The sequence below is a fragment of the Psychrobacter arcticus 273-4 genome, from assembly GCF_000012305.1.
Classification (GTDB): domain Bacteria; phylum Pseudomonadota; class Gammaproteobacteria; order Pseudomonadales; family Moraxellaceae; genus Psychrobacter; species Psychrobacter arcticus.
In genome coordinates this window covers 2,306,854-2,650,701 of record NC_007204.1, presented here as the reverse complement: position 1 = coordinate 2,650,701, position 343,848 = coordinate 2,306,854, and the positions used below count along the sequence as shown (strand labels likewise).

273 protein-coding genes, 11 tRNA genes, 9 rRNA genes, 5 pseudogenes and 1 other annotated feature (1 of these 299 only partly in view) are annotated in these 343,848 nt (G+C 43.3%); of the genes and pseudogenes, 166 read left to right on the top strand and 132 right to left on the bottom strand.

Annotated elements, in window-relative coordinates:
- The first annotated feature begins 149 nt into the window (after positions 1-149).
- The 17 genes from rpmH (at position 150) to dnaK (ending at position 19,353) form a co-directional block, all read left to right on the top strand.
- Complete coding sequence (rpmH, locus tag PSYC_RS11170) at positions 150-284, top strand: 50S ribosomal protein L34 (protein ID WP_007394757.1); 135 nt, start codon at positions 150-152, stop codon at positions 282-284.
- A 186-nt stretch (positions 285-470) separates the two neighbouring features.
- The gene (rnpA, locus tag PSYC_RS11165) at positions 471-842 is read left to right on the top strand and encodes a ribonuclease P protein component (RefSeq protein ID WP_011281399.1); all 372 of its coding nucleotides are present in this window, start codon (positions 471-473) and stop codon (positions 840-842) included.
- A 1-nt stretch (position 843) separates the two neighbouring features.
- Positions 844-1,218 (top strand): membrane protein insertion efficiency factor YidD, encoded by a 375-nt coding sequence (gene yidD / locus PSYC_RS11160; RefSeq protein WP_011281398.1) that lies wholly within the window; start codon positions 844-846, stop codon positions 1,216-1,218.
- 217 nt (positions 1,219-1,435) lie between these two features.
- On the top strand, positions 1,436-3,133 hold the full coding sequence (yidC, locus tag PSYC_RS11155; RefSeq protein ID WP_011281397.1) for a membrane protein insertase YidC: 1,698 nt from the start codon (positions 1,436-1,438) through the stop codon (positions 3,131-3,133).
- A 393-nt stretch (positions 3,134-3,526) separates the two neighbouring features.
- Complete coding sequence (mnmE, locus tag PSYC_RS11150; protein WP_011281396.1) at positions 3,527-4,963, top strand: tRNA uridine-5-carboxymethylaminomethyl(34) synthesis GTPase MnmE; 1,437 nt, start codon at positions 3,527-3,529, stop codon at positions 4,961-4,963.
- 88 nt (positions 4,964-5,051) lie between these two features.
- Complete coding sequence (nrdR, locus tag PSYC_RS11145; protein ID WP_011281395.1) at positions 5,052-5,510, top strand: transcriptional regulator NrdR; 459 nt, start codon at positions 5,052-5,054, stop codon at positions 5,508-5,510.
- A gap of 98 nt (positions 5,511-5,608) precedes the next feature.
- Positions 5,609-6,664, top strand: a complete 1,056-nt coding sequence (gene ribD / locus PSYC_RS11140; protein WP_011281394.1) for a bifunctional diaminohydroxyphosphoribosylaminopyrimidine deaminase/5-amino-6-(5-phosphoribosylamino)uracil reductase RibD — start codon at positions 5,609-5,611, stop codon at positions 6,662-6,664.
- A 389-nt stretch (positions 6,665-7,053) separates the two neighbouring features.
- Positions 7,054-7,725: a riboflavin synthase gene (locus PSYC_RS11135; RefSeq protein WP_011281393.1), complete on the top strand. Its 672-nt coding sequence runs from the start codon at positions 7,054-7,056 to the stop codon at positions 7,723-7,725.
- 235 nt (positions 7,726-7,960) lie between these two features.
- A complete protein-coding gene (fmt, locus tag PSYC_RS11130) occupies positions 7,961-9,046 on the top strand; it encodes a methionyl-tRNA formyltransferase (RefSeq protein ID WP_011281392.1) in 1,086 nt (361 codons plus the stop codon).
- 70 nt (positions 9,047-9,116) lie between these two features.
- The gene (locus PSYC_RS11125) at positions 9,117-10,691 is read left to right on the top strand and encodes a transcription antitermination factor NusB (protein ID WP_011281391.1); all 1,575 of its coding nucleotides are present in this window, start codon (positions 9,117-9,119) and stop codon (positions 10,689-10,691) included.
- A 56-nt stretch (positions 10,692-10,747) separates the two neighbouring features.
- Positions 10,748-12,169, top strand: coding sequence for a threonine synthase (gene thrC / locus PSYC_RS11120; protein ID WP_011281390.1), 1,422 nt, complete (start codon positions 10,748-10,750; stop codon positions 12,167-12,169).
- A 275-nt stretch (positions 12,170-12,444) separates the two neighbouring features.
- Complete coding sequence (locus PSYC_RS11860; protein ID WP_227500337.1) at positions 12,445-12,603, top strand: hypothetical protein; 159 nt, start codon at positions 12,445-12,447, stop codon at positions 12,601-12,603.
- Positions 12,584-13,615, top strand: a complete 1,032-nt coding sequence (locus PSYC_RS11115; RefSeq protein WP_227500336.1) for a LysM peptidoglycan-binding domain-containing protein — start codon at positions 12,584-12,586, stop codon at positions 13,613-13,615. The genes PSYC_RS11860 and PSYC_RS11115 overlap by 20 nt, the downstream gene beginning before the upstream one ends.
- Positions 13,616-13,672: 57 nt before the next feature.
- Positions 13,673-14,890 (top strand): DNA-processing protein DprA, encoded by a 1,218-nt coding sequence (gene dprA, locus PSYC_RS11110; RefSeq protein WP_011281388.1) that lies wholly within the window; start codon positions 13,673-13,675, stop codon positions 14,888-14,890.
- A gap of 321 nt (positions 14,891-15,211) precedes the next feature.
- Positions 15,212-15,856 carry an L-threonylcarbamoyladenylate synthase gene (locus PSYC_RS11105; RefSeq protein ID WP_011281387.1) on the top strand — a complete coding sequence of 215 codons (645 nt, stop codon included), beginning with the start codon at positions 15,212-15,214 and terminating at the stop codon, positions 15,854-15,856.
- A gap of 659 nt (positions 15,857-16,515) precedes the next feature.
- The gene (gene grpE, locus PSYC_RS11100) at positions 16,516-17,115 is read left to right on the top strand and encodes a nucleotide exchange factor GrpE (protein ID WP_011281386.1); all 600 of its coding nucleotides are present in this window, start codon (positions 16,516-16,518) and stop codon (positions 17,113-17,115) included.
- Between the two features lie 294 nt (positions 17,116-17,409).
- Positions 17,410-19,353 carry a molecular chaperone DnaK gene (gene dnaK / locus PSYC_RS11095; RefSeq protein WP_011281385.1) on the top strand — a complete coding sequence of 648 codons (1,944 nt, stop codon included), beginning with the start codon at positions 17,410-17,412 and terminating at the stop codon, positions 19,351-19,353.
- 116 nt (positions 19,354-19,469) lie between these two features.
- Here dnaK and PSYC_RS11090 read toward each other — a convergent pair whose 3' ends face one another.
- Positions 19,470-20,294, bottom strand: coding sequence for a methyltransferase domain-containing protein (locus tag PSYC_RS11090; protein ID WP_011281384.1), 825 nt, complete (start codon positions 20,292-20,294; stop codon positions 19,470-19,472).
- A 77-nt stretch (positions 20,295-20,371) separates the two neighbouring features.
- Positions 20,372-21,604 (bottom strand): 8-amino-7-oxononanoate synthase, encoded by a 1,233-nt coding sequence (locus tag PSYC_RS11085; RefSeq protein WP_011281383.1) that lies wholly within the window; start codon positions 21,602-21,604, stop codon positions 20,372-20,374.
- Between the two features lie 311 nt (positions 21,605-21,915).
- On the opposite strand from PSYC_RS11085, the gene PSYC_RS11080 reads away from it, so the two are divergent.
- The 3 genes from PSYC_RS11080 (at position 21,916) to PSYC_RS11070 (ending at position 24,250) form a co-directional block, all read left to right on the top strand.
- Positions 21,916-22,452 carry a porin family protein gene (locus PSYC_RS11080; protein ID WP_041757805.1) on the top strand — a complete coding sequence of 179 codons (537 nt, stop codon included), beginning with the start codon at positions 21,916-21,918 and terminating at the stop codon, positions 22,450-22,452.
- Positions 22,453-22,876: 424 nt separating this feature from the next.
- Entirely contained in the window at positions 22,877-23,374 is a 498-nt protein-coding gene (locus PSYC_RS11075; RefSeq protein ID WP_011281381.1) for an NfeD family protein, read from the top strand.
- Positions 23,375-23,389: 15 nt separating this feature from the next.
- Positions 23,390-24,250 carry an SPFH domain-containing protein gene (locus PSYC_RS11070; protein ID WP_011281380.1) on the top strand — a complete coding sequence of 287 codons (861 nt, stop codon included), beginning with the start codon at positions 23,390-23,392 and terminating at the stop codon, positions 24,248-24,250.
- 280 nt (positions 24,251-24,530) lie between these two features.
- Here PSYC_RS11070 and hemN read toward each other — a convergent pair whose 3' ends face one another.
- Positions 24,531-25,994 carry an oxygen-independent coproporphyrinogen III oxidase gene (hemN, locus tag PSYC_RS11065; RefSeq protein ID WP_406621545.1) on the bottom strand — a complete coding sequence of 488 codons (1,464 nt, stop codon included), beginning with the start codon at positions 25,992-25,994 and terminating at the stop codon, positions 24,531-24,533.
- 385 nt (positions 25,995-26,379) lie between these two features.
- Here hemN and PSYC_RS11060 point away from each other — a divergent pair, with 385 nt between their 5' ends.
- Positions 26,380-27,930 (top strand): YifB family Mg chelatase-like AAA ATPase, encoded by a 1,551-nt coding sequence (locus PSYC_RS11060; RefSeq protein ID WP_011281378.1) that lies wholly within the window; start codon positions 26,380-26,382, stop codon positions 27,928-27,930.
- A 12-nt stretch (positions 27,931-27,942) separates the two neighbouring features.
- Here the strand turns inward: PSYC_RS11060 and PSYC_RS11055 are convergent, their stop codons facing one another.
- The 4 genes from PSYC_RS11055 to PSYC_RS11040 form a co-directional block, all read right to left on the bottom strand.
- Entirely contained in the window at positions 27,943-28,635 is a 693-nt protein-coding gene (locus tag PSYC_RS11055) for a phosphoglycolate phosphatase (RefSeq protein ID WP_011281377.1), read from the bottom strand.
- A 97-nt stretch (positions 28,636-28,732) separates the two neighbouring features.
- The gene (locus PSYC_RS11050) at positions 28,733-29,233 is read right to left on the bottom strand and encodes a DUF4385 domain-containing protein (protein ID WP_011281376.1); all 501 of its coding nucleotides are present in this window, start codon (positions 29,231-29,233) and stop codon (positions 28,733-28,735) included.
- Between the two features lie 180 nt (positions 29,234-29,413).
- A tRNA-Phe gene (locus PSYC_RS11045) sits at positions 29,414-29,489 on the bottom strand.
- 122 nt (positions 29,490-29,611) lie between these two features.
- A complete protein-coding gene (locus tag PSYC_RS11040; RefSeq protein ID WP_011281375.1) occupies positions 29,612-30,034 on the bottom strand; it encodes a hypothetical protein in 423 nt (140 codons plus the stop codon).
- A gap of 307 nt (positions 30,035-30,341) precedes the next feature.
- On the opposite strand from PSYC_RS11040, the gene hisB reads away from it, so the two are divergent.
- The 3 genes from hisB to PSYC_RS11025 all read left to right on the top strand — a co-directional run bounded on the left by hisB (position 30,342) and on the right by PSYC_RS11025 (position 32,205).
- A complete protein-coding gene (gene hisB / locus PSYC_RS11035; RefSeq protein WP_011281374.1) occupies positions 30,342-31,007 on the top strand; it encodes an imidazoleglycerol-phosphate dehydratase HisB in 666 nt (221 codons plus the stop codon).
- Positions 31,008-31,652 (top strand): imidazole glycerol phosphate synthase subunit HisH, encoded by a 645-nt coding sequence (hisH, locus tag PSYC_RS11030; protein ID WP_011281373.1) that lies wholly within the window; start codon positions 31,008-31,010, stop codon positions 31,650-31,652. It abuts the gene before it with no gap.
- Between the two features lie 178 nt (positions 31,653-31,830).
- Positions 31,831-32,205, top strand: coding sequence for a hypothetical protein (locus tag PSYC_RS11025; protein WP_011281372.1), 375 nt, complete (start codon positions 31,831-31,833; stop codon positions 32,203-32,205).
- Between the two features lie 64 nt (positions 32,206-32,269).
- Here the strand turns inward: PSYC_RS11025 and PSYC_RS11020 are convergent, their stop codons facing one another.
- Entirely contained in the window at positions 32,270-33,601 is a 1,332-nt protein-coding gene (locus PSYC_RS11020) for a valine--pyruvate transaminase (RefSeq protein ID WP_011281371.1), read from the bottom strand.
- 528 nt (positions 33,602-34,129) lie between these two features.
- Between PSYC_RS11020 and PSYC_RS11015 the strand changes: the two genes are divergently transcribed.
- The gene (locus PSYC_RS11015; RefSeq protein ID WP_011281370.1) at positions 34,130-34,981 is read left to right on the top strand and encodes a tetratricopeptide repeat protein; all 852 of its coding nucleotides are present in this window, start codon (positions 34,130-34,132) and stop codon (positions 34,979-34,981) included.
- Positions 34,982-35,497 (top strand): hypothetical protein, encoded by a 516-nt coding sequence (locus PSYC_RS11010; RefSeq protein WP_011281369.1) that lies wholly within the window; start codon positions 34,982-34,984, stop codon positions 35,495-35,497.
- A 26-nt stretch (positions 35,498-35,523) separates the two neighbouring features.
- On the opposite strand, the gene PSYC_RS11005 is transcribed toward PSYC_RS11010, so the two are convergent.
- The 12 genes from PSYC_RS11005 to PSYC_RS10950 form a co-directional block, all read right to left on the bottom strand.
- The gene (locus PSYC_RS11005; protein ID WP_011281368.1) at positions 35,524-38,172 is read right to left on the bottom strand and encodes an ABC transporter permease; all 2,649 of its coding nucleotides are present in this window, start codon (positions 38,170-38,172) and stop codon (positions 35,524-35,526) included.
- Positions 38,172-38,861, bottom strand: a complete 690-nt coding sequence (locus PSYC_RS11000) for an ABC transporter ATP-binding protein (protein ID WP_011281367.1) — start codon at positions 38,859-38,861, stop codon at positions 38,172-38,174. Before PSYC_RS11000 ends, PSYC_RS11005 begins: the two co-directional genes overlap by 1 nt.
- Positions 38,858-39,670: an arylesterase gene (locus PSYC_RS10995; protein ID WP_011281366.1), complete on the bottom strand. Its 813-nt coding sequence runs from the start codon at positions 39,668-39,670 to the stop codon at positions 38,858-38,860. Before PSYC_RS10995 ends, PSYC_RS11000 begins: the two co-directional genes overlap by 4 nt.
- A 90-nt stretch (positions 39,671-39,760) precedes the next feature.
- Positions 39,761-41,029 carry an MFS transporter gene (locus PSYC_RS10990; protein WP_227500335.1) on the bottom strand — a complete coding sequence of 423 codons (1,269 nt, stop codon included), beginning with the start codon at positions 41,027-41,029 and terminating at the stop codon, positions 39,761-39,763.
- 325 nt (positions 41,030-41,354) lie between these two features.
- Entirely contained in the window at positions 41,355-41,600 is a 246-nt protein-coding gene (gene nqrM / locus PSYC_RS10985) for a (Na+)-NQR maturation NqrM (RefSeq protein ID WP_011281364.1), read from the bottom strand.
- A 163-nt stretch (positions 41,601-41,763) separates the two neighbouring features.
- Entirely contained in the window at positions 41,764-42,912 is a 1,149-nt protein-coding gene (locus tag PSYC_RS10980; RefSeq protein ID WP_011281363.1) for an FAD:protein FMN transferase, read from the bottom strand.
- 395 nt (positions 42,913-43,307) lie between these two features.
- Positions 43,308-44,543 carry an NADH:ubiquinone reductase (Na(+)-transporting) subunit F gene (gene nqrF, locus PSYC_RS10975; protein ID WP_011281362.1) on the bottom strand — a complete coding sequence of 412 codons (1,236 nt, stop codon included), beginning with the start codon at positions 44,541-44,543 and terminating at the stop codon, positions 43,308-43,310.
- A gap of 123 nt (positions 44,544-44,666) precedes the next feature.
- Positions 44,667-45,275 (bottom strand): NADH:ubiquinone reductase (Na(+)-transporting) subunit E, encoded by a 609-nt coding sequence (gene nqrE / locus PSYC_RS10970; RefSeq protein ID WP_011281361.1) that lies wholly within the window; start codon positions 45,273-45,275, stop codon positions 44,667-44,669.
- Complete coding sequence (locus PSYC_RS10965; protein WP_011281360.1) at positions 45,275-45,946, bottom strand: NADH:ubiquinone reductase (Na(+)-transporting) subunit D; 672 nt, start codon at positions 45,944-45,946, stop codon at positions 45,275-45,277. The genes nqrE and PSYC_RS10965 overlap by 1 nt, the downstream gene beginning before the upstream one ends.
- A gap of 1 nt (position 45,947) precedes the next feature.
- The gene (locus tag PSYC_RS10960) at positions 45,948-46,880 is read right to left on the bottom strand and encodes a Na(+)-translocating NADH-quinone reductase subunit C (RefSeq protein ID WP_011281359.1); all 933 of its coding nucleotides are present in this window, start codon (positions 46,878-46,880) and stop codon (positions 45,948-45,950) included.
- Positions 46,861-48,096 (bottom strand): NADH:ubiquinone reductase (Na(+)-transporting) subunit B, encoded by a 1,236-nt coding sequence (locus PSYC_RS10955; protein ID WP_011281358.1) that lies wholly within the window; start codon positions 48,094-48,096, stop codon positions 46,861-46,863. The genes PSYC_RS10960 and PSYC_RS10955 overlap by 20 nt, the downstream gene beginning before the upstream one ends.
- A 5-nt stretch (positions 48,097-48,101) precedes the next feature.
- A complete protein-coding gene (locus tag PSYC_RS10950) occupies positions 48,102-49,454 on the bottom strand; it encodes a Na(+)-translocating NADH-quinone reductase subunit A (protein WP_011281357.1) in 1,353 nt (450 codons plus the stop codon).
- A gap of 930 nt (positions 49,455-50,384) precedes the next feature.
- On the opposite strand from PSYC_RS10950, the gene hisA reads away from it, so the two are divergent.
- Positions 50,385-51,125 carry a 1-(5-phosphoribosyl)-5-[(5-phosphoribosylamino)methylideneamino]imidazole-4-carboxamide isomerase gene (gene hisA, locus PSYC_RS10945; RefSeq protein WP_011281356.1) on the top strand — a complete coding sequence of 247 codons (741 nt, stop codon included), beginning with the start codon at positions 50,385-50,387 and terminating at the stop codon, positions 51,123-51,125.
- Between the two features lie 227 nt (positions 51,126-51,352).
- A complete protein-coding gene (locus PSYC_RS10940; protein ID WP_011281355.1) occupies positions 51,353-51,673 on the top strand; it encodes an IS630 transposase-related protein in 321 nt (106 codons plus the stop codon).
- 233 nt (positions 51,674-51,906) lie between these two features.
- Here PSYC_RS10940 and rnr read toward each other — a convergent pair whose 3' ends face one another.
- The 4 genes from rnr to thrS all read right to left on the bottom strand — a co-directional run bounded on the left by rnr (position 51,907) and on the right by thrS (position 58,437).
- Positions 51,907-54,222 (bottom strand): ribonuclease R, encoded by a 2,316-nt coding sequence (gene rnr / locus PSYC_RS10935; protein WP_011281354.1) that lies wholly within the window; start codon positions 54,220-54,222, stop codon positions 51,907-51,909.
- Positions 54,223-54,369: 147 nt separating this feature from the next.
- Positions 54,370-55,614 carry a toxic anion resistance protein gene (locus PSYC_RS10930; protein ID WP_011281353.1) on the bottom strand — a complete coding sequence of 415 codons (1,245 nt, stop codon included), beginning with the start codon at positions 55,612-55,614 and terminating at the stop codon, positions 54,370-54,372.
- Positions 55,615-55,975: 361 nt separating this feature from the next.
- Complete coding sequence (gene infC, locus PSYC_RS10925; protein ID WP_011281352.1) at positions 55,976-56,479, bottom strand: translation initiation factor IF-3; 504 nt, start codon at positions 56,477-56,479, stop codon at positions 55,976-55,978.
- 23 nt (positions 56,480-56,502) lie between these two features.
- The gene (gene thrS, locus PSYC_RS10920; protein WP_011281351.1) at positions 56,503-58,437 is read right to left on the bottom strand and encodes a threonine--tRNA ligase; all 1,935 of its coding nucleotides are present in this window, start codon (positions 58,435-58,437) and stop codon (positions 56,503-56,505) included.
- 1,002 nt (positions 58,438-59,439) lie between these two features.
- Here thrS and PSYC_RS10915 point away from each other — a divergent pair.
- The 10 genes from PSYC_RS10915 (at position 59,440) to rrf (PSYC_RS10870) (ending at position 70,833) form a co-directional block, all read left to right on the top strand.
- Positions 59,440-60,978: ribosomal RNA gene (locus PSYC_RS10915) — 16S ribosomal RNA — on the top strand.
- 85 nt (positions 60,979-61,063) lie between these two features.
- Positions 61,064-61,140: transfer RNA gene (locus PSYC_RS10910), tRNA-Ile, on the top strand.
- Between the two features lie 6 nt (positions 61,141-61,146).
- Positions 61,147-61,222, top strand: a tRNA-Ala gene (locus tag PSYC_RS10905).
- Between the two features lie 348 nt (positions 61,223-61,570).
- Positions 61,571-64,431: ribosomal RNA gene (locus tag PSYC_RS10900) — 23S ribosomal RNA — on the top strand.
- 182 nt (positions 64,432-64,613) lie between these two features.
- Positions 64,614-64,727 (top strand): 5S ribosomal RNA (gene rrf, locus PSYC_RS10895).
- A gap of 818 nt (positions 64,728-65,545) precedes the next feature.
- Positions 65,546-67,084: ribosomal RNA gene (locus tag PSYC_RS10890) — 16S ribosomal RNA — on the top strand.
- An 85-nt stretch (positions 67,085-67,169) separates the two neighbouring features.
- Positions 67,170-67,246, top strand: a tRNA-Ile gene (locus tag PSYC_RS10885).
- Positions 67,247-67,252: 6 nt separating this feature from the next.
- A tRNA-Ala gene (locus PSYC_RS10880) sits at positions 67,253-67,328 on the top strand.
- A 348-nt stretch (positions 67,329-67,676) separates the two neighbouring features.
- Positions 67,677-70,537 (top strand): 23S ribosomal RNA (locus PSYC_RS10875).
- Between the two features lie 182 nt (positions 70,538-70,719).
- Positions 70,720-70,833 (top strand): 5S ribosomal RNA (gene rrf / locus PSYC_RS10870).
- The 16S, 23S and 5S rRNA genes sit together here with 4 tRNA genes alongside, the layout of an rRNA operon.
- Positions 70,834-70,897: 64 nt before the next feature.
- Positions 70,898-71,027: a sequence feature (AL1L pseudoknot), on the bottom strand.
- On the opposite strand, the pseudogene PSYC_RS10865 reads toward rrf (PSYC_RS10870), so the two are convergent.
- Both PSYC_RS10865 and PSYC_RS10860 read right to left on the bottom strand, forming a co-directional pair.
- A pseudogene (locus tag PSYC_RS10865) lies at positions 70,926-71,302 on the bottom strand (transposase); the annotation flags it as partial. (Overlaps the previous feature by 102 nt.)
- A gap of 82 nt (positions 71,303-71,384) precedes the next feature.
- Positions 71,385-71,645 carry a DUF1289 domain-containing protein gene (locus tag PSYC_RS10860; RefSeq protein ID WP_011281349.1) on the bottom strand — a complete coding sequence of 87 codons (261 nt, stop codon included), beginning with the start codon at positions 71,643-71,645 and terminating at the stop codon, positions 71,385-71,387.
- Between the two features lie 187 nt (positions 71,646-71,832).
- Between PSYC_RS10860 and PSYC_RS10855 the strand changes: the two genes are divergently transcribed.
- The 3 genes from PSYC_RS10855 (at position 71,833) to PSYC_RS10845 (ending at position 75,357) form a co-directional block, all read left to right on the top strand.
- Positions 71,833-72,489, top strand: a complete 657-nt coding sequence (locus PSYC_RS10855) for a YqiA/YcfP family alpha/beta fold hydrolase (protein ID WP_011281348.1) — start codon at positions 71,833-71,835, stop codon at positions 72,487-72,489.
- 139 nt (positions 72,490-72,628) lie between these two features.
- Positions 72,629-74,515, top strand: coding sequence for a DNA topoisomerase IV subunit B (gene parE, locus PSYC_RS10850; protein ID WP_011281347.1), 1,887 nt, complete (start codon positions 72,629-72,631; stop codon positions 74,513-74,515).
- A 146-nt stretch (positions 74,516-74,661) separates the two neighbouring features.
- Positions 74,662-75,357, top strand: a complete 696-nt coding sequence (locus PSYC_RS10845) for a lysophospholipid acyltransferase family protein (RefSeq protein WP_049750928.1) — start codon at positions 74,662-74,664, stop codon at positions 75,355-75,357.
- Between the two features lie 280 nt (positions 75,358-75,637).
- Here the strand turns inward: PSYC_RS10845 and PSYC_RS10840 are convergent, their stop codons facing one another.
- Both PSYC_RS10840 and PSYC_RS10835 read right to left on the bottom strand, forming a co-directional pair.
- Positions 75,638-76,435, bottom strand: coding sequence for an SDR family NAD(P)-dependent oxidoreductase (locus PSYC_RS10840; RefSeq protein WP_011281345.1), 798 nt, complete (start codon positions 76,433-76,435; stop codon positions 75,638-75,640).
- A 682-nt stretch (positions 76,436-77,117) separates the two neighbouring features.
- Complete coding sequence (locus PSYC_RS10835) at positions 77,118-78,866, bottom strand: mechanosensitive ion channel (RefSeq protein ID WP_011281344.1); 1,749 nt, start codon at positions 78,864-78,866, stop codon at positions 77,118-77,120.
- A gap of 428 nt (positions 78,867-79,294) precedes the next feature.
- On the opposite strand from PSYC_RS10835, the gene PSYC_RS10830 reads away from it, so the two are divergent.
- Positions 79,295-80,026 (top strand): FKBP-type peptidyl-prolyl cis-trans isomerase, encoded by a 732-nt coding sequence (locus PSYC_RS10830; RefSeq protein WP_011281343.1) that lies wholly within the window; start codon positions 79,295-79,297, stop codon positions 80,024-80,026.
- Between the two features lie 125 nt (positions 80,027-80,151).
- Here PSYC_RS10830 and argA read toward each other — a convergent pair whose 3' ends face one another.
- A complete protein-coding gene (gene argA / locus PSYC_RS10825) occupies positions 80,152-81,474 on the bottom strand; it encodes an amino-acid N-acetyltransferase (RefSeq protein WP_011281342.1) in 1,323 nt (440 codons plus the stop codon).
- 388 nt (positions 81,475-81,862) lie between these two features.
- On the opposite strand from argA, the gene PSYC_RS10820 reads away from it, so the two are divergent.
- A complete protein-coding gene (locus PSYC_RS10820) occupies positions 81,863-82,450 on the top strand; it encodes a hypothetical protein (protein ID WP_011281341.1) in 588 nt (195 codons plus the stop codon).
- A gap of 275 nt (positions 82,451-82,725) precedes the next feature.
- On the opposite strand, the gene PSYC_RS10815 is transcribed toward PSYC_RS10820, so the two are convergent.
- Both PSYC_RS10815 and PSYC_RS10810 read right to left on the bottom strand, forming a co-directional pair.
- Complete coding sequence (locus PSYC_RS10815; RefSeq protein WP_011281340.1) at positions 82,726-83,730, bottom strand: patatin-like phospholipase family protein; 1,005 nt, start codon at positions 83,728-83,730, stop codon at positions 82,726-82,728.
- A gap of 255 nt (positions 83,731-83,985) precedes the next feature.
- A complete protein-coding gene (locus PSYC_RS10810) occupies positions 83,986-84,867 on the bottom strand; it encodes an IS982 family transposase (RefSeq protein ID WP_011279666.1) in 882 nt (293 codons plus the stop codon).
- Between the two features lie 170 nt (positions 84,868-85,037).
- On the opposite strand from PSYC_RS10810, the gene recG reads away from it, so the two are divergent.
- The gene (recG, locus tag PSYC_RS10805; protein WP_011281339.1) at positions 85,038-87,464 is read left to right on the top strand and encodes an ATP-dependent DNA helicase RecG; all 2,427 of its coding nucleotides are present in this window, start codon (positions 85,038-85,040) and stop codon (positions 87,462-87,464) included.
- 125 nt (positions 87,465-87,589) lie between these two features.
- On the opposite strand, the gene PSYC_RS11720 is transcribed toward recG, so the two are convergent.
- Positions 87,590-87,763, bottom strand: a complete 174-nt coding sequence (locus tag PSYC_RS11720) for a hypothetical protein (protein WP_187147100.1) — start codon at positions 87,761-87,763, stop codon at positions 87,590-87,592.
- Between the two features lie 201 nt (positions 87,764-87,964).
- On the opposite strand from PSYC_RS11720, the gene PSYC_RS10800 reads away from it, so the two are divergent.
- Positions 87,965-89,248, top strand: a complete 1,284-nt coding sequence (locus tag PSYC_RS10800; protein WP_011281338.1) for an efflux RND transporter periplasmic adaptor subunit — start codon at positions 87,965-87,967, stop codon at positions 89,246-89,248.
- Entirely contained in the window at positions 89,245-92,355 is a 3,111-nt protein-coding gene (locus PSYC_RS10795; RefSeq protein WP_011281337.1) for an efflux RND transporter permease subunit, read from the top strand. The genes PSYC_RS10800 and PSYC_RS10795 overlap by 4 nt, the downstream gene beginning before the upstream one ends.
- A gap of 90 nt (positions 92,356-92,445) precedes the next feature.
- Here the strand turns inward: PSYC_RS10795 and PSYC_RS10790 are convergent, their stop codons facing one another.
- The 16 genes and pseudogenes from PSYC_RS10790 to hisF all read right to left on the bottom strand — a co-directional run bounded on the left by PSYC_RS10790 (position 92,446) and on the right by hisF (position 107,716).
- Positions 92,446-93,147 carry a VIT1/CCC1 transporter family protein gene (locus PSYC_RS10790; protein WP_011281336.1) on the bottom strand — a complete coding sequence of 234 codons (702 nt, stop codon included), beginning with the start codon at positions 93,145-93,147 and terminating at the stop codon, positions 92,446-92,448.
- Between the two features lie 86 nt (positions 93,148-93,233).
- Entirely contained in the window at positions 93,234-93,917 is a 684-nt protein-coding gene (locus PSYC_RS10785; protein ID WP_011281335.1) for a hypothetical protein, read from the bottom strand.
- Positions 93,918-94,088: 171 nt separating this feature from the next.
- A complete protein-coding gene (locus PSYC_RS10780; protein ID WP_011281334.1) occupies positions 94,089-95,201 on the bottom strand; it encodes an FAD:protein FMN transferase in 1,113 nt (370 codons plus the stop codon).
- Between the two features lie 55 nt (positions 95,202-95,256).
- Positions 95,257-95,571: a hypothetical protein gene (locus PSYC_RS10775; RefSeq protein ID WP_011281333.1), complete on the bottom strand. Its 315-nt coding sequence runs from the start codon at positions 95,569-95,571 to the stop codon at positions 95,257-95,259.
- Positions 95,564-96,130, bottom strand: a complete 567-nt coding sequence (locus PSYC_RS10770) for a PepSY domain-containing protein (protein ID WP_011281332.1) — start codon at positions 96,128-96,130, stop codon at positions 95,564-95,566. Before PSYC_RS10770 ends, PSYC_RS10775 begins: the two co-directional genes overlap by 8 nt.
- Positions 96,131-96,229: 99 nt before the next feature.
- Positions 96,230-97,693, bottom strand: coding sequence for an ATP-binding protein (locus PSYC_RS10765; RefSeq protein ID WP_011281331.1), 1,464 nt, complete (start codon positions 97,691-97,693; stop codon positions 96,230-96,232).
- Between the two features lie 58 nt (positions 97,694-97,751).
- Positions 97,752-98,426: a response regulator gene (locus PSYC_RS10760; RefSeq protein ID WP_011281330.1), complete on the bottom strand. Its 675-nt coding sequence runs from the start codon at positions 98,424-98,426 to the stop codon at positions 97,752-97,754.
- Between the two features lie 19 nt (positions 98,427-98,445).
- Complete coding sequence (locus tag PSYC_RS10755; RefSeq protein WP_011281329.1) at positions 98,446-99,054, bottom strand: cytochrome b/b6 domain-containing protein; 609 nt, start codon at positions 99,052-99,054, stop codon at positions 98,446-98,448.
- 221 nt (positions 99,055-99,275) lie between these two features.
- Positions 99,276-99,410, bottom strand: a pseudogene (locus tag PSYC_RS11855) (IS3 family transposase); the annotation flags it as partial.
- Positions 99,411-99,551: 141 nt separating this feature from the next.
- On the bottom strand, positions 99,552-101,396 hold the full coding sequence (gene glmS / locus PSYC_RS10750; protein ID WP_011281328.1) for a glutamine--fructose-6-phosphate transaminase (isomerizing): 1,845 nt from the start codon (positions 101,394-101,396) through the stop codon (positions 99,552-99,554).
- A gap of 166 nt (positions 101,397-101,562) precedes the next feature.
- A complete protein-coding gene (gene glmU / locus PSYC_RS10745) occupies positions 101,563-102,939 on the bottom strand; it encodes a bifunctional UDP-N-acetylglucosamine diphosphorylase/glucosamine-1-phosphate N-acetyltransferase GlmU (protein WP_011281327.1) in 1,377 nt (458 codons plus the stop codon).
- Between the two features lie 183 nt (positions 102,940-103,122).
- Complete coding sequence (locus PSYC_RS10740) at positions 103,123-103,701, bottom strand: phosphatidylglycerophosphatase A family protein (RefSeq protein WP_011281326.1); 579 nt, start codon at positions 103,699-103,701, stop codon at positions 103,123-103,125.
- 3 nt (positions 103,702-103,704) lie between these two features.
- Positions 103,705-104,736 carry a thiamine-phosphate kinase gene (thiL, locus tag PSYC_RS10735; RefSeq protein ID WP_011281325.1) on the bottom strand — a complete coding sequence of 344 codons (1,032 nt, stop codon included), beginning with the start codon at positions 104,734-104,736 and terminating at the stop codon, positions 103,705-103,707.
- Between the two features lie 2 nt (positions 104,737-104,738).
- Positions 104,739-105,866 (bottom strand): transcription antitermination factor NusB, encoded by a 1,128-nt coding sequence (nusB, locus tag PSYC_RS11270; protein ID WP_011281324.1) that lies wholly within the window; start codon positions 105,864-105,866, stop codon positions 104,739-104,741.
- Positions 105,867-106,221: 355 nt separating this feature from the next.
- The gene (ribE, locus tag PSYC_RS10725) at positions 106,222-106,743 is read right to left on the bottom strand and encodes a 6,7-dimethyl-8-ribityllumazine synthase (protein WP_011281323.1); all 522 of its coding nucleotides are present in this window, start codon (positions 106,741-106,743) and stop codon (positions 106,222-106,224) included.
- A 190-nt stretch (positions 106,744-106,933) separates the two neighbouring features.
- Complete coding sequence (gene hisF / locus PSYC_RS10720) at positions 106,934-107,716, bottom strand: imidazole glycerol phosphate synthase subunit HisF (RefSeq protein WP_011281322.1); 783 nt, start codon at positions 107,714-107,716, stop codon at positions 106,934-106,936.
- 329 nt (positions 107,717-108,045) lie between these two features.
- Between hisF and PSYC_RS10715 the strand changes: the two genes are divergently transcribed.
- The 3 genes from PSYC_RS10715 to PSYC_RS10705 are packed head-to-tail and all read left to right on the top strand — an operon-like array spanning position 108,046 to position 110,459.
- Positions 108,046-109,221, top strand: a complete 1,176-nt coding sequence (locus PSYC_RS10715; RefSeq protein ID WP_011281321.1) for a homoserine kinase — start codon at positions 108,046-108,048, stop codon at positions 109,219-109,221.
- 53 nt (positions 109,222-109,274) lie between these two features.
- Positions 109,275-109,535 carry a hypothetical protein gene (locus PSYC_RS10710; RefSeq protein WP_011281320.1) on the top strand — a complete coding sequence of 87 codons (261 nt, stop codon included), beginning with the start codon at positions 109,275-109,277 and terminating at the stop codon, positions 109,533-109,535.
- Positions 109,536-110,459: a class II glutamine amidotransferase gene (locus tag PSYC_RS10705; RefSeq protein ID WP_011281319.1), complete on the top strand. Its 924-nt coding sequence runs from the start codon at positions 109,536-109,538 to the stop codon at positions 110,457-110,459.
- A 23-nt stretch (positions 110,460-110,482) separates the two neighbouring features.
- On the opposite strand, the gene PSYC_RS10700 is transcribed toward PSYC_RS10705, so the two are convergent.
- Together PSYC_RS10700 and PSYC_RS10695 are read right to left on the bottom strand one after the other, a co-directional pair.
- On the bottom strand, positions 110,483-111,034 hold the full coding sequence (locus PSYC_RS10700) for a YchJ family protein (protein ID WP_011281318.1): 552 nt from the start codon (positions 111,032-111,034) through the stop codon (positions 110,483-110,485).
- A 43-nt stretch (positions 111,035-111,077) separates the two neighbouring features.
- The gene (locus PSYC_RS10695; protein ID WP_011281317.1) at positions 111,078-111,794 is read right to left on the bottom strand and encodes a metal-dependent hydrolase; all 717 of its coding nucleotides are present in this window, start codon (positions 111,792-111,794) and stop codon (positions 111,078-111,080) included.
- Positions 111,795-111,909: 115 nt separating this feature from the next.
- On the opposite strand from PSYC_RS10695, the gene PSYC_RS10690 reads away from it, so the two are divergent.
- Both PSYC_RS10690 and acnA read left to right on the top strand, forming a co-directional pair.
- On the top strand, positions 111,910-112,923 hold the full coding sequence (locus PSYC_RS10690) for a DUF3025 domain-containing protein (RefSeq protein WP_011281316.1): 1,014 nt from the start codon (positions 111,910-111,912) through the stop codon (positions 112,921-112,923).
- A 381-nt stretch (positions 112,924-113,304) separates the two neighbouring features.
- Positions 113,305-116,124, top strand: coding sequence for an aconitate hydratase AcnA (gene acnA / locus PSYC_RS10685; RefSeq protein ID WP_011281315.1), 2,820 nt, complete (start codon positions 113,305-113,307; stop codon positions 116,122-116,124).
- A 129-nt stretch (positions 116,125-116,253) separates the two neighbouring features.
- Here acnA and PSYC_RS10680 read toward each other — a convergent pair whose 3' ends face one another.
- The 6 genes from PSYC_RS10680 to gltX form a co-directional block, all read right to left on the bottom strand.
- Positions 116,254-116,712 carry a hypothetical protein gene (locus tag PSYC_RS10680; RefSeq protein ID WP_011281314.1) on the bottom strand — a complete coding sequence of 153 codons (459 nt, stop codon included), beginning with the start codon at positions 116,710-116,712 and terminating at the stop codon, positions 116,254-116,256.
- Positions 116,713-116,744: 32 nt separating this feature from the next.
- Complete coding sequence (locus PSYC_RS10675; protein WP_011281313.1) at positions 116,745-117,398, bottom strand: LysE family translocator; 654 nt, start codon at positions 117,396-117,398, stop codon at positions 116,745-116,747.
- A gap of 235 nt (positions 117,399-117,633) precedes the next feature.
- Positions 117,634-117,709 (bottom strand) — tRNA-Glu (locus PSYC_RS10670).
- Between the two features lie 157 nt (positions 117,710-117,866).
- A tRNA-Ala gene (locus tag PSYC_RS10665) sits at positions 117,867-117,942 on the bottom strand.
- 122 nt (positions 117,943-118,064) lie between these two features.
- Entirely contained in the window at positions 118,065-118,430 is a 366-nt protein-coding gene (locus PSYC_RS10660; RefSeq protein WP_011281312.1) for a hypothetical protein, read from the bottom strand.
- Positions 118,431-118,597: 167 nt separating this feature from the next.
- Entirely contained in the window at positions 118,598-120,127 is a 1,530-nt protein-coding gene (gene gltX / locus PSYC_RS10655; RefSeq protein ID WP_011281311.1) for a glutamate--tRNA ligase, read from the bottom strand.
- 427 nt (positions 120,128-120,554) lie between these two features.
- Between gltX and rsmH the strand changes: the two genes are divergently transcribed.
- The 7 genes from rsmH (at position 120,555) to PSYC_RS10615 (ending at position 129,934) form a co-directional block, all read left to right on the top strand.
- Positions 120,555-121,559, top strand: coding sequence for a 16S rRNA (cytosine(1402)-N(4))-methyltransferase RsmH (rsmH, locus tag PSYC_RS10645; RefSeq protein ID WP_227500382.1), 1,005 nt, complete (start codon positions 120,555-120,557; stop codon positions 121,557-121,559).
- 212 nt (positions 121,560-121,771) lie between these two features.
- Positions 121,772-122,251, top strand: a complete 480-nt coding sequence (locus PSYC_RS10640; protein ID WP_011281309.1) for a cell division protein FtsL — start codon at positions 121,772-121,774, stop codon at positions 122,249-122,251.
- Positions 122,248-124,335 (top strand): peptidoglycan D,D-transpeptidase FtsI family protein, encoded by a 2,088-nt coding sequence (locus PSYC_RS10635; RefSeq protein ID WP_011281308.1) that lies wholly within the window; start codon positions 122,248-122,250, stop codon positions 124,333-124,335. Before PSYC_RS10640 ends, PSYC_RS10635 begins: the two co-directional genes overlap by 4 nt.
- Before the next feature lie 71 nt (positions 124,336-124,406).
- Positions 124,407-126,161 carry a UDP-N-acetylmuramoyl-L-alanyl-D-glutamate--2,6-diaminopimelate ligase gene (locus tag PSYC_RS10630; RefSeq protein WP_011281307.1) on the top strand — a complete coding sequence of 585 codons (1,755 nt, stop codon included), beginning with the start codon at positions 124,407-124,409 and terminating at the stop codon, positions 126,159-126,161.
- A gap of 90 nt (positions 126,162-126,251) precedes the next feature.
- The gene (murF, locus tag PSYC_RS10625; protein WP_011281306.1) at positions 126,252-127,709 is read left to right on the top strand and encodes a UDP-N-acetylmuramoyl-tripeptide--D-alanyl-D-alanine ligase; all 1,458 of its coding nucleotides are present in this window, start codon (positions 126,252-126,254) and stop codon (positions 127,707-127,709) included.
- Between the two features lie 3 nt (positions 127,710-127,712).
- Entirely contained in the window at positions 127,713-128,831 is a 1,119-nt protein-coding gene (mraY, locus tag PSYC_RS10620; protein ID WP_011281305.1) for a phospho-N-acetylmuramoyl-pentapeptide-transferase, read from the top strand.
- Positions 128,832-128,992: 161 nt separating this feature from the next.
- The gene (locus PSYC_RS10615; RefSeq protein WP_011281304.1) at positions 128,993-129,934 is read left to right on the top strand and encodes a putative RNA methyltransferase; all 942 of its coding nucleotides are present in this window, start codon (positions 128,993-128,995) and stop codon (positions 129,932-129,934) included.
- 189 nt (positions 129,935-130,123) lie between these two features.
- On the opposite strand, the gene cls is transcribed toward PSYC_RS10615, so the two are convergent.
- The 3 genes from cls to PSYC_RS10600 all read right to left on the bottom strand — a co-directional run bounded on the left by cls (position 130,124) and on the right by PSYC_RS10600 (position 132,900).
- The gene (gene cls / locus PSYC_RS10610) at positions 130,124-131,563 is read right to left on the bottom strand and encodes a cardiolipin synthase (protein WP_011281303.1); all 1,440 of its coding nucleotides are present in this window, start codon (positions 131,561-131,563) and stop codon (positions 130,124-130,126) included.
- Positions 131,564-131,646: 83 nt separating this feature from the next.
- Positions 131,647-132,423, bottom strand: a complete 777-nt coding sequence (locus PSYC_RS10605; RefSeq protein WP_227500334.1) for a YdcF family protein — start codon at positions 132,421-132,423, stop codon at positions 131,647-131,649.
- A gap of 386 nt (positions 132,424-132,809) precedes the next feature.
- Positions 132,810-132,900 (bottom strand) — tRNA-Ser (locus PSYC_RS10600).
- A 301-nt stretch (positions 132,901-133,201) separates the two neighbouring features.
- Between PSYC_RS10600 and PSYC_RS10595 the strand changes: the two genes are divergently transcribed.
- The 3 genes from PSYC_RS10595 (at position 133,202) to PSYC_RS10585 (ending at position 135,183) form a co-directional block, all read left to right on the top strand.
- Positions 133,202-134,047, top strand: coding sequence for a DNA/RNA non-specific endonuclease (locus tag PSYC_RS10595; RefSeq protein WP_227500333.1), 846 nt, complete (start codon positions 133,202-133,204; stop codon positions 134,045-134,047).
- Positions 134,048-134,264: 217 nt separating this feature from the next.
- Positions 134,265-134,528, top strand: coding sequence for a hypothetical protein (locus tag PSYC_RS10590; RefSeq protein WP_011281300.1), 264 nt, complete (start codon positions 134,265-134,267; stop codon positions 134,526-134,528).
- Positions 134,529-134,799: 271 nt separating this feature from the next.
- Complete coding sequence (locus PSYC_RS10585) at positions 134,800-135,183, top strand: DUF2147 domain-containing protein (RefSeq protein WP_011281299.1); 384 nt, start codon at positions 134,800-134,802, stop codon at positions 135,181-135,183.
- A gap of 152 nt (positions 135,184-135,335) precedes the next feature.
- Here the strand turns inward: PSYC_RS10585 and PSYC_RS10580 are convergent, their stop codons facing one another.
- The 4 genes from PSYC_RS10580 to PSYC_RS10565 form a co-directional block, all read right to left on the bottom strand.
- Positions 135,336-136,598, bottom strand: a complete 1,263-nt coding sequence (locus tag PSYC_RS10580; protein ID WP_011281298.1) for an ammonium transporter — start codon at positions 136,596-136,598, stop codon at positions 135,336-135,338.
- Between the two features lie 77 nt (positions 136,599-136,675).
- A complete protein-coding gene (locus PSYC_RS10575) occupies positions 136,676-137,014 on the bottom strand; it encodes a P-II family nitrogen regulator (RefSeq protein ID WP_011281297.1) in 339 nt (112 codons plus the stop codon).
- Positions 137,015-137,453: 439 nt separating this feature from the next.
- Positions 137,454-138,308 carry a universal stress protein gene (locus tag PSYC_RS10570; RefSeq protein WP_011281296.1) on the bottom strand — a complete coding sequence of 285 codons (855 nt, stop codon included), beginning with the start codon at positions 138,306-138,308 and terminating at the stop codon, positions 137,454-137,456.
- A gap of 146 nt (positions 138,309-138,454) precedes the next feature.
- A complete protein-coding gene (locus PSYC_RS10565; protein ID WP_011281295.1) occupies positions 138,455-139,954 on the bottom strand; it encodes a SulP family inorganic anion transporter in 1,500 nt (499 codons plus the stop codon).
- 509 nt (positions 139,955-140,463) lie between these two features.
- Between PSYC_RS10565 and murD the strand changes: the two genes are divergently transcribed.
- Together murD and PSYC_RS10555 are read left to right on the top strand one after the other, a co-directional pair.
- Positions 140,464-141,894, top strand: a complete 1,431-nt coding sequence (murD, locus tag PSYC_RS10560) for a UDP-N-acetylmuramoyl-L-alanine--D-glutamate ligase (RefSeq protein ID WP_011281294.1) — start codon at positions 140,464-140,466, stop codon at positions 141,892-141,894.
- 426 nt (positions 141,895-142,320) lie between these two features.
- Positions 142,321-143,445, top strand: coding sequence for an FtsW/RodA/SpoVE family cell cycle protein (locus tag PSYC_RS10555; RefSeq protein ID WP_041757796.1), 1,125 nt, complete (start codon positions 142,321-142,323; stop codon positions 143,443-143,445).
- 177 nt (positions 143,446-143,622) lie between these two features.
- Here PSYC_RS10555 and gluQRS read toward each other — a convergent pair whose 3' ends face one another.
- From gluQRS to PSYC_RS10525, 6 genes are all read right to left on the bottom strand, one after another.
- The gene (gluQRS, locus tag PSYC_RS10550; protein WP_011281292.1) at positions 143,623-144,630 is read right to left on the bottom strand and encodes a tRNA glutamyl-Q(34) synthetase GluQRS; all 1,008 of its coding nucleotides are present in this window, start codon (positions 144,628-144,630) and stop codon (positions 143,623-143,625) included.
- A gap of 222 nt (positions 144,631-144,852) precedes the next feature.
- Positions 144,853-145,293: an RNA polymerase-binding protein DksA gene (gene dksA / locus PSYC_RS10545; protein WP_011281291.1), complete on the bottom strand. Its 441-nt coding sequence runs from the start codon at positions 145,291-145,293 to the stop codon at positions 144,853-144,855.
- 523 nt (positions 145,294-145,816) lie between these two features.
- The gene (locus tag PSYC_RS10540; protein WP_011281290.1) at positions 145,817-146,656 is read right to left on the bottom strand and encodes a metallophosphoesterase; all 840 of its coding nucleotides are present in this window, start codon (positions 146,654-146,656) and stop codon (positions 145,817-145,819) included.
- 122 nt (positions 146,657-146,778) lie between these two features.
- Positions 146,779-147,612 carry a metal ABC transporter permease gene (locus PSYC_RS10535; RefSeq protein ID WP_011281289.1) on the bottom strand — a complete coding sequence of 278 codons (834 nt, stop codon included), beginning with the start codon at positions 147,610-147,612 and terminating at the stop codon, positions 146,779-146,781.
- Positions 147,613-147,687: 75 nt separating this feature from the next.
- The gene (locus tag PSYC_RS10530; protein WP_011281288.1) at positions 147,688-148,419 is read right to left on the bottom strand and encodes a metal ABC transporter ATP-binding protein; all 732 of its coding nucleotides are present in this window, start codon (positions 148,417-148,419) and stop codon (positions 147,688-147,690) included.
- 124 nt (positions 148,420-148,543) lie between these two features.
- The gene (locus tag PSYC_RS10525) at positions 148,544-149,059 is read right to left on the bottom strand and encodes a Fur family transcriptional regulator (RefSeq protein WP_011281287.1); all 516 of its coding nucleotides are present in this window, start codon (positions 149,057-149,059) and stop codon (positions 148,544-148,546) included.
- A gap of 247 nt (positions 149,060-149,306) precedes the next feature.
- Here PSYC_RS10525 and PSYC_RS10520 point away from each other — a divergent pair, with 247 nt between their 5' ends.
- From PSYC_RS10520 to PSYC_RS10465, 12 genes are all read left to right on the top strand, one after another.
- Entirely contained in the window at positions 149,307-150,242 is a 936-nt protein-coding gene (locus PSYC_RS10520) for a metal ABC transporter solute-binding protein, Zn/Mn family (protein WP_011281286.1), read from the top strand.
- A 424-nt stretch (positions 150,243-150,666) separates the two neighbouring features.
- A complete protein-coding gene (locus PSYC_RS10515) occupies positions 150,667-151,065 on the top strand; it encodes an ATP synthase subunit I (RefSeq protein WP_041757794.1) in 399 nt (132 codons plus the stop codon).
- Between the two features lie 713 nt (positions 151,066-151,778).
- Complete coding sequence (atpB, locus tag PSYC_RS10510) at positions 151,779-152,645, top strand: F0F1 ATP synthase subunit A (RefSeq protein WP_011281284.1); 867 nt, start codon at positions 151,779-151,781, stop codon at positions 152,643-152,645.
- Between the two features lie 33 nt (positions 152,646-152,678).
- Entirely contained in the window at positions 152,679-152,927 is a 249-nt protein-coding gene (gene atpE, locus PSYC_RS10505; protein WP_010197960.1) for a F0F1 ATP synthase subunit C, read from the top strand.
- A 117-nt stretch (positions 152,928-153,044) separates the two neighbouring features.
- The gene (locus tag PSYC_RS10500) at positions 153,045-153,515 is read left to right on the top strand and encodes a F0F1 ATP synthase subunit B (RefSeq protein WP_011281283.1); all 471 of its coding nucleotides are present in this window, start codon (positions 153,045-153,047) and stop codon (positions 153,513-153,515) included.
- Positions 153,516-153,528: 13 nt separating this feature from the next.
- Entirely contained in the window at positions 153,529-154,152 is a 624-nt protein-coding gene (locus tag PSYC_RS10495) for a F0F1 ATP synthase subunit delta (RefSeq protein ID WP_011281282.1), read from the top strand.
- A 92-nt stretch (positions 154,153-154,244) separates the two neighbouring features.
- Positions 154,245-155,789, top strand: coding sequence for a F0F1 ATP synthase subunit alpha (atpA, locus tag PSYC_RS10490; RefSeq protein ID WP_011281281.1), 1,545 nt, complete (start codon positions 154,245-154,247; stop codon positions 155,787-155,789).
- Positions 155,790-156,050: 261 nt separating this feature from the next.
- Entirely contained in the window at positions 156,051-156,932 is an 882-nt protein-coding gene (gene atpG, locus PSYC_RS10485) for a F0F1 ATP synthase subunit gamma (RefSeq protein WP_011281280.1), read from the top strand.
- A gap of 50 nt (positions 156,933-156,982) precedes the next feature.
- Positions 156,983-158,416 (top strand): F0F1 ATP synthase subunit beta, encoded by a 1,434-nt coding sequence (gene atpD / locus PSYC_RS10480; protein ID WP_011281279.1) that lies wholly within the window; start codon positions 156,983-156,985, stop codon positions 158,414-158,416.
- A 104-nt stretch (positions 158,417-158,520) separates the two neighbouring features.
- Positions 158,521-158,937: a F0F1 ATP synthase subunit epsilon gene (locus PSYC_RS10475; protein WP_011281278.1), complete on the top strand. Its 417-nt coding sequence runs from the start codon at positions 158,521-158,523 to the stop codon at positions 158,935-158,937.
- 529 nt (positions 158,938-159,466) lie between these two features.
- Complete coding sequence (locus PSYC_RS10470; protein ID WP_011281277.1) at positions 159,467-160,183, top strand: response regulator; 717 nt, start codon at positions 159,467-159,469, stop codon at positions 160,181-160,183.
- A gap of 252 nt (positions 160,184-160,435) precedes the next feature.
- Complete coding sequence (locus tag PSYC_RS10465; RefSeq protein WP_011281276.1) at positions 160,436-162,121, top strand: ATP-binding protein; 1,686 nt, start codon at positions 160,436-160,438, stop codon at positions 162,119-162,121.
- 149 nt (positions 162,122-162,270) lie between these two features.
- Here PSYC_RS10465 and PSYC_RS10460 read toward each other — a convergent pair whose 3' ends face one another.
- On the bottom strand, positions 162,271-163,740 hold the full coding sequence (locus tag PSYC_RS10460) for an ATP-binding protein (protein WP_049750927.1): 1,470 nt from the start codon (positions 163,738-163,740) through the stop codon (positions 162,271-162,273).
- A gap of 320 nt (positions 163,741-164,060) precedes the next feature.
- Here PSYC_RS10460 and rpsP point away from each other — a divergent pair, with 320 nt between their 5' ends.
- From rpsP to rplS, 4 genes are all read left to right on the top strand, one after another.
- Complete coding sequence (rpsP, locus tag PSYC_RS10455) at positions 164,061-164,330, top strand: 30S ribosomal protein S16 (protein ID WP_011281274.1); 270 nt, start codon at positions 164,061-164,063, stop codon at positions 164,328-164,330.
- A gap of 197 nt (positions 164,331-164,527) precedes the next feature.
- The gene (gene rimM / locus PSYC_RS10450; protein WP_011281273.1) at positions 164,528-165,061 is read left to right on the top strand and encodes a ribosome maturation factor RimM; all 534 of its coding nucleotides are present in this window, start codon (positions 164,528-164,530) and stop codon (positions 165,059-165,061) included.
- 102 nt (positions 165,062-165,163) lie between these two features.
- On the top strand, positions 165,164-165,928 hold the full coding sequence (gene trmD / locus PSYC_RS10445; protein ID WP_011281272.1) for a tRNA (guanosine(37)-N1)-methyltransferase TrmD: 765 nt from the start codon (positions 165,164-165,166) through the stop codon (positions 165,926-165,928).
- A gap of 188 nt (positions 165,929-166,116) precedes the next feature.
- Complete coding sequence (gene rplS / locus PSYC_RS10440) at positions 166,117-166,509, top strand: 50S ribosomal protein L19 (protein ID WP_011281271.1); 393 nt, start codon at positions 166,117-166,119, stop codon at positions 166,507-166,509.
- Positions 166,510-166,777: 268 nt separating this feature from the next.
- On the opposite strand, the gene PSYC_RS10435 is transcribed toward rplS, so the two are convergent.
- On the bottom strand, positions 166,778-167,335 hold the full coding sequence (locus PSYC_RS10435) for a DUF4442 domain-containing protein (RefSeq protein WP_011281270.1): 558 nt from the start codon (positions 167,333-167,335) through the stop codon (positions 166,778-166,780).
- Positions 167,336-167,820: 485 nt separating this feature from the next.
- Here PSYC_RS10435 and PSYC_RS10430 point away from each other — a divergent pair, with 485 nt between their 5' ends.
- Positions 167,821-169,341 (top strand): DUF3360 family protein, encoded by a 1,521-nt coding sequence (locus tag PSYC_RS10430; RefSeq protein ID WP_011281269.1) that lies wholly within the window; start codon positions 167,821-167,823, stop codon positions 169,339-169,341.
- Positions 169,342-169,500: 159 nt separating this feature from the next.
- Positions 169,501-171,345: an excinuclease ABC subunit UvrC gene (gene uvrC, locus PSYC_RS10425; RefSeq protein WP_011281268.1), complete on the top strand. Its 1,845-nt coding sequence runs from the start codon at positions 169,501-169,503 to the stop codon at positions 171,343-171,345.
- A 464-nt stretch (positions 171,346-171,809) separates the two neighbouring features.
- On the opposite strand, the gene PSYC_RS10420 is transcribed toward uvrC, so the two are convergent.
- The 3 genes from PSYC_RS10420 to lgt all read right to left on the bottom strand — a co-directional run bounded on the left by PSYC_RS10420 (position 171,810) and on the right by lgt (position 174,279).
- Positions 171,810-172,376 (bottom strand): dihydrofolate reductase, encoded by a 567-nt coding sequence (locus PSYC_RS10420; RefSeq protein WP_011281267.1) that lies wholly within the window; start codon positions 172,374-172,376, stop codon positions 171,810-171,812.
- Between the two features lie 43 nt (positions 172,377-172,419).
- The gene (locus tag PSYC_RS10415; RefSeq protein WP_049750963.1) at positions 172,420-173,316 is read right to left on the bottom strand and encodes a thymidylate synthase; all 897 of its coding nucleotides are present in this window, start codon (positions 173,314-173,316) and stop codon (positions 172,420-172,422) included.
- A gap of 78 nt (positions 173,317-173,394) precedes the next feature.
- Positions 173,395-174,279, bottom strand: coding sequence for a prolipoprotein diacylglyceryl transferase (gene lgt, locus PSYC_RS10410; protein WP_011281265.1), 885 nt, complete (start codon positions 174,277-174,279; stop codon positions 173,395-173,397).
- A 465-nt stretch (positions 174,280-174,744) separates the two neighbouring features.
- Here lgt and PSYC_RS10405 point away from each other — a divergent pair, with 465 nt between their 5' ends.
- Positions 174,745-175,629, top strand: coding sequence for an NRDE family protein (locus tag PSYC_RS10405; protein WP_011281264.1), 885 nt, complete (start codon positions 174,745-174,747; stop codon positions 175,627-175,629).
- A gap of 219 nt (positions 175,630-175,848) precedes the next feature.
- The gene (locus PSYC_RS10400) at positions 175,849-176,943 is read left to right on the top strand and encodes an NAD(P)-dependent alcohol dehydrogenase (protein WP_011281263.1); all 1,095 of its coding nucleotides are present in this window, start codon (positions 175,849-175,851) and stop codon (positions 176,941-176,943) included.
- Between the two features lie 96 nt (positions 176,944-177,039).
- Here the strand turns inward: PSYC_RS10400 and PSYC_RS10395 are convergent, their stop codons facing one another.
- Positions 177,040-177,561: an RNA pyrophosphohydrolase gene (locus tag PSYC_RS10395; RefSeq protein ID WP_011281262.1), complete on the bottom strand. Its 522-nt coding sequence runs from the start codon at positions 177,559-177,561 to the stop codon at positions 177,040-177,042.
- Positions 177,562-178,171: 610 nt separating this feature from the next.
- Here PSYC_RS10395 and PSYC_RS10390 point away from each other — a divergent pair.
- Positions 178,172-178,585, top strand: a complete 414-nt coding sequence (locus tag PSYC_RS10390) for an OsmC family protein (protein WP_011281261.1) — start codon at positions 178,172-178,174, stop codon at positions 178,583-178,585.
- 14 nt (positions 178,586-178,599) lie between these two features.
- Positions 178,600-179,025: an MAPEG family protein gene (locus PSYC_RS10385; protein ID WP_011281260.1), complete on the top strand. Its 426-nt coding sequence runs from the start codon at positions 178,600-178,602 to the stop codon at positions 179,023-179,025.
- 49 nt (positions 179,026-179,074) lie between these two features.
- On the opposite strand, the gene PSYC_RS10380 is transcribed toward PSYC_RS10385, so the two are convergent.
- From PSYC_RS10380 to hisI, 6 genes are all read right to left on the bottom strand, one after another.
- Positions 179,075-180,079, bottom strand: a complete 1,005-nt coding sequence (locus PSYC_RS10380; protein WP_041758073.1) for a tRNA dihydrouridine synthase — start codon at positions 180,077-180,079, stop codon at positions 179,075-179,077.
- Between the two features lie 120 nt (positions 180,080-180,199).
- Positions 180,200-181,699 (bottom strand): UvrD-helicase domain-containing protein, encoded by a 1,500-nt coding sequence (locus PSYC_RS10375; RefSeq protein ID WP_011281258.1) that lies wholly within the window; start codon positions 181,697-181,699, stop codon positions 180,200-180,202.
- A gap of 135 nt (positions 181,700-181,834) precedes the next feature.
- Positions 181,835-182,671, bottom strand: coding sequence for a twin-arginine translocase subunit TatC (tatC, locus tag PSYC_RS10370; protein ID WP_011281257.1), 837 nt, complete (start codon positions 182,669-182,671; stop codon positions 181,835-181,837).
- Positions 182,671-183,360 carry a Sec-independent protein translocase protein TatB gene (gene tatB, locus PSYC_RS10365; RefSeq protein WP_011281256.1) on the bottom strand — a complete coding sequence of 230 codons (690 nt, stop codon included), beginning with the start codon at positions 183,358-183,360 and terminating at the stop codon, positions 182,671-182,673. Before tatB ends, tatC begins: the two co-directional genes overlap by 1 nt.
- 35 nt (positions 183,361-183,395) lie before the next feature.
- Entirely contained in the window at positions 183,396-183,659 is a 264-nt protein-coding gene (tatA, locus tag PSYC_RS10360) for a Sec-independent protein translocase subunit TatA (RefSeq protein ID WP_011281255.1), read from the bottom strand.
- A gap of 188 nt (positions 183,660-183,847) precedes the next feature.
- Entirely contained in the window at positions 183,848-184,693 is an 846-nt protein-coding gene (hisI, locus tag PSYC_RS10355; RefSeq protein ID WP_041758072.1) for a phosphoribosyl-AMP cyclohydrolase, read from the bottom strand.
- Positions 184,694-185,167: 474 nt separating this feature from the next.
- Between hisI and rpmI the strand changes: the two genes are divergently transcribed.
- From rpmI to PSYC_RS10330, 5 genes are all read left to right on the top strand, one after another.
- Positions 185,168-185,365, top strand: coding sequence for a 50S ribosomal protein L35 (gene rpmI, locus PSYC_RS10350; protein WP_011281253.1), 198 nt, complete (start codon positions 185,168-185,170; stop codon positions 185,363-185,365).
- 135 nt (positions 185,366-185,500) lie between these two features.
- On the top strand, positions 185,501-185,857 hold the full coding sequence (rplT, locus tag PSYC_RS10345) for a 50S ribosomal protein L20 (protein WP_011281252.1): 357 nt from the start codon (positions 185,501-185,503) through the stop codon (positions 185,855-185,857).
- 323 nt (positions 185,858-186,180) lie between these two features.
- Positions 186,181-187,236: a phenylalanine--tRNA ligase subunit alpha gene (gene pheS / locus PSYC_RS10340; RefSeq protein ID WP_011281251.1), complete on the top strand. Its 1,056-nt coding sequence runs from the start codon at positions 186,181-186,183 to the stop codon at positions 187,234-187,236.
- 59 nt (positions 187,237-187,295) lie between these two features.
- A complete protein-coding gene (pheT, locus tag PSYC_RS10335) occupies positions 187,296-189,701 on the top strand; it encodes a phenylalanine--tRNA ligase subunit beta (RefSeq protein ID WP_011281250.1) in 2,406 nt (801 codons plus the stop codon).
- A 247-nt stretch (positions 189,702-189,948) separates the two neighbouring features.
- Positions 189,949-190,248 carry an integration host factor subunit alpha gene (locus tag PSYC_RS10330; RefSeq protein ID WP_011281249.1) on the top strand — a complete coding sequence of 100 codons (300 nt, stop codon included), beginning with the start codon at positions 189,949-189,951 and terminating at the stop codon, positions 190,246-190,248.
- Between the two features lie 315 nt (positions 190,249-190,563).
- On the opposite strand, the gene PSYC_RS10325 is transcribed toward PSYC_RS10330, so the two are convergent.
- Positions 190,564-190,902 carry a hypothetical protein gene (locus PSYC_RS10325; RefSeq protein ID WP_011281248.1) on the bottom strand — a complete coding sequence of 113 codons (339 nt, stop codon included), beginning with the start codon at positions 190,900-190,902 and terminating at the stop codon, positions 190,564-190,566.
- Between the two features lie 544 nt (positions 190,903-191,446).
- Between PSYC_RS10325 and PSYC_RS10320 the strand changes: the two genes are divergently transcribed.
- Positions 191,447-192,331, top strand: coding sequence for a KPN_02809 family neutral zinc metallopeptidase (locus PSYC_RS10320; RefSeq protein WP_011281247.1), 885 nt, complete (start codon positions 191,447-191,449; stop codon positions 192,329-192,331).
- 303 nt (positions 192,332-192,634) lie between these two features.
- Here PSYC_RS10320 and PSYC_RS10315 read toward each other — a convergent pair whose 3' ends face one another.
- From PSYC_RS10315 to trxA, 3 genes are all read right to left on the bottom strand, one after another.
- Entirely contained in the window at positions 192,635-192,874 is a 240-nt protein-coding gene (locus PSYC_RS10315) for a glycine zipper 2TM domain-containing protein (RefSeq protein ID WP_011281246.1), read from the bottom strand.
- A 347-nt stretch (positions 192,875-193,221) separates the two neighbouring features.
- Positions 193,222-194,490 carry a transcription termination factor Rho gene (gene rho / locus PSYC_RS10310; RefSeq protein WP_020444407.1) on the bottom strand — a complete coding sequence of 423 codons (1,269 nt, stop codon included), beginning with the start codon at positions 194,488-194,490 and terminating at the stop codon, positions 193,222-193,224.
- 529 nt (positions 194,491-195,019) lie between these two features.
- Complete coding sequence (gene trxA, locus PSYC_RS10305) at positions 195,020-195,346, bottom strand: thioredoxin (protein WP_011281244.1); 327 nt, start codon at positions 195,344-195,346, stop codon at positions 195,020-195,022.
- A gap of 434 nt (positions 195,347-195,780) precedes the next feature.
- On the opposite strand from trxA, the gene PSYC_RS10300 reads away from it, so the two are divergent.
- Positions 195,781-196,494 (top strand): RluA family pseudouridine synthase, encoded by a 714-nt coding sequence (locus PSYC_RS10300; RefSeq protein ID WP_011281243.1) that lies wholly within the window; start codon positions 195,781-195,783, stop codon positions 196,492-196,494.
- Between the two features lie 24 nt (positions 196,495-196,518).
- On the opposite strand, the gene PSYC_RS10295 is transcribed toward PSYC_RS10300, so the two are convergent.
- Positions 196,519-197,478, bottom strand: a complete 960-nt coding sequence (locus PSYC_RS10295; RefSeq protein WP_011281242.1) for a D-2-hydroxyacid dehydrogenase — start codon at positions 197,476-197,478, stop codon at positions 196,519-196,521.
- Between the two features lie 848 nt (positions 197,479-198,326).
- On the opposite strand from PSYC_RS10295, the gene rapA reads away from it, so the two are divergent.
- Both rapA and PSYC_RS10285 read left to right on the top strand, forming a co-directional pair.
- Positions 198,327-201,215, top strand: coding sequence for an RNA polymerase-associated protein RapA (gene rapA / locus PSYC_RS10290; protein WP_187147099.1), 2,889 nt, complete (start codon positions 198,327-198,329; stop codon positions 201,213-201,215).
- Positions 201,216-201,490: 275 nt separating this feature from the next.
- Positions 201,491-202,393, top strand: coding sequence for an acyl-CoA thioesterase (locus PSYC_RS10285; RefSeq protein ID WP_011281240.1), 903 nt, complete (start codon positions 201,491-201,493; stop codon positions 202,391-202,393).
- Positions 202,394-202,640: 247 nt separating this feature from the next.
- Here the strand turns inward: PSYC_RS10285 and mutY are convergent, their stop codons facing one another.
- The 5 genes from mutY to PSYC_RS10260 form a co-directional block, all read right to left on the bottom strand.
- The gene (mutY, locus tag PSYC_RS10280) at positions 202,641-203,888 is read right to left on the bottom strand and encodes an A/G-specific adenine glycosylase (RefSeq protein WP_049750926.1); all 1,248 of its coding nucleotides are present in this window, start codon (positions 203,886-203,888) and stop codon (positions 202,641-202,643) included.
- Positions 203,889-204,134: 246 nt separating this feature from the next.
- The gene (locus PSYC_RS10275) at positions 204,135-205,349 is read right to left on the bottom strand and encodes an IS256 family transposase (RefSeq protein WP_011280162.1); all 1,215 of its coding nucleotides are present in this window, start codon (positions 205,347-205,349) and stop codon (positions 204,135-204,137) included.
- Positions 205,350-205,442: 93 nt separating this feature from the next.
- Entirely contained in the window at positions 205,443-206,399 is a 957-nt protein-coding gene (gene ylqF, locus PSYC_RS10270; RefSeq protein WP_011281238.1) for a ribosome biogenesis GTPase YlqF, read from the bottom strand.
- Positions 206,400-206,784: 385 nt separating this feature from the next.
- Positions 206,785-207,027 carry a hypothetical protein gene (locus tag PSYC_RS10265; protein WP_011281237.1) on the bottom strand — a complete coding sequence of 81 codons (243 nt, stop codon included), beginning with the start codon at positions 207,025-207,027 and terminating at the stop codon, positions 206,785-206,787.
- Positions 207,028-207,256: 229 nt separating this feature from the next.
- Positions 207,257-207,994, bottom strand: a complete 738-nt coding sequence (locus PSYC_RS10260) for a dienelactone hydrolase family protein (protein ID WP_011281236.1) — start codon at positions 207,992-207,994, stop codon at positions 207,257-207,259.
- Positions 207,995-208,154: 160 nt separating this feature from the next.
- Here PSYC_RS10260 and PSYC_RS10255 point away from each other — a divergent pair, with 160 nt between their 5' ends.
- The gene (locus tag PSYC_RS10255) at positions 208,155-208,718 is read left to right on the top strand and encodes a YcgN family cysteine cluster protein (RefSeq protein WP_011281235.1); all 564 of its coding nucleotides are present in this window, start codon (positions 208,155-208,157) and stop codon (positions 208,716-208,718) included.
- 32 nt (positions 208,719-208,750) lie between these two features.
- On the opposite strand, the gene PSYC_RS10250 is transcribed toward PSYC_RS10255, so the two are convergent.
- A complete protein-coding gene (locus PSYC_RS10250) occupies positions 208,751-209,854 on the bottom strand; it encodes an Lnb N-terminal periplasmic domain-containing protein (RefSeq protein WP_227500332.1) in 1,104 nt (367 codons plus the stop codon).
- 503 nt (positions 209,855-210,357) lie between these two features.
- On the opposite strand from PSYC_RS10250, the gene PSYC_RS10245 reads away from it, so the two are divergent.
- The 4 genes from PSYC_RS10245 to PSYC_RS10230 all read left to right on the top strand — a co-directional run bounded on the left by PSYC_RS10245 (position 210,358) and on the right by PSYC_RS10230 (position 215,925).
- Entirely contained in the window at positions 210,358-211,257 is a 900-nt protein-coding gene (locus PSYC_RS10245; RefSeq protein WP_011281233.1) for an HlyC/CorC family transporter, read from the top strand.
- 295 nt (positions 211,258-211,552) lie between these two features.
- Positions 211,553-213,127: an apolipoprotein N-acyltransferase gene (gene lnt / locus PSYC_RS10240; RefSeq protein WP_011281232.1), complete on the top strand. Its 1,575-nt coding sequence runs from the start codon at positions 211,553-211,555 to the stop codon at positions 213,125-213,127.
- Between the two features lie 146 nt (positions 213,128-213,273).
- Complete coding sequence (locus PSYC_RS10235; protein WP_011281231.1) at positions 213,274-213,684, top strand: hypothetical protein; 411 nt, start codon at positions 213,274-213,276, stop codon at positions 213,682-213,684.
- A 423-nt stretch (positions 213,685-214,107) separates the two neighbouring features.
- Positions 214,108-215,925 (top strand): aminopeptidase P family protein, encoded by a 1,818-nt coding sequence (locus tag PSYC_RS10230; RefSeq protein WP_011281230.1) that lies wholly within the window; start codon positions 214,108-214,110, stop codon positions 215,923-215,925.
- A 222-nt stretch (positions 215,926-216,147) separates the two neighbouring features.
- On the opposite strand, the gene PSYC_RS10225 is transcribed toward PSYC_RS10230, so the two are convergent.
- The 3 genes from PSYC_RS10225 to PSYC_RS10215 all read right to left on the bottom strand — a co-directional run bounded on the left by PSYC_RS10225 (position 216,148) and on the right by PSYC_RS10215 (position 220,039).
- Complete coding sequence (locus tag PSYC_RS10225) at positions 216,148-217,011, bottom strand: cell envelope integrity protein TolA (RefSeq protein WP_011281229.1); 864 nt, start codon at positions 217,009-217,011, stop codon at positions 216,148-216,150.
- A gap of 115 nt (positions 217,012-217,126) precedes the next feature.
- Positions 217,127-218,494 (bottom strand): beta-ketoacyl-ACP synthase II, encoded by a 1,368-nt coding sequence (gene fabF, locus PSYC_RS10220; protein ID WP_049750962.1) that lies wholly within the window; start codon positions 218,492-218,494, stop codon positions 217,127-217,129.
- A gap of 144 nt (positions 218,495-218,638) precedes the next feature.
- Positions 218,639-220,039 (bottom strand): anhydro-N-acetylmuramic acid kinase, encoded by a 1,401-nt coding sequence (locus tag PSYC_RS10215; RefSeq protein WP_011281227.1) that lies wholly within the window; start codon positions 220,037-220,039, stop codon positions 218,639-218,641.
- A 119-nt stretch (positions 220,040-220,158) separates the two neighbouring features.
- On the opposite strand from PSYC_RS10215, the gene tyrS reads away from it, so the two are divergent.
- Positions 220,159-221,370, top strand: a complete 1,212-nt coding sequence (gene tyrS / locus PSYC_RS10210; RefSeq protein ID WP_011281226.1) for a tyrosine--tRNA ligase — start codon at positions 220,159-220,161, stop codon at positions 221,368-221,370.
- A 121-nt stretch (positions 221,371-221,491) separates the two neighbouring features.
- Positions 221,492-221,719 (top strand): DUF1653 domain-containing protein, encoded by a 228-nt coding sequence (locus PSYC_RS10205; RefSeq protein WP_011281225.1) that lies wholly within the window; start codon positions 221,492-221,494, stop codon positions 221,717-221,719.
- A gap of 170 nt (positions 221,720-221,889) precedes the next feature.
- Here PSYC_RS10205 and PSYC_RS10200 read toward each other — a convergent pair whose 3' ends face one another.
- Together PSYC_RS10200 and upp are read right to left on the bottom strand one after the other, a co-directional pair.
- Entirely contained in the window at positions 221,890-222,642 is a 753-nt protein-coding gene (locus PSYC_RS10200) for an SDR family NAD(P)-dependent oxidoreductase (protein ID WP_011281224.1), read from the bottom strand.
- An 80-nt stretch (positions 222,643-222,722) separates the two neighbouring features.
- Positions 222,723-223,370, bottom strand: coding sequence for a uracil phosphoribosyltransferase (gene upp, locus PSYC_RS10195; RefSeq protein ID WP_011281223.1), 648 nt, complete (start codon positions 223,368-223,370; stop codon positions 222,723-222,725).
- Between the two features lie 296 nt (positions 223,371-223,666).
- Between upp and PSYC_RS10190 the strand changes: the two genes are divergently transcribed.
- The 10 genes and pseudogenes from PSYC_RS10190 to PSYC_RS10145 form a co-directional block, all read left to right on the top strand.
- Positions 223,667-224,374, top strand: coding sequence for a DNA glycosylase (locus PSYC_RS10190; RefSeq protein WP_227500331.1), 708 nt, complete (start codon positions 223,667-223,669; stop codon positions 224,372-224,374).
- A gap of 620 nt (positions 224,375-224,994) precedes the next feature.
- Positions 224,995-226,533 (top strand): 16S ribosomal RNA (locus tag PSYC_RS10185).
- A gap of 85 nt (positions 226,534-226,618) precedes the next feature.
- A tRNA-Ile gene (locus tag PSYC_RS10180) sits at positions 226,619-226,695 on the top strand.
- Between the two features lie 6 nt (positions 226,696-226,701).
- Positions 226,702-226,777, top strand: a tRNA-Ala gene (locus tag PSYC_RS10175).
- A gap of 348 nt (positions 226,778-227,125) precedes the next feature.
- A 23S ribosomal RNA gene (locus PSYC_RS10170) occupies positions 227,126-229,986 on the top strand.
- 182 nt (positions 229,987-230,168) lie between these two features.
- Positions 230,169-230,282: ribosomal RNA gene (gene rrf / locus PSYC_RS10165) — 5S ribosomal RNA — on the top strand.
- Between the two features lie 313 nt (positions 230,283-230,595).
- A complete protein-coding gene (locus tag PSYC_RS10160) occupies positions 230,596-231,654 on the top strand; it encodes a TRAP transporter substrate-binding protein (RefSeq protein ID WP_041757790.1) in 1,059 nt (352 codons plus the stop codon).
- 20 nt (positions 231,655-231,674) lie between these two features.
- Positions 231,675-232,202: a TRAP transporter small permease gene (locus PSYC_RS10155; RefSeq protein WP_011281220.1), complete on the top strand. Its 528-nt coding sequence runs from the start codon at positions 231,675-231,677 to the stop codon at positions 232,200-232,202.
- A complete protein-coding gene (locus PSYC_RS10150) occupies positions 232,199-233,488 on the top strand; it encodes a TRAP transporter large permease (RefSeq protein ID WP_011281219.1) in 1,290 nt (429 codons plus the stop codon). The genes PSYC_RS10155 and PSYC_RS10150 overlap by 4 nt, the downstream gene beginning before the upstream one ends.
- A gap of 320 nt (positions 233,489-233,808) precedes the next feature.
- Positions 233,809-234,387, top strand: a pseudogene (locus PSYC_RS10145) (5'-nucleotidase); the annotation flags it as partial.
- Between the two features lie 368 nt (positions 234,388-234,755).
- Here PSYC_RS10145 and PSYC_RS10140 read toward each other — a convergent pair.
- The 3 genes from PSYC_RS10140 to PSYC_RS10130 form a co-directional block, all read right to left on the bottom strand.
- Positions 234,756-235,301: a hypothetical protein gene (locus PSYC_RS10140; protein ID WP_011281217.1), complete on the bottom strand. Its 546-nt coding sequence runs from the start codon at positions 235,299-235,301 to the stop codon at positions 234,756-234,758.
- A gap of 280 nt (positions 235,302-235,581) precedes the next feature.
- Positions 235,582-237,450, bottom strand: a complete 1,869-nt coding sequence (locus PSYC_RS10135) for a sodium:solute symporter family protein (RefSeq protein WP_011281216.1) — start codon at positions 237,448-237,450, stop codon at positions 235,582-235,584.
- A 4-nt stretch (positions 237,451-237,454) separates the two neighbouring features.
- Positions 237,455-237,715, bottom strand: a complete 261-nt coding sequence (locus PSYC_RS10130) for a DUF4212 domain-containing protein (RefSeq protein ID WP_041757788.1) — start codon at positions 237,713-237,715, stop codon at positions 237,455-237,457.
- 946 nt (positions 237,716-238,661) lie between these two features.
- Between PSYC_RS10130 and PSYC_RS11615 the strand changes: the two are divergent.
- From PSYC_RS11615 to PSYC_RS10120, 3 genes and pseudogenes are all read left to right on the top strand, one after another.
- A pseudogene (locus tag PSYC_RS11615) lies at positions 238,662-238,763 on the top strand (IS5/IS1182 family transposase); the annotation flags it as partial.
- A gap of 49 nt (positions 238,764-238,812) precedes the next feature.
- Positions 238,813-238,977 (top strand): annotated as a pseudogene (locus PSYC_RS10125) (transposase); the annotation flags it as partial.
- A 14-nt stretch (positions 238,978-238,991) separates the two neighbouring features.
- On the top strand, positions 238,992-239,279 hold the full coding sequence (locus PSYC_RS10120) for an alanine:cation symporter family protein (RefSeq protein WP_041757786.1): 288 nt from the start codon (positions 238,992-238,994) through the stop codon (positions 239,277-239,279).
- A gap of 68 nt (positions 239,280-239,347) precedes the next feature.
- On the opposite strand, the gene PSYC_RS10115 is transcribed toward PSYC_RS10120, so the two are convergent.
- Entirely contained in the window at positions 239,348-241,051 is a 1,704-nt protein-coding gene (locus PSYC_RS10115) for an electron transfer flavoprotein-ubiquinone oxidoreductase (protein WP_049750961.1), read from the bottom strand.
- A 672-nt stretch (positions 241,052-241,723) separates the two neighbouring features.
- Here PSYC_RS10115 and PSYC_RS10110 point away from each other — a divergent pair.
- The 3 genes from PSYC_RS10110 (at position 241,724) to PSYC_RS10100 (ending at position 244,401) form a co-directional block, all read left to right on the top strand.
- Entirely contained in the window at positions 241,724-242,485 is a 762-nt protein-coding gene (locus PSYC_RS10110) for a DUF1285 domain-containing protein (protein WP_011281212.1), read from the top strand.
- 171 nt (positions 242,486-242,656) lie between these two features.
- Positions 242,657-243,649 carry a glutamate racemase gene (gene murI, locus PSYC_RS10105; protein ID WP_011281211.1) on the top strand — a complete coding sequence of 331 codons (993 nt, stop codon included), beginning with the start codon at positions 242,657-242,659 and terminating at the stop codon, positions 243,647-243,649.
- Between the two features lie 452 nt (positions 243,650-244,101).
- The gene (locus PSYC_RS10100; RefSeq protein WP_011281210.1) at positions 244,102-244,401 is read left to right on the top strand and encodes a hypothetical protein; all 300 of its coding nucleotides are present in this window, start codon (positions 244,102-244,104) and stop codon (positions 244,399-244,401) included.
- Between the two features lie 295 nt (positions 244,402-244,696).
- On the opposite strand, the gene PSYC_RS10095 is transcribed toward PSYC_RS10100, so the two are convergent.
- The 3 genes from PSYC_RS10095 to msrA all read right to left on the bottom strand — a co-directional run bounded on the left by PSYC_RS10095 (position 244,697) and on the right by msrA (position 247,393).
- Positions 244,697-246,172, bottom strand: a complete 1,476-nt coding sequence (locus PSYC_RS10095; protein WP_011281209.1) for a lytic murein transglycosylase — start codon at positions 246,170-246,172, stop codon at positions 244,697-244,699.
- 239 nt (positions 246,173-246,411) lie between these two features.
- On the bottom strand, positions 246,412-246,642 hold the full coding sequence (locus tag PSYC_RS11265; protein WP_264622183.1) for a DUF1499 domain-containing protein: 231 nt from the start codon (positions 246,640-246,642) through the stop codon (positions 246,412-246,414).
- A 229-nt stretch (positions 246,643-246,871) separates the two neighbouring features.
- A complete protein-coding gene (gene msrA / locus PSYC_RS10085) occupies positions 246,872-247,393 on the bottom strand; it encodes a peptide-methionine (S)-S-oxide reductase MsrA (protein WP_011281207.1) in 522 nt (173 codons plus the stop codon).
- A gap of 234 nt (positions 247,394-247,627) precedes the next feature.
- On the opposite strand from msrA, the gene cmoA reads away from it, so the two are divergent.
- The gene (cmoA, locus tag PSYC_RS10080; RefSeq protein ID WP_011281206.1) at positions 247,628-248,416 is read left to right on the top strand and encodes a carboxy-S-adenosyl-L-methionine synthase CmoA; all 789 of its coding nucleotides are present in this window, start codon (positions 247,628-247,630) and stop codon (positions 248,414-248,416) included.
- A gap of 61 nt (positions 248,417-248,477) precedes the next feature.
- Entirely contained in the window at positions 248,478-249,530 is a 1,053-nt protein-coding gene (gene cmoB, locus PSYC_RS10075) for a tRNA 5-methoxyuridine(34)/uridine 5-oxyacetic acid(34) synthase CmoB (protein ID WP_011281205.1), read from the top strand.
- Between the two features lie 29 nt (positions 249,531-249,559).
- On the opposite strand, the gene PSYC_RS10070 is transcribed toward cmoB, so the two are convergent.
- Entirely contained in the window at positions 249,560-249,778 is a 219-nt protein-coding gene (locus PSYC_RS10070; protein ID WP_011281204.1) for a DUF2788 domain-containing protein, read from the bottom strand.
- Between the two features lie 428 nt (positions 249,779-250,206).
- On the opposite strand from PSYC_RS10070, the gene argS reads away from it, so the two are divergent.
- The 3 genes from argS (at position 250,207) to PSYC_RS10055 (ending at position 254,128) form a co-directional block, all read left to right on the top strand.
- A complete protein-coding gene (argS, locus tag PSYC_RS10065) occupies positions 250,207-252,036 on the top strand; it encodes an arginine--tRNA ligase (RefSeq protein ID WP_011281203.1) in 1,830 nt (609 codons plus the stop codon).
- A 68-nt stretch (positions 252,037-252,104) separates the two neighbouring features.
- Complete coding sequence (locus PSYC_RS10060) at positions 252,105-252,884, top strand: SPOR domain-containing protein (RefSeq protein ID WP_011281202.1); 780 nt, start codon at positions 252,105-252,107, stop codon at positions 252,882-252,884.
- A 149-nt stretch (positions 252,885-253,033) separates the two neighbouring features.
- Complete coding sequence (locus tag PSYC_RS10055; protein ID WP_011281201.1) at positions 253,034-254,128, top strand: PTS transporter subunit IIC; 1,095 nt, start codon at positions 253,034-253,036, stop codon at positions 254,126-254,128.
- A 264-nt stretch (positions 254,129-254,392) separates the two neighbouring features.
- Here PSYC_RS10055 and PSYC_RS10050 read toward each other — a convergent pair whose 3' ends face one another.
- The 5 genes from PSYC_RS10050 to rdgB form a co-directional block, all read right to left on the bottom strand.
- Positions 254,393-255,376: a c-type cytochrome gene (locus PSYC_RS10050; RefSeq protein WP_011281200.1), complete on the bottom strand. Its 984-nt coding sequence runs from the start codon at positions 255,374-255,376 to the stop codon at positions 254,393-254,395.
- A gap of 613 nt (positions 255,377-255,989) precedes the next feature.
- A complete protein-coding gene (gene clpX / locus PSYC_RS10045) occupies positions 255,990-257,264 on the bottom strand; it encodes an ATP-dependent protease ATP-binding subunit ClpX (RefSeq protein ID WP_011281199.1) in 1,275 nt (424 codons plus the stop codon).
- Positions 257,265-257,396: 132 nt separating this feature from the next.
- Positions 257,397-258,074 carry an ATP-dependent Clp endopeptidase proteolytic subunit ClpP gene (gene clpP, locus PSYC_RS10040; RefSeq protein ID WP_011281198.1) on the bottom strand — a complete coding sequence of 226 codons (678 nt, stop codon included), beginning with the start codon at positions 258,072-258,074 and terminating at the stop codon, positions 257,397-257,399.
- 427 nt (positions 258,075-258,501) lie between these two features.
- Positions 258,502-259,845: a trigger factor gene (gene tig, locus PSYC_RS10035; protein ID WP_011281197.1), complete on the bottom strand. Its 1,344-nt coding sequence runs from the start codon at positions 259,843-259,845 to the stop codon at positions 258,502-258,504.
- 582 nt (positions 259,846-260,427) lie between these two features.
- The gene (rdgB, locus tag PSYC_RS10030; RefSeq protein WP_011281196.1) at positions 260,428-261,081 is read right to left on the bottom strand and encodes an RdgB/HAM1 family non-canonical purine NTP pyrophosphatase; all 654 of its coding nucleotides are present in this window, start codon (positions 261,079-261,081) and stop codon (positions 260,428-260,430) included.
- Positions 261,082-261,620: 539 nt separating this feature from the next.
- Between rdgB and PSYC_RS10025 the strand changes: the two genes are divergently transcribed.
- Positions 261,621-262,250 carry a superoxide dismutase gene (locus tag PSYC_RS10025; RefSeq protein ID WP_011281195.1) on the top strand — a complete coding sequence of 210 codons (630 nt, stop codon included), beginning with the start codon at positions 261,621-261,623 and terminating at the stop codon, positions 262,248-262,250.
- Positions 262,251-262,344: 94 nt separating this feature from the next.
- On the opposite strand, the gene PSYC_RS10020 is transcribed toward PSYC_RS10025, so the two are convergent.
- From PSYC_RS10020 to PSYC_RS10010, 3 genes are all read right to left on the bottom strand, one after another.
- A complete protein-coding gene (locus tag PSYC_RS10020; protein ID WP_011281194.1) occupies positions 262,345-263,289 on the bottom strand; it encodes a YiiX/YebB-like N1pC/P60 family cysteine hydrolase in 945 nt (314 codons plus the stop codon).
- An 80-nt stretch (positions 263,290-263,369) separates the two neighbouring features.
- Positions 263,370-264,188: a DUF72 domain-containing protein gene (locus PSYC_RS10015; protein WP_011281193.1), complete on the bottom strand. Its 819-nt coding sequence runs from the start codon at positions 264,186-264,188 to the stop codon at positions 263,370-263,372.
- A gap of 40 nt (positions 264,189-264,228) precedes the next feature.
- The gene (locus PSYC_RS10010; protein ID WP_011281192.1) at positions 264,229-265,236 is read right to left on the bottom strand and encodes a polyprenyl synthetase family protein; all 1,008 of its coding nucleotides are present in this window, start codon (positions 265,234-265,236) and stop codon (positions 264,229-264,231) included.
- Between the two features lie 732 nt (positions 265,237-265,968).
- On the opposite strand from PSYC_RS10010, the gene fadB reads away from it, so the two are divergent.
- From fadB to PSYC_RS09990, 4 genes are all read left to right on the top strand, one after another.
- Entirely contained in the window at positions 265,969-268,128 is a 2,160-nt protein-coding gene (fadB, locus tag PSYC_RS10005) for a fatty acid oxidation complex subunit alpha FadB (protein WP_011281191.1), read from the top strand.
- A 143-nt stretch (positions 268,129-268,271) separates the two neighbouring features.
- A complete protein-coding gene (fadA, locus tag PSYC_RS10000; protein ID WP_011281190.1) occupies positions 268,272-269,444 on the top strand; it encodes an acetyl-CoA C-acyltransferase FadA in 1,173 nt (390 codons plus the stop codon).
- Between the two features lie 399 nt (positions 269,445-269,843).
- Positions 269,844-270,419, top strand: coding sequence for an isochorismatase family protein (locus tag PSYC_RS09995; RefSeq protein ID WP_011281189.1), 576 nt, complete (start codon positions 269,844-269,846; stop codon positions 270,417-270,419).
- Positions 270,420-270,605: 186 nt separating this feature from the next.
- Complete coding sequence (locus PSYC_RS09990) at positions 270,606-271,235, top strand: HD domain-containing protein (RefSeq protein WP_041758067.1); 630 nt, start codon at positions 270,606-270,608, stop codon at positions 271,233-271,235.
- 90 nt (positions 271,236-271,325) lie between these two features.
- On the opposite strand, the gene phoU is transcribed toward PSYC_RS09990, so the two are convergent.
- The 6 genes from phoU to asd form a co-directional block, all read right to left on the bottom strand.
- Complete coding sequence (gene phoU / locus PSYC_RS09985; RefSeq protein WP_011281187.1) at positions 271,326-272,057, bottom strand: phosphate signaling complex protein PhoU; 732 nt, start codon at positions 272,055-272,057, stop codon at positions 271,326-271,328.
- Positions 272,058-272,142: 85 nt separating this feature from the next.
- The gene (pstB, locus tag PSYC_RS09980; RefSeq protein ID WP_041757784.1) at positions 272,143-273,057 is read right to left on the bottom strand and encodes a phosphate ABC transporter ATP-binding protein PstB; all 915 of its coding nucleotides are present in this window, start codon (positions 273,055-273,057) and stop codon (positions 272,143-272,145) included.
- A 102-nt stretch (positions 273,058-273,159) separates the two neighbouring features.
- Positions 273,160-274,074, bottom strand: coding sequence for a phosphate ABC transporter permease PstA (pstA, locus tag PSYC_RS09975; protein ID WP_011281185.1), 915 nt, complete (start codon positions 274,072-274,074; stop codon positions 273,160-273,162).
- Positions 274,075-274,156: 82 nt separating this feature from the next.
- Positions 274,157-275,107, bottom strand: a complete 951-nt coding sequence (pstC, locus tag PSYC_RS09970; RefSeq protein ID WP_011281184.1) for a phosphate ABC transporter permease subunit PstC — start codon at positions 275,105-275,107, stop codon at positions 274,157-274,159.
- Between the two features lie 207 nt (positions 275,108-275,314).
- Complete coding sequence (pstS, locus tag PSYC_RS09965) at positions 275,315-276,469, bottom strand: phosphate ABC transporter substrate-binding protein PstS (protein ID WP_011281183.1); 1,155 nt, start codon at positions 276,467-276,469, stop codon at positions 275,315-275,317.
- Between the two features lie 334 nt (positions 276,470-276,803).
- Entirely contained in the window at positions 276,804-277,637 is an 834-nt protein-coding gene (gene asd, locus PSYC_RS09960) for an archaetidylserine decarboxylase (RefSeq protein ID WP_011281182.1), read from the bottom strand.
- Positions 277,638-277,813: 176 nt separating this feature from the next.
- Between asd and dtd the strand changes: the two genes are divergently transcribed.
- The 3 genes from dtd (at position 277,814) to phoR (ending at position 280,315) form a co-directional block, all read left to right on the top strand.
- Complete coding sequence (gene dtd, locus PSYC_RS09955; RefSeq protein WP_011281181.1) at positions 277,814-278,269, top strand: D-aminoacyl-tRNA deacylase; 456 nt, start codon at positions 277,814-277,816, stop codon at positions 278,267-278,269.
- Positions 278,270-278,430: 161 nt separating this feature from the next.
- A complete protein-coding gene (gene phoB, locus PSYC_RS09950) occupies positions 278,431-279,135 on the top strand; it encodes a phosphate regulon transcriptional regulator PhoB (RefSeq protein ID WP_011281180.1) in 705 nt (234 codons plus the stop codon).
- A gap of 88 nt (positions 279,136-279,223) precedes the next feature.
- Entirely contained in the window at positions 279,224-280,315 is a 1,092-nt protein-coding gene (gene phoR, locus PSYC_RS09945) for a phosphate regulon sensor histidine kinase PhoR (protein WP_011281179.1), read from the top strand.
- A gap of 12 nt (positions 280,316-280,327) precedes the next feature.
- Here the strand turns inward: phoR and PSYC_RS09940 are convergent, their stop codons facing one another.
- The gene (locus PSYC_RS09940; RefSeq protein WP_011281178.1) at positions 280,328-280,918 is read right to left on the bottom strand and encodes a M23 family metallopeptidase; all 591 of its coding nucleotides are present in this window, start codon (positions 280,916-280,918) and stop codon (positions 280,328-280,330) included.
- Positions 280,919-281,236: 318 nt separating this feature from the next.
- Between PSYC_RS09940 and PSYC_RS09935 the strand changes: the two genes are divergently transcribed.
- Complete coding sequence (locus PSYC_RS09935) at positions 281,237-281,914, top strand: TIGR00730 family Rossman fold protein (RefSeq protein ID WP_011281177.1); 678 nt, start codon at positions 281,237-281,239, stop codon at positions 281,912-281,914.
- Positions 281,915-282,015: 101 nt separating this feature from the next.
- Here PSYC_RS09935 and PSYC_RS09930 read toward each other — a convergent pair whose 3' ends face one another.
- Positions 282,016-283,590, bottom strand: coding sequence for an FAD-dependent oxidoreductase (locus PSYC_RS09930; protein WP_011281176.1), 1,575 nt, complete (start codon positions 283,588-283,590; stop codon positions 282,016-282,018).
- A gap of 519 nt (positions 283,591-284,109) precedes the next feature.
- Between PSYC_RS09930 and PSYC_RS09925 the strand changes: the two genes are divergently transcribed.
- On the top strand, positions 284,110-284,544 hold the full coding sequence (locus PSYC_RS09925; protein WP_011281175.1) for a COG4315 family predicted lipoprotein: 435 nt from the start codon (positions 284,110-284,112) through the stop codon (positions 284,542-284,544).
- Between the two features lie 153 nt (positions 284,545-284,697).
- On the opposite strand, the gene PSYC_RS09920 is transcribed toward PSYC_RS09925, so the two are convergent.
- Positions 284,698-285,321 carry a YceI family protein gene (locus tag PSYC_RS09920; protein ID WP_011281174.1) on the bottom strand — a complete coding sequence of 208 codons (624 nt, stop codon included), beginning with the start codon at positions 285,319-285,321 and terminating at the stop codon, positions 284,698-284,700.
- A gap of 436 nt (positions 285,322-285,757) precedes the next feature.
- Between PSYC_RS09920 and PSYC_RS09915 the strand changes: the two genes are divergently transcribed.
- Positions 285,758-286,039, top strand: a complete 282-nt coding sequence (locus PSYC_RS09915) for a type B 50S ribosomal protein L31 (RefSeq protein WP_011281173.1) — start codon at positions 285,758-285,760, stop codon at positions 286,037-286,039.
- A 120-nt stretch (positions 286,040-286,159) separates the two neighbouring features.
- On the opposite strand, the gene PSYC_RS09910 is transcribed toward PSYC_RS09915, so the two are convergent.
- The 4 genes from PSYC_RS09910 to PSYC_RS09895 form a co-directional block, all read right to left on the bottom strand.
- Positions 286,160-287,002 carry an SGNH/GDSL hydrolase family protein gene (locus PSYC_RS09910; RefSeq protein ID WP_011281172.1) on the bottom strand — a complete coding sequence of 281 codons (843 nt, stop codon included), beginning with the start codon at positions 287,000-287,002 and terminating at the stop codon, positions 286,160-286,162.
- Entirely contained in the window at positions 286,996-288,393 is a 1,398-nt protein-coding gene (locus PSYC_RS09905; RefSeq protein WP_011281171.1) for a nicotinate phosphoribosyltransferase, read from the bottom strand. Before PSYC_RS09905 ends, PSYC_RS09910 begins: the two co-directional genes overlap by 7 nt.
- Positions 288,394-288,509: 116 nt before the next feature.
- Positions 288,510-289,577 carry a bifunctional nicotinamide-nucleotide adenylyltransferase/Nudix hydroxylase gene (locus PSYC_RS09900; protein ID WP_011281170.1) on the bottom strand — a complete coding sequence of 356 codons (1,068 nt, stop codon included), beginning with the start codon at positions 289,575-289,577 and terminating at the stop codon, positions 288,510-288,512.
- Positions 289,578-289,956: 379 nt separating this feature from the next.
- Positions 289,957-290,259, bottom strand: coding sequence for a carboxymuconolactone decarboxylase family protein (locus tag PSYC_RS09895; RefSeq protein WP_406621544.1), 303 nt, complete (start codon positions 290,257-290,259; stop codon positions 289,957-289,959).
- A gap of 554 nt (positions 290,260-290,813) precedes the next feature.
- On the opposite strand from PSYC_RS09895, the gene nfuA reads away from it, so the two are divergent.
- Positions 290,814-291,497, top strand: coding sequence for a Fe-S biogenesis protein NfuA (gene nfuA / locus PSYC_RS09890; protein ID WP_011281168.1), 684 nt, complete (start codon positions 290,814-290,816; stop codon positions 291,495-291,497).
- A 158-nt stretch (positions 291,498-291,655) separates the two neighbouring features.
- Here nfuA and PSYC_RS09885 read toward each other — a convergent pair whose 3' ends face one another.
- Together PSYC_RS09885 and rsmI are read right to left on the bottom strand one after the other, a co-directional pair.
- Entirely contained in the window at positions 291,656-292,675 is a 1,020-nt protein-coding gene (locus PSYC_RS09885; protein WP_011281167.1) for an adenosine kinase, read from the bottom strand.
- 58 nt (positions 292,676-292,733) lie between these two features.
- Complete coding sequence (gene rsmI / locus PSYC_RS09880; protein WP_011281166.1) at positions 292,734-293,693, bottom strand: 16S rRNA (cytidine(1402)-2'-O)-methyltransferase; 960 nt, start codon at positions 293,691-293,693, stop codon at positions 292,734-292,736.
- Positions 293,694-293,852: 159 nt separating this feature from the next.
- Here rsmI and PSYC_RS09875 point away from each other — a divergent pair, with 159 nt between their 5' ends.
- The 8 genes from PSYC_RS09875 to hisC all read left to right on the top strand — a co-directional run bounded on the left by PSYC_RS09875 (position 293,853) and on the right by hisC (position 301,853).
- Entirely contained in the window at positions 293,853-294,374 is a 522-nt protein-coding gene (locus PSYC_RS09875; protein WP_011281165.1) for a YraN family protein, read from the top strand.
- Between the two features lie 226 nt (positions 294,375-294,600).
- On the top strand, positions 294,601-295,281 hold the full coding sequence (locus tag PSYC_RS09870) for a BON domain-containing protein (RefSeq protein WP_011281164.1): 681 nt from the start codon (positions 294,601-294,603) through the stop codon (positions 295,279-295,281).
- A 243-nt stretch (positions 295,282-295,524) separates the two neighbouring features.
- Positions 295,525-296,475 carry an alpha/beta hydrolase gene (locus PSYC_RS09865; RefSeq protein WP_011281163.1) on the top strand — a complete coding sequence of 317 codons (951 nt, stop codon included), beginning with the start codon at positions 295,525-295,527 and terminating at the stop codon, positions 296,473-296,475.
- A 161-nt stretch (positions 296,476-296,636) separates the two neighbouring features.
- Positions 296,637-296,888, top strand: coding sequence for a BolA family protein (locus tag PSYC_RS09860; protein WP_011281162.1), 252 nt, complete (start codon positions 296,637-296,639; stop codon positions 296,886-296,888).
- Positions 296,889-297,003: 115 nt separating this feature from the next.
- A complete protein-coding gene (gene murA / locus PSYC_RS09855) occupies positions 297,004-298,272 on the top strand; it encodes a UDP-N-acetylglucosamine 1-carboxyvinyltransferase (protein WP_011281161.1) in 1,269 nt (422 codons plus the stop codon).
- A gap of 147 nt (positions 298,273-298,419) precedes the next feature.
- Positions 298,420-299,115, top strand: coding sequence for an ATP phosphoribosyltransferase (gene hisG, locus PSYC_RS09850; RefSeq protein WP_011281160.1), 696 nt, complete (start codon positions 298,420-298,422; stop codon positions 299,113-299,115).
- 246 nt (positions 299,116-299,361) lie between these two features.
- Entirely contained in the window at positions 299,362-300,657 is a 1,296-nt protein-coding gene (gene hisD / locus PSYC_RS09845; protein WP_011281159.1) for a histidinol dehydrogenase, read from the top strand.
- A gap of 62 nt (positions 300,658-300,719) precedes the next feature.
- On the top strand, positions 300,720-301,853 hold the full coding sequence (gene hisC, locus PSYC_RS09840; RefSeq protein WP_011281158.1) for a histidinol-phosphate transaminase: 1,134 nt from the start codon (positions 300,720-300,722) through the stop codon (positions 301,851-301,853).
- Positions 301,854-302,104: 251 nt separating this feature from the next.
- Here hisC and PSYC_RS09835 read toward each other — a convergent pair whose 3' ends face one another.
- Positions 302,105-303,814, bottom strand: a complete 1,710-nt coding sequence (locus PSYC_RS09835) for an anthranilate synthase component I family protein (RefSeq protein WP_011281157.1) — start codon at positions 303,812-303,814, stop codon at positions 302,105-302,107.
- Positions 303,815-303,817: 3 nt separating this feature from the next.
- The gene (locus PSYC_RS09830) at positions 303,818-305,053 is read right to left on the bottom strand and encodes a beta-ketoacyl-ACP synthase II (protein ID WP_011281156.1); all 1,236 of its coding nucleotides are present in this window, start codon (positions 305,051-305,053) and stop codon (positions 303,818-303,820) included.
- 658 nt (positions 305,054-305,711) lie between these two features.
- Here PSYC_RS09830 and PSYC_RS09825 point away from each other — a divergent pair.
- The 15 genes from PSYC_RS09825 to PSYC_RS09755 all read left to right on the top strand — a co-directional run bounded on the left by PSYC_RS09825 (position 305,712) and on the right by PSYC_RS09755 (position 326,758).
- Entirely contained in the window at positions 305,712-306,740 is a 1,029-nt protein-coding gene (locus tag PSYC_RS09825) for an EcsC family protein (protein ID WP_011281155.1), read from the top strand.
- Between the two features lie 539 nt (positions 306,741-307,279).
- Complete coding sequence (gene rpsL / locus PSYC_RS09820; RefSeq protein WP_011281154.1) at positions 307,280-307,654, top strand: 30S ribosomal protein S12; 375 nt, start codon at positions 307,280-307,282, stop codon at positions 307,652-307,654.
- Between the two features lie 208 nt (positions 307,655-307,862).
- Complete coding sequence (gene rpsG, locus PSYC_RS09815; RefSeq protein WP_011281153.1) at positions 307,863-308,336, top strand: 30S ribosomal protein S7; 474 nt, start codon at positions 307,863-307,865, stop codon at positions 308,334-308,336.
- A gap of 386 nt (positions 308,337-308,722) precedes the next feature.
- Positions 308,723-310,849: an elongation factor G gene (fusA, locus tag PSYC_RS09810; RefSeq protein WP_011281152.1), complete on the top strand. Its 2,127-nt coding sequence runs from the start codon at positions 308,723-308,725 to the stop codon at positions 310,847-310,849.
- Between the two features lie 220 nt (positions 310,850-311,069).
- A complete protein-coding gene (gene tuf / locus PSYC_RS09805; RefSeq protein WP_011279689.1) occupies positions 311,070-312,260 on the top strand; it encodes an elongation factor Tu in 1,191 nt (396 codons plus the stop codon).
- 419 nt (positions 312,261-312,679) lie between these two features.
- Positions 312,680-312,755: transfer RNA gene (locus PSYC_RS09800), tRNA-Trp, on the top strand.
- 51 nt (positions 312,756-312,806) lie between these two features.
- On the top strand, positions 312,807-313,295 hold the full coding sequence (secE, locus tag PSYC_RS09795) for a preprotein translocase subunit SecE (protein WP_011281151.1): 489 nt from the start codon (positions 312,807-312,809) through the stop codon (positions 313,293-313,295).
- A gap of 71 nt (positions 313,296-313,366) precedes the next feature.
- Complete coding sequence (nusG, locus tag PSYC_RS09790; RefSeq protein WP_011281150.1) at positions 313,367-313,897, top strand: transcription termination/antitermination protein NusG; 531 nt, start codon at positions 313,367-313,369, stop codon at positions 313,895-313,897.
- Between the two features lie 88 nt (positions 313,898-313,985).
- Positions 313,986-314,417 (top strand): 50S ribosomal protein L11, encoded by a 432-nt coding sequence (rplK, locus tag PSYC_RS09785; RefSeq protein WP_011281149.1) that lies wholly within the window; start codon positions 313,986-313,988, stop codon positions 314,415-314,417.
- Positions 314,417-315,118 (top strand): 50S ribosomal protein L1, encoded by a 702-nt coding sequence (gene rplA / locus PSYC_RS09780; RefSeq protein WP_011281148.1) that lies wholly within the window; start codon positions 314,417-314,419, stop codon positions 315,116-315,118. The genes rplK and rplA overlap by 1 nt, the downstream gene beginning before the upstream one ends.
- Before the next feature lie 437 nt (positions 315,119-315,555).
- Entirely contained in the window at positions 315,556-316,083 is a 528-nt protein-coding gene (rplJ, locus tag PSYC_RS09775) for a 50S ribosomal protein L10 (RefSeq protein ID WP_011281147.1), read from the top strand.
- Between the two features lie 126 nt (positions 316,084-316,209).
- Entirely contained in the window at positions 316,210-316,581 is a 372-nt protein-coding gene (rplL, locus tag PSYC_RS09770) for a 50S ribosomal protein L7/L12 (protein WP_011281146.1), read from the top strand.
- A 754-nt stretch (positions 316,582-317,335) separates the two neighbouring features.
- Positions 317,336-321,454, top strand: coding sequence for a DNA-directed RNA polymerase subunit beta (rpoB, locus tag PSYC_RS09765; RefSeq protein ID WP_011281145.1), 4,119 nt, complete (start codon positions 317,336-317,338; stop codon positions 321,452-321,454).
- A gap of 188 nt (positions 321,455-321,642) precedes the next feature.
- On the top strand, positions 321,643-325,863 hold the full coding sequence (gene rpoC / locus PSYC_RS09760) for a DNA-directed RNA polymerase subunit beta' (RefSeq protein WP_011281144.1): 4,221 nt from the start codon (positions 321,643-321,645) through the stop codon (positions 325,861-325,863).
- A 355-nt stretch (positions 325,864-326,218) separates the two neighbouring features.
- Positions 326,219-326,758, top strand: coding sequence for a DUF6586 family protein (locus PSYC_RS09755; RefSeq protein WP_011281143.1), 540 nt, complete (start codon positions 326,219-326,221; stop codon positions 326,756-326,758).
- 341 nt (positions 326,759-327,099) lie between these two features.
- Here the strand turns inward: PSYC_RS09755 and PSYC_RS09750 are convergent, their stop codons facing one another.
- Positions 327,100-329,706, bottom strand: a complete 2,607-nt coding sequence (locus PSYC_RS09750; RefSeq protein ID WP_011281142.1) for a penicillin-binding protein 1A — start codon at positions 329,704-329,706, stop codon at positions 327,100-327,102.
- A 195-nt stretch (positions 329,707-329,901) separates the two neighbouring features.
- On the opposite strand from PSYC_RS09750, the gene pilM reads away from it, so the two are divergent.
- From pilM to PSYC_RS09710, 8 genes are all read left to right on the top strand, one after another.
- Positions 329,902-330,957: a type IV pilus assembly protein PilM gene (gene pilM, locus PSYC_RS09745; protein ID WP_011281141.1), complete on the top strand. Its 1,056-nt coding sequence runs from the start codon at positions 329,902-329,904 to the stop codon at positions 330,955-330,957.
- Positions 330,957-331,622, top strand: a complete 666-nt coding sequence (locus PSYC_RS09740; protein ID WP_011281140.1) for a PilN domain-containing protein — start codon at positions 330,957-330,959, stop codon at positions 331,620-331,622. Before pilM ends, PSYC_RS09740 begins: the two co-directional genes overlap by 1 nt.
- Positions 331,619-332,347 carry a type 4a pilus biogenesis protein PilO gene (locus tag PSYC_RS09735; protein ID WP_011281139.1) on the top strand — a complete coding sequence of 243 codons (729 nt, stop codon included), beginning with the start codon at positions 331,619-331,621 and terminating at the stop codon, positions 332,345-332,347. The genes PSYC_RS09740 and PSYC_RS09735 overlap by 4 nt, the downstream gene beginning before the upstream one ends.
- Positions 332,347-332,886, top strand: coding sequence for a pilus assembly protein PilP (locus tag PSYC_RS09730; RefSeq protein WP_011281138.1), 540 nt, complete (start codon positions 332,347-332,349; stop codon positions 332,884-332,886). Before PSYC_RS09735 ends, PSYC_RS09730 begins: the two co-directional genes overlap by 1 nt.
- Before the next feature lie 27 nt (positions 332,887-332,913).
- On the top strand, positions 332,914-335,184 hold the full coding sequence (pilQ, locus tag PSYC_RS09725; RefSeq protein ID WP_011281137.1) for a type IV pilus secretin PilQ: 2,271 nt from the start codon (positions 332,914-332,916) through the stop codon (positions 335,182-335,184).
- A gap of 166 nt (positions 335,185-335,350) precedes the next feature.
- Positions 335,351-335,911 carry a shikimate kinase AroK gene (gene aroK / locus PSYC_RS09720; protein ID WP_011281136.1) on the top strand — a complete coding sequence of 187 codons (561 nt, stop codon included), beginning with the start codon at positions 335,351-335,353 and terminating at the stop codon, positions 335,909-335,911.
- Between the two features lie 221 nt (positions 335,912-336,132).
- Positions 336,133-337,299, top strand: coding sequence for a 3-dehydroquinate synthase (gene aroB, locus PSYC_RS09715; protein ID WP_011281135.1), 1,167 nt, complete (start codon positions 336,133-336,135; stop codon positions 337,297-337,299).
- 111 nt (positions 337,300-337,410) lie between these two features.
- Complete coding sequence (locus tag PSYC_RS09710; protein WP_011281134.1) at positions 337,411-338,367, top strand: hypothetical protein; 957 nt, start codon at positions 337,411-337,413, stop codon at positions 338,365-338,367.
- A gap of 114 nt (positions 338,368-338,481) precedes the next feature.
- Here the strand turns inward: PSYC_RS09710 and PSYC_RS11715 are convergent, their stop codons facing one another.
- A complete protein-coding gene (locus tag PSYC_RS11715) occupies positions 338,482-338,712 on the bottom strand; it encodes a hypothetical protein (RefSeq protein ID WP_041757781.1) in 231 nt (76 codons plus the stop codon).
- Positions 338,713-339,420: 708 nt separating this feature from the next.
- On the opposite strand from PSYC_RS11715, the gene gltB reads away from it, so the two are divergent.
- Positions 339,421-343,848: the 5' portion of a glutamate synthase large subunit gene (gene gltB, locus PSYC_RS09700; protein ID WP_011281132.1), read on the top strand. It continues 36 nt past the right edge of the window; the window shows 4,428 of its 4,464 coding nt (coding positions 1-4,428); the start codon lies at positions 339,421-339,423; its stop codon lies off the right edge, out of view.

The following is a 343,848-nucleotide window of genomic DNA, read 5'->3' as shown; positions in this document are numbered from 1 at the left end:
AATCCTTAAGCTCTCTACAAACAGTAAAAAATCGAAAAGCGATAACACGCTGCTCTAAAACATAGTGAATAGTTTATTGACCCACATCCTATGCGATGATATAATCCTCCGTTATTACGAATTTAGTCCATTATTTTGATAGGTGAGTTATGAAACGTACATTCCAACCAAGCGTGATCAAGCGTAAACGTACTCACGGTTTCCGTGCTCGTATGGCAACTAAAAAAGGCCGTCAGGTCTTAGCTCGTCGCCGCGCTAAAGGACGTCATCGCCTTACTGTATAATCAGTAGATTGCGATAAGCATGGCTCATAGTGCTTGTTGTGTTTCTATTATTTATAGATTGCGATAGTCAATCATCACAACTGACACTTAGCCATATATTAAAAGCGCCCACATAGGCGCTTTTTTTGTCTCTATATTTTGTTATTATTTCTGCTATCGTTATTAGCTCTTATACTAGGTTGTACTATGTCCAATACTGTTCCAACGACACCTAATGCCCGCTTTACCAAAGAACAGCGCTTGCTCACGCCTACAGCCTTCCGTGAGGTCTTTGACGCACCTGAGCGTAAGCTACATCAGAGCCATCTAATGGCATTTGTACGTACCAACACTCATGAGCAGCCACGAGTCGGTATGGCTATTACCAAGCGTAAAGTCCCTACCGCAGTTACCCGAAATTTAATCAAACGTCAAATACGTGAGCAGTTTCGAGTAAAGGCTTTTAGTTTAGAAAATAAAGACGTGGTTTTTATTATTAAAAATTCTGTTAAAGGATTGAGTAATAAAGAATTAAAAACAGAAATAAACAATATATTTAAAAAAATAGAAAAAAAATAATATGTATTTTTTTATAAAAACTATAAATAAATATTTATATAAATTAATTTATAGTTTTATTGTTTTTTATCAAAAAATAATAAGTCCTATATTACCTGCTCGTTGTCGATATTATCCAACCTGTTCAAACTACGGTAAGCAAGCTTTGGCTTGGTATGGTGTTTGGAATGGGAGTTTGCTTTTATTAAAACGCATTGGTCGTTGTCATCCTTTAGGTGGACACGGCATTGATTTTGTACCGCTGCCCTTAGCCTCTTATCATTATCAACATGTGTCTTTAATTATGTCAGCTTGTATGAAGGCTCAAGGTTTGTATGTTTATCGAGATAATAATGGGTATGTTGCTCGCCTAAATCATATGATGAAATTGACCTAAGACGTAGGTTCTACTAAGCGTTTCAGTATATCTATTGAGTTACCCACAAGTTATCCACACTGTTGGTATCATTTAGAGTTGTTTTTTAGTAAAATGATGAATATTTTATGTGATTGACTGCTGACATTACCGCTAACTATATGGGTTAATGCTGAGTGGTAGTCATAACACATGCCTTAGTTTTTTATTCCCTAATTTTTTAATCTAGGAAAGGTTTATGCAAAAGATATTTCGGGTGATGATCATCATTGCGATGTTAATCACCGCTTATCTGCTGATTTTGGCATGGCGTGATGATTATGCAGATGCCCCAGCTGTAGACACGGTGCCAGAAACTGCAACTTCGGTAGGGGCTGATATTCCTTCTACTAGCGGTGCGGCAGGTGATATTCCAGTACAGACGCTACCTGTCGATAACGGTACAGTTGATAATAGTGCTGTGACCGCCACACCTGCTACCGATGCAGGACTAATCACAGTCACTACTGATCGCTATGACATCAAAATCAATCCAGAAGGCGGTGACATCGTTTATGCTGCGCTAAAGCAGTATGATGCAACCCTTGATAGCGATAAGCCTTTTGTATTGCTAGAAAATAACAGTAACCGCGTTTACGTGGCTCAGTCTGGTCTGATTGGTCAAAATGGTATCGATACAGCAGAAGGTCGTGCCAAGTACAGCCATACCGCTAACAATTACGTGATGGAAAAAGGTCAGCAAACGTTATCAGTGCCGCTCACCTACAAAAAAGATGGCGTGACAATCACTAAGACCTTTAGTTTCACTCACGATAAATATCCTATCGATATCAGCTATAAGATTCAAAATGCTTCTACAGCGGCGTGGCAAGGTCAGATGTTTGCCCAGCTAAAGCGTGATGATAGTAAAGATCCTGGTATGTCTGATAAAGGTGCGCTCAGTATGGCGACCTATTTGGGCGGCGCTTGGGGTACACCGGATGATCCCTATAATAAGCTGAAATTTGGTAACTTTAATGATGGTGAGTTGACCACAACCAGTGATAAAGGTTGGGTTGGTATCGTGCAGCATTACTTTGTGTCAGCATGGACGCCTGAAAACTTTACCGGTAAATTCTTTAGCCGTGAAACAGGTGATGATTACTTTATTGGCTTTAATAGTCAGCCTGTTAATGTTGCGCCAGACAAGCAAGTAACTTTGAATGCGACGCTATATGCAGGTCCTAAGGTTCAATCTGAGCTTAAAGATGTGGCAGCAGGATTAAATCAGACGGTCGATTATGGTCTATTATGGCCAATTTCAAAGATACTATTTGCTCTCTTGGATGGCATTCATAAAATCATCGGCAACTGGGGTTGGTCAATCATCCTATTGACTATCTTGGTCAAATTCGCATTGATGTGGTTCTCAAACAAGAGCTACTATTCAATGGCGAAGATGCGTGCGATTGCACCGCGTCTAGCAGCGCTAAAAGAAGAACATGGCGACGATCGCATGAAAATGTCGCAAGAAATGATGGCAATGTACAAAGAAGAAAAAGTCAATCCAATGGCGGGTTGTTTGCCAATCTTGATGCAAATGCCGATTTTCTTAGCCTTATATTGGGTACTGGTTGAAAGTATCGAGTTACGTCATGCACCGTGGGTCTTGTGGATTCAGGATTTATCAGCGATGGACCCGTGGTTTATCTTGCCACTATTGATGGGTGTGTCGATGTTTGTACAGCAGCAGCTTAACCCGCAGCCAGCTGATCCAATGCAAGCGAAAGTCATGAAGTTTTTACCGATTATTTTCACCGCGTTCATGCTGTTCTTCCCAGCAGGTCTGGTCCTATATTGGACAGTGAATAACTTATTTAGTATGACACATCAATATATTGTCAATAAAAAAGTAGAAGAAGAGCAAAAGCTGCGTACCGTAAAAGTACTCGACTAATTATTTAACAGTTCAGACGTTCTAAAAACCATCGCTACGGCGGTGGTTTTTTTATGCGCTGAATGCTAGTGTTTATATCAATAAGATGTGAGTGCTATAGTTGAAATATTTTAAAGTCGCTACAGTACTGCTGGTGTAAATTTTTTGCAGCCTCTGTCTGCGTAGGCACAGCAAGCAAAAAAAATTTGCACCAGTAGTAGGTGTTGTATCGATATTACTTTTCACCGACTATATATTAAATCTGTTCTGCCAAAGATAAGCCGTGCGGTATGGTTTTTTGAAAGCTACTAATAATAGCAATGTTGCGCTCTTTGAAGATTGCTTTGTCAGTGTGCGCTAAGCCGTCTATAATAGAGTTTTTAGTTACTGAGAGTGCTTGTGAATTCCCAAGAGATGGCACTAGCCAACCCTGATTCGTTAAAAAATTCTAATTTGTCGAGTCTACCTACCATTGCAGCCATTGCCACACCGCTTGGACGTGGTGGGGTCGGGGTTATTCGTCTGTCTGGTACACGTGCGTATAGCATTGCTTGCACGCTGACAGGTAAGTCGGAATTTAAACCGCGCATGGCAAGTTTCTGCCGATTTTATCAAGCAGATGGTACGGTTGTTGATGAAGGGCTAGTATTGTATTTTAAGGGTCCGCACTCGTTTACCGGCGAAGATGTGATTGAGCTGCAAGGTCATGGTGGTATGATTTTACAGAATCAGCTACTGGCACGAGTATTTGAGTTAGGTGCAAAACAAGCAGGCGCTGGAGAATTTTCGTACCGTGCTTTTGATAATGATAAGCTAGATTTGGTGCAAGCAGAAGCCATCGCTGATGCCATTGATGCAACCAGTGCTGCCGCTGCTAGCAGTGCCATACGTTCACTCAGCGGCGAGTTTTCAAAAAAAATTAATCAGTTATTAGAACAATTAATTCATTTGCGACTTCATGTTGAAGCGGCTATTGATTTCCCTGATGAAGAAGACGTTGATTTTTTATCAGATGGAGTCATACAAGGCAAGCTTGAGCAGACACAAGAAAAAATACAGCACGTATTAGCGACTGCCAAGCAAGGACAGCTATTACGTGATGGTATTCATGTGGTGTTGGCAGGCAGACCAAATGCGGGTAAATCAAGCTTGCTGAATCGTTTGGCAGGGCAAGAGCGCGCTATCGTTACAGATGTTGCTGGGACAACGCGTGATACACTACAAGAGACAGTCGTGCTCAATGGTTTAACGCTACACTTGACTGATACTGCAGGTTTACGAGAGACAGAAGATACGGTCGAGCGTATCGGTATTGAGCGCGCGCGGACAGCGATTACTCAGGCTGATATACTGCTGATGGTATATGATGTAACCTGTGATCTTGAAGAAGAAATCACACCCTTACAGCTCGCTGAACAGCTATTTGGTGAGCTACCAGAAGCCAAATGCTTATTAATTATCGCTAATAAAAGTGATTTATTAAACCACAATAGCAGCAAAGGAATGACCTCTATTTCGCAAGAAGAGATTTATAATCGCGGCTACGAGCAAGTGAATGTTTCATGTGAAACAGGCGCAGGTATTGATGATTTAGTCGAAACTTTGTGTGCTAAAGTAGGCTTCCATCCGCCAGAAAATAGCTTAATCGCTCGTACGCGGCATTTAGATGCCTTAAGAAGAACGGCTGAATATTTGGCAGAAGCTCATGAGCAGCTAACAGTTTTTAAAGCTGGGGAATTGGTTGCTGAAAGCTTACGCCAAGCACAGCATAGTTTAGGTGAAATTACGGGCGAATTTAGTGCAGATGATTTATTAGGCAAGATTTTTGGCAGTTTTTGTATTGGTAAGTAAATTGAGTACGCTTAGTCCGTTGTAAAGATCGGTGGTTTGCTTATAAATAAAGAATAATCGTACTTAAGATAAAGACAAGGAAAGCCGTATGCATTGCCCTTATTGTAATGCGTCAGATACAAAGGTGATCGACTCACGTCTTGCTGCTGAAGGCGCGCAAGTGCGCCGACGCCGTTCTTGTAATAGTTGTCAAGAACGTTTTACTACCTTTGAGGTGGTCGAAGTGGTGATGCCGCGTATCATCAAATCAAGTGGTAAGATTGAACCTTATGATAATGACAAGCTGCGTCGTTCGATTTTACTACCATTACAAAAACGTCCTATTACCATTGACGAACAAGAGGCGATGATTAGCCGGATTGAAAAGCGCGTACGGCAAATGGGTGAGCGTGAGGTCAGCAGTAAAGTCTTAGGTGAAATTATCATGAGCGAGCTCAAAACGCTGGATGATGTCGCTTATGTGCGCTTTGCTAGTGTTTATCGTGATTTTCAGGACATTGATGCTTTTCATCAAGAAATCGCTAATATCCGGCCTAATGATAAATAACATAAAATTAAGGCTTTGATGTTTTTTAGCTTCTCACTCCCATTTTATCAGCTCAGTCTCTCAGTAATCGTGACCAATTATTTACTAAGCCCACTTTTATGTCAAATATAAATCACTCTCAAGATGCAAAAGACCGTTACTTTATGATGCTGGCTATTGAGCAGGCAAAGCTTGGCTTATATAGCACAAGACCCAATCCTGCTGTTGGGTGTGTCATTGTCCAAGCAGAGGAGGTGGTCGGTCAAGGGTTCCATCCTAAAGTCGGTCAGCCACATGCTGAGGTATTTGCCCTAAAAGATGCTGGTATACGAGCAGTAGGCGCTACCGCGTATGTCACTTTGGAACCCTGTAGTCATACTGGACGTACCCCGCCTTGCGCAAAAGCGCTGATAGAGTCTGGCGTCATACGGGTTGTCGTTGCTGGGCTAGATCCAAATCCACAGGTCGCAGGTCGCGGGGTGAGGTTGCTGGAGCAAGCAGGCATTGAGGTGACGGTTGGTATACTTACCGCGCAGGCAGAAGTGTTAAATAAAGGTTTTCTAAAAGCCATGCGTACCCAAATGCCTTATGTGCGACTTAAGATTGCGACCAGTCTTGATGGTCGTACGGCGATGGCAACGGGAGAGTCAAAGTGGATTACAGGTCCTGCTGCTCGCGAAGACGTACAAAAGCTGCGGGCGCAAAGTGGCGCGATCATTACCGGTAGCGAAACGGTTATCGTCGATAATCCACAATTAAATGTACGCTCTAGCCAACTGGGTATCGCGCCTGAACAAGTCCCACATCCTAAAGTGGTGATACTCGATAGGCGTGAGCGATTACAGTACAATCTACAGTCAGATTACCAATTGTGTCGACGTACTGACATACTGTATTGGCGTGATGATAATTTGACGGAGTTATTAAAAGTATTGGTTAGTGAGTATCAGTGTTATGACGTGTTAATAGAAGCGGGTGCTAGTGTTGCTGGTAGCTTCTTACAACAGCAATTGGTCGATGAGCTGATTGTGTATCAAGCGCCATGTCTGTTAGGGCAGCAAGCGCGTTCGATGGTTGATATCAATCCATTGTCGTTAGCACAGCAGCTGCGCTTCGATATTAAACGTTATGAACAGCTTGGTTCTGATATGAAATTAACCTTGATGCCAGTATAACTAATTGTTTTTAAAGATTTATCCACAACATTAAACGTAAGTGTTTTAGTTGCGGCTAAATAAAAACCATTATTAAATGTTTCACATGAAACTGTGTATAACTTTGTTCCATATGAAACAAATGATTTGAAGTTAGTATAAAAAATATAGAATAACTTATTATTAATCAGTGGTTTAGATTGTTTTGAATGTCGATTTAAACTTTAAGTAAAAATAAGTTCTATTGTGGATAACTTGTTAATAATCAGGATTTTATATGCTTCTTTAAAGCGCTGCTCATTACTTATCCTAAATCGCCTATGTAATTCAGCGCCGCGCTTAGAAATGCTGATATATTCAAACTAGAAACACTGTCTATAATAACAATACAATAATGAAAAGAGGTCGATATGTTTACTGGAATCATAGAAAGTGTTGGAAAGGTTAAGTCGATGCAACCTACAGGCGGCGACATTCGCTTGACCATAGAGTCTGATGGCTTAGATTTCAGCGATGTGAAGCTGGGCGACTCGATTGCTTCTAATGGTATCTGTCTGACGGTTGTAGATTTTGGTAGTAACCATTACTCTGTTGATGTTTCACGTGAAACTATAGCGCGAACAGCATTAAAGGATTTGAAGCCAGGTCATATTGTGAACTTAGAGAAGGCGATGCTACCTACCACGCGTTTCGGTGGGCATATTGTCGCAGGGCATGTCGATGGAGTAGGGGTTGTTAGTAAGCTGCAAAAGGATGCACGTTCTATTTATATCGAAATTGAGATACCTGTAGAGCTTGCCCATTATACAGCGACTAAAGGCTCAATCACGCTTGATGGTATTAGCCTCACCACCAATTTAGTACGCGATAATATCGTCTCGCTCAACATCATTCCACATACCGCGCAAGTGACCAATATTGCTCAGCATTGGCTGCTGGGATCCAAGGTGAATGTAGAGGTGGATATCGTGGCTAGATATTTAGAGCGTTTATTAAATAAGTCGCAGGGAGACACGAAAAATAGCAGCCCGCAAAGCAGTATTACCGAAGCTTTTTTAGCAGATAATGGCTTTATGAGATAAGCCATTTTTAATAATTCTTAGATTAATACAACAACATTGGTAATCTTCCCAACCATAAGACACTTAATCAATAGAATTAAGCTGCGTGGTTTAGTTTCTGTATCGGCGTAAAGCTATTATTACCCATATTAGGGCGTTCACGCATTAGTAGCGCTCGATTGTGGCTATTACAGTCATGGCACAACGCAACAAACTCACCTATAATAGCTTTATTACTTATTAATATTGCCTAACTATGACGACACTTGCTTGTGCCCCCGATGTATCTCTGACTCTAACCACCCTTAAGCCAACCACTACGGAGCGATTAAGAGTGGTGTTTGCTGGCACGCCTGAGTTTGCAGCTATAAGCCTTGAGGTATTAATCAATCAGCAAGACGCGCTCAATATCGATATTGTGGCAGTATATAGCCAGCCTGATCGTAAAGCCGGCCGCGGACAAAAATTTGCAGAATCTGCGGTCAAGCAAGTAGCGTTGGCACATAATATCGCCGTTGAGCAGCCAGAGACCTTTAAAAAGTCAAGTATAGAGGGAATGACGGCAAGGCAAACTTTTCAAGACTATCAGCCAGATGTAATGATTGTCGCTGCTTATGGGTTGATTCTACCCATTGGTGTCTTGAATACGCCTACTTACGGTTGCCTCAATATTCATGGCTCGTTATTACCACGCTGGCGCGGTGCGGCACCTATTCACCGCGCAATATTAGCCGGAGATACCGAGACGGGTATTACCATCATGCAGATGGATAAAGGGCTTGATACTGGCGACATGCTTTATAAAGTCCGCGCTCCTATTGAGTCTGATGATACGGCTGCCAGCCTACATGATAAAATGGCTGAGCTTGGTGCGACCGCCATTACTACCGTGCTACAAGATTTAGCACACTATCAAGCTCAAGCTATAGCACAAGATGACAGTCAAGCCAATTATGCTGAAAAACTCGTCAAAACTGAAGGCGAAATTGACTGGACGCAGTCTGCTACTGTGATTGAACGACAAATTCGCGGCTTGACCCCATGGCCAGGTGCCTATACCTTTTTGGCAGGACAGCGTGTCAAGATTTTAGCCAGTCTACCTGTGAATGCGTCGCAGCCAACCGATCAACCAGCAGGGACGGTCATTAGTGTTGGGCGCAAGGCAGTCTTAGTCGCTTGTGGTAATGACAGCAATACTGATACTGGTATTGAAACACCGCAAGCCAGTACTTTAGCCATTACTCAGCTACAGTTCGCAGGCAGCAAGCCTGTGAGAGCCGAACAAATTTGCCATGGCAATCAGCTTAATGATGGCGACCAGTTCAGTAAAGAAACAAAATAATTTCATTTAGCCATACATGATCCAAATCACACAAGACGCTATTCATCATACGTCAAGGAAATCCCATTTAATGAGACAAACCAGCACTGCGCCAAGAAACAATAAACTTAAACCGTCAAGCAACCTTATCATGAATGGTAGCGTTCGCGTTCGCGTCATTCGCACCTTACTGGCGATTCAGAATGGCCAATCGCTAGCAAGCGTCCTTGATCCGCTACTAAACAGTTTGCATGACGGCGATAAAGGTTTTGCCCATGCATTATTGCTAACAACGTTGCGTCAATGGTACGCCCTTGAGCGCTTACTGGATAGTCTGGCTGATAACTCCATTGATGAAAAAGAAGTACGTACTACTATTCAAGTGGGTTTGACGCAGCTGCTCTATTTGCAAGTAGCTGATCATGCGGCGATTCATGAAACGGTTGAGGCGGCAAAAGAAATTGAGTTTGCTCATGCAACTGGTTTAATCAATGCCATCTTACGTAAAGTTGCTAAAAACCCAAGTAAGTTCCGCAAGAAGTGCGATAAAAAACACAGCTTACCTAATTGGCTTGCTTATCAGCTTAAGCAAGATTGGAGTGAGCAGTATGACGATCTGATGCAGGGATTACGTCAACCTGCGCCGATGTTTTTACGCGTGAATACAGCGGTTACCTCGGTAGAGGACTATCAGCAAGCATTGGTGGAGTTTGAGGTTGAAGCGGACTTGGTTGAGCTAACGAGTGGTTTTAACTTACCCAACTCGCTGGATGCAGCCACATCTAAAACCATATCAACCAAAGGCTTCAGATTACATCAAAGCACCGCAGTGAATGCCTTACCTCAATTTGCTCAAGGGGCTGCTAGTGTACAAGATATGCATGCTCAGCTTGCAGCGCCGCTTATCCATAGCGCTCTATTCAATAAGCTGAGTGTTAAAAACGATGATGCAGATGTCGATACAGACACGAATAACAACGAGATCCGTATTTTAGATGCTTGTGCAGCGCCGGGTGGTAAGCTTGCTCATTGGTTAGAAATACTTAGCTCAAACGAGCAATCACCTTTGTTTCACGTGAAACAAGATGATGAATCAATACCTGCGGTTTCGAAAGTGACGCTTACTGCGATTGATAATGAAGCGCCGCGTATCGAGCGTATTTACGATAATTTACAGCGCTTGAACTTAAGTCAGCACGACTTGCAGCAAGCTGAGAAAAATATCGAACTCAATATTGTCTGTGCTGACGCGACGACATGGCAAGGGGCCGGTAAGAAAAAGAGCAAACTTGTATTTGACGCTATATTACTAGACTCACCTTGTACGGCGACTGGCGTGATTCGTCGTCATCCTGATATCAGTATCTTACGTACTGAAGAGGATGTGGAGCAAACGGCATTGTTACAAGCCGATATCTTGCACAATCTATGGCCACAACTTAAGGTTGGCGGCTATCTATTATATGTCACTTGCTCTATCTTAAAGCAAGAGAACGTCGAGCAAATGCAGGATTTCATCACTCACTATAGCGATGCGGTAGCCATTGAATTTAGCGAAGATTGCAATTGGGGTATCGCCCAAGCCATCGGTCGTCAGTGCTTACCAATTGATAGCGAGAGCGGCGATGGTTTTTACTATGCCTTGCTGCACAAAACTGCTGAATAAACTGCTGAATAAACGGTTTTAATTAATCATCATCTTATTGTACACAGGACAATCTAATGAAATATATCAGTACCCGTGGTCAGACAGCACCGATGGATTTTAGTGATGTGTTATTAATGGGTCTTGCACCGGACGGTGGTTTGATGTTGCCTGAGCACTATCCAAACATTGATAGTGCGACGCTTACTGAGTGGCGCGCGCTTAGCTACCCACAGCTTGCAATGGCGATTATGCAGCGCTTTGCGACTGATATTCCTGCCGCTGATTTACAAGATATTATTGAGCGCACTTATACCGCTGATATATTTGGCTCTGATGAGATTGTCCCTGTCCGCAAGCTTGAAGATGATTTATACGTTTTAGGCTTATCAAATGGTCCAACGTTGGCATTCAAAGACGTTGCCATGCAGTTCTTAGGCAATGCTTTTGAATATGTACTTAAAAGAAAAGACGCGTGCATCACCATTATCGGAGCGACCAGTGGCGATACGGGTAGTGCAGCAGAATATGCACTGCGCGGTAAAGAAAACATCGAAGTGTTTATGCTGTCACCACATGGCAAAATGAGTGAATTTCAGCGCGCACAAATGTATAGTTTAACCGATGATAATATTCATAATATTGCCATTGATGGCATGTTTGATGATTGCCAAGATATTGTCAAAGCACTACAACAAGATGCAGAGTTCAAAGCGGCTTATAACTTAGGCACAGTCAATTCTATTAATTGGGGTCGTATCCTAGCGCAGATTGTTTATTACTTTAAAGCCTACTTTGCGGTGACTACGAGCAACGATGAAAAGGTTAGTTTTAGCGTGCCATCAGGCAACTTTGGTAATATCTGCGCTGGTCATATTGCCCGTGAAATGGGGTTGCCTGTTGAGCGTTTAATTGTCGCGACCAATGAAAACGATGTCTTAAACGACTTCTTTAATCAAGGTGCCTATCAGCCGCGACCGACTGCCAAAACTTATATCACCTCAAGCCCCTCAATGGATATTTCCAAAGCGTCCAACTTTGAGCGTTTTGTCTATCTCTTACTAGATAAAGACAGCGCCCGTGTTCATGAATTGTTTGAAGGGGTGAAATCTGGCCAAGGTTTTGATTTGTCTGATTTGATGCAAGCAGTCAATAGTCGTTATGGTTTTGCCGCTGGTAAATCTACCCATAGTGACCGCTTACAAACCATTAAAACACTTTATGAGCAATATGGTGAGCTGGTCGATCCGCATACCGCTGATGGTATTAAAGTTGCCAAAGAATTGCAGCAAGAGGGTGAGGTGATTATTTGCGCTGAGACTGCACTTCCAGTGAAATTTGCGGATACTATCGTTGAGGCCATTGGTCAAATAGAGATTGCACGCCCAGCCCATACCGAAGGCTTAGAGAGTTTGCCTCAACATGTGGTGGTGCTTGATAATGACGCTGAATTAGTCGCTGAACAAATCCGTCAACAGGTTACACCAAATCCTACATAGTTGATTTGATTTTTAGCCAATTTTTAAAATAAATATCCCGTCTAAGGTTACACTATTGTAATAAAGTGTTTATGATTGTGTTATGGTAGATATCATTGTAATATTAGAAATAGCGTCAGTAAATGATCATTTTACTAGGCGCTTTTTTAGCAATCATACCTGTCACTCATATCAGTCACCAACATTAAACAGCCGCTCTATAGACGTTATGGTAACGGTGTTATAAGTCCTTATTTCTGTTGATTTCTTTATCGTTATTTTAAATACAGATAGAGATGTTAGCGCAAATGGCAGATTTGGATACCTTTGATTATGGCGCTAACAGCGTTACATACTGTGGACATAACAATGAAGATGAGCTTAAAAAATATAGTCAAGGCGCTATGGGTGACCACCTTGAGCAGTGCAATGCTAATGAGCACTGCCCACGCTAATAATCCGCCGCCGACTATCAAGGCGGATGCGCCCAATCGCTATATTGTCAAAAAGGGCGATACTCTATGGGATATCTCAGGACGTTATCTGGACAGTCCATGGCGCTGGAAAGAGATTTGGGCGACCAATAAACAAATCAAAAATCCCGATCTGATATATCCTAATGATGTTTTGATTCTATGTGTGATTAAAGATAAAACTTTAATCGGTGTCGATACAGGCGAGGGCTGTGCAGGAATTGAAAAGCAATTGACAGGCAATGTGGTAACTACGCCGGTCGCGGTGACCTCTGCTGTTAATAGTATTCCACCTATTCCATTGTCTGCTATTCAGCATTGGCTTGATAAGACTCTGATTGTTAATCCGCAAGATTTTAATACCACACCTTATATTTTAGCTTCAAAAAAAGGCAACTTAATCACCGCCAGTGGTGACAAGGTTTATGCCAAAGGCGTGCCGCTTATCGTTGGTCAGCGTTATGGTATCTACCACGAAGGCGAAATGTATACTGAGCTAAAAACACAAAAAGTCATTGGCGTAGAAGTCACACAAGTGGCAACGGGGTTGGTTACTTCTACGGCAACCAATGGCGTGACGAGCTTGCAGCTTATCGACAGCTACGGCAAAGAAGTGCGTGAAGGCGATCGGGTTTTTGTTGAGCTCGATAATGCTATTCCGCCGGTCTTTTATCCAACGCCAGCAACCGTCAATCGCGGTGGTATGATCGTCCGCGTGATGGATTCTATTAGCTCAGCTGCCAAAGGTAGCGTGGTCGCTATTAATTTAGGTCGCGTACATGGTGCGAAGCCGGGTGATGTATTAACCGTTTATCAAAAAGGCGCAGTGATACGCGATATCAAAGACAATGATACACTGGTACGCTTGCCAAGCGAGCCAAGCGGTATGGTGATGGTATTCAATACTTTTGAGCACATCAGCTATGCTTATGTACTTGAGTCTGATCTGCCGCTGAGTGTTGGTGATCAGCTTTTGCCACCTCCTTACTTGTAATCAAGCCTCATATTCTAGAGCGGATACGATAAGTAAGCCTATACGAGCCATACGATAATGACGGTAGCCCCTTTTATTTTATCAGACGATCAGCGCGCCATCCTAGCGCTGTGGTTTGAGCTGAATGCGTCATTATCGTCTTATCATAAACTTATTCATACCTATGGCAGTGCGCAGCTTGCATTACAAGCAGGCGTAGAGTCGTGGCGTCAATTAGGGATTCATCATACCCATTTGGCAAGGCATGAGCAGCCCGAGCAAACGTGTGCCACTATCGATAACATTCAACAGGCATTGATAGAAGAAAAGTACGGCCTATTATTCGCCGACCAGACAAATTATCCTACCCAACTATTAGAGATATACGATCCACCGCCGCTATTGTTTTATCGGGGTAATAGTGAGCTGTTGCACCGTGCCCAAATCGCCATCGTTGGCAGTCGCAAGCCGACGACACACGCTCAAAAAATCACCTATGATATGGCGCAATATCTTGCCCAAGCAGGCTACATTATTACCAGTGGTCTTGCTATTGGCGTGGATAAGCGTGCCCATCTTGGTGCGCTGGCACAGAATGATATATCACACCAAGGTCGCACAGTGGGCGTCATGGGCACGGGCATTGATGTCAATTACCCCAATCATCATGATCAGCTGTTTAGCCAAATCATTGAGAAAGGCGGTTGTATCATCAGTGAGCTGTTACCGCATACGCTGCCACATAAGCATACTTTCCCGCGTCGCAATCGCTTGGTTGCGGGGTTGAGTCTTGCTACTATCGTCACTGAGGCGACCATTAAAAGTGGCTCACTGATTACAGCTAGGCTGACCTCCGAGCAGGGTAAGCAAGTCTTTGCGATTCCAAGTCATATAGACAATAGTAATGCTGAAGGTTGCCATCATCTAATACGGGAGGGCGCAACCTTGATTTATCATCCTCAGCAAGTGTTGAATGATGTTAGTGCGCAGTTGCCAACCCAGTTTAAGCATCAACCTAATGAGAGCTCAAACACGCAAACCTCTCACCAGTCAGTATCTAGCCCGCCTACTACTAGCAAAAAGACCACAGAATCTCATCAAATAAAACCATCGCCTAGTATTAACATCCCTGAGCATCTAACTACCTTGTTTGAAAAGTTAGATTGGCACGGTCAAGATTTGGACGCGCTTATTCTCGCTACCAATCTTGCACCCGCGCAATTGATTGGGCAGTTAATGGAGCTAGAGCTAGTGGGTGCTATTACTGTCCAAGGTGGACGCTATTTACGTATTTAATCATGCTTATAGTCAGTTTAATATAAATCCGCTACATCGTTATCCTCGCTTGATGTGCTACTTGTACTATCTGCGCTTGGTTTCCTTGTATCGAAATTATATTGAACTGACTATACAACGCTGTATTTCTTGTAAAATAAATCCACGATATAGTTGAAATACTTTAAAGTCGCTACCGTATTGCTGGTGTAAATTTTTTGCAGCCTCTGTCTGCGTAGGCACAGCAAGCAAGAAAAATTTGCACCAGTAGTACGTGTTGTATCGATATTACTTTTCACCGACTATATCTCTTTTATTTTTTTATTTTAAAGGCATTATTTTATGTCCTTATCCACACCTCTTATTACTGACTCTGTTATTCAAGCGGCTCATTGGCTTAAAAAAGGGCAGCTGCTCGCTTACCCAACCGAAAGCGTGTGGGGCATCGGCTGTGATCCATTTAATCAGCAAGCAGTCATGCAGCTATTGACTATTAAGCAGCGCCCAATAGAGAAGGGTATGATTGTAGTCACTGATAGCCCAAGCCGTATTACGGTGCTACTAGAAGGTTTAGATGCTGTTGAGCGTCAAACCGTGCTTGATAGTTGGCAAACTGATTCGATTAATGGCACTGCCAAACAAGCACATACTTGGTTATTGCCTATTTCACAAAAGCTGCTGATTACTATTCCATCATGGATTACGGGTGCTCATGATAGTGTTGCGGTACGTGTTATTGACCATCCGTTGGTCAAGCAACTGTGCGCGCAGATGGTGTCAGCTAGCAATCCTTATGGTTTTGTTGTTTCAACAAGCTGCAATCCGGCAGGTCAACCTCCTGCGCTGTCACTCAGCGAAGCACAACGTTATTTTTTAAGACACCATGCAAACTCAAATGAGTGTGTTGGCTACCTTAAAGGTGAAACGTTGGGTTATCAGTTGCCAAGCCAAATAGGTGACGCTTTAACAGGACAAATTATTCGCTAATTTGATAGTTACAGTTTGATAGTCACAGTTTGATATCACTACTTTTGGTCCCTTTTACTTACCTCTACACTTGTCATCTTGTTTTCATGGTGTGCTTTTTGTCACACTGATGAGAATATAATCAATAATAAGGATAATAAGCGATGAATATTCTAATCAGCGGTGGTTCAGGGTTTTTGGGTAGTGCATTTAGCCATGAGCTGCTGAAGCGCTATCAAGAGATGGGTAGAAATAAAGCCCCTGTCAAAATATAGTTGAAATACTTTAAAGTCGCTACCGTATTGCTGGTGTAAATTTTTTGCAGCCTCTGTCTGCGTAGGCACAGCAAGCAAGAAAAATTTGCACCAGCAGTAGGTGTTGTATAGATATTACTTTTCACCGACTATATTTGCATAGCGTTTATCATTGGTGAGAAAAATTCCTTGTATTGGGCTTGAAATCTGCCTTCACAACCTTTATCAAGCAGCTATTGAAAGGTGATTATATATAGTTATATAAAGAACCAGTAATCAAGGTTAAGTAGGCAATATAAGCCTATGAATCATGAGTCGATGTATTAGTAATAAACACAAAGTGGCGAGCGATGCGCCAATTTTTTGTGTGCTACATTCCATCATTATTATGACACTATTAAATTATGACACTATCAAGGAGCTATCATGAGCGAGCAAAATAACAACCACGAATCGATCGATCAAAATGTTTCACATGACAACGTGGCACACGATGAGAGTATTTTAGAAGAAACCTTAAAAGAGTTTGACCCACAAAATAACTCTGTCGAAGAAAGTATTATCGAAAACGACATTGATCTTGATACTTTTAAAGCCCGTATCGCTGAGCTAGAAGGCGAAGTCAAACAAGCCAAAGAAAGTACCGCTCGTGCCAATGCCGAAACTTACAATGCGCAAAAACGCATAGAGCAAGAGGCTGATAAGAGCAAACGTTTTGCGCTACAGAAATTTGCCAAAGAGTTGTTAGAAGTGGTCGATAACTTGGAGCGTGCGATTGAAAGCACCAATGCAGACGATCCTGTTACTGAAGGCGTAAGATTGACACATAAAGCATTGCTAGATGTGCTAAACAAAAATGGCGTCGAAGCGGTTGAGCCACAAGGCGAAAAATTCAACGCTGATTTTCATGAAGCGGTCGGTATCGACGCTGATGCGCCAGCCGATACCGTTGGTACAGTTTTACAAAAAGGCTATAGCTTAAATGGTCGTTTATTACGTCCGGCGATGGTACGTATCGGTCAGTAGTAGATAGGACAGGCGCTAAAGCGATAGTATGTTAAGCATATAACGTCGCCAACATAGTCCTAGATGGCCATAAAGCATATAGGCAATATATATTCAGTCTTTAACTGTGCTAAACCTTATTATTAGTGGGGCTTTTGACAAAAAATCACACAAAAGGCATTATTTACATGGTTATCGACTTGAAAAAATGCATAAGCAAACCGATATAAAGCAACAAGTGACCGACTATGAGCTAGTGATCGACGGTCTGATGAAATAAAATTGTATTTAAAAATAAATTAGGAGCAATTCATTATGGGTAAAGTTATTGGTATTGATTTAGGTACAACCAACTCATGTGTCGCAGTAATGGAAGGTGATAAAGTTAAAATCATCGAAAATGCTGAAGGTACTCGTACGACCCCATCGATTGTCGCTTATAAAGATGACGAGATCCTTGTCGGTCAGTCAGCCAAGCGTCAAGCGGTAACCAATCCAAACAACACGTTATTTGCTATCAAGCGTTTGATTGGTCGTCGTTTTGATGACAAAGTCGTGCAAAAAGATATTGGTATGGTGCCTTATAAAATCGCCAAAGCGGATAACGGTGATGCGTGGGTAGAAATCAACGGCAAAAAACTGGCACCACCACAGGTTTCTGCTGAAATCTTGAAGAAAATGAAAAAGACAGCAGAAGACTATCTTGGTGAAGCGGTTACTGAAGCGGTTGTAACTGTACCTGCTTACTTTAATGACTCACAGCGTCAAGCAACCAAAGATGCGGGTAAAATTGCTGGTCTTGATGTAAAACGTATCATCAATGAACCAACTGCCGCTGCTCTTGCTTATGGCATGGACAAAAAGCAAGGTGATAGCACTGTTGCTGTTTATGACTTAGGTGGTGGTACTTTTGACGTATCAATCATCGAAATCGCTGACGTCGATGGCGAGCAGCAGTTTGAAGTATTAGCGACCAATGGTGATACATTCCTTGGTGGTGAAGATTTTGACTCAGCGTTAATTGACTTCTTAGTCGCTGAATTCAAAAAAGACCAAGACGTCAACCTAAAAGGCGACTCTCTTGCGATGCAGCGTCTAAAAGAAGCGGCAGAAAAAGCGAAGATTGAGTTATCAAGTGCTCAAAGCACTGAAGTGAACTTGCCGTATATCACTGCTGATAGTAGTGGTCCTAAGCATTTGGTGGTGACTATCAGCCGCTCAAAACTTGAGAGCTTAACTGAAGAGTTAGTACAACGTACGATGGGTCCTTGTAAGATGGCACTTGAAGATGCGGGCATAAAAATTGGCGATATTGATGATGTCATCTTAGTTGGTGGTCAGACTCGTATGCCATTGGTACAGCAAAAAGTACAAGAATTCTTCGGGCAAGAGCCACGTAAAGACGTGAACCCTGATGAAGCAGTAGCAGCGGGTGCAGCGATTCAAGGCGCAGTATTGTCTGGTGAAAAAACCGACGTATTGCTACTTGATGTGACACCATTGACGCTTGGTATCGAAACCATGGGTGGCATCTTGACGCCAATCATTGAGAAAAACACCATGATTCCGACTAAGAAATCACAGGTATTCTCAACGGCAGAAGACAACCAGCCAGCAGTTAGCATTCAGGTTTATCAAGGCGAGCGTAAAATTGCAAATCAAAATAAACAGCTTGGTCGCTTTGATCTAACGGATATTCCACCTGCACCACGTGGTTTACCACAAATCGAAGTAAGCTTTGACATCAACGCTGACGGTATCATGAATATTTCAGCGACTGACAAAGGTACTGGTAAAGCACAAAGTATCCAAATTAAAGCCGATTCTGGTTTGTCGGACGAAGAAGTTGAACAAATGATTCGTGATGCTGAAGCCAATGCTGCTGAAGACGAGAAATTCGCCAATCTAGCGCAAGTGCGTAACGAAGCAGATGGTCGTATCCATGCAGTACAAAAAGCGCTAAAAGATGCCGCAGATAAAGTATCTGACGATGAAAAATCATCAGTAGAAACGGCTATCTCTGAGCTTGAGGCAGCTGCTAAAGAAGATGATCATGATGACATCAAAGCTAAGCTTGAAGCATTAGATAATGCCTTCTTGCCAGTTAGCCAGAAGATTTATGCTGATGCAGGCGCAGGTAGCGAAGGTATGGATCCAAACCAGTTCCAACAAGGTGCGGATAATGCTGGCGAGAACAACCAAGCAGACGACGATGTGGTCGATGCTGAGTTTACTGAAGTAGAAGACGATAAGAAATAATTCTACTGCTAATAAGTCGTTAAATCAAAAAACGCATCCTTCGGGGTGCGTTTTTTATGCTATTCAGTTTATAGGGTTAATTTTATATGCTACTAATATGACCACCTCTCACATATTTATGCGTTAAAGGCACTCACGATCAGCACGTCATAAGTCAAATTGACATAAGGCTGACCCTCTTTATTTAATTCAGAGAAGTGCTGCCAATAGTCTTGTTCAAATTGTTTTAGACGGGACTTGGTCCATGTAAAAGGCTTACTACTACTTGACTGTTCTTGGGTTTGGTTGGTTGATACCCCTGTTAGCTGCATATGCTTAAGGATGGCGTAGGGATTGGCAAAGGGTACATCAACGCGCTGGGTAGACAGTGTAATTTTCTCAAAACCTGCATCTTTTAGTGCTGATTGCCATTCACTGATAGCGGGATAATGGAGTCCTTGACCCGTTAATCGCTTAATCTGCAAAAAATTATCTGGCGTAAAAGTATTAAAGAGCAATTGCCCGTCTGCTTGCAAACGATGGGCAGATTGTTTTACAAAACTCAATGGGTTATCGAACCACTGTACTGCGTTGGCACTGACTATCAAGCTGTGTTTTATTTGGTGAGAGTCTTTGGATAACTCCATGGTCTCAGCATCGCCAATCATTATGTTGGCTGTTGGTAATATCGACTGCAATGTTGCCGCTTGTTCATGACACAACTCATTGATAAACCAGTGCTGACTTTGAATGTTCGCTGCTAACAAGCCTGTCATCTGACCTGTGCCTGCACCGATTTCTAATATACTATCTTGCTTAGTATGAGCAATATGGGCAAGTAAATGTTGACAGACTTGCTCTTGAATATAGGCATGCTGGTCATAATCTTCGGCATTGGCAAAGTGGCGTGCGATAGCTTTTTTTCTTGTGCTAAAGGTGTCAGGTGTAGCAGGAGCTTTCATGTCGTTTATTGCATCCAAATAAGCTGATTATCGATTAATGATAGAAGAGGGAGTTTACTAGAAAAGAAACAATCATATTATAAGTGTGCTATCAGTCGCTGACAGTCTTCATGGCTAAGTGCCGCATTCATCACCAAGCGAATACGAGCAGTATTTGCAGGAACAGTAGGCGGCCTAATAGGCAAGGCATAAAATCCTGCTGCTTGTAGCTGCTTTGCTTTTTCGACAGTGAGCGCATTATCACCTAGTATATAAGGCACGATAGGGGAGTTGTAGCCTGCCTTTTGCTGTGTTGACGACACGCGATAGCGTTCGGGAATAGCGTCACTAAGCGTGGTAGATAACTGCGCAAGATGGAGACGCTGCTCCGTTAAGCTTGGCATTTTTGCCAAAATAAAACGTGTCCATGCATGATTGATGGGCGGTAAAGCGGTGCTAAAAATAAGCGGACGCATCTGATTGATCAGCCATTGTTTGACGACCTCATCACACATGATATAAGCGCCAATGGAAGCAAAAGCTTTACCAAAGGTACCCACCAGATAATCAATATCAGCCAGTGTTTGGGTTTCTTCTGCCAAACCCAAACCTGTGTCACCTAATATACCAATGGCATGTGCTTCATCGATATACAGCTCAATACGAGTATCTTTAGCTTTTAATTGTACCAATTGAGCCAAGTCAGCACGGTCACCATCCATACTAAAGATGCTTTCGGTGACAATAATAATGCGCTCAACACTAGAATCTGCTTGTTCAATAAATTTGGCTAAATGCTCATAGTCGTTGTGACGGTAACGATGATAGCTGACGAGTTTACTTTGGCTGAGGCGTATGCCATCTATAATGCTGGCGTGCACCAGTTTGTCTGCCAAAATTATGGTTTTGATTGGCAATGCCGTCAGGGCGGGCAAGAGTCCAATATTGGCATGATAGCCACTATTGAATACCAGTACCGATTTTGATGAGGCTAGGTTTTGCTTGTCTACCGCGTTTTGATACCAGCTTTGTAGTTCAGACTCCAATGCTTGCAGCTGTGTATCGTTACCTGTCAAAAGCCTAGAAGAGGTAGCGCTCATCCTAGGCACATTATCGACCGGCAATTGACTTAGTTGATTAAGGAACTCGCTCTGTAGTTGCTTATCACCGCCCAAACCAAGATAGTCGTTGCTAGCGATATTGAGTAATCGCTTATCTTCGCTAATCACATATCGCTCATGGTGTTGTAAGTTAGGTATCTGACGATATTGCTTCGCTGCTACTAGCGCATCGAGCGACGCTTGTAGACGATTAATAATAAAAGCAGTCATTTTTATCCTTTTTTTCTTATTTAAAAGCTGTTTTCGCTAATTGAATTTAAATTTGCTATAAATGACTATTGGAATAAGTAGGAATTATTGCACAAAATGAGTGGTTGTAACAAAAGATTTCATATAACCGCCTTTGTAACTTGAATGCTGATAAACACTTGCAAAACTTAACTTTCTTACCGTTAAACACTGACAGAGTTTCTGACATGGTTTGTTACTATGTATACATCGTTAGCAAACAAGGCGATATGGCTAAAAAGTCTACACACATAAATAACTTGTTTGTCCACAGTAATTTTAAGGAGATAGATATGAAAACTCTACAGAAAACTCTACTTGCATTAGCAGCCGGTTCTTTATTAAGTATGGGTGCACAAGCTGCCGTTTCTTATGGCAACGGCTATACTGGTCAACCATACGTTGGTGCTAAAGTCGGTCAGTTTGACCTAGATGTTGATGGCGCTGAAGATCCAACCGCATATGGCGTATATGCAGGCTACAACTTTGATCCAAACTTCGGTATGGAAGCAGAATTTGTAGGCTCGGATGACGCTGATTACAGAGGCGGCGACATCAACGCAAAATCTTACGGCGCTTATGGTACCTATCGTTACGCATTCCCAAATACTGGTCTATATGCTAAAGGTAAACTAGGTGTTGCAAAAACTGAAGTAGAACGCGCTAACACTACTGCAAATGCCTTTAACGGTACAGATAAAGATACTAGCTTAGCTGGTGGTCTTGGTCTTGGCTACTCAGTAAACCCTAACTTCAGCGTCGAAGCTGAATATGACAAACTAGGTAGCGATGCTGATCTAATGACGGTTGGTGCACAGCTAAAATTCTAATTTCTTAATACTAAGGTATTAAAGAGAAAGTTTAAAATAAAAGACGATCGCTTCGGCGGTCGTTTTTTTTTGCTTTTTTTTAAGCACAACGCAATACTAGTCTTGGTTTTAAGGTAAATATGAATGCGCCTTAATACTATAGTCGGTGAAAAGTAATATCGATACAACACGTACTACTGGTGCAAATTTTTCTTGCTTGCTGTGCCTACGCAGACAGAGGCTGCAAAAAATTTATACCAGCAATACGGTAGCGACCGTAAAGTATTTCAACTATAGTCTTGGTTTTAAGGTAAATATGAATGCGCTTTAATACTACTAAAGTTAATATGGTTAAGATATTGTTTTTATAGCGCTTTTAAAACGTCCTTAGAGGAGTAAATGTGCTACATTAAAAGTTGGGATTACAAAGATAGGGTATATAGCAATGATGGAGACGCTTTGGATGATAGAACCTTGGCATTGGCTGGTATTGGGCTTTTTGTTATTGATTGTCGAGATGTTTGTGCCAACCTTTGCTAGCCTTTGGTTTGGTGCTGCTGCCATCATAGTGGCTGCGCTTACATGGCTGTTGCCTATCTCTATCTCCGTACAAATTATTATCTGGTTACTCCTCTCCGCTATATTCTTGCTGGCATGGTTTAAATTTATCAAACCTTTATCTGTAGATCGTACCAAAGCAGGACTTGGTGGCAGTGTGATCGTCGGTGAAACAGGTATGATTATTGTGCAGCCACAGGCAGATAGAGCAGGTATGGTACGTTTTAGTGTCCCTATTGTGGGTGCCGCTGAATGGATGTGCCGTACCCGTGGTGAGCAAGTGGCAGTCGGTGATCGAGTGGTGGTGACAGATATCATTGGTAATGAGCTGATTGTGAGTAGTATGAATTCAAGAACGGCTGTGAGCCAAAATACGCCCGTATAATAATAAGGATAAATTATGGAAAGCTTTAGTGTTGTCATGGTGGTTTTGGTTGCACTGGTCGTCTTTACTGTTTTCAAAGGGGTGCGAATCGTCCCGCAAGGTTATAAGTGGGTGGTACAGCGCTTAGGTAAATATAGCCAAACCCTAGAACCGGGATTAAACCTAATTATCCCTTATGTTGATGATGTTTCTTACAAAGTTACGACCAAAGACATCGTCCTTGATATTCCATCACAAGAAGTCATTACCCGAGATAACGTGGTTATTATCGCTAACGCTGTCGCTTATATTAATATTATTCGCCCTGATAAAGCGGTCTATGGCATCGAAGATTATGAGTACGGTATCCGTAATCTGGTACAGACGTCTTTACGTTCAATCATTGGTGAGATGGATCTTGATAGTGCCTTATCTAGCCGTGATGAAATAAAAATGAAGCTAAAGCATGCCATCTCAGAAGATATTGCCGATTGGGGTATCACACTAAAGACGGTCGAGATTCAGGATATTAATCCTTCGCAGACGATGCAAGCGTCAATGGAAGAGCAGGCTGCCGCCGAGCGTCTACGTCGTGCGACAGTGACCCGTGCTGATGGTCAAAAGCAAGCCGCTATCCTAGAGGCAGATGGGCGTTTAGAGGCCTCACGCCGTGACGCTGAGGCTCAAGTGGTACTGGCAAAAGGCTCTGAAGAATCTATCCGTCTGATCACTGCTGCGATGGGTACTGAAGAGATGCCGATTGTCTACTTACTAGGCGAGCAGTACATCAAAGCGATTCGTCAGCTGGCTGAGTCTGATAACTCAAAAATGGTGGTATTACCCGCTGACATTCTAAGTACCGTAAAAGGCATGGTCGGTGATAAGCTTAAGGTTTAAAACACTATAATTTAAGCACATGCTATCGCTATCACTTATAAAAATAGTCAGTAAATATAGTTGAAATACTTTAAAGTCGCTACAGTATTGCTGGTGTAAATTTTTTGCAGCCTCTGTCTGCGTAGGCACAGCAAGCAAGAAAAATTTGCACCAGCAGTACGTGTTGTATCGATATTACTTTTCACCGACTATATCTAAGGCGCTAGCTATTTTTTTGACCTGAATTTACTCAAGATTTTTTTGATGGTTCTTTTTGCGTGACCTATTGTTTTTTTAAAGCTTAGATAACTTTTGAGAAGCGATCTTTATGTTTTTTATCCAGATATTCATCGAATACCATAGCTACGTTGCGACCCAATAAGCGACCTCTTGGTAACACTCGAATACCAGCAGCATCCATATCAATCAAGCGGTCTTCTTGCATTTGACCCAGTTGTTGAATCTCATTAATAAAGTAGGTAATGGCATCGATACCAAATTTCTGATTGATGTCTCTAAAATCCATATAATCGTGACACAATAAATTCATAATCACGTACTCACGTAAGCGATCCTTGATAGAGGTTTTAATCACGTTGACCGCGGGCATGATTGTAGCGTTATAGCGCGCCGCATCGATATTGTCTTTATAAACCTGCAAATCGGTATGATTTTGTAGGATATAGCTGCTATTGGCATTGGCAATTTGACTGATGGAAGAGACGCCAAAACCCAATAAATCACAGTCGCCCATGATGGTATAGCCTTGAAAGTTACGATGCAATTTACCTTCACGCTGGGCAACGGCAAGCTCGTCATCAGGTTTGGCAAAATGGTCAATACCAATATATTGATAGCCTGCTTCGGTTAAGGTATTGATGGTATTACCGAGCATCGTAAGCTTGGCAGCCGGAGTAGGTAAGTCCGCCTCTTTAATTTGTCGTTGAGATTTAAAGCGCTCAGGTAAATGGGCATAATTAAATACCGATAAACGATCTGGTGACATCTCAATGATACGGCGTACAGTTTTATCTAAGGTTTCTGGCATTTGATGTGGTAAACCATAGATCAGATCGACATTGATGGAATGGAAACCTAACGCGCGCGCCTCTAGTAACACATTTTCAATTAATTTTGCTGAATGCACACGATTGACCGCCACTTGTACGGTTTCATCTAAATCTTGTACGCCTAAGCTGATACGGTTAAAACCAAGATGACGCAACACTTTTAATGTCTCGCCACTCAACTCGCGTGGATCAATTTCGATAGAATAATCGCCCTGGTCTTCTGGTAAAAACTCAAACTGGGTCTGCAAGAATTCCCACAACTCTATCAACTCATTATCTTGTAAAAAGGTTGGCGTACCGCCACCAAGATGTAGCTGCTTAACCAGTGGTTTTTTGCCATTTTCTGGTGGGGTTAATAAGCTGCATTTGTGCTTGATCTCAGCTATCAGATACGCTAAATAATCGCCCGCATCGCTGTTCTTTTTGGTGATGATTTTATTGCAAGCACAGTAGTAGCAAAGGTGACGACAAAATGGAATATGGAAATAGAGCGATAACGGAGCATGAGATTCGCGCTCTCGGAGGATTTTTGTCTCAAGCCCTTCTGGCATAGGTAAAAATTCTAAAGCGGTTGGGTAAGAGGTATAGCGCGGCCCCGAGCGATTATACTTATTAATGATATCTTGATCGAATGCTGGCAACTGTTTGCTGGTAATGCTGCCACGAGTACTAGCATATGGATTGTCCGGTTGCATAACGGGACGCACCGTGGTGGGCTGCTCGCTCGCATTAATGGTGTGCTCAGGTGCACTATTGATATCGAATTGGTCTGACATGCGAGATTCCTCGTTTGACTGTATCAATTGCTATTTTTGCTTAAGAAATTTATGGTTTTTCTAATAGCGGTATTTCTTAAAAAAGCCAATAAAAAGACTATTGAAATAAGTGATGACTAGTATAACAAATCATCGCTTATATTGGCATGGACAGCGAGGTGGTTAATACCATATAAAGGATGAGTTTAGAGATAATACCTAAAAAATAAGATTATCATTCAATAACTCAGAAATAAAAACACAATATTTGCGCACTTATTGATAATACTCTATTATCGATAAATCTCTATATTAGGAAGGGCTCATGTCATTTGCTCAAGTCTATACCCGCTCAGTCGTCGGACTGCATGCACCTAAGGTGATTATTGAAGTACATCTGTCTCAAGGGTTGCCAGCATTGACTATTGTTGGTTTGCCTGAAGCGGCGGTACGTGAAAGTAAAGATAGAGTACGCTCAGCGATTCTTAATTCTGGTTTTCAGTTTCCTAATAGACGCTTGACGATTAATTTAGCGCCGGCAGATTTACCTAAAGACGGCGCTCGTCTTGATTTGCCTATTGCTATCGGTATTTTGGCAGCCAGTGATCAGTTAGATCCAGAGATGCTGGCAGGGTTTGAGTTTATCGGTGAGTTGGCACTCAATGGCGAGCTGCGCCAAGTAAGCGGTAGCTTAGCGGTCGCACGGGCGATAAAAGCTGAGGTATTGGCAGCGCAACTTTTACAAGATGATGAGCAGATAATGTCACCATCACGGCAATTGATCGTCCCAAGTATGAATGGGGTAGAGGCTAGCCGTGTGGATGGAATATCCGTATTGGCAGCGCCAAACTTAAAGGCCGTCTGTAATCACTTGCAGTCCTTAACAGATGCTAGCCTTTTAGATGAGCGTTTAGAGGTGGTGCAGCCCAGTCCAGTCCAGCCGCATATTGGTTATCAAGTAGATTTAGCTGATGTCAAAGGACAGCATCATGCTCGGCGTGCTTTAGAGATTGCCGCCGCTGGTGGTCATTCACTGTTATTTACAGGACCACCGGGTTCAGGTAAAACCTTAATGGCATCACGACTGCCGACTATTTTGCCAGATTTGAGCGCGGAAGATGCGTTAGAGGTTGCAAGCACTTACTCAGTTGCCGACAGTGATTATAGTTATGGCACACGTCCATTCAGACAAGTTCACCATACGATATCAGCGGTAGCATTGGTCGGTGGTGGTTCACGTCCTAAACCCGGTGAGATTACCCTTGCGAATAAAGGGGTATTATTCCTTGATGAATTACCGGAGTTCGATCGCACGGTGTTAGAAGTGCTGCGCCAACCATTAGAGGCAAAGCAAATAACCATTAGTCGTGCTAACTCGCAAATAACCTTTCCAGCAAATTTTCAATTGGTGGCGGCTATGAATCCGTGCCCTTGTGGCTATGATGGTGATGGGTCAGGGCGGTGTCGTTGCCGACCTGAGCAGATTAAACGCTATCAAGATAAATTGTCAGGACCGCTACTTGATCGTATTGATTTGCATATTACGGTACCAGCATTGCCGATTGCCGATCTACAAAATGCTCAAGCGGGAGAAACCTCTGGGCAAGTACGTACTCGAGTATCTGCAGCACATAATCGCCAATTAATACGCCAGAAAAAGGTCAATAATGAGCTTAGTCCTAGTGAAATTGATAAATATATTCAGCTAGGAGAAGGCGAGCAGCAATTATTACAGCTTGCTCAGCAACGCCTGAATTTATCTGCTCGTGGCTATCATCGGGTATTACGCGTCGCACGGACGATTGCAGATTTGGCTGACAGCGCTGATATCACGAGCGCCCATGTATCTGAAGCGCTAAGTTATCGCAATAAATGATAGTTTTGGGGTTTAATTGTTTGCAGGGTAAGCCTTTAAGAGGTAGTCAACCAAAGCGCTAAAGTCATCAAAGGCTTCGGTAGGATTAAGCTGACGAATATCTTGCCCATAGTTATAACCATAAGACAATCCAAGGGTATCCATATTGGCATTTTGCCCTGCTAAAATATCGTTTATTGAATCACCAATCATGACTGCTTGAGCTGGATTAATATTCAATACCTCACAGACGTGCAATAGCGGTGCGGGATCTGGTTTTTTAGTAGGCAAACTATCACCGCCAAGCACTTCGCTAAATATATCATGCCAGCCAAAAAACTGTAATATTTTGGGTACGAAACGAATCGGCTTATTGGTGACTAATGCCAACTTAAACCCCGCGGCTTTTAGTTTTTTCAGTCCACTATCCACGTTTGGATAGGCGACAGTTTTACTGCCACCCATTTTGCTATAAGCATCAAAAAATACTTGCTCAGCATGGTCAATGGTTTCTTTAGCTAACTCACCCTCTGACACTTCTATTTTACCTACCAAAGCGCGCTCAACGAGCATCCTTGAGCCATTACCGACCCAGTTACGAATGGTATCGATAGGGTAAGGTGCTTTGCCAAGGGTGGTGAGCATAGCGTTCACAGCATCAGCCAAATCTGGCACGCTATCAATAAGGGTGCCGTCAAAATCAAAAATTAAAAGTTGCTTATCCATTATTTCCGCCCGTTAAAAATACTGCATTTTTTGATTAGTACTTGCTTAATGGTGATTACCATAGCATAAGAAACCAGTCAGTCTTAATTTTGCTAGCTTACTCAATCTCTTTATAGCGCTCACGGTGTTCAGCTTTCATATCTAAATAGGTTTGGTTTTCACGGCATAAATCCCATTTCTCTTTAAAGATACGTGCAGACTCTGCTTTGATAGGATCTTCGATTTGCCGAGGTAGCTCTTCACGACCATGAGCACCACTTTGACCTTTTTTATCATCGGGGACAACCCCTTTATATTTTTTTCCGCCCTTATGATTGGCATAGCGGCGGGCGCGGGTAAAACCCATTTGGATAAATTTGCGTGCCATATCGGCTCCGACAAAGTCATCGGCTGCCAGATAATCCAAAAACATCTGATAAATGGTATCGCTACTTTCTGTCGCAATCTGTGGAGTAGCAAAGCGCCAGTGCGGCAGTATCTCAGACTTATAAGGCTCTACCAGTAGCACCCCTTGCTCACCACGACCGACACGGTACAGCTCAGGCTGTGCGCGCAAATCTAGATTCTTATAATCCAAATCATAATCAAACTCTCTCATCATCTTACCTATTGGCTGTCCATAGATAGCCTTAGTATAAAGAGCTGACACTATTTAAATGTAGCACAGATATGTTATAGATAAGTGAAAGTGAGGATTAATGGAAGCTAGCTATTATTCCAGCCATAAAAAAAGCCTCAAACATTTATGTTTGAGGCTTTTTAGAATACTTTAAACGAATGGTGGCTCGAGGCAGGTTCGAACTGCCGACACACGGATTTTCAATCCGTTGCTCTACCGACTGAGCTATCGAGCCGTCTTCGTTGAGGCGCTATTAAACTAAATATAGCGGTTGCTGTCAAGGGGTTTTTACATTATATGTGATAAAAGGGCAAAAATAATGAACTATTCATCGAAATAAGCCTATTTAGCCTAAAATTAGTCCTTTACACGTAGTAGCTCGTATTCACTCATAATACGATGGATATCGGCATCGACAGGAACAAATGCACGCACGCCTTTTTTGACTTCGGCATCATAGACTAGCTTGATAAACTTAGCGTCAATCGCGCGACCACGATTTTGTAGATGTACCGTCAGATATTGCAAGCGTTTGGCATCGGTTTGCCCATCATCAAAGCAGGCAACCGCGGCGATAGGCTTGTCATTAAACATACCGACATACAAAGTTTGACCACGTTTAAAACCTTGCTCAATAATAGCCAATACTTCAGCACCATCAGGCTGGCTATCATCCGTGTCATAAAGTGCTTGCAAGCGCTCAGCTAATTCGTTTTCACGAGCAGGCTTTTTGATGAGTGGCGCATCCAGACTATTGATGGCAATGGCTTCTAAAGGCATGTTTAATTCCTATAATTTGATCCAGCAAGGCATAATAGAATCAGCAAAGGTCACGATTGATAAAACTGAAGCTATTATTTTAGCAGAATGGGAGAATTTTGTGCGTGGTTTACTGCTTGGTCATGGCAGTAAATGATAGGGTTTGCTATGATGAAGATAGATAATGACCAGCCTATCTTAATCCTAATATTCTTAGATAGGACGACTTTAACCCGTTTTCAATAATTACCATTTTATTGTTTTTATATTAGGGGCTTATTCTTAGCCCTATCCTTATAGATTGCTTTTATATTTACAGAAGGTAGCCATGACAGTCAACTCTACTGCACCATCTCAAGATCAAATTCCCGCTTCATCATCAGGCCACAACCTACATGGTCGCCCTGAACGTATCGCAACCGTTGAGCGTATTACTGCTGAGACGCAAGTGACCTGTACGGTCAATCTTGATGGTACGGGTCAAGGGACTGTGGACACTGGCGTACCGTTTTTGGATCATATGATTGACCAAATCAAGCGTCACGGTTTGTTTGACTTAGATATCAAATGTACGGGCGATACCTTTATTGATGATCACCACAGTGTTGAAGATACAGGTATTACGCTTGGTCAGGCATTTAACAAAGCACTAGGCGATAAAAAAGGCATCCGTCGTTATGGGCATTTTTATGCGCCACTCGATGAGTCATTGACGCGTGCAGTGGTTGATTTGTCAGGACGTCCAGGTTTACATATGGAGATTCCATTTACGCGCTCGCATGTGGGCACTTTTGATGTCGATTTATTTAGTGAGTTTTTCTACGGTTTCGTCAATCATTCGTGGATGACGGTACATTTAGACAATCTCAAAGGTAAAAACAGTCATCATCAAATCGAATCTACCTTTAAAGCCTTTGCTCGTGCCTTACGTATGGCATGTGAATATGATGAGCGTGCGCTAAACACCTTGCCATCGACCAAAGAGGCGTTTTAGATGAGTCGAGCCACAAAAATCGCACTATTAGATTATGGTATGGGTAATTTACACTCTGCCAGCAAAGCATTGTCTGCGGTAGGGGCGGAAGTCTCTATCACCAATGACCCTAAAGTCGTCGCTGCTGCGGATAAGATTTTCTTCCCTGGTGTCGGCGCCATGCGTGATTGTATCGCTGGCATGCATGAGGCAGGTATTGATGATGTCATACGTCAGGCGATATTTAATAAGCCCGTCATGGCTATCTGTGTTGGCATGCAGGCGTTATTTGAGCAGTCTGCTGAAAATGGTGGCACGCCTTGTCTGAGTATCTTAGATGGCACAGTACCGGCTTTTAACCCAGAATGGAAAGATGAAAAAGGGGTGCAGATAAAAGTACCGCACATGGGCTGGAATACCATTAGCGGCATGAATTTTGAGCATCCATTGTGGAATGGTATCGAAGATAAGGCGCATTTTTATTTTGTGCACAGTTATTACTGTGAGCCAGCAGACAGCTCGCAAGTGGCTGCTATTTGCGATTATGGTCAGCCGTTTTGTGCCAGTATCTTGCAAGATAACTTATTTGCTACCCAATTCCATCCTGAAAAAAGCCATACTGCAGGCTTGCAGTTATTAAAGAATTTTGTGGATTGGGATATTTAAAAATAAGCATGACATATTTGGTTGAGCTGTCAAATAGGTTGGCAAAGACGCAACCTAAGCGAGGAAGGAGCGAAGTACTGCTTTGCCCTCGCGCAGGAGAGCTTGCATGGTCGCAAACTCTTTTTTATGCTTATTTTAAGCTTAATCACTTCCTACTCTCTTATATGTGGAATAAATAGTGGACTTTTATCTCTTTAAAAACGGCGTCGTGAGTGCCACAGGATTAGAAAAAGATGCCCTACATATCTATGTGGGCATCAGTGTTTATCTATTAAGCGTCATTTTGCTGCGTCCAATTTTTAAGAAATACAGTATCAGAGCGTTTATCGCTTTAATTATGGTGACTTGTATCGCCTTATTAGGTGAGTATTTGGATAACCGTCAGACCATTACTGAGCTTGGTATTGCTGGGCTAGAAGGCGCAGAGCTCATAGCAAGTATCCATGATATTATCAATACTTGCCTGTTGTCTTACGTGCTTTATGGGCTTACCATGTGGACAAAGATTTTCCAATCAGTCACTAAACCTACCAGTATGTTAAAACAACGATAATAAGCGGTTTTAACATACTAGTAAGTGGAACGTTTCTTTATAAAAACAAGCAATCAGTGCGAGCTTACTTATTATCGTAAAGCTCGCGTACCACTTCTCCAATCACCTTGATACCGTCAATCAGCGTTTGTTCATCAGCAGCGATACTCATACGAATACATTCATGGGCGTGCTGATAGTCGCTCACGTCAACACCGGGGAAGAAGTACTCGCTTGGCACAATAAGCGTGCCTTTTGCTTTGAGACGCTCATATAGATCGAGTGTACTAATCGGTAAATCTTTAAACCACAGCCATAAGAAAATCGCACCCTCAGGCTTATGAATCATCAGCGGATAATCGCCCAATGCTTGTTTCAAAAGCTTCACAGCGAGGGTCGCTTGCTTTTGATAAAAAGGCTTAATCTCATTATCAGATAACTGCTTGATACGATCGTTTGCGACCAATGGCGTGGCAATCGCTGCGCCAAAGCGTGTCGGCGCTAGATTCACCACGGCATTCATCGCGCTGACCGCTTCGATCACTTTAGCATCGGCAACGATAATACCAGTACGCATACCGGGTAGGCCAATTTTAGACAGACTAAAGCACAGAATCGTATTGTTATCCCAATTCAGATGCGCGTCTGAATAAATAATATTAGGGAAGGGCATACCGTAGGCATTATCGATAATCAGCGGTATGTCATAGCGTTTGGCAATCTCGGCCAAATGCGCCATTTCTTCATCCGTCAGCACGTTGCCAGTAGGATTGGTCGGGCGTGAGCAGCAAATCGCACCAATACGACCTTCCTTTAACGCTGGCAAGTTTTCTAACGCTTCAAAATCGACACGATATTTAAAGAAACCTTCCTCGCCATCATGCGTTACTTCATCGATATGCGGCAGTACAGCGGCAAAATGCTGACCTTCCACATGCACGTCACTATAGCCGATATACTCAGGGGTCAATGGCAGTAGAATTGACTTATCGACAGATTTACTTTCTTTGTCTTGACTGTGCTCATTAACAAAAGCACCGCCAAATAAATTAAACAGATAGAAAAACGCATTCTGTGAGCCATTGGTCAGGGCGATATTTTCTGAGGTTAGATTCCAATCATAATGACGGTTAAAGAAGCCAACTAAGGCATCGATAAAGGCAGAGTCACCTTGTGGATTGGAGTAATTCGCCATGCTAATAATAGCGCTACTATTGGCTTTGCCCGTATCGTTATCATTGCCAAGCGCCTTGTAAGTTTCCAAAAACAACTCATTGACGGCATCAATTTTGGCAGGGTTACCACCGCCCAGCATGTTAACAGGCTGATCACTTTTTAGTGCATCGCCAAGATCATCCATCAATTGTGAGATGCCAGTGGGCTGGGTAAATTTTTGACCGAACTTTGAGAATTTCATAAGGTTACCGTGAGGGCTAATGAGGTGTAAGAGTTATTTGAGTGCAAAGTGGCGCTATTATAGCAAATGAGGGCTAGGCGTATAAGCGTAATAAAAAAACGCCCTCTAAATTAATAGCGAGCGTTTTGGGTTTGGTGTTTTAGAGATTTAGGGTTTTGGAGCTAATCTTACCATCAGTTGATATCTTATCTATACGCTACTGTCGAGGTTAAGCTACACCTTAAGGCGATTATTGATAATAGAATTAATTCTAACTCTTGCGCAAAACCAACTATAAAGTAAATGTATGAAACGAATATAGCACCCACTTCAAAAATAATAAAAAGTCAAGATTGACAATCAGTAATTTTATATTATAAGCATTTACTAACATATGTTAGAATGTTATTATTTAGATGCTGCTAGAGTACAACTCCACAATTTGAATTTCTACATATAGTAACTGTCTTATCAAGTCGAGAAAAGACAGTTTTTTTGTCTTCGAATTTTATGTTTACAATCAGAATTCGATAAAAGTGAAGGTGAATTATGACAACACGTCAGCCTAAAACTGAAGCAGATGTATTAGCTGAGACTGCTAATCTAATCCTAGATAAGTACTTTCATAATCAAAAGAATATATGTACCTATGATAAAATTGAGTTAGCAAGAATGCTAGGTCTAGCAGAAGATAATAAAAAATCAGATTATGCATTATTTCATTTTATAAAAGCTTTGAGATACGTTGTGCTTGGGAACTTTAATGAAGCTATAAACTCATATGAGGCTACTTTAAGAATACCAAATTCACATGCTGGTATCCTTTCAAATTATGCTACTACTCTTATTATTTTAGGCGAGCTAGAACAAGCCAAGGAAATGCTTATCAAATGTTTGAATGAGACAGATGATGGTGTATCAAATCTTGAATACTTTGCTAACATTATTGAATTATATTTATTATCTACTTTAGATGAGACGCTACTTCAGCACGCTGGAAATATGAAAGACTCTACCCTAGATAAATACTCAAATATCTTAAAACTTAAGACAGATATCAATAAGATTGATATCTCTATTCAAGATTATCAAGAGTTTACTGGTGTCTTGATAAAATTTATTTTTGACAAAACTAGACAAATATATCAGCCAAGATTTAGTATTGACAATGGCCTAGATAGGCAGTTAAACATTGAAGCTTTCTTAAATATTAACCCTGAAGAAGCTTCGTATCTCAATACTGAATTCAGAAATCAGTACTTAGACTATATATTTGATAATGAACGTCATGATTTGCTTGGTAAGTTTGTAGTATTTTTTCGTCAGAATAAAAACCGCGAAGATGGTACCGAAAAACCAAAAGCTTTTTATTTAGGTACGAATAGGGAGCTAGAAGCCTAAATGACAGTTACAACAGACGATTTATACAAGCAAAAGTGTGAAATCGACAGTATAACTTTTAGCTGTAATGAAGCTCATGAACGGTTAAAGATTATTCGTGGTTACTATGCAAGCTTTATGCATGCAAGCTCTTTATTTAAAAAAGATAGTGTAGATGGGGCAGAGATAACTCTCTATGACTACCCTCCCAACCCTACAGAGAGAACTCCTAGATACGGTTCTCATCAGAAAATATACATGAGCTTACAGCGCTCTGGTATCAGGAACTTAGCAGATTTAGGATATATTCTTCAAAGCTATCATAAGTTAAGGAAAAAGGCAGAGTATGAGATTCATTTGGAAATTACTGATGATGATGTTAACGATGCTGAAAGTTATTTTAATGAGTGTCCAGCACGGATTAAATTTTACCAACAGAATGGTAACCAACATTTTACTACGGCAAAAAAGGTTATAAATGCAAGTATAACCAGTAATGGAGTTAAAGTTAATGGAGGTCTCAGAAGATTAAAGTAGACTTTAATTAATTAAACTTTTAACAACTAAATCATCGCCCTTACCCTTGCCATAATGCCGCGCCCAATCACCAATCTCACATAAATAATGGCAATGGCAAATAATAAAACGATTAACGCCATACTACCGATACTCAGGCTTGCCCACGGCACACTAAAGCGTAGATTAAACCACTGAGTGAGGGCAGCCCATGCGCCAACGCTGGCGATAATGATCGCAAAGGTCGCCGCACTAATTCCCAATACCCCAAGCTCTAAAATATTTAGCATATACAAGTCGCGTTTTTGCATCCCTAGCAGCCTAAAAGAGGCGCTTTCTTGCAAGCGGTCTTGTGAGGTGGATAACAACGAGCTAATCAGTACCATAACACCAGTCAGTAAGGCCAGTAGCGTAAAGACGTATACCAAACGGCTCATTTGCACCACCAACTCTTGGACCTGCTGAGCGATTGCTGTTCCGTCTATCGTCGTCACTGCAGGGAATTGTCGTACCATTTTTCCTTGCAGGTCTGGAATATCATCAGCGTTTACATGCGCGGTGGCAAATTGAATCTGCGGGGCAGCAGAGAGAACGGCTGGCTCAAATAAAAAGTAGAAATAAGGACTGGGACCTTGCTCATAACGCGAGCGGATACTGGTAATCTGCCCGACGATTTCGATCCCTTGAATGTTAAAACGCACTTCATCACCCATGCCGACATTCAGTAAGCTGGCGGCCGTGTCCAAAATAGACAAGGGTGCGACGTCTTGGTTTTGCTCATTTTGATTATCAATAGGCGCATACAGCTGATTGTCTGCTACAGCATCCGTAATAAATTCAGTGTCCATTACCGTATCTGCATAGCTTAGATTAAAGACACGTGCGGGATCATCAAAGCCATCAGCAGGCTCGATATCCTGTACCGGTATATTATTAGCAGTCACTACTCGAGCACGGATGACTGGGTAATAGCTCACTGGTGCGCCAATAATAGTATCAATCTCATCATGCTGATCGCTCTGAATGTCTAACAAAAATAAATTGGGCGCATCTTCAGGATAAGCGTTAATAAACTGGGCGTTGATACTGTGATTGAGCGTTGTGATGAGGGTGAGTACTGCCACCGATAGTGCTAAGGTGACAAAAAATAATGCCGATTGGTTGCCTTTACGTGCAAGGTTATGAATCGCAATACGCTGCATCCAGCCAATTTTAGCGTTACTTGCGATACGTGCCAGTAACCACAGCCAGCCGCGTGCCAATAGCCAAAATACGCTCACAAAGCCAATTAAACCGATTAATAATTGCGCGCCAAATAACCACCCGCCTACTTCATAAGCAAAAAAGACATATAGACCAGCCAGCATTAACCCATACCAAAGTAACGGTAAACGCTGATACCAAGGTAGCTGTTGCCCAGCTGAGCTTGCACCTTGATTGAGCAAGGTAGCAGGTTTGGTGGTGTTCAATGTGCTCAAGCCGCGTTGGGCGATGAGTAGCGTCAGCACCAAGGCTATGATGATGGTTTTAATGGCACTGATAGGGTTAATAGCCAAGCTGACGTCAGCTGGTAAGATAGCCACAAGATAAGGCTGACCGACTTTGAGTAAGCCAAAGCTGACTAAAATCGCTGCGATACAAGCAATAATGGCGGTAATAATTAGCAGCTGATAGTAGCTGCGTTTGAGGGAACCAAGTGGCTCACCCAGTGCCAAACGTATCGCATTGCTAGACTGCTGCTTGGTCACAAATGCCGTGATGACGCCATACATAGCCACTGCGGATAATAACAGTACAGCAATGACCAAAAGCTTTAAAAACATCAGTACATTGTCAGAGATACGCGAAACCGAGGTATCCGCAGATTCCGCATCAGAGAGCTCGATATCAGGATAATTGGTCAATATTTGCGTCAGCTTATCGCGCTGGATTGCCATCAATTCTGCATTACCTGCCAGCTCAATACGGTAATTAATACGGCTACGCTGTCCCAATAGATTGGTCGCCTCTAACGTCTGCTGTGGCATCAAAATACGCCCACCAAAGCCAAAGGCGCTCAGCGGACGATCAGGCTCTTTTGTCAGCACATCACTAATGATAAATTGCGCATCACCTATGGTAATTTGGTCACCAATATCAGCATCTAAGCTTTTAAGCACTTCTGGAGCGACGACCACATGATTTGCTGTGAGCTGTTGCCATAAGGGCTGTCCTGATGCCAGCTCGACATCACCATATAATGGGTAGGATTGGGAAACCGCCTTGATGCTGGCAAGTAAGGTCTGCTCATCAGTGACGACCATCGCGCTAAACTGATAGTCAAAAACCGTTTGTGTATCAGCAAGGGTATCAATCTGCGTTAATACTTCGCTTGGCCAATCTTGCTTACTGTTTAAGATTAAATCGCCACCGACCAAAGCACGCTGATTGTCATTGATATAGGTGTCAACTGACTGCTGGATAGAATCAAGCGTGAGGTAAGTGGCAAGTGACAAGGTTAAGGTTAATAAGAATAATACTGGATATATCCAGCGCTGCCACCAGCTGCGGCTGAGTGCTTGCGCGCCCAATCCTTGTAAACCCAAGGTGCTCGTCAATAGCTGGCGTACGATACCGCCACTAGCGTCTGACTCTCTAGCCATGGTGGTATCAGTATTATCAGTCGATGAGATGTCTTCTACATTCTTATTATCCATTACGATACAATCCGTCCGTCATGCATGGTAATAACGCGATCTGCCATATCAGCAAGTGCTGAATCATGGGTGACCACCACCAGCGCCGAGCCGGTTTTCTGACGCAAATCCAGTAATAGCTGCATGACTTGATTGGCGTTTTGTTCATCTAAATTACCGGTAGGCTCATCAGCAAAGACAATCTTTGGGCGTGATACCAATGCGCGAGCAACCGCCGTACGCTGTTGCTCGCCACCTGATAACTGGTTTGGCAAGCTATGACGCCTATGACCCAAATCAACTGCCTCAATCAATTCATCAACGCGCGCCGCATCTGGGCGACGGGCGATATCCAACGGAAAAGCGATATTTTCAGCAACGGTTAGCGTTGGTAGCAGATGAAAGGACTGAAACACAAAACCCATATCGCGCTGCCGAATAACCGCTAAAGCATCTTCATTTAATCGGCTTAAGGTTTGACCTGCGAGCTCAACGTCGCCGCTATCCGGATAATCTAACGCCGCTAATAAACCCAGCAAAGTGGATTTTCCAGAACCAGATTTACCCATGATCACCACAAACTCGCCAGCATTGACATGAATATCGACGTCTTTAATAATAGATAAGGACTGGTCGCCAACGTGTACGGTCTTATTTAACTTAGTGGCAGTGAGCAGCACTGCTTTTGAGGTAGGTAATGCTGATGTCATTGTGCAGTCTCAGTAGGCGTGTTGGTCACATTCGATGGATTTATTTTTTTAAGCTCAGGCTGCAATATCGGCAAGATATTGTCATTAACGATAAACGTATAACCTTCTTTGGTTGGATGAATGGCATCCGCTTGATTGAGCTTAGGATCGCCGCCTACACCGTCTAAAAAGAACGGAATGAGCGTCACGTTCATGTCTTTCGCCACTCTTGGATATATTGCCGCAAAGGATTTTACGTAATCAGAGCCAAGGTTGTCATAGATCTGCATACCGCCTAAGATGACCACGCTATCATTGTCCTGTAAGCGCTTTACGGCAGTACGAATATTGGCTTCAACCGTCGCGACATCGATACCACGAATAGCATCATTGGCACCAATGGTCAAAATAGTGATATCAGGTTTGGTCTGTAATACCCAATCTAATCGATTGACCAAACCTGTGCTGGTCTCGCCGCTTAATCCTGAATTGATGACTTTGATGTCTTTATAACCAAGTTCCTGCAAACGTGTTTGTAGCTGAGCAGGGTAATTGGCATCATTATCCACCCCAAGCCCTTCTGTCAACGAGTCACCTAATGCCAATATGGTTAAAGGTGCTTGTTGTTCAGCAGAGTTCGTCTTAGGTGTGGTTTGAGATAGTTGAGTATCAGAGGTTTGATTGATGGTTTGAGTGCTGTCTTGAGTGCCAGTATCTGTCTTAGTATCATCGGCATCAGGCGTTTTTTGACAACCGCTGATTGCGATTGCGACAGTCAATGCAGCGACCGTGAGCAAGCGCTGCGGTAAGCGAGAAAGTCTGTTTATCATAATTCTGCTGTCCTATAGGCAATAGAACCAGTCTAGCAGAATCAGATAAGCAGCAATATGGTGCAAAAGTTAATTGATTAATGATAAAAACTAAATCTTCTTGCCGTCAACCATCAGCGGACGACTGACCAGCCAAGCTATCCCTACGTTTACAATCATCAAAATAAGCGTAATCAGCAGCGGTAAATCCCAGCTGTCAGTCACCTCATGTAGCCAACCAGTCCCAAGTGGACCAAAAAACGCAATGATATAACCGACGAATTGTGCCATACCAGACAGCTCACTGGCTTGATTGGTCGTATAAGTGCGAAGAGAAAACAGCATAATACTTAAAGTAAAAATTGCCGAGCAGCCTGCACCCATAAAGCCTGCCCATAGCCATGCTAAATCGGTAGACGTATAGCTTAGACCTAGGATGCCAATGACGTTTAATACTGCTGCAAACACTGCCAAAGCCTGTGTAGGGCGACCACGATTGATCAACCATGTTAAGCTCAAAATAGCCAGTGGCGCCATAAACTGAAACACCGAACCCATCTGTCCTGCACTGACCGCACTCATGCCTTTACTGACTAAAATAGATGGTAAAAAGCTCGCAACGGTATAATAGAGTAAGGATTGAATACCCAAGAATATGCCAATTTGCCAAGCAAAGCCGGTACGCCACATAGAAATATCAGAGAAACCTTGAGTAGCGATAGGGATAATCTGATCGCTCGACGAGCCTAAACGCAGGCGTAAGAATATCCAAATAGCGATAGCAAAAATACCTAAAAATGACCAGCCACCTAGTGCCCATTGCCAGCCAACCCATTCAGATAGGGGAAGAACGACACCGGCGACAATACCGGCGGTCACTGTCATGGTCAGACTAAATAGACCGGTGACTAAAGGAATGTTATTCGGTGTGTGCTGTTTAATGACAGGCGCAGCCAAGGTATTTGCAAAACCAATGGCTAAAGTTAGCATCACCGTCCCACTTAAAAACCCAATCCATGTTGGGATGACTGCGCGTACAATCATACCGAGGGTCAGTAGGACAATCATCACAATCAAGGTATTTTCGATACCAAAACGCTTGCCAATGGTGGGTGAGATCAAAGCACCCAAGGCGAAGGTGAGCATCGGTACCGCACCCAGCCAACCGATCTGAGTCTCTGAGATATTGAGCGCCCCTTGAACCACAGGCGCGATAGAGCCAAGCGCGACGATAGGCGCGCGCATATTGGTGCCCAATAAAACCATGGCACACAATACTAGCCAAAACGTAAAGCGCGAAGAGGGCAGCTTAAACAGTGAAGTAGCATCCGTTTGAGATTGTAAAGGCAAATCATTTTGCACATTAGGAGGGGTAGACATAGCAGCACGACTATTATTAGAGTAAGAAAAAGGACACGTCATTAAACAGCGCCGAAGAGTCGTCGTTTGCAAAATAACACCAGAGAAATCTCACAAAGCAGATGAGTTAGACAAAAAATAGAATGTCGAAATATTTGCAGAAAGCAATTTATATGAACTTGCTACCTTAACGGGTAAGGTAATATGAGTATATATGAGTAGTGATGTGGAGCAATAACACTGCACCATAAAAAAATAGCGCTAGCCCTTTTTTTATAAGGCTTGACGCTATTATAAGAACAAATGACGGCTAAATACTACCAGCGTATGGTAACAAAGCGACTGTTTACACCGATTTGCCCAACTGAGCTGCTTTTAAAGCGTTCTCTTGTTGTTCTGCGATTATAGAATCGCATTTATTAGGGTCATCACCACAGTATGAGCATTTCTCATTGCCCATTAATTTGGCAACACCGCCACAAGACCCTCTAAGCGGCTTTTTGTTGACCATATAACCGATACCCATAAAGATAAAAAACAGCATGAATACGGTAAAGGTGATAGCAAGCATGGGAAGCAGTTGGCTAAGCATAGAGGAGACCTCGCGTTAAAAATAGGACGGTTATCTGTGTGATAACTTATTAATAGTATAGCAAAAATTCATCTTGTCCGTTTGAGCTTCTCAGCTTAGTAAAACGATTTAAAAAAGAGACATCTAAAAGCGATACCGTGCTACTTCTATAAACACTCTAACCTTAGCTAGACTTTTTATCAGCACGCAAGGCTTTCATAGCAGGTGTTTGCACCACTTGCCAATCATCAATGCTGTCCGCGGCTGCTTCTACGCTCACACCCTCTGCCAATACGACAAATAATGCCGCTATGTTTTGCTCTTTGGCGACGCTCAATGCTTTTTTATAGGGCATCGCGGTCAAGGCGGTTGCCCACGCATCAGCCAGCGCGACGGTGTCTGCGGCGACTGTCACCGATGGCGCGCCACCTACGATCGGCTCACCTGTTGTAGGATCAATGGTATGACTGTAGTGCTTACCAGCAAACACGACTGAATTACGATAGTTGCCAGAGGTCGCTAGATGCATAGTATTGCTGATATTTATAGGTTGACGAATCACCGCTATGGTTTGACGCTCTCTGACCGTACTACCCTCAATCGGTGCATCAATAGCAATCTGCCACGGTTGTTGTTGGGCACTGACGCCAGAAGTTGCCACCTCACCGCCAATCTCAACCATATAATTGCGAATTTGATAATTGTTTTTTAGCACATCAGCGATGACATCGACACCGTAGCCTTTAGCCACTGCTGAAAAATCAAGCCCGATGCCATCTTTAGTCTTATAAAGGGTTTTATCTTTTTGTATGACACTGTCAAAGTCAACTAAGGCTTTGGCTTGCGCAATCTCCAATGCCGTAGGTGGGCCTTGCAAACGCTCAACGGTCATCGTGCTACCAAAGCCCCAAGTATCAACAAGTGGCATCACCGTAGGATCAAAGGCGCCACCTGATTGCTGATAAACTTGTCTTGAAATTGCTAACACATGACTAAAATCTGCATCGATGGTAATAGGCGCATCTTTGCCTAATTGATTAAATTCAGAGATGATAGAGTCGGCCTGATAAGTGGACATGCTGTCGTTGATATCTTGCAGGCGCTTATCGATTGCTGCTTGTATGGCTGCTTTATCAGCACTTTTAGGCAACTGATAACTAATATGATAGCTGGTACCCATGGTCTCACCGCTCAGATTATTGTAATCGGTCTTTTGCTGGCAAGCGCTCATACCCAGTGCAGCGCTTATAGTGATAACAGGTAGTAGGGCAGTATTCATCGATTTAACAGAAAATGAGCGTGGTGCTGATTTTTGCATGCTTGGGTTTTTCATATGAGTCATCACAGCTTGATATAGCGAAGGGGTGAGTGGGCGTTAGTTATTAAGTAAGCTAAGCATTGCCTATTTTACACCCTTTGTCACCCATAACGCCAACTGTCGGCTTAAGACATCGCTATTTAATAAATATAGTCGGTGAAAAGTAATATCGATACAACACGTACTGCTGGTGCAAATTTTTCTTGCTTGCTGTGCCTACGCAGACAGAGGCTGCAAAAAATTTACACCAGCAATACGGTAGCGACTTTAAAGTATTTCAACTATAGTTGGTTTTCATAACAATCCTTTCTGTTTCGCTCATAAATTAAGAGCCTCATTTGAGACTCTTAATTTAGCATATATTGTTCAGTTAATTGTGGTTGCTTAGATAGGCTAATGAATTACCCGATTTAGCCACCAAAGTCATCAAGCATGATGTTTTCATCTTCCACACCTAAGCTATGTAGCATATCGATAACCGCCGCATTCATCATCGGTGGCCCACACATGTAGTACTCACAATCTTCTGGATTTGGATGGCCTTTGAGATATTCTTCTAACAACACGTTATGAATAAAGCCCGTGTAACCTGTCCAATTGTCTTCAGGCTGCGGATCAGATAACGCCACATGCCACTGGAAATTAGCAAAGTCAGCTTCTAGTTGATCATAATCTTCAACGTAGAACATCTCACGAATAGAGCGCGCACCATACCAAAAACTAATCTTACGATCAGAGTTTAGGCGTTTGAGCTGATCGAAAATGTGCGAGCGCATCGGTGCCATACCAGCACCACCACCGACGAATATCATCTCAGCTTCGGTCTTTTTGGCGAAAAACTCACCATAAGGACCAGATACTGTGACTTTATCGCCAGGTTTTAAGCTAAAGGTCCAAGAAGACATTTTGCCTGGTGGAATACCATCAGGACCGCGCGGCGGCGGACTAGCAATACGAATATTAAATTTTATTAAACCTTTTTCATCCGGATAGTTAGCCATTGAATAGGCACGAATAACAGGCTCATCAACTTTTGAGACGTATTTAAAGATGCCAAAGTTATTCCAATCGTCTTGATATTCTTCGGCAATATCAAAGTCTTTATAATGCACTTCATGCGGTGGCGCTTCTAGCTGTACATAACCACCAGCGCGGAAGTTAACTTCTTCGCCTTCTGGAATCTTCAGTACCAATTCTTTAATAAAGGTGGCAACGTTATCGTTAGAGATAACCTCACATTCCCACTTTTGTACATCAAAGAATTCAGGGTCAATCTCGATTTTCATGTCTTGCTTAACTGCTACCTGACAGGCAAGACGCATATGATTGCGAATCTCACCTTGAGTAAAATAGCCTTCTTCGGTGGGCAGGATAGAACCGCCCCCCTCAATAACACGGCAACGACACTGGGCACAGGTACCACCGCCACCACAGGCTGAAGATAAGAAAATACCTTCGCTGGCCAGTGTTTGAAGCAATTTGCCGCCTGCGGGTGTTACAACGTCATTATCGGGATTATCATTAATATGAATGGTCACATCGCCTGAACTGACCAGTCTTGAGCGCGCCGCCAAAATAATGGCGACAAAGCTCATGATGATCAAGGTAAACATAGCAACGCCACCAATCGCCGTAAAATAATCCATGGTAGGTATCCTTAATCTATGGAGTAGGGGTACGAAAAGACGTCATTGCGTTTTTTCTGAACCCCTACCGAATAAATGAATTAAATAGGTCAAATCGCTAAATAGGGTTTTAAGCCTAACGGTTTAAATGGACATACCGCCAAACGACATAAAGCCAAGTGACATCAGACCAACCGTGATAAAAGTAATACCAAGACCGCGCAGTGGCGCTGGAATGTCTGAGTATTTTAACTTTTCACGGATACCTGCCAATGCGGTAATAGCCAGTGCCCAACCAAAGCCTGCACCAACACCGTATACCACTGATTCACCAAAGTTATAATCACGTTCTACCATAAACAATACGCCACCTAAGATGGCACAGTTGACGGTGATAAGCGGCAAAAATACACCAAGTGCGTTATATAGACTCGGGACGAACTTATCCAAGAACATCTCTAAAATCTGTACGGTGGCAGCAATCAAACCAATATAACTGAGCAGACCCAAAAAGCTTAAGTCAATATCAGGGAAGCCTGCCCATGCCAGCGCACCATCTTTTAGGATGAACTGGAAGAGTAGGTTATTTAGCGGTACGGTAATTGCCATCACGACAACCACTGCCACCCCAAGACCGATAGCGGTTGAGACTTTTTTTGATACAGCTAAAAAAGTACACATGCCTAAGAAGTAGGCCAGTGCCATATTCTCGATAAAGACCGAGGTTATAAATAAACTGACATAATGTCCCATTAGTGACCGCCCCCTTGAGCCATGCCTTTAGATTGCGGCTTCATTACAAATTCAGCGTCTTCGACCTGATCAGGTTTCCATGTACGGATAATCACGATGAACAGGGCAATGATAAAGAATGCTGACGGCGGTAGTAGCAATAGACCATTTGGTACATACCAGCCACCATCGGTCGCGGTTTGTAAAATGGTGATACCAAACCAGCTGCCTGCACCCAAAATCTCACGGATACTGGCGATAAATAGTAGTACGGTTGAATAACCAAGACCATTACCGATACCATCCAAGAAACTGGGTATAGGCGGATTGCTCATGGCAAACGCTTCAGCACGTCCCATCACGATACAGTTGGTAATAATCAAACCAACGAATACTGACAAGCCTTTACTGACATCATAAGCGACTGCTTTTAGTATCTGATCAACCAAAATAACCAATGAAGCAATAATCGTCATCTGCACGATAATACGAATGCTTGATGGGATTTGCTTACGGATAATAGAGATAAAAAAGCTTGAAAACGCTGTGACCAAAGTCAATGCCACGCTCATCACCAATGCATTTGCCACACTGGTCGTTACCGCCAATGCCGAACAGATACCTAAGATCTGTAGAGCAATAGGGTTATTGTCAAAAATGGGCGAGGTTAAAATACTTTTTGTATCAGCCATGTTATGCCTCCTTGCCGTGTGCTGCTGGTACTACTGCTACCAGTTCGGTTACGGGATGCGCCTGCTCTTGATGTAAGTTTTGACCCAGTTTTTTATACGGGCTTTGACTTGCTTTTACTTCAGCATCTGCCAGTGTTTTGCCACTCTCTTTACGCAGCTGGTCTAAGTAAGGCTTGTAACCTTGCTCGCCAAGCCAAAACTGAATCATGTTGCTGACGCCGCGACTGGTCAAGGTTGCACCACTGATACCGTCAACCCAGTTCTCTTTCGGATTACCGGCTTTTGTCACGCCAGTAGCAACGACACCTTTGTCATCATAAGAGTGAATGCCACTCCACATCGCACGCCACTCTGGCTCTTCGATACGAGCGCCTAGACCTGGGGTTTCTTTATGCTCATAAAAGCTAATACCTTTGATGGTATTCATGTCACTTTCAAGCGTTAAGAAACCATAAATCGTACCCCATAGTCCATAACCCTGAATCGGTAGAACCACCATTTCAGGTTTGCCAGCGTCATCGCTTTTGACATAGACTTTGGCATATTTAGGCTTACGACCGATACCGGCAGGATCATTACTGCCCAAGTCTTCACTTAAAGCTTTATTCTTAGTTGCTTGACTGGCATCGTACGCATTACGATCAGGGATACCAACAGCGGTAAGTGCGTCATCATCAAGGTAATTGCCTTTATTAAGGTCAACGATTTTTACCTCAAAATCTTCAAAACGCGTAGCCACATCTTCATTGGTGTCAGCAGCAGGATCAAACATACCTGCTGCGACCAAGATGTTCTTATTACGGTCTAAACGTGCGTTTTCTACTTGCGCAGGCTTTAAACCCACAGCTGCAGCTGAGACCAATACAGAACACACCAAGCATAGCGTCAACGCCACACTGATGGTTTTTGCATTATTACTTTTGGGCTTGGACATAGCGAACCCTCCGAGCTGTTTGGCGTTTGATATTTGCTTGAGTGACAAAGTAGTCAAACAATGGGGCAAATAAGTTAGCAAATAGAATGGCTAGCATGATGCCTTCTGGGAAAGCTGGGTTGATGACACGAATCAATACGGTCATAAAACCAATCAAGATACCGTAAGCCCAGCGCCCTTTATTGGTATGTGCGGCAGATACTGGATCAGTTGCCATAAATACGGCACCAAAGGCAAAACCACCGATCACTAAGTGCCAGTAAAACGGCAAGCTCATCATCATATTGTCTTCAGAGCCAATCATATTAAAGACCAGCGATGTGGCAATCAGACCGACCACACAACCTGCCATGATGCGCCATGAGGCAATGCGTGTCCAAAGTAGGACAGCAGCACCCATGAGGATTGCCAATGTTGATACTTCACCGATACTGCCTTGCATGTTGCCTAAGAACGCATCACTCCACGTGATGGCATTGCCGTAAACATCGACAAAATCTTGTGGAACGACGCCAAGCGCGGCAAGACCAAGTGGCGTTGCACCTGAAAAACCATCAACCGCTGTCCATACTGAGTCGCCTGACATATAAGCAGGATAAGCAAAGTATAAGAAAGCACGACCTGATAGGGCAGGGTTGAGGAAGTTTTTACCAGTACCGCCAAATACTTCTTTTGCCACAACCACACCAAAGATAATACCTAAGGCAACTTGCCATAATGGAATATCTGGTGGTAGACATAGTGCAAACAATACAGAGGTAACAAAGAAACCTTCGTTGACTTCATGACCACGGACAACAGCAAAGATAATCTCACAGAGAATACCAACCCCAAAGGTCACAAGATAAATCGGTAAGAACTGCATGGCACCGTAGACAAAGCTTGCCCAGATACTGTCTGGGTTGTAGCCTGCCATACTGGTGATAATGGTACGCCAGCCTTCAGGCTGCAAGCCAAGGGTTGCAATCGCGGTTAATGCTTGATGACCGATATTGTACATACCCCAAAACATAGCTGGGAACGTACATAACCACACGGTAATCATAATACGCTTAAGGTCAATACCGTCACGTACGTGTGATGATGCGTATGTCGTTGAGCCTGGTTGACGCAAAAACGTATCAAACATCTCAAAGATGGCATAGTATTTTGTGTGTTTGCCACCCTTAGTAAAAGACGGCTCCATACGATCGAACATATTGTGTAAAAATTTCATCGTGGTTAGCCCTCCAGCTCAATGCGTGTTAAGTTATCACGCAAAATATCGCCGAATTCATATTTGCCAGGAGATACGAAGGTGCATAATGCTAAATCTTCTTCGTCCAATTCAAGTACGCCCAAATCTACAGCAGTGACGATGTCTTCGACAATCAAAGCCCGCAATAGCTGGGTTGGCAGATAGTCTTGTGGCATGACTTCTTCATAGACACCGATTGGCACCATCGCTCTAGGTGAGCCATTGCTCGTGGTGGTGAAGTTATATTTTTTGCCACCAAAGAACTGCGAAATATAGATAGGCAGTTTAGAGAAGCGGTTTGCACCTGGTGTAAAGAAATGGAACGCTGGACGCTCACGACCTTCTGCCAGTACGCTTACTTGATTATCAAAGCGACCAAGATAAGCAATGTTGGCAAATACTTGACGCCCAGACAGCACTGAACCTGAAATTACACGGTTCTCGCCAGCCGTCAAATTACCTTTGGTCAAGGCAGCAATATCAGCACCGCGTTCGGTGGCGATAACATGAGGATTACTGACAGCAGGACCGGCTAAGCTTAATAAGCGACGCGTATATAAACGCCCGCTAGTAAATAGCTTGCCAATCGCAATCACATCTTGATAACCGATCGTCCAGACGCTTGTACCGCGCATGATAGGGTGCAAGAAATGAATGTGCGTGCCTGCGAGACCGGCAGGATGTTTGCCCGCAAAGCTATGATATTCAGTGACATTATTAGCCGCAGTTTTCGCAACTGGCGTCAACTGACTATTGCCATGGTGGCAGACAAAGGTCTTTGGGCTGAGGGTAGATAATACGGCAAGTCCGTCATTGAACGCTTGCAATTGCTCATTAATCAGCAACATCGGGTCAAATGCCAATGGATTGGTATCCATGGCGGTGACGAAAATAGCGTGAGGACGAGCGCCGATTTCAGGAGCACGGCTATAAGGACGCGTACGGAACGCCGTCCATTCACCAGAGGCAAGCAGTTGGGTTTCAACGACTTCAGAATCTAGGTCAGCAAGTTGCTGGGAGTCGTAGCGCTGAAATTCTACTTCCGCACCATTTGGGTCGACCGCAATTACAAGACTTTCAAACACACGACGTTCACCGCGTTTAATTGCGACGACCTTACCAGCAGCAGGCGCAGTGTAGATAACGCCAGCCCGTTTTTTGTCTTCAAAAACGGATTGACCTTTTGCTACGATATCGCCTTCTTTGACATTCATCGTCGGCTTCATGCCAACATAATCATAGCCAATAAGTGCCACATGGGCAGGTCTGTGCTCAGATATCTCGCGGGAGGGTTCACCAGTGATGGGTAAATCCAAACCTTTCTTGATGGTAATCATAAGCGAAAACTTAGTCCATAGTCTAAAACGATACCAGACGTCCTGTGTGGTATATCGGCAGCATGAATGGTAACGCCATCACTAAAACAACCAAATCATATCTTATAAAAAGACAGCGATAAGGTTTTCTAATAATGACACTTCATGACTACTAGTAAGAGTATTAACGCTGACCTTAGACTCCTTAACAACACGTTAATATCTTATTCGAATGACCAAAGTGGCGACTGGCTACCAAGGTGTATACTAAAACACTGCAATCTAACCCTCATCCCAAACAGAGATAGTGTTAGATAAAATACGGTTTTACCATACGATTTATTAAAATTCATAATGTTTGTGAGATTTAAGCAGCGCTATTCATTTGGTTAAATACAAACGAGAGATAAATGACTTAGGATACTGAGTAGAAGCTATCCAAGCGCTATTGAATGACCTATGATTATAGGGTAAATATTATGACTGAGTAACAGCCGTTGCTAAGCGAAACGTTTAATAGTATATCAATACCGCGCTGTCATCCATCTTATGCTGAGCGAAATCATCTACACGTAGCAGACGATCGGGTTTTATCGCACAAATACAAATTTGCCTAGGATTATACGCTAAACTGACTTAAAATTGCTAGTTGGTAATCGAATTTACCCAATATTGCTAGTAATCCTTTGTGCTAAAACTTATGGTTATGACTGTCTGTTTTCTGCTGCAATAAATAGAAAACCTTAGTCGATTTTATGACTAGTGTACTTGTATTGTTTTTAAAGCATTATGAAGCTTATACGTCTTTTGTAGTGAATTGACTGTATCGCGGTCTTTTTAAATTGGCAGTTCTAGACCTTTTACATTAAGCTTGTGTTTAAATGGCTTTTGTAAGCATTTAACCTACATCCAAGTTTTGATTATTAATATTGTTTTTATAAGGAATCCTATATGTGTGCTGTCCCTGTGATTATCCCTGCTATTGATCTAAAAGATGGCAAGTGTGTGCGCTTAAAACAAGGTCGTATGGAAGACGATACGGTATTTTCTGATGACCCTGTTGCGATGGCGGCACGTTGGGTAAAAGAAGGCGCGCGCCGCTTACATTTGGTTGATCTAAATGGGGCATTTGATGGAATTCCGGTACATAAGCAAGTGGTGCATGATATTGCAAAAGCCTTCCCTAAGCTGCCGATTCAGCTTGGCGGCGGTGTGCGCAATATGCAAACCATTGAGCAATATATTACTGCTGGTCTGACCTATATTATTATTGGTACCAAAGCGGTTGAAGATCCGGATTTTGTTGCCGAAGCATGCCGTGAGTTTGCTGGACACATTATCGTTGGTATCGATGCAAAAGATGGCATGGTCGCCACCCATGGTTGGGCAAATGTCACCGACACCAAAGCCACAGAGCTTGCCAAACGTTTTGCTGACGTTGGCGTCTCATCAATCGTCTATACCGATATCGCCCGTGATGGCATGATGCAAGGCGTTAATGTCGAGCAAACTGTCAACTTGGCTCGCGAAGGTGGATTGCCAGTGATTGCTTCAGGCGGCGTAACCGATATGAAAGATATCGAGCTGTTAAAACCTTATGGTAATTGTATCGAAGGCATCATCACTGGTCGTGCTATCTATGAGGGCACGTTAGATTTGGGCGAGGCACAACTTTATTTGGACGGTAAATAATATTTGAAAATATGCTTATTGAATTTTGGATCAATAAGGCGTAATTAAGGATGCTTATGGCGGCTTATTTTGACCACATGATGTTGCGCAACTGCCTAAAAGTGTGGAGTCAACTACTGCTATTAAGCATCATGTTCAGCTTACCGGTTTATGCTGTTCAAGAAAGCGAAACCGTTAATCTTACTGTACTATAGTCAAAGAAACATAAATCCTCTACAGTATATAATATGGCATACTCAAAAGACTACCGACAACTGATACTCAATAAGCTTGAAGAAGGCTATAGCATTCGACAACTTGCAGAGGAGTATCAAATTAGCACCAACACTATTCAGCGTTGGAAAACATTTCCTGAGCGTAAAAGACGTCAATTTACCCCGACTAAGATAGACGATGACTTACTGAGAGCCGATGTAGAAGCTTATCCTGATGATTATCAGCACGAACGAGCTCGGCGTTTTAACTGCACTCAAAGAGGTATAGGCATCGCTTTAAAACGAATCTGCATCACTCAAAAAAAAGAGCTTAACTCATCCAAAAGCGGATGATGAAAAACGTCTTATATTTCTTGAAAAGTTAGCGCAATTTAAGTTTGATGATAAGCCAAAAGTCACTGCGGTTATCAAGGAGGTGGGCGACTCAAACATTATTTTGCAGTTTCAGGTGTGGGTCAACCAATCAGAAGCTGATTTTTCGTAAACTTATTTCAGGACGGGACACAGACATAAAAAAGGCTAATGATAACATTAGCCTTTTTTAATACTTATAGATTCAAGAGAGTTTAACTCTTTTTGCTATTGCCTCTACCACCACGGCTGCCACTTTTCTTAGCAGGTGATTTCTTTGGCTGATCTTTGTTTGTCGCACTTTGGTTTAACTGGCTACTACGGTTCGAATGATCTTTTTTAGTTTGATTCATTTTACTAGACTGCAGCTTTGCTTGTAAACCAAAGTCAATTTGTAGCAGATCCATATTAACGCCAGCTACTTTCACCTTAACCAAATCGCCCAGCCCAAACACTGTGCCTCTATCTTTACCGATCAGCTGTTGCTGCTGCTCATCATAAACGAAGAAATCATCACCGACGTTTGAGATATGCACCAAACCATCGATATACAAATCGGTCAGGGTAATGAATAAACCAAAGTTTGTGACGGTAGTTACGACACCATCGAACTCTTCGCCGACATGGTCTTTCATATAATGACACTTCAGCCATGACTCCACATAGCGCGATGCTTTCTCAGCGCGGCGCTCTGTGTCTGAGGTTTGCATGCCAGCACCTTCTAATGAAAAATCCATTACAGGCTGTTTGGTATTTGTCACTTCCGCTTTAATCGCACGATGCAACATTAAGTCAGGATAACGACGAATCGGCGAGGTAAAATGACTATACTCGTCATAAGCCAAACCAAAGTGACCGATGTTATCCGGAGAATAGTTTGCTTGCATCATTGAGCGTAGCAGCATGCTATGAATACTGATCGCGTCAGGACGCTCTTTAGTCGCTTCAATAATGCGCTGATAATCTGCTTGAGTTGGGTTCTCTTCTGGGAAACTTAAACCGAAGTTTTTGGCATATTCGTGAATACGCATCGATTTTTCGCCATCAGGCTTATCATGATTACGATATAAAACTGGCAGCTCATTTTTTAGCGCAAAGTTTGCCGCGCAAGTATTGGCAAGCAGCATACATTCTTCAATCAGCTTTTGAGCATCGCCACGGGTACGAGGCAAGATTGCTTCGATGCCACCCTTTTCATTGAACTTAATATAAGTTTCAACAGTCTCAAATTCCATGGCATGACGTTCTTCACGTTTTTTAAGCAGCAACTCATACAATTGATGTAAGGTATCGACAGATTTTTTGACATCTTTATTTTCTGTTAACGATTTAGGAACGCTACTGTCTTTTGGATTCTCAAGATACGCATTCACTTGATTATAAGTCAAACGCGCTTGCGAATGCATCACACCAGGATAAAACTCATAACTGGTGATTTTACCAGCACGTGATATCTTAATATCAGCAACCATACAGAGGCGATCAAGATTAGGGTTCAGTGAACATAGACCATTAGACAGCACTTCAGGCAACATCGGAATCACTTGATGTGGGAAATAGACTGACGTACCACGCTCATAAGCATTTTGGTCAAGTGGTGAGTTCGGTGTCACATAATAACTGACATCCGCAATCGCTACCAAGACGCGATAATTACCACCAGAACGCTTTTCAGCAAAGACTGCATCATCAAAATCACGGGCATCTTCACCATCAATAGTCACTAATGGTAAATCACGTAAGTCGACACGACCCTTTAGATCTTTTTCAGTAGGCTCTTGATAATCATTTGCTTGATTAAGCACCGCTTCACTGAATTCTGATGGAATATCATAGTTAAGTAACGTGGTCTCAATGATGAGTTCGCGATCATTGTCATCAGACAAGACTTCAGTAATTTTACCAGTGGCGAATTCATGCTGATTTGGCCAATCAATAATATCAACTTTTACTGGTGATCCTTGCTTAGCATTGAAAGCCTGTACATTGTCTTCTGTGACGGTGATCGGCTGATGGTTGTTTGGGCTACCAAGCTCGACGCAGTAACCGTCTTCATCATGAGCAAGTGTACCGATAAAATGGTTTTGACGACGCTCAACGACATCAACGATGCGACCTTCAGTACGACCGCGGTTGTCTGTTGAGGTGCCAACGGCTTCTACCGTATCGCCATTAAAGACCCAACGCATTTGTTTTTCATGTAAAAACAAATCAGGCATATCACTCAATAGTACAAAACCAAAACCTTTAGGGTGCGCTGATACGGTACCGGTCACGATATCATGCTGAGTGACCGTGCGATAACGATAAGGGCGACCATCACGATTGACTTGTCCATCGCGTGTCATCGCTTTTAAGCGATTGCCTAAAGCGTCAAACTGATCAGGATCAGCAATATTAAAGGCTTTTGCCAATTGCTGATGCGTGATTTCACCGTGTTCATTAATCGTGCTTAATATAAGCTCGCGACTAGGAATGGGGTTATCATATTTTTGTGCCTCACTTGAGGCGTTTGGATCATTCCAACTCATAAATTACCGTATCTATGTTTAAATTATTAATAATGACTATCTTAACACGAACAACGACCCAATATCTTAGGTCAATTGTCTTATCTGTATAAGATAGCGAGTAGTCGTTAGCTGTCAACTTTTATTAAAAGTGACCGCTTATCTAAATCAAATATCAATATTGACCGTATTTGATTGATTGGTTATTTTTTTCATGTTCAACTCTTTTGACACTTCCAATACCGTGGTCTGATTGGATTTATCGAGGTACTTTTGTGCTTTATCAACCTCAGTGGTCAAGGTATTGACCGTTTGCTTCATATTCTCAAGTGCTTCAACTTTATAAGTGCTAATCATATCCATGGTGTCATAGATATTGTTAAATGCGTTTTGCAATTTATCAAGCTCAATGGTACTGCTGGTCGCTTGCTCATGAATTTCAAGTGATTGACGCTTGAGCATTGCCGAAGTTGATTCAATCAAGCTACTAGTAGTTTTATTTAAAGCGGTAATTTGGTCAAGTACCAATTTTTGATTGGTCATCGCTTGTGCGACCACGACTGCCGTACGTAAGGCTGAGATAGTGGTGGTAGTGGCGCGATCCACCCCTTTAATTAGCTCTAAGTTGTTTTTACGGATAGTATCTAATGCCAAGTATCCTTGGACGTTCACAGCCAATTGTGTCAAAAAATCCGTGTTTTTTTGGCGCACATAAAACAGCATCTCTTCTTTAATAATACGTGCTTTTTCAGGGTCAGTCGCTTCTATGGCATACACTTTTTGCTCGAGCTGCTCGTCAATCTTTTTACCCACATAGATATATTGGCGAATCGATTGCATAAGCTCCCACATATTGATTTTTTCTTGCTCGATCATAGCATTGTCTTTGAGCAGCTCATCTTTACCATTATAAAGACTGGTCACTACCGCATTAATATGAGATTGCGCTGACTCATACTGACGGAAATAATCCTGTATTTTATTACCAAATGGAATCAAACCAAACAGCTTACGTGAGCTGGTCAGCTCTTTTTTACTGGGGTCTAAATCCTCTACGATACCGCGCAGTTCAGTGAGGGACTTAGCAATAGGGGAATTGTCAAATAAGCTGTCATTTAGGCTTTTAGCGGGTAGCTCTAACATACGGTTAGACACTTGCGCCGATTCACGGATTTCTTTATTACCCAAGTTATGAATAGATTGCACGTTTTGTTGAAATTCAGAGCTGTGTACAGAGTTATTGATAACATGATCGACAAAAGCATCTACCTTGGCATCAAGCTCTGGAATATCGCTTTCATCCAATTTTACCATTTGATCGGCTTCGCTCTTTTGTATCTCTTTAACAGGTTCTGGCGCGGTTAGAGTAATCGTTGGTGTAGAGGTGTTAGCAGGTGGGGTTAATTCTTGCATAAGGCTTCCTATGATATCTAAAAGAGGTTATATTTTTTATCAGCGACATTTATAGTCGTGGTATGGATTATTTTTATCAGTTTAATTGTTTTTATTGGAATTATTCTTCATAAAGATAGAGTAGGTCTTTAGATTACCGTGTAATGAAAAGGTTGAGAAGATGGGTTTTGTAAAGCACTGACGGCTTCATATATTTAACGTAACGATGGTCAACGCGATGTAAGTGTCATATATAACTATAAATATGATTGTTAAGCTTTATATACTAAAAACCACCAATACGCCGTAGCATATTGATGGTTGAAATCATGAATATCTATATAAACACACAGCCACCACTAAGAATAAACTATTAAAAAGTCTATTTCTTCTTAGTAGGTCCTAACAGCATACCCATTTGACGACCTTCCATCTTAGGATACTGTTCGACGTTTGAGATATCAGCCGTATCTTCAATGATACGATCAAGTTGCTTGCGACCAATCTCTTGGTGCGCCATTTCACGTCCGCGGAAACGGATGCTAATTTTAACTTTATCCTGATCTTCTAAGAAGCTGACGATTTTTCTCAGTTTAACCTGATAATCTGCTTCTTCGGTGCTAGGACGAAGCTTCATCTCTTTTAGCTGAGTCTGCTTTTGGTTTTTCTTAGCTTCTTTCGCCTTTTGCTTTTGATCATAGAGGAAATGCTTATAATCCATGATCTTACATACTGGCGGTTTGGCTTCGGGAACCAACTCGACTAAATCTAGACTGTCTTCACGTGCCGCTTTCATCGCGGTGTCGATATCGACCACGCCCATTTGTTCACCGTCTTCTTTGACCAGACGGACTTCTTTGGCACTGATATCTTCATTGATGTTCAAACGGTTTGACTGTTTAATAGGTATTACTCCTGATCTATTTTTGGGGTCTGTCGGCCTTTTTCGGCAACAGCTGTTTCTACTAATATGATAAATTCAGCGACGCTCATCACGCCTAGATTTTCGCCTTCGCGAGTTCTGACGTTGACGCTGCCTGATTCGACTTCTTTATCCCCTAATACTAGCATATAGGGAATACGTTCTAATGTTTTCTCTCGTATCTTAAATCCAATCTTTTCGTTACGCAAGTCACTAATGGCGCGTAAGCCTGATTTTTTCAGCTCGTTTACTACATTTTCACAAGCCTCCGCCTGTTTATCCGTGATATTCATCACTACCACTTGTTGCGGCGCCAGCCATACTGGCATCCAACCAGCATAGTTTTCAATCAAGATACCGATGAAGCGCTCAAATGAACCCAAGATCGCACGGTGCAACATAATCGGTACTTCACGCTCGTTTTGCTCATTAACAAATTCGGCATCGAGACGCTCAGGCATATTTGGGTCAACCTGAATGGTACCGCACTGCCATACGCGACCCAATGAATCTTTCAGACTAAACTCAATCTTGGGACCATAGAATGCGCCTTCACCTGGTAAATAAGCCCAATCAAGACCTGAATTATCTAATGCATCAGCCAAAGCTTTTTCTGCAAAATCCCAAGACTCATCGCTGCCGACACGTTTTTCAGGACGGGTTGAGAGTTTCATAATGATATTGTTAAAACCAAAGTCTTCATAAACAGCAAGGGTCAGCTTAATAAAGTCAGCGACTTCTTGTTGAATCTGTGACTGCGTACAGAAAATATGCGCATCGTCTTGAGTAAAACCACGAACGCGCATTAAACCATGTAGCGAACCTGATGGTTCGTTACGATGGCATGAGCCAAACTCTGCCATGCGTAATGGTAAGTCACGGTAAGATTTTAAGCCTTGATTAAACACTTGTACGTGACATGGGCAGTTCATTGGCTTCACCGCATAATCACGTTTTTCGCTCGACGTGGTAAACATGTTGGTCGCATAATTGCCCCAATGTCCAGAACGCTCCCACAAGCTACGATCGACAATTTGCGGTGTTTTAATTTCTTCATAGCCATTATCTTGCTGTACTTTGCGCATATATTGCTCAAGTACTTGATAAATCGTCCAACCATTGGCATGCCAAAACACCATACCTGGCGCTTGCTCTTGCATATGGAATAGATTAAGCGCTTTACCAATCTTACGATGGTCGCGTTTTTCCGCTTCTTCGATACGCTGGATATAAGTTTTTAAATCTTTCTTATCTGCCCATGCTGTACCATAGATACGTTGCAGTTGTTCGTTTTTTGCATCACCGCGCCAATAAGCGCCTGACATTTTAGTCAATTTGAATACTTTCAAGAATCGCGTATTTGGTACATGCGGACCACGGCACATATCGACATACTCTTGATGATGATATAGACCAAAGGCTTCTTCGCCTGGCATATCGTTAATCAGCTTAAGCTTATAGTCTTCACCACGTTCTTCAAATATCTTAATCACTTCAGCACGTGGCGTTATTTTTTTGATAACGTCATAATCTTGCTTGATCAGCTCCATCATACGTTTTTCAATGGCTGCCATATGCTCAGGCGTAAACGGCGTCTCACTATAGATGTCATAATAAAAACCATCATCGATAACGGGACCAATCACCATTTTTACATCAGGATATAACTGCTTGACTGCATGACCTAATAGATGAGCACATGAATGGCGAATAATATCAACACCATCATCATCTCTTGGCGTTACGATTTCAACTTTGGCATCAGCAACGATAGGGTCGTGTGCATCTACCAAATGACCATCTACACGTCCAGCGACAGTCGCTTTAGCAAGCCCTGTTCCAATACTTTGCGCCACTTCCATGACCGTTGTATTGCCTTCGAAGTTTTTTACACTACCATCGGGTAAAGTAATCGCTACCATAATCTATTCACCTTTTTGCGTCCGTTGGCAGTGATGATTGCAACCATCAATCATATAACCGTAAGACCGCGTCAATTATATCTAACCACTGTGATATGTTGTAAGAGTAGGTATTACCTAAAGACAAAGGCTCAAACAAGCTACCTTTTAGCTAGGACTAATAAGAAGTGTCATTAAGTAATATTATAAAGTCAGCTATTATAGCAAAAACTGCTTATTAACACTAGACAGCCAAGGGCAATGCAATATGTAAAAACAGTTTTATATATAGTTATCGAAGATCTTCTATATATAAGTGCTAGCCATACCTATATCAATGCAATCAAATAAAAAGGATGTTTAATAGTGATAAATGCTACTAAAGTAGGTTTATGAGGGCGTTGGACAGACAGTTTTAAGGAAATTAGATAGCGTGTTCTTAGGATTAAAAGTCTATTTACAAGATGATTTGGAAATAGTAAAATTAAACGATAATCTTAACCCATTGAAAACTATCGACTATTTAAAACCTAGCGAAATTAGTTTAAAAACCTTTCGAAACCCTATTGACACCCATCTAAAACTCTATATAATACGCACCTCATTAAGACGAACTGGAAGCAGTTAGGGTGTGATTACACAATAACTAACCAGTTAACTTAACGAAACAAATTAAAGAAAGAAGTTGACAGACTATTAAAACATGATATGATGGTCAGCTCGCTAAATAGGATAAACCAAATTGGTTTAGGATATTTAGTTGAATACTCCTACTGGACGACAGTGGTGAGACATTATTTAAAAGCATAACTAAAGAACAACTTGTGTGGATTTTTGCTGATTCAGAATGCTAAAAAATAAAGTTGGTTGACTCTCTTTTCGAGAGAATACTAACTATAAAAATTATCATTTAAGACAGTAAAAAAACTCAAAGTTAATTCATTACGAACATAATTTAGAGCGATTTGCCAGATTAAATGAGCCAAGTTTAGTAGCCTCTTTAAAGGGTTACATAGCAAGATTAAACTGAAGAGTTTGATCATGGCTCAGATTGAACGCTGGCGGCAGGCTTAACACATGCAAGTCGAGCGGAAACGATGGTAGCTTGCTACCAGGCGTCGAGCGGCGGACGGGTGAGTAATACTTAGGAATCTACCTAGTAGTGGGGGATAGCACGGGGAAACTCGTATTAATACCGCATACGACCTACGGGAGAAAGGGGGCAGTTTACTGCTCTCGCTATTAGATGAGCCTAAGTCGGATTAGCTAGATGGTGGGGTAAAGGCCTACCATGGCGACGATCTGTAGCTGGTCTGAGAGGATGATCAGCCACACCGGGACTGAGACACGGCCCGGACTCCTACGGGAGGCAGCAGTGGGGAATATTGGACAATGGGGGAAACCCTGATCCAGCCATGCCGCGTGTGTGAAGAAGGCCTTTTGGTTGTAAAGCACTTTAAGCAGTGAAGAAGACTCCATGGTTAATACCCATGGACGATGACATTAGCTGCAGAATAAGCACCGGCTAACTCTGTGCCAGCAGCCGCGGTAATACAGAGGGTGCAAGCGTTAATCGGAATTACTGGGCGTAAAGGGAGCGTAGGTGGCTCGATAAGTCAGATGTGAAATCCCCGGGCTCAACCTGGGAACTGCATCTGATACTGTTGAGCTAGAGTATGTGAGAGGAAGGTAGAATTCCAGGTGTAGCGGTGAAATGCGTAGAGATCTGGAGGAATACCGATGGCGAAGGCAGCCTTCTGGCATAATACTGACACTGAGGCTCGAAAGCGTGGGTAGCAAACAGGATTAGATACCCTGGTAGTCCACGCCGTAAACGATGTCTACTAGTCGTTGGGTCCCTTGAGGACTTAGTGACGCAGCTAACGCAATAAGTAGACCGCCTGGGGAGTACGGCCGCAAGGTTAAAACTCAAATGAATTGACGGGGGCCCGCACAAGCGGTGGAGCATGTGGTTTAATTCGATGCAACGCGAAGAACCTTACCTGGTCTTGACATATCTAGAATCCTGCAGAGATGCGGGAGTGCCTTCGGGAATTAGAATACAGGTGCTGCATGGCTGTCGTCAGCTCGTGTCGTGAGATGTTGGGTTAAGTCCCGCAACGAGCGCAACCCTTGTCCTTAGTTACCAGCGGGTTAAGCCGGGAACTCTAAGGATACTGCCAGTGACAAACTGGAGGAAGGCGGGGACGACGTCAAGTCATCATGGCCCTTACGACCAGGGCTACACACGTGCTACAATGGTAGGTACAGAGGGCAGCTACACAGCGATGTGATGCGAATCTCAAAAAGCCTATCGTAGTCCAGATTGGAGTCTGCAACTCGACTCCATGAAGTAGGAATCGCTAGTAATCGCGGATCAGAATGCCGCGGTGAATACGTTCCCGGGCCTTGTACACACCGCCCGTCACACCATGGGAGTTGATTGCACCAGAAGTGGATAGCTTAACCTTCGGGAAGGCGTTCACCACGGTGTGGTTGATGACTGGGGTGAAGTCGTAACAAGGTAGCCGTAGGGGAACCTGCGGCTGGATCACCTCCTTATAGATGGCATTCGGTCAGCAAGAATTCACAACAAGTTGTTCTTTAGTTTAAGCTAGTTTATTAGCTAGAGGTATATGCCTCGTACAGGCCTGTAGCTCAGCTGGTTAGAGCACCGTGTTGATAACGCGGGGGTCGGCAGTTCAAGTCTGCCCAGGCCTACCATTATTAGGGGCCATAGCTCAGTTGGTAGAGCGCCTGCCTTGCACGCAGGAGGTCAACGGTTCGACTCCGTTTGGCTCCACCACATAATAAACTTTCTTTAGATGCTAATAAATAAATAGGTATCAAATAGAAACAAGTGATTCGCCGAGACATTGGCAAGATTACTTCTTTCTGTTTTATACAGAATCTGTGACTCGACGAGAGCATAGAGACTATTTAAAAACATAGATATGAGTCTGGGTTAGAACAACATGTTCACGTGTTGTTCTAACCTTAGTAATCAGCTCCTTAACGACATCAGTTGTTATCCCAGGAGTTGATTACTAAAAAAGTAAAGAGAACTGAATCAAGCGTATAAAATTAGGTGATATCGTTATCATAATTAGACTTATATAGCACTTAGCAGTCGAAAGACTACTTGGGGTTGTATGGTCAAGTAATGAAGCGCACATGGTGGATGCCTTGGCAGTCAGAGGCGATGAAAGACGTGACAGCCTGCGATAAGCTTCGGGGAGGCGGCAATATCCTGTGATCCGGAGATTTCTGAATGGGGAAACCCACCTACCATAAGGTAGGTATCTTGTACTTGTACAAGAGGCAAACGAGGGGAAGTGAAACATCTCAGTACCCTTAGGAAAAGACATCAAATGAGATTCCCCAAGTAGCGGCGAGCGAACGGGGAGAAGCCGATTAATTCTAATGTAGAAGAACAGCGTGGGAAAGCTGACCGTAGTAGGTGATAGTCCTGTATTCGAAACATTAGAGTTAACATATTAAGTAGGGCGGGACACGAGAAATCCTGTTTGAAGATGGGGGGACCATCCTCCAAGGCTAAATACTCCTGACTGACCGATAGTGAACCAGTACCGTGAGGGAAAGGCGAAAAGAACCCCTGTGAGGGGAGTGAAATAGAACCTGAAACCGTGTGCGTACAAGCAGTGGGAGCCTTAATTTATTAGGGTGACCGCGTACCTTTTGTATAATGGGTCAGCGACTTATGTTCTGTAGCAAGGTTAACCGTTTAGGGGAGCCGTAGGGAAACCGAGTCTTAATAGGGCGTTTAGTTGCAGGGCATAGACCCGAAACCGAGTGATCTATCCATGAGCAGGTTGAAAGTGCCGTAACAGGCACCGGAGGACCGAACCCACTATCGTTGAAAAGCTAGGGGATGACTTGTGGATAGGGGTGAAAGGCTAATCAAACTCGGTGATAGCTGGTTCTCCCCGAAAGCTATTTAGGTAGCGCCTCGGACGAACACCATTGGGGGTAGAGCACTGTTTCGGCTAGGGGGTCATACCGACTTACCAAACCGATGCAAACTCCGAATACCGATGAGTGATATCCGGGAGACACACAGTGGGTGCTAACGTCCATTGTGGAGAGGGAAACAACCCAGACCGCCAGCTAAGGCCCCAAATTCCTAGTTAAGTGGGAAACGAGGTGGGAAGGCATAGACAGCTAGGAGGTTGGCTTAGAAGCAGCCATCCTTTAAAGAAAGCGTAATAGCTCACTAGTCGAGTCGGCCCGCGCGGAAGATGTAACGGGGCTCAAACTAGGAGCCGAAGCTGCGGATTTGAATTTGTTTTCAAGTGGTAGGGGAGCGTTGTGTAAGCCTGTGAAGGTGTGTCGTAAGGCATGCTGGAGGTATCACAAGAGCGAATGCTGACGTGAGTAACGATAATGCGAGTGAAAAGCTCGCACGCCGGAAGATCAAGGGTTCCAGTCCAACGTTAATCGGGGCTGGGTGAGTCGACCCCTAAGGCGAGGCCGAAAGGCGTAGTCGATGGGAAATTGGTTAATATTCCAATACTTGTTTATAATGCGATGGAGGGACGGAGTAGGTTATGCCAGCCTGGCGTTGGTTGTCCAGGTGGAAGGATGTAGGCAGACAGTTTAGGCAAATCCGGACTGTCACTATGCTGAGATCTGATAGCAAGCTGTACTTGTACAGCGAAGTGGCAAATACCATGCTTCCAGGAAAAGCTTCTAAGCAATAGTTATAAACGAATCGTACCCTAAACCGACACAGGTGATCAGGTAGAGAATACCAAGGCGCTTGAGAGAACTCTGCTGAAGGAACTAGGCAAAATGGTACCGTAACTTCGGGAGAAGGTACGCTGCCGATGGTGAAACCCTTGCGGTGTAAGCTATTGGCAGTCGCAGATACCAGGCTGCTGCAACTGTTTATTAAAAACACAGCACTCTGCAAACACGAAAGTGGACGTATAGGGTGTGATGTCTGCCCGGTGCTGGAAGGTTAATTGATGGGGTTAGCGTAAGCGAAGCTCTTGATCGAAGCCCCAGTAAACGGCGGCCGTAACTATAACGGTCCTAAGGTAGCGAAATTCCTTGTCGGGTAAGTTCCGACCTGCACGAATGACATAATGATGGCAGCGCTGTCTCCAGCAGAGACTCAGTGAAATCGAAATCGCAGTGAAGATGCTGTGTACCCGCGGCTAGACGGAAAGACCCCGTGAACCTTTACTACAGCTTTACATTGAACTTTGACCTGACTTGTGCAGGATAGGTGGGAGGCTTTGAAGCAGACACGCTAGTGTTTGTGGAGCCAATCTTGAAATACCACCCTGGTCATGTTGGGGTTCTAACTCAGGTATAACAATACCGAGGACAATGTATGGTGGGTAGTTTGACTGGGGCGGTCTCCTCCTAAAGAGTAACGGAGGAGTACGAAGGTGCGCTCAGACCGGTCGGAAATCGGTCGTAGAGTATAAAGGCAAAAGCGCGCTTAACTGCGAGACCCACAAGTCGAGCAGGTACGAAAGTAGGTCTTAGTGATCCGGTGGTTCTGTATGGAAGGGCCATCGCTCAACGGATAAAAGGTACTCTGGGGATAACAGGCTGATACCGCCCAAGAGTTCATATCGACGGCGGTGTTTGGCACCTCGATGTCGGCTCATCTCATCCTAGGGCTGAAGCAGGTCCTAAGGGTATGGCTGTTCGCCATTTAAAGAGGTACGCGAGCTGGGTTTAGAACGTCGTGAGACAGTTCGGTCCCTATCTACCGTGGGCGTTGGAAATTTGAGAGGATCTGCTCCTAGTACGAGAGGACCAGAGTGGACGAACCTCTGGTGTTCGGGTTGTCACGCCAGTGGCATTGCCCGGTAGCTACGTTCGGATGGGATAATCGCTGAAAGCATCTAAGCGAGAAGCCCACCTCAAGATAAGATTTCCCTAAAGAGCCGTTGAAGACTACGACGTTGATAGGCAGGGTGTGGAAGTGCAGCGATGCATGTAGCTAACCTGTACTAATTGCTCGTTTGGCTTGACCATACAACACCCAAGTGGTTTGTATGAAAGCTCTAATTAATCTATCTTGTATAAGCATTGCTTATAGAATATATATATTTCGATATCACCTTTAACCTTGATTCAGTTAGGTTACAAGTTGGTCGACCAATAGATAATATCTTGACGTCAAAACAATAATAACAGACTCATATCTAACCCCCTTTGCTGACGACAATAGCACGATGGCCCCACCTGATCCCTTACCGAACTCAGAAGTGAAACATCGTCGCGCCAATGGTAGTGTGGTTCGCCCATGTGAGAGTAGGTCATCGTCAGCTCTCTATTCCTGAAAAACCCCCTTCGACATAAGTCGAAGGGGGTTTTTCTTTGCTCGTGGTTTGTAAAAATACGCTGGTTTTACAATTGATTTGAAAATTTAGAAACTAGAGACTGGTTTGAGTTTTTTTAAAGCTCGGCACCTATTTAGCTGGTTGAATAAAATTCATTACATGATATTCCAAGCAATATCCAAGTTTATAACAGTCTTAAAACTGTCCGATTTTAGCTCAATAGAAGATCTACAAAAATATTTATCGTTTAAAGCCAAAGCCATCCAAATAAGCATTTCTTCTAACCCATTGAAAACTATCGACTATTTAAAACCTAGCGAAATTAGTTTAAAAACCTTTCGAAACCCTATTGACACCCATCTAAAACTCTATATAATACGCACCTCATTAAGACAAACCGGAAGCAGTTAAGGTGTGATTACACAATAACTAACCAGTTAACTTAACGAAACAAATTAAAGAAAGAAGTTGACAGACTATTAAAACATGATATGATGGTCAGCTCGCTAAATAGGATAAACCAAATTGGTTTAGGATATTTAGTTGAATACTCCTACTGGACGACAGTGGTGAGACATTATTTAAAAGCATAACTAAAGAACAACTTGTGTGGATTTTTGCTGATTCAGAATGCTAAAAAATAAAGTTGGTTGACTCTCTTTTCGAGAGAATACTAACTATAAAAATTATCATTTAAGACAGTAAAAAAACTCAAAGTTAATTCATTACGAACATAATTTAGAGCGATTTGCCAGATTAAATGAGCCAAGTTTAGTAGCCTCTTTAAAGGGTTACATAGCAAGATTAAACTGAAGAGTTTGATCATGGCTCAGATTGAACGCTGGCGGCAGGCTTAACACATGCAAGTCGAGCGGAAACGATGGTAGCTTGCTACCAGGCGTCGAGCGGCGGACGGGTGAGTAATACTTAGGAATCTACCTAGTAGTGGGGGATAGCACGGGGAAACTCGTATTAATACCGCATACGACCTACGGGAGAAAGGGGGCAGTTTACTGCTCTCGCTATTAGATGAGCCTAAGTCGGATTAGCTAGATGGTGGGGTAAAGGCCTACCATGGCGACGATCTGTAGCTGGTCTGAGAGGATGATCAGCCACACCGGGACTGAGACACGGCCCGGACTCCTACGGGAGGCAGCAGTGGGGAATATTGGACAATGGGGGAAACCCTGATCCAGCCATGCCGCGTGTGTGAAGAAGGCCTTTTGGTTGTAAAGCACTTTAAGCAGTGAAGAAGACTCCATGGTTAATACCCATGGACGATGACATTAGCTGCAGAATAAGCACCGGCTAACTCTGTGCCAGCAGCCGCGGTAATACAGAGGGTGCAAGCGTTAATCGGAATTACTGGGCGTAAAGGGAGCGTAGGTGGCTCGATAAGTCAGATGTGAAATCCCCGGGCTCAACCTGGGAACTGCATCTGATACTGTTGAGCTAGAGTATGTGAGAGGAAGGTAGAATTCCAGGTGTAGCGGTGAAATGCGTAGAGATCTGGAGGAATACCGATGGCGAAGGCAGCCTTCTGGCATAATACTGACACTGAGGCTCGAAAGCGTGGGTAGCAAACAGGATTAGATACCCTGGTAGTCCACGCCGTAAACGATGTCTACTAGTCGTTGGGTCCCTTGAGGACTTAGTGACGCAGCTAACGCAATAAGTAGACCGCCTGGGGAGTACGGCCGCAAGGTTAAAACTCAAATGAATTGACGGGGGCCCGCACAAGCGGTGGAGCATGTGGTTTAATTCGATGCAACGCGAAGAACCTTACCTGGTCTTGACATATCTAGAATCCTGCAGAGATGCGGGAGTGCCTTCGGGAATTAGAATACAGGTGCTGCATGGCTGTCGTCAGCTCGTGTCGTGAGATGTTGGGTTAAGTCCCGCAACGAGCGCAACCCTTGTCCTTAGTTACCAGCGGGTTAAGCCGGGAACTCTAAGGATACTGCCAGTGACAAACTGGAGGAAGGCGGGGACGACGTCAAGTCATCATGGCCCTTACGACCAGGGCTACACACGTGCTACAATGGTAGGTACAGAGGGCAGCTACACAGCGATGTGATGCGAATCTCAAAAAGCCTATCGTAGTCCAGATTGGAGTCTGCAACTCGACTCCATGAAGTAGGAATCGCTAGTAATCGCGGATCAGAATGCCGCGGTGAATACGTTCCCGGGCCTTGTACACACCGCCCGTCACACCATGGGAGTTGATTGCACCAGAAGTGGATAGCTTAACCTTCGGGAAGGCGTTCACCACGGTGTGGTTGATGACTGGGGTGAAGTCGTAACAAGGTAGCCGTAGGGGAACCTGCGGCTGGATCACCTCCTTATAGATGGCATTCGGTCAGCAAGAATTCACAACAAGTTGTTCTTTAGTTTAAGCTAGTTTATTAGCTAGAGGTATATGCCTCGTACAGGCCTGTAGCTCAGCTGGTTAGAGCACCGTGTTGATAACGCGGGGGTCGGCAGTTCAAGTCTGCCCAGGCCTACCATTATTAGGGGCCATAGCTCAGTTGGTAGAGCGCCTGCCTTGCACGCAGGAGGTCAACGGTTCGACTCCGTTTGGCTCCACCACATAATAAACTTTCTTTAGATGCTAATAAATAAATAGGTATCAAATAGAAACAAGTGATTCGCCGAGACATTGGCAAGATTACTTCTTTCTGTTTTATACAGAATCTGTGACTCGACGAGAGCATAGAGACTATTTAAAAACATAGATATGAGTCTGGGTTAGAACAACATGTTCACGTGTTGTTCTAACCTTAGTAATCAGCTCCTTAACGACATCAGTTGTTATCCCAGGAGTTGATTACTAAAAAAGTAAAGAGAACTGAATCAAGCGTATAAAATTAGGTGATATCGTTATCATAATTAGACTTATATAGCACTTAGCAGTCGAAAGACTACTTGGGGTTGTATGGTCAAGTAATGAAGCGCACATGGTGGATGCCTTGGCAGTCAGAGGCGATGAAAGACGTGACAGCCTGCGATAAGCTTCGGGGAGGCGGCAATATCCTGTGATCCGGAGATTTCTGAATGGGGAAACCCACCTACCATAAGGTAGGTATCTTGTACTTGTACAAGAGGCAAACGAGGGGAAGTGAAACATCTCAGTACCCTTAGGAAAAGACATCAAATGAGATTCCCCAAGTAGCGGCGAGCGAACGGGGAGAAGCCGATTAATTCTAATGTAGAAGAACAGCGTGGGAAAGCTGACCGTAGTAGGTGATAGTCCTGTATTCGAAACATTAGAGTTAACATATTAAGTAGGGCGGGACACGAGAAATCCTGTTTGAAGATGGGGGGACCATCCTCCAAGGCTAAATACTCCTGACTGACCGATAGTGAACCAGTACCGTGAGGGAAAGGCGAAAAGAACCCCTGTGAGGGGAGTGAAATAGAACCTGAAACCGTGTGCGTACAAGCAGTGGGAGCCTTAATTTATTAGGGTGACCGCGTACCTTTTGTATAATGGGTCAGCGACTTATGTTCTGTAGCAAGGTTAACCGTTTAGGGGAGCCGTAGGGAAACCGAGTCTTAATAGGGCGTTTAGTTGCAGGGCATAGACCCGAAACCGAGTGATCTATCCATGAGCAGGTTGAAAGTGCCGTAACAGGCACCGGAGGACCGAACCCACTATCGTTGAAAAGCTAGGGGATGACTTGTGGATAGGGGTGAAAGGCTAATCAAACTCGGTGATAGCTGGTTCTCCCCGAAAGCTATTTAGGTAGCGCCTCGGACGAACACCATTGGGGGTAGAGCACTGTTTCGGCTAGGGGGTCATACCGACTTACCAAACCGATGCAAACTCCGAATACCGATGAGTGATATCCGGGAGACACACAGTGGGTGCTAACGTCCATTGTGGAGAGGGAAACAACCCAGACCGCCAGCTAAGGCCCCAAATTCCTAGTTAAGTGGGAAACGAGGTGGGAAGGCATAGACAGCTAGGAGGTTGGCTTAGAAGCAGCCATCCTTTAAAGAAAGCGTAATAGCTCACTAGTCGAGTCGGCCCGCGCGGAAGATGTAACGGGGCTCAAACTAGGAGCCGAAGCTGCGGATTTGAATTTGTTTTCAAGTGGTAGGGGAGCGTTGTGTAAGCCTGTGAAGGTGTGTCGTAAGGCATGCTGGAGGTATCACAAGAGCGAATGCTGACGTGAGTAACGATAATGCGAGTGAAAAGCTCGCACGCCGGAAGATCAAGGGTTCCAGTCCAACGTTAATCGGGGCTGGGTGAGTCGACCCCTAAGGCGAGGCCGAAAGGCGTAGTCGATGGGAAATTGGTTAATATTCCAATACTTGTTTATAATGCGATGGAGGGACGGAGTAGGTTATGCCAGCCTGGCGTTGGTTGTCCAGGTGGAAGGATGTAGGCAGACAGTTTAGGCAAATCCGGACTGTCACTATGCTGAGATCTGATAGCAAGCTGTACTTGTACAGCGAAGTGGCAAATACCATGCTTCCAGGAAAAGCTTCTAAGCAATAGTTATAAACGAATCGTACCCTAAACCGACACAGGTGATCAGGTAGAGAATACCAAGGCGCTTGAGAGAACTCTGCTGAAGGAACTAGGCAAAATGGTACCGTAACTTCGGGAGAAGGTACGCTGCCGATGGTGAAACCCTTGCGGTGTAAGCTATTGGCAGTCGCAGATACCAGGCTGCTGCAACTGTTTATTAAAAACACAGCACTCTGCAAACACGAAAGTGGACGTATAGGGTGTGATGTCTGCCCGGTGCTGGAAGGTTAATTGATGGGGTTAGCGTAAGCGAAGCTCTTGATCGAAGCCCCAGTAAACGGCGGCCGTAACTATAACGGTCCTAAGGTAGCGAAATTCCTTGTCGGGTAAGTTCCGACCTGCACGAATGACATAATGATGGCAGCGCTGTCTCCAGCAGAGACTCAGTGAAATCGAAATCGCAGTGAAGATGCTGTGTACCCGCGGCTAGACGGAAAGACCCCGTGAACCTTTACTACAGCTTTACATTGAACTTTGACCTGACTTGTGCAGGATAGGTGGGAGGCTTTGAAGCAGACACGCTAGTGTTTGTGGAGCCAATCTTGAAATACCACCCTGGTCATGTTGGGGTTCTAACTCAGGTATAACAATACCGAGGACAATGTATGGTGGGTAGTTTGACTGGGGCGGTCTCCTCCTAAAGAGTAACGGAGGAGTACGAAGGTGCGCTCAGACCGGTCGGAAATCGGTCGTAGAGTATAAAGGCAAAAGCGCGCTTAACTGCGAGACCCACAAGTCGAGCAGGTACGAAAGTAGGTCTTAGTGATCCGGTGGTTCTGTATGGAAGGGCCATCGCTCAACGGATAAAAGGTACTCTGGGGATAACAGGCTGATACCGCCCAAGAGTTCATATCGACGGCGGTGTTTGGCACCTCGATGTCGGCTCATCTCATCCTAGGGCTGAAGCAGGTCCTAAGGGTATGGCTGTTCGCCATTTAAAGAGGTACGCGAGCTGGGTTTAGAACGTCGTGAGACAGTTCGGTCCCTATCTACCGTGGGCGTTGGAAATTTGAGAGGATCTGCTCCTAGTACGAGAGGACCAGAGTGGACGAACCTCTGGTGTTCGGGTTGTCACGCCAGTGGCATTGCCCGGTAGCTACGTTCGGATGGGATAATCGCTGAAAGCATCTAAGCGAGAAGCCCACCTCAAGATAAGATTTCCCTAAAGAGCCGTTGAAGACTACGACGTTGATAGGCAGGGTGTGGAAGTGCAGCGATGCATGTAGCTAACCTGTACTAATTGCTCGTTTGGCTTGACCATACAACACCCAAGTGGTTTGTATGAAAGCTCTAATTAATCTATCTTGTATAAGCATTGCTTATAGAATATATATATTTCGATATCACCTTTAACCTTGATTCAGTTAGGTTACAAGTTGGTCGACCAATAGATAATATCTTGACGTCAAAACAATAATAACAGACTCATATCTAACCCCCTTTGCTGACGACAATAGCACGATGGCCCCACCTGATCCCTTACCGAACTCAGAAGTGAAACATCGTCGCGCCAATGGTAGTGTGGTTCGCCCATGTGAGAGTAGGTCATCGTCAGCTCTCTATTCCTGAAAAACCCCCTTCGACATAAGTCGAAGGGGGTTTTTCTTTGCTCGTGGTTTGGTGGGTTAAGCTTTAAATCTTATGTAATTTATAATACAGATAGGCTCGATCCCGTAATTATCTTTATTATCATCGATAAACTGAACCATTATTTTAGTTAGCGGTCGAGCTCCGCCTGGGCGAAAAAAGCCGCCGCCTTACGTATGATTTCATTCGCTTGCTTGAGCTCTTTATTTTCGCGTTCAAGCTCCTTTATGCGTTGATCTTGGCTTTGAGCTTGTACCGAGGCAGGAATAGTTTGCTCGATATGTTTTTTATGCCACGATCGCAGGGTTTCAGGCGTACAGCCAGTCTTTGAGGCTATAGCTTGGATGGCTGACCATGTGGAAGGATAGTCGCTTGACGCTTCAATCAGCATGCGAACGGCGCGTTCTTTAATCTCAGGGGTGTAGTTTCGTGTTTTCATTGTCGTATTCTCTCAGAATGTTGAGCCTCCGACAATACCGGGGCGGTTCAGTTTTTAGGAAAGTCTCAAAGATTTACCGCTATTAAAATAATTCGCCCATCTCTACTACTTCCTCAAAATCAAATCCCAACTGTTCGCCTTTACGCTGTTTGATCTGCTCAATACGCAGCTTACGTCCAGAAACCAGCCGTAATACCTCACGGCGCTGTTCAGTCGTCATGTTATGCCATAATTGACGCTCAGGTCGACTACGCAAGCAGCCAAAACAATACCCTTTTTTATTACTCTGGCAAACACCAATACAGGGATTGGCAATCTCGAACAGCTCAATCTGTTGGTTCATGGCGACTCCATTGCTAATAATCTCGTTCCTTCGATTTTTATAAGCCAATTGTTATTCTACTATTATGTCTCAAATATTGAATAGTGGTGTGCCATTTTATTATTACTGTTTTCATTGTTCGGGTGCTATGCTTGGTTTTAGTTATCTATAAAAATAATCATAACAACCTTAATAAGTGAGATTATACGTGAACATTATTTATATTCATGGCTTAGACAGCGATGCAAATTCTACAAAAGGCATGGTATTGGAACATTATTGTCAGCAGTATCACCCTGATATCAATGTAGTACGACTTGATTTCAATAAGACGCCTGACCAAGTTTTTAGTCAGATACTGTCATTCATTGCAGGTTTAAAGCATAACGATAATATTGAAGATGAGCAGTTTGAATCGTCAAATACCGTATTGGTCGGCAGCTCATTAGGTGGGTACTTTTCTACCTTAATCAGCAATTATACGGGTTGCCCAGCGTTGCTACTAAACCCCAGCACTCAGCCACATGTTACTCTAAAGCGATTTGCTAACGATTTGGCTCTGAAAAATGATGTTAAAGAGGAGGGTTTGCGCAGTAAGATTATCCATTCGACAGCGGGAGGTTGGCATATTAGTCAGGCAGATTTGCAATGGTTTGAGGAACATCAATTATTGACTGTTAATTATCCTAATAAAGTGTCTGTACTAATCAAGGAAGGCGATGAGCTGTTGAATCCTGAACTGTCTAAAATATTTTATCAAGAGCAAGGAGCTATGGTCACTCTACAAGCGGGTGGCGATCACAGGTTTAGCGATTTTGGTGAGCAATTGCCAAAGGTGATTGATATGCTACAGCAGTTGCTCTAAGTTCAAATAAAGCTGACATAGCGTATTAAATAGACGACATTATCTGACGTGAGCGACTGACTATTACCGTTACCGTCGCTATTTTTCGTTATAATGGTTTAATAGAATTAATCGTATATGAATATTTAAGGATGCATTTGTGAGTCAGTATAATGCGCAATCATTAGAAGTTTTAGAAGGGCTTGAGCCAGTACGTCGTCGTCCCGGTATGTATACTGATACCACTCGCCCCAATCATTTGGCGCAAGAAGTTATTGATAACTCCGTCGATGAGGCATTGGGTGGTTACGCCAAAACTATCAAGGTTCAATTGCATAGTGATGGGTCGCTGTCGGTTGAGGATGATGGTCGGGGTATGCCGACAGATACTCACCCTGAGTTCAATCAATCGGGTATCGAGCTGATTTTGACCCGTTTGCATGCTGGTGGTAAATTTTCGACCTCTAATTATGAAGTTTCGGGCGGTTTGCATGGCGTCGGTATTTCTGTCGTTAATGCCTTGTCGACGCGAGTTGAAGTCACGGTATGGCGTGATAGCATGCAGTTTGAGATGGCGTTTGAAAATGGCGCGCCAGTGACGGCGCTAACTGAGACGATTAGCTCCAATAAGCGTAAACGTGGCACTAGGGTACGCTTTTGGGCAGATGGCAGCTTTTTTGATACGCCTAAATTTAATATTAAGCAGCTTAAACATAATTTAAAAGCTAAAGCTGTGCTAGCAGCGGGATTGACGATTGAGTTCGTTGACGATATCAATAATGAAAAAGTCGTTTGGCAGTTTACTGATGGGGTCGTTGAGTATTTAAGCGCGCAGCTAGACGGTCTTGAGACATTGCCGCCTGAGCCTTTTTATTATCATTACGATGCTAAGAAAGGCGAGCGAGCTGGTATTACTTTTGCGTTGTCTTGGTTGCCTGATGGCGGAACGCCAATTCAAGAAAGCTACGTAAACCTGATTCCGACCGCTCAAGGCGGTACTCATGTTAATGGTTTGCGCACCGGTATTTTAGAAGCGTTACGTGAGTTTTGTGATATTCATAACTTACTTCCCCGCAGTGTCAAGTTGACCGCAGAAGACGTATGGGACGGGGTTAATTATATCTTGTCGCTTAAATTTTCTGAGCCGCAATTTTCGGGTCAAACCAAAGAGCGTTTATCAAGTCGTGAGGCGGCAGCGGCGGTACAAACGCTGGCAAAAGATGCCTTTAGCTTGTGGTTAAATCAGCATGCAGATATGGGCGCGCAGATTGCAGAGCTGGCAATTAACAAAGCGGGACGCCGTCTTAAATCGGCCAAAAAAGTCGCCCGTAAAAAAATCACCCAAGGTCCAGCACTGCCTGGGAAGTTAGCGGATTGCCGTGGTGATTTGCGTGATGGGGCTGAGCTGTTTTTGGTGGAAGGGGACTCTGCAGGTGGTAGTGCAAAGCAAGCCCGTGACCGTCATTATCAGGCGATATTACCTTTGCGTGGTAAAATTTTAAATACGTGGGAGGTATCCTCAGATACGGTGCTATCTAGTCAAGAGATTCACGATATTGCGATTGCAATCGGTGTTGATCCGGCATCTGATGATTTGTCTGAGCTGCGTTATGACAAGGTATGTATTTTAGCGGATGCGGACTCCGATGGACTGCATATTGCGACGTTGATCTGTGCTCTATTCGTTAAGCACTTTCCTGCCTTGGTAGATGCTGGTCATTTATTCGTGGCAATGCCGCCGTTATATCGCGTTGATGTGGCTAAAGAGGTGCATTATGCGTTGGATGAAACGGAGCTTCAGCATATTTTAGCCAATGTACCAGGCAATAAAAAAGCGCAAATTACGCGTTTTAAAGGCTTAGGCGAGATGAGTGCAGAGCAATTGCGAGAAACAACTATGAACCGTGACACACGCCGTTTGGTACAGTTAGATATGGATGACATGGTGTTGACGAATAGTGTGATGGACATGCTATTGGCTAAAAAGCGTGCTGCTGATCGTAAGTCTTGGCTTGAGGATAAGGGTAATCTAGCTGATATTTCATAATAATAATGAGAGCCCTCATTTTTAGTTATCACATAAATTATAGTTATGATTGAGTAAGCTATAACATAACAAAAGCGTGCTAAATCCAGATTAGTGATACAAGCTTAATGGTATTATACGGGTATCTTTTACTATATGGTGCCGTCATGACATCAAAATTGTTTAATCGCTCTAACGCTGCAGGCTCTAAGTCTGCACGATCTAAGATATTACCAGCGCTTAGTAAAAAACAGCTGGGTAATTTGGTTCCTAGAAGGGGTAATAAGTTTGCGCCCATTATCGCTTCAGCGTTCTTGAAAGCGACAGGCTGGCGTACGGTTGGTGAAATTCCAGATATCTCACAGGCAGTAGTGTTAGCGCTTCCGCATACATCGAATGTCGATGGTGTATATGCGATACCTAGTTTGTTTGCGCTCGATTTGAAAATCAGTATTATGGGCAAGCATACGTTATTTAAAGTACCGGTACTTGCACAATTGTTGCATTGGATAGGTATGGTTCCTATTGATCGCCGTAATAAAGGCTCCGTACTACAAGCGAGTATTGATAAATTTAAAACAGGTGAGCCATTGTTTTTAGGGTTGTCGCCAGAAGGTACGCGTCAATACACCAAAGATTGGAAGTCAGGCTTTTATTATTTAGCAGTGGGTGCTGGTGTACCCATCTTGCCGGTTGCGATGGATTACAATACTAAAGAGATACGCTTTATGCCTTTGGTTCATCCTACCGGAGATATCGAAGCCGACTTACCAAAAATATATGCGCAGTATCAAGGTGTGATCCCAAGACATCCTGAGCGTTTATCGCAGCCACTACAGGATGTTAATAAATCAGCTGATTAGTTTTTTAATATATAGTCGGTGAAAAGTAAGATCGATACAACACCTACTACTGGTGTAAATTTTTCTTGCTTGCTGTGCCTACGCAGACAGAGGCTGCAAAAAATTTACACCAGCAATACGGTAGCGACTTTAAAGTATTTCAACTATAGTAGCTGATAATATTTATAAAAAAATCCCTGATATCAATATCAGGAATTTTTTGTTTACGCTCATTAATTTTGAGCCGTTACCCATAAGGGCTTTATGAAATTGCTTACAATTAAACGGGTTATAAAGATGGCTAACGGTTAGCAGTGCTTACACCGCCATCAACGGGCAAATTAGTACCGGTAATCATAGAAGCATCATCGCTCGCTAAAAAAGTAATCACTGCAGCAATATCACTTGGCGTGGCACAGCGTCCTAATGGACTATTATCTGGCAATTCATCTATATTTGCTTGAATATCTGTTATATCAGTATTTTGAATGGCATCTGATACATCGCTCTGAGTGACGCTTGGAGTGACTGCATTGACGCGCACTCCATCTGCACTGTGCTCTGAAGCCAATGTACGAGTTAAATCAGTGATACCTGAGAGTGCAGCATCATAAGTTGCTGCACTAGTTGCTGCACTCTGATCGCTACTGCAAGCTGCAAATGAAGGGACGTTAATGATATTACCTTTACTCTGTATTAAGTGCGGCATAGCCGTCTGACAGACATATAAGGTTTCGCTTAAATAGTCATCAATGGCTAGATGCTCCTGTTCAGTAGATACTCCACCATTGTCACCTTGCGTCGTTTGTGCTGCGTTATTCACCAATATATCAATTTTTTCAAATTTATCGATGACTCTTTTTATCATCTCTTGTACTTGGCTCTCGACACCAATGTCACAAGCAATGGTTAAAAAGTTTTCGGTATGAATCCATGTATGGTCTTGTGGGAACCTTTCAGTGATTTGGTTTAATATGTCAGCAGAGCGTCCAACTAGTATAACGTTGGCACCTTCATTCGCAAAACGAATAGCGGTTGCACGACCGATATGTGAGTCGGCACCTGTTACGACGACTGTTTTTTCTTTAAAGCGTTTCATGATGGGCAGTCCTTGTTATCATCAGAGAGTTATTTGATAAATAAATGGGCTAATTATATTGTAAGGTAGCATGCGCATTAATTCATTCCTCAATACGCGAGTAATGCCGCTTTTATATCATCATAACAAGTCACTGTACTGAAAGCGACCGTGTATAATTGCTATTATGTAGTTTGTTTTTTATTAAATAGTCTTGCAGCAGCAGTTGCATTTATCCGCTGTATACCAATTGCGCCGCTTACAACAGTCTATTTTTTCAGACAAAAATGTGGTGACTGTGCCCAGTAATTCAACGACAGTAATGTTTGATGGAAGCTGTCTTATGAATGAAAGCGCCTGTTATTCGCAAGCAGATATCTTAAAGATAATATTGCCGGATATACCAGTGATTGAGAGGGACTATCAAGCGCAATATTCTTAGTACCAGCTACCATTGGGTCAATTTAACCTAGTAGAGTTGGTGATATATTTGTCCGATGACATGTCATCAGCTGATATTGGGACACTATATAGAGCAGCTTTTAATGCTGTAAATATATGGTGCAAGACTCATCTATTACAGGTACGCTTAAATATCTCGATTCCATCTCGCCCTAATAAGCCTAACTAAAATTATTTATCATGAGCCATAAAAAAGACAGCCTAAGCTGTCTTTTTTATAGAATAAATTAATAACGATAGATTAGTTTAGATTATTAGGACCATCGATATCACTATCGTCAGTGGCAATATGATTGATATCTACCGTAGAAGAATTTACATCACTGGTCGAGCGTAAGTTATTGGGCGTGATGGTATTATTATCTACTTGGGTTGTGCTGCTACCAAAGGTATCAGTCTCTGTGCTGACGATAGGCGTAGTAGAAGTACGTGGCGCGACCGTTGTGGTAGCTGCACTTGGCGTATTGTCATGTACTGAAGCAGCAACCTTATCTTGAGTCGATGAACTTGGCGTCAAAGCAGATTTTGCTTTTGCTTCTTCACGTTCTCTGTCCATTTTGTCCTGCATTTTGCGTAAGAAACGTGCTGCTGCTTCTTGACCACCTAGACCAAACGATAGAGCAAATGCCACAGCAACGGCACCTAAGGTTAAGCCAAATGCTAGGTTAACAATAGAATCCGCAATACCCATCGCTTTTAGACCCATGGCAAGGACTAAGCCCATGATCAAAACGCGTACGATATTTGCTAGAAATTGTGAACCTTGTTCAGAGCGCTCAACGACACCAGCGATAATGTTTGCAAGCCAGAAACCAATAAATAGGATGATTGCGCCTAGGATGATATTGGCACCAAAAGCAATAAACATTGCAATGATTGCTGAGATAGGCTCAAAACCTAATAAGTCAGCAGCGGCGATAGAGGCAAATAACATGGCAAAAAATACAATGGCATAGCCAACTAAGTCAGAAACCTTTTTATTACCCATGGTCTGTTGTAGACCAACTTTGGCAGGTAACTGATTGATTTGTGTATTTTCAAGTAAGCCTTTGATGATGTTCGCAACCATACGTACAACATAGAAAGTCACAACCAAGATCGCAATTGCCATAAAGATATTTGGCAAGGCTTCCATGATTTTATTTAACATGTTGGTTGCAGGACGAGCGATTACATCAACTTTTAGTGCATTTAAAGCGGCAATAATCGTTGGAATAATCACTACTAAAAACGCTAAAGAACCTGCAATGTTTGGCAAACTGTTTTGTTCGCTTAAACCAGCTTTGGTTGCAAGATTTTGTACATCAAAAGTAGAAACAAGATTGGTTACGATGCCACGTACCACTTTAGCGATGATGTAACCCACCACGAATACCACAGCAGCAATCAGAATATTAGGGATAAAGCTGAAGATTTTATCAACCATATTGGTCAATGGGGCAAATAAACCGTCAAGCTGTAATTGACCAAGTACCATGGTCAATACTACTAACAGAATGAACCAATAAACCATATCAGCAATCGTGCTGCTCATTGGTTTGACACCAGCTTTTGCACTCAAACGCTCATCCATTGAGGTTTTTGAAAGCGCAGCATTGATGGCAGTACGTGCAACCGTTGCAATAACCCAACCGATGACACCAACTGCGATTGCAGCGATAAGATTAGGGATAAAGGTTAATACTTGGTTGACCATATTAGCAAATGGCGCTGAAATAGAGTTTAGGTTTAACTGACTTAATGCGCCAGAAATGGCAATAATGAAAATAAACCAAAAAACAATCTTAGAAATAATGCCTTCTAAGTCATAGCTTTTACCAGTTGAAGAGTTCATATGTTGGTTGAGATTGATCTTAGACAGCACGCCGCGTACTAGCGCAGCAATGCCCAAGGCGATAAGCCAACCAATGATAAAAATAAGAATAGCACCGATGATGGAGCCAATAGGGCCACCCAGATAACCGTTGAATGATGTAAACATTGGATTCATCCTGTTCTCCTCTAATGATCGTGTGTCTGCTATACGATAATAAAACCACTTTGATTCAAGCGTTTTATTTGAGGTAAACACACACCTATTTATTGATATTTTTAATTAAAAATTATTTGAAAACTTCATTTTAGTGCTTTTATAAGAAATCAGTACTTAACAAACAGTAGTCATTGTTAAAAAAAATTACCTTTTGTTATTTCTTTCCTTAATCAATTTAGCTTAACTTATGTAATCATGGATTTAAAGATAGAAAGCTTAACGTCTTACTATAGTTGTGTGATAAGTTGTTATTTTTGTGGTAAATATTAACATAGACTGTACATTTGACCGATAATTTCAAGTGAGTCATAGCAGGAAAATCTAAGATTTGCTATTATAGAAGAATGTGACATCTCGCCACTATTATTAAAATTTGAGAGCATTTTATGAAAAAAATCACTACCCTAAGCATCAGTGCCCTGGCTAGCGCTATGTTATTAATTACAGGCTGTAGCGCAAACAACGGTAATAAAGAAACTGCTGCCAAAAGTGTTTCAGTTACTGAACAAAGCCCTGCCAAGGAAAAAGTAGGTTATAGCTTGGGCTATATGATGGCAGAAGGGAATAAAGAAGCGGTTGGGGATCTGAACCTTGATACTTTTGAAAAAGGCTTCCGTGATGGCTATGAAGGTAAAAAAGCGGCATTGACAGAAGAGCAAATGCAAGAAGTGTTAACGACCTATCAAAAAGAACAGGAAGCGAAGTTTGTGAAAGATATGGAATCTAAAGCGGGTGCAAACAAAACCAAGGGCTCAGCATTCTTAGTAGAGAATGGCAAAAAAGCCGGCGTGAAAACCACTGCTTCTGGCCTACAATATAAAGTAGTGACCGCAGGTACTGGTAAATCACCAAAAGCTACGGATGTGGTTGAAGTAAACTATGAAGGTAAATTGATTGACGGTACCGTATTCGACAGCTCATATGAGCGCGGTGAGCCAGTTGAATTCCCACTTAATCAAGTGATTGCTGGCTGGACTGAAGGTCTACAGTTGATGAAAGAGGGTGGTAAATACGAGTTTTATATCCCATCTGATATCGCTTATGGCGAAGCGGGTAACGCAGGTATCGAGCCTAACAGCACGCTTATCTTTACCGTTGAACTATTAAAAGTAAAATAATTAGAAGTAAATAATGCTTATTTAGCATTGATATAGCAGAAGTCATAAAGAAGCCCTCTTAATTTAAGAGGGCTTCTTTTGCTAAAGAATTAGCCTTTAAGCTTTCGAAGTTAATTAGCCATTAGTTAAAGGTTCTTTTGGAAAACTTTAGAGTTACGACCGTTATTATACTTCTCGCGGCGTGCTTCAGGTAAGGCGCTTGCCTCAACTTCAGCAAACCCTTGCTCAACGAACCAGTGCGCCGTACGAGTGGTCAATACAAATAACTTATGTAAACCATGGCTGCGTGCTTGTTGCTCCAAAAATGCCAGTAAATCAGCGCCGCGGCTACCGCTGCGATATTCTGGATGTACCGCGACGCAGGCAACCTCTGCTGAATTTGCATCGAGTGGATAAAGCGCAGCACAACCTAAAATCATGCCATCACGCTCAATGACGCTATAGTTATCAATCTCTTGCACCAAGCGCTCCCGTGAGCGGCTAACCAATATACCTTGCTCTTCTAGTGGCGATAATAGCTTTATCAGCCCCACCACGTCATCGATATCAGCGCGGCGAATCTCTTCATAAGGATCATGGCTAATCAAGGTACCAGAACCATCACGGGTGAATAGCTCTTCAAGTAGCGCACCGTTTTTAGCATAAGAGATAATATGAGTGCGATGAACGCCTTGGCGACAAGCATTACTGGCACAGCTTAAAAAGTAATTAATCTCACAATTGAGATCACGGTCACGTAAGAAGCGATCGACCTCATTTGGAATCATCTCACGTAATAAACGATCATTGTGATTAATACCCACTTCTTCGCCCAAGAAAATAAGCTTATCTGCACCAAGCGCTACGGCTGCACTAAGGGCGACATCTTCAGCGAGCAAGTTGAAAACTTCACCGGTTGCCGAATAGCCCATAGAGCCTAGAATCACAATATGATCGTGTAGTAAGTTATTTTTAATCGCTTCAACGTCGATAGAGCGTACTTCGCCTGTCATCTGGTAATCAACGCCATCACGGATACCATAAGGACGCGCAGTCACAAAATTACCCGAAACTGCATCAATACGTGAGCCATACATAGGTGAGTTTGCAAGCCCCATCGATAGCTGTGCTTCAATCTGCAAGCGAATAGCACCAACCGCTTGTAATATAGAAGGCATCGCGACACGAGGTGTCACACGAATGTCTTGATGCAGTGGCGATTCAATATCAGCATCTTTGAGGTTTTTTTCGATTTGTGGTCGCGCCCCATGCACCAATACCAGCTTGATACCCAAGCTATGCAATAAAGCAAAGTCATGAATCAGTGTACTAAAATTTGGATGATTGACCGCCTCACCACCAAACATAATCACGAACGTTTTGCCGCGATGCGTATTGATATAGGGGGCAGAATTACGGAACCAATGGACGTATTCAGGGTTAATCTGGGGCATGGCGCTAGTAGTCATAGTGGGAGCAATAGTCGTTAGAATAAGAAAAAAGGCGTGACAGAAAATGCCTGTCGCTAAAGGGACACTAAAGATTTACCATAGCAAAAAACGCCGTTATGAGCTATCTTTTATTTCAGTAGCGTCAAAGAGTTTTTACAGCAGATTAACGATATACACAACCTCAACACAGGGTTAATGTACGTATAAATGCTTTTTGTTATGCTAGGCGCTATTGCTTTACCGATAGCTTACGCAGATAATCGATAAAAATAATAATGTTTAAAAGTTAACATGACTGAGTGTGACCATATATGATGGTAAATTGCTTATTGTACTATATTTTTAAAAATCATTAAGTTTTACCGGCTTTGTTTTACCGATACATTAACTAGGGATAATGAATGTCATGAAGAAAAGTAACCATTTTGCGAATCCATTCAGTGCATGGAGCGGACATCGCTTGTTTCATGTTGTCGCCGGTACGCTCGTTGGCGTCATGGCTGTCACCCAAGCATCAGCGATGTTGCCCACACCAGAACAAGCGGTTGATAATTCAGTAGCTGTTCAGTCAAACTTTAATAAAAACAGCCAGTCAAATGCGCAAGCGGTCAACAGTAGAATAACAGCATCATTGATTAGTGTTGATGCCAATGGTGAAGAAGTGCTGGTTCCTGTGGATGCAAATACGCGTTTACAGTCAGGTAATGTCCTAGAGTATCAAGGCTATTTTACCAATACCAATGCTGATCGTGTTCGTAAAATGACAGTGACAATGAGCATCCCTGAACAAGTAGAATTGCTGCGCGCCGTCTCTCCTGATTTTCCTTACGGTAGTGCGGATGGCAATACTTTTGCTCGTATGCCGTTACGCGGAAAAATTGACAATCAGCTGCAAGAAATTCCTTTAAAATTCTATAAAGCAGTACGCTGGGATTTGGAAGGCGTTGGTCTTAATGACACAGTCGCCGTAAAATACCGTGCACGTGTTAAATAGGTTCATGCTTTAATATTTGCTTTATCAAAAGAGCACCGCAGTGATTACTGTGGTGCTTTTTTATCGCCAATTTTTTAATGTCTGTATTTAGTAGCATGCTTTTTATAGCTACTTTTTATAGCTACTTTCTATCTATAGTTGAAATACTTTACAGTCGCTACCGTATTGCTGGTGTAAATTTTTTGCAGCCTCTGTCTGCGTAGGCACAGCAAGCAAGAAAAATTTGCACCAGCAGTAGGTGTTGTATCGATATTACTTTTCACCGACTATATAAATCAAAGAGTAGCGTATTTACTCTTAGATTTTTCGTTAATAAGTTGCTTAATGGCGTTAATCTGGGCGGTAGTGGCTTGCGAGCCAGCAGCAATCAAGGTGCTACGTTGGCTGGTATCTAGTGAGCTGTTATGACCGATATTGGGGATAATCACAATATCAGCACGATCACGTTCATGGCGCATCAGTAGGGCACGATTGATGCTTGATTGTTTAGAGATACTAGACACGTTAGAAACGACATTGTTTTCAAGAAATCCCCAAAAACTGGTTAATGAATTAATGGTCGGTTTTTGGTTGATAGTGGATGTATTAGCGTTAGCAGCAGTCACATCAACGGCGATGATAATATCAGCACCCAAATCACGGGCGCTATCAACCGGCACTAAACTGACCACGCCGCCATCGATATATTTTTTGCCGACTTTTTCAGGGACACGCGGCGCAATAAAAATATTTGGCACACTGCAAGATGCTTGCACGGCAAGTCCTGCATCACCCGTGGTAAAAACGGCTTTTTTTAGCGTGTTTTTTTCAGCGGCAATGGCCGCAAAGGAGATAGGGAAATTTTCTATCGGACGTTTTGCTACTTTAGCATTGATAAAGTTTTTAAGTTTAATACCTTCGATAAATCCTTGGTTGGATAGGGTAAAGTCTGTCAATTCGCTATCAGTGGTTGTCAGTGCTAGGCGCTCAAGCTGCTTTGCAGTATAGCCGCTTGCGTACAAGCTACCCACCAAACTACCGACACTGGTGCCAACGACCAACGTCGGTGTAATGCCGTTTGCTTCTAGCGCCTTAATGACGCCTACATGAGCAAAACCTTTGGCACCGCCACCGCCCAACACTAAGGCTACCGTGGGTTTATGGGTCACTACTGGTGCAGTGGTTGATATGGGCTTCAGACTATTGCAAGCGCTCATCGATAGCCCAAATACGATAAGTGTACTCACACGTGCTACTGTTAAATGAGGCAAGTATTGATATGGGAGCGCAGGAGTAGACATAAAAATTACCTTAAATAATCGCCATAATTTAGCAAAGAAGTCATTAGTGATGGCGATTATATCAATCGCTTATTTGCCTTTATCGCTTTGTGCGGCAGTATTACTAAATAGCTCATTATAAGCAATGGCATTGTCAGTTATAATCGTGATGGCTTAGTATTTTATGAGATATCGTTTAGTCTACTTAGAAAGAGTCACTCATATCATTAGCCCGCTATCATTTTTAAATTGAATTGCCTATATCTTACCCCACTCTCAACTTGAAATAAGCAATTCAAACTGAAGTGGCGGGTTACCAAGTTTTTTGTTGAGTACAAAGCATAGATTATGTGACAGAATTTTACGAATCAATCGATGAGACAAATGCCATAAATCTCTTGCTCGTACCCTTTGTATATTAAATCGTTCTGATAGCTGACCAATGACTGTTTCAACGATACGGCGGGCTTTCATTAGCCGTTTTACCACAGGTTTGGGTCTATCCTCTTTCATGTTAGCTCTGAGTGGCGTTTGTAAATCCACTCCTTGAGCGTCGTAGTACTGAGTGAGACTAGGGCTGATATACCCTTTATCAGCGCCGAGCAAACCATAGATATTGTCAGTAATATCAGGCGCAACCGCTCTTTCATCAACATTGGCAGGAGCAAAGGTAAAGCCTTTAATCATGCCCGATAAGTTAACAAGCAAATGTCCTTCAAAGCCATAGTACCTCTCTTGCTTAGCCGCACAGTAGCTAAAAGCCGCTAAGTCTTGATAGTTTTTATGCCGATAAGCGCGTCCATAATGACAGACGGGTATCGGAAAACCATCCATAAAATGGATGTTGTCACGGCCCTCAAGTTGACTGACGTTATCTTGTATCCGCTGTTTGACTTGCCACAGATTCGCGCAATGCTTTGCGAAGTTAGGATATGAGCCTATGGCTGGAAACCAGGCTTGCCAGTGCTGGGTAAAATATTGCCAAATCTGTTTGTCTTGATCAAGGTTTAAAAATTCACCGACCAGTTCCATGCAAATGATCTCAGGATCACTCAGCTTTGGCGCGTAACCTGCACCTCGCAAGGGTTCAGTAACGACTATTTTGTAATATTGCTCTACCATTAAATAGATATTGATGATAAATTCGTCTATGGGCATCTCATGACTCCGTTGTATTCTTGGTCGAAAACAATAGATTAGTGAGATGCTCTTCTTTTTTCAATCACTTTCGAAGTTGAGAGTGGGGTATATCTTATAAGATAGTACGGGTTTTTGAAATCATACCGCCCAGTCTATAAGACTTTACATTAACTCTGTTAGGATTTTTGATGCCCACATCGCTTAGCCCTATGTCAGCTCATTCATCAGATTCTGTGTTGGACAGTGCAGCAAAACATGCAAGCTCTGATAAGGCCGCCTCGGCACTTGATTTACCAGTGACGGCGCTGGCCGGTGTGGGTCCAAAAGTAGTAGAGCAATTGACCCAGCTGGGTATCAATCGTATCTTTGATTTGTTGCTGCATCTGCCACGTGATTACGAAGATCGCAGTCGCTTGGTATCAATAGGCGATGTTGGTCACGGGCAAGCGGCTTTAATTACAGGGCGAGTAGTACATGTCGATACCAATCGTAGTGGCATGACAGTGATAGTAGATGATGATACCGGTACGATATCGCTACGCTTTTTTAAGGTCTATCGCGGTCTTGCGCAAACAATGAGTGTCGGCACACATCTGCAACTGTTTGGCGAAGTCAAAGTCAGCCGCTATGGCAAGCAGATACATCATCCTGAATATCAGATTATCAGTAGTAATGAAGCCATCGTAAACACGGGTTTAGAGCCGATTTATCCCAGTGTCAAAGGTTTACATCAAAACAAGCTGCGCACCTTAATCAAGCTTGCGCTGCAAACGGTTCGCAGTCAGGGTTTGCCGATGACCTTGTTTACGCCTGAGGATTTTTCAGTGGTGGCAGATTTGCCATTAGCGCCTTTTGAACTTGCTAAATTGTCCGTTGCAGAAACCGATTATCCAGAAGATATATTCTCCACACTCGCACGTAGTGTGCCTGACAATAGTTTTAGTGATAGCAGTTTTAGTGATAGCAGTGTTAGTGATAGCAGTAATAACAGCGTCAATAGAGCTGAGTCCTCTATTTATCATAGTCAAAATAATACCAATAATAATGCCAATTTAGACGCTATGAGCATGGCTAATAATGTCTATAACCTGACGATATTTGAAGCGTTGGTCTTACTGCATACGCCGCCCACTTATACTGACACTGGTCGACAATATCAGCTGCTGACGCAATTAAGCGCCCGCACGCATGCTGCCTGTCAACGTTTAATCATTGAGGAGTTAACCGCTCACCAGCTCAGCTTATTATATCGTCGTCAGCAATTACATAAGCATAAAGCGCCAAAATGTGCTGTCCAAAGTCCATTGGCAGATAAATTATTTGGTGCGCTGCCATTTGACTTAACGGGTGCGCAGAAAAGGGTGATGCAGGATATTACCGCTGATATGGCGACCTCGATACCGATGCTTAGGTTGGTACAAGGCGATGTCGGCGCTGGTAAAACATTGGTTGCAGCGGGCGCGGCGGGTTATGCACTAGATAGTGGCTGGCAAGTCGCTGTCATGGCACCGACGGAGATTTTAGCAGAACAGCATTTGGTTAATTTCAAAAACTGGTTTGAGCCGTTAGGTATTGGCGTTGGCTGGCTTGCTGGTAAGCAAACGGCGAAGCAGCGCCGCGAAGCGTTAGAGGCGGTGAGCGAGAATACCGTACAAATCGTTGTTGGAACACATGCCTTATTCCAAGAGCAGGTAAAATTTGCCAAATTGGGACTGGTCATTATCGATGAACAGCATCGCTTTGGTGTCGAACAACGTATGGCGTTGACCAATAAAGGCGTGGCTGGCAGCACGCCGCACCAGCTGATTATGACCGCAACACCGATCCCGCGCACGCTGGCGATGAGTGTCTATGGCGATATGGATACTTCTATTATCGATGAGTTGCCACCAGGGCGCACACCGATTACTACCGTAACGATTGACCGCAACCGCCGTAACGACGTGATCGAACGCATTGCGGTCAATTGTGAAGCTGGCAGACAAGCGTATTGGGTATGCTCGCTGGTGGAGGAATCGAGCGTGCTAGATGCGCAAGCTGCCGAGGCGACTTATGAAGATTTGAGTGAGCGCTTAGATATCCGTATTGGGTTGGTGCATGGCAAAATGAAAGGTGCTGATAAACAAGCCATTATGCAAGCGTTTAAAGCTGGGCAACTTGATTTGTTGATAGCCACCACAGTAATCGAAGTGGGTGTCGATGTGCCAAATGCTTCACTTATGGTTATTGAAAATGCAGAGCGCTTGGGTCTGTCGCAATTGCACCAGTTACGCGGGCGCGTCGGACGTGGTTCAACCAAAAGCTATTGCGTGCTGCTGTACCAGAAACCCTTATCGGAGACAGGTACTGAACGCTTAAATGTATTGCGTGATAGTACCGATGGTTTTGTGATTGCACAAAAAGATTTAGAGCTGCGAGGCCCTGGTGAGCTGCTTGGCAAACGTCAAACGGGTAACGTTGGTTATTATTTGGCAGATCTTATTCGAGACGAGCAGTTATTTGCCATTGCGCAGCGTTTGGCGAAGCATTTGATCGCAGATCCTGCACGAAAAATCGATGTCAGCCAACTTATCCATCGCTGGATGCCAGAGGCCAGTCGCTATACCAATGCCTAAAAAAGTGCCTAAGATGATTTGGTGAGTAGTACTTAAATTGCGCATGAACAACAAATAAAAAAAGAGGACAGCAAATGCCATCCTCTTTTGTACGTTTAACAAATTCGTATATTTCAACATAAAAATTATTTAGACTTTGTCTCACTCTTAGATTTTTTCTCAGGTTTCTCGGGTTTCTCTTTTTTTGCTTTTTTTAGATCCTTTTTAAGATTTTTAAGGTTTTTATTTTGGTCTTTGATATTTGCCTTGGCTTCTTTTATTTCTTGCTTTAGCGCTTTTACTTTTTCTTTATTAGCCATGATGGACTCCTTGATTTATGATTTAAAGTGCTGGGTATTCAGCGTCTTAACATCAATATACAGGCAAAGTTAATGGACTAATCCCACCATTATTATGATGTCATTGAGTGAATGATGTCATGAGTTAATAGTATCAAACCAACCTAAGAACACCAGCAATACCGTAGAGACTTTAAAGTATTTCAACTATAGAGACCGATTATGAGTGATCTGCAAGACCTTAATGATAAGCAAGTGTCTAATCCTACACCTGAGCCTGAGCTGCCGCCTTATCGCAATCCTGATATGCCCAAGCATAAACCTTCGTCAAAGCTGCCTGTGTGGCTATTGCCTGTGCTGGTAGCAGTGCTGGTTATTGGTGTGCTGCTAGGAAAGTATTGGGGTGGTAATGACTCGACTACAGATGAGTCAACCGTTATCGCTGGGACTCAAAGTAATATGGCGCCTACTAATGTAGACAATGACCAAGCTGTCTTGTCAGTTGAAACAGTGCAGCCTAGTCAAGATAGTGTCGGCAACACGCTAACAGCTGACGGTACGATTAGTGCCAAAGATATTGCAAATGTCAGTGCTAAGATCAATGGGGTAGCGATTGAACGGGTATTGGTTGAAGAAGGTTCGCGTGTTAAAGCCGGTCAAGTTTTAGCGATATTTGATACCGATGCCATGGAGCAACAGGTCTTGCAAGCAGAAGCAGATGTGGCCGAAGCCGAAGCTACGCTTGCTAATGCCAGCGCGGATGCGGCACGTGTGCTACCGCTAATTGATATAGATGCCATTAGTAAACAAGAAGCGGACCGTTACCGTACTTCAAGAATACGCGCAGCAGCTGCCTTGCAAGCATCAAAAGCTCGCCTAAGCAATCAGCGCTTAACCCTTGAGAATGCTAAAGTCGTTGCGCCAGTGAGTGGGGTAATCAGTGACAAGATAGCTGAGGTCGGTATGGTCGCAGGTGGTGAGCCACTATTTACGATTATTAAAGGTGGTATTTTAGAGTGGCGTGCTGATATCGATCCCAAGTTAATCGGTGATGTAAACCTTGGTACGCCTGTTAAAGTCAGCTTGCCAAGGGATCAGTCGGTGATGGGGCAGGTGAGTCGTATCGCTCCGACAGCGGATAATAACCGGCAAATTACTATCTATGCGAGCTTAGATGCTAATTCTGCAGCGCGTGCGGGTATGTATCAAACCGGTGAGTTTTTGCTCGGTAGCGAGCGCATGCAAACGGTGCCCAATAGCGTCGTTGTCAGCAATGACGGCTATGATTATGTGATGCTAGTGACGGATATCAAAACCCAGAATGACAAAACGGTTGGACGTATTCAACAGCAGCGCGTGACCCTAGGAGATCGTATTGGGGACAGTGTCGTACTTGCAGAGCCTTTGCCAAACGATATTAGATTGGTCAAGCAAGGCGGTAGTTTTTTAAATGATGGTGACTTGGTACGCATTGTGGAAAATAGAGCTGTGCAGGCAACACCATGAATATGAATGTATCTACCTATTCAATTAAAAATCCACTTGTTGCGATTTTATTATTTGTCTTACTAACACTCGGCGGTTTGTTTGGCTTTCAACAGATGAAAGTGCAGCAGTTCCCTGATATTGATTTACCAGCGGTCGTAGTGACGGTTACTTTGCCCGGAGCCGCACCGTCGCAGCTCGAAAATGATGTCGCTAAAAAGATTGAAAATAGGCTGACTAGTATTGAAGGTATTAAGCACATTCGTACTACCTTACAAACCGGTGCAGCTACTATCGCTACTGAGTTTGTATTAGAAAAAGACATTCAAGAAGCGATGGATGATGTACGCTCAGCAGTCGGTGAGGTACGTGGAGACTTACCCGCAGCCGCGAATGATCCTATTATTACCAAGGTCTCAACAGCAGGATTTCCAGTAGTCACGTATTCAGTGACTGGAAATAATATGAGTGTTGAGGACTTATCCTGGTTCGTTGATGACACTATTACCAAGCGCTTATCTGATATCCAAGGGGTAAGCGCTATCAGTCGTATTGGTGGTCTTGAGCGTGAGATTACCGTTGCCGCTGACCCTATCGTGCTCAGTGGCTTGCAACTCTCTATCCCTCAATTATCTCAGCAGATCGCCGGTATTCAGCAAGACAGCGCAGGCGGAGAAGCCGAAGTTGGCAATACTACCCAAACCATTCGAGTGTTGGGAGCAGTAGAGCGCGCTCGCGAGCTTAACGATTTGCAGATAGCTGTACCTACTGGAGGCACGCAAGCGTTAGGGCGTATGGCTGAAGTAACGGATGGTGCGGCTAATCCTAGCTCTGTTGCCAAGCTAGATGGCGAAACAGTCGTTGCATTCAACATCACCCGCTCACGCGGTGCTAGTGAAGTTGAAGTTACCAAGAGAGTGGATGAAGCACTGGCGCAGTTAAGTGCTGAGATGAGTAATATTGAGGTCGAGAAAGTCTACGACCGTGCTACCCCAGTGGCAGAAGATTATGAGTCTTCATTACGCATGTTGATTGAGGGCGGTATTTTAGCAGTCGTGGTGGTGTTCTTATTCTTACGCAATATTCGCGCTACTATCGTTGCCGCTGTGGCATTGCCTTTGTCGGTCATTCCTACCTTTTTGGGGATGTATCTGTTTGATTTCAGCCTCAATATCATCTCATTATTGGCGTTATCCTTGGTCATCGGTGTGCTGGTCGATGACGCTATCGTTGAGGTCGAAAACATTATTCGCCATTTACGGATGGGTAAGACGCCTTATGAAGCGGCGATGGAAGCTGCTGACGAAATCGGTCTTGCGGTTATTGCCACTACCTTTACCTTGATTGCAGTATTTTTACCTACAGCCTTTATGGGCGGTGTAGTTGGGCAGTTCTTCCGCCAATTTGGCTGGACAGCAGCGATGGCTATTTTTGCCTCGCTGTTGGTAGCACGTTTAATTACGCCCATGATGGCGGCCTACATTTTGCGACCAGAAAAACAGCGGGTCGAAAAGCAAAGCGCATTGATGACATGGTATTTAAAGATAGTATCGTGGACACTTCATCATCGCTGGTTAACCATGGGCGCCACCTTGTTATTATTTGTAGGGTCATTAGCTTTGGTGCAGCTGCTACCAACCTCGTTTATTCCTGATAATGACATCGACCAAACGCGAGTAGGCATTGAGCTGACCCCTGATGTTGAACTCGAAGATACCGAACGGGTAACGGCATTAGCACGTGAACGCATTCTAGCTCTGCCTGAGGTAACTCATGTTTTCTCCTCAGTTGGGCAGGCGCAAGAAGCAATGGGGCCAAACTCTAGTAGTGGAAGCGGTGGCGCAAAAAATATCGCCAGTCTAGATATCGTCCTCGCCCCACGTGCCGAACGTATCTCTAAAAAAGAGATCGAGCAACAGATTAGTGCCATATTGACAGAAGTGCCCAGTGCACGCTTTACGGTAGGGCTATCGAGTGGCGGTGAGACGGGATATAGCTTTTCATTGACCAGTACCAATCCGCAAGTGCTAGAACAGACCGCGCAACAAATCATGACGGATATCCGCGCACTACAGATTGCAGGCGCTGTCACCAGTGATCGCAGCTTACCGCAACAAGAGCTGACCGTGACCCCTGATCGGCTAGCGATGGCAGATAAAGGTGTCACCACACAAGATATCGCAACCACCTTACGGATAGCGACAGTGGGTGATTATGAACAACGTCTGTCCAAGCTGAATTTGGATACGCGGCAGATTCCTATTGTGGTGCGCTTACCCGATGTGGCCAAACAAAACGTCAATCAGTTAGAAGGGTTGTATGTGCCTAGTACACGCCCAGCCGGTCAAGGCGTACGAGTCGGCGAAGTCGCTGATCTCAATTTTGGCACAGGTCCAGCACAAATCAGCCGTCTCGATCGTGAACGCTCAATTACTGTTACGGTGCAGCCTGGTGCTGGCGAGCTTGGTGATTTGGTAGAAGCGGTTAAAAATACCCCTACTATGCAGCAACTACCAGCCTCTATTACGATGATTGCACAGGGTCAAGCGGAAAACATGGCTGAGCTATTTAGCGGTTTTGTCATTGCCATGTCCGTAGGTATTATCTGTATCTTAGGCGTCTTAATTCTACTGTTTGGTAAGCTTTTACAGCCTTTTACTATTTTGATGGCACTGCCACTATCGATAGGCGGTGCATTCGTGGGTTTGGTCATTACGAGCAGTAGCCTATCGATGCCTTCGATGATTGGTTTTATTATGCTAATGGGTATCGCCACCAAAAACTCTATTTTACTAGTGGACTATGCCATTATTGCGCAGCGCCGTGGGTTGGAACGTTTTGAGGCAATTATAGATGCATGTCGCAAGCGCGCCCGTCCTATCATTATGACTACTATTGCAATGGGTGCTGGCATGTTGCCGCTCGTATTTGGCTGGGGTGATGCTGATCCTACTTTCAGACGCCCGATGGCTGCTGCTGTGTTAGGTGGTCTGGTAACCTCGACGCTATTAAGTTTGGTCGTGATTCCAGTCGTATATACTTTGATGGATGACTTGTCAGGGTGGTTTGCTAAATGGTTGATTCCGCACGGTAAAGACAACGACAGTCCGGCTGCTGATAAGTTATAGTAAGCACAAAAAAGGCCATGCTATAAAATGAACTGACCCCCATAAGTTGGACACACCTTATGGGGTATTTTTATGGTTTTTATTACGCCACTATAATGCTGCTACCCCAAATAATCTTCCAATCAATGATGTTGCGACCATCGCTAACACACCCCAAATCACTACTCTAGCAGTAGCAGGAATAACAGGTGCACCGCCCAAGCGAGCAGATATTATCCCAAGTAGTGCTAAGCCTACTATGGTCAAAGATGACAACGACCAGACCAATGATTGCACTGGCAATAACAAAATACCAATAATCGGTAATATGGCGCCAGCAATGAATGATAATCCAGAAGCAACTGAGGCATGAATCGGCTTAGCTTGACTCAGATCTGTCAAACCAATCTCATCTCGGGCGTGTGCCTCAAGTGCATCATGCTGAGTCAAAGCGACAGCAACTTGATGCGCTAAGACATGATCAAGTCCACGTGTTTCATAAATTTTAGTCAGCTCGTTGAGCTCGTGCTCAGCGTTATGAGTCAGTTCATGCAACTCTTTATCCAGATCAGCTTTTTCGGTATCTGCTTGAGACGATACTGAAATATACTCACCAGCTGCCATCGATAGAGCGCCTGCGGTTAACGCAGCCATCCCTGTTAATAGCAATGTCTGACTACTTATACTTGCTGCAGCGACACCGACTAATAAACTCGCGGTTGAAATCAATCCATCATTGGCGCCAAGTACTGCTGCCCTGAGCCAATGATTGCGATTACTTAGATGAGCTTCGTCGTGAATAGAATGATGCATAGAGAGCCTCAAATGACATAGTGATGAATGTGAATATAGCAGTGTAGCCTATAATGACATACCATTTCATACAACTTAACCGACGGTCACTTAGCTTGTTTTAGCGCCACTAATCGATAAGTTATCAGTAAAAAGACCAACGTTTGACTACCCGCATAAAATAATAATAAAGGCAGCGCTCGACTGTCTGACCCCACCATAAAGACATGAATACTGATGAACATATAAGAAAAAAAGGTCAAAAAGTGTAGCCAGCGCCATGCTGATTGCCCAATATACTGCTTAATATAAAAACTAAAAGCACAGATAAATAAGAGCCAAAACCCCAGCTGCCCCAATGCCACGCCCACGCGCTCAGTCTGAAAACCAAAAGGTAATAAAATCTGCCATATATTAAGATTTAGGTAATTATCTGCTAATAAAATACCGGCATGAAAAGCTGCAAAGCCTACGGCAATTAGGCTTAAATACTGATGCAAAGCAAATACCCTAGCTGCATTAACATGCTTGCCTAAACGCGTACTCAATAACAAGCCAAAAACAACTGCTAACCAAAATAAACTATAGGCGACAACACCACTTGCCCGTGATAAATACCAAAAATGCTTATCCGTGGTGGTCAGTAGCTGAGAGGCAGTCTCTCCCCATATCAATAGCGCACAGCTGCCGATGCCAATAGCCATACTCAAAATTAAGCCAATCCATAGCACCTGAGTGATAAGCGCCGTGTTGGAAGCGGTATGTCTGTTGGCAGGATTATCGGTGTGCATAGCTAGGCTCCTATCAATGTATCTATAGTTGAAATACTTTAAAGTCGCTACAGTATTGCTGGTGTAAATTTTTTGCAGCCTCTGTCTGCGTAGGCACAGCAAGCAAGAAAAATTTGCACCAGCAGTACGTGTTGTATCGATATTACTTTTCACCGACTATAGCGTGATTATTTAAATGCTCATGACGTTTGATTTGACTACATTTGGCTGCAATAAATGGGGTCGAATGGCAGAGGTCGCCATCACTTTGTTATCAGTATCTATTAACAGCGCCGCAATATGGTATTTGTTGAGCCACGCCATGGCCACTTTAACACCAAGAAGCAGGCAGTATTTAGCGTACACCTCTGCTGTCATCGTATCTGTAGCCAGTACCGTTGCAGTTAGGACATCACTGGTTACTGGACGAGAATCATGAGGGTGGATTAAATGATGTTGCCAGCGGCCGTCATGCCACCAGCGACGATAGTCTTGCCCAGATGTGGCGACAGCCCCAGAGCTGAGCTTGAGGATCGCGACATCTTCATCATTTTGAACGTGCTTACTATTAGCAAAGTAAGGCTTAGCAACAGCGACTCCCCAAGTAACCGGTTTATCTATTGGGTCTCTTGGAATACCAATCGCGATGTCCCCTCCCATATCAACTAAGCAGGGAATATGCCAGTCATGAACTCGGCTAATATGCTCAGCCAACTGCATGGCGCACCACCCTTTGACATAACCATTCAAATCCAGTGCCATTCCAGTTGGAAGATACACTTGATGCTGTCCATCAGTTAACTGGCGAAGCTGGATACGTCCTATCTGCTGATTGGCATGGTTAGCACTTGTCGTATCTTGCACGTTTGAAGGGGCACTTAAGCCCGTAAAAGGTAATGATGGCATAGATATTTTAGGCAAGGTCTCAAATGAATGCTTATAGCCTGCGGCCCATAGAGGTTGCAATAAGGTTGGTGTCACTAAGCCTTGAGTCTTTAAGACAAAGTGAATGGCGTGCTGTAACACTTCGAATAGCTCTGAACTCACCTCAGACCATTGGTCGCCACGGTTATTAAGTCTCATCAGCTCACTGGTGTCATCAAAACGACTGAAGATATGTTCCCAGTAAGCTAAGCGCTGCTGAACATCGCTTGTCAAAAAAGCGACTTGTTGGTCTATTGTCATCTGTGAATATTGCGCGCTCAGTCTTGTGGTATATAAGCTGATTTGAATGTGACAACCCATTGCAAACAGTTTAATCGTTGCCAGTTGCGGTGTTGTTTGATTGGATGTATTTGTTTTCATTCAAAGCTCTCTCTTTACTAAACATTCAAACTAAATAATCTGTGGTTTTTCTTATTTATTGAGAAGAGCGCGTACGAGCAACAACTCTTATTGCCTCAACCGCTGCGACTTCATTGACCTGTCGCAACTGATTGATATCCACAATGGACGTTGGCATGACTGCCCTCTCACCATTCTCAGAAACAGCTGTACTTATGATGACAGGGCTCACAGGGGCAGTTTCTTTTTCTTGATTGAGTAGTACCAGCCATCCCGCCATAGTACCTGCAATCGAGACAATCATAATGCTACTTTTAAGAGAGGCAAAAGGATCTGCTTTTTTAGCAGTTTTATTGATGGCTTGTGTCGAATGTGACTTGGTATTAGTCATCGTATTCCTCCTCATCATATTGCTGATAGCTCGTAGCGATTAGACGCTCATTCTCTTTATAGTATTTTTCATCGTGTGCTTTGCGGTGCTTATCCTCTTTATGGTCATCATCATCGTCATCAAATCTCTCAGCACGATAGCCATTGGTAGCAACCGGATTCAGTATAGTGCCGACGTTGGCATCAATATAGGTAGTGCCACTGTTTAATAGCACTTCATAAGCGACGGTACCGTTATAATTGATGAGCTCAGGTGAAGCCTGCAATACTGAATTGGGCGCGTCTTGCCGCGCGAGCGCGGTTGCTTGCGTGGCTGTGAGTGCCGCAAAAGGTGCTGGATTGGCAGATGGGGGTGGCGTGAGAGGGTTTGCAACTGCTTTAAAGGACGATAAATAAGAGGATGGAGAGCTAATGTCAGTATTTTCATTCATGGCATTCGCGACTGATAGTGTGGTATCAGCGTTAGGCGACTGGACAGATAAGGCTATGATGCCACCAAAAAATACTAATGAGGTTGCACCAACAGTCAGTAATAAGGGTTTTAAGAGAGGTAGGCTCATAGGATGTACTCCGTATATATTATTAGGGAATACAAGTAGCATACGCAATGAATATTAACTCAAGCTTAAGTCAGTGTCGTTTAATTTTTATCGTTTTTATCAGGTTCTTGATATCGCTTTTTTATTTCTTATCGTTACGATAAAGCCTGTTTCTGGTTGAGAGCGGTTAGCAAACTCTAAAGTCAGACTGTGCAGCTCAGCTATTTGATTGGCGATTGATAGCCCAAGACCGCTACCTAATTGGCTTTGACCTGCTGGACGATAAAAGCGCTCACTTAACCGAGTCAGTTGTTCTGGCTCGACACCAATGCCATTATCGACCACTCTAATGGCATTGGTGTCGAGCTGAAGTTCAATCAAAGCGCCCTCGGGACAATAGCGAATAGCATTGTCTAACAGGTTGCGGATGAGCAGTTTGAATAAAGTTGGATTGATAAGGATGGGTAGAATATCAGCAGGATTGTTACAGTTCACAGTGCGTTTTAATTGAATGCGCTTTTCACGAGCGAGACGGTTGACATCACTCAGCACAATATCTGTAAGCATTAGCCAGTCCGGACTTTCTAATTGCTCAGGGGGTAATTGTTGTTGTGGTTCTATTTTGGCTAAAATCAGCAGTTGTTCTACTAGGTGAGTGGCACGCTCAATGCCATTGCTGATTTTTTGGGTATGATAAAACAGTTGGTTATCGTCTTCTACACCAGACAATGGCAATATCTGCTGCTGCAACAAATCAGCTTGTAATTTTAATGCTGCCAGCGGGCTTCTTAACTCATGCGAAGCATCAGCCGTAAAGCGTTGCTCACGTGCTAGGGTATCCGCGACTTTTACAAATAAGATATTTAAAGCGCTCACTAACGGTTGAATCTCTTTGGGCACGTCTGCTGTGATGGGGCTATCATCTTGCGGTTGACGCTGTTCAAGCTCACTACTAATCTGAGTTAACGGCATAAACCCTCGTCGAATCAACCAAACAACCAAACCCATAAATGCAAATAGCCCAATCAACATAGGCAGCAGTTGTACGGACATGGCATCAACAATCATCTCTTGGCGAGATTTAAGGTTTTGACCGACGGCAATTACCCGACCTTCGTGGTCATGGTCATCATGCACGTAAAATAAACGCCAGCGCTTACTAAAAGGGTTGAGACGCTGATAGGCAGAATCACGCTCTTCTAAAAACCCGTACTGGTCTGGCAAAAAAGCAAATGATTGACCATTTTCATCAGCCATTAATAGGCGTCCTTTTTTATCCCAGATGGCAAAGCCCATATAGTCATCTTCAGCCTCACCCAGATCACCTGATAGCCGCTTGCTTTTTAAATTATAGATTTTGGGCGTATGCTCTTTTTTACTCTCATCTTGCCCATGATTGTCTTTATCGTCATCTTCTTTAGGGGCGACCCCTATTAAGTAACGGGCAACTTGAGTGATTTGGGTGTCATTCATCTCATTAATTTCGTGCCAGAGCTTCCAGGCAATAAAGCTCGAGGTGAGTACCCATAGCAGAGGTAGACCAATCAGTAGCGATGTTAATAGCCGTTGCTGAATACTTTTCATAGGCTCACTCACATATTAGCAGACAAAGTGGAGACGCTAAAAATAGGCATATGAATGACTAACGCTGATTATGGGCTGGATTGAGATAGTAGCCAATACCACGTTTGGTCAAGATAAAATCATTGCCCAGTTTTTTACGTAAATGATGAATATGCACTTCAATGGCATTGCTTTCGATATCTTGTTTCCATCCATATAGCTTATCTTCTAAGCTTGCGCGGCTGTGAATTTGCTTAGGGTGGGTCAGCATTTGCTCTAAGATTGCCACTTCCTTGATGGTTAATTCTACAGTTTTACCTTGATAAGAGACTTGCTGATTATGAGGCTGATAGGCTACTTCGCCATAACGGACTTCAGGTTGACTCCGACCTTGGCTGCGTCTCATCAATGCTTGCAGACGGGCAATAACCTCATCTAATGCAAATGGCTTCACCAAATAATCATCAGCGCCTGCATTGAGTCCTGCCACACGATTGGCAATCGCATCGCGAGCCGTGATAATTAATACAGGCGTATCTATGTGTTTTGCCCGCCAGTTTTTTAGTACGGTCATACCATCACCTTTTGGCAAGGTTAAATCAAGCAGTACCGCATCAAACATGCCGTCTTGCAGCGCCATTTCACCTTGCTTGGCATCACTAAACCAATCCACCATCATGCCATGACTTTTTAAGCCAAGGACAATACCGTCAGCGATGGTGCTATCGTCTTCTATCAATAATATGCGTGCCATATGTGCTCCATCGCTTTACTTATGTCATAGTAGACGGCTTGGCTGTCACCGTTTTTTTGCCCGTTATCATTGACTTAATGAGGTTCTGCCGTTGCCAATAACTCATGGCAATCGCTGCGATGATATGTAGAGGAACAAGCAGATATAAGCTGTTTGCTAATAACCCATGAATCTCTTCAAGTAGGTCTGCATTACCAAGGAGTTCTGCTTCCATCAGATAACCGGTTATTCCTAACCCTATAATCACTGCCCATAACGATAACATCATCATGGCTGCCGGGGGGTTATGACCAAGATGCTGCTCATCAACGCGTCGAACACTTAAATCTGATAGGTGGCGTTTAAGTCGTGTCGGTGTGGGAAAAAAACTCGTAAAACGTGCATAGCGCGTTCCAACCAGACCCCAAAGTAAACGTATGACTACCAGCCCCAAGACGGTATAGCCTACATACTCGTGCAACTCACTGCCGTTTTCGGTAAAGAGTAGATTGGCAATAATACCAGCCGCGACTGTCCAGTGAGTAACTCTTACTAATATATCCCAAACTTTTACTTGCCTAGCTTTAGGGATATTCGGTAAATGTACGGAAGAGTCGTCGCCCCAATCAATTATGTCTTTTTGGCTCATGGTTGTCACTCCCTTAATAATTTGTTTATTTATTGACAATACTAGCTGCTAAAAACTAAAAATCAGCAAGATATCGTAAGCAGACGAGATGTCTTATCACTATTACAACAAACAAATCTTAAGGCGAACTTAGGAAGCTAAAAAAATTAAACATTTAAGCAGCCGCTGGTATGTCATGACATCTTACTTCTACTAGCAAGTATGCATTAAACAAGGGTTTCTTCAGGCGTGCAGCCAATCTTTGACGCTATGGTTTGGATGGCTGACCATGTGGAGGGGTAGTCGCCTGCTGCTTCAATGAGCATGCGAACGGCGCGTTCTTTTATCTCGGGAATGTAGGTTGGTCTTTTCCTCAGGAATATAGTTTCGTGTTTTCATTGTCGTATTCTCTGAGAATATTGAGTCTCCGACAATTCCGGGGCGGTTCAATAATAGTCGAGGAATAAAGATGAATCTTTATTCCTCGCTCACAATAAAAATGTACAATTTAACCAACATTATTCAACAGTAACGCTCTTGGCTAAATTACGTGGCTGATCGACGTCTGTGCCGCGCATCACCGCCACATGATATGACAGCAACTGTACTGGTACGCTATAAACAATCGGCGCAAGCGTCTCGCAAACATCTGGTACATATACCACGTGCAATCTATCTTCTGCAACCATTTGGCTGGATTGGCTCGCAAAAACAAACAGCTCACCATGACGGGCATGTACTTCTTGCATATTGGCTTTTAGCTTATCAAACATACTGTCTTTAGGTGCTAGCACCACGATAGGCATGTCTTTATCAACCAAGGCCAATGGTCCATGCTTAAGCTCTCCTGCCGCATAACCTTCAGCATGAATATAAGAAATTTCTTTCAGCTTTAATGCGCCTTCTAATGCTATTGGGAACTGTAAACCACGACCTAGGAACAAGCAGCTTTTCTTATATTCAAAATGCTCACTCATAACCTTGATAGGCGCGTCGAGGTGCAAGCTGGCATGAAGCTGCCCCGGTAGCTGTTGTAATTGACCAAGCAGCGTGCGCAAGTTTTCATCAGTCATGCGCCGTTGGATGACACCTACCTTTAACAATAATAACATCAATGCCGCAAGCTGAGTGGTAAAGGCTTTGGTAGATGCCACACCAATCTCGGGACCGGCAAGCGTTGGTAAAAATACATCTGTTTCACGTACCAATGATGAGGTCGGCACATTACATAACGCCAGACTAACCAATCCAACAGGCGACTGTTTTTGAATATCACGTAGCGCAGATAAGGTGTCAGCAGTCTCACCTGATTGAGAAATACAAATCACTAATGAGTTATCAATGACGACTGGATTGCGATAACGGAACTCACTGGCAACTTCAACTGAGCAAGGTACACGAATAAGACTCTCAAACCAATATTTTGCGACCAGACCGGAATGATAGCTGGTACCACAAGCGATCACTTGTACGTGCTTAATACCTTTTAATTGTGCTTCATGACGTTGCAAAAAATCATCACGCAGTTTAGTTGGCTCATCGCTATCTAATGCCATCTCGAGAGTACGAGCGACGGCATCTGGCTGCTCGTAGATTTCTTTGAGCATATAATGCTTAAATTCACCCTTGTCCGCATTATGTTGTGCTGCGTCAATCTCATGTATCTGACGCTTGACCTCAACACCATTAGCGTAAACCTGAATGCTACTACGCGTCAATTTGGCAATATCGCCTTCTTCTAGATACATAAAGCGATTCGTCACTGGTAAAAGTGCCAATTGATCGGATGCGATAAAGTTTTCGCCAATACCGACGCCAATCACCAAAGGAGAGCCTAAACGTACCGTAATAAGCTCTTCTGGGCAATCAACATGGATAACACCAAGGGCAAATGCGCCATGTAATAAAGGAATGACAGTGCGAACGGCTTCTAATAAGTCAGGCGTTGCTTTATAGATATCGTTAATGAGATGCGCAACGACTTCGGTATCGGTCTGCGAAGTAAACTCGTACCCTTTGGCAATCAGCGCTTCTTTTAGCTCGGCGTAGTTCTCAACGATACCATTATGTACCACCGCGATTTTGCCTGATACATGCGGATGAGCGTTACGCTGTGCGGGCTCGCCATGAGTCGCCCAACGTGTATGGGCAATACCGATATGACCATCGAAAAACTCTGGGTTGACTGCGACGGCATCGACTAATGCCTGAACTTTACCCACTTGGCGCTCACGATGGAGCGCGCCATCACGAATGACAGTCAGACCAGCAGAATCATAGCCTCTATATTCTAGACGCTTGAGTCCCTCAAGTAAGATATTGGCGATATTACGCTCAGCCACTGCTCCAACTATTCCGCACATAACTATTCCTTAAATTCGATGTTGTAATATGGCAGTACTTTAATATTCGATACATGATAATGTTTGGTTAATCTATAAATATAAATAAGCAGCACCACAAATCATTGTCGTACTGCTTAAGTTTGCTTAGAGCTGTCTTTATTGAACTAACTGTCAAAAGCTGCGGTTATTTTTTAGTGGGGCGCTGAAAGTTATCTTTTTGTGTTTGGCGGGCACGACCAAAGGCTAATGCACTAGCGTCAACGTCTTTGGTAATCACAGAACCCGCAGCAATAGTAGCAGTATCGCCAATGGTTACTGGCGCCACTAAACTTGAGTTAGAGCCAATAAAAGCATGGTCTTCAATAATGGTTTGTGATTTATTCACACCATCATAATTGCAAGTAATCACGCCAGCGCCAACGTTGACACCAGTACCAACAGTGGCATCACCAATATAGCTTAGATGATTAACCTTGCTGCCATGACCGATGGTTGATTTTTTTATTTCGACAAAATTGCCAACTTTGCTGTTGTCAGACAATACGGTCTCAGGACGTAAATGCGCAAAAGGACCAATATCTACACCGGCACCGACTGTCGCCTCATCAATCACACAATAAGGTTTGATATGGCAAGCGTTGCCTATCTGGGAATTTTTGATAACACAGCCGGCTTCGATATAAACGTTGTCACCCAACGTGCAATCGCCTTCAAATACCACACCGACATCGACAAACACGTCCTGACCTACGCTCAAAGTACCGCGGATATCAACACGAGTAGGGTCAGCAAATTGTACGCCAGCTTCTTGTAAGTCAGCGACCAGCTTACCTTGCCATGTACGCTCTAAGCTAGCAAGCTGCTGACGGTTATTCACGCCTTCAATCTCAAAAGTATGCTCAGGCTCAATCGCCGCAATAGTGATGCCATCAGCGACCGCCATTTTGACAATATCAGTCAAATAATATTCTTGTTGCGCATTATCATTCGATAGCTTGGGCAAAAATTTATGTAGCAAGGCATTATCGACGCAGTAAATACCGCTATTAATCTCTTGTATCTGCTGCTCATCGCTACTGGCGTCTTTTTGCTCAATAATGGCTTCAATATTGCCTGCTTTATCACGCTTAATACGACCGAGACCAAATGGATTGTCTACTGTTAGCGTCAGCATAGACACGCCATAAATATTGGCGGCCTGTAGTGTCGCTAAGGTTTGGCAACTCACCAATGGCACATCACCATAGAGAATAAGGCTTTGACCCTCTTTTGGCAAATCAGACAAGGTTACTTTTACCGCATGTCCGGTGCCTAACTGCTCAGTCTGGGCGACCCAAGTAATAGGCAAGTGCGCGTATTGCTCAGCAATGTGCGCTTGCACTTGCTCGCCGCCAAAACCATGCACAATAATGGTGTCATCCACCGTCAGTTGATGACAGGTGTCTAATACGTGACCTAGCAATGACTTGCCAGCCAATGTCTGCAGGACTTTTGGCTTAGCTGACTGCATACGCGTGCCTTTACCAGCAGCGAGGATAATTACCGAAAGAGGAGATATCATAATAGCCCTACAAATGTAACAAAATATAATTTGGAATTATAACGTAAATTGTCATTTAACCAAAACGCTATGTCGTGACCTCTTTGTAAGTCAGCTATCGCTAATAGCAATACTAAATGATGAAAGTTGTTTGGTTATAACTATCTGGTTACAAGATAAAATAAATGCGCGGCTAATGTAAAATTAGAGGATTATATTATAGATAATGACCCAAACTGCCGCCGCCATAATGCCAGCAATAATGTCGTCCAGCATAATACCCAAACCGCCCGCGACTTTTTTGTCCGCCCAGCCAATCGGTGGCGGCTTAATAATATCAAAAAAGCGAAAGAGTATAAAAGCGATAATCAGAGCAATAATAGACGACGTTTGCGTGATATTTTGCCAAAAATTACCGTCAGCAATACCCATATAAGACAGCGGCAGTAGGGTAATCCACATGCCCGCCCATTCATCCCAAACGATATGTGGATCATCATGACCACCCATCAAATCTGAGGTGCGACCACATATCCAAATGCCAATAATGCAAGATAAAAGTGTAATAATCAGAAAAGGCACAAAACCCAAGTTGAGTAGCGGTATCGCGACAATTAAGCCACCAACCGTACCCCAAGTACCGGGTGCACGGCGCGGTAAACCACTGCCCAAGCCGAGACCCAACCAATAAACTGCGCGGTCAAGCATAGTGGCATTGACTGGCAGAGGAGGGCAATCATTGGCTTTACGGATGTCGGGCTTAATAAGGTCGTGATCGGTCATGGGTTAACCTGCAAAATGTTGGTAACCCGTAAGATTGGGCCAAGTAGCAAAGGGTGCGGGATGGGTTGGTGTAACTGGCTGACCTTGATAATAAAGCTCAGGACGTCTATGCGCCACATTATCTGTATTGCTATGGGTGTCACTTGCCAATGCAATCACATCCCCGATATAAGTCACGGGTGTATTGCCAATAGGCGGCTCAATATGAGCAGGCAAGGTAAAAGCCAACTCATAATCATCGCCACCAGCCAATTGACACAATAGTCGCTCAGATAAATCAACGCTAGCTAAGGGGCTGCTAGTCGGTAGGCTGTCCAAATTCAATCGCATCGCTATGTGGCTTTGCTCGCAGATATGTCCAAGATCTTGATACAGACCGTCAGAGATGTCTATCATTGAGCTTGCACCAAGTTTGGCTAGCGCTGTACCTAACTGAATACGTGGCGTTGGCATATGTAGCCGATGCGCAAGCTCAATACCGACAGCATTATCGGGATATCGTAAGGCATAAGCGGCATCACCCAGTGTACCTGAGACATAGACTTTATCTCCGACTTGCGCCCCTGAACGATAGACGGCTGGCGTAGCGGCGGCAAGTAACCCTTGCGCGCTGACACTGAGTATCAAAGTCTCGTTACGAGTGGTATCACCGCCAATAAGGGTCACGCCAAATAACTGACAGGCATGAAATAAACCTTTGGCAAATTCGGTCAGCCACTGCTCATTGGCAAGGCGCTGAGGTAATGCTAATGCCAGTAAAATACTATGCGGCATGGCGCCCATGGCAGCAATATCAGAGATATTAACTGCCACGGCTTTATAGCCAATCGCAAAGGCAAGCTTGTTTACTTGTTCCCAATCGGCACTAAAGTGACGACCTTGAACCAGCGTATCAATGCAGCTGACCAAGCGTGCACCTTGTGGCAATGCTATCACGGCCGCATCATCACCGATGCCTTTTTCGACATCGTTATGCGTCGACTGTGCTGCTTGCATTTGTAAAAATATACGCTCAATCAGCTCAAATTCATTCATGGCTAGTCTTGATTTTTTGCATCAGCATCGTTTAATTCAACGCTTTCTGAAGCATCTTCTTTTACATCAATATTTTTTATATCAACGCCTTTTATATCCACATCAACGCTATTCGAGTCAAGCAATTCGACCTCTGCTAAAGATGTAGTATTGTCATTAACGTCATTGCTAGCAGGGACGTTTTCTTCTACCGGCTGATGATTAACGATGTTTTCGGCACTAGCGGCAAACGCATTCGCTTTATCAGCGATAACCGGTTCGATGCTAGCAGGTTTAATAATGCTTTCCTCAACCATGTTTTGAGCATCGTTCTGCTTACTAGCCTTGTAATCACTGATATTTGCCAGGGCTTTACTGGCGCTATTACGTTTAACGCTGGTGTTATTGGCACTGATACGAGGCTTATTTGATGCCGTTGGTTTTTCTGCAACGGTAGTCGTATCAATGTCGGCATTGTTATTTGTACTGTTATCAGTTTTGAGCGCAGGCTTAGCTGCCGCTTTTTGTGAGGTGCGTAGATTGGCTTTACTGTCCGCTTCTATTTCGGGAGCGCGTAGCTCAACTGCCATTCTATCCAATACGGCATTAATCAGTTTGTGCGCATCGGTCGCGCCAAAATGATTGTTCAGCTTCATGGCTTCATCAAGCACGACTTTATACGGAATCTCTAAGCGGTTTTGTAGCTCGTAAGCACCAATTAAAAGAATGGCGTGCTCGACGGTATCAAGTTTATTGATTTCACGGTCGAGCTGCTGAGTAATCAGTGTGTTTAGAGCGTCAATCTGTTCTGGAATATCGCGCATCATTTCATGATAGTAGCCGATATGTACGGTATGCATGGCATTGGTCGCGCGTGTACGGGCAGCGATATCATGCGGCGCATTGGCCTTCCAACCAAGTTTACCATCGATATCAAAACGGCGGTCAGTGACCAGCCATTCGTATAGACCTTGCATGGCAAAGCGACGCGCCTTGCGGATAGCTGTGTGACTGGTCTTATAAGAAGACTCACTCATATCAAAGGTTTGATCACCCGCACTGCTGCTCGCGATGCGCGTGGCTTCAGCTTGTTGGTCATTGATTTGTGCGGTTTGTGCAGCGCTAATAGCGCGCTTGAGTTGGTCAGTCATAGGGGGTCTATACCTAGTTTTTAAGATAATAAGTTTGAAAATAAGATGTTAAATAGTGGTCGACTGGCAAATGTTGCCAGTCAGTTTTAAATACTTATAATACGTTTATTGAGGCTATGGTCACACCATCGCCTCAATTCAGATAATAAACAATAGTATTTATAGTCGGTGAAAAGTAATATCGATACAACACGTACTACTGGTGCAAATTTTTCTTGCTTGCTGTGCCTACGCAGACAGAGGCTGCAAAAAAATTACACCAGCAATACGGTAGCGACTTTAAAGTATTTCAACTATAGTATTTACAGGCGAATCAATACGATTGGCCATTAGCGACTATTAATGAATAATAAAGTTAAGCGTCGTCGCTGCCATCATCAATGTCTAGCTGTGATAGTACCGCAAGCATTTCTAATACAACCATAGCCGCTTCTGAGCCTTTATTGCCGGCTTTAGTACCAGCACGCTCAATCGCTTGCTCGATGCTGTCAGTGGTCAAAACGCCATTTGCTACCGGAATATTATAATCAATGGCAACACTGCTTAAGCCTTTCGCTGATTCGCTGGCGACAAAGTCAAAATGCGGCGTGCTACCACGGATAATCGCACCCAAAGCAACGATCGCATCAAAGCGGTCAGATTCAGCAGCGCGCTGGGCAACCAATGGCAACTCAAATGCACCCGGCACACGAATCACAGTGATGTTACTACCCAATACGCCATGACGAAGCAATGCATCAATCGCGCCATCAACCAATGACTCAACGACAAAACCGTTAAAACGACCGACGACGATGCCGATACGCACGTCTTCGTTTTGATGTAAATTACCATCAATATGAGTGACGTCATTGCGCTGCTGTTGTAGGTTTGACATAAAAAATCCTTTGCTGAATAGGCTATTAATAGAAGTATAAGAATCTAAAGATAATGCTAGGTTCAAGTCACTTATTTAACGGACTAATCATCCGTTAAATAAGCAGTTAAATGAACGAAAACCAAATGATAATAAGCAGTTAGCGCTATGATAACATTTTTTGCAGCTACATTTGTATTTTACCAACGTCTTACAAACGCATTTGTATGCCTTGTGCTGCCATATACGCTTTGGCTTCCTGAACGGTATACTCGCCAAAGTGAAAAATACTGGCAGCAAGGACGGCATCGACACCGCCCTCTAATACCCCTTCGGCTAAATGCTGTAAATTACCGACACCGCCTGAAGCAATGACGGGCACATTCACGCGGCTGGTAATTTGCTTCATAAGCGCTAAATCATAGCCTTTTTTAGTGCCATCGCCATCCATCGAGGTCACCAATAATTCACCGGCGCCAAGTTCAGCCATTTTTCTTGCCCAAGCGACAGCATCAATGCCCGTTGGCTTGCGACCACCGTGGGTAAATATTTCCCAGCGTGGCATGATGATGCCATCAACTTCAATGTCAGCAACGCGCTTAGCATCGATAGCCACGACGATACATTGATTGCCGAATTTTTGCGCCGCTTCACCGACAAACTCAGGGGTAAATACCGCTGCTGAGTTAATGGCCACTTTATCGGCGCCTGCATTAAGCAAATTACGAATATCGGCAATCTTACGTACACCGCCGCCGACGGTTAATGGGACAAATACCGTTTCAGCCATACGCTCAACGGTATGATAGGTGGTATCACGTTCGTCACTAGTCGCAGTAATGTCCAAAAAAGTAATCTCATCGGCGCCTTGTTCGTTGTAGCGTTTCGCCACTTCGACAGGGTCGCCCGCGTCTTTAATATCGACAAATTGTACGCCTTTAACCACGCGACCATTATCAACGTCCAAACAAGGGATGATACGCTTTGCTAACATAGGGTCTTTCACCTTATAATCAATTCATTCTATAAGCGCTAGTCTAGCAAAATCACCGCCATCTCAGGCAGGTTTTCGCAAGATTAATGCGCTTTTAACCAAAGTTTGTGTATAAGCGGTGCAATCGTTGCCATCACCGCCGATATTTATCCTATATAGTTGAAATACTTTAAAGTCGCTACCGTATTGCTGGTGTAATTTTTTTGCAGCCTCTGTCTGCGTAGGCACAGCAAGCAAGAAAAATTTGCACCAGTAGTAGTAGGTGTTGTATCGATATTACTTTTCACCGACTATATATACCTTTTTTTAATTGCCATAAGTGAGATGTCATGTCCGTCTATACCCAGTTAACCGATGACCAATTTTCTGCCTTTTGCCAACGTTTTGGCGTGTCATTCGCGTGTGCCATTCCAATTACCCAAGGTATCAAAAACTCTAACTGGTTTATTCAGACGACTGATGATGTAGATGGCGCGCACTCTTATGTGTTTACGCTATTTGAAGAGCGTCCACTGGAAGACATCGAAAAAATGGCGGTTATCCTCAATCAATTAGATGGTAAATTACCGGTAGCGGCGCCGTTATCATTGGTTGATAGCGCAGAAAAATGCTATGTCATACGTTATGATAATAAAGCCATTACATTGGTACCATGTTTGGCAGGCTCGCATCCACAGCAGACCACGCAAGCGATGTGTCATGAGATTGGCACCGCTTTAGCAATGCTCCATGAGACTTTGCAAGCATTACAGCCAAGCGAACAATACGGCGTGCCGTTATACCCATGGAGCGATGTGCGTGACCGTGAAAGGCAGTTTATGCCAGCTGATGAAGCCAAGTTGATGAGTGATATTTGGCAGTCTTACACAGATTTACCGCTTGCAACCTTGCCAAAAGGCTTATGTCATTTAGATATGTTTGCTGATAATACTTTATGGAACTTATCGTTAAATAATAGCCAAAAAGGCGAAGAGTCTCTGACAGGTCTATTGGACTTTACCGAAGTCAGCGTTGAGCATTATGTAATGGATATTGCTATTACTATTAACGACTTTTGTACCACGTGGGGCGATGCTGAGCAAGGTGAGTCAGTGAATTTTGATCGCAGTAAAATGGCAGCGTTTTTACAAGGCTATGAGTCTAAACGCTCGCTTGGCGCAGATGAAAAACGTGCCTTACCGGTTATGCTGGCAAAAGCGGCCGTTATCTTTTGGCTACTACGTCTCAACGTCATTCATTATAACCGTACCGAAGGGCGTACTGGCGATAACATCATGGTCAAAAACCCTGACTTGATGAAGCGTCTAGCCGCTTATCATTGGTCACACGTTGAAAAAGCGAAAAATACAGTATTTGTATTGCTAGATAACCTGCTAGCGTCTCAGAAAGACATTCAAATAGTGGGTGTTTTTAGCAATATTACTCAAGCTGAACAAGCGCGTGATAAGTTAAGCAATAGCAGTGAGTTCGCAATCAAAGAATACACGGTCGATCAATTGTCGTAAGCATTGCTTATTCATTTATTCTGGTACCAAACTATAAACTATAAGGTGATCTCATGACCGATCAAGTTGATAACTGGCACAAATTGGCACGCTACGATACCAATATCCAAGGTGAGCTACATGCCAATTTGCTACGTAACAATGGTGTTACGGTATCTCTACAACCGCTGAGTGCGATGCCCGGTATGAATTCTGGCATCGTGCTATGGGTGCAAGATACCGATTTGGTACGTGCTCAGCGTATTTTGGATAGTATCGATACGGACGCGGCAAGCTTGCCTGAAACAGACGACGATAACGGCGGTACTCTATAAATGTGTCAACTTTTAGGTATGAACTGTAATATCCCAACCGATATTGGTTTTAGCTTTGCAGGGTTTCGTCGTCGCGGCGGCATGACCGATAGTCACGAAGATGGCTTTGGCATTGCGTTTTTTGAGCGTAGCGACTGTGCTAATAGTGACAGCGCTAATAGTGACAAGTCGGACAATGCCTCGACTGGTTTGCGACTGTTCCATGACAATCGCCCAAGCCATTTATCACCAGTTGCTGATTTGGTTAACAATTATCCTATTAAAGCTATCAATGTTATTGCTCATATTCGTAAAGCTACCCAAGGGCAAAATTGCTTGGCGAATACCCATCCTTTTGTCCGTGAAGTATGGGGTGAGCAGTGGGTATTCGCGCATAATGGGCAGATGAATAGCGAATTTATTAAACGCTGTCAGCGCTTGCAAGACAATGGTAATGCCTCACATTGCCAGCCAGTGGGTTCGACCGACTCTGAAATGGCGTTTTGCTATCTAGTGAACCGTCTTAAAAGCAGCTTTAAAACCCGTCCTGATGACCAAACGCTGTTTAACTTCTTGACCACCCAATGTCGTTATTTATCGGCTAATGGTTTGTTCAATTGCTTAATATCGAATGGTCAATGGCAATTGGCTTATGCCGGCAGCTTATTGTTTTATCTCACGCGAAAAGCGCCATTTGGTGAAGCGAAATTAGCAGATGATGATTTGGCAATTAACTTTGGTGATGTGACCACTGATAAAGATAAAGTGACTATTCTAGTGACTGTGCCATTGACTGAAAATGAAAAATGGCAGCAGCTGGCAGTCAATGAGTGCTTAATCTTTCAAGATGGGGATGTCATTTATAAAGACAGCCCAAGCCAGCGTAAGTTTTTGACGATTGAGGAAGGGGTTGCGATTGCGCGAGCCGTTGGGGCGAGTGTTTAGGGTTAGCGGATAGTTAATATGGGTTAAATATACATGCCGCAACAGCGTTTAAATTTCTCTCCTGACCCACAAATACACGGCTGTTTCTGTGTGACAGACATTGAAACAGTCGGATCTAAAAAGTACCAACTCGCATCACTATTAGCTTTGTTTTTTATTTTTACAAAGGTAGATAATTCATGATGCGCCTGTAATCCATCAGGCGTCTTGAAGTAGGCCTTAAACTCAACCTGAGCGTGGCGTTTACTAAGCTTTGGCGTATGCGCGACGACTTCTAATCCTGCCCAATCTGTCTCTTTTGCCCAATTCTCAATCGCCTTAATATCAAGCAAATCTTGCTGCGCGGGCAAGGTGGTCTTGACGATATATTCTGGTTTTACCAAAACAAAGGCACTATAGCGCGTGCGCATTAGATGCTCAGCAGTGTCTGCCCTTATAGCATCACTATCTTCAACTTCTTGATTATAAAGGCCATCATGATAAGGCTGACAGCAATCCTGATAAAGTAGCGGTGTGCTTACAGCGTTTAATGCAGGATTGATTTGGCAGGGGCAGGTCTGTATGGAAAATAACATGGTTTACTCGAGTGGTTATTCGTTTTTGGTGGCTCTAGACGTTTCAGTTTAGCCAATTTTTTATCATTTCTGGCCAGAGCCCGAGTTTAAGCTGAGCCCACGGCGCTGGATCACGCAGCTGCTGCCAAAAGGCATCAAACGGTGGCGCAAAATAAACCAAAATCGCAAGAATGACATACAGTAACAGATACCACCATTTATCTTTATGCTGATAAAACTTCATAGCCGTGCCCGATGAGCGCTTCATTTTCATGCCCATCAAATTCACACTATATAGCTCGTCCAATGTCAGATGCACAAGCGCACCACCGAATAAAAACAAACCATAAAACCAACTGACGGCTAATGGCAGATGCAGAACATCATAGCTGAAATAGGTTAGCCCAAGCCCCAGTATTGCCATATAGGGTACAGAATGGATGACACCGCGATGCACCGTCATATTAGTAAAAATAGAAAACACCACATAACGCATAGAGCCGTAGCCCGCTAGCCATAAGGCAATGAGCGCCAATAAACTCAGCTCACTACGCCAATGCATCACCAGCCCAAAAGCGAAGATAAATGAGGTGATATTAAAACCAAGCTTAATCGGTGTCGAGTTATCAGAATCCAAATCAGGCAGCAACCCACCGATGGTACCAAGCGCCACACACATCAAAAACCCAAAATCATTAATCAATCCCGCTTTGTAAACCGTTAGACTCATCGTACCACTGACCATGAATGCAACATTTAAGTGGGTGTTAAAATTTGCCATAAAAACTCATTGATAAATAGCGCGCGAAAACATCTATTTCGAGCGGCTCGTTTAGCCGTAAAAAAGCGCTCCATGATACCATAGACAAACCAGTCGTCTAATAGAGATAGTCAATATGACCGCCACTGATTTACCCGCCAAACCCGATTTCGATGCTCCTTCTGATACTGCTTTTAACGGGCAGTCTATATGCGAAAGCAGGCTTGATAACAGCTTCACAGTCATTGACTGGCAAGCACCGTGGCTGTGTCATTTAAACCAGTTAAGCTATATCAGTAAAGCCATCACCCAGCTTAGTGTCTTAAGAGATGACTCTACTCAACCAGATAAAATCAAAAATACACCTGACATTATTGCTAAGGTTTTAAATGCAGGGTTACAGAAGCAGATTGATGGATTACAACAACCATGGCCGCAAACCAAACCGGCGCTGCACAACCAAGCCCAAAGCTTAAAGTTTGTCTCGCAAGATGCGTTGCCAGAAGGCGAGGCGTATGAGAGTTTTATCGCCACGACTGGTAATATTCCGACACGCGATAATCTGCATGACTTGTTTAACGGCAGTATTTGGCTCACTTTCCCCAAAACCAAAGCCTTGCTCAATTACTATCATATGCTTGAGATTGATCAGCAAGGTATTGGTGCCAGTCGCGGGCGTGTCCGCGATACCATCACGCTATTTGATGAGAATGGGGCGATTTTGGTGACAGCAGAGCCTAGTATCGGTGAAGCGTTGGTTGATTTTGATTGGCAAAGGAGTTTGGTAGAGCCACGTGGAAAGTGGGACAAGCCAAAAGAACAGGATGGCGACTCTCAGGCTGCTGTTTATATTTTTGGTCATGCCCTGCTAGAAAAGCTACTACAACCACGTAAGGCATTATGCGCTCATAGTATCGTTATCTATGTGACCCCAGAATTTTTTGCCTTATCGCTAGCTGAGCGTATCTGTTATTTAGATCAAAAGGTTGCTGATTATATGGAGGCGCTATTATCACAACCGGATTTGACACCGCGCAAACTGTCTCCGTTACCTATTTTGGGTGTGCCACACTTTTGGGCTGAAAATGCCAATCTTAGCTTTTATGACGATAGCCAAGTGTTTCGCGGTGGTCGCCGCCATAAAACATAAGTGCGTTCCTTATCGTTAACCCCCTAAAGCATTGTTACGGTTACGATTGTGCCACGATTTGACTACGTCTAGACGTTAACAAAGCACGGTATATTTGTTATGGTAAAAGAAAGTTACTGTTAAACACTGAAGATATGCTTATGTCTTTTGTGAATCTAGCTTTTATTAATATAGTTGAAATACTTTAAAGTCGCTACCGTATTGCTGGTGTAAATTTTTTGTAGCCTCTGTCTGCGTAGGCACAGCAAGCAAGAAAAATTTGCACCAGCAATACGTGTTGTATCGATATTACTTTTCACCGACTATATTTAGCCATCAATTATCAGCATAAATTTATAACGATTTATGTCAAGGATCTATAACAACGATAAGGAAGCTACCATGAGTGATATTTTTAATGTAAAAGATACCATTGCGGTCGATGGCAAGGAATACGCCTATTACAGCTTGCCAAAATTAACCGAAACTCACGAAAACATTAGCAAGCTGCCATTTTGCATGAAAGTCGTTTTAGAGAACTTATTGCGTAATGAAGATGACGGCCAGTCTGTCGGCAAAAACCATATCGAGGCGGTCGCCAATTGGGACGCGGGCGCAGAAGCGTCAAAAGAAATCGCCTTTATGCCAGCCCGTGTTGTCTTGCAAGATTTTACTGGTGTGCCGTCGGTAGTCGATTTGGCAGCGATGCGTGATGCAGTGGTTGAGCTTGGCGGTAACGCTGAGCAGATTAACCCGTTTATTCCAAGTGAATTGGTGGTTGACCACTCTGTACAGGTTGACGCCTATGGTCGCGAAGATGCATTAGACCTAAACGAGAAAATTGAATTTAAACGTAACAACGAGCGTTATGAGTTCTTGCATTGGGGTCGTAATGCGTTTAAAAACTTCGTGGTCGTACCACCAGCAACCGGTATCGTGCATCAGGTTAACTTAGAGTATTTGGCGCGCGTGGTAATGGCTGCTGATGTCGATAATGGTGATGGGGTCGAGCTGACGGCTTATCCTGACACGGTATTTGGTACTGACAGTCATACCACTATGATTAATGGTATTGGCGTGCTTGGTTGGGGTGTGGGCGGTATTGAAGCAGAAGCGGCAATGCTCGGTCAGCCGTCCTCGATGCTGATTCCACAAGTGGTTGGTTTTGAGCTAAAAGGTAAGTTAACCGAAGGTGTCACCGCGACGGACTTAGTATTACGCGTGGTTGAAATGCTACGTGCGCATGGCGTGGTTGGTAAGTTCGTCGAATTCTATGGCGAAGGCTTGCATAGTATGCCACTCGCTGACCGTGCAACGATTGCCAATATGTCACCAGAATATGGTGCAACGTGCGGTATTTTCCCGATTGACCAAATGGCGATTGATTATCTACGTCTATCAGGTCGTGATGAAGCACAAATTGAGCTAGTTGAAAAGTATGCCAAGGCGCAAGGCTTGTGGCACGATGCAGATACCCCAGCGGCGACTTACTCAAGTAAGTTGGAACTAGATTTATCATCGGTACAGCCAGCACTTGCTGGTCCGAACTTGCCACAACAGCGTATCAATTTATCTGATATGCACAAAAAATTTGGTGAAACCTTGACGGCGATGACCAAAGATCGGAAGTCGGAAGTCGAAGGTAAAGTACGCTTTGACCAAGAAGGCGGTGAGCAAGAGCAAGCAAAAACGCTCGCGGCAAAACCCAATCCTTTCTGTGCGGAAGGCAGTACTTATTGCACGGTCAAAATCGAAGACGAAGAGTACAGTTTACGTGATGGTTCTGTCGTTATCGCGGCGATTACTTCTTGTACCAACACCTCAAACCCAGCAGTCATGATTGGCGCAGGTCTGGTTGCCAAAAAAGCCGCTGCAAAAGGTCTGACCGCTAAACCATGGGTCAAGACGTCACTGGCTCCAGGCTCAAAAGTTGTGACTGATTACCTTGAAAAAGCCAAGTTGATGGATGAGCTAGAGAAAATTGGCTTCTATCTAGTTGGCTATGGTTGTACCACTTGTATCGGTAACTCAGGTCCGTTATTAGGGGCAATCGAAGGCGCTATCGAAGAAGGTGATTTGGTTGCCGCAGCTGTACTGTCAGGTAACCGTAACTTTGAAGGTCGTATCCACTCGCATGTCAAAGCGAGCTACTTGGCGTCGCCACCATTAGTGGTTGCTTATGCGCTGGCAGGTACCGTCGATATTGACTTGACGACCCATCCATTAGGTCAGGATCAAGAGGGCAATGATGTCTATCTAAAAGACATCTGGCCAACGTCGGATGAGATTAACGAGCTGATTGCCAATAATATCGACGCGGATATGTTCCGTAAAAACTACGGTGAAGTGTTTGACGGTAGTGCAGCGTGGAATGCCATTAGTTCAGCCGATAGCCAGCTTTATCCATGGAGTGAAGAGTCTACTTATATCAAAAACCCACCGTTCTTTGATGGCATGACTATGGAGCCAGAAGGTATCCCTGATATTGAAGGTGCGCGTATTTTAGGTCTATTCGGTGATTCAATCACCACCGATCATATCTCGCCAGCTGGTAATATTGATGCTGACTCTCCTGCGGGCAAATACTTGCAAGAGCGCGGTGTGATGGAAGCCGACTTTAACAGCTATGGTTCACGCCGTGGTAATGATGCAGTTATGACGCGCGGTACTTTTGCCAATATCCGTATCAAAAATACCATGATGGGTGGCAAAGAGGGCGGCTATACCTATTACTTCAACGGCGATAGTGCCACATTACAAGACGGCGAAGAAATGGCCATCTATGATGCAGCGATGAAGTATAAAGAAGACAAGCGTCCGCTAGTGGTACTTGGCGGTGCAGAATATGGCTCTGGCTCTAGTCGTGATTGGGCAGCGAAGGGAACGATTCTCCTTGGGGTAAAAGCGGTATTGACCAGCTCATTTGAGCGTATTCACCGCTCAAACTTAGTTGGTATGGGTGTCTTGCCATTGACCTTTAAAGCAGGCGAAAATGCTGCGACTTATAACCTAGATGGTTCTGAGGTGCTTAGCATCACTGGTTTAGATAATGGTGAAAGCAAGACCGCAAAAGTCACTGCTACACGTGCCGATGGCTCAACTGAGAGCTTTGATGTCAATGTCATGCTACAGACGCCAAAAGAGCGTGAATACGTGCGTCATGGTGGTGTATTGCATTATGTGCTACGTCAACTGGCTGCGGACAGTAAAAACGCGGCGTAATGGTTTATTAGACTTGGTGTGACAAAAAGCCCAATCCCACTCAAAGTAGGGGATTGGGTTTTTTTATTAGGTGTATCCCGTCTTAGAATAAAGAGAGGAAACAAGTATCTGAAAATCTATGTCCTTGAATCATCTGAAGTTCTCATTCCAGCTCTCCTTAAATATTTTATTTAAGAATTTCTCATTATCAATGCTACCGTCATTGTTCAAACAAGTCTTATCGACAAAAAGATAATTTGTCCAGCTGATATCAGGAGATAGTTTATTGATTTCATTTACAATATCAACTTCACTAATTTTAGAAAAATCTCTAATAATAAGTTTTTGAGCTAGCTCTAAAATGCGACTCTTCGTTTTATACTCATTAGATTTTGGATACTCAGAAATTTTATCGAAAAATTCCTCATAATTTATACTTCCATCTTCGCCTACATATTTATTACTCCAGAATATATAGTCACTCCAAAATGGGTCGGGAGATAGCTTGTTTAGTTCGAGATTTATTTCTATTTGCCTTGATTCTGGCTGTGCATTATTAATTAACTCTTCAAGTAATAAAGTAAATTTTTTCTTAGTATCATCGTTCATTATTACTTCCTCTATTATTTATTCCAGTTGTTTCAACCCTTCTCAGTCAACAGCTTAATACCCATCCCAATAAATATCACACCACTTATTCTATTTAAAATAACTTCTATAGCGGGTTTTTTACGCAGGTTTTCACTGAATTTTGAGGCTAATAAAGCTAAACACGAGCACCATATAAAACCGGTTGTGGCAAAGCTCAGACCAAGCACTAAAAACGACAGCATACTATTAGCATAACTAGGGTCGATAAACTGCGGGAAGAATGCGAGAAAAAATAAAGCAACTTTTGGATTAAAGGTGTTGGTGATAACTCCTTGCTTATATATCTGCCACCTATCTAACGGTTGAGCAGTCGCCATTTTTTCCTCATTGGGTAAATTGCTGGCAAGTAAAGGTACTGGTTTGCTAGTCAGCATTTTAAAGCCTAGATAGCATAAGTAGCTTGCACCAATATATTTCACTAGCGTAAATGCAAGTGGCGAACTGGCTAATAGTACGGACAATCCAAATGCAGCCAATAAAGTATGTACCAAGATACCTGAGGTAATCCCGAGTACTGAATAAAATCCTGCAGTTTGTCCCTGTGACATACTACGAGTAATGATATACATGCTATCAGTGCCAGGGGTTACGTTTAACAAAATAGCCGCCATGACAAACCCTAGATAATTCTCAATACCAAACATAGCCAAGACTTCCTTGTAATAGCAGTTAAGCTCGAAATTTTATAAAGCGCCTTTACATTGCATTCTATCAATATTGCTAATGGGGGGATTACCGGTTATACAGCAGTGATGGCAGTTTTCAGAAACGACAGATATAAAAAATCCCAGTCACCGTGTGATGACTGGGATTTTTTATTGTTCGCTTATTAGTCTAACCTGATGCTAAGCAAAAGTGCTAATAAGTGACGCCGTATAGTGGCGTCCCCAGGGGGATTCGAACCCCCGTTACCGCCGTGAAAGGGCGGTGTCCTAGGCCTCTAGACGATGGGGACGCATAGAGTGTTATAACCAGTGGTTACAACGGTACTTCACAATATCAGAGAGCTTATCTATTAATAATAGAGCAAGCTGTGCCTAGGTGCTGATATCGTCCTACTAGCGAGTATTTATTCTAAAATTTCAGTAAACTGAGCTTTGCAATAAATAGTATGGTGGAGCTAAACGGAGTCGAACCGTTGACCCCTTGCATGCCATGCAAGTGCTCTACCAACTGAGCTATAGCCCCTCGCTAAGAGTGTGCGTATTTTATGTAAGACCAGCAGTCTTGTCAACCGCTATTTTAAAAATAATGCATAAATATGCGAAAAAAAGCGTTTAAAGGGGATTTAGCTACTTAATAAGCTTGAGTTAACGTGGATTTTGCTTGATGGCAATCTCTTTAATGGCCTTATCGGTAAAGAACTCCTCTTCAGTACCATCAGAGAAAATAACTGCACAACATTTTGTGGGGATATATTGCCCACCATTTTGCCTGACTGTGCTGATTCCTTTAAAGCCAACGATGTCAAATTCTTTTAATCGATCGACATTATAATTAGTATGATTACAGTAGGTGGTATATATCCACTTTAAGTCTTCAAGGTCTTGACCAGTCGTAAGGGTTAGCTTGGCGTCGTATAGCTCTTTTACGATTGTATCATAGTATTTCTGCGCTTCTTTTAGCGTATTAAAGACATAATCTTTACTTTCTATGGTGACAGTTTTGGCGGCCATATTTACTTCCAATTAAGATATTAAATAAAGAATCAGTATTGGTATTCAAATGCTGAGATTAACGTAAAGAGGGGTCGGTATTAGCCTGACCCCTCTTTTTTATTCACTAATAATATTATGAATCAATAATGTTATTAACAAACAACTAAGAAACAATTAACAAACAACTATTCAGCAGCCAGAAAGTCTGGCAACTCTGCTGCTTGTTTCTCTAGTTTTTTAAGCTTCTTTTTACCCAAACCGCCAAGTACGTCAACCGCATGACGCAAGCGAGTCAAGGTCATATCTGCACCAATAATCGCCATAGAGTTCATGACTGGCGTCGATGAGGTGCTGCCAGCGATAGCGATAAAGAATGGTGCCATAAAGTCGCGCATTTTAATATCAAGATGAGCTGCAAGACCCTTTAATGTGGCGTAGATGTTTTCTTCTGACCAAGTCGGTAGGGTCTCTAACTGCCAAAGCGCCAGTTGTAACATTTCTATAATTTGTTCAGCCGTCAGTGATTTATGGGTAAAGCTCTCAGCATTGATATCAGGTAGGTTTTGGAAATAAAAGCCACTCCAATTAACGGCATCAGACAGCAATTCGATACGAGGCTGAATCGCAGCGGCGATAGCGGTTAATTTATCGCTGTTACTTGCCCAGTCGAGGATTTTATTCTTTAGTTCTTCAGGGGTTAGCGCACGTAGCCATTCGGCATTGAGCCAGTTAAGCTTTTCGATATCGAAAATAGGACCGCCAAGTGATACGCGCTGAATATCAAGGCTGGCAATCATCTCATCTAAGGTGAATTTTTCAGCTTCGTCGGGCATTGAATAGCCCATACGACCAAGGTAATTTAGCAGGGCTTCAGGTAGCACGCCGGCATCACGATAGTAGGTAATGGAGGTTGGGTTTTTACGCTTAGACAGTTTTGATTTGTCTGGGTTACGCAGTAATGGCATATGGCAAAGAACGGGCATCTCCCAACCAAAATACTCATAAAGCAGCTGATGTTTAGGTGCAGAGTTCAGCCATTCTTCACCGCGCAATACATGGCTGATGTCCATTAAATGATCATCGACGACGTTGGCTAGATGATACGTCGGCATGCCGTCGGTTTTTAGCAGCACTTGCATGTCCACTTGCGTCCAAGGAATCTCAACGGTGCCGCGTAGCATATCTTGTACCTGACAGACGCCTTCAGTTGGCACGCGCATACGAATGACGTTTGGTTTGCCCTCTTTGACCAATTGCTCAGTTTTCTCTGTTGCCAAATGAGCACAGCGACCGTCGTAACGTGGCGTTTCGCCGTTAGCCATTTGTTCAGCACGCATGGTATCTAATTCTTCGCTGGTACAAAAGCAACGAAACGCATGATCGCTATCTATAAGCTGCTCGGCGTGTTTTTTATAGATAGCACTACGCTCGCTTTGACGGTAAGGGGCATGCGGACCACCGACATCTGGACCCTCGCTCCAGTCAAGACCTACCCAACGCAGCGCATCCAAAATCATTTTTTCAGATTGCTCGGTTGAGCGTGTTTGGTCTGTATCTTCAATACGTAAAATAAATTCGCCGCCATGAGCTTTGGCAAACGCTAAATTGAATAGGGCGATATAAGCTGTGCCTACGTGCGGGAAGCCGGTCGGTGAGGGCGCGATACGAGTACGGACAGGACGATTGCTATTAGTAGAAGTCGATGGTTGCATCATAAAAATCTCAGAATGTTGTCGTTAATGAATGTGGCAGTGAAAAGTAGTGGTGAAAAGTAAAAATATGGACGAAAGAATGGAAGTCAATGTTGAAAAATAGCGTAAAATATAGCGCTAGTATAACAGAGAGATGGGATATTTTTAACGAAAAGCCCTTCTAGCGCTTGACTACCAGTGTATCCTTGCGATAATAATGTTAGACAAGTCATAACTTGTTTATTTTCATCTGATTTTTTACTATTACTGGTCAATTTGACCATCATCTATTGAGTTGTTTGTGTCCATATTGAATAATAAGCTAAAAAATAAACAAAGTGCCAATCAAAGCTCTTCATCAGCCACCAATAACGCTGAGTCAGCGGCGAGTCCGTCTTCTGTAGAAGATACTTCTACTCAAAATCTTATTCAAGAGTCTGCTAAAGACCAAGTGACGTCTGATGAATTGAGTTTCGTCCATGATGCGGTGCTATTGCAAGAGGCAGTCGCCGCGGTATTGGGTGTCAAAGCGCTACCGAAGCAAACAGACGATGAAAGTCAAAATAGCTTACAAGCAAGCGGTATCTACGTCGATGCGACCTTTGGGCGTGGTGGTCACAGCAGGTTGTTATTAAGTCAGCTGGCTGATAATGCGACATTGATTGTTTTTGATAAAGACCCGACCGCCATTCGTGTAGCGCAAGAGCTGGCAAGCACAGACAGTCGTGTGCAGGTCGTTCATGATAGCTTTGCGACGTTGACGGATAGTCTCGCCGCGATGGGTATCACTCAAGTTGACGGCTTAATGGCAGATTTGGGTATCTCATCACCGCAGATTGATGATGGCAGTCGTGGTTTTAGTTTTATGCGCGATGGCGCGGTCGATATGCGTATGGACACCAGTCGCGGGCAATCGGTTGCTGAATGGTTAGAGACGGTCGATGATGATACCTTGGCCAATGTCCTTTATGATTTTGGTGAAGAGCGTCACAGCCGCCGAATTGCGCGTGCGATTAAGCAGATGGACCGTTATAAATCTACGCTTGAGCTAGCAGAAGTGATAAAAGTTGCCCATCCTAATTGGCAACGTGGCAAGCATCCGGCGACCCAGAGCTTTCAGGCCATGCGAATTTTTATTAACAACGAGCTTGGTGATGTCGATAACTTTTTAGAACAAAGTATTCCGATATTAAAGGTAGGTGGACAGCTGGCGGTGATTAGTTTTCACTCCTTAGAAGATCGCCGTATCAAGCAGTTTTTGCAGCGTCATAGTAAAGGGCAATATCCAGAAGATGAGAATCTACCGATGCCGCCCAAGCGCCCACGTTACTTTAGTAAGCCTAAACGTGTCGGTCCAAGTAAAGCAGAGATAAGCAATAACCCACGCTCGCGTAGTGCATGGTTACGTATGGCGACTCGTACCGATACTGATTATTTAGCAGATATTGAGCCATAAATAATCTTATTGAATTATGTGGCTTAAATATGACTGAATGTTTTAATGATTACGCGGCTGTTAAAAAGCTGTAAACATTATCTGCTAGGCTCAGCAGTTGCTTTTTTGCTTGGTATTGCTTTTATTGATGGTGCTGATGGCTCATGAGAGTTTTATAACTCGTCAATGGTTATCGCTTTTTATATTTTGAAGTTCATTTTTTTGAGATCGTCATGGCAATATCTGACAAACCTGAAAACCGCCGCGCTGCCACGCCACCAAATACCGATGTTGGCGACTTATTTGTGCGTAAATTTAATGTATCGAGCATTTATGTGGCTATATTGATACTGTTGGCGGCTGGTATTGTATGGAGTGGCATCAAAACGGCTGAAGGTGTTCAACAATATCGTCAGGATTATAAAACCTTGCAAGACATGAAAAAACAAGAGCGAAAATTACAGGTTGAGCATCAACGTCTGCTTATTGAACAGCAGACCTTTAGTGCGACGCCGCAGATAGCCAGTCGTGCGGTTGCTGAACTTGGCATGTTTTCACCAACACTCAAAGATAAGCTGATTATTCAGCCAGGTGCAGCGACAGCAGTCGCATTGGTTGACCCAGATGCCAAAAAACTTGATGCAGATACCGTTGCCACTAATGACTCTGATATTATTGAAAGCGATGCGACTGTTGCGGAGGCAGGGCAATGACTGATAAAAAAACCAATGCTAAAGCTGCCAGCAAAAAACCAGCCAGTGGCAAGGTCACTAAGCCACTACGCCGTGCTAGTGCTGCAAAGTCTGGGCAAAAAAGCCAAAAACCGGATGATAAATCAGCCGATAGCTGCAAGAGCAAGCTATTTGGTCGCCTAAAAAAGAATGAAGAGCAGGGTGCTTATACCAGTGTCAAAAACCTAAAAAGCAAAAGAGCATTTTTGGGTAAAGCGTCTGGTGCTTCCTCTCGCGGCGGTGTTGAGCAGGATAAAAACCGTTTTCGTCTGATTTGGGGCATAGCGCTGCTTATTTTAGTAGCGCTTATCGGTCGTGCTTACTATATTCAAGTTGCCAATACTCAGTTTTATCAAGATAAGGGCAATGAGCTAATCACCAGCGTACGCACGCAAAAATCCTATCGTGGCATGATTACGGATCGCAACGATCTGCCCTTGGCCATCAGTGCACCACTCGCGACAGTCTCTTTCAGTCCGCACGATTATGCCCGTGAATATTACGAGCTTAAGCGTATTATTATCACCAATCCTGAGAGTCCGCAGCTCCTCGCACGTATGCAGAAGCGCTTGGATAATATGGATTTGACCACGCTTGCGGCGGCTGCCAATATTTCGGTAAATGAGCTAAAAAGAGCCACGGCTATCGACCCTACTATCGATGTAACTGATGAAGTAGCGGTCAAAGCAGCGCTGCCATCGGGTGCAGGATCGCATTATTTACCACTATTGAATAAAGTAACGCCAGAGATTGCCCAAAGTATTAGCTCGCTTGGCTTTCCTGGTGTCAATGAGAAAAATTTCTTTCAGCGTTATTATCCGCAGCCGCAGCCTAACTCGCAGTTACTGGGTTTTATGGGGCAAAATACCAACGATCCTGAAGGCGGTTACGAGGGGCGTGCTGGTATCGAACGCCAGTATGAAAAAGAGCTGGCGGGCGATGATGGTAAGGTTTTGGTACTCAAAGATGCCAAACAAAACAGTCTTAAAGAAATTAAACAGGTTGAGCCAGAAGTACCAGGCAAAGATGTGACGTTGACCATTGATTCGCGTCTGCAATATTTGCTTTATAAAGAGCTTGAAAAGGCAGGGCGTTTGCAAAAAGCGCGCTGGTCAACAGGTATGGTGGTCGATGTACAAACCGGTGAAGTGCTAGCGCTATCGACATGGCCGTCATTTAATTCCAATAACCTGAATGAGATGACCGGTGAAAACCAGCGTAACCGTGCACTCCTTGATGTCTTTGAACCTGGTTCAGTCATGAAGCCATTCACCGTTGCTGCGGCTTTAGATTCAGGGAAATATACTGCCACTACCTTGATCGATACCAATCCTGGCTCTATCCGTGTCCGTGGTTATACCATTCGTGACCATGATAATCTAGGGCGAATTACGATGGCAACGCTACTACAGAAATCCAGTAACGTCGCCTCGACCAAGATTGCTTTGTCTCTACCAGCTGATGGCATTACCAATATGCAAAAGCAGTTTGGCTTTGGGTCAAAAACACCACTGCAATTCCCAGGTGAAGGTAGTGGGCTTGTGGTCACACCGAAAGAAAAAGAAACTTCACGACGTGCAACGGTCAGTTATGGCTATGGCATACAAGTAACACTGGCACAGATAGCGCAAGCTTACTCAGCACTGGCGGCAGGTGGGGTGATGCACCCGTTAACGTTGACTAAAAATGACAAAGCGCCGCCAAGCAAACGCATTATGGCGCACGAACAAGCGATGGCCATCGTACAGATGATGGAAAGTGTCACGGAAGACGCTGGTACTGCTAAAGGCGCAGCCATTGATGGCTATCGCGTTGCTGGTAAAACAGGGACCTCGCGCCGTATCAATCCAAAAGGCGGTTACTATACCGACCAGTATCGCAACGTCTTTGCGGGTATGGCACCAGCGTCCAATCCAAAGCTGGTCGCTGTGATGTTAATCGAAGACCCGCGTGGTCAGATTTATGCTGGTTTAACCGTGGCTCCTGTTTTTCATAATGTTATGAAAGAGGCGCTGCGTTTATATAATGTGCCTTTAGATAAGCCATTAAAAACTGAAGCTCAATAGACATAAAAGTAAGTTTTTTAAATATTCAGCTCTTAACCATTTGATGTGTTTTAACCGTTTAGGATGTACCAATGACCCTGTCTACCTCGTCGCCAAGCACTACCACAGTTACCTTGCAACAGCTGTTTGAAGCCAGCAGCAGCGATAGACATCTTCCACCGCAGGTATTAACAGCGAATCTGGCAGCATCTGTTAGCGAGTCATCGAGTTCAAATTTATCGAATCAAGTGTCATCGAATCAAATGACGGCTGTTCAACTGGATTCGGTTGTCAACATTCCATTCCAGCAGTTCTGTTTAGACAGCCGTCAACTAATCCGCAACGAAGCGTTCGCCTTATTAAAAAGCCATACACCAAATTGCCAAAAAAGTCGCGATTACCTTTATCAAGCCGCTAACAATGCGGCTTTTATCCTATCAGAGATTGACCCTCTCGCCTTGATTGCCACAGGTAATATACCACCTCATGCAAATCTTGAATTAACTCCTGATAATGCAAAATATATAGCACAGCAGCAATTAGATGCCTTGCCTTGCCCCGTATTATATGTACCCAATATTCGTGATTTTTTGGGCAGTTTGATTCAAGCGCGTTTGCAGTATCAGCAGCGCGTAACATTACCAACTGTCGTGGCAGTGACAGGCACCAATGGCAAAACGACTATCAGTCAATTGGTGGCGCAACTCACCCAGCTAACCGGCATGAGCAGTGCCGTTATGGGTACGGCGGGTAATGGTCGGCTTGGTGCTTTGGTTCAGGCCAGTCATACGACTGGTGATACATTAGCCGTGCAGCAGTTTTTGCATCAGATGGGCAAAGAAGGTGCTGAACTACTGGCATTGGAAGCAAGCTCACACGGTCTAGATCAGCAGCGCTTACAGGGCATGCCAGTGTCGGTGGCGATTTATACCAATCTTAGCCGTGATCATTTAGATTATCATGCTGACATGGCAGAATACGCGGCAGCAAAAGCGAAGCTCTTTGATAAAGCACATTTTCCAGATTTGACTCACGCTATTATCAATATCGATGATGAATATGCACAGATTATGCTGGATACGGCACACGCCAGTCATTTAAAAGTTTGGACATACAGCTTAGACCCATCAAAAACGGCTACCTTTGTCGCCGCTGACATTACGCCAAGTTTACACGGTGTTGAGATTAGCCTGTGTACAGATTTCGGCGATGGGAAAGTTAATCATTTAGATATCGTTAGTCCATTACTCGGACGTTTTAACGTGGCGAATTTGCTTGCCGCTATTGCAGCAGCAGTGGCACTTGGTCATAAAACAGGCATCGATATTGAGCGCATTATTGCAGTCATACCGCAACTACAAGGTGCCGTTGGACGTATGCAGCGTGTACCGTCTAATGATGGCTGCTTTATCGTTGATTATGCCCATACTCCTGATGCGCTCAGTCAGGTACTTGCCAGTCTTAAAACCCATTGTAAAGGTCAGCTGTGGGCCGTCTTTGGCTGTGGCGGTGACCGTGATACCGGCAAGCGCCCATTGATGGCACAGGCGGGATTGGCAGGCGCAGATAAAGTTATTTTAACGGCGGACAATCCACGTACCGAAGACCCCAATGTGATATTGCAAGATATGCAGGCAGGGATGAGCACTGAGCAATATCAGCGTACCCATATTGAGTCTGCACGCCAAACAGCGATTGAATATGCCGTCAGTCAAGCAGCTGCCGATGATATCGTCGTTATCGCGGGCAAAGGTCATGAGACCTATCAAGAGATTAACAATATCCGTTATGATTTTGATGACAGTGTTATCTTGCAAAATGCTTTAGAACAAGCTGGACGCGTATAGACAACAATGCTGGCTTTCGATTTTATGTTTTTTAAGCAGTATTAATCATTAAATATCAAAGATACGTCATCATCATATAAGGTAATCACTATGACAGCCGATAACGATAATACCATGCAGTCGCAAGGGCTGTATGTTTGGCAAGTCGAGAATTTGCTAGCCGCAACCAAAGCACTTGATGGGCATTGGCAGCCAGCTACAGGACAAGCAGAATCCAGTAATACTAGTGAAGAAACGAACAAGCAAGTGACGAGCACGCGTATCGCTACTGATACTCGCACGATAAAAACCGGTGATATTTTTTTAGCCTTGAGCGGCGATAATTTTGATGGTCACGATTATATTGATATGGCTGTCTCACAAGGCGCGATCGCTGCTATCGTCTCACGTCCTATCTCTACTGATATTCCACAATTGGTCGTTAATGACACACGTTTAGCGTTAGGTCAATTGGCATCTTATCGTCGCCAGCAACATAAAGATTTGACTGTGATTGCCATCACAGGCTCAAGTGGTAAGACCACCTGCAAAGAGATGCTCGGTAGTATCTTTGGCAGACTTGCCCCAACGCTTATCACGCGTGGTAATCTAAACAATGACTTGGGCGTACCAATGATGTTGCTTGAGTTATCCGATCATCATCGCTATGCTATTCTGGAGTTGGGTGCCAATCATATTGGTGAGATTGCTTATACCACGGAGATTGTCCAGCCGGATGTGGCTTGTATTTTAAATATTGGAACGGCGCATTTGGGCGAATTTGGTAGTCGAGAAGGGATCTGCCAAACCAAGGCTGAGATTTATCATACCTTGAATGATAGCCAATTTGCGATTGTCCCTGATAAAGACGATTTTACCAATCAGCTGCGCCGTATTGCTGAAAAACATACCTCACATGTTATTGGTTTTGGTAACACCGATGTCAGTGCCAGCCATTTAGATGTCGAGCCTGAGCGCAGTGAATTTAAGCTGCATATTGGCAACCAAGTTCATGATATCAATCTGCCTTTAGCGGGAGAGCATAATGTGAATAATGCTTTAGCTGCTGCCGCTTGTGCGCATGCTTTAAACATTGACATCAATGACATCGTCGTCGGGCTTGAAAACGCGCGTCCTGCCAAAGGGCGCTTGAATAGCCAACTATTGGGTATGCATCGTTTGATTGATGACACTTATAATGCCAATCCGCATTCGGTACGTGCGGCTGCCAAAGTATTGGCGGCGCAAACGGGTACGCAAGTGATGGTATTAGGCGATATTGCTGAACTGGGGGATGCCGCAGTTAGCGAGCATCAAAGCTTGGGTCGGACTATCGCTACCACGGGTATTAATGTACTGCTTTGCGTTGGTGAATATGCACCTTATACCGTGGCAGGTGCGCAAGAGATTTCTGATATCAGTGCCCATGCGTTCACGGATAAAGACAGTTTATTACAGTATTTACAGCCGTATTTACAAGAGCCACAGGCTCAGCCTTGTACGGTGTTGTTTAAAGGCTCTCGTTCCATGGAAATGGAAACACTTATCAATGCGCTAGTCGAGGAGTAGGCGGTGTTAGTTTGGTTGTTTGGCTGGCTTGGTCAGTATTATGCCCCGTTTTCTGCGGTTTCTTCTTTGACGCTGCGCGCGTTACTGGCGGTCATTACCGCCCTTGCCTTTAGTATGATTTTTGGTAGTCGGGTTATTCGACGTCTGCGTGCGCTAAAGTATGGTCAGGCGATTCGTAATGATGGTCCGCAATCGCATTTGGTCAAAACTGGTACCCCGACTATGGGTGGGGTGCTGATTTTGAGCGCGATTGGGGTATCGACGTTACTTTGGGCGCGTTTGAATAATCCTTATGTTTGGATTTTGCTCATCGTGATGATTATTTTTGGCGCGGTAGGCTGGGCGGATGATTGGCTCAAAATTAAATATAAAAATCCCAAAGGCTTAATCGCTCGCAAAAAATACTTCTGGCTATCCATGGGCGCATTGTTCGTCGGTATTTCTTTATATTATATTGCGACGCTACAGCCCAATGTTGTGACGACGCGTGAGATGCAGGATTTGTTATTACCGATCTTTAAAGATTGGATGATTCCATTTTCGGCAGTACCGTTTGGTATTGGCTTCATTATTTTTACTTACTTTGTGATAAATGGCGCATCTAATGCTGTCAACTTAACGGATGGTTTGGATGGCTTAGCTATTTTGCCAGTTGTTTTGGTTGCAGCAGGCTTAGGCGCCATGGCATATGTCTCAGGTGACGTACGCTTTGCTGATTACTTGCACGTACCTTATATTGCCTATAATTCTGAGGTTATTATTGTCTGCGGTGCGATGATTGGCGCAGGGCTTGGCTTTTTATGGTTCAACGCCCATCCAGCGCAAGTGTTTATGGGTGATGTGGGTGCGCTGTCACTGGGCGCGATGCTCGGTACAATTGCGGTGATGACCCGTCAAGAAATTGCCTTTGCAATTATGGGTGGATTGTTCGTTGCCGAAGCACTGTCGGTGATGTTACAGGTTGGCTCGTATAAGCTACGTAAAAAACGCGTCTTTCGCATGGCACCGCTGCATCATCACTTTGAAGAGATTGGCTGGAAAGAAACCCAAGTGGTCGCAAGGTTTTGGATTATCGCCATTATCCTTGTTATCCTTGGATTGATGACGTTAAAGCTGCGTTAGAACAGCAACTCCGATTAATCTTGATATTCTTCGTTAAAAAGCCCTCTCAATTTATGAGAGGGCTTTTTTATTGCTTAATCCACATTCTCTTTTTTAAGCCTTTTATTACTTACTGAGCATGAACTTTGATAAAATGTCAGCCATATTGCTATAACTTTGAGATGCCTGTGTCTTTATTTGTTTGTCCCCTTTGTCAGTCACCACTACAGCCCGCAATCGATACATGGCGCTGTGATGGTAGCTTAAATCCTAAGCAAACCACGCATTCTTTTGATGTGGCGCGTCAGGGTTACGTCAATCTGCTGCCTGTCCAACAAAAAAAATCTAAAGCACCGGGTGATAGTCAAGTATCTATCGAAGCGCGTAAACGGTTTTTAAATGCAGGGCATTATCAGCCATTACAGACACTGATTTGCCAAAAAATGGCGGAACTGTTAGCAAAAAACGAGTTGCCATCTGAACAAACTAATAAACCAGTCAATTGGCTGGATATCGGTTGTGGCGAAGGCTACTACACTCAAGTAATGGCTCAGACGGGCATGGATACACTTATTGCGGCAGATATTAGTAAACCTGCCATAGTAGAGCTTGCAAAAGCGAGCAAGGCAGCAAGTTCTCTTTGGAATCAGAAAGATAAGAACGATGGTATTAAAACAGCAGTGATTTATCCACTGGTAACCAGTGCTGCTCATTTGCCCTTACGTGCGCAAAGTATCAATGGGATTAGCAGTATCTTTAGTCCCATTCTGCCAGAAGCATTTAATGACATATTAAGCGATGAGGGTTATTTAATCATTGCTAAGCCAGATATCGGGCACTTAGCAACAATGCGTGAGGCTTTGTTTGATGATGTCCGTGAGCACGATTCTGATAAATTTTTGCAGGAGTTAGCACCATATTTTACGCTGCTAAATACCTATCATGTTAGTACTGAGTTAAAGTTATCAGCAGATGATTTGGCTGACTTATTGACCATGACCCCTTATGCATACCGTGCGCATACTGAAAAAAGACAAGCGCTACTAGCTTCAGTTTCAACCGAAACATTTGCAACTAAAGCCAAGTTTGTCATATATATTTTGCAGAAAATGGCGGTTGCATAAGGCTGATTAACTGAGCTTACAGTTGACCCCTTTTTAAAAGAGTACAGCGCTACTGGGATTAATTATTCGCAGCCTCTGTCTGCATAGGCACAGCAAGCAAGAAAAATTAACCCCAGTAGTGCGCTATAATATTTGTATTTCTGTTATTTATGACTGACTCCATTAAGTTGTAACTTATCAAACATGGGCTTATAAAACAGGTCCCATCGTAGCAACGATGTTGTTCCAAATCCTAGAAGATGGTGGCCAGTTTTTGACCTCTTCACGTGTTACTTCGTCTGAGTCAGCAATATATTGATATTGGCGCTGCATAATATCTGCCGTCAGCTTTTTATCACTAAATACGATGTTATTCTCATAATTCAAATCAAAGCTACGCAAGTCTAAATTGGTCGAGCCAATCAAGCTAATTTCACCATCAATCGTCAAGGTCTTTGCGTGTAACAAGCCTGGTTTATATTCATAAATTTTTACCCCCGCTTCAAGCAATTGCCAATAATAACTGCGACTGGTCGCGGCAACGATAAAAGAATCGTTATTTTTTGGAAAAACCATCGTCACTTCAACCCCGCGATAGGCAGTAGCGCATAAAATACTGACAAGTGAATAATCCGGTACAAAATAGGGTGTCGAGATAATCAGCGTATCTTGGGCTTGACTAATCAGAGCACCCAAAAACTGTGGCGTGGTACCGTGGCGCTGAGTGGGACCATCTGAAAAGACTTGGGCAGGGAAGCCATTAGGCTTTGGCGTGCTGTCATAATAGAAGCTATCAAGCGGAGTGTCTGGGTTTTCAATCAACCAATCACTGGCAAATAACATTTGATTTTGCGCGACCACAGGTCCTTCGATACGCAGCATAATATCAACCCACGGAGCATATTTTGGTTTCACCATAAATTCAGGATCGGCGCAGTTGCGACTACCCGAGTAGCCGATTTTGCCATCAATGACAGTAATCTTGCGGTGATTACGAAGATCAATCCGGCTAAACAGCATTACCTTTATAAAGTTGGTCAGCGGGAGAGCGACACTGACTTGTACGCCAGCATTCTTCATTTCTTGCCATATCTTTGAGCGCACCATCTTGCGTGAGCCCATGCCATCAACCATCGCCCGACAAGTAACGCCACGCTTTGCTGCTCGGATGAAGGCTTGCGCGGTATCAATACCCATGCCATCGACGAGCCAAATGTAATACAGCACATGGATATGGTCTGTTGCAGCATCAAAATCGGCAATCATGCGTCTGCGGGTCTCGCTCGCATCTGCCATGAGCTCCGCCTGATTGCCCTCCATGGTATGAAAACCGGTGGCTTTTGCCGCGTAAGCAAATGAGGCTTGATAGGCGGGCTTGATCATCTTCTCTAACGTCGTCTCATGACCAAGAACGCTTGGGCTATGGGTATTTAGTTGCTTAATGATATCGTCGCGTTTTTGCCCAAAGTCATGACCCAAATGTACTTCACCGAACATCCAGTAAATCAGTACGCCAAAATAAGGCAAAATAAACAGGATGACAATCCATGCCAATCTAGCAGGCGAGGTCAAATCATGACGAGATAAGACCCGTAAAGAAATCAGTATCAGCAGGATAAAATGTATGGTCAACAAGATATCTACGATCATAACGACGTCCCTTATTATTATTTTATATCCAAAAATTATCAGTCGCTTTGAGTAGCCAAAAATTTAAGTAATATGCAAACCGTCTAGTATTCTCCAAAAAGCCAACCACTGACAAAGGCAAAGTACTCTCGAAACCACGCGTTATAGCGAATGGATAACGGAGTAGGGCTGGCAAGCATGATAGGTTGCAAGTAGCCTTGATGCCGAGCGATGTTTGCTGCGCGAATAATATGAAAATCACTGGTCACGATAGCGATGGGCGCTTTGATAGAAAGGCCTTTTGCCGCTAATATCTCTTGGCTATATATAAGGTTTTCTGCTGTACTCGTACTCTGACCCTCTTGCAAAATACGCTTGAGAGAGATGTCATACGTATCGTATAAATAGGTAGCCATAATATTAGCTTCGCTACGTGTCTGACCAAAACCTATGCCACCACTAGTGATGACCAGTGCGCTTTTTTGTGAATGAATAAGGGGCGCGGCAGTATCCAAGCGCTTGGCAAGTGTTGGTGTGGGCTTGCCTGCGACCGTCCCTGACCCTAGTACAATGATGGCAGCGACTTTGGGTATAGGTCTAGTACTTTGTTCAATTTGCTGCTGTAATGCATAAATGAAGACACCAAAGCTGACAAACCAGATAAGAAACATCGTCCATAGTGCATACCAAAAACGGCTTAACCAACGATTTTGGCAGATAAATCTTCTTATGTTACGCCAAAAAATACCATGAGCAACAAACACCATACCCAATAAAAAGGGTACAACAGAGCCAAAGTTAATTTTGTCGAATACCATTAAAATCAAACAGTCGATAATCATCACGCTGCCGATAATGGTTAATATAACTCGTGTTAACATAATTGAACTTTTTGGCATGAGTATACGATTGTTTAAAGGCAATATATTCAATGGATCTTCTATGGTTATATTGGTTTAGACGCTATAGCGTGTCCGATAAGAGACTGATTACTGCCATGATAGCGTACCCCATTTTAAGATAACGTCTTATTGTTGTTACCAATAGAGGTAGGTCAATGTAGGTTAGCACCCAATTTCGGAAAGTAAATTTGTGTGGTTAAAAGCTAGAGAATTGGTTGAACAAAGTGAATTTAACTATGAGGAAGTGCTAAAAAAGACTATTAAAAAGTAACAAGCACATAAAAACTACAGATTCTATTTTAAGAGATCTGAAAGGTATTTAGGAGAGAGTAGGACAAGATAGGAAAACAGGGGATAACTAAGATTGGTGGTGAAGGAGGGATTCGAACCCTCGATACGCTATTAACGTATACACACTTTCCAGGCGTGCGGTTTCAGCCACTCACCCACTTCACCGTTTTTAGTCGTGCTAACTTAAATACTGCACAGACCGTTCATTATAAAATGCGCATAGTTCTGTTTTAGAGTTTAAGCTTTGAAATTCTGTATGTTGAAATCCTGTATATGGCATACAGGCACTGATTTTTGCAGGACTTAGTATAGCGGATAACATTTAAAATGTCACGGTGTGCGCAGTATCTTTCTTTATTCTTAGGCGCCTGCTAGGATAGTGCATACGTAACGTTAAGCATAAATGGTTGAAAGTTGCATGAGAAGTATTTTTAAACATCGATTTAATCTGAAAAACACCATCATAATGGTAGTAACCGCTAGTATTCTGAGCATATCAGCGGCACATGCTGATGATTTCACACAATGCAGCCAATCATTTTATGGCGGCGTGTATCCTGAATTTAGCAATACGAAGTTGAGTAATAATACTCAAGCACTATGTATGGACGGTTTTGCTGTCATGTATTCTGGTGTATCACGTACGCCATTATGGTCAGCAGAATATCTGGATCGTAAACGTTTACAGCAGGCCAAACAAATAGACCGCGAAGACAGTTTTCATGAAGAAAGCCGATTACCACAGTCTATGCGTGCCAAGCTGTCTGACTATTCAGGCTCAGGTTATGACCGTGGACATTTAGCGCCCAATGGTGACATGGCCAATCGCAGTCAGCAGTATGATAGTTTTAGCCTCGCTAATATAGCCCCGCAATCACCACGTAATAACCGCTATATTTGGCGTAATATTGAATCAGCGACCCGCTATTTAACGCAGCAATATGGTGAGGTTTATACCGTCACAGGGGTCGCGTTTACCGATAAAAAAGCCAAACAATTAGCAGGGCGGGTACTGGTGCCCAGTCATTTCTTTAAAGCCGTTTATATCCCAGCGATCAATCAAGCCGGTGTTTACTATGCGCCAAACGATGAATCTGAGCGTATAGAAATCATTAGTATTGACGAATTGACGTCTAAAATTGGTATTGACGTCTTGCCGGTACTTGATGCAAAGACTAAAGCACAAGCTCTGGATTTACCGCTAAAGGCTGGCGAAGCGATAGATATACCAACCACAGAGGTAGAAGAGCCTACTTGGATGTTATTTGTAGTAGCAATCTTTGAATGGCTCATGGCACAATTGCAAACATAAATCGTTTAGGTATTTCTGAGACTATGTGATTCTGATACATCCTGTAATACGCTATAGTTGAAATACTTTAAAGTCGCTACAGTATTGCTGGTGTAAATTTTTTGCAGCCTCTGTCTGCGTAGGCACAGCAAGCAAGAAAAATTTGCACCAGTAGTACGTGTTGTGTTGTATCGATATTACTTTTCACCGACTATACTTATGAAAAAAGGGGGATTAAATGATTGACCCATTTGCCAATAACCACCAAAGCATGCAAATTGGTGAGCTAGTTATTGAAAACCAAGAAGATAAAATTATTATTTATGGGGACATTAATCTGGCATTAAACGACACTGGCTATGAGCAGGCAAAGCAGCTGCATGAGCTTAGTAGTAAAATTTTAAGCGCCTTTGAAAGTAAAAGTCTTTATAGTAATGATAAGGCTAAGTCAAAAGAAAAAGATGACCAATCGGGCGAAATTATAGACAATCCCTTCCTATAAATTATTGATATAGCTTATATTTTATAGAAATAATAAACTATAAAAAATTACTAGGCAAATTCTTAAAATTGCTTATAATGAGTCAAGACAACGCTTATGCTGTCCAGATTTTTTATAAAAGGCTAATTGGTGATTTAGTGTTTTCTGTACTAATGAGCGAAAACTGAATATAGTACCATTGAACTGTAATAAAAAATTGTTGGCAAAGGATGAGCTGAGGACAACAGAAACATATCGTTTCTAGTAATCATTGAATGAAGGGAGTCTATTTATGAAACTATTCGCAAAAACTACATTAGCCGTTGCTGGTATCAGTTTAGCAAGCATGGCATTCGCCGCTGATCCATTAGCCAATACTACTTGGCAGACTTATGACGAAGGCAAGCCAAAAGGCGTGGTTAAAATCACTGAGTCAAATGGTGTGTTAACGGGTAAGCTTATCAGCACCGTGTCAGAGAAAGGTCAGAAGCACGTTGGTATGACGATTATCTCTGGACTAAAAGCTGATGGTAATGGTAAATACAGTGGTGGTAAGATTACTGACCCTGAAAAGAACAAGACTTACAAATTGACTGCTAACTTGAATGGTAGCAATCTTGATCTAAAAGGTCATTTAGGGCCATTCTCACGTAGCCAAACGTGGAAAAAGAAATAAGTTTAAGCTAATGTCATTCTCTTTGTTAAGCTAAGCTTTAATGAAGAATAAAAAATCCCGCATTACCGAAAGGTTTTGCGGGATTTTTAGTGGTATCTGCTTTTTAGGTTTGAAACGACTGTGAATTCAAGTACAGTGTATTCGCGAATCAATTATCTTATAAATTCTGGATAGGCTTCCATACCACACTCGGCAATATCTGCACCTTGATACTCTTCTTCTTCAGAGATACGCAGACCGATGACAAATTTGATAATACTCCAAATGATTAAACTGCTTACGAATACCCATGCAAAAATAGTAGCAGCACCGGCTAGTTGACCGATCAATGACGCTGCCGGATTGGTCAGCGGTACAATCAATAGACCAAATAAGCCCACCACACCATGGACAGAAATTGCGCCTACAGGATCGTCGATTTTTATTTTGTCTAGTAGCAGAATCGATAAGACGACAATGATACCTGCGGTCATGCCAAACAAGGTAGCCTGTAGCGCAGAGGGTGTTAAAGGTTCTGCGGTAATAGCGACCAGACCTGCCAGTGCACCGTTTAAGAGCATGGTGAGATCTGCTTTACCAAAGATAAGGCGTGCGATGAGTAAGGCGCCAATCGCCCCGCCAGCAGCGGCAGCATTGGTATTTAAGAACACGACAGCGACGGAATTGGCACTAGCGATATCGCCAAGCTTTAATACCGAACCACCATTAAAACCAAACCAGCCCATCCATAATATCAACGTACCAAGTGCTGCTAGTGGTAAGTTTGCCCCAGGAATGGCACGTATCTCACCTTTAGAACCGTATTTACCGAGTCGCGCCCCTAAGAGTAATACACCTGCTAAAGCGGCAGCAGCCCCTGCCATATGTACGATACCAGAGCCAGCAAAATCAGAGAAGCCCAAGTCGCCTAGACTATATAAGCCAAATACCGCTTTGCCACCCCATGTCCAGCTGCCTTCTAACGGATAAATGACGCCAGTCATCACCACAGCAAACAGTAAGAATGACCATAGTTTCATGCGCTCAGCGACCGCACCTGAGACGATAGACATACAGGTAGCTACAAAGACTACTTGGAAGAAAAAGTCGGATGCACTGGAATATACGGCATCGCCATCAAAGCCGTTTTCAGCTGAGGTAGCCAAAGCATCGGCAACTAAGCTTTCGGTACCTGCAATACCACTCAAAAACAGATTACCGTCATACATGATGGCATAACCGCATATCATGTACATGGTACAGGCGGTCGCAAAAAGCGCGATATTTTTGGTTAGGATTTCGACTGTGTTTTTTGAGCGTACCAGTCCCGCCTCTAACATTGTGAAGCCCGCAGTCATCCACATGACAAGCGCACCACACATTAAGAGATAAAACGTATCTAGCGCGTACTGGAGCTCAAAGATTTGGTTTTGCATGTTAATTCCCCCTTGAATATATGCAATACAGAGATCGGCATGACCTATAAATCAATATTTATAGGTGAGTCTTACGCTTAGATAGCGTCAGGACCTGTCTCACCCGTACGAATACGAATGACTTGCTCAAGATTGGTCACAAATATTTTACCGTCACCGATTTTACCGGTACTAGCGATACGCGTAATGGCTTCAATAGCAGGCTCGACCATCTCGTCGATCACGGCCACTTCCACTTTTACTTTAGGCAAAAAATCCACCACGTACTCGGCGCCGCGATAGAGCTCGGTATGACCTTTTTGGCGACCGAAACCTTTGACCTCAGTGACGGTAACACCTTTAACACCAATGTCAGAAAGCGCTTCACGCACATCATCGAGCTTAAACGGTTTTAAGATCGCAGTGATTAGCTTCATAAAAAAATCCTTATATGGGTGATGTCGCAGGTTAATAGATGCCATTTGATGCAACATATTATGATCATGCTTATACTAAGTGATTCAAGAATTGTGCCAAACCTACTCAAGGGGGAAGGTAGAATAGGGCGCATTTACTCAAAATCATTAGCATAATGACAAAAATAGGGTTTATACAGTAAACATAATCCTCGTTTTAATCTGTATAAACAGACGATTAACCTGTAACGTTACATGAATACAAACTTTATTATAACTAACTTTTTAAGCGCTTGGGGGAGGATATGGCTTTATTTCCTGTGATGATTTGCTAAATGATTGTAGGATATAAAAACAGCTAGAAAAGACAAAGGCTACCTGTTTATCCATATAAAGAGTCATTTCTATATCGATAAACAGGTAGCCTGAGTGTCAAAAGGGCTAAGCTAAGAGACTGGCTTTAGGCCTTGGGAAACAATAAATACGGGGTAGTGGTGCTACCCAATAGCTTTTTGGTGTCACTGCCTTTTAATAGCTCAATCAAACGCGGCTGGGCAAAGGCACCTGTCATCAGTAGACCGATATCGTTGTCATGTTGGTAGTAGGTTAACGCTGAGGTGACATCGCGGCAATCGAGTAAGGTTTTTTTGCATTTAATGCCGGCCTGTTTAAGACGCGCATAGGCTTCACGTAATGCATCGCAGTTTTCAGAGTTCTCTTTACTGACCATGACGATATGGATCATCAATGCACGCACGAGAGGCGTTTTACATAGCCAATTAAGCATTTTGTGCGAAGTGGGGCTGTTGTCAAAAGCAAATAAAGCACTGGTAGGGGGCAAAAATGGTGCATGAGTCACCAAAATGGGGCAGTGACTTGAGCGGATAAGCTGGCTTAAGGTCGACTTACAGGTGACATGATGACCAATCACGATTAATTGGGCTTGGTCATCGACATAATTAATGCTCTCATCGAGCTTTTCATGCCGATGCAATGTATAGGTTTTGATTTTGTGACGTTGCTGCTCGCAATAGCTGCTGGCTTGATGTAAAAGCCGCTTACCTTGCGCTTTTAACTCGCAATTACTTAAGTGCTCTTTTGCCGTGAATTGATCAAGTAAAGTATTTTCATCATCAATATTGAGGCAGCCTGAATAATCAACGGCTGCTTTTTGCTGTAAGCTTGGCACTGAATACAGCAATCCAATTGGGGCTTGCAGGCGGATAGACGCCCACATACTTGCTTCCAATACGGCTTGTACATGATTTGGGCAGTCTAAGCAGGCAATTACGCTATCTGGCTTCAAATTACTCATAGAGGCATCACATCATTTCAATAACTAAAATGCCAGCTGGGCAGTCGAGATATTGCGCTCAACTGCCCAACCTGATTTTATGTACCAATATAATTACTGATCAATAAACAAAGCGTTTATATCAGCTTGATAACACACATACAGTTTTAATCTAATAAGCCAATATCTCGGCGATCATGAATCGAAAAACGATCGATAAGGGTACGACTGGCATTGTTTAATCCAACGACTTTGACATCAATACCTTCGCGCTGCAAGCGTATGACCAGCTTATCCAAGGTATCTACCGCACTGATATCCCAAAAATGCGCTTGGCTCACATCAATGTGGACATTGTCTAATGCCTCTTTGGTATCAAAGCTTTGCAAAAACTGCGTGGTTGAAGCAAAGAACACTTGCCCTTGAACGTAATAATAACGCGTGTTGCCATTGTCATCATATTCGCTAAATACGGTTAAGAATTGACCGATTTTATTGGCAAAAGCCAAAGCAGATAATAGTACGCCAACACCGACGCCGTATGCTAGGTTATGAGTAAAGACCGTAGTCAGTACCGTTGCCAGCATGACGATATTAAATGACATAGGATGGGTCTTAAACTCACGAATAGACTGCCAGTTAAAAGTACCAATAGACACCATAATCATCACCGCTACCAGCGCTGCCATCGGTATCAAGCTGACCCAATCACTCAAAAATACCACCATAATCAGTAGCACTACACCGGCGATGAGCGTTGATAGACGAGTACGTCCACCAGATTTTACATTAATCATCGACTGCCCAATCATCGCACAGCCGGCCATACCGCCGAAGAATCCTGAGACCACGTTAGCAATACCTTGGCCACGGCATTCGCGGTTTTTATCGCTTGGCGTATCGGTTAGCTCATCGACAATGGTTGCTGTCATCATTGATTCTAATAAACCTACGATGGCAAGCGCGATCGAGTAAGGGGCGATGATCAACAAGGTGGTTAAATTGAGCGGAATATCTGGAAGTAAAAACATCGGTAATGAATCTGGCAAATTACCCATACTACCGACGTTACGAATATCAAGATTCATATACATGGCAACGGCTGTTAAACCCACGATACAAACCAGAGGCGATGGAATCACACGACCAATTTTAGGAATCAGTGGAAATAGGTAAATAATCGCTAAACCTGCGGCAGTCATGACATACACCATCATACCGACGCGTTCAGTGGCAGGATTAAGCTCGGGCAGCTGCGCGGCAAATATTAAGATCGCCAACGCATTCACAAAGCCGATAACTACTGAGCGCGATACAAAACGCATCAGATTACCGAGTTTTAAGATGCCCATAACAATTTGAATACCACCGCACAATAAGGTTGCCGCAAGCAGGTATTGCAGACCATGGTCAGCGACCAAATCAACCATAACCAGTGCCATGGCTCCCGTAGCTGCTGAAATCATACCCGGGCGTCCACCAACAAAACTGATGACTACTGCCATGCAAAATGAGGCATATAAACCAACTTTTGGGTCGACACCAGCGATGATAGAAAAGGCAATGGCTTCTGGAATCAATGCCAGAGCAACGACCAAACCTGATAAGGTATCGCCACGAATATTGGAAAACCATTCTTCACGTAAATTACCAAAAAAAGATGTCATAAGTAAACTGCATATGGTTGGAGACAAAAAAAGCAATCATTATTCAGTGATAGAATGATTGCATTGTGATGAACGTTGCTAGAATGATAAAACTGTGTTTGCAATCATAGTCTGCGGTAGAAGAAGACAGATAAGCTGTCAGAAAAATTGAAAAAATATATATGATGAAAAACAAGGGGGCGTATGCCTGTCATGCCATTAACGTAATACGAAACGTTGCTAATAAGCGCCGACAGTCGCACGATAAGTGTGACAACATGCTAAACTAAAATGCTGGGCTGAAGTCGTCGTCAATATAGTGGTTTTTCCTAAGATCGCTATTATAGCATTAGCCACTCAATATAAAAACCGCCGTATTATAGTATAAAGTATTGAAAAATCAGTACCGAAATATGGTTGATACCGTTATCATGATATTCATTTTAAGCATATTGTTCAGGCGATATGTGCAGTATGTTGATTGCCTGTTTTCTTGATACCATTTTGTTCGTCCAATAAAAGGAAAAGCCATGACCGCTAGCACCGCAACAGAAACCTTACTTCATAAAGGCAGTGGCTTACAAGTCGTGGTCGGTTTGGGGCAGTCGGGATTATCGGTCGCACATTATTTGGCTGAGCAGGGCTACCAAGTTGCCGTCACTGACAATCAGGAGAATCCCGCATTAGCAGATAAACTGCCTGCTACTATTGATATCAGACAGTTTGGTGCGATCGATGCAGAGTTATTACAACAAGCGGCACGGATTATAATCAGTCCTGGTATCTCTCTAGATAATGATGCGATTGCAGCGGCGCGTGCGGCAAATATTCCAGTGGTCAGCGATATTCAGCTATTTTGTGAAGCTTGTACGGTGCCAATTGTTGCGATTACTGGCTCAAATGCAAAAAGCACTGTGACCACGCTGGTTGGACAAATGGCGGCAGATGCTGGTATCAATGTTGGCGTAGGCGGTAATATTGGCGTGCCAGCGCTGAGCCTTTTGAGTAATGATAAAATGGAGCTAGCAGTTATAGAATTATCTAGCTTTCAGTTAGAAACCGTGACCAACTTAGGGGCGCAGGTCGCAACAGTCCTCAATATGTCGCCTGATCATTTAGACCGTCATGGTGATATGCTCGGCTATCACCAAGCCAAACATCGTATCTTCCAAGGTGCCAAATCGGTAGTGATTAATCGTGAAGATGCGTTGACCCGACCATTGGTGTCAGATAGTTTGCCGCGACTGAGCACTGGTATTCATGCTCCTAACAAGGGGCACTATGGGCTTATTACGGATGCAGCAGGGCAGACTTATTTGGCACGTGGTACAGAGCGTCTCATATCAGCAGATAAACTAAAGATAAAAGGTCGTCATAACTTACTTAATGCCCAAGCAGCATTGGCATTGGGCGAGCTTGCTGGTTTGCCGCTTGAGAGTATGCTTAGCACCTTGCAGCAGTTTGCAGGTCTTGAGCATCGCTGCCAATATGTCGCCACAATTGCTGGCATTGATTACTTTAATGATTCTAAAGGCACCAATATTGGCTCAACCATGGCGGCTGTTGAAGGTTTGGGCGCGGTCTATGCACCCAAAGACGGTAAGTTATTATTAATATTGGGCGGTCAAGGTAAAGCTCAGCAGTTCGGTGAACTCTCGCCTTTTATCAATCAATATGTGAGTCAAGTGCTCTTTATTGGCGAGGACAGTCAGCAGATTGAACAGCATTTACGCGCAGCGGGTCTCAGCGATGAGGTTAGCCTGCATCAATGTCAGACCTTAGAAAATGCTTTTTCGATGATTGAGCAAGTAACGGCAAGTAGTTTGTCGCAAGTACAGGCGGTATTATTGTCACCTGCTTGTGCAAGCTTCGATCAGTTTAATGGGTTTGTCGCGCGGGGCGAGCGCTTTAGCCAGCTCGTTAAACAGTTGAATACCGTGTCTCAACAGGCACTATCATAAACGGCAAAATCTAAGCGTCTATGTCATCATATTCAGTCGTATAAAGCGCCTTGTTATTACATTATGTGACCTGCGTTTTATAATCGTAAACACGACAAGCATTTTCTGGATAAATGATTGTTTTGCTTATAAATTGCTGCTACTGTCGAAGATGAGCGTTACGGTCAGGGATTACAGGCTGTAGCAGAGACAATGAATATCTTGATGAATATTGATTGAAGCTGTGCTCGTCGACACTGTGCTGCTTATGAGCAGCTGTTTAATCAAGTCTATTTAACAATATCTATTTTTAATTTTTAAACGGTGGCGTTGCATAAACGCCGTGTTTTTTCGTTTGCTAGTGTATATAAAATTATGGCGCTCTCTTCTCTTTTTCGTTCTTCTTTTCAATCTCGACAACCTAATGGTTCAGATGGCGTTTTGTCTATGCCATCTGCGCGCGCAATCTTATTATCGAGCGTTGGCTGTATGTTGGTGCTGAGTCTATTAATGGTGGCTTCGGCGTCTATTCCTTTTGCGCTCAGCCGCGGCATGACAGAGCTGAAGTTTTTTTATAATCAGCTTCTATACATGGGTATTGGTTTGGCTATCGCTGCCATTTCTTATCGGGTTGTGTCCTTAAAGACCTTATATAAAACCGAAATCCAATTTATACTCTTAGCCATTACGGGAGCCTTGCTGTTTGCCACCTTGTTTAGCACGCCCATTAATGGCTCTAAGCGTTGGCTGAGCTTGGGAGGTTTTAACTTCCAAGTAGCAGAATTGGCCAAGCTGGTGATGATTATATTTGTCTCAGATTTTGTGGTACGGCGCTCATTTGAGGTTCGTAACGGTTGGGATGGCTTTTTAAGGATTGCATTGGTGGTTGGAATGATAACGTTCCTACTATTAGCGCAGCCAGATTTTGGCTCCTTTGTGGTTATTATCGGCATGGTCTTTGCGATTTTCTATATTGCTGGTGCTCCCTACAAACAGTTTATCGCTTTGGGTGCGGTCGCTGTCGGCGGCGCAGTATTAATGGTGGCGACGGTACAGTACCGATTGGTACGGGTAATGTCGTTTCTGGACCCGTTTGATGATGTGCAAGATACGGATTATCAGCTGGCACGCAGTTTAATTGCCTTTGGTCGAGGTCAGTTTACTGGTGTTGGTTATGGTGAAAGCGTGCAAAAACTGTCACATTTGCCAGAAGCGCATACCGATTTTTTATTAGCCATTACAGGTGAAGAATTGGGTTTCGTTGGTGTCACGATGATTCTGATACTTGAAGCGTTGATTATTGGTAGTGCAATGCGTATCAGTTATACCGCGCTAAAACGTCGGCAGATGCGCATGAGCTATACTGCTTTTGGTATTGCGGTGGTGTTTATTGCGCAAACTATTATTAATGCTGCAATGAATATGGGCGCGATTCCGACCAAAGGTTTGACGATGCCTTTCTTTAGTTATGGTGGTTCATCAATGCTGATTAGCCTAGTGATGGTGGCGGTGCTACTAAAGATTTATAAAGAAAGCCCTGAGATTGAAAAAAGCCAGTGTCGTTATTATTAATTGGTATTTTTGATTTCGAAAAGCGTCGCTCATAGCGACGTTTTTTTGTTAAATATAGTTGAAATACTTTAAAGTCGCTACAGTACTACTGGTGTAAATTTTTTGCAGCCTCTGTCTGCGTAGGCACAGCAAGCAAGAAAAATTTGCACCAGCAGTACGTGTTGTGTTGTATCGATATTACTTTTCACCGACTATAGTGGCCATATTTAAAGACTGTCTACCTTGTAATGGTGCGTTATCCCATTGAGAAATCGCTTGGTTGAGCATACGCTCCGGTGTGTCATGATCGACTGGTAGTTGGCCTAATAGCTTTAACGCATACGCAAGTAATTTACTTGGATGGCGAGTGTCGATAGGCTGCGCAAGATTTTGCTTGGAGAGTTTTTGACCATCTGGATTGCATATCAAGGGCAGATGATACCAATGACTGATAGTGGGTAAGCGTGCCGCTTGCATGATACTGATTTGAGCAGTAGTCATCGGTAAGATGTCCAAACCGCGCATGATATGAGTGACTTGTTGTAATCCATCATCAAGACTTGCCGCCAAAATATAATTAATCATGCCATCTTGACGCCGAGCCACCATGTCTCCTAAGGTTTGCTGCGGATTATCCCACTGTATACCCTGAATACCATCGTTAAATCCAATACAATAATCTGGCAGCTGTATACGCAGTTTATTTTGTGTAGGACTTAAATTCGCCTTAATACAAAAACGTGGATAGCGCTGCCTATTTGGCAGTAGGTGGCTATCTACACGTTTGTCATTGTTAACGGAAACGGACAAATCAGTTGATATGTTTGCATCGGTAAGCGCTGTCTGTTGTTCTTGCTGTGTCCAATAGCGCTCCAAACGCTTACGTGAGCACTGACAGCTGTAGGTCAGAGGACGCAGTACTGATGAGATATAATCATTATAAATATCAATACGCTCAGACTGAAAAATAACATCATCATCCCAGTTGAGACCGAGTGCCTCTAAATCTATCAAAATCTGCTCTGTAAACTGTCTGTCACAACGTTCGGTGTCAGTATCTTCAATACGTAATAACCATTTGCCATCGATAGACTTGATATGACAAAAGCTGGCAAGTGCTGTCGTTAACGAGCCAAGATGAAGCTCACCTGTGGGTGAAGGCGCAAAACGACCGATAGGTTGGGGTAGAGTACGAGTGATTGGCATAGGTTATTCTGGTATAGAAACGTTAAAGGTTTATAAAATAGGCAGTTATTGTCAAATAACCAGAGAGATAAATAGAATAAACAATCTCATTACAAAAAGATATTTAACAAATATACTTATTTTGTTGGTGACTCGTCAACCCACGCAAAGCCTATTTATAAAATGCAACAAGCGACCAATCAATGGTCGCTCGTGTTTATTTTTATACTTGTTTAAGAAGGCTTAGGTATGACCTTGATTTTGGCGTTCTTTAATCTCAGACAAAGTTTTACAGTCGATGCACTGAGTCGCCGTTGGACGTGCTTCGAGGCGACGCAAGCCAATTTCTACGCCACAGGTCTCGCAAAAACCATAATCATCATTTTCAATTTCTGAAATAGACTGATCAATTTTACGAATGAGCTTGCGTTCACGATCACGCGTACGCAAGGTCAGGGCAAACTCTTCTTCTTGAGTGGCGCGATCATTAATATCTGGCATGGCGCTTGACTCATCTTGAATATAAGTCTTGGTGCGATCAGCTTCACCGATAAGCTGATGCTTCCAGTCTAATAACATTGCCTTAAAATGCGCTAACTGCTCATCAGACATATACTCTTCGTCTTTGGCAGGTACATAAGGCGTAAACTTAACATCACTTGGATTTGTGGTCAGGGTGCTCATATGGGTATCCTACTTTTTCAAATTAATTCAATAAAACGCTCTGTCAAAAGACCATACGTTATCAATTTACCAAACGCTATAAATTTTCCCTTTATAAAACGTTTTACCACTTAGTAACACAGCTGATCTGATTAAGATGGTTGTCTCAATATGCCGATATTGACATATCAATGGTCAAGTATATTGTCATAAATATTTTTATTTAAATGGTCTTACCTAAATAAAATAATAAATCACTGACTGTGAACACTTAAATTGCGGTCGATGTAGCCATCCTAGCTATTATAATATAGCCTAATTATATATTAGGCTGTTGTCATTTTTATCGCTATTTATCGTTTGTAATGCTGTCTTTCGAACATGTCTTTCAAGATAAAGATGCGATTAGTTGTATTGATATGAACCTGTACTGTGCCAGCCATTTTATAACGAATCAAGCAAAATCAGCGAGCAATATAGCCGACGGGCTCAAAGCACCATTATAGCCAAACAAGTAATTCATTCTAGTCAATAAAACTGGTCGTCAAGTATCTAGTCTTTCAACCCAGCTTGCAACCTTTCCATTGTTGGCTAATTGCAACCAACGATACCCTGGTCGCACTTTTTTATCGTAGGCAAAATTGTCTTCAAACGGCTTAAATTGATAGCAGGTAGAAGGGGTGCTATATACAGTAACGCCTTGATGATGGCGTGTTTGCTCTTGATGGGTATGTCCATTGATAATCACCCTTAGATTTTCAAAAGGTAAAATGTGCTGCCAAAATTCCTCTGCATTTTTTGCCATGTGGCTATCAATCCATTCAGAATCTACAGGCAATACATGATGATGGAGCGCAATGAGCGCGGGTTTAGTACAAGATGCTAGCTGCTCACGTACCCAATCAATGTCGGTCGCCGTAATCTCGCCTTCTACCTTGCCAGTAATAGATGAATCGAGTAAAAGCAACTGCCAATGCTCAGATTCAATCAGATGACGGCTAAGCAGACGTGGGTCAGCAGCCCTTGTAATCAGTGTCCGTTGGTAAAAAGGTAAATCCTCGCCTGTTTCATCAGTCACATCATGATTACCAGCAATACAGGCAAAAGGAATGCCCGTATCCTGCAATACTGTAAAAATATGGTCATAAATAGCAGGCTCTACTTTATTGACCAAATCGCCTGTCACGACAATCAAATCACAGCGTATCTCTTTGCTCAATGCTTGCTTGATAATGGCCTCAAAACTGTATTGACAAACAGCGACTTCGCTACTGGTTTCATCATCAGAAGCCGGCACATGTGATGATAAATGCAAATCAGTGATTTGCAATACATTCACCTGTCCGTCGGGCGTGTTGACGGTACTGACAGGATAGCTTGGCATTGATTTTTTCCTTTGTCGCAGAAAAACAATGAACATTTTTAAGATATTTTAATGATTAAATGCGTCATGACAGGTGAGTAATGGCAATTCAAAATAACCGATTATTTACATCTATTTACCTTTCAACGGCGTGACGACCAAAACTTTGCCAATATGGATGTCGATGTGGTCAGTTTTGAGACAATTAAAGCGGTAAAAAACAAACTGGCTAAGACTAAAACGATAGAGAGTCCCGTTTGGATATCGAGCCAAATACTGCCCCATACACCGAGTGTCACACCAAGTTGTGCTATACATAGCGCCATAATTACCATTTGTTTTGGTGACGCTGACCACAGACGGGCAGTAAGAGCTGGTAATACCAATAAGCCACTGATTAATAAGCTACCAACCGCTTGCAAAGCAATCGCACAAAACCCTGCTAATACGCCCATAAAAAACAGGCGTTGGCGCGTGGGATTAATACCCTGTATGCGTGCCAAAGCTTCGTGGGTTGCCAGTTTGATTTGCGCCGGCCATATATAAATAAGTAATGCCAATCCGACCAGTACGCTGCCAGCAATTAAGGGCAAATCTGCCCAATCAAGCTCAAGCAGGTTGCCAAACAAGAACCCCAAGACGTTTGCTTGCTGATCGGTTAGCTGGGTTAAAGTCAATAATCCTAAACACAGCAATGATACGGCAACCACTGCCAATACCGCATCGACAGGTAAACGCTCATCATCAATGAATACCAATCCTAATACCACCATCACGTTGACCAACGCAATACCGATACCCATTGGTAGCTGCCACCATACTGCCAGTGCCACACCTAGCAATGTCCCATGCGCCAACGCATCCGCAAAAAAAGCCATACGTCGCCATAACACCAAGCATCCCAAAGGCGCTGAAAGTAATGCTAAAATACTACCGGCAATCCAAGCAGGGGCAATAATGGCTAACCAAGCAGTCATAATACATATCCGTAAATTTTTATAAAAAAGGTCGTAAGGCAGTTTTTTCTTCAAGCCAGTTGATTTTTATTATATCTAGCTTGGCGCGTGATGCTCGCAGGCATGCGGCTGATGGACGTACGGCTGCTCATAATGATGACCGAATAGCTTTTGAAACTCACTGCTGATAGCAAGCTCGCTTGGCTGACCTTCACAGCAAATATGCTTATTCAAGCAAATCACCCGTCGACTGCCTTTCATGACCCAATGCAAATCATGCGAAACCACTAACATAGCACAGCGTAAAAATTCCGGTAGTTCATCAATAAATTGATACAACCAAACCTCCGTTTCAGGATCAAGACCTTGCATCGGCTCATCTAAAATCAATAAATTGGGCTTATCTAATAAAGCCCGTGCCAATAATACCCGTTGGGTTTCACCGCCAGAGAGGTGCAGCATCTGCCGCGAGAGTAAATGGGTCAATGATAATTTATCAAATATAAACTGCCGCTGCTCAGCCATAAGGCGTTTTTTATGGGCTTGCGCTAAAAGGTCGCTGACACGTAATGGCAGTATTGGTGGTACAGAAAACCGCTGCGGCACATAGCCTATCTGTAAGGGCGCAGAAGGCGTGACTTGTCCAGATGTCGGTTCAATCAGTCCCAAAATCAGCTTCACCAGCGTTGACTTGCCGGCACCATTGGGACCGATAACGCTGATCGTCTCATTGACAGCAATGTCGATATTAATATGAGATAGTAAGCGTTGTTGACCAATATAGTAGCTGACATTGCTTAAGTTCAGCAGCTTACTTGTATTATTCATCAGATGACCGCGTGTATTGGGAAAAGGAAGATAGGTTAAATAGGGGAGCTATTTCGTGCCTCTCTCTGATATTGAACTGACTATAGTAAATGCTCATCATTTATAACCATCAAAACAACATTCCTTACTGACAATCTTGGCAACGACCGCTCAGCTCAATCACACTACGAGCAACAGTAAAGCCAATGTCTTCTTCAGCAAAGCTCATCATCTCTTGCACAGGTAAACTGCTACATTCTTGTACGCGCTGACACTGTTCACAAATTAAGAAGGCTGCCGTATGATGAGCACGCGGATGACAGCAAGGTACATAGGCATTAATAGAGGTCAGTTGATGAATCAAACCTTCACTTAATAAAAACTCCAAACTTCGATAGACGGTTGGCGGCGCGACATTTTTTGCGCCAGCAAGCTCATTATCCAAGAGTCGCATTTGCTGTAATTGGGTGATTAAATCATAAGCGCCCACTGGTTTATTGGCTTGCAATACCAGCAGATATATCTGCTGTCGTAAGGGCGTAAAACGCACACCGCGCATACGAGACTGCTCTTTTGCTGCTTCTAGACGCTTGGTCACATCCTGTGGCGTAAAATCTTGCACGTCATGAGCATGCTCACAGTTCGGTGAAGTGGTCAGCATAGCACAAACTCCCAAAAACACTTTCAATAAATGCAGCAAGCATTCGTTTTGAATTAAATTCCACCTATAGGTAGTTCAAAATAAAATCGATACGTTATTAAAGAGGTGCGACTGCGATTAGTAAAAATAGAGCAGCCAAGATGTAAAATAAAAAGTGTGATTTAATTATGTTATAGTATAACATAATATTTATATGTAGAACATATTAAGATATCGCAGTTTAATGACTTAACAGGATCAATAACGCATGATTACCAATGCTCATAATGCTACAACGACTTTAGATAAAAACTTACACGTTCAAAAAAAGAATCTTTTGCATAAGATGCATCACTTAATACGGCAGCACTTCTTAATGATTAGCCTATTGATGTTAGGATTTTTGGCATTGTCTGCGCAAGCCGCAACCGTGAGTGTGAGTAATTATCCACTATTTTTGTTAAGTCAAGCGGTGACAGAAGGTGCGGCGCCTGCCAAGCAATTATTACAAGCAGGAGAGATTGGACACCATGGTAGTATCAGCCCTGGCGATATTAAAGCGATTCAAGAAAGCACATTTGTAGTTTGGTTTGGTGAGCCGCTAGAAAATAACTTGGCAGCAAGCCTAAATACAGCACCCAACGCCATTGCCTTATTCGAATTTGATGCTTTTAATCGTCATCCTCTGCGTGATATAAAAGGTATGCCCCTCGCTGGTACGTTAGATCCCCATATTTGGCTGGATCCTAACAATGCCAAAGCTATTACGCGTGCCCTTGCTGTCATTCATAGCCATGCCAATCCGCAATATAAACAGCTTTATCATGCCAATGCTCGAAAATTTGCCCAACGTATGGATAATGCAGTGGCAGCGATTAGTCAGAAAACCACACAAAAACCTTTACCATATTGGGCTTATCATGATGCTTATCAATATATGGAAAGCAGCGCCAACCTAAAACTCATTGGTAGCTTAAGTACTGACCATGATCTTGCGCCAAAAGCCAGCCAATTACGCTCGCTTAACGAGCAGCGTCCCGCTAATAAAATGTGTCTGGTCAGTCCAAGCAGTCCTGCCAAGGGTTTACTTGCCAAGCTACAACCGGTTCAAGATACCGTTCAGGCAGAAGATATGAGCAATAGTAAAGACTTCGTCAGTGGGTGGCAGACGATGGCGCAGCAAATCCGCCAATGCATATCATAAATGGGATCATTAAAATAAATGATTGAAACCGTTAGTTAAGAGTCGCTAAAGACGGGGATATATAGTCGGTGAAAAGTAATATCGATACAACACGTACTGCTGGTGCAAATTTTTCTTGCTTGCTGTGCCTACGCAGACAGAGGCTGCAAAAAATTTACACCAGCAATACGGTAGCGACTTTAAAGCATTTCAACTATAGTTTAGGTAAAAGACCGGTGATATACTTGTAAGTATCGGAATGATTGATGATTGAGCTAGGTGACTGATAAAAGATATATTTTACTTGCTTAAAAAGGGCTCGCTCCCTATAATAAATGGCGTTTAATTTTGGTTAAAAGGTAACATCTGTAGAGTGAGCCATTCACGGATAATAGTGTTGCAACGATGCGACATTATCAAAATGTTTAAGGCTATAGGAATACCGATGACCAAGCCTGCCAAACGCACACAAAAAGATAAAATTGGCATTTATATCAAACGCCAAGCATGGATACTATTTATCCTTATTATTATTGCTTGGCTTTTAGATACGATTTGGCTGCACAGTGCGCTGACTGTCGCAAAAAGCACCGCTATTGGTGCATTGCTTAGTTTTGCCACACAAGCGGTCTTTGCTTTTTTTATCTTTTGGTATACCGGTTATCGCGCGCGCCAACATATTGTTAGCCAGCTTTATCGGGGTCAGATGGCCAAATGGCTATTGACCGTGTTTGGTTTCGCACTAATTTTTATTACCGTACAACCCCTATCTGCGCCAGCGCTGTTTATCGGTTTTATGGTAATGCAAATTAGTCACAGTTGGATGTTGTGGCATATACGCTAGTGTCAATAAATGATAACTATATACAATGATAATTATATACATAGTTACAGTATTCATTGCGCTCAGCAAGTCACCCTGCCGTACAGCTTCTCTATGACTGATTTTAAAAAGTCGAAGCATCATAATTGTCTTTAGGATAGTACCAACAGGACAGTACCAACAATCGTGATATGAGCGTTTGATATAAGGTAGCGTGCAGTAATGTGCGGGTAGGGGAGCGCGAAATGGGCTTTTACTACCATCTATACTTAAATTGTTACAATTTAAGTATAGATGCAAAGCAACGGCGTTAAACGCCACTAGCAGCTAACTTATTCATACAGCGGATAAAAAAGTCACAATTGACTTTACACGAATACAACCTTGCATTACTATATGCAGCTAAATATTTTACTTATTAGCGCTGTATTGAGCGTCGACTGTGAAAAAACAGCATTAAGTAAACATATACATAAGAATTTTGCGTACACGTGTAAAGGGCTATTACTGAATTATCATAAGCCCTTTTTTGATAGCTAAAATTTATCATCAGCTAGCAAATTTAGCATAAGTAACAGAACTATGGGTTGGATGTTATTGTTTACAGAGGCGCTTTAGCATCGTTTGTTTAGCTGCATTGAAACGATGCAGCTGCAAGCGTTAAAGACCTCATCAGATGACAACCGTATTTTTTGGTAGTTGAGTAAATCGTTGACTAATAAGAAGCTTATATTATGGCAGGCGAGCAAACAACAACAGAGTATATCTCTCACCACTTAACGAACTGGACTTACGGCTATCTGCCGGGCGAAGGTTGGAAAGTTGCCTATACTGCTGAAGAAGCTAGTGCAATGGGCTTTAAAGCTATCCACCTTGATTCTATGCTTTGGTCAATTGGTTTGGGCATTGTTTTCTGCGCTATCTTTTGGATGGTCGCTAGAAAAGTCACTTCAGGGGTGCCGGGTAAATTACAGGCAGCGGTTGAGATGATCATTGAGTTCGTTGATAACAACGTTCGCGACTCTTATAGTGGCACCTCAAAGCTGATTGCGCCTTTGGCGTTGACCATCTTTGTGTGGATATTCTTAATGAACTTGATGGATTTACTACCCGTTGATTTTGTTCCAGGCCTTGCCGGACAAATCGGCGCCATGATGGGACATGATCCGCATCATGTGTTCTTTAAGATCGTTCCAACCACGGATCCTAATATCACCCTTGGCATGTCTTTTTCTGTCTTTATACTTATTCTTTTCTATAGTATCAAAGAAAAAGGTCTGGGCGGCTTTGTTGGCGAGCTGACACTGCATCCGTTTAGTGCCAAAAATCCTATCGTACAAATTATTTTAATACCCATCAACTTTATCTTAGAGTTTGTTACTCTGATAGCCAAGCCTATCTCTTTAGGATTGCGATTATTCGGTAACATGTACGCTGGGGAATTGATTTTCATACTGATTGCTCTAATGCCGTTTTGGATTCAATGGGCGTTATCAGTACCGTGGGCAATCTTCCACATCTTAATTATTACACTTCAAGCGTTCGTATTTATGATGCTGACGATAGTTTATATGTCACTTGCATCATCAACTGAACATTAATTAGACATTCAATAGGTAAATGAGGATACATCCATGGATCCAGTATTAGGTGGTTACACAGTTATCGCAGTAGCACTACTTATCGGTTTAGGTGCACTAGGTACAGGTATTGGTTTTGCTATTCTAGGCGGCAAATTCTTAGAAGGTGTTGCGCGTCAGCCAGAACTTGGCTCACAATTGCAAACTCGTATGTTCATCGTAGCAGGTCTTCTTGATGCTATTCCGATGATCGGTGTTGGTATTGCTATGCTATTGTTGTTCGCTAACCCTCTAGCAGGTTAATCAGAAAGCTCAGTTGTAAATGTTTGGTAGTCAAAGTTTGTATCTTAACCATAGCCAAAGTTTGGCTATCAAATATGATCAATGAAACTGATTTTTCATTAACAAAGAGGTGATCACGTGAATATCAATTCTACCCTCATCGGTCAAGCCATTGCTTTTGCAATCTTTGTGATGTTCTGCATGAAATTCGTGTGGCCACCACTTATCGGCGCTATTAATGACCGTCAGCGTAAAATTGCTGAAGGCTTAAATGCCGCAGAAAAAGCAAAAGCAGATTTGGCGACCGCGGAGCGAGATGTACAGCAGGAGCTTGATCTTGCAAAGACTAAAGCTGCTGCTCTGATCGAGCAAGCAAACAAAAGCGCCAATCAACTTGTTGAAGATGCAAAATCGCAAGCCCAAGTGGAAGGCGAGCGCATTCGCCAACAAGCACAAGCGGCTATCGACCAAGAAATCAATCAAGCGCGTGAGTCATTACGTGCCCAAGTTGCTGAATTGGCTGTACTTGGTGCAGAAAAGATTTTGCAAGACAAAGTCGATGTGCAAAAACATGCCAGTATGCTAGACCAACTGGCGGCGAAGCTGTAATTGTGAGGATATAATGGCTGACTTATCAACCTTAGCACGACCGTACGCTAAAGCCGCGTTTGACTATGCCAATGAAAACGGGGCAGTAAATGAGTGGGAAGACTTCTTGTTTGTTGCCGCCACCGTTGTCAATGACAAGTCGTTTAGTACTTGGCTAGACAATCCAGCTGTTTCTGCTGAGCATAAGTCAGCTGCTTTGGTCGATCTTTATGATACGCAAGTAGCTAGCGCTAATGATTCTGCTTTTAAGCAGTTATTAGATGCAACTAAAGGGGTTCGCCCTGACAGCAACGCCAGCTATCCAAAAGTATCAGTAGCATTTAGTAACTTCGTTAAACAGTTATCAGAACAAGAGCGTCTGGCGCTGCTTCCTGAAGTTTATGAGCATTATCGCCGTCACAAGGCAGTAAGCTTAAAGCAGCTTGACGCTTATGTGACCTCTGCTTATCCATTAACCGATGATCAGCGTGATATGCTGCAAGCACGTCTTGCTGCTTCGCTAAATGCTAGCGTAGTGATTCATGAGTCGGTGGATGCCAGTCTTTTGGCAGGCGTTACGATCAAAGTCGGTGACAAAGTCATCGATGATTCGATGCGCGGCAAGTTACAACAGTTAAAAACACAGCTAACGGCCTAATGCCAATCATTAACGTAGCTTAATTAAGCATGCGTGATATAAGAGCATTTACGTCAGTGGGCGGGTTATCATAAATTAAAGGAAACAAGGCAATGCAACAATTGAATCCAGCGGAAATCAGTAACCTGATTAAGCAGCGTATTCAAGACCTTGATGCGGGTGCAACTGCAAAGAATGAAGGCACGATTGTCAAAGTATCTGACGGTATCGTGCAGATTCATGGTCTTGAAGATGCCATGTATGGCGAAATGATTGAGTTTGAAGGTGAAGTCTACGGAATGGCGCTTAACTTAGAGCGTGATTCGGTTGGCGCAGTAGTACTGGGTGACTTCCTAAAACTACAAGAAGGTCAAAAAGCCTATTGTACTGGTCGTATCCTTGAAGTACCCGTAGGTCCTGAGTTGCTAGGCCGTGTTGTTGATGCTTTAGGTAACCCTATTGATGGCAAAGGTCCTATTAATGCCAAAATGACCGACAAAGTCGAAAAAATCGCTCCAGGCGTTATCGATCGTCAATCGGTTGATCAGCCAGTAATGACAGGTTATAAATCTGTTGATACCATGATTCCAATCGGTCGTGGTCAACGTGAGCTTATCATTGGTGACCGTCAGACGGGTAAAACCGCGATGGCTATCGATGCGATCATTGCACAGAAAGCATCTGGCATTAAGTGTGTATACGTCGCAATCGGTCAGAAACGCTCTACCATTGCCAACGTTGTACGTAAGCTTGAGCAAACTGGTGCCCTTGAATATACTACGGTTGTAGTTGCTTCAGCATCAGAGCCAGCAGCACTACAATATATCGCACCGTACTCAGGTTGTACGATGGGCGAATACTTCCGTGACCGCGGCGAAGATGCACTAATTGTATTTGATGACTTATCAAAGCAAGCAGTCGCTTATCGTCAAATCTCACTACTATTACGTCGTCCGCCAGGTCGTGAAGCGTATCCTGGTGATGTATTCTATCTACATTCACGTTTACTTGAGCGTGCATCACGCGTAAACGCGGCGTACGTAGAAAAATTCACCAATGGTGAAGTAGTTGGTAAAACGGGTTCTTTAACCGCGCTACCGATTATCGAAACTCAAGCTGGTGACGTATCTGCATTCGTACCAACCAACGTGATTTCAATCACTGACGGTCAGATTTTCTTAGAATCAAGCCTATTTAACTCAGGTATCCGTCCGGCTGTGAACGCTGGTATTTCGGTATCGCGTGTTGGTGGTGCAGCTCAGACTAAGATTATCAAAAAGCTATCTGGTGGTATCCGTACTGCTCTAGCTCAGTATCGTGAACTTGCAGCATTTGCTCAGTTTGCCTCAGATCTTGATGATGCGACTCGTGAACAGCTTGATCATGGTGAGCGTGTGACTGAACTGATGAAGCAAAAACAATATCAGCCAATGTCTATCTCTGAGCAAGCCGCTGTTATCTATGCTTCAAACGAAGGTTTCTTAGCAGACGTACCAGTTGAAAAAATCGGTTCTTTTGAAGAAGCTTACTTACGCTATATGCATGATGAGCAAGCCGACTTAATGAAAGAGATTGATGATACTGCGAATTATAATGATGATATCGCAGGTCGTTTAAAGTTATCTTTAGAGACTTTTAAACAAAATCACAGTTATTAATTTAACGGGTTAAGCCGGTTTGATTGGTTGTAGCCATAGTATTATCGTTAGATAGTATTATGATTAGTCTAGAGATTATACAGTGGCGCGTTGTCTGATAAGCTTTTTATTAAGGCAGCAGCGCCATTGTGCTAACCATCAACGGTCTAAGATCGCGTCATGCCACAACATTTAAAGACATTATTCTTATAGTTCAGTGTTTTATAGCAAACGATTGTTGCATACGCCCATGCTTTTTAACCCTCTTATATTGGAATCATTATGGCAAGCTTAAAAGAGATACGTGCCAAAGTCACCAGTATTAAAAGTACCCAAAAAATTACTCGCGCTATGCAAATGGTAGCAGCAAGTAAAATGCGCCGTGCCCAAGAGCGCATGGAAGTGGGTCGCCCGTATGCTGATAGTATGCGCCGGGTTATTTCGCATTTGGTGCATGCCTCATCAGATTACAAACATCCGTATATGGTAAACCGTCCAGTGAATAAGGTTGGCTATATTGTCATCACATCTGACCGTGGTCTAGCGGGTGGTTTGAATATCAACTTATTCAAAGCATTAACAAAAAGTATCCAGCAATATCAAGATCAGTCTGTACAGGCTGAGTTTGCTGTTATCGGTGCCAAGGGCGTCAGCTTCTTTAAAAACTTTGGTGGTAAAGTCACCTCAGCCGTAACTGATTATGGTGACAAACCAACGTTTGAGCAATTGAACTCTCCAGTTCAAGCCATGCTTGAGGACTACAGTAACGGTAAAATAGACCGTATCTATGTGGTTTATAATAAGTTTGTGAATGCGATGACCCAAAAGCCGACTATCAATCAGTTGGTGCCTTTGCCAGATAGTGCGTTTGCTGAAGAAGAAAGTGGCATTCAAACAGAACTGAGCTGGGATTATATCTACGAGCCTGATATCAAAACATTGATTGACGAATTGCTCGGCCGTTATATTGAGTCGATTGTGTATCAAGCGGTAATGGAAAACATTGCCTCTGAGCAGTCCTCACGTATGGTTGCGATGAAAGCGGCGACAGATAATGCTGGTGACCTAATTAACGATTTACAGTTGGTTTATAACAAGCTGCGTCAAGCGGCGATTACCCGAGAAATCTCGGAAATCGTTGGCGGTGCTGCTGCTGTTTCATAATTGAAACCCTTTATGAAACCCACTATATATAGAATTTCAAGGAGAACGCAATGAGTAGCGGTCGTATTGTACAGATTATTGGCGCGGTTCTTGACGTTGAGTTCAACCGTAACGAAGTTCCTCGGATTTATGATGCCTTACAAGTAGACGGTACTGAAACCACCCTAGAAGTACAGCAACAGCTAGGTGATGGCATCGTACGTACTATTGCTATGGGTTCTACTGAAGGACTAAAGCGTAACCTTTCAGTTACCAATACTGGTGGCCCAATTTCTGTGCCAGTAGGCGTTGGTACACTAGGTCGCATCATGGATGTTCTTGGACGTCCTATCGATGAAGAAGGTCCAGTAGAAGCAGATGAGCGTTGGTCAATTCACCGTGAAGCGCCAAGCTATGCAGAACAATCAAACAGCACTGAACTTTTAGAAACTGGTATTAAAGTAATCGATTTACTTTGCCCGTTTGCTAAAGGTGGTAAAGTTGGTCTGTTTGGTGGTGCTGGTGTTGGTAAAACTGTCAACATGATGGAATTGATCAACAACATCGCGCTTAAACATGAAGGTTTATCAGTATTTGCTGGTGTTGGTGAGCGTACGCGTGAAGGGAATGACTTCTATCACGAAATGCAAGAAGCTGGCGTTGTAAATACTGAAGACTTTAGTAAATCTAAAGTTGCGATGGTATACGGTCAGATGAATGAGCCACCGGGTAACCGTTTACGTGTTGCGCTGTCTGGTTTGACCATGGCTGAATACTTCCGTGATACCAAAGATCCTGCTACTGGCAAAGGTCGTGACGTATTGCTATTCGTTGATAACATCTACCGTTATACACTAGCCGGTACTGAAGTATCAGCACTGCTTGGTCGTATGCCATCAGCCGTTGGTTATCAGCCAACACTTGCTGAAGAGATGGGTATGCTCCAAGAGCGTATTACTTCTACGCAATCAGGCTCTATTACTTCTGTGCAAGCGGTATATGTACCTGCGGATGACTTGACGGATCCATCACCAGCAACGACGTTTGCTCACTTGGATGCGACAGTTGTACTAAGCCGTGATATCGCTTCACAAGGTATCTATCCTGCGGTTGATCCACTGGATTCAACGTCACGTCAGCTAGATCCATTAGTTATCGGTGAAGAGCATTACAACGTTGCTCGTGGTGTTCAGGAAGTTCTACAGCGCTATAAAGAACTGAAAGACATCATCGCGATTTTGGGTATGGATGAGTTATCAGAAGAAGATAAACTAGTCGTTTATCGTGCTCGTAAAATCCAGCGCTTCTTATCACAGCCATTCCACGTTGCTGAAGTCTTTACCGGTGCACCTGGTAAATATGTTCCACTACGCGATACCATTGCAAGCTTTAAAGCAATCATCGCTGGTGAATATGACAGCTTACCAGAGCAAGCCTTCTATATGGCTGGCGGCATTGACGAAGTCGTTGCTAAAGCTGAAAAAATGAAGTCTTCTGCAGCGTAAGTTGTATTCGTATTGGCTAACGAGTAGGTATAATATAAACCTTATATCTACTCCTCAGTAATGCATCGCAGTTTTGATTGTGTTTTGATCGTAAGGAATTAAGTATGGCAACGTTACAATGTCGCATCGTAAGTGCTCGTGAAGAGTTGTATTCAGGCGAAATTAGCATGTTAATAGCCAGTGGTACCGAAGGCGAAATTGGTATATTGCCAGGTCACACCCCGCTTATTACTTTGCTAAAACCAGGTGCAATGCGCGTACAAACGTCAAATGGTGAAGAAGAAGTAATTTATGTGTCAGGTGGCGTACTAGAAGTACAGCCAAAAATGGTGACAGTACTAGCAGATACTGCCATGCGTGCGCACAATCTTGACGAAAGCAAAATCGTTGAAGCGCGTAAAAAAGCGGAGCAAATGCTGGTCAACCAATCAGATACGGTACAAATCAATGCTGCTTTAGCATCATTGGCAGAGTCTGTCGCCCAGCTACAGACCATCCGTAAGTATAAAAATCGCGCTTAATTTTTTTGTCTGCAAGGGTAATTATTTACTCTTGTAAGCAATAATAAAAAACAGTCCTTTATGGGCTGTTTTTTTATGGCTGATGGTTTTATTGACTAATGATGGTTTTGGCTTTTAGTCGAAAAGCCACTAGCAACAATGGTAATATATGGTTATATTAAGGGTTGGAAAATAGTTTGCTAAGTTCTATAGAGTTGAGCTGTTTTACGTGCTTTATTAATGATCTGGCTTATGGTTTAAGGGTTTAGACATAACAAAACGGTCGTGAGTGAATAAAAGTTATGTGATACTTTTTAAGTACGATAAAAGGTATGATTTTTGGATGTAAACTAAAATTTTAATGGTCGTAGTTTATAGGTTTTGTTACCGACTATAAGCTATAGTATAGGAAGCTGCAGGATTAATAGTATACTGTGCTGCCAAGTTTATAACAGCTATATAAACAGCAGTCGCACTATTTTGTGGTGCTATGCATTTTACTGCTCTTATTTTGACTACTTTTAAATGAGATGTATTAGAGGATATAACAATGATAACGAATGATGATGACAATACCCCCCGAATTTTGATTGTTGAAGATGATGAGCGTCTGGCCATGTTGACCCAAGATTACTTGGTCAAGAATGGTCTAGAAGTGGCGATTGAAACGGATGGTAATCGTGCCATTCGTCGTATTATCAATGAGCAGCCAGATTTGGTCGTACTTGATGTCATGCTTCCAGGTAGCGATGGCTTGACAGTCTGCCGTGAGGTACGTCCACATTACCAAAATCCTATCTTGATGCTGACTGCGCGCACAGAAGACATGGATCAGGTATTGGGTCTTGAGATGGGTGCCGACGATTATGTTGCCAAGCCTGCTCAACCACGGGTTCTATTAGCACGTATTCGTGCGTTACTACGTCGCTCAGAGAATGTACCATCAGAAGACGTGCCGCAGCGTTTAGAGTTTGGTGAATTGGTCATCGATAATGGTGGTCGTTCAGTGAACCTAGGCGATGAGTTGGTAGACTTCACCAGTGCTGAATATGACTTATTATGGCTACTTGCTTCTAATGCTGGACGTATCTTATCGCGTGAAGATATCTTTGAGCGCCTACGTGGTATTGAGTATGACGGTCAAGATCGCTCTATTGACGTACGTATCTCACGCATTCGTCCAAAGATCGGTGATGATCCAGAAAATCCAAAACGTATCAAAACCGTACGTAGTAAAGGCTATCTATTTGTGAAAGAAGGCAACTAATCGTCTATCTTCGCTATAAGCTTTAACTGTTTGTTGTTATGTAATAAGAAACCAGCGTGAAGCTGGTTTTTTAGGGTTTAAATATTAAGTTTTTAAGCTTAATTGCTGCGTTATGTGGTTTAATTAAGCGATAATTTTATATACCAGTTTAATCATCATTTAATACCTATCACAGCAAATATTATCCTATATTGGTTATGATAGGTATTCTTCTATTGATAACTCTTATTCATCAGGTTGGTCACGGCACGTATGTCATTAGTCTCTTCTCTCAAACACAGTATTTTTGTTCGTATTTATGCAGGACTATTGATAGTCTGCTTGTGTGTGGCATTGTTTGCCCAGCTGTTGATGGATACCATCAATAAAGAGCGGGTGCAATCTTATCGTGAGAACATGGCGACAGGGGCGTTTCATATCGTGAGTGAGGGTTTGGCTCACCAAGACAACGAGGTGCAGCGTGATTATTGGTTGTCTGATGCCAGCAGCTTGTTTGGTTCAGAATTTAAGATTGTGTCCATTGATGAGGTGGACTTTAATGCCAGTGAGCTGCGCCGTTTTGAGAAAGAAAACACGGTCGTGCGCTATGTGAGTCAACAGACCTTTGCCGACGTCTATTATCGCCTACCAGACAATCAAGGTGTTTTGACTGCGCGTATATCGCAAGTGACCGAACAGCAAGTCAGAGCTATTGCCGTATTTTTGCTAGATGATTTGTCCTATTATATTACCTTGTCTGATAAGCGCGCACGTTTGGCGCAGTTAGAAGAAAAGTTTTCATTCCCTTTAGCGTTTAAAGCGGTAACTGCGCTCGATTTAGATCCTGATCAGATGGCGCGCTTGCGCCGTGATGAAGTGGTCATCTTATTACAAGATACCAATACCAGTAAAAGCAACTCATCTATCAAAGTTATTGTGCCGTCTGAAATTAGTGATATGGCGATTTTAATTGGTCCAGTGCCTTTGTTTAATTGGTTTCCACTAAACTTGATTGTCAGTATGATTTTGATCAGTATGTTTTTAATCAGTTTGGGTGTGTATGCACTGATTTTCCCGCTTGAGCGCAAGTTACAACTGATTCAAGTCGGTGTTAATGAAGTCAGTAAAGGCAATCTTGAAAGTCAGGTACAGGTTATCGGGCAAGATGAAATCGCCCGTTTAGCTGCGACCTTTAATGCCATGACGGCGCATATTAAGCGTTTGATCGAGTCGCAGCGAGAGTTGACTCGTGCAGTGTCGCATGAATTGCGTACGCCAGTTGCACGTATTCGCTTTGCTGTCGAGATGCTGGCAGATACTGAGGATGAGGACTCGCGTTTTATGCAGCGTGACTTTATTGATGAAGATATCGAAGCGCTCAATGGTTTGATTGATGAGATTTTAACCTATGCGAAACTCGAAGAAGGCTCGCCCAAACTAGATTTAGAGCCAGTCAATCTTCGAGAGCTGCTTGAGCAAATTGAGCGTGAAACCAATGCCTTGGGCAAACCGATTAAAATTGTCACCAAGCTGCCAAATACCAAAGTAGAGGCGATCGCAGATAGACGTTACTTACACCGAGTGATTCAGAATTTGGCTGGTAATGCCTTACGCTATGCAGAGACCACAATTATCATCAGTGCTTGGGTAAAAAAGGGCAATGCCTTTGTCAGTGTTGAAGATGATGGTCACGGCATTCCAGAAGCCGATCGTGAAAAGGTCTTTATCCCATTCTCGCGCTTGGACGACAGCCGCACACGTGCCTCAGGTGGCTACGGATTGGGCTTGTCTATCGTATCACGCATTGCTTTTTGGTTTAATGGTCGTATGAAGGTTGATGAGAGCCGTGACCTTGGTGGCGCGCGCTTCGTAATGACATGGCCTATCAAGCCACTGACACAAATCCTAGCGGCTGATGAATTGACGCAAGAAAAGAGCGAGCGTGATTTTGATGCGTAAGCATCGTTAATACATTTTAAAAAATAGCACGGTAGCTTTGTTAAATTAAATCGACTATCGTCATGTTGTTTCTAACTGATTATAGATGGCGCTAATAAGTTAGAAACAACAAAGAAAAACAACGATAGCCAGTCGTTATTTTTTTAGCATTATTGATTTGCGCTATTATCAATAACGGGCTTTGTATCCGGTTTGACATCCAAAAGCTGTTCTCCGGCAACTTCCGAGATGAGAGGGATGCGAATACAGACTTGTAGACCACCATTTGGATGATTAATAGCCTCAACTGTTCCATGATGCAAGCGTGCAATACGGTTAACAATCGCTAAGCCTAAACCGCTCCCTTGGGTGGTACGCGCTGACTCGCCACGTTCGAAAGGCTGCATGACACGCTCGAGTTGATCTTCTGCCACTCCGCCACCGCAGTCTCGCACACATATAACCAATTGCTCTTTTGCTTCTTTATTGACCGTATTCTCAGTCACGACGTCGCTGTACTCTATCACCTCTTTTTCTATAAAAGTTGGCATTACAACCGCGGATAAATAAATAGGTGGCTCACCATAATGCTTTGCATTATTGACCAGATTGATAATCAGGCGCTTAATTGACATAGGGCGTACGGGTACAAGCTTGCTGCATTCTGATTGATAAATAAACTCTAGCGGCGCAAACTGCACCATAATCTCACTAAATATGGTATCTAAATTGGTGAGGCGTACAGGCTCATCCGAGCCATCCTTCATAAACGAGATAAACTGCTCCAGAATAGCATCCATATCTTCGATGTCGTAAATCAAACCTTCACGAAAAAAATCATCGGGCAGCATCTCAGCGGTTAAGCGCATACGAGTCAGCGGGGTACGCAGATCGTGTGAGATACCTGCTAACATGATCGTGCGCTCTTTTTGCGCTTGATTAAGGGTGGTAAACAGACGATTAAAGGCCATATTTACTTGGCGAATTTCGGTAGGACCATGATGTGTGGGTAGCGTTGTTGCATGACCCAACTGAATATAGTTGGTGGCAGCACGTTGAAGATAACGTAAGGGACGATTTAGCTGACGGGCTAATAAAATAATCGTCAATAGTGTCAAAATTGGTAGCCCAAACAAAAACAAGATCAATAAAGTTGGGCTGTACTGCGAATAATAGACCACCGGTTCGCGTATCCAAAAACTGCTATCGCGACTGTCTTGCACCCAAAGCTGTGGGGTCGGTTTAAACTTAAAATACACCTCAACTGGTCGCCCTAATTGCGCGCCGATTTCTCGCTGTAATACATCCGTAAAAACGTTAACAAAGGCTTTATCAGCAACCTCTGGAAAATCGCTCGGATTAACCACCACCACCACATGCGAGTGCTGATAAATCCACTGACGCACTTCAGGATTGTCCCTCCAGTCTCGATTGGTGCTGTTCATCAGCCGAAGCTCGCTGGTCAAATAGCGAGCATGGCTTTTGAGTTCTGGTAAATACAGACTACGCCAAAAAAATAAAATCGATACCCCAACGCTTATGATGACAATAAAAGCCACCATCAAGGTAGTTAACCAACTATTAGAATACGAGCGGGGTAACCAGCTTTTATGAGGCAATGGTGGGTTTGGCGTGGTCATAGGAATCCAAATTATTATGAGGCAATAGAAGCGGAAGCGGCAGTGGGTTATGCTATTGCTAGAATAGCATAACCCACTAATAACGCTGCTAGCTTTCATAACTCACTATCATGAGATAGCGTATTCAAGATAGAAAACGACGGCAGGAGATACGAGCATCTCTTATAGCTATGAGTACGATTTATGAATCTTATTTACAGCCATAACGATTTAAGCTATTGTTAATAAATAATTAAATAAGCGCAGTTTATGTTTTCAATAAAATAAGACTGTGGTATAATTATGCCCTTTTTGGTATACCTGCGAAAGAGAGAATTCACATGGTTGTTATTCGTTTAGCACGGGGCGGTGCCAAGAAACGCCCATTTTATCAAGTAGTTGTTGCTGATCAACGCCGCGCGCGTGACGGTCGCTATATTGAAAACATCGGCTTTTTTAACCCACTCGCTAAAGATTCTGAAGAAGCAGTGCGCTTGAACATGGAAGCGTATAATGCGTGGGTCGCAAAAGGTGCACAACCTTCTGATCGCGTTGCTTCATTAGCAAAAGCTTATAATAAGTCTGCTGCTCAAACTGAAGCTACTGCTTAAGTTTTGGCTGCAACATACTGATAGCGCATTTGCTGCGTCAATCAGTTGGCTTAAGAATACCTAGCGTAACTGGTCTAACCAGGGTACGCCATTAACTGTTTATCGCTTTTGACTACGTTTATCGTTTTTTACGTTTATCGTTTTTAATGGCTTTTTTATTTATCATCGCTGTTTTCATCATTGTTAGGTTAGCCGTTATGTCTTCTGCTCCAAACGCTAGTGCCCTTATGAAAATTGGTCAGCTCAAAAAGCCTTATGGCATCAAAGGTTGGCTTTGGGTATTTAGTGAAACAGACGATCGTACGGCGATATTTGACATCAAGCCTTGGTGGATGAAAACCGCTACCGGTATGAAACCTTTGACGGTAAAGGCTTGGCGTCAACAAGGCACAGGAGTTGTCGCTCAATTTGAGCAGATTCCTGATCGCAATGTTGCTGAGACCATGAACGGGGTAACTCTTTGGGTCGAGCAAGACATCTTGCCAGAACCTGCTGAAGATGAATATTACTGGTCGGATTTGGTCACTCTGCGCGTTATTAATGAGCAGGATGAGTATCTAGGCGATATTACTGAGATGTTTGAGACTGGCGCCCACGCTATCATGCGGGTTGCGGCAACTTCAGACAGCTTGGATAAAGAAGAGCGTCTGATTCCATGGCACAAGCAAACTGTAGTGAAGGTCGATCTGACTGAAAAAACAGTGCTGGTGGCATGGCCAAGTGACTATTAAAACAAGCTTTAGTGATATAAGTTTTAACTTTATCGCTTAAGGTTGTTGATAGTAATACCGATTTGTTTAGCCAATATTAGCCACTGCGCAAGTAGACATCCGATGTATTTTGCCGTTATTAGTATTTTTCCTGAGATGTTTGCCACGATTCGTGAGTTTGGAATCACAGGTCGAGCAGTCGCTCAGAAGCAAGTAACGATTGAATGCATTAACCCGCGTGATTATACCAGTGATAATTATCGCCGTATTGATGAACGCCCGTATGGTGGCGGTCCTGGCATGGTGATGATGGCTGAGCCATTATCACAAGCTATCGAGGATGCGCGCCTGAGAGCGAGTCAGTATGGCTGCCGTGTCGACAAAGCGCACTGTCCGGTGATTTATATGTCACCACAAGGACAGACGCTTAGTGAGAGTAGTGTGGTCGATATGACTGAGTATGACGGCATGATTATATTATGTGGTCGTTACGAAGGCATTGATGAGCGCTTACTGTCGCAGTATGTCGACATGGAAATATCACTTGGTGATTACGTGCTTACCGGTGGTGAGCTACCTGCAATGGTGCTGATGGATAGTGTGATACGTCGTTTGCCGAACATTATGGGCGATGACAAGTCAGCTGAGCAAGACTCGTTTGTCGATGGCTTGCTCGATTGTCCACACTATACTAAGCCGCATGAGTTTGCTGGTATGGCAGTCCCTGAAGTATTACTTTCAGGTCATCATGCCAATATCGCTCAGTGGCGCTTTCGTCAGCAAGTCGAACGTACGCAAACGCGGCGTCCTGACTTATGGCAAGCGTTTATGCCGACGGTAGAGCAAGCAAAATGGCTAAAAGCATTGGCAAAAGCAGATAAGAAATAGCGTTGATAGCGGCTAAAGAGATAAACAGTTAAGTAATAAAATTTTGCGCAACAATAAAACGAGTCATAGCATAATGGCCGTTTGTCATAACCCACTTACGTTGTGTCTCATTAAAAAGATACGATCCATTATTACAAACAGGTGATATGCGTCAAGCCTCTATTATCTAATGTGAGGAGATAACTCTCATGAGCAATAAGCATCCATTGGTTCAGGTCATCGAAAATGCTCAATTGATTGAGCGCCCAAGCTTTGCACCCGGCGATACCGTTGTGGTTCAAGTAAAAGTACGTGAAGGTGAGCGTGAGCGTTTACAGGCTTTTGAAGGCGTTGTAATTGCTAAGCGTAACCGCGGTTTAAACTCAGCGTTTACCGTACGTAAAATTTCAAGCGGTGTTGGCGTTGAGCGTGCATTCCAATTGCATTCACCAATCATCGACAGCATCGAAGTGAAACGCCGTGGTGCAGTTCGCCGTGCGAAACTATACTACTTACGTGAGCGCTCTGGTAAATCAGCACGTATCCGCGAGAAGCTTGCTCCGCGTGCACCTAAAGTTGTTAAGCCAAAAGCTGACGCTTAGATTATATCCAGTATCTGGTTTTAAGTATTGTGCTTAAGATTAATTTATTGCCGAACCGCTATTATGCGATTCTGTAATAAAGAAAAGCTAGATACAAGCCCTTATTCATAGGTTTATCATATAAATAAGCGGGTCATACCAAAAAAGACAAAACCCCAATCTGTGCGAATGCCAGATTGGGGTTTTTGTTTCTGTCGCTTTAATTCATATTCTTTAAATAAAACACGTTTTAAATCACAAATTTAAATGACAGCTTTAAACGTTGCCTTTAATCCTCAAAATTTTCAATACGGCTGTTTTGGTCTTTAGATTTGCTGTACTTACGCAAGCGTATATATAGCGTTTTTGTGACGATAGCGATGGTCTTTTGCTGATCGTCGACGATATCTACTTGGTATTCACGAAATACGGGTTCACCCTCTTTTGCTAATTTTTGAATGATCTTGACTTCATTGCTAGGTATTTTCATTCGGGCAGTGACTTTGCTATTGCCCGGCGCGATAAATTCAATATGTGAGCTTTTATCCCAAACGACATAACTGCTACCCAGCTGGTGCATGAGCATGAGCATATAAAATGGATCAACCATTGAATATAAGCTGCCGCCAAATTGTGTCCCTACAATATTCTTATTCAGGCTATTTAGCCCCATGCTCACTACGCATAGGCCTTGGTCAAGATTGATGTGCTCAATTTTGATACCGGCACCGATATAGGGTGCATAAGTGTTGATACGCAGCTTAAGCAGATAAGGCGTGAGCAATGGCATAATATTTTTTTTAGCGTTACGTTTTAGCGTCTCAAGATTTTTGGGTAGTAAACTCATAAACTCATCCTAGGGTACTTCTTGATTTTTAGACTGCTATTATTCAATTGTTATGGGTAAAAAGGTATTTATCATAGTGAAAAACTCATGAAGGCGCCAGAGCTAAAGCGTAACTTCATTCAAATATTAGCGCTTCGTTTTTATCCATGCGTGATTATCGATCGCTTATGTGATGATAACGCATTATCACTGATTAGAAGAGGGATGATAACGCATTATCACTGATTAGAAGAGCGATGATAATGATTACAATCTGCTATCTTGTTGGCAACTGAGCACTTAATAAGTTTGTATTTATTTTAAAAGAAAACTTTACGTTATTAATGATTGCTATAGTTATAGTATATTCGAATTGTTATAAATTCGCGTTCCAAAGTCTTATGATATACAATGACCGCATTTTTTCTTCAGTGGCTTAACGTTTATCGCAAGATTCGTAAATGAATAAGCAGTCACTAAAACGTCGGTCGACCCAAGGACATGTGATGAGTAACACGCAGCTTCCCCCTTTAGATGCCAATCCGCAGCAGCCAATCCCCTCTGATAATGATGTTCAAGGTAGTTATATAGAATTACATAAGCCTTATTCAAGTTTTAAAAACCGTGATGCATACCTCAATCGTGAACTACAAATCATGCAGCCCAAGCGCTGGCGTCCTAATTTGCCGTTCCGTGATTATCGTTTTGAATATGAAGATACTATTCCAGCGATGGCAGCAACCATTGGTAAAGTGGTGATGGTCGGCGCTATTGCCGCGACTTTTGCAGGGCCGCTTGGTTTGGGTGATGCGTTTGTTTTAGAAAACGTGCGTTATGAGCTGTTGATTGTTTCGTTCTTCATTATCTTGTTTTCAGGATTCTTGCTACCAACAGCCAATCTTGCTGGTACTCACGGGCCACTTATTCCACTGATTCCCATTGTGGTTGCTGCAGGTGGGCATCCAATGGCTTTTGGCCTACTTATTGGTGCTTTTGGTCTATTGCTTGCTATTAGTAAAGGGGGTAGCTTGCTTGCCAATTTAACCAGTAAAGGTGTGTGCGGTGGTCTTTTGATTTACTTGGGCTTTATCGGTACCACTTCACAGGTCAAGAACCTCTTTGCTTGGGCAGAAGGGATTGGCATGTCGCACATTGCTTTCTTTATTATTCTGGCGACTATCCTGCTATATGCATTACTTGAACACTGGCAAAAACGCTGGCTTGCGGTTCCGCTTAGCTGTTTTTTAGGTGGCGGTCTCGCATTTGCATTAGGCGCACCTTTTGCGTTTAAAACTGCACCAGGTCTACCGCATATGAACCCGATGTATTGGTGGGGTGAGAACACCGGTTGGATGCTAGGGTTACCAACGGTTGAAAGCTTTATCGTAGTACTGCCGTTTGCTATTTTGGCGGTTGCTATGTGGTCACCAGACTTTTTGGGTCATCAGGTCTTCCAGAAAATCAGCTACCCTAAACGTACTGAACGTGTGCTGATGGATATTGATGATACGATGACCAGTGCCTCGTTTCGTCAGGTTGTAGGTTCTGTGCTTGGCGGGGCAAACTTTGCTTCATCATGGGGTACTTATATTGTACCAGCAGCGATTGCTAAGCGTCCGATTCCTGCAGGTGCTTTATTGACGGCTCTATTCTGTATCATCGCAGGTGTTTGGGGCTATCCGATGGATTTGGCCATTTGGCAACCAGTGATGTGCGTGGCATTGATTGTGGGTGTGTTTATCCCACTATTAGAGGCTGGCATGGAGATGACCCGCGAAGGTAAAACTACGCAGTCTGCTGCTATTGTGGTGTTTGCTTCTGCATTGGTTAACCCAGCTTTTGGTTGGTCGCTCACGTTATTGCTTGATAACTTGGGCTTGATTGGCTCTAAAGAACGTAGTGCCAATTTGACTAAAATGAGCCGTTGGATTATTCCGGTGATTACTTTTGTAATATTAACCGGTGTGATGGCAATTGTCGGTATGTTGCCTGGTATTCCAGCGTTACTGCCAAATTTCCGTCACTAGTAGCGTTATTATTTCTATAAAAAAGTCGTTTCTACAAAAAAGTCAGCCTCGGAGCTGGCTTTTTTTATGGTTATTGCTAAGCTGATAACGATTCTTGTAAAACGCGTACTATCGCCCCATAAATATCTGTATATCAGTATCTTGAGAGCACTAAATTCTATGGTCAATGTCTCCGTATTGAGTCCTGTCGACGATAAAAAAGCCCGTCTAAAGCATCTCATCCAGCGCCTGCCAAACTTGCCAGGGGTCTATAAAATGCTGGGTAAAAATGGCGATATTCTGTATGTCGGCAAAGCAAAATCGCTAAAAAGTCGCGTCAATAGCTACTTTGCTAAGACGATTGACCATCCGAAGACGCGTGCACTGGTCGCACGGATCCATAATATTGAAACCATTATTACCCGTAGTGAAACCGAAGCGCTGCTGCTTGAGCAAAATCTGATTAAAGAATATCGACCGCCTTATAACGTACTATTGCGCGATGATAAGTCCTATCTTTATGTGTTTATTTCAGCGGATCAGCCTTATCCAAGATTGGCTTATGGTCGCGGTAAAGTCAATCATCAAAAGGGGTGCTTTTTCGGTCCTTTTCCCTCTGCTCATGCAGCAAAAGAGACGCTGGTGCTGATGCAAAAGATGTTTCAAATGCGCCAATGTACCAATACGTTTTTTAAGCAACGTAAGCGCCCTTGTCTTGAATATCAGATTAAACGCTGCCGTGCGCCTTGTGTAGGCTTAGTGTCAGCCGAGGAGTATAGCGAGGACGTCAATAATACCATTCGCTTCCTGAAGGGGGACTCTAGCGATATTCATAGCGCGCTGATTGAAAAAATGGAAGCTTCTGCTGAAGAGTTAGACTTTGAAAAAGCCGTGTTTTATCGTGATCAGTTGTCTATGCTGCGCGAAGTACAAGCCAAGCAAGCCGTCTATACGGTGCAGGGCGAGGCGGATGTGATCGCCATTGCCAGTCAAGTAGGGATGACTTGCGTCAATGTGTTGACCGTACGTGGCGGCCGTGTGCTAGGTGGTAAAAACTATTTTCCTGATGTCGATAGTAGCCAGCCGCTGGCTGATAATTTATCCGCTTTTATTACCTCGTTTTACTTTCAGGTGACGGATGACTTGCCAGCGGAAATCATGTTGAGTCATGAATTACCGGATCAGGTTGCGGTTAGTGAGGCACTGGCGAGTCATTTTGGCAGTAAAGTCGTCATCAAAACCAACGTACGTGAGCACCGTGCCGAATGGTTGGATTTGGCTAAGCTCAATACCAATAATGCCCTAAAAACCAAGCTTGGCGATTATTTAGAGCTGCATGCACGATTTGGGGCACTCAAGGATGTCTTAGCTGATATCACTGATCGTACCATTGATCGTATTGAGTGTTTTGATATCTCGCATACCATGGGCGAGGCAACGATTGGTGGTTGTGTGGTCTTTGACCAAAGTGGCTCTCGCCGCCGTGATTATCGTCAATATGCGATTCATGACATTGTCGGTGGCGATGACTATGCCGCGATGAAACAAGTGCTGACACGCCGTTATAAAAAGCAACCACTGCCTGATTTGCTGCTTATCGATGGCGGTAAAGGTCAGCTTGGAATCGCCAAAGAAGTATTGACCGAGTTGGGTATGCTTGGTGATACTTTGCTTATTGGTGTGGCAAAAGGTGAAGGGCGTAAGGCTGGGCTTGAAGTACTGCATTTTATTGATCACGAGCCGCTTGATTTGCCTATGGATAGCAAGGCGCTGCATTTATTGATGCACATTCGCGATGAAGCCCATCGTTTTGCCATCACAGCGCACCGTAAGAAACGCGATAAGCGTCGTTCATCGTCAGTGCTAGAGGTCATACCAGGATTGGGTGAAAAGCGCCGCCGTGATTTGCTCAATCACTTTGGTGGACTACAGCAATTGCTCGGAGCATCGCAGCAAGAGCTAGCAGGCGTGCAGGGGATTGGTCCAATTTTAGCTAAAACTGTTTACAAAGTATTGCACGAGTAGCTTGATTTTTAACATAAAAAAAGACAACAACCATTAGGCTGTTGTCTTTTTAGTATTAGAAAATTTTAATTATTAAAAATCAAAACTCAACTGTTGATTTGGATAACTGCGGCAATGCTCGCAAACGTGTTCCCAACGATTAAATCTATATCTCCAGTACCAACGGACGTGCACAGCTTTAGGGTAACCGCATTGAATAGTCATAATGACCTCCATAGTTATGATGAAAATATCGCAACAATGGAGACGTAGACGTTTATTAGCATTTGCTATAAAATATATGAACCCTCCCAAGGTAAATAAACTTTATGCTTCAGCTAACAATGGAGTCTAGCTCCATAGTTGTCTTATCTAAAAGTTTTTTGAGCTCAGCAATTAATCTTGCTGAGCTTTTTTAATTTTCCATATTTGGCTTCTCCTCTTAAGTTATATCTTATTAAAGTTGAATAGAAGACTAAACGACGTTAGGCTTCTACTTTATAAGTTACAAATCTAAAATCTAATGCACTTTTGTCATCATGCATCTGCTCAGATTCTTCAGCGATTTCAAATTCGCTTGGTAGCTCAGGATAAAACGCATCGCCATCAGTAATTTCAGTGTCTACATGGGTCAGTTCAATGCGGTCGGTATACATTAAAGCGTCGCTAAAGACGCGCTCACCGCCAATCACCCAAATCGTATCAAGATGTGCACCATGCGCAAGGCTTGCTGCTTGAGTCAGGGCGTCGTCTAAATTATGCATGACATAGGCTTTTTCACTACCTACTAAGCCTTTTTGCTCAGCATAATCTACCTGAGTACTAATGATAAAGCTCACACGTTTTGGCAGCGGCTTGCTACCCATCGATTCAAAAGTCTTGCGACCCATAATGACGATGCCTTGAATCGCGCCATCATTTGGTTTGGTTGTCATGCTTTTGAAATGCTGCAAGTCTGCTGAGATATGCCACGGTAGCTCATTATCTTTACCGATACAGCGGTTGCTACTGATAGCCACGATTTGGGCAACTTCGGTGTTGGCATAGCTCATAAATTATCCTTTGCTAATTTTTAAATAAGGTTTGAAACAGACGCTATACTGCAACTTGTGCTTTAATCGCTGGATGTGACTCATAGCCATTGACGCTGATATCGTCGTAGTTAAAAGCAAAAATATCTTGCACATCAGGGTTAAGAGTCAAGGTTGGCAGCGTATAAAGCTCACGCGTTAGCTGTAATTCAACTTGCTCGCGATGGTTTTGATAAATATGGCAATCGCCACCGGTCCAAATAAATTCACCGACTTCTAAGTCGCAAACTTGCGCTACCATATGGGTCAAGAGCGCGTAGCTCGCGATATTAAACGGCACACCTAGGAATAAATCCGCTGAGCGCTGATAAAGTTGGCACGACAGTTTGTTGTCCGCGACAAAAAACTGAAACATCGTATGACAAGGTGGCAAAGCAACTTGCTCTGCTTCACCGGGATTCCAACCAGACACAATTAAACGTCGTGAATTGGGATTGGTCTTTATTTGCTCGATAACTTGACTGATTTGATCGAAGCCATCGTTATCATAGCTGCCGTCCTCAACTTTAGTGGCACCATAATTACGCCATTGGTGACCATAAATAGGACCTAAGTCGCCAGCAAGACGCTTAAAGCGTGCGGTCTGCTCTGCGGTTGCCCATTCGTTCCAGATGCGCACACCGTTTTGTTGTAGATAATCAACGTGGGTACTACCACTTAAAAACCATAATAGTTCATAGATGATGGATTTAAAGTGGACTTTTTTGGTGGTTAATAAAGGAAAACCATCGGCTAGGTCAAAACGTAGCTGCGCGCCAAAATGACTGACCGTACCGGTTCCAGTGCGGTCACCTTTTTCAGTGCCTTCACTTAGGACAAGACGTAACAGGTCTAAATAGGCTTGCTCGTTTTTAATCGGCTTATTTTTACTAGGGTCATTTTTAATAATAGAATTGCTCATGGTCATAAAATTACTCTTCACGCACTTTAAAACGCATCATCAATATAATGTTTAACAGCTATTTGCTAAAAATAAGGCTTAATAAGCCGCCTGCTTACCCCAATCATAGATACCGCGTTTGTAAGCATAAATCAGCATGATTAAGCCAGCAATGATCATTGGTGCGCTCAATAGCTGCCCTTTGGTCATCCAGCCTAATAAAATGAATCCTTGGTCAACATCGGGCTGGCGGAAGAATTCGATGATGAAGCGGCTGATGCCGTAACCTAGCAAGAATACAGCAGAGGCGGCCATACGTGGACGTGGTTTTGATGAATACCACCATAAGAAGATAAATAGCAGCAGACCTTCAGCAAAAGCTTCGTATAGCTGAGATGGGTGACGAGGCAACACATATTGACCATTAACCTCAATTATCAACTCTTGCAATTGTGGATTACTCTGTAATTGCTCCATATCAAAGGCAGCAGCTTGCGGAAAGTAGGTCAGCCAGTTATAGCCACCGTCTGATACGCGCCCCCATAGCTCGCCATTAATATAGTTGCCGATGCGACCAAACAGTAAGCCTGTTGGTACACAAGGCACGATAAAATCGAATACTTGGAAGGCAGTTTTCTTATATTTACGAGCAAAGAACCACATGCCCAACATGACACCGATAAAACCGCCGTGGAAAGACATGCCGCCTTCCCAAACTTTTAATAGATAAGCAGGGTTTTGTACCAGCTCACCGAACTGATAAAACAGCACATAGCCAATACGACCGCCTAAGATCACACCAAGCGCACCATAAAATACCAAATCAGACACCATATCGGTGGTCCAATTGTCGCGTTTACTGCTACGATACCAAGCCAGACCGTAAGCGGTAGCAAATGCCAGCAAATACATCAGCCCATACCAATGGATTTCGATAGGTCCAAGTGCTAATGCTACAGGATCATACTGAGGATGAATCATCATAATAGTTACTTATTGACGCGTGCACGCGTGCAGTGTGAGGTAATCGGGATAAAAAATAATACTATTAATCACTATGAATCAGCAAGTTAATAAATAAATCGGAGCGCAAAATACACATATTTTCTCCGTGTATCATAGCAAAAATTCATATAAATAATAAGCCATGTCTGACTGATAAGTTTAACCAATCAGTATTGATTCAGTGTGGATAGAGAGCGGATAAGGCAGCATAAAGCTATGCTATAGTTAAGGCTTAAATAATGGGTAATAACTTAACTATAGTCGGTGACAAGTAATATCGATACAACACGTACTGCTGGTGCAAATTTTTCTTGCTTGCTGTGCCTACGCAGACAGAGGCTGCAAAAAATTTACACCAGCAATACGGTAGCGACTTCAAAGTATTTCAACTATAACCGTCATTGAAATAACCGTCATTGACATAATTATAATTTAGGAAATGTTATGTGTATTGTCGCCATCGCTTGGCAATTGTTTGATGAGTTGCCACTGGTACTATTGTCTAATCGCGATGAGTTTTTGCAGCGTCCAACCGAAGCATTACATCAGTGGCTTGATAAACCCATTTATGCCGGGCGCGACAGTCAAGGCGGCGGCACATGGTTGGGTATTCATCAGCAACCGATGTCTCCATCGCGACAAACGACTGACAGTCAAAATGATAACGCAAACAATAGCCAACATGAATGCTATCACCAAAATGGACGCTGGGCGGCAGTACTGAATTTTCGCGATGGTGTGCAGGCAAGTACGAATGAGCGCTCACGGGGGGTGCTAGTGACTGATTTTTTGACCAGCACCCTGAGTCCAATAGCGTTTGCACGGCAAATTAACCTACAAGATTATGCTGGCTTTAATTTGATTGTTGGTGATGCCAAGCAGGCCGTAATCGTCAATAATCGCGGTCATGCGCCCACGCCACTATATGCAGGGCTACACGTATTCTCTAATGGACAGCCGGAAGAGGCTTGGTTTAAAACAGAGCGATTACGTGCCAGATTTCGTCAAGAAGTGCTGCCACTGATTAGCGAGGACGGGATACCTGAGTATTGGCAAGACGCGGCCTTTGCTGTACTGTCTGATACTACTCCAGCGCCAACAGATGAGCTGCCCGATACCGGAGTCGATATTGACCTTGAGCATGCATTATCCGCTATTTATATTGAGCCTGTGGCTTTAACAGGGCTTAAGGTGACGATGCCAATTTACGGCACACGTACTCAAAGTATTTTAACGGTAAGTCATGATGCGCAGTCTACCAGCTCGCAAGCCAATTATACGGCTCGACTAAACAGTCGGGCATATCGACATCACATCAGTAACCAGTAAATAAAAAATTTCATTTACTTTTAGTGACACTCAATTTTAATTTAACATTAAAACAACAGGTAAGCGTAAATTCCTTAAAAAAATTGTGGATTTTTACTTTAAATTGCCATTTTTATAGCATAGACTAAATGAGTAGATTGCTAAAATTTGCTACTAATCTCTAACGTAATGATTGATAACCAGTACGGACTAAATAAGTGTTAAAACAAGGAGTATGACATGAGTATGATGAAGTCACTAATATTTATTGAGCCAGGTAAAATTGAAGTTGCTGAGAAAAAAATCCCCGATGTGGGTCCAAATGATGCACTAATAAAGATCACCACAACCACTATTTGTGGTACAGATATTCATATTTTTAAGGGTGAGTATCCTGTTGCCAAAGGACTAACCATTGGTCATGAGCCAGTCGGTATTATCGAAAAGCTCGGTAGTGCGGTAATGGGTTATCAAGAAGGTCAGCGCGTCATCGCTGGTGCAATTTGCCCAAGTTTTACCTCTTATGCCAGCCAAGATGGATTCCCTTCACAAGATGGCGGTTACATTCAGCCAGATGGCACGTGTGCTTGCCACGGCTATAAAGCAACTGGCGGTTGGCGCTTTGGCAACATCATTGATGGCACACAAGCAGAATACGTTTTAGTGCCCGATGCGCAGGCTAACTTAGCGCCTGTACCTGATGGTCTGACCGATGAGCAGGTACTGATGTGTCCAGACATCATGTCAACTGGCTTTAAGGGCGCAGAAAACGCCAATATCAAAATTGGCGATATCGTTGCTATATTCGCGCAAGGGCCAATCGGCTTGTGCGCGACCGCTGGCGCAAAACTGAGAGGCGCCTCGACCATCATCGCCATTGATGGTAACAATGAGCGCTTAGCCATGTCTAAAAAACTGGGGGCAGATATTACCCTCAACTTTAAAGAAGTTGATGTTGTTGACGAGATTATGAAAATCACTGGTGGCCGTGGTGTTGATAGCAGTATTGAAGCACTGGGCTTACAATCCACGTTTGAGCAAGGGATTAAGGTATTAAAGCCAGGCGGTACCTTATCAAGCCTCGGCGTTTACTCCGCAGACTTAAAAATCCCGATGGCATACTTTGCTTCTGGTCTTGGTGACCACACTATCCGCACAGCCTTGTGTCCAGGGGGTAAAGAGCGTATGCGTCGTCTCCTGAATGTAGTAGAATCAGGTCGTGTCGATTTCTCTGAAATGGTGACTCATACTTACGCCCTAGACGACATTGTAGAAGCCTATGACTTATTTATGCATCAGCGTGATGGCGTATTGAAAATTGCTATTAAGCCATAATTTTAGCAATCGTCAATACGAGAAAGCCTGTATCCAGTGATACAGGCTTTCTCGTATTGTATGCTAGAAAATAAAAGCATCCGCGTGTTTTAAAAATCAGAATTGGAGCAAATGATTGTTTTGTTCTGGAATAATAAGTCCTTGTTGGAGCGGTAGTTCAGGTACCAATTCTTGCAAGGCGCGACGATATACTCCGCGTTTAAAGTGAATCACTTGTCCAAGTGGATACCAGTAGCTGACCCATTGCCAGTTATCAAACTCTGCTTTCCCCTCATCAAAGCGGATATGTTGAGTATTCGGCTCATCTAAGCGTAGCAAAAACCATTTTTGTTTTTGCCCAATACACAAAGGGTACTGCCCATGACGCACGTAGCGTTTTGGCAGACGATAGCGCAACCAATCTTGCGTGACCGCCAACAGATCGACATGGCGTGGATGTAGACCGACCTCTTCCCAGAGCTCGCGATACATCGCATCCATCGGCGTCTCCCCACGGTCGATACCGCCTTGAGGGAACTGCCAAGCGTTGTGACCAATACGTTTTGCCCACAGGACTTGCCCTTGTGTATTTGCCAAGATGATGCCGACATTGGCACGAAAGCCGTCTGCATCTATCATGACTTAACCTTTTAAAATGTTCAAAAATAGCTTATTTCAACAATGTACAGTAACAGCAATCGTAATTATTATAGGGTAACTGTTATCGATACTTTGACAAAATAAGATTCATTACCGTTATTAAACCAAGAAACAAGCAAAATGTGTAACAGTATTTTGCTATAAAATGTTTCACAGCTTTAATGATTTAAGATCAAGAGGTTATATAGGTCTTTTTAAGCAGACTTTTGTATGTTTCCAGCAAGGCTGTATCGTTATCAATGCTGATGCTTTAGGGGGTAATGACTTTTAGCACTATAGTCGGTGAAAAGTAATATCGATACAACACGTACTACTGGTGCAAATTTTTCTTGCTTGCTGTGCCTACGCAGACAGAGGCTGCAAAAAATTTACACCAGTAGTACTGTAGCGACTTTAAAGTATTTCAACTATAACTTGGTAATCCAAGCAATGACACAAGTTTTTGATTCATAAAATCTCGTTTTAGCTTATGCTACACTAGTCATATTCTGCTTATCTAAATCAACAATAAAATATCAGATTGATCAAAATACTCTCAGATATTGCATCAATAAAAATTTATTATCAAATAAAACAAGGGTCATCAAACATGTCAGAATCTAAAGCAAGCGTTACATGGCAAGAAAACAAAGCTTTTATGGGTGTATCGCCATCAGGTCACAATGTGCAAATCGATGCCGATAAAGAAAAAGGCGCAAGCCCTATGGAGCTTATCTTATTGGGATTGGGTGGTTGTGCCAGCTATGATGTAGTGGCAATTCTACAGAAATCACGTCAAGAAGTGACTGACGTACGTTGTGAATTGACTGCTCAACGTGCTGAAACCGTACCGGCTGTCTATACTGATATCCATATGCATTTTGTGGTGACGGGACAAGATGTCAAAGACAGCCAAGTAGAAAAAGCCATCAAATTATCCGCAGAAAAATACTGCTCAGCCAGCCGAATGCTGGTACAAGGCGGAGTCAATGTGACGCATGACTTTGAAGTTATCGCAGGATAAAGGCGAGTATATTGATGAATTTATTCTTAGGATTGGTCTCTGATACCGCAGCATCAGCCATTTGGGCAATGGTGGTAGCAAGTCTGTTGCCATTAACAATGGCATTGACTGCAAAAATGCTCGGCGGTTTTAATTTGGCTGATAATGCCCATCCGCGAGAGTTTTTACAAGGCACGACAGGCGCTGCGGCACGTGCTAATGCCGCGCAGCAGAATAGTTATGAGACTTTGCCAGTATTCTTAGCCGCAGTCTTGGCAGCGATGCTGTTTTTTGTGCCACAGATGATTGTGAATACATTGGCTTGGCTATACGTGCTCATTCGCATCGGTTTTTGCGTCGCCTATATTACCAATTTAGCCATGTTTCGCTCCATTCTTTGGGGGCTTTCTATTGCCTGCTGTCTCATGCTCTTTTACTTATCGATTCGGATTAGTATGTAGCGGTGTTTGAGTAAGAATGACGTTTATTCTAAGATAAAGGCAGCTAACGTTATCGTCCACTCATTTGTAGTGCGCTAATGATAGCTGTCTTATTTTTTTCCCTTTTAATACTATCCCATAATATCTTTGCCTCGCTATAGCCCTTGGTGAGCATCGCTAGCCACTGCTTATAACGACCGACCAATACGATATCGCTTTTTGCCGCGCCTTGCAAAAATCTAATCTGATGAGCAATCAGGTCTTGCCATAACAAGGTTGGGGTATTGGACATCTCGCTATCTAAACCACAATCAACCTGCGCAATCAAATCAGGACGGGTCACAGCCCCGCGTCCCAGCATTAAATGCGTTGTTCCTGACTGCGCCATGCAGTTTTGTGCGTGCTCACTATTCCAAATCTCACCATTAGCAATCACCGGTATCTTTAGGCTGTTGAACGCTTGAATTTTATCCCAGTAAGCAGGCGGTTTATAACCTTGGGTTTTCGTGCGTGCATGAATGGTTAGCCAATCAGCACCGCTCGCAGCAATCGCTCCGCGTATATCATCCATGCGACTGGTATCGGTATATCCCAAGCGAATCTTCGCTGATACAGGTATGTTGGCAGGCACGGCTTGGCGTACGGCACTGATAATGTCGTACATCACTTCAGGCTCATCAAGCAACACCGAGCCACCCCGATGACTATTGACGGTCTTGGCAGGGCACCCAAAGTTAATATCAATCGCAGGCGCACCTAACTCACAAGCATGGGCCGCATTTTCTGCCATCAATTGTGCTTCACTACCAAGTAGCTGAATATGAATCGACGTACCGGATGCAGTCTTTGCATCATGATGTAGCTCGGGCACATATTTATAAAACACATGGGCTGGCAACACATGCTGAGTGACCCGAATAAACTCACTCACCGACCAATCATAAGGACGACCTAAATCAGCTGCAATCTGGGTCAGAATTTGTCGCATTAATGGATCGGTCAGACCTTCCATAGGAGCGAGGAGACGAACTGGATTGGCAAATAATTGCTTTATGGTCGTTTGACGTTCTTGCATTGCTTGCGATAAAGAGTGAGGCAAGATATCAGGTTGTTGGTTATTCATGGCTTATTACTTATTAATATAAAGACGTTATAAATTGGCATCGTGGGACAAGTCTAGTGGCTGATAAAAAGGTTAAGAATTACCAAAAACAACTTTTTTCCCTGTCTGTAACCCTGATATTAAGTCTTTAATATTATGAATGTCTAAGTTACTTTGGGCACGTGTGCAAGCAACGTAGAGCAAGCGCAACTCTTCTGGGCTTATCTTTACCGCATTGGTGGTCACATCATAATAAAAATCATCGTCCAACTGCACTTTTCCCCACTCAAGCCCTTTGGCTTTATGCGCCGTTGAGATGACGTAGTCGGCATTCTCGATACTTGATAAGCTATTGACCGCTTGGCTTAAGACATTGGTACCATGATCATCGACTAGCTTCACCAGTGTTTTTAGGTCGCTACCTTCATTGGTCTCAGAATATTCTTGTACATCACCCCAATTATAAAAATATGCTAGCTCGGGTACGCCGTACGCCGATTTACCGTTTTTTAAATTTTCGGCTGCTTGACAGAATTTAAGCATGCGGTCAGTATCGGCTTGTAGTGCCACTTTATGCCCAAGCTTTAGACCAGTTAACAGCTGTGACATTGCCGCGGCATTCGTACGGCAAAGAATGGCGTCTTTTTTACTGTGCACCATGCCTTTATCCGTAGAAGACTGCTTGTTAGGATTGCCTTTAAGCGGTACGTCTTCTTGAAGTGCCTTTAATAGCGTGTTGGCAATCTCAGCAATCGGCTCACCAAAGCGGAAAGACTGGGTCAATAATGTTTGCGGCAATGGCAGTCTTTTCATTGCATTCACCGCACCGCGCCATTCATAAATCTGCTGATGAGCGTCGCCCACATAGATAACTTGGCGAGGCTGCTGGGTCAAAATACCCATCATAAGCGGGTCAGCATCCTGCGCTTCATCGAATAAAATAAAATCCGCTGGGATGCTTGGCTTAGATAATGCCCAAAGTTTTAGATAAATATCATGACCGATACCAGCAGGGTGGCGCGCATCAATTGATTGTAGCCAACGCTGCTCAACAGCAGGGTAGAGCATCTCGCGCAGCTGTTCAGCATCTGAGCCATCGAGCCAGCTCGGAAATAGTATGTGCCTTGGCGCAGGATAGCTGGCATGCGTACTACAAAAATTGCTGATAGCATCGCTGACGAAGCGTGATAATCGTGCTGGCGTGAGCGTAATGTATTTATTAACGCCGTCCATCTGTCTGCGTACTTGTACTGGTTGCAAACCCAAATCATCACCCAAACGCTTGGGTGAAAATCGAGGTAACGACAGCTTTGCGGTGATATCACGGGCAACATGACGGTAGGCCAGTGAGTGAAAGGTACGGCACTCTACATGTGACGGAAATTTTGCGCGGGCGTCATTGGCAATGGCTTTATTAAAGGCTAGATACAAGCCGCGTCCACGCAAACGCTCACCAATCAATTTTAGCGTTGTTGTTTTACCGGCACCGGCATAGGCGACCACTTTAAAAGACTTGTGATCCATCGCCATATTGAGGGCGCTGAGCTGCTCGTCAGTGGGATCGCTCATATAAGCTGGCATAGATGCGGACATAGCAAAGCTACCTAAAAGACTAAAAGAGGATAAAAAATAAGAGGGGTAAAAAAAGCCACTGCATAGACAATGGCTTTTTTTGTGCATATATCGCTAACAAGAATAACAATATGTTATTCCGTATTTATTTACGGCTTAAGCAAGGTTACGATCTTCTTTAATTAATATTTTTGCCAAAAACAACCCCAGCTCAAACAATAACCACATCGGAATGGCAAGCATCAACATCGATACCCCATCGGGCGGTGTGACAACTGCGGCGACTGCAAAACAGCCGACAATAATATAACGGCGTTTATCTTGTAAGCTCTGAATGGAGACGATGCCGACCAATATCAACAGCAAAGTGACGACTGGAATCTCAAATGTCAGCCCAAATACCATAAACAGCTTAAGCGCAAAACTCAGATAACTGTCGATATCTGTCATCGGCAAGACATTCTGCGGCGCGAACATGATAAAGAATTTCAGTACCCCTTTGAGTACAATAAAATAGGCAAAAGCCACCCCAGAATAAAATAAAAATATAGAGGATAGCAGCACTGGAATAGCGACTTTCTTCTCTTTTTTATATAAGCCTGGTGCCACAAAAGACCATATTTGATACAAGATATAAGGCATTGCAAAAAATGCGGCGACGAATATCGTTAAGCGTATCGGTGCCATAAAGTTTGAGGTGATATCTGTGGCAATCATCGTTGAGTTGGCGGGCAACTGGGCAACCAATGGGTTGGATAAAAAATCATACAATTCGCGTGAAAAACCGACCAACGCTAAAAATATCACCAGTACGGCAACGCATATCTTAATCAGATGTCGACGCAGCTCAATGAGATGCTCAGTAATAGGCATGTCAGCCAACGGACTTAATATGTCGCCCGAATCATCATTTTTTGTCGTCTCTGTCTCGCCTTCAATCGCGGAGTCCGTTACTTTTTCTAGGCGGATTTTTTGCCGTTTAAATAAATCCATTACTCACTCTCCTGCTGATTTACAGAAGCCTGTGTATTTAAAGGGCTATCAAAAGAGCTATCAAAAGAGCTGTTTAATAAAATATCGGCTTTATAGTTGGGTAAGTAGGGCACGGCAGGTAAGCGACGCGCTTTATCATAAGCGCCAAGGCGGAACCACATGTTTTCCCACGGCTTAGTGATCAAAGGCTGAGCAGGCTGCTTAATAGTAGAAGAGTCTGTTACTGCATCACTATTAATGCTGGTTATATCCTGATTTGATAACTGTTGACTGTCGGTTAGGTTGTTACTTTGCCCATAAGCATAAGAAAACGTCGCTGGCTCATTATTATTTTGTATAGCACTATCATTATTTGCTTGATTGGCAGGTGAGGCGGCCTTGTCGGAGGTTTTAAGGTTCTGACTTTGTGAATGTTCAAACTCTTTTATACTACCGCGCATCTCTGCCATTTCACGCCGCATTTCTGCTTCAGTTTGGCGAATTTTAGCAAGCTCTTTTTGCATCAGTTGACGAGTTTCAGCCAAGTCAAGTTCCGCTTCAATTTCAGACTGCAAGGTGGAAACGGTACGACGAATTTTGGCATACCATTGCCCAGCCGTACGGGCTGCTTGCGGCAGCTTTTCAGGACCCAAGACAATTAAGGCGATGACGCCAAAAAGCAGTAATTCAGAAAACCCAATATCAAACATAATGGTTCAGTATCACCGTCTATATACCGTACGTATTATACATTGTGTGTGTCATCAACTTTATTGGCTGAAGTCGTATCAGACTGAGTGCCTGTTATGTTTGGTGGATTTGTGCCAGCATCATGATCAAGCACCACATGTTTTTTAGCGTGCTCAGTATTTTCATCTTTGACCGCTTCTTTAAACCCTTTGACTGCGCCGCCCAAATCTTTACCAGCATTTCTTAGCTTAGAGGTGCCAAATACCACCACCACCACCACCAATAATATCAGCCAATGCGTAATAGAAAAACTACCCATAAAGGTATCCTTGTATCTTGGTTTTCAGTCTTTGTATGCCTACTTTGAGTTTATCAAATATCGATATATTCAATAAAAATTCTCGACATACCATGCGAAATGAAACAGAGCTATATTATAACCTGCACTTGTGACAAAAAGGTGAAAGTAACAATAATCAAACAGGGCAGCGCCTTAGCTTATCAAAACTATCGCGCCGCCTTTTCATCAATACCTGATAGACCAAAGCGTCGTCCTAACTCGTTTAATACCGCATCTGATTCGATACCGAACCATGCCAGCCCAACTAAAGTATGAAACCAGACATCTGCCACTTCATAGATGAGCTCAGAACGTGCCTCATCATATTGCGATTTATCTATGTTTTCGTCGCAATTAGCAAAGTCTTTGGCAGCGATGATACTCTCAGTACTTTCTTCACCGACTTTTTCTAATATTTTATTGAGACCTTTGTCATATAGACTCGCCACATAAGAACTATCAGCGTCGGCTTGTTTACGTTCTGCTAACACTCGATCCAGTTGCTGTAAAATTGAGGTCTTATCTGCTTTGGCTTGATTAGCATCAGCATCAAAACTGACTGAGTTATGAGCTGTCGCATCGTTGGTTGGTGGAGGATTGGCCACTTCATTCGAATGATAAATCTCTGCTGGATCTTTTATTACTTTATCGACCGTTTGCCACTCAGGCGTTTGCCCTGATAAATCCAAACGCTGATAAAAACAAGATTCGCGACCAGTATGACAAGCGATACCACCTGCTTGAGTCACACTCAGCACAATCACATCGGCGTCACAATCTAGACGAATATCATGCACACGTTGCGTATGCCCTGACGACTCGCCCTTATGCCATAACTTGGCACGTGAACGCGAAAAATAAACTGCGGTCTGTGTATCGGCAGTCAATTGTAGCGACTCAGCATTCATCCAAGCCATCATCAAAATACGTCCTGACTCATGATCTTGCGCAATTGCAGGAATCAAACCATCAGCATTAAAATTTACGGCAGTCAGCCAAGCAGGTAAAGTCATCATTTATCTGTCGTCTTATAATTGGAAAGAAGTAAGGTGTTTGTTAAATAACAGGATTCAGGATGCGCTATGTTAAAGCTTTATTAAGACGCAATCACTACTTAAACATAGCTTAGACTGATATTCAATATTTTAATGACAGTAAATAAGTGACAATTATACCTGAGCTGCATTTTGATAGACCAATAATTGTTAATTAGTCACAACAGATTTGTGAACACTCATATTTTACTTTTAGATTTTTATTTATGAAACCTTTGAAGATAAATATGGGTTAAAGGTTATTAGTTTTTACTAAGAATTGTCAGTGAGAGTAGGAAGTCAAAACTTTCCTTGGCAAAACAGTGACCTATCTGCTAAAATAGCGCCTCCCACCTCGAGGCAAATAGAGGTTTAGTACTTGTTTTTACAGCGACTATTCTGTTTTCACTATTTGACGACCAGGTTCTATCAAAGACAAAGAGGCAAATCATCATGAAAGTTAAGATGAAAACCAGAAGCGGTGCCGCTAAACGCTTCAAAAAAACAGCGAACGGCTTCAAGCGCAAGCAAGCATTCAAAAGCCATATCTTGACCAAGAAATCAGCCAAGCGTATTCGCCAGTTGCGCGGTCTTAAGATGGTGGACAAGTCTGACGAAGCAGCAGTTCGTCGTATGTGCCCATACATCTAATAGCCTATTGTCATTTGGGTTTAATCAAAAATATTGTGATTAAACAGATTTGACGTTGCAATCTGACAACGATGTTTATGTGTTAATAACATCGTTACTCGCTTAACAGTCATTAAAGAAATCTTGGAGTAATTTATGGCCCGTGTAAAACGTGGTGTACAGGCGAATCGTCGTCACAAAAAAATCCTAAAACGCGCAAAAGGCTACTACGGTGCCCGTTCACGTGTTTATCGTGTAGCGGTACAAGCAGTGACCAAAGCTGGTCAATATGCTTATCGTGACCGTCGCAACAAAAAACGTACTTTCCGTCGTCTTTGGATTGCACGTATCAATGCTGGTGCACGCTTAAACGGCTTAAGCTATAGCCGCTTTATCAATGGCATGAAAAAAGCTAACATTGCAATCGATCGTCGCGTACTTGCTGACATCGCTATGCATGATGCAGCGACTTTCACAGCGTTGGTCGAAAAAGCTAAAGCGGAACTGGCATAAATATTAGCCATCCTCTAGATATACTGCTTGTTGAGTCATTATTGATAAGTAGTTATCTACATGGATAGGAATAATATTGATTAATAGTACGATATTAATAAAAGCTACCGCTGGTCGGTGGCTTTTTTTATATCATATTATCTTACTGCCTATTTTTAGCGCCAGAGCACAATACGTTTTTATAAAACAGCCTTTATCATCGTCTAAATATTCAAGCCATTCATGTAACTAACGTTATTTTTAAATGATTGGGTAAATGGTTTGCAATATTTGGTCAAATCCCTACAATTAATAGTCCGCTTAAATCAGGAAGAATGCGTCTTATGACTACCCCTGCTGCTACCACCGATTTGTCGGCGCTACCGACCTTATCCTCAGAGCTCAACGAACTTAATGAAGCTCAGCTGATTGAGTTTACTAGTGCTGCCGAAGCTTTAATCTTACAAGTGAGCGATGTGCGTCTATTGCAAGATTTGCGTGTGCAACTGACCGGCAAAAAGAGCCCCTTAACTGGCTGGTCAAAGCAGATGGGTAAACTTAGTAACGACGATAAAAAAACCTACGGCGGCTGGCTGCATGAAGTGCGTAGCCGTATTCAAGACGCATTGACAGCACAGCAGCAGCAGCTAGAAGTGGTGGCATTAAATGCCAAACTTGCAAGCGAGAGCATTGATATCACTTTGCCTGCTCGCGGTGGTCAAAAAGGTCATTTGCATCCGGTAACGATGATTACCCAGCGTATGCAGCAGTATTTTATACAAGCGGGTTTTAATGTCGCAACCGGTCCTGAAGTTGAGAGCGACTATTATAACTTTGAAGCGCTGAATATTCCTTCACATCACCCAGCACGCGCGATGCACGATACTTTCTACTTTGATGCGCATTATTTACTGCGTACGCACACCAGTCCGGTACAGATTCGTACCATGGAAAAAAATGAGCCACCGATTCGTATTATTTGCCCTGGTCGCGTTTATCGTAATGACTCTGACCAAACCCATTCGCCGATGTTCCATCAGTTAGAAGGGCTTATGGTCACAGAATCGAGTACCTTTGCTGAGCTAAAAGGTCTGATTAGTGAGTTTTTGGAAGCGTTTTTTGCCAAAGAGCTGACCGTTCGTTTCCGTCCATCATTCTTCCCATTCACTGAGCCATCAGCCGAAGTAGATATCTTAGATGATAATGGCAAATGGCTTGAGGTCATGGGCTGCGGTATGGTGCATCCACAGGTGCTTACCAACTGCGGTATTGATGCCGAAAAATATACCGGCTTCGCCTTTGGAATGGGGATTGAGCGTTTTGCGATGCTATATTACGGTATCGATGATTTGCGCCTGTTTTTCCAAAATGACGTACGCTTCTTAAAACAGTTTGGCTAGATTTTATTTTTAATAATAATACGTCTACCTTTACTCCAAAATTTTGATCCGAGATATTTATGAAAATTAGCGAACAGTGGCTACGTCAATGGGTAAATCCCAACAATAGCAGTGAACAATTGGCAGACCAACTAACGATGGCAGGGCTTGAGATCGACGATCGCTTTGCGGTTGCCCGTGCCTTTAGCGGTGTGGTCGTCGGCGAAGTAATTAGCGTCGAGCAGCATCCAGATGCGGATAAATTGCGCGTGACGCAGGTCAATATTGGTGCAGTTGAGCCATTACAAATCGTTTGCGGCGCGCCCAACGTTACTGTTGGTATGAAAGTACCTGTTGCTACCGTTGGTGCCGTTTTACCTTCTGATGATGGTACGGGCTTTAAAATTAAAAATGGTAACCTACGCGGTGTCGACTCTAACGGTATGCTCTGCGGCGCATCTGAAATTGATTTAACCGATAACATTGATGGTCTGCTTGAGCTACCTACTGATGCACCGATTGGTACCGATATCCGTGAATATTTGGGTTTAGACAATCAAATATTGGATATCTCCATCACCCCAAATCGCGGTGATTGCTTTAGCGTACGTGGTATTGCGCGCGAGATATCAGTGATTAATGATTTGCCGTTACAAATGCCAAATATCCCTGACAACAATCAAGTTATTCACAACGAAGCGATGCCAGCTGTGACCGTCAGTGCGGTTGAAGCTTGTCCACGCTACTTTTTACAGTCGATAAGCAATATTGATCGTACTATCGATACGCCAAAATGGATGCAAGATGCACTAGTGCAGTCAGGACTACGTTCGCACAACTTTTTGGTTGATGTGACCAACTATGTCTTGATGGAATTGGGTCAACCGTTACATGCGTTTGATGCCGATACTATCGTCGGGGATATCGTGGTGCGTTTGGCACAGCCTGAAGAAACCATTACTTTACTGAATGAGCAAACCATCAGCTTAACGGGTGATGAATTGGTGATTGCTGATGATAAAGGCGCACTTGCTCTAGCGGGTATCATGGGTGGTCAGCGTAGCAGTGTGACTGATAGCACGACCAATATTGTGTTGGAGAGTGCTTTTTTTAATCCATTAGCAATTGCTGCGCGCGCACGCCGTTTTGGTTTGCATACCGATGCCTCACAACGTTTTGAGAGAGGTGTTGATTTTGAGTTGCCAGCGCTTGCTTTAGCGCGTGCAGTTGATTTGATTACTAGCGTCACAGGTAGCCAAGCGGGACAAATCGTCGCAATGGAGAATAGCGATCATTTACCTGCTCGTGCGCCTATTACATTGCCGATTACAAAGGTTCGTGACGTCATTGGTATTGAAATTGAGCCAGTAGTTATGGTGCGTATTTTGACCCAATTAGGGTTTAAAGTAGAGCAGCAAGCAGATAGCCTTATTTGCACGCCGCCATCGTATCGCTTCGACATGAGTATTAAAGAAGACCTCATCGAAGAGATTGCTCGTATCTATGGCTATGACAACATCCCAAGCATATTGCCACATTTGCAAGTCAGCATGGACTATGACGATACCGCAGATTTGACGCATGAGATGAAGCTTGCTTTGGTTGATAACGGCTATATGGAAGCGATTAGCTTTAGTTTTAGTGATGCCAAATTAGAAGCCTTGCTTGATGATAAAGCATTAGGTGAGGTATTAGCATTAGCCAATCCTATCTCTAGCGACTTGGCGGTGATGCGCCGTACATTATTATCAAGCTTATTGCCTTGCGTACAATACAACTTAAATCGCCAGCAATCACGCGTGCGTTTTTTTGAGACCGGTTTAAGTTTTGTCGGTCATAGTGTGAGTGATTTAGTACAAACGCCAAGTATTGCTATAGTAGCAGTTGGTGACGTTTGGGATGAGCAAGCTTATCAAAACCGTGCGTTAGACTTTTATGATCTCAAGCATGATATTGAGCAGTTATTACCAGCGAAAATCGATAATGCGCGTATCCGCTATGAGCGTAGTCAGCTTGCTTTCTTGCACCCTGGACAAAGCGCTAAGCTATATATCGATGATCAGTATGTCGGCTGGCTTGGACAATTACATCCGAATACTGCCAAACAGTTAGATCTGACAACCACTTGGGTTGCACAGTTGTCACTGGCACCATTGCTGACGCTTGCTCGTGAACAGCATGCCATCACCACCCCAAGTAAGTTCCCGCAAGTGCGCCGCGATATTGCTATATTAGTAGACAGCGACATCAGCCTTCAAACGCTAGAGTCAACCATACGCAAGGCATCAGGTACACTCTTGACTGATCTTTGGTTGTTTGATGTATATCAAGGCGAAAAAGTGCCAGCAGGTCAACGTTCATTAGCCTTTGCATTAATATGGCAAGATAAAACGCAAACCTTATCGGATGATGCTGTAAAAACTGCCACTGATAAAGTGGTACAAGCATTAACGGTTGAGCATTCAGCACAGCTGCGCGACAGCTAACCTCTAATCATAATAGACAGATACTCTATAGCCTCAATATAAAGGAGGCTATGGATTTTTGCTATTTATAAAAATTATTACCTGATAGAAGATTTTATTCATAGAGTAAGTTAAGTGGTTATTAATAAAGGATTTTAATGCAGGCTTTATTAAAAAGACGTACAAAAACCTTTATAATAGCTAACATTAATTCTCATACCGCTAAACCATGATATTCGACATCACGACATAGCATAGGAGTCGTACTGTGAGCACCTTAACCAAATCTGACATGATTGAGCATTTGATGAGTCACCTAAACCTAACACGCCAAGAGGGTCGCTGTTTGGTGGAGAATTTTTTTGACGAATTGTCAGAGAGTTTGATTGATGGCAAAGAGGTCAAGCTTTCAGGCTTTGGCAACTTTGAGCTAAAAGACAAAAATAGCCGCCCAGGTCGTAATCCTAAGACAGGGGAGCCCGTTGCGGTATCAGCACGCCGCGTTGTGACCTTTAAAACAGGACAGAAATTCCGTCAACAGGTCGATGAGCGCCTATTTGATCAATAATAGTAGTGAGTAGGATTGAAAAGTGATGGTTCGCAGTTGTCTGTTAAATCGACTGTCATAGCCATCACTTTTTTATGCGACATTGTTTTAGTTATAGTCGGTGAAAAGTAATATCGATACAACAGGTACTACTGGTGCAAATTTTTCTTGCTTGCTGTGCCTACGCAGACAGAGGCTGCAAAAAATTTACACCAGCAATACTGTAGCGACTTTAAAGTATTTCAACTATATACAAAACATAAATTACAGGCATAAAAAAAGAGAGCATAGGCTCTCTTTTTTTCAGTACAGTATTTTTATTTATAAAAATAAAAATTACTTAGCTGCTTCTTCAACTACAACTGCATCAGCTGCGTCTACAGCTGGAGTTTCGCTAGCTACGTCAACGCTAGTAGTAGTACCATCTACAGGTACTTCAGCATCGATTTCGTTAGTAGCAGTAGCAAGTTGTGCATCAGCGATATCAGCTTCAGCACCGGCAACAGCAGCTTCTGCTTCAGCAGGAACAGCTTCGTCTAATTGCTCAGAAGCGTCAGTTACTTCTTCTTTCGCGTCAGATAAATCTTCAGCAGCGTTTTCTTTGTTGCTATCACAGGCAGTTAAGCCCATAGTTGCAGTCATGATACCAGCTAGAGCAAGTAATTTTAAGTTCATAAGGTTTTCTCCGGGATAATTAAATGAGCAGTAGCAGCAAAAAAGGTTGAACATCCAAGATTTCTCAGATATTCAACTGGTCTTAGTCGCAGCTACTCAGCTTGCAAGCATTCTATATGATTTCTTTCTGCATAGAAAGAGGTTGTACAATTAAGTTACAATAAAATTGTAAACAGGGTTTTATTTTACTTATCTAACATAATTATCCATACAAAAAGTTAAATTAATCGACGTATAATCAACGACATCTGCTTATTGCAGATAAATTTCTTATGTCTGGTACTTTGTATCTGTTTGCACTATTTATGACAGCATAATAATAAAGAAAATAGCGGATTAATAAGTGATGCCAAATAATAGTCATGATAGCAGTCTGTAAAGACAAAAAAGCGCTAAGTGTTTTAAAGCAGTTTGTAGTCTGTGGCAGATAAAATTAGCAAAGCCTATCAAGATATGAAATCAAAGGATTGAGCTAAAAAATATATAACATGAATAATAATCGATATGAGCAGCATAAGATATCATATTTTTTGGGAGTAAGATTATGAAATGGCAAGGCAGACGCGGCAGTACTAACGTGCGCACCAGTAGTGGTGGCGGTAAGATAATGGGTGGCGGTATCGGTGGTATCATTATTGCTGGTATTTTATGGCTGGTATTTGGGGTAAATCCCATGACCGCATTGCAGACAGGTCAAGAGGTTGCAGGCGGTGGTAACACGTCTACTGAACCGGCCACTAGTGACGATCGCGATACACAGTTTGTCAAAGTGGTATTAGCGGATACTGAAGAGGTTTGGCATCAGATATTCAATGAGGGCGGTAGTACGTATAAAGAGCCGTCACTGATTTTATTTAATGGGCAAGTCAGTTCTGCCTGTGGTAGTGCCAGCTCAGCGACGGGTCCTTTTTATTGCCCAGGTGATCAGACGGTCTATTTGGACACGTCGTTTTTTGTAGAAATGCGCCAAAAGCTTGGTATCTCTGGTGATATTCAAAACTCAGGGGATAGTGAAAATCAAAACAAAGCTGGCGATTTTGCCCAAGCTTATGTTATCTCCCATGAAGTAGGTCACCATGTGCAGACACTGCTTGGTATTACTCAGCAAGTAAATGAAGCTAGCCGTCAAGTGACTCGTGCACAAGCAAATAAATTGTCTGTACTGCAAGAGCTACAAGCCGATTGCTTTGCTGGTGTTTGGGCGCAGCGCAATCAAGAGCGTGTACAGTTTTTAGAGGCAGGTGATATCGATGAAGCCATCAATGCGGCTGGTCAAATTGGTGATGACCGCTTGGCACGTGCAGGCGGCGGGGCAGTAGTACCTGATAACTTTACTCATGGTACCAGCCAACAGCGTGTAGAGTGGTTTACGCGTGGTCTAGAGAGTGGTAATGTGCAAACTTGTGATACGTTTAGCGGTGCTTTATAAAACTGCCTATTATAAAAATATAGTCGGTGAAAAGTAATATCGATACAACACGTACTACTGGTGCAAATTTTTCTTGCTTGCTGTGCCTACGCAGACAGAGGCTGCAAAAAATTTACACCAGCAATACGGTAGCGACTTTAAAGTATTTCAACTATAGCTATATTGATGGGTATAACAACAGTTAATATAATAATCGTTACACACAAAAAAGCCTGCAATTTAATTGCAGGCTTTTTGTCAGCTATTTGGCTAGGTAATATCTTTAATTAAAACATATTTGCCAAAATAACTGCTTAAAACTTATTATCTAGTGTGGTCATAGATATAACCACCAGCGCCGCCAAGAGCAGCACCAGCGATTGCGCCACGAGCGATGTCTTTGCTGTCGCCTTTACTTTTGATAAGCGCACCAGCAACAGCGCCAGCAGTGGCGCCTTTTGCAGTATTGCTCAAACCACTGTTGTATCCGTTAGTAGCACAGCCACCCATAATAAGAGCAGAGCTAGTAAGAGCCGTCATTGCGATAGTTTTAGCAAGTTTCATAATATCACCTATTAAATAATCAAGTTTAAAATACTAAGTATACGGTATATATTTCAGTATGTTCTTAACGCTTATAGTAGCCCTTATGTGTGCATCTGGTCGTAGTAGAAACGCTAAGCTTTGCAAGTAAGCTGTAAACTATGTTGCCTCACTGTGTCATTGGTAGTGCCTTTGCTTAGGGTTATTGTATTTATACTGATAGTAAGCTAACTGTTTTTGATTTGGATTATGCCTAATAACATAGCCAATAGTAATAAAAATAAAAATAAAAAGACTGCCTTTTAGGCAGCCTTTATGAGTGAAACATTCATCATTCATGAAAATTTATTGTAGTAAAAGATTTAAAACTAATTCTGTGATTTACGCTTCATCTGCTCAAAGAATTCATCATTGGTTTTGGCTTCTTTTAAACGATCCAATAAGAATTCAGTGGCTTGTACACCATCCATCGGCTGTAGTAATTTACGCAGGATCCAAACTTTACGCAGTTTATCTTCATCAAGCAGACGTTCTTCACGGCGTGTCCCCGACTTTTTGATATTAATCGCTGGGAAGACGCGTTTTTCAGCCAAATCACGTTCAAGGGTAATCTCTTGGTTGCCGGTACCTTTAAATTCCTCAAAGATAACGCTGTCCATCTTACTACCAGTATCGATAAGGGCACTGGCAATAATGGTCAAGCTGCCGCCTTCTTCAATATTACGAGCAGCGCCAAAGAAACGTTTTGGACGCTCAAGGGCATTGGCATCCAAACCACCGGTCAATACTTTACCTGATGAAGGAATTACCGTGTTATAGGCACGGGCTAGGCGGGTAATCGAATCAAGCAAAATGACCACATCTTGTTTGTGCTCAACCAAGCGCTTGGCTTTTTCGATGACCATTTCTGCAACCTGTACATGGCGCTGTGGCGGTTCATCAAAGGTCGAGGCAACCACTTCACCACGTACCGTACGCTCCATTTCAGTAACTTCTTCTGGACGCTCATCAATTAGCAGTACAATAAGGTAGCATTCAGGATTATTACGGGTAATTGATTGTGCTATCGACTGTAGCAGCATCGTTTTACCGGCTTTAGGCGGTGCAACAATAATAGAGCGCTGCCCTTTACCAATCGGTGCAATCAGATCAATAATACGACCAGTTAAGTCCTCAGTCGTGCCATTACCGAGCTCAAGCTTCAATTGCTCAGTTGGAAATAATGGGGTTAAGTTTTCAAAGATAAGCTTATGACGCGAGCGGTCTGGCGTATCAAAGTTAATTTCGCCGACTTTGAGTAGGGCAAAATAACGCTCAGAATCTTTTGGTGGACGAATTGTGCCTGCGATACTGTCACCGGTTTTTAGACTAAAGCGGCGAATTTGGCTTGGGCTGACATAGATATCGTCAGGACCTGCTAAATAAGAGCCTTCTGATGAGCGCAAAAAGCCAAAACCATCAGGGAGCACTTCAAGCACACCATCACCATAGATGGCCTCGCCGTTACGGGCATGGGTTTTTAAAATAGCAAAGATAATATCTTGTTTACGGCTACGTGCCATATTATCAAGACCCATCTCTTTGGCGATGGCCAGTAGCTCAGCGATTGATTTTTTCTTTAATTCAGTAAGATTCATAGATAGGTCGTTAGCAGTTGATAAGATGAGAGATGCCATTATTCACAAATCACGACAGTGATTAAAACAATGGTATTAGGGCGATAGAGGGTATATATACAGAGTTAAGATTTATGTAGGTTTGATTTTATGTGTCAATTTACGAGCTTGTCGCAAGAGAGTCAGACAAGTTATAAAAGGTGAAGATAAAGAAGTCTACATAAGAGTCTGCGTCAAAAACTCAATATCAGTCATTGTGTTTAGTCATTCGGTCAGTAGTGGTATTTAATAATGACGATGGTGTTTTTGTTGATAAACACGAGGAGAATAGCGACAAGATATTTAGGAAAACCATTAGTTTTCTCTTATCAGAAGACTATACGGGCTTAAAGATAGTATTGTCAATAATTTTTGCCAAAAAAGTCATGTAATTCCGTTTTTTGCTCATAAAATCAACAAAAAAGCCATTATCTGTATCAGATAATGGCTTTAGTATTTATGGTATTTCTAACGTATTTACTAAGAGCGATCAAAGCAAGCAAGTGTTAAGTTACAAATGCTTATCTAACACTTTTGCCAATTCAGCTTTTGGCTGTAGGCCCATTACTGAATCTACTTTTTCACCACCTTTAAAGACAAATAGGGTAGGAATGTTACGGATACCAAAACGACTTGCTGCTTGTGGGTTGTTATCAACGTCAACTTTAACGATTTTAACTTTACCTTGGTACTCAGTTGCTAAATCTTCTAAAATAGGTGCGATGGCTTTACAAGGACCACACCACGTTGCCCAAAAATCTACTAAGACTGGCACGTCAGATTGCAGGACGTCTTGGTCAAAGTTGGCATCGGTGGTATTAATAATAAGGTCTGACATAATTTTTCTCTCTTGTTTTATTATTTCTATCACTAACCATCAATAAATATGGGTTTCATATTAAACGGATGGATGGCTAAAGAATGTTAAGAAGGGGTAGAAATCTGCCATTATATTAACATGTTTGCCCAAAGTTGACAGACATAGGCTGGTTAAATTGTTTAACAATTACGATTAGCACAATAAATCGACACACAACAATACAGCTTATATTCTATCCGTTACTTGCTTTAACGGTCGTTACCTTTTATTAAGCATGAATGGCTCTCGTTTACTGCATTTAAAAAAGAGACGCTAATACCAGTAGTACTTATCTGCTTTAAAGTATTTCAACTATATCTTTAAAAATTTTGTTATTTTTATTAAGTTTTATACCTTTCAATTTATTAATAGCCATTCATTACTCAATCCATTGATATAAGTAGCTCACATTTATGCCCTTCACTGATAAAAAAATTGACGCCCTTAATGCTGAAGAAAATACTCGTCCACCTGAGTTTTTTCAAGTGTTTGCAAAACAGATTACAGTCTATGAAGACGATGATATCTGGGTGGTTGACAAGCCCGCAGGACTATTAAGTGTCGACGGTAAGACACTAAAGGTCAGTTTGCTCGCCCGCCTTGAGCGCGCCAATCCTGCAGTCAAACTGATTCATCGACTCGATATGGACACCTCTGGGCTGCTTATTTTTGCCAAAAATGCAGCGGCACAGACCAATATTAGTAAGCAATTTATTGACCGACTACCGCAAAAAAGCTATCAGGCACGGGTTTTTGGTCAATGGGAAAGCGCTGGCGCTACTGGAAAGATATCGGTACCTGTACGCTATGAGCCAACCACCAAGCCGCGACATATCGTTGATCATGACTGGTCAAAGCATGCGCTGACTTTATATGAAGTATTGGCGCATGAAGAATGCAATGGTCAGACAGTCACGCGGGTACTGCTAAAGCCTGTCACTGGTCGCAGCCATCAGCTGCGCGTGCATATGGTACATGTCGGGCATGTGATGATTGGTGACCCAATTTATGCAGAAGGGCAGGCATTAGATATTGCGCCAAGGCTGAATCTACATGCACAGCAACTGCGCCTTAAGCATCCGACGCTTGGGGCTTGGATGGATTGGGAAAGCCCAACACCTTTTTAGCATTTTTCGTGATTTAATGGTCAACTAAAATCCATTATTGATGATTTTATTGGCCTGATTAATAAAGTCGGTGACTTGTTTGCTGAGCATCTGCCACAAGGTTTCTTGCGCGCTTTTACTACCCCAAGCATTGTGCGGACTAAATATCACGCGCGGATGCTCACCAAGAGCAAGTAAAGGATCGTTGGCAGCGATTGGCTCTTGCTCAAAAACATCGCTGCCATAGCCTAAAACCTGCTCATTGTTAATAGCATCAGCAAGCGCTTGGCTATCGACGATACCGCCGCGAGCGACGTTAATAATCAGCGGCTTCTTGGTCATTTTTGCCAAGGTATCTGCGTTAATCAAATGCTGGGTAGCATCATTTAAGGGACAATGTAAGCTAATCACATCAGAACGAGCGAGCACGCCATCAAAGGCAGTGTAATCATCATTACGCGGCGCACACCCTTGGCGCTCTGCCCACAGTACCGTCATGCCAAAGGCACGAGCGATTTCGGTGACGCGTTTGCCGATGGTACCAATGCCAATAATACCAAGCGTTTTGTCTTCTAAGTCGATGAGTGGGATATCAAGCAGGCAAAAATTACCATTATCTGCCCATGTGCCATCGGTGACTTTATTATGATAATAAATACCGGCACGCATAGCGTTGAGCATCAGCATAAAGGTATGTTCGGGCACACTTTTAACGGCGTAACCGGCGACGTTATAAAGCGAGATATTACGTGCTGTACAAGCGTCTTGATCAACGTTATTCATCCCAGTAGCAGTTAATTGAATGAGTTTTAGCTTCGGTAGCTTAGCAATCACTTCGGCATTGATTTGCACTTTATTGGTAAAAATAATATCGGCATTTTGACAGCGCTCAATAATCAGTTCTTGAGGCGTCTCATCGTAAGTAATATAGTCAGTGACACCAGCCGGCGCTGGCAAGTCGACGTTATCAGAAAAAGTGCCTTTATCTAAAAAAACCGCACGCATGGTGATTCCTTATCTCGTTGTTATCGTAAATGGGTTTTGGTTCTTATCGGCTTAATGTAGCACGTTGCAGTATTTATAGTCGGTGAAAAGTAATATCGATACAACACGTACTGCTGGTGCAAATTTTTCTTGCTTGCTGTGCCTACGCAGACAGAGGCTGCAAAAAATTTACACCAGCAATACTGTAGCGACTTTAAAGTATTTCAACTATAGTACAAAAAGTACAAAGCAAAAAACCTCTACTTTAATGTTGAAATGAACTGACCCCCATAAGTTGTGTCTAATAAGACTACGTACGCGACTGCTCAAATCAATGCGCACATCCTTATTAATCAAGTCAATCAGCAATCCAGCATCTTGGCATTCGGTCTGTACCAATAGCAATAAATGCGGCGCATCTTGTTTTAAGGTAAAGATAATCGGCGCAATATTTTCGCCACTGACTTATGATGAATAACACTGATATAGCTTTTTTATAATGATTTAACGGAATAGTCACAATTCTATAAGGGTAATATTTTTTCTTTACTTGCGAGTCGTTATCTTATTGGTTTATAAGCCCAACTTATGCTTAGCTTTGGCATTATCTAGCATAAATCTGCTCTTGAAAAGTTAACTTAACGCACTTATCTAGGCGCTAACGTTATATAATGGTCTGTTTTATCGATTGATCTAGCTCACAAGCTGATGTTACCGATATATCTCATGACTATATATTGAATGAATGTATATTGAATGAACGTATATCCAATAATTATCAGTTTATCCATGTTACTGAGCCAGCAAGCATGGCTTGCATCGTAAGCTACCTATTTTCTTATCATCTGAGTACAAAAAGACATCGCCCTATGACTATCTCTATCGCTTCATTGCACAGCACCGAATTCGCCGTTGGTCAACGCTATTTATCTGATACGGAGTCCGAGCTGGGCTTAGGTGTGGTCATCGATGTAGACGACCGATGTGTGCACATTTTATTTCCGCAAAGTGAAGAGACTCGCGTTTATGCAAAAAACTCTGCGCCGTTATCGCGTGTGGTGTTTAAAGTCGGCGATAGCATCTCTGATCAGGCGGGTAAGAGCTATACGGTAAGCGCAGTTGAAGAAGTGATGGGCGTGCTCAAATATAGTGTGAATGAGCATGAGAAAGCAATCATGGAAACCCGTCTTGCCGCCAATATTACATTGGCGAAACCACTTGAGCGTCTGCTGGCAGGTCGTATTGAGCGCAGCGATTGGTACGACTTGCGTCAAGATATTTTGCGTATGCAGTCAGCGCTTGCCGGTCATCCGCTCAAAGGCTTAATGGGCGCGCGCGTCGACATCATTGAGCATCAGCTTTATATCGCTCATGAAGTTGGCAAACGTATTGCACCGCGTGTGTTGCTTGCTGATGAAGTTGGTTTGGGTAAAACTATTGAGGCGGGCTTGATTATTCATCAGCAGCTGCTGACGGGTAAAGCTGAGCGTGTATTGATTCTCGTGCCAGACAGTCTGCAATATCAGTGGATGATTGAGCTGCGCCGCCGCTTTAATCTGAACTTTGCCTTATTTGACTTGGTACGAACGGCGGCGATTAAAGAGCATGACCCTGAGCAAAACGTCTTTGCGACTGAGCAATGTATCATCGCTGGTATGGACTTACTCCTTGACCACCCTGACTTGTATGACCAAGCGATGGAAGCAGGATTTGATTTACTGGTCGTTGATGAGGCGCATCACCTGCATTGGGATGAAGCGCAAGGCGGCAATGATAAGTACGATTTGATTGCAGATTTCGCTGAAGAAACCGCAGGGGTGATGCTATTAACAGCCACGCCTGAGCAGCTTGGTGCGCAGAGTCACTTTGCCCGCTTGCGTCTATTAGACCCTGATCGTTTTGATGATTTGGATGAGTTTATTGATGGTCAAGAAGCCTTTGCAGAAACGGCAGCCGTCGCCAGCCTATTAATAGAAGATAAGCCATTAAGTGATGGGCAAATCGCCGCGTTAAGCAGCTTGCTGACGATTAGTGTCGATGAATTAGCGACGATCAATGAAGATGAGAAGCTGCGCACTTATGCGCTGAATGAGCTGCTAGATCGCCATGGTACCGGACGTATATTGTTCCGTAATACCCGTGAAAGTGTGAAAGGATTTTATGGTCGTAGCAGTCAGCCGTATCCATTGTCATTACCTGAAGCATGGGTCGACAGCTACCAAACCAATGGTAAATTGCGTGAACAGCTATGGGGCGAAGAAAACCAACCTGACGGTGGCTGGTTAGAAGATGACCCGCGCGTACCTTGGTTGATTGATATCTTAAAGGGTGAGCTTAAGCATAAAAAGGTACTATTGATTGCACGTAGTGGCGCGACCGTTGAGAGTTTAGAGGCGGTATTACGCTTACATGCGGGCATTAAAACCGCCATCTTTACTGAGCAGATGACCTTGCTTGAGCGTGACCAAGCGGCGGCGTTCTTTGCCGATAGTGAAGGCGCACAGATATTATTATGCTCAGAGATTGGTTCTGAAGGACGTAACTTCCAGTTTGCCAGTCAGTTGATATTGTGGGATTTGCCCGCCAACCCAGATACTTTAGAGCAGCGTATCGGTCGTCTAGATCGTATCGGGCAGACGCAGCAAATCATGCTGCATGTGCCCTATGTACAAGGTACCGCACAAGAGCGTCTCTATCAGTGGTATAACAACGCGCTGAATATGTTCAATCAGATTTCACCGACAGCGCAAAGCGTACAAGAGCAGTATATCCAAGATCTAAAGCCCCTGCTTGAAGGTGCAGATACTGACGAGAACCGTGTAATACTAAAAGAGGTTATTGCAGACGCAGCACAGACACGATTAGCACTAGAGGCACAATTGCAAGCTGGTCGTGATCGTCTATTAGAATACAACTCATGCCGTCCGCGCGTTGCTGGGCGTATCGCTGATGCCATGCGTGATTTTGATGGTCACAATCTATTGCCGCAATTTATCGAGCGCTTTTTTGCCTCAGCCAATATCGAGCATAATATCCAACGTGATGGCTCGTGGGTGATTGCACCGATTGACAGCACTGAGATTAGCGATTATATCGACGGTCTGCCACTTGGTGATGAAGACGGTTTGACGTTGACTTTTGAGCGTGAGCAAGCGCTACAACGTGAAGATATTGCTTTTATCACGCATGAACATCCGCTGATGCAGGCGATTTATGAGCTGGCAAGTACCAGCACCTTTGGCAATACCACGGTTGCGATGTTAAAAAGTGCTGCAGTACCACAAGGCATGGTGATGTTAGAGGTAAATTTCCGTGTGGAAGCCATTGCACCAAAAGTGCTCAACTTGCCTGCGACTTTGAGCACACAAAATATCCGCGTCTTTATAAGTGAGCAGGGTAGCGATTTGTCAGCACGTATCAGTGCCGATATGATCATGCCGCACATTGAGCGTTTGGATAAAAACCGCGCGCGCCAAGTGATTAAAGTACGCGGCGATGTGATTGAGCAACGTTATTATGAAGCTGAAGACATTGCCCGTCAGCAGTTGGCTGAAATTGGTGAGCAAGCAAGCGCCCGCTTTAGTCAGCAGTGGTCGCGTGAGATCAAACGTCTTAAGCATCTGCAAACCATCAATCCGAACGTGCGTCCAGCAGAGATTGAGCGCTTAGAGCAGTTAAAATCGCAAGGCGAGCAAGCATTGGCGAGCTTGTCATTGGTCCCAGATTCTATTCGTGTATTGGTGGCAGTAAAGCCCTAAATTTAATACAATGGTAAAAACGAGGTGTGCTTAAACATCTCGTTTTTATTTATGACCTTTTATCATGAGTTTTCAATAATCAAGTTATTGCTCATCATAGTAGTAATAATGTTTATTACTCGTTCCAGGTTATTGCTCATCTAAAGATTTATCTTGTATATTACTGCAATTGATTTCGTATTATTTAAATTAAAACGCCATATTGTCTCAAGCCATATCGTCTTGATATTCTTTGGTACATCGCGTTATTGATAAAAATAAGGAAAGTAATCGTCATGTCTGATTATTCACAACTGATAGGTGAGCTACTAGCTACCGTCGCGCTCATCGAAGTCAGCCCTGATGTATTTGAAGGTAAAAGCCATGACTATGTCGGTGCCCGTATTTTTGGTGGGCAAGTGCTCGCACAAGCGATCATGGCGGCAGCGCATACGCTTGATGAAGATAAGCCTTGTCATTCATTGCATGGGTATTTTTTGCGCGGCGGTGATATCAACCAGCCGGTGATTTATCAAGTACGGCGCTTACGTGATGGGCGTAGCCTGTCCGCGCGTGAAGTGACGGCGATTCAATATAAGCAAGTGCGTGGTAAGCCGCCGGTTGAGCAAGTGATATTTTCGATGATTGCGTCTTTTTCACCGATGGAAGAAGGCTTAGAGTATCAAGAAGATATGCCTGTTTATCCGCCGCCTGAAGATTTACTCGCTGAGCAGGATTTAAAAGAAGACTATGTCGGTAAAGTCCCAGAGGCATTAAAATCTCGCTTTATGCGCCGTCGTCATGTCGAGATTAAACCGGTTAAGCCACGTGATCCGATTCACCCAGCACCGATGAAGCCTAAGCAAGCGAACTGGCTGCGTATCCGCGAGCTTGGCAATCAACCCGTCGCGATTCAGCAAGCATTATTGGCATTTTCCTCTGATTTTTATCTGGTTGGTACCGGGCTGATGTCACATGGTATTAGCTTTATGACCAGTGGCTTGCAAGCTGCTAGTATCGACCATTCGATGCATTTTCATCGTCATTTTGACTTGAATGATTGGCTGTTATACGACATGTGGAGTGATACCACCTCCAATGCGATGGGACTCAATCACGGTCAGTTTTGGCAAGATGGCAAGCTAGTGGCGACCGTACAGCAAGAAGGTTTGATGCGTTTGCGTGTACCGAAGTCTTAAGTTTTTATCTTTCTATAAACAAAAAAAAGCGACTTAGGATTATGCTGAGTCGCTTTTTTTATGGCTTATGAAGTGCTTTTAGGAAATTAGTTTATAGTCGGTGAAAAGTAATATCGATACAACAGGTACTGCTGGTGCAAATTTTTCTTGCTTGCTGTGCCTACGCAGACAGAGGCTGCAAAAAATTTACACCAGCAATACGGTAGCGACTTTAAAGTATTTCAACTATATATAAATGGGACATTTATTATTCTAAAATCTTAACCATCGCTTTTGGTAATCCTAGCGTTGCTTGTGCATCATCCGCATTTAACCAATTAATATTAATTTCGCCAGCTTGCAATGCTTCGGTTATTTCTTGCGCTTGCTTAGTATTTAAATTGACTGTTTGTGGTGTCAAATACCAATGAAAATGGGTCAATGAATGTTTAATAGGCGAATCATCCAGTAATGTGTCGTTGACCGATTTTGCGACCAATTCATTCTTATTTATCCACTCATTAATAATTTGCTCAGCAGTGGTAAATTCTGTCTCGTATACTTTCTCATTACTAGCCACTTCTAAAAGCTGATTATCATTCGCTGCAATTAGTTCCTTATTTTTATTCTTGTCAGCATCCTTCACGGCAACTTTTCCGCTAATTTTTTCTATAAATGCTAGCGGCAAACTCCACAGTCCACCCCAAATGCCATTGTCAGGACGCTGTAGCCACAGTATCTCACCATTTTCGTTTTCAATAAGCAGTGCATTGCTAAATTTACTCGGTTTAGGCTGTTTTTTAGCTTTCACTGGATAGTCCGTCTCACGACCTTGAGCATGAGCCAAGCAATCATCTTGTAGTGGGCATAATAGACAAGCAGGCTTGCTACGCGTGCATAAGGTTGCACCCATATCCATCATCGCTTGGGCGAATAATCCTGAATTCTCTTTAGGTGTTAGACGCTCTGCCAATGCCCACAGCTCTTTGGTCGTAGCGGACTTAGTGATGTCGCCATCAATTGCTGCCCAGCGTGTCAGTACCCGTTTGACGTTGCCATCACAAATCACGCCATAACGATGCAAGCCCATCGCCATAATTGCCCCAGCGGTCGAAGGACCAACACCTGATATCGCTTCCCAACCTGCTAGTGTCGTTGGGTATTCACCAGTCTCATCGATGACTTCAACCAACTGTTTAGCACCCTTATGCAAATTACGTGCACGCGCATAGTAACCAAGCCCTGCCCAATGCTCTGCCACGGTATCCCATTCTGCTGCTGCCAAATCCTGCACCGTCGGAAACGATGCCATAAAGCGTGCAAAATAGGGCAGTACAGTGGTTACCTGTGTTTGCTGGAGCATAACTTCTGATAACCAAACGATATATGGATTGGGCGTATCAGTTTGGTGTTGTTGCCAAGGTAAATCATGACGACCGTTGATTTCAAACCAAGCAAGGAGTCGTGGGGCGAATGCGTCTAAAGAAGTTAATGAGTGAGAAAATTGAGTAGGCAAGAGTATTCCTTGTAAATTGAACAGGGATATATAAGGTTTGGGATTAAGGTTATTTATGGGGTGTAATACGATTGATACAAGACAACAGTAGATGAGCTTAGTTGTGAGCATCATTGGATAAAATGACAATTGACTGTATTATTTGCCAAGTAAAGTTTGTGAGCATTTTAAGATAAGTTGAAGATAAATAATAAAGATCAAACAGGTGCGCTAGCGAGACCATCCCAGATTCTGTGTAACTGCCGTTTAGATTAAATGCTTACTAATACGGTCATCAAACATAATCATAAAGCGATTTAAAGCAGACGTCCAGTTACGAATGGGCATCGACCACTTTTTGGATGCCTGCTGGGTTGCTAAGTACACCACCTTGAATGCTGCCTGATCTGATGGGAATACCTTACGCTTATTCACCGCCGTACGGATAACACTGTTTAAAGACTCAATAGCATTAGTGGTATAAATCGCTTTTCTGATGTCTTTAGGATAATTAAAGAACACCGTTAAGCCCTCCCAGTTATTGCGCCAAGACTTGACCACATGTGGGTAATTCTTGCCCCAAGTCTCATCAAAGTGCTCAAGGTTGGCTTGTGCAAGCTCTATGGTATCAGCGCCATAGATGGCTTTTAGATCAGCCGCCACATTCTTTTTATCTATCCACGGCACAAACTTCATTGAATACCGCACCATATGCACGATACACAGCTGAACCTGAGCTTTAGGGTAGACGGTGTTAATGGCATCAGGGAAACCCTTTAAACCATCAACACAGGCGATCAAGATATCTTGAACCCCGCGGTTTTGTAGTTCAGTGAGTACGCCTAGCCAGAACTTAGCGCCCTCGTTCTCTGATAGCCACATACCAAGCAGCTCTTTTTTACCGTTAAGGTTAACGCCTAAGGCTAAATAAATGGCTTTGTTGATGATCTGCTTGTCTTGACGTACCTTAACGACAATGCAGTCCAAATAGACGATAGGATAAACACTACTCAATGGACGGTTTTGCCAAGCGGTGATGTCATCTAATATATTGTCGGTGACTCTTGAAACCAAGCTACTTGAGATATCTACGTCGTAGAGCTCTTTGATGGTATCAACGATCTCAGTCGTCGTTTGACCTTTGGCATAAAAGAATATGATTTTGTCATCAAGTCCACTGACACGGGTTTGATGCTTACGCACTAATGCAGGTTCAAAGCTGCTGTCACGGTCTCTTGGGGTGGAGATCTCAAGATCGCCTGTGTCGCTACGGACTGTCTTTTTAGTGTGCCCATTACGCTTATTAGGCTTGTCTGCCTTCTCATGCTTAGGATAGCCTAGATGATCTTCCATCTCAGCTTCTAAGGCAGTATCGATAAAGGATTGCATGAGCTGCTTTTGGAAGTCTTTGATGTCATCGAAGCTGTTCATGCTACTAGCCATTTGCTCGGCCAGTTTTTTAATGTCAGATTGAGTAGTCATTGCTTATTCTCCGGTTGGTGGATTATAAGCAGTTACACAGAGTTTGGGAAAGGCTCGCGCTAGGCGCACCCTACGAGCTATGTTAGTGAGCATTTACTTCCGATTCTTCCGCGTTTTCAAGCGACGCAAGCGTTTCTCTTCTTCTTTAGCGATTCTTTTTTCTTCTGACGCGATACGTTGCTCAGCGACGATGACTTCTTCAGCCTCAGTCATAGCAGGCTTCTCTAAAGTGATACGTCCAATCTTACCGCTACGCAGCTCATTGACTAGGATTTCTGACATCCGGTAGGTATCGACTTTATTGCCCGCGCGTACGCAGCCGCGATTGCGACCAGCTATTTCAAAAAACTCCCAATCGGTCTTAGGCAGTTCTTCAATTTTATAGCGAGTTTTTAGTAGCTCAGGATAGGCGGTTAACAAATACTCAGCGGTATAACTGGCAACATCTGCAAAGTCAAACGCCGTGTCGCGAATGCCGCCTGTCGCTGCCAAGCGATAGCCAGAATTTTCGTTTTCAACTTTTGGCCACAGCATACCGGGCGTATCATAGAGCATGATGTCATCGTCAAGCTTGATAAGCTGCTGTGACTTGGTGACCGCTGGTTCGTCGCCAGTTCTTGCCACGGCGCGTCCAGCCAAAGTATTAATCAAAGTCGATTTACCGACGTTTGGAATTCCCATAATCATGGCTTTGATTTGGCGACCGGTTCCGACTTTATTGGGGACGAGTTGTTTACAGATTGCGATGATACGTTTGACATCATTGGCTTTATCAGTATCACAAGCAATGGCTTTAACACCGTTTTGCTGCTCAAGATAGTCCATCCACGCTTGGGTCAATTCAGGATCCGCAAGGTCAGCTTTGTTAAGGATTTTGATGACAGGTTTTTCGCCACGCAACGCTGCGACCATTGGGTTTTCGCTGCTATAAGGAATACGCGCATCAATCACTTCGATAACCACATCCATCTGCGGCATGATTTCTTTAATTTCATTGCGGGCTTTGTTCATATGCCCAGGGAACCACTGAATACTTACTCTCTTATCCATCTGCTTTCATAACCTTTTATAAAAAATGCTCAAAGTAAGACGATCGTCATTCACTTTTCATGGTGTTCAGTTTACTACATAAGCAAAGTAATGATGCTAAAAAGTGCTCATGCTATAATTTCCATTCGTTCTAATGAGAGATTATTATTCGACCTGTTTTGCAGTCTCAGCGCGCGCTGGCGGTAAAGGTGCCAAATCACGCCATCATAGGTGAAATTGGTAAAAATGACCCAGCACAATGTCATGGGCACGAAAATCTTAGCACTATAGTCGGTGAAAAGTAATATCGATACGTTATTAAAGAGGTGCGACTGCTATAAACGTCTCTTGCTTGCTGCTATCACGGAGGCTACGAAAAATTCATCGCAGTCGCACTGTATCGGTTTTACAGTGAATCTACTATAGCAGTAACGGTAGTGGTGTCATTATCGTTATAAGAAATAGTATCGTTATAAGCAATGATTTGCTGCGCATAGTGAATCACGACGAATAAATACAGCAGTACATGTAGCGCGACGAGTAACACCAATGCCCAGCGTTGATTATCAATCGTTGCTGTTAAGGTTTCAGTCAATCCCCAATAGTATTGTCGAATCTGGTGTAATGGACAAAATTCATGCTGGTGCATGAGCTAAAGCTATATACTGTCTATATTTGCAAGGAATCAAAGCCATGAATCAAAAAATATAGCGTCATTCCCACTCAATCTGTCTGTCCATTGAGTGATAATGACGCTATTTGATTATAAGCACAAGAGTGACGCGCCTAACACGCCATATATCAGCTTATTAAACGAGAGTTAAAGCGCTTAAATATTCTATAAATATAATTTAATGCCAAACGATGATAAAAAGCTATTACGCCAAATTATCTTTCATAAACTCCAACATATTGTCCCAGCTCTGTTTAGCAGCCGTTTCGTTATAGCCCAAGTCTACGCCATTTTTGGCAGCGCGCTCGTCAGCATTTGGATTGGTAAATCCGTGCTTAGCGCCATCATAAACATCAATGGTGTAATCAATATCTGCGCCGTCCAATTCTGCTTTGAGACCTTCTATGGCGTCCATCGATACCATAGAATCATCGCGACCATGAGCGACCAATACTTTAGCGCTGAACTGCTTATCGGCAGGCTGCTTAGGTGATGGGTTGCCGTGGAAGGTAGCCACTGCTTTTAAGGGCATACCTTCTCGCGCCATATCAAGGACGATTTTGCCACCAAAGCAATAGCCAATCGCACCCAAGTTATCGCTATCAACGGCTAGCTGATCGCTAAAGTCATTAAGAATCAAACGGCAGCGTGCCATGAGCATGTCTTGATCGGCTAACACTTGTTCCATCCACATATTTGCTTGTGCGGCATCTGAAGTTAGCTTGCCTTCACCGTATACATCCATAGCGACCGCAGCGTAGCCTGCTTTTGCTAAGCGTTCAGTGACGTTCTTTGGATGCTCGACCACGCCCCACCATTCTGGTGCGACCAAAATACCGGCTACGGGATTGTCATCGGACGCCGCTTCTGGCAGCGCGACATAGCTGATCAATTGAATACCATTTTCTGTAGTACTGATTAATTCAAACGTCTTAATTGACATAGTATTGTCCTTTTTTAGGTAATGAAATTTATGTGATGAGTATCGGATATCCGTATTTTTTGATTGATCAATTTGCTGACCTTGACTACCATAACGCCCAACCTAGTCAAAAACAGCTATAATACTGTAACGCTCTTTGTCAAAATGATACGGCAGTTTTATGACCCTAAATTTGTTAAATAACGATAAATCCAGCTTAAATGCCGATACGGACACGCCTTTATTATTTGAAGGTGGCTCGACTGAATCACTGCGCCCGCAATTTTGGTCACGCTTTACGCTAGCAGAATTAAACCTTAGCGAATGGGAAGCACTGTGCGATGGCTGCGGCAGTTGCTGCTTGATTAAATATATCGATGAGGACGAGCAGGGCAATGTTGATGAAGATTTGGTGGAATATACCGATGTGACTTGCCAGCTAATGGACTGTGCGACCGGCTATTGTACGCATTATGCGACACGCCAAGAGCATGTGCCAGATTGTATTCAGCTGACGATTGAAAATCTACCAAATATGATGTGGCTACCGTCGCACTGTGCCTATAAGCGTTTATATAAAGGGCAAAACCTACCAAGTTGGCATTTATTATTGACTGAAGATGTGCTGGCAACCCAGAAAAAAATGCGCGCCGCCAATGTGGGTGTGGCGGGACGCTGCGTGACTGAAATCGGTATGGATGATGAAGAGATGGAAACGCGAGTGGTCAATTGGGTGAAGCCTTAGCTCAATAATTAATTGTTTAATAGGGTTAGCGCCTATTTTTTAGCATCGTCAAGCGGCGGAATAGGAATGCCTTGGCGAATCTGCATCGAAAAATCGCTGTTATGAATGGCGTTGTCGTTATCGGCAACAGGGTTATCTTTCGGAAATTTAGGATCAAACCCATTAACCTTTGGGTTGATATGGGTGCGCTCATACCAGGTATCCATCGACCAAGGCTGTCCGCTCTTGTCTGGATTGGTGTCTAACATACCGGCATCATGAAGATAATTGGGCAACCAACCAGAGACCCAAATCCGGTAGTCCCATGGCAGACGATCATCGCTGACGAGACGCGCCATATAAAAGATAATATTGGTACAGTTGCTGGTCAAGGTATTGTACCAAGCAGGCTTGGCATTTAGCTCATCAGCAGCAGTCAAATATGACTCAAACAATGCTCTAACTTCATGCTGCTGTAAATTGCTAATGGGAAACAGATACACCTGCTCGCCGCGCGCGTTACTGCGTGTGTAGATAATATCTCGCTCTTCTGCGGCAATCAAGCTCAATTCAAAACGTCTAAAAAACCCTGCCAATGCCGAAAACGATTCGCCATTCTCTTTACGAATCTCAAATGAGAAGGCAAGCGGGCGCTCCTCTTCAAAACGAAAGCTCACTAGCGTATGGGCAATCAGTGGCCCCATCCAATACGAATTGGTAATATCGACGCCAGATAACTTTGACATATCAATCGTGCGCGTCTCCCAGCGCTCTGTCGCTTCTGTGTCGGTATGCCAATCAAAGTTGCGTACGTTGGTTAGTGTAATCAAATCAGGATTGCTTGCATCGCGGGTATAAGTAACTCTTTCAGCTACCTCTGGCATCCAGTCGCGCTCTTGTTGCGCTTCAATAGAGAAAAACCAACCAAGACCGATTAGCCAAAGTGCCGTATAGGTGGCTATAAGGATTTTAGAGACAGTTTTTAGAGAGATTTTTTTACTATTAATTTTTCTTGAGCCAGCGAGCCTGCAGATCAGTTTTTCAGTCATGCTCGACCACAAGCGCATCGCAAGCAGTGCTGCCAGTAACCCAATAACAGTAAGTGTTATGAGCCATGTTAGAACTGAGTGCCCGCCAAATTGATACCAGATTGCCATCAGCAACCAAACCGCTGACAGTATCAGCGTTAGCGTAATAAAAAATTGCAGTAAATAATATCGCCACTTGGGTTTCGTTGGCTTAGGTTTTAGAGGCTTACGATTTGATAGTTTAGTCAATGCTCTATTTGCCTTGTCATTATTTAACTGATGAGTGTCTAAGCCGTTATCTGAACGATGGCCAGTTGAGTGAGACGAAAAAAGGCGAGAAAAAAAGGCAGGTAGCGACATAAGATTTATTTTTGCCTTTGTTTTAGCATTTATGTAATAAGATACAGGCTTTGACCATAGCAAAAATTGCAGCACACTGACAATACAATTTGAGTGAATTTGACGTTGAATATCGCCAAGCCTTGCGATAAAGTAAATCTGATTAAGGTGGATGATTTATGCTTTAATATGCTGTTAGTGATAAGCTGACTGTTTTATTTAGCCTTTTTATCCCCATCTATCATTTTTATGATTCTAATTGCCATTAATTAAAGAGGTTAACTCACACCATCATGTCTGAAGATGCTCCAAGCCCGAGTAGTTGGTCGATGCGCGGCTTAAAACGCTGGCTATCGACCGCCCCCGAAACCCGAGATGAACTGATACGTTTGGTACAAGACTCGCGCCAATTCCTAGAACCTGACACCGTTGATATGTTAGAAGGCGTGCTTGATCTGCCGGCAACACAAGTGCGTGAAATCATGACTCCGCGCCCGCAGGTGGTTGGGCTACATGAAAGCGCCAGCCTTGCTGAAGTGATGGACATCATCCTTGAGACCACCCACTCGCGCTATCCGGTTTTTGATAGCCAAGATGACGATGCGGTCATCGGTATCCTATTGGCAAAAGATTTGATTCCTTTATTGGTGCATATGGTGCGCGATCAAGAAGATAAGATCAGTAGCAAGCGCTTAAGAGATTTGGTGCGCCAACCACTTTATATTAGTGAAAGTGCACGCTCTGATACCTTGCTGCGCTCCTTGCAGCGTACCCAAGTCCATATGGCGATTGTCGTCGATGAATTTGGCAATTTTGGTGGCGTGGTCACGATGGAGGATTTGCTTGAGGAGATCGTCGGTGACATCGTCGATGAGCATGATGACTTTGATGCAGACAGTGATATTAACAATATCGTTGCTGACCCTGAAAAGCCCAATACTTGGCGTGTCCAAGCCTCTACTGTGATTGAAGATTGTAACGATGAGCTTGGCTGTCATTTTGATGATACCGACGTTGATACTATGGGTGGCTTGGTCATGCAGACCCTTGGTCATGTCGGAGATTTAGAAGGTGAGAGCGTGGTCATAGACGATTGGCAAATCACCATTACTGATGTCGAAGGGCGCTTTATTCAAAATCTTGAGCTGACCAAAATCAAGCCGGGTCAGCAAATCTTGATTGGTAGTCATTAGACACTTCATTGAATGAGTTAAGCCTATTGATTGCAACTATTAAAGATAGGCTTAACAAGGGTAACAACCATACAAAAAACACGATTGCGATCGTGTTTTTTGCTTTCTAGCGTTTGTGATCACTCTTTAGCCGATAAAATACGCAATGTTACCCATTACTTTGGACAGACTGGTATTATGAGCGAGTTTGATTTTTGACTGCTGCATTGATCATAATATGCCTGTCTTTATCTTAAACGTCGATTGAATCATCAAGATTTAAAATTACTGAATAATAAAGTTTTGGATAACTGCTATGCGTCTGTCTACTGTTGATTTGCAAAAACGTCTAAACCCTGAGAAGCCAAAGGGTTTACCTCTGGTGCTGACGATATTGATTGCGTGGCTGGCAGGCGCAATATTTATCTTTGCACTCGCGCCTTATGGCTTTTGGCCAGTGGCTCTGGTCTCTCCGGCGATTTTATACGCTTTATTACTGCCACAGATGAGTGGTAAGCGGGCGTTTTTTATTGGTCAGGCTTATGGGACAGGGCTTTGGTGTGTGGGAGCGTTTTGGTTATATACCTCTATTCATGTGTATGGTGATACGCCAGTATGGCTTGCACTGATTATGATTGCGCTGATGGGTCTTTGCATGGGATTATTCCATGGCTTTTTGGCACTGACTTTTAATCGACTGGTTGGTAAGCAGCCCTTGTCATTTGCCGCGCTATGGATATTGCAAGAGTGGATGAAGACTTGGCTGTTTACCGGTTTTCCATGGCTGTTTGTCGGTTATGCATTTACTGAGCAGTATTGGCTGTCGTCATTGGCACCTGTTGCGGGCGTGTTTGCCGTCTCTTTTGTAGCAGTGTTATTGGCGGCCAGTATTGTGGAGCTTTTGCGCCGTCGCGGTGGCTATCTGATTGCCACGTTTGCGCTGTTAATCATTAGTACTTCTTTATGGCTCATCAATCCGCAATGGACGAAGCCAAAGGGCACGCCTGATTTATCGGTGTCGTTAATTCAGGGCAATATTCCACAAGACTTAAAATGGCTGACTGAGTACCAGATAGAGACGCTAAAAATTTATGCGACTTTGACAAGTACAGAGTGGGGGCGTGATATTGTCTTATGGCCGGAATCTTCTATTCCCATGTTTCAAGATGAAGCAGTTGGCTTTATCAATGAAATGGTGAAAATGGCCAAAGAAACCGATACCACATGGGTCACAGGCATTCCTTATCGAGATCAAGCAGACTTTGATCCAAAAATGGATAAGTATCCACCGTTTTATAATAGTGTGATTGCGCTTGGTAGCGATGCTGAAGGGATGTATAAAAAGCAGCGTTTGGTACCCTTTGGCGAATATATTCCCTTCGAGGGCATGTTAGATATCTTGCCAAATCTTGCCGGTAGCCAAGACATCATGAGCTATAGCCGCGGTAGTGATAGCCAATCACCGCTGCGAGTACGTGGGCATAATCTGGGCGCGGCAGTGTGTTATGAAGTGGCTTATCCTGATACCACACGAAAAAATGCCATCAATACTGATTTTTTATTGACCATCTCAAACGATGCATGGTTTGGCACTTCAGCTGGTCCGCTACAACATTTACAAATGGTACAGATGCGCGCGCTTGAAAACGGACGCTGGTTTATGCGCGCAACCAATACGGGTGTGACCGCCATTATTGATCACAAAGGACGTATCGTAAAACGTGCACCACAGTTTGAGCGCACCGTATTACGCGGTGATATTCAGGCACGTGTCGGTAATACACCTTTTATGCGCTTTGGTAATTATCCTATTCTAATGGTGATTGCTCTGCTGCTGTTATTGAGTTATCTTGGCAAACGAGCAACGCCTCGAACACGTGTAATTGACTAATTACACTGAAAATGTACGGTAGTAATTATGTTTTTCAACGTTTTTCGATAATAAAACCTTTAAATAGTTGAGGGTTTTAACAAATCGACCTAAATTGCGATATAATAGCCCAATATTTTAAATATTTTGTGCAAGGTGGATAAGGTATGTCAGAACATATTGTCGAAAACAACCCTAAAAAAGAGTTATTATTTACTTTAGGCGGTGTTGCCTTATTTTTAGGTATCGTCTTATTGATTGGTATTTCTGGTTTCTTGCGTCCAGCGGGTGAGCATATTACTGCCGAAACCACGCCAGCCGTTGAAGCCGAAGCGCCTGCCACTGATGCCACTGCGCCAGCAGCAGAGTCGGCAGTAGCGATGACTGCTATTCCAGCAGATGCGACAGTGACACCAGCAGCTGAAGTTGATAGCGCAGTTGTTACCGCAGAAGCGGGTACTGCTACTGCTGAAGGGACAGTCAATCAAGCGGCAGTTGCCGATGCTGATTTAACAGCCGAGCAAGCTGATGGCGACCTAAATGCTGGCACTACTGAAAAAGCAGTGGCTGCACAGTAATTTTTCTGTTTCATACGTTTTGATATAAGTGTAGCACTGAGCAAGCTGTCAATCGAATGTCTATAATTAAGTCTCTAAATGTAGGGTTCGGTCTATACTTAGAGACATTGCTATTGTTGCTATGATTACTACTCAGCACAACCATAAAAAACCCGTTCTCAATCACTGAGAACGGGTTTTTTATGGTTGTGCTTACTAGGGCGTGTTGAACATTGAGTATAAAATATTGGCAAAAAAATAGTGAAGCAGTCATCTTTAAGTTCTCACAGCAAAAGACCTCGTGCGCGATGCCTCGCACAATGCTCAAAGATGAACAGTGGAGCAGACTTAATTGATAAAATGGATTTAAGCGATTTCTCAAATAAGACGGCTATCGATAGTCGCCTCACGCTATTTTTTTAAACACTCATAAGGAACTACCTAATGAATAAACAAGCTATTCACGATCGTATCGACCACTTACGTCAGACGCTGGCGGCGCAAGACCTTACCGCAATTATTGTACCTTCTGCTGATCCGCATCTGTCTGAATATTTACCAGAATATTGGCAGGCAAGACTGTGGTTGTCAGGGTTTAGCGGTTCGGTCGGTACGCTAGTCGTTACCGCTGATTTTGCTGGTCTGTGGACAGACAGCCGCTATTGGGTACATGCAGCAGAACAGTTGGATGGTACGGGTATTAGTTTAGAGAAGCTAGCGCCTGGTCAGCCAAATCATATCGACTGGTTGGCTGCACATTTGGCGGAGGGCGATAGCGTGGCGGTCGATGGCAACGTGCTGTCTATCGCTGAGCAAGATCGCTTGCTCGATGCCTTTGATGCCAATGACATTACTTTAATTACCGAGCGTGATGTATTGACAGAAGTATGGACTGACCGTCCAGCGCTGCCATCAGCCAGTTTATATGCACACAATGCACAGTTTTTAGCGCAGTCAGCGACTGCCAAACTTACCGCTGTCCGTGCTGGTATGGCAGAGACAGGTGCAACGCATCACTTGCTTTCGAGCTTGGATGATATTGCTTGGTTAACCAATCTACGCGGCTCTGATGTCGATTACAACCCTGTGTTTTTGGCGCATATGCTTATCGATGCTGATAAAGCAACATTGTTTATTGATAATAATAAAGTCAGTGCTGATATTGCGCAAAGCTTGAAAGATAGCGGTATTACACTGGCTGATTATGAGGCAGTGCAAGACGCATTGGGAACTCTGACAGCAGATAATTTATTATTACTAGACCCAAGTAAAATCGCTGTTGGGACATTATCCAAAATGGGCGACGGCGTGGGATTTATTGAGCAAATGGCGCCAAGCACTTTACTAAAATCAGTGAAATCCAATGCAGATATTGATCATGTACGTGAAGCCATGCGTCAAGATGGCGCAGCATTGTGTGAGTTTTTTGCGATATTTGAGCAGCGTCTAAAAGCAGGCGAGCGTTTAAGTGAGCTTGATATCGATAGTATGTTGATTGATGTGCGTAGTCAGCAGCCACATTATGTCTCACCAAGTTTCCCGACTATCGCAGGTTTTAATGAAAATGGTGCGCTACCGCATTACCGCGCAACACCAGAAAAATTCAGCTATTTAGATGTGACTGAAGGTGAAGGCGGCTTGTTACTGATTGATTCAGGCGCTCAATATCAAAATGGCACGACAGATATCACTCGTGTGGTCGGTATTGGGCAAGTCAGCAGCGAGCACAAACGCGACTTTACAACGGTACTCAAAGCCCATATTGCGCTAGCGCGTGCGCATTTCCCTGATGGTATTGCTTCACCATTAATCGATGCGATTTGCCGTGCGCCATTATGGCAAGCTCAGATGGATTATGGCCATGGTACGGGTCATGGCGTTGGTTATTTCCTCAACGTTCATGAAGGTCCACAGGTCATTGCTTATAGCGCCAGCACGCCAAAAGAGCGCGCGATGAAGGAGGGTATGATTTCCAGTAACGAGCCCGGTCTATATCGCGAAGGGAAGTGGGGCATCCGTATCGAAAACTTGGTGGTCAATATGCAAGTTGTCAATCCTACTGAGTCAGAGTTTGGCGATTTCTTAAACTTCGAAACCATCACTTATTGCCCAATTGATACGCGTTTGATTGAGCCATCATTATTGGATCAAGTAGAGAGTGATTGGCTGAATGACTACCATCGCCAAGTGTATGCTGAGCTAAAAGACCGTGTCGATGGCGCAGCACTTGAATGGCTGACAGAACGCACACAAGCGATATAGTTAAAATACTTTAAAGTCGCTACCGTATTGCTGGTGTAAATTTTTTGCAGCCTCTGTCTGCGTAGGCACAGCAAGCAAGAAAAATTTGCACCAGTAGTACGTGTTGTATCGATATTACTTTTCACCGACTATATAACGTAAATTTGCTCAGTTTGTAGCCGCTTAGATATAAAAAAGCCCCGTAAAATATTTATGGGGCCTTCTACTGTTCAGACACTGTGTTTAATTTTTTGGAAGATTACCGTTAGAAGCAGGTTTGTCTTGCTCGCTTAAATGCTGAGTCATCTCAGCACGCAGCCAAGATTTTAGATTCTCAGACATTAGCATCATCTGGTCACTCAGATAATCATCAATTTGCACTTCAAGCTCATGAATCAGCTCTTTATGAGTGACACTTAGTTTGGCATCTTTGACGGCTAGGCTGATCGCAGCACTGGCTTTATTGTTGATGGCATTGATACTGCTATCGTTCTTAATAGTTTTATTGTTGTTAATGCTTTCGTCATCAATAGCATTGGCATGTTCGCTAATAGTTTTGCTGCCAACAGCATTTTTCTCAGTATCAAAATCGTCATTGATAATGGCATGAACACTATTGTCAGTGTTTATTTTATCAGTAACAACTGTCTCTGGTTTTATAGCCGCCAACAGTATATTTTTTTCAGTTTCTGTTTGAGCATTCTTATCTGCTTCGTGTTTTTTTGCTGCTTCTTTTAGCTCATTTTCTTCTTTAAAAGCGGCTTCTCTTAATTTAGCCTCTTCTTTACGCTTAGTATCTTCTGCTGCTTGTGTTTTTTGTTCTTCTTCTAGACGCTGTTGTTCAGCAATCACCTGTTCTGCCGCTTGTTTATCCGTGATTGCCTTGGCGATAGCTTGCTCAGCTTCGTGATTCTCATAAAGATCATCAAGGTGTGCATCTAAGTCATGCGTGCTAAATACAAAAGTTTCAAATGGCGTTTCGGCTTTTAGCAACGTCGTGATATCGGTGAGCTCTTGGATGATTGAGGTGCGTATAGGGTCTGGCGCACACGTCCAGCGCTGATAAAACTGATGAGAAAATGAGTAGCTTGACATGGTATCGTCCATAAATGTTTCAAAAATTACCCCTTATCATACGCAAGGATGATAAGGGGCTGCAAGTGGACAAACGTAGCAAATCTGACACCAAGGTTACAACGGCTAGAATATAGGCTTTTTGGTGTTACTGATTGACAGGCCAACGTGCAAATATTAGTGAGCCGTTGGTGCCGCCAAAACCAAAGCTATTGGATACCGCGTACTGCAAATTATCTACTTGACGCGATTGATTGGCGACATAATCCAAATTACAGTTGTCTTCAATATTGTCCAAATTAATCGTTGGCGGTACTTGCTGATGTTGCAGAGCAAGTACAGTAAAAATAGCTTCAACACCACCCGCAGCGCCAAGCAGATGACCGGTCATCGATTTGGTTGAGCTGACCAAAATGGTGTCTTTCACAGGCGAAAATACCGTTTCAATGGCGATAGATTCCGCGACATCACCGGCAGGCGTGCTGGTGCCATGGGCATTGACATAGCCCACGACTGACGGCTCAATACCCGCATCATTTAAGGCATTACGCATCGCTCGTGCCGCACCGCTACCATCTTCTGGAGGCGCGGTGATATGACTGGCATCGTCACTCATACCAAAGCCAACCAATTCAGCCAATATCGTCGCACCGCGTGCTTTTGCATGAGCAAGGCTTTCTAGTATCATTACGCCAGCACCATCACCAAGTACAAAACCATCGCGATCTTTATCAAACGGGCGTGAAGCGCGAGTTGGCTCATCATTGCGGGTTGAGAGGGCATGCATAGCACCAAAACCTGAGATACCAAGCGGGCTTGAGCCTTTTTCACTACCGCCTGCCAGTATCACATCGGCGTCACCATAAGCAATCAACCGCGCTGCTAGACCAATCGCATGAGTCGCTGTGGTACAGGCAGTTGAGGTTGCAAGATTGGGACCTTTCAAACAGTGTTTAATAGCTACTAAGCCCGCTGCCATATTAACAATAGAGCCTGGAATAATAAAGGGGGAGACTTTGCTTGAGCCTTTTTCACGTAAGGTATCACGGCTGTTTTCGATGTTTTGAATACCACCAATCCCTGAACCTATAATCACCCCAAAGCGCTCTTGATCAACCCCTTGTACCGGAGCGTCAGCAGCGCTCACTTCCTCGATAAAACCTGCTTGATGTAGCGCCATAGAAGAGGCAGCAACCGCATAATGTATAAACTCATCATAACGGCGCGCGTCTTTGGCGTTCATGTATTGCTTGGCATCAAAGTCTTTGACCACGCCTGCGATTTGCGCGCGATAACCAGACGCATCAAAATGACTGATAGCTGTGATACCGCTTTCACCTTTAAGGAGCTTCGCCCATGAGCTTTCGACATCTAATCCCAATGGCGTAACGGCACCCATGCCAGTCACTACGACACGCATATCATCAGTGCGCTCGAAATGTGGCGGCTTATGACGTTTTTTTGTCTGAGCGGTGGCAGGAGTATTGGCAGTAGGGCTATTAATAGTACTATTCATAGCTTGGTCGATAAGTGAGTCGTTGGGTAAACTGCTGTGCTGGCTCATGCTCTATATCCTATACTTACAAATCCTAAGAGGAGGGTATTTCTACAGCCATTATAAAACACATAGGTGTACGCATGTAAACTAAAATTCGATCAATCAAGCAAAACATACTTGTCCTAATACCACGCCTTTACTTGCACCCGTTACGGCAGGTAAGTTACCCGTTTCACCCATGAGTGTTTGTCTTGCCAACCATGCAAAGGCGACGGCTTCCACCCAAGTTGGCTCAAGTCCCAAACTGGCTGTGGTTTCTACTTTGCAGCGCGGTAGATGTGCTTGTAACCGCATCATGAGATAATCGTTCAGTGCACCGCCGCCGCAGACATAGACGGCATTATTGCTACTAGCATTGATAAATATATTGATTTGTGCACTGGCACTGATGGCGGTCAGCTCAGTGAGCGTTGCTTGTACATCGGCTGATGAGTAGCGAATATCAGCAGCAGCTTGATCGAATTTTTGTAACTCATCTTGCAGCCATGCTAAGTTAAAATCTTCGCGCCCTGTGCTTTTTGGATAAGCTTTAACAAAAAATGGATGCTCTAATAGTTGATTGAGTAGCGGCTCAACGACTTGACCTGACTGCGCCCATGTACCGCCAGCATCATAATCCTTGTCAGTATGCAGTGCTGTCCATGCATCTAATAGTAGATTGGCAGGACCCGTATCATAACCAACCACGCTATCAGATGGCTGATTGTCTGAGTGTTCATTAAAATCCGAGAGGTCATCAGAAATCGCTGGCAAGACAGCGATATTAGCAATACCACCCAGATTGAGTAATATGCGAGTGCTATCAGGCACAGCAAATAAGGCTTGGTGAAAAGCAGGAACTAGAGGCGCACCTTGACCGCCGACTGCCATATCTCGGCGTCGAAAATCACTGACGACGCTAATGCCAGTACGCTCGGCGATGATGTTGGCATCGACCAATTGCAAGCTAAAGCCCATCTGCGGACGATGGCGTACCGTTTGACCATGACAGCCAATCGCCAATACAGACTCTATATCGGTATTTGATTGCTGCAATAACGTATTGACCACGTCGCTTGCAAACTCAGCATATGCTTTACTTGCCCAACCGAACCATTCTAATTCACTATCTGGTTCACCCGCCGTTGGTGTTAATTGATTGATGCCATTAGGCTGACACAAGGCCAATAACACCTCACGTAAACGTGGCGGAAAATCTTGGCTATATGTCGCTAGCAAGTGCATTGGCTGCTGTGTATTGTCTTCATTACTAATATTTGAACTATTAGTATGATTACTAAATTGACAAAGAATCGCATCCATACCATCTAAGCTAGTGCCCGACATCATGCCGATATATAAGCCATCATCGAAGTTTTCGAAAACCGTTTGTTCAAGTGCTTCAGTCAGAGTGGCATAGTTTAAATCGTCCATATTATCTAGACGGCTATTAAAATCATTATCTAAACTCATATCTGAAAAATTATTATGCTGACTATCAGTAATCGATGCGGGGTTGGTCATGGCAATTTACCTTAAAAAACGCTAGTATATCTGCCAAATTCTAACATTTTTTGATGGCTACGAGATTCTAAATAGCCCAAATGCTTTAACCTTTCAATGAAGACAATAAAGAGATCATCATGACCGAGAAAACCTACACTCTAGAAGAACAGCTTGCCCTTATCCAGCGCGGTGCTCAAGAAATCTTATCTGAAGAGGATTTGGTTAAAAAGCTGAAACTAAATCGTCCGCTACGTATTAAAGCAGGTTTTGATCCTACCGCGCCTGACCTACATTTAGGTCATACGGTATTGATTAATAAGCTTAAGCATTTCCAAGATTTGGGTCATGAGATTTATTTTTTAATTGGTGATTATACTGCCAAAATTGGTGATCCTTCTGGCAAAAACTCCACCCGTCCGCCATTAACCGATGAGCAAATCAAAGCCAACGCTGAAACTTATGCTGAGCAAGTATTCAAGATTTTGGATAAAGAAAAAACCCGCGTGGTCTTTAACTCAGAATGGTTTAACGACATGTCAGCGGCAGATATGATTCAGCTTGCCAGTCACCAAACCGTTTCGCGCATGTTAGAGCGTGACGACTTCTCCAAACGCTACGCGTCGCAAACCCCAATTGCGATCCATGAATTCTTATACCCACTGGTACAAGGCTATGATTCTATCGCGCTCAAAGCAGATGTCGAGCTTGGCGGTACCGATCAAACCTTCAACTTATTAATGGGTCGCACCTTACAAGGTCGTTATGGTCAAGAACAGCAAGTCTGCATCACCGTACCGATTTTAGAAGGGCTTGATGGCGTCAATAAAATGTCTAAGTCCCTGAATAATTATGTTGGCATTTATGATGCACCTGGTACCATGTACCAAAAACTACTGTCTATGCCAGACACTTTAATCCGTCGCTACTTTGAGTTTTTAAGCTTTAAGCCAATGGAAGAAGTGGAAAATTTAATGGCAGAGATGGAAGATGGACGCAATCCACAAGAAATCAAACGTATCCTTGCTGAAGAGTTGATTGAACGCTTCCATGATGCCGACGCTGCTGCCAATGCTCATAAGTCAGCGGGTAATGTTTTGGCTGATGGCGAATTGCCAGTTGATTTACCAGAAGTGACATTAGAGTTGGAAGGACAGGACGCATTATTTATCACCCAAATCCTAAACCAAGCGGCGCTTGCCAAAAACAGCTCATCGGCTAAAGATATGATCAAGCGTGGCGCGGTAAAAGTAGATGGCGAAGTGGTCGACGCTGGTTTTAGCTTAACTGCTGGGCAAACGGTCGTTATCCAAGCAGGCAAAAAAGCCTATGCGAAAGTAACGGTTGATTAAGTAGGCTCGAGTCAGTAAATCAGTAGATAAATAAAAATAAGGTCGGCATTCATGGTCGACCTATTTATTTGTATCAGTCACTACCTATTAGCGACTATTTATTAAAAAGTAGAGAGTTTTTATGACCCAAATCATTCTCCAAGGTATCTATCGCCATTATAAAGGCAGCCTTTATCAAGTTTTGCATACGGCACAGCATTCTGAAACGGAAGAATCTTTCGTCGTCTATCGCTGTCTTTATGGTGAATATGATGTATGGGTCCGTCCTTTAGCTATGTTTTCTGAAACGATCATGATTGAAGGTAAAGAAATTCCGCGCTTTGAATTAATTAAAGCGTTAGCTGATTGATGATTCAAAACTCTTAACACTTATCAAGACTGGATTAATAGCAGGGTACTTGGACGTTACCTTTAGTAAATGAGATGAATGTCAAAATCAAAAAAATAAGCAATATAGATGACTCTATATTGCTTCGGTCTTATGAGTTACGTTAATGAGCCAAACGGTCGGCTAAAATGTTAAGAATCTTGCTTAGCAATCGTCAGACCATTATAGGTTTGTGCCACTGGCATCACTTCTAAACGATTGACATTAATATGTGCAGGCGATTCAATCAGCCATAATAAGATATCGCCAATATCATCGCCCGTCATGGTTTTAAAGCCATCATAAACTTGAGCAGCCTTGTCATCATCACCATGATAGCGCACGTTTGAAAACTCAGTGCCTGCGACATTACCGGGTTCAAGGTTGGTCACGCGCACTTGCGTACCAATTAAGTCAGCTCGTAAGTTTAAACTAAACTGTTTTACAAAGGCTTTTGTTGCACCATAAACGTTACCGCCAAAGTAAGGCCAGCTTCCGGCAATAGAGCCGACATTAATGATATAACCGCTATCTCGTGCAACCATGGCTGGCAAGACCGCGTGGGTCAGCGCCATCAAACCTTTAATATTGGTATCAGTCATACGCATCCAATCATCAAGACTAGCATTGTGCGCAGGCTCTGTACCAAGCGCAAGCCCAGCATTATTCACCAAGACATCGATTTGCTTAAAATGATTAGGCAAATTAGCAATGATTTGCGGAATAGAAGCGGTATCACTGACATCCATGACCACAGGTAAAAACGCCTCACCCAAAGTGTCTGCCAAGGCATTAAGCTTATCAAGGCGTCTAGCACAGCCAATCACACGATGACCGTTGGCAACCAAACGCTCAGCTAGTGCTTTACCAAAACCGGCACTTGCCCCTGTAATCAATACGTTCATTTTATATCCTTATCATTGATACCGTATGCTTGTGTCATGATTTTTATGAAGACGGTTTGTCTTGGTTTATTTGCTTTGGCTTATTTATTAAATAATTGCTTACCAAATATCTTATCACCCGCATCACCCAGACCTGGAATGATATAACCATGCTCATCCAAATGGCTGTCAAGCGCGGCGGTATAAATGGTCACGTCAGGATGTGCTTCATTGACCACACGCACACCTTCAGGTGCAGCAACTAATACTAATGCTTTAATATTAGTACAGCCGTTTTTCTTCAGCATTTCGATAGTTGCAACCATTGAGCCACCCGTTGCTAGCATTGGATCAATGATAAGGGCAGGGCGTTTATCCATGTGGCTGACGAACTTTTCAAAGAAAGGCACCGGCTGCAAAGTTTCTTCATCACGTTGTAGACCCACAACAGAGATTTTTGCCGTAGGAATCAAATCGAGCACCCCGTCCAACATGCCAATACCTGCACGTAAAATCGGTACAATCGTTGCCGTCTTACCGATAATTTGCTCACCGATAATTTCACCACACCAGCCTTCCATCGGAAAGGTTTCGATTTCAAAATCACGGCTCGCTTCATATGCCATCAAGCGGGCAAGCTCTTTGGTTAATGTACGAAACTTATAAGTACTACAATCTTTTTCGCGCATGAGGCTGAGTTTATGACGAACTAGTGGATGATCGATTACGGTAATTTTTAAGTCGCTCATAAGTACTCTCTTGGTTTTTGGTCCGATGCTTGCGCAGTGACTGCGGTTGCTATTGGTATAAAAGATACAAACACTTACCGCATTTCAACCCTACATTTAGCCCATAAATAGTAAGCTTAACGTGTTAGTCATAAAACGAGTCATACGAATTGACCCCATTAATAATTGGGCTGCTTTTATTTGAGCTAACTCTTATTTACGCCGACTATGTTTGACTATAATAGCACTATGACAAATGCAGTAATGTTTAACCTTGCTATGATACCAAAAAAACCGCTTTTCTAATGAAGAATCTTATGACCAAATCCTCACCGAATAATCCCACTCATCTAGCAAAAGCTGCTAACGACTTTGTGTGGACGCAGAAAATAAAGAACGATACTGGAAATATAGAAACCCATCCGTTCGATCCGGTTTTACCGCCTGATGCTACTGTGATGATGATGGGGACCTTTCCACCGACTGCTGATAAATGGGCAATGCATTTTCATTATCCGAACTTCTATAATGATATGTGGCGTATTTATGGAAGCGTGTTTTTTGACGATGTTGATTATTTTAAAGTAGGTGAAGAAAAACGCTTCGATCCTGAGCGCATTCGCAATTTTATGTTCGAGCGAGGTATTGCTTCTTGTCCGACCGTAAAGCAAGCCATTCGTGAAACGGGTAATGCCTCAGATAAAAATTTAACTGTCGTCACGCCAGTTGACCTAGATAATATCTTGCCACAAGTGCCAAAGGTTAAAACGTTATTTACAACGGGCGGTAAGGCAACCGAAATATTACTCAACTTATTAGCTGAGCCACCTGCCAAATCTAAGTACCCTAAGACTAATCAAAGTATGGACTATCCTTACCAATGGCAGGATGCAAATAATAAAAAAGCGGATGTTAATAATCTAACCTTATATAGAATGCTTTCAACTTCACGTGCATATCCTTTAGCCTTAGATAAAAAAATCGCTGCTTATAAAGACTTCTTTAAGAAGGTTGGTAAGCTATAGGTCAAATACCTAAGATTGTTAGGCAGAAGTAGTAAGCAAATGGGATGAAACATAATAGATAAACAATAGTTTATATAGAGTAAAAGCATTTCTTCTAACCCATTGAAAACTATCGACTATTTAAAACCTAGCGAAATTAGTTTAAAAACCTTTCGAAACCCTATTGACACCCATCTAAAACTCTATATAATACGCACCTCATTAAGACGAACTGGAAGCAGTTAGGGTGTGATTACACAATAACTAACCAGTTAACTTAACGAAACAAATTAAAGAAAGAAGTTGACAGACTATTAAAACATGATATGATGGTCAGCTCGCTAAATAGGATAAACCAAATTGGTTTAGGATATTTAGTTGAATACTCCTACTGGACGACAGTGGTGAGACATTATTTAAAAGCATAACTAAAGAACAACTTGTGTGGATTTTTGCTGATTCAGAATGCTAAAAAATAAAGTTGGTTGACTCTCTTTTCGAGAGAATACTAACTATAAAAATTATCATTTAAGACAGTAAAAAAACTCAAAGTTAATTCATTACGAACATAATTTAGAGCGATTTGCCAGATTAAATGAGCCAAGTTTAGTAGCCTCTTTAAAGGGTTACATAGCAAGATTAAACTGAAGAGTTTGATCATGGCTCAGATTGAACGCTGGCGGCAGGCTTAACACATGCAAGTCGAGCGGAAACGATGGTAGCTTGCTACCAGGCGTCGAGCGGCGGACGGGTGAGTAATACTTAGGAATCTACCTAGTAGTGGGGGATAGCACGGGGAAACTCGTATTAATACCGCATACGACCTACGGGAGAAAGGGGGCAGTTTACTGCTCTCGCTATTAGATGAGCCTAAGTCGGATTAGCTAGATGGTGGGGTAAAGGCCTACCATGGCGACGATCTGTAGCTGGTCTGAGAGGATGATCAGCCACACCGGGACTGAGACACGGCCCGGACTCCTACGGGAGGCAGCAGTGGGGAATATTGGACAATGGGGGAAACCCTGATCCAGCCATGCCGCGTGTGTGAAGAAGGCCTTTTGGTTGTAAAGCACTTTAAGCAGTGAAGAAGACTCCATGGTTAATACCCATGGACGATGACATTAGCTGCAGAATAAGCACCGGCTAACTCTGTGCCAGCAGCCGCGGTAATACAGAGGGTGCAAGCGTTAATCGGAATTACTGGGCGTAAAGGGAGCGTAGGTGGCTCGATAAGTCAGATGTGAAATCCCCGGGCTCAACCTGGGAACTGCATCTGATACTGTTGAGCTAGAGTATGTGAGAGGAAGGTAGAATTCCAGGTGTAGCGGTGAAATGCGTAGAGATCTGGAGGAATACCGATGGCGAAGGCAGCCTTCTGGCATAATACTGACACTGAGGCTCGAAAGCGTGGGTAGCAAACAGGATTAGATACCCTGGTAGTCCACGCCGTAAACGATGTCTACTAGTCGTTGGGTCCCTTGAGGACTTAGTGACGCAGCTAACGCAATAAGTAGACCGCCTGGGGAGTACGGCCGCAAGGTTAAAACTCAAATGAATTGACGGGGGCCCGCACAAGCGGTGGAGCATGTGGTTTAATTCGATGCAACGCGAAGAACCTTACCTGGTCTTGACATATCTAGAATCCTGCAGAGATGCGGGAGTGCCTTCGGGAATTAGAATACAGGTGCTGCATGGCTGTCGTCAGCTCGTGTCGTGAGATGTTGGGTTAAGTCCCGCAACGAGCGCAACCCTTGTCCTTAGTTACCAGCGGGTTAAGCCGGGAACTCTAAGGATACTGCCAGTGACAAACTGGAGGAAGGCGGGGACGACGTCAAGTCATCATGGCCCTTACGACCAGGGCTACACACGTGCTACAATGGTAGGTACAGAGGGCAGCTACACAGCGATGTGATGCGAATCTCAAAAAGCCTATCGTAGTCCAGATTGGAGTCTGCAACTCGACTCCATGAAGTAGGAATCGCTAGTAATCGCGGATCAGAATGCCGCGGTGAATACGTTCCCGGGCCTTGTACACACCGCCCGTCACACCATGGGAGTTGATTGCACCAGAAGTGGATAGCTTAACCTTCGGGAAGGCGTTCACCACGGTGTGGTTGATGACTGGGGTGAAGTCGTAACAAGGTAGCCGTAGGGGAACCTGCGGCTGGATCACCTCCTTATAGATGGCATTCGGTCAGCAAGAATTCACAACAAGTTGTTCTTTAGTTTAAGCTAGTTTATTAGCTAGAGGTATATGCCTCGTACAGGCCTGTAGCTCAGCTGGTTAGAGCACCGTGTTGATAACGCGGGGGTCGGCAGTTCAAGTCTGCCCAGGCCTACCATTATTAGGGGCCATAGCTCAGTTGGTAGAGCGCCTGCCTTGCACGCAGGAGGTCAACGGTTCGACTCCGTTTGGCTCCACCACATAATAAACTTTCTTTAGATGCTAATAAATAAATAGGTATCAAATAGAAACAAGTGATTCGCCGAGACATTGGCAAGATTACTTCTTTCTGTTTTATACAGAATCTGTGACTCGACGAGAGCATAGAGACTATTTAAAAACATAGATATGAGTCTGGGTTAGAACAACATGTTCACGTGTTGTTCTAACCTTAGTAATCAGCTCCTTAACGACATCAGTTGTTATCCCAGGAGTTGATTACTAAAAAAGTAAAGAGAACTGAATCAAGCGTATAAAATTAGGTGATATCGTTATCATAATTAGACTTATATAGCACTTAGCAGTCGAAAGACTACTTGGGGTTGTATGGTCAAGTAATGAAGCGCACATGGTGGATGCCTTGGCAGTCAGAGGCGATGAAAGACGTGACAGCCTGCGATAAGCTTCGGGGAGGCGGCAATATCCTGTGATCCGGAGATTTCTGAATGGGGAAACCCACCTACCATAAGGTAGGTATCTTGTACTTGTACAAGAGGCAAACGAGGGGAAGTGAAACATCTCAGTACCCTTAGGAAAAGACATCAAATGAGATTCCCCAAGTAGCGGCGAGCGAACGGGGAGAAGCCGATTAATTCTAATGTAGAAGAACAGCGTGGGAAAGCTGACCGTAGTAGGTGATAGTCCTGTATTCGAAACATTAGAGTTAACATATTAAGTAGGGCGGGACACGAGAAATCCTGTTTGAAGATGGGGGGACCATCCTCCAAGGCTAAATACTCCTGACTGACCGATAGTGAACCAGTACCGTGAGGGAAAGGCGAAAAGAACCCCTGTGAGGGGAGTGAAATAGAACCTGAAACCGTGTGCGTACAAGCAGTGGGAGCCTTAATTTATTAGGGTGACCGCGTACCTTTTGTATAATGGGTCAGCGACTTATGTTCTGTAGCAAGGTTAACCGTTTAGGGGAGCCGTAGGGAAACCGAGTCTTAATAGGGCGTTTAGTTGCAGGGCATAGACCCGAAACCGAGTGATCTATCCATGAGCAGGTTGAAAGTGCCGTAACAGGCACCGGAGGACCGAACCCACTATCGTTGAAAAGCTAGGGGATGACTTGTGGATAGGGGTGAAAGGCTAATCAAACTCGGTGATAGCTGGTTCTCCCCGAAAGCTATTTAGGTAGCGCCTCGGACGAACACCATTGGGGGTAGAGCACTGTTTCGGCTAGGGGGTCATACCGACTTACCAAACCGATGCAAACTCCGAATACCGATGAGTGATATCCGGGAGACACACAGTGGGTGCTAACGTCCATTGTGGAGAGGGAAACAACCCAGACCGCCAGCTAAGGCCCCAAATTCCTAGTTAAGTGGGAAACGAGGTGGGAAGGCATAGACAGCTAGGAGGTTGGCTTAGAAGCAGCCATCCTTTAAAGAAAGCGTAATAGCTCACTAGTCGAGTCGGCCCGCGCGGAAGATGTAACGGGGCTCAAACTAGGAGCCGAAGCTGCGGATTTGAATTTGTTTTCAAGTGGTAGGGGAGCGTTGTGTAAGCCTGTGAAGGTGTGTCGTAAGGCATGCTGGAGGTATCACAAGAGCGAATGCTGACGTGAGTAACGATAATGCGAGTGAAAAGCTCGCACGCCGGAAGATCAAGGGTTCCAGTCCAACGTTAATCGGGGCTGGGTGAGTCGACCCCTAAGGCGAGGCCGAAAGGCGTAGTCGATGGGAAATTGGTTAATATTCCAATACTTGTTTATAATGCGATGGAGGGACGGAGTAGGTTATGCCAGCCTGGCGTTGGTTGTCCAGGTGGAAGGATGTAGGCAGACAGTTTAGGCAAATCCGGACTGTCACTATGCTGAGATCTGATAGCAAGCTGTACTTGTACAGCGAAGTGGCAAATACCATGCTTCCAGGAAAAGCTTCTAAGCAATAGTTATAAACGAATCGTACCCTAAACCGACACAGGTGATCAGGTAGAGAATACCAAGGCGCTTGAGAGAACTCTGCTGAAGGAACTAGGCAAAATGGTACCGTAACTTCGGGAGAAGGTACGCTGCCGATGGTGAAACCCTTGCGGTGTAAGCTATTGGCAGTCGCAGATACCAGGCTGCTGCAACTGTTTATTAAAAACACAGCACTCTGCAAACACGAAAGTGGACGTATAGGGTGTGATGTCTGCCCGGTGCTGGAAGGTTAATTGATGGGGTTAGCGTAAGCGAAGCTCTTGATCGAAGCCCCAGTAAACGGCGGCCGTAACTATAACGGTCCTAAGGTAGCGAAATTCCTTGTCGGGTAAGTTCCGACCTGCACGAATGACATAATGATGGCAGCGCTGTCTCCAGCAGAGACTCAGTGAAATCGAAATCGCAGTGAAGATGCTGTGTACCCGCGGCTAGACGGAAAGACCCCGTGAACCTTTACTACAGCTTTACATTGAACTTTGACCTGACTTGTGCAGGATAGGTGGGAGGCTTTGAAGCAGACACGCTAGTGTTTGTGGAGCCAATCTTGAAATACCACCCTGGTCATGTTGGGGTTCTAACTCAGGTATAACAATACCGAGGACAATGTATGGTGGGTAGTTTGACTGGGGCGGTCTCCTCCTAAAGAGTAACGGAGGAGTACGAAGGTGCGCTCAGACCGGTCGGAAATCGGTCGTAGAGTATAAAGGCAAAAGCGCGCTTAACTGCGAGACCCACAAGTCGAGCAGGTACGAAAGTAGGTCTTAGTGATCCGGTGGTTCTGTATGGAAGGGCCATCGCTCAACGGATAAAAGGTACTCTGGGGATAACAGGCTGATACCGCCCAAGAGTTCATATCGACGGCGGTGTTTGGCACCTCGATGTCGGCTCATCTCATCCTAGGGCTGAAGCAGGTCCTAAGGGTATGGCTGTTCGCCATTTAAAGAGGTACGCGAGCTGGGTTTAGAACGTCGTGAGACAGTTCGGTCCCTATCTACCGTGGGCGTTGGAAATTTGAGAGGATCTGCTCCTAGTACGAGAGGACCAGAGTGGACGAACCTCTGGTGTTCGGGTTGTCACGCCAGTGGCATTGCCCGGTAGCTACGTTCGGATGGGATAATCGCTGAAAGCATCTAAGCGAGAAGCCCACCTCAAGATAAGATTTCCCTAAAGAGCCGTTGAAGACTACGACGTTGATAGGCAGGGTGTGGAAGTGCAGCGATGCATGTAGCTAACCTGTACTAATTGCTCGTTTGGCTTGACCATACAACACCCAAGTGGTTTGTATGAAAGCTCTAATTAATCTATCTTGTATAAGCATTGCTTATAGAATATATATATTTCGATATCACCTTTAACCTTGATTCAGTTAGGTTACAAGTTGGTCGACCAATAGATAATATCTTGACGTCAAAACAATAATAACAGACTCATATCTAACCCCCTTTGCTGACGACAATAGCACGATGGCCCCACCTGATCCCTTACCGAACTCAGAAGTGAAACATCGTCGCGCCAATGGTAGTGTGGTTCGCCCATGTGAGAGTAGGTCATCGTCAGCTCTCTATTCCTGAAAAACCCCCTTCGACATAAGTCGAAGGGGGTTTTTCTTTGCTCGCGGTTTGGTGGTTTTACAAATGAAAGGAGCTAATAAGCTATTTTCTTGCTATAAAAAATGCTATTTCTTATATTAAATATATTCTTTCTTATTCATCTAAAATGATTTGACTTATATCGTTATAGCTGCTAATTTTGGATGGTGTTTTAATGTTAATTAATTAAAAATATACGTAGAGTTTATACGGAATTTGACGCTACATTCAATTTTTTAGTATAAATTCACACCCTATCCATAATTATCAAAAGGAATTGATGATGAAGTTAGCTCCTCTTTTTTCAATAGGTGCCTTAGCAGCTATTAGCCTTCTAGGTTGTTCCAATCAAGCCTCTGACAGTACTGATGCTTCCGCAGCAACTTCTCAAGAAACAACAACATTACGCTTTTCTCATTTTTGGCCAGCAACGTCATCTATTAGCACAGAGGTCTTTGAACCTTGGGCCAAGCAAATAGAAGCGGACTCTAATGGTCGACTAAAAGTAGAACTATATCCTTCAGCTGGTCTTGCTAAAGCAGACGTTACTTATGAATCTGCTGCCAAAGGCACGATAGATATTGGATCACAAGCACACGGCTATACTAATGGTCGCTTTCCTTTAACTCAGATTACTGAGCTTCCAGGCTTATCAAACTCAGCCACTCAGATGGGTTGTATGCTCCAAACTCTGTATGAAGATGGCACTTTAGCTAGTGAATATGAAGATTCACATTTGTTGTTTATGTATGGCGCTGGACCTGGCTCACTGCATACAACTAACAAATTAATTCGCACGCCTGAAGATATGAAGGGTATGCGTATTCGCCGTCCTTCTGCGGTCGCCGGTGACATTATTGAAAGTGCTGGTGCTTCACCAGTAGGTTTGCCTGCCAATGACATGTATACCTCTTTACAGCGTGGGGTCGTTGATGGTTTGAGTTTTCCTTGGGAAGCTGTAACTGCCTTTAAAATTGATGAAATCACCAAATACCATACCAGTATTCCTTTTTATAGTTCGGCGCTTATGGTCACTATGAATAAAGAGAAATATGAAAGCTTACCTGATGATCTAAAAAAGGTGCTGGATAAAAACTCAGGTATGGCGCTTGCCAATAAGGTTGGTGAAGTATTTGATAAACATGACCAAATGGCGATTCAAGCTGCTAAAGATAAAGGTGATGAAATTGTCGAGATTCCTGATCCGTTAAACGATCCAGACTGGAAAGGACCTCTTGAAAAAGGAACCAACAAATATCTTGCTGATGTCAGTGCCTTAGGGTTAGATGCAGATGGTGTTTATGCCAAAGCTAAAGTCGCCAGTGCCGCCTGTAAAGTCTAACCTAAAGGAGTAGTTGCCAAATGGCATTTTTAGTCAAACTGAGCACCCTTATCTCCAGGTTATGTCAGTTTCTTGGTGGTATTAGTCTTATCATCATTGTGCTGACCACTATGTTAGATGTTCTTGCTCGCTATATCTTCAAGCTCACCGGTGGTGAGTTTGGATTTACGGTCAAAGGTAGCGTTGAGATTGTCTCTTACTTTATGCTCTTTGCTTTACTTGGTGCCTTTGCTGCTTTTGTTGAGCGCTCACAAATCATCGTCGATGTATTCACTCAAAAGATGTCGAAAGCCGTTAAAGGTTACATGATGGGCACCTTTATGATGGGGTTCTTTATAATTGGTATCGTATTTGCTTGGGGTCTATATGAAAGCGCTTTTGATGCGATAGAGTATGGCAAAGTCACTCAAGACCTTCGAATATCTATGATGCCAATTTATGCTATCAGTGCCTTCTTAAGTATTTTACTTGCCATTCGGTCATTGATCGAATCCATCAATATTTTTAAAACAGGCGAGTTCTTTGACGCTGAGGAGACAGGCGCATGAGTCCAGAAATTATTGGTGCCATTGGTTTGTTATGTATGATTGCGATGGTCATGCTGCGTGTTCCTGTTGCACTTGCCATGTTAGGTGTGGGTCTGGTTGGCTTTGGTGCCGTGACAGCGCCTATTGGTGCTTTACATATGCTAAAAGACTTACCGGTCGATGTCTTAGCGAAATATGATTTTAGTGCCATTCCGTTGTTCATACTTATGGGCGTCTTCGCCTCTCATTCTGGTATGGCAGGAAAGTTATTTGAGGCCACCCGAACTATCTTTGGCGGCGTAAGAGGCAGTCTAGGTATTGCCGGTATCGGCTCATCTGGTATCTTTGCATCCATTTCAGGGTCGTCATTGGCGACTGCTTCTACCATGACTAAAGTAGCGCTGCCACAAATGGAGAAGTATGGATATCAACCAGGCTTTGCCTGCGGTATTTTAGCCGCTGGTGGTACTTTGGGGATCATGATTCCGCCCAGTATTGCGCTACTGGTCTATGCCATCTTAACCCAGCAGTCAGTCGGTGATATGTTTATCGCTGGTTTCTTACCGGGCATGCTTGGCATGGTGATGTATTCAATCACTGTGATGATCATGGTGCGTTGGAAGCCGCATTTAGCACAACGCGGGGAGCCTACTTCTTGGAAACAAAAGTTAATCTCTTTGACAGGTCTTATTCCCTTTAGCTTTATCTTTATCGTGATTATTGCGGGTATTTTCTTGGGGTTATTTACGCCAACAGAAGGCGCTGCAGTTGGTGCATTTGTATCATGGGCTTATGCCTTTGCCAAAGGTATGCGCATGAAAGGGCTGAAGCAATCGCTTATAGAAACACTGGCATTATCAGCAGTGGTCTTCTTTATGTTGCTGGGTGCAGAAGCCTTGGGCTATTTTATCTCAGTCTCTAGAATGTCTTATACGTTAGCGAGTTGGATTGGTACACTGGCGGTCAGCCCAATGATAGTATTGATCTGCATTTTGATTATGTACTTTCTGTTAGGCCTGTTCATGGATGCCTTAGCGATGCTGGTGATTACCATTCCGGTGGTGTTTCCTATTATCCTAGCGTTAGGGTTTGATCCAATCTGGTTCGGTATCATTGCTGTATTGACGGTAGAGCTTGGACTCATTACGCCGCCTATGGGGATGAATATCTTTGTGATTAAGGCGATGGCGCCGCATATTAAGCTGTCCGATATGTTCAAGGGGGTGATGCCCTTTATTGTCTCAGATTTGGTTCGTCTGGTCATTTTGGTAGCGTTCCCGGCGATATCACTGGTGTTGTTAAGTTAGTGACAGCTTAGAGAAATCATGGATAAAATATTTACGTTAGGTTTGTCTGAGTCAGAAAATAAAAATAGCAGTTTGATTTTATAGCCATATTGTCATGATGATAATATGGCTTTTTTTATGATTTAATGTTTTAAGGTTGTTATAGGAGATTCAATTTAAAAATGCTTGGTGCTATTGCTATGGATTTTTTATCCTCTATAACTTAGACGGCAGCCAGCAAGAAAAATCTATATATAGTTGAAATACTTTAAAGTCGCTACACCAGTAGTACGTGTTGTATCGATATTACTTTTCACCGACTATATATGGCTGAGCATGATATGGCTGAGCATGAAAATGATCCGTTGACCATAGGCGCAGGTTATCCGTTGATTAAAGCATTATTGAATTGAAATAATTATTGTCATGATTGTGATAATAAGGATAACGGTGTCGATGCGCCTTTGGTTGAAGTGGTTATTGTTTCAAAGAGTAGCCCTGATACGGGTATTCAAGTACTTAATGCGATTCGTGAGCATGGGTTAACCATTTCAGGATCAGCCTTTATATTCGGTAGTCCTATTGCACCTTATATCAAAGATTTTAATGTAGATTTGTTTTTGACGACCAATCTTGAAGATGCGCAGCAGGATGCTGATGCTGATATCTGTGCCTGTGCCTGTGTGATATTGGATGCAACGCCAGTCAATACTTGCGAGCTGGATACTAAGCAGTTGCATATTGCGTTTGATGGTGATGCAGTGCTATTTGATGATTCAGGCGAGCTGCTTTATAAGCAGAAAGGTCTGCAAGCTTTTCACGACCACGAAGCCAAAATGCGAGACTTATCGATAGAAAAAGGTCCGTATGCAGAGTTATTGATCAAGCTGTCAAAAATGCAAGAACGTCTACCAGTCACTAACACGCGTTTAATAAAATAAAAAGGATATAACAATAGATGAAGTGGCAGCAATTGACGACACTTGTAATCGTACGCATCAAACAAGTATTTGCTAGGCGTTGGGGCTATTTGCTTGCTTGTATCATCATGGGTACGGGTTATTGGTTGACGATCTAGCAAGGCTTGATACCACAGCAGGGTATCTCATTTGCAGCGCATTTTGGTGGTCTATGCGCCGGCTTATTATTGGGGGCTAACTCAAAGCACGCCTATATAAAAGTAAGTAATCGTCATTAACTTTATTTTTAGGCAAATATATTAAGAAAGCCTGTTCAATAAGATATAGAGTGATTCATAAATTATTGTGTAGAGGGCTCAATGACTGAGTTATTTTTTATTGATACAAACATTGATATATAGTGGGTCATTTTTTTCTAAAGATCGCCATTTGGTGGTCTTTTTCACATGCTCATCGATGCTAAGCTTACTGCCTTTTTCTTGTAGCACATAATCTGCACGGGCAGGGGCAGCACAGTCAATAACTTGCGGTACTTGCTGCACACTTCTACGTCTTTCAAACAAATATAAATTGACCAAATAAACATCTGGGTTATCGGCGTTAGCACGAGCGTGTCCGCTATCAGCTGCTATAAATCGTAAAGTCTGTGGTTTAACGTATGACCAAGGACGAAACCACGTACCTTCTTCAACTTTCTTAACGACATAAAGACCTTTAGGAAGCTGTGTAACCTGTTGATCGAACCAGCTATATTCTTGGCTTATTTGAAAGCCAAAAATACCGATAGCACCAAACAAGGGAATAAGCCATTTTGGCGCTTTCTTACCTGCGAGTTTGCTGAGGTGAGTTATGACCAATGCTATCCCAGCTAAACCAAATCCAGCCGCTATGGTAGCGATAAACTCAAAAAGCATAAGACTTTTCCTTAACGCAATCAGCGCATTTCATACCAATTATTAAAAATAAACCGATGTTTTTAATTCTCTTAAACACATTTATTATGGTGTTTATACTCACCTTTCTCATTATTCTTACTCTGAAGAAGGGTGAATAAAACCATCATGATTTTACAAAGGGTGTTTAAAAATACTCTATCATCAGATTGAGATAAAAAAATCACTCACAAGCAGTTGCTGCCTGTGAGTGATATATCATCGTAAAAAAGCATACGTCATTTGCACTTTACTTGGTGGCTTAGTGATCGATTGCAGCACCAGCACCACGTGGAGAACGTACACTTTCAACCAATTCTTGGATATGTGCTGGTGGTGGCGCAGTCGCATAAGAAACTGCGAATGCTACGATAAAGTTAAGCAATGCACCAATCACACCAAATGATAATGGTGAGATACCAAACAACCAGTACTCTTCAGTATCAGGGAAGCTTGCTGTACCTGTGATGAAGAACCAGCCTTTAAAGATGAAGATATAAACTAAGATACTAATCAAACCTGTGAGCATACCAGCGATGGCGCCAAGGTTGTTAATACGTTTAGAGAAAATACCCATCATCAATGCAGGGAACAGTGAGGCACCGGCAATACCAAAGGCCAATGCAACGACCTGTGCAGCAAATCCTGGTGGATTAATACCTAAGTAGGTAGCAATCACAAGCGCAATAGCCATCGTGATACGTGCGACTTTTAGCTCGCCTGCATCAGAAATGTTAGGATTAAGGTTACGCTTAATCAAGTCATGACTGATCGCTGATGAGATTGCGAGTAGTAGACCAGCTGCTGTAGATAGGGCTGCTGCCAAACCACCTGCGGCGATAAGACCAATAACCCAACCTGGTAGCTGTGCGATTTCTGGGTTAGCCAATACTAAGATGTCAGCGTTGACGTCAAGCTCGTTACCTGCCCAACCTCTATCAACAAACACACCATCACGCCCTAAAGCATGCGCAGCTTTTGCTTTTTCAACGGTCGTCGTTGCTGCTGCAACATCACCGCCGTCAGTCGTTGCTGCAGCCAATGCTAGCTCTGCTGCGCCAAGTCCATTATCATTATATAACTGGATGCGACCGTCGTTATTTAGGTCGTTATATTTAATAAGACCGGTTTCTTCCCATGTTTTCATCCAATCTGGACGTTGATCATATTCGATAGCAGGAGCGTCAACACCTTGTGGATAAACAGTATCGATTAGATTTAGACGCGCCATTGCACCTACTGCTGGCGCAGTGAAGTATAGTAGCGCGATAAATACCAACGTCCAACCAGCTGTCCAACGGGCATCCGCAACTTTAGGAACCGTGAAAAAGCGAATAATAACGTGAGGTAGACCCGCGGTACCAATCATCAGTGATAACGTAAATAGCACCATATTTAGCTTGTTTGGCACATCAGCGGTATAAGCGGTAAAGCCTAAGTCGACGACGATTTGGTCAAGCTTGGTTAGGATAGGAATGCCTGATTCAACATGGTTTGAGAACAAACCAAGACCTGGAATTGGGTTACCCGTCAACTCAAGTGAGATAAACACTGCAGGAATCGTATAGGCAATCATAAGAACCACATACTGCGCAACCTGCGTGTAGGTAATCCCTTTCATACCACCAAGTACGGCGTAGAAGAATACAACAACAGCCGCAATAATCAGACCAGTGGTACTGTCAACTTCTAAGAAGCGTGAGAATGCCACACCAGCACCTGTCATCTGACCGATAACATAAGTGGTTGATGCAATAATCAAACAAACAACGGCAATCATAGCAGCGGTTTTAGAATAAAAGCGGTCACCAATAAAATCAGGAACCGTGAACTTACCAAATTTACGTAGGTAAGGCGCTAGGAGCATAGCGAGTAGAACGTAACCGCCGGTCCAGCCCATTAAGTAAGTTGATGCAGCATAACCGCCAGTGGCGATAATACCAGCCATCGAGATGAATGATGCTGCACTCATCCAGTCAGCCGCGGTTGCCATACCGTTAACAACAGGATGTACACCGCCGCCAGCAACATAGAATTCACTGGTCGAACCTGCACGTGCCCACCAAGCAATACCGAAGTATAAAGCGAAGGACAGACCTACAAAAATGATATTAATCGTAAATTGACTCATAGGGCTATTCCTCGTCTACGCCATATTGTTTATCGAGTTTATTCATGCGCCATGCATAGAAAAAGATTAGGGCGATAAAGATAATAAGAGCACCTTGTTGTGCAAACCAAAAGCTGATATCAGTACCACCTATTCTAATACCTGACAATAATGGACGTAGTAGGATGCCAAAACCATAAGAGCATAAAGCCCAAATGACGAGGCTAACTTTAATGAGACGGAGATTGGCGCGCCAATAACCTGATGAATCGTTGTGGTTCTCCATAGAACAACTCCTTTTGCCTAACATAAAAACAAGGTCACTGATTTGAGTCTGACAAGTCCCTGTGCTTTAGTGTTTTTCCTACTGTGAAAACAGTGTGATATTCAGTCTATCTTACAACCATAAAAATGGTAGATGAACGACTAAAGCAGAGCGATCAATCAATCAATATCAGTAACCCAACATCATCAAAATATGAACCAATTTTTTTCAGTGTAAATGATATAGACACTGAGGCTAAATTATTCAGTATGAATGCTATAAAAGCTAAAAGTCGATGTTAATCGCTTAAAATATAATTATTTAACAATAGATATTGAGACAGTTGATTAAATTTATTATATGCGAATAATGATGTTTAAAGAGGAGGGGTCGGTACTGGCTGACAATCCTCTGTCTTATTATTTATTGGTATCATCTTCCCGATGACATCATTTTAACATTTAAAAATACATTCATACTGATAAGTATTGCAAGCGGTTTTTATAAACTTATTAGGAATATATACAATATTGATTTATTTAACAATAAATAAATTTTATTTACTTTATGTAACTAAATATGTGTCTTGTAGAAACTATAGTTAACTTATGTTAGCTATAGTGAATACAGTCCTCGTTTACAGCAACATCTTACTCTAAAGCCTTATTTATATTAAGAATTTAGTTTAACTGATATATTGATGGCTATGAGTAATAAATGGCATTTATTTTGGAAATAAGAATGATAAACCAATAAATAAAAGTTATGCCAATAAGGATTTTAATAGCCACTAGCATTTATATAAATATAACCCTAATTTTATTACTATGAATAAGTCTTAAAAGTTACTTATAAAGATATTAGGGCGTGTTGAACATTGAGTATAAAATATTGGCAAAAAAATAGCGAAGCCGTCATCTTTAAGTTCTCACAGCAAAAGACCTCGTTCGCTATGCTTTGCACAATGCTCAAAAATGACAGAGCAGTTGTCACAATATTTGATAAGCTCAAGCAGAGTTATGAGCATACGGTGGCCCTTGCTTGTGCTTATCTTTGGTTGAAATTATAAATGTTCAATACGCCCTAATAGCATCGTAAACTATGGTGTAAGTATAATTTGGGGTAATAACTGGGAGGGACTCACGGTGTTCTTTAATTATCCTAAAGACATCAGAAAAGCGATTTATACCACCAATGCTATTGAATCACTGAACAGCGTGATTCGTACGGCGGTGAATAAGCGTAAGGTGTTCCCATCTGATCAGGCAGCATTCAAGGTGATATAGGTGTTATTTTTGTGGCGATTGCCATTTTCTTTTTCTCATTTACTTCTATCATTGCAAACTACAGCTATGGTGAGTCAAATCTTGAGTTTATCTCTGGTGAGAAAAATGCCAAAGTTATGATTATGATATTGCACTTTATGGTCTTGGGCATGGTATTTGTTGGTGCTGTTGCAAGCCTGCCTGCTATTTGGAACTTTGCTGATTTATCTATGGGTCTGATGGCATTGGTCAACTTAGTGGCTATTATAATCCTGTTGCCAGTAGCACTCAGAATATTACGTGACTATGAGCGCCAATAAAAAATCGCCCTTTTGAGGGCGATTTTTTATTGGCGCTTATTTTCGAATATGACTGTCTAAATCATGGTTTACATGTTTGGATAGTTAGGACCGCCGCCACCTTCTGGCGTTACCCAAGTGATATTCTGTGAAGGGTCTTTGATATCACAAGTTTTGCAATGGACACAGTTTTGCGCATTGATAACAAATTTAGCGCCTTCGGCATCTTTAACTATTTCATAAACCCCAGCTGGGCAGTACAGACGCGCTGGCTCAGCATATAGTGGCAAGTTGATAGTGACAGGCACCGTTGGATCAGTTAATTTCAGATGTACTGGCTGATCTTCAGCATGGTTGGTGTTTGAGATAAAAACAGATGATAATTTATCAAAGACCAATTTGCCATCCGGTTTTGCATAGGTTGGCTGATAGGCATGAGCCGCACGCTCAAGCTGATCATAATCTTTTTGATTGTCATGAATGGTCAAAGGCATTTTGCCACCCATCAGATTTTGCTCGATAAAGGTAAAGGCGCCACCCATCCATTGACCCATACGGTGCATAGCTGGAGCAAAGTTGCGCGCTTCATAGTTGTCTTGATACAACCACGACTCTTTATACATGGTGCTATATGCTTCTACGTCATCATGTTGGCGACCAGCTTGCACCGCCTCAAAAATCGCTTCAGCAGCTAGCATGCCTGACTTCATTGAGGTATGTGTGCCTTTGATTTTGGCAGGGTTTAAGAAGCCTGCATCATCACCCGCCAATACACCTCCTGGGAAAGTGAATTTTGGTAACGAGTTTAAACCGCCTTTGGTCAACGCACGAGCGCCGTAAGACAAACGCTTACCACCTTCCAAGACGTTACGAATAAGCGGATGTAGTTTTAGACGCTGCATCTCATCAAATGGCGACATATATGGATTTGAGTATGATAAATCGATGACCATACCAAAGCTCACTTGGTTGTTTTCATCAAAGTACAACCACCAACCGCCAGATGAGCCAGTATCAGTCAATGGCCAGCCTGAACCATGCATCACTACGCCTTCTTCATGCTTTTCAGGCGTCACTTCCCATAGCTCTTTTAGACCAATACCATAATGCTGCGGATCGGAGTCTTTATCCAGATCAAAACGGCTGATTAGGCGCTTGCCCAAATGACCACGGCAACCTTCGGAAAAAATGGTGTATTTACCAAGTAGCTCATAACCTGGCTCGAAGCTATGTTTCGCTTCGCCACTGGCAGCCACACCCATGTCGCCTGTGAGGACGCCTTTGACCGAACCATCATCATTATATAGGATTTCATCAGCAGAGAAGCCTGGGAACATCATGACTTCCAGCTCTTCTGCTTGCGCAGCCAACCAACGAACGACGTTGCCTAATGAGACAATATAGTTGCCTTCGTTATGCATGCTGGCAGGAATAATTGAATCCATTAGTTTGGTAGATTTGGTTGCCGAACCCAACATATAAACGCGGTCTTCAATCGCAGGGACGTTCAGCGGCGCGCCTTTTTCTTTCCAATCTGGAATCAATTCATCCAAAGCACGTGTTTCCATGACCGCACCAGATAGGGTATGAGCGCCAAACTCCGAGCCTTTTTCGACCACACAAACCATAAACTCATCGTTACCTGCTGCGATGGCAAGCTGGCGTAGACGGATGGCAGCTGAAAGACCGGCAGGTCCACCACCAACGATGATGACATCAAATTCCATTGATTCACGTTCAACTTCAGGCTCTGCTGCGACAGCAGGTTCTAGTGCTTTGTCGACGACGACCATTTCAGCAACTGGCTCAACGACTGGTGTTATCACTGCTGGCTCTGGATTTGCCGTGTCTGTCACGATTGGTGTGTCAATATTCACAGTATCACCATCAATAACTGGCGTTTGATTGTCTTGCTCTTGCATACCTACTCCTAAACTTGTAGTGGCTTATCTCAGGGCATCATTAGCTTAACAATTGAATAATAAGGCTTGTGGCGCTAACTTTACTTAGACATATGGTTGCCCGATAAAAAGGGTCTTTACGGTATCAGTTGACGACGTTACGATGAAAGCATTTTGTTAAAAAGGTTCAATACATAACGTAAAATGTGTCGTTAATACAGCACCCACCAGACTATTTCAAATAAAAAATCGTTATTTATTATAAAAGAAAAGTCCCACAAACACGATACGCATTTCACAACATCAGTGTTAAGGTAAAATTAAGACGGTGGGGGTACAATGACGATATTGTTTCATCATACCCGAAACTAAAATTTATAGTAATAACAGATTTGCCAAACTTTGATTACTATAGTTGAAATACTTTAAAGTCGCTACCGTATTGCTGGTGTAAATTTTTTGCAGCCTCTGTCTGCATAGGCACAGCAAGCAAGAAAAATTTGCACCAGTAGTACCTGTTGTATCGATATTACTTTTCACCGACTATACATAAAGGATTTTACGATGACAGATAACAATAAAGACATCGATGCCACGACTGCAAAAGATGCTAAAGGCTCTAATGGCAAGCTATCTGAGCTAAATAATATAGACAACTTGAGCCAATATTTAAAGTCTACGGCAGGGACTCGTGAAGGACGTGCCATACCGCCACTAGAAAATTGGCATCCTGAGCAAATGGATGATATGGATTTGGTTATTAAAGCCAATGGTGAATGGTGGCATGAAGGCGGACACATGACCCGAGAGTCATTAGTCAGTTTGTTTGCCACAATTTTATGGAAAGAAGAGAAAAAGGGCGTGACTGAGTATTTTTTAAAGACGCCCGTACAAAAACTGCGTATCCAAGTGGAAGATGCACCACTATTGATTAATGATGTCGGTATCGTCAATGAAGACATTAATAGTTGGCTAGAATTTACCACGACAACGGGTGATGTCGTTCGCTTAGATGATGAGCATCCTATCGTTTTACGTGCTTATGACTCTGTTAATAACTCTATTAATGACAATGGTGACGAAAATGATCGCTCTAGTGATACAGATGCTGCTCATAATAGCCACGGTGAAGAAAACCAACAATCAGCATCCGAGGTACAAATACGCCCTTATATGATGGTTCGAAATGGGTTGACGGCGCTTATTGGTCGCAATGTATTTTATCATTTAACCGAGATTGGCGAATTGACAGAGCAAGATGGTAAGACCACACTAACCCTGCAAAGTGGCGGTAACGCTTATACATTATCGATGCCATCTATTTAACGGTTAATAATGAGCTATAATTAGCCAGTCATTGCTATTAATTTTGGGCAAAACTTGTTATCTATATTATAGACCTTTTTATTTATGAGCTAATTGTTAGGAATAATGTTAGTTAACTTTATCAGTAAGGTCGGTATGACAGTATTTTTATCAAAACGGCGGTAAAATAATATGAAAGTTGCCGCAAGTGACGTTGCTAACCCGGTTAATACTTACTCAATGATTTCTGATAACCATACCTCTAAAGAAGCGATGGCTAATAGTGTGATACATAGTCAGGAGATAGATACTAAAGGGATAAAGGCAGACCGTAGCGCGCCCATTGGTTTATTTGATTCTGGGATCGGTGGGCTGTCTGTTTATCTACATTTAGCCCACCAACTACCCAATGAACGCTATATTTATTATGCAGATACCCTGCACGTGCCGTATGGCAATCGCGATAGTGAAGATATTAAAGCATTGACATTAACGGCAGTAAAGTGGCTACATCAGCAAGGCTGCAAGCTTATTGTCATTGCGTGTAATAGTGCTTCTGCCTATGCGTTAGAGACAGCAAGACATCATTATCCGCAGCTGCCGATTGTGGGTTTGGTACCCGCATTGAAACCTGCGGTATTGGCTAGTAAAAGTGGTCATGTGGCGGTACTGGCAACCAAAGCGACTCTAAACGGTACGCTCCTGAACGATGTCATTACTAAGATAGCCAGTCCGAGTGCAACCAGAGTGACCAAATATTTTGACCCGCAACTGGTGCCTTGGGTAGAATCAGGCATGCCAGAAAACAGTAAAACAGCGCAAAATCTGCGTCAGCAATTGCAAGTATTTGCAAAAGATGGGATAGACCAGCTGGTATTAGGCTGCACACATTATCCGTTCTTTAAAGATTTTTTGATGCAAGAGATTGAAGAGCAAAAACTATCGATGCAAGTGGTTGATTCAGGGCAGGCAATTGCGGAGCGCGTTAAGCAATTATTGATAACCAATAAGCTATCAGCATTACCTATAGATGGGTTGGGTGAAAAGAGTGTTGTGGACGTTGGTTTGAGCGGTAACCAGATTAAGCCACCATTGACATTTTATGCGACCAAATACCATAAAGATATGGATTTGCTGTTATCATGCTTACTTGGCGAACAAACGCATTTACTATACTATCGTTGAAATACTTTAAAGTCGCTACAGTACTACTGGTGTAAATTTTTTGCAGCCTTTGTCTGCGTAGGCACAGCAAGCAAGAAAAATTTGCACCAGTAGTACGTGTTGTATCGATATTACTTTTCACCGACTATATGATGTCTCTAGTTAAGCTACCCAAACCTTCGGCATCTGAGACTCTAGCGGCTACTTTGACAAATAATAAAATTACAAGACAACAGAATACTGTCGCCCCACCAACCGCTACTCGCTAAATTATCGCATTTGCTATAATTTTCATTATCTTAGCTACCACTCGTACAACCTCATAAAAATCATGGTTCACTAACACGTTTCTTGTCTATGGCTACGTTTTGTAATACAAAGTATACGTCGCACTGGTTGTGAATCCCTTTGATACTCGTAATAATGATCAGGATAAACACATAATAATACCGAGCAATTAAGGAGAGCAGACGATGAGTAATGCTAAAAATGATGCGTTAAAAAGTGCATTAGACAGCTTAGAGCAAACCATGCATGAGGCAAGTCAGTTTCATACGTTAGAAGAGCAAGTAGCGGATATGAAGCGCCGCGGCATTGATCCTACCAAAGCCTATAAGGATTTGGATGGACAAGAAGAGGATGCCGATTGGGGTGATACTACGTGGAAAGAAAATGGCAAGTGGGCGCCTAAGACGCCGGCAAATTTAGATGATAAAGCCCGTGAAAATTGGGATGGTGACAATGGTAAACCTAATCCGCCGCCTATCGTTTAAAATTTAGTATTATCACATAGACTGTACTAAGTGATAAAAAATGATAGAACGATATGCTTTATATAACAAAAAATGCCACGCTAATGATGAACTGACCCCCATAAGTTGGACACAATTTATGGGGTGATTTTTTATAGTGTTAATGGCTGCAAATACAAAGACTATAGTTGAAATACTTTAAAGTCGCTACCGTATTGCTGGTGTAAATTTTTTGCAGCCTCTGTCTGCGTAGGCACAGCAAGCAAGAAAAATTTGCACCAGCAGTACCTCTTGTATCGATATTACTTTTCACCGACTATAATAAGCCTTCATCAATACGTACCAGTGTGATGACACCATCGGCGCCTGTGACGCGACGATATCGCGTTGTGCCTGAGTTTGATGGAGTAATCGCTGTAGGCTGCGAGTAGCTATTAGGCGTGGTATTTTGCTGTTGAATCAATTGTCCCATACGATCAGCAGACGCTGGTTTTAAAGGACGACTGTTTGTTGGCTGTCCATATGAATTACCATATTGTGAATTGTTAGGCGCCGCATTACCCACGATGGCACGATAAAATTTCTGCCCTGCGCGTCCATCAGCCGGAAAAATACCACGACTAGACTGGTATTGCTGAATGGCAGTACGAGTATTATCACCGATAATGCCATCGACTGCGCCAATGTCATAGCCTGCGTTCAATAATGCTTGCTGAATCGCTCTGGATTCTTGGCGACCAATACCAGGGTCATCAGTTGGCCAAGCTGTGATAAAGTCAGTTTTACTGCTATCTTCGCGAGTAATCAAATCCGATAAATGAGCAATCGCCAGTGCATAGCTTTCTGATGCATTGTAGGAATAAAAAGTATCGAAATTTTTACCAACTAAAAATGCAGGACCGTCTTTACCAGCAGGTAATAATAATCCAGCACTACTCAAGTCGGAAGGCAACGGGCTACCATTAGCAAGGGTTAAGCCTTGATTACGCCAGTGACTCATCGATTTTTTATCTTTACGATTAGAAGCTGCCCAAAACCCACTTGGCAGTTTAACTTCATAACCCCATGCTTCGCCTGAACGATAGCCGCGCTTATCTAAAAAGTTAGCGGTAGAGGCGAGTGCATCAGGAACACTATTGACCAAGTCGCGACGACCATCACCATCGAAATCAACCGCCAATTCTAGAAATGTGCTTGGCATAAATTGCGTTTGCCCAAAAGCGCCTGCCCATGAGCCCGTCATATCGCTTGGCGCAATATCACCGTTTTGTACGATTTTTAAGGCATTGGCATATTCGCCTTGAAAATAGCTTTGACGACGATCAAAGCAAGACAAGGTCGCTAAAGATTCAAATAAAGGTTTTTTGCCCAATGTCTGCCCAAAGTTAGACTCCACGCCCCAAACGCCTAATACGTGCTCGGCTTTGACGCCATAACGCGATTCAATTTTACGCAAAGTATCTGCCCATTGACGTTTGGCTTGGATACCATCTGCTACTCGTTCGGTGTCAACGAGCGAAGATAAATAATCCCAGACATCTTTCTGAAATTCAGGCTGATAGTTGAGCGATTGAATCACACTTGGATCAGGCTGAGATGGGCGATAGTTATTAAAAGTATAGCTATCGACACCACGAAATTTGCTAGAGTTTTTTAGATCATCCAAGCACTGTTGAAATTGAGTATTAGACAAGTTTGGTGCGTCTGATTTGGCAGCTTGGGCGGTGCTGGCAAGGCTTAAACCAATAGCTGCAGTCAATAAAGACAAGGTGGACAAATGAGACAAACGCATAAAAATATCCTATAAATATCGAAATAGTCAGTAGAAAGTGGCGCAAGTAAAGTAAAAGCAGATGCTACTTAGAGTAACCAATCTAAATAGTAAAGAAAAGGTCTCGAGGTACTCAGTTACTATAAATGGACGGTGGCGTGAGGTTAGGAGAGGGTTTTTGAAAAATATGGCATTACCTGATTTTAGGAAAGGCTCGTCTCTGATTTTAATATGAGTGATTTTACGGCCGTTTTGTAAAACTACTTCGCCAAAATGCTCTTCAACTCATCAATAAAATCATGAATACGCTCTGCATTTTTACCCAAATCACGACTACCAACCCGTGATTTACTGCGGATATCGACCAGATGCTCGCTACCATTATCCTCGCTACCATTATCATTGATACGTATGACGATATCATCCTTGAAACCAAACCACATGGTCGTATCGGTCGCTTCAATGATGCCTTTATCAGTATCAACGCTGATCAGCTCCCAGCCTAAATTATCAATGGTTTGTCTGGTTGAATCTAGGAGATCGAATTTTGATTAGATTTCTCGTTTATCGTTTATTTAACAACCAAACATGCTCTGTCACTGCCATCTCAGGTGCTGCATTTAACACTGATGGTTCGCCCTGATAACTGTCCTCGATAGCATTTATTCGTTTAAAATAAGAACTTCTTTTAAACGAATAAATCTCTAGTTAATCTGACGTTTAGCTCACCATGTACTGACTGAATTCTTTACGCAATTTGGCGAGCTTTGGCGGTATAGCAAAGTTGCAATAAGCCTGTCCTGGATTACGATTAAAAAAGTCTTGATGCGTGTCTTCTGCTTGATAAAATTCAACCGCAGGATGTACTTCGGTGACGATATTAATGCCCATATCACGTAGCTTATTAATGGTACGATCGACGGTTGGTTTTTGTGTTTCGTCTGTATAAAACACTACGCTACGATATTGGCTGCCAACATCATTGGCTTGACGGTCCATAGTAGTAGGATCGTGAGTGGCAAAAAAGACATCAAGTATCACTTCTAATGGGACAGTCGATTCATTAAATTTCACTTTAATCACTTCGATGTGACCGGTATCTCCGCCGCAGACTGCTTCATAATTAGCTGATACCGCATTGCCACCCATATAACCTGATATTACAGACTCCACGCCTTTTACTGATAAAAATACTGATTCTGTGCACCAAAAGCAGCCACCGCCTAATATAATCGTTTGCATAATAATTCCTATTTTTTGTCGCCATATTTTTATAGCTATGCGCCATGCACCATGTACTATCTGCTCAGCGATATACATTTAGCTTAACAGCGCAGTTGACCGCGATAAGTAACAAACAGTAATGTTATAATGGGCTTTTGCTACGCTAAGAAGCTCGTTATTATCAGCTTATTATTATTAATAGCCTCAGTCAAAATGATTACACACTGTAAAGTTTAGTTTTATTACCAAAGAATGAGTCATCCTATGAGCCAATCTCAGCCTGCCACTGTCAAACATGACACCCTATTCACCACGCCACTAGATAAAGCGGCGCGTTTTTCATTTGATGAGCAAGTGGTGGCTTGTTTTCCGGATATGATTCGTCGTAGTGTCCCAGGTTATGGTCAGGTATTGGCGATGTTACCTATATTTGCCCGTCGTCATTGTAAATATCGTCAGCAAGGCGATAACGGTCAGCGTGTCAGCCGCATTTATGATTTGGGCTGCTCGCTTGGTGCTGCAAGTATGACGTTGGCTGGTGAGTTTGAGTCACAAGATCTGCAAATTAAAGCAATTGATATTTCACCAGCGATGACCACTGAAGCGACCACCTTGCTAAGTGACAATTATCCTGAGCATGATATAGAGGTCATCACCGCTGATATTCGTGATATTGAGTTTGAGCCATGTGATATGGTGATTTTGAATTTAACCTTACAATTTTTACCAGCTGCCGACAGAGTCGCGGTACTTGAAAAAATTTATGCCGCACTCAGCGAAGGCGGTATATTGGTATTGACTGAAAAGACCCATGCTTTTGATGAGCAGTATGATGCGTGGTTGGTTGAACGTTATTACGATTTTAAACGCGCCAATGGCTATACCGAAATGGAAATCAGTGGCAAACGTAATGCGCTAGAAAACGTCCTTATTACGGATACTTTAGATGAGCATCATACGAGGTTAGCGCAAGTAGGTTTTCAGCGCCATCTGACTTGGTTTCAATTTTTAAACTTCGTCTCTATTGTGGCGTTTAAATAACGGCTAAATCCTTAAAAATAAATGTCATCCTATTTTTTGATCAACAGAGTAATCCGTTTTTATGCTTAACAACACTATTCTCCACGCAGAACGCGAACTGTATTTAACCTTGCTAGCATGGGCACAGCAGCAGCCGAACGCTTATGAGTGGCTCACGCAACTGCCTACATGGTTAAACGATATAAAAGATAAAGCCAATTACGCTCATGCGCCAGCTTATCAAGCTTCGGTTGCGCGCTTGCCCACATTGACCGTCGATAATGTTCAGTTAAATAGCGATATATTGACGATCGATGCACAATTAAGTGATTCTGAGCGTAAACAAGCAACTGCCTTGTTAAAGCAGCTGATGCCGTGGCGCAAAGGACCTTTTAAAATTGGCAGTAGCCAAAATGAAGGGGAGCAAGCCGAGCCAATTTTTATCGATACAGAATGGCACAGTGATTGGAAGTGGCAACGAGTCGCACCGCATTTGGGTAATTTAAAAGGGCGTCGTGTATTAGATGTGGGCGGTGGCTCTGGCTATCATGGCTGGCGTATGGCAGGGGCAGGTGCTGATACGGTTATTATTATTGACCCATCGTGCTTGTTTTATCATCAGTTTATGGCAATTCGTCATTTTGTCGGTAGCGCCGATGCTCATGACATAGGTCGTTATCGTACCCACTATATTCCAGTGCCGCTTGAAGCATTACCGGATAATAGCCAGCTGTTTGATACCGTATTTAGTATGGGAGTGCTCTATCATCGTCAGTCGCCCTTTGAGCATTTACAGCAGCTAAAAGGTCAACTGGTAAAAGGTGGTGAGCTGGTACTTGAAACTTTGGTGATAGAAGGCGATGCCAATACCGTACTGGTACCGCATGACCGTTATGCTCAAATGAATAACGTGTATTTTCTACCGTCGGTGGCAGCATTAATTGGCTGGCTTGAAAAAGCAGGATTTACAGAAGTGCGCTGTGTCGATGTGGCAGTGACCTCAACCGATGAGCAGCGCAAAACTGAGTGGATGAATTATCATTCGTTAGCAGATTTCTTAGATCCTAATGATCCAACAAAGACTATTGAAGGCTATCCTGCGCCGATGCGTGCCACTCTGATTGCCAAAAAATGATTAGTAAAGTGATAAGTCATCAATAGTGTTTAGATAAACCACCGTGTAAATGCCATTTCTAACAATATTTTTAAGATAAAACCGATAAAACCAGCACCAAGTGCCAAAAACATCCAAAACGTACCAGCGCGACCAGCACCAGACTGTTTTGATAAGTCCCAAATGATAAAGAATAAAAAGGCAATAAAAATGGGTAATAAGATGTAAAGCCCCCAATTGGTAACGGTACTGGCAGCAATAGCAAACATAATTTTATCCTGTATATAAAATAGTAAATGAGCACATTCTCTGTTCGCTATTTTTATGGCTTTTTAATGAAATACTTATAAATAGTTGAATAAGTATTTCAGCGTCACGATATCTAGAGAAAGTAGCCAATAAATGGCGTTATTATAACGCGGAATAGGCTAGGGATGAATATATCACTAACCTTAGGAAACAGGAACGCTACAATAACTCTGAGTTGTAAGCTATCTGCCAATTATAATAGTCCTCAAACGCCAAATACACCTTAGATAAGACCTCGCACCTTGCTATAAATAGGATTTTATCGCTATTTTTGGTTCAAATAGTGCAATAGCACGTAAAGGTTGTTATATTTATAGGTTACTTAATCTTTTAGTATGAGTTTATATCCCACCATTTTTATTGTTTATTTATCTGAGTTTATAGTCCTATGTCACAAGCCCAAATCAATACGCTCGCCTCACTGTTTGACAGTGCGATTGCAGTCCTCAAAAATGACGGCGAATTACCGGCTGATTGGCAAAATAACAGCCAAATTACGCGTACTAAAGATGCCAGTCATGGTGACTTTGCCAGCAATATTGCCCTAACTGCCGCCAAAGCCGCTAAAGCCAATCCACGCCAAGTGGCTGAAAAAATTGTCAATGCATTGCCTGAAAACCAAGATATTCGCCAAATAGAAATCGCAGGTCCAGGTTTCATCAATGTATTTTTGAATACTGAAGCTAAGTTTGCTGTGTTAGATGATATCTTTAATTTGCAAGCTGGCTTTGGTTTAAGCAAGCAGTTTGATGGGCAAAAAGTACAAGTTGAATTTGTCTCTGCCAACCCAACCTCTAGCTTGCACGTCGGTCATGGACGCGGCGCCGCATTTGGTATGAGCGTTTCAAACTTGCTTGAAGCGATTGGCTATGACGTTACTCGCGAGTATTATGTCAATGACGCTGGTCGACAGATGGATATCTTAGCGACCAGTACTTATTTGCGCTATCTAGAAACTAATGGTGAGCCAGTCACTTTCCCGGTCAACGGCTATCAAGGCGACTATGTCAGTGATATTGCTCAGACACTAAAAACACAGCACGCTGATACCTATGTACATCGTTTTGCAGAAATTGCCAAGGACGTACCAGAAGATGCGCAGTTTGAAATAAATGCCGATGGCGAAAAAGTACTGCTATCAGGTGATAAAGAAGCGCATATTGATGGGCTAATTGCCAATAGTAAAGCTTTGCTTGGCAGTGGTTATGAGCTGTTCCTAAATGCAGCGTTAAGCAGTATCTTGGCTGATATCAAAGATGATCTAAATGACTTCGGTGTGAGCTATGAATGCTGGTTTAGCGAAAGATCAATTGATAGTGAGATTGAGCCAGTCTTACAGATTTTAGAAGACAAAGGCTATCTCTACGAAAAAGATGGCAATATTTGGTTTAAATCGACGGACTTTGGCGATGAAAAAGACCGTGTAGTACGCCGCGCCAATGGGCAAAGCACCTATTTTGCGTCTGATATCGCCTATCATAAAAATAAATTTGATCGTGGTTTTGATAAAGTCGTTAACGTTTGGGGTGCAGACCATCATGGCTATGTGCCGCGCGTAAAAGCTGCCTTATTGGCGCTTGGTATCGATGCCGACCGTTTGGATGTGGTGTTAGTGCAGTTTGTGGCATTATGGCGCGGTGACGAAAAAGTACAAATGTCGTCACGCTCTGGCAAATTTGTCACTTTACGTGAGCTACGTCACGAAGTTGGCAACGATGCAGCACGTTTTTATTATGTGGCGCGTAAGCCTGAAGTGCACGTTGATTTTGACTTAGAGCTTGCCAAATCGCAAAGTAAAGACAACTTGGTTTACTACATTCAATATGCACATGCGCGCGTTTGCCGTGTGTTAGAAAAACTAGAAGCCAGTGGTTTGAGTGTTAATGATGCGATGGGGGCGGAGCAGCAAGAGTTACTTGTTGCATCCAGCGAAGAGGAGCTCATTAAACTGCTTGCCGCTTATCCTGCTACCTTGTTGCGCTCAGCGACAGGTTATGAGCCGCATATCTTAACTAATTACTTAAAAGAGTTGGCAGCGTTATTTCATGGGTGGTACGACAGCAATCGTATCCTACCTGTGAGTCTGACTTCAGGTGAGACACCAAGCGCAGATGAGATGGCTATGATGCAAGCTCGTTTACGCTTATCTAAAGCAGTACGTCTAGTCATTAGTAACGGGCTTGGTTTATTAGGGCTGTCTGCACCGTCTAGCATGTAATATAAAACTGGTAACTGATAGTAATAATTCGATAATGACAGATAGATTCAGTAGGGAGAATGCGATCCATGTTAGCCAAAAAACCAAGAGGTGCCACTGAAAAGCGCAAAACAAGTAGTGCGTCAGGCTTATTATGGATGTTTATTGGCGCAGTGTTGACACTAATGATTGGGGTGTTCTTATACCTATCACCATGGTTTAATTTTAGTCCCGCTGATAGTGCTGGAGATCCTAATAAGCAAATACAGCAAAGAGTGGAGACGGATGCCGATAATGGTGATTATGAGTTCTATGATATTTTACCCAATCAAGAGATGGCAACCGTCCCTGATGAAGAATTTGACGAGACCGACAGTGATCAATTGGGTGAAATCATAGATTTTGAACCGGATGTGATTGTCAATCAAACTGATAGTACTGTGCCTAGTGCTAATGATGGTACGGGTAATATCTCTGAAGGCACGAGCAGTGCGCCAAATGCTGGCACTAGCAATAGTAGTAATGATGATATTATTATTATTGAAGAAGAAGCAACCTATGATGGTACACCAGCGACAAGTAATACGGGTACTAATGCTGGTAACGCAAGTATTCAAGCTGCTAAGCCTGCTGCCACGTATATTTTGCAAATTAACAGCTTTGGTGATGCTGATGAAGCCGATCGTCGCCGTGCGCAAGTACTGATGGCAGGTGTCGATGCGAAAGTCGTCAAAAATACTACCGATAATGGCTTGCCTATTTATCAGGTGATCTCACGCCCGATGAGCAGTCGCCAAGCGGTTGCCACTGCTCAGCAGCGCCTACAAAATAAGGGTATTGATTCTATTATTGTCGAACAGCGTCGTTAGATTTATTAAATTTCGTATAAAAATCGTCACTATGATGCTTTTTTATACGTTTTTTTGCTGATAGTACTGTAGCGACTTTAAAGTATTTCAACTATATATCCGGCGTTTGTAATCTCATTCTTATTGAAACACTAACCAAGAGTGTCGCTATGACGGTATCTAATTCAGCAGTAACCACGCCAAGTCCCTTTAAAGTGTTTTTTCAAAAATACTTTATTGATGCTTTTACTGGTATGGCATTGGGGCTTTTTGTCACCTTAATAGCGGGTCTCATCATCTCGCAAATTGGGGGCTGGCTAAATCTGCCGGCACTGATTGCCGTCGGAAAATTGGCATCCGTGCTAATGGGCGCGGGTATCGGCGTCGGCATTGCTTATTATCTAAAAGCGCCAACTTTGGTGATGCTTAGCTGCTTGGTTGCTGGTATGTTGGGCGCTCACTCTGAAGCTTTGATGGCAGGCAATCTATTTATTGCGCAAGAAGCAGGTCCTGCCACCTTTGCCGCGCTACCGGGTAATCCTATTGGTGCGTATTTGGCGTCAGTTTTTGCCTATCGTGCTGGTACATGGGTCGCAGGCAAGACCAAGCTTGATATTTTACTGGTGCCTTTATTGGTATGCGCCGTGGCATTAGCCGTATGTGCACTACTAAACCCTCCTGTCGTTGCCGTGGTCAATGCCATTGGTCAAGGCATTCAAGCAGCAACTACTTTACAGCCATTATTAATGGGTATCGTCATTGCTGTAGTAGTCGGTATATTACTGACGATGCCGACCTCTAGTGCTGCTATTTGTATTGCAATTGGACTTGGTGGTGTAGCAGGTGGGGCTGCAGTAGTCGGCTGTGCGGCACATATGATTGGCTTTGCCGTCGCCAGTTTTAAAGACAATGGCATCAGTGGGGTTGTGTCTCAGGGTCTGGGCACCAGTATGCTGCAAATCCCTAATGTACTCAGAAAACCCATCATTTTATTACCTGCTGTCATCGCAAGCGCCATCGTCGGTCCGATAGCGACCGTCGGCTTTGAGCTAGCATGTACGGCTACAGGAGCAGGTATGGGAACTGCAGGACTGGTTGGTGTGTTTGGCGTGATTGAAGCGTCACAAGAGATTATGAGTACCAGTCAATTATGGACCGCGATTATTTTATTAATGTTTGTATTACCGGCTGTGATTGCTGGCGTTGTGGCTTATATGATGCGTCGATTTGGTTGGTTGGTGGATGGGGATATGAAACTGCCTTAACATTCATTAAAAAATAAGAAGCGTTCATTAAAAAAATAAGATTCAATGAAAAATGCTAGAAAATCAAAAAGCCCAGTTATTTAAATAACTGGGCTTTTCGGTTTTCTATAGTCGGTGAAAAGTAATATCGATACAACAGGTACTACTGGTGCAAATTTTTCTTGCTTGCTGTGCCTACGCAGACAGAGGCTGCAAAAAATTTACACCAGCAATACGGTAGAGACTTTAAAGTATTTCAACTATAGCATTTATAACGTTTTTAAATTAACGACGTACATCTTTAGGCGCATCACCATTGGGCCAGTCTTTGTCTTTATTGGCTTTGATAGGGCGTGGCAAATGGGTGAAATAACTCGCAATATCGACTGCTTCTTGGTCACTAAGCGAGCCACCTTGACCAAAAGGCATTTTGCCTTTTATAAAGCTAGCTGCTGTGTAAGTTCGTGCCATGCCTGCGCCATCATTGAATGACTTGTCGCCAGCGATAGCAGGGTAGACATAAGTGCCGTCATCATTATATTGACCTTCGCCAGTTGCACCGTGACAAACGCTACACTTCTCTGCAAATAGTTTTTTGCCATTGTCAGTATTTGGCTCGAGGGTTTTATCAACTTTGACAAAACCGCTACCTTCAGGCGATACGCCAAATGGCATGTCTTGTGACAACCAGCTCATATAAGAGACCATTGCATTCATATCATCTGAATTAAGATCCAGTGCTTTACCATTCAGAGAACGCTCAAAACAGCCGTTAATGCGCTCTTGTATCGTATTGATGCGCCCTGTGCGCTTACTATAGTTAGGATAAACACTGGGCGTATTGTTCCAAGGCGCAGCATAAGCCTCTGAACCATTACCAAGGTGGCAACTGGTACAGTTCAGCTGATTACCGACATTGTTTGGCAACTCTTTATAAGTGTGATTGGAGATTTGTAGGCCGCGACGAACAGCAGCACCAAACTCATCATCTGGAATCGTAGATTCATCTGGCATCTTGATAGTAGGCTTGCCACTTGCTGTATCGGTGCCGCCTGCGGTCGCAGTCATGTCATTGGCAGCTGGCATGTTGCTTTTAAGCGCCTCAGCACGTGCTTCAAGGTCTTTTACCCGTGCCAATGCTGCCGCTTCTTCAACACGCTCAACGGCTTTAGTTTCAGTGTTATCACTACAACCGGTAATGCCGACAGCACTAATGGCAAAAATTGTGGCTATCAAAACGGAGCGCTTACGATATGGAATTATTTTCATGGGAATATCCTTATTCTAGAAAACTATATAGAAATTTCGATTTATAGGGTAGTTTAGTTGTCATAATGGCAGAACTATATTTTTTGATAAATAGCAGGCTAAGAGCAGAGAAAATAAGAGTAATCTTTAAATGTTATAGAACCAACAGGTAGTCTCAGTTCTTTAATACAGTATTCGCCGCTCAGCAGCCTAAGCCTAGTTATTAAAAAAACAGTTATCAAAACATAGCAAATAATTAATCGGTAAGTTGCTAGTAACATTATTGTATCAAATACAAATATGTAAAGTGTTTTAAAATTGAAAGCAAAAGCACTATAGTTGAAATACTTTAAAGTCGCTACCGTATTGCTGGTGTAAATTTTTTGCCGCCTCTGTCTGCGTAGGCACAGCAAGCAAGAAAAATTTGCACCAGCAATACGTGTTGTATCGATATTACTTTTCACCGACTATATTATATCTTTGCTTCTTTTAAATTGAAGTGCTTGTATGCATCATAAAAAAAGCGCTCAAACATAGATTGTGTTTGAGCGCTTTTTTTTAAAATTTTAACATCACTGCTTGCTAATAAAAACGATCGACTAAGGCTGTTAGTAAACCTACAATTGCTAAGCAGCTAAGCAATCTCAGGAGTCTTGCCTTCGTTAATCACTTGCTCGTCGACGAGTACTGTCTTGGCATTTTTCATAGAAGGCAGCTCATACATCGTCTCTAACAGGGCGTTTTCAACGATAGAGCGCAGTCCACGAGCACCAGTTTTGCGTGCCATGGCTTTTTTAGCAATCGCATCAAGTGCTTCTTTGGTAAACGTAATATCAGCGCCTTCCATATCAAACAGATACTTATACTGCTTAACCAATGCATTCTTAGGTTCCGTCAATATTTGAACCAACGCATCTTCGTCCAGCTCCGTAAGCGCAGCAAGTACAGGAAGACGACCGATGAGCTCTGGGATAAGTCCAAACTTGATCAAATCTTCAGGCTCTACTTGTTGAAGCAGCTCTGAGCTACGACGGCTATCATCTTTTGAGCTGACATCGGCATTGAAGCCAATACCTGTTTTTTCAGTACGCTGCTGAATAACTTTATCAAGACCGGCAAACGCGCCACCAACGATAATCAAGATATTACTGGTATCGACTTGGATCAGCTCTTGCTGTGGATGCTTGCGACCACCGTGTGGCGGAATAGCAGCGACCGTACCTTCAATAAGCTTTAGCAGAGCTTGTTGAACGCCTTCGCCCGACACATCACGCGTGATAGAAGGGTTGTCACCCTTTTTGCTGATTTTATCAATCTCATCAATATAGATAATGCCTTGCTCAGCTTTACTGACATCATAATCTGATGCTTGTAGTAGCTTTTGTACGATGTTTTCAACGTCTTCGCCGACATAGCCTGCTTCGGTTAAAGTCGTCGCATCTGCCATCGCAAAAGGCACATCAAGTAGGCGTGCTAAAGTTTGCGCAAGTAATGTCTTACCAGAACCTGTCGGACCAATCAGCAAGATATTACTCTTTGCCAGTTCAACCATCGCATCAGCAGCACCGATTTTAGCTTTTTTACTGTCATTGGCTAAGGTTTGGCTCACTTTTAGGCGTTTATAATGGTTATAAACCGCAACTGCCAACGCTTTTTTGGCAGCGTCCTGTCCGATAACGTACTCATCAAGCTTGGCGCGTAGCTCTTTTGGTGTTGGTAGTTTTTTATTAACCCAAGAGGTATCAATGTCGCTATCGTCATCAGTATTTTCATCACTGTCGGCGATAAGGTCAGTACATAGCTCAATACATTCATTACAAATATTGGCATCGTCAGCAGCAATCAGCTGCTTCACTTCACTTTTTTCTTTGCCGCAAAACGAGCACAGCGGGGTGTTATCTTCTGCCATAAAAGGCGCTCCTAAAATTCAATGCTTATAAATATTCTGATGTTTGCATCACCGCTTAAGTGCCTAATATGTAGTACTTAAGCATGAGGGCAGGCTACTAGCTACATGGATACGGCTGCTAAAGAGTAGCTATTATAAAGAAGCAGGGCGACGCTCTAACACTTCATCAATCAGACCATACTCTTTGGCTTCTTTAGCATCTAGCCAATAATCACGCTCGACGTCTTTTTCAATTTTCTCTACCGATTGACCCGTACGCTCAGCCAAAATCTCGTTTAAACGAGCACGAGTTTTCAGGATTTCACGCGCATTAATTTCGATATCCGTTGCTTGACCTTGCGCACCGCCTGAAGGCTGGTGAATCATGACGCGAGCGTTAGCCAATGCATAACGTTTGCCTTTTTGACCAGCGGCCAGCAAGAATGAGCCCATGCTATACGCACCGCCCATACAGATGGTTGATACTTCAGGTTTGATAAAGTTCATCGTATCAAAAATGGCCAAACCAGCACTGACCGAGCCGCCTGGTGAGTTGATATATAAATGAATGTCTTTATCAGGGTTTTCAGCTTCCAAAAATAGCAGCTGCGCGACGATTAGATTGGCCATATGGTCTTCGACTTGACCGGTCAAAAAGATAACGCGCTCACGCAGTAGACGCGAGAAAATATCAAACGAGCGTTCACCACGAGCTGATTGCTCAACCACCATAGGAACCAAGGCGCTTTGAGTGGTGCTCTGCACATGGTTGTGTGCACTCATCAGCATATCAAAATGCGGGTTGGCAGTGATGCGATCATAATCTGTCATAAAAATATCCTATTTATAAAGATAGAAGCTAAAAGGTAGAAGCTAGAAAATGGTTAAGTTTTTATTGGTGTTTATCATTGTAAACATTGTCGGTTTATAATAAAACCTATTAAGCTAAATGAAACGTGTATCGCGTCAATAGCTGATAAATAGTGGTGATAAAGGCTAGCCGCTAAAAATAATTGAGCTAATGGTAACTTTTTTATCGTGTTAATAGTAACTTTTTAATGTGAAAAATAATAAATGACTCCCTATTAATAAGGCGTTTGTGCGCATTTATCAAGTGCGCTGTCTATAAACTATTCATAAAGATAGCATATAAGCCACCAATAAAAATGCCCTAACAAATTTGTCAGGGCACTGTGTTAGGGCATTTTTGGAGCAATCTTAGCAATCAGTGCCAATGAATGGCAAAGGGCTAGCTAGATTACATCGCTTGCTGCTGTTGTTGCTGAGCAGCTAATAGGTCTTGGTAGCTCACTTCTTTGTCAGTTACTTTGCCCTGACCAATCAAATAATCGACTACTTGGTCTTCTAGTACCACAGACTCAATGTTAGCGCGCTGTTGCTTATCAGTTGTGTAGTACTCAATCACTTCTGCTGGATCTTCGTAGTTTTCAGCCGCTTCTTTGATGAAAGTCTCAACGCGAGCTTGGTCAACTTCTAAGCCTTTGGTATCGATAACGCGAGCAACGATGATGCCAAGACGGGCAGCACGTAGCGCTTGCTCTTCGAATAGCTCATTTGGTAACATGTCTTTATCGAAGCTATCAGCATTAGCACCGAACTGTTGAGAAAAACGTTGCATCATCATGTTGCGTTGACGCTCGATTTCTTGCTCTAGCATGGCGTTTGGTACGTCAAACTCGTTCTTTTCTAGCAACGCATCAAAAGTCGCTTGTTTCACTTGGCTACGCGCAGCATTTTTGATTTCGCGTTCCATGTTTTTGCGAACGTCATCTTTTAACTTCTCAACGCCGCCTTCTTTAACACCGAACAGCTCAAGGAACGCATCATCCATTTCAGGTAGCTTAGATTTTTCAACCAATTTTACATTGATTTTGAACTGAGCTTCTTTACCAGCCAAGTTTTCAGCTTGATAATCTTCTGGGAAAGTCACGTCGATGGTTTTTTCTTCGCCAGCTTTCATGCCTTTGATGCCTGCTTCAAAACCAGGAATCATCTGGTTGCTACCGATAACCAGTTTGAAGTCTTCAGCAGAACCGCCTTCGAATTTTTCGCCATCGATAGAGCCTTCAAAGTCAAAAGTGACTTGATTGCCTTTGTCTGCTTTACCTTTTTTCTCAACGAATTCTTCACGTTGTTTTTGTAGGTTTTCGATCATGGTGTCAACGTCTTCTTCGTTAACCGTCGCTGTGTGACGCTCAACTTCGATTTCATCGATACCTTGAATATCAATTTCTGGGAAAATTTCAACGGTCGCTTGATAAACCAAGAAATCATCTTCAAGTTTTACGTCGTCGATGTTTGGCATGCCAACGGCGCGGATGTCTTCAGATTTGATCGCTTCAAAAACGGTATCACGGATGACATCGTTGATCACTTCTTGTTGAATGCCAGCACCGTATTGAGAGCGGATATGCGACATAGGGACGTTACCTTTACGGAAACCGTCAATTTTGGCAGTTTTCGCTACTTGGCGAATACGGCCTTCCACTTTGTTTTGAATCTTTTCAACGGGTACTTTAACCGTTAGTTGCGTTTCTTTGTTAGATAACTTGTTGGTTGTGACTTGTAAATCTGTAGCCATGATCATTACACCTTTAGGATTAAATAATAGACAACCATGCCTCAAAATATGGGCGTGTATGACTGGTTGCCGTTGGAATAAATAGGGAATAGTGATAGCGAGTCGTTCTGAAATCAATGCTTTTAGCAATCGCTGCTGGCTCTGAAATACGACATGTTTTATCTTAGTCGACGCTATCAAATATCAATAATACACCGTCAATAGGTCGCATAATAACGCTTTTTGGTGAATTATGCAGACAATTAACGGCTTTCAACAAAATTTTAAAAGTAGAACAGTATAATCTATCTGTTTATTAAAGTAAAAATTATCTGTTTTGTCCTCTATATATGGCAAATCTGCTATAGTCGGTGAAAAGTAATATCGATACAACACGTACTACTGGTGCAAATTTTTCTTGCTTGCTGTGCCTACGCAGACAGAGGCTGCAAAAAATTTATACCAGCAATACGGTAGCGACTTTAAAGTATTTCAACTATATATCGCTGATCTCATTTAAAATACGTTTTGTATTTCTGCGCTTGATTTACTGGTCTGAGGATTAAATGGCATCGAATCGGCTAACTACAAGAGATGAGCGGTTTATAAAGGTAATTGCGCCAATAATTGCTGAATGGCTTGACCACGATGACTGATGCTGTTTTTATCCGTAGCGCTTAAGCTTGCTGCCGTCGTCTGTAGCTCTGGCAACCAAAATAGCGGATCATAACCAAAGCCACCATCACCATGCGGCGTCGCTAAAATCTCACCTTGCCATAAACCTTGCGCGATAATCGGTAGCGGATCATTAGCATGACGCACCATCGCCAGTACACAAACGAATAACCCTTTAATAGGCTCGTTAGCTTGCTCATTGCGAATAGGTTGCAACTCAGTGACGAGCTTGGCGTTATTCTTACTGTCGTTGCCGTGCTCTCCTGCATAGCGCGCCGAATAAATTCCCGGTGCGTTGCCCAATACTGGTACACATAAGCCAGAATCATCAGCAATCGCAGGTAAACCACTAATACGACTGGCATGACGGGCTTTTATAAGGGCGTTTTCGATAAAACTCAAGCCATCTTCAATCGCATCTTCGATATCAAGCTGTCCTTGCGGTATTACCGTTACATCCAAATTTGCTTCGGCGAACAACCTTTTAAACTCAGCCAGCTTGCCTTTATTATTGCTGGCGAGTACCCAGTGGTTAGTGAGTGTCGATGGGATAGATGGTCGTGATGTGTGGGTAGCGCTCATAATATTATTCCGTCATATGGTTTTTAGATTTCGATTGATCGGCTGTTAATTTTTGGCTATCTTTTAAAGTTTGTACTTATTAGCCTTCATAATCATGCTAGCGTCTAGTGTGTAAAGCGCCAAGATAGGTAGGTTTCTCATGCTACCAATAATCAATGGCTATATTGATTGTATGGTCTATAACATTTGTTAACTGAGATTTATGGCTACTATTGCTATAATAGCTGCCAAGCTATTGTGGATTATATCTTATAGCTTGTGAATATTAAGTTAATAAATGCTTATAAAGTCAAGTATTTGGCTTTTGAATGCATAGTAAGAAAAGAATAATAGTTAAGTTCATTTTGGATTCATAATAATACGTGATATTGTGTTAAGAAATAACCCGTAGTAAACGATAACATTCATTTCAAACAATAAACTCAGCCAATTTAGCCATCTATTTTATAGGGTTTTTTGCGTGGTAAAAATAGCGTAAAATACAATATCTATACTCAGTTTCTATAAATTAACGGCTAAACAGCAAGGATAAAATAATTATGTCAAAGATTACCTTACCAGAACTACCATATGCAAAAGATGCACTTGAGCCACATATCAGTGCTGAAACTTTAGAGTTTCATCATGATAAGCATCATGCTGCTTATGTGAATAAGTTGAACGAATTGCTACCGGGTTCTGGTCTAGAAGATAAAACCTTGTCAGAAATCATCGTAGCAACGGCCAAAGATGACAGCAAACAAGGTATGTTTAACCAAGCAGCTCAAGTATGGAACCACACGTTCTATTGGAACTGCATGACGCCAGACAACGGCGGCGGTGAACCTACTGGCGATCTAAAAGCTAAAATCGAAGAAGATTTCGGTAGCTATGACAAATTCCGTGAAGAGTTCAAAAACGCAGCATTGACTCAATTCGGTTCAGGTTGGGCATGGCTAGTCGCTGATAAAGTCGGTGGCAAATTGTCAATCGCTAAAACGGCTAACGCTGACACGCCACTTGCACATGACCAAATCGCGGTATTGACTTGTGATGTGTGGGAACATGCTTATTACGTCGATTATCGTAACCGTCGTCCTGAGTATGTTGACACCTTCCTAGACAAGCTAGTGAACTGGGACTACGCAAACGCAAAATATAAAGGTCAAGATGCTGGTGTTGAAGCGTAAGCTTTAAGACTTAAGGTTTTGATTGATAAAAAAGGACGCTGAGAGGCGTCCTTTTTTTTGCTCTTATTCTTGTTAAATAAGACTGCTATTTCAACTATTTATTCCAAAATTTATAGTTCAATGAGTCTTCGCGTGTTTTTATATTTTCATTAACTCTGGATGCAGTTTGAGATGTGATTTCACCTTTCTTTACCATCCTGCTTATACTGCGTTTAATTTCTGTACGCTCATCAAATCTTTGGCGATTAAGGTTTATTCCGTTTAGCAGTAATTTACTCATAAACATCAAAAAACCTTCATACTCTACACAGAAATCGATATAGCTTCTAACCGATTCAGTTATATCTTCCCATTCACTGTTCCTATCGGCGAGGTTGTCAAAATCGCAAGGTTTTATGATAGATTTTTTTGGGATACCACATTCTTTAATGTCACTACTGATATATATCTTACGAGCAAGTTCAGAGCAGTAAGAATAATTTTTAGCTGGTTTACGTTTTAGAAATATTAAATATGGTTGTTCAGTATAATAAATACATGATTTGCTAATATTTTCAAGACTTGATTCTGGTATATTTTTTAGGCGAATGACACGCCAGTTATTTTCAACGTTTCTAAGTATTTCTGGAACCAATCTTAAGGAGACCCCTGTTTTTGGTATGGCATCAACACATACAAACTCGGAATGAACTACTGCAATATGACTTGACCTAGCTTTCTCATAGAAACTTTTTTGCAACTTAACTAATGTCTTGGAAGATGTACCAGTACCAGTAACAAGAATTAAGTCGCCGGGTTGTAATTGATGCTTAAAACCTTTCAGTTTTTCAAGAAACTCATTATTTTCACCATGTACTAATTGTCGATATATAGGCAAGTGTTCTTCCTTTATACCCACATGTCGACCTGCCATATTTAATATTGGATCAGGCATACTTTTGTTTTTTTCGATTATGTTTTTAGCAGAGTTTCCCGTGTTTATTGTTTTAAACACATCAGCTGTTAACTTCATTGATATTGAGTGTCGTACGTCTTTCATAAACGATCCTTATTAAGTAAGATAGCAAACTAAAGTTTTATTATATTATTCTCAATTTTATTCCATATGAAAATATAATTTCACAATACTTCAAACCCAAACTTACCTAACGCCTCCCTAAGCATCGCAATATTATAATAAGCATGGGCATTGACGGTATTTTGAAAGAAGATATAGAGCGTATCAAAATGCTGACGTTGATTGGCAATCGCTTGCGCCCAGTCGTTCATCTCTGCTTTACTATAGCGATAATCATGACGATCAGCTGCACTCATCGCATCCCACCAGTTTAGATTGTTGCCATGCATCCGTAGGTAGCCAGTACGCTGAGTGAATATCAGCCGTGACGGTGGTAGTCCGCTGACTTTGGGATAATCAACGCTACACCAAATCAGACCTTGCTCGATAAAGCTATCGACCACTTGTGGCGTATGCCAGCCATTATGACGAAACTCGATAGCTAATGGATAATCCTTAAACCAGCTCACAAGGTTGGCGAGATATAGCCGATGATCACGAGTACGGTCAAAGCCATGTGGGAATTGGAGTAATAGTGGCGCTAGACAGTCAGCTTCGATAAGTGGCGTGAGAGCAGTAAGGAAAGCTTGGGCGTGTTCAGCAGTGCCTTTGCGTGCATGAGTAAAGTCTTGATGGAGTTTGACGGCGAATATCAATTCACTATTTGATTCGGTATAGGCTTTATTGACCATGCCTGCAAATGCTTTTTGTCCGATAGGCGCGTAAAAAGTGCTATTAATTTCGACCGCGCCATATTGCTTGGCATACTCCCGTAAGAAGTCCGTCTTTTTGGTGCCAGTTGGATATAGCGTACCCAGTAGGTCGGTATCGCTATAGCCGCCAGTACCAAGATAAATACGCGGAGTAGGGGCACTATCCATGTTGACCACCCTTTGCTGTTTTTGCTGATTAAATTTTTGGCTACTTTTTACGTGCCCAAAGCCATTCAATTAGTGCCATCAGCGCATCAGTGTCTTTATTACCGCTAAGCTCGCGATTAAGTGCTGCGCGTCCGTCATCAAATAGCGATTGCGCATAGCTGGTCGCCTTATCGACACCCATCAATTTTACATAGGTGGATTTGTCTAGTTTTTCATCACTGCCGGCAGGTTTGCCTAGCATATCAGTACTTGTAGTGACATCCAGAATATCGTCTTGTACTTGAAAGGCGAGACCAATATGCTGCGCACACTCTTGCAATGCCATCCTTTGAGTGGCAGTAGCGCCAGCACAGATGCCACCCATTAGCATCGCCGCTTCAATTAACGCACCCGTTTTATCACGGTGAATAGCTTCTAAATCGCTTTGTGAAATGCCAGTAGTGGCTTCGGCATTCAGGTCAAGCATTTGACCCGACACCATACGCCGTGCACGTGGGGCAAATATGGCGAATAGCTGGCTAGCAATGTCTGAATCAAAAGGCGCAAAGGTGGGCATTTCAGCAGTCAGCACTTCAAAGGCTAATGTCTGTAATACGTCACCTGCCAGCAGTGCGGTCGCTTCTGCAAAGACAATATGAGCCGTCGGCTGCCCACGGCGTAGCTCGTCATCATCCATACAAGGCAGGTCATCATGTACCAACGAATAAGTATGCAGCAGCTCCACCGCCAACGCCGCACGGCGCGACATATCATAATCTGAGTCGTTTTCTAACAAAGTTGCCAATGCATTGTCTTTATCGGCGATTGTGTCATTATGGCTATAAGTGCTGGCAAAAGCGCTAGCAACCAGTAGCGGGCGTACCAATTTACCGGTACCTGTCATTACATAACGGCAAGCGTCGAGCAGCGGACTTGGCAACTCAGCATAAGAAAACAGCACTTCGATATCTTTTGCTAATTGCGTGCGCACATCATGATGGAATTTCTCGGTACTATCAAAAGGTATAAAGCTAACAGGCACAATGCTCGGCGTAGAAGAAACAGACATAACCCAACCTTTTATCAGGTGAATAATAAGAATATCGTTAGTGTAACATGATAGATTATATTCCTGATGGCACGCGTATCATCCCTAACGTATTTTTTAAAGTTGCATATTAAAAATAGAAGGTTTGGTGTCAAAAACAGAAAGCTTAATATGAAAGGCGCCATGAAATAATACAACAAGCCCTCGTTACGTATTGGCGATTTAACGTAGCGGTTGAATATGTTTTGATAAGAGGCTACATTTAGAGAGCAATCACCACGGTCTACTTCCAATATAAAAACAATCACTTAAGCGACATTGGTAGTCAGGTAAAGGGCTACTGACGATTTAAGAGTGACTTGTGAGTATGGTATTAGCTTGTGACAGTCGGGGGCATAATCCCCTACACTAATTGGCGTGCACATAGTCTGATGCTTGAGATAGGGGTTTTTTTATCGCTTCTCTACACAAAAGGCGCTGATAAAACCCATGCTTGATTGGTATCCATTATTGCAATTTTAGTAATGAGTACCTAACGATAAGCGCTGAATCATAAAGACCTATTTACTGCTTAATCTATCCATATGTTTATGATGGTTATGCTATTTATCATTATAAGCGTGCAGATTGGCAGGGCTATTATCCATTTTACTAACAATAACCAGCTATATCTTTTAAACCTAGCTTTTCAGTTGTAAATTTTATCACACAGCTTTTATTACACAGCCTTTATTACATAGCAAGGAGTTCCACATGGTATACCAAGGAAATCGCATTACGGTGACAATGCTAGAGGATGGCATCGCCAACATGCAGTACAACGCCGAAAATGAGAGCGTGAACAAGTTTGATACTGAGACTAATAAGCAGTTTGCTGAAGTCGTTAATGCGTTAGAAAAAGCGGATGACGTTAAGGGCTTAATTGTCACTTCAAGCAAAGGCGTCTTTATCGCTGGTGCGGACATCACGGAATTTGTGGCCTCTTTTAAGCAATCAGAAGAAGAAATCAAAGATTGGGTTATTAATATTAATGACGCCTTTAATCGCTTTGAAGACCTACCATTCCCGAAAGTAGCTGCCATCAATGGCGCCGCGCTTGGCGGTGGTTGTGAGATGACTTTAGTTTGCGAATATCGTGTCATGAGTGACAAAGCGATCATCGGTCTACCAGAAACTCAACTCGGTATTTTCCCAGGTTTTGGTGGTACCGTGCGTAGTACGCGTGTCATTGGTATCGATAATGCGCTTGAGCTGATTGCAACGGGTGCACCTAAAAAAGCACTTGATGCCCTAAAACTAGGCTTGGTTGATGCGACCGTTGCTGCTGATGATTTGCAAGATGCTGCCATTGATCTGGTCAAAAAATGTATCTCAGGTGAGCTTGATTGGAAAGCGAAGCGTGAAGAGAAGCTGGTTGCTGTTAAATTAAATCAGCTTGAACAAGCGATGGCGTTTAACAGTGCAAAAGGTATGATTTTTGCCAAAGCCAATCCTAAGCAATACCCTGCGCCAGCACTTGCTATCGCTGCTATCGAAAAACACGTTAACTTACCACGTGATAAAGCAATCGAAGTAGAAGCGGCAGGTTTTGCAAAAGCTGCGAAAACCCCACAAGCAGAAAGCTTGGTTGGTCTGTTCTTAAGCGATCAGTTGGTTAAAAAATTAGCCAAGCAACACAGCAAAAAAGCACATGAAATTAATGAAGCGGCAGTATTGGGTGCTGGTATCATGGGCGGCGGTATCGCTTATCAGGCAGCCAGCAAAGGCTTGCCAATCATCATGAAAGACATCAAGTCTGAGCAATTAGACCTTGGTATGGGCGAAGCCAGCAAGTTATTGGGCAAAATGGTTGATCGCGGTAAGATGACCCCCGCCAAAATGGGCGAAACCTTAAGCCGTATCCGTCCTACTTTGAATTATGGCGATTTTGCTGAAACGGACATCGTTATCGAAGCAGTGGTAGAAAATCCAAATGTGAAGCGTGCGGTATTAAAAGAAGTTGAAGGCTTGGTAAAAGACGATTGTATCCTAGCCTCAAACACTTCGACTATCTCTATTACTTTCTTGGCTGAAGCACTTGAGCGTCCAGAAAACTTCGTCGGTATGCATTTCTTTAACCCAGTACACCGTATGCCATTGGTCGAAGTTATCCGCGGTGAGAAATCATCTGAAGAAGCGATTGCGACCACGGTTGCACTAGCCTCTAAAATGGGTAAAGTACCTGTTGTCGTTAATGACTGCCCAGGTTTCTTAGTCAACCGCGTATTGTTCCCATACTTTGGCGCCTTTGATTTATTACTTAAGCAAGGTGCTGATTTTGCTCATGTCGATAAAGTCATGGAAAAATTCGGCTGGCCTATGGGTCCTGCATATCTAATCGACGTTGTTGGTTTAGATACGGGTGTTCATGGCGCAGAAGTCATGGCAGAAGGTTTCCCTGACCGCATGAAGCCTGATTATAAAGGTGCCATCGAGCTTTTATATGAAAACAAACGCCTAGGTCAGAAAAATGGTGTTGGTTTCTATAAGTATGAAATGGACAAACGTGGCAAGCCAAAGAAAGTTGCTGATGAAGCCACTTATGAGCTATTAAAAACGACGACTGATAGCGAAAAACAGACCTTTGATGATCAAGCAATCATCGACCGTACCATGCTGGCTTTCTGTAATGAAACCGTACGCTGCCTAGAAGACAACATCGTCAGCACGCCGTCAGAAGCGGATATGGCGATGATCATGGGTGTTGGTTTTCCACCATTCCGCGGTGGCCCTTGCCGTTATATCGACCAAATGGGTTTAGATAACTACTTGGCACTATGTGAAAAATATGCGCACCTTGGCAAAGCCTATGAAGCCCCGCAAAAGATTCGCGACATGGCAGCAGCAGGCGAGACCTTTTACGCAACCGCGTAATGGTCAGTCATTACTAGGTTGAAGTGCAGTACCCGTGCTCGATAAGATTACTGGTAATTTATTCATTATCAATAACCTTCTAAATTAGATAGGCGAGTATTGCGGTACTGCCACTGACAATAAAAATTGAAAAGGAAGATAGTATGACAATTTTAAGTCCAAAAGACGTGGTCATCGTAGATGGCGTACGCTCAGCAATGGGTAAAACCAAAAACGGTATGTTCCGTCATGTCCGCGCTGATAGCATGTCTGCTGAATTGGTACGTGCATTGGTTGAACGTAATGACTTTGATCCACGTGACGTTGAAGACATTATCTGGGGCTGTGTTAACCAGACGCTAGAGCAAGGTTTAAACATCGGTCGTAACATCGGTCTGCTGGCTGGTATCCCAAAGACAGCGGGCGGTCAGACCGTTAATCGTCTATGTGGTTCTTCTATGCAGGCGCTACACACTGCTGCTGCCCAAATTATGACAGGCCAAGGTGATGTGTTCATCATCGGTGGTGTTGAGCATATGGGTCACGTCGGCATGATGCATGGCATTGATCTCAACCCTGAAGCGTCAAAGCACTACGCAAAAGCCTCAAACATGATGGGCTTGACCGCTGAAATGCTGGGTCGTATGAATAACATTACCCGTGAAGAGCAGGATGCTTTTGGTCTTGAGTCACATCGCCGTGCGTGGGCTGCGACTACTGAAGGTCGTTTTGACAATGAAATCATCGGTATCGAAGGTCATGATGCGGCTGGTCGCTTGCAACTGTGTACCGTTGATGAAGTGATTCGTCCAGATGCGACGATGGAGCAAATGCAAAAGCTACGTCCAGCCTTTGATCCAGTAAGTGGTACGGTGACTGCAGCTACCTCATCTGCATTATCTGATGGTGCGTCAGCGATGCTCATCATGAGCGCGCAAAAAGCCAAAGAGTTAGGTCTAAAGCCACGTGCTCGTATTCGTAGTATGGCAGTCGCTGGTTGTGATGCGGCTATCATGGGTTACGGTCCTGTACCTGCCACGCAAAAAGCGCTTAAACGTGCTGGCATGAGCATCGAAGATATGCAAACGATCGAGCTAAATGAAGCGTTCGCCGCGCAAGGTTTGTCGGTACTTAAAGCTTTGAACCTGACTGACAAGCAAGACATCGTCAACATCAACGGTGGTGCGATTGCGCTAGGTCATCCACTAGGCTGTTCAGGTGCTCGTATCACCGTGACATTGCTTAACGCCATGGAGCAGTCAGATACTGAAATCGGTCTAGCGACGATGTGTATCGGTCTTGGTCAAGGTATCTCGACTATTATTGAGCGTGTTTAAGCCTGTAGTATTGTAAGGATTTTAAAATAGTTAAGCGCTATAATAAAAACCCCTAGTCATCATAACTAGGGGTTTTTGCATGTATGGATTATATAGTTGAAATACTTTAAAGTCGCTACCGTATTGCTGGTGTAAATTTTTTGCAGCCTCTGTCTGCGTAGGCACAGCAAGCAAGAAAAATTTGCACCAGCAATACGTGTTGTATCGATATTACTTTTCATCGACTATAGTGGTTGTTTAGAATGAAAAGCTCATAAGTTGTTACCATAGATTATCTCCATTGACGAAATCAGCAAACTATGACTAAATGAGAAAGTAATTAATAATTATATTTTTCAGCCTCATACTAATTTTAAATCAGTTGAGAGCCCTCAGCTTCAGCCGTACAAGGAGTGTACTATGTCCACCATGATTACTGATCGTACTTACCGTATTGACCGTGAAAACACCCAAGCGATGATAATTGACGTTCAAGAACGTCTGACCCCGCATATCTATGACCACGAAAATATTCTCAAAAAAATAACCACTTTGATTAAAGGTCTGCAAGCACTTGATGTTCCCATTATGCTTAATGAGCAATATAAAAAAGGCTTGGGCGAAACCTTACCTGAAATTTATGAATTATTAGAAGGCGATAATGCCAAGGGCTTTGAAAAAGTCACGTTTAGTGCCTGCGACAATGACGATTCATGGAATCATCTTGCCCAGCAAAATCGAAGCATTGTTTTATTATTTGGTGTAGAGACACATGTCTGCGTACTACAAACCGCGCTTGATTTGCTGGATAACGGTATGCAGCCGGTCATTATTGGTGATGCGGTAGGCTCACGTTTTCCGTATGATAAAAAGCAAGCGATTCGCCGTATTCGCCGTGCTGGTGGTGTGATTACTACGGTCGAAACCATTCTGTTTGAGCTATGTCGTAGTAGTAAAGACCCTGCTTTTAAAACCATCAGTAATTTGATTAAATAGCTATTGTCATTCGATGTAGAACAGATAGCGCTTACTAACATAAGCGCTATTTTTTTATAATGGTAACGATCATTAACGACAGACTAGCATCCTCTTTTATAGCGCTCATAAAAGGTATAATGTATATCGGTGCCCAAAGGTAGCTTTGAGCGCTATAAATTTCCCTGCCAAATGCTAGAGATAATCATGTCATCAATCAAATCCCGCCAATTGACCCATTCAGCGCTCGCTTCCAATATCGACATACATGACGTTACGCATTTTTTATTAGAATTAGATGCTCTTAAACGGGTGAATCGGCGCAGTTATGTGACAGGTGCTAATCGTCTAGAAAACTCTGCTGAGCATTCGTGGCATTTAGCGATGGCATGTTGGTCAATCGCTGAATTGTTCGAGTTGGATGTGAATCAGGAAAAATTGCTAAAAATGGCACTGGTACATGATTTGGGTGAGATTGATGCTGGCGATACTTTTTTATATGCCGATACACGCGGTGATGCGCATCTCGAAGAGCGTGCCGGCATCGCTCGATTACAAGGCGAGCGCGGTAATGGCATTAGTAACTTGAATGAGATTTGGGAAGAGCAGGAAACTGGCAGTAGCACAGAAACCCAGCTGCTGAAAGTAGTTGATCGTCTATTGCCATTTTTACTCAATTTAAATACCAATGGCAAAACTTGGATTGAGCTTAGCGTTACACGTTCGCAAGTGAGCGAGGCGCATGCCTTTATTAAAGACAGTTTTCCGAGTATCCATGACTGGCTAGCAGCACAGATTGAGTTTGCCACCCAACAAGGATGGCTAATTGATACGTAAATGTATAGTTAGTACGATACTAAAAGTGTGTCTTTTTTATTTTGAACGGATTATGTTCTAAACGGACCATCGTGTGCGATAAAGAAAATGCTATTTATTACTACCAGCATCCGTGGTTTGCTGGACGATTTTTTCTACTTGCATAAAATTTGTATGCCGCACATCTTTGCCGCTGGTGCAAAAAATAACCAGCTCAGCAATGTTTTTAGCATGATCGCCCACACGTTCTAGGGCGCGCAATACCCAAAGTATATTCATCACTCTGGACACGTGGCGGCTGTCTTCCATAATATAGGTCATCAAGGCTCGAGTGGCAGATCGATACTCTTCATTGACCGCCGCATCACTTTGCAATACCGAAAATGCCTGCTGAGGATTCATATGCGAGAAGGCGTCAATCGCATCAAGTAGCATCACGTGCACCTTATTGGATAAATGCTGAACCTCTGAATATCCTCTTGGAGAAGCGCCGTCTTTAATTAATTTGCAGGCCATACGAGCGATTTTTTCTGCTTCATCGCCCACACGTTCAAAGTCAACAATACCTTTGCTAACCGCCATCACTAAACGCAAGTCATTTGCTGCGGGTTGGCGCTTGGTGACTAACAAAATTATTTGCTCATCGATTTTAATATCTAGCTGATTAATCAGCTGGTCGTCTGCAATCACTTTTTTCGCGGTCGCTTCATCGGCCGCTAATAACGCACGGGTTGCAATCAGGATTTGTTCTGCTGCCATGTGTCCCATTTGCATAAACAAATCAAGCACTTCATGTAATTCATTATCAAAACTCTTTGATAAATGCTTTTGGGTTATTAGCATGGCGGCTTCCTCAATATTATAGGTTTGAATAGGGGTGCAAGCATAGAAAAGATATCACAAAATGAGTCTGTTACTAAAGATCTTTTTAACCATAACGACCAGTAATATAGTCTTCGGTCGCCTTTTGTGCTGGGTTGGTAAATATCTGATCCGTCTCACCCATCTCTACCATATCACCCAGATACATATAGGCAGTGTAGTCAGAGACGCGTGCCGCTTGCTGCATATTGTGGGTAACGATAGCAATCGTATAGTCATTTTTTAAATCTGTGATGAGCTCTTCAATCGCCCCTGTCGAGATAGGGTCGAGCGCTGAGGTTGGCTCATCTAGGAGCAGTACTTCAGGTTTTGTCGCCACACCGCGAGCGATACAAAGCCGTTGTTGCTGACCACCGGATAACGACAAGCCTGATGCACGAAGTTTGTCTTTTACCTCAAGCCATAATGCTGCCTTTTTGAGTGCCCATTCGACACGATTATCCATCTCAGCTTTGCTCAGTTTCTCGTAGAGGCGTACGCCAAATGCCACGTTGTCATATATCGACATCGGAAACGGTGTCGGTTTTTGAAAGACCATACCTACACGCGCACGCAACAAATTGACATCCATGTCTTTTGCCAAAATATTGCTGCCATCAAGGATGATTTGACCTTCGGCATGCATACTCGGATACAAATCGTACATGCGGTTAAAGGTACGTAGCAGTGTGGACTTGCCACAGCCCGATGGACCGATAAAAGCAGTGACCTTTTTTTCTGGTATGTCGATATTGATGTTTTTTAACGCTTTAAAATCACCATAATAGAAATTGAGATCCCGAATACTAATTTTGGCAGGCGGCATATGTTCAGGAATATCTGCTACTGTTTGCTGAGTTAAAAAAGCACTGTCTGGCTGCTGCCCCTGCTGTCTCTGAGCGTCATTAGAAAATGATTGACCAAATAAACCACGTTGGCTGACGTTTTGCTTAACGGCATTTCTTTCTAGTAAGTCTGTCATCATCGTATCCAATTATTTTAGAATGTTGTCAATATAGATGCTAAACGTGCGCTATAAAATTGGCTGCTTAGTCGTTTTTTTAAGCAATTTTTACATAACAAGCTATCTTGTATGATCTTTACCGCCAATAAAGCGCGCGAGAATATTGACTATCAATACCGTTGCGGTAATCAGTAATGCTGCTGCCCATGCAAGTGCATGCCAGTTGTCATAAGGGCTCATGGCAAACTGATAAATAGTATTTGGTAAATTTGCCATCGGTTGGCTCATATCGGTACTGAAGTACTGATTGTTTAATGCGGTAAATAGCAACGGCGCAGTCTCGCCAGTGATACGGGCAAATGCCAGCAGCACCCCTGTAGTTAGACCTGCTTTAGCCGCTTTAAGCGTGACTGTGCTTATCAGCTTCCACTTTGGCGTACCCAATGCATACGCCGCTTCACGCAAAGTATTTGGTACAAGATTTAGCATATTCTCAGTGGTGCGCACGACGATCGGAATGACAATCAAGGCAAGCGCAACCGCACCCGACCAGCCGGAGAAGCTTTGACCTTTTACCATCAGAGCATAGACGAACAGACCAATAACGATAGAGGGCGCTGACAGCAAAATATCGTTTAGAAAACGGGTGACTTTGCCCAACAGACTGCCTTGTGAGAATTCCGCTAAATAGATACCTGCCATCATTCCGATCGGTGTACCAATCGCAAGACCTAACAAGGCAATCATCACTGAACCAATAATGGCATTACGTAAACCACCGTCACCCATGGGCGGCGGTGTATCTGCCATAAATACCGGCATCTCGATCAACCCTTGAAAACCCTCAACAAAAAGCGTCATCAAAATCCACGTCAGCCAAAACAAACCAAAAGCAATAGCTGAGATAGCAAAACCAAGCCCCAATCTATTGATCAGGCGACGCTTATGATATAAACGTTTGTTATAGCGGTCTTCAAAGCGCAAAGCCGGCTGGCTGCTTTGGTCAATATCAGTGGTGACAGTCGCTAAAGTCATTAGGCGTTTGTCCTTTGTTGGTCGAAAGATAGGTCAATTGGTTGGTTAAAATTATTGCTTCATAATGGGACGTTAACGGTGCTTAATGACCCGCTTTTTGATCAATGCGCATAAGCATCAGCTTAGAGATGGACAATACAATAAAGGTAATGACAAACAGGATTAAGCCTAGATGCAGTAGCGACGCTAAATGCAATTCACTTGACGCTTCGGCAAATTCATTGGCGAGCGCAGAGGTAATCGTCACCCCAGAGGTAAACAGACTTGGGCTGATATTAAAGGCATTACCGATTAAAAAGGTCACCGCCATCGTCTCACCCAATGCACGACCAAGCCCCAATATCACGCCACCGACTACGCCAGCTTTGGTGTAAGGTAAGATGATTTTGAACATGACTTCCCACGTCGTCGCACCCATGCCATACGCGGATTCTTTTAATAAATCAGGCACCACAGAAAAGACATCACGCATGGTGGCTGCAATAAAAGGAATAATCATAATCGCCAGTACTAAGGAGGCGGTAAACATGCCAAGCCCCATTGGTGCACCGGTGAATACTTTCCCGATAATAGGCAGAGGACCAATATTGTCAATCAACCATGGCTGAATGTGTTCGCTAAAGTAAGGCGCAAACACGAACAAGCCCCACATGCCATAAATAATAGAAGGGATACCTGCCAACAGCTCAATAGCAATACCCAATGGCTTTTTTAGGAAATTGGGGCACAGTTCGGTCAAAAAGATAGCAATACCAAAACTCACTGGCACAGCAATAGCGATCGCAATAAGGGAGGTGACAATCGTCCCGTAAATGGGCGCAAGCGCCCCGTATTGATCGTTGACCGTATCCCAATTATTACTGGTATAAAACCCCAGACCAAACTCAGTGATACTTGGCCAAGCGCCCACGATTAATGAGAGGAGGATGCCACCAAGCGACAACAGCACCAAGATTGCAAAGGCTTTGGTCGCATTGACAAAGATAGCATCGTAGCGTTTTTGTTTTGCCAGTTGGTGTTTTAGATCTGCCATAAAAGCCTCAATAATCCAAGAACGCTTGTTCTTGGATTGGGGGAATAGAATCAAGTCAAAATAGTAAAAGAGTCAATGAGATTTTATCACAACAAACTTAAAAAAACCTTTAAATTTGTTGTGATAAAACCTCTCAAACCCCTACCGAAGAATAGTGGTTTGAGAGGTTGGCTCGACAGTGATTATGCAATCACTAGGATAAACAGGTTATTGTGCAGGCTTATAGACAGGTTGGCCGTCGCTGCCTTTTACCTCATTCCATTTTGCTTTAAACAAAGCAACGGCAGTATCAGAAAACGGCACGTAATCAAGCGCCATTGCATCGTCATCACCTTGAGTATAAGCCCAGTCAAAGAACTTTAATACGCCGGCGACTTGCTTGGCATCTTGTGGCTGCTTATGTACTAAGATAAAAGTCGCCGCGGCGATTGGCCAAGCTTGCGCTGTTTCAGAGTTGGTAATAACTTTATAGAAGCCTTCTTGCTTTGACCAGTCAATGTCGCCTGCCGCTGCAAAAGTTTGGGCAGAAGGTTGTACGATATTGCCTGCAGCGTTTTTAAGGGCGACGTGTGCCATACCGTTTTGCTTAGCGTAAGCATATTCAACATAGCCGATAGAGTTTTTCATGCGTGTGACGTAGCTCGACACACCCTCGTTGCCTTTACCACCAGCACCGGTAGCCGATGTTGGCCATTTGACTGTTTTATCGACACCCACACTGTCATTCCAATCGCTTGAAACTTTTGCTAGATAGTCAGTGAAGTTAAAAGTCGTACCAGAACCATCCGAGCGAAATACCGTGGTAATGGCAGCGTCTGGTAATTTAAGTTCTGGATTCATAGCCGCGATGGCAGGGTCGTTCCATTTACTGATTTTGCCCAAATAAATATCGGCAAGCATTTTGCCATCGAGCTTTAACTGACCAGCCTTGATGCCATCGATATTGACGATAGGCACTACGCCACCAATGACAGTTGGGAACTGAATCAGACCAGCTTCGTTTAACTCTTCTGGTGTCATAGGCGCATCAGATGCTCCAAAATCCACGGTCTTCGCAACGATTTGTTTGATACCGCCAGATGAGCCAATGGACTGATAGTTCACCTGACCACCGGTGGCTTTATTGTAAGCATCTGACCATTTAGCATAGATAGGCTGCGGAAAAGAGGCACCAGCACCAGTAATGTTCATCGATGCACTTTCAGCTGAGCTAGCACTAGCGTCGCCACTAGCAGCGGCATTTGCTGGCGCTGCTGTAGCAGGCTCGTTGGTTTTATCGCTCTCGTTGTTGCTGGTCGTTTGGTTACAAGCGGCTAATACCAAAGTGCTAGCGATTGCTACTGCCATGAATGAATAACGCATTATTTCTCCTAAAATTAATCAATTTTGAGTATCAAGCATTTATAAACAACCATGACAATGGTTTGCTAAAATGATGTTCTGCAGTTAACAAATATATTGTGCCAAATGAATATGACAGTTTAATGACATAAAGAGTGGCGGCTTACATAATAGACTGGCGGCTTACAAAAAGAGGCGTTTATAGATAGGATAGTAGAGAAAGGGTTAAGCGATTGTTTTTAAAAAAGTTTCACTATATAAGACCAAACATGAGCATAAACAGTGATATTACGACTGCCTATGCTCATGTTTGCCAATGTCGCTCATTAAAAGCGTTTTGGTCACTTAAAACAGATTAGATTTTAGCGTTGGCTAATAGTTGACCCATTTGCACTGTTGAGCCGTGCTGCATGGTGGCTTGCCACTCAGTTTTTGCCGCTTTTGGTAGCACCACAATCGCCGTTGAGCCCAGATAAAAACGACCAAGCTCATCGCCTTTCTTAAAGCTCATATCATGATCCGCTTCTTGAATGTCATCGGTACGGCTAATTTTACCCGTCGCAACCGTTTCAATCCCAGCGACAATCATCGCACCGACCATGACCACAGCCGCTTTGCCGTAAGCGGTATCAAACAGACAAACTAGGCGTTCGTTGCGAGCAAACAAATCAGGTACATTAGCAGCCGTGGTATTATTGACCGAAAACAGCGTACCTGGTACGTAACGGGTTTTAATCAGGGTACCGTCAAATGGCATATGAACACGGTGATAGTTGCTTGGAGCAAGATAGACCGTGGCAAAACTACCATCAGCAAAATAATCTCCGTCGGCACTGTCAGCCAATAACTGACCGATATCATAGTCACGACCTTTTGCTTGCAGTAGCTTATGGTCATGGATTTGTCCAAGCTGAGATATCATCCCATCCGCAGGACTGACAATACCGTTGATACTGGCATCGATAATACGGGCATTGTCTTGGAGCTCACGAGTAAAGAAATCATTAAAGCTCTCATAAGCGTTTAGGCTTTGACGCTCATATTCATCTAAGCTAACATCATACGCTTTGGCAAAACTGCGAATAAAAGTACGCTTGACCCAAGGATGGCGACTGGCGGCTAAGCGCCCAGCGACTTTGCTGATTTTTTGCTGCGGCACAAATTGCTGTAAGGTAGTAAATACATTCATAATAGATGACCAAAGTAGGGATTAAAAAAAACAGTTATTAAAATAGAAAGTCGTACTAGAAATCATAGGTAGGTAGCTTTATCGCCAGATTCATTCATAACTAAATTTATAGATAACTACATTTTATCATGGGCAGCACCAGACTGTATGACCATAATCGTTAAAGGAAGTAAGCAATGAGAGCTCTTATCCAGCGCGTTAAACATGCCAGTGTCAGTGTTGATGGACATGATGTCGGTGCTATTGAACATGGAGTATTGGCGTATATTGGCTTGGGACACGATGATAACTTACAAAGTGCACAGCGGATGGTCGATAAAATTCTGACTTATCGTATCTTTGAAAATGATGATGATCCAGCCAAATACGGTAAACTGGATAAAAATGTCCAGCAAGTGGATGGTGGGCTATTACTGGTCTCGCAATTTACCTTGATGGCAAAGACGGATAAAGGTCGCCGCCCTGACTTTGGCGGCGCGATGGCACCTGATGCGGCGCAAGATTTGTTTGCACAACTGATTGCTTATGCCAAAACCCAGCATGTTGACGTGGCAACAGGTCAATTTGGCGCAGATATGCAAGTGTTGAGTGTCAATGATGGACCGCTTAATTTTCTATTAGAAGTGCCTTGAGTAAATGTACTTATTACTAAGTATTAATAAGAGGTGCTCATAATAATCTTGAGACTTTTAAAGGTAAATGTCATCATACTGTCATAATTAAGTTCTTTAATAAAGAAACGCTTATCTGCTTTTATAAGCTCTATTTTGTTCTCTAATATTAAGAATGCACTATGTCTAAAGAGCAAATTTTGATTGTTGAAGATGAAGCTGCTATTCGTGAAATGGTTGTCATGACCCTAGAGATGGCAGGCTTTGATAGTTTGCAGGCAGCTGATGTGTCAGAGGCGCATCAACAGGTGGTAGATCACCGTCCAGCGCTGATTTTATTGGACTGGATGTTGCCAGGTGATAAAAGTGGTATTGATTTTTGCCGTATGCTAAAAAACGATGCGCTGCTCTCTGAAATACCAGTCATTATGTTGACCGCCAAAAGTGAAGAGGACAGTAAGGTGCATGGTCTTGATGCAGGCGCTGATGATTATATGACCAAGCCGTTTTCTACCCGTGAATTAATCTCAAGAATCAAAGCAGTATTGCGCCGTAGTAGCGCGCTCAGCGGTGACAAACCTATCAATATAGGCAAGCTAACTTTAGATGCTAAAAGCCAGCGCTTTATGGTGGGTGATAACATCATCGATATGGGTCCGACAGAATACCGCTTGTTGGCGTTTTTCATGAGTCATCCAGAGCGCGCTTATACCCGTGCCCAGTTGCTCGACCAAGTATGGGGTGGCAATGTTTATATCGAAGATAGAACCATTGATGTTCACGTAAAGCGTTTGCGTACATTACTGCGTCCCTATGATTGCGATACGTTGATACAGACGGTACGCGGTACGGGCTATCGATTTTCTAGCCGTATTGAAAATAGTTAATAGCGAGCAATATGAGTATCGTAGAGTGTCGCCTCTCATCGGAAGCGACCAATAGTAGAGAAACAGTAAAAATAACGGATAAATAAAAATGCCTATCCAAGATAATGAGCAAGGTCAATCAGAGTTAGTCTCTGAGCAGGATGACACGAATCAACTTAAAAAAATCAGAAGTGCCTTACAATCGCTGCGAGATGCCGTGATTTTGCTTAATGACGATGATGGGCTTGAATGGTGGAATCAAGCGGCGCAGGACTTGTTGTTGTTGCAATCCACAGATAAAGGCACCTGTATCTTTGACTTCATTCAGGTCCCTGAGTTTCTTAAATATTATCAAGAGGCAACGACGCTTAATATGGATGCCCATGAGGGTGTGCATATTATCTCGTGGCAAGACCCAAATCGTTATCTAAAGTGTGAGCTGAAGCCCTTTGGTGATGAAAAACTGCTGATTATTTATGATGTGACCCGCTTGCAGCATTTGGAGGGGATGCGCCGCGACTTTGTGGCAAATGTATCGCATGAGCTAGGTACACCATTGACAGTACTGATGGGCTATCTAGAAAATTTCTCTGATCAACCCGATATGCCTGCGCATTGGCGGCGCGGCTTTGAGTTGATGACCCAGCAGACGGCTCGCATGAATAGAGTGGTTAATGACTTATTGCTGCTATCTCGCATTGAAATCGAAGAGACGCATGAGTTTAATGAAATCGATATGACCAAGCTACTGACCCATGTCTATGATGATGCGCAGGCATACAATCAAGAATATAAGCATACCATTCACTTGCATATTGATACTTATGACGGGCTATATGGCTCAGAGATGTACTTGAATAGCGCACTGTCCAATCTGGTAATTAATGCCATCAAATACACACCAAAAGGCGGTAATATCTCTATTAGCTGGACTAAGACGCTTGAGGGCTGCCGATTTGCGGTTGAAGATAATGGTATTGGTATCGCGCCGCAGCATCTTACGCGTTTGACTGAGCGTTTTTATCGCGTTGACAGTGGGCGCAGCCGAGAAACAGGTGGGACGGGACTTGGGCTGGCGATTGTAAAACATGTTTTATATCAGCATGAAGCACACTTGCAAATTGAGTCTATAGAAGGGGTAGGTTCGACATTTAGTGCGGTGTTCCCAAACAACTATATACGATCTGCCGTAATAAATTAATGCTTATACACCCTAATTCTTTTGTAAAAGCGGATAAGGGTTCACCGCACTACCATTAATATAAATCCCATAATGGACATGTGGCGGTGTACCTTTAGCGTTGCCACTGTCACCCACATAACCGATGATGTCGCCCGCATTTACCCAGTCATTGTGAGAGATGTCAGCATAGTCTTCCAAATGGGCATAATAGTGTCCGGCGCCGCCAGGTCCCACTATCATGACGACGCGACCCCCTAAAGCATCTTCGCCTACTTTGCTAACAATGCCTTGCGTTGTAGCTTGTATTGGCGTGCCGCGCGCTGCAAAAATATCAATCCCTTCATGTGAGCGACCTTGACTACGAGCAGCGCCCCACGTATCTGTTAGAGGCTGCTTGGGCAAGGGGCTTAGTAGGCTGTTTTCTGCTGGTAATGGTTGTTGTAGCAAACTAAGCTGCTGCCATTTTGCTATGAAAAATGATTGGGTTTGTTGGCTGATACTTGGCAGTAATCTGTCAAATACGAATAACAGCATCAGCAATGCCGCAGCCTTGATAAATACGCTAATTGCTCGGCTAATAAACGTAGGCTTTGGTTGTTCGTGATTGCTATCTGGTCGCATTAAAATCTCTTTTTCTTGTTATCGCTTTTATCCATATTTTTGATACGGATATTGTGGAGCAGGTGACCTTAAAAACGTAGTAATTGCGTAGTGATAAATCGTTGCGACCGCGTGATAGCATTGCTTATGTTAAAATAAATCTCAGTAGGGAAGGCGCTTAAATATGACTTCTAAGTTCTATCTCAATTTATCTTGCATGATATGATCCATCAAGACTGGACCGAATTGCTATTTTAAATATTCAACATGCACGGATAAAGAGGCTTTAATAAACAGGTTCTTAATAAAAACAATTGATATAAAAATTAAGGAAGCTATATGCAAATGAAAATTAATAATGACATGTATGAAGTGATTACCAGTCAAGACATTACCAATATTGAAAAAGCAGTGGATAAATCAGCGTTAACCATGCCGCTAGTGGCAGTCTATTGTGGGTCGCGTTTGGGTAATGATGTCGTATATGAGCAAGCCGCGCGCGAGCTGGGTATGGCGCTAGCAGACAATGGCATGGGCTTGGTATATGGCGGCGCGAGTATCGGGCTGATGGGCGCAGTCGCCGATGAGGTGATTCGAGGCGGCGCAGAAGCAGTCGGTGTGATTCCAACTTTTATGCTCAAGCACGAAATTGCTCATGAGCAGCTGACCCGTCTACATTTAACCGATACGATGCACACACGCAAAACGGTGATGGCAGAATATGCTGATGCGTTTATTACCTTACCGGGCGGGCTTGGCACCTTAGAAGAAATCATGGAAATTGCCACTTGGCGCCAGCTGTATCAACATGAAAAACCAATGATTATTTTGAATATCAATGGTTTTTATGATCGTATGATTGAGCATTTAAAATATACCACTGAGCAAGGCTTTATGAAGCAAGAAGATCTTGAGCGCTTGGTAGTGTGTAATACTATTAATGATGCCATTGATTTACTACAGACCATGGTCAAAATAGATGCCGCTGTCAATACGGAAAAGATGGCTGGCAACTAAAAGCGAATATATAAAAAGGGAGAGAAGGGCAAAAACGAGCCATTCTCTCCCTTTTTTTTGCTCAATAATTAGAAGCGCTGTTTTTAAGTGCCAGTATTACTTTAATTATTATTTGTATTTAAATTATTTAACGCCTCCTCGCGAATACCACGATTGACGCCTGCCATTGCCAGTGGAAAACCACGCTGTTTTGCCAAATCACGGGCGACCGCATCGATAGCCATACTATCGTTGTGCGCCAGATACGCCCACTCATGGGCATAGCGATTGCGGTTCACGGGCGTATCAAGTTCAATCAAACCAAGCTCGCTCAATTCGTCAACGATTTGATCTGCCGCAATCAAGGTCGAAGAGGCTTTGACGTTTTCAGCACGGGCATAGCGAATATTAGAATACAAACTCACATCAGCGACCCGCAGCGTGTCGTCCTCACCAGGGATTTGCTGCCCACCGTATAAAGCATTGCCGACAGTACGAGCACTATGAAAGGTCGGTACAAACCCAGTCACATAATCAATGGCTTGCTGGCTACGCGCTTGTAGCGGCGCTTTGTCCCAACCGTCTTCGATATAGTGCACGTATTGTGGCGGTAGCTTTGGTTGGGCGCTGTCTTTGCTTGAAGCCACCAAGCCATCATCGAATAACGTGATAAATTTACTCATGCCATGTATCTGAAAATAGCCACCCGGATAAGGCGTTAGTTGTGCCATCCCTTCTGGCGTACCACGATTGCCATAGATGATAATCTCTGGTATCTGTCCGCCGGTATCTTCCCAGTGAGTGATATAAGAGGATTTAAACTCTACCATACGTGTGACTTTGACGCCGACCATATCATCAATAACCCCTGTACGAAAACCACAAGCATTGACGAGATAATCGACTTCGATGGACTCGGTTTTGCCGTTAGAGTGCGCTTCAGGGTCTAGACTATCGCATTGCTGATAATCAATACGCCATTTGGTGACATGATGCTCAGCGTTTGAGCAGTTTTCACAATCGACGGGCATGACCTGCTTTACTTGAGTGTCAGTAAACACATGCGCATGCTCATAGCCTTCCAACGCCAATTGTGCTGATGCTGCCAAGCGAAAGATGTTCCAGCCATATTCTTGTACTACGATCAACGGAAATTTGACTTTATTTAAATCCAAATATTTTGCAACCGGTATCATCCATTCGTCGACGGTACTAGGTACCGCAACTTGCTCACGCTCAGACAATGCAATCAATTGCTCATGACTGTATAGCTGATAATAATCTTCAGGTTCGCCCAGTACTTTGTTATTGGCATCTTGAGCAATCAGCTGACGATACGCATCGGTCAATATATCAAGACGCGGTAGCAAGTCTTCGGGCAACCCCTCATCGCGAGTCGGCACCGCAAATACCGTTGGGCGTACATCAATGGTATAAGGATAAAGACGTAAAATATCGATGCACTGTTTGAGAAGGGCGACGCAATCTTCATCAGGGATTTCGCGATAGAGATTGCCACCGGCATGCAAATGGCACATAGGCGGACCATCAATCAGCGATTTGTTTTTTTCGAACACATAAGTTTCAAGCCCTAATGCTGCCAATCGAATGGCAATGGTTGCCCCTGCCGTACCACCACCAAGGATGCCGACACGTTGAGTAGCAAGTACTTGATTGTTCATAAGAGAGTGAGTCATTGTCGAGGTTATATCCTTAATAGCATTTGCATCAAGTGGTACTTAAATCCGTAATTAAAGTAGTACTTGGCATAGTCATGAGGTGGCTTATGGATATTGATATGCGTGCAGAGGCAGTCAAGTTCAATAGTGATAATAAACCGCAATGGTCACATTCGCCATTGTGTAGTCGTGCTTAATTTCTATAGCGCTATTCTACAAAAAACGTTAGTGAATAGGATGGCAAATTGGTAAGTGGATACATGCTATTACCATAAGAACAAGCAGGTTTTATTCATCTTAAAACAACTATATATTGATGGTATTAAGTATTTTTGTATGGCTAAATTGTAATGCTTATAGGCTTTTGTAAACTTATAGAAGGATCAAAAGAACGGCTATAAATCCTATGATATATTTAAAATCTCAATAATGGGTTTAAGACATTTGCTTGCATTTTATTATGGCTTAAATCCTAGAGTGATGAGGACGAACTAATAACAATTAACAATCTATGATGACAATGAAAAGGAAGTTATTATGCAACATATTTTGGTTTTATCCGCTCTCAGTGGCGTGTTAGCGCTTAGTGGTTGTTCGACGCTAAATAATATGGTCGGCAATGACGACTCTGGTATGCATGACGTACAAGCTACCAATAAAAACACTGCACCCGTCATGAGTAAAAACGGCATGTTGGTTGATGCTAGTAACCATATGACCTTATATACTTTTGATAAAGATTCGATGAATAGATCAGAGTGCGGCAGTGCTTGTATGCTAGTTTGGCCGGCATTTATGGCACCTAGCAATGCTAAAGCCTCAGGGCAGTTTGCTGCCTTCCAACGTGAAGATGGCAAGTATCAGTGGGCGATGAATGGAAAGCCGCTGTATTTTTATGCTAATGACACCAATGTTGGGGATAAAGATGGCGACAATAAACTCGGCGTTTGGCATATCGTTAGAACCAAGTAAAGCCTAAACATAAATCTTAATTTTTCTCATCAAAAAGCAGCCATTTATCGGCTGCTTTTTTGCTGCTGTTTCTAATAGCAGGTTTCTCTTTACATAAGATATCAAAGATTTAAATGACCATATGACACAGTTGTTTTTTAAGTAACTTTTAAGCTATTTTTCTTTATTCTTCGTAGCGGCTTTTTTCTCAATCAGTTCACCGTCTATTTGAATCGGTACTTCAGTTGTAATACCACTTGCAAAAGCCGTCATGCCATAAGCGGCACGGTCAATCACACCGGTTGCACGAAAACCAATAACTGGCTCTTTGGTCATCGGGCTATTGGCTATTTTATTCAAAGTCACATCTAGGGTCAGTGGTTTGGTTTGACCCAGTAGAGTGAAGTCACCTGTGACTGTGGCTTGTTGTGGATTTTTAAATGTGACGTTAGTCGATTTAAAAGTCATGGTGGGATATTTTGCCACATTAAAAAATTCATCTTTTTTTAAATGAGCATCGCGAGCATCCCAATTGGTATCGATGCTATCGGTTGCAATGGTGAAATTCATATTGGCTTTATTGGGTGCTTTAATATCGTAATTGACCATACCTTTGACATCATTAAAGTGACCCATGGTGGTCGAAAACCCTAAATGATTGACCGAAAATCCGACACGGGTATGGGAGTCATCTAGCTGCCATTGAGTTGGCAGAGCCGCACTTGCTAGCGTTGTCATAGCAACTACTGAGCCAAATAGAACAGCTTTGATACTGTTTTTCGTTATCGTATTTTTCATTATCTTATCCTTATTAAATGTTAGTACTTAATCAGTATTGATAAGTAAATCACCAATACTGATTAAATAGTATTATTAAATTAATCTAAAAAATCAATAGTTATTGATTATATTATCTAACGCATTATTATACGCAGCTTGTATGTAGGCCTCAATACTATCTATGCTGCAGTGACAAATTAGCACTAATAACCCTCATAATTGCTGCTTGCATCAAACCCCAAAAACCGGTAAAATTGCGGTTTGATTTTCCCGCTGGGGAAAGGCTAAGCGAGCAGAGGTGTGGTATTGGGTGCTGGAATAAGCCAGTGACACAGTTGCCAGACTGAGAATGTCCTTAGTGCCTCAGTTACGTATGTCATCGTTTGCTGAACGCATCGTTAAAAATGCTGTTTTGCAAAGGCGTTATACATACATCGGACATAGAGAGTTTATTATGCGTAAAGATATCCATCCTAATTACCAAGAAGTTTTGTTTCACGACACTAACGCTGACGTGTTCTTCTTGACTCGTTCAACTGTTAAAACCAAAACCACTCGTGAATACGAAGGTTCAGAATATCCATACTACCCACTTGATATCTCAAGTGCGTCGCATCCATTCTATACTGGCGAGCAACGTAAAACTTCTACTGAAGGCCGTGTTGCAAGCTTCAACAAACGCTTTGGTGCGTTTGGTGGCCGTAAGAAAGCTGCTGATACTGACGCTGCAGAATAATTCACCCGTATTGCGTGATATTATTTTGAGTATGCGTTTTTTCAAGCATGCACTGTGATAGTATTAAGAATATAAAAAAACCGCTGACGATTCAGCGGTTTTTTTTGTTGTAGCTTTTGGCTAATGGGTTGATGAATCGAGTAACTCTACAATGAGCTCTGATAGTTGCTGCGCCCAATAACCATACATTAGGCTGCTTGGATGAAAACCGTCACTAGCAAACATCACCTTGATGTCTATGGGCCTACCGTTAGAATGCTCAGCTATCATGCGTGTAAAGTCCGTTGCCATATAAGTGACGTTATCATGAGTCATGCAGGTTTGCTGCAATGTTCCATCAAGGATAGAAGCTTTTGCGCCAACAAAGTTATTGAGCGGAGCAGATATGGCAGGCATTTTTGCCATTGGCGGTAGACTTAAAAAAACCAATTCTCGGACGCCAAACTTGCGCTGAGCGATGATAATAATATCTTTGATTTGCTGTTGCCATCTGTCTACAGACACACGGCTTGTTGTATCATTGACACCGACACTTAATACCATGATATCGATAGGCTCGCTTGGCGTTGGCATAATATATAAACGGCGTAAAATATCAAAACTGGTATGTCCTGTTGTCGCCTGTAGTGACCAGTACAATGTTTTAAATTGATCAGAAATAGCAGGCTGCTTTTGCAAGATAGGGATTAGCTTGCCAACGAGTGCTTCTTGCTGAGTCTCACTACCAACGCCAGCAGCTGCCGAATCACCAACAATCATAATATTTAGTGTGGGCTTATTCTGAGATGATGACTCGCTATTTTCTTTCCCTAACTGCACAGAGCCGTGTCTTTCTCCATTTGGCTCAGGCAAACGGACGGTATCTCGTTTGATTTTTCGACCTTGATAAAGGTACACAGGAGCAAGAAATACATCCTTTACAACAACGGCTATTTTATTCTGTATTTTGCTAGTAGCTACCATCCTGCACGCTCTCTAATAATAGTCAGACTGTCGTCTATGAATAATTTTCCATCGACATAAACCTCACGTAGTAGGTTGTTTGCATCGGCGGGCAAATCATCAAATTTAATCGTTTTTAGCTGTTTGCTTTTATTTTTAACCAAAGCTAAACGTCCTTTTTTGGAACGTTTTGAGCGGCTGGTAATCGGGTCTTTATAGATATCTTTCCATATACCATTGATAGAGATGGCACTGGCTTTCATCGCCCAGCTCATGGTATCGCGGTTAACTTGTTGCAGTAGCCCGCCGCCCATACCAAAGGTCACATTTTCGGCGCTAAATCCGGCTTTCATGACCACATCGATAGTCTTACTCAAGCTTTGTGGACTGATGCCATCACCTTGAATAATACGTACATAATCGGGCAGGACTTTATAACCCTTACGATTGACCGTCGTACCGAATTTTACTGCCAAACGCTCTAATGCTTCGCGCACCACTTTAGCGGGATCGCCACTGTCTGGCCTGATTACCAAGGTGCCACCCATATTTTTAACATCGTCTTTTAGGCTGCCACCCCAAATATTGTCAATGGCATTCCATAAATCGTAGCTGTCAGAGACGACAGAAAAACTTTTACCTTCGCCGCCAAACTGCTCAATCATATTGGCAAAGGCGGCGGTTTCACCATCGCGTCCCCATGCCGTCATAGTGCTATGCTCAGCGGCAGGAATAGAAAAGGCTGGCATGTCTTTATCCATTTGATACCAACGACTGGCAGCTACCAACGCCGTCATCGAATCCGTACCGGCAAAATTCACCAAATGCGCAAGACTACCGAGGGCAACAGACTCTTGGCTAGAGGCACCGCGCGAGCCAAAATCATGTAAACGAAAGATTAGCGATTCTGTATTGTCCGCAGATTTCTCTAGCGCTTGACGAATGATGCTTTTACAATAGTGCGAGACACTAGCGACGGTTGACGGATACCAAATCGCACGGAGTAGCGCTGTTTCGATATAGCTTGGCAGCCAGTAAAACTCAGGGTCAGTATTGATGACTTGGCAGACGACATTGGATACAGGCACGATGCTGCCTTCGGGTATGGCTTCGATACGTAATGGCAAATAACCACCATGCTTATCAACCAACCGTTCCCAGCCAGCACGGTTAAAAGTCAGGCCATGCGCTTGAATCACCATTTCAGCTTCATCAATATCTTGATGGGTGATTGGGGTACTCAAGTATTCTTTGATAAATGCTTGTAGACCAAAAAATACCACATCATAGTCACCTTTACGCGCCTCGATATAGCTGGATAGGTACTCGCTACCACTTGGATATTGAACCCAATGTGAGGTTTTATAGCTGTCGCTATTTAGGATTAAATTATTTAAATTACTGGTATACATCACAGAACTCCTCTGCTTCGAGATGCCGCAACGATGGCGGCGCGAAGCCTTTACTGTCTATCGGTTTGGGCGTGAAAAATGGTTAATAAAAAATTGAATAGTCGTCTGATTAAATCCTACAAGCCGACCATTTTGGTAATAATGGCATAGTGGTCTTCAAACATCATGGTGGCATCAAGCTCAGCGAGTGGTAACCAAAAAGCCGTGGCTGCATCATCACCACCTTTTACTTTTGGCAATCCTTTTGGGTCATTTTTGAGCTGAAAGTAAAATGCTTGGGTGATCGTACGCCCACGCGCCGAGCGATAAGGGTCGTCAAAGGTATGTTGGCTATGACAACAGCCGCGCAAGACGGGCTCGGGGACTTTAAGGCGAGTTTCCTCACGGAGCTCACGGATACAGGCGTCGAATAGGGTCTCTTTTGGGTTCAAAAAACCACCCGGCAGTGCCCACAATCCTTGCCCCGGCATACTACGGCGCTCAACCAGCAAGATATGCCCTGATTGTACGACCAAGGCATCAGCGGTCATAAAGGTCGGTGGATAAGGGGCGGATTCCCATTGTCTTTTATACTTATCAACAAAATCTGCTTCATCGTGCAGCTGTTGGTATTCGCTTGTTTGTTTGAATTCATCCAATACGCTGCGTGTGGATTCAGGGGTGCGCTCAGGCGTTGGTGTGGCACCCATCAGATAGCTGTCGCGTATGGGCGTAGCGGATAAATTGTGATAATTGGGTACGGAGACGGATGCCCAGTTGGGGAATAGTGATAGATAATACGATGAGCTGTCTTTTGAATGACCAATCAGACCGATATCAGTCTGTAAGTCGCCGGTGACAGACTTCACACCGGCTTGTACATATTGAAGCCAGCGCGTGTCGTTGTAGAGTGCATCGTCGAGTCCGACGCAGTGGATACGCGCCGCTTCCTCTGCTGAATACGCGCCCTTAATCATCGCAGCGCGTTCAGCAACACTAAATGGATTGCGCAAACTGCGCGGTAGGTTGGCAGAACCGATCAGCATAATGACATTGTTAGCACGCTTTAGCGCCTCATCAATGACCGCTTTATGACCACAATGAAAGGGCTGGAAACGCCCAATAAACACCAAATAGCGATAGTGTGTACTGCTTTTCTGGTCGGGGTGTTGTTTATCTGAATGTTGCTCTGATAGTTCACTCATAGACGCCAATTTCCTACGACTTATTTTTATTGGTTAAAAATTGATGACACTAATACTGACACAGCCTGTGACTTTCTGACAAGTGTAAAGATGTTCATGGCTGTCTTCTTGCCAAAGGGGCCAATCTCATAGCCTAGTCATTCATAATGAGAGGTTATATAATACTGTCACAGTTTTAACTTGTATGCTTCTCTATCCATGCAGTTACTGTTGGCCAAATCTCTGTGGCAGCATTGCGACTGATCATGATGCGATTGCTAAGTTATACCATAGCTGATTAATCTCTGATGTGAGCTTTATTATAAGCACAAAAAAACTGCCAGCAATGTATTCAATCACTGGCAGATGTATTTAAGACAAAGCTAATTAAAAGTAAGGTCTAGCTTTCTTTACTAAACTCATTGAATGCTGCTATCGCTTCAGCCGCGTACATCATAGATGGCCCACCGCCCATATAAACACACAAGCCCAATGTTTCAGCCACTTCCTGTTCAGTCGCGCCAAGCTTTACTAATGTTTTGGTATGGAAACCAATGCAAGCATCACAGCGAGCGCCAACCGCTAATGCTAGCGCAATCAGCTCTTTGGTTTTTTTATCTAACACACCATCAGCCGTTGCCGCTGCACCAAGTTGAGAAAACGCTTTGGTGGTTTCGGGAATGTGCTTATGTAGTTTAGCCATATTGGTTGAAACGTGCTTGGTGATATCGTCAAATGATTTACTCATGGATTGCTCTTAATAAGGAAGAATAAAGGGACGACAGTTGTGAAAAGGCATATTGGTTTCTAAAAAACCAAAAATTTATTATATTTAATTATAGTATATAGAATAAAATATTAAATCAAGATGCTCTTTTGGTTAGGTGTTTAAATAACTTGATAATCACGTTAGCCGTCTTTATATAGCAGGTGATGTATCAATCATTGGATAAGCGGTATTTATTGTCTCTACTCCGTCATTATTAATAAAACTGATAGCAGTCATTTGTCGCCATTTTGGTTTAATTCACAGTAGCGCGGTCGGAATTATGGCTTGAGTAAGGTATAATAGCCGTTATAAACGCATTAACTTTTATAATCATTATGGTCAGAGCAATACAATAATAAACCTCAAACATTGATAGCCCATATAACTTATATAAGCCACATAGCTTTCAAAAATTTCAAAACATCCAAATTCACGACACAGTAGCCATAATAGATATAGCGTTTGTGTCATAACGCATAGGAAACATTATGAGTGAGCAAAACCAAGCTGATAACCAATTAGACCAGTCTGTAGACTATGAATCAGCGCTCGATACTGAGCAAACTGAGGCTAAAAGTAATATCACCATCACGGAAGCGGCGCAAGGTTACTTAGCAGATTTGCTATCTAAGCAAGACACGGATGGTATTGGCGTACGTATTTTTGTTGAACATCCGGGTACACCGCGTGCTGAGTGTTGCATGGCTTACAATCAGCCGGGCGAAGAAGACAGCGCTGACTTAAAATTCAGCTACGATAACTTCTCTGCTTTTATTGAAGCGGCCTCAGTACCTTATTTAGAAGATGCAGTAATTGATTATAATAAAGACCGTTTCGGTGGTCAGCTGACCTTCCGAGCACCAAACTCTAAAGTGCCAAAAGTCGGCGCTGATGCCAGTGTGGAAGAGCGCATCAACTATGTATTGCAGTCTGAGATTAATCCAAGCTTAGCGGCACATGGTGGTGATGTGCAGTTGCTTGAACTGATTGACGAAGAAGGTATTGGCTTGACTGCGGTATTGAAATTTGGTGGCGGTTGCCAAGGGTGTTCGGCAGTTGATATGACCTTGCGTCAAGGTGTTGAGGTGCAGCTTAAGCAGCAAATACCAGAGTTAACACAGGTAATTGATGAGACCGATCATACCCGTACCGAAAACGCCTACTATAAATAAAAATGTAGTTATAAATGATGCTTTTATTAATAAAAGCTAATCGGTAATTATAAATACAAACAGATTCATCGATTAGCTGCTTAAGTTCACTTATTTCAGGACGGGACATGCATAAAAGAAAAGCCCATATCAAATCGATATGGGCTTTTCTTTATTTTTTAAGCAGACAGCACACGCTTTGCGATATCTTGATAATCTTTTGACGCTAAACGTGGACCGAACTGTTGAATCACTTGCGCGGCTACTGCACTGGCAAGATGACCACATTCTGGCAAGCTATATTGCTGCGATAAAGCATATAGAAATGCGCCTGCATAGTTATCACCGGCACCATTGGTGTCAATAACATTATCGACTGCTGGCGTAGGGATATCGTAAATCTCAATGTCGGACTCATCATTTGGCTGATGGGCAATCACAGCCCCATTTGCACCATCAGTAACGACCGCAGTTTGACAATGTTGAAGTAGCGCACGCGCCGCTGACTTATACTGTGTTTCATCCGTGAATAAACGCGCCTCTTCACTATTACAAAATATCATTGCCACCTTGTTGCCGAGCATATTAAGCAAACCATCTTTGGCAAATTTTACAACGGCTGGATCAGCGAAGCTGACGGCAATCTTGGCACCATTTACACCAGCTTGCTGACGCAATTGATCCATCGCTGGCTGAATGCCTGCGGACATTGCAAGATAGCCTTCTAAATACAACCACTCAGCTTGAGTTAACGCGTTAAAGTCAACGTTATCAGCGGTGATATCGCTTGAAGTACCTAGGAACGTCTGCATGGTACGCTCGCCATCTTCAGTGACCGCAACCACGCACGAACCTGTTACACCGCCTGCATGAATGGACTGAGGTGAGGTGGTAACACCTGCTTCATGCAAGTCTTTTAGATAAAACTCACCTTGCTTATCATCACCCACGCGGCAGGCATAAAAAGGTTTGCCGCCCAAACTTGAAAATGCGACCATGGCATTGGCAGCTGAGCCGCCGCCCGCTTGTTTTGATGGCTCAATCTCTGCAAGCTTAAAATACGCCAATAATTGCTGTTGCTCTTCAATGCCTGCCAGCGTCATATGACCTTTAGTCAGGTCAGTTTCTTCTAAGGCGGCATCTGATAACAGATACTCGTGGTCAACCAAGGCATTACCTATCGCCATCACATCGTACATTACTTATCTCTCCTCAAAGAATTTATAACTGCGTCTATTTGGTTATAATGTCCAAAAATTATTGTGCTTGTAGCTCAAGTAAGCGCTGATAGAGCGCATTCTTTTTTATACCGGTAATATCAGCGCCTAAGGCAGCGGCTTTTTTCACCGATAAATCCTCTAGCAGCCGTTGTAATAATTTATCATGAATGCTGATGTCATCATCATCTTGAGCAACATTGGCTCCGGCGACCACCACCACTATTTCACCGCGCTGCTGATTGTCATCTGCTTTGACGAATTCGACCAAAGCGCCAAGCGTACTTTTATTTACGGTCTCAAAGGTTTTGGTTAATTCACGGCAAAACGTCACTTCGCGCTCAGCACCAAATATAGTTGCCATATCTTCTAAACTAGAAATAATGCGATGCGGCGCTTCATAAAATATTAACGTTTCAGTACGAGAGTGCAATGCCGCGAGTTGTTTTTGGCGACCATGCGTTTTTGCTGGTAAAAAACCAATAAAGCTAAAACGGTCTGATGGCAATCCTGCGACTGATAACGCAGCAATGGCAGCAGAGGCACCAATAATAGGGGATACGCGAACGCCAGCTGCATGTGCTGCTTGTACCAATTGATAGCCTGGATCACTAATCAGCGGCGTACCGGCATCACTAATAAGAGCAACTGAATGACCTTGCTCGATCATCTCAATGATTTTTGGCGTTTGAATGGCGCTGTTGTGCTCATGATAAGCCCAAAGCTTATTGTGCCCCTTTTGCTTAACGGCTGTATCAGAATCGCTATCGGCAGCATTTTTATTATTGTGCACCGCGACTTCTTTGCTATCGTCATCCTTACTGCCTTTGGTATCAATGCCAAAGTGTGACAACAGCTTACCTGAGGTTCGCGTATCTTCACAGGCAATGATAGCAACTTGCTTTAAGACATCAATCGCATGCGGTGTCATGTCGCTAAGATTGCCAATCGGCGTGGCAACGATATATAAACAAGCTGGCATCGCGGTAGGGCTAGACATGAAAACCTCGGGTCATTAAGATAATAAATAAAGGAATATGGCGTGCTGACTGATAAAACTGGCTAATAACACCAAAGGCAAAAGTGCCTCATCAAATAAGGCTTAAGCAAAGCATAAAAAACTACACCAGCATCTGCACGCGAAAGTGGTTAGTTTAGCATGATGTGCTATGATAATTCTGAAATGTTGAGCAGACAGATAGACGTCATGGCAAATGATAAACCTTTAATGCTAACCTCTCCAAAACAGCGACAGGGCGGTTATTTTGAGCAGCTGGCATGTGAGTTTTTGCAAGAGCAAGGGCTGATTTTGATTGCAAAAAACTGGCAGCGGCCCAAAGTTGGCGAGCTTGATTTAGTGATGTTAGAAAAAGGACAAGCGTGGTCGACACTGGTATTTATTGAAGTGCGGCAAAGAAATCGCTCACATTTTGGCGATGCGGCGCTCAGTGTGACAGCAGGCAAGCAGCGTAAAATCATTAAAGTAGCACGCTACTTTTTGCATCAACATCAAAAATACAGTGATTACGAATGTCGGTTTGATGTGATTGCTTATAATACGTCGAATAACAAGAATAGTGAAAATGAGACAGATATTAGGTTGGACAATCAACTAAATCAACCCTTAGAAAAAGATCAACCTGAATGGTTACAAGGCGCATTTATAGCGTCAGCTTGGTAATAAAGCTTTTTTGTGATTGATTTAAGCATGGCTAACTTTATAACGATAAAGAGAATCACATGAAGTTATCGTTACCAAAAGCCTAACCGTAAGCGCTAAAAATTCAGTAAAGTAGCGGCATTAATAGGGCTTTATTGAATCAAGCCTATGTCGAGTTTTTTGAAAATTAAAACCATTAATTGTCACTATTATTTATTATGACTACTCATGTACTAAGAGGTAAATCATGACACAGATGCATCTGCGCACTGCTATTTTTGGCTCACCGCGCCGTACCGCGATAGGCGTTATATTAATGTCGAGCATTGTCACGACGGGCTGTAGCACCAACTATTTGACCAATAGTACAGAAGGTACTTATGGCGTGCCCATGACTGAGCGCACCATTCCGCAGCGTCTGCTTGATCGTAGTATTGAGCATACCGTCAAGATTAACGTTTATGGTTTGCAGGAAAATTTACAGCAAACCAGTCGCATGAGTATTGATAGCTTTAATAGCGCGGTATTATTGACGGGTGAAGTACCAACTGAGGCAATCAAAGCAGAAGTCAGTAAAGTCGTAGGCTCTATGCCAGACGTTCGTCAAGTCTACAACGAGCTGACAGTTGGTGCCTCAAAAGGCTATAGCGCAACTGTCCATGATGGTTATATCACATCAAAGCTGATGGCAAAAACAGCCGCTGCTAATGGCGTAAAAGCGTCACAAATCAGAGCAGTGACTAATAATGGCGTGGTTTATATAATGGGTCGTATGACACCGACGCAGCAAAGCCACCTGATTGATATTGCCAATAGCACGGTCGGTATTACAGAATTGGTGTTACTAACTACTGTCGTCGACGATCGAGGCGTAAAGCTAGGTAACGATGACATAATGTATGAGGATAAATCCGCCGTTACTCCGTAAAATATATAGTAAGCCCAGTATAAAAACGATACAGCGGGACTGGAATGAATTTTTTGCAGCCTCTGTCTGCGCAGGCACAGCACGCCAGAAAAATTTATACCAGTGCCGCGTTAAAACATGATGTATCTACTTTATTTAGAATCGACTATATACAGTCAAAAAATATTAATATTAAATATAGTTAATGCAGTGCAGGTAAGATTATCAATCTATAACTGACTGACATATAACAGGGATACTGCTATGAAGGCTTTAAATAATGATGTACAGCGACCTAAAGTAGGCATGCCCAAACTCATACGCGTAGGGGTTACTGCTGCATTGGCAGTGGGCAGTATTGCGCTAGCGACGCAGCAAGCACAGGCGTTATCAGCGCTTGCTATCGTTAATGGCATTACTTCAAATGGTGGTATTGAGGTCAGTAAAGACATTCTGTATGGTGACGAGCCGTTACAAGATTTGGATATTTACTATCCCAAACCCTTAGCGCAGGCTATGAAAACGAATACCACCATCAAACAAGATTATCCAATGGTGGTATTCGTCCATGGTGGCTCTTGGGAGAGTGGTAGTAAAGAGGAATATGCCTTTGTTGGTAAGAGCTTGGCGCAAGCAGGTTACGTGACGGCAGTTATTAATTATCGTAAAGCCCCTGAGTATGTCTATCCTGATTATGTCGAAGATACGGCGCAAGCTATTGCGTGGAGCTATAATAATGCCAAGCGCTTTCATGCCAATCCAGAACGCTTCGCAGTCGTTGGCCATTCTGCAGGCGCGTTTAACGCCGTTGCTGCAGTCGTCAATGAGGATTTCTTAAAACCTTATGGCATCAAGCCAAAAGATATCAGTGCAGTGATTGGTATTGCAGGTCCTTATAGCTATGATTTTCGTAACTTTGATAGCGTCACAGCTTTTGCTGCCGATGCGACACCCGATGAGGTGATGCCAGATCGTCAGATTAAAGGGCCGCAGCCGCCGTATTTATTATTGACTGCTGAAAAAGATAAAGTCGTCTATGCGACCAATACCATCAAAATGACACAGGCATTAAAAGCTGCCGGCGTTACCGTGCAGACAAGTGAGATTGCAGGCGCCAGTCATGCCACCAGTATTGGCGCGATGGCACCACCACTGCGCTGGGTCAATGATGTACGCGCGCAAGTATTAAATTATTTGGACAAAACCCTTAAATAAGGGTTTTAATTAACAGGTTTGACATGGGTGTTGATTTTATTTAAGGCTAGTAATGGTTACGCATCGTTGTGTAAGACAGTACTGTAAGATGGTCAAACTCTTGTTATAATGTCGTCACTTTACCTCTATACCCTATCTAAAACCTTAAGGCAGAATATTCTATGAGCATGAACGCTGACGATTTAATTGCATTTTTACAAACGCATTTTCCAGATGCTTTTATTCAAGCTGCCAATCAAGGAACTAAGTTTGATGTGCGTGTGGTTGATGCCAGTTTTGAGGGCAAACGTGCCGTGCAGCGTCAGCAAACAGTTTATGCTTTGGTCAATGATAAAATCGCCAGTGGCGATATTCATGCGCTCAATATTCAAGCGTTAACGCCTGCTGAGTGGGATGTTCAATCACAAGGCTAGATTGAGTTAAGATTCTTATTTACGACTGGGTTGTTTATCATGAGCAAGTATTTTGCCACTGATAACCGATTCGGTTTTTCATTATTTTTATACTTATCGTTAGGTTGTCACCTTTATGGATCAATTTTTAATCACTGGTAGTAGTCGTATCGCAGGGGAAGTCACCATCTCAGGCGCCAAAAATGCCGCCTTGCCATTACTTGCGGCAATGATATTGGCTGAGACGCCAACGACATTGCATAATGTGCCATCGTTACAAGATGTGCGCACGTTGATTGAGTTGATCGGTGGCATGGGTATCAAAATCCAAAAGCAAGGTGATACCGTCACTTGTGATACCAAAAGTATCGATAATTTTTATGCGCCCTATGATTTGGTCAAAACAATGCGCGCGTCAATCTTAGTACTGGGTCCATTGCTGGCACGTTTTGGTGAGGCAGAAGTGTCCTTGCCAGGTGGCTGTGCGATTGGTTCGCGCCCTGTTGATCAGCATCTGAAAGCCTTTGAAGCGATGGGTGCTAGTATTACGGTAGAAAACGGCTATGTGATCGCGCAAGCGCCAAAAGGCGGCAAGCTGTTAGGGTGTAAGTTCTCATTTGACATGGTGACGGTAGGCGGTACTGAAAACGTTATCATGGCAGCAGCACTTGCCAAAGGCACAACTGTTTTGGGTAACTGTGCGCTTGAGCCAGAAGTGGTAGATTTGGCCAATATGCTGGTCGCCATGGGTGCTAAGATCAGTGGTATTGGTACAGCAATCATGACTATTGAAGGCGTTGAGCGTTTGCATGGTTGTGAGTATGCAGTCGTGCCAGATCGTATCGAAACAGGCTCTTATCTTGCTGGCGCTTTGATGACAGGTGGTGATGTATTGACCAAAAACACCTCAGCACTACTATTAACCCCCGTGCTAGAAAAATTTGAAGACATGGGTGCGATCATTACTAGCGGTGATGATTGGATTCGCGCACAAATGAAGGGTCGACCAAAAGCTGTCGATATCCGCACCCAGCCACATCCAGGCTTTCCAACGGATATGCAAGCACAGGTTATGGCGATTGCCTGTCTTGCTGATGGCACCAGCACCTTTATCGAAAATATCTTTGAAAATCGCTATATGCACGTCCCTGAGCTTAACCGCTTAGGTGCCTCTATCCAAGTAGATGGTCATACTGCTGTCGTGAAAGGGGTTGAGTGCTTTACCGCCGCGCCTGTAATGGCAACTGATTTGCGCGCTTCGATGTCACTAGTGATGGCAGCTGCAGCGGCGGAAGGCGAGAGTTTAATTGACCGCATTTACCATATCGACCGTGGCTACGAGCATGTTGAAAAAAAACTGCGTGCACTTGGCGTGAATATCGAGCGTATCAATAGCAATGATTAATATAGCTTCCAAAAACTTATAACGTCAGTCAGTAATAATACTGGCGTTATATTTTAAAAATAATTTTGCAGCTTAGCGTGATATTATTAAAAATGCCCTTTGACGGCGACAACTTTTAGCACCATCAGCACACGGACCAGCGTCACTATGACTGAAGTAACCAACAGCTTACCAACCAGTGGTTTATTAAATGAAGCAAATGATGAGTTTTTAGGCTTAACACTTGCGTTATCGAAGGGTCGTATCTTAGAAGAAACGATGCCACTTTTGCGTGCCGCTGGTGTTGAATTATTGGAAGATCCTGAAGCCTCACGCAAACTTATTTTCCCAACATCAAATCCTAATGTCCGCGTATTGATTTTACGCGCAAGCGATGTGCCGACGTACGTTGAACACGGTGCAGCGGATTTTGGCGTGGCGGGTAAAGATGTGTTGCTTGAGCATGGTGCCAATCATGTTTATGAACTACTGGATTTAAAAATTGCTCAGTGTAAGCTCATGACTGCTGGTGTAAAAGATGCGCCACTACCAAATCGCCGCCTTCGTATCGCCACCAAATACGTCAATGTCGCCCGTGCTTATTTTGCCAGCCAAGGTCAGCAGGTCGATGTTATTAAGCTGTACGGCTCGATGGAGCTTGCACCCTTGGTTGGTTTGGGTGATTTGATAGTCGATGTCGTTGATACGGGTAATACCTTACGCGCCAATGGACTTGAAGCACGCGATCATATCTGTGATGTCTCATCCCGTCTTATCGTCAATCAAGTCAGCTATAAGCGCAAGTTTGCACTGCTTGAGCCTATCTTGGATAGCTTTAAAAACAGCATCAACAGCACTTCATAAATCAGTGCATGATAGAAGCGTATCGTAGATTGATAATATCAAGTATTGTTATACAAAATTCCAAACCAGTTTAGCGCTCTACGGAGAACATAGCGTGCTAAACTGGTTTTGCTGTATTTGCTTGCCAGCGAATAAAGTGCCGTATAATCTGAATAAGATAAATGTTGATAAGTTGATAAGTTGATATATAAGCCCTCACATCTTTCTTTTTATCGCCGTATCCATGCTCAAATATAGGACAAAGCCATGCGCCAATTAAGTACGCAAGACGCCGATTTTGACAGTCAGTTGACAGAGCTGCTTGCTTTTGAAACCGTTAATGATGCAACGTTACTCACAACGGTAGATGACATCATTGCTAGAGTGCGTCATGGTGGCGATAGTGTTGTACTAGAATTGACGCAACAGTTTGATCAACATCCAGCAACGACGACGCAAGCATTGGAATTATCCAAAGAGGCGCTTGCTGAAGCATTCGCCAATCTTGATGATGTTGTGAAAAGCGCCCTAATCACAGCGGCAACTCGGGTAAAGACTTTTCATGAGCGCCAAGTGCAAGAGACATGGCAATATGAAGATGAGCTCGGTAATCGCTTAGGTCAAAAGGTCACAGCGCTTGATCGCGTTGGGATTTATGTGCCGGGCGGTTTAGCATCTTATCCTTCTTCAGTATTAATGAACGCCATTCCTGCCAAAGTTGCTGGCGTCAAAGAGGTCATCATGGTTGTGCCCGCCCCAAAAGGTGTACTCAATCCTTTGGTACTGGCAGCTGCTCATTTAGCAAAAGTTGATCGCGTCTTTACCATTGGCGGTGCCCAAGCGGTTGCCGCATTGGCATATGGCACTGAGACGATTCCGGCAGTAGATAAAATCACTGGACCGGGTAATAAATATGTTGCAGCAGCCAAGCGCGCAGTATTTGGTCAAGTCGGTATCGATATGATTGCCGGACCATCTGAAGTGCTAGTATATGCAGAAGGCGAGGCACAAGACCGTGCTGATTGGCTGGCGATGGATTTATTGTCACAGGCAGAGCATGATCGCATTGCTCAAGCTATTTTTGTGACCACAAGTGCACAGCAGCTTAAAGAGGTCGCCATTGAAATTGAAAAAGCATTGGCTGAATTGCCTAAGGCGGATATTGCTCGTGATTCGCTAAAAAATCGTGGCGTGCTTATCTTAGTAAGAGACCGCGAAGAGGGCATGGCAGTGATCAATCGTGTTGCGCCTGAGCATTTGGAGTTGTCTGTTGATCACCCTGATGCGCTGCTTAATAGTATTCGTCACGCAGGCGCTATCTTTATGGGTCGTCATACGCCAGAGGCAATCGGTGATTATTGTGCAGGACCCAACCATGTGCTACCAACATCGGGCACCGCACGTTTTTCATCACCACTTGGGGTTTATGACTTCCAGAAGAAATCCTCTATTATTTATTGTTCTGAGTCTGGCAGTAAGCCTCTGGCGCAGACGGCTGATATTTTAGCGCAACATGAGGACTTAGAAGCCCATGCACGTTCAGCCCGTTATCGCTATCAGTAATAGATTTTTAGAATAACAGCTTATAGAAATAACCGTCTCTGTGATTAATAGTAGGATAACTTATGAGTGAGTCAAAGATAGATAACAGACTTTGGTCATCTAAAGCGCGTAATTTATCGCCATATGTCCCTGGCGAGCAGCCCCAGCATGACGATTTATGCAAGTTAAACACCAATGAAAATCCATTTCCACCTTCACCAAAAGTCGGTGAGGCGATTACCAAAGTTTTAGCGCAGCAAGCGGATGATTTGCGTTTGTATCCTGCACCTGAGTCTGAAGAATTGCGCGGCGCATTGGCTGCGCTTTATAATCTTGATATCAATCAAGTGTTCGTTGGTAATGGCTCAGATGAAGTATTGGCGCTAGTGTTTGCCAGCTTTTTCTTAAAAAATCGTCCAGTTTTAGCGCCGGATATCAGCTATAGCTTTTATCCGGTTTATGCCAATACCTTTGGGATAGAGCTGGTGCAGATACCACTAGAAGCAGATTTTAGTATCAGTCCTGATGCCTATCGTCGACCTTGTAGCGGTATCATTATTGCTAATCCGAATGCGCCAACTGGTTTATTGTTGTCGCTTGCCGATATCCGTAAGCTTGCAGGCGAGCATTCAGACTCTGTGATTGTGATTGATGAGGCGTATATTGATTTTGCTCAGTTAGAAGAGGCAAGTGCAGAATCTCAGATGTCAGCTATTAGCCTTATCAATGAGTTTGATAACTTGCTGGTGACGCAGACTTTTTCAAAATCACGCTCGCTTGCAGGATTGCGCGTCGGTATGGCATTCGGTAATGCCTCATTGATAGAAGCATTAACGCGTATGAAGAATAGCTTTAACAGCTACCCGCTTGATAAGTTGGCACAAGCTGGCGCAACGGCTAGCGTCTTAGATGTGGAATACTTTGAGCAAACTTGTCAGCAAGTGATCGATTTGCGCACATCGTTAACGGCAGAGTTGACAGCATTGGGTTATGACGTACTGCCATCACATGCCAACTTTGTCTTTGCGCGTCCGCACGATGGCGCTGCCAGTCAAGTAGCAGAAGTATTACGTGAGCAAGGTATCATCGTTCGTCATTTTGATAAGCCACGTATTAATGAGTATCTGCGCATTACGATTGGTACTCCTTCACAGCACGAGCGTTTAATTAACGCATTAAAAGCGCTGCAAGCAGTGGCGGATGTCGAGGCCAGTTAATCATTAGCTCGACTGTAATACTGAAGAAAATGTTTTATAAGTCATAAAAATAGCCTGCTAACATCATGTTAGCAGGCTATTTTATGCCGCTTTAAGTTGTCTTTTAATATAGTTGAAATACTTTAAAGTCGCTACAGTATTGCTGGTGTAAATTTTTTGCAGCCTCTGTCTGCGTAGGCACAGCAAGCAAGAAAAATTTGCACCAGCAGTACGTGTTGTATCGATATTACTTTTCACCGACTATATAAAGCTCAGTGGTGAGCTGTGTTAGCAAGGACAGATAGTAGATTACCGACTTTATCGAGGCATTCTTGATATTCAGCATCGCAGTCTGAGGCGACAGTGATGCCGCCGCCTGCCCATAAACTGACTTGTTTTGTGTTATCGGATTTGGTCGTTGCTTGTAGTGTGCGAATCAGTACATTCCATTGACCGCTACCGTCAAAGTTCATATAACCCATAGTACCGCAGTAAGCTCCGCGCGGCGCGGCTTCTAATTCTGCGATAACCTCCACTGCGCGTTTCTTTGGCGTACCAGTAATAGAACCTGCAGGTAAACTGCCAAATAAGACGCTTAACGGATGAGTATCAGTCTTGAGTTCGGCAGTAATAGTGCTGACCATATGATGCACATTACTAAAGCTTTCAATCGCAAATAGCTGGGGTACCTTTACGCTACCGATTTTGGCATATTTACCCAAGTCATTACGCAACAAGTCCACAATCATGACGTTTTCAGCACGGTCTTTTTCGCTATCGATTAACTGCTGCTTGTAGTCATTATCTTGTTTGGCATTAATACCGCGTGGCATCGTCCCTTTAATAGGTTTGGTACGTATATGATACTTGCCTGTCTTAACGTCTTTGATAAAGGTAAAAAACAGTTCAGGCGAGCAGCTTAATAACTCAAACTGACGGTTTGCCGTATTTGCTTGGTCATTATTAAAAGTATCAAGTGCTACATACCCTGCAAAGGGCGCTTGAGTGTTGGCATGTAGGGTAGGCAAGAAATCAATGAGGTTTGTTACGGTTTGATCTTTGTTGTGATGGCCTGCAGCGCTTTCAGTCCATATTTGAGTCAGATTTATCTGATAGCAGTCGCCCTGCTGCAAATAATGTTGCGTTTGATTAAATGCCTGCTGATAATGCTGCTGACTCCATTGAGCTTTTAGTAATAAAGGTAAAGTTTTACAGAGTTGTTTTTTATTTGTATTCTCATTGGATAGGTTATTATCCAAACTATCCAAATAAGATATCAGTGCTATGAGCAGTGCATTTGTATCCTGCTGAACTGAGCTGTTATCAGGATTATTATTATCTATATTTACCTTTAGCTGCCAATTGTTTTGATTGTCTGCATCAGCGGTTAGGTAAATATCATAATGTCCCAATAGCGCACAGGGCTGTTCTGCCAGCTCAATATTGGCGGTCGGACTTAGCTCATGAGCGGCAATATCATAACCGATGAAGCCTATCAATCCATGATGATAATGCGGCGGCTGATTATCCTGACTTGTTGAGAGTAAGCTATCGTTGTTGTTCTCATAAGCTTGGCTATAAGCAATCAATTCCTCTTGCCAGTCGTAATAACTCATATATCTTGTAGCAGCGGTGCTATCACTGGTATTGGTATTGGTATTGGTATTGCTATAAGGGACAACATTCGCACGGCATGTCTTCTCGACTTTATAAAGGCTTGCCTGCTTAGCAGAATGCTGCGTGTCATTAGCTACAGGATAAACGCACCAGCTCATTTTTGGCAATAAGCAAATGACTGGTTGCCCGTCATTATTGAGCCAAATTAATTGCCAATTTGCCGTATTATCCTGCTCTTGCAAATGTCTCTGGAGTTGTGGCATCAATTCTGCGGCAGATAATCTACCAAAACGCCAGCTAGTTTTGCTAGCTGGCGGTAGGGCAGAATCTGTCTGTGCAATGCTATCAGAAGGTAGTACAACCATAGTCTAGGCGTCAAACTTTTTGATGATTAATGTCGCGTTGGTACCGCCAAAGCCAAAGCTATTGCTCATAAGGGTTTCAAGCTTAACATCGCGTTTTTCAGTGACGATATCAAAGCCTTTAGCGGCTGGATCTAATGCTGTAATATTGATACTAGGTGCAATAAAGCCATCTTGTAGCATCAGTAGGCAATAAATCAGCTCTTGCGCACCGACCGCACCTAAGCTATGACCTGTCATAGACTTGGTTGAGCTAATGGCAGGGACTCTACTGATGTCGTTATCAAATACTTTGGCTATTGCTTTTAGTTCAGTGATGTCACCAAGTGGCGTACTGGTACCGTGACTATTGATATAATCTACACTTTCTAAACCGGCTTCAGCAAGTGCCAGCTTCATACAGCGTACTGCGCCTTCACCGCTTGGCGCGACCATCTCTGCGCCATCAGAGCTGGCACCATAACCGACGATTTCAGCCAAAATATTGGCACCACGAGCTTGGGCATGCTCTAAGCTTTCAACGACCACCATCGCGCCGCCCGCAGCAATGACAAAACCATCACGGTCTTTGTCATAAGCTCTTGAGGCAAGCTCTGGAGTATCATTATATTGAGTACTGACTGCGCCCATGGCATCAAACATACAAGACTGTGTCCAGTGTTCTGCTTCACTACCACCAGCGAGTATCACATCTGCTTTACCCAACTGAATAAGCTCGGCGGCATGACCGATACAATGCGTCGACGTTGCACAAGCCGAGGCTAATGAATAGGAGATACCTTGGATTTTTAGACCGGTAGCAAGCGCCGCTGATACTGAGCTGCCCATAGTTTTTGGTACTGCCATCGCGCCAACGCCGCGCAACCCTTTTTCTCGCATGGCGTCTATTGCATTGGCGATATTTTCTGTTGAAGCGCCGCCTGAGCTGGCAACCACACCCACACGCGGGTTGTTATTGATGGTTTCCAAAGAGAGTCCAGCGTGCTCAATTGCACTTAACGCACTGACATAAGCATAAAGGCTTGCGTCACTAAAAAACCGTTTTAGTTTGCGGTCAATAGCTGAGGTATCAAGCTCTGATTGATCAATACTGCCGCTTACATGTGATTTAAAATTGTGCTCAGCATAAGATTCGTTGAATGTGATGCCAGAGCGCCCTTGTTTAAGAGCTTCTGTAACAGTAGCTAAATCATGTCCGATACAAGAGACAATCCCCGCTCCAGTGATAACAACGCGGCGCATATAATATTCCTTATTAGTAACGATTTTTTGATAATTTTAGTAACGATTTTTTGATAATTACTTTTAATCATCGTTTTCAAATATCTACTTTTACCATATTAGGTCATATCTTTCTGTCTTTGATAATAAACGTGTTGTTATATCAAGGCGTCTAAGTGCTAGAAGCTGACTCTAGCGCTATCATCGGATTCATAGACATTATAGATAAAGAGTGCAGCTAAATAATGGTACAAGTGTACTTTGAATTATGGCATATGATACCGTATCGAGGTGGCAAAATGTTTGAGTAAATGCAAAATAATAATAAAACATGGCTGATTAACAATCGTAGTTATTCTATAATTTTCTGCATTTTATGATTAAGAGAGAGTTGATGAGCGCTATGCACGTCATAGTGCAAACTTCTCTAATATAAATATATTTAATAGATAGACTATTATGATTAAGCTGTCATCAGTAAACGACACTTAGATACAAAACCTGATGGCAGTGATAACATTGTTCGCACTGACACTCACGATAGGGGTTCGCTAGAATGGCAAACAGCGTATGATTATAAAAAGGGTCTTATATAGTAGCACTTTAATCAATGGCGCTTTAACACCCAGTACTTTAACCACAGTTACTTTATAACAAACATCATATTAAGGATATTAAGATGGGAAAGCGTAGCACTTTATCTAAAGGTATCAGTACGGTTGGCTCTTTTACTCGTGGCAATCTAGAGCGTATGGGTGCCATGATTGATAGCGCCAATGCAAAAACTGGTAAACCGCGTCAATTTAAAGCGGTGAACTTAGGTGATGAGGACTACCAACAAGATTTGTTTCGTGAGCAAACCTTAAAAGCAACTCAGCAGTTACTTGGCACACGCTTTGCTGTTTATGGTAAATATGCTAAAAAAGTCGTGCCAAACAGTTTTTTTGAGTCGACCGTTGATGGCGCTTTTTCTCAAATTGCTAAGCTTGCCGACAATTGGAGTCAAATCGATTTACCTAACCAGCATCGCTTTGCCAACATTGCTAGCCTAGATGATGAGCAGCGTTACGCATTAGCGACCGATATCGCCAATCAAAACCGTGCACTAGCCACGCTTGGCGGTATTACAGGTCTTGCAGGCTTACCGGGTTTGCTTGCGGATACACTATGGTTATTGTTGGTTTCTTTGCGTACGATTTATCAGTTGGGCGCCTTATACAACAAGCCATTGACTGGTAAGCAAGGTGTCAAAATGGCGTATGAATTACTAGCCAATGCAGACCTAAGCAAAATGCAAGAGAAGCAAGCATTGCTGGCAGGTATTGGTATTGGTAAAAGTTTACTTGATAGTGCCCAAAGCAGTGGTTTGCACAATGAGCTCAAAAACTTAGGCTTACAGAATAAAAAGGTTAATTTTTACGCTGAACAAGTGGACAGCATTGCCAGTCAGGTTGGTATTGATTTGGATAAAATCAACTTAACATGGATACGTCGATTCTTGCCAGCCACCGCTGTTATCGTTGGTATGCGCTATAATAGCCAGCTGATTGATGAGGTCATTGGCGTTGCTCAAGCAACCTTTGCGCCAGAAGCTAAGCTTGCCAATCGTGCTATTACTGATGATAGTAGTAGTGAAGTTAAGGTCAGTCAGGCAACGGGTGGCAATGAGCAGAAAGAAGATAAAACGGCTACTAAGTCGAGCAAATAACAAGTCATCAAGGTTTGCTGATTATTTTTTTAGCAAACTGATATTCTATGCTTTTACTGTTTGGCTTTAATATTGGCGATATCGTCGGTGAAAAGTAATATCGATACAACACGACAACACGTACTACTGGTGCAAATTTTTCTTGCTTGCTGTGCCTACGCAGACAGAGGCTGCAAAAAATTTACACCAGCAGTACTGTAGCGACTTTAAAGTATTTCAACGATAGCTAAGATAAACGACGTTTTTAGCTCTAAATATCTTATCTAAATTATGTATATGTCTGCTTTTGATATCAAATTTAGTCCGCTGTTTTTTTGGCTTATGCTGTCAAAAACAGATAAAGTGGTATAGTGGTAGACTGAATACATATCTATCTGCTGCTGTAAAGTCCAACTACTCATAAGTGGTTGAAATAGCAGCAACAAGTCTTTATAATACACTGTCCTAAAAATGGGTGTGCCAAAATCTGTCGTTAAAGTCAGATGGATGGTGCGTTTCCCTATTTTTTTGTTTTATACCAAACGGGAGAAGGATGCCTTATGGCAACAACTAACCAATTGATTCGTAAAGGTCGCAAAACCATCAAGGAAAAGTCAAAAGTTCCTGCGTTGGAAGCGTGCCCACAACGCCGTGGTGTATGTACTCGCGTATATACTACTACCCCTAAAAAACCTAACTCAGCCATGCGTAAAGTATGTCGTGTACGTTTGACTTCAGGCTATGAAGTATCAAGCTACATCGGCGGCGAAGGTCATAACCTACAAGAGCACAGTGTTGTTCTTATCCGTGGTGGTCGTGTAAAAGATCTACCAGGTGTACGTTATCACACCGTTCGTGGTGCACTAGATTGCGCAGGCGTTAAAGACCGTAAGCAAGGTCGCTCTAAATATGGTGCTAAGAAGCCTAAAGTTTAATAATTAAACGTTATTAGATAAGCTTTTTTGTATCACCCATTAACTGTGCATGGGTCTGATGTGAGTAATTTTTGACCAAATGAGTCATTAACCCTTATCACATACCGCCATGCAGTAAGGCTGACTGACAACTCGATATAACGCCATCCAATATTAATTGGTGCGAGATTGTGAATGTCAGACACTCCTGAAGAAAAGGATATTTATTATGCCAAGACGTCGCGTCGTTGCTACCCGTGAGATCCTACCGGATCCTAAGTTTGGTAGCCAAACTGTTGCAAAATTCATCAACCATGTAATGAGTCATGGTAAAAAATCGACTGCTGAGCGTATCGTTTACGGTGCACTTGAGACAGTAAGCCAAAAGCGTAACATCGAAGATCCAGTTTCTTTCTTTGAAGATGTATTGGAAAATGTTCGCCCAATGGTTGAAGTAAAAGCTCGCCGCGTTGGTGGTGCAACCTACCAAGTACCAATGGAAGTACGCCCCTCCCGTCGTACCGCCTTGGCTATGCGTTGGTTAGCTGAAGCTGCTGCAAAGCGTTCTGAGAAATCAATGGCTTTGCGTTTAGCAGGCGAATTGAATGACGCCGCTGATGGTAAAGGTAATGCTATGAAGAAGCGTGACGAAGTTCACCGCATGGCAGATGCAAACAAAGCATTTTCTCACTACCGTTTCTAAGCTATTTTTATTTAAGTGGCTTGTTATCAATCATTATTGTTAATAGCCGTTTGTTTATGAAAATTTTTGGATGACTGGCTTAGGTCAGTCAATCCTTATATTGTTGATTTATTCTATTGATTGTCGCCATTGTTAATAAATGATTTGCCTGTATTTATCGAAAGATAATGATAGAGATACTCATTTTAGATGGCGGACATCTGTCAAGATGCTGTTCTGTAAAAAAGTCTCCTGAGTTTGATGCCGCACTATTCTTAGTATTTACTCTTTTTTGCCCGTATTAGGTCCAATGATTAGTAATATTGCAAAGCAAAATGGCTTTGTCATAGAGTAGAGGTAGAGACACAACACATTAATATATACACGAATTTCCCTAGGAAAACACTATGGCTCGTAAAACTCCCCTAAAGCGCTATCGCAATATTGGTATCTCTGCGCACATTGATGCTGGTAAAACGACCACTACTGAACGTGTTTTGTTCTATACCGGTGTTAGCCACAAGATTGGCGAAGTACATGATGGCGCAGCCACTATGGACTGGATGGAGCAAGAACAAGAGCGTGGTATTACTATCACCTCAGCGGCGACAACTTGTTTTTGGTCAGGTATGGCAAAACAGTTTGACGAACACCGTATCAATATCATTGACACCCCAGGTCACGTTGACTTCACGATTGAAGTTGAACGTTCTATGCGTGTACTTGATGGCGCTTGCATGGTTTACTGTGCAGTAGGCGGCGTTCAGCCACAGTCTGAGACCGTATGGCGTCAGGCAAACAAATATAAAGTCCCACGTCTTGCATTCATTAACAAAATGGATCGCGTTGGCGCTGATTTCTACCGTGTAGTAGAACAGATCAAAACTCGTCTAGGCGGCAAGCCAGTACCATTGGTTATTCCAATTGGTAAAGAGGATGACTTTGAAGGCGTTGTAGATCTAATAACGATGAAAGCCATCTATTGGGACGAAGCGTCTCAAGGTATGGAATATGATGAGCGCGAAATCCCAGCAGAACTACAAGAAAAAGCGGAAGAGTATCGCGAGTATCTAGTAGAAAACGCTGCTGAAGCGACTGAAGAATTGATGAATGAGTATCTTGAAAACGGTGAATTAACTGTTGATCAGATCAACTCTGCTATTCGTCAATTGACTATTAATAACGAAATCATCCCGCTTCTTTGTGGTACTGCCTTTAAAAACAAAGGTGTACAGAAGATGTTGGACGCCGTTATTCAGTATCTTCCTGCACCAATGGATGTACCTGCTATTAAAGGTATCCTTGATGACAAAGATGAATCTGAAGGCACTCGTGAAGCGTCAGACGAAGCGCCATTCTCAGCTTTAGCATTCAAAATCATGAATGACAAATTCGTTGGTAACTTAACCTTCGTTCGTGTCTATTCAGGTGTTTTGACGCAAGGCAGCAGTGTTTATAATCCAGTTAAAATGAAACGTGAGCGCGTTGGTCGTATCGTACAGATGATGGCGAACTCTCAAGAAGAGTTGCAAGAAATCCGTACTGGTGATATCGCTGCATTGGTCGGCATGAAAGATGTGACCACTGGTGATACGCTATGTGACGAGCAAAATGTTATCACGCTTGAGCGTATGGAATTTCCAGATCCAGTTATCAGCCTAGCGGTTGAACCTAAGACTAAAGCTGACCAAGAAAAAATGTCAATCGCTTTAGGTCGTTTGGCGAAAGAAGATCCATCGTTCCGTGTACATACTGACGAAGAGTCTGGTCAGACTATCATCAGTGGTATGGGTGAGCTGCATCTTGAGATTCTTGTTGACCGTATGAAGCGTGAGTTTGGTGTAGAAGCCAACATCGGTGCACCACAGGTTGCTTATCGTGAAACGATTCGTAACACCGTTGAGCAAGAAGGCAAATTCGTACGTCAGACTGGTGGTCGTGGTAAATTCGGTCACGTTTGGTTACGTCTTGAGCCTATGGATCCAGCTGGCGATGTTCTTTATGAATTTAAAGAAGAAGTTGTTGGTGGTACGGTACCAAAAGAATTCCATGGTGCGGTTGATAAAGGTATTCAAGAGCGCATGAAAAATGGCGTACTTGCTGGTTACCCAATCGTTGGCGTAAAAGCGACCTTGTATGATGGTTCTTACCATGATGTTGACTCGGATGAGTTATCATTTAAAATGGCTGGTTCTATCGCTTTCCGTAAAGGCTTCATGGCTGCAAACCCAACACTACTTGAGCCAGTAATGAAAGTAGAAGTTGAAACGCCTGAAGATTACATGGGCGATATCATGGGCGATCTTAGCCGTCGTCGTGGTATGGTTCAAGGTATGGAAGATTTACCTGGCGGCACTAAGCAGATTCGTGCTGAAGTACCATTAGCGGAAATGTTTGGCTATGCCACACAAATGCGTTCAATGTCACAGGGCCGTGCAACTTACTCTATGGAATTCCAAAAGTACGCTGAAATTCCAAAATCAGTTGCAGAAGCTATCATCTCTAAATTCAACAATAAAGATGATGACGAGTAAGCAAAAATCTATCGATAATGGCAATATAGGGCATATCTTTATATTGTCAGTAGATAATCGAGCAATAATTGGTTAAAAGACTTGTTATTGCTCGTGATTTTCTTATAATATCTGCACATTAGTATGTGCACCCTTTTAACAGTTATCTTAATGTGGTCAGTATTCACTTAATTACTTTATATAAATTAAGCAGTTGACCCTAAAAAAAGAGGAAATACCCATGGCAAAGGCCAAGTTTGAACGTCTAAAACCACATGTTAACGTCGGTACCATCGGACACGTTGACCACGGTAAAACAACCCTTACCGCTGCTATCGCAACGGTAGCTGCTATCACCTCTGGTGGCGAAGCCAAAGACTACGCGTCTATTGACTCAGCACCAGAAGAAAAAGCACGTGGCATCACCATCAACACCTCACACGTAGAATATGACACACCATCACGTCACTATGCTCACGTTGACTGCCCAGGTCACGCCGATTATGTTAAAAACATGATTACCGGTGCGGCACAGATGGACGGCGCAATCCTAGTCGTATCTGCAACTGACGGCCCTATGCCACAAACTCGTGAGCACATCCTGCTTTCACGTCAGGTTGGCGTACCGTACATCGTTGTATTCATGAACAAATGTGATGTTGTTGATGACGAAGAATTGTTAGAGCTAGTAGAAATGGAAGTTCGTGAATTATTGAGCGACTATGACTTCCCAGGTGATGACACTCCAATCATCCATGGTTCAGCGACTGAAGCCCTAAAAGGCTCACAAGAAAAATATGGCCAACCAGCTGTTGTAGAACTATTAAACGTTCTTGACACCTACATCCCAGAGCCAGAGCGTGACATCGACAAAGCATTCCTAATGCCAATCGAAGACGTATTCTCAATCTCAGGTCGTGGTACTGTCGTAACTGGCCGTGTTGAATCAGGTATCGTACGCGTTGGCGAAGAAATCGAAATCGTCGGTATCCGTGACACTCAAAAAACCACCTGTACTGGTGTAGAGATGTTCCGTAAACTGCTTGACGAAGGTCGTGCAGGCGAAAACTGTGGCGTACTACTACGTGGTACTAAGCGTGAAGACGTACAACGTGGCCAAGTACTTGCTAAGCCAGGTTCTATCACTCCTCATACCAAGTTTGACGCTGAAGTATATGTATTGTCAAAAGAAGAGGGTGGTCGTCACACACCATTCCTAAACGGCTATCGTCCACAGTTCTACTTCCGTACTACTGACGTAACTGGCGCAATCCAATTACAAGACGGTACTGAAATGGTGATGCCTGGTGATAACGTTGAGATGGGCGTAGAGCTTATCCACCCAATCGCTATGGACAAAGGTCTTCGCTTTGCAATTCGTGAAGGCGGCCGTACTGTAGGCGCTGGTGTTGTTGCTAACGTTCACGTTTAAGTCTTAGCTTACAGAGCAATCTGTAATATTAAGGTAAACGGTTAGTCAAAAGCCGCTCTCTTAACTGAGGGCGGCTTTTTTGTGGGTGTAGATATTGATGACGACCGCTCATAAAAAAGCCATCAAAATGAACGTCGCAAATATGATATAGTCGGTGAAAAGTAATATCGATACAACACGTATTACTGGTGCAAATTTTTCTTGCTTGCTGTGCCTACGCAGACAGAGGCTGCAAAAAATTTACACCAGCAATACGGTAGCGACTTTAAAGTATTTCAACTATATCTCTTGTCAGATTTAATATACTTTTACTATTTTTATATTAATTAACGTATCTAGATAGATTAATATAACGAAATATCGTCTTAAAACTTGCATTATCATTAAAACCTTGTATAATTATCAGCCTTAACACCCCTAGGCGATTGGCTCAATTGGTAGAGCATCGGTCTCCAAAACCGAGGGTTGTAGGTTCGAGTCCTACATCGCCTGCCATCTTCTTATCACATCTTTGTCATACCCCATCATCTCCGAAGTGAGTTCTTTATGAGCAATAATCAAGATAACCTCGAGACTAAGTTATCTGATGCCAAGGCAGTTGCTGGTGGAATGCTGTCTAAAGATAAGCATGTTTCAGCGGGCAATCAAACGACTGCTGTTGAAATTGCTAAGACGGGTTCAGTAAAAGATGTGATTTTGTGGCTATTAGCTGCAGCTGTTTTAATTGGTGCAACGTTAGTTAATCAATATCTACCCGGCTATTGGCAACCTGCTAATGATCTTTGGGTACGTATTGGTATTATCGTTGCTCTTTTTGTATTTGCGCTGTTATGTCTTGCATTGACTAATCAGGGCCGTGCATTTAAAACTTTATTGAAAGACGCTGCTGTAGAACTACGCCGCGTTACTTGGCCTGGCAAAGACGAAACTTTCCAATACACATGGCAAACAATTGTTATGATTGCGGTTGTTGGTTTATTAGTTTGGCTATTAGATAACTTTTTTAATTGGTTCGTTGGTATATTTATTGGTTGATGGCGCGTATTAGCGACTGTTTACCCGAAATTTATTGATAACGACTTACTTACACTGATCAGGAGCGTGATATGCGTTGGTATATTGTCCAAGCATTTTCAGGATATGAAAAGCAAGTACAGCGTTCATTAACTGATCGTATTAACCGTAGTGAATTCGCTGAGTTTTTCGGTGATGTATTGGTGCCTACTGAAGAAGTCGTCGAAATGAAAGACGGCAAAAAACGTAAAAGCGAGCGTAAGTTTTTTCCGGGTTATGTATTGATCCAGATGGAAATGAACGACAATACTTGGCACATCGTAAAAGATTGCCCACGTATTATGGGCTTTATTGGTGGTACACCAGAAACGCCAGCGCCGATTACGGAAGTAGAAGCTGACCGTATTTTAAACCGTTTGAATCAGACTGAAACTGACCCACGTCCTAAGACTCTATTTGAGCCGGGCGAAGAGTTGTTGGTTATCGATGGTCCATTCACTGACTTTAAAGGGTTGGTTGAAAAAGTGGATTATGAGAAGTCTAAATTACATTTAACGGTAAACGTATTTAATCGACCGACTCAGGTTGAGCTTGAGTTTAGTAAAGTTGAGAAGCTAGACTAAACCAGCAAAAAAGTTCATCAACCGGGGAGCTATTAGTCAATTGCCTATGTATATTGATTTGGCGCTATTACCCATTTAGGAGAGAATCATGGCTAAGAAGATTGATGGTTACATCAAACTGCAAGTGCCTGCAGGCAAAGCAAATCCTTCACCACCGATTGGTCCAGCATTGGGTCAAAAAGGCGTGAACATCATGGCGTTCTGTAAAGAATTTAACGCTGCAACCTCAAACCAAGAGCCGGGTCTACCGATTCCTACTGAGATCACTGTATACAGCGATAAGTCTTTTACCTTCATCATGAAGTCACCACCAGCTGCGTATCTACTACGTAAGGCTGCTGGCATTGCTAAAGGTTCTGGTACACCTAATACCGCTAAAGTCGGTAAAGTTGACCGTGCGCAACTAGAAGAAATCGTTAAGACTAAAGATGCAGATTTGACTGCAGCTGATCTTGACGCTGCTATCCGTACCATCGCTGGTACTGCACGTTCAATGGGTATTACCGTGGAGGGTGTATAATGTCTAAGCTAACCAAACGTCAAAAAGAAATCAATAGCCGTATTGAGCACGAAAAACAATACACGATCGAAGAAGCGGTTCAAATCTTAAACGATTTACCACCTCTTAAATTCAAAGAGTCTATTGATATCGCAGTAAACTTGGGCGTTGACCCACGTAAATCTGATCAAGTCGTACGTGGCGCAACCAACTTACCTGCGGGTACTGGTAAAACCAAACGCGTTGCTGTATTCGCTCAAGGCGCTGCTGCTGAAGCCGCTAAAGAAGCTGGTGCTGACATCGTTGGTTTTGAAGACCTAGCAGAATCAATCAAAGCCGGTAACATGGACTTTGATGTCGTTATTGCTGCTCCTGATGCAATGCGTGTTGTTGGTCAACTAGGTACTATCCTAGGCCCACGTGGTCTAATGCCTAACCCTAAAGTCGGTACGGTTACGCCTAACGTTGCTGAAGCGGTTCTTAACGCTAAAGCCGGTCAAGCACAGTATCGTGTAGACAAAGCAGGTATTATCCACACGACTATCGGTCAAGTTGGTTTTACTGCTGAGCAAGTAATCCAGAATGCTGAAGCACTGATTTCAGATTTGAGACGTGCTAAGCCTGCTACTTCTAAAGGTACTTTCATCAAGAAAATTACCTTGTCTAGCACCATGGGTCCTGGTCTAAGTATTGATCCAGTTCCATATCGCACAGCGAAATAATTAAATACCACCTGTTATTCAACGATTTTGAATAACAGGACAAAATATTTTAAAGAATTAGGTCAGCGTAGCAAACGCTATGCTGTCTAAGACCGTAGGTAGAGAGCGGTTTAATGGAATGGATGATGACTCTTGTAGATCATGATTTATCACATTGAGCTGCTGTTGTTAATCGATGACAGATGAAAATCTTAATTGTCCTACGCAGACGGTGGCCCACCCAGTTGTTGATAAGAGCCGATAGGGCAACCTATCACTTGATGTCATTCTGATAACGGTGCCGTAATCAGTCGTTATAAGTAAATTAAATTTGCTGATAACGTGTCGTATCAAGTCAGTCTAAGCGAGTGTTTTAATTATTGATAACTGAGGCTTAAAAGCTTAGGTTTTAAATGATTAAATGCTCAGCTGATTGATAAGATTAAAGGAGTCAACTTATGGCATTAACGCTAGAGCAAAAACAACAAGTTGTGGCTGAAGTGTCTGAAGTTGCTGCTAATGCTTACTCAGCAGTAGCTGCCGAATATCATGGTATTGGTGTTGCAAAGCTTACTAAGCTGCGCGAACAAGCCCGTGAAAAAGGCGTCGTTTTGAAAGTGGTAAAAAATACCCTAGCAAAACGTGCGTTTGAAGGCACTAAGTTTGAGAGCATGTCAGACCGTATGACTGGTCCATTACTTTTGGCTTTCTCTATGGAAGATTTGGGATCTGCTGCTCGAGTCGTTTTCGACTTCAGTAAAGATAACAAAGCTTTAGAGACCAAATTGGTATCAGTTGGTGGTGTTGTTTATGGTCCAGAAGAGCTAGAGCGCGTATCGAAGCTACCAACTCGCGACGAAGCAATCTCTATCTTGATGGCTACTATGAATGCACCAGTGACCAAGCTTGTCCAGACTATGAACGCAGTTCCTGGCAAGTTAGTTCGCACTGTTGCAGCAATCAAAGACGCAAAAGAAGCTGCTTAATTGCTTGTTTTAACGTAACTTTGACATCGCCGATTGCACTTTATTGTCAACACTATTTGAACATTTGGCAAGCAATCCAAGCGATATTAAAATCAATTAATTTTTATCAGATAACGGAGAGTTCTCATGGCACTATCTAAAGATGACGTGTTAAACGCAATCGCTGAAATGTCAGTAATGGATATCGTTGAATTAATCAGCGCTATGGAAGAAAAATTCGGCGTAACAGCTGCTGTTGCTGCTGCACCTGCTGCTGCTGGTCCTGCTGCTGCTGCTGCTGAAGAAAAAGACGAGTTTGACGTAGTTCTTGCCAGCTTTGGCGAGAAGAAAGTTGGCGTAATTAAAGCCGTACGTGAAGCTACTGGTCTTGGCCTGAAAGAAGCGAAAGATTTGGTTGAAAGCGCTCCAGCTTCAATCAAAGAAGGCGTTAACAAAGCTGAAGCTGAAGAGTTGAAAAAGAAACTTGAAGAAGCTGGTGCAACTGTTGAACTAAAATAGTTTAACGGTAGTACGAAAAAAAAGCTGGTAATGCCTTGCATTGCCGGCTTTTTTTTACTATAATTACTAGCTTGACCTTTTGTGTCTGCCAACAGTCGTAAGCAACAACACGGTGGATACCCATCAAAAGGACAGACGATATACATGCAAGCACACTTAGTAGTTATTGAAACCAGATAATATGGCTAAACGTCAGTAGATGTTTGGCATTTTTTTGTGTCTGCACGTTTTTCTATTAACTCTATCGCTTATAATGACTTTAAATATTATTATTTCTAAGATTTATAGTTGTCCTATTTATTACTAATCAAAAACTGTTGAATAAGCTCTCTAGCGTGGCGTTACTGTCAGTATATAGGCTCGTAGACGGTAGATATCAGTGACGATATTGATTTTGGTAGCAGCCAGTTTGGATGTTAAATCGTTTATAGACCATGCTAATAGTATTTATATTTAGGCAAGATAACTGTCGTTTAAGCGTTAAGAGTGACATATTGCCAACACTTTAAGATTGAATTTTTCGCTCTAGGCAGTCATATAGGCTGACTTAAATCACGATAACAAGATTGAATTAAATGATAGGTGCTAAGCAGGCACTGATTAGCAAGCACTGATTAGCAAAGCAGTTATTGATATAAAGATTAAACCTTGAATACCCGTTTTATATTATCGTTTACGTCGCTTAGTTTGCATAGTATTTATGCACACCAGCCACGATTTTCATTTGTTTCCACGTTTACTGTAAGGACTCTCGATGGCATATTCTTATACTGAAAAAAAGCGTATTCGCAAAAGTTTTGCTGAATTGCCTACTGTGATGGACATTCCCTATTTGTTGTCTATCCAAGTAGATTCTTATGAGCAATTTTTGCAAGAGCATAAAAAGCCAAAAGCTCGTGAGAATACTGGCTTGCAAGCTGCATACTCTTCTATTTTTCCAATTGAGAGTCACTCTGGTAATGCAGAGCTACAATTCGTTGAATACTATTTAGGTACGCCTGAATTTGATGAGCGTGAGTGTATCTTACGTGGTTCGACGTTTGCTGCGCCTATGCGTGTCAAAATTCGCTTAATCATCAAAGACAAAGATAGCAAAGATAAAGACAGCAAAGCGGCTATTAAAGATATCCGTGAGCAAAGCGTTTATATGGGCGAGATGCCACTTATGACCGCTAACGGTACCTTTATTATCAATGGTACTGAGCGTGTTATCGTCTCTCAGCTTCATCGTTCACCTGGTGTGTTCTTTGACCATGATAAAGGTAAGTCGCACTCAAGTGGTAAAGTTCTATATAACGCTCGTATCATTCCTTACCGTGGTTCATGGCTTGACTTTGAATTCGATGCTAAAGACTTAGTTTTTGCTCGTATTGATCGTCGTCGTAAGCTATTGGCATCTATTATTCTGCGCGCTTTAGGCTTAAGCACTTCTGAGATCTTAGATTTATTCTTTGATAAAGTGAAGGTTTATAAAGGTGAAGAGCAGTTCGAGATTGATCTGGTTGCTGATCGCTTACGTGGTGAGATGGCACAGTTCGATATCGTTACTCCTGAAGGCGACGTAGTTGTTGAGCAGGGAAAACGTATTAATGCTCGCCGTATCCGTCAGCTTGAAGAAGCGGGTATGACGAAAATCTCGATTCCTGATGAATACTTATATGAGCGTATTTTAGCAGAAGACATCATCGTTAATGATGAAGTTATCGCTCGTGCTAACACGCTGATTGACCATGAATTATTGGTTAAACTAAGTGCATTTGAAGCCAGTGAATCTATTAAAGAATTCAGTATTCTGTTCACTAATGATATCGATCAGGGCAGTTATATTGCTGATACGCTACGTGCAGATAGCACGTCAAGCCGTGAAGAAGCTTTGATTGAGATTTATAAAGTCATGCGCCCAGGTGAGCCACCAACGGTTGAGACTGCTGAGAAACTTTTTGACAGCATGTTCTTTAACGCGGATCGTTATGACTTATCGAATGTCGGTCGTATGAAGTTTAACCGTCGTTTAGGTCTTGATTTTGTAGATACGGATGACGCTGATATTCAGCGTGAACGTAGCGTATTGACCAATGCCGACATCGTTAACGTATTAAAAGAGCTGATCGAGATTCGTAATGGTCGCGGTGAAGTTGATGATATTGACCATTTAGGTAACCGCCGTATTCGTTCGGTCGGCGAGATGGCAGAAAACCAATTCCGTGTCGGTCTAGTACGTGTTGAGCGTGCGGTTAAAGAGCGTTTAAGCTCAGCAGAATCTGATAATTTATCGCCACAAGATTTGATTAATTCAAAACCTGTTGCGGCAGCGGTTAAAGAATTCTTTGGCTCAAGCCAGTTATCACAGTTTATGGATCAGAATAATCCATTGTCTGAAGTGACGCATAAACGTCGTGTTTCAGCGTTAGGACCCGGTGGTCTGACCCGTGAACGTGCAGGCTTTGAAGTACGTGACGTACATGATACGCATTATGGTCGCGTATGTCCGATTGAAACTCCTGAAGGTCCAAACATTGGTTTGATTAACTCATTAGCAACTTTTGCTAAAACTAATAGCTTCGGCTTCTTAGAGACGCCTTATCGTCGTGTGGTAGATGGTAAAGTCACGGATGTTATTGAATATCTATCAGCAATTGAAGAAGTAGGTACGGTCATTGCACAGGCTGATTCACCAGTGACCGCCGATGGCGCGTTATCTGATGAGATGGTCAGTGTGCGTAGTTATGGTGAATTCGTCCGCATGCCGCCAGAAAAAGTGACACATATGGATGTGTCGCCAAGTCAGGTAGTATCGGTCGCAGCTGGTTTGATTCCATTCCTAGAGCATGATGATGCTAACCGTGCCTTGATGGGCTCGAACATGCAGCGTCAGGCGGTTCCTACGCTACGTGCTGATAAGCCGTTAGTAGGTACGGGTATGGAACGTCACGTTGCGCGTGACTCAGGTGTTTGTGTGATCGCTAAGCGTGGCGGCGTGATCGAAGATGTTGATGCGTCGCGTATTGTCGTTCGTGTTAATGAAGCAGAGATGATTGCTGGTGAAGCCGGTATTGATATCTATAACTTAGTTAAATACACACGTTCGAACCAAAACACTTGTATCAACCAACGTATTATCGTTAACCAAGGCGATGAAATTGCTTTCGGTGATATCTTGGCTGATGGTCCATCAACGGATCTTGGTGAGTTAGCATTAGGTCAGAACATCCGCATCGCATTTATGCCGTGGAATGGTTACAACTTCGAAGATTCAATCTTGTTATCTGAAAAAGTCGTGAAAGAAGATCGTTTCACGACCATTCATATTCAAGAATTGACCTGTGTGGCGCGTGATACCAAGCTAGGTACTGAAGAGATCACTGCTGATATTCCAAACGTTGGTGAAGCAGCTCTATCAAGTCTTGATGAAGCCGGTATTGTTTATATTGGTGCTGAAGTTGACGCTGGTGATATCCTAGTTGGTAAAGTGACACCAAAAGGTGAGACGCAACTAACGCCAGAAGAGAAATTGCTCCGGGCTATCTTTGGTGAAAAAGCCGCTGATGTGAAAGACACGTCGTTACGTGTTCCAACATCAAGCAAAGGTACGGTTATTGACGTACAAGTCTTTACCCGTGACGGTGTTGAAAAAGATGCGCGTGCAAGAGCGATTGAAAAATCACAGCTTGATAGCTATCGTAAAGATTTAAAAGAAGAGCTCCGCATCTTTGAAGAAGCAGCTCGTGGTCGTATTGGTAATCTTTTAGATGGTCAAAAAGTCAGTGGTGGTTCTGGTCTAAAAGCCGGTACAATCATGGCATTGGCTGATATGAAAGATATGAGCCTTGAGACTTTGCTTGATATCCAGCCAGTTGAAGAAGAAATCTCTGAGCGTCTAACGCAAATCGCAGAGTACTTAGTTGATAAGCAAAAAGATATCGATGTGAAGTTTGCTGAGAAAAAACGCAAACTGACGGCAGGTGATGATTTACAACATGGCGTACAAAAAATCGTTAAGGTCTATCTAGCGGTTAAGCGTCGTATCCAGCCTGGTGATAAAATGGCGGGTCGTCATGGTAACAAAGGTGTGGTATCACGTATTATGCCAGTTGAAGACATGCCGTATGATGAGCATGGCAATACTGTCGACATCGTATTGAACCCGCTTGGTGTTCCATCACGTATGAACATTGGTCAGGTTCTTGAGACGCATTTGGGTATGGCAGCAAAAGGCTTGGGCGAAAAAATTGATGGCATGCTCAAATCGCAAGCAGCAATCAAAGATTTGCGTGAGTTCTTAGATAAAATCTATAACCAAGTGGGCGGCGAGCAAGTCGATCTTGATAGCTTAACTGATGATGACATCATGGCGCTAGCAGATAACTTGCGTGCTGGTGTGCCAATGGGTACGGCAGTATTCGATGGTGCAAAAGAAAGCCAAGTTAAAGATTTGCTAGAGCTTGCTGGTATGGATCGTGATGGTCAGCAGACGTTATATGATGGTCGTACGGGTCAGAAGTTTGACCGTAAAGTGACGGTTGGCTACATGTATATGCTGAAATTGAACCATTTAGTCGATGACAAAATGCATGCGCGTTCAACTGGTTCATACTCACTAGTGACGCAGCAGCCTCTAGGTGGTAAAGCTCAGTTTGGTGGTCAGCGCTTTGGTGAGATGGAAGTATGGGCACTAGAAGCTTATGGCGCGACTTATACCTTGCAAGAGATGCTGACTGTGAAGTCGGATGACGTTGAAGGCCGTACGCGTATGTACAAAAACATCGTCGATGGTGAGCAATATATGGATCCAGGTATGCCTGAATCGTTTAACGTGTTGACCAAAGAAATCAAATCACTGGGTATTAATATTGAGTTAAAACAAACCCATTAAGCATCGCTGACTGAAGCTGCTTTTAACCCAGTTTCAGTTAATTATTATCCTTAATGGTCAACCTAAAGGCAGTATGCTCATTGCTGCTGCTTTTAGTGATTTGTCTCAACCCTATTCATTGCCTTCATTCATCGTGGCCGCGCTCATAATACGCTGTCAGATGATTATAAAGATAACGGAGAAGCAACTTGAAAGATTTACTCGATATCATGCAAAGCCCTACCAGCAATGGTAACCATGAGTTTGATAGCATCCAAATTACCTTGGCATCGCCTGACGTTATTAAGTCGTGGTCGCATGGTGAAGTAAAAAAACCTGAAACCATTAACTATCGTACGTTCAAACCTGAACGTGATGGTCTTTTTTGTGCCAAAATTTTTGGTCCAGTAAAAGATTTTGAATGTTTATGTGGTAAATATAAGCGCCGTAAATTCCAAGGCGTTATATGCGAAAAATGTGGCGTTGAAGTTACCACGGCTAAAGTTCGCCGCGATCGCATGGGTCATATTGACCTAGCGAGCCCTGTTGCGCATATTTGGTTCTTAAAATCATTACCAAGCCGCATCGGTCTATTGCTAGATATGACGCTTCGTGATATCGAACGCGTATTGTATTTTGAAAGCTATATCGTGACTGAGCCAGGGTTGACTTCTTTAGAGAAGTATCAACTGCTTGATGATGAAGATTATTATAAAGCGCTTGAAGAATTCGGTGATGAATTCACGGCCAAGATGGGTGCTGAAGCGGTTCAAGACCTTTTAAAAGATATCGACTTAGATTTAGAGATTGATGAGTTACGTGAAGCGATTCCGCAAACTGGTTCTGAAACCAAGCTTAAAAAGATGTCTAAGCGTCTTAAATTATTAGAAGCTTTCCGTAATTCTAATAATAAGCCTGAGTGGATGGTAATGAATATCTTACCAGTACTACCACCAGATTTGCGTCCTCTAGTACCACTTGAAGGCGGTCGTTTTGCGACATCAGATCTTAACGATTTATATCGCCGCGTTATTAACCGTAATAATCGTCTAAAGCGTCTGCTTGAGCTAAGCGCTCCTGATATCATCGTACGTAACGAAAAACGTATGTTGCAAGAATCAGTAGATGCATTGTTAGACAACGGTCGCCGCGGTCGTGCGATTACTGGTAGTAACAAGCGTCCATTGAAATCTTTGGCTGATATGATCAAAGGTAAGCAAGGTCGTTTCCGTCAAAACTTACTAGGTAAACGTGTTGATTATTCTGGTCGTTCGGTGATCGTTGTTGGTCCAACCTTACGTCTACATCAGTGTGGTCTACCGAAGAAAATGGCACTTGAATTGTTCAAGCCATTTACATATAACAAATTATTGTCTCATGGCTTGGCGACGACGATTAAAGCTGCCAAAAAAATGGTAGAGCGTGAAGAGCCACAAGTGTGGGATATGCTGGCCATGGTTATCCGTGAGCATCCAGTGCTGCTTAACCGTGCGCCAACGCTTCACCGTTTGGGTCTACAAGCATTTGAGCCAGTACTAATCGAAGGTAAAGCGATTCAGCTTCACCCTCTAGTTTGTACCGCATTCAACGCTGACTTTGATGGTGACCAAATGGCGGTACACGTGCCATTGACACTAGAAGCACAGCTTGAATCACGTGCACTTATGATGTCGACCAACAATATCTTGTCTCCTGCTAACGGTGAGCCAATCATCGTACCATCACAAGATGTGGTATTGGGCTTGTATTACATCAGCCGCTCGTCAGTGAATGCCAAAGGCGAGGGCATGATTTTTGCCACCGTTAATGAAGCATTGCGTGCGATTGGTTCAAACGATTTACATGTTAACGCCAAGATTAAAGTGCGTGTGACTGAAACGCATATTGATGATGACGGCAATCGTACTAAAGAGACGAGTATCAAAGATACCGTTGCTGGTCGCTTGTTAATCTGGAACATCATGCCTGTTGGTATGTCGTTTGATGAATGTAATGAAGAGATGACGAAGAAGAATATCTCTAAATTGATCAACTCTTGCTACCGTAAAGTGGGTGTTAAAGAAAGTGTTATGTTTGCTGACCAATTGATGTATCTTGGTTTTGCACAAGCAACACTGTCTGGTGTGTCTATCGGTATCGATGACATGGTCATTCCACCACTGAAAAAGCAAATCATCGAAGTGGCAGAAGCAGAAGTGCGCGAGATTGAAGATCAATTTGAGCAAGGCTTTGTAACGGCTGGTGAGCGTTATAATAAAGTGGTTGATATCTGGTCACGTACCAATGACAAAGTCGCCAAAGCGATGATGGACAACTTAGCGACTGATAAAATTATCAACGCTAAGGGTGAAGAAGAAGAGCAGAAGTCATTTAACTCTATCTTTATCATGTCAGATTCTGGTGCTCGTGGTAGTGCCGCACAGATTCGTCAGCTCGCTGGTATGCGTGGTTTGATGGCTAAGCCAGATGGCTCAATCATTGAGACACCGATTAAGGCTAACTTCCGTGAAGGTTTGACCGTACTGCAGTACTTTATCTCAACGCATGGTGCGCGTAAAGGTCTTGCGGATACGGCACTAAAAACCGCTAACTCAGGTTACTTGACGCGTCGTTTGGTTGACGTGGCACAAGATTTGGTTATTACCAGTGATGATTGTGGTACTGAGCAAGGCTTGCTCATGAAGCCACATATTCAAGGCGGTGAAATCATTGAGAAGTTGGGCGAGCTAGTACTAGGTCGTGTAACGGCACGTGATGTTACTTATAACGATGATGCTGAAAAAATCTTGATTCCAGCTGGTACTTTAATCGATGAGCATTGGGTTAAGGTGCTAGACAATAACGCAATCGATGATATTTGGGCACGTTCAGTGATTACCTGTGAGATCGAACATGGTGTTTGTTCACAGTGTTATGGTCGTGACCTTGCTCGTGGTCATAAAGTGAATATCGGCGAGTCAGTCGGTGTTATGGCAGCGCAGTCTATCGGTGAGCCTGGTACTCAGTTGACCATGCGTACTTTCCACGTTGGTGGCGCAGCAAGTTCTGCTTCTGTGGACAACAGCATTTCAGTTCGTAGTGCTGGTCAAGCGCATTTTGAAAACATGAAAACTGTACAGCACACTGATGGTCACTTGGTTATCGTATCACGTTCAGCTGAAATCGCCTTGACCGATGAACTTGGTCGTGAGCGTGAGCGTTATAAAGTACCTTATGGTTCAAGCGTCCTCATAAAAGACGAAGAGCAGGTTGAAGGCGGTCAAACCATCGCTAAGTGGGATCCACACACGCATCCTATTATCACAGAATTCGCGGGTACAGCACGTTTCAGTGAAATCACTGATGGCTTAACTGCTACAGTAAAAGTTGATGACGCGACTGGTATGAGCTCGTTTGAGATTCTAGCGACTCGTGACCGTTCAAGCTCAGCAAAAGACTTGCGTCCTGCGATTATCTTGAACACCGACGAAGGTAAAGAAGTGATTTACTTCTTACCCGCTGAAACCATCATTCGCGTCAGCGACGGTGAAAAAGTAGCAGCCGGTTCGATTCTAGGTCGTGTACCACAAGCATCTTCAGGTACCAAAGATATTACCGGTGGTCTGCCACGTGTAGCCGATTTATTCGAAGCTCGTCGTCCAAAAGATCACGCTATCATGGCAGAAATGAGCGGTGTCGTTAGCTTTGGTAAAGAAACCAAAGGTAAAAACCGCTTTATCATTACTAATGAAGATGGCGAGATTCATGAAGAGCTGATCCCGAAATGGCGTCAAATTAACGTCTTTGAAAACGAGACAGTTGCCCGTGGTGAGGTTATTGCTGATGGTCCACAAAATCCGCATGATATCTTACGTCTAAAAGGACAAACCGCGCTTGCTGATTATATCGTCAACGAAGTACAGGACGTTTATCGTCTGCAGGGCGTAAAAATCAACGATAAGCACATCGAAGTCATTATTCGTCAGATGTTGCGTAAAGTTGAGATTACGGATGGCGGTGATTCAAATCACTTTAAAGGCGATCAGGTAGAATATGCTGATATCAAAGCATTGAATGCTAAGCTGGAAGCGGAAGATAAATTCCCAGTTCAGTTTGAGCGTCAATTACTTGGTATCACCAAAGCAAGCTTGGCAACGGAAAGCTTCATCTCAGCCGCATCGTTCCAGGAAACCACACGTGTCCTAACGGCTGCTGCGGTTACTGGTAAAGTGGATGAGCTACGTGGTCTGAAAGAAAACGTGGTGGTTGGTCGCTTAATCCCTGCTGGTACGGGTCTTGCTTATCATAAAGCTCGTAAAGAAAAAGCGGAGCAAAAACTGCAGGATAAAGACTTAAATGCAGCGTTTGATATGTCAGCGACTACTGACAGTAAAGACTTTGCAAGTTTCGATGAAGCGTTTGCTCAAGAGCTGAATCAAGGTAATCATTAATTTAAATAACGTTCAGTTATTTGCATAAACAAAAAAGCCAGCCATGTTGCTGGCTTTTTTTGGTCTTAAAAAAGTTAAAGATAAAGCATTGTTTTCTTGGGATATGACAGTATAAAATATAGTCGGTGAAAAGTAATATCGATACAACACGTACTACTGGTGCAAATTTTTCTTGCTTGCTGTGCCTACGCAGACAGAGGCTGCAAAAAATTTACACCAGCAATACGGTAGCGACTTTAAAGTATTTCAACTATAGTACACTGCCATAATAGCCTTTACTTAAACAGGTACAGCTTTCGGGTGAAGCCTTCATAATTTATTGTTATCATTAATATTAACCAAAAAGGATAGGCACATGGCAGATAAAACTCGCGTTGCCAAATACCAAGCTGACCGTACCAATCAAAAGCTATATTTTTGTCGCCTTGCCTGTCAAGCCGCTGCAAATACAACTGACAAACAGCTATATCAAGCGCATTGTGAGACCGCTATTTTTCATTTATACGGTACGTTTTTAGCTTTTTTACAAGAGCTGGGTCATTTTTATAATATAACGCTGACGACGCCGACGTTGCTAGATATTGAAGAGGCACTCAGCGAGCGTACGCAAGTATCACCTGAAATACAGCGATTACAGCAGTTACAACAGCAGGGGTTTTTAGCAGATATAGAACATGCATATCACCGTTGTTTATATGCCGTGGTATCTGATCATATAGTTGATAAAACAGCATCAAATGACAAGACGGAAGGAACAGTAGAGTTGCCCGACTTGATTGTAAATGTCGTGACACTGTCGAATCAATGGTTGCCAGATGATGCGACTATACGTGAATGGCGCCAGCAGTTTTTGGAGCTGATTGAACAGCTACGTGCTGGTATGGTAGAGTTTTAGTCCTGATGGCTTAGATATAGTTGAAATACTCTAAAAACGCTACGGTACTGCAGGTGTAAATTTTTTGCAGCCTCTGTCTGCGTAGGCACAGCAAGCAAGAAAAATTTGCACCAGTAGTACGTGTTGTATCGATATTACTTTTCACCGACTATATGTATTATTTTCAAAGCTTCATTATGAATGTCTAGTGATTTTATGATTAACTGCTGCCCTTAAGCTGAGCAAGGTATAAGATTACATGCAACTGAAATATGTCCCATAAAAAAGGCTGGCTCAGTGTTTACTGAACCAGCCTTTTTTTAAACGTATCAATATATTAAGCAGCCGCTATAAACAGTCTATTACTCAGGCATCGCTGGCATACGCTCTACAGGCTTGACTACTAATGGTTTTGGTTGCTGCGCTGGGCTATTAATAATACCGTTATTAGTAGGTTTAGCTACGGTCGTACCTTCCGGCGTTTCAACAGGTTTTGGAGTAGGTGGCTGGCGCTTTTGAATAGATGTCTTGACCGGTTTTTCCGATTTGCCTACATCAGTATCTTCGCCATCAAGTTCAGTGACCCCTTTATCCATCATCTCTATAATGCTTTGCTTTTTGGATTTGGCACGGTTATTAATAGAGACCCATTGGCTAGGCGTGTCTTTGAGCTGGGCTTTCATAAAATCCATCCAAACAGGTAATGCTGCCACACCACCATATTCGCGACGACCCATGGTTGATGGTTGGTCAAACCCCATCCAGACGACGGTAGCATTGGTAGGGTGGAAGCCTGCAAACCAAGCATCTTTTGCTTCATTGGTGGTCCCTGTCTTGCCGCCAATATCATCACGTCCCAAAGATCTGGCTTTTACCGCAGTTCCACGCTGTATCACATCACGTAAAATATCTGCCATCTCATAAGCTACTTTAGGCGTTAAAATACGTGGTGCTTGTTCGGCGCGCACGTACTGTACGACCGGTGCTTTTAAACGATCCGATTCTGGGCTGGCATCATAGATGCTCAAGTCTGTCTTTTTACTGTCTTTGGTAGTGGTGCTGTCTACCTTATCAGCCTCTATTTTTGCATCATACTCTTCGGTCAGTTTTTTATTGACATCGTTGAGCTGCTCATTGAAACATAGGGCACAAGCTTGCTGAGGATTGGCTTGAAATAAAAGCTTGTTATTATAATTATAAATTTGTTCGATAAAATAAGGCTGAATGCGATGCCCACCATTGGCAAAGGTGGCGTAAGCGGTTGCCATTTGTAATGGGGTTGCTTGACCTGTGCCCAATGCTAAAGACAAAGTAGTTGGCAGTTTTTCTTTATCAAGACCAAATTCATCTAATAAGTTGCGAGCATCAGAGACACCAATTGCTTGCAGCAAGCGAATAGACACTAAGTTACGTGATAAATAAAGTCCGCGGCTTAACGTAATATCACCTAAGAAGCGACCATCGGAATTTTTCGGCTTCCAGTCACCTACTTGAAGGGGGCGATCGGAGACTATACTGTCTGGACGATAGCCTTTTTCTAAAGCGGCGGTATAGACAAGAGGTTTAATGGTGGATCCCGTTTGACGCCAGCCCTGCAGAGCACGGTTGAATTTACTATGATTAAAATCAAAGCCACCGACCAAGGCGCGAACGCCGCCGGTATCAGGATTTAGAGAAACCAAACTACCTTGTACTTCAGGTATTTGACCAAGCTGCCAACCACCACTAGCAGTAGGTATCAGGCGAATAATATCGTTCTTACTCACTATTTGGCTGGCATTACTTGGAAAATAACCGATACGATCAGCAGAGATATATTTGCGTGCCCAGCGCATGCCAGACCAATTGACGGTCACGCTTTTTCCTGAAAGCATAGTTGCCTCAAAACTACTGGTATTCACTTTAGTCACTTTGGCAGGCGACATATTGCTGTAGCGCCTGAAATTCTCTAGCGGTTCGTCATTTGCTTCGGCGCCGCGCCAGCCATGGCGATGCTCGTAAGCGACCAAGCCAGATGACACTGCCTTTTCTGCATCTATTTGTGCTTGACTATCAACCGTCAAGTGTACACGCCAGCCGCCATGCATGACTTGCTCACCATAGCGCTCAACCAAAGCCGCGCGCGTCATTTCCGCTAAATACGGCATATTAACATCCAGCTTTTCTTGATAAAGCTGGACACCAATGGGCGCGTTAATAGCTTCGTCATGTTGGGCTTTATCGATATAGCCCAATTCGTGCATGCGACCAATGATCCAGTTACGGCGCGTGAGCGCACGACTTGGATTGGCAACAGGATTGTATTTAGAAGGGGCTTTAGGCAAACCTGCCAGCATTGCCATCTCTGCAATGGTGAGATTCTCTAGTGATTTACTGTAGTATTTTTTGGCAGCAGCGCGAATACCATAAGCACCTTCGCCTAAGTATATTTTATTGACATAAAGGGTAAGGATGTCGTTTTTACTCAGCTCGTCTTCAATTTTACGGGCTAAAAACAATTCCGTTAGTTTACGGTTTAATGTGCGATCTGAGCTTAAAAAATAGTTTTTGGCGACCTGCATGGTGATGGTTGAACCACCTGTTTGGCTTTCATCATCCGTCACCACTTCGGTAACCGCGCGCCCTAATCCTTTAATACTAATACCACTGTGCTGAAAAAACGAAGAGTCTTCTGCTGCTAAAAAAGCATGGGTCAAATCTTCTGGTATTTCTTCAAAGGTAATAGGTAATGATAAACGGTTCCCATATTGCCCAATCAATTTGTCATCACTACTATATATCTGTAATGGCATCTCTAAATTTGCCGTCTTAATCTCTTGCGTACTTGGCAACGTTGGCGATAAATACATCGCCATACCATAGAACCCAATAGGGACAGCAAGCGCCAATACGACCGCCAATGCTAGACAGGCAATGAAAAGCCCCACCAAAAAGTGAATGAGACGAACGGTAGCATTTTTTTTGGTCATAGTCAGACTTATCGATTAAGGTTTGCAACAGATAAAAAACATTATACCTTGAACAAAATAGCCAAGTAATAATAAATGTGTAAGTTAGTCTTTACTGCACATTTAAATGCTTGAATCTATCTATTAAGTAAAGTATCGTACTAAATTATTACAAATAACTATCATATTGTACATTTAATATAAGGTATAGAGTTTGTGAGGCTATTTACTTCTAAGAGTCGATATTTGATTGGCGTGGATATTGGTACCACCTCAGTCAAGCTGGTTGACATACAGCGCCAACAAGGCGTTTTCCACCTAAGATCTTATGGTACTGAAATATTATCTGAAGGCATAGTCATTGATAAACTCATTGTAGACACTGAAGCGGTAGGTAATACTATAGCAGGCTTGGCTCGACGTTGCCAAGCGGTGGGCAGTAGTGCTGCCACTGCAGTCTCAGGGTCCGCGGTGATTACCAAAATCATCGATATGGATATGGTGCTAAATGACGTGGAGCGTGAAGCTCAGATTCGCTTGGATGCGGACCAATACATACCTTATCCGCTAGATGATGTCAATTTGGACTTTGAGGTATTGGGTCCGTCGCTTATAAATGACGATATGGTGCAAGTGTTACTTGCTGCCTCTCGCTCAGAAAACGTCGATCAAAGGGTTGATGCCTTGACATTCGGTGGTCTGCAAACCAAAGTGATGGATATTGAGTCTCATGCCATTGAGCGTGCTTTTGGCTTGATGGTAGACAGTCTGCCAAACTTGCCAGAGTTGGTGGCGTTGGTCGATATCGGACACAATCAAACAACTTTATATGTCGCCAAAAATGGCGAATTCATCTATAGCCGTGAGCAGCTATTTGGTGGTAGCCAGCTGACGGAAGCCATCCAAAACCGCTATGGTTTGTCTGCTGAAGAAGCTTCTATTAGTCAGCGCGAGCATGCCTTACCTGAAGATTACTATCCCGATGTCTTAACGCCATTTATAGAAAATACCATTCAACAAATCACTCGCTCTTTACAGTTTTATTTTTCTTCAAGTCAATATAGTAGTATCGACCATGTGGTCCTTGCTGGTGGTAGCAGCGCCATAGCAGGTCTTGCTGGTATGGCGCAGCAAAGATTGGGCGTGCCTGTGAGTATTGCAAATCCGTTCATTAATATGACCATCGCTCCGCATATCGATCATGAGCAACTAGCGATTGATGCACCCAGTTTAATGGCCGCTTGCGGTCTGGCGTTAAGGAGCTTTGACTAATGGCTCGTATTAACCTACTGCCTTGGCGGCAAGAAGAGCGTGCCCGCCGTAATAAAGAGTTTATCACCTTGGTGGTGGCAGTGACGCTGCTGTCTCTGCTGGTGGCATTTGCGACTTGGAGTTATTTTAATAATGAACTTGATGAGCAATTAGCTGCCAATGCGCTAATAGAACAAGAAAACGCTCGCTTAGATAAGGCGTTGGTCGAGATTGATAGCTTAGAGCAGCGCCGTGAAGATATTATCTCACGTATGCAGGTTATTCAAGACCTGCAAGGTCGACGTCCTGTACCTGTACGTTTATGGGATGATCTTGCTAAAGCCATTCCGCCAGCGCTTTATTTAAATAACTTAAAGCGTGAAGGGGATGTGCTGACGTTGACAGGTCTTGCTGACAATCCAAACGTTGTATCGAGCTTGATTCGTAATCTTGATAACAGTAAATGGATGGGCAACTCAGCCGTTAGTAATATTCAGCAAAACATTACGGCTTATCAAGCCGCGCCGGTCTTAGAAAATACGGTCACTACGCCTGGTGAACAGCAGCGTCCTATTTATCCTGAAGACAGCTATGTACAGTTTGTGATCACGACCAAAGTACAGTCTGCAACGGCCGTTCCTGTAGAAGGTGTTGATGGCGCTGTTGGACTTGGAGGTGAGTTATGAAACTGACCCGTAAAAAAACCCGCATTAAAATTAAAAAGACGGCGATAAAGCCAAAAAAACAGTTTGATTTAAATGAATTTCGCCGCAGTTTTGAGTCATTGGATTCTGAAAACTACGGCAGTTGGCCGCTTCCTGTAAAAGTAACCATCATTGGATTCATTATTGCGATGATTGCAGTGTTGTCCTGGGCGCTACCGATTAGTAGTAAAATCGATGAAATTACAGCAGCAGAAAGCCAACAACAAACGTTGCTTGATAGCTACCGTGAAAAAGAATCACGCGCGCGCCATCTACAAGCTTATCAAGCACAAGTGCTCCAAATGGAAGCGGAGTTTAAGGCTTTACTTGACCAGCTACCAAAAGATACGCGCGTATCAGAATTGGTTGAGGGTATCAATATGACGGGCGTGGGCAGTAATATACGTTTTCAGGACATATCCGTTGAGCCTGAAATTGAAAACGAATTCTTTATTGAGCAGCCTATTCGTATCGCAGCGTTGGGCGACTATCATCAGTTTGGTAGCTTTATCAGTGGTTTGGCGGCTTTACCAAGGATTATCACCATGCACGATTTTGAAGTCAGTAATCCGCAGCCAACCTTAGATGTTTTACCCGAGCTGAATTTGGTGTTGCAAACTAAAACCTATCGCTCAAAAGAAGCAGACCCTGAAGGTGATGCAGCGGCTGCTGAAGCTGCGCCCACTGCTGCTGCAGGAGGCAACTGATGACTAGCCAAAAACTGCCTAAGTTAAGGTTATTGCTATTAAGTGCTGCTGTTTTATTTATGACGGGTTGTACGGATCGTATCGGCTTAGCAGAACAAGCAATGGCTGATATCCGTAACCAGCCTGCGCAGCCGATTGAGCCACCGCCTAAGGCTGAGCTGATAGAAGATTTTGTCTATAGCGCCAGTGCGCAGCGTAGTCCATTTTTGCCACCGAGTTTAGTTAACGTACAAGGTCCGACCACCTTTATTGATGGGGTACGCCCTGATATAACTCGAGTCAAAGAGCCACTTGAACAGTACGAGCTGACGCAACTGGTCTTTCGCGGTGTGGTTATCTCACCTGAAGGTCAACAGTATGCTTTAGTACAGCGTCCGGATGGTTCGGTTGCCAGTGTTAGAGTGGGTAGTTATCTTGGATTGAATGACGGTCGTATTGTTGAAATCACGCCGACGCAGATTAATTTGATTGAAATTGTGCCAGACAGTCGTGCTGGGTTTGTTGAAAAACCCCAATCACTGGTGTCTCCTATAAGCTAAGTCGGCAGATTTTTTGAGGAATAAATAATGACAGTACGCAATAACAAGGTAATGATGATGAGCAACCGCGTATCTTCTGCTTTTGCCATCTCGGCATTGGCAATGAGTATGGTAGCCGTAAGTAGCAGTGCCTATGCCGAGCAGCGCATCAACAATGTCTCTGTGATTCAGACTGCGCCAGCCGTAACCCAAATGCGTTTGGGATTTTCAGGTGCGCCAGTATTACCAGCCGCTTATCAGCTTGACAATCCTAGCCGTTTGGTACTGGACTTTGAACAGGTGCAAAACGGGCTTGCCAGTCGTTTTAAAGAATATAATATCGGTATGGTCAATGAAGTTACGACCTTAAACAGCGACAATACCACCCGTCTTATTGTCGGGTTAAAAAAAACGGGTAACTATACTACTGCAATTGACGGCAATGAGTTGTTGCTGACCATTACAGATCCTAAGCGTCCGGTGATTTCTCCGGTGGTCACTAAAGTGATTACCAATGATCCTGTACAAGATGTGTTAAATGGCAATGCTGCTATTACTACCACCGCTGTGGTCACGCCAATTGTCGAAAGCAGTAGTGTCGCTGTTGCTCCGATTAGAACCACAGTCACAAAAACCCAGGTGCCTGCTGATACTATGGTCGTACGCGTCAATCCTTTATTAAGCCCGCAACTTGCCTCAGCACAAGTCAGTAAACAGTATAGCTATGATGGTTTAAGCGCTGTGAATTTTTCAGCGGGGAATGATGGCGGTGGCAATGTCAGTATCTCACTTGCCAATGAAGCCATTCCAGTAGACGTTCAACGTCAAGGTAATAAGCTGGTTGTGCGTTTGACTGGCAGCACGGTACCTAGAAATTTGCTGCGCCGCTTGAATGTTAATAGCGGTTTGGTAGACAGTATTGATACCAAAAATCAAAGTCAAAATGGTGTTATTACCATCAATATGAAAGAGGATTTTGAATACCAAGCCTATCAATCAGGGAATCAGCTAAACATCGGTATCAGAAGACCCGAGCTGCTACGTGAGCCGACGCTTGAAGAAAAAGTATATACCGGTGCAGCATTATCTATGGAGTTTCAAGACGTTGAGATTCGTAGCGTCCTAGATATTTTAGCGCAGTTTACAGAGATGAATATCGTTGCGAGTGATTCGGTCGCCGGCAATATCACCTTACGCCTGATTAATGTACCTTGGGATCAAGCGCTCGATATCATTCTTAAAAGTAAAAATCTTGGCAAGCGTGAAAACGGTAACGTGATTTTGGTTGCGCCCTCAACTGAGCTTGCGGAACAAGAAGCAAGTGAGCTTGCAGCACAACAAGCGGTCGAGTCTTACGCGCCGTTACGTACTGAATATATCCGTCTAAGCTACGCAAAAGCGGCAGATGTCTTAACCCTTATCTCTCAAGGTAGTGGCGGCGCCTCTGGCGGTAGCACTACCGGCACAGCTAATACCAATCCGACCGATAGTAATAGCTTGCTGTCTAATCGTGGTACGGTAACAGTCGATGAGCGTACCAACACTTTGATTGTCAAAGATGTGGCAGCCAGTATCGAAAACATCCATAAACTCATTGGCAAAATCGATATTCCTGTTCGTCAAGTCATGATTGAGGCACGTATCGTTAGCGCCAGCGATAGCTTTAGTAAGGAGCTTGGGGTACGTTGGGGTATTTTGTTTGATGGCAAACCCGATGATAACCGTCTGACATCTAGTGGCTTGAACGTTGATTTGGGTATTTCAAACCCTGCAAGTGTTGCTTTTGGTATCTTGAAGGTATCAGATGTGATGCTTGATCTTGAGCTGTTGGCTATGCAAGCAGACAACCGCGGTGAAGTGATTTCTACGCCAAAGATTCTGACCTCGGATAAACAAACGGCAAAAATATCCTCTGGTACGCAGATTCCTTATCAAGAAGCATCAGCCAGTGGCGCGACCACCACCAGCTTTAAAGAAGCTGCCTTAAGTTTAGAGGCCACGCCGAACATTACCCCAGATGGTAAGATTGGTTTGCAGCTGTTAATCACCAATGGCACACCGACCATTATCAACAATCAGGTTGCCATCGCTGAAGACTCTATTTCAACTAACGTTATTGTTGAAGACGGTCAAACCATTGTACTGGGTGGCGTCTTTAAGAATCGTACTAATAATGGGGTTGATAAAGTGCCTTTCTTAGGTGACTTACCTTATATCGGTCGCGCCTTCCGTAAAGATGTGCGCAGCAATACCAAAGAAGAGCTGCTGATATTTATCACACCAAAACTGATCAATGATGGTATTAGTCGCTTAGATTAGTCAGGTTTCAATTGGTTGTTAGTCATTAAAAAAGCAAGCCTTAGTGCTTGCTTTTTTAATGGCTGGTTTTTACGCTGGCAAGGATTTTACTAACAATAATCACAGCTCATTACTAGCCAGAATATCAATGACGTTGTATCATACCTAATTTAGCTGAGTGAGTACTATGGTTGAGGAATTACCGTCGGTATTTTTGGTAGGGCCGATGGGAGCAGGGAAGACCACAATCGGCAGATTACTGGCAAAGCAGCTCGGGCGGACGTTTGTAGACAGTGATTGGTATGTTGAGTCGCAGACCGGCGCTGATATTGCTTGGATATTCGACAAAGAAGGTGAAGCGGGCTTTCGCGAACGTGAAACGCGCGCGATAGATGAGCTGACGCAGCAACCGCAAATTGTCTTAGCGACAGGCGGCGGCGCTGTGATGGCAGCTGAAAATCGTGAATTTTTAAAGCAGCGCGGTATCGTCATTTATCTCAATGCGCCTGTCGATGTGCAAATGGCTCGTACCGCTAAAGACAAATCGCGTCCTTTATTACAACAGCCTAACCCTAGAAAAATACTGCAAGGTTTATACAGCGCGCGTGATCCTTTATATCGTCAAGTGGCGCATATTATTATGCCAACAGGGCATACGTATCCACGGCACATGGTCAATCAGTTATTACAGCAGCTTAACTCATTTTGCGCCTCTACGTCTGTCGTTTCAGAACCTGAAAAAGACTGATGTCAAAAAATGGTTGATGTGACAAAGATTATCGAACACCTATTTATATATAGTCGGTAAAAAGTAATATCGATACAACACGTATTGCTGGTGCAAATTTTTCTTGCTTGCTGTGCCTACGCAGACAGAGGCTGCAAAAAAAATACACCAGCAGTACTGTAGCGACTTTAAAGTATTTCAACTATAGTTAACTTTTACTCGTAAGGCTTAAGGAGATTTTCATGGCAACGCCACTGTTTCATGCTGACTTGACAGTACATACACAAAGTCATGACTATCCAATCGTCATTACTGAAAATACAGCTACTGAAAATGCAATAGCAGAAGAGAGTAGCATGGCTAGCCAAGTTGCCCCTTATATTGCCGGCCAGCAGGTATTGATAGTTACCAATGAGACCATTGCGCCGCTTTATTTAAAAGCCCTAAAACAGCCATTAGAAGTCCAATTCACCGTGCAGGTTTGTGTGCTGCCAGATGGTGAGCAATATAAAAACCAGTCCAGTATCAATCAGATTTATGATGTATTGATGGCAGCGCATTTTAATCGTGATGTGACCCTGATTGCGCTTGGCGGTGGTGTAATTGGTGATATGACAGGATTTTCGGCGGCAAGCTTTATGCGCGGCGTCAATTTTATCCAAATACCAACCACCTTGCTGTCGCAAGTGGATTCAAGTGTTGGCGGCAAAACTGGCATCAATCATCCACAAGGCAAAAACATGATTGGGGCATTTTGGCAGCCGCAAATGGTATTGGCGGATATGAGTACGCTCAAAACTTTGCCAGCTCGCGAGCTATCAGCAGGACTTGCTGAAGTCATCAAATATGCGCTGATTATGGATGCGGATTTTTTAACTTGGCTTGAGCACAATCTGCCTGCGATGATGGCATTGAACTTGGTGATACTTGGTGAAGCAGTCAAGCGCTGCTGTGAATACAAAGCGGATATCGTCGCTCAAGATGAAAGAGAGTCGGGCGTACGCGCACTATTGAACTTTGGTCACACCTTTGGTCACGTGATTGAAACCCATGAAGGTTACGGTAATTGGTTGCATGGTGAAGCGGTCGCGGCAGGTATGGTACAAGCGGCTGAGCTGTCGCAAAAAATCGGCTGGTTAACGAGTGATGAAGTCGCCCGCGTCAAGCGCGTATTATTGTTAGCCAATTTACCCATTACACCGCCACCTATTGCCGTGCAAACGGCTTTGAACCTAATGGGTCATGATAAAAAAGTGAAACACGGACAAATCCGTCTTATTTTGTTAAAATCATTGGGTGAAGCGGTATTAACCAATGATTTTGACCCAGATTTGCTCACTGATGTGCTGTCACAACATGCTATTCATGCTAAAGATGACGCGCAAGCGACAACGGCAACCGTGTTATAAATAGCATGAGTATTGATATATTTAAATAGATTGCTTGGTTTTATCTTTAGTTGCTAGTTTTTTATATTTTTACGCCCTTATTTTAAGTATATCCTTACCAAGGACATCCCCATGGCAGCATCTCGCTCGACGACTCGCACCGCGAGCCAATCCTATCGCCGCCAAGCTCTGATTTGGCTGATAGCGACCCTGCTGCTCGGCGTACTTACTGCTTTGGTATGGATGTTTAGTCAAATGCCAGCGATGGGTGCCAAGATAGAAAACGCGCCCATAGCAGCGCCGAAAATACTGAGGGCGGAGCTTGAACAGCCATTAAAAATTGAATCGCTGCATGAGCTTGATACCGGTGTGCAGCCTATCAGTTTTGATGAAACCGTCCGCGATTTGCGCAGTTATCCTGATGAATTTAAAGACAAGCGTTATCTGCTTGCTAATAAAGGCAGGTGGACGGTACAAGTTATGAATGTCGCTGAAAATGATGTGATTGTCAGTTATTTAGAGGGGCGTGAAGACCGTAGTAAATTTGCCTATTTCCGCCACCTTGATGAAAACGAACAAGTGCGTTATATGCTGACTTATGGCTTGATGAGTAGTCCACAAGAAGCGGTCGGTGCGGCTAAGTTGATAGATTTTAAGCTGCCTGCCAATGTGCGAGTATTGCCTGAAGAGATCAATCGCTATGTCAGTATCATCGACAATTATGAGCGCGCTGATCCTGTAAAAGATCTGAGCACCAAACGCACACATTCAGTCAATCTGCGACCAACCAAGCGTGAAGTGCCGCTGCGTCAAAAAACACCAACAGTGAATAACAGCGAGCAAACCGCAAGCAGTGCGACCAATCGTAATCCTCAAGAATCGGCCAATAGCAGTGCGACTGAAAGCATTCGTCAATCCGTTGATGCCTCTGACACCTTAACAGTCAATGAAGAGCGTATTTTCGGTATAGAGGAGCAAGCCCCTACTACCTCAGAACCTAAGAATACTGATAACAACCGTAAGCCTGAGCAAGAAAGCAAAAAGCCCGTTGCGCCTAGCGCTGATACTAATATAGTCGGTGAAAAGTAATATCGATACAACAGGTACGACTGGTGCAAATTTTTCTTGCTTGCTGTGCCTACGCAGACAGAGGCTGCAAAAAATTTACACCAGTAGTACTGTAGCGACTTTAAAGTATTTCAACTATACACCGAAAAAACCGCCAGTGGTTGCCACACCTAAAGCGCCGAATAGCAATGCTAATTCCAATAGTGTAAATTCGGATAATAAAAATTTAAATGCAGGCTCGGCAAATAAAAATGCTAATATTAGTTCTAATAATGCAGCAGCACCAAAAACGACAGTATAAAAGAGCTCATCGAAGAAAAGAAAGATTGATTCTAAGCATAAATCTGCGTTAAAAAGCCCAGTCAAAAATATAGCGGGCTTTTTTTATGAATAATTTATTGATGGGTTCGGCAGAAAAGACTAGATTTTTTGTCCATCATTCACTAATATAAGCATGGGCGACGTTCTGTATAGTTATCGTAAATGGTAATGTATTAGCCGATTATCTGATGAGCTTTTATTAAATCTAGAATAAACGATTAACAGAAAACATCGTATCTCAAGCGCTGCTACTTGCCAACCGGCTATTAATTATCCATTATAGTCAGCATATCGCAAGTGGCGCAACTTCTCTTATTATCATCCTTATTAGGATTGTTAAGGCGCTTGAATATAGGCGTCTTATGTTCATGTTTGATGGATAAACTGCGTTTTTTCAGCTACTTACTATTTTGTTCATTCAAGGTTATAAGACTCGTATTGAATCCTATGGCTGATAAAAAATAGACGAGTAATCACGCTGAAGTGTTTAATAATTTGGTTTGCGACGATTGATATTGAATGCTTTATCAAAGTTATCTTATCCGTCCGCGTTAAATTGATGGCTTAAATGATGCTAGCATACATGGGATTATGATAAGTATTTTTATCAACCCCCATGCAGTGGCAATAATTTTTCTGCTCACGCTTTATTAATCCGGATATATGAATATAATACAGCCCGTTCTGCTTGCGGAGAACGGTTTGTGCATCACATTGGTTGCATATACTGCCGCTCACTTAAAAGGACAAGCTATGTCAATGATCTCCTCCCATACGCATTTGGCCTCGCCAGATGATTTTTCTGACAATTGCGGCTTTGGTTTGATTGCTCATATTGAGGGTCAGGCCAGTCATGACTTGGTAAAAAAAGCCATTCATAGTTTAAGTTGTATGACCCATCGTGGCGGCGTTGCGGCTGATGGTAAAACTGGTGATGGTTGTGGTTTATTATTAGCAACACCTGTTGCTTTTTTTAAAGACATTGCGGCAGATCAGCAGTTTAAGTTAACAGACAACTTTGCCGTTGGCATGGTGTTCGTTAATGATGATAAAACCCAAGCACAGCATAGCCAGCAAGTACTAAGTGACGAGATTATCGCGCAAGGACTAGAGGTAGCTGGCTGGCGCGATGTGCCGCTTGATTTAAGCATTGTTGGTGAAATTGGGCGTCAGACATTACCGGATTTTAAGCAGGTATTTGTCAATGCGCCTGATAATCTGGCTGCAGATGACTTTAACCGTAAGCTGTTTGTGGCGCGTAAAAAAGCCGAGCAGCGCTTAGATAATGACGAGCTGTTTTATGTGTGCTCATTGAGTTGTCAGACTATTATTTATAAAGGTCTGGTGATGCCATCAGATCTGCCGGCTTTCTTCTTAGATTTGCAAGATGAGCGTTTGGCATCGCATATTGTGGTATTCCATCAACGTTTTTCAACCAATACGCTGCCGCGCTGGCCATTGGCACAGCCTTTTCGCTATTTGGCACATAATGGTGAGCTGAACACTATCACGGGTAACCGCAGCTGGTCTGAGGCGCGTACGCCAAAGTTAAAATCAGAAAAACTGCCCAATTTGAACGAATTAACGCCATTGGTAAATAGCAGTGGCTCAGATTCATCTAGCTTAGACAATATGCTGGAAGTTCTGATGTCAGGTGGTATGAGCTTGTTTCATTCGATGTCGATTCTGGTGCCACCAGCTTGGCAAAATGTCGACAGCATGGATATGGATTTGCGGGCATTTTATGAGTTTTACTCACAGCATATGGAAGCATGGGATGGTCCGGCAGGTCTTGTTATTCAAGATGGTCGCTATGCGGTCTGTATGCTGGATCGAAACGGTCTGCGTCCATCACGCTGGGTGACGACGAAGAATGGTTATATTACAGTTGCATCAGAAGTAGGCGTTTGGGACTATAAGCCAAAAGACGTGCTCGCTAAAGGTCGTGTCGGACCGGGTCAGATGCTGGTCATCGATACGCAAACCGGTCAAATCATGGATACTAAGGCGATTGCGACCTTGCTTAAAAAGGCACATCCATATCGTAAATGGTTACGTGACGAGGCGACCCGTATTCGTGATGATGAGCGCTTGGAAGAAGAGCTAGCCGCGCAGGCATGTCGCGGCGAGCCACTAAAAGCATTGCAAAAAATGTATCACATTACCAAGGAAGAACGCACAGAAATCATTCGTCCTAATGCCGAAAATGCGCAAGAGCCAGTTGGTTCGATGGGTGATGATACGCCAATGGCAGTGCTATCGCAGCAGATTCGTCATGTTGGTGATTTCTTCCGCCAGCAGTTTGCACAGGTGACCAATCCACCTATTGATCCGCTACGTGAATCTATCGTAATGTCACTACAGACCTGTCTTGGTGCTGAAACCAATGTGTTTGCACCATCAGCACGCGACGCGCATCGCCTTATCTTATCGTCGCCGGTGTTGTCGGCAAGTAAGATGCAGCAACTTGAAACCTTGGATGATCCTGCCTTTAAGCTGGCACGTATCGACTTAAATTATGAGGGTACGCTAGAGCTTTCCGCAGCTATTGTTGCTATCTGTGAGCAAGTTGCCAGCAGCATTCGCGCAGGTCATACCTTGATTGTCTTATCTGATAAAGACATTGCGGTAGATAAAGTCCCTGCCAATGCCATGATGGTCACAGGCGCAGTACATCATTATCTGATCGCTCAAGGTATTCGTACCGATGCCAATTTAATTATCGAGACTGGTCTTGCTCGTGACTCGCATCAAGTAGCGGTCTTGATTGGATTTGGCGCGACCTGCGTATATCCTTATCTGGCTTATGACGTGATTGATGATTTGGTTGCGACTGGCGAGCTGCTTGGTGATCCGATTCAGGCGCGGATGAATTTCCGTAAAGGCTTAGACAAAGGTTTGCTGAAAATCTTATCAAAAATGGGTATCTCTACCATTGTTTCGTATCGCGGTGCGCAGTTATTTGAAGCGGTGGGTCTCTCTGAAGAAGTCGTTAACCTGTGCTTTAAAGGCGTGCAAAGTCGTATTAAAGGCGCAACCTTTGCTGATTTGGCAGTAGATCAAGCGCAGCTCGCGGCAAATGCCTTTAAGCGTCGTGCACCACTTGATCAAGGCGGCTTATTAAAGTTTGTCTTTAATAAAGAGTATCATGCTTTTAATCCTGATGTGATTAATAGTCTACATCTGGCGGTACGAACTGGTAATTATGACAATTATCGTCAGTATGCAGAAATCGTTAATAGCCGTCCGGTCGCTACTTTACGTGATTTATTACAGCTTAAAACGGATAATCCTCTTGAAGTAGATGAGGTTGAAGATATCTCAGCCATTTTGTCGCGTTTTGACTCCGCTGGCATGTCGCTAGGCGCATTGTCGCCAGAAGCGCATGAAGCCATTGCTATCGCTATGAATACCATTGGTGGTCGCTCAAACTCAGGTGAGGGCGGTGAAGACCCTGTACGTTACGGTACCTTACGTAACTCAAAAATTAAGCAAATTGCCTCTGGTCGTTTTGGTGTGACGCCCGCGTATCTACGCTCAGCAGAAGTCATGCAAATCAAAGTCGCTCAAGGGGCAAAACCTGGTGAAGGTGGTCAGCTGCCAGGTGGCAAGGTAAATGCCTTGATTGCACGCCTGCGTTATTCGGTGCCTGGAGTGACGTTGATTTCACCGCCGCCGCATCATGATATTTACTCGATTGAAGATTTGGCGCAGCTTATTTTTGATCTTAAGCAAGTCAATCCAGATGCGCTGGTGTCGGTCAAGTTGGTCTCGCGCCCGGGTGTTGGCACGATTGCAACTGGTGTGGCAAAAGCCTATGCTGACTTGATTACTATCTCAGGTTATGACGGCGGTACGGCAGCATCGCCACTGTCGTCTATCCATCATGCTGGCTCGCCTTGGGAGCTGGGTCTTGCCGAAACCCATCAATCATTACGAGTGAATGGCTTGCGTCATAAAGTTCGTATTCAAACCGATGGCGGTCTAAAGACAGGACTTGATGTGGTCAAAGCCGCCATTCTTGGTGCTGAAAGCTTCGGTTTTGGTACCACGCCGATGATAGCCGTTGGTTGTAAATATCTACGCATTTGCCATTTAAATAACTGCCCAACGGGTGTTGCCACTCAAAAAGCCCAACTGCGCGATGATCACTTTATCGGTGAAGCTGAAATGCTGATTAACTTCTTTAAGTTTGTCGCAACCGAGACGCGCGAATGGCTTGCAAAGCTTGGCGTGCGCACGATGGAAGAGTTGGTTGGACGTACTGACTTACTTGATATATTAGAAGGCAACACGGCTAAGCAGCAGCATCTTGATTTATCGCCTTTACTGTTTAGCCATCCTGCTAGTAGCGGCAAAGCACAAACCTGTCAGGTTGAGCGCAATGAGCCATTTGACAAAGGCTTGCTTGCTGAACAAATGATTAGCGATATGCTGCTTAATATTCGTCAAGGCAATGGTGGTGACTACAGTTATTACGTTGGCAACTGTGATCGCTCGATTGGGGCGCGTATCTCAGGTGAGATTGCACAAGTATGGGGCAATCTTGGCATGAGTGACAAACCCATTAAGCTGCACTTGACCGGAACAGCAGGGCAAAGCTTAGGCGTTTGGAATGCTGGCGGCCTGCACATTGAGCTAGAAGGCGACGCCAATGATTATGTCGGTAAAGGCATGGCGGGCGGCGAGATTGTGATTTATCCACCAAAAGACTCAAGCTTTGTGACGCAGGATACAGCCATTATTGGTAATACTTGCTTATATGGCGCAACAGGTGGCAAGCTATATGCTGCGGGTACGGCAGGGGAGCGTTTTGGTGTTCGTAACTCAGGTGCTCATGCGGTCATTGAAGGCACAGGGGATCATTGCTGCGAGTATATGACTGGCGGTATCATCACAATACTTGGACGTACCGGTCTCAACTTTGGCGCAGGTATGACGGGCGGATTTGCCTATGTGCTCGATATGGAAGGTGATTTCTTTGATCGCTGCAATCATGAGCTGATTGATTTAAATCGTATCTCAAGCGAGCAGATGGAAAGCCACCGTATCTACTTACAGCAAGTCATCGAAAGACATGTCGATAAAACGGGTAGCGCATGGGGGCAGGCAATATTGGTGGACTTTGAGCATTATGCGCGTAAGTTCTACTTGGTTAAGCCAAAAGCAGCAAACGTTGCT

Excerpts from the sequence above, each read along its gene's own strand:
- rpsG (WP_011281153.1), top strand. The coding sequence starts at position 307,863 with ATGCCAAGACGTCGCGTCGTTGCTACCCGTGAGATCCTACCGGATCCT.
- PSYC_RS10395 (WP_011281262.1), bottom strand. The coding sequence starts at position 177,561 with ATGATAGATGCAGACGGCTTTCGTGCCAATGTCGGCATCATCTTGGCA.
- tatC (WP_011281257.1), bottom strand. The coding sequence starts at position 182,671 with ATGGATTTATTTAAACGGCAAAAAATCCGCCTAGAAAAAGTAACGGAC.
- PSYC_RS11010 (WP_011281369.1), top strand. The coding sequence starts at position 34,982 with ATGACAGTTACAACAGACGATTTATACAAGCAAAAGTGTGAAATCGAC.
- lgt (WP_011281265.1), bottom strand. The coding sequence starts at position 174,279 with ATGATGATTCATCCTCAGTATGATCCTGTAGCATTAGCACTTGGACCT.
- PSYC_RS09925 (WP_011281175.1), top strand. The coding sequence starts at position 284,110 with ATGCAACATATTTTGGTTTTATCCGCTCTCAGTGGCGTGTTAGCGCTT.
- atpA (WP_011281281.1), top strand. The coding sequence starts at position 154,245 with ATGCAACAATTGAATCCAGCGGAAATCAGTAACCTGATTAAGCAGCGT.
- PSYC_RS10565 (WP_011281295.1), bottom strand. The coding sequence starts at position 139,954 with ATGACATCTTTTTTTGGTAATTTACGTGAAGAATGGTTTTCCAATATT.
- trxA (WP_011281244.1), bottom strand. The coding sequence starts at position 195,346 with ATGTCAGACCTTATTATTAATACCACCGATGCCAACTTTGACCAAGAC.
- PSYC_RS10525 (WP_011281287.1), bottom strand. The coding sequence starts at position 149,059 with ATGCTGACCACTTCACCGAACTGTGAGCATGCTCATGACGTGCAAGAT.
- rplA (WP_011281148.1), top strand. The coding sequence starts at position 314,417 with ATGTCTAAGCTAACCAAACGTCAAAAAGAAATCAATAGCCGTATTGAG.
- PSYC_RS09995 (WP_011281189.1), top strand. The coding sequence starts at position 269,844 with ATGTCCACCATGATTACTGATCGTACTTACCGTATTGACCGTGAAAAC.
- PSYC_RS10765 (WP_011281331.1), bottom strand. The coding sequence starts at position 97,693 with ATGAAAAGTATTCAGCAACGGCTATTAACATCGCTACTGATTGGTCTA.
- hisB (WP_011281374.1), top strand. The coding sequence starts at position 30,342 with ATGACAGTCAACTCTACTGCACCATCTCAAGATCAAATTCCCGCTTCA.
- PSYC_RS10780 (WP_011281334.1), bottom strand. The coding sequence starts at position 95,201 with ATGAAAACAAATACATCCAATCAAACAACACCGCAACTGGCAACGATT.
- PSYC_RS10755 (WP_011281329.1), bottom strand. The coding sequence starts at position 99,054 with ATGAGCCAAAAAGACATAATTGATTGGGGCGACGACTCTTCCGTACAT.
- PSYC_RS10790 (WP_011281336.1), bottom strand. The coding sequence starts at position 93,147 with ATGCATCATTCTATTCACGACGAAGCTCATCTAAGTAATCGCAATCAT.
- dksA (WP_011281291.1), bottom strand. The coding sequence starts at position 145,293 with ATGAGCACCCTGACCACAAATCCAAGTGATGTTAAGTTTACGCCTTAT.
- pheS (WP_011281251.1), top strand. The coding sequence starts at position 186,181 with ATGACTACCCCTGCTGCTACCACCGATTTGTCGGCGCTACCGACCTTA.
- PSYC_RS11860 (WP_227500337.1), top strand. The coding sequence starts at position 12,445 with ATGTTAGCGCAAATGGCAGATTTGGATACCTTTGATTATGGCGCTAAC.
- PSYC_RS10830 (WP_011281343.1), top strand. The coding sequence starts at position 79,295 with ATGAAAAAAATCACTACCCTAAGCATCAGTGCCCTGGCTAGCGCTATG.
- PSYC_RS10275 (WP_011280162.1), bottom strand. The coding sequence starts at position 205,349 with ATGACTACTCAATCTGACATTAAAAAACTGGCCGAGCAAATGGCTAGT.
- PSYC_RS09900 (WP_011281170.1), bottom strand. The coding sequence starts at position 289,577 with ATGAGTGAACTATCAGAGCAACATTCAGATAAACAACACCCCGACCAG.
- dnaK (WP_011281385.1), top strand. The coding sequence starts at position 17,410 with ATGGGTAAAGTTATTGGTATTGATTTAGGTACAACCAACTCATGTGTC.
- PSYC_RS10990 (WP_227500335.1), bottom strand. The coding sequence starts at position 41,029 with ATGTCTACCCCTCCTAATGTGCAAAATGATTTGCCTTTACAATCTCAA.
- rplS (WP_011281271.1), top strand. The coding sequence starts at position 166,117 with ATGAGCAATAAGCATCCATTGGTTCAGGTCATCGAAAATGCTCAATTG.
- mnmE (WP_011281396.1), top strand. The coding sequence starts at position 3,527 with ATGGCACTAGCCAACCCTGATTCGTTAAAAAATTCTAATTTGTCGAGT.
- PSYC_RS10785 (WP_011281335.1), bottom strand. The coding sequence starts at position 93,917 with ATGCACACCGATAATCCTGCCAACAGACATACCGCTTCCAACACGGCG.
- hisC (WP_011281158.1), top strand. The coding sequence starts at position 300,720 with ATGAGTGAGTCAAAGATAGATAACAGACTTTGGTCATCTAAAGCGCGT.
- PSYC_RS09930 (WP_011281176.1), bottom strand. The coding sequence starts at position 283,590 with ATGACTCACTCTCTTATGAACAATCAAGTACTTGCTACTCAACGTGTC.
- murF (WP_011281306.1), top strand. The coding sequence starts at position 126,252 with ATGACAGCCGATAACGATAATACCATGCAGTCGCAAGGGCTGTATGTT.
- upp (WP_011281223.1), bottom strand. The coding sequence starts at position 223,370 with ATGAGCGACTTAAAAATTACCGTAATCGATCATCCACTAGTTCGTCAT.
- PSYC_RS10775 (WP_011281333.1), bottom strand. The coding sequence starts at position 95,571 with ATGACTAATACCAAGTCACATTCGACACAAGCCATCAATAAAACTGCT.
- PSYC_RS10055 (WP_011281201.1), top strand. The coding sequence starts at position 253,034 with ATGACGGTATCTAATTCAGCAGTAACCACGCCAAGTCCCTTTAAAGTG.
- PSYC_RS10315 (WP_011281246.1), bottom strand. The coding sequence starts at position 192,874 with ATGAAACTTGCTAAAACTATCGCAATGACGGCTCTTACTAGCTCTGCT.
- PSYC_RS10100 (WP_011281210.1), top strand. The coding sequence starts at position 244,102 with ATGAGTAATGCTAAAAATGATGCGTTAAAAAGTGCATTAGACAGCTTA.
- rpmI (WP_011281253.1), top strand. The coding sequence starts at position 185,168 with ATGAAAGTTAAGATGAAAACCAGAAGCGGTGCCGCTAAACGCTTCAAA.
- PSYC_RS10160 (WP_041757790.1), top strand. The coding sequence starts at position 230,596 with ATGAAGTTAGCTCCTCTTTTTTCAATAGGTGCCTTAGCAGCTATTAGC.
- cls (WP_011281303.1), bottom strand. The coding sequence starts at position 131,563 with ATGATCGTAGATATCTTGTTGACCATACATTTTATCCTGCTGATACTG.
- PSYC_RS10015 (WP_011281193.1), bottom strand. The coding sequence starts at position 264,188 with ATGGATAGTGCCCCTACTCCGCGTATTTATCTTGGTACTGGCGGCTAT.
- PSYC_RS10265 (WP_011281237.1), bottom strand. The coding sequence starts at position 207,027 with ATGCACCAGCATGAATTTTGTCCATTACACCAGATTCGACAATACTAT.
- PSYC_RS10960 (WP_011281359.1), bottom strand. The coding sequence starts at position 46,880 with ATGTCCAAGCCCAAAAGTAATAATGCAAAAACCATCAGTGTGGCGTTG.
- PSYC_RS10835 (WP_011281344.1), bottom strand. The coding sequence starts at position 78,866 with ATGAATCCAATGTTTACATCATTCAACGGTTATCTGGGTGGCCCTATT.
- PSYC_RS10950 (WP_011281357.1), bottom strand. The coding sequence starts at position 49,454 with ATGATTACCATCAAGAAAGGTTTGGATTTACCCATCACTGGTGAACCC.
- nusG (WP_011281150.1), top strand. The coding sequence starts at position 313,367 with ATGCGTTGGTATATTGTCCAAGCATTTTCAGGATATGAAAAGCAAGTA.
- PSYC_RS09865 (WP_011281163.1), top strand. The coding sequence starts at position 295,525 with ATGAAGGCTTTAAATAATGATGTACAGCGACCTAAAGTAGGCATGCCC.
- nqrM (WP_011281364.1), bottom strand. The coding sequence starts at position 41,600 with ATGCTTAGCCAACTGCTTCCCATGCTTGCTATCACCTTTACCGTATTC.
- ribE (WP_011281323.1), bottom strand. The coding sequence starts at position 106,743 with ATGTCAAACCTACAACAGCAGCGCAATGACGTCACTCATATTGATGGT.
- hisD (WP_011281159.1), top strand. The coding sequence starts at position 299,362 with ATGCGCCAATTAAGTACGCAAGACGCCGATTTTGACAGTCAGTTGACA.
- ribD (WP_011281394.1), top strand. The coding sequence starts at position 5,609 with ATGTCAAATATAAATCACTCTCAAGATGCAAAAGACCGTTACTTTATG.
- PSYC_RS10475 (WP_011281278.1), top strand. The coding sequence starts at position 158,521 with ATGGCAACGTTACAATGTCGCATCGTAAGTGCTCGTGAAGAGTTGTAT.
- PSYC_RS10535 (WP_011281289.1), bottom strand. The coding sequence starts at position 147,612 with ATGACTGCTTGGTTAGCCATTATTGCCCCTGCTTGGATTGCCGGTAGT.
- rplT (WP_011281252.1), top strand. The coding sequence starts at position 185,501 with ATGGCCCGTGTAAAACGTGGTGTACAGGCGAATCGTCGTCACAAAAAA.
- PSYC_RS10375 (WP_011281258.1), bottom strand. The coding sequence starts at position 181,699 with ATGTCCGCATCTATGCCAGCTTATATGAGCGATCCCACTGACGAGCAG.
- PSYC_RS11085 (WP_011281383.1), bottom strand. The coding sequence starts at position 21,604 with ATGACTGCTTTTATTATTAATCGTCTACAAGCGTCGCTCGATGCGCTA.
- PSYC_RS10820 (WP_011281341.1), top strand. The coding sequence starts at position 81,863 with ATGAAGAAAAGTAACCATTTTGCGAATCCATTCAGTGCATGGAGCGGA.
- PSYC_RS10585 (WP_011281299.1), top strand. The coding sequence starts at position 134,800 with ATGAAACTATTCGCAAAAACTACATTAGCCGTTGCTGGTATCAGTTTA.
- nqrE (WP_011281361.1), bottom strand. The coding sequence starts at position 45,275 with ATGGGACATTATGTCAGTTTATTTATAACCTCGGTCTTTATCGAGAAT.
- PSYC_RS10205 (WP_011281225.1), top strand. The coding sequence starts at position 221,492 with ATGACCCAAATCATTCTCCAAGGTATCTATCGCCATTATAAAGGCAGC.
- fadA (WP_011281190.1), top strand. The coding sequence starts at position 268,272 with ATGACAATTTTAAGTCCAAAAGACGTGGTCATCGTAGATGGCGTACGC.
- PSYC_RS10530 (WP_011281288.1), bottom strand. The coding sequence starts at position 148,419 with ATGAATAATACAAGTAAGCTGCTGAACTTAAGCAATGTCAGCTACTAT.
- PSYC_RS11080 (WP_041757805.1), top strand. The coding sequence starts at position 21,916 with ATGAAAACTCTACAGAAAACTCTACTTGCATTAGCAGCCGGTTCTTTA.
- PSYC_RS11070 (WP_011281380.1), top strand. The coding sequence starts at position 23,390 with ATGGAAAGCTTTAGTGTTGTCATGGTGGTTTTGGTTGCACTGGTCGTC.
- PSYC_RS09920 (WP_011281174.1), bottom strand. The coding sequence starts at position 285,321 with ATGAAAAATACGATAACGAAAAACAGTATCAAAGCTGTTCTATTTGGC.
- fadB (WP_011281191.1), top strand. The coding sequence starts at position 265,969 with ATGGTATACCAAGGAAATCGCATTACGGTGACAATGCTAGAGGATGGC.
- nfuA (WP_011281168.1), top strand. The coding sequence starts at position 290,814 with ATGAGTGAGCAAAACCAAGCTGATAACCAATTAGACCAGTCTGTAGAC.
- atpG (WP_011281280.1), top strand. The coding sequence starts at position 156,051 with ATGGCAAGCTTAAAAGAGATACGTGCCAAAGTCACCAGTATTAAAAGT.
- PSYC_RS10295 (WP_011281242.1), bottom strand. The coding sequence starts at position 197,478 with ATGCGTGCGGTTTTTTTAGATAAAGGCACTTTTTCTGATAACGTCGAC.
- nusB (WP_011281324.1), bottom strand. The coding sequence starts at position 105,866 with ATGACTGACCAACTCAAGCGCGCTATTAGCGCTGCACAAACCGCACAA.
- hemN (WP_406621545.1), bottom strand. The coding sequence starts at position 25,994 with ATGCAACCGGACAATCCATATGCTAGTACTCGTGGCAGCATTACCAGC.
- rdgB (WP_011281196.1), bottom strand. The coding sequence starts at position 261,081 with ATGAGCGCTACCCACACATCACGACCATCTATCCCATCGACACTCACT.
- murA (WP_011281161.1), top strand. The coding sequence starts at position 297,004 with ATGGATCAATTTTTAATCACTGGTAGTAGTCGTATCGCAGGGGAAGTC.
- clpX (WP_011281199.1), bottom strand. The coding sequence starts at position 257,264 with ATGGCAGAAGATAACACCCCGCTGTGCTCGTTTTGCGGCAAAGAAAAA.
- PSYC_RS10675 (WP_011281313.1), bottom strand. The coding sequence starts at position 117,398 with ATGTTTGGTATTGAGAATTATCTAGGGTTTGTCATGGCGGCTATTTTG.
- PSYC_RS09860 (WP_011281162.1), top strand. The coding sequence starts at position 296,637 with ATGAGCATGAACGCTGACGATTTAATTGCATTTTTACAAACGCATTTT.
- PSYC_RS10630 (WP_011281307.1), top strand. The coding sequence starts at position 124,407 with ATGACCCTGTCTACCTCGTCGCCAAGCACTACCACAGTTACCTTGCAA.
- PSYC_RS10255 (WP_011281235.1), top strand. The coding sequence starts at position 208,155 with ATGACCCTAAATTTGTTAAATAACGATAAATCCAGCTTAAATGCCGAT.
- rimM (WP_011281273.1), top strand. The coding sequence starts at position 164,528 with ATGTCTTCTGCTCCAAACGCTAGTGCCCTTATGAAAATTGGTCAGCTC.
- PSYC_RS11090 (WP_011281384.1), bottom strand. The coding sequence starts at position 20,294 with ATGAAAGCTCCTGCTACACCTGACACCTTTAGCACAAGAAAAAAAGCT.
- PSYC_RS10615 (WP_011281304.1), top strand. The coding sequence starts at position 128,993 with ATGCCTGTGTCTTTATTTGTTTGTCCCCTTTGTCAGTCACCACTACAG.
- PSYC_RS10115 (WP_049750961.1), bottom strand. The coding sequence starts at position 241,051 with ATGGTCGTCGTCGACAAAGCACTAGAACCTGCTGTCGCAGCAGAGCCT.
- PSYC_RS10465 (WP_011281276.1), top strand. The coding sequence starts at position 160,436 with ATGTCATTAGTCTCTTCTCTCAAACACAGTATTTTTGTTCGTATTTAT.
- PSYC_RS11105 (WP_011281387.1), top strand. The coding sequence starts at position 15,212 with ATGTCCTTATCCACACCTCTTATTACTGACTCTGTTATTCAAGCGGCT.
- uvrC (WP_011281268.1), top strand. The coding sequence starts at position 169,501 with ATGGTCAATGTCTCCGTATTGAGTCCTGTCGACGATAAAAAAGCCCGT.
- PSYC_RS10640 (WP_011281309.1), top strand. The coding sequence starts at position 121,772 with ATGGCAATATCTGACAAACCTGAAAACCGCCGCGCTGCCACGCCACCA.
- PSYC_RS10200 (WP_011281224.1), bottom strand. The coding sequence starts at position 222,642 with ATGAACGTATTGATTACAGGGGCAAGTGCCGGTTTTGGTAAAGCACTA.
- dprA (WP_011281388.1), top strand. The coding sequence starts at position 13,673 with ATGACGGTAGCCCCTTTTATTTTATCAGACGATCAGCGCGCCATCCTA.
- thiL (WP_011281325.1), bottom strand. The coding sequence starts at position 104,736 with ATGAATGAATTTGAGCTGATTGAGCGTATATTTTTACAAATGCAAGCA.
- PSYC_RS09750 (WP_011281142.1), bottom strand. The coding sequence starts at position 329,706 with ATGACCAAAAAAAATGCTACCGTTCGTCTCATTCACTTTTTGGTGGGG.
- PSYC_RS11040 (WP_011281375.1), bottom strand. The coding sequence starts at position 30,034 with ATGCCTTTAGAAGCCATTGCCATCAATAGTCTGGATGCGCCACTCATC.
- PSYC_RS10190 (WP_227500331.1), top strand. The coding sequence starts at position 223,667 with ATGACCAAATCCTCACCGAATAATCCCACTCATCTAGCAAAAGCTGCT.
- PSYC_RS10385 (WP_011281260.1), top strand. The coding sequence starts at position 178,600 with ATGAATTTATTCTTAGGATTGGTCTCTGATACCGCAGCATCAGCCATT.
- fmt (WP_011281392.1), top strand. The coding sequence starts at position 7,961 with ATGACGACACTTGCTTGTGCCCCCGATGTATCTCTGACTCTAACCACC.
- cmoB (WP_011281205.1), top strand. The coding sequence starts at position 248,478 with ATGCTTAACAACACTATTCTCCACGCAGAACGCGAACTGTATTTAACC.
- atpD (WP_011281279.1), top strand. The coding sequence starts at position 156,983 with ATGAGTAGCGGTCGTATTGTACAGATTATTGGCGCGGTTCTTGACGTT.
- tuf (WP_011279689.1), top strand. The coding sequence starts at position 311,070 with ATGGCAAAGGCCAAGTTTGAACGTCTAAAACCACATGTTAACGTCGGT.
- cmoA (WP_011281206.1), top strand. The coding sequence starts at position 247,628 with ATGAGTCATCCTATGAGCCAATCTCAGCCTGCCACTGTCAAACATGAC.
- PSYC_RS10400 (WP_011281263.1), top strand. The coding sequence starts at position 175,849 with ATGAGTATGATGAAGTCACTAATATTTATTGAGCCAGGTAAAATTGAA.
- PSYC_RS10680 (WP_011281314.1), bottom strand. The coding sequence starts at position 116,712 with ATGAACGATGATACTAAGAAAAAATTTACTTTATTACTTGAAGAGTTA.
- PSYC_RS10955 (WP_011281358.1), bottom strand. The coding sequence starts at position 48,096 with ATGAAATTTTTACACAATATGTTCGATCGTATGGAGCCGTCTTTTACT.
- grpE (WP_011281386.1), top strand. The coding sequence starts at position 16,516 with ATGAGCGAGCAAAATAACAACCACGAATCGATCGATCAAAATGTTTCA.
- yidC (WP_011281397.1), top strand. The coding sequence starts at position 1,436 with ATGCAAAAGATATTTCGGGTGATGATCATCATTGCGATGTTAATCACC.
- PSYC_RS10715 (WP_011281321.1), top strand. The coding sequence starts at position 108,046 with ATGTCCGTCTATACCCAGTTAACCGATGACCAATTTTCTGCCTTTTGC.
- pilQ (WP_011281137.1), top strand. The coding sequence starts at position 332,914 with ATGACAGTACGCAATAACAAGGTAATGATGATGAGCAACCGCGTATCT.
- recG (WP_011281339.1), top strand. The coding sequence starts at position 85,038 with ATGCCCACATCGCTTAGCCCTATGTCAGCTCATTCATCAGATTCTGTG.
- PSYC_RS10660 (WP_011281312.1), bottom strand. The coding sequence starts at position 118,430 with ATGGCCGCCAAAACTGTCACCATAGAAAGTAAAGATTATGTCTTTAAT.
- PSYC_RS10740 (WP_011281326.1), bottom strand. The coding sequence starts at position 103,701 with ATGACCGATCACGACCTTATTAAGCCCGACATCCGTAAAGCCAATGAT.
- PSYC_RS10515 (WP_041757794.1), top strand. The coding sequence starts at position 150,667 with ATGACCAAGCCTGCCAAACGCACACAAAAAGATAAAATTGGCATTTAT.
- aroB (WP_011281135.1), top strand. The coding sequence starts at position 336,133 with ATGGCAACGCCACTGTTTCATGCTGACTTGACAGTACATACACAAAGT.
- phoU (WP_011281187.1), bottom strand. The coding sequence starts at position 272,057 with ATGCTAATAACCCAAAAGCATTTATCAAAGAGTTTTGATAATGAATTA.
- PSYC_RS10380 (WP_041758073.1), bottom strand. The coding sequence starts at position 180,079 with ATGCAAGAACGTCAAACGACCATAAAGCAATTATTTGCCAATCCAGTT.
- nqrF (WP_011281362.1), bottom strand. The coding sequence starts at position 44,543 with ATGGATTATTTTACGGCGATTGGTGGCGTTGCTATGTTTACCTTGATC.
- secE (WP_011281151.1), top strand. The coding sequence starts at position 312,807 with ATGAGCAATAATCAAGATAACCTCGAGACTAAGTTATCTGATGCCAAG.
- PSYC_RS09910 (WP_011281172.1), bottom strand. The coding sequence starts at position 287,002 with ATGGTAGCTACTAGCAAAATACAGAATAAAATAGCCGTTGTTGTAAAG.
- PSYC_RS10815 (WP_011281340.1), bottom strand. The coding sequence starts at position 83,730 with ATGTCTACTCCTGCGCTCCCATATCAATACTTGCCTCATTTAACAGTA.
- rpsL (WP_011281154.1), top strand. The coding sequence starts at position 307,280 with ATGGCAACAACTAACCAATTGATTCGTAAAGGTCGCAAAACCATCAAG.
- tatA (WP_011281255.1), bottom strand. The coding sequence starts at position 183,659 with ATGGGTAGTTTTTCTATTACGCATTGGCTGATATTATTGGTGGTGGTG.
- PSYC_RS10690 (WP_011281316.1), top strand. The coding sequence starts at position 111,910 with ATGACCGCCACTGATTTACCCGCCAAACCCGATTTCGATGCTCCTTCT.
- PSYC_RS10580 (WP_011281298.1), bottom strand. The coding sequence starts at position 136,598 with ATGCAAAACCAAATCTTTGAGCTCCAGTACGCGCTAGATACGTTTTAT.
- PSYC_RS10460 (WP_049750927.1), bottom strand. The coding sequence starts at position 163,740 with ATGACCACGCCAAACCCACCATTGCCTCATAAAAGCTGGTTACCCCGC.
- PSYC_RS10795 (WP_011281337.1), top strand. The coding sequence starts at position 89,245 with ATGAATATGAATGTATCTACCTATTCAATTAAAAATCCACTTGTTGCG.
- pstC (WP_011281184.1), bottom strand. The coding sequence starts at position 275,107 with ATGGCAGATCTAAAACACCAACTGGCAAAACAAAAACGCTACGATGCT.
- PSYC_RS10225 (WP_011281229.1), bottom strand. The coding sequence starts at position 217,011 with ATGGACGATACCATGTCAAGCTACTCATTTTCTCATCAGTTTTATCAG.
- PSYC_RS10930 (WP_011281353.1), bottom strand. The coding sequence starts at position 55,614 with ATGCAAGAATTAACCCCACCTGCTAACACCTCTACACCAACGATTACT.
- rsmI (WP_011281166.1), bottom strand. The coding sequence starts at position 293,693 with ATGTCTAGCCCTACCGCGATGCCAGCTTGTTTATATATCGTTGCCACG.
- PSYC_RS10470 (WP_011281277.1), top strand. The coding sequence starts at position 159,467 with ATGATAACGAATGATGATGACAATACCCCCCGAATTTTGATTGTTGAA.
- nrdR (WP_011281395.1), top strand. The coding sequence starts at position 5,052 with ATGCATTGCCCTTATTGTAATGCGTCAGATACAAAGGTGATCGACTCA.
- PSYC_RS10705 (WP_011281319.1), top strand. The coding sequence starts at position 109,536 with ATGTGTCAACTTTTAGGTATGAACTGTAATATCCCAACCGATATTGGT.
- PSYC_RS10555 (WP_041757796.1), top strand. The coding sequence starts at position 142,321 with ATGCCATCTGCGCGCGCAATCTTATTATCGAGCGTTGGCTGTATGTTG.
- PSYC_RS11050 (WP_011281376.1), bottom strand. The coding sequence starts at position 29,233 with ATGAGAGAGTTTGATTATGATTTGGATTATAAGAATCTAGATTTGCGC.
- rplK (WP_011281149.1), top strand. The coding sequence starts at position 313,986 with ATGGCTAAGAAGATTGATGGTTACATCAAACTGCAAGTGCCTGCAGGC.
- rpoB (WP_011281145.1), top strand. The coding sequence starts at position 317,336 with ATGGCATATTCTTATACTGAAAAAAAGCGTATTCGCAAAAGTTTTGCT.
- PSYC_RS10130 (WP_041757788.1), bottom strand. The coding sequence starts at position 237,715 with ATGGAGAACCACAACGATTCATCAGGTTATTGGCGCGCCAATCTCCGT.
- PSYC_RS11000 (WP_011281367.1), bottom strand. The coding sequence starts at position 38,861 with ATGACATCAGCATTACCTACCTCAAAAGCAGTGCTGCTCACTGCCACT.
- hisH (WP_011281373.1), top strand. The coding sequence starts at position 31,008 with ATGAGTCGAGCCACAAAAATCGCACTATTAGATTATGGTATGGGTAAT.
- PSYC_RS11115 (WP_227500336.1), top strand. The coding sequence starts at position 12,584 with ATGAGCACTGCCCACGCTAATAATCCGCCGCCGACTATCAAGGCGGAT.
- PSYC_RS10435 (WP_011281270.1), bottom strand. The coding sequence starts at position 167,335 with ATGAGTTTACTACCCAAAAATCTTGAGACGCTAAAACGTAACGCTAAA.
- hisG (WP_011281160.1), top strand. The coding sequence starts at position 298,420 with ATGACTGAAGTAACCAACAGCTTACCAACCAGTGGTTTATTAAATGAA.
- PSYC_RS10070 (WP_011281204.1), bottom strand. The coding sequence starts at position 249,778 with ATGTTTGCTATTGCTGCCAGTACCGTTACCAATTGGGGGCTTTACATC.
- gltX (WP_011281311.1), bottom strand. The coding sequence starts at position 120,127 with ATGATGCAACCATCGACTTCTACTAATAGCAATCGTCCTGTCCGTACT.
- aroK (WP_011281136.1), top strand. The coding sequence starts at position 335,351 with ATGGTTGAGGAATTACCGTCGGTATTTTTGGTAGGGCCGATGGGAGCA.
- PSYC_RS09830 (WP_011281156.1), bottom strand. The coding sequence starts at position 305,053 with ATGCGCCGCGTTGTTATCACTGGAGCGGGGATTGTCTCTTGTATCGGA.
- msrA (WP_011281207.1), bottom strand. The coding sequence starts at position 247,393 with ATGCAAACGATTATATTAGGCGGTGGCTGCTTTTGGTGCACAGAATCA.
- PSYC_RS10150 (WP_011281219.1), top strand. The coding sequence starts at position 232,199 with ATGAGTCCAGAAATTATTGGTGCCATTGGTTTGTTATGTATGATTGCG.
- thrC (WP_011281390.1), top strand. The coding sequence starts at position 10,748 with ATGAAATATATCAGTACCCGTGGTCAGACAGCACCGATGGATTTTAGT.
- yidD (WP_011281398.1), top strand. The coding sequence starts at position 844 with ATGTATTTTTTTATAAAAACTATAAATAAATATTTATATAAATTAATT.
- PSYC_RS10230 (WP_011281230.1), top strand. The coding sequence starts at position 214,108 with ATGAATAAACAAGCTATTCACGATCGTATCGACCACTTACGTCAGACG.
- PSYC_RS09935 (WP_011281177.1), top strand. The coding sequence starts at position 281,237 with ATGCAAATGAAAATTAATAATGACATGTATGAAGTGATTACCAGTCAA.
- PSYC_RS10215 (WP_011281227.1), bottom strand. The coding sequence starts at position 220,039 with ATGACCAACCCCGCATCGATTACTGATAGTCAGCATAATAATTTTTCA.
- PSYC_RS10965 (WP_011281360.1), bottom strand. The coding sequence starts at position 45,946 with ATGGCTGATACAAAAAGTATTTTAACCTCGCCCATTTTTGACAATAAC.
- pstA (WP_011281185.1), bottom strand. The coding sequence starts at position 274,074 with ATGACTTTAGCGACTGTCACCACTGATATTGACCAAAGCAGCCAGCCG.
- PSYC_RS10595 (WP_227500333.1), top strand. The coding sequence starts at position 133,202 with ATGGTAGTAACCGCTAGTATTCTGAGCATATCAGCGGCACATGCTGAT.
- PSYC_RS10405 (WP_011281264.1), top strand. The coding sequence starts at position 174,745 with ATGTGTATTGTCGCCATCGCTTGGCAATTGTTTGATGAGTTGCCACTG.
- murI (WP_011281211.1), top strand. The coding sequence starts at position 242,657 with ATGAAAGTTGCCGCAAGTGACGTTGCTAACCCGGTTAATACTTACTCA.
- argS (WP_011281203.1), top strand. The coding sequence starts at position 250,207 with ATGTCACAAGCCCAAATCAATACGCTCGCCTCACTGTTTGACAGTGCG.
- PSYC_RS10710 (WP_011281320.1), top strand. The coding sequence starts at position 109,275 with ATGACCGATCAAGTTGATAACTGGCACAAATTGGCACGCTACGATACC.
- fusA (WP_011281152.1), top strand. The coding sequence starts at position 308,723 with ATGGCTCGTAAAACTCCCCTAAAGCGCTATCGCAATATTGGTATCTCT.
- PSYC_RS10300 (WP_011281243.1), top strand. The coding sequence starts at position 195,781 with ATGCCCTTCACTGATAAAAAAATTGACGCCCTTAATGCTGAAGAAAAT.
- PSYC_RS10430 (WP_011281269.1), top strand. The coding sequence starts at position 167,821 with ATGAGTAACACGCAGCTTCCCCCTTTAGATGCCAATCCGCAGCAGCCA.
- PSYC_RS10800 (WP_011281338.1), top strand. The coding sequence starts at position 87,965 with ATGAGTGATCTGCAAGACCTTAATGATAAGCAAGTGTCTAATCCTACA.
- PSYC_RS09990 (WP_041758067.1), top strand. The coding sequence starts at position 270,606 with ATGTCATCAATCAAATCCCGCCAATTGACCCATTCAGCGCTCGCTTCC.
- PSYC_RS10570 (WP_011281296.1), bottom strand. The coding sequence starts at position 138,308 with ATGAGTAATTTGAAGCCAGATAGCGTAATTGCCTGCTTAGACTGCCCA.
- asd (WP_011281182.1), bottom strand. The coding sequence starts at position 277,637 with ATGAATGTATTTACTACCTTACAGCAATTTGTGCCGCAGCAAAAAATC.
- pheT (WP_011281250.1), top strand. The coding sequence starts at position 187,296 with ATGAAAATTAGCGAACAGTGGCTACGTCAATGGGTAAATCCCAACAAT.
- PSYC_RS10495 (WP_011281282.1), top strand. The coding sequence starts at position 153,529 with ATGGCTGACTTATCAACCTTAGCACGACCGTACGCTAAAGCCGCGTTT.
- PSYC_RS10995 (WP_011281366.1), bottom strand. The coding sequence starts at position 39,670 with ATGATAAACAGACTTTCTCGCTTACCGCAGCGCTTGCTCACGGTCGCT.
- PSYC_RS10760 (WP_011281330.1), bottom strand. The coding sequence starts at position 98,426 with ATGGCACGCATATTATTGATAGAAGACGATAGCACCATCGCTGACGGT.
- PSYC_RS10250 (WP_227500332.1), bottom strand. The coding sequence starts at position 209,854 with ATGGCAATCTGGTATCAATTTGGCGGGCACTCAGTTCTAACATGGCTC.
- pstS (WP_011281183.1), bottom strand. The coding sequence starts at position 276,469 with ATGCGTTATTCATTCATGGCAGTAGCAATCGCTAGCACTTTGGTATTA.
- PSYC_RS10605 (WP_227500334.1), bottom strand. The coding sequence starts at position 132,423 with ATGTTAACACGAGTTATATTAACCATTATCGGCAGCGTGATGATTATC.
- PSYC_RS09870 (WP_011281164.1), top strand. The coding sequence starts at position 294,601 with ATGACACAGATGCATCTGCGCACTGCTATTTTTGGCTCACCGCGCCGT.
- atpE (WP_010197960.1), top strand. The coding sequence starts at position 152,679 with ATGGATCCAGTATTAGGTGGTTACACAGTTATCGCAGTAGCACTACTT.
- PSYC_RS09755 (WP_011281143.1), top strand. The coding sequence starts at position 326,219 with ATGGCAGATAAAACTCGCGTTGCCAAATACCAAGCTGACCGTACCAAT.
- PSYC_RS10285 (WP_011281240.1), top strand. The coding sequence starts at position 201,491 with ATGTCTGATTATTCACAACTGATAGGTGAGCTACTAGCTACCGTCGCG.
- PSYC_RS09730 (WP_011281138.1), top strand. The coding sequence starts at position 332,347 with ATGACTAGCCAAAAACTGCCTAAGTTAAGGTTATTGCTATTAAGTGCT.
- PSYC_RS09905 (WP_011281171.1), bottom strand. The coding sequence starts at position 288,393 with ATGTATACCAGTAATTTAAATAATTTAATCCTAAATAGCGACAGCTAT.
- PSYC_RS10235 (WP_011281231.1), top strand. The coding sequence starts at position 213,274 with ATGTCAGAACATATTGTCGAAAACAACCCTAAAAAAGAGTTATTATTT.
- PSYC_RS09940 (WP_011281178.1), bottom strand. The coding sequence starts at position 280,918 with ATGCGACCAGATAGCAATCACGAACAACCAAAGCCTACGTTTATTAGC.
- hisF (WP_011281322.1), bottom strand. The coding sequence starts at position 107,716 with ATGTTAGCAAAGCGTATCATCCCTTGTTTGGACGTTGATAATGGTCGC.
- glmS (WP_011281328.1), bottom strand. The coding sequence starts at position 101,396 with ATGTGCGGAATAGTTGGAGCAGTGGCTGAGCGTAATATCGCCAATATC.
- PSYC_RS09710 (WP_011281134.1), top strand. The coding sequence starts at position 337,411 with ATGGCAGCATCTCGCTCGACGACTCGCACCGCGAGCCAATCCTATCGC.
- PSYC_RS11135 (WP_011281393.1), top strand. The coding sequence starts at position 7,054 with ATGTTTACTGGAATCATAGAAAGTGTTGGAAAGGTTAAGTCGATGCAA.
- rapA (WP_187147099.1), top strand. The coding sequence starts at position 198,327 with ATGACTATCTCTATCGCTTCATTGCACAGCACCGAATTCGCCGTTGGT.
- phoR (WP_011281179.1), top strand. The coding sequence starts at position 279,224 with ATGCCTATCCAAGATAATGAGCAAGGTCAATCAGAGTTAGTCTCTGAG.
- PSYC_RS09895 (WP_406621544.1), bottom strand. The coding sequence starts at position 290,259 with ATGGCTAAACTACATAAGCACATTCCCGAAACCACCAAAGCGTTTTCT.
- PSYC_RS10320 (WP_011281247.1), top strand. The coding sequence starts at position 191,447 with ATGAAATGGCAAGGCAGACGCGGCAGTACTAACGTGCGCACCAGTAGT.
- rnr (WP_011281354.1), bottom strand. The coding sequence starts at position 54,222 with ATGAGTTGGAATGATCCAAACGCCTCAAGTGAGGCACAAAAATATGAT.
- PSYC_RS10980 (WP_011281363.1), bottom strand. The coding sequence starts at position 42,912 with ATGAAAAACCCAAGCATGCAAAAATCAGCACCACGCTCATTTTCTGTT.
- PSYC_RS09735 (WP_011281139.1), top strand. The coding sequence starts at position 331,619 with ATGAAACTGACCCGTAAAAAAACCCGCATTAAAATTAAAAAGACGGCG.
- rpmH (WP_007394757.1), top strand. The coding sequence starts at position 150 with ATGAAACGTACATTCCAACCAAGCGTGATCAAGCGTAAACGTACTCAC.
- acnA (WP_011281315.1), top strand. The coding sequence starts at position 113,305 with ATGAGTGATATTTTTAATGTAAAAGATACCATTGCGGTCGATGGCAAG.
- PSYC_RS10575 (WP_011281297.1), bottom strand. The coding sequence starts at position 137,014 with ATGAAGCTAATCACTGCGATCTTAAAACCGTTTAAGCTCGATGATGTG.
- thrS (WP_011281351.1), bottom strand. The coding sequence starts at position 58,437 with ATGGTAGCGATTACTTTACCCGATGGTAGTGTAAAAAACTTCGAAGGC.
- PSYC_RS11020 (WP_011281371.1), bottom strand. The coding sequence starts at position 33,601 with ATGAAATTCTCAAAGTTCGGTCAAAAATTTACCCAGCCCACTGGCATC.
- PSYC_RS11075 (WP_011281381.1), top strand. The coding sequence starts at position 22,877 with ATGATGGAGACGCTTTGGATGATAGAACCTTGGCATTGGCTGGTATTG.
- PSYC_RS10135 (WP_011281216.1), bottom strand. The coding sequence starts at position 237,450 with ATGAGTCAATTTACGATTAATATCATTTTTGTAGGTCTGTCCTTCGCT.
- hisA (WP_011281356.1), top strand. The coding sequence starts at position 50,385 with ATGTGTGCTGTCCCTGTGATTATCCCTGCTATTGATCTAAAAGATGGC.
- rho (WP_020444407.1), bottom strand. The coding sequence starts at position 194,490 with ATGAATCTTACTGAATTAAAGAAAAAATCAATCGCTGAGCTACTGGCC.
- PSYC_RS10540 (WP_011281290.1), bottom strand. The coding sequence starts at position 146,656 with ATGCCAAGCTATCCTGTCAGTACCGTCAACACGCCCGACGGACAGGTG.
- PSYC_RS10245 (WP_011281233.1), top strand. The coding sequence starts at position 210,358 with ATGTCTGAAGATGCTCCAAGCCCGAGTAGTTGGTCGATGCGCGGCTTA.
- PSYC_RS10810 (WP_011279666.1), bottom strand. The coding sequence starts at position 84,867 with ATGCCCATAGACGAATTTATCATCAATATCTATTTAATGGTAGAGCAA.
- clpP (WP_011281198.1), bottom strand. The coding sequence starts at position 258,074 with ATGACAGATTATGATCGCATCACTGCCAACCCGCATTTTGATATGCTG.
- PSYC_RS11055 (WP_011281377.1), bottom strand. The coding sequence starts at position 28,635 with ATGGATAAGCAACTTTTAATTTTTGATTTTGACGGCACCCTTATTGAT.
- fabF (WP_049750962.1), bottom strand. The coding sequence starts at position 218,494 with ATGAATAGTACTATTAATAGCCCTACTGCCAATACTCCTGCCACCGCT.
- PSYC_RS10420 (WP_011281267.1), bottom strand. The coding sequence starts at position 172,376 with ATGAGCTATGCCAACACCGAAGTTGCCCAAATCGTGGCTATCAGTAGC.
- PSYC_RS10845 (WP_049750928.1), top strand. The coding sequence starts at position 74,662 with ATGACATCAAAATTGTTTAATCGCTCTAACGCTGCAGGCTCTAAGTCT.
- PSYC_RS09885 (WP_011281167.1), bottom strand. The coding sequence starts at position 292,675 with ATGTACGATGTGATGGCGATAGGTAATGCCTTGGTTGACCACGAGTAT.
- gluQRS (WP_011281292.1), bottom strand. The coding sequence starts at position 144,630 with ATGCCAATCACTCGTACTCTACCCCAACCTATCGGTCGTTTTGCGCCT.
- PSYC_RS11060 (WP_011281378.1), top strand. The coding sequence starts at position 26,380 with ATGTCATTTGCTCAAGTCTATACCCGCTCAGTCGTCGGACTGCATGCA.
- tig (WP_011281197.1), bottom strand. The coding sequence starts at position 259,845 with ATGGCTACAGATTTACAAGTCACAACCAACAAGTTATCTAACAAAGAA.
- rplL (WP_011281146.1), top strand. The coding sequence starts at position 316,210 with ATGGCACTATCTAAAGATGACGTGTTAAACGCAATCGCTGAAATGTCA.
- PSYC_RS10635 (WP_011281308.1), top strand. The coding sequence starts at position 122,248 with ATGACTGATAAAAAAACCAATGCTAAAGCTGCCAGCAAAAAACCAGCC.
- dtd (WP_011281181.1), top strand. The coding sequence starts at position 277,814 with ATGAGAGCTCTTATCCAGCGCGTTAAACATGCCAGTGTCAGTGTTGAT.
- PSYC_RS10700 (WP_011281318.1), bottom strand. The coding sequence starts at position 111,034 with ATGTTATTTTCCATACAGACCTGCCCCTGCCAAATCAATCCTGCATTA.
- PSYC_RS10020 (WP_011281194.1), bottom strand. The coding sequence starts at position 263,289 with ATGAAAGACGTACGACACTCAATATCAATGAAGTTAACAGCTGATGTG.
- PSYC_RS10840 (WP_011281345.1), bottom strand. The coding sequence starts at position 76,435 with ATGAAACGCTTTAAAGAAAAAACAGTCGTCGTAACAGGTGCCGACTCA.
- PSYC_RS10590 (WP_011281300.1), top strand. The coding sequence starts at position 134,265 with ATGATTGACCCATTTGCCAATAACCACCAAAGCATGCAAATTGGTGAG.
- lnt (WP_011281232.1), top strand. The coding sequence starts at position 211,553 with ATGCGTCTGTCTACTGTTGATTTGCAAAAACGTCTAAACCCTGAGAAG.
- PSYC_RS10260 (WP_011281236.1), bottom strand. The coding sequence starts at position 207,994 with ATGTCAATTAAGACGTTTGAATTAATCAGTACTACAGAAAATGGTATT.
- PSYC_RS11125 (WP_011281391.1), top strand. The coding sequence starts at position 9,117 with ATGAGACAAACCAGCACTGCGCCAAGAAACAATAAACTTAAACCGTCA.
- phoB (WP_011281180.1), top strand. The coding sequence starts at position 278,431 with ATGTCTAAAGAGCAAATTTTGATTGTTGAAGATGAAGCTGCTATTCGT.
- rnpA (WP_011281399.1), top strand. The coding sequence starts at position 471 with ATGTCCAATACTGTTCCAACGACACCTAATGCCCGCTTTACCAAAGAA.
- argA (WP_011281342.1), bottom strand. The coding sequence starts at position 81,474 with ATGACTACTAGCGCCATGCCCCAGATTAACCCTGAATACGTCCATTGG.
- PSYC_RS11720 (WP_187147100.1), bottom strand. The coding sequence starts at position 87,763 with ATGGCTAATAAAGAAAAAGTAAAAGCGCTAAAGCAAGAAATAAAAGAA.
- rpsP (WP_011281274.1), top strand. The coding sequence starts at position 164,061 with ATGGTTGTTATTCGTTTAGCACGGGGCGGTGCCAAGAAACGCCCATTT.
- tatB (WP_011281256.1), bottom strand. The coding sequence starts at position 183,360 with ATGTTTGATATTGGGTTTTCTGAATTACTGCTTTTTGGCGTCATCGCC.
- PSYC_RS09740 (WP_011281140.1), top strand. The coding sequence starts at position 330,957 with ATGGCTCGTATTAACCTACTGCCTTGGCGGCAAGAAGAGCGTGCCCGC.
- PSYC_RS11005 (WP_011281368.1), bottom strand. The coding sequence starts at position 38,172 with ATGGATAATAAGAATGTAGAAGACATCTCATCGACTGATAATACTGAT.
- PSYC_RS10155 (WP_011281220.1), top strand. The coding sequence starts at position 231,675 with ATGGCATTTTTAGTCAAACTGAGCACCCTTATCTCCAGGTTATGTCAG.
- PSYC_RS10390 (WP_011281261.1), top strand. The coding sequence starts at position 178,172 with ATGTCAGAATCTAAAGCAAGCGTTACATGGCAAGAAAACAAAGCTTTT.
- PSYC_RS11015 (WP_011281370.1), top strand. The coding sequence starts at position 34,130 with ATGACAACACGTCAGCCTAAAACTGAAGCAGATGTATTAGCTGAGACT.
- PSYC_RS10095 (WP_011281209.1), bottom strand. The coding sequence starts at position 246,172 with ATGCGTTTGTCTCATTTGTCCACCTTGTCTTTATTGACTGCAGCTATT.
- PSYC_RS10770 (WP_011281332.1), bottom strand. The coding sequence starts at position 96,130 with ATGAGCCTACCTCTCTTAAAACCCTTATTACTGACTGTTGGTGCAACC.
- PSYC_RS10010 (WP_011281192.1), bottom strand. The coding sequence starts at position 265,236 with ATGTCTGTTTCTTCTACGCCGAGCATTGTGCCTGTTAGCTTTATACCT.
- PSYC_RS09875 (WP_011281165.1), top strand. The coding sequence starts at position 293,853 with ATGATGTGCTATGATAATTCTGAAATGTTGAGCAGACAGATAGACGTC.
- PSYC_RS10415 (WP_049750963.1), bottom strand. The coding sequence starts at position 173,316 with ATGAGCAATTCTATTATTAAAAATGACCCTAGTAAAAATAAGCCGATT.
- rplJ (WP_011281147.1), top strand. The coding sequence starts at position 315,556 with ATGGCATTAACGCTAGAGCAAAAACAACAAGTTGTGGCTGAAGTGTCT.
- trmD (WP_011281272.1), top strand. The coding sequence starts at position 165,164 with ATGTATTTTGCCGTTATTAGTATTTTTCCTGAGATGTTTGCCACGATT.
- PSYC_RS10140 (WP_011281217.1), bottom strand. The coding sequence starts at position 235,301 with ATGCTTTTTGAGTTTATCGCTACCATAGCGGCTGGATTTGGTTTAGCT.
- PSYC_RS09915 (WP_011281173.1), top strand. The coding sequence starts at position 285,758 with ATGCGTAAAGATATCCATCCTAATTACCAAGAAGTTTTGTTTCACGAC.
- atpB (WP_011281284.1), top strand. The coding sequence starts at position 151,779 with ATGGCAGGCGAGCAAACAACAACAGAGTATATCTCTCACCACTTAACG.
- PSYC_RS10110 (WP_011281212.1), top strand. The coding sequence starts at position 241,724 with ATGACAGATAACAATAAAGACATCGATGCCACGACTGCAAAAGATGCT.
- PSYC_RS09825 (WP_011281155.1), top strand. The coding sequence starts at position 305,712 with ATGGGAAAGCGTAGCACTTTATCTAAAGGTATCAGTACGGTTGGCTCT.
- ylqF (WP_011281238.1), bottom strand. The coding sequence starts at position 206,399 with ATGGATAAGAGAGTAAGTATTCAGTGGTTCCCTGGGCATATGAACAAA.
- hisI (WP_041758072.1), bottom strand. The coding sequence starts at position 184,693 with ATGACTTTACCTGCTTGGCTGACTGCCGTAAATTTTAATGCTGATGGT.
- pstB (WP_041757784.1), bottom strand. The coding sequence starts at position 273,057 with ATGACAGACTTACTAGAAAGAAATGCCGTTAAGCAAAACGTCAGCCAA.
- PSYC_RS09835 (WP_011281157.1), bottom strand. The coding sequence starts at position 303,814 with ATGGTTGTACTACCTTCTGATAGCATTGCACAGACAGATTCTGCCCTA.
- PSYC_RS10060 (WP_011281202.1), top strand. The coding sequence starts at position 252,105 with ATGTTAGCCAAAAAACCAAGAGGTGCCACTGAAAAGCGCAAAACAAGT.
- PSYC_RS10050 (WP_011281200.1), bottom strand. The coding sequence starts at position 255,376 with ATGAAAATAATTCCATATCGTAAGCGCTCCGTTTTGATAGCCACAATT.
- PSYC_RS10695 (WP_011281317.1), bottom strand. The coding sequence starts at position 111,794 with ATGGCAAATTTTAACACCCACTTAAATGTTGCATTCATGGTCAGTGGT.
- PSYC_RS10860 (WP_011281349.1), bottom strand. The coding sequence starts at position 71,645 with ATGAACCAACAGATTGAGCTGTTCGAGATTGCCAATCCCTGTATTGGT.
- glmU (WP_011281327.1), bottom strand. The coding sequence starts at position 102,939 with ATGATATCTCCTCTTTCGGTAATTATCCTCGCTGCTGGTAAAGGCACG.
- tyrS (WP_011281226.1), top strand. The coding sequence starts at position 220,159 with ATGACCGAGAAAACCTACACTCTAGAAGAACAGCTTGCCCTTATCCAG.
- PSYC_RS10025 (WP_011281195.1), top strand. The coding sequence starts at position 261,621 with ATGTCAAAGATTACCTTACCAGAACTACCATATGCAAAAGATGCACTT.
- PSYC_RS10940 (WP_011281355.1), top strand. The coding sequence starts at position 51,353 with ATGGCATACTCAAAAGACTACCGACAACTGATACTCAATAAGCTTGAA.
- PSYC_RS10520 (WP_011281286.1), top strand. The coding sequence starts at position 149,307 with ATGATTACCAATGCTCATAATGCTACAACGACTTTAGATAAAAACTTA.
- PSYC_RS10325 (WP_011281248.1), bottom strand. The coding sequence starts at position 190,902 with ATGAACTTAAAATTACTTGCTCTAGCTGGTATCATGACTGCAACTATG.
- murD (WP_011281294.1), top strand. The coding sequence starts at position 140,464 with ATGACCGCTAGCACCGCAACAGAAACCTTACTTCATAAAGGCAGTGGC.